The organism is Pseudomonas sp. ASL4 (assembly GCF_056680395.1).
In genome coordinates this window covers 3,708,103-4,169,475 of the sequence record NZ_CM155280.1, presented here as the reverse complement: position 1 = coordinate 4,169,475, position 461,373 = coordinate 3,708,103, and the positions used below count along the sequence as shown (strand labels likewise).

The window sequence follows — 461,373 nt, the reverse complement described above, 5'->3', positions numbered from 1 at the left end:
ACAATGGCTGGATCAGTTCACGGAAACGCTCATTAGAAGTAAACAGGCCGTGATAGCAGGCATTGAGCTGCTGGCGTTGAGCATCGTTGATTCGCAGGTCGAACGGATTGCTGTCGACCTCCTCATCGCCATTTTGCGGGCGATTACTGAGGTTTTCGAAGGCTTGCAGGCGTTCGAACCCCGGCAAACTGCGGACCATCGGCAGAATCCGCGAGTGGAAGGTGCGCACCAGGTCTCGAGCTTCTTTAAGGCTGAGCGCCCGACCCCATAGCGCAAACAGTTCAATCAGCTTATTAATGAAGTCTTTGCGCGATTCACGGGTGAAGGTCACCACGGTCATCGAGCCGAGCTCAAACCCAAGATAGTGAGTCAGCAACAAAATGCGCAATACCAGCGTCGTCGACTTGCCCGCGCCCGCCCCGGCAATCACCGAGGTCGAGGGTGTATCGCTGAAGATCATTTTCCACTGCGCCGCGCTGGGCTGGGCATGCGCCGGCAGCAGTCGCGCGACGTCGGCCTTCATGCGCTTCTTGATCTCGGCGCTCAATGGCAGGCGCCAGTCATCGAACAAGTTGTCATCGACATTCGGCGGCCGGTGTTCGGTGGAGCGCGAATCGCGGATCAGCAACACCTGCCGGCCTTGTTCCAGCCCTTCGAGCTTGCCTTCGTTGAACCCGTAATCGACCCCGGCGCTGTGACCGCTGCGAAAACCATCAGCTTGCCCGTGCAGCCAGGACGCGCGGTGTTGCGCGCGCAATCGAGTCAAGCCATGACCGAAAAACCGGGCAGCCAGGCGCTTGAGCAAGGGCATCTCGGCCAAGGGACGAAGTTCGGGGGGAAGATCAGGGGTGTGTTGCGGCACGCGGACGGACTCCAGGGTGTGAGGCTGTTGAGGGCTATGGTGTCTGCATTTGCCGTTGAGTTCTAGTGAAATGCTTACAGCTCATTGGCTTATACGATGAAGTGAAGGCTGCATGAGAATATTTCGAGGTTGTCAAACATCAACTTATTAGATTGTTTTGAGGCACTTTTTACGCTTTTTATCGATTATCGCTTGATAGATGATGCACGCCATCAACCACCGGTTCTTGTTTCGTGGCCCAGGCGTACCGCCCCATGACGAACCTTTCCAGGAGACGATCATGCTTGAACTCAGACCTTTCAACACCTTGGGCGGCGCCCACCATGGCTGGCTGGATGCCCATCACCACTTTTCGTTCGCCGAGTACCACGACCCGAAACGCATGAACTGGGGCAACCTGCGGGTCTGGAACGATGACGTGATCGCCGCGGGCACAGGCTTTCCACAGCACCCGCACCGCGACATGGAAATCATCACCTATGTGCGTGAAGGTGCGATTACCCACCAGGACAACCTGGGCAACAAGGGCCGTACCGAAGCGGGTGACGTTCAAGTCATGAGCGCCGGTACCGGGATCGCCCATAGCGAGTACAACCTGGAATCCACCGAAACCCGGATCTTCCAGATCTGGATCATCCCCAACGAGGCCGGTTCAGCGCCGTCGTGGGGCGCCAAGCCGTTCCCGAAAGGTCAACGTGAAGGTTTCGTGACCTTGGCCAGCGGCAAGGCTGGCGACGATCAAAGCCTGCGGATTCGTGCCGATGCAAGGCTGGTGGCAGCGAATCTGAAGGCCGGGGAATCGGCGGAATATCGCCTGGATAGCGGACGTCGTGCTTATCTGGTTCCAGCGACAGGCGTGATTGAAGTCAATGGCTTGCGTGCACAAGCTCGAGACGGTGTAGCGGTTGCCGATGAGCAGGTATTGCGGGTGACGGCGATTGAGGACAGTGAAATCGTGTTGGTGGATCTGGCTTGATTGGCTAAATACCGGGCAAAAAAAATGGGCGACCTGATGGTCGCCCTTTTTCTATGTGTGTGTCCAATTGTGGCAAGGGGGCTTGCCCCCGTTCGGCTGCGCACCAGTCGCAAAAATGCTAAATGCGGTCAGCCTGAAACACCGCAACCACCTGATAGGGGTCGCTTCGCAACCCAACGGGGGCAAGCCCCCTCGCCACAGGGCCCTCAATCACTTCGCAGCAATAGCGCCATCCACCAAGGTCTGAGCCTCAGCCACCAACTGCTTGAGGTGTTCGTCGCTGACAAAGCTTTCCGCGTAGATCTTGTAGATGTCTTCGGTGCCCGACGGACGCGCTGCAAACCAGCCGTTCTCGGTCATGACTTTCAAGCCACCAATGGCCTGATCGTTACCCGGCGCATGGCTGAGGATGCTCTGGATCGCTTCGCCGGCCAGTTGGGTCGAGGTAACTTGATCCGGCGAGAGCTTGCTCAGCAGCGCTTTCTGCTCAGGGTTGGCCTTGGCATCGACCCGTACCGAGAACGGTTCGCCCAGTTCATCGGTCAGGGCGCGATAAGCCTGGCTTGGGTCGCGACCGGTGCGAGCGGTCATTTCTGCCGCCAACAGGGCCGGAATCAGGCCGTCCTTGTCGGTGCTCCAGACACCGCCATCCTTGCGCAGGAACGAAGCACCGGCGCTTTCTTCGCCGCCGAAGCCCAGGGAGCCGTCAAACAGACCATCAGCAAACCATTTGAAACCAACTGGCACTTCGTACAGGCGACGACCCAGACGCTTGGCCACGCGATCAATCAGACCGCTGCTGACCACGGTTTTACCCACGGCAGCATCGGCACGCCATTGCGGACGGTTCTGGAACAGGTAGTCGATGGACACGGCCAAATAGTTATTCGGCGCGAGCAGTCCGCCGGACGGGGTCACGATGCCGTGGCGGTCGTGATCCGGGTCGCAGCCAAATGCCACGTCGAAGCGATCTTTCAGACCGATCAGGCCTTGCATGGCGTGAGTAGACGATGGGTCCATGCGGATCTGCCCGTCCCAATCGACGGTCATGAAGCGGAACGTCGGATCGACCTGAGTGTTGACCACTTCCAGGTCCAGACGGTAATGCTCGGCAATCGCCGACCAGTAGCGCACCCCTGCTCCGCCCAATGGATCGACACCCAGATGCAGCTTGGCGTCACGAATGGCGTCGAAATCGATCACGTTGATCAGGTCGGCGACATAGGTGTTGAGGTAGTCATGACGATGGGTGGTGCTGGCCTTCAGCGCTTGCTCGTAGCTGATGCGCTTGACGCCGGCCAGTTTGTTGCCGAGCAGCTCGTTGGCCTTGGCTTCGATCCACTTGGTGATGTGGGTGTCGGCCGGGCCACCGTTGGTAGGGTTGTATTTGTAGCCGCCGCTTTGTGGCGGGTTGTGGGACGGCGTAATGACGACGCCGTCTGCCAGGCCCGAGGTACGGCCGCGGTTGTAGCAAAGAATCGCATGGGAAATGGCCGGGGTCGGTGTGTACTCGTCACCTTCGGCGATCATCACGGTGACGCCATTGGCCGCCAGCACTTCAAGCGCGCTGGCACCCGCCGGGGTCGACAGCGCATGGGTGTCGATGCCGACGAACAGCGGACCATCAATACCCTGGGCCTCACGGTACAGGCAGATGGCCTGGCTAATAGCCAGAACGTGCCATTCGTTGAAACTCAAGTCGAACGAGCTGCCTCGGTGGCCGGACGTGCCGAAAGCGACGCGCTGGGTAGAGATGGCGGCATCAGGCTGACCGGTGTAATAGGCCGTAACCAGTCGCGGGATGTCGACCAACAATTCTGCCGGTGCCGGTTTGCCCGCAAAAGGACTGAGTGTCATGCAAAACCTCTGGAATAGAGTGGTTCAGGAATAGGGACGCAGTTTACTGGCAGTTTGACCGCAACGCGATGGTAACTATCCGAGCTGTCGACGACGTTTTTTAACCTTGCTCAATCGATCGATTCCAGACGCAAGGCATCCCCCAGCAATCCCATGGCGGCAGCCAGGTCATGGTCGCCGCTGAACGTATGGCTCAGGCGCAGGTGTTGCCCGTGCAGACCTTGCAGGCTGAACAGCTCGCCCGGTGCAATCACTACCTGCTGTTTGAGCAAGCGCTGGAACACCCGCCGCACATCGACCCGGCGCAACGACCGCACCCAAATCGTCGCACCGCCCTGCGGCTCGACGGGCAGCAAGGCGTCGCCCAGACGCTCGTGCAATAACTGGATCATCTGCACCTGGCGATCCTTGAGCAAGCGCCGCAGTACCTGAAGATGCTGGTCGATACGTCCATTACTGTACAGACGTGCGATGGCTTTCTGGCGGATCGGCGACAGACGAAAAGAGCGCAGCAAAAAATGCCGCTGCAGTTCCTCACCCAATTGCCGTGAGAGCAGATAACCGTAAGGGGCTTCCGGCCCGATGATTTTCTCGAAGGTGGAAAACACGATCAGTCGATCAGGATCCAGAAGGTCGCGAAACCTGGGGCCGTCGGGTTCGAAACCAAGGTCACCGTAACAGTCGTTTTCCAGCACCCAGCTGTCATGCCGCGCCAACAGTTGCGCGATCGACTGCCTGTTACCGTGCGGCACCTGACTGCCTCGCGGCATGCTCAGTCCTGACGAAAGCAGCACCAGCCGCACCGGCTCAGTCTCCAGCGCGCCCCTGAGTTGCTCCAGATCCAATGCGCCACTGGCTTGCAACGGCCACTCGATCACCCGCACATCCGCCGCCTCGAACAAACGCAGAATGACCCAGTCGCATGGCGACTCGACCAATACCGTGGCGCCCTTGAGGCACAGCACGGCGATTAGCACTTCCAGTACCCCGCGCAGATCGGCACCGATGTAAACCTCATCCGCATGCCAGCAACGCGCCGGCGACGAGGTATAGCGCGCCGCGAGTGCCGTGCGCAGTTCCAGTTCGCCACAGGGTTGCCCAGCCAATGGCGGCTGGCGTGGATACTGGCGCAATAGTTCTCGCTCCAGCATCAACAACGGACTGTCCAACGGCTGCAACAGGGCGGGCTCATCCGCGCTCAACACCAGCATTTCGGGACGCCTTGCGTACGCATAGACAGTTTCAAGCAAATCATTGCCGCTGGTCATCGGCCCCATCGAAGCCACCGGCAATGAGTAATAGCCTGACTTGGCTACCGAGTAGACCCGCCCTTCCTTCTCCAGCAATGAATACGCGTACTGAATGGTCGAGATCGACACGTTCAGACGCACCGCCAACTGCCGTAATGATGGCAGGCGAATTTGCGTGGCACAGTCCGGCCCGTTGATAAGGTGAGTCAGGTAGCGGTAAACCGCCTGGTAAGCAAAGTCTGTTTCTCTGGGCCCTTTCATGGGTGTTGGCCTTGCGCATTGCCAAGCAAGTGGAGAACGCAACTGGCGGTAGAAGACGGCTGCTGTTGCACCGTCAATGCCCCGCTGACCGTTCGCCAATCATTGCGGCACCATCGCTCTGCGGATCATCGACTGACATGCCTGCCTCGCCCGACAGCCTGTCAGCGTCGCCGCCATCCTCGACTGCCACCGGCCTCATGCTGTAAAGCGTGCCAATCAGGCTAACCGGCAGCCCACTGACATCGATCATCCATTGCACGACCTGTTCTGGCGCCTGATACCCCTGCATCGCCTTGTGCAAGTCCGGCATGGCCACGAGCATGCCGGGGTGGCAGTTGCGCAGAAAGCGCTCCAGCCCGGCACCTTGATCGACAAAGGGCGCAAAGAGCAGGCATATCAGCTGGGCTTCGGTCAGCCCGAGGGTTTTCTGTGCCTCGACCGCCGCCAGCATGCGCTGTTCGGCCATGGTTGCCAGATTACCGAACGACTCCAGCGCCAGTTCGCAAATACGTTCAGGTACCAGCTTGCGGCGCATCATCACCAAGGCTCGCTGCAAGTATTCGGCTAATCCGGCTTCGTAGCTGTGACCCGCCACAAAGCTTGCCTGCAATCCATGCAAGTGCGCGGCAATCAGCGGGTTGACGTATTCGTTATCGCTCAGGTGCGCCGCCATTTCGTCGGGCTGCACGCCCAGAAACTCTGTGAGCAAAGGCCAGCGTTCATCCAGTTTGCCGACGACCATGTCGTGAATGTCGAGGCTTGTCGTGCGGCGGCAGGCTTCGAATAGGCCAGCCGGGCGCCAAGTCGCGTGCCTATGGCCAGCGTAGAACTCACGGTAATAGTCGCTGCCCAAGTCATCGAGCACAGTAAACAGAATCTCAAACCCCGTGACGCTGTAGTTCGAGGTGCCGAGACTCGCCTTTTGTGCGGCACGCCTCAATCCGTCGAGAAACTGCTTCTGTTGGCGGGGGCTTTCGCTGTTGATCAACACATCGACTCCGCCGTTCCACCGTGCGATCTGCCCGTAAAACTCGGCCGTTGTCAGATACCCGTCATCCCATAGATCAAGCGGGTCGTTCCAGCTCCGGCGATGGCCGACCATCAATAAATTGAGCCGATTCGACTCTCGCCCGGCCTCGGAGATCGGTGCCAGATGGTCGAATGGCAGAACTTCGCGGTCATCCACCATCAACAGTTCGACCCGCGGATCATCGTAGAGGAACAACGCCGCGTTGCTTCGATGGATGTTGTCCAGCGCTGTCGAACCGGTCCCGCTCAAGCGCAAGGTGGCGACGCGCAACTGGAAGGTTGCCGGTGCACGGCTGGCGATACTCAGTTGAGCGGCACGCAGCAGCGCCAGGGTGTAGCAACTGTCCAGCGTTCCGGTTTGAATCGACATCACCTTGAAGTCGCCAATTCGCTCCATACCGCCGGCCGCCACCACCAGACGCTGAATCATAAGCTGCAATGCAGTGCGCTCGGCCCGAGAGAAAAAACTCAGCAGCCTTTGTAGTACTTGCTGATAAACATAGTTCATTGCCTGATCATGGATTGTCGTCATCAGTGTTTTACCTGGTATTCGGAAGTTCAATGCCACGCAAGCGGTGATAGACACTGCGCGACCGATTCTCGGTGATGAAGTGCTGGATCCTGTCATGAAATGCTAGCACTTAAGTTTTGGGTAATTATTTGAAATGTTTGTACTCGGCCTATGCACAGGCGACAGCCACCTCCTCGCAAAGCCAGGCAGGGCAAGGTTCTTTAGGTTTTACGCGACTTCCTAGGAAACTTCCGACAGCGTCCCACAGACATTGAGTACAGAAAATAAAGAAAGAAGACACTGATCTATTTTTGGTAACTAGACGAAGCCTGACTAACCCACGATCTATTGCGAATAGCTGCCGGAAATTATCAGCCGAAAGCGCACTCATGACTCTTTCCTTGAGATGAAAGTAATCATTCAATTATCAGGGCTTATATGATGATTAGAAGATACAGATCGCAAGCAAAAACCGGTTCAGTTGCTGAAACGTTCAACTGTGCGATCAGGAACGGCGATGCCGCCCGCGCAACGCGCGCGGAGTGCATGGGAGAAAACAGGAGAGAGGGCTAACGCACAAGAGTCCGTGGGTTCACGGACTCTTGTAGAGGGGTTTACACAGGCTCGACCTGAAGGGCGACCCGTTCGCGACATGGGCATTCGTCCATGTAGCGGTGCGCTTCGATAAACTCGGCAAACGGGAAGACCCGAGTCTTGAGTGGCAGCAGCACGCGGTCGGCGGTCAACTGGTTGATGTCGCGCAACGCTCGTTGCAACGCCACCTGATCCTGAATGATGCCCAGCTCCGGCTTGCCGGTGAAGTTACCGATACAGTGCACAAAGAACTGAATGTTTTTCTGGAACGCTGCACAGGCCGGGAATGGCGTTTGATTGCCACCTTGCAGACCATAGAGCACCAGGCTACCGCGAGGCGCCAGCACATCACCGAGCAACGACATCTGCGGCCCGCCGAGACCATCGAACACAACGTCGACGCCACGGTTATCGGTGATTTTGTTGATCTGCATCAGCAGATCCTGCTCTTCGGTGACGATGACTTTCTCGGCGCCGAGGGACAGCAGGTATTCGCGTTCTTCTGCAGTTTTGGTCGCCGCGATCACTCGCACACCCAGGGCTTTGCCCAGCTGTACAAAGGACGGTCCTGCGCAGTGGCTGGCGTCGGTCACCAAGGCGAACTGCCCCGGTTTGACCCGCGCCAGATCGACATAGGCAAAATAGGCAATCAGCAGCGGCGTGTAATGCACGCTGGCTTCGATCGGGCTGAGCACGTCCGGGTAACGGGTCAGTGCCGAGCGCGGCAGAACGATCTGTTCGCCGTAGACTGGATAATCGTTAGGGCTCTCGGCCGGGAAGCTGGCGACCTTGTCACCCACAGCCAAATCATCGACACCGTCGCCAACCGCCGTCACTACGCCGGACATTTCATGGCCAAGGCCTGAAGGCAGACGAGCGTGGGATGAGGCCAGGTTCTGGCGCCAGAGAATGTCGTACCAGCTGATGCCGATTGCTTCGACGCGCACCTGCACTTCACCTGGTGCAGGGAGAGCGGCCGCATGCTCTTCGCATTTGAGCACCTCGGCTGGACCAAACTTGTGAAAACGGATCGTGCGGGACATCGCAAACCTCGTCAAAGTAACCTCTAATGCCATGAACTCTATCTGGGCTTTCTACCCAAGACCATCAGTGGCTATTAATAGTCGACATGCCTGTCATTGATTCCGCAGCGACGGCGACATCACCAAATGCCGTAAAAAACCGAAGCAGCCATTTAAGTAAAAAGTGAATTACACGGTGCAGAGTAGCAGCCTTTGCCCGTAAGATTCATGCCGGCCATTGTTCTCATATGGCCGCTCACGTCAAGCTTGCTGACTCTGCCAGGACTCCAGATGAATCGTAATGACCTGCGTCGTGTCGACCTGAACCTGTTGATCGTATTCGAAACATTGATGCATGAACGCAGCGTGACCCGCGCGGCGGAAAAGCTGTTCCTCGGCCAGCCCGCCATCAGTGCGGCGCTCTCGCGCCTGCGCGGGCTGTTCGATGATCCTCTGTTCGTGCGCACCGGCCGCAGCATGGAACCTTCTGCCCGAGCGGTGGAAATCTTCGCCCTGCTCTCCCCGGCGCTGGATTCGATTTCCACAGCGGTCAGTCGTGCGGCGGAATTCGATCCAGCCACCAGCACTGCGGTGTTTCGTATTGGCCTATCGGACGATGTCGAATTCGCTTTGCTGCCCATGTTGCTCAAACGCCTGCGCGCCGAATCACCGGGCATCGTGCTGGTGGTGCGTCGGGCCAACTACATCCTGATGCCGGCCCTGCTGGCCTCAGGCGAAATCTCAATCGGCGTCAGCTACACCGCCGATCTGCCGGCCAACGCCAAGCGCAAAGTACTGCGTCGCAGTATGCCGAAGTTGTTGCGCGCCGATACCGTGCCCGGGCCGCTGAGCCTGGACGACTTCTGCGCGCGACCTCATGCGCTGGTGTCATTCGCCGGTGACCTGAGCGGCTTTATAGATGAAGAACTCGAAAAGCTCGGGCGCAAACGCCATGTGGTACTCGCCGTGCCGCAGTTCAACGGGCTGAGTACACTCATCAGCGGCACTGATATTATCGCCACCGTGCCTGACTACACCGCAGAAGCATTGACCGCAGCCGGCGGTGTGCGGGCTGAAGATCCACCGTTGCCAGTGCGCACGTTTGAACTGCACATGGCGTGGCGCGGGTCGCAGGATAATGATCCGGGCGAGCGCTGGTTGCGGTCGCGGATTCAGATGTTCTTTGGCGACCCGGATAGTCTTTGATCGGTTCTATCTTAATTGTGCAGATTTGAAAGCCTGGCAAGCCAGGCTCGAAATCGCGGCGATTCAAATTCCGATTTCATGGCTTGGCGATGCAAATCTGTCTAGCCTCCCATGCACCTTCTCCATTGTTTTCTTTTCCTGCTCCCCTTCCATCACGAAACCTTCCACAACGTGAGCGCCGGGCGCGTGAAGCACCAGCACGTCCAGGCTGTCACCCAGTCCGTAGCCACCATGAGTGATAAAAGGCGCGACCCTTTTTCCGGACAAGTTATGTGCCGACAAGAACGTCCTTATCACTGGAGGAGCTGTCTGCCCCCAGATCGGGAAACCGAGAAACAGTACGTCGTGGCGCTCAACATACGGGATGACTTGGTCTAAGGCCGGTTCGAATCCAGCAGCTGTTTCACGTCTTGCTTGCTCAACTGTTTCAAGATAGTCATCGGGATAGGCGGTCCCGGGGCGGATCTCGAACAGATCGCCGCTCTGCGAACGCTGGATCAGACCGGCAACAACGCTGGTGTTCGCTGACCTGGAAAAATAAGCGACCAAAACTTTAGAACTCGACAGATCCGAGGTATGCCCATTGCGGCTCGCGCCTGAGGCAATAAGCGATAGCTGCGACCATCTGGCGACGAAGCAGGTCGTTAAAACGTCGTAACCCAATAGATCAAGCCGAAGCCCCAGGCTGAGTGAAGCGATAGATTGCCAGGCAGTAGAACAACAACGCCAACGCCGCCAGCATGCCGCCAACGACCCCGATGTAGGCAAACCCGAACTGCCCGCCCACCCAACTTCCCAGCAGTGCCCCGGCGCCAATGCCCACGTTGTAGATCCCCGAAAACAGCGCCATCGCCACATCGGTAGCGTCCGGAGCCAGCACCAGGACCTTCGACTGCAACGCCAGTCCAAAACCCATGATCGCCATTCCCCAGAACAGACTCAGCGTCCCCAGATACGAGACCTTGCCGCTCAATGGCAACAGCAACGTCAGGCACAATGTGAGCAACACCACGCTCACGATCAGAAAGCGCTGCGGGCTATAGCGGTGCAGCCAACTGAAGAGCAGCGACCCGAAAATACCGGCGCCACCGAACAATAAAAGAATGAAGGTCACCACATCGCCACTCAAGCCGGCCACCACCTGAACGAAGGGCTCGATGTAGCTGTAGGCCGTGAACTGTGCGGTCACCACCAACGCCGTCAGCACATAGATTGCCACCAGTGCCGGTCGCTTGAACAACAGGGGCAGGCTTCTGAGAGAGCCCGAGTTCTGACTGGGTAACAACGGCAGGACTCTGGCCAGCCAGAACACCAGCGTTGCCGCCAACACAGCGATCACGATAAAGGTGGTGCGCCAGCCCATGGCCTCGCCCAACAACCGGCCGAGGGGAATCCCCAGCACCATCGCCAGGGAAGTACCGGTTGCCAGCAAGCCCAACGCCTGGACCTGCTTACCCGGTGGCGCAAGGCGCACGGCCAAAGACGCGGTGATGGACCAGAACAGTGCATGCGACAGCGCCACGCCGATCCGGCTCAGCAACAGGACACCGAAGCTTGTAGCCAGACTCGACAGAACGTGACTGGCAATGAACATCCCAAACAGAACGATCAACAGCTTGCGCCGCTCGATGTTACGCGTTAGCAACATGACGGGAAGCGACGTCAGGGACACCACCCACGCATAGATGGTCAACATCAGGCCGACCTGAGCCGTCGACATGTCGAAGCTGCTGCCGATCGAACTCAACAGACCGACCGGCACAAACTCGGTGGTATTGAACACAAACGCAGCCAGCGCCAGCGCAATGACCGGGTGCCAGTTGTCGTTAGTTGTAGCCGTAGAATTGCTCATTTAAAGTTCGTATTACTCTATCGATGATCAAACAGGTCCGTGACTCTATACGCACCGCGCCAAACGCTAACGTACAGCCACGGAATACATCGAGCGGGATCGGATCGCGCGTACTTATCCGCAAGCAATCTGCGCGCCAGAGTATGCCGGACAAGGTCAACAGCGGAACATTTTATAGGTATATCGGGTTCTGGCTGCATCCCTCCCTCGCCTATAAATGCTTATTGGCCAAGGTGGCCCATTACGCGCATGCAATCATTCGTAAGGGCCAGGTTTCAATGGCACTCATCCGCCCTGGGGGGAAATTATTCTAAAGTCAGCCCGGATTCGGCCGATAGCGGGGCGGGTATTCAGCACTAGACGTTAAGGAAAACGATGACAATGGTATTTTGTCGCGCATGCGCCAAGGAACTTCACGAGACAGCCCCGACTTGCCCCCAGTGCGGAGCGAGCCAACACGTTGCACTTGCTGCAACGAATGGCGTCAGTGCGCCGTGGCTGGCCATCACCTCGTTGATATTGGGCATCATCTGCATACTTTCTCTGTTTGATGACTCCGAATGGGACAGAGATACCCTCTTCGGCCTGGGCCTCTTTTCTGTCGCCGGTCTCATTTGCGGCATCATCAGCATCAATCAAAAAAAACCAGGAAATAGCCTAGCGATCGCTGGAGTTGTTATGTCAGCTATTGCGACGCTTGTTTTCGTTGGACTGTCGTTAGACTAATTTTAGGGAAAAAATATGAGCATGGTTTTTTGTCGTGGTTGTGCCAAGGAAATCAGCAGCCTGGCTGTCGCCTGCCCGCAATGCGGCGCACCACAGGTGTTCCAGCCAACACGTACAACGTCAAACGCTGTACCAGAAACCGGCAACCCGTACCTTGAGGTGCTCAAGAAATATGCTGTATTCACCGGCCGCGCCAGCCGCCGCGAATACTGGATGTTTATTCTGATCAACCTCGGGGTCGCCATAGTCCTCGGCGTTATTGACGCCGTACTGGGTGCCAAAGGGATCATTTCAAATTTCTACAGCCTGGCGGTGTTCCTGCCTAGTATCGCTGCGGCCATTCGCCGGATGCACGACACTAACCGCAGCGGCTGGTGGATCTTGCTGCCTATCGTGAACATTGTCTTCCTGGCTCAAGACAGCCAGCCTGGCGACAACCGTTTCGGTCCGAACCCTAAAGGGATCAACTGAACTTAGTTTCGCAAGACGCTAATCGAGACGGCCATGATGGCCGTCTCTTTGTTTGAACCATTGACAAGACTTCCATTCAGTCCGACCTTTGCATTCCTCGCAACATAGAATTGTCATCCGCAAGATTGATAGCGCCCTAACGAAAGGTGCATGCTAGAGGGCTTGCCTCGGTCTTATATCATTCCGAATGATAGTTACCTTTGCCTCATTCGATTCGTGCGATACAGCCCCTCCGAGCATCATCCGTCCATTCTCAATACATTGGCGGATGCATCCATGGAACAGTCATTCAAACATTTGCGCTTCCCGTTGGCCTTATTGGCCGTGGTGGTGATGAGCGCTTGCGGCAAGGCTCCTCAGACTGCCGCCAGCATGCCAGCGGCGAAAGTCAGCGTGGCCAAAGTGCTGGAGCAACCCGTCAACGAGTGGGACGAATTCACTGGGCGCCTCGAAGCGCCAGAAACTGTAGAAATTCGTCCACGGGTCTCCGGTCAGATCGATGAAGTAACCTTCACTGAAGGCGCATTGGTCAAGAAAGGCGACTTGCTGTTCCAGATTGACCCGCGTCCGTTCCAGGCAGAGGTCCGCCGCCTAGAAGCACTGGTCGCCCAGTCCCGTGCCAACGCCACCCGTAGCGAAAACGAAGCCCAACGCGGTGAACGCCTGCGGACCAGCAACGCGATCTCCGCCGAACTGGCCGACTCGCGCACCAGCGCTTCCCAGGAAGCCCGCGCGGCCGTCGGTGCCCTCCAGGCACAACTGGATCTGGCCAAACTCAACCTGAGCTTCACCCGCGTGACGTCGCCGATCAGCGGTCGCGTCAGCCGTGCGGAAATCACTGCCGGCAACCTGGTGACCGCCGATACCACAGCGCTCACCAGCGTAGTGTCCACCGACAAGGTTTACGCCTACTTCGACGCCGACGAGCGTGTGTTCTTGAAATACACCCAGCTCGCTCGCCAGGGTAAACGCGGCGCAACGACCCCGGTTTATCTCGGCCTGTCCAACGAAGACGGCAACCCGCACCAGGGCGTGATGAACTTCGTCGACAACCAGGTCAACCCGAAGACCGGCACCATTCGCGGTCGCGCTGTGTTCGACAACACCGATGGCACTTACACCCCAGGCCTTTATGCACGTCTGAAACTGGTCGGCAGCGGCACCTACTCTGCCGTGCTGATCAATGACGAAGCAGTCGGTACCGACTTGGGTAAAAAGTTCGTGCTGGTAATGGATGCCGACAACAAAACGGCGTACCGCGCGGTCGAGCTGGGTCCGAAAATCGAAGGCTTGCGCATCGTGCGCAGCGGCCTGAACAAAGATGACACCGTCATCGTCAAGGGTCTGCAACGGGTTCGCCCTGGTTCGCCAGTCACCCCTGAAGTGATCCCGATGGCCACCAAGGAAACCCTCGCCGCTCTGGCTCAACAACGACAAGCGCTGGAAGCCAGCAACCTGCCCCAAGTAGCACCTGCCAAGGTCGCGCCGGGTACGGTTGTGAAACTGGCTGCTGCGACTCCACGCGGTTAAGGGACGACAACTCCGATGAATTTTTCCCAATTCTTCATTTCACGGCCGATCTTTGCAGCGGTGCTTTCGCTGCTGATCCTGATCGCCGGTGCTATTTCGCTGTTCCAGTTGCCGATCAGCGAATACCCGGAAGTGGTTCCGCCGACCGTTGTGGTCCGCGCCAACTTCCCGGGTGCCAACCCTAAAGTCATCGGCGAAACCGTGGCCGCTCCTCTGGAGCAAGCCATCACGGGCGTCGAGAACATGCTGTACATGTCCTCGCAGTCCACCGCTGACGGCAAGATCACCCTGACCATCACCTTCGCACTGGGCACTGACCTGGACAACGCACAGGTACAGGTGCAGAACCGCGTAACCCGGACCGAGCCGAAACTTCCCGAAGAAGTGACGCGCATTGGTATCACCGTGGACAAGGCCTCCCCGGACCTGACCATGGTGGTCCACTTGACCTCGCCGGACAAACGCTACGACATGCTCTACCTGTCCAACTACGCCTTGCTCAACATCAAGGATGAGCTAGCGCGTCTGGGTGGTGTTGGTGATGTGCAGCTGTTCGGCATGGGCGATTACTCCCTGCGGGTATGGCTCGATCCAAACAAAACCGCTTCGCGTAACCTGACCGCGACCGATGTGGTCAACGCCATTCGTGAGCAGAACCGTCAGGTCGCTGCCGGTGCTCTCGGCGCGCCTCCTGCGCCAAATGCCACCAGCTTCCAGTTGTCGGTTAACACTCAGGGGCGTCTGGTCTCCGAGGAAGAGTTCGAGAACATCATCATTCGCGCAGGCGATAACGGTGAAATCACTCGCCTCAAAGACATCGCCCGCGTTGAACTCGGTTCCAGCCAATACGCCCTGCGCTCCCTGCTGAACAATCAGCCGGCAGTGGCGATCCCGATCTTTCAGCGTCCAGGCTCCAACGCAATCCAGATCTCCAACGAAGTTCGCGACAAGATGGCCGAACTGAAGAAGAGCTTCCCGGAAGGCATGGACTTCAGCATCGTCTATGACCCGACGATCTTCGTGCGCGGTTCCATCGAGGCGGTGGTTCACACCCTCTTCGAAGCACTGATCCTCGTTGTGTTGGTAGTGATCCTGTTCCTGCAAACCTGGCGCGCCTCGATCATTCCGTTGGTGGCGGTGCCGGTTTCGCTGATCGGTACGTTTGCGGTGATGCACTTGTTCGGCTTCTCGCTGAACGCCCTGTCATTGTTCGGATTGGTGTTGGCCATCGGTATCGTGGTGGACGACGCCATCGTGGTGGTGGAGAACGTCGAGCGAAACATAGAACTGGGACTGACCCCGGTCGAAGCCACAAAGCGCGCCATGCGTGAAGTGACCGGCCCGATCATCGCGACAGCGCTGGTGCTGTGTGCGGTGTTTATCCCGGCGGCATTTATCTCCGGGTTGACTGGGCAGTTCTATAAACAGTTCGCCCTGACCATCGCGATTTCGACCGTGATCTCGGCCTTCAACTCGCTGACCCTGTCGCCAGCACTGGCTGCGGTATTGCTCAAGGGCCACGACGCACCGAAAGACCGCTTCTCCAAGGTGCTCGACAAGATCTTCGGTGGCTGGTTGTTCCGCCCGTTCAACCGCTTCTTTGTGAAGGCTAGCCATGGTTACGTCGGCACTGTAGGCCGGGTTATCCGCAGCAGCGGGATCGCCCTGCTCTTGTACGCTGGCTTGATGGTGCTGACGTTCTTTGGTTTCGCCAACACCCCGACCGGTTTCGTACCTGGTCAGGACAAGCAGTACCTGGTGGCCTTCGCGCAGCTGCCGGATGCCTCGAGCCTGGACCGTACCGAAGACGTAATCAAACGCATGTCCGACCTGGCACTGAAACAGCCTGGCGTGGAAAGTGCGGTGGCCTTCCCGGGCCTGTCGATCAACGGCTTCACCAACAGCCCGAACGCCGGCATCGTGTTCGTGACCCTCAAACCGTTCGACGAGCGTAAAGACCCGAGCATGTCCGCCGGTGCGATTGCCGGTGCATTGAACGGCAAGTTCGCCGGGATCGAAGAAGCCTACATGGCGATCTTCCCGCCCCCGCCGGTACAAGGCCTGGGCACCATCGGTGGTTTCCGTCTGCAGATCGAAGACCGGGGCAACCTGGGCTACGACGAGCTGTACAAAGAAACCATGAACATCATTACCAAAAGCCACAACGTGCCGGAACTGGCCGCCCTGTTCACCAGCTACACCGTGAACGTGCCGCAGGTCGATGCCGCTATCGACCGTGAAAAAGCCAAGACCCACGGTGTGGCCGTCAGCGACATCTTCGACACCCTGCAGATCTACCTGGGTTCGCTGTATGCCAACGACTTCAACCGCTTCGGTCGTACCTACCAGGTCAACGTTCAGGCTGAGCAACAGTTCCGCCTCGAGCCAGACCAGATCGGTCAGCTGAAAGTACGCAACAACAAAGGCGAAATGATCCCGCTGGCGACTTTCATCAAGGTCAGCGACACCTCGGGCCCGGACCGCGTGATGCACTACAACGGCTTCATCACCGCTGAAATCAACGGTGCGGCAGCCCCAGGCTACAGCTCCGGCCAGGCTCAAGCGGCCATCGAGAAACTGCTCAAGGATGAACTTCCGAACGGCATGACCTACGAATGGACCGACCTGACCTACCAGCAGATTCTGTCCGGCAACACCGCGCTGTTCGTGTTCCCGCTCTGCGTACTGCTGGCGTTCCTGGTGCTCGCGGCTCAATACGAAAGCTGGAGCTTGCCACTGGCGGTGATCCTGATCGTACCGATGACCCTGCTGTCTGCCATCACGGGTGTCATTGCTTCGGGCGGCGACAACAACATCTTCACCCAGATCGGCTTGATCGTACTGGTGGGGCTTGCCTGTAAGAACGCGATTCTGATCGTCGAGTTTGCCAAGGATAAACAACAGGAAGGCCTCGGCCCTCTGGCGGCGGTGCTCGAAGCTTGCCGTCTGCGTCTGCGGCCGATCCTGATGACCTCCTTCGCGTTCATCATGGGTGTTGTGCCACTGGTTTTCTCCAGCGGTGCCGGTGCCGAGATGCGTCATGCCATGGGTGTGGCGGTGTTCTCCGGGATGCTTGGGGTGACCTTCTTCGGTCTGTTGCTGACGCCAGTGTTCTACGTGTTGATTCGTAACTTTGTGGAGCGCGGTGAAGCGCGCAAAGCGGCCAAGGCCCTGAAACTGGAGTCGCAACAATGAGCCTGAAAGCCTTCCTGCCGAGCTTGCTGGTACTGGCCCTGAGCGCCTGTGCCGTCGGCCCGGACTATAAAACCCCTGCCACGGAGGCGGCCAACATCACGACCGCCACCGATGGCGCCAGCGGTCAGAAGAACTTCGACCGCTCGCGTTTCGAAGGCATCTGGTGGCAACAGTTTGAAGACCCGACCCTCAACCAGTTGGTGACGCAATCGCTGGACGGCAACCGTGATTTGCGGGTCGCTTTCGCTCGCTGGAAAGCCGCCCGGGCGATTCGAGATGACGTCAGCAATGACGCCATGCCAACCGTCACCAGCCGCGCCAGCAGTGACTTGGCAAAGGGACAAATCCCTGGCCAGACCAACCAGCGGGTCAATAGCGAACGCTATGACCTGGGCCTGGACATGGCGTGGGAGATCGACCTGTTCGGCCGTATCCAGCGCAACCTGGAATCGGCCAACGCCGAGCAGCAAGCGGCGGAAGCCGATCTGTACCAACTGCAAGTCACCATGATTGCCGAACTGGTGGACGCCTACGGTCAACTGCGCGGTGCGCAATTGCGCGAAAAGATCGCCCTGGCCAACCTGAAGAACCAGCAGGAATCGAGCAAGATCACCGTCAGCCTGCGTGATGCCGGCGTTGGCGATCAGCTCGATGTGGTCCGCGCCGATGCGCGCCTGGCTTCCGTCGAAGCCAGCGTACCGCAACTGCAGGCCGAACAGGTTCGGCAGAAAAACCGCATCGCCACCCTGTTGGGTGAACGTCCGGACAAGCTGACCGTCGACCTGAGCCCCAAGGATTTGCCTGCCATCGCCAAGGCCCTGCCGATTGGTGATCCGGGTGAACTGCTGCAACGTCGCCCGGACATCCTCAGTGCCGAACGCAAACTGGCTTCCGCCACCGCCCGTATCGGCGTGGCCAAGGCCGATTTGTTTCCACGGGTCAGCCTCAGCGGCTTCCTCGGCTTTACCGCCGGGCGTGGTTCACAGATCGGTTCCTCGGCGGCCAACGCCTGGGCATTGGGCCCAAGCATCACCTGGGCGGCGTTTGACCTGGGCAGCGTTCGGGCCCGTTTGCGCGGTGCCAACGCCGATGCTGAAGGCGCTTTGGCGACCTACGAGCAACAAGTGCTGCTGGCCTTGGAAGAGTCGGAAAACGCATTCAGTGATTACGGTAAACGTCAGCAACGCCTGATTTCGCTGATTCGTCAGAGCGAATCCAGCCGCGCCGCTGCTGACCTGGCAGAGATTCGCTACCGCGAAGGCACCGTGGACTTCCTCGTCCTGCTCGATGCTCAGCGTGAGCGTCTGGCGGCCGAAGATACCCAGGCCCAGGCCGAAGTAGATCTGTATCGCGGCATCGTCGCGATCTACAAAGCCCTTGGCGGTGGCTGGGCACCGGAGACGGTCGCCAGCAAGTAAGTTTTTAAAGAGCTCCTTTGGTTGGCAGTAACCAACCAATTTCTTCGCCCCGCGTCTCATTCGGTCGCGGGGCTTTTTTTTGCCTGCTTCAAATGCAACGCCTATTCCTTGTGGGGGGCAGGCTTGTGTGGCGAGGGGGCTTGCCCCCGTTGGGTCGCGGAGCGGCCCCAAAACCCGTAACGCTGATGTGTCAGGCATACCGAGTGAAAGGGTTTTACGACTGCTTCGCAGCCGAACGGGGGCAAGCCCCCTCGCCACACAAGCCCGCGCCCACAGGGAGTTAGCGGTGATCTTCAGACTTGTGGGTTTCCATGACGGTGACTGTGGCGGTTGTTCCGGCGCGCAAGCTGTTTTTAGCGGCGTAGTCGGCGTCGATCCGGATTCGGACCGGCACCCGTTGCGCCAGTTTGACCCAGGTGTAGCTGGGGTTAATGCTGGCTAGCAGGCGACTGCCGGGAGCGTTCTCGCGATCGGCAATCGCAAAGGCAATGCTTTGCACCGTGCCACCAAATGTTTCACCGCTCATCAACTCGATCCTGACCCGGTCACCCTCCTCGATACGCGGCAGTTTGGTTTCTTCGAAGTACCCGCTGACATAAAACGAGTCGCTGTCCACCAGCGCCAGCAACGCGCTACCAGCCGAGGCATAGTCGCCCTGACGGGTCAGCAGGTTGGTGACATAGCCGCTAACGGGTGCTTCGACCCGGGTGCGCTGCAAATCCAGTTCGGCCTGACTCAGCGCCGCGATTGCCAATTGCACATTGGCTTGGGCCAGCCCAAGGTTGGCCTGGTTGCGCAGCAACTCAGCCTGGGCCACCGCCACTTCAGTGCTGGATTTTTCCCATTCTTCGCCTGAGATCGCGAAACGCTGTTTCAGCGTTCGGCGCCGCTGCTCCTCGCTCTGACGCTGTTTGAGCAGCGCTTCACTGGAGACAATTGATGCCTGAGACTGGCCGAGGGCCGCTTTCGCCACTTCCACCGACCGCTTGGCCCGCTCCACCGCCAGGCTATAACGCGCCGGATCGATTTCCAGCAGCAGTTGCCCTTTCTGCACATGCTGGTTGTCCTGCACGCCCAAACTGACAATTCGCCCCGTGACATCAGCGGACAGGGTCACCACATCGGCACGCACCCGGGCATCCCGGGTCCAGGGCGCACGGGTGTAATGCTCCCAGGCAAACCAACCAAGGATGAAGGCCAGCAACACCACCGCGACGGTCGCGAGTCGGGCAAGGATCTTCTTCAAGGCATCAGGCTCCCATGACCAAAATCAGCGTGGCGCAAACGCAGGCATACAACGCCCCTTCGAACAGTGCTTCATGCCAGACAAAACGCAGCACGCCCATGCGCCTGAGGATCCAGTCCAGCAGCAGAAAAATCGGTAAGGCCAACAGCAAGGCCTGGGCGATTGGCGGCAGATAGACGCCGCCAATTTCCAAATCAATGGGCAAGGGCCGGCACTCCTTCTGCGCCTGCAGATTGAAAGTAATCCCGGTATCGCTGCACAAACGACACCACGATCAACAACGCAACACGCATGCGAAACACTGACCACAGGTGCTCATGGACGACTATATGCAGGTCATCCATTTCGTCGCCCAGGACACGCAAGTTGGCGAGTAGCCGTTCAAGGTCAACCCCGGGACGCCTGGCGATCAATCTTCCGGTCTCACGGACTGCCGCCAATAAACGGTTTTGTTGCTCGGTCGTCAGTAAGGTGTTGCTCTGTCCTTGTTGCCTGAGCTGGTTCAACGCCACGCCCAGCGCCATGCAGCCGAGGCTGACTTCGAACAAGTCGCCGGTACGCCGATCATTAATCGCCGGTAGCAGCCCGAGCATCATGGTCAGGCGATCGACCATGCGACTTTCAAAGGCGAATTGCTGTTCATCGGTGGCAGCCACCTTAAGCAAGGCATAGACCTGCTCGCAGTTCTCATTGAACAACCGGCGCATCCGAAAAACCGGTCTGAACGGGAAGATCAAGGCGTAGACACTTAATGCCAGCGCGGTGGCGCAGATGTAAGCGCCGGAAAACTCGAACCACTGGATCGCACTGTTCTGACCGACCCCGATGTTTTGCGGCCCCAACAGCAGAAAAGTGGACAGCCCAAGACCAATGGCCGTCCCGGTGGTCGCCGGAGTGGTCAGCCCGACCGCAACGGCATACAGCAACGGCACCAGCAACAAGGCCAGCAGTTCGAAGTTACTGATCATTGGCAACAGCATAAATAGATAGAGCGCCGAAGCCAGCAGCGCCAGGCCCAGGCCCCGCGCATAACTCTGGGCCGCCAGCAGTGGTCGTGGAAACGTCGCCATCAGCGAACAGAGAATGCCCACCAGCACCATCCCGCCGCGTGCGCCGTCCCACCCGGTTTCGATCCAGATCAGGCCGGCCACCAATAAGGCAGTAAATGCGCGAATGGCGTTCATTGCCGCCAATGTGAAGTCCAGATGCAACGGGTTTTCCTGCCCGCGAAAGACGCAGCTCGCTTCGCGCCCGTCCTGTATCGCATCGCTCAGCTCCAGAATCTGCTCCAGTTGTTGCAGCAGCCGCGCTTGCTCCCAACGCAACGCCCAGGCCAGCGAGCGCAAGGTGGCAGTCATGGTCTCGGTCATTTGTTCGGCTTTATAAGCCTGGTTATCAAAGCGTTGTTGCAGCGCCACGAAATGCTGGCGTGCTTGAGTCGATAACGATCGCCCCTGTCGGGCCAGTTCATCGAGAAAGGCCAATTCTTCGGCGCGTAAAGCCTGTATGTCTAGCGGCAACGCGCCTTGCCAGCGCTCGCTCAACAACTCTCGTTGGTGACGCAAAGCGGTCAGCCGAGAGGTCAGTAGCACCAGTTGATTGCCCAGCAACTGCACCAGGCCATTGGCACTGCGCAGCCGCGGCGCGTCGAAGTACAAATGTCGGCGCAGCCCTTCCAGCGCACTGATCTCGCCTAGTAGCTGCATCTGCCGACGATGGAAGTCGGCCTCGCTTTCTTCGGTACGAATGACGGCGGCGGCGTGAGTTGCGAGCAGCTTGATCACCTGATCGACCTTGGCGAAATAATTGCGAGCCACTGTCTCCGGTCGCGCAGTCAGCAGGCTGACCACGCACACGCAGGCGACCGCCAGCAGCGTCTCGGTCACCCGCGTGACGGCTAGCAGGAACGTGCCGTCCTGATCCGGCACCGCCAACAACGCGACGACCACCGCCGTGTAACCGCTGAGCACAAAAGCCTGGGAACTGGTGTAACGCAGCAGAGTGCCGCCAGCGGTACACAGCGCCAGCCACAACGCCAGGGTGATGATGAAGGCCAGCGGCGCCTGGGGGAAAATCGCCATGATCAGCACCGCGACCACGGCCCCTGCGGTAGTGCCGATGACCTGGCCAAAACTGCGGGCCAGGGCCATGCCGCCCAGTGGCTGGCTGACGATGACCACCGCCATGATCGACCACTTGGGCTGATCGAGGTCAAACAGGAACGCCAGATACAAGGTCAACAATCCGGCAACGATGGTTCTCAGGGCAAACAGCAGCGCCCCAAAGCCTGGGTTGAGCAGCATCTTGAAATATTGAAGCAACGGTTGCATGGGCGTGCTCATCGAGTCATCTAAAGCAAGCGTAGTCACTGCTTCAGCGGCTCGACAGGTTTCAGAGTCGACGCGTGTTGTAGGCAATTTCAATGATGAGTCAGACGTTTCCGATAGATACGCTCGATGGCCCCGTCAGCCATAGCGATTGGACAGAAACGCGCCCGCCCCCTAGGCTTTAAGCGCTGCGAAAGCGTCTCTTAATAAAGCCTTACCCATGATCGTGCGTCCCAAGCCGAACCTGATCGGCATCCTGTTTTCCCTCAAAGGCTCGATTGCCAAGCGCATTGCCTTGCGCAGCCTTTTGGTGACGCTACTTGCGTCGGTGATTGTGCTGATCGAGACCTGGCATCCGGAATCCTTCTCCAAGGTCAACGCCACGCCGTTTACGCTGTTGGGGTTGTCGCTGTCGATCTTCATGAGCTTTCGCAACAACGCCTGCTATGACCGTTGGTGGGAAGGTCGCAAGCAACTGGGGCAAATGATCATTGAGGTGCGTTCGCTGATACGCCAGACCCAAGGGTTGATGGACGCGGACGAACGCGAGCTGCTATTGCGCGAACTCTGTGGCTTCGCCCATGGCCTGATCGCTCACCTGCGTCTTGAAAGTGAACCCCACGCCATCGCGCCGTGGGTCCACGACCCTATTGACCAGCAGCACCCGAACATTCCCGACGCGCTGTTGCAACGCATCGGCGCCCGCTGTTCGGAACTCGCCGAGCTCGGGCGAATCAGCGAGTGGCGCTACACCCAACTGGAGACTCGGCTGGTCAGCCTGAGCCAGGTCCAGGCCAGTTGTGAGCGAATCAAAAGCACACCACTGCCCTTCCCTTACACGCTATTGCTGCACCGCACCATTTACCTGTTTTGCATCCTGTTGCCGTTTGCCATGGCCGAACCGCTGGGCTGGCTGACGCCGGTGTTCACCGCCATTGTCAGTTACACCTTTTTTGGTCTCGACGAAATCGGCGACGATCTGGAAGACCCGTTCGGCTTCGACGAGAACGATTTGCCGTGCAATGCGATTTTGCGCACCCTGGAGCGCGAAGTGCTGGCGGCGTTGGGGCAAACCGATTTGCCGCCGGCCCTCGAACCCATCGAGTACGTTTTGAACTGAGCCAGGGTTTGACTCAAAGCCTTGCCTGACCGAAGCTGACGACTTTGCAAAAGCTCGCCAGCCCCCGGATTCCTGCATGCCTCAGTCCCGCCGCTACCTGCTTATCAGTCTCTGCATCCTGCTTGCCATAGCTCTCGCCTGGTTTTTCATGCGCAGTACCACGCCCGTGGTGCCGGAGGCGATCAAGCATGGCTACAGCGACGCACTGACCAAGACACGCGCCGGGCAACCGGGGGCGGCGCGGGTTCTTTATCAGCAATTGGGTCGCCCTGATTTGTCAGTCAAACAGCGCCTCGGGCTGCTTGCAGAATTGCCGAATTACCCAAGCCCCCAAGCCTTGAAACTGGCCGATGCCGACATGCATAACATCTCGGTGGATGTCCGCGTCGCGGCGATCAAAAGCATTGTCGGCCTGGTCCCCACCGGGCAACGCAGCCTGTTGCTGGGGCCAATGCTCGATGACAGCGATCAAAGCGTACGCTTGGCCGCCGTCAATGCGCTGCTGGGTCTGTCGCCGGATGACCTGGGACTGTATTTCGGGCCGCTGCAGCAGGCCATCGATGTTTGGGAACTGACCCTCAAGAGCGAACCTGAAAGCGCCGACACACATTACCAACTGGCACGCCTGCACCTGCACAACGCCGAATTGAAAGAGGCGCAACAGGCGCTGGAGCGCACCTTGCAACTTGAGCCCGGAAACCTGCCGGCACTGGTCATGCAAATCGAAGTGCTGGACAAACAAGGCCAGAGCGATGGCGCCCGGCAGTTGTTGGCCAAACAACTGCAGACCCAGCCGGATTCCGCTTACCTGCAACATGCCCTCGGGCTCTGGTTGCTGCACCACGGGCAAAGTGAATTCGCCCTGCTCGGCCTTTCCAAAGCGGTTGAACTGGAGCCGGACAACAAGGATTACCGCTACGACCTGGCCACCACACTGCACGGTGAGGAAGAACAGGAAGCGGCGCAGAAACAGTTACAGGAAATCGTCCAGCGCCATCCTGCGGACCGCAAGGCCCGGGTGTTGTTGATCAATTACTGGAAGGAAAGCGGGCAGTTGCAGAACGTGCAGATCCTTCTTGCTCAGCTTGAGCAAATGAATCCGGATGACCCGGCATTGCAACAGGGCCTTTGATTTTACGAAGCCTCGATAAAGTCAAAAAATCGCAGGCTCCTACATCCATCGCGTCTTATCAGGTATAGCGGTCGAATCCTGCCTCCGTAGGAGCTGCCGAAGGCTGCGATCTTTTGATTTTTTACGCAAAAACAACAGTCGAATACAAAAGGTTGAACCGTCGTCTCGGCCAAGGGTCAAGAGAATCAGGCAGTCAATTCAGGCACTTCAGGCCTGCTGCCTCGCTTCCCCTGGTCATGAGAGGGCATTTTTTGTCTACATCTAACGAGTTGTTCAGTGCAAAAGCCGCCACCGGTATAGAAGGCCTGGATGACATCCTCGCCGGTGGATTGTCCCGCGGCCACGTGTTTTTGCTTGAGGGTGAACCCGGAACGGGCAAAACCACCGTCGCGCTGCATTTTCTCCTTGCCGGTGCCCGTGCCGGCGAGCGCTCGTTGTACATCACCCTGTCAGAAACCGAACGTGAACTGCGCCAAGGCGCGCGATCCCATGCCTGGGAACTGGATGAGAACATCCATATCTTTGAGCTGACACCACCGGAAAGCCTGCTCAATGCCGAGCACCAGCAGAGCTTGCTGTATTCCTCAGACCTGGAGTTGGGCGAAGCCACCAAACAAATTTTCGAAGTGGTTGAGCGGATCAAGCCGACCCGTGTGGTCCTCGACAGCCTCTCCGAAATTCGCCTGCTGGCCCAGAGCTCACTGCGCTATCGCCGGCAGATCCTGGCCATCAAGCACTACTTCGTGCGCTATGACGCCACCGTGTTGCTGCTCGATGACCTGACCACCGAGTCTCTCGATAAAACCGTGCACAGCGTGGCGCACGGGGTGATTCGCCTGGAAGAACTGACGCCCAACTACGGCGCCGAACGCCGTCGTATTCGCGTGGTGAAATACCGTGGTCAGAAGTACCGTGGCGGTTTTCACGACTTCACCATCATGGGCGACGGCGTCCATGTGTTTCCACGCCTTGTGGCAGCCGAACACCGTGGTGGCTATATTCGCCAGCAATTGACCAGCGGCATCAAGGAGATGGACACACTGCTTGGCGGCGGCATCGAAACAGGCTCCAGCACGCTGATCCTCGGCCCTGCCGGCACCGGCAAATCGCTGATCTCGATGATCTTCGCCGCAGCGGCTGTCGCCCGCGGCGAAAAAGCCGCGCTGTTTATCTTCGACGAAGAGCTGGGTCTGCTGTTGGAGCGCATGAAAAACATGGGCATCGACCTCAAGGCCTTGCAAGCCACTGGCAATCTGCTGATCGAGCAAGTGGACGCCGCCGAATTGTCTCCCGGAGAGTTTTCCTATCGGGTGCGTCGTTGCGTCGATGAGCGCGAGATCAAAACCGTGGTGATCGACAGCATTAACGGCTATCAAGCCGCGATGCCAGAAGAAAACGCCCTGGTGCTGCACATGCACGAATTGCTGCTGTACCTCAATCGCCGAGGCGCCGCGACGTTCATGACTGTCGCCCAACACGGCTTGGTTGGAGACATGCAGGCGCCGGTCGATATCACCTATTTGGCCGACACGGTCATTCTGTTGCGCTACTTCGAAGCCCTGGGCAAGGTGCGCCGGGCGATCTCGATCATCAAGAAGCGTACCGGCAGCCACGAATCGACCATTCGCGAGTACCGCATCAGCGGCAACGGCATGACCATCGGCGAACCGTTGGACGCGTTCCAAGGTGTGTTGCGTGGTGTACCGACCTATTTGGGCGCAAGCAAGCCACTGCTTGAGGAAGATAACCAGTGACGGCCCTGGCGGCGACATCCGAGCGCGCGATCATTCTCGCGCCGCTGGGTCGCGACAGCCAGATTGCGCTGATGATGCTCAATGAAGCCGGCTATGCCGGTGTCATCAGCCGTGACCTGGCGCAGTTGTGCAGCGAGCTGGAATACGGCGCTGGCCTGCTGCTGATCTCTTGCGAAGCGTTACTGGGCGCTGATCTGGCCCCCCTGCTGCGGTTGATCGAGCAACAACCGGCATGGTCGGATTTGCCGATCGTGTTGTTAACCCACCACGGCGGGCCCAAGCAGAACCCCGCTTCGCGACTTGGACCGCAGTTGGGTAACGTGACCTTTCTCGAACGCCCTTTCCACCCAGTGACCCTGATCAGCCTGGTCACCACTGCGCTGCGCGGGCGACGACGACAGTACGAAGCCAGGGACCGGCTGATCGATTTGAGCCAAAGCGAACTGCGGCTGCAAACCACCCTTGAAACCCTCGAGCAACAAGTCGAGGAACGCACCGCACAGTTACGGCACAACGAAGAAGCCCTGCGTCAGTCGCAGAAAATGGAAGCCGTCGGCCAGTTGACCGGCGGCATTGCCCATGACTTCAACAATATGCTGACTGGCATCATCGGCAGCCTGGAGTTGCTGCGCCGACGCTTGGCCCGTGGACGTACCGAAGACCTGGACAGCCTGATCGATCTGGGCGTCACCTCGGCCAACCGTGCGGCCGGCCTGACCCACCGTTTGCTGGCGTTTTCCAGGCGCCAATCCCTGGATTCAAAACCGGTGGTGATGAACACCCTGGTGACGTCAATGGGCGAGCTGCTGCAACGCAGCATCAATGAAAGCATTCACCTGGACATGCAACTGAGCGAACAGCTGTGGGTGGCCGAAGCCGATCCCAACCAACTGGAAAGCGCCCTGCTCAACCTGGTACTCAATGCCCGCGATGCGATGCCCGGCGGCGGCCGATTGGTGGTGAAGACCTTCAATCAACATCTGGATACGGGCTTCACTGAATCCCACGGCAACCTTCAGCCCGGGGATTACGTGGTGCTGAGCGTTACCGACACAGGCTGTGGCATGCCGCAAAGCACCATCAATCGCGCGTTTGACCCGTTTTTCACGACCAAACCCATCGGCCAGGGCACCGGCCTCGGATTGTCGATGATTTATGGCTTCAGCAAACAGTCCCGTGGCCACGTCACTATCCAGAGCGAAGTCGACAACGGCACCACCGTTAACCTTTACCTGCCCCGCTACCTAGGCAACCTGACGCAGGATCCCCTCGTCGACATCGAGCAAGCGCCTTTCGCTCAGGACGGTGAGACCGTGCTGATTGTCGAAGACGATCCGGCGGTTCGGGTATTGGTCAGCGCGGTGCTGAGCGAGTTGGGTTATGCGTTTGTCGAGGCCGGGGATGCCAACAGTGCGGTGCCGATTCTGGACTCCGCCCAGCGAATCGATCTATTGATCAGCGACGTCGGCCTGCCGGGAATGAACGGCCGACAATTGGCAGAAATCGGCCGTCAGTACCGGCCGGGTCTCAAGGTGCTGTTCATTACCGGGTACGCCGAGCATGCCGCCGTGCGCAGTGGCTTCCTCGACCCGGGCATGCAGATGATTACCAAGCCGTTCACCTTCGATTTATTAACGGCGAAGGTACGGGAAATGATCCGGATCTAAAGCACAACATTCGCGTAGGAGCTGTCGAAGGCTGCGATCTTTTGATCTTGTTTTTGAACAGCAAGATCAAAAGATCGCAGCCTTCGGCAGCTCCTACGAAGATCAAAAGCGCTTAAGAGAGCATTTCCTGCATGAGTTCCTGCAGCACATCCAGATCGAAAGGCTTGCCCAGAATTGGCGCCTTGCGGGTGATCGGGCTGTCGGTCTCACGGATTTCCTGCGGATAACCGCTGATAAAAATCACTTTGAGCTCCGGACGCAACTTCACCGCTGGCTCGGCGATCTGCACGCCGGAAATCCCGCCAGGCAGTCGGAAATCGGTAATCATCATGTCCAGGTGCGGTTTGCTCGAGAGGATTTCGAACGCTTGCTCGCCGTTTTCAGCCTGCAGTACGCGGTAACCCTCACCCGACAGGTAGGCAGACAACACCATCAAAATCGAGGGGTCATCCTCGACAATGAGTACTACATCTTGCGCATCTTCACTCATGGGAAGCCTTTGTTCGGTCAATAGCTGCTGATACGACCGTGGGGTCGTTCAGAGGTTGCGTCTATCTGGCTGTTTTCCTACAGCGGCAGACAAACGCGAAATAAGGCGCCTTCGTTGATTTTGCTCTCGACGACGATGGATCCGCCATGGGCGGCAACGATTTGCTCGGAAATAAATAGCCCAAGCCCAAGCCCTGCTACAACGGTCTTGGCTGAAACCCGTTCGAACTGTTGAAAAATACGCTTCTGGTTCTCTTCACTGATGCCGATACCTCGATCCTGGACCTCGACCCGGGCCTGACCTTCGTGACTGTACACCCGCACGCCAATCGGGCCTTTGCCACCATAACGCAAGGCGTTGGTCAGCAAGTTGGAGATCACCTGCTCGATACGGAACTCATCCCACCGACCTTCCACCGACTCATCAGCTGTAAACGTCACCGCTGACTCGGCGGCATCGAATTGCGGCGCAAAGTTTTGCAGCAGATCGCCCACCAGCTTCTTCAGGTCGAAGCGACTCGGTCGGATCGACAGCTTGCCGGTGCGAATACGTGACACGTCCAGCATGTCTTCAATCAGCCGGATCAGACTTTTGATCTGCCGCTCATCGCGATCAACCATGGCGTGCATCTTGTCCAGGGTAAACGCTGCGGCGTTGTCCCGGGCCAGGTGCATCTTGCGCAACTGGGTTTCGAGGATCAGGCCATTGAGCGGTGTGCGCACTTCGTGGGCGACGATCGACATGAAGTCATCGCGCATGCGCACCGCTTGTTCCAGTTCGTTTTGGGTGTTCTGCAATTTCTTGAGCAGCGCTTCCTGTTCGCGGCGGCTCTGCTCCAGGGCTTCGACCTGTTGCTTCATCGCTTTGCTCTGGCGATACAAGTCGACGAAGACATTGACCTTGCTCTTGACCGCGTGGATATCCAGCGGCTTGTGCAGGAAGTCCACGGCGCCGCTTTCATAGCCTTTGAACGCGTAGTTCAGCTCACGACCGGCGGCACTGACGAACACGATTGGAATGTTTTTGGTCTTTTCCGTGCCGCGCATCAGCTCGGCCAGTTCAAAGCCGTTCATACCCGGCATCTGCACGTCGAGAATGGCCATGGCGAATTCGTGCTGCAGCAACAGCGACAACGCTTCGTCCGCCGACTGCGCCTTGTAGACCGTGCGATCTTCGCGCCTGATCAACGCTTCGAGGGCCAACAGGTTCTCCGGCAGATCATCGACGATCAGCAGTTTGGCTTGAATATTACTCAGCATGCTATTCGTTCCAGCTCGACAAGCAGACGGCCGATGCCGCGGACAGTAAGAATGTGGTCGGGTTGATGCAAATCCAGCGCAGCCTTGGGCATGGTTGCAACTTGGGCTTCGTGCGGATCTTGCACCACCGTCAGGCCACCGCGGTGTTTGACCTGAGCCAGGCCGCTGGCGCCATCGCGGTTGGCACCGGTCAACAACACGGCGGCCAGCGCGGGCCCGTAGGCGTCGGCGGCAGATTCGAACAAGTAATCGATGGCCGGCCGCGAATAGTGCACGCGGTCCTCCAGGCTCAACGAGAAACTGCGGTCCTGCTCCACCGAGAGGTGATAGCCGGGCGCTGCAAAATAGAGCGTTCCGGGGTCGACCAAGGTCTTGTCACCGGCCTCCACCACTGGCATCGAAACTCGCCGGGCAAATACTTCGACCAGCTGACTGCGGCGTCCGTCAGGCAAATGCAGCACCACGACGATCGGCAGCGCAAAACCTTCGCGCAGAGGGCTGAGGATATTCAGCAACGCCTCTACTCCGCCGGCTGAGGCGCCGATCACGATAGCCTCTACGGTAGGCAAACCGGCTGCACTGTTCATGATTTACGGTAAATCCGTTCGTGTTTGACCAATGGCTCGAACTGCTTGCCGAATGCCGAAAAATCCGGAGTTTCCTTGCTGCCCAACACCAGAAAACCACGATGACACAGCGACTCGTGGAACAATCCAAAGGCACGATCCTGAAGCTTTTTATTGAAATAAATCAATACATTACGACATGAAACTAATTGAGTTTCTGAAAAGACACTGTCCGTCGCCAGGCTGTGATCGGCAAAGGTCACGTTCTCACACAGGCTCTTGTCGAAAATCGCATAGCCGTAAGCAGCCGTGTAGTAATCGGCAAATGAGCGCTGGCCACCGGCCTGCTGGTAATTAGCAGTGTAGGCGCGGACGTTCTCCATGGAGAAAATTCCCTGTTTGGCTTTGTCCAGGGAGCGAGGGTTGATGTCGGTGGCATAGATGATCGTGCGGTCGAGCAAACCTTCTTCGCGCAGCAGGATCGCCATCGAATAGACCTCTTCACCGGTGCTGCATCCGGCAATCCAGATCTTGATCGAGGGATAGGTCTTGAGCAGCGGCACCACTTCCTTGCGGATTGCCAGAAAGTGCGAAGGATCACGGAACATCTCACTGACCGGGATCGTCAGCAATTGCAGCAACTGCATGAACGCGGTCGGATCGTGCAGGACTTTTTCCTGCAGCGCCGAGATGGTGGTGCACTCGAACTGACTCAGCGCATGTGCAACCCGGCGTTTGATCGACGCGCCGGAATAGTCGCGAAAGTCATAGCTGTACTTGAGGTAGATCGCCTCGATCAGCAGCCGCAATTCGATTTCGGTATTCTTTTCCACTAAAAGCTTTCCACTAGAGGCGTTCCTAAATGCGTTCCATCTTCGGTAACCACACGCGAATCAACGAGAACAGGCGATCCAGGTCGATAGGCTTGGCCAGGTAATCGTTGGAACCTGCCGCCAGGCAGCGCTCCTGATCGTCCTTCATGGCCTTGGCCGTCACCGCGATGATCGGCAGCTTGCGCCAGCGCGGGTCCTGGCGGATCAAGGTCGTGGCCTCGAAACCGTCCATTTCCGGCATCATCACATCCATCAGCACCAGGTCGATGTCCTCGACTTCATTCAATCTTTCAATCGCCTCACGACCATTTCGACCGATCACTACGACTGCACCCTTTTGCTCCAGCGCACTGGTCAGGGCGAAGATGTTGCGCACATCGTCGTCCACCAGCAGCACCTTGCGCCCCTCGAAGACCTTGTCGCGACTGCGGGCGGTCTTGAGCATCTTCTGCCGCTCGTGGGACAACCGGGATTCGACTTTGTGCAAAAAGAGCGTCACTTCATCCAGCAGACGCTCTGGCGATCGGGCCCCCTTAATGATGATCGAACGCGAATACTTGCGCAGGTCGGCCTCTTCGTCCCGGGTCAGGTTGCGCCCGGTATAGACGATTACCGGCGGGAACGAGCAGATGTCTTCGGTAGACATACGCTTGAGCAGATCGTTGCCGAGCATGTCCGGCAGTTTCAGGTCGATGATCATGCAATCGAAAATCGTCGTGCGCAGCAGGTCCAGCGCTTCCTGGGCGAAGCCGACGGCGGTGATCTCGATGTCTTCGTCGCCGATCAGACGGGCAATGCTGTCACGCTGCAAATCATCATCTTCCACCAACAGCACCCGTTTGACCTTCTGGGTCAGCTTGGCTTCCAGGCGGGCAAACACGTCCTTGAGCTCTTCGCGAGTGGTCGGTTTGACGGCATAACCGATGGCGCCCATGTGCATCGCAGCTTCGACCCGGTCTTCGACCGAGATCACATGAACCGGAATGTGCCGGGTTTCGGCGTGCTCCTTCAGGCGCTGCAACACGGTCAGCCCGGAATGATCCGGCAGGCGCATGTCCAGCAGAATGGCGTCGGGGATGAACGCTTTGGCCAGGTCATAGCCTTCGTCAGCGCCATGGGCAACCAAGCACTGATAGCCCAGTTCGTGGGCCAGGTCATAGAGGATGTGTGCAAAATTCTCCTCATCTTCCACCACCAGAATGCAGCGCGTAGCAAACGGCGCGTTGGCGCGGTCATCATCGAAACGCGGGATGTCAACGTCGGCAATCAGCGGCACCAGCGCGGCAACCGGGGCGCTCGACGAATAAGCAACCGGAGTGACCCGCATCGGTTCGACCGGCTCATCACCCGGCTCGACGTATTGCAGCGGCAACACCAGGGTGAACGCACTGCCCTGCCCCGGCTCACTGCTGACGCTGATCGAGCCGCCCAGCAAATTCGCCAGGTCCCGGGAAATCGACAGGCCCAACCCCGTGCCGCCATAACGGCGATTGGTGGTGCCGTCAGCCTGGCGGAAGGCTTCGAAAATGCTTTCCTGCTGCTCCGCCGCAATACCGATCCCGGAATCGCGAACGATGAAGGCGATACCTTCGCCAGCCTGACTGGAAACAGTCAGGCTGACGTTGCCTTTTTCGGTGAACTTTACCGCGTTGGACAGCAGGTTCTTGATCACTTGTTCCAGACGCTGGCGGTCGGTGAAGATCATCATCGGCGCACCAGCCTGCAACTCAATCTGGAAATCCAGCTTCTTGTCCGTGGCCATCGGCTCGAACATTGCGCGCAAGCCATCCACCAGACGCGTGACGCTGGTGTTTTCCGGGCGTATTTCCAGCTTGCCGGCTTCAACTTTGGAAATATCGAGAATGTCGTTGATCAGGTTGAGCAAATCATTGCCGGCCGAATAGATCGACTCGGCGAACTTGACCTGTTCGGCACTGAGGTTTTCCTGAGGGTTTTCCGCCAGCAACTTGGCCAGGATCAACGAACTGTTCAACGGCGTGCGCAGTTCGTGGGACATGTTGGCGAGAAATTCGGACTTGTACTTGCTGGAGCGCTGCAATTCTTCGGCTCGATCTTCCAGTTGAGTCTGGGCTTGATTGAGCTCGGTGTTCTTCTCATCCATGGCGTCGCGTTGATCGGCCAGGATCTGCGCCTGCTCGGCGAGCTGTTCGTTGGTCTGCTCCAGTTCCACCTGCTGGGTTTCCAGGTGCGCCTGGGATTCCTTGAGAATCCTCGACTGCTCTTCCAGCTCCTCGTTGGCGGACTTGAGTTCTTCCTGCTGAACCTGGAGCTCTTCGTTGAGCTGCTGGGTTTCGGCGAGTACTTCCTGCAAACGCTGGCGATAGCGCGCGGCTTCGATCGAGGTGCCGATGTTGCCGGCAATCAGCTCGAGCAGTTCGATGTCACGGTCGTTCAACGGGCGCAGGAAGCCGAGTTCGATCGCACCATTGATCTGGTCATCGTCGCTGGTCGGCACCACCAGCACACTGTGCGGCAAACCTTGGCCCAGGCCAGAGCTGATTTTGAAGTAATCGTCAGGCACGCCATCCAGGCGAATCATACGTGCCTGTTGCACCGCGTGACCGACAATGCCTTCGCCGTCGTAGATCGACTGACCCTGCTCTTCCTGCTCGCGGGACAAGCCGTAAGACGCCACGCGTTTAAGGCCGCCATGGTCTTCACGCACGTAAATGGCCGCCACGGCGGTGCCCAGGTACTGCGCGCAGAACTTCAGGATATTGCGACCCAACAGGTTGAGGCTCAGTTGCCCCAGCACCTGCTCGGCCAGTTCGGTCTGGCCATTGCGCAGCCAGGCTTGCTGCTCCAGACGCCCGGCACTGGCTTGTTGCGCTGCGAGGTTGGCACCGTAGCTCTCGGAAAGATTGAGCAAGTCACGCCGGCCGACATACGCCAGCAACCCACTGATACCGGCCACGAACAGCAGGTACAGGGTGATGCTCCAGATCGTGGTGCGGCGCACGTCTTCGTTGCGCGTGGTGCGCAACTGCTGCTCCATGTCGATCACGTCTTCAAACTGTTTGCGGATTTCATCGGTCAGGCGCTTGCCGCGCCCGGCCTTCACCGCACCGCGGTAATCGCCACTGGCTCGCTGCAGATCGATCATCGATTGCGCGTAGGTGGCCCAATCGGTTTGCAAGGCCTGGAGCCTGTGCAAACGATCGGTCTGGACCGGGTTATCGGCCGTCAGTTCGAGCAAGGTATTGAGGGCCACCGCGATTCTCGGCTTGGCCGTTTCGTAGGGGTCCAGGAAGTGCTCGTCGCCGCTGAGCAGGAAGCCGCGCATCCCGGTTTCCAGATCAACGGTCAGCTTCACCGCTTCATTGGCGTTATTGATCACCCGGTCAGTGTGCTCGACCCACTGAATGACGGATAACAGATAAGTGATCAACGCCACAAAGAAAACTGCACTGATCACGCCCACACCCAGCGGCAAGCTGACGTTGCGGCTCAAGAGTTTACGGAATCGTTGCTCATCAACCGAAGGCGCAGAGGTCATGGGGAATGCCTTGTCGAACTGTTGAAAACCAAGGAGTTTGCCCCAAAACGGCCGCGCTGATCTAATTTTCTGACAGGTTTGATGGCAAATTCCTGCAATTAACTGCTCTTGATCAATGCCGCGCGTTATCCTCGCCGGTTCTTGTACCGCTATTGTTTTTTGTATCGGGTCGGGAACTTGTCGGGGTCCGACAATTACTCAAGCAAGAGACCGGCGTTTTTGATCGGCCGCCGACCCACCACTCCACCATTGAGAGCCCTACTATGTCCTCCAACGCGTCCATCATTCTTGTCGTCGAAGACGATGCCATCGTTCGCATGCTGATCGTCGATGTGTTGGAGGAACTGGAATTCAAGGTGCTTGAAGCGGATGGCAGCGAAAAGGCCCTGGAGTTTCTCAATGACGAAGACCAGTACATTGACCTGATGATGACGGATGTCGGCTTGCCGGTGATGGATGGTCGCGAGCTGGCCACCCAAGCGCGAATGCTGCGCCCCGAGCTGCCAATCCTGTTTGCCAGCGGTTATGCCGAAAGCATCGATGTGCCAGCGGACATGTTTGTCATTGGCAAACCGTTCTCCATTGACCAGTTACGCGAAAAAGTATCTGGAATACTATCCGCCCGCTGAGTTATTGCGTGCCCCTTTCTCAATGGCTCTTGTTTGCGCACAAACAAGAGCCATCCTTATTTAACAAACCTGCCCTCCTCCCTAAATAAACATCGCTGAAATAACTGGTTCAAATAACCATCTGGCTATCCGCATCCATTCAAACTAAGTTGCGTCTCGGCACGACTCACCGCCCGTTCATTATTTTCAATAACGTGTGCACAGCCGATATAAAGCCAGACAAAACAGGCACCCTCTCTTATTTAAAAGAGCGACACTGACTGCCTGAAATCTACTAAACCTTGAATGGATTCAAGATGAACAACACCAGCAACTGCACCATCGCCGACCGATACCTTTCTCGACCAGCAGGCACTTCCTACAACATTGTCGATCCAACAAGCAGCAATGACAGTGAGCGACAGGAAGTTATCAGCAGATTGATTACCATGCTGGCTGATGACAGTACAGGATTCGCCCCCACCTGGACAATGCCGCTTATTTCCCTGGAGCGCGATTCAAGTCTTGAGCACTTGATGGTGCCCGGCATCGAACTGTTAAAGCGAATGATCAAGAAAGACGCATTTCAACAGGTCTTGAGCAGACACCGGTTATCCGAAGACGCTGTGTTTCAAGTCGAAGAGAACGGTCGCATCACCGCACTGACCGTAAACTTCACCTACGACCTGACCAACCGAACCAAACTTGACCCCGAACTGAACGACGACCTGGAAACCCTCGCAGAAATGGCGGCGGTACTGGGTGGCGCGGTGACACTCGACGACCGGGTCAGCCTGACACAATGGCTCAGGTTCCACGACCATGTCATCCCGAAAACAGCCGAAGACACCCAACATCTCATTACGTTGCTGGAACTGCGCCTGCCGAAAAGTCCGCTACTGGGCAACTATTGGGACATGCTCTCGGTAGCTAACGACAGCCCGGTCAGTCTTAGCGACACCCAGCGTCGCCAAATCAGAGCCTTGACCCACTATTACACTCGGGGTCGAGGGAAGTTACTGGATCTTCTGTCGCAAGTTGCCCTGGGGCGGCAGATCACGACCCTCAACCAATCCGACGCCGATGAACACCTGCAGACACTCGCGTCCCAAGACATCGCCGCCTCTTGGGCCGAAGGCTATATCAAGGAACTGGAGTGGTATGGCGCATCGAGCGATGAGCCGTTATCCGATGTGTATGGACAGCAAGTTATGCTGACAGCGGTGCTCTTGGACATGCACCCGTCCATTGGCGAAGAGGAACCTCGCAATCATGTCGCCGGGTTTAATCTCTATGCCACTGAGCATGTTGAACACTCTTTCGCTGCCGTTCGGACAGCGTTGGAAAGTCATCTGGTTGCCAAGGCTGGCGTTAGCGAACAGACCGCGCCTCTCGCTGCCCATTTACTGTTAGCCGGCGCCGCGCCTGAATTCCTGGTCAAAGACTTGCCCTCGACCCTGCTGCTGGGCACACCGCAATGGGTTGAATTTTGTCGGACCGTGGCGATGGTGGAATTCAACGAGCCGGGCTCTTCGCGCCTGATGACGTATGCACAAATCAGAAAACTGGCAACGATTGACTGGTTGGATGAATCGCTGACAACGCTCAACAGCTTGCTCGCCATGGACACCCTCCTCGACTGGGCCCTGCTCAACGGCATTATCACGCTGGCCGACGTGCAGAATGCCCGCACCACGGCCATCGGCACCGCGACTTCCGCTTATGAAAAGCACCTTGGGCTCTTTGCCGAGGTCCAGGCCAAATTGTCGAAACCATTCCCTACAAGGCGGGATATCGCATTAAATATCCTGAAAATCACAGCCCCTGATTGCGATTTTATTGAAGATGAAATTCTGCGCAAAAAGAGCCCACACGCCCCCCGCCCGGGATTTGTGACATCAGAGCCGATGTCATTGGTAGAGTTGCTGATGGCCAATGAACTCGGCTCCCGCCAATGGAATATCGCGAACAACAGCCTCTATGACATTTATCCGTTTATAAACAATGAAACCTACCGGTTGAAACCCGAGTTCGATTATTTGTTCAGCCGGGCTAATACCCAGTTCTCGGAAGCCATGAGCAGCAGTTTCAAACTGGCTTTTACAACACTGCCACCGCTTGATCGAAGGCGACTGTCACAAGGACAGGTTTCGTTATTTACCGTCCGACCCTCCGTAGCGATCGTCCCCACGCCAGAAAATACATTCACGCTGAACCCGTTTAAGTTACTTATTCACACCGCCACCGAACTTACCCAACTGGGTTACAAGGAAAATCAGGCCGACAAAGATGCCGCTACCGGACGTTATGGTGTGGTGATCTGTGCTTACTTCGAGAATAAGTTGTATTGCTACGAACTGTTCACACTGCACGGCGTCTGCCGTGAAAATCCCGCGCTCGCCGAACTGATCAGCCATAACGGTTTGTTGAATCAGTCTCCACGCACGGATTTCTCTGGAAGTGCAAACCGCTACGGTCCTCCCTCAGCAACCTATCGTTTGCCGACTGATATCGAGTGCTATACCCACGGCGTAAACCCCGGCATCCAACCCACCAGCATTGGTGTGATTGAAAAGCTCGCTGTTCTTCCAGTTGCCGCTACACACTCAACCCGGCAAACCCGCGGTTATTACCATAGCTTTTACAGTGGCGAGTTCAACGAACTTGCAGCGTTCATTCAGAAGCACCGTCCGCTGGCGACCTATGACGAGCTATTAAAAGAGTGCTGGGGACAGACCAAACTGGAGAGGCTGCGGGCCGAGTACGATGGCGTTGTCGACACAGTGCTCAACGTCATTGTCCCGTTCAAATCGTGCATTCAGGACATCCTTTCGGACGACCCGGATCGCCGGGCAGAGGGTTGGGCGTCGTGCACCCTTGAAGCGGCCATGACACTTCTGTTGGTGGTCGGCGCGGTTGCCAAGGTTGTCAGCATTGCCGCCAAAACCGCTTCCGTCGCGGCAAAGGCCGCCAGCATGGCGAGAGTGGGCGTCGGTTTGTTGAACAGCGTGTTCAACCCACTGGACGGCATACCCGCCGTGGTACGCAAGGGCGTGAAAGTGTTGAAGCTCAGGAAACTGGGCGCCGATGTACTGGAAAACGCCACGTTTCAACTGCGCAAGCTGACCGGCAGCGCGCAATCCTATGACTTGGTCAAAGCCGCCAACCGTGCAGACACTGGCCTGGGAACCTGGCGTCCATTGGCGTCGTCGACAGACTCGCTCGTCGTCTTGGCCACACGCCACAACGACCAATGGTACGCGTTGAATCGTCAGGGCCAGGCCATTGGACCAAAGTTGAAAAACTTTGACTTCCTGAACGTGCTTCGCCTGCCGGGCTTTCACAAACGCATGCCAGTGGTCTACAGCCGCAAGTTACTTAAGGACGCGTTGCCGGCAGCCCGGAGAAAAGTGGATGAGGCCATTAAAGTAATGACCAACAGCGCATCGGAATATGATTCGGGTTTAGTGCTGAAGCTGCTCATGGGAGACAACTCCCCCGAGGCTCGAAGAAAATTTCTGGACGCCCTTCAGGATGTCAGGAATGACCTGGCGAAGATTACTCCCGACAACTTCATCCTCGATACCAAGACACAAACAGGCGCCCTGGCTTCGCTTAACCCACAGGAGTACCAAAAGTGGAGAACAGCCAGCCAGGCTGATGCCCCTCAAACAAAATTCATGCGGATTTTCCCGGACAATTTCAATCGGCAATTTCGCAAGGAGGGATTCAGTCTGGATGTGCCCGCCGATGACCTGATCCATGAAGTGTTCCACGGCGCCCCCAATACGCTTGACCACGCTTATGCCAATGTGCCGCTGTCAGGCCGCATCGGCAACCAGCAGCGCCTGGATGTTACGCCACTGATGAACCTCGCTTCGGGTCATCTTCGCGACGACAATCTTAAGTTACTCAGTAAAACGATGGCTTTTGATAATGCGGATTCATTTGCCATGACCACCGCCCTGCTGAGCCAGTCTTCACGCAACAATCTTGTATTCCTGGAAAACATTAAAACCTTGCAGAAAGCCACTGACAGAAGCCGTGGAGGCTATATCGGCTGGGAGGTCTTGCTTAGTTTCAACCCGGTTTGATCGATAGCCTGGTTGCCGGGCATCTGTGCGCAGGGCTGTGGTTTAATTGCGCTCTTTTTTTCCATCGCCCTGCGCCCTCATCAGGAATGCCCCATGAGCCTGCCCCCCATCAAAGTCCTGGTCATTGGTTACGTCTGGCCCGAACCCCGCTCTTCGGCGGCCAGCGGGCATGTCATGCAGATTCTCGAAACGTTTTTGCAGCAAGGCTGGAGCATCACCTTCAGTAGCCCGGCGGGGGTCGGCGAACACAAGGCCGATCTCGCCGCGCTGGGTATCCGTGAATGCCCTATCGAGCTGAATAACAGCAGTTTCGACACGTTTATCAGTGAGTTGGCCCCCGATATCGTGCTGTTCGATCAGTTCATGATGGAGGAACAGTTTGGCTGGCGTGTGGAGAAACACTGCCCCGACGCGCTTCGGGTGCTTGAAACGTCTGACCTGCAAAGCCTGCGGCATGCCCGGCATCAGCGGCTCAAGGACCGATTGAAGGCCAGTGTCGACGAAAACGATTTCAGCGATCTGTTTGCCCCGGCGTTGCGCGAGGAATTCGAATTGATGGCTGGCACTGACCTGGCCAAACGCGAGATTGCCGCACTGTATCGCTGCGACCTGAGCCTGATGATTTCGCCGGTGGAAATCGACTTGTTGGTCGAACAGTTCAAGCTACCGCGGGACTTGCTGCATTGGTGCCCGTTGATGCCCGACATGCCGGCGACTGTTCACACGGCCTTTGAAGATCGGGCGAATTTTCTCAGTATCGGCAACTTCCGCCATGCGCCGAACTGGGATGCGGTGCTCTGGATGAAGACCTCGGTCTGGCCGCTGATTCGTCAACAATTGCCCGGCGCGCAACTGCATCTATACGGCGCCTACACCCCGCCCAAGGCCACTGCGCTACACAATCCGGCTCAAGGTTTCCATGTGATGAACTGGGCTGAGGATGCATTGCAGGTGATGTCCGCTGCGCGGATCTGCTTGGCACCCTTGCGTTTTGGCGCGGGGATCAAGGGCAAAATCGTCGATGCAATGCTGTGCGGCACGCCGACCGTCACCACGCCAATCGGTGCCGAGGGCATGAGTGATGGGCTGCCATGGCCGGGCGCTATCGGTGAGTCCGCCGAAGCACTGGCCGCCGCTGCCGTCGCGCTTTATCAGGACCAGGCGCTCTGGACCCAGGCCCAATCCGATGGTGATCGACTACTCGTGGCTCGATACAGCCAGTCAGAGCACGGCCCGGCCCTGATCGAGCGCCTGCAAGCCTGCTCTCGCGACCTTGCCGAACGGCGGCGAGACAACTTCACGGGCGCCATGCTTCGCCATCACGCGCATAAAAGTACGCAGTACATGGCCCAATGGATCGAGGCGAAAAATCGTCACAGTGAGTCGTCCGCTTCGGATTCCCGAGGGTGATATTTCGCATTATGAAAGTGGCGTAAGGCTATGTTTATACCGATGTTTCTGCGCGTTGAAAAATCCATTGGCAGCTTCTAGGCTTGGGCCATGAGTTGGTTTTTTCCACGAAATCTCGCCCCCACGGATGGGGGCCGAGTCACAGGCAGGAGCCTTGCAACATGCGAAACAGCCCTACTTCCAATGTCGACACGCAACGCTGGATGGACAAAGTCCCCGACATCGACCAACTGAAACTCACCGATCTCGTCTGGCCCGGCGCCCACAACGCCGGGATGGACAAAAAAGCCCCCAGCTACGAAGTCGTCGTCGGTCACTGGACCACCTGCCAGAACGATTCATTTGCATGGCAGCTGGACCACGGTGCACGAGCTTTCGACCTGCGCCTGGGCTACTTGCCCGGTTCGCCCAAGGGCACGTACTACTTCCATCACAACGGCTACCGGTCTCATCGGGTGCTGGATGAATTGATCGACGCGGTGCACGGTTTTCTTGATCGCAACCCGGATGAGTTCATCATTCTCGACTTCCATCAGTTGCGGGACGGAGACAATGCCTTCGACTTCAGACAATTCAGTGATTTGCTGAAGCAACGCCTTGGACAGCGGGTCATTTCCCCCGAGGACGAGGAAAAGACCATCGGCGAACTCAAAGCCGCGAGCAGCAAAAAACGTATCGTGTTGGCCGCCAGCGGCTCGGTGGAGCTGGACATGGACTTCTTCTGGAACCGCATTCCCCACCGCTGGAGCGGCAGTCGGCTGACCGACGTCGACGATCTGCGTCGGCACATTGTCCGAACCCTCGAAACGCCTCGGTTCGGGTCCTACCTCTGGTCTCTGACTGCCACCAGCTATACGTTCCTCGGCGGGCCGGTGGACATCAAGCAGCACATCAATACCTGGTTTCATCCACACGGGGATTGGGTAAGTCAATGCGGCATCATCAGCACCGACTTTTTCGATGAGTCCGAAATCGTTGGTTATTGCTGGGTCGTCAACAGCATGAAGGCGGTGCAGCACAGTCGGTCACTGGCATAAATGACCCGGAAAGAGGCATGATCACGGCGCGATAACAATAAAAGCGCGCTGCCATGACCCGGACTGCCAGAGTTACCGATCCTTCCTACGAGTTGATGGACGACCACAACGGGTTGTCCATCATTTATCGCCAGCATGGTTTTCCGTGCCCGTTGGTGCGCTGGCACTTCCATAAGGAATACGAACTGCACCTGATCGTCGCCAGTTCCGGCAAGGTGTTCATCGGCGACTACATCGGTAACTTCTACCCGGAAACGCTGTTCCTGACCGGCCCCAACCTGCCGCACAACTGGATCAGCCAAGTGGCCGAAGATGAAGTGGTGCCCAAGCGCGACATGCTGGTCAACTTCACCGACGAGTTGTTCGACAGCGGCCACTTGGTGTTTGCCGAGCTCAAGACCCTGGTGCCGCTGCTGGAGCGCGCGCAGTACGGCATCGAGTTTCGCTGCAAGCGCACCATCCGCCAGGCCATGACGCTGATGCAGCGCATTGCCGACACCAAAGGCGTAACCCGGCTCGGGCATTTCTTGATTCTGCTGGAATTGCTGGCGGCCTCCGACGATTACCAATTGCTATCGGGGGCCACGACGCCGCAACTGGCGGATGAACACAACGTTGATCGCACGAACCGGGCGGTGGATTACATCTTTGCCCACTACGGCCGGGAACTGCCGCTGGAAGAAGTCGCCGAGCACCTGGGCATGAAGCCGACATATTTCAGTCGGGTGTTCAAGCAGGCCACCGGGCGTTGTTTTATCGAATTCGTTAATCGGCTGCGGATCAGCAAGTCCTGCGAGCTGCTGGCAGATGGCGACAAACCGGTGACCGACGTGTGTTTCGAGTCGGGCTTCAACAATATTTCCAACTTCAACCGGCGCTTTCAGCAACTCAAGGGCATGACGCCTTCCCATTACCGGCGGTTGGCGGTGCAGCGTTTGACCGAACAAAACCTCGGTTAAAGATCAAAAGATCGCAGCCTTCGGCAGCTCCTACATGGATCGCATTTCCCTGTAGGAGCTGCCGCAGGCTGCGATCTTTTGCATTTGGCGATCGAAACCTATACGCATTTCATCGTCGACAAACACCAAAAAGCCCTACCCCGTACTTTCCGCTAAAAACCCCAGTGCAAAAAAGTATCGATTTAAGTGCTACGGATGATTTGTCACATACTCAATTGAAGGCTGTAATCAGTGCAGATTCTTCCCTCCGCAGGAAGACACAAAAACAATAACTGTCCTTCTGCCCTCATTGGGTGCAGAAAAGGAGTGCACGATGCAACCTTCTGTAAAAGCTCTGCTTGCCCTCACCTGCATGACCCTCAGTAGCGTCAGCCTCGGCGCTCAGACCCTGACCATCGCCACCGTCAACAACAGCGACATGATCCGCATGCAAAAGCTCTCGAAAACCTTCGAGGCCGAGCACCCGGATATCAAGCTCAATTGGGTGGTGCTCGAAGAAAACGTCCTGCGCCAACGCCTGACCACCGACATTGCGACCCAGGGCGGGCAGTTCGATGTGCTGACCATCGGCATGTACGAAGCTGCACTCTGGGGCGCCAAGGGTTGGCTGGAACCGATGAAAGACTTGCCAGCCAACTACGCCCTCGACGACGTGTTCCCGTCGGTGCGCGAAGGCCTGTCGGTCAAGGGTTCGCTGTACGCCCTGCCGTTCTACGCTGAAAGCTCGATCACTTATTACCGTACTGACCTGTTCAAGGACGCCGGGCTGACCATGCCCGAGCACCCGACCTGGACCCAGATCGGCGAATTCGCCAGCAAACTCACCAACAAAGATAAAGAACAGTACGGCATCTGCCTGCGCGGCAAGGCTGGCTGGGGCGAGAACATGGCGCTGATCACCACCCTGGCCAACGCCTATGGCGCGCGCTGGTTCGATGAGAAGTGGCAACCGGAATTCACCACGGGCCCCGAGTGGAAAAACGCGCTGAATTTCTACGTCAAGACCATGACCGATTCGGGCCCGCCCGGTGCTTCCAGCAACGGTTTCAACGAAAACCTGGCGCTGTTCAACAGTGGCAAGTGTGCGATCTGGGTCGATGCCAGCGTCGCCGGCTCGTTCGTCACCGACAAGACTCAAAGCAAAGTCAGCGACCACGTTGGCTTCACCTATGCACCGCACGAGACCACCGACAAGGGTTCGGCCTGGTTGTATTCCTGGGCGCTGGCGATTCCGACCAGTTCCAAGGCCAAGGACGCAGCGAAAACCTTCAGCGCCTGGGCCACTTCCAAGGAATACGGTGCGCTGGTTGCGGAGAAGGACGGCATTGCCAACGTGCCGCCAGGTACGCGGGTTTCGACCTATAGCGATGCTTATATGAAAGCCGCGCCGTTCGCCAAAGTGACCCTCGAGTCGCTAAAAGCCGCCGACCCGAGCAAACCGACCCTCAAGCCTGTGCCGTATATCGGCATTCAGTTGGTGACCATTCCTGAGTTCCAGGGCATCGGCACCCAGGTCGGCAAATCGTTCTCGGCAGCACTGATCGGCCAGACCACGGTCGACCAGGCCCTGGCCGCCGCCCAGCAAACCACCGAACGTGAGATGAAGCGCGCCGGTTATCCCAAGTAATCGGTGCAACCAATGTGGGGGCCGCTTTTGTGGCGAGGGAGCTTGCTCCCGCTCGACGGCGAAGCAGTCGCAAAGCTTTTGGGGCCGCTTCACGCCCCAGCGGGAGCAAGCTCCCTCGCCACAAAAGCCTCGCTCCTACAGTTGATCTTCATCTGCCTGTTCCCAATCGGTTCTGATCGCCATGAATATTTCAACTGCCAAAGCTCATATGGAAGTTCCCCAACCGGTGCGTAAAAGCCGGTTGGCCAATCCCGGCTGGTTTCTCGTCACGCCTTCAGTGGCCATGTTGCTGCTGTGGATGATCGTGCCGCTGGGCATGACCCTCTACTTCTCGGTGATCCGCTACAACCTGCTCAACCCCGGCGAGAACGAGTTTGTCGGGCTGGACAACTTCACCTACTTCCTGACCGATTCGGGCTTCCTGCCCGGCGCCACCAACACCTTGTTGCTGGTGGGCAGTGTGCTGCTGATCAGCGTGGTGTTCGGCGTGTTGATCAGTGCGTTGCTGGAGGCCAGTGAGTTTCTCGGTCGCGGCATCGTGCGGGTCATGTTGATCTCGCCGTTCTTCATCATGCCCACCGTCGGTGCGCTGATCTGGAAGAACCTGATTTTCCACCCGGTGTCGGGGATTCTCGCCTACGTCTGGAAGCTGTTCGGCGCGCAACCGGTGGACTGGCTGGCCCACTACCCGCTGCTGTCGATCATCATCATTGTCTCGTGGCAGTGGCTGCCCTTCGCGATCCTGATCCTGATGACGGCCATGCAGTCCCTCGACCAGGAACAGAAAGAAGCCGCACGCCTGGACGGTGCCGGTCCGATCGCGATCTTCTGGCACCTGACCTTGCCGCACCTGGCGCGGCCGATTGCGGTGGTGGTGATGATCGAAACCATCTTCCTGCTCTCGGTGTTCGCCGAAATCTTCACCACTACCAACGGTGGCCCCGGCTATGCCTCGACCAACCTCGCCTACCTGATCTACAACCAGGCGTTGGTGCAGTTTGACGTCGGCATGGCGTCCGCCGGTGGATTGATCGCGGTGGTGATTGCCAACGTCGCGGCCATCGTGCTGGTGCGCATGATCGGCAAAAACCTGACAGACAAAGCCTGAGGCCTGCGCCATGACTCTTCAACAATCCCGCCGTCTGCAAAGCCTGCTGCTCGGCACCCTGGCCTGGGCCATCGCGATCCTGATCTTCTTCCCGATCTTCTGGATGGTGCTGACCAGTTTCAAAACCGAAATCGATGCCTTCGCCACGCCGCCGCAGTTCATCTTCACGCCGACGCTGGAGAACTACCTGCACATCAATGAGCGCAGCGATTACTTCAGCTTCGCCTGGAACTCGGTGGTGATTTCGTTCAGCGCCACGGCTCTGTGCCTGCTGATCGCGGTGCCGGCGGCCTACTCCATGGCGTTCTACGAAACCAAGCGCACCAAAGGCACGTTGCTGTGGATGCTCTCCACCAAAATGTTGCCACCGGTGGGCGTGTTGATGCCGATCTACCTGCTGGCCAAGAGTTTCGGCCTGCTCGATACACGCATTGCCTTGATCGTCATTTACACGCTGATCAACCTGCCGATTGTGGTCTGGATGATTTACACCTACTTCAAGGACATCCCGAAAGACATCCTCGAAGCCGCACGCCTCGACGGTGCAACGCTGTGGCAGGAAATGGTCCGGGTGCTACTGCCAATCGCCAAGGGCGGCCTGGCCTCCACCGTATTGCTGTCACTGATCCTGTGCTGGAACGAAGCGTTCTGGTCCTTGAACCTGACCTCATCGAAAGCCGCGCCACTGACCGCGTTGATCGCCTCGTACTCAAGCCCCGAAGGTCTGTTCTGGGCCAAGTTGTCGGCCGTGTCGACGCTGGCCTGCGCACCGATCCTGATCTTCGGCTGGATCAGCCAGAAACAGCTGGTTCGCGGCCTGTCGTTTGGGGCCGTGAAATGAATCAAAAGCAAAAGATCGCAGCCTTCGGCAGCTCCTACAAAGAGCTCAGGGTTCACGCGATCTCCGTGTAGGAGCTGGCGCAGCCTGCGATCTTTTGATCTTAAAGGCGCGCCCAACTGAATAACTAAAAGCGGAGGCCCATCATCATGGCCAACCTGAAAATCAAAAATCTGCAAAAAGGCTTCGAAGGCTTCTCCATCATCAAAGGCATCGACCTTGAAGTGAATGACAAAGAATTCGTAGTGTTCGTCGGCCCGTCGGGCTGCGGTAAATCAACGCTGCTGCGGCTGATCGCCGGCCTTGAAGAAGTCAGCGGCGGCACCATCGAACTCGATGGCCGCGACATCACCGAAGTCAGTCCGGCCAAGCGTGACCTGGCAATGGTGTTCCAGACCTACGCCCTGTACCCACACATGACCGTGAAAAAGAACATGTCGTTTGCCCTCGACCTGGCCGGTGTTCCGAAGGCCGAAGTCGAGAAGAAAGTCGGCGAAGCAGCACGCATCCTCGAACTCGGGCCGATGCTTGAGCGCAAGCCGAAACAGCTGTCCGGCGGCCAGCGTCAGCGCGTGGCGATCGGCCGGGCGATTGTACGCAACCCGAAAATCTTCCTGTTCGACGAACCGCTGTCCAACCTCGACGCCGCCCTGCGTGTGCAGATGCGCCTGGAACTGTTGCGCCTGCACAAAGAACTGAAAGCCACCATGATCTACGTGACCCACGACCAGGTCGAAGCGATGACCATGGCCGACAAAGTCGTGGTACTCAATGGCGGCAAAATCGAGCAGGTCGGCTCGCCGCTGGACTTGTATCACCAGCCAGCCAATCTGTTTGTCGCCGGGTTCCTTGGCACGCCGAAAATGGGCTTCCTCAAGGGCAAAGTCACCCGCGTCGAAAGCCAGAACGTTGAAGTGCTCCTGGAAGCCGGCACCCGCATCACCCTGCCGCTAAGCGGTGCCAACCTGAGTGTCGGCGGTGCGGTGACCCTGGGGATTCGCCCGGAACACCTGAACCTGGCGCAAACCGGCGACTGCACCTTGCAAGTTACCGCCGACGTCAGTGAACGACTGGGCAGCGACACCTTCTGCCACGTTGTGACCTCGTCCGGCGAAGCCCTGACCATGCGCGTTCGCGGTGACCTGGCCAGCCGTTATGGCGAGGCGCTAAGCCTGCACCTGGACGCTGAACACTGCCATTTATTCGATGCCGACGGCGTGGCGCTGACCCGCCCGTTGCGCGCTGCAGCCTGACGAGATTATGCGATGAAACTGAATAAACAGAACCTCAATCGCCTCGCCCCCGAGGTGGCCCTGCCCGCCTACGCCCTGAGCGACACGCGCCAAGGCATTGCCCACATCGGCGTCGGCGGTTTCCATCGGGCGCATCAGGCGTATTACACCGATGCGTTGATGAATACCGGCGAAGGCCTGGACTGGGCGATCTGCGGGGTCGGCCTGCGCGCCGAAGACCGCCGCGCCCGGGACGATTTGAAGGAACAGGATTACCTGTTCACCTTGTTTGAACTGGGCGACAACGACGACGCCGAAGTCCGGGTGATCGGCTCGATACGCGACATGTTGCTGGCTGAAGACGGCGCCGAAGCGTTGATCGACAAACTCGCCAACCCCGAGATCCGCATCGTCTCGCTGACCATCACCGAGGGTGGCTACTGCATCGACGACAGCAACGGCGAGTTCATGGCCCACCTGCCGCTGATCCAGCACGACCTGGCGCACCCGAATGCACCGAAAACCGTGTTCGGTTTTCTCTGCGCGGCGCTGGCCAAGCGGCGCGCTGCCGGCACGCCAGCGTTCACCTTGATGTCCTGCGATAACCTGCCGCACAACGGCGCGGTCACCCGCAAGGCATTGCTGGCCTTCGCCGCCCTGCGCGATGCCGACTTGCGGGAATGGATCGACCAGAACGTGAGTTTCCCCAATGCCATGGTCGATCGCATCACGCCGATGACCAGCACTGAACACAAACTGCAATTGCACGACAAACATGCGGTCGACGATGCCTGGCCGGTGGTTTGCGAACCGTTTGTGCAGTGGGTGCTGGAAGACAAGTTCGTCAACGGTCGCCCAGCCTGGGAAAAGGTTGGCGTGCAGTTCACCAACGACGTCACGCCTTACGAAGAGATGAAGATCAAACTGCTGAACGGCAGCCACCTGGCCCTGACGTATCTGGGGTTTTTGAAGGGTTACCGCTTCGTTCACGAGACCATAAATGACCCGCTGTTCGTGCGCTACATGCGGGCTTATATGGACCTGGACGTCACGCCGCAACTGGCGTCGGTGCCGGGGATTGATCTGACCGACTACAAGAACACTCTGGTGGCGCGTTTCTCCAATCAGGCGATTGCCGATCAACTGGAGCGCGTGTGCTCGGACGGCTCGTCGAAGTTTCCGAAATTCACCGTGCCGACGCTTAACCGCTTGATTGCCGACGGTCAGGAGACCAAGCGTGCAGCGTTGGTGGTGGCGGCTTGGGCGTTGTACTTGAAGGGTGTGGATGAGAATGGCGATACCTATTCGATTCCGGATCCACGGGCGGCGTTCTGTCAGGCGCTGGTGACCGATGACGCGTTGATCACTCAGCGGTTGCTGGAGGTTGAGGAGATCTTTGGCACCGCGATCCCGCGTTCGCCAGAGTTTGTGACAGCGTTTGAGTGGTGCTGCAACAGCTTGCGAGAGGTTGGGGTAACGCGGACGTTGGAGCGGGTGTTGGCGTAAGTGCGGCGGTGAGTCTACTGCCGTCTTCGCGAGCAAGCCCGCTCCCACAGTGATCGTCGTCGTACACAAAACTTGTGTTCACTAAAAATCCCCTGTGGGAGCGGGCTTGCCCGCGAATGGCTTCACCAAGATCGACCTGACACACCAAGGATCTACCATGGCAAACCAACAATTATTCCTGGGCATCGACTGCGGCACCCAAGGCACCAAAGCCATCATCCTCGACGCCGTCAGCGGTCAGGTGCTGGGCCAGGGCGCCGCGGCCCACACGCTCATCAGCGGTGCCAATGGTCGCCGCGAGCAAGACACCAATCAATGGCTGGAAGCCTTCACCCTGGCGACCCGCCGTGCCCTGCTCGCCGCCAACGTCGACGGCCAGGACATCCTCGGCATTGGCGTCTCGGGCCAGCAACACGGGCTGGTGCTGCTCGACGACCAAGGCCAGGTCCTGCGCCCGGCCAAGCTCTGGTGCGACACCGAATCCACCGCGGAAAACGATCGTCTACTCGCCCATCTCGGCGGCGAAAAAGGCTCGTTGGAACGCCTCGGCATTGTCATCGCGCCCGGCTACACCGTGTCAAAACTGCTGTGGACCAAAGAACAACACCCACAGATCTTTGCCCGGATCGCCCGAATCCTGCTGCCCCACGATTTCCTCAATTATTGGCTGACCGGCCGCAGTTGCAGTGAATACGGTGACGCCTCGGGCACCGGTTATTTCAACGTGCGCACCCGCCAATGGGACTTGCAGATACTGCGGGACATCGACCCGACCGGCCGGCTGCAAGCGGCACTGCCGGAGCTAATCGACGCCCATCAAGCCGTCGGCACAATCCTGCCCAGCATCGCCGAGCACTTGGGCATCAACCCGCAAGCACTGGTCTCCAGTGGCGGCGGCGACAACATGATGGGCGCCATCGGCACCGGCAACATCCAGCCCGGCGCGATCACCATGAGCCTCGGCTCCTCCGGCACGGTTTACGCCTATGCCGAACAGCCCAAGGTCAGCCCGGACGCGTCGGTCGCGACGTTCTGCTCCTCCAGCGGCGGCTGGTTGCCGTTGATCTGCACCATGAACCTGACCAATGCCTCCGGGGTTATCCGCGACCTGTTCGCGCTGGACATCGAACAGTTCAACGATCTGGTTGCCCAGGCGCCCATCGGTGCGGAAGGCGTCAGCATGCTGCCGTTCCTCAACGGCGAACGCGTCCCCGCCCTGCCCCACGCCACCGGCAGCCTGCTGGGCCTGACGATGACCAACCTGACCCAGGCCAACCTGTGCCGGGCCGTGGTCGAAGGCACGACCTTCGGTTTGCGTTATGGGCTGGACCTATTGCGTCAGAATGGCTTACAAAGCCGCAGCATTTGTTTGATCGGCGGCGGCTCGAAAAGTCCGGTGTGGCGGCAGATCGTCGCCGATATCATGAACACCCCGGTCATCTGCACCGAACAAAGCGAAGCCGCCGCCCTCGGCGCGGCGATTCAAGCGGCGTGGTGCAAGTCCTGGTCTAACGGCCACGAAAGCACGCTGGCAGATTTGTGCGAGCGCTGCGTGAAACTCGACATGGCCAGCGAAACCCTGCCGATCGCCGAGAATGTGGCGGCCGCTCAGCAGGCCTACGAACGCTATCAACAGCATGTCGCAACCCTTTAAAGAGCGAACAATTATGTATCTGGTGTGTGGTGAAGCGCTGTTCGATTTCTTCAGCGAAGACGATGCCAGTGGTCTGGCTTCAAAAGTGAATTTCAAGGCGATTGCCGGCGGCTCGCCGTTCAACGTGGCGGTGGGTTTGCGCCGATTGGGCGTGGACGCGGCGCTGTTTGCCGGGCTGTCCACCGACTACCTCGGCCGTCGCTTGCAGCAAGTATTGCAGGATGAAGGCGTACGCCCGGACTACCTGGTGGATTTCGCCGCACCGACGACGCTGGCGATGGTCGCGGTCGGCGCCAATGGCTCGCCTCACTACAGCTTCCGCGGTGAAGGCTGCGCGGATCGGCAGTTGCGCCTGGAGCATCTGCCGGAACTGGGACCTGAAGTGCGCGGTTTGCACATCGGCTCTTACTCGCTCGTGGTGCAGCCGATTGCCGAGACGCTGCTGACGTTGGTCCAGCGCGAAAGTGGTAAACGCCTGATCAGTCTTGATCCCAACGTACGCCTGAATCCCGAACCGAACATCCTCCTGTGGCGGGAACGGATCGCGGAACTGGTGGAGTTGGCCGACCTGATCAAAGTCAGCGATGAAGACTTGAGCCTGTTGTACCCCGAGCAAGAACCACAACGGGTGATCGAAGGCTGGCTCCAGCATCGTTGCCAACTGGTGTTCCTGACCCGTGGCGGCGAAGGCGCGACTGTCTTCAGCCGTGCCCATGGTTCGTGGTCGGTGCCGGCGTGTTCGGTGAAGATTGCCGACACCGTGGGCGCCGGCGATACCTTTCAGGCAGCGCTGATTACCTGGTTGACCGAGCAGCAACTGGATTCGGTGGACGGTGTGCAACGGCTGAGCCGTGAGCAGATTGATGCGATGCTCAAGTTTGCAGTGCAAGCGGCGGCGTTGACGTGCAGCAAGACCGGGCCGGATTTGCCGTATCGGCAGCAGTTGGATTTGCGCTGATCCTGAGGGCCCCATCGCGAGCAAGCTCGCTCCCACATTGGATCGTTGCCGAACACCAAACCGGTGTTCGCATAAGATCTACTGTGGGAGCGAGCTTGCTCGCGATAGCGGTCGACCCCACACCGCCAATCTCACATTCCCTCCCCGTCCGCGCATCGAGTGCGTAAACTATCGCCCTTTTTATGCGCATGACAGGAAGATGGGCTTTTGAACTCAAGGCAGACGGCTGGACTTTTGTTACTCACGACATTGCTGGCCGGTTGCAGCACCTCACCACCTCGCTCCCCCAATGATATCTGCGATATCTTCCGGGAAAAGAGCGACTGGTACGACGCCGCCCAAGTCACGCAAAAACGCTGGGGCGTGCCGATCCAGGTGCCCTTCGCGATCATGTATCAAGAGTCCGGCTATCGTCACGACGCCAAGACGCCGCGCAAATACCTGCTTTGGATAATCCCGTGGGGCCGAGTGTCGACGGCATCGGGCTACGCCCAGGCCAAGGATGAGGTCTGGTCCGACTATCAAAAAAGTACCGGCCGAGGCGGCGCCAACCGCGAGAAATTCGATGACGCCATCGACTTCGTCGGCTGGTACATGGACAAAACCACGTCAATCAACGGCGTATACAAATACGACGCCTTCGGGCAATACCTCAACTACCACGAAGGATGGGGCGGGTATCGTCAGAAAACCTTCGCCAGCAAAGCCTGGTTGGTGGCCACGGCCGGCAAGGTTCAGGGCCGATCCGATATGTATGCGCAGCAGTACGCCGGGTGCAAGAACGATCTGAATCGGGGATTCTGGAGTCGGTTTTGGCATTGGCTTTGAGTGACTGACGACAACGCTCTGCAGCAGTGATCGCAAGTTGGGTGAGCAACACAGATCAAATGTGGGAGCGAGCTTGCTCTCGATAGCGGTCTTCCTGGCACATCGATGTTGAATGTGCTGCCGCCATCGCGAGCAGGCTCGCTCCCACAGGGGATTTGTGGGCTAAGCGTTTAGCCGCCGCGAACGGGTCGAAGGCGCACGTTAGTCTGAAAATGACTGTTAGTTCTTGAGTGAAATCGTCGTCCAGCGCCCCCCTGACCCTGGCAGCATGCGGCTCAACTCCCCGTCTTCATTGGCCAGAACCCTGCACTTAGGGGTTTTCCCTATGCCCTAAGCACTCCACGCCTGGGGCATTTGCGCCTTGAACGAGGCGGTTTAATCCTGCACCATCCGCCCCAGCTTATTCAAAGGACGGAATTCAAGGCATGCTGGACGCGAACGCAACCCATATCACCCTCACGCTGGAAGGTGTTTCCGCCGACCTTCAAGTGCTCAGTTTCGTCGGTCGCGAAGCCCTCAACCAACCGTTCTGTTTCGACATCGAACTGGTCAGCGCCCGCCCCGACCTGAAACTCGAAGAGCTGCTGCACAAGCCTGGCTGCCTGACCTTCGGCGCCACCGGCAAAGGCATCATCCACGGCCTGGTCTATCGCATCGAGCAAGGCGACTCCGGCAAGAAGCTGACCCGCTACAGCGTCAGCCTGGTGCCGCAACTCGCCTACCTGCGACACAACCATGACCAGCAAATCTTCCAGCACCTGACCGTGCCGAAGATCATCGGCCAGGTCCTCGAAGCACGCGGCATTCTGGCCGACGCCTACAGCTTCCAGCTCGGCGCGATCTACCCCGAACGCGATTACTGCGTGCAGTACGACGAATCCGACCTGCATTTTGTCCAGCGCCTGTGCGAAGAAGAAGGCATTCACTTCCACTTCCAGCACTCGTCCAGCGGCCACAAACTGGTGTTCGGCGACGACCAGACGGTGTTCCGCAAACTCGCGCCCGTGAGCTACCAGCAAGACTCCGGGATGGCCGCCGAAAAAACAGTGATCAAGCGCTTCAACCTGCGCCTGGAAACCCGCACCACCCGCGTCAGCCGCCGGGACTACGACTTCGAGAAACCACGCATCCTCCCTGAAGGCGCGTCCAAAACCGAATTCGCCCCGGACCTCGAAGACTACGACTACCCCGGCCGCTTCACCGACCGCGAACGCGGCAAGCAACTGGCGACCCGCGCGCTGGAACGCCATCGCAGCGACTACAAACTCGCCGAAGGCAAAAGCGACGAACCGACTCTGGTTAGCGGCCACTTCCTGGCCCTGAGCGAACACCCGCGCGCCGAATGGAACGACCTCTGGCTGTTGCTGGAAGTCGTCCACGAAGGCAAACAACCGCAAGTGCTCGGCGAAAACACCACCAGCGACGTCACCGACAACAAAGACGATTTCCACCAGGGCTACCGCAACCGCTTCCTCGCGACCCCGTGGGACGCGCACTTCCGCCCTGCCCTCGAACACCCGAAACCCAAAGTCCTCGGCAGCCAGACCGCCATCGTCACCGGCCCCAAAGGCGAAGAAATCCACACCGACAAATATGGCCGCGTCAAAGTCCAGTTTTTCTGGGACCGCGACGGCCAAGGCGACGACAACACCACCTGCTGGCTACGCGTCGCCACCGGCTGGGCCGGCAACGCCTACGGCGGCATCGCCATCCCACGCATCGGCATGGAAGTGCTGGTGTCGTTCATGGAAGGCGACCCCGACCAACCCCTGGTCACCGGCTGCCTGTACCACAAGGAAAACGTCGTCCCCTACGACCTGCCGGCGAACAAGACCCGCAGTACGTTCAAGACGCTCAGCTCACCGGGCGGCAAGGGCTACAACGAGTTTCGGATTGAAGACAAGAAAGGTGCGGAACAGATCTATCTGCACGCCCAGCGCGACTGGGATGAAAACATTGAGCATGACCAGAAGATTCGGGTCGGCAATGAACGGCATGACACCGTTGAGGCGAATACTTACAGCGAGTTCAAGGTTGAAGAACATCGCATTACGCATCTGGATCGCAAGACAGAAGCGCGGGCGGATGATCATTTGACGGTTGCTGTTACCCAGAATGTGAAAGTGGGGACGGCGCAGTTTGTGGAGGCTGGGCAGGAGATTCACTACAACGCTGGGGAAAAGGTTGTGGTTGAGGGTGGCATGGAGCTCACGGCGAAGGCTGGTGGGAGCTTTGTGAAGGTTGATGCGGGGGGCGTGACGATCAGTGGCGCGAATGTGAAGGTGAATTCCGGGGGGGCTCCTGGTGCAGGCACCGGAATCGGCATTCTCGACCCGGTCATCCCATGGGCCGCCGCCAAGGACAAGCCCGGCGCCCCGCTCGTCCCGGCAGCCGTACAAATGGCCATGGCCAAAGCGGCCCGCGCCGCCGGCGACATCCGCTGCCCGATTTGCGAAGCCTGCCGTGAAGGCAAGTGCGACCTGGGAGCAACAGCATGAGCGACGCCCTTAACAACTGGCTCGGCGAGCAAGCCCGGCTCAATCGCGTACTGATCCTGGCCCTCGACAGCCTCGCCGAGCCCAACCCGGTCACGTCGTTGTACAGCGCCGGCCTGATGCAGCGCTCGGTGCAACTCTATCGAGGCACCCAATACGCCGAGTTCGCCCCCATCAGCCCTTGGCTGACCGAACTGCCCAGCGCCGACGCCGAGGCCTTCCGTAAGTTGCTGGACGAGCCACAGCGCAACTGGGGCTGGATCGGCAGCATGGATAAGGCTGACCTCGACAGCCTGACCCAACACTGGCGAGCGCGGATGGTCATTGACGAAGACGGCGAGCGCTCGCTGTTCCGCTTCCAGGATAATCGCGTCATTGCCCGATGCATTGCCAACTTGAGCGAAACCGAACGGCCGGTCCTGTTAGGCCCGATCAGCAGCGTGCTGTATTGGGATGAGGAACAGTGGAAAAGTGCGGATAACGCCAAGCCTGGGATGTACCCGGTGCCGAATCCGGCGCCGTGGTTGCGCATTCCAAACTCTCCCGACCGCAGTCGCAGCATCCTGCGCGAAAACCTGAAACGCTGGCTGCTGGTGTATCACGTCGAAGCCGCCGCCAAACTTTCCGAAACCCGCAACGTTCGCGAATGGCTGGAAGAACAGATGGACCTGCTTGACGCCTGGCACTGGAACACGCCGGAACAACGTGAGTTCATGCTCAGCCTGCGACTTGACCCCAAATGCGCGGATGACGTCGCTTGGCAGCCATTGCCGGGTGAGACGCCAGAGCAGCATTTTGCGCGGACCCAGCGGGTGTTTGATGCGAGTGTGGGTAAGTCTGAGCGTGAGTGAAGTTGTGGGTTTTTGTGTGGCTAAGCAGCTGTTGAGTCGCTTGCCTTGGGCGTTTGCTTTGGCAGGAGCGGTTTCCGGGTGTTCGGCCATCAAGCCTGCTGACAGTTTTACGCTGCTGACGGAGTTGCCACCGGGGTTCAAATTTAAAGGTGAGGCCTCCTACGTTCCTCGCACGGGGGAAAGCTGCACAGTCCCGGCTCGCGAGGGAAGAAACTACCCAGGCAAAAAGTTTTATAAACAAGATCTTAGTAACGAAGCGCAGACAGCAAACTTTGAAGTCCCACTGACTAGTAACGAAGATGGCTGCCCGTTGGTGCTTGATAACTTTGCATATCAGGTTGACGCGAAATATGGAGCTGCCCGGCTCGATTTGGGCAGGGCATTCACGGGGGTTTCCTTTCGGGATGGATCCACAGAAGCGCCAAGCCCTCCTCCTGTACTGGTATTGCAAAAGCAGTGCGAATGGTTATTTCGCACTGAGGGGCCTGATCGTTACATTGGGAAAATTCTGAAATGCAAGTCTGTTGCCGCACCCGATCAGGCAAATGACTCTAGTGTAAAAGGTCCCATGCAACGTGCAGAGTTCGCGGGAAAGACGATAAAAGTAGTGTTCAATATTTCAAGCGTGGAAAGACCAGCTGTTGGCGACAATTGGGTGCAATTCCCCAGTGGTTGGAAACGTTGTATGGGGGATAGTCTTGAGGACGCTTACGCGTTTTGTAGAGGCAATACTACTGACTTCAAGCCCCTTAAAATGCCAGATGGACGTGATTGCACCGTCTATCCCAACTGCACCGAATAAGGACTATAAAATGTTTTATCGAGAATTTTTCACTGGACTTGTTCGAATAGCGGTCATCGGCTTAGGGACGCTGGGGGCTGCTGGTTGCTCCGTCGCGCAACAGGATAGCTTCACGCTAATCACTGAACTGCCACCTGGATTCAAATTTAAAGGTGAAGCCTCTTACGTACCTCGCACGGGGGAAAACTGCACAGTCCCGGCTCGCGATGGAAGAAACTACCCAGGCAAAAAGTTTTTTGAACAAAAGCTTAGTAACGAAGCGCAAACAGCACAATTTGAAATTCCGCTAACCAGTAATGAAGGTGGTTGCCCCTTGGTACTTGATAACTTCGGATATCAGGTTGACGCTAAGTACGGAGCCGCTCGGCTCGATTTAGGCAGGGCGTTCACAGGGATTTCTTTTCAGGATGGGTCTGCAGAGGCTTCAAGTCCTCCACCTGTCTTAGTATTGCAAAAGCAGTGCGAATGGTTGTTCCGCACTGCCGGGCCGGATCGTTACATTGAAAAGATTTTGAAGTGCAAGTCCGTTGCAACGCCAGACAAGACGGGTGACACCATTATAAAAGGCCCCATGCAACGCGTTCAATTCGCGGAAAAGACTATCAAAGTCGTATTTTCAATGGCGGAGGAAGAAACTCCATATATGGGAGATACATGGGTTAAATTCCCCGAAGGCTGGAAGCGGTGTATGGGAAAAAGCCTAGATGATCCTTATGCGTTTTGTCGTGGCAATACTACTGACTTCAAGCCCTTTAAAATGCCGGATGGACGCGATTGTACCGTCTACCCACACTGTACTGAATAAGGATATTTTTTATGGAGCCAACGGTGCCTTGCGACCCACTCTTAAGTGAAAAATCAGAAGCATGCCCCTTGCGGGGAGACTGGATCAGTTTTCAATTAGTTGATGAGACTGGTGATGGCAAGCCATATGCAGGCCTTTCCTATGTTCTTCAGGACAGCTCTAATCAAAAATACCCTGGAGTGCTAGACGCCAACGGGGCTGCGAAGGTTATCAATCACTACCAAGGGCCCGTAGTTCTGCATATTGACGCTGCCTATGCAGGAACTGAGGACTTTTATAGCGCGCTCGCCCAAAGAAAAAGTTATCCGCTTCCCATAACAGAACTTCAGGTAAGAGCGGAAAAAAGCCGTTTTGTTCGCAAAGATGGCTTGCGTGTAGAAAACAATCCAGCGAAGGGAAAGACAAATCAGTTCTTTCACGTTGAAGTAAGTGATCTTGTGAAAAGCTCTGCACACCTACCGCCAATCTCTCCACGAAAACACCCTCCAAATTTCAATTTACTCAAAGCCATGGGTGACCTCGGATTTGGACAAGAGGAAGCGGAGCTCTACGGACTTTGCTTGCTGCCTAACAAAAATACCGTTCTTGAAGTTCGACCGCTACGGGCATTTCGCCCAATGCTATCGAAAGATAATAAATTCAGCGCCTTGAACTTATACCAGTTATCTTTATTTGCCAGCTTGAGCTACAGCAACTTCGGTCAAGCACCATTCGAAAAGCCATTCGACACGATATCATTCCCACTAGACCCGAGCGTCGGATACTTGTTCGGAAACGGACTTGCAAGTTTCAGAGAAACTTGGAAGGTCAACAAAGACCAAACCACTGCTTACTACCCGTTATATGAAGATGTGGCTTACTCGAAGCGATTTGAAATCCTCCCTTTCGATCCAAAACTGTATGACCAAAATAAACTTGAACTGGGCCCCGACCAAGATTACCCTTCCAAATGGCACTTCTTTGATGATGGAGAAGCTAAAGGTGGCACCGACACACAGGCTTTTATAACTCATCACGACGAAGTTGTTTTAATTTCCGTCCGAGGAACAGCGGAACCGATGGACTTCTTGCGAGACACTGACGCGGAGCAAGTGCACTTTGAAGAGGGCGTAGGCAAAGCACACAAAGGCTTCTACGAAGCTTACAAGGCAATGAGTGAATTTGTTCAGACTTATCTTCAACAGTTTCACATCAATCAAAAAGTCATTATTTGCGGCCATAGTCTTGGAGGAGCCATTGCTACTTTACTCGCAGAAGCGCTACGACGCAGTCCCAAAAAATATGACATCCTTCTTTACACCTACGGTTCCCCACGAGCCGGCGACGCCGATTTCGTAGCGGGTGCCAAAGAGCTTGCCCATCACCGCATGGTCAACAACAATGATCCAATCCCCAGTGTTCCAGCACCGTGGATGAACACTCGCAAAAGTATCTGGCTGCCCGGCGTAATCCTCAGTTTTATCACTGCTCCGGTCGGCGCACTCATCTTCGCTATTGGTCTGACGCGAACCGGTGGTGCTCCCTACAAGCATCACGGTGAACTGCATCATTTCATGCCCGTTCATTTTAAAGGACGTGATCAATCTTCAATTCTCTGGGACCCTGGCTGTGACTCCATCGAACAGGCAGCTTGCACAACAGCGTTGAAAAAAATTGAAGACCTTCCCGACAGAGACGCTTTTTGGCTGCAAGCGATACAGATGGGAAACCACTTCATGGTGCCCTCGTACATTCCAAACTCATGGGCAACACTGCGACGCTGGCAGCAAACCCAAAAGACTGGCACGACGATTGTGACGGAGACTGAATACAAACAAGTGTCCTTCGAACTACAGGAAATGCAGATTCGTTTGAAAGACAAAGAGTCCCAACTGAAGTCTGGCGACCATTCTGATCGCATGGCAAACAATCAAGACCTTGGTGCATTGAGAGCCGAAATAGGACGTTTGAATACTTCGGGAGAACGACTGAACACGCTCAAGTTCCATAACTTGACACCCGAAGAAGTTTACGGTTCCGCTACCCACGCGCCTGAACATGAGCTCAACGTAGAACGCTGGATGGCGAAAAAAGAAAATAAAATCGAAGTCCAAACCGCTATGATTCCTAAAGCGGGCAGCAGTGAACTGAGAACAGCATAGCATTCAGGACCAAATGACTAAGCATGCTCCCAACGAGCCAGCGTCGATAAGATGCTGGCTCGTAAAGCGCGCCAAACCGAGATTGAAATGAATAGCCAACTTATAAATCGGGGGCCCTCAGGTACGTTGACCATTAAAAAGTTTTTCTTATCGCGTGGCTTGTATTATTTTGCGTTCAAATATTCGCTGGGCAACCCAAGCTAATCACTAAGTTCGACTGTAAATCAGGAGCTAAAAGCACGGTAAGTTTGCTACGCGGCTCACCCATTGCTGACTCTTTCATCTATAAAATCCGTCACGCGAAGGAAACCAACTATTTATATGACGATGCCGGCTCATCCCGAGGAAGCAATGTGCAATGGCAATGCATCTCAAACCAGAACAACTCCAACCTGTTAGTGCTTTCAGGGGAGTTCACTTCAAATTTCCTACAGGGCGCCCTATTCTATTTCGACTCGGCGGGCGGGCGGGCGGGCGGGCGGGCGGGCGGGCGGGCGAATTGAACGCATCAATTTCGCCGAAAGGAACCGTCCTCGCTGGATAAAACTATCCAAACAGGGCGTTCAAGTTATTTTCGAAAATACCGGCAACGAAAGCTCGCATAAATATTTGAGTTACGGAAAAAATGGGGTGTACCTAGAGCTTGACGAAATCCCAGCGGCTTCAAGTGGAGACGGTGAAAGACTGATTGAGCTGAACAGTTTTAAACCGTGAAATCGATGTGAACAGTGGTATCCCGCATGCACCTCGGCACGATCTGATTGCATATGCCAGGAGCGCCGCAAACAAGTAAACTCCCGCCTCACCAAGAAAGGACTTCGGATTCAACGTCATGGAATTGCAATTCACTATTACGCCCAAACACACACAGGTCAGGGTCAATGAACAGCTTGAGCAGGAAATGCTCAAGGATGACCAACTGCAGGCCCGCATGCTGGGCTATGTCATGCGCTTTCAGAACCTTTTGCTCGGGCCGCTACTTTTTCTTCTGGGCCTGGCTGGCGGCATGCTGGCGATCTACCTCCCCGCGCGCGAGTTCAGCCCTCAGAAGATCATCTCCATGGCGCTGTTCGGGGTGATCTTCGTAGTGATCTGGTGGTTCTGCTCCGGCCGCCTACTTAGCAAGTTACGCGAACGTATTGCCGACAACCGTGCGAAGCCGCGCGCGCCTTTTCGCCGCGCAAACCAACGTCTGATCGAAATGAAACTGCGCATTCCCCTCAAGGCTGTCGAAGGTGCTTATCGCCTGCGACTCGACGACCACGGTTTCACCCTGATTAATGCCAAGGGAGGTAAAGGAGGTTTGGCTTGGGGGGAGATTGTGCGCCTGAAGGTCACGCCCGATTTCTACTCAGTTGCCTGCGTCAAACTGGATCGCGAGGGCAAATACTTTCACATTCCCAGGTACAGTAATGACATGGACGCGGACCAGTACCATCAGGGTTTGGAGCTGTTCTTGAGCCGAGTGCCCGCCTCTGCCATCTGAAGCCTGCCCCACAGGAGGCAGGCGTGTTTCAGCGGTGTCAGACCGGCGCCTTCCACCCCAACATCCGCTGCTGCGCAACCTGCAACAGATCACACCCATCCTGCGTCAACAAATACAGCGCATGGGTAATGTGTGGAATGTCCTGCACATCGCCGTCCTTGAAGCAGTGGCAATGAAGCGTTTCCAGCAAATTGCTGCCTGCACGGACTCGTTGTAGAGCGGCTTCGAGAATGTCTTGGGGATTGGCCTCGGTGTCGATGACCAAGGGGTTTGTGTCGGTGACGCTACTTTTGATAGAGCGATAGCGATCAGGAAAGGCATTTAGCGTTGGCATAGTGATTACTCGATGATTAGTAAATTACCGCCAGCACCGTGACCAAACGATGGGAGGCGGACTGTGTACAGGCTTGGTCAACCGATACCATCAACTCGGCTCGCCCGAAGGCGTCCTGCACACAGCCGCCATTGCAACGCACTACGAAGACATAGAAGTCCGCAGGGCGAATGATGGCACACATATGTGCGATGGCATCAGGTGACCAAACCCGATCGCTGATTTTGCAGCGAAGCCAAACAGTAAACGCTGCGGGCAGGCCGGCGAAAGACGACAAAGCGTCCAAGCTTGTAGGACCGGGACGAAGCTGTCTTAGGATTTGTTACGACTGACGAGTAGCGCTGTAGGACCTGACAAAAAGAAGGGATTCACCAATGAAAACACCCTGGAAATACCTCTTCGCAGCACTGCTCACCACCCCGGCCTACGCGCAACCGCTCAAGCCCATCCTCACCTGTCCTTTAGCCGATAACACCAAGGTGTCGCTGTTGGCCGAACCCGCCGAAGACGGACAGCGCTTATTCATAAAACTCGACGGCAAAACCCACATCGCCTTCACCGACATGCCTCAATCAGATTTCGTCGGCCGAATTGTCCTGGCAAAGTGCGTTTCCTCAAGTTTGATTTTCGCTCTGGAATACGGCTCGCCTTATATGAAAGGCGTGGTGCTGCGCAAAAACCCCATCACCCACACCGTCGAGCAAATCGATTTTTCCGAGAAAGCCCTGCCCCGTTGGCTCTATCTGGGCCCGCAGCAAATGCGCCTGGTGATCCGAAACGAAGGCTATGAAGTCTCGAACAAGTTCTTGCTCTACGACTACATCACCGGCCAAGGTGAGCCCGAAACCGCCATTGGAATTGACACACTCCCCAATGCGCACGGCTTCAAGGTCGTGCACCTGGGGAAGTAACCGCGCCGTTTGGCCACTTGTTCCCCCTGTCCCTCATCAAGAATATTGCGGATATTTCTTATCCGGAGACTGCTGCGCAGTCCAACGGGAGCAAGCTCCCTCGCCACAAGTGACTAGTTGTTTGTTCTACCGTTTGATTTCCGGCATTAATCCATGTTTTTAGTTGCCCACATGAAACCTCTGTCAGAAACAGCCTAACGACCGGTGGCACTCCGCCGGCTTAACCATCGCTTAACCCCGCGGTCCAAACCTGTACTGGACCGCACGCCCTCAGACTCTTTCTGATGCCCAGTGCGGTAGGTTCGTCGTGTTTCACGTCGGGCTGACTTTCCATTTGCACTGGAGATATCCCATGAACATGCGCACTTTGCTGATTACCACCGCCCTCGCCTGCACCGCTTTTGCCAGTTTGGCTCAGGCCGCCGATACGTCCTCGACTCAAGCCGTGCCTTATCGCTACGGCATGCCGCTGCATGTGGGCAAGGTCATTGCCATGACGGAGCCCTCGACGCCGGACTGCAAAGTCATTAAGGCTGATATGAAGTACATCGATAGCGCCTCGGGCAAGCCTGAAGAAATCACCTACAAGAAATTGTCTGACGCGTGCAGTTTCCAAAACTGACAGAAGGCTCTGATTCGGCACTTTGCGGTAGGCGTGTGAGGGTTCTGGCGCTATGCTCTGGACGCCTCCCTCACTGCCGCAAGGATTCGCCATGCAGTTATCGTTTCGTACGTTGTCGACGTTTACCGCCGCGCTGTGTGTCGTGCTGGCGTTGATATGGGGTTTGCTGCCGGATCGGTTGTTGGCGATCTGGAGCATTGAGTATTCGTCGGCGGCGGGTTTTGTCGCGCGGCGCTGTGCGGTGTTATTCGCCGCGCTGGGCGTGATGTTTTATCTGGTTCGCAACGAGGCGCCGTCCGTCAGCCGCAATGCACTGAGCACGGGCTTCACGGTGGGCTGCTGGGGGTTGGCGACGCTGGGTTTCGTCGAATGGCTGAATGGCCATGCCGGGCCAGGCATTATGCTGGCTGTAGGGGTAGAACTGGCGCTGGGCCTGGGGTTTTTCCAGACCCGGCGCGTGTCGGTTGAGCTTGAAGCCGCGGGTTAAAACGCTTTTCGGTCGAGGTGCAAAGGCTGAACGGTAGCCCTGTGCTGCATGTCTGAACGAAGTTCGGCGATCAAGTCATTGATTTCTCGACAACCATTCAAGCGTTTGGCGTTTATGCCGGTCACCAATAGATCGAGCTGATCCGTTTGCGTGTCGGCATAGACCTTTACGGTCATCGACAGGTCAGGCGACAGCGTGCATTGACAGCGCTTCGGCAGGAAGCTGCTTTCAATGATATTGCGTAGTTCCAGGGCAGAAAGAAACATGGCGACCCTCTCCTTAATGTGAGACTGCCAATCAAATAATCGTCGGTCGGCGATGAAGTAACCCGTTTGTCTTCCTTGCGGGCCTGAACACTCCATTACCTGACCGTTCTCTCGTAGCTACGCTGACTCATAAGTGCGGTCGGTCAGCTTAAGACCAGCTACAGCATAAAACATGCCTAAGATTTCGCTCTGCACCTCGTCGGTAAATCAAAGATTTAACGAAAGTGCCAGCAAAGCGCCTCATGCAATCTGCAAGAAAGGCCTGCTTGAGCCCTGCAATTTGCAAATCAGGCGACAGGTTTGCATAAGCCGCGCACGGCGGTAAAAATGCGAACACTAAATTTTAGTATCCGCTGACCACACTCACACGCAAGGAGGCATCATGGGTTCATTGACCTTAATCAATACCGTCGGGCTGATAGTTGCCGGGCTGTCTTGTGCAGCGCACGCGGCGAAACTCGAAGAGGTCGCGCCGTTTCCCAAAGCCGAGAGCGGTTTTACCCGCCAGGTCATTCATCTGGCACCTCAAACTCAGGAAGATGGCTTTCAGGTCGAAATTCTGGCTGGCAAGACGTTGACCGTGGATTGCAACCATCAGCGCTTGGGCGGGATGCTTGAAGAGAAGAATCTGGAAGGCTGGGGTTATCCGTTTTATCGGCTGGAACAGGTGATTGGGCCGATGAGCACGATGATGGGCTGCCCCGATGGCAAGACGAAAAAGGACTTCGTGCCGGTGGTCGGTGACGGGTTTATGTTGCGCTATAACAGCAAGCTGCCGATTGTGCTTTATGTGCCTAAGGATGTTGAGGTTCGTTATCGGATCTGGACGGCGTCGAGCAAGGTTGAGACGGCTGTTCAGGAATAGCTGATCCCGGTCAAGTGCGGTCCTGTGGCGAGCGAGCTTGCTCGCGCTGGGTGGGCTGGGCTGGGCTGGGCTGGGCTGGGCTGGGCTGCGTAGCGGCCTCAAATTCTGCAACTATGTCAATTTTGTGAGTGCTGCGCACTCAAGCGGGAGCAAGCTCCCTCGCCACAAAGGCACCAACATGGCTTGAGATGACATTCAACCTTCTGGCCTTAGCCACAGGAGCAGCCCTTTGATTACCTGCCACGTCAAATATGTAATCGATCCATACCAATTGAGCGACTTCGAAGCCTACGCCAAGGCCTGGCTCGCTATCGTCGAGCGCTTGGGCGGTACTCATCACGGCTACTTCCTGCCGTCCGAAGGCGCGAGCAATATCGCTTACTGCCTGTTCAGTTTTCCGTCGCTGGCGGATTACGAAAGCTACCGCCACATCGCGATGACTGACCCGGAAAGTACGGCGTTGGTGGACTCGCTGCTCGATAAAAAGTTTATCGTCAGCTACGAGCGCACGTTCCTGCGCCCGATGTTGGCCTGACATCCGCTCACGCCGGGGTGCCGCAGACAGCGGCGCGCTCGGCGACGTGACGCAAGCTGTCGAAGTTGATGTTGGCGCCCGAGTCGATGGCCACAAAGGTCTGCCCTCGTACGCCGGTCTGGGCCACGTACTTCTTGATCCCGGCCACGGCCAATGCGCCGGAGGGTTCGGTGATCGAGCGCGTGTCGTCGTAGATGTTCTTGATTGCCGCGCAAAGTTCGTCGTTGCTGACGGTGATGACTTCGTCGACACAAAACCGGCAAACCTCGTAACCATAAGCGCCAATCTGCGCCACCGCCACGCCGTCGGCGAAGGTGCCGACGTTGGGCAGGACCACCCGTTCACCGGCCTGCAACGCAGCCTGCAAGCACGCGGAATGTTCCGACTCTACGCCGATGATCCGCACTTCTGGCCGCAGGTATTTCACGTACGCGGCGATGCCGGCGATCAACCCACCGCCGCCCACCGGGACGAAGATCGCGTCCAGCGGACCTTGATGCTGGCGCAGGATCTCCATGGCGACGGTGCCCTGCCCGGCAATCACATCTGGATCGTCGAACGGCGAGACAAAGGTGCGACCGGTTTGCTGCGCCAGGTTCAGGGCGTATTCCAACGCGAACGGAAAGCTCTCGCCATGCAGCACCCCGTCGGCACCTCGGCTACGCACCCCGAGCACCTTTAGCTCCGGCGTCGTGCACGGCATGACGATGGTCGCGGCAATCCCCAACTGACGGGCCGCGTGCGCCACGCCTTGGGCATGGTTGCCGGCTGAAGCGGTGATTACGCCACGAGCCTTTTGCTCATCGCTGAGCTGCACCAGTTTGTTGTAGGCGCCGCGGATCTTGAAGGAAAAGGTCGGTTGCAGGTCTTCACGCTTGAGCAGGATCTGGTTGCCCAACGCCTCGGACAGCGCTGGCGCCGGTTGCAATGGCGTGCGCACCGCCAGCTCATACACCGGCGCGGCGAGGATCTTTTTCACGTAGTGCTCAAGCAAGCTCTGCTGGGCGGTGGTGGTGCTGTTCATGCTCATCTCCTGTTGTTCCCGCCCGGCGTAGGAGCTGCCGAAGGCTGCGATCTTTTGATCTTCAAAAGCAAAAGATCGCAGCCTTCGGCAGCTCCTACGCCGGACGTGTTCCGGTTCAAGACCCAGGAGACAGAAAGTAAAAACCCGCCTCTAGGGCGGGTTGGGTGCTGCAGTCGTGAGCTAGCCCGCCAAATAAGGAATGGCGGTAATAATGCTTGGCTGGCAGCGCAATACGGTGGAAGTCATGGATTGAAATTAGCCGGGCGCTGATGGCAAGTCAATGGCCAATTTTGTTGAGCCTCTGTAGGCTGGCCATTCTGCTCATTGTCCCCAAGGAAGGAAACCATGAAGTCTGTCGCCCTGCCCCTGATCACCCTGATTGCGTTTGCTGGCTACACCGTTTCGGTGATGCTGTCGGCGGAACAGTCGTTGATTGATTTTGGTATCAGCCTGATGTCGCGGCCGGATACGGCGCAGGTGGTGATTGATTTGTATTTGCTGGCGACGTTGGCTGGGGTTTGGATGTACAGGGATGCGCGTCAGCGTGGGTGGTCTGCGTTGTCCGTGATTCCGTATCTTTTGCTCACGGCCATTTTTGTGTCGATTGGGCCGTTGTTGTATTTGGTGGTTCGGGGGCTGCAGGGTCGCAAGGACTCGGTCAGATCAGCTCAAGAGGTCTGATCAAGGATTTGCTGTGTTGTTGAAATTGCCTTCGCGAGCAAGCCCGCTCCCACAGGAGATTTGTGGCGTTCACAGGTCCCCTGTGGGAGCGGGCTTGCTCGCGAAGGCGGCCTGATAGCCAACACAATTATTTGGCCAACCGCCGGAGCCCAAGCACCATCACCCCCGCCCCCAACATCATCGCCGTCAGAAACAGTGGATACGAAACCCACCACGGCGTCCCGGACGTCATCATGCTGAACTCGGACATGCCGCCAATGCTCGCAATCAGGTTCAACGGCAAAAACACCACGTTGATCAACGTCAGTTTGCGCAGCAGGTTGTTCATGCTGTTGTTCATCAGGTTGCCCCGGGCGTCGATCAGCCCGGAGAACACCGTGGAATAGATTTCCGCCTGTTTGTAGCACTGGTTGTTTTCGATGATCAGGTCGTCGATCAGGCTGATGGACTCGGCGCTGAAGTGCTCCTTTTCCGCATGGTTGCGCAGCCGGGTCAGCACCGCGCCGTTGCTGTGGATGGCGTTGATGTAATAGATCAGGCTTTCGCTGAGATTGAACATCTGGATCAGGTGCTGGTTTTCCATCGATGCATTGAATTTCTGCTGCAACTCCCGGGCAACCAACTTGATCACCTTGAGGTGGCCCAGGTAGTGATGGATGTTGTTGAACAGTAAATCCAGCAACACATCCAGCGGCGTATTCAGCCGTTGGCGGGTGCCGAGCCCGTGCAGCGGCGAGTCATCGGTGGCGATCACCAGCAGGCTGCGCGGCGAAAACAGCAAGCCGCAGGACGACACCTCAAAGGCCAGGCTGCCTGCACCGGAATAGTTTTCCGGGCGCTTCCAGATCAGGAACAGATTGTCGGGGTGAAACTCGATGCGCGACACCTCGTCAGGGTCCAGGGCCGAGGCCAGGGCGTGTTCATCGAGCTTGAAATGGCTGTGCAGCAGATCTCGCTCGGCGGCATCGGGGTTGCTGAACAACATCACTTCGGCGTCCAGCCGTTCGACTGCATGCAGGGCGCCGTGGGTCAGTTGAAAGCTTTTGATCATCGGCCTCTCACCAGGCCTGGCCGCGGCGCTTGAGCTCCAGGCGACGGACGAACTCTTCCAGCACCAGCGAGTACAAATCGTCCTGCAAGTAAGCGTCTTCGATGCCGGCGTCCATGTTCGGGTTGTCGTTGACCTCGATCACCACCACTTTGTCGCCGGACTGCTTGAGGTCGACGCCGTAGAGGCCGTCGCCGATCAGGTTGGCGGTCTTCACTGCCAGTTCCACCACCGCGCGCGGCGCTTCGTGGACCGCCAGGGTGCGGCATTCGCCGTTGATGTCCGAGCCCTTGGCCTTGTGGTTGTAGATCTGCCAATGGCCCTTGGACATGAAGTACTGGCAGGCAAAGATCGGTTTGCGATTGAGCACGCCGATGCGCCAGTCGTACTCGGTGTAGAAAAACTCCTGGGCCAGCAACAGTACCGAGTGTTCGAACAGTTCGGCGGTGGCTTCGAGCAAGGCTTGCTGGCTCTCGACCTTGATCACGCCCCGGGAGAAGCAGCCGTCAGGAATCTTCAACACCAGTGGAAAGCCCAAGCGCTCGCCGACTCGCTCGAAGTCTTCCGGTCGTTCCTTGTAGAGGATTTCGGTGGCGGGCATGCCCAATTGATGGCTTTTGAGAAGATCGGTCAAGTAGACCTTGTTGGTGCAGCGCAGGATCGATGCGGGGTCGTCCATCACCACCAGCCCTTCGCTCTCGGCTTTCTTGGCGAAGCGGTAGGTATGGTTGTCGACGCTTGTAGTCTCGCGGATCAGCAACCCGTCGTATTCAGCGATACGGGCGTAGTCCTTGCGCTCGATCAACTCGACGTCGATACCCAGGGTTTTGCCGACCCGAACGAAATTATCCAGGGCTTTGGCGTTGGACGGCGGCAATGCTTCTTGCGGATCATGCAGGATCGCCAGGTCATAACGGGCCAAGCGCCGGGAGCGCGGCACGCGCCAGATCTTGCGACTGAAACTGTCCAGAGAGTTGGCGAACTGATCTTCCTGATCTTCGCGCAACTTGTGCAAGGCACCGGACTTTATACCTTCGATGTGCCAACCGTTAGTTCTTCTAAACTCAACTAGCAATATCGGACACGGAAAGACTTCAAATAACTGCCGCGCCAGATCCTGCAATGGCTCGATATTAGTCTTGCCAAAATAAAGGGTTAGCGTAAAGCCTTCGGTGTCGCTGTAAAGATGATTGCTGAGGGCTTTTTCCAGCGGTTTATCCAGATCATCGAGAGCCAGACCGTAAAGCGATTTACGGGTCAGTTCGCTGATGGTCCGCACCGACGGAATAACCTTGTGCCCCCGGGCCTCGGCCAGCAGCGAGCAGTAATAACCGTGCCCCAGGTACTTGTAGCTGCGGCACAGGTTGATCACCTGGACCCGTTTGCCCTGCTCGTTGTCACGGGTTTGTTCCAGGTATTCCTGGGCCGTGACGATGTCTTCGCTGGGAAAGTAGGACGCCCAGTCTTCCTTGCGTTCGACGATGATAATCAACTGACTTGAAGTTCTGATCGCGTCATTTAAATAAGTTGCCGCCGGCAAAGTTTGCTCGGATACTTCGCGCCAATGACCTTGTACCGCTGACATAGTGATTGATCCGTTGGAGAACAAGACCTTTCCTATTAAGCACGAACTTTTTTGAAAGTCCCGTTTCGTTACGCAACTTTTACGGTGGTCATATGAATCCTGTCTTTCGCTTGGCGGTAGTTGAAGACTTACCGGCGTTGCTGAAACTCGAAGAGCAATGCTTCACCACGGATCGGCTCACCAGTCGCAGCTTTCAGTGGATGATCACTCGCGCTCATGGACAGCTGCTGGTCGCCCAACACGGGGAACAACTGGTCGGCTACGCGGTGGTGCTGTTCCACCGAGGCACGTCTCTGGCGCGACTCTATTCGATTGCCATTGCCTCAGATGCCCGCGGCAATGGCTTGGGTAAACAGTTGCTGGAGCGGATCGAGGCCTGTGCCCTTGAACACGATTGCGCCTACCTGCGGCTTGAAGTGCGCACCGACAACCCGGCGGCGATTGCCTTGTATGAGCGCAACGGTTACAGGCGGTTTGCGCTGATTCATGACTACTACGAGGACCACGCCGACGCATTGCGCCTGGAGAAACGCATCCTCCAGCACCGCGACTCGCGCAATATCCAGGTGCCGTGGTACCGCCAGACCACCGACTTCACATGCGGCCCGGCCTGTTTGCTGATGGCGATGGGCGCGTTGCAACAGGGTCGGTTGCTAGAGCGCCGCGAAGAACTGCAAATCTGGCGCGAGGCGACCACGGTGTTCATGACCTCGGGCCACGGCGGTTGCAGCCCGCAGGGGCTGGCGTTGGCGGCATGGCGACGCGGGTTTCGTGTGCGGCTGCAACTGAGCATGGCCGGGCCGTTGTTTCTCGACGGGGTGCGCGATGAGCATAAAAAGGACGTAATGCGGTTAGTGCATGAAGAGTTCACTGCGCAGCTGCAGGATACCGATGTGGAACGGGAGGTTGGCGGGCCGCTGGATCTGCCGCAGTTGCTGGACGCTGGCGGGCAGCCGCTGGTGTTGATCAGTAGCTATCGGCTGACGCGCTCCAAGGCGCCGCATTGGGTGATGGTCACCGATTGCGACGAGGAGTTTGTGTACCTGCATGATCCGGATGTGGACCACAGCCAGCATCGCCAGCCGATGGATTGCCAGCATTTGCCGGTGAGTCATGGGGAGTTTGAGAAGATGTGCAGTTTTGGGCGGGGCAAACTTCGGGCGGCGGTGATTCTCTATCGCCGGCAGTGATCAAGTGCAGAGTGAATTATGTGGTGAGGGGGCTTGCCCCCGTTCGACTGCGCAGCAGCCGCCTGCGGTGTACCTGACTTTCACAAGTGTGATGGTTTCAGGGCTGCTTCGCAGCCCAACGGGGGCAAGCCCCCTCGCCACAGGGTTTTGTGTTTAACATCAGAGCGATGGTTACTTCAGTCCGACCTTGTACAACGCTCCATCCGCTTCATCCGTCAGCACATACAAATACCCATCCGGCCCCTGCCTCACGTCGCGGATCCGCGCCTTGAGCTCTCCCATCAAACGCTCTTCATGCACCACTTTGTCCCCATCGAACTGCAATCGGATGAGTTCCTGGCTCGCCAGCGCGCCGATAAACACGTTGTGCTGCCAAGGCTTGAAGCGATCAGCGTCATAGAACGCCATGCCGCTGATGGCGGGCGAAACCTCCCAAACGTGGTGCGGCGGCACGGTGCCTTCGACCGTCTTGCCCTTGGACTCCGGAATCGGCTCACCTGAATAGTTGACGCCGTTGGTTGCCAACGGCCAGCCGTAGTTCTTGCCACGCTCGATCACGTTGATTTCGTCGCCACCTTTGGAACCGTGCTCGTTTTCCCACAGCGTGCCGTTCCAGGGGTTGATCGCCGCGCCCTGCGGATTGCGATGGCCGTAGGACCAGATCTCCGGACGCACGCCGTCCTGACCGACAAAAGGATTGTCATCCGGCACCTTGCCGTCCGGGTAGATCCGCACGACTTTGCCCTGCAGCTTGTCGAGGTCCTGGGCGGTCATGCGGTCGTTGTTTTCGCCCAGGGTGATGAACAGATACCCGTCACGGTCGAACACCAGCCGCGAACCGAAGTGGTTGCCGACTGAGAGTTTCGGCTCCTGGCGGAAGATTACCTTGAAGTCCTTGAGGGTCGTCAGGTCGTCGGACAAACGTCCGCGGCCGACCGCGGTCCCGGCCTTGTCGCCCTCACCGCCACCCTCGGCGTAGGACAGATAAACCAGGCGATCCTGCTTGAAGTCCGGTGACAGCACCACATCGAGCAAACCGCCCTGCCCCTTGGCCCAGACCTTGGGCACACCACTGATCGGTGCTGAGCTTTTGCCATCGATGGTGACTACACGCAGGTTGCCGGGACGTTCGGTCACCAGCATGCCTTGCCGATCAGGGAGAAACGCCAAGGCCCACGGATGTTCCAGGCCTTTGGTAATCGGCGTGACTTCGAGGGTGCCTTGTTCGCTTTTCAGTTCCTGGGTGGGTGCCGCGAATACGGGCGCGGCGGCGGTGATCAGTACGCTGGCGCAAAAGGTGGCCAGGAGAGTTTTACGCAACATGCACGATTCCTTTTGTCGTTAACGGCATTGTCGTTTGAATGGCTGACAGAACCTCAGTCCTGTCGTTGAACGGTTGCTGCTGTCCGAGTCTCGTGGCGGTGGGTTTGGAATGAATTTCGGTGGCGCGCTTGGCGCTGTTTTGTCCTGGGGATAGCGGTTACCGATGCCGCCGTTTTCCACGGTCGGCGGACGCGGAACCGGCGCGAAAGTCGGCTGCCGAGTGGCCGGGGCATTTGGTTGCGTGCCCTGCATGCTGTTGGGGTTGGCCCGGTGAATCGGGCTGTCGTAGGGATTGCTGCTGCTGCCGGTCGGGCTCTGGGCCTGGGCCACCTGGCCGAGCAAGCCGCTCAAGGCCAACACCGTGCAACCGAGCACAAATCTGTTCATGGGAGCCTCTCAACGTACGTGTGAATAGAGCCTTCGATACCACGCTACGCCCGAGGTTCGGATTTGTTAACTGAAAGCACCTTCACAGATGTAACACCCGTTTACCGCACCGCTGATCCCCCCGCAGGGCTGGGGCTCACGCCGCTGAAACTTTTGCGCGGGGCCACAGGTCACCTGATCATCACTTGCGAGTAGACGACGATGGCCCGGGCAATCTGGAAAGGCGCAATCAGTTTCGGCTTGGTACACATCCCCGTGGCGCTGGTGTCGGCCACCTCGTCCCAAGGCGTGGATTTCGACTGGCTCGACAGCCGCAGCATGGACCCGGTGGGCTACAAACGCGTCAACAAGGTCACCGGCAAGGAAGTCTCCAAGGAACACATTGTCAAAGGCGTCGCCTACGAAAAGGGCCGTTACGTGGTGCTCAGCGAAGAGGAAATCCGCTCGGCGCACCCGATGTCGACCCAGACCATCGACATCTTTGCCTTTGTCGACAGCGAACAAATCCCGTTGCAAAACATCGACACACCCTACTACCTGGCCCCGGACAAACGCGGCGGCAAGGTCTATGCGCTGTTGCGCGAAACCCTGAGCAAAACCAACAAAGTCGCCCTCGCCCACGTCGTGCTGCACACCCGCCAGCACCTGGCAGCGCTAATGCCGCTGGAGTCGGCCATGGTGCTGGTGATGCTGCGCTGGCCGGCGCAAGTGCGCAGCCTGGATGAGTTGGCGCTGGGCAGTGAAGTGACCAAACCCGAACTGGCCAAGGGCGAACTGGAGATGGCCAAGCGTCTGGTCGAGGACATGAGCGCCGACTGGAAACCCGAGGATTACCACGACAGTTTCGAAGACAAGATCATGGCACTGGTGGAGAAGAAGGCCCATGAAGGCAAGATCGAAGATGTCGAGAGCACCAGCGGTGAAGAAGAACGTAAGACCGCCGATGTTATCGACCTGACCGAACTGCTCAAACGCAGCCTCGGCGGCAAGGCGACCAGTAAACCGGCAGCCAAGCCGCGCAAAGCCGCCGCCAAACCGGCTCCGGCGAAAAAAGCCACGAAGAGCTCTCGCGGCTGACGGCCCGTGACGCTCGCAGCACAAGGTAGTCCGCCATGGCTAAATCGGTGAGTGAATACACGCGTAAACGTAACTTCGAGATCACCTCGGAGCCGCCCGAATCAGCGCCTGCCAAGCGCGGCAAAAAAGCACCCTCGGCCCTGCGTTTCGTGATCCAGAAACACGCTGCGCGTAACCTGCATTACGATTTTCGCCTGGAGCTCGACGGTACTCTGAAGAGCTGGGCGGTACCCAAAGGCCCAAGCCTCGACCCGGCGCAAAAGCGCCTAGCGGTACACGTCGAAGACCATCCCATCAGCTACGGCACCTTCGAGGGCAGTATTCCCGAGGGGCAGTACGGCGCCGGGGATGTGATTGTCTGGGACCATGGCGTCTGGCAACCGATTGGCGACCCGCAAGAAACCTACAAGGCCGGCAAACTCAAATTCACCTTGATAGGCGAAAAACTGTCCGGTGACTGGGCGCTAGTTCGCACTCACCTGCGCGGCAGCGGCGACAAAGAGCAATGGCTGCTGATCAAGGAGCGGGACCAGCAGGCGCGCCCGGCAAGTGAGTTTGATGTGGTCGCCGAGTTGCCCAAAAGCGTGTTGAGCGATGCCACCATTGGCGACAAAAACACCAAGAAAGCCGTGAAAAAAACCAAGGCGATCAAGCCCAAACCGACCGCGCTTCCCGAACAACTCGCCCCACAACTGGCCACGCTGGTAGACAAAGTCCCGGCGGGCGACTGGCGCTATGAAATCAAGTTCGACGGCTACCGAATCCTCGCTCGCATCGACAACGGCGAGGTGCGGCTGCTGACCCGCAATGGCCACGATTGGACCGCAAAACTGCCGTTGCAAGCCAAGGCTTTGGCCGAGATGAAGCTCGACGGCAGTTGGCTCGATGGCGAAGTGGTGGTGCTGAACGACAAAGGTTTTCCGGACTTCCAGGGGCTGCAAAACGCCTTTGAGATCGGCCGCTCCGTGGACATCATTTATTTCGTGTTCGACGCGCCGTTCCTCCACGATGCCGATCAACGCGAGTTACCGGTGGAAGATCGTCGTGCCGCGCTGCAAAAAGTCCTTGGGCGCAAGTCTCGGCAGATCGTGCGCTTTTCCGAGGCCTTCACGGCGAACCATCAAGACATCGTCGAAAGCGCCTGTGCATTGTCGCTGGAAGGCGTCATCGGCAAGCGCGCCGGCAGCCCTTATGTGTCGAGGCGCAGCCCGGACTGGATCAAACTCAAATGCCGTTTGCGCCAGGAATTTGTGATCATTGGCTATACGCAACCACAGGGTTCGCGCAGTGGTTTCGGTGCTTTGCTGCTGGGCGTTTACCACGATAAAGAGCTGGTTTACGCCGGACGTGTCGGCACCGGGTTCAATCAGGCCAACCTGAAGCTGTTTCATGGGCAATTGCAGAAAATCGAACGCAAAACTTCACCGTTGGCCAAATCATTGACCGCCGCTCAGGCCAGGGGCGTTCACTGGGTCGAGCCGACGCGGGTGTGCGAAGCCGAATTTGCCGAGTGGACCCGTGAAGGTGCGGTGCGCCAAGCCACTTTCATTGCCATGCGTACCGATAAGCCGGCGACAGAGATTGTTCGTGAGCAGCCACAATCCCCAAAGGCGACCAAACCCGCGAACGAAAAGCAAACCCGTAGCGCGGACAGCAGCGTCGCCGGGGTCAAGATCACTCACCCCGACCGTGTGATCGACAAGGACAGCGGCACCCGAAAACTGGAACTGGTGCAGTTCTACGAGCGCATCAGCGACTGGATTTTGCCGTTCCTGCGCAATCGGCCGGTGTCCCTGTTGCGGGCACCGGAGGGTGTTGACGGCGAACAGTTCTTCCAGAAACACGCTGAGCGCCTGGCCATTCCCAACATCAAGCATCTCGATCCGGAACTTGACCCGGGCCACGCGCGGCTGATGGAAATTGACACCACCGCGGCACTGATCGGGGCCGCACAAATGGGTGCAATCGAGTTGCATACCTGGGGCGCCACCACTGACCGGATCGAAACCCCGGACCTGTTTATTCTCGACCTTGACCCCGACCCGGCGTTGCCGTGGAAAAGCATGGTCGAAGCGACTCAGTTGACCCTGTCGGTGCTCGATGAGCTGGGGCTGGAGGCGTTTCTGAAAACCAGTGGCGGCAAAGGCATGCACATTGTCGTGCCGCTGGCGCGCAAGGAAGATTGGGAGACGGTCAAGGCCTTCGCCAAAGCCATCGCTCAGTTCATGGCGCAACAGTTGCCGGAACGGATCACCGCGACCATGGGCCCGAAAAACCGGATCGGCAAGATCTTCGTCGATTACCTGCGCAATACCCGAGGCGCCAGCACGGTGACGGCATATTCGGTACGGGCGCGGCCAGGGTTGCCGGTGTCGGTACCGATTGCGCGGGATGAGTTAACGAGCCTGCACGGTTCGCAGGAATGGACCGTGGCAAATTTGCTGGAGCGGTTGGAGGGGTTGAAAGGTGATCCGTGGGCGGGGTATGCCAATCGGCAGAGGATTACGGCGAAGATGTGGAAGCAGTTGGGCAGCAAGAAACCTTAAGTATTGTGTTGAATGTTATGGCCCCACCGCGAGCAAGCTCGCTCCCACAGGGAATTTGTGTACGCCACCGATCCAATGTGGGAGCGAGCTTGCTCACGATGGGGCCTGCCGCCCCGCTACAAAAATCAGATCAGAACGAAAACCGCCAATAACCCACCAAAAATCGCCCACTTCTCCAGGTAGTAACGCGTGCGGTTTTGCTTTTTCAGCTCCTTGCCCCGCAAACGAACCTTGTAGATTTTGGTGAACAAGCGGTTGATTGCCCCCGTTTTGTCGCCCGCATCGTTCGGCGCGCCCGCCGCGGCCATGACATTACGACTGAACCAACCGTTGAGCACCGCCGCCCAGCGGTACTTCATCGGCCGCTCGACGTCGCAGAACAGGATGATGCGGTTCTGGTCGGTGGTGTTTTCGGCGTAGTGAATGAACGTTTCGTCGAACATCACCGCCTCCCCATCACGCCAGTGGTAGTTCTGGCCGTCAACGTTGATGTAGCAACCGGCATCGTTCGGAGTTTCCAGGCCCAGGTGATAGCGATAGGAGCCGGCATACGGGTCGCGGTGACGCACCAGTTTGGAACCCGGCGGCAGTTCGGCGAACATCGCCGCTTTGATCGAACCGATGCTTTGCACCAGCTCGGTGGTGCGCGGGCAGAGCTTTTGCGCCGAAGGATGGCTGTCGCCGTACCACTTCAAGTAGAAACGCTTCCAGCCGCTCTTGAAGAATGAGTTGAAACCGACGTCGTCATATTGGTTCGAGCGCTTGATCTCCCCGGCCTTGAGCAGGTTTTGGCCTTCGGCGCGGATGACTTCCCAGTTCGCCTGCAATGGGCTCAGGTCCGGAAAGTCCGCCGGGTTGAGGTATGGCTTGCTCGGGGTTTTGGAGAACATATAAAGGAAGCAATTGATCGGCGCCAGAAACGTCGAGTGGTCGCTTAATTGGCGGCCCAGTTTGTGGCGCACGCGACCGCGCAGGTGAACATACGCGATGGAGACAACATAAATGGCGGCAATGATGAGTTTCACGGCATTCGTCACACGTCAGAATTGAACAATCTGCCCCTTGCCGGCCAAGCGGTCTGGGCAGTGTCTGAAAACGAAACAGCGGTCCCTGTGGCACGTCCTTGAGCCCTTGCCTTCATTGGCAATGGGTTGATAGATGGCATTTTAGCCACTGTCTGTAACAAATAGTTAGCATCCAACTGTGAAAATGTGTCCGCTGATACTGCCAAAGTGCCCGAGGTCGCCGACAACGTGCGCGGAGCCCTGGACACCTTCGACAAGAATGAAGGGGTCATCAAGGTGACACAGACGTGATCGCTACCGGCCATGGCGCGTCAGGCCTGTAGTGTCGGAATCAGTCCCGCTTCCCGGTAGCTGAGGATCAGATCGTCAAACAGGCCAATATCGAGCCGGGTCCGCGCAATCAATTGAGCCCCGGCAACGGCGGTGTAAATAGCGCGGGCACGTCGGCCACAGCTTTCTGCGCTGCCCGTTCCGGCGTCAGCCAGCACCTGCGCCAGCCAAGCCACATTGGCGTCTGCAAACGCCTTGACCTCGCGCTGGACCTCCTCGGGCAAGTCTTCGTATTCCGCTGCCATGAAGCTGGACAGACAAAGCCTGTTGCCGTCTTCTAACGATGTTCGAAAGATTGACGGGTAGAGTTCCAGGCAACGAATCGGATCGGCGTTCAATTCGCGTATCGCTTCCAAAACGCTAGCGGTGTCCTGCCAGTAACGTGCAGCGACTGCGGCACCAAGGTCGGCCTTGCTCGCAAAGTGGTAGTAGATGCTCGCGTTCTTGATTCCCACCGCATCACCGATGCTTCGAAAATTGATGCCGTTGTATCCGTGCCTCTGCGCTGCCGTTTTCGCAGCCGCCAAGATGGCTTCCCGCGCGTTTTCGCTCAAGTTCAATTCCCCAGCTTATCCAGTCGATGAGGCGAATTCTACTCGCAGCGCCACCAACCTGCCAACTGGAAGGTAGGGATTGACACCGTGCGGAAATGCGCCCAACGTTTACCTACCAACTGATAGGCAGGTAAAAACCATGACCTCTTCAAAATCGCAGTTCGAAACATCTACGCTTCCTATGATGAAAATCCACGACTGGTTCGATGGCCCCTACCCCGCTCGCGTGCGCATCGCATTGGCGGAAAAGGGTCTGCTTTCTCGAATCGAATTTGTATCGGTCAACCTGTGGACAGGCGAGCACAAGAAACCCGAGTTTCTGGCCATCAACTACTCCGGAACGCTACCCGTGCTGGAGTTGAATGACGGCACGCTCATAGCGGAGTGCACGGCTATTACTCAATACCTGGACGCATTGGATGGCAATCCCACCCTTAGCGGGCAAACGCCTGTAGAGAAAGGCCTCATCCACATGATGACCAAGCGTGCCGAAATCGAGTTTCTTGACTCGGTCAGCGCGTACTTTCATCACGCCACTCCGGGGCTTGGTCCGCAGGTCGAGCTCTATCAAAACCCCGAATGGGGCGGCCGCATGCGCGACAAGGCGGTCAGAGGCATGCACTATTTCGACAGCGTTCTCAAAAATCAGCCGTTCGTTGCGGGTGACAAGTTCTCCATGGCCGATATCGCGGTCCTGGGCGGCATGATTTTCGCCTCGCTGGTCAAAATCCCCGTGCCCGATGAATGTGAAGCGTTGCGGGCATGGCACGCAAAGATGCAGGAAAGGCCGAGCGTCCAGGAATGGCGAGCGATGGTGCAGCGTGGCGCACCTCAGCGTTGAGGGAAACGTGCTTCTGTCATCCCGGCTCCGGGATGGCGGATGCAGTTGCGCGACGAACTTATAAGGCGCTTCGACTGCCGGCCATCAGCGCTAGCAGCCCGACCAGCTTCTGCGCCGGGTTCATGCACCCCGCGCGTCTCGGTTGCAGTTATCACTTCTCTCCAGACAAAAAAATACCCGCACTCGGCGGGACCAATGGTTAAGCTTTGAACTCCATGCATGGAGGCATTTATGAAGTACACAACGATTCTTTTGATTGCCGCTTTGATCGGCGGCTGCTCCTCATACAGCGAGCGCGGCACCGGTGAAGGCGGAAGGGAAATCAACAACAAGGGCTACACCGTCCGCTGTGATGCGACACCAGCCAATCAGCCAGGCTGCTACACGCCCCCTCCGTCGTGGTCCTGGTGGCCTTCAAACAACATCAAATTTAAATTAGGGGCAAACTGAATCAGCTCCGCACCCTGCCCGTCAGGACCTCTCGCTGAGCAAAATAAAATAGCCGCTTGAGCATTTATTTTTAGAAAAATTGCCGAATTTGGATCACTGCCTACCCACTATTACCAGTAGAGCCAGCAATGTCGCTGGTTCTATTGATCATAGGAAACCAATATGGAAACCATTCAGTACATCTGCCTTTACGCAATGACCATCACCATCATGTTCCACGGCTAGCGTTAACTGGCGAGCCCATCGCGGCTCGCCTTCTCTCTCCCCCTTGATCACTCATCGCCCGGGCATGACCCGGCACAGGACGGCCCATGTGATACCGAGCCATCACTGCGATGTAGCTGGCACTACGGCGGGTCGAAATAAGAAGCCCACCTATTACGAAGTTATTGGTTTACCAGAGCGACTCGGCAAGCGGTTAGATTGCTCTTTAGTGACACGATGCAATAAAGAAACGTTGTAGTCGTAGGTCGATATCAACGGCACGGGTCCCTCGTGCCGAGCCATCTCAAGCCATTGCCTTGCTCGTTCAACGTCAAAGAATTCGTTCTTGAACTTCATCTTCGCAACAAGGTTCGCAGAGACCCTAAAGTGTCCACACCCAGCCGAGCATCTGATCTCTGACCAGCTACCAGTGATGTGGGCGGTTTTAGAGGCAGCCTGGCAAATTAAGCATTGCATGTTCGATCTCCTTTTCGATGACCTAACTACTGTAGCCGATCACCGGCCAAGGCTCTTCCCATGCCCAAGGAAAACGAAATCACTGATCCGCGGAAGATTGAGCGGTAGACCATCACGAATCTAGTCATCACCGGCGCGCCACTGCTCGAGCAGATCACCGTAATCCTCGAGGACTTGGGCGGCGCGACAGCCCTACCGGGTCCAACCCGAACTACCAAACGGACCAGGTTCGGCTGGTCGGCAACAGCGCCTGCCCTGACGAAGCGCAAGCCTGGGTTCGGGTAAACGCTGCTGACATCACCGACCTTTACCAGCGTCTTGGGGAGTACGCGCAGGCGTGGTGTTGAGCGAAAGGGAGATTGAGGAAGGTACGCACTTCAATTACAAGAGCGCGCTGAACCTGTGCTGGATGCCGCACCTAGCACTGACTGCCTGAGCACGATCATCACAATGATGCTTCGCAGGATCATCGGCGAAATTGACTGGCCTTCACCAGGTGTGAGGCGCAATGCCATGGTCAGGCTTGGCACCATTGATCGATGATGCTGCGCGTGAGGAGCTCATCGTAAAGCTGGATCTACGCGGCCTTTTTGAGTTTGCGTTCTTCACCGGCATGCGCCCCCAGGAAATTATTGCGCTGCGCTGGGATGCCGTGGATTTGGAGAAGCGCCAGGCGCACGTCTGCCGCGCCGTAGCCCAAGGGGTGATCAAAGAGCGCACCAAAACGAAGAAGAATCGGCATGTCCTGCTCAATGGTCGTGCATTACACGTCCTTGAATTCGCGGCTCAGTACGTGAAACGGCGCAAAGTCGGGACCGGTTCTATCAAGGAATTCCCCTACGTTTTCCCGCCCTCCAAGATGAGCCAGTGCATCCGACAGACCTCAGACCTGCACAAACGCCTTAGAAAGGCTGGAGACACGTTATCGGCCGCCGTACAACTGCCGCCATACTTATGCGACAATATGCATAATGTCTGGCATGAATCCCGCCTTTATTGCCCAACAGCTTGGACACAGCGTCCAGATGCTGCTCTCGACTTATGCGCGCTGGTTGAACTCAAGCGGCGACTGGGGAGAGATGGATAAACTCCAAAATGCCCCAGGAATGGCCCAAGCGCCAAATGCGCGGCCCGCAACCCATTGATAGGTAAAGTAATTGATCTCCACAGCTAACATCACGATGCAGTTCGGCGCCAAGCCGTTATTCGAGAACGTTTCGGTTAAATTCGCAGCGGGTAACCGCTACGGCCTGATCGGCGCCAACGGTTGCGGCAAGTCGACCTTCATGAAAATCCTCGGTAACGATCTCGAGCCGTCCGGCGGCCAGGTCATGCTCGAGCCGAACGTGCGTCTGGGTAAATTGCGCCAGGACCAGTTCGCCTACGAAGAGTTCACCGTTATCGACACCGTGATCATGGGTCACGAAGAGTTGTGGAAGGTCAAGGCCGAGCGCGATCGCATCTACTCGCTGCCGGAAATGACCGAAGCAGACGGCATGGCTGTAGCCGAGCTGGAAACCGAGTTCGCCGAAATGGACGGCTACACCGCCGAATCCCGTGCCGGTGAACTGTTGCTGGGCCTGGGTATCGGCATCGAGCAGCACTTCGGCCCGATGAGCGAGGTTTCCCCAGGCTGGAAACTGCGCGTATTGCTGGCTCAGGCGCTGTTCTCCGATCCTGAAGTGCTGTTGCTCGACGAACCGACCAACCACTTGGACATCAACACCATCCGCTGGCTGGAAAACATTCTGACCCAGCGCTCCAGCCTGATGATCATCATCTCTCACGACCGTCACTTCCTGAACAGCGTGTGCACCCACATGGCTGACCTGGATTACGGCGAGCTGCGCCTGTTCCCGGGCAACTACGACGAGTACATGACCGTGGCGACCCAGTCCCGCGAGCAACTGCTGTCGGACAACGCCAAGAAGAAAGCGCAGATTTCCGAGCTGCAATCGTTCGTCAGCCGCTTCTCGGCCAACGCCTCGAAAGCCAAGCAAGCGACCTCCCGCGCCAAGGCGATCGACAAGATCCAACTGGCCGAGGTCAAGCCTTCGAGCCGTGTGAGCCCGTTCATCCGTTTCGAACAAACCAAGAAGCTGCACCGTCAAGCGGTCATCGTCGAGCGCATGGCCAAAGGCTTCGACGGCAAGCCGCTGTTCAAGGACTTCAGCTTCGTTGTTGAAGCCGGCGAGCGCGTGGCGATCATTGGCCCGAACGGTATCGGCAAAACCACCCTGCTGCGCACCCTGGTCAATGAACTGACCCCGGATGCCGGTACTGTGAAGTGGACCGACGCCGCCGAACTGGGCTACTACGCCCAGGACCACGCGCACGACTTCGAAGACGACTGCAACCTGTTCGACTGGATGGGCCAATGGACCCAGGGCGGCGAGCAAATCGTTCGCGGCACCCTCGGCCGCATGCTGTTCTCCAACGACGAGATTCTGAAGTCGGTCAAGGTTATTTCCGGTGGTGAGCAAGGTCGCATGCTGTTCGGCAAGCTGATCCTGCAAAAGCCGAACGTGCTGATCATGGACGAACCGACCAACCACTTGGACATGGAATCCATCGAGGCGCTGAACCTGGCGCTGGAGAACTACCCGGGCACGCTGATCTTCGTCAGCCACGACCGTGAGTTCGTATCGTCCCTGGCCACCCGCATTATCGAGTTGAGCCCTAGTGGCGTGATCGACTTTAGCGGCACGTACGATGACTACCTGCGTAGTCAGGGCGTCGTGTTCTAAAAGCAGCTATTAGTTTCAAGCTGCAAGTAAAAGCCCTGTCCTGGTGACGGGGCTTTTTGCATTTCAATGTTGGGTACATTGTGGTGCAGAAACCTTCGCGGGCAAGCCTCGCTCCTACGGGTATGCACGTCCCCTGTAGGAGCGAGGCTTGCCCGCGAAGAGGCCCTCAAACCCAACGAACATAGTTAGCCTGCTTCCTTTTATTTCCCGCCCAAGCCATCATGCAGTTCTCCTACCGCCGCCCGCGAACGAGCCCTCATGTCTGCGCAGCAACTACCCCCGCAAAGCTCCATGGCGATCACCCTGCAGATCGTCTCCATCGTCTTCTATACCTTTATTGCCTTCCTCTGCATCGGCCTGCCGATTGCGGTGTTGCCGGGGTATGTCCATGAACAGCTGGGTTTCAGCGCGATCATCGCGGGGCTGACCATCGGCTGCCAATACCTGGCCACCTTGCTCAGCCGCCCGATGGCCGGGCGCATGTCGGACAACATTGGCACCAAGCGGGCAATTGTTTACGGCTTGTCGGGGATTGTGTTGAGTGGCGTGCTGACATTGATTTCAACGTTGCTGCAAAGCGTCCCGCTATTGAGTCTGATGATCCTGATCACCGGCCGGCTACTGTTGGGGATTGCCCAAGGTTTGATCGGCGTCGGCACCATCAGTTGGTGCATGGGCCAGGTCGGCGCCGAGCACACGGCGCGCTCGATTTCCTGGAACGGTATCGCGTCCTACGGTGCCATCGCCATTGGTGCGCCGCTGGGGGTGGTGATGGTTGCCGAGTATGGGTTCGCCAGCCTCGGGATTGTCCTGTCGACGCTGGCCCTCGGGGCGCTGTTGCTGATTCGCAACAAGCCGTCAGTGCCGGTGATTCGCGGCGAGCGGCTGCCATTCTGGGCGGTGTTCGGGCGCATTGCTCCATTCGGTGCGAGCCTGAGCCTGGCGTCCATCGGCTACGGCACCCTGACCACTTTTATTACCCTGTATTACCTCAACCGTGGCTGGACCGGCGCCGCGTATTGCCTGACGGTGTTCGGGGTCTGTTTCATTCTGTCGCGGCTGTTATTCATCTCGGCCATCAGCCGTTTCGGCGGTTTCACCTCGGCCATTGCCTGCATGACCATCGAAACCGTCGGGCTGATCATGCTTTGGATGGCGCCGTCCACCGGTTACGCGCTGATCGGCGCCGGGTTGACCGGGTTTGGTTTGTCGCTGGTGTATCCGGCATTGGGAGTCGAGGCGATCAAGCAGGTGCCCAACTCCAGTCGCGGCGCGGGGCTAAGTGCTTATGCAGTGTTTTTTGACCTGGCGCTGGCGATTGCCGGACCGTTGATGGGTGCGGTGGCGTTGAACCTGGGGTATTCGTGGATTTTCTTCAGTGCGGCGTTGTTGTCGGTGACCGGGCTTGGTTTGACGCTGCTCCTGAAACGCCGTGCAACGACCTGACAACAGACCCCACTGTGGGAGCGAGCTTGCTCGCGATGGCGGCTGGACATTCAACAAATTAGTCAACTGTCAGACCACTATCGCGAGCAAGCTCGCTCCCACAGGGGTTATGCAGCGTTCAATACATTATTGATCAGCCGTCTGCATCCCCGCCCGCGTCGGTTTGGCCAAGGCATGTGAAAAGAAACGTCCGGCTTCAGAGACCAGGTTGCGGTGAATGTCTTCGCGATCAACGCCGTCGGCATCGGTGCACAGCGCCGGCATGGCGATGATCTGTTCCTCGTTGCAAGGCGCCATGAACACGAAGTGCCCAGCGCCTGCCAGCAACTTGAAGTCCGGCGCGATCGGCAGTTTGCGCGCCAACGCGGCGGCGTTCTTGTCGAAAGCCACCAGTTTGTCGCCATCACCGCTATAAAGCAGCACCGGCACATGCACGTCGGCCAGGGTATGCCGGCCGAATTTGAGACTCAGGGGCGCCATCAGCAGTAAGGCATGTACGCGCGGGTCGGCCACTGGCACCAAATCATCACGATCCACAATCAGCTCGCCCTGGGTGTTGCACGCATCGCGGTCATCCGGGCGTTGCTGGCAATAGCGCCGCAGCCGATCCAGGTCAGGTGTGGCGCCGGACAGAATCAACGCGGTTTCACCGCCCGCCGAGTAGCCGATAACACCCACCTGATCGGCGTCGACAAAAGGCGCCAGCATCGGGTCACCCAACGTGGCAGTAATCGCTTCGGAAATTTGCAGCGGCCGCCCATAAAGGTTGCTCAGCGTGCCGAGACGGCTGTGATCCTTGGAGTTGTCGCCAGGATGGATCACCGCCACCACTACGAAACCCTTGCGGGCCAGCGAAGTGGCGAGGTCGTGCAAGGCCAGCGGGGTGCCGACGTTGCCATGGGACAGCATCAGCATCGGGAAGCGCCCGATGGCGACTTTGGTATCTGCACCGGCCTCGACGGTATAGCCCTCGAGTTTGCTGGTGTGCGCCTGTTCGCTGGACGGGTAAAAAGCGATGGCGCGCATCGGTTGCAGATCCAGCGGATCGAGGAACGTCATCTCGTGATAGCCGACGCTCGAATATAGATTCGGCGCAGGCCTGGCTTGCACCGTATTCAGGCTGCTGAGTACGCAAATCAGTAACGTTGCACAGAGACGCACCATGGGATGCCCCACCTTTGTTACTTGACTGAAAAGCCCGAAGTGCTCCGAGTGGCGGAGTACGCGGCCTTGTGCCAGTGTTTGCGGCCACTAAGGTCGTTGCAGAACGGGGACGTTAACCCTCGACTGCATAACCTGGGCCAGAACATGAAAAATCGTTAAAAACAAAAAACTCTGTAACTGATCGTTACCATGATCAGAATACAGAGTTTTTCAGATGATGCCCGAGCTGTTTAGTATTCTTTACGCAATGCTTACGAAAGAACCTTAAGAAAGAATCTTAGGCCGCGGCAAACAGTTGCTCGCTGATTTGCGTGTGCGCGTCGCTCATGGCTTTGGTTCTCACTTCATCACCGTAGGCCAGGCCGTGGGCGCGGACGAATTCGATGTCGGTGATGCCCAGGAAACCGAACAGCACTTTCAAGTAGTCTTCGTGAGCGACGCCAGTCGCTTGACCAACGTGCATGCCGCCGGAGGTCGAAACGATTACGACTTTCTTGCCACCGCACAGGCCTTCAGGGCCGGCTTCGGTGTAGCGGAATGTCTGGCCGGCAACGGCGATGCGGTCGATCCAGGCCTTGAGTTGGGTCGGGATGGTGAAGTTGTACATCGGGGCGGCGATAACCACAGCATCCGCGGCAAGGAACTCGGCCAGGGTCGAAGCGCTCAGTTCTGCTTCGTGCTGTTGCGCGGCGTTGCGCAGTTCTGCGGTAGTGCCAGCAGCGACCAAAGTAGTCGAAGAGAAATGGCTGATGGCATCGGCAGCCAGGTCACGGTAAGTCACGACGGCCGAAGTATCAGCGGCTTGCCAGGCTTTAACCACTTCGCCACTCAGCTGACGGGAAGCCGAGTTGTCACCCAAAATGCTCGAATCGATATGCAACAGTTTCATAAGTGATCTCCAGGTGAGGATCGCCACCGGGCGATCTGATGGAGAGGATGCTACAGATGAATCTAATAGCTGATTAGCCCGCAACAATGCGATAGTTCGTCCCACTGATAGAACAGTCGAGTCTCAAACCCATGCAAGACCTTAATGACCTCTACTATTTTGCCAAGGTGGTCGAAGCGGGTGGCTTCGCGGCGGCCGGGCGGTTGCTGGGGATTCCCAAGTCGCGACTGTCGCGGCGCATCGCCGAACTGGAAGAACGCCTGGGCGCGCGCCTGCTACAGCGCACCACCCGGCAACTGAAGTTGACCGCCGTGGGCGAGCGTTACCTGCGTCACTGTCAGGCGATGTTGTTGGAGGCCGAGATGGCCGACGAAGCGGTGGCCAGCATGTCCAGCGAACCCCGGGGGCGACTGCGGGTGTCCTGCCCGGTGGGTTTGGCCAATCAAATGTTGCCGACGGTCATCAGCGACTTCCTGGAGAAGTACCCGCAGGTCCAGCTGGAGGTCATGCTGGTCAACCGTCGGGTGGATCTGGTCACTGAAGGTGTCGATGTCGCCCTGCGCGTCCGCGAGCTGGGGGATGAAGATCCGTTGCTGGTCACCCGGCGTCTGCGTCAGGCGCAGACGCTCATGGTCGCCAGCCCTGCCTTCCTGCACGGCCGCGAGATCAATCACCCGGAAGACCTCAAGGGCTTGCCGGTGCTCGGCGCCCTTGAACCCGACCGCATGGTGCATATCCGCATGCTCGATCAACAGGGCAAAAGCTGCGACCTGGCACTGGAAGCACGGCTGGGCATTGACGACTTTATCGTGCGCAGGGCCTGCGCCCTCGCCGGCCAGGGTTTTACGATTCTGCCAATGATGTATTGCGAGTCAGAGCTGGCGGACGGCTCACTGATCCAGTTGCTGCCCGACTGGTCAATGCCTGGCGGCTGGCTGCAAGCGGTCTACCCTCATCGGCGCGGGGTGATGCCGGCTGTACGTGCCTGGCTCGACCATTTGATCGAATCATTCAATGCCTGTGGGGACCGTTTGATATGAAGGCTGGACGCATGAGCGAAGCGGATGTCGCACAGTTTTGCCTGACGCTGCCCGGTGCGCGGGAGGATTACAAATGGGGCGGTGTGCGGGTGTTTTCGATTGCCGGCAACAAGATGTTCGCGTTGCAGAACCTGCGGGGCGATTCCCTGGCGTTCAAGGTCGACAAGGATTTGTTTCTCGGTCATTGCGACCGACCGGGCATTCACCCGGCGCCGTACCTGGCCCGGGCGCAATGGATCATCATGCAGACGCCCTACCCGCTAGGCGCCGAAGAACTGCAAGGCTTGTTGCAACGATCCCACCAATTAGTGGTGAGCAAGTTGCCCAAGCGCACACAGGTAGGACTGCTGCTCTAGAAGAGCGCGAAAAGGTGTGCCCCAAGGAACAACTGGTCGATCCAGAACACCTGATGCAGCAGCACGATCAGCCAGAACACCAGTTGAAACGAGACCTTGCGGGTCTTGTGCCTGAACACCTGCTGAGCCAACAAAGCGCCGGGCCAGCCACCTGCCAGTTCCACTGCGTGCAAGATGTTTTCCGGCGTGCGCCAGGTATCGGCACGAGCCTTGCGCTTGTCGCCCCAGTACAGGAAAAACGCCAGCACGCTGACCACGCCGTAACCCGCCAAGGGAATCACCGAAACGCCGCGCAGCCATAACGACAACGCGCCATACAGCGGCAGCGCACAAAGAGCGGCGAACACCAGCAATTTCAAGCCTAGATGCTGGACCCCGCCCCCGGACTTGCGGCCGGGGTTGTTCCGCGCGCCGGAGTCGTTCATGGCTTGGCGGCAGCCCAATCGATCCAGCCAAACTGCCAGGTCGCCAGGATCACCAGGCCAAACGCAATCCGATACCAGGCAAACGCCGCATAGCTATGAGTGGCAATGAACTTGAGCAGCGCCTTGACCGCGATCATCGCGAAGATGAACGCGGTGATGAAGCCGACGGCGAATACCGGAAAGTCTGCCGGCACGAACAAATGGCGATACTTGAAGCCCGAATAAACCGCCGCGGCGACCATGGTTGGCATGGCCAGGAAGAATGAGAACTCGGTCGCGGTTTTACGCGACAGCCCGAACAACAGGCCGCCAATGATTGTCGAGCCGGAGCGGGATGTCCCCGGGATCATCGCCAGGCACTGGGCGAAACCGACTTTCAGCGCGTCCTGCCAGGTGATGTCGTCGACCGTTTCGGCATGCACTTCGTGCTGACGCTTCTCGGCCCACAACATGATGATCCCGCCGACGACCAACGCCGCCGCCACCGTGATCGGGTTGAACAGGTATTCGTGAATCAAATCGGAAAAAATCACCCCCAGCACCACCGCCGGCATGAAGGCGATCAACAGGTTGGCGGTAAAGCGACGCGCACTCGGCTGGGTCGGGAGGCCAGTGACCACGTCGAGGATTTTGCGGCGAAACTCCCAGACCACGGCCAGAATCGCGCCTAACTGGATAATGATGTTGAATGCAATGGCGCGCTCACCACCGAAGTTGAGCAAGTCCGCAACAATGATCTGGTGTCCGGTACTCGAAATGGGCAAAAACTCCGTCAGCCCTTCTACAACTCCAAGAATCAGCGCCTGAAAGGCGGTCCAAAGGTCCATCAATCCCCCAAAGGCGTTGCATCTAGGCACGCCCCGTTAATATTTTTAATACGTCACTGCGCTCAGCGTAGCTGAAGTTTCGTGCACACAGGATCCCTACGAAACGGTAAAAATTCCGTGAAAAATCAACTTGGATTCAGGTTTTTCCGTGCGAGGCCGAAATCCTATCAGAGATGCCTGATTAACGCCGTCGCGTAATTGGACTTGCGTCGCATAGCCCCAACCGGCAAAGCGTGGTTGGATGCTGGCGACCGTTTATTACAAGAAAAAGAATCCGGAGTGACAGCGTTATGAACAGCTTGCGCAGTGTGTCGATCAGCCGACGCTTGTGGCTCATCTTGATCGTGGCCATCGTGATGTTACTGACGCTGGGCGTGTTGATGCTCAAACAGATCCACGATGACCTGTACGACGGCAAAGCGCAGAAAACCCAGCATGTGGTGCAGACCGCCAGTGGCATTCTGAACTATTACCACGACCTGGAAACCGCCGGCACCCTCACCCGCGAAGCTGCGCAAAAACAGGCGCTGACCGTGGTTCGCGGACTGCGCTACGACCAGAACGACTACTTCTGGATCAACGACCTGACGCCGGTGATGATCATGCACCCGGCCAACCCGAAACTTGAAGGCCAGAACCTTTCGACGATCCGCGACCCGGATGGTTTTGCGCTGTTCAACGAAATGGTCGCCATCGCCAAGGCCAAGGGTGCCGGCATGGTCGATTACCGTTGGCCGAAACCGGGCGCCAGTGCGCCGGTAGAAAAAACCTCCTACGTCAAACTGTTCGAGCCTTGGGGCTGGGTGATCGGCTCGGGCGTGTACATCGATGACATGCAAGCCGAGTTCTACGGCCAGGTCTGGGAAGCGTCGTTTATCGGCGTGGCAATTGCCCTGATCATGGCGCTGCTGGTGATCATGATTGCCCGCAGCATCGTGCGTCCGCTGCAAGAAACGGTGAACGCCATGGCCAACATTGCCAGCGGCGAAAGCGACCTGACCCGCAGCCTCGACACTCACGGCCAGGACGAAGTCACGCAACTGGCGCGGCACTTCAACGCCTTCACCGCCAAGCTGCGCCAGGTGATCAGCCAGTTGCAGGTCTCTGCCAGCGCCTTGGGCCAGTCTTCCAGCGATATGGGTAACGACGCCGCGCAAGCTCAGCAACGCAGTCAGCAGCAGTCCCAGCAAATGGAACTGGTGGCAACCGCGATCAATGAAGTGACCTACGGCGTGCAGGATGTGGCCAAGAACGCTGAACATGCAGCCAGCGAAATGCGCGACGCCGAGTCTCAGGCGCAGCAAGGCCAGGTCAACATCGATGGCAGCTTGCAGCAGATTGATAAACTCTCCAGCACCATTGATCAGGCGGTCGAAGTGATTCGCACCCTCGCCGCCGAAAGCACGCAGATTGGCAGCGTGCTGGAAGTGATCCGCTCGATTGCCGAACAAACCAACCTGCTGGCACTCAACGCCGCCATCGAAGCCGCCCGGGCCGGCGAGCAAGGTCGTGGGTTTGCGGTGGTGGCCGATGAGGTGCGTCTGCTGGCTCAGCGCACCCAGAAGTCCACGGCGGAGATCCAGTCGATGATCGAACGCCTGCAAAATCACTCCGAAGCAGCGGTCAAGGTGATCGGCGACAGCAGCCGGGCGTCGCAACTGACCATCGAACAGGCGGGGCTGGCCGGTGCGAGCCTGAGCGCTATCGGCCAGGCTCTGCGCAACCTCAACGGGCTGAACGCGTCGATTGCCAGCGCCACCCTGCAACAGGCCCATGTGGTGGAAGACATCAACCAGAACGTCACCCAGGCGGCCGGGCTGTCCCACAGCACGGCACTGGCGGCGGAGCAGTCGAGTTTGGCCAGTGTTCACCTGAAGGAATTGAGCGAGCAGTTGAACGGGTTGCTCAAACAGTTTCGCGTCTAGGCAACACCACTCACTGTGGCGAGGGGGCTTGCCCCCGTCCGGCTGCGCAGCAGTCGCCAAACCCTACAACCGAGGTGTGCCTGATACATCGCAGTTGCAGGGCTTGGGAGCGCTACGCACTCCAACGGGGGCAAGCCCCCTCACCACAAAAGTCCGCTCCGGCACTCCCGTAGGAGCCGCCGAAGGCTGCGATCTTTTGATCTTCCCGCTACAATCCGCCCCCTCTTCGATTTCCCCCAAGGAACCTCCATGTCCGGGCTTGAACTGTTTGCGGCCGCCCTCGGCGTGATTGCCGTCTGGCTGACGGTCAAACAGAACCCCTGGTGCTGGCCGATCGGGCTGGTGATGGTGCTGCTTTACACCTGGATTTTCTTCGACGTGAAGCTGTATTCGGACATGCTGCTGCAAGTGATTTACGCCGCGTTGCAACTCTATGGCTGGTGGCAGTGGACCCGCGCAGGCGACGCCCATGACGGTCGGCAAGTCAGTGAACTCGGTGCCCGCTCGATCATGCTCGGGCTGGCGGCGGGCGCCATTGGCAGCCTGTTGCTGGGCGCGGCAATGGCTCACTGGACCGATGCCGCCCAACCCTGGCTCGATGCCGCGCTGACTGGTTTCAGCCTGGTGGCGCAGTTATGGATGGCACAAAAGCGTGTGCAATGCTGGCCGTTGTGGATCGTCCTCGATGTGATCTTTGTCGGGCTGTTCATTTACAAAGGCCTGTACCTGACCGCGACCCTCTACGGCTTGTTCACCGTGATTGCGGTACAAGGCTGGCGTGAGTGGCGCGCCGATCCGGCGTTGCACGCATGAAGGTGCTGGTACTCACCGGCCCCGAATCCAGCGGCAAGAGCTGGTTGGCGGCCGGGCTCAAAACACAGTTTGGCGGTGTGCTGGTCGATGAATACGTGCGCTGGTTCATCGAACAGAACCCCCGGGACACCTGCCTCGCCGACATCCCCGAAATCTCCCGCGGCCAACTGCAATGGGAAGATCAGGCCCGGGCCGGGCAGCCGCACCTGTTGATTCTGGATACGCATTTATTGAGCAACATTCTCTGGAGCCAGACCCTGTTCGGCGACTGCCCGGCCTGGATCGAGCAGGCGCTGCTGGCTCGACACTACGACTTGCACTTGCTGCTGTCGCCTGAGCAGGTCAACTGGACGGACGATGGTCAGCGGTGCCAGCCCTCGCTTGATGAGCGTCGAGCATTTTTCAATGCCACCCACGCTTGGCTGGCACAGCATCAACAACCCTTCCAAGTGCTGCAAGGGGACTGGGCTGAACGCCGGGCTCAAGCAATACGAGCCGTCACCCTGTTGCTCGCCTCCTGACCTTGCCTTTGGGGCGAAAGCCCCAGTGTTTACCCCTGATTCAGAGGCAAAGTGTCCATTCCTGAAACACTTCCCTTCCCGAAAAAGCCCCGTTTGAGCACCCTTCATCGTCCTGTCATGGCACCTGTTAAGGTTCTGATACACCTTGGCGCAAACCCTTGTTCTAGAGCTTTTGGACTGCATCAGCCCATTGCACGCGGTAGGTAGTGTCTCAGCCATGAAACAGTTCAAACATCGTCTCTTCAGACCTTTCCGCTAACCCGTTGAAATAAAACAACAATCAAAAAGCGGCACAGCTTTCGCTCTCTCCTTCATAACGCTGACAGAAGCCAGCCCACAACGAAGAAGGAATTGCTGCCGTGGGAACTTTCAATAAAGGTTTGACGAATGTACTGCTGATCGGGTGTGCCGTCAGCGCCCTCACCAGTCTTCCCGTCATGGCCGATGGCAATGGCGTGATCGTTATCCAACGTCAGGTTCAACCGATTCCTATAGGTCGTAACGGCGGCAAAGACCCCTACCCGACCACAGTCAGTGCCAACCCTTCGGCAAACGTCGTCCAGGCGACCCACGGCGGGGAACTGAGTGACAGTGATTTTGCCGGCATTGCCAGCGGATCTTCAATCAGCAGCATGATCAACTTCAACGGGGCCAGCCCACAGGGACTGAACGTTGTAAGCGGTTCCAATAGCATACCCGGTGTGGGCGGTGGCAGCGGTGGCAGCGGAAATACGGCCGGTGCCGGGGCTTCAATCTCTGGAACCATAAACCGCAGCATGAGCACCGGCCTCGCCCCTCTAACCAATCTGGGAGGGGTGAAATGAAATTCTCCCTGATCTTCATCGCCCTGCTGGCCAGTGCCGGCGCCATGGCCGACTCCAATGTGCCTGTGGTCAACAGCGCCACTATTCAGAGTTCCGGCGCCCAGTACAGCGGCAACCTGGGTGTTAACCAGGCGGCTGGCGATCAATCGCAGCAGACCAACGCCCGGGCCCTCGCCATTGGCAACAATGCCTCGGCGAGCACCATCGTGAACCAGAACATCAATACACCCGCCGATCCACGGATGAACGCAACCGCCAGCATCGGTGGCAACTCTTTCAGCAATGGCAGCGGTGTACTGGGCGTTAACCAGTCGGCCGGCGCCAACAACCAGATGGCCAACGCAATGCGGATAAGCATCAGCACGGGCCCGCAAAGTATCGACGACAGCGTCCTTTCCCAGCAGAACGTGACGCCGTCAACCAGCTCAGGAGCAACTGACGCTTCAAAAGGCAGCCGCCAGGTCGTTACCAGCGACCAGGCCTTCACCGGCAGCCGCGGAGTGATTCAGGTGAACCAGAGTGCCGGGGTGGGAAACCAGATAGCTAACACCCTGAGCATCCGGGTCTCGAACTGACCCAATTGCACTGCAGTAGACGTACCAACACTTAACCAACTAATGAGCAAGGAGAAACACCATGAAACCTACAATGGCTCTTAAACCACTGGTTTTCGCTCTGGCAGCAGTGATGGCAATGGCAGCACAAGCAGGCGGTGGCAATCAGGGCGGCGATCACGGCCACTACCCTCCACCTCCACCACAAATCGTCGCGGGTGCCAGTGCCTCCGCAATCGATGCACAGAACAGTGACAGCAACGTTGTAAACAACCAGGCCACCCAAAACAACGCCACCATGAGCAATTCGTTGAACGGCTCCAGCGGCAACATGGGCGCCAACGTTGCAGCCGGCGACGGCAACCAACAAGACAACGCCGCCGCTATCGCTTCCGACGAGGCCTTTATTTTCGGCACCGCAAACGGCGCGAGCTCTCTGTCCAGCGTGAACCAGGTCAACAACAACAACTATGTGAGCAACAACTCGACGGTTAACACCGCATCGATCGCAGGCTCCGGCAACAACAGCTCCGGCAATATCGGCCTGAACTCGACTTCCGGCAACTTCAACCAACAGAAAAACAATATGGCGATTGCCGCGGGCACGAATGGCCAGTCTCAGGCTATCTCGGCATCTAGCCAGTCTTCCACTGGCCTGGTGGTGGAAAACCAAGGCGTTCAGACCTTCAAGAAAGACACCCTCACCGGTACTTTCCAAGGTGCGGGTTCCTTCGTGGCGGTGGGCGTAGCCAAAACCAAAGCTGACAATCATGACAATCATGGTGGTTATGGCAACGACCGTAGCAACAACCACGGCAACAGCGGCAACAGCACCTCTACCTTCGCGGCAGTGGGCGCTTTCGAACTGGGCGGCGTGACCACCCAGCAAGTGTTGACCCCAAGTGGTTGGACAGCTCCGGTGCTCAACACCGCCAGCCTGACCAATTCGCTGAACGGCTCTCAGGGCAACATGGGAGCAAACGTCTCGTCCGGTGTCGGCAACCAACAAGCCAACAGCCTGTCGATCTCGTCGGTCAGCCATTAATCTGGACCGTCAACAAAGCCCCGGCAACGGGGCTTTTCCACACTCCGGAAATAGGCGTATCGATCATGCGTATGACCGCCCTCACCTTCCTGCTGTGCCTGTGCGGTGTCAGCCAAGCCGCTCAAATGCCTGTAGCCGCCCTTCCTGGCGGCATGTTGGTCTATAAGCATGTGCAAAGTATTCGTGAGCGCAAGTTCAGCGACATTGTCGAGCAAAAAACCGATTTCAGTTGCGGCGCCGCCGCACTGGCAACCGTGTTGCGCCAAGCCTATTGGCTCGACGTCGATGAGGACCACATCATCAAAGGCATGCTGGTCAACGCTGACCAGAACCTGGTTCGTACCCAGGGTTTCTCCATGCTGGACATGAAGCACTACGTGGAAAGCATCGGCATGCGCGCCAGGGGTTACAAGATCCCGCCTGAAAAGCTGGATGCAGTCTCGATTCCGGTCGTGGTTCTGATGGACATTCGCGGCTACAAGCACTTCGTTGTGTTGCAGCGGGCAGACAAGGAGTGGGTCTACATCGGCGACCCGGTTCTTGGCCATAAACGCTACAACCATGATGATTTTGTCAAAGGCTGGAACGGCATCGTTTTCGCCATCGTCGGCCCTGGCTACGACAAAGCCAATGTTTTGCTCGACCCTCCGGCCCCCTTGACCGCCAAGAACAAACTCGATGAGTTCAGACCGGTCAGAGACGCGGAACTGATGGAATTCGGTTTCATTCAGAGCGACTTCTTTTAGCGCCTAATAATGATAAAAGGAGCAGGACGCTCCGGGAGCAGCAGATGAAAACCTCATACTGGCTGGCCGCCGCCTGCCTGGCAGCAAGTGCGTCAAGCTTTGCCAATGAAGGATTCAAACCCATCCCCGTCAGCGACCAAGAGCTCGGTGAGCTACGCGGTCGTTTTGTCATGCCGGGGCGCATCATCAGCTTCGGCATCGTCATGAGCAGCACCTGGCGCAACGCCAGCGGCGATCTGATCGGGGCTGCCACCTCGATGCAGATCCAGTCCTCCACCGTTAAACCTCAATTCTATGTGTCCACCATCGCACACACCGGTAACGGCAGCACGCCGACGCAGGGCACCGGCAATGTGATCGGTGGCGCCGGCCTCGGCTCGACTCAAGGTGTCACCCAGAGTGTCCGGGCTGCGGGCGACAGCAACACGGCCAACAACAACGTTGGTATCAACGTCACTCAATCCAGCACGGCACCTGCGCTGGCTCCGGCCCAAGGTCAGGTTTTGATGAGTGGCCAGACCATCAGCGGCAGCAATGGCGCCGGCAGCGTCGCCGTGACCAGCATCAGTGGCGGTGTGCAAATGGCCATTCAGGCCAGCAACAATCAGGGCACGGCCCTGCAACAAGTGGCCCAGAGCGGCTTGATGCAGAACACCACGCTGCTGGGTAGCAGCAACCTGGTCAACAACCAGACCCTGCTCAATGTGGTTATGAATAACAACCTCAACCCAACGGCTGGCGCTTCGCAGACTCTCAATCAACTCAAGGGGCTACGTAATTAATAGACTGTTCAAGACGCTACACAATTCGAAATATTGAACTACGCTGACTCCGACCATTGGGCTTAAAGGGACGGCTTATTTCATGTATCGATCGGCATCGCTGCGCGCAGTCGTATGTTTGAGCACACTTTTTCCGGCAGCCATGTTGCAGGCCGCGCCGGATGCGGATGTTCAGGCGTTGAAGCAGGAGCTTCTCGACCTTAAACAACGCTACGAAACACAACAAAAGGCCCTGGCCGTACTCGAGCAACGGGTACGCCAAGTCGAGGAACAACCCGCAACGCCACAGCCCAAGCGCCTGGCCAAATCGCCAGCAGACCTAAAAGGCAATACGCAAGTGGCCAACCGCGGCACCGGCGCAGCGGCTGCATCAGGGGGCGCAGCCGGAGGCAGCGGCGCCTCCTACGGTCAATCGCTGGCTGACGATTCACAACCGGCGCAGAGCGTGACCAACCTGTATGACGAGGCCAGTGGCTTCTTTGGGGGCGGCAAGTTCAGTTTTGAAACCGGCGTGACTTATTCTCACTACGATACCCGGCAACTGACCCTCAACGGCTTCCTCGCGCTGGATTCGATTTTCCTCGGCAACATCAACCTGGACCGGATCAAGGCTGACACCTATACCTTGGATCTCACCGGCCGTTACAACTACAACAACCGCTGGCAGTTCGACCTGAACGTGCCCGTGGTCTATCGCGAATCGACCTACCAGTCCGGCGGCGGCAACAACGGGGCGGCGAACGTAACCAGTGAGGGTGACGTCAGCCGTGACCCGACCATCGGCGATATCAACGCCGGGGTGGCTTACAAATTCCTCGACGAATCGGCCAATTTGCCGGATGCCGTCTTCACCTTGCGCCTCAAGGCACCGACCGGCAAAGACCCGTTCGGGATCAAACTGGTCCAGTCGCCGACCAACACCAACTTGTTTGTGCCTGAAAGCCTGCCCACCGGTAACGGTGTCTGGTCGATTACCCCTGGCATCTCGCTGGTGAAAACCTTCGACCCGGCAGTGCTGTTCGGCACCCTGTCGTATACCCACAACCTGGAGGAGTCTTTCAGCGATATCAGCTCCACGGTCAATCAGACCACTCCGGGCAAGGTCAGGATCGGCGACAGTTTCCAAGTGGGCATGGGCGTCGCGTTCGCCTTGAACGAGAAGATGAGTATGTCGTTCTCGATGTCTGACCTGGTTCAGCGCAGGAGTTCGCTCAAACCAGACGGCGGGGATTGGCAGTCGGTTGTGTCCAGTGACGCCAACGCCGGTTATTTCAATATCGGCATGACCATCGCCGCCACGCCTAACCTGACCATCGTACCCAACCTGTCCCTGGGCATGACACCTGATGCTCCGGACTTCACTTTCAGCCTGAAATTCCCGTACTACTTCTGATCCATCCCAGCAAAAAGCCCCGCCGCGAGATTTATCGCAGCGGGGCTTTTTGTTGGGTGAAAACCGTGAAGATCAAAAGATCGCAGCCTTCAGCGACGCCCACAGGTGCGTAGGTGCTGCCGAAGGCTGCGATCTTTTGATTCTGCGTTGCTTTTATCGAATCTGATGTTTGTGCAACAACCGATAAAACGTCGGCCGCGAAACGCCGAGCACTCTCGCCGCCACACTCAAATTATCGCTATGGCGATTCAACACATCGCACAACGCCTGGCGTTCGGCGCGGGTCTTGTAGTCTTCAAGCGTGCCCATCGGTGCCGCAATCGTCTGCTGGCTGATCAGCCCCAAATCCCGCGCCTCGATCTGCCGTCCTTCCGCCAGCACCAACCCGCGGCGCACCCGGTTGGCCAACTCGCGAACGTTGCCCGGCCAGTCGTGCTTGCCCATTGCAATCAACGCGTCTTCGCTGAAACTGCGAGGGCGCCGGCCGGTTTCATGGCTGTAGAAATGCGAAAAGTGGTTGGCCAGCATCGACAGATCGCCATGACGTTCACGTAACGGCGCGGTGACCACTTGCAGTACGTTGAGGCGGTAGTACAAATCTTCGCGAAAGCGTTTCTTCTCGATAGCTGCCTCAAGATCAACGTGGGTCGCCGCCAGCACCCGCACATCCACCGGAATCGGCTGACTGCCACCGACCCGCTCAATGTGCTTTTCCTGCAGGAAGCGCAGCAAATTGGCTTGCAACTCCAGGGGCAGGTCACCGATTTCATCGAGAAACAACGTGCCGCCATGCGCCGCTTCGATTCGCCCGACCTTGCGTTGATGCGCACCGGTGAAGGCGCCTTTCTCGTGGCCAAACAGTTCGGACTGGATCAAGTGTTCAGGAATCGCGCCGCAGTTGATCGCCACAAAGGGTTTGCTGTGGCGCTGAGATTGTCGATGCAAGGTGCGGGCGACCAACTCTTTGCCGGTCCCGCTCTCGCCACGGATCAACACCGGCGACTCGGTGGGCGCCAGTTTGCTCAGCAGCTTGCGTAGTTCACGAATCGGCTTGCTATCACCGAGCAACTCGTGCTCCGGCTGATCAATGTGAATCGTGCCCTGCCCGCGCAGCCGCGCCATACCGAACGCCCGGCCCAGGGTTACCTGAACCCGGGAGACATCGAACGGCAAGGTATGGAAGTCGAAAAACCATTCGCACACAAAGTCCCCGACATTCTGCAGTCGCAGGACTTCCTGGTTGAGCACGGCGATCCATTCGGTGCCGCTACGGCTGATCAGCTCCTTGACAGCTTCCGGTCGCTCCAGGTGAAAAGGCTGCAATCGCAAGAGGCCGACATCGCAGGTTCGATCGGCGGCGTTTTCCAGCGTACAGCTGTCAACATCCCAACCCACAGAACGCAAACCCGGCAAAAGACGATGGCAATCGTCGCAAGGATCAACCACTAACAGACGTCGTAAGGCAGGCGCTTCGATCATGACTGTTCCTTGGCGCCAAATTTAAGGAAATATTATTAAAAACAGTCATTTGGCAGACCTGGCTGTAACATTAGCAAGAATTTGACGGGGCCTTGTATCGTTTGACTATAGGAGTCTTAACCAATTAGTTATATGAGGAAGTTTGTTAGTTACCTATCGAGTCGAACCTTTCAGCCAGCTTTCAAAAACTGTCTGAACATTGAGTATATGAAAGAAAGTTGAATTTTCTTTGGATTGTGTGTGACCCAACCCCCCATTGAGGACATCAGTACAAGTAACCAGCCGAACGGTAAGCCCAACCGACGGCACATCACTTGATTGGGCATACAGAGAGAAGACCCCATGACCGCCCCGCTCCGTATCAACGAAGCTCTTTTGATTGCCGACCGCGCGTTCAAGCCATTTCAATGCGTGGCCTGGGCCCCACAGGACGGTAACGGCGAGCTCAGCCTGAGCGTCATCGACCGCACCAATAACCGCATCGGCCAAAAGCAGATCCCGAGCAGCGCTTATTCCGATCCGGCACAACTTGAATATTTGCTGCAGCAGGCTCGTAAAGAGCTGAGCGAAGATGGCTACACGCTGCAGTCGTGGTCCATGCCGCACTAAGAATTAATGGGCTACACAGATCAAAAGATCGCAGCCTTCGGCAGCTCCTACATTGGAATGTACGTTTCCCTGTAGGCGCTGCCGAAAGCTGCGATTTTTTGCTTTATAAAGATTCAATTGTTGGCAGCCCCCTTGATTGGTTCCAAAAGACACTGTTCTGGCACAACGCGACCCTCCGCCTGTTAGTTATGACAGTTGTGCGACCAGGCATTCAGGGATTGAATGTTTCGCACATGCAGTCACCCGCCCGGGTCCCGGGATCGGGTCGACTGGCAAGGAGATGCGTGCATGCAAACTCAGACCGCTTACGCTCGTCCCGTCACCCTGAATCAAGCCGGGCACCTTGATCCGGATTTTGCCGCCGGCGGCAAGACCCAGGTGTATTTCGTCGGCAGTTCCTCAAGCATGGCCAACGGGATCGCCATCGACTCACAAGGCCGTTTGCTGGTCGCGGCCAAGGTCGGCACCCATGGCGGCAGCCGTTTTGGTCTGGCCCGCCTGCTTGAGGATGGCTCGGCTGACCTGTCCTTTGGCAACCAAGGCAGCCTGATCGGCCAGTTCGCACTGGGTTTCGAAGCCATGGCCAGCAAGGTCCATATCCTGCCCTGCGGGTCGATCCTGTTGGCTGGCCTGCATTACGAAGACGCTCACCGTACCTTGCCCGCGCTGGCGCTTTTCGACCCCACCGGCCAGCCGGTTCGACACTTTGGCGACAATGGGCGATTAGTCGTGCGCCTACCCGGCGACCTGTCCCGGGGCCTTCGTGACGACTGGCTGCCACCAGGCGTGCCGGGCGCCGAAGCCTGCGATATCTGCGTGCAGGAGGACGGTCGAATTCTGCTGCTGGCCAATCATCATTTCGAACTGGCCGATCATGTCGGTCTGCTGATCCGTCTCAATACCGACGGCACGCTGGACCGCGAGTTCAACGGCCGCGGTTTCGTGGTGGTCAGGCATTTGCTGATGAACACCTGGCTCGGCAGCCTGATGGTGCAACGGGACGGACGCATCCTCACGGGCGGCTCGATCAACTTCCCCGAGGAAGGGCTGCTGGCGCGTTACCACGCCGATGGCAGACTGGACGCAAGCTTCGCCATCGATGGTTTCATGACCTTCCAGATACGCAAGCGGAGCGCCCAGGTCAGCCAGATCGTCCAGCAGGAAAATGGTGACTTGCAGTGTTTTGGCAGCAGCCGCGACCCGATGCATTGCCTGTCCCTGAAAATACACAGCAATGGCCGCCCGGATGCTCATTGCAACGGCGGCCAGCCACAACTGCTGGAAATCGGCCACAGTGGCAGCCAATGGACCGCCGCCCAGGTTCAGCCCGACGGTGGCGTACTCGCCGTCGGTGCCACGATCGGCGGCGTCGAAGCCGATTTCATCCTGGCGCGATACCGGCCAGACGGGCAACTGGATCGCAGCTTTGCCGATGGCATGGGTTGGATTCGTACCCGGCTAGGCCGCAGCCTCGACACTGCCACCTCCCTGGCCGTGCAGGGCGACGGCAGAATCGTCGTCGGCGGTTATTCACTGGACGGCAATTACCGGGCAGTTGTGGCGCGGTATCTGAGCTAGACCACGGTACTGCACTTGAACTTCAAGGTCGCTTACGGCAAGTTGCGCGCTTCTTTATACAAGGAGTAGCCGATGTCCGGTTCAATGGCCCAGGCGTTCGCGCATAACTTTCTCGGGCACTCCCCCCGCTGGTACAAGGCGAGCATTGTCGGGTTCCTGATCCTCAACGCCCTGGTGCTGTGGACGGTGGGGCCGGTAGCCGCCGGCTGGTTGCTGGTCCTGGAGTTCATTTTCACCCTGGCCATGGCGCTCAAGTGTTACCCGCTGATGCCTGGCGGCCTGCTGCTGATTGAAGCGTTGCTGTTGAAGATGACCACGCCCCAGGCGCTCTATGACGAACTGGTGCACAACTTTCCGGTGATCCTGCTGCTGATGTTCATGGTGGCCGGCATCTACTTCATGAAAGACCTGCTGCTGTTTCTGTTCTCGCGCCTGTTGCTCGGGGTTCGCTCCAAGGCGTTGCTGGCGCTGATGTTCTGTTTCCTGTCGGCGTTTCTGTCGGCGTTTCTCGACGCCTTGACCGTTACAGCGGTGATCATCAGTGCGGCGGTGGGGTTTTACTCGGTGTATCACCGCGTCGCTTCGGGCAACGATCCGCGTCAGGACAGTGAGTTCAGCGACGATCAGCATCTGCCGACACTCCATCACGAAGACCTCAATCAGTTCCGCGCCTTCCTGCGCAGCCTGCTGATGCACGGCGCCGTGGGTACTGCGCTGGGCGGTGTTTGCACCCTGGTTGGCGAGCCGCAGAACCTGTTGATCGGCCACGAGATGGGTTGGCATTTCGCCGAGTTCTTCCTGAAAGTCGCCCCGGTGTCACTGCCGGTGCTGGCGGCGGGACTTGTGACCTGCGTCTTGCTGGAGAAACTGCGTTGGTTCGGCTACGGCACGCTGCTGCCGGACAATGTGCGCGCAGTACTGGCCAACTATGCAGCCGAAGATAATGCCGAACGCACTTCGCGCCAGCGCGCAGCGTTGCTGGTTCAGGGCGCGGCAGCGTTGATCCTGATTGCCGGGCTGGCGTTTCATATCGCGGAAGTCGGGCTGATCGGTTTGATGGTGATCGTGTTGATCACTGCGTTTACCGGCATCACCGAGGAGCATCGCATCGGCAACGCGTTTAAAGACGCTATGCCGTTCACGGCGTTACTGGTGGTGTTTTTCGCGGTAGTGGCGGTGATACATGACCAGCAACTGTTCACGCCGTTGATTCAGTGGGTGCTGACCCTGCCGGCGGATCAGCAGCCGGGCATGCTGTTTATTGCCAATGGTGTGTTGTCGGCGATCAGCGACAACGTGTTCGTGGCGACGATTTACATCACTGAAGTGAAACAGGCGTTCATCTCCGGCCACATGAGCCGCGAGCATTTCGAGACGCTGGCGATTGCCATCAATACCGGGACCAACCTTCCGAGCGTGGCAACACCCAATGGTCAGGCGGCATTTCTGTTTCTGTTGACCTCGGCGATTGCACCGCTGATTCGCCTGTCTTACGGGCGGATGGTGTGGATGGCGTTGCCATACACCGTGGTGATGGGCTCGCTGGGCTGGTACGCAGTGAGTTTTTGGCTGTAACCCAAAACAATGTGGGAGCGGGCTTGCTCAAGATGGCGGACTGACAGACAACAATGATGTTGAATGTACTGACCTCATCGCGAGCAAGCTCGCTCCCACAGGGTAGTGCGTTGGTTATCGGGCCAGGATGTATTGCTCGATCGCCTGCGCCGCTCCGTCTTCGGTGTTGGTGCCCGTGACCACATCGGCCTGACGCTTCACCGCTTCCTCCGCCTGCCCCATGGCAATCGACAACCCGGCGCGATGAAACATCGCCGGATCATTGCCGCCATCGCCCAGCGCGGCAGTATGCTCCAGTGGCACACCGAGGTACTCGGCCAGTGTCGCCAGCGCCGCGCCTTTGTTGGCTTGCATCGCGGTCACGTCCAGATAAACCGGTTGTGAACGGGACACCTGAGCCTGACCTTCGACCTTGGGCAACAACAGCGCTTCCAGCTCAATCAACAAATCGGTGTTGTTGCTGGTGGCGACGATCTTGTCGATGCGCTCCAGGTACGGTTCAAAACTCTCGACCACCACCGGCGGATAGCCCAAACCGTGCTGCTCACGTGGGACCATCGGGCCATGCGGGTCCTTGAGCAGCCAGTCACCGCCGCTGAATACCCAGATTTCGATGTCCGGCCGGTCGGCAAACAGCGCCAGTGCCGTCAGCGCAGCAGTGGCCGGCAAGTAATGCGCGACCAGCAAGCTGCCGTCCGGTTTGACGATGGTGCCGCCATTGAAGGCGGCGGTCGGCACGTCGACGCCCAGGGTTTCGATCTGCTGCAACATGGCTTTCGGCGGGCGGCCGGTGGCCAGGCTGAACAAAACGCCGGCCTCACGCAATGAACGAACCGCGTCGATGGTGCGCTGGCTCAGGCTGTGATCGGGCAGCAACAAGGTGCCGTCCATGTCGCTGAGCAGAAACCGGATGGAATGTTGCGCGGACTCACTCATCCGAGGCCATGCCAGACGCGACCATCGCGGGTCAGCAGGTCCTCGGCAGCCTGTGGGCCGTCTTCACCGGCCGGATAGCTCTGCACGCTCGCGTCCTGCTGCCAGGCGTCGAGGAACGGCTGTACGGCGCGCCAGCCATTCTCAATGTTGTCGGCACGCTGGAATAGCGTCTGGTCGCCGGTCAGGCAATCGTAGATCAAGGTTTCGTAGCCGGTGGACGGCTGCATTTCAAAGAAATCCTTGTAGGCGAACCCCAGTTCGATGTTGGCCATGTTCAACGCCGGCCCGGGCCGCTTGGCCAACAGGTCGAACCACATGCCTTCGTTGGGCTGGATCTGAATCCGCAGGTAGGTCGGCTGCAACTCATCGACCTCGGTGTCGCGGAACTGCGCGTACGGCGCAGGCTTGAAGCAAATGACGATCTCGGTGTCGCGCACGCTCATGCGCTTGCCGGTGCGCAGGTAGAACGGCACGCCGACCCAGCGCCAGTTGTCGATCATCACCTTGAGCGCAACATAGGTTTCAGTGTTGCTGTCAGGCGCCACGTTGCCTTCCTGGCGATACCCGGTCAACGGCTTGCCGTCGACTTCGCCAGCCGCATATTGACCGCGCACCGAGTTGGCGCGTGCATCCTCGACGGACCAAGGCCGGATCGCCCCGACCACTTTGGCCTTCTCGCCACGGACCGCATCGGCGCCAAACGCGGCCGGCGGCTCCATGGCCACCATCGCCAGCAACTGGAACAGGTGATTGGGCACCATGTCCCGCAAGGCGCCGGTGTGTTCATAAAAACTGCCACGGGTTTCCACGCCAACGGTTTCGGCGGCGGTGATTTGCACGTGGTCGATGTAGTGATTATTCCAGAACGCTTCGAACAGGCTGTTGGAGAACCGGCTGACCAGAATGTTCTGCACCGTCTCCTTGCCCAGATAGTGATCGATCCGGTAGATCTGCTTCTCCGACATCACCTTGAGCAAACAGGCGTTCAAGGCTTCGGCGGTGTGCAGGTCGTTGCCGAAAGGTTTTTCGATCACCACCCTTCTGAAGGCTTCCGGTGTTTCTTCAAGCAAACCGGCAGAGCCGAGACGGCGCACCACTTCGCTGAAAAAACGTGGCGCGGTGGCCAGGTAGAACACCGCATTGCCAGTGCCGCTGTCGGCGATTTTCGCCGCCAGCGCTTGATAAGTGCTGTCGTCCAGGAAGTCGCCCTGGACGTAGCTGATGCCTTTGGCGAGCTTGGCCCACAAGGCCGGGTCAAGGGCTTCATCGCCCTTGCCGACCTTGGTGGCCGCTTCGGTGCGAATGAAGTCTTCGAGCTTCTGCGCGAAGGCTTCATCGCTGATGGCGTTGTGGTCAACGCCGATGATCCGCAGTCCATCATCGAGCAGGCCGTCACGGCTGAGGTTGTACAGCGCCGGCATCAGCAGACGCTTGACCAGATCACCGTGAGCACCGAACAGGAACAGCGTGGTCGGTGGCGCGGGTTCTGCCTTGGATTTCTTGCGGATCGTATTGGTCATTTTTTCGGTGTCTCCACGTGGCCGCCGAAGCCGAAGCGTTGAGCTGAGAGAATCTTGTCGCCAAAGGTGCCTTGCCCGCGCGAACGGTAGCGAGAGAACAGCGAGTTCGACAGCACCGGTACGGGCACCGATTGCTCCATGGCGGCTTCGATGGTCCAGCGACCTTCACCGCTGTCAGCCACCGAGCCGGAGTAACCGTCGAGTTTCGGGTCGCTGGCCAAGGCGTCGGCGGTCAGGTCCAGCAACCACGAGGACACCACGCTGCCACGACGCCAGACTTCGGCGATGTCACCGACGTTCAGGTCGAAGCGCTGATCTTCCGGCAGGTTTTCGCTGGATTTGGTCTTGAGGATGTCGAAGCCTTCGGCGAAGGCCTGCATCATTCCGTACTCGATGCCGTTGTGGATCATCTTGACGAAATGGCCAGAGCCCGCAGGGCCGGCGTGGATGTAGCCGCGCTCGGCGCGATCGTCGTCGGACTTGCGGTCCTTGGTACGAGGGATGTCGCCCAGGCCAGGGGCCAGGCTTTCGAACAGCGGGTCGAGACGCTTAACGGTCTCGGCGTCGCCGCCGATCATCATGCAGTAGCCGCGTTCCAGGCCCCAGACGCCACCGGAGGTGCCGACGTCGATGTAGTGCAGGCCTTTTTCCGACAGGGTTTTCGCCCGGCGGATGTCGTCCTTATAGAAGGTGTTGCCGCCGTCGATGATGGTGTCGCCGGCTTCGAGCAAATTGCTCAGGGTGTCGATGGTCTCTTCGGTCGGCGCGCCGGCCGGCAGCATGACCCAGATCGCACGCGGCTTGGCCAGGCCAGCCACCAGGGCCGGCAAGTCAGTGACGCCGGTGGAGCCTTCTGCGGCCAGGGTTTCAACGAAGGCGGTATTGCGGTCGTAAACAACGGTGGTATGCCCGTTGAGCATCAGGCGCCGCGCAATATTACCGCCCATGCGGCCCAGTCCAATAATCCCGAGTTGCATGTGCTGATGCTCCTTACTGCAAATAATGTGTGTCAAAGGTTATAGCCCAACGCGACCAATGTGAGTTAGTCCAGAGCGTTGGGATGAAGTTTCCGGGCATTGTGCCCGATCCAGACTGATAACGTCGGGAATCGTGCCGAAGACACACCGACCATGAAAAATAAAAAAGTTCCAATCGAGGGCAAAAGAAACCAAAATCGGCGCCGATAGTGAGGGTGTCGTCCAGATGAACGACGCAATCACAGTTGATGCAGGCCATTTGCGAGGTGAGCAATGGACACAATCGTTACCGCACGTCCCCCACAAACTCTCTACGTGACTATTCGTCGTGATGAACTACGCCAATTGAAAGATGAGCGTGACGCCTTGAAGAACCAGGTAGCGCAGCTTCGTCAATTGTTGCAGCAAGCCCAGCTAGCCGGGCAAACAGTGCCAGCCCTGCATAACGCTTGAAACACAGCGCACGCGCTACCTCCTGCTTTGTGGCTCCAGGCACGGCAATGCGGTAAATGGTAGCGCCTGCGGACTGCCCTCCTGACAACACTTACAAATATTTCATTTTGAGCTTCCCCACTTTGGGTGCAGGCTCTCTCCCGCATGCCTGATGCCCTGCTGAATCGGCTGCCCCGCGCCTCTCCCCATACACCCGGCCGACGGCCGCTCATCGCTGAACCTGTCGTTTACCTGAACGAAACTCACAAAGTTTTCACATTCGTCTGGCGATACTCCCGATCCTTGTGGCTGTTCGGTTCTCGGGCAGCGGTTTCTCGTGGGTTGGTTTGATGACGCCGGTGACTCCATGACGCCGGCGGGAGTATTTACTTAATGGCATTGCTCAAACGCAGCAAAACGTCTGCGAAAGGTTTCGATTGGGCCGGGTTTATCTGGCTATTTGTATTCTTCTGGTATTTCTCCGGCATCACCCAGCTGCTGATTCAGTTGACTGGCACTTCCGGTTTCAGCGGATTTCGCCAGGCATTCGTAATGAGTGCCGTGTGGCTGGCGCCGATGCTGTTGTTCCCCAATCGCACCCGCCTTCTGGCAGCGCTGATCGGCGTCGTGCTGTGGGCTTGTTCGATGGCCAGCCTGGGCTACTTCTTCATCTATCAGCAGGAATTCTCCCAGAGCGTCATCTTCATCATGTTCGAGTCGAACATCTCTGAAGCTGGCGAATACATGACCCAGTACTTTGCCTGGTGGATGGTGCTGGCCTTCCTGGCGCACACCGCGTTCGCCTACTTCCTGTGGACCCGCTTGCGTCCGGTGTACATGCCACGCTGGCAGGCATTTGTCGCCGCGACCGCGATTCTGGTGGCCGTGGTCGGTTATCCGCTGGTCAAACAGACCGCCCGCACTGGCAGCTTTGCCGGCGGCTTCGAGAAATTCGAAACCCGGATCGAGCCAGCCGTGCCTTGGCAGATGGCCGTGGCTTATCACCGCTACCTCGACACTCTGGCCGGCATGCAAGACATGCTCGACAGTGCGAGCAAGATCGCGCCGCTGAAAAACCTCAAGAACACCATGTCCGATCAGCCGTCGACCCTGGTTTTGGTCATCGGCGAGTCCACCAACCGTCAGCGCATGAGCCTGTACGGCTACAACCGGGACACCACCCCGGAACTGGACAAGCTCAAGGATCAACTGGCGATCTTCAATAACGTCATCACTCCACGCCCGTACACCATCGAGGCGCTGCAGCAGGTGTTGACCTTCGCCGACGAAGAGAACCCGGACCTGTACCTGACGACGCCGTCGCTGGTCAGCATGATGAAACAGGCGGGTTACAAAACCTTCTGGATCACCAACCAGCAGACCATGACCAAGCGCAACACCATGCTCACGACGTTCTCCGAACAGGCCGACGAGCAGGTATACCTGAACAACAACCGTAACCAGAACGCCGCCCAGTACGATGGCGACGTGATCGAGCCGTTCAACAAGGCGCTGGGCGATCCGGCGGCACATAAGTTGATCGTCGTGCACCTGCTCGGTACGCATATGAGCTACCAGTACCGTTACCCGCCGACCTTCGACAAGTTCAAGGACCGCACCGGTGTTCCGGCTGGCGTAACCGACGACGAAGTACCGACCTACAACAGCTATGACAACGCGGTGCTGTACAACGACTTCGTGGTGTCGAGCCTGATCAAGGACTATTCCAAGAAAGATCCGAACGGCTTCCTGTTGTACCTCTCCGACCACGGCGAAGACGTCTTCGACTCGGCGGGCCACAACACGCTTGGCCGTAACGAGAACAAGCCGACAGCGCCGATGTACACGATTCCGTTCATGGCTTATGCCTCGCCGAAATGGCGTGAAACCCACGACTGGAGCTTTGCCGCTGACTTGAGCCGCCCTTACAGCAGCTCGCAGTTGATACACACCTGGGCCGATCTGGCGGGCCTGAGCTTCGATGAACTGGACCGCAGCAAAAGCCTGGTCAGCGACAGCTTCAAGCCGCGACCGTTGTTGATCGGCAACCCTTACGAACGTCAGGTGCGTCCGTTGATTGACTTCAGTCTGCTCAAACCTAAACCGGTGTCTGGCCAAGACCCTGCGGTGGTCAAGCAGTAACCCATTAAGGGGCCGGAAACGGCCCCTTTTTTGTGGGAGCGAGCCTGCTCGCGAAAGCGGTGGCACGCCCAACAATGATGTTGAAAGTGATTACGCCTTCGCGAGCAAGCCAGCTCCCACAGTTTGTTCGGCGTTAACCTCAACTTAATGGGGTGCGCCAATACTGCGCCCACGCCCTTGAATCACGGATGAAAGGCCCCCCGTCATTCTTAGTGGGAGATACATCATGAAACGAGTCAGCCTGATCTTCGCCGGTCTGCTTATCGTCGGTTCCGCCAGTGCATTTGCCGAAGGCGGCGCGCAGCGGATGAAGAATCACTGGGACAACTTTCCGGTCCACACCGCGCAAACCCAGACCGATCAACGCCAAAGCGGGCAACTGCGGGTTCCGGACGATCAAACCGCGCAAGTGACCGAAAGCTACAAACCTTAAACCGATGGACCTCTGACGGCTTGCTCCGCCGTCAGAGCTGACACTTGGGCGTCCTGATGGACGCCCTTTTTTTGCCTGGGATTTACAGCGCCTTGATCCAGAACAACATGCGGCCATGGGCCGGGTCGAACATGCCGGCGGCAAAACCAAACTTGGCATAGGACGCCTGGGCCACGTCATTGCCTTCCAGGACTTCGAGGGTGATCTTGCAGCAACCGCGCTGACGGGCGATCTCTTCGACCTTTTGCAGCATCTTCTGGCTCAGGCCCAAGCCGCGAAACTTCGACACCACCGCCACATCATGGACGTTGACCAATGGCCGGCAGGCAAAGGTCGAAAAGCCTTCAAAGCAATTCACCAGCCCCGCCGGTTCGCCGCCGACGAATGCCAACACACTGAACGCATAAGGACGCTTGGCCAGCTCCGCCGGCAGTTGGCGCAGCACATCGGCGGACAACGGCTCGCCGATACCCATCGGGTCTTCGGCGTAGTCGTTCAGCACCAGGCAAATGGCCTCGGCATGAATTGGGTTGGTGTAGCTGGCTTGAAGTACAAGTATTTCTGCGGATTCCATTTCCACCCTCGATCACACAACAGTTTGCCTCAGTGCGCGTTGCGCGCACTGGAAGGACGGAGGGACATTAGCGCGAGTTAAGGGGAAAGATCAAAAGATCGCAGCCTTCGGCAGCGCCCACAGGCGCGTAGGAGCTGCCGAAGGCTGCGATCTTTTGATCTCAATGCCCCCAAATCAACTCTTCAGTCCAGCCCAACTCAGCAAAATCCTCGGCCCGCAACCCCGCCTCCCCGACACAGAAAAACTCATCCAGTTGCGGTGGCTTGACGGCAGTCCCGCTGAGCATCGCGTGAACCTGTCCGCGATGATGGATCTGGTGTTCGAACAAATGCGACAGCATGCGCAAACGGCTGTCGTGTTGCGGCGTTTCACGAGCGATGGTCACCAGCCGCCCGAGGTCGGCGTCACGCAATTGCTCGCAATAAGCGATCAGCCGATTGTCGACGTGGGCTTGCTCACGCTTGAGGTCGGCAGCCGCCGTGAACGGCTGATCGTCTTTGAAAAACACGTAGCAGTCGTGATGCGGATCATCTGCGCGTCGTTCGCGCTCAAGGGCATCCACATAGAACCAGTCGCAGGTCAGGATGTGATTGAGGGTCGCGACGATACTCGGGAAAAAACTGACGCGTGGCGCCGCCAGTTCCACCGTGCTCAACTGGCCCCAGGCCTTGGCCAGTCGATGGTTGGCCCAGGCGTTGTGGTAGGCCATGGTCAGCAAATGGTGAGACAAAGGCTGATTCATCGTCGCTCCTCCTAGATCTCAAGCGTCGGCAAAGCGTTGCAGCTGCATTTCCTGTAGTCGGCTGAGGGTGCGGCGGAACGGGAATTCCAGATAACCCTCGGTGTACAACGCATCCATCGGCACTTGGGCTTCAAGGTACAGCGGCACCTTGCGGTCATAGCATTCGTCGACCAGCGCGATGAAACGCCGCACACCGTCGTCGTGCACCGATAACTGCGGCAAATCGCGATCACCGGCCACCACCCGTTCCACGCCATCCTCAGTGCCCCGGGCGATGCGCCCTTCGCGCTTCTGCGCGCTGAGGTTGGGCACCTCACTCATCAGAATAGCGCTGAAGGTGTCGCACAGCGCCATGAAGTCCATGGCAGCAAATGGTTGCTCGCATAGATCAGCGTAGCGACACCAGAGCACCGTGGCGCTGGCCTGCACCGCGTTGACCGTGCGATAGCCAACCTCGACCGGATCGCTGGACACCGACTGGCCGACGGTCAAGGCCTTGAACGCCTCGGCCAGCCCACTGGCCTGCCCCGGCGCATTCACCCAATAACGCTGCAACGCCGCGCCAGGATGCAGGCGATGATCTTCGCCGCCATCCACCGCGATCACCAGCATGTGCTTTTTGATCGCCTCGATGGCCGGGACAAAACGGTCGCGATTGAAACCATCGGCATACAGCTGATCCGGCGGCTGATTGGAAGTACAGACTACTACCACGCCCTCATCGAACATCACCTGGAACAAACGGCCGAGAATGATCGCGTCGCCGATGTCGTTGACGAACAGTTCATCGAAACACAACACCCGGACTTCCTGGGCCAACTCACGGGCCAGGGCTTTCAATGGGTCGGCCGTGCCGGTCAGTTGAAACGAACGCTGATGCACCCAGCCCATAAAGTGGTGGAAATGCTGACGCCGGGCCGGCACCTCCAGGCTGTTGTAAAACTGATCCATCAACCAGGTCTTGCCCCGACCGACCGGACCCCAGAGGTAAACGCCGGTAATCGGCTTGCGCCCTCCATGCAGCGCTTCGTAGCACTTTTGCAGTGCCCAGACGGCATGTTCCTGGGCTTCGTCCTGGACGAAGCCCTTCGTTTCGATGGCGTGTTGCCAGGCGTTCAAGGGGGAATCGGAAGTCATAAGGGCCGCGCTTCAGGGCTGAAGCTACGCAGTATGCCAGTCACCCACCCATTTGAAACACCGCAATCCCCTGTGGGAGCGGGCTTGCTCGCGAAAGCGGTGGATCAGTTGATAGAGATGTTAACTGACAGGACGCTTTCGCGAGCAAGCCCGCTCCCACATTGATTGAGTGGTGTTAGAGGGAGATGTCTAGCCGGGCAATCTTGCCCTGTTCGTTAAGGCGAAAGGTGTAGCGCAGTTCCAGCGGGCTACCGGGAAACGTCCCGGAGATCAGATTGTGCACCAGCACCTTGCCAGTGCGCAGTTGAACGTCGAGTACCTCGACCCGCGGCTGATAACGCTGTGCGGTGTCTTGCATCCATTGGGCGATGGCCTCAGTGCCGATCTGATGCTCACCTTCATCAAAGACGTTGGCATCCTCAGCGAAAAAACTGGCGACCCTTGTGGTGTCGCGCGCATTGGCAGCGGCAATGTAAGCAGCGATGGCCGGTGCCAGTGAAGTGGCTGGGTTAGACATGTTACGGCTCCTTGTTGTTTGATTCTGGAGCCATGCTAAAGCACCGTTGTGTCAGTTCTTGTCAGGAGTGAATCGCCCGGCTTCGTCCAATTCCATCTGCTTGCGCCAGGTGCGCAACAGGTCGCTGCGCCGACCGGGATAGCGCTCGCCCTGCTCGCTCGCCGCCGATATCCGGTCAGTACGAAAAGTCCGATAGGCGCTGCGCAACTCGCACCAGGCGACGATGATCCGCACCTCGTTGAGAAACCCCAGCGCCAACGGCCAGATCAAACGCTGCGTCGGCACCTGCTTGGCGTCCGCGTAATCAATGTGCAACTTGGCCTGATTGCGGATCGCCTGGCGAAACACATTCAACGGCACAATGTTTTGCGCAAAGCCGAAACCCGGCGGGCCGGGCATGACTGTCGGGTTGTGCAACGCTTCCAACGCCTCAGGCGCCAACACCGCGGCAATCTTGGCCAACGCATCCGCTGCCGCTTTGCTCAACACCTCATCCCCGCGCTGATCGACGTAGCGCAAACCCAGCACGATGGCTTCGGTTTCGTCGGCGTTGAGCATCAATGGCGGCAGAAACAGACCGCTGCGCAACACGTAGCCAATCCCCGCCTCGCCATAAATCGGCGCGCCAAGGGCCGTGAGTTCGGCGATGTCGCGGTACAGCGTGCGTTCGGAAATCTCCAGTTCGCTAGCCAGTGTCGCGGCGGTCGCCGGGCGACTTTTACCCCGCAGCACTTGCAGCAAGGTGAGTAAACGAGTGGTTCGCGACACGATCGGCACGCTCAGTCCGGGAAAGTGCCCGCAGCTTAGCAAAGGCTCCTGTCAGAAACTGGCAGTAGCGATTTGTCCGATGGTCGATCCGATTGCGACGGATGAAAAAGCCGGTTGACGCTGGATATTACTAACATCATATTAAATACATGTTGCTAGACATTTAAATTAAATCCCGGCGCTTTTCCCCAAGGGGTCATCCCATGCATTACAAAGTCTTCGGCCGCAAAACCGGCCTGCGGGTCTCGGAACTGGCGCTGGGCGCCGGCAACTTCGGCACCGGTTGGGGCCACGGCGCCGAGCGCGACGAAGCCAAGCGGATTTTCGACGGTTACCTGGAAGCTGGCGGCAATTTCATCGACACCGCCAATGGTTATCAAGGTGGGCAGTCCGAGGGCATGCTCAGCGAGTTCATTGCCGCAGAACGGGATCGTCTGGTGATCGCCACCAAATACACCATGGGGACGGAACGGGTTGCCGGTATTTCCTTCACCGGCAATAACCGCAAAAACATGGTCCGTGCTGTGGAAGAGAGCTTGAAACGCCTCAACATCGAACACATCGATTTGTTCTGGGCGCACATCAGCGACGGCGTCACGCCGATGGAAGAAATCCTCCGTGGCTTCGATGACTTGGTGCGCGCCGGCAAAATTCACTACGCCGGTTTGTCCAACTTCCCTGCCTGGCGTATTGCTCGCGCCGACGTGTTAGCCGAGGTCCGCGGGTTCGCACCGATTGCGGCGATCCAGACCGAATACAGCCTGGCCGAGCGCACCGCTGAACGTGAATTGCTGCCCATGGCCGAAGCCCTTGGCTTGGCCGCAACGTTATGGTCACCGTTGGGTGGCGGCTTTCTAACGGGCAAGTACCGCACCAACGACGAGAACAACCGCGCGGCCAAACTCGGCATGTTGATCCACGCTGAAAAAGGCGCTCGGGAAACAGCTCTGCTCGATACCTTGCTGGCGGTTGCCGCCGAACTGGAATCCAGCCCTACACACGTGGCGATTGCCTGGTTGCGCGAGAAGGCCAAGCGCTCGACCACGGCGCTGATTCCGATTCTGGGCTCGCGAACCAGAGAGCAGCTGGACGCCACGCTGGGCGCGCTGAACGTGCGGTTGAGTGACGAACAGTTGGCGCGGCTGGATGGGATTAGCGCTGTGGAACCGGGTGTGCCGCACGCGATGATTGCAGGGTCGGTGGCGCGCTATACCGGGGTTGAAACACTGGATCTGCCGAAGGCTCCGGTGGCCTGAAAAAGCTCCGCGGGCAAGCCTCGCTCCTACGGATCGGCGTCGATGGCCAAATTTTCGAACGCCGCCAAACCCGTAGGAGCGAGGCTTGCCCGCGAAGGCGGCCTCACATTCAACAGAGATGCTGGCTGTTCCACCGCTTTCGCGAGCAAGCCCGCTCCCACATTTTGGGCTGAGTGTTACTTGTCGACTTTGTGTTTAGCCGCATACAGGCACAGCATTTCCATCGCCAAGGTCGCTGCCGCCAGTGAGGTAATGTCCGCGCTGTCGTAGGCCGGGGCCACTTCCACCACGTCCATGCCCACCAGATTGATCCCGCGCAAACCGCCGAGAATCTCCAGCGCCTGCACCGTGCTTAAGCCGCCGCACACCGGAGTTCCGGTGCCCGGAGCGAACGCCGGATCGAGGCAGTCGATATCGAACGTCAGGTACACCGGGTTATCACCGACCCGTGCCCGAATCGCCTCGACAATCGCCTCGCAACCCTGGCGATGCACTTGCCGTGCGTCCAGCACTTGAAAGCCCATGTGATCGTCGTTGGTGGTGCGTAAACCGATCTGCACCGAGCGCGACGGATCCACCAGTCCCTCTTTGGCCGCGTGCCAGAACATCGTGCCGTGATCGACACGTTTGCCCTCCTCGTCCGGCCAGGTGTCGCTGTGGGCGTCGAAGTGGATCAGCGACAACGCTCCATGTTTGCGGGCATGGGCCTTGAGCAGCGGATAGGTGATGAAGTGGTCACCACCAAACGTGAGCATCGCGCTGCCAGCGTTCAAAATGTGTTCGGCGTGGGCTTCGATGCTTTCCGGCACCGATTGCGGCGTGCCGTAGTCGAAGTCGCAGTCGCCGTAATCAACCACCGCCAAGTGATCAAACGGGTCGAATGTCCACGGCCAGTGGCGCTCCCAGGCAATCCCGGTGGACGCGGCACGAATGCCGCGCGGTCCGAAACGTGCGCCGGGGCGGTTGCTGGTGGCGGTGTCGAACGGCACGCCGCTGACCGCGACGTCGACCCCGCGCAAGTCGCGACTGTAGCGACGGCGCATGAAGCTGGTGATACCGGCGTAGGTGCTTTCGGCGGCAGTCCCGTAAAGACTGTCGCGGGTCATGGCCTGGTCGTTTTGCACAGGGACATCCATGGTGAGTTCCTTATTATTGGCGGCTACGGAAAGTGGTCCACATGCGGGTACGCTGGCGCATGTCTTTGAGGTTCATGCTTTGGTCTGCGTACAAGCGGTCGCGCACATCGGAGGGAGGATAAATGTCCGGGTTGGTGCGCACCGCCTCATCCACAAGCGGTGTTGCGGCCTGGTTGGCGTTGGCAAAAAACAGGGTGTTGGTGACCCCGGCAACGGATTCGGGACGCAACATAAACTCGACAAACGCCTGCGCCGCTTCAGGGTGTGGCGCGTCCTTGGGGATCGCCAGATTGTCCTGCCAGACCAGCGTGCCGTCCTTGGGAATGCGGTAAGTCACCTCGTATGGCTTGTTGGCCTTTTGCGCCTGGTCAGCGGCGATGCTGGCGTCACCGTTGTAGGCCAACGCCAGGCAAATGCTGCCGTTGGCCAAATCGCTGATCTGCCGGCCGGTGGCGACGTACAGCACATTCGGCTGCAGCTGATGCAATAACGCCTCGGCGGCGGTCAGATCGGCCTTGTCGCTGCTGTAGGGATTTTTACCGAGATAGTGCAGCGCCAGGCCGATCACTTCCTGAGGCGAGTCGATAATCGCGATGCCGCAATCTTTCAGCTTACTGGCATATTCAGGCTTGAACAGCAGGTCCAGGCTGTTGAGCGGCACATCCGGCAGACGCTTCTTTACCGCCTCGACATTCAGCCCCAACCCCAAAGTACCCCAGGTATACGGCACGCCAAAGCGGTTGCCAGGGTCGGTGCCGGCAGCTTTTTTCAGCAAATCCGGGTCGAGGTTGGCGTGGCCCTTCAAACTGTCGAGAGGAATCGGCTTCAACGCATTGGCGGCAATCCCGCGTGCCATCAAGCTGGAAGATGGCACCACCACGTCATAGCCGCTGCCACCGGTCAGCAGCTTGGTTTCCAGGACTTCGGAGCTGTCGAAGGTGTCGTAACGCACCTGGATGCCGGTTTCCTTCTCGAACTGCTTGATGGCCTCGGGGGCAAAGTAATCCTGCCAACTGTAGAGGTTGAGAATCTTTTCCTCGGCCTGGGCCGACACAGCGACAGCGAGTAACAACGCGGGGCAACACAGCTTGAAGAGAGGAGCCATGACAAACACCTGACCTGTTGGAGTGGTTGCAGCGTGCACCGTCGGATACATTGGTGAAATATAAAGTTTATTAACCTGACATTATCCCGGAGTAATGTGTGATGCTCGGTCAACTGCACGATCTGGACCTGCAACTGCTGCGCCTTTTTGTCAGCGTGGTCGAATGCGGCGGTTTCAGTGCGGCCCAGGGTGAACTGGGCTTGAGCCAGTCGAGCATCAGCCAGCAAATGGCCAAACTCGAAACCCGGCTCGGCTATCGGCTGTGCAGTCGCGGCAAGGGCGGCTTCAAAATCACGCCCAAAGGTGAGCAACTGCTGATTGCGACCCGTGGATTGTTTGAGTCCATCGAAGCCTTCCGTCATCAATCCAACGGCGTCGCCGGGCGCTTGATCGGCGAGGTGCGACTGGGGCTGTCCGAAGCCCTTGATCAATCGGTACTGCAACGAGTAGCGGACGCGATCCGGCGGTTTCGCGAGCGGGATGAGTCGGTGCGGATCGAGCTGATCAGCGCCATGCCCGGCGAAATGGAGCGTTTAATGCTGCAACAGCGGTTGGACCTGGCGATCGGCTATTTCTCACAGGTGCAAAGCGCTTTTGACTACCGTGAGTTGTTCAGCGAGACACAGCATTTGTATTGCGCGCCCGGCCATCCGTTGTTCAGCAATGAGACGCCGGATGATGAAGCACTTCAGTCCAGCGACCGGGTGGATCATCCTTATCGGTTTCTACGCAGTGATGAGCCGTTTCAAGGCAAGTTGTGTTCGGCGCGCTCGGAACAGGTTGAAGGCACCCTTGCCTTTATTCTTTCTGGCAAACACGTTGGTTACTTGCCCAGCCACTTTGCCCGGAGCTGGGAAGACAAGGGACTGCTGCGGGCCGTGAGGGTTGGGGAAATGAGTTTCGATGTTGGGTTTCATCTGGCTCGGCATCGGGCGCAGGTCGCGGGGGATGCGCAGAAGGCGTTCGAGGAGGATTTACTCGCGGCGTTTGCCTCGAACGGCTAATCACCACCGCACCTTGTGGTGAGGGGGCTTGCCCCCGTTCGGCGGCGCAGCCGTCGTAAAGCCAATGAATGCGGTATGCCTGTAAAACCGCATTGGCAGGTTTGGGGGCAGCTACGCAGCCCAACGGGGGCAAGTCCCCTCACCACAATAAGTGGCTGGCCACAGGTTTTGTGTCAGCGTGTAAGTTTTCTGGCATCCTGCGCCTCCATTTTCTGACCTGGCCCCTGGCGCTTTCCTCGTGACCTCATCTGAACACGCAAAACCCCAGCCCCGCTCCGACCTCATCTACGGCCTCAACGACCGCCCGCACCTGACCGCCACGGTCTTCGCCGCCCTGCAACACGTACTCGCGAGTTTCGTCGGGATCATCACCCCGACCCTGATCATGGGCGGCGCGCTAGGTCTGCAAAGCGAGATCCCGTACCTGATCAGCATGGCGCTGTTCGTCTCCGGGCTGGGCACCTTCGTTCAGGCGCGGCGGTTCGGCCCGGTGGGTTCCGGTTTGCTGTGCCTGCAAGGCACCAGTTTTTCGTTTATCAGCGTGATCCTCAGCGCCGGTTTCATGGTCAAGGCCCGGGGTGGCGGCACCGATGAGATCCTTTCGACGATCTTCGGCGTGTGCTTTTTCGCGGCATTCATCGAAGTGGTGTTGAGCCAGTTCATCGGCAAACTGCGGATGCTGATCACCCCGGTGGTCACCGGCACCATCATCACGCTCATGGGCCTGTCGCTGATCAAGGTCGCCATGACCGACATCGCCGGCGGCTTCGGCGTGGCGGACCTCGGTGCCAGTCACCATTTGGCCCTGGCGGCGCTGGTGCTCGGGACCATCGTGGTGTTGAACCGGGTCGATGTGCCGTTCCTGCGCCTCGGCGCCATCGTCATCGGCCTGACTCTCGGCTACGTCGTCGCGTGGCTGATGGGCGATGTCGATTTCGCCAGCCTGCCCGCCGTGCCGCTGGTGAGCGTACCGGTGCCGTTCAAGTACGGTTTCAACTTCGATTGGGTCGCGTTTGTGCCGGTGGCGGTGATTTTCCTGGTGTCACCGCTGGAAGCCGCCGGTGACCTGACGGCCAACTCGATGATTTCCCGGGAACCGGTCAAAGGCCCGATCTACATTCGCCGGATCAAGTCCGGCCTGCTCGCCGACGGTCTCAACTCGGCCATGGCCGCAGTGTTCAACAGCATGCCGATGGTGACCTTCGCCCAGAACAACGGCGTGATCCAGCTCACCGGCGTGGCCAGCCGTTATGTCGCCTTCTTCATCGCTGGGCTGCTGGTGCTGTTGGGGTTGTTCCCGATGATCGGCGCGGTGCTGCAACTGATGCCCAAACCGGTGCTCGGTGGTGCGGAATTGGTGATGTTCGGGACCGTGGCGGTGGCCGGGATCAAGATCCTCGCCGAAGCCGGCCTGCATCGCCGCAACATGCTGATCGTCTCGATTTCCCTCGGTATGGGCCTGGGCATCGCCGCCGTGCCGCAAGTGTTGCGCGAATTGCCGCAGGCCCTGCACAACATCTTCGAATCGCCGATTACCGTCGGTGCACTGTGCGCGATCATCCTCAACGTGTTCTTGCCCGAGGAATTCATGGAGCTTGAGGAAGACGATTTCGACCCGGAAGCGTCGATCCTGCAAGTCATGGAAAACCCGCCGGCCACAGAAACAGCGCCAAGCCTGAACCGCTGAACGGAGCGTGCTACATTCCCAGCGACTCCGCTTGGCACAAGGTTGACCGCACGTTGAACAAGAAGACCGGCATCCGGGCCGCCCAGGCCCAGCAGACCCGCACACGGATACTCGAAGCGGCGGTGAAAGTATTCACCCGCGACGGTTATTCCGGGGGCCGGGTCGAGAGTATTTCCCGGGAAGCCGAGTCCAACGACCGCATGCTCTATTACTACTTCGGCAGTAAGGAGCAGTTGTTTATCTGCGTGCTGGAACACACCTACGAACAGTTCAACAAGGCCGAAAGCCGCCTCAAACTGGACCTGAGCCAACCGCTGGTGGCGTTGCAGGAACTGGTGGCGTTTGTCTGGCATTACTACGTCAAGCACCCGGAATTTGTCGCGATTCTCAGCAATGAAAACCTGCACAACGGCAAACATGCGCAGCAGTCCAGCGAGCTGCGCAGATTGTCGGGCGAAGCGGTCGGGGTGTTGCGGCCGATCATCGAGGCAGGCCAGGCACAGGGGGTGTTTCGTGAGGTGCTGGACATCAAGCATGTGTATTTGATGATTGCCTCGCTTTGTTACTTCTATAACTCCAACCGGCATACCCTGAGTTCGTTTTTGGGCGAGGACTTGGCGGACAAGGGGCAGCAGCAGGATTGGTTGGGGTTTATTCAGGATCTGGTGGTGCGGGGGGTGATGAAGTTGCCTGGTCAGGATTTGCGGTGACAGGGCCGGCCCCTTCGCGAGCAAGCCCGCTCCCACATTGGATCTACGGCAAACACAAATCCAATGTGGGAGCGGGCTTGCTCGCGAAGCTCTTAATGGCTGCCGGGATTCGCCCTGAGATGAGCCACTTTCGACTCCAACCCTTCCCAACCCGGCGCATTCCCGGCAAACCGACTGCGCAAATACGCCGCCAATTCCGCCACCTGAGTATTCGACAAACTGTCCTTGAACGCCGGCATGTACCCCAGATCCTTGGTCGCCGGCGTATCGATGCCCTGCAAAATAACCTTGATCAAATTATCCGGCTGATCGCTGTGCACGTTGGTGTTGGTCGCCAGCGACGGACTCACGCCAAACAGTTTCGGCCCCAGGCCATCGGCATGACAGGCCTTGCACGAACCTTCGAACACCCGTTGCCCGTTGCTCAGCGACAGGCTGGTCACCGGCCGCGTGGCTTTCTCCACCACTTGCGCCTCAGCCTGCGCACCATTGAGTGACGCCAAATACACCGCCATCGCCCGGATATCATCCTTGGGCAACTTCGCCAGTTCCGAAACCACCGGCCCCATCGGCCCGGTCGCCACGCCATGTTCAGCGGAATAACCGGTACTCAGGTAACCGAATAACTGATCCTCGGTCCACGGCGTCGGCGACTTGGACAACCCGTTCAGCGCCGGCGCTTCCCAACCATCAACCATGCCGCCGCCGAGGAACGACGCACCGCCCTTCTCCGCCCCCATCAGGTTGCGCGGTGAATGACAGGCTGCGCAGTGGCCCAAACCGTTGACGAGGTAAGCGCCGCGATTCCATTGTTCGCTGCGCTCCGGCTGCACGCTGATTTCACCCTTACGCAGAAACAACGCATTCCACCCCGCCATCAACGGCCGCAGGTTGAATGGAAAGCGCATGTCGTTGGCCTTCGCCGGTTGGCTGACCGGCGTTTGCGACATCAGGTACGCGTACAGCGCCTGCATGTCCGCATCATTAATGTTGCGAAACGCGGTGTAGGGAAACGCCGGATACAAATTGCGCCCATCGCGGCCAATGCCGTCGCGCATCGCCCGCTCGAACGCCGGATAGGACCAACTGCCGATCCCGGTTTTCACATCCGGGGTGATGTTGCTGCTGTACAGCGTGCCGAACGGCGTCTGCATCGCCAACCCGCCGGCATTGGTCACGCCGCCGGGCGCGGTGTGGCAAACCGCGCAATCACCGACTGCCGCCAGCAACCGTCCGCGCTCCAGGGTCGCCGTCGACCAGGTGCCGGCACTCGGCGGCGCAATCGGTGCGATTTCACCGTGAAACGGCCACGCCGTCGCCGCCATGCCGAGCACCGCGCCGAACGCGGCAAACAGTGAACCGAACAGCCATTTCGAACGCTTGGCCGGGGACTTCGGCGGTTCATCGCAGGTGCCGGAATTCAACGCGGCCAAGACCCGTTCCGGGGTGATCGGCAGCTCGCGAAAACGAATCCCGGTAGCGTCATAGATCGCGTTGGCAATCGCCGCCGCGCTCGGCACAGAAGCCGATTCTCCGGCACCCATCGGCGGCTGGTCCTGACGCGGCATCATCAGCACGTCGATCTGCGGCACCTCGGGAAAGGTCAGGATCGGATAACCGCCCCACTCCTTGCTCGCCACGGTGGACTCTTCGAAGGTCACCCGCTCCTTGAGCACTCGGCTGGTGGACTGGATCACGTTGCCGTGAATCTGATGCTGCACCCCCGCCGGGTTGATCATCATCCCCGAGTCATGGCCGATCACCACCCGCGTGACCGAGACATCGCCGGTCTGGCGGTCGATCGCCACGTCCGCCACCCACGCCGCCCACGCCGCGCCGAAACCGGGAAACTTACTGTGGATGTAGCGCGCATAGGCAAAGCCGCGACCGCGCAGCAACTGATCCTCATTTGGGGTTTGCATCGGCGCAGTGCGTGGCGTCCAGGCCGCACGTTCGGCGGTGGACTTCACCAGGTCGATGGCGCGCTCGTCCTGCAGATAACGCAGCCGGTATTCCACCGGATCGACGCCGGCGGCGAAGGCCAGTTCATCGATGTACGACTCGTGGGCGAAGGTGTTCGGCAGCGCGGAAACCCCGCGCATCCACGAGGCACGGACAATCGGCGCCATGTCGTTGATGGTCACTCGCATGTTTTCGAAGTCATACGGCGGGATGGAGGTGCGGTCGCCCATTTCGAACATCGCCGCCACCGGCTCAACCCGCCCGGTCAGCAGCAAGGCCAGGGTCGGCGCGCCGTTGGATGGGTAGCTGGTCTGGAAGTCATAAGCGGCGACGCTGCCATCGGCGTTCAAGCCGCCGTCGACGTCCATCAGTTGCGCGGTGCCTTTGGGCTCCCACAAGTGTTCCTGCTCGCGGGTCAACTGCACCCGCACCGGTTTGCCCACCGCTCGGGATAACAGCAAGGCATCAGCGCAGACATCGTCGGCACAGTTGCGCCCGTAACAGCCGGACGCTTCCATGCGAATAATCTCAATGGATTCCTCCGCGCATTCCAGCAACCACGCCAGGTCGGCCCGCAGCAAATGCGGATTCTGGCTACCCGACCACACGCGACTGCCGGACGGCTGATAATCCGCCACGCCGCATGACGGGCCGATCGAACCGTGCATTTGGTACGGCCACATATAGGTGCGCGGCATGCGCTGAGTGGCGTTGGCCAGGGCTTCATCAACGTTGCCTTGGTCGAGCACAACCCTTTGCACTCGCGGGTTGTCACGGATCGCCTGCTCGACATCGTTCAAATCCGGCAAGCCCTGATTCCAGGCTTTCCAGGTGATTTTCAAAGCCTGGGCAGCCTTGATCGCCTGCTCCTCGCGCAACGCTACGACCCCGACAAAATCACGGATCACCACCACCGCGACAATACCTGCGATGTGCGCAATGGAGGATTCATCGACTTCCAGCAGGCTGTTGCCGACGAAGTCACCGCAATCGAGCCCGGCATAGGGCGGACGAATTACCCGGCCGTGGAGCATGTCCGGCACGCGCATGTCGTGGACGTAAATCAGCTCGCCGGTGGCTTTGGCCGGAATGTCGACCCGCGCGGCGCCCTTACCCACCAGTCGATACTCTTCGGCAGGTTTGAGCGGCGCGGTGCCGGAGATACGTAATTCGATGTGTTCGCCGCGAACCAACTCGGCATAAGTAGCGGTGCGCCCGTCCTCAGCGTGAATCACTCCGGCCTCAATTTTCAGGCTGCTCAAGTCAAGAGACCAGCGCTCCGCTGCCGCGTCCAGCAGATAGCGCCGAGCTTCAGCAGCCGCATTGCGCAACGGGATCGCGGAAATCTGCAGCGTCGCACTGGCAATCGTCGCGCCCTGATTCGGCGCACGCTCGGTGTCGCCGAGCACCATGCACACCTGCTCCAGTTGTAGGTCGAGCTCTTCGGCGACGATCTGCGCCAGCGAGGTGCGAATGCCGGTGCCAAGGTCGACGTGACCGTTGAACGCATACACGCGCCCATCATCGCTAATGGCGATGAACAGGCCCAGCTCCTTGGGTTTGATCAGCGGCGTACCGCCCTTCGCGACCGGACCGGACGGCGGCAGGATGTCGTCGACGATCAATAGCACGCCGGTCTTGGCCAGTAGTTGGTCGCGGGTTGGGATGGAGTCAGTCATGGTCATCGATCCACGTTCAAGGCATTTGACGGGCGGCACGCAGCACCGCGCGGAGGATTTCGATATGGGTGCCGCATCGGCAGAGGTTGGCCGAGAGTTCGTTGCGGATCTGGGTTTCGCTGGGGTGCGGGATACGGTCGAGCAAGGCCTTGGCGGTCATGATCATGCCGTTGAGGCAATAGCCGCATTGCGCCGCTTGCTCGTCGATAAAGGCTTGTTGCACCAGGTGCGGCTCGGCGCGAGAGCCGAGCCCTTCGAGGGTGACGATCTGTCGGTCGGCGGCGCCGGCCAGCGGAAACACACAAGAACGCGCCGCCACGCCATCAATGATCACCGTGCACGCCCCGCACTCGCCCAGGCCGCAGCCGTACTTGGGGCCGTTGAGTTGCAGGTCATTGCGCAAGATCAGCAATAACGGCGTGTCGGCCATGGCGGTGACGGTGCTGGTGAGGCCGTTGACCTCAAGTGCTACGGTGATTTCCTGGCTGCTCATTCGCTTCGCCCACTTCGGTTGATGAAGTGGCCACTACACCAAAAGGTCAAAAAAAACGTCGCGGGCCAAATGGGTTGTGGCGTCGCGACACACTCGACTGGTGAAGTGGCTACTACATGAAACAAGAGCAAAAACGATGCCAGAGACTAGTGCCAGCCAGCTAAACCTGACACCGAACCTGTGGCGAGGGAGCTTGCTCCCGTCGGACTGCGCAGCAGTCCGCTACTTTTTAGCTAGAGAGGGGCCGCTTCGCAGCCCAGCGGGAGCAAGCTCCCTCGCCACAGGTTATTGATCGTCAGTAATTCCAGCGGGCACCTTTTTAAAGCTGCAGCGCCGATCAGTCTTGTGGGTCGTCGATCATTTTGCGCAGCAGGAACAGCACGGCGACCCGTTCTGCCGGGTTGAGGTTGCTCAGGGTCAGCTCGGTGATTTTCCCGGCGCAGGGCACGGTTTGCTGGACCAAGCGGTCGCCGGCCTCGGACAGGCCGACAATGACTTTGCGCCGGTCTTGCGGGTCGGGTTCGAGGGTAATCAGTTCCCGGGCCTTGAGCCGCTCGACGATGCCACGAATGGTCGCCTGGTCGACGGCGGTGGCCTTGACCAGTTCCGTCAGGGAGCTGGGACCGTGATCGCGCACCGCGCACAGGGTGACGAACTGCACCGCCGTGAGCTGGGAGTCGCCGACGTTCTGCTGGAAAATCGCCATGTGCCGCTGATAGGCCTTGCGCAGCAAATGCCCGACTTGTTCGGAGAAAACGTAAGAAGAATCAGGAGTTTCAGGCACGGCAGACTCGAAAGACGATGAGTGGTGGGGAGGCATGATGGACAGGTTGGGTGGCGGACTCAAGCGTGAAGTAGGCCACAAGGATATGCACAAACCCTGTGGGAGCGGGCTTGCTCGCGAATGCGGTGGATCAGTCAGTATTTCTCTTGGATGTGAAACCGCATTCGCGAGCAAGCCCGCTCCCACAGTAGATCAGTGTGGATCACAGTATTTGTGCAAGGCAGTTAACCCCGGTGAACGCGCGAAGCCTCCGGCGCCACCACATCCCCACCAATCACCACCGCCTGGTCATCCAGATACACATCGCAATTACGCAGCGGAATGTCCAGGTGACACGGGGTTTTGCGCTTGCCGCCGACTTCGGTGTTCGGCCCGGTTGAGAACAGGAAGTTGCCATAGAACGCCCGGGCGTCCATGCACATGCCGTCGTTTTTGTCGTGCAGGCCCATGGCGGTCCACTGGGCTTTTGGCTGCAAGCCCCAGCCGATGTGAGAGATGCCATATACCTCGGGATCGTTGAAGTACTTCATGTAGTCGCGCAGGTACTCAGCCTCGAAACCGCCGTGGATCGAGGTGATGAAGCCCTTGTCGATTTCCAGGGTGATCTTTTCCCGGGTGTAGGTCTTGAACGGCAGCAGGATGTCGCCGACGTCCAGCACCAGCACGCCTTCGGCGGTTTCTTCGTTGGGCCAGGAGAACAGAAAACCGCTGGGCCAGTGGTCCCAACGCCCCGGCTCATCGGCGAAGCCGTACTCGGTGACCGCCGGATATTGCCCCAGCGCCGCGCGAAAATCGCTGCCGGCGCGGGACGTGACGTGGATCGAGCGCGCCTGTTTCAGCAGCTTCTCCGCCGCCATCACCCGCACCTTGTCCTCTTCGGTCGGCAGCATCCGCGCCAGCACTTCCGGGGGCTCGACGGCCAACAGAATCCGCGTGCCGGTCTTGAGGATCTGCTCCTGCTCCGGCGAATGCAGCAGCATCATCGTGTCGACGATCAAGTCCGCGGCTTCCAGCGCCCGCTGCGCCGCGTGATTGCCGGTCAGCGCGGTGTCGCCGCAGTAGGCAGTCATGTCGTTGCCCATGGCGGTCGGGTGGTTGAACGACGGCAATTCCACCGCGTACACCTTGGCGCCCAGCCGCTGGGCGGCGTCCATCGCGGCGCGCACGGTGCGCGGGTCGGAATAGTGGCTCTTGAGCACGGCGACGCTCTGGGTCGGGTCGACCTTCGACAGCTTCAACACGTGTTCGAACATCTGGGTCAGTTCGCAATCGCTTACCGGCATTTTCTCTCTCCTCAATCTGCTGCGCACCAAGTCGAGGCGCCCCGCCTCACCTTAGTGCATTTTTATAGCGTATACGCCATTTGTTAGCGATAAGACCTGAAATGACTGCGGACTGCAAGAGCCAGACCATAACGTTACCAACTCACACAAACCCAGCAAACAATGGTTACATTCGGTGACCACGGAGAAAAACCACTGAAAATTAATTTTTCCAGACGGCTCTTTCTTTTTCAAAAATACAGCGTATACACTTTAAAAACCTTGCGGCGACCCAGCCAGCGACCATTCGAAGAAGAGGAACAAGCCCCATGGCCCAAACACAAAAAATCGCCATCGTCGGTGCAGGTCTTGGCGGTGCAGCCGCTGCGACGTTGCTGCAACAAGCCGGGTTTCAAGTGGACATCTACGAACAGGCCCCGGAGTTCTCCCGTCTCGGCGCCGGGATCCACATGGGTCCCAACATCATGAAAATCTTCCGGCGCATGGGCATCGAGCAGCAGCTCGACCTGATGGGCTCGCACCCGGATCACTGGTTCAGCCGTGACGGCTTGAGCGGCGACTACCTGTCACGCATCCCGCTGGGGGATTTCGCCCGCAAGGAATACGGCGCGTCCTACGTCACCGTGCACCGCGGCGACCTGCACGCCTTGCAGATGTCGACGATCAAACCCGGCACCGTGCACTTCAACAAACGCCTGGAAACCCTCGAAGAAACCGACAGCCAGGTGCGCCTGACTTTCAGCGATGGCGAAGTCACCTACGCCGACATCGTCATCGGCGCCGACGGGATCAATTCGAAGATTCGTGAAGAGCTACTCGGCCCGGAAAAACCGCTGTACAGCGGCTGGGTCGCGCACCGGGCGCTGATCCGTGGCGATCAACTGGCCAAGTACGATTTGAAGTTCGAGGACTGCATCAAGTGGTGGACTGAGGACCGGCACATGATGGTCTACTACACCACCGGCAAGCGCGACGAGTACTACTACGTGACCGGCGTGCCGCACCCAGAGTGGGATTTCCAGGGCGCGTTCGTCGATAGCAGCCGCGAAGAGATGTTTGAGGCGTTCCAGGGTTATCACCCGACCGTTCAGGCACTGATCGAATCCACCGAGAGCGTGACCAAATGGCCGCTGCGCAACCGTAATCCTCTGCCGCTGTGGAGCCGTGGACGCCTGGTGTTGCTGGGCGACGCCTGCCACCCGATGAAACCGCACATGGCCCAGGGCGCCGGCATGGCCATCGAAGACGCGGCGATGCTCACCCGCTGCTTGCAGGAAACCGGCCTCGGCGACTACCGCACCGCGTTCGAACTCTACGAAGCCAACCGCAAGGAACGCGCCTCTCGCGTGCAGTCGGTGTCGAACGCCAACACCTGGCTGCGCACTCAGGAAGATCCGGCCTGGGTCTACGGTTACGACCTGTACGCCCAACCGCTGAAATCGGGGGTGGCCGCGTGAGCACTTTCGTCCACGGCGGCAACGTCCAGGCCAACGGTATTCGCCAGCATTACCTGCGCTACGGCGGTAAAGGTCCGGCGCTGGTTTTGATTCCCGGCATCACCAGCCCGGCGATCACTTGGGGCTTTGTCGCGGAACGCCTCGGCGAGCATTTCGACACCTATGTGCTCGATGTTCGCGGCCGCGGCCTCTCCTCCACGGGCCCGGAACTGGACTACAGCGCGGACGCCTGCGCCGACGATATTGGCGCTTTCGCCCAAGCCTTGAAGCTCGACAACTATCACTTGGTCGGCCACTCGATGGGCGCGCGGTTTGCAGTGCGCAGCGCCGTGAAGCATCCGGCCGGGGTCAATCGTCTGGTGCTGATCGACCCTCCAGTCTCAGGCCCTGGCCGACGCGAATACCCAAGCAAACTGCCGTGGTACGTCGATTCGATCCGCCAGTCGTTGATCGGGATGGATGCCGAGGCGATGCGCGCCTTCTGCGCCACCTGGACCGATGAACAACTGCAACTGCGCGCCGAATGGCTGCACACCTGTTACGAGCCGGCCATCGTCCGGGCCTTCAACGATTTCCACGACGTGGATTTCCATCAGGACCTGCCAAAACTCCAGGCCCCGGCGCTGCTGATGATCGCCGGACGTGGCGGTGTAATTCAGCCCGAGGACGAAGCCGAAATCCTCGACCTGCAACCAAAAATTCGCAGCGTCCACGTCGAAAACGCCGGGCACATGATTCCTTGGGATGACCTCGAAGGCTTCTTCAGCGCCTTCGGTGACTTCCTCGGCCCACGCCTGAACTAAACGCAACGGGAGACTTTATATGCTCAAGCCTTACCGCATCGGCCAGATTGTGCCGAGCTCCAACACCACCATGGAAACCGAGATCCCGGCGATGCTCAACGCACGCCAGTTGATCCGTCCGGAACGCTTCACCTTTCACTCCAGCCGCATGCGCATGAAGCAGGTACGCAAGGAAGAACTGGCGGCAATGGACGGCGAGTCCGACCGTTGCGCCGTGGAACTGTCCGACGCCAAGGTTGATGTATTGGGTTATGCCTGTCTGGTAGCGATCATGGCCATGGGGCTGGGCTATCACCGTAAATCCGAGCAGCGGCTGCGCAAGGCCACCGCCGACAACGACGCCAATGCCCCAGTGATCACCAGTGCCGGCGCCTTGATCGAAGGCCTGAAAGTCATGGGCGCCAAACGCATTGCCATCGTCGCGCCGTACATGAAGCCGCTGACTGAGTTGGTGGTCGATTACATTCGTGAAGAAGGCTTTGAAGTGGTGGACTGGCGAGCGTTGGAGATTCCCGACAACCTCGCCGTCGCCCGACACGACCCGGCGAATCTGCCCGGCATCGTCGCTGGCATGAATCTGGAAGGCGTCGATGTGATCGTGCTCTCGGCCTGCGTGCAGATGCAGTCGCTGCCGGTGGTAGCGCAAGTCGAAGCGCAAACCGGCAAACCGGTGCTCACCGCCGCCATTGCCACCACCTACGCCATGCTCAAGGCCCTGGATCTGGAACCGATCGTTCCGGGTGCCGGCGCCCTGCTCTCCGGCGCTTACTGAGAGGGGCTTGAGCAGATTTTTTGTGGCAAGCGGGATTTTGTGGCGAGGAGGCTTTTGTGGCGAGGGGGTTTACCCCCGTTGGGCTGCGCAGCAGCCCCAAAACAGTCACTGCGATATATCAGACAAAACTCAATGGGGCTGCTTCGCAGCCCAACGGGGGCAAGCCCCCTCGCCACAGGTTATTTGCAGTGCCAGCGAGAGTGTTTGCAATGCCAAAGAATGAGGACGCGATTAAATGAGCGAACAAACCGCCAACGACAACTATCAAGGCGTGTGGGGCCAGCGCATCGGTTTCGGCCAGAAAGCCGCGTTGCTGATGATTGATTTCATGCGCGGCTACACCACCGAAGGCGCGCCGCTGTTCGCCCCCGGCGTGGTCAGCGCGGTGGCGCAAAGCGTTGAACTGCTGGCCAGCGCCCGCCGTCAGGGCATCCCGGTGGTGCACACCAACATCCGCTACCACCCTGGCCATTTCGCCGACGGCGGAATCTGGGTGAAAAAAGCCCCGGTGATGAAAGACATGGTTGAGGGCAATCCTTTGGCGGCGTTCTGCGAAGAAGTGCTGCCTCAGGAAAATGAAGTGGTCATCAGCAAACAGTACGCCAGCGCCTTTTTCGGCAGCAGCCTGGCCTCAATGCTGCACGCTCAAGGAATAGACACCGTGGTGCTGGCCGGTTGCTCGACCAGCGGCTGCATTCGGGCGACGGCGGTGGACGCGGTGCAACACGGCTTCCGCACCATCGTCGTGCGCGAATGCGTCGGCGACCGCCATCCGGCGCCCCACGAAGCCAACCTGTTCGACATCGACAGCAAGTACGGCGATGTCGTCAGCAAACAGGAGACCATCGCCCACTTCGAAAAAATGTAGTGCGTGCCACAAGAACCGCGCCATAGAGCGCAGGTCTTGTCGGGTTTGAATGCAAGATTGCCACTCAGTGTAGACCTGACGTCGAACACTGCCCTGTGGCGAGCGAGCTTGCTCGCGCTGGGCTGCAAAGCAGCCCCAAAATATCGGCAACACAGGCCGTTTTTGCGAGTGCTGCGCACTCGAGCGGGAGCAAGTTCCCTCGCCACAACAGCAGCGTATGACTGGAGGTTTCCTTAGCTGTCCGGCATCGGGCCTGCCAAACCCAAACGTAAAAAACTGAGCCCAACTCGCCCACGAGCGAGCGCCCAGTCTTCTGACACTGCCTTTGGACGTCGCTTTTGCAGCGCGCCAGAGCGCTGGAAAAAGCGGCTGTATAAAAACCATAAGTCACCGCCAGGAGACATCCAATGCCCATTGCGAACGCAGCACCTGCGACCACGGTCGCCGACACGATTCAAGCGCTTTACCACAAGATCACCTGGAAGCTGATTCCGTTCCTGTGTTTCTGCTACCTGGCCGCGTACCTCGACCGGATCAACATCGGCTTCGCCAAGCTACAAATGCTCGATCAACTGCACTTCAGCGAAACCGCGTTCGGCCTCGGTGCCGGGCTGTTCTTTGTCGGCTACATCCTGTTCGAGGTGCCAAGCAACCTGGTGCTGGAAAAGGTCGGCGCGAAGATCTGGATCGCCCGGATCATGATTACCTGGGGCCTGCTCTCAGCCTGCACCATGCTCGTGACCTCAACCACACAGTTCTATGTGCTGCGATTCTTGCTCGGCGCCGCCGAAGCCGGGTTCCTGCCGGGCGTGCTGTATTACCTGACCACTTGGTTTCCGACCTATCGACGCGGCCGCATCATTGCGTTGTTCATGATCGGCTTGCCGCTGTCCAGCGTCATTGGTGGGCCGCTGTCGGGCTGGGTGATGAGTCATTTCGACAATTTTGGCGGCCTGCACGGCTGGCAATGGCTGTTCCTGATCGAAGCGGTGCCTAGCGTGTTGCTCGGCGTGCTGACGTTCTGGGCGCTGCCCAACAGCTACCAACAAGCCAAGTGGCTCAACAACGAAGAGAAAGCCCTGCTGGAGCAGGAGCTGCGCGCTGACGAGGCCAGTGCCGGCGACAGCAAACACAGCTTTCGCGATGGTTTCTTCAACCTGAAAGTCTGGATGCTCGGCGGGATCGACTTCTCGATCCTGCTCAGCGCCTATGCCATGGGGTTCTGGATGCCGACCTTCATTCGCAACGCCGGGATCGTCGATACCTTCCACATCGGCATTCTCACCGCGTTGCCAAGTATCGCCGCGCTGCTGGGCATGCTGCTGATCGGCGCCAGTTCGGACAAACACCGCGAGCGCCGCTGGCACATCATCGTGCCGTTCCTGGTCGGCGCGGCGGCCATGGCCAGTGCGCCGTTCTTCGTCCACAACGTGGTGGCGACCGTGGCGCTGTTCGCCATCGCCTCGGCGGCGATCATTGGCGCGGTGCCGGTGTTCTTCAGCCTACCGGCGACCTTCCTCAAAGGCACGGCGGCGGCCACCGGTTTCGCCCTCGCCTGTTCGTTGGCGAACATCGCCGGGCTGGTCAGCAACTCGTTGATGGGTGTGGCAATTGACGTCACCGGCAGCAGCGCCGGGGCGCTGTGGTTCTTCGCCGGTTGCCTGATCCTCAGCAGCTTCCTGGTGATCGCCTTGCCGGCGAAACTGGTTAACCGCTGACACACCAATGCTTTTGTAGGAGCACGGCTCGCCGGCGAAAGCGATTTCAAGGATGCCTTCGCGGGCAAGCCTCGCTCCTACAGGTATTCATTCCAAATTATCAGGTGAGTATCCATGCAACGTTTGATCAAACGCTGTGCCCTGCTTGTCGCCGCCGGCCTCTGCGCCGGGTCTCTGCAAGCGGCGGAAAAAGTCATCTTCGACACCGACTTCAACGTCCTCAACGATGACGGACAGGCCTTCATCATGCTCGCCCAGCTTCACGCGCAAAAACGCATCGATCTGCTCGGCATGACCCTGGTCAGCGGCAACGCCTGGGTCGATCAGGAACAGGTTGACGCGCTCAAAGCCGTCGAGCGTATGGGCGTGGAAAAGGACATCGGGGTGTACTCCGGCGCGGCCTACCCGCTGCTCCACGACTTCGCCACCTACGAGCAGGAAAAAGCCCTGTTCGGCGCCGGTTGGCCGGGGGCGTTCAAGGCGCCACGCCCGACCTCCGCCACGCAACTGGTCGCGCCTCCGGATGGCCTGGCGACGCACACCCAACTGCGTAAAGAGACCGCCGCGCAGTTCATCGTCGACAGCGTGCGCGCCAATCCCCATGAAGTAACGCTGCTGGCGGTCGGGCCGCTGACCAACATCGCGCTGGCGATCCGCTCCGCGCCAGACATCGTGCCGTTGATCAAACGCATCGTGTACATGGGTGGCGCCCTGGAGATTCCGGGCAACACCACGCCGGCCGCCGAATTCAATTGGTGGTTCGATCCCGAGGCGGCGAAGATTGTCCTTCGCTCGCCCATCGAACATGTGATCTTCCCCAACGATGTTTGTGAAAAGGTCACCTTCGATGGCTCGATCTACAAACGGGTGATTGCGCAACCGGGACCGATTGCCGACCTGTACAAACATGAATTCGGCCCACTGTTCAGCAAGGACCCGGCGTATCACAGTTTCACCTGGGACAGCCTGCCAGCGCTGTTTCTGGTCGAGCCGAGCATCGTCACCGAGTCCCGCGACTTGTGGGTAGATGTGGACGCGCAGTTCGGCGCCGATTACGGCCGGGCGCTGGGCTACAAGAAAAGCCCGCCGGTGGGCACGCAAAAAGCCAAGGTGGTGTTCGCCATCGACCAGAAGAAATTCTGGGATGGCTACGTAAGTCTGGTGACCTTGCCGACACCGGTAAAGGGCAACTGAAACCGCTCGCAATCATGAACAAGTGACAGCCTTCGGCGAACCCCTCACAGTGAGCGTGGTCGCACAGGTGAGCCGCCAGATATTGTTCAATGGCGGTTCAGTCCCTTTTTCTGTCGAGAGCCTTTTACATGCGCAGACTCCTTGCCCTGTCCCTTTCCTTGCTGTTGCTCTCACTGAGCGCCTGCGCGCTGTTCCCCAATCGTGATCCGCTGAACATCAACGTGGTCGGCATTGAACCGCTGCAAAGCCAAGACCTGGAAGTGCGTTTCGCGGTGAAGATCCGCCTGCAGAACCCAAATGAAACCGCCATCGACTACAACGGCGTGGCACTGGATCTGGAAGTCAACGGCCGACCCTTGGCGTCCGGCGTCAGCGATCAGTCGGGGACGATTCCGCGATTTTCCGAAGCCGTGCTGACCGTACCGGTGAGCGTCTCGGCGTTCTCGGTATTGCGCCAGACCCTAGGCCTGAGCCAGACCCAAAACCTCGACAACCTGCCCTACGTGCTGCGCGGAAAACTGGCCGGCGGGTTGTTTGGCACGATGCGGTTTGTTGATACTGGCAAACTGAGTTTCCCGGGGTCGAGCGCAGCAACCTGGTGAACAGTTGCTGGATTTTTAGTGACTGACAGGCCGCCATCGCGAGCTAGCTCGCGATGGCGCCAGATCAGTCAACATCTTATGCGGTGAAGCGCACGCCGGGTTTGGCGCGCTCATCGACGCTCAACTCAAACACATCCGGGCGCGCATAGTGCCCGACCACGTCGAAGTCATAACGGGCGCGGATCAACTCGTCGGTGTCAATTTCGGCCGTCAGTAAACCGGGCCCTCCCCGCAACGGCCCGGCCAAAATATCGCCCATTGGCCCGACGATCACGCTGCCGCCGGCAATCAATGGCCGATCCGCCGGCCAATTGGCGATGTCCACGCCCAACGCTTGCGGCGAGTCCTGCACCTGACAAGCACTGACCACAAAGCAGCGGCCTTCATGGGCAATGTGACGCATGCTGACCTGCCACATCTCCCGCTCATCCACCGTCGGCGCGCACCAGACCTCCACGCCTTTGGCGTACATCGCAGTACGCAGCAACGGCATCATGTTTTCCCAGCACACCACCGCCGCAAGCTTCCCGACCTGACTGTCGATCACCGGCAGCGTCGAACCATCGCCCTTGCCCCAGATCAGCCGTTCGGTGCCGGTCGGCATCAGTTTGCGGTGCTTGGCTACCAGCCCGGCCTGCGGATCGAAGTACAGCGCGGCGCAATGCAAGGTGCTGCCCGCGCGTTCGATCACGCCAATCACCAGATTGGCCCCGGTACGCGCCGACAATCCAGCCAGAGCTTCGGTCTCGACGCCGGGCACATCGATGGCGTTGGCGAAATAGCGTGCGAACGCCTCACGCCCCTCGGGCAGGCGATAACCGAGTTGCGTGCCGAAGGACTCGCCTTTGGGATAGCCGCCCAACAGCGCTTCCGGCATCACCACCAGCGCGGCGCCGGACTCCATGATTTGGGTTTCCCAGGAAAGGATCTGCTCCAGTGTTTCACCCTTGCCGCCGGGCAAAGCGCCGATTTGCAGGGCCGCAACAATTGACTTGGGCATCGTGATAACTCCGTGGGCAATGAGGTGTTGCTCATTCTCGGCCGTCGCCGGATCATGAATAAAGCCCCGTTCGCTGCTGAATGATATGAACCTTATGAATATCGCCACCGTCGACCTCAACCTGCTCAAAGTCTTCGAAGCCCTGCACGAGGAGTCCAGCGCCAGCCGTGCCGCCCTGCGCCTGGGCGTCACGCAATCGGCGGTCAGCGCCGCGTTGCGGCGTCTGCGGGCGTTGTATGGCGATCAGTTGTTCGTCCGCACCGGCCGGGGGTTGTCACCGACCCTGCGGGCCAATCAATTAAAACCGGTGGTCAGCGATGCGTTGAACAAATGCCGGCAGAGCCTCGCGATGGTCGATCCGGCGGCCAATCATTACGAGGGACGCTCGGTCACCGTGGGCCTGTCGGACGATTTCGAGATGGCCTACGGGCGGCGATTGATTGAAGAAATCGCCCAGCGTGCGCCAAAACTGCGGCTGATTTTCCGCCAGACCCACAGCCAGATCGTCGCCCATGCCTTGCTCGACCGCAGTATCGATCTGGCGATCACCGCCGGCGGCTTTGCCGAGCGCTTGCTCAGTCGCCAGGTGCTGGGCGAAGGGGGTTATCTATGCCTGGTGGACCCGCTCAGCCTGGCCGAAGGACAGCAAACCATCAGCCTGGAAGAATTCGTCGCGCGGGAACACATTCTGGTGTCATCGGGTGGATTTATCGGGATTACCGATGAAGGGCTGGCGGCGTTGGGACTGAGTCGCCGGGTGTGCGCCTCGACCACGCACTTTGCGGCGTTGCCGTATTTGCTCAAGGGCAGCCAAGCGGTGGCGACCATTCCGGCCCATGCCGCGCAAAGCATCGCGGCACTCAGTAGCCTGGCGCTGCTGCCCTGCCCGCTGGCGCTGCCGCGTTACCCGATCGAACTGGGCTGGCGCACCAGCACGCAGCTTGATCCGGTGGTATTGAAGGTGCGCGAGGCGATTGTCGCGAGCTTTGCGCAGGAGCTGCCGAAGGCTGCGATCTTTTGATCTTACTTTTTAAGAACAAGATCAAAAGATCGCAGCCTTCGGCAGCTCCTACAGGGGTTGGTGCCAAAAACGGGAACGGCAGTTCACGTACAGATTATTTAGCGGCCATCAGACGATTGACTTCGCTGCGCACCATGTTGGCGAACTCGGGCGGCGACATCAGATCAAGCTCGGCGCGAACCCATTCGGCCCATTTGCCTTTGCGCTTGGCCCGCTCACCGAACAACCGCGCGGCTTCGCCCTTGGACTTGCCCAGGTTGCTTTGCCAGAGGTCGAACAGACGGGATTTTTCGTCTTCCAGCGCAGCGCGCTCGGCAAGGGGTTTGTCGGCCAGATTGAAGCTCATGGAAAATTCCTGCTGCGTAAATAGGCGACATCTTACACTGTAGGACGAAATTTCCGGCCCTGGATTTTTCTTCAGGTTGGTGTCGGGATGCAAATTTACTGCAACTTTTCCAACCCCGGCAGACTCCATTGTTCACTGCCCACTTACCCGCAAGGAGTTACTCAATGGCCCGCAAAACCAACGCACAAGCCGCCGCAGACCAAATCAAGGATCAGGCATTCAGTGAACTTCAGGCACTGATCGAAGAATCCGACAAACTGCTCAAAAGCAGCTCCTCACTGGTCGGAGAGGAAGCAGAAACACTTCGTGGGCAAATCGCCCTGAAACTGCAGCAGGCGCTGGATTCAGTCTCCAGCGTCCGTGAGCGGACCAAACCGGCGGTCGATGCCACTGAAACCTACATTGGTGGCCATCCGTGGCAGACCGTAGCGATTTCCGCCGGTTTCGGCCTGGTGGTCGGGTTGCTGCTGGGTCGTCGTTAATTCCCATGAATTAACTGCACACCACAAACCCTGTGGGAGCGGGCTTGCTCGCGAATGCGGTGTGTCATTCAGCATTGATGTTGACTGACACTCCGCATTCGCGAGCAAGCCCGCTCCCACATTTACGATGCCGAGTTCAGAGCCCCGCGAGTTCCCGCAAACTTGCCAACACTCCAGCCTCCAAATGAATACCTTCAGCCGCAGACCTGGCGCGCTGATGATGACGCCGATCCCCCGGCAATCGCTTGAGCCCGACACCGTGCATCTGCCGTACCAATTCCTGGCTGCGCTCGGCGAAGTTTTGCCCGGCGGCCTTGCTCGGATCGATCACGATCAGCAGTTGCCCGGTCCACGGTGTCTTGGCCCCGGGATGGTTCGACCAGTCGAACTCGAAGGAAAAATTGCCGCCAGTCAACGCGGCCGCCAGCAACTCCACCATCATCGACAGCGCTGATCCCTTGTGCCCGCCAAACGGCAGCAACGCGCCACCTTCAAGAATCGCTTTCGGGTCCTGGGTCAGCTGACCAAGGCTGTCCACGCCCATGCCCGGCGACAAGCGCTCGCCTTTGCGCGCGGCAATCTGTACGTCGCCATGAGCAATGGCGCTGGTGGCCAGGTCGAAGACAATCGGCTCACCGTCGGCCCGAGGGGCAGCGAAGGCGATCGGGTTGGTGCCGAACAACGGTCGATCGGCACCGTGAGGCACCACGCAGGTCATGCTGTTGACCACGCTCAAGGCGACCAGCCCTTCATAGGCAAAGGGCTCGACATCCGGCCAGAGGGCGGCGAAGTGATGGGAGTTGCGGATCGCCAATACCGCAATCCCGGCGCTGCGGGCCTTTTCGACCAGCAAGGCGCGGGCAGCGGCCAACGCGGGTTGGGCAAAACCGTTCGCGGCATCGACCCGGACGAAGCCCGAGGCGACATCCTCGACCACCGGCACGGCCTGGCCATTGACCCAGCCGCTTTGCAGTGTCGACACATACCCGGGAATGCGGAACACACCATGGCTGTGGGCGCCATCGCGCTCGGCGCCGGCGCAGTTGAGGGCCAGCGTGCTGGCGACATCCGCCGAAGTACCGTGACGCAGAAAGATTTGCTCAAGCAACTGGACGAGTGAATCAAAATCGAGGGTTTGCGCGTTCGGGTTGACGGGTGTTGCGGTCATCTGAGGCTCCAGTTTTATTATTGAGTTCGGGCTACAGGCTGAAACGGGGTTGCGCGGCAACCCACAAAACGTCGCCGATTAAGCGCTGTTTTAGAGGGGTCCTGTCAAGCCTCGGAAAAATGATCAGCTCAAGCAATATGTACCGCACTCAGACTTTGTATCGACCGTACTGTTTTTCCTCAATCCAACTGCCGGTGCTCACGGCACACAGAGGAAAAACCATGACGGCTCCCCCGCTACCGTATTTTTTTGACGCGGCCGAACTCGCATCCAACGCCAAGCAGCCTGGTGATCGAGAAAAAGCCCTGGCCTTTACCCTCGACGACCTCACGTGGCTGCAGGCGGTTTACCTCGCCAACCACGCATCCCGCGCGACCAACCTGCCCGGGATGCATGTCCATCGACTGCTGTTGACCGCTGACGCCGGCTCACCGATCACCCTGACCGGGGCGTTTGTCATGAGTAAACCCGACGATGGCGAAGCAACGCTCTATACGCCATGGAAAGGCCTGATCAAATTCGCCGACATCGCCGACCTCAACAGCAAACTCGAACAATGGCTGACCGAGCCCGCCGGCAAACGCGAGTTACTGCGATATCTGTCCGTCGAACAGCGTTGCACCGCCCTGGCCGCAAAGACGTTAAGCGTGTCTACGCAACAAATCGACGGGGCAGTCTTTCAGGACCAGGAAGCGCTCATCGAGCGCAATCAACAACACAACATCACGACGATGCTGGCTGAACTGCTCAAGCTCCCGACGCTGCAGTCGATGCTCGATACCGTGCTGAAAAACGCATTGACCAAGCGCTTTGCGGCACTGGACCAGCGCTGAGCAAGCTTGCCGTGGCAATTAAGGCTGCAAAGGTTCTTTTGATCATTTTTTCACTCCATTTGTGGATAGTAGGCGTGCATGTCCTGTTTTTTTGGCCGTCACCGGGGAAAATAAATTCCACTTTGATGGGCAATTGCCATGACGGATGTTCTCGCCGCCTTACCCGCAAGGTTAGAATGCAGCAAATCAGGATGAGTCAATGACCGAACACTCTCTCTCGGAAGCCGAATACGACGCCGTCACCGATGCCGCTGCGCACTGGTGCATGCGTCTGCACGCCAACGACTGCACTGCCGAGGAGCGTCAGGCGTTCGAACAATGGCACGACGCTCATCCGCTGCATGCGTTCGAGTACGAAGCCATGCTGGAGATCTGGGACGTAGCCGGCGACTTGCCGCGCCCGGCGTCCACCACGCCAGCGCTGCCCGTCAGACCTTCAACACCGTGGCGCTCCCTGGGTATCGCCGCGGCTGTCTGCGCAGTGGCACTGCCGCTGGCGGCGTACACCGGCTGGAACCTCGGCTGGCTGCCCAACGCCTACCAGCACTTCGAAACCACCGACAATGTCCGTCAGGTCACCCTGAGCGATGGCAGTCAGGTGGAACTGAACCTGGGCACCGAACTGACCTTCCGTAATTACAAGGATGAGCGTCGGGTCACGCTGAAAAAAGGCGAGGCCTTCTTCAGTGTCAGCCATGACATGACTCACCCCTTCATCGTCAAAGCGGCCGAAGGCAGGATTCGGGTCACCGGTACCCAATTCAACGTCTGGCTGTATGAAGATCAAGTGCGGGTGAACCTGATTGAAGGCTCGGTATTGGTCACCAGCAATGACACCCTTAACGGGGACGGTTTGCAGTTGGGACCAGCGATGCAGGCGCATTTTCGACACGGCGACTTCATGCCGCAGATCAGTCAGACCTATACCAACGACCAGTCTCTGGCGTGGCGTAGCGGCAAACTGGTGCTCGATGACCTGCCGTTGAGCGAGGCATTGCCGCTGATCAATCGCTACCTGAGCAAGCCGATAATGGTGGCCGATAAAAGCACGGCATCGATCCGCCTCGGTGGCATTTACAACATCAAGGAACTCAACAATCTGGTGGCCTCCCTGCCCAAGGTTTTGCCGGTGTACCTGACCCGCAACGAGAGCGGCAACCCGGTGCTCAATTCGATTCCGCAACAAACGCCAAAAAGCTGAAGGCCGCGCCCCCTGAGGGTTGCGGCCTTCATGTTCGCTGCCAGCGCAACTGGTTTTTACTGTGCAGCCACCTTCCCTGAGTTTTCATCCGACTCGCGAATCGTCTGCACCTGATACTGCGGATCAGACTTGATCTGCTGTTCGGTAAACGGCAACACGCTCAGCTGTTTCTTCGAGAACGCCAGCGTCTGGTCCCGTGAATATTTCGAAGCCGGATCACTGGACAACGAGAACGCCAGCAAACCCTGAGCATGTGGACCTTTTTCATCGAAGGTCACGACTTGCAGGTAACTGGTGCCACTGACCACTTCGAGTTTGCCGTCGGTTCTCGGCACGCTTTGAATGGCGTTATAAACGCCCAGCGTGCCGGGCCCACCGTGGATCGGTGTCTGCTGCCCGCCGCTGCTGACCACTTGAATATCGCCCCAGCGGCTGTCGGGCTTGAGCCCCATCTTGTTGGTCAGTTCCAACGATGCGAGCATCGCTTCGCGTATGGCTTTGGCCACTTCTGCCCGCTCGAACGCCAACCCGCGAGGGGTGTGCTGCGCGTCTTTCGGGTCGAAGGCGACGCGCCAGATGTCGGGCGTTTGCTGCAACGCCTCCATGACATTCTGGAAATGCACCAGGCCCACGCCGCTGTCCAGATTTGCCCGGCCATCCCACGCCTTCAAACTGGCACATAACGGTGCGAGGATCGCCGCATCGGCGCCCAGGTCGGCACTGCAGAACTGCAACAGGTCCGGCATGACTTGCGCCGCCTGATACACCTGATCATCCATGACCATTCGCTGCAAATCCGCAGCGGCCACCGGCCCGGCCTTGGCCAGCGAACCCAGGCGATCCAGCGCGAAGCGCGAGCGCAGCCCCAATGGCTGACTGTCCTGGCTGATCAATGGCGAGAAGCCGGTCAATGGCTGCGCCGGGTTGGCCAGCCAGGCGGAATCGTTGGAATGCTGCACAAAGTCTTTGCGCAACAGTTGCGGCAATTTGTCTGCCGCATAAATACCCTTTTGCGCGGCGTTCGGATCGATGTCCCAGGCGCAGGTGCTGTTGGAGCCGTCGAGCACGATCATCTTCAACCCGGCGCGCGGATCGCTGCACTTGGCCAGTTTGTCGGCATTGACGTTCGGCACCACCGACAGGTTCATGTAAAGCGTCTGTCCCTGATCGTCCGCCGCCAGAGTGTTGACCCACGGAATGCCCTGAATCTTGTGCACCGACGCCTGCAAATCCTTGAGGCTGGTAGCGCGGTTCATCGCATACCACTGCTGCAAGACGCGGTCATTATCCAGGTTGGCATCGCGCAGGCTGTAGGCGAACTGGTTATCCCAATCGAGCTTGCCGGGCCATTGCACGACTGGGCCAAATACCGAACTGTAGATCACGTGGGACATCGGCTTGATCTGGCCATCCGGCTGTTTCACGTTCACCGTCAGGGTCTGTTGATCCAGTGGCAGGGACTTGCCGTCCAGCAGGTAACGGGTCGAATCCTTGGGGTCCAGTTGCAGGCGATACAAGGTGAAATGCTTGGACGCATCGACGGTGTGCGTCCAGGCCAGGTGCTGGTTGAAACCAATGTTGATCATCGGCAGACCGGGCAGCGCAGCGCCCATCACATCCAGCTTGCCGGGAATGGTCAGGTGCATCTGGTAAAAGCGCATTCCGCCCACCCAGGGGAAATGCGGGTTGGCCAACAACATGCCGCGACCGTTGAACGAGCGCTCACTGCCGATCGCCACCGCGTTACTGCCGCGATCCAGTGCAAATCGCTGCTGATGCGTGTCGGCCAGTTGAAATGCCTGCGCAGCGTTCGCCACGTGAGCGACGGCCGCTGGTGGTGTGGCGCCGGCCAGGGCTTCGGCAAACTGCCCGACGCCGCCTTCGACCAACAAGCGACGCGTGAGCTTCACCAGATCCTGGGCCGCAATCGGGCGCACCCAGTCACCTTGGCATTGCGCTGGCAAACCCTGGGCCTGACGCTCGGCCAGCGAGCGGTTGTAGCCCGCCACATAACCATCGATGAGATCGCGTACTTCAGGGGTTTGCGCCTGCCAGAAACCAGCTACGGCCTGCGGTGTGTTCAGCCAGTTGAAAAACAGGTCGCTGGCCAGGTTGGCGCGCTCTTCAAGCGTGAATTGATCCGGGCCGAAATACCGTGATCGTTCGCCGTTGACGGTGACGATCTCGTTGGCCATCAGGCACAGGTTGTCCTGAGCGTAGGCGTAGCCGATACCGTAGCCGAGCCCGCGCTCGTTTTCGGCGCGAATGTGCGGCACACCGAAACTGGTGCGGCGAATATCGACGGCCGAAGGTTCTGGCTGGCTGCGGGCGTTTGCCGCAAGGCTGAGCCCCAGCAACACACCTGCAAGACTTAACCCGGTTAACTGCCTGCTAATAATCACGCGCGCTCCTGATGCATAAGACGACGACCAGGATCGGGACGGTTTGACGCCCACACAGCTACACCGAACCTGGCCTAGGAAAATCACACCCTGCGATCTACAAGGAATGTGCCTGGCCTTAGGAACGAAAAAATCATCAGGAAATTTAGGCGCCGTAAACACTCGTCCGATGCCGTATCACATCCCGCCGACATGGCATCGACAAATTTTCTACATTACAGCCTTCATGATTTGCTTGGCTCATTCGTCTTAATGATGGAGAGCACCTTCACTTCTTCCTGATCAGGCTCTGATAAGGAGTTTTTTGCATGTACAACTCGCATCTGCCAACGGACGGTAGCCGTGCGTCAAAGGGTATTGCCATGAATCCTGGCCCCGGAATGTTCGAACACAGGACTGATCGCCACGCAAACGAACGAATCAGAGTGCTGCTCAAGAGCTTTGGCCTGAGAACCAGCCTGATTCGCCTGAAAGTCATCGACGCCTTGCTGAGCGCCGCAGAAAGCGAGCGCAGCCTGGGCGTGCGCGGCGTACACACACATTTGCTGGACCTGGATATTCCCCTGTCCTTCCTGAGTGTGCGGGAGGTATTGAAGCGCTTGTGCATTGAGGGCGTGATCACGCTCAATCCGGACAAAAGCTACAGCCTGCATCCGCAGGCCATTGCCATTCTCTGCGGTGAACCCGCCTCGGGTGCGTCGCTTAAGGCTTGACCTTGCGGCGCATCACGCCATTTACCACCACCACGATCACTGCCACGCCAATGGCGATGTACTGAAACAGCTTCTCGCTGATGACCCCTGTATTTTGCAGATACGAAAGGCCGAACATGATCCCCAGGACCACCAGGGAGATCAGAATCGAGTATTTCAAACGTTGCGATTGGGTCATTGCGGGTTCCTGAACCTTGAAATGTATCCGGTTTGTATCCGCTTGCATGCCAAGCGCCTACCTTTGTACGGGGATGAACGGCAGCAAACGAAGTCTCATGTTACAGACGATGAAGTGTTTTGGCTTCATCGCGGCGATAACCATGAGGATTTTGAAATGCTCCGTCGAATCACACTGCTGATTCCCCTGATCGCTCTACTTTCCCTGAGCGGCTGTATCATTTTCCCCCACGGAGGCTGGCACGGTGACCGCCATTATGATCGTGGCGGACCGGGTTATTACGAACATCGGTAGTCCATTCCCTTGAACAACGTGTAAGACAAAATAGCTTTTTTAATCAGCCCTGAACAAATGCCCGCCCTGTTGCGGGCATTTTTCTTACAGCCGATTTTTCGTGTTTTTGGGTCCTTGACGCCTTCTACTCTTAACGCAACCCGAGCACGTGCAATACATGGCAATCCATTGAAACCCCACGCATCCATCGGACACTGGAGCACCCAAGCGATCCCCCGGCCAATCGTTCAGCGGCCTGATTCGCTGCGGTAAAAGTGCTGGCCCGGTTGTGCACAGAGTTCAACCAGCCAATCGACAAATACCCGCACCCGCCGGGACAACTGGCGGTGTGGCGGGTACAGCGCCGTAAGCGGCATGGCCGGCGGCGGTGCGTCGCTGAGCACTTGGCACAGACGCCCTTCCTTCAGTTGCCGGGCAACGTGATAGTACGGGGCCTGGACCAAACCATACCCGGCCTCACACGCGGCCATGTAACCGTCAGCGCTGTTGACCGAAACCTGCTTGGGCAAATCGAGTTGCTGCAACTGTCCCTCGACCACAAACTCCAGCCCGAAGCGCGCGCCGGTGGTAGCAGAGAAATACTCCACCATCTGATGGCCCGGCAAATCGGCCAGGCACTGGGGTGTGCCGTGACGTTGCAAGTACTCGGGGCTGGCGCAGGTCACCTGATCCAGCATCACCAGCGGCCGCGCCACCAGCGAGTCATCCATGGGCGAACCACCCCGCAGCACGCAGTCCACACCTTCGCGAATCAGGTCTACCGTGCGGTCATTCAAACCGATTTCCAGTTCGATCAACGGGTACCTGGCAGTGAACTGCGGCAATGCAGGGATCACGATCAACCGCCCTATCCCCGCCGGCATATCCACTCGCAGCAAACCCTTGGGGTTGTGCCGGGCAGCGGAAAATACCGCTTCGACTTCCTCAAGATCCGCCAGCAAACGCACGCACCGTGGGTAATACGCCGCGCCGTCGAGCGTCAGGCTGATCTGCCGGGTGGTTCGCTGCAGCAGTTGCACACCCAGATGGGCTTCAAGCTGCTTGATCAGAATGGTCACCGAGGCACGGGGCATTTGTAGGCTGTCGGCAGCCTTGGCGAAACCGCCCAGTTCGACGATCCGGGTAAACACGCGCATGGCGTTGAGACGGTCCATGGTTCGGGCTCAGTGGGTAATTATTTAGAAATAACGAATAGTGATAGCAGTTTTAGCTGGTTTATCTGGTTTCTGTCGAGGTGAACAATGGTGGCTCACATTTTCAAGGAGCTGATCTCATGCAAACACGTCAACTGGGCAAGAACGGACCGCAAGTGAGCGCCATCGGATTAGGCTGCATGGGCATGACCGATTTCTACACCACCGGCACCGACACCCGCGAAGCCACCGCCACCCTGCACCGGGCGCTGGAGCTCGGCATTAACCTGCTCGACACCGCTGACATGTACGGCCCGCATACCAATGAAGAACTGATTGGCAAAGCCATCGTCGGCAAGCGCGACCAAGTGTTCCTCGCCAGTAAGTTCGGCATCGTTCGCGACCCGGCCAACCCCTCAGCACGGGGTGTCGACGGTCGGCCGGAATACATTCGCAAGTCCATCGACGGCACCCTCAAGCGCCTCGGCGTGGATACCCTGGATTTGTACTATCAGCACCGGATCGACCCGCAAGTAGCCATCGAAGAAACCGTCGGCGCGATGGCCGAGCTGATCAAGGCCGGCAAGGTCCGCTACCTGGGTTTGAGCGAAGCATCGGCCGCCACGCTTGAACGGGCGCACAAGGTGCATCCGATCAGTGCACTGCAAAGTGAATACTCGCTGTGGAGCCGCGATCAGGAAGACAACGGTTGCCTGGCCGCGTGTCAGCGCCTGGGCATCGCTTTTGTCCCGTACAGCCCGCTGGGCCGTGGCTTTCTGACCGGTGCGTTGAAAAGTCCGGACGACTTTGCAGCTGACGACTACCGCCGCTTCAGTCCGCGTTTTCAAGGGGAGAACTTCGGGAAAAACCTGCAACTGGTGCAGCAAGTCGAGGCGCTGGCCGCCGACAAAGGCGTGACTGCCGGGCAACTGGCGTTGGCCTGGGTCCTGGCGCAAGGCGATTACTTGATCCCGATTCCCGGGACCAAGCAACGTAAATACCTGGAGGAAAATGTCGCAGCGCTGGAGGTGAAACTGAGTGCTGGCGAGTTGCAGGCGCTGGAAGCGATATTCCCGGCCAACGCCACCGCGGGCTTGCGCTACCCGGAAGCGGTGATGCAAATGCTCGACCGCTGATCAACCGGTTTCTGGCCCGTTCAACGTATTGAGCGGGTCAGAAGATTACTTGTCCTTCTTCTTGACCGTCGAGCCGTTGGTTTCGCCGTAGGTCTTGAGGTTCTGCAGCACGTAGATTGCTTTTTTGTACTCAGGGACCAGGTAGTTAGCGTACTTGTTGCCCTTGAGGTTGTTGGTCTGGATGTTATCCAGTTGAACGGCAAAGTACTCCAGGGCGTTGAACTTCGCATCGGGGTCGGTCGGAACACCGAATTTATCGAATTTGGAGCCTGCGTTCAGCAACGTCAGGGCGGTCACATCGCCGATGATGCCCTTCTGCTTCAGGTAGGTGCTCATGTTGCTTAACTGCTTGACCGAGATGTTTTCCGGATCGAAGCCCTTGACCTGCTTGAACAATGATTGAGCATCCATTTTCGCCCGGTCGAGCACCAGCGGATTGGTGCCCACCATGGATAGGATCTCTCGCACCTTGGCACTTTGGGTTACTGGTTTGGCATTGGGCGAACCCTGGCGAAGCAGCACTCCCGGTTTGGCAGTCCAGTTGCCGACCAGACCGATAGTCATGACCGTGCTCCTGACAGCGCGACGATATTCCAATGTCCGTGCGACATAAAAAATCCTTGTTTAAGCGAGATGAATGCGCGGAAGTATCGGCGCGATGAGAATGCCTACCTACAAGTATTTCGCCTTTTTACAATTTTTGTACATTTACGATACAAATCACTGAAGCCCCTGTTTCATTGGCCTACACGATATTTTTCATTTTGGTATAGCCGAGGCATCGCTGTCATATCCATCTGATCTTGCTTATTTGTACCAAGACCGTTACTCACCATCCGTCCTCCTAACACCTTTCTTGTACGTCCGTACCTAAAGCTCACCCCAAGCGGGCCGATAAAGCTTCGAAGCCCGCCATTTTCGAAATCCGAATCCCAACAATAAAAACGCAGCACAAGGACCGGTCCCATGCCCGCATTCCGTACCATTCAGGCTCGCTACACGCTGTTTCTGGTCCTGTTCATCCTGCTGCTTTCGGTACTCACGGTGGTGGGTATCAGCCAGTTGGTCGCGCCGAAACTGCGCCATACCGAAGAACAGGTCGCCCTCAACCGCATTGCTGAAGTTGCCGAGCAAATCCAGGGCGAACTGAACAAGGTGCAAGCCCAGCAACGCAGCATCACCCAGACCATACCCCTGCTCGACAGCGCCGCCATTGATACGGTGCTGCCCGGTTTGGTGGACCAGTACGGCGAGCTGAAAGTGTTTGGTGGCGGGATCTGGCCTTTGCCCGGCCAACGTGAAGCGGGACGCAACAAGTTCAGCACCTTCTGGCACCGTGACAGCTCCGGCAAACTGGCCGTCAACACCTTCTGGAACAGCGACGCCGCGCCCAACTACTACGACCAGAGCTGGTACAAGGGCGGCATGCAAACCCCGCGCGGTCAGTGCGCGTGGGCTGCCGCCTATAAGGATGACGCCAGTGCCGAGCCGCGCACCAACTGCGCGATGGCCATTCAGAAAAATGGCGTGGCCTACGGTGTGTCGACCATCGACGTGACCCTGGGCTTCTTCAACGATCTGATCGCACGCAAGGAAAAAGACCTCGGTGCCGAAATGCTGATCGTCGAAGCCGACGGCAAAATCATCAGCAACAGCTCACGCATCAGCGGGCCGGTCGTGCTGAAGAACATCAGCGAACTGGCCGGCAACTCGCCGTTCGCCAGCCAGGTCAAGGCGGGCCTGCAAAACCGCGACCAGGCGCAGCGGGTCGAATTCGACAACAACGGCGAAGCCAGCACCTTCTTTATGCGCCCGATCGAAGGCACGCCGTGGTTCCTCGCGACTGCCCTGCCGACCAAGCTGATCACCGCTCAACGTGACGATGTATTGAACACCTTGAGCCTGTTGCAGATTCCGATGGTGATTCTGTTGGTTCTGCTGCAGATCTACGCGATTCGCCAACTGATTCATCGCATGAAAATCCTCAAGGCCAACATCGATGCACTGTCTGCCGGCGATGCCGACCTGACCAAGCGCATCACCATCCGTGCCGAGGATGAACTGGGCGCCATCGGCCACTCGGTCAACGCCTTCATCATCTACTTGCAGAACATGATTGGCGAAGTCACCCAAGCCACCGGCGCCATGGCTTCGGGTCTGGACAACCTGCAACGCACTTCCGCGCACACCAGTCAGATTCTGGTGCGTCACGCCTCGGAAACCGATCAGACCGTTACTGCCATCACCGAAATGAGCTCCACCGCCGACAGTGTCGCGCAGAACGCCGCTGAAACTGCTGCTTTCACCCAGCGCGCCAGCGAACACGCGGATCGCTCGCGGGTTGTGGTCGGCGAAGCTTCCAGCAGTGTCGTGGCGCTGATTGATGAAGTGGCCAGCGCCACCCACAAAGTTGAAAACATGCAGCAGGACGCACAACGGATTACCGAGATTCTCGGGGTGATCGGCGCGATTGCCGGGCAAACCAACCTGTTGGCGCTCAACGCGGCAATTGAAGCGGCACGCGCCGGTGAACAGGGCCGGGGCTTTGCGGTGGTGGCCGATGAAGTCCGCGCCCTCGCCGCCCGGACCCAGGCCAGCACCTCGGAAATCAACGAAATGCTCAAACGCCTGACCCAAGGCGTGAGCTCTTCGGTGGCGGCCATGGAAAACACCCAGGCCAGCTGCCAATCCGCTGCGGATGCCACAGCGCGGGTCAACTCCGGCCTGGATGAAATGGCCGGCTCCGTCAGCCATATCAACAGCCTGAGCACCCAGATTGCGACCGCCGCCGAGCAGCAAAGCGCCGTGACCGAAGAGATCAACCGCAGCATGGTACAGATCCGCCATATGGTTGATGAGTTGGTTAAAAGCGGTCATGCCAGTGAACTCAACACTCAGCAGTTGCTGGAAGCGAATAGCCGGGTGAGCGCGATCATGGGGCGGTTCAAGGTTCGTTAACCCTTTAGCTGACTGACGAAGCTCCCTGTGGCGAGGGAGCTTGCTCCCGCTGGGCTGCGAAGCGGCCCCTCTTCAGACAGATCCTGCACTCAGATCTTGCGACGGTTGCGCCGCCGAACGGGAGCAAGCTCCCTCGCCACAGAAAGCCTCGTACATCACACCATCCTGCATTACTTCGAAACACTCTCGCCCCTCTTTGTTGGTTAAAGTAGTCAAAATGCCTCTTTTTTTGACCGCCCTCCGAGTCGAGATCCTCCCATGCGAACCCATCTGCGTCTGATCGCCCTAAGCGCCCTGTTTATCTCCTCCCTGGCCCAGGCCGCCGATCTGATCCCCATCGAAGTACACCGTGATGCCAATTGTAGTTGCTGCAAAAAATGGATCAGCCACCTCGAAGCCAACGGCTTCAAGGTCGAGGATCACGTCGAAGCCAACATGAGCGAGTTCAAGCAGCAGCACGGCGTGCCGCCACGCCTGGCGTCCTGCCACACGGCGCTGATCAACGGCAAGTTCGTCGAGGGTCATGTGCCGGCCGAGCAAGTGCTGGCCCTGAGCAAGCGTGACGATCTGCTGGGTGTGGCGGCTCCCGGCATGCCGATGGGCTCGCCCGGTATGGAAATGGATGGCATGAGCGACGCCTATCAAGTCATCGGCCTGACCAAGACCGGCACCGACGTGGTGGTGGCGGACTACCCCGCCCATTGATGTTCGGCGCGTACATCGGGCTTTTTTTTGCGGCGTTCGGTGCGGCGACGCTGCTGCCGTTGCAGTCCGAAGCGGTGCTGGTGGGGTTGTTAATCAGCGATCGTTACTGGATCTGGGCACTGTTGGCGGTCGCGACCCTGGGCAATGTCCTCGGCTCATTGCTGAACTGGTGGCTGGGACGTGGCATCGAGCGCTTTCGCGAGCGGCGCTGGTTTCCGGTCAGCCCCCGGCATCTTGAAACGGCCCGAAAGCATTATCAGCGCTACGGTCATTGGTCGTTGCTGCTCAGTTGGGTGCCTGTGATCGGTGATCCGCTAACCCTGGTGGCTGGCGTCATGCGTGAGCCCCTGGGGCGATTCCTGCTGATCGTGAGCCTCGCCAAAGGCGCCCGTTATGCGGTGCTGGCCCTGATAACACTCGGCTGGATGGGTTAAAAACTGTGGGAGCGAGCTTGCTCGCGAAAGCTGTGTATCAGCCAACATTTATTTTGAAGCTGCCGGCCTCTTCGCGAGCAAGCCCGCTCCCACATGGATTGCATTGGCTGACCGGCATTGAGTCATTGCCTGTTATTAATGTCACCCTAATCGTGCCCTTCCAGCATCCGCAGATTTCCCACGGAGTTCTTCTATGACCCTCTCACGCTGGCTGCCCTGCCTGCTGCTGACCGCCACTCTACCCATCCTGGCTCACGCCGAAGGTCCGGAATATGGACCGGAACTCCAGGGCTTCGAGTATCCCTACACGGTCAAGCATTTTGCCTTCCAGTCCCAGGGTAAATCCCTGCAAATGGGTTACATGGACGTCGCCGCCCATGGCAAGGCCAACGGGCGCAGTGTGGTGCTGATGCATGGCAAGAATTTCTGCGGCGCGACCTGGGACAGTTCGATCAAGGCCCTGAGCGAGGCCGGCTACCGAGTGATCGCCCCGGACCAGATAGGCTTCTGCACCTCCAGCAAACCAGACAATTACCAATACACATTCCAGCAACTGGCGACCAACACCCAGAAGCTACTCAAGGCCCTGGGCATCCAGAAGGCCACCTTGGTCGGGCACTCCACCGGCGGCATGCTCGCCACCCGTTATGCGCTGCAATACCCGGAACAAGTCGAGCAATTGGCGCTGGTCAATCCCATCGGCCTGGAAGACTGGAAAGCCCTCGGCGTACCGTATCGCACCGTCGATCAATGGTATGAACGGGAGCTGAAAGTCACCGCCGACGGGATCCGCACCTATGAACGCAACACCTATTACGCCGGGCGCTGGAAGCCGGAGTTCGATCGCTGGGTCGACATGCTCGCCGGCCTGAACAAAGGCCCGGGGCATAAACAAGTGGCGTGGAACTCGGCGCTGATCTACGACATGATCTTCACCCAGCCAGTGTTCTACGAGTTCAAGGACCTGAAAATGCCGACCTTGCTGCTGATCGGCACCTCCGACACCACGGCCATCGGCAGCGACATCGCCACCCCCGAGGTCAAGGCGAAGCTCGGTCACTACGACGTGCTCGGCAAGCAAGTGGCAAAACTGATTCCACACTCGACCCTGGTGGAATTCCCGGGCATGGGCCACGCACCGCAGATGGAAGAGCCGACGCAATTTCATCAGGCCCTGCTCGACTGGCTGAACAAAACCAACCCTGTTCGTTGATGAGGTAAGGCTGATGGCTGTGCAGATTGCGGTGATCGATGACTGGCAGGACGTGGCCAGCGGCGTGGTGGACTGGTCGGTGCTGGACAGCATCGGCGAGGTGAGCTTTATCCATGACTACCCGGCCGACAACGACGCACTGGTCGAACGCCTGGGCGCGTTCGAGGTGATTTGCGTGATGCGTGAGCGCACGCGCTTCGACGAAGACCTGCTGCGCCGCCTGCCCAAACTCAAGCTGCTGGTCACCGGCGGTATGCGCAACGCGGCGCTGGATCTGAAAGCCGCTGCTGCGCTGGGCATTCAGGTCAGCGGCACCGACAGTTACAAGCACGCCGCCCCGGAACTGACTTGGGCGCTGATCATGGCCGCGACCCGCAACCTGATGGTCGAAGCCAATGCCCTGCGTGCCGGTCTTTGGCAGCAAGGCTTGGGCGGCGACCTGCACGGCAAGACCTTGGCGATTCTCGGTCTGGGCAGCATCGGCAAACGCGTGGCGCAGTTCGGTCAGGTCTTCGGCATGCGGGTAATCGCCTGGAGCGAAAACCTCACCGCCGAACGCGCCGCCGAATCCGGCGTGAGCTACGTCAGCAAGCAGGAACTGTTCGAACAAGCCGATGTGCTGTCGGTACACCTGGTGCTCAGCGAGCGCAGCCGCGGGATCGTTGATGCCCAGGCGCTGGACTGGATGAAACCCACGGCGCTGCTGGTCAACACCGCACGCGGGCCGATTGTCGATGAAACGGCACTGATCAAGGCACTGCAGAAAAAGCGCCTGGCGGGCGCGGCGCTGGATGTGTTCGAGCAGGAGCCGTTGCCCGAAATGCATCCGTTCCGCACGCTGGACAACGTGCTGGCCACACCGCATGTCGGGTATGTCAGCCGGCAGAATTACCAGCAGTTCTTTTCGCAGATGATCGAGGATGTTCAGGCCTGGGCGGCGGGCGCGCCGATTCGTTTATTGAGCTGAAACCGCGTCATCGTTCATCGCGAGCAAGCTCGCTCCCACAGGGATCTAGGGTGTACACAAAATGTGCGTCCACAACACTTCCCCTGTGGGAGCGAGCCTGCTCGCGATGAGGCCCTGACAATCACCACACCCCTCAAACCCTACGCACCACAACAGTGCAAAACCCCATTTCCCCTTCGCACACTCATGTGTCTCCCACGTGACATTTTGGCCCGCGATCAAAAATAAACCTGCACTTCGTCGGTGCGTTTGCCCTCCAAGTCGGTACGTCCGTACCTCTTTAAACCGATTGTCGAACAATTTTGCCATCTGGCCTGTGACGCTCTAAGTTCTGGCCTAGACTGATTTCGCGGGTCGAAACCGGTCGGTCACAAAGCGGAAAAAAAGTCGAAACTTTTACCTGTAGCGAAGAGTCCTCTTAGAGACAGGTGCGTTCCGACTGGTGCAATCCTTGCAACAGCCCCTCCAGCCTTTGTGCTTTAGCGTATTGGCAGCGTTTGCTCACCGATGCGTAGCGCGTTTGCGCCCGGCCACAGGATTTGGCCACGAACACCGTTTGTGCCAGACCTAGAATTAGATCAACAACACGGGAGATTCATATGATCAGTGCGGCTTTAGATATTCAGGGAGAACGTGCTCATCAGCAGGTCGGCGAATCGAGCGCCGTGAATGCCCCGAGCAGCAAGGCAATCAGCATCCCCAAGGCACTTGTACCGGTCGCCAGTCAGAATCCCAACAAGAAGAAAGTCTTGTTCGTGACCTCGGAAATCGCCGACCTGGTGAAAACCGGTGGCCTGGGTGACGTCTCCGCTGCGCTGCCGCGAGCCATGGCTCATTTGCACGACGTTCGTGTGCTGATCCCCGGTTATCCGCAAGTGCTGCACAGCGAAAATCCGATCCACATCATTGGTGAACTCGGCGGTCATGCCGCATTGCCGCCCTGCAAGATCGGGCGCATGGACATGCCTGATGGCCTGGTCATCTACGTGTTGATCTGCCCCGAACTCTACGAGCGCGAAGGCTCGCCTTATGGCGCCAACAACGGCCGCGACTGGCCGGACAACCACATCCGTTTCGCCCGCCTGGGGCTGGCCGCTGCCGATATCGCCGCCAACCTCGCGCAAATCCACTGGTGCCCGGACCTGGTGCACGCCCATGACTGGCCAGCCGGCCTGGCCCCTGCGTATATGCACTGGCGCGGGCAGCGCACCCCAACCCTATTCACCATCCATAACCTGGCCTATCAGGGCGTCACCAGCCTCGGCTCTTGCCCGGAACTGGGCATCCCGATGCACGCACTGCAACAGGAAGGCATGGAGTTCTACGGCAAGATGTCGTTCCTCAAGGCCGGCATGGCTTATTCGAGCCACATCACCACGGTCAGCGCCACCTACGCCCAGGAAATCACTACGCCTGCCTTCGGCTGCGGCCTCGACGGTTTTCTTGCCGCCAAGACCCAGCAAGGCCTGCTCAGCGGGATTCCCAACGGCATCGACGAGAGCTGGGACGCCGCCACCGACCCGCACCTGTTCTGCCCGTTCACCATCGGCGACTGGGACGGTAAAGCCGTCAACGCCGCTCACGTGCGCGAGCTGTTCGGCCTGGAAGCATCCGAAGGTCCGCTGTTCGCCGTGGTATCGCGCCTTGTCTACCAGAAAGGTCTGGACCTTACCGAAGCCGTGGCCGAATTCATTGTCGAAAACGGCGGCCAGATCGCAATCATCGGCCGTGGCGAACCGGAAGAAGAACAAGCCATGCGGGTGCTGGCCCTGCGCTTCCCTGGCCAGGTTGGCGTGCGCATCGGCTTCAATGAAACCGACGCCCGCCGCATGTTCGCCGGCAGCGATTTCCTGTTGATGCCTTCGCGTTACGAACCTTGCGGTTTGAGCCAGATGTACGCCCAGCGCTTCGGCTCGTTGCCGGTGGCACGGAATACCGGCGGCCTGGCCGACACCATCGAAAACGGCGTGACCGGTTTCCTGTTCGACGAATCCACCGTTGAGAGTTACCGCGAAGCTGTGGGCCGCGCATTCAAGGTCTTCGCCTTCCCCGACCTGCTGCACGCCATGCGTTGCCGCGCCATGGCTGCGCCGTTCAACTGGTGCAAAGCGGTCGAACCCTACGCCGAACTCTACGAACAATTGGTGGCTAAAGCCCTGGGTAAATCGGGTCACAAATAACACGAGGTTTTCAACGATGCCGTTACGGACCCTTGAGACCTGGCCCCACGGCGCAATCATGCTGGACGCAGAACACACGCGTTTTGCCTTGTGGGCGCCAGATGCGTTTTACGTCAGTGTCGAACTGGAAAACGGGCAATCCTTGCCGCTGCTGCCCCAGGCCGACGGCTGGTTCGTGATCAAGACCCGCTGCCCGGCCGGCACGCGTTACCGCTACAACATCGATGGCGAACTGGAGGTGCCCGACCCGGCCTCCCGCGCCCAGGCCGGGGACCTCGACCGCCACAGCGTGGTGGTCGATCCCCTCGCCTACCACTGGCAACACGCCGCCTGGCAAGGTCGGCCGTGGAATGAAGCGGTGATCTACGAACTGCACGTCGGAGCCCTCGGCGGTTTCAGTGAAGTCGAGCAACACCTGACGCGCCTTGTCGAACTGGGCATCACCGCGATCGAACTGATGCCACTGGCGCAATTCCCCGGTGAGCGCAATTGGGGCTACGACGGGGTTCTGCCCTACGCGCCCCAAGCCTCCTACGGCTCCCCCGAACAACTCAAACACCTGATCGACACGGCCCACGGCCATGGCCTGGCGGTGATTCTCGACGTGGTCTACAACCACTTCGGCCCCGACGGCAATTACCTGCATCGCTACGCCAAGGGCTTTTTCCGCGAGGACAAACACACCCCATGGGGCGCGGCCATCGACTTCCGCCGCCGCGAGGTGCGGGACTTCTTCATTGATAACGCGCTGATGTGGTTGTTGGAGTACCGCTTCGACGGATTGCGCCTGGACGCGGTGCACGCCATCGAAGACCCGGACTTTCTGCAAGAGCTGGCGCAACGGGTACGCCATCAGACCGACCCGCGCCGACACGTGTGGCTGACCGTGGAAAACGAACACAACCAGGCCAGCCTGCTGGAGCAAGGTTTCGATGCGCAGTGGAACGACGACGGCCACAACGCCCTGCACGTTCTGCTGACCGGCGAAACCGACGCCTATTACGCCGACTATGCTCAAAACCCTACCGAGCAACTGGCGCGTTGCCTGAGCCAGGGTTTCGTGTTCCAGGGCCACATCACCCGCCACGGAACGCCGCGCGGTGAGCCCAGCGGCCACTTGCCGCCGAGCGCGTTTGTGCTGTTTCTGCAAAACCACGACCAGATCGGCAATCGCGCCTTTGGCGAACGGTTGCATCAACTGGCGCATCCCGAGGCGTTGAAAGCCGCCACCGCGTTGCTGCTGTTGTCGCCGATGATTCCGCTGATGTTCATGGGGGACGAGTTCGCCGCCGAGCAGCCCTTCCTGTTTTTCACCAGCCACCACGGCGAACTGGCCGAATTGGTGCGCGAAGGTCGACGCAACGAGTTCGCCGCATTCAGCGCCTTCAAAGATCCTGTCAAACGCGCACAGATCCCCGACCCGAATGCGCCGCAGACCTTCGAAGCGTCGCAGCCCAGGCACGCTGGCGACCCGGCGCAGCAGGCGATGCACGACCTTTACCGGCAATTGCTGCAACTGCGTCATCGGCACATCTCGCCGCACTTGCCCGGCGCTCAAGCCCTGGGCGCCGAGGTGCTGGCCGAAGGTGCGGTGACGGCGCGCTGGCGACTGGGCGACGGCAGTCTGCTGCGCATCGACCTGAACCTCAGCGCAGCGCCTGTGGTCCACCTATCACAGGCCGATGCTTTGCTGCTGTTCGAACACCCACCCGCGTCCGACCTGTTGCACCAGAGCAATCTCGCACCGTATAGCGCCCTAGTCAGCCTCACGGCCGCAACCCCTTTGCTACCCCCGGATGGAGAGCGCCTATGAGCGATGCGCAATTGGAAATACTGGCCAGCCGTGCTGGCCTGGCAGTCGACTGGATCGACGCCAACGGCCGTCCGCAAAAAGTCGCCCCTGCGGTGCTGCGCTCGGTACTGACCGGGCTCGGTCATCCGGCCGGCAGCGCCCAGGAAATCGACGCCAGCCTGCTGCAATTGCAGCAGGTGCAACAGACCCGTTTCCTGCCGCCGCTGATCACCGCCGACATCGGCGCTGGCCTCGACCTGAGCCGCTATTTCGAACCTGAAACGCCGTGCGAAATCCATCTCGAAGACGGTTCGCGCCTGCACCTGAAACTCGATGCCGAAGCGATCCTGCCGGGCTTGATCCCGGTTGGCTATCAACACGTCAGCATCGACGGACAATCCTTCACCCTGGCCGTGGCCCCCGAGCGCTGCTACAGCGTCGGCGATGCAGTCGACAGCCCGATCCCGCGCACCTGGGGCCTGAGCGTGCAGTTGTATTCGTTGCGCCGCACCGGCGATGGCGGCTTCGGCGATACCCAAGCCCTTGAAGACCTGGCCCGTGTCGCCGGTGAACGCGGTGCCGAGGCATTGGCCATCAGCCCGATGCACGCGATGTTCAGCAGCGACACCCATCGTTACAGCCCGTATTCACCGTCCAGCCGTTTATTCCTCAACAGCCTCTACGCCGCACCGGGAGCGATCCTAGGTGAACGCGCCTTGCGCGATGCGATTGACGCCACCGGGTTGGCCGAACAACTGCAACACCTGGAAGCCCTGCCCCTGATCGACTGGCCGGTCGCTGCCGAAGTCAAACATCAGCTGTTGCAAGCGCTCTACGAAGGGTTCGTCCAGGGCGAACATCCGCTGCACGAAGACTTCAGCAGCTTCCGCCATGCCGGCGGCGAAGCCCTGGAAAACCATTGCCGTTTCGAAGCCATTCAAGAGGCCCGCGCCGCCCGCGGTGAAGACCTGGACTGGCGCCACTGGCCCGAACAATGGCAAGACCCGCGCAGCGCCGCCCTCGCCGACTTCGCCGAGGAAAACTCCGGACGCATCGGCTTCTTCGCCTTCTGCCAATGGCTGATCGACCGCTGCCTGGCGCGGGCCCAAACCGCAGCTGTCAGCGCGGGCATGGGCATCGGGCTGGTGGCTGACTTGGCGGTTGGCGCCGACGGCGGTGGTAGCCAGGCCTGGAGCCGTCAGGACGAACTGCTCGCGTCGCTGACCGTGGGTGCACCGCCGGACATCCTCAACCGTTCCGGCCAGGGCTGGGGGATTTCCGCGTTTTCCCCGGAAGGCTTGGTACGCAACGGCTTTCGCGCATTCATCGAAATGCTGCGCGCCAATTTCGCCCACGCCGGAGGTCTGCGGATCGACCACGTGATGGGCCTGCAACGATTGTGGGTGATCCCAAACGATGCGCCGCCCGCCGACGGCGCTTATCTGTATTACCCGGTGGACGACTTGCTGCGTTTGCTGACCCTCGAATCCCATCGGCATCAGGCGATTGTCCTCGGCGAAGACCTCGGCACGGTGGCCGACGGCCTGCGGGAAAAACTCATCGCCCGCGCGATCCTCGGCATGCGCGTGTTGCTGTTTGAACAAGACAACACCCATTTCAAACCGATCCTCGACTGGCCGGACAACGCCCTCGCGACCACCAGCACTCACGATTTGCCAACGATCAACGGCTGGTGGCACGGTCACGACATCGACTGGAATTCCCGGCTTGGCCTGATCGACGCCAACAGCGAGATCGAGTGGCGGCATTACCGCGAACGCGAGCGCGAAGGCTTGCGCCGGGTGTTGAGCGAAGATCCGCAGAATTTCCGTGAAGAACACCACGAAACCGATCAGGTGCTCGACGCCGCGATTCGCTTCCTTGGCCATACCCGGGCGCCGCTGGTATTGCTGCCGCTGGAAGATGCCCTCGGCATCGAGCAGCAAGCCAACCTGCCCGGCACCACCGACACGCACCCCAACTGGTCGCGGCGCCTGCCCGGCAACAGTGAAGCCTTGCTCGATGACCCGGACGCCGCCCGACGCCTTGAACTGCTCGCCTGCGCGCGACTTCAGGCGGGTGAGCGTGACCAATGAATCAAGCGTTTATCCAACCGCTGCGGGCGACCCTGCGGCTGCAATTTCATAAAGGCTTTACCCTCGACGATGCGGTGCCATTGGTGCCGTACTTTGCCAGCCTGGGCATCAGCCATGTCTACGCCTCGCCGCTGCTCAGCGCCCGGGCCGGTTCCATGCACGGCTACGACGTGGTGGACCCGACTACCGTCAACCCGGAGCTGGGCGGCGAAGCGGCATTGCGGCGGCTGGTCAATGCGCTGCGCCAGCAACAGATGGGCCTGATCCTCGACATCGTCTCCAACCACATGGCCGTCGGCGGCAGTGACAACCCGTGGTGGCTGGACTTGCTGGAATGGGGACGCTTGAGTCCCTACGGCGAGTTTTTCGACATCCAGTGGCATTCACCCGACCCGCTGATGGAAGGCCAGTTACTGCTGCCATTCCTGGGTAGCGACTACGGCGTCGCGTTGCAGGACGGCACCCTGCCCCTGCGTTTCGATGCCGGACACGGCGCGTTTTATGTCGAGCACTACGACCATCACTTTCCGATCTGCCCGGCTAACTACGGCGAACTGCTCAAGCCTGACGAACGACTGAACGCCGAACAAACCGAACAACTGAAGTTTCTCGCCGACCGCTTCGCCGCCCTGAGCTACCAGACCGACGCCCACGGCCTGGCAATTCCTCTGCAAGAGGAACTACGAGAACTGGCCGGTGATCCGGCGATACTGCACGCCATCGAGCAGCAGCTCGGCGCCTACGACTCGCTCAACCCGGAAGGTTTCCAGAACCTGCACAACCTGCTGGAGCGCCAGAGTTATCGTCTGGCCAGTTGGCGCACGGCGGCGGATGACATCAACTGGCGGCGCTTTTTCGATGTCAACGAACTCGGCGGTTTGCGCGTCGAGCGCCCGGCAGTGTTCGAAGCCACCCACGCGAAAATCTTCGAGCTGATTGCCGAAGGCCTGGTGGACGGTTTGCGCATCGACCACATCGACGGCCTCGCCGACCCGCGGGGTTATTGCCGCAAACTGCGTCGTCGGGTCGACAGTCTGTCACCGCAACGGCACTTGCCGATCTACGTCGAGAAGATCCTCGGCGAAGGCGAAACCCTGCACCGCGACTGGTCGGTGGATGGCACCACCGGTTATGAATTCATGAACCAGTTGTCGCTGCTGCAACATGATCCGGCAGGTGCCGAAACCTTGGGTGAACTGTGGAGCCGCCACAGCGAACGGCCCGCCGAGTTCATCCAGGAAGCGCGATTGGCGCGGCAGCAGATCCTCAACGGTTCGCTGGCCGGGGATTTCGAAAGCGTCGCCCAAGCCTTGCTGCAAGTCGCCCGGGATGACCTGATGACCCGCGACCTGACCCTCGGCGCGATCCGGCGGGCGTTGCAGGAATTGATCGTGCACTTCCCGGTGTACCGAACCTATATCAGTCCTCGTGGACGCTGCGCTGAAGACGATGTGTTTTTTCAACAGGCCATGGACGGTGCGCGCCAGACCCTGGGTGAGGCCGACTGGCCGGTGCTCGATTGCCTGGCCGGCTGGCTCGGCGGCGAGCCCTGGCGCAAACGCCCGGTGGGTCGTCAACGCAAGATCCTCAAACACGCTTGCGTGCGCTTTCAGCAACTGACGTCGCCGGCCGCAGCAAAGGCAGTGGAAGACACCGCGTTCTATCGCTCGGCGGTGTTGCTGTCACGCAATGACGTGGGGTTCAGCACCGAACAGTTCAGTGCGCCGGTCAGTGACTTCCACCAAGCCTGCCTACAACGCTTCAAAGCCTTCCCCAACAATTTGCTGGCCACCGCGACCCACGACCACAAGCGCGGCGAAGACACCCGCGCACGGCTCGCGGTGTTGAGCGAACGCAGCGGCTGGTACGTCGAACACGTCGAACACTGGCGAACCCTGGCCCGCGAACTGCGCACCGACGACAGCGCACCTTCGGCAGGTGACGAGTTGATTCTCTATCAAGCGATCCTCGGCAGTTGGCCGCTGACCTTGTGTAGCGTCGATCAAACGGCGCTTGCGGACTATGCTAAACGCCTGTGGCAATGGCAGCAAAAAGCCCTGCGCGAGGCCAAGTTGCAAAGCAGCTGGAGCGCGCCGAACGACGCTTACGAACAGGCCTGCGAAGCCTTCCTCAATCGTCTGTTGCTCAGCCCCGAAGGTCAGCCGTTGCGTTCGGCCCTCGGTGAAGCCGCCCAGGCGATTGCCGCGCCGGGCGCGTTGAATGGTTTGGCGCAAACCTTGCTGCGCATGACAGTGCCAGGGGTGCCGGACCTCTATCAGGGCGACGACTTTTGGGACTTTACCCTGGTCGATCCGGACAACCGCCGGCCGGTGGATTACGTCAGTCGTCAGCAGTCTCTGCAAGTGCCACTGGACTTGCCCGAGCTGTTGGCGAACTGGCGCGACGGGCGCATCAAGCAACGCTTGATCGCTGGTACGTTGAACCTGCGCGCCGAGCATGCCGAGCTGTTTCGCCAAGGGACGTATCAAGCCCTTGAAGTACTCGGCAGCGAGGCGCAGCGAGTGCTGGCGTTTACCCGCTCGCTGACAGGAAAACGCGTCATCGTGATCGTACCGATACGGTGTGCCGGATTGCTGGAAAACAGTGCCGAACCTCAGGTCAACGCGCTGCTGTGGGGCGATACGCGGGTCAAATTACCGTTCGCCGCCCCGGGCGAAAACCTGAAGGGACTTTTTTCAAACACAGCAGTCACAAAAAACAGGGAGCTGAACATCAGCGCCGCGCTGGGGGATTTCCCGGTCAATCTCTTTATCCAAACTATCCACACTTGAGTTCAGTTCAGGAGCATTGCGATGAGTACCGACGATAAACGCATCCGCGAGTTCGCCTATCAAATCTGGGAATCGGAAGGCAAGCCCGTTGGCGAGGAAAGCCGCCATTGGGAGATGGCACGCAAACTGGCCGAAGCTGAAGCCCTGGCGCCCAAGAAGTCGCCCAAGGCTGCCGCTGGCAAGACCTCCGCCGCCAAACCGGCCGCTGGCAAGGCAGAAGACAAACTCAACGGTAAAGCCCCGGCACCGGCGGCTAAAACCAAAGCCAAACCTGCCGCAACGGCGGCAAAAGTAACGCCACCGGGCGAAAAAGCCGCCGAGAAGAAACCGCGCGCCGGGAAAAAACCGCCTGCGGTCTGACGCTTAACGCCTTCGTCCTGATTGAACTCGTGGCGAGCCCACTCGCCACCGTGGGCGCGCTCGCCCTGAAAAAAGAACACCGCACTCCATGTGGGAGCGGGCTTGCTCGCGAAGAGGCCGGTACACCTGACGCAAATTCAGGGCCTGGAACACCGCTTTCGCGAGCAAGCCCACTCCTACAGGATTGCGTAGCACCACTCGTATTCGTTTCCCCCATTTGCAGGAGCATCTATGACCAGTCCAAAGAAAGCCGCGCCAGAGCCTCACGCCGAGGCCTCGCGAATCCGTGAAGGCTTGCCCTTCCCGCTGGGCGCGACCTGGGATGGCCTGGGAGTCAACTTCGCACTGTTTTCCGCCAACGCCACCAAGGTCGAACTGTGCATCTTCGACGATGCCGGTGAAGTGGAACTGGAGCGCATCGAGCTGCCGGAATACACCGACGAGATCTACCACGGCTACCTGCCGGACGCGCATCCGGGGCTGATCTACGGCTACCGGGTCTACGGCGCGTATGACCCGGCCAACGGCCATCGCTTCAACCACAACAAATTGCTCATCGATCCCTACGCCAAACAATTGGTCGGCCAGTTGAAATGGTCCGAAGCGCTGTTCGGCTACACCATCGGCCACCCCGACGCCGACCTCAGTTTCGATGAACGGGACAGCGCACCGTTTGTGCCGAAATGCAAAGTCATCGACCCGGCCCACACCTGGGGCCACGATCATCGGGTCAGCGTGCCGTGGGACAAAACAATCATTTATGAGACTCACGTGCGCGGCATCAGCATGCGTCATCCCTCCGTCCCCGAGAACGTGCGTGGCACCTTCGCCGGGTTGATGGTCGATGACCTGCTCGAACACATCCGCAAGCTCGGCGTGTCGACCGTGGAATTGCTACCGATCCACGCGTTCGTCAACGACCAGCACCTATTGCACAAAGGCATGACCAATTACTGGGGCTACAACAGCATCGCCTTCTTCGCCCCCGACCCGCGCTACCTGGCCAGCGGCAAGATCGCCGAGTTCAAGGAGATGGTCGCGCACCTGCACGAAGCGAATCTGGAAGTGATCCTCGACGTGGTCTACAACCACACCGCCGAGGGCAACGAACAAGGCCCGACCCTGTCGATGCGCGGCATCGACAACGCCTCTTACTACCGCTTGCAGCCCGACGACAAGCGCTTCTACATCAACGATTCCGGCACCGGCAACACCCTGGATTTGAGTCACCCGTGCGTGCTGCAAATGGTCACCGACTCGCTGCGCTACTGGGCCACGGAAATGCACGTGGACGGCTTCCGCTTCGACTTGGCGACCATTCTCGGGCGTTACCACGACGGTTTCGACGAGCGCCACAGCTTCCTCGTTGCCTGTCGCCAGGACCCGGTCTTGCGTCAGGTGAAAATGATTGCCGAGCCCTGGGACTGCGGCCCCGGCGGTTATCAGGTCGGTGGATTTCCGCCGGGCTGGGTCGAGTGGAACGACAAGTTCCGCGACACCGTGCGCGCGTTCTGGAAAGGCGATGACGGCCAATTGGCGGACTTCGCCAGTCGCATGACCGCCTCCGGCGAGATGTTCAACCAGCGCGGACGGCGTCCATATTCGTCGTTGAATTTCATCACCGCCCACGACGGTTTCACCCTCAACGACCTGGTGTCGTACAACGACAAACACAACGAAGCCAACGACGAAAACAACCAGGACGGCAGCAACAACAACCTGTCCTGGAACCACGGTGTCGAAGGCCCGACTGATGATCCTGAGATCAACGCACTGCGCCAACGGCAGATGCGCAACTTCTTCGCCACGCTGCTGCTGTCCCAAGGCACACCGATGTTGGTAGCCGGCGACGAATTCGCCCGCACCCAGGAAGGCAACAACAACGCCTATTGCCAGGACAGCGAGATCGGTTGGGTCAACTGGGACCTGAGCGATGACGGCAAGGCGTTGCTCAAGTTCGTCAAACGCCTGATCAAGTTGCGCCTGACCTACCCGATCCTGCGTCGTGGGCGGTTCCTGGTGGGCAATTACAACGAGGACATCGGTGTAAAAGATGTCACCTGGCTGGCCCCGGATGGCAGCGAGATGTCCATTGAACAATGGCAGGAAGGCCACGGTCGCTGCCTTGGCATGCTGCTCGATGGTCGCGCTCAGGAAACCGGTATCCGCCGCAAGGGTGGCGATGCGACCTTGCTGCTAGTGGTCAATGCGCACCACGACATCGTCAATTTCACCTTGCCGGAAGTGCCGGACGGCGGTTTCTGGACCTGCATGATCGACACCAATCAACCGTCGATTCGCGGTCAGGAGCGCTTCGAGTTCGGCCATGAATATTCGGTTACCGGCCGCTCGCTGCTGCTGTTCGAATTGCAGCATGAGGAAGAAGAGTGAAATGGACCTTCAAGCGTTTCTCCAACAATCGCCACCGCACTACGCCGACACTCAGGCGCTAGGCCGCTGCTTGCAGGCGTTGGTGGAGGCTGGTCTCGATCAGCTGCCGCTGCCGGGAAACGGCCAGACGCTGGAACGCTTTCAGCGGCTGGCCGAGGTCGGTGGCCACGACCTTGGGTTGTGCAAGTTGTACGAGGGCCATACCGACGCGCTGGCGATCATCCAGCAACTCGGTGGCTCGCCGACGCCCGGCAGCACCTGGGGCATGTGGGCCGCCGAACCACCGCAAGCCAGGGTTCGGGTCAGTCCGTCGGGACACATGGTGCTGCTCAACGGGCGTAAAGCCTGGTGTTCGGGCGCCGCGGTGCTCAGCCATGCCCTGCTCACGGCGTGGGATGATCAGGATCGGCAGCAATTGGTCGCGGTGGCGCTGGATCAACCGGGTGTGAACGTCACCCCTGACGGCTGGCTAGCGGTGGGCATGGGCGCCACCGGTAGCGTCGAAGTGTTGTTTGAAGGCGCCGAGGCGCAAGCCATCGGCAACCCTGGCGATTACTTGCAGCGACCGGGTTTCTGGCAAGGCGGAATCGGGATTGCCGCCTGCTGGTACGGCGCCGCCCAGAGCATCGCCGAACGCTTGCGCCGCCACTGCGCGCAACGCCAGGAACCGCATGCCTTGGCGCATCTCGGGGCGGTGGACAGCGCCTTACATGCCGCTGCCGAAGTGCTACGGGTTAGCGCGCTGGCCATTGATGCGGCGCCGCTGGACGATGCAGAACTTCTGGCCCGTCGCGCCCGTTCCGTCGTCGAGCACAGCACCGAACTTGTGATCCAACACGTCGGCCACGCCCTCGGCGCCGGCCCCTATTGCAAGGACCGGCAGTTCGCCCAACTGATCGCCGATCTGCCGGTGTTCCTACGTCAAAGCCATGCCGAACGGGATCTCGCCGCCCTCGGTTTGAAAGTCATCAACGAGGCATGGACGCTATGAAAACCAACCCTATCGTCGGCCAGGGCACGCCCCTGCACCTGTGGCAAACCTCCCATCATCTGGCGCAATTGCCGGTGATCGACATTCTCGAGCTGGTGCCCGAAGGCTCCCGCGCCGTGATCATCGCCCCGCACCCGGACGACGAAGTCCTCGGCTGCGGTGGTTTCCTGCAATTGCTCGCCGCCGCTGACCGGCCGTTGCAACTGATCTCGGTGACCGATGGCAGTGCCAGTCACCCCGGTTCCCGTCGTTGGTCCGTGGAGCGCCTGAGTGCCGTGCGTCCGCAGGAATCGGCCGAGGCCCTGCACCGACTCGGCTTGCCGCTGCACAGCTTGAAATGGCTGCGCGCAGGCTTCGCGGATAGCCAAGTGGCGGCGCGGGAAGAAGAACTTGGCGCGTTCATCGAGCGTCACTTGCGGCCCAACGACGTGGTTTTCACCACGTGGCGCGAGGACGGCCATTGCGATCATGAAGCCGTGGGGCGCGCCAGTGCCGACGCGGCAAAACGGGTCGGTGCAACCCTGTATGAATTACCGGTCTGGACCTGGCACTGGGCAGCCCCGGAAGACAGCTTTGTGCCCTGGCATCGCGCCCGCAAGATTCTGCTCGATCCGCACCTGGTTGCCCGCAAGCGCCACGCGATTCACGCCTTCGCCAGTCAGTTGGAGGGCGATCCGCGGGTCGGCCTGCCGCCGGTGCTCGCGCCCTACGTGCTGGATCGCTTGCTGCAACCGTTCGAAGTGGTGTTTGTATGAGCGTCGAGGATCGTTATTTCGACGGTTTGTACGCCGGCAACGATGATCCCTGGGCGTTTCGCCAACGCTGGTACGAACAACGCAAACGCGCGATCACCCTCGCCGCCCTGCCCCGGCCCCGTTACCGCGCGATCTTCGAGCCGGGCTGCGCCAACGGTGAATTGAGCGCGGAACTGGCCAGTCGCTGCGACCGCCTATTGTGTTGCGACACCGCCGCCGCAGCCGTGGGACTGGCGCGCACGCGGTTGAGTCCGTTCGACCACGCAGAAATCCGCCAAAGCCGTTTACCAGCGGACTGGCCCGAAGAGAAATTCGACCTGATTGTCCTCAGTGAGATCGGCTATTACCTGGACGCCGACGACCTGAAACACCTGATCATCAAGGCTGAACAGTCACTGACGGCTGACGGCCAACTGCTTGCCTGCCACTGGCGCCCGCCCATCGACGGCTGCCCGCTGAACGCCCGCCAGGTCCATGACCTGCTCCACGAACACTTGCACTTGCCGCGCCTGGTCCTGCACCAGGAAGCGGATTTCCTGCTCGAACTGTGGAGCCGCGAACCGCGCTCCGTGGCGGCTCTGGAGGGCTTGCGATGATTGGTATTCTGATCCCGGCGCACAACGAAGAAGACTTGATCGAGGAATGCATCCGCGCCGCCCTGCGCGCCGCGTGTCATGAGCGATTGGCGGGTGAGACGGTACTGGTGCTGGTGGTGCTCGACAGTTGCACCGACCGCTCCTCGGCGATTGTCGACCGTTACCCGGTGCACAGCCTGGCGATCGAGGCGCGCAATGTTGGTCAGGCCCGGGCCGCCGGTGCGCGGTTTCTGCTGGAACGCGGTGTGCGCTGGATTTCCTGCTCCGACGCCGACAGCCGGGTCGCCAAGGACTGGCTGGTTGCGCAACTGGACCTAGGTGCCGACGCGGTGTGCGGCACAGTGACGGTGGATCAGTGGAACGCCGCGTTCGATGAAGCGGCACAGATTCGCTATCACCAGGGTTATCAGGCCCGCGATGGCCATCGACATATCCATGGCGCCAATCTGGGCATCAGCGCCGAGGCGTATCAGCGCGCTGGCGGGTTCGAACCATTGGCCTGCGATGAAGACGTGCAACTGGTCCGGCAACTGGAACGGTGTGGCGCGAACATCGCCTGGAGCCATGGGCCGCAAGTGCTGACCAGCGCCCGCCTGGACAGTCGGGCACGGGGTGGTTTCGGTGATTTTTTGCGGAACATGGTACAGATTGACTAAAAAAACCGGATCAGATGAAACAGCGAGGCGACGAATAGCGCTGTATGAGCAATACTCTGCTCGCAGCAATCCAGGGTTCGGAGCGCCGCAGTTTGCCATCAACCAGCCTTCACGGGTCTGCCAGGCTTGATCAACAAGCGTTGTGCACGACTGAGGGCGAGACAGAACAAGGACGTGACCCCATGAAATCGGTCTTCATCAGCGAAAGCAGCGCCCCTGCACAGATCTGGAATAACGCGGCGCAACTGGACAATATCCCGGTCATCAACACCCAGTCCCTGGTTCCCGAAGGCGCGCGCGCCGTGGTGGTCGCCCCGCATCCCGGCGACGAAGTGGTCATGTGCGGCGGCTTGCTGCAATTGTTGTCCTCCCTCGGCCATCCCTTGCAATTGATCTCGATTACCGACGGCAGCGCCAGCCATCCGGGCTCGCAGCAGTGGTCGGAGAAACGCTTGAGCGTGTTCCGCCCACAGGAAAGTGTCGAAGCTTTGCGCCGCCTCGGGCTGCCGATGCACAGCCTGAAATGGATTCGCGGCGGCTTCGCTGATAACGCCCTGGCCGAACGCGAACAACAATTGGCCCACTACATTGCGCGTTACCTGCGACCTGGCGACGTGGTGTTCAGCACTTGGCGCGAAGACGGCATCGATGACCATGACGCCGTCGGCCGGGCCACGGCCAGGGCGGCGGCGATTGCGGGGGTGGCGTTCAACGAAATGCCAGTCTGGGCCTGGCACTGGTCCAACCGCGACCAAGGGCTGATCCCCTGGCACCGGGCCCGCAAGGTGCGGCTCGACACCTGGACCGTCGCCCGCAAAAGCCACGCCACCCACGCCTACGCCAGCCAACTCGACGGCGAACCGGCCATCGGCATCCCACCACTGCTGCCCCGGGTACTGCTGGAGCGGATTCGCTTGCCCTATGAAATCGTTTTCGTCTGAAACATAGTCATCAACATCACCATGACCCAATGTGGGAGCAAGCCCGCTCCCACAGGGGGTTGCGGTGTTCTTGAGTGTTCACTCAGCTCCCGAAGTGATAACTCACATCCAGCCACCACTGCCGTCCATAGGGGTCATAGTTGCCGGTCGGGTAATACGGCCAGCCTGCCGAATCGTCTTGTTTGATCTGGTTCAGCACGTTGTTCACCGTCAACCCGACACTGGCCCGGTCATTGAGTTTGTAGCGCGCACTGGCATTGAACACCGTCCACGGCGATAAGCGCCCATCCCCCGCGCCATTGGTGACGCTGCCATAACGAATGCCCATCAACGTCGCCGTCGCTTTCTGATATTCCCAGGTCAGGCTGGCGTTGACCTTGCTGCGCCAGTCGAAGTTGCTCCGTGAGGTCCGCAGGTCTTGGGTCGGCGCATCGTCGGATTCCTTATAGAAGTGCGACAGCACCAGCGTGTAACCCAACGCCGAACTGAAGGCACCGTACTGCCCCGCGCCCCAGCGAATGTTGCTCTTGAAGTCCAACCCACTGACTCGCTCGCTGGCGGCGTTGATCGCGTTTACGTTCACCTTGTTCAACTGGTTCGGATCAATCGCCGCGTTCGCCGGGTTGCGGTCAATCCGCGCCAACGTCGCCTGGCAACTGGAGGAGTTGATGTCCTGAGTGCCATTTCGGCAGGCGTTTTCATCTTGCAGTAAGCGGTTTTCATCGACCGTGGTCAGCAGATCATCGATCTCCACCCGCCAAAAATCAGTGGAGAAATCGAAGTTGCGTGACGGCGACCAGACAAAACCATAGGTCCACGACTTGCCTTGTTCCGACTTGAGATCAGGCGTGCCGCTTTGGGTGTAATCGACCCGGCCCCGATCACAAGCGCCCTCCACGCCTTTACTGCAACCGTAGTAGTCGATCTGCGCCGGGTAGTAGCCGTTGCTGTCGGACTGATAGATGTAGTTGAGGTCCGGCGCACGGAAACTGGTGCCATAGCTGCCGCGCACTAACAGGCTGGTGAGCGGGCGCCATTCCAGGCCGAGGTTGTAGGTCTTTTGCTGCTCGGTGCGGCCGCTGAACTTGTATTGATCCCAGCGTCCGGCCGCCGTGGCCAGCACGCTGTCCGTCACCGGAATGCTGAACTCGCCGCCCGCCGCATAACGTTTGCGCGAGCCGCCGGAACTCTGGGATGGCGTAACGCCGTAGAACGTACCGTCGTTGAGCGCGTCATCCGTATCGACGTGATATTCCTGTTTGCCAGCCTCCAGAATCCCGGCGAAGCCCACCGGCCCGGCAGGCAAGTCAAACAACTCGCCATTGATCGAGGCGTTGTAGCTCTGGGACACCGACTTGCTGCTCTGGGTCAGATTGCCGCGAAACTGGTCCCACTCTTGTGGCGTCAGTGGCCGGTCGAGGCGCGAGGCGTCGGGGGCGAACACCGGGTAACCGCCCTGCTCGCCCAGTTGCGGCCCTAGGTAGAAATCGCGAATCGTCGACAGCGGCGTGTACCGGGTGGTGCGCACACTGCGGTATTCCGAGCGGTTGGCCGCCAGTTCGTAGCTCCAGTTGCTGTTGGCGATTTTGTCCGAGAGGCCGAGGGTGCCGGTCCACGAGGTGTCGCGCCATTTGCTGTTGTTGCTGGTGCGCCCGCCGATTTCCTCTTCGCCGAAACGCCGGTACCAGCGTTCGAGGTTGCCGCTGTTCTGGTTGATGAAATCCGGCGAGGTGAAGGTCGGGCCACGGGTGTTGTTCTGGATGTGGTCGAGGCCGTACATCAAGTCGGCGAACACCTGGCCGTTGTCGTTGAAATGCCAGGTGCCACGGGTGTAGCCGTCGTAGTTTTCTTTTTGAGTCTGGATGGTCCAGTAGTCGTTGTAGACCTGATCGGTATGGCAACGGCCGCCGCTGTTGGTTAGTTTGTTGTCGAACACCCCTTGGTAAGCGCCGCAACCCGGCCCGAGGTATTTACCGCCGCTCAAGTCGCGGCGATAACCAACGTCGGCCAACGGACTGCTCTGCATAAAGCCGCGATCTTCGGCCCAGATCGGGTCGCGATTGGTCAGTTCCAGGCCAAACAAACCGTCGAAATCCCCCCAACTGCCACCGCCGCTGAGTTGCAGGCGTTGATTGTCACCACCGCCGCGCTCAGTGGTGCCGCCCTTGAGGTTGACGTCGATGCCGTTCATTTGCTTCTTGAGGATGATGTTGACCACCCCGGCAATCGCATCGGAACCGTAGATCGCCGAGGCGCCGCTGCTGAGGATTTCGATACGCTCGATGATTGCCGAAGGAATGTTCGCCAGGTTGGTGAAGTTGACCTTGCCGTCATACGGCGTCGGGTAATCGGCGACGCGCCGGCCGTTGATCAACACCAACGTATGATTGGGCCCGAGGCCTCTTAAATTCAGCGCACTGGCAGCCGGTTGCCAGGTGTTGCCGTAGTCTTCGCCCTGGGTCATGCCGGTGTTTTGCGTCTGGGTGGCCAAGGCGTCGTAGACGTTTTTGTAGCCTCGGGCTTCCATTTCTTCGTGGGTGATCACGTTGACCGGCGTGGCGCCGTCGGACTGCGCGCGGGCGATGCGCGAACCGGTGACGGTAACCTTTTCCATGCGGTAATCGGCATTGCTGGCCGGCGCAACCGCTGTGACTTTCGCCGTGGCGCTGGCCTGATGCACCGTCAAACCTTGTTCGCTGTGATCGACTTCCAGGCCGCTGCCCTGCAAGGCCTTTTCCACCGCTTGCTGGCTGCCCAATGTGCCGCGAATCGCCGCGCTACGCTTGCCTTGCACCAGGTTCTGACTGAAGGAAATCGGTACGCCGGTCTGCCGCGAGATGTCCAGCAACACTTCATCCAGTGGCCCGTTGGCGATGTCGAAAGTGAACACGTGGCTGGACGAATCCTGTGCCCATGACAGTGAAGGACAGATGCCGAGCGCCAGCGCGGCGGCCAGCGTCAGGCGCGGTAATTGTTGTTTGAGTGAGAACATCGAAGGGCTTCCCTGTTGAAGACGTATGCAGGGAATGAGCAGTGGCGTGTCGATTTTTATAGGGAAGCGGATAGGCCAAGAAGTTATGGCGTTATAACGAACATCATAAGACCACTCCTACAGGTGTTCGATGCTGACCCAGTAAGTGCTGTGGTAGATCACCCGAATCGGCAACGAATGCTCCAGCAACTGCAAGGTCCGGTCGCTGTCGTCCAGTGGATAGATCCCGCTCAAACGCAACCCGGCGACGTCCGGACTGAGGCGCAGAATCCCGCGTCGATACCCGCGCAGGCTGTCGATCACCTCGCTCAACGGCCGGTCGCGGACTTCCAGTCGGCCCTGAGTCCAGGCAATCTCATGCCCCTTGGTACGCTCCAGCGCCAAGATGTTTTGCTCATCAAAAAGCAAACTTTCCCCCGCCTCGACCACTTGCCGCGCTCCGCCGCGTGTCACCACTTCAACCTGCGAATGCAACATCACCAACCGGGTCGAGTCATCGCCACGCTGCACCAGAAACCGGGTGCCCAAGGCGCGCATGCGACCGTGCTCGGTCTCCACCACAAACGGTCGCGCCGGGTCCTTGGCCACGTCCACCAGCAACTCGCCGTCACGCAACTCCAACAAGCGCTGGTTGGCATCAAAGCGGCTGATCACCCGGCTACGGGCATTGAGCGTCAGGGCGCTGCCGTCGTCGAGGGTGAAGTCCCGGCGCTCGCCAGTGCCGGTGTACAACGCCCCCGTCTCGGGCAACAGCCCATAACGCCGCCCGAGCAAACCGGCGGCCACGGCCAGCCCCAACAGGCTCAAGCTGCCGGTGACAAATCGCCGGCGACTGGAAGGTGCATTCAGGCTGTGCAACAGGCTTTGGCTGGGCAAACCGCGCAAGGCATTGCTGCGCAGCACGTTCAACCCGCCGCTCATTTGCTCGATCACCAATCGGTGCCGGGCATCAGCCCCACGCCAGGCCTCAAATGCCTCGCGCTCCTGCGCGCTGACGTCCCCCGATTGCAGCAACGCCATCCACTGCGCCGCTTCATCGACCACCGCCTCGTCCGGCCTCGGCAAGCTCATATCTGCGCCATCGCCTGATAGCAACGCGTGAACGCATCCGCCATGTATTGCTGCACGCGACTGGTGGACACCCCGAGGCGTTCGCCGATTTCGCTGTACGTCAGGCCGTCGAGTTGATGGTAAAGAAACGCGGATTTGGCCTTGGCCGACAACCCATTGAGCAAGCGATCCACCGCCAGCAATGCCTCGATCACCAACACACGTTCCTCAGGCGACGGATGCACCAGCGCCGGCGCGAGGGCCAGGCTTTCGAGGTAGGCGCGCTCCAGATCTTGCCGACGCCAGCCTTCATACACCAGGCGCCGGGCGATGGTGGTCAGCAGTGCCCGAGGCTCGCGAATGGCCAGCGGGTCGGGCAACGCCAACACCCGCAAAAACGTTTCCGAGGCAATGTCCTGGGCGCTGTGATAGCAACCGAGCGTGCGGCTGACGGAGGTGCACAGCCACTGGTAGTCCTTTTGGAACATTTGCCCGATCAACGGGTAATGAGGGTTCTGATGTCCACCCATGCCTTGCTCCCTCATGAAACGGGTCCGACCCGCTTCGAAAATCACTGGTTCTGCCGGGATCGTCCGGCTCTGGATTAGGGGAGCGACTGTGCAACAGCGTTTGATACATTTGAAGTAATAAAAAATAAGGATCTGCTAACCAGCAGGAATAAGCAGCATTCATCGGGATGAAACACTCGCTGACACAAGCGTTGATCCCGGTCAGTTGTCCCACCGCCTTCAGTCTCTACTATCGCGCTTCCATCGAAAGCCAGGGACGGCTCATTGGGAGCCGCGGCTGACCATTCTCAAGGAAGAGGCAATCATGCGTTCACTGAAGATCATTGTGCTGGCATCGGCATTCAACGGCCTGACCCAGCGGGCCTGGCTGGAGTTGCGTCAGGCCGGTCATTCGCCCAGCGTGGTGCTGTTTACCGACGAAGACGCGGTGTGCGAACAGATTGAACACTCCGGCGCGGATCTGGTGATCTGCCCGTTCCTCAAGGACCGGGTGCCGCAACAGCTGTGGAGCAACCTTAAGCGCCCGGTGGTGATCATCCATCCGGGGATTGTCGGTGATCGTGGCGCCAGTGCCCTGGACTGGGCGATCACCCATGAGCTGGAACGCTGGGGCGTCACCGCGCTGCAAGCCGTTGAAGAGATGGACGCCGGGCCGGTCTGGGCCACGTGCGAATTCAACCTGCCCCAAGGCCTGCGCAAATCCGAGCTGTACAACGGACGGGTCAGCGATGCGGCGATCCTGTGCATCCGCGAAGTCGTTGAAAAATTCATCGCAGGATTCGTACCGGTGCCGCTGGATGAAACCCGACACCCAGTGCGGGGTCGCTTGCAGCCGAACATGAAACAAGCCGACCGAACCTTTAGCTGGCACGACTGCTCGCGCTTTATCAAACGCAGCATCGACGCTGCGGACGGTCAACCGGGGGTGCTGGCCAGCCTGGCCGGCGGTCAGTACTACCTGTATGACGCCCATCTGGATGCGCGCAGCGGGACGCCGGGGGAAATTCTCGCGGTGCATGACGACGCGGTGCTGGTGGCGACTGGTGATGCCAGCCTGTGGATTGGCTCGCTGCGCCGCAAGCCGCTGCCTGGCGAAGAAACCTTCAAGCGCCCGGCCCGGCATGTGCTCGCGCAGCAACTGCGGGAAGTGCCGACCCTCGACTGGTCGATTGCGTCCAACCCTTTCAACATCGAAGCCTATCAACCGATCAGTTATCGAGAATCCGGGCAGGTCGGCGAGCTGACCTTCGAGTTCTACAACGGCGCCATGAGCACCGAACAGTGCCAGCGGTTGGTGGAGGCGCTGCGCTGGGCCAAGGCTCGGGACACGCGGGTGTTGCTGATCAAGGGTGGCCGCGGCAGTTTTTCCAATGGCGTGCACTTGAATGTGATTCAGGCCGCCGAGGTGCCGGGGCTGGAGGCCTGGGCGAATATTCAGGCCATCGATGACGTCTGTCAGGAACTGCTCACGGCCCGGCAACTGGTGATCAGCGGCCTGACCGGCAGTGCCGGGGCCGGTGGTGTGATGCTGGGGTTGGCCGCCGACATTGTGTTCGCCCGCGCTGAAATCGTGCTCAACCCGCACTACAAAACCATGGGTTTGTACGGCTCCGAATACTGGACCTACAGCCTGCCCCGCGCCGTCGGCCAGGCCATGGCGGAAAAACTCACCGAAGAATGCCTGCCAGTGAGCGCGACCCAGGCGTTGCAAATGGGCATGGTCCAGGAAATCGGCCCGCGGTGTCCGGATGAGTTCGGTCTGTGGTTGTTGCAACGGGCCAATGGGGCGTTGAGTGATCCGGCGTATGCCGAGGTTCGCGCGCGCAAGGGTCGCAGCGATACGCAACTGATGCAGCATTGCCGGAATGCGGAGCTGGAAGAGATGCACCTGGACATGGTGCAGAACCGTAAACAGTTTGCTGAGAAGTGCCGTAATTTTGTGTTCAAGCGCAAGGCGTGTGGGACGCCGTCGCGGTTGGTGGCGGCGTGGGCGCGGGTTCGGGAGGTTGAATTAGCCGGGTAATAGTTGGCGCCTGCTAGGGCCTCTTCGCGAGCAAGCCCGCTCCCACAGTAGATTTGTGGTGTTCACACAATCTGTGCAGACAACGTAAAACCCTGTGGGAGCGGGCTTGCTCGCGATGAACGATGACGCGGAGTCAGGGTTGTAAAAGCAGCGCCACCAACGCACTCCACCCGGTCTGATGGCTGGCCCCCAAACCACGCCCGGTCTCGCCATGAAAATATTCATGGAACAGCACCAGGTCGCGACTCGCCGGGTCAGCCTGCAACTGCGCATATGCGGCCATCGACGGCCGTTTGCCCTCTTCGTCCCTTAGAAACAGCTTGGTCAGCCGCTGGCTCAAGCTGTCCGCAACCTCTTCCAGCGACGCCAGAAACCCCGAGCCCGTAGGGTATTCCACCGAGAAGTTCTGGTCGTAGTAACGGTGAAACTCGCGCAACGATTCGATCAGCATGTAGTTGATCGGCATCCACACTGGCCCGCGCCAGTTGGAGTTGCCGCCGTACAGCCGCGACTCGGATTCCGCCGGTTCATAACGGGCGCACAAACTGTCACCGTTTATGCGGATGCCGAAGGGTTGCTCCGCGAAGGCCTTGGACAGGGACCGAATGCCGAACGGCGAGAGAAACTCGCTTTCGTCGAGCATGCGTTTGAGCAAGTCCTTGGTCCGTTCACCCCGCAACAGCGCCAGCAACATGCGATTGCCTTCACCGGGTTCGGTCCAGCGCGACACCAGGCTGGCCAGGTCCGGACGATGGCGCATGAACCCGAGCAAACGCTCGCGCAAACCCGGCAAGCCTTCGTGTTCGTGCTGCTCCAGCACCTGCACGGCGAACAGCGGCATCAGGCCGACAATCGAACGCAACCGCAGCGGTTCGTTGACGCCGTCCGGGCGGTGCAGCACGTCGTAGAAAAACTGGTCCTGCTCATCCCACAAGCCTTCAGCGTCGGAATCGATTTTGTTGATCGCCCCGGCGATATAGAGGAAATGCTCGAAGAACTTCACCGCGATGTCGACGTACACGCTGTTGCGCTTGGCCAGTTCCAGGGCGATGCGCATCAGGTCCAGCGCATAGGCGGCGACCCACGCCGTGCCGTCGGCCTGATCGAGTTGGTAACCGGGCGGCAGCAGCGCCGAGCGGTCGAACAACGCGATGTTGTCGAGCCCGAGAAAACCACCCTGGAACAGGTTGCGGCCCTCGGCGTCCTTGCGGTTGACCCACCAGGAAAAATTCAGCAGCAGCTTGTGGAAGATTCGCTCAAGGAAATCCATATCACCGACGCCGGTTAGCGCCCGGTCCTGCTGATACACCCGCCAACAGGCCCAAGCATGCACCGGCGGGTTGGCGTCATCGAAGCGCCATTCGTAGGCCGGCAACTGGCCGTTGGGGTGCATGAAGCGGTCTTTGACCAGCAACAACAATTGATGCTTGGCGAACCCCGGATCAATCAGCGCAAACGCCACCGCTTGAAAGCCCAGATCCCACGAGGCGTACCACGGGTATTCCCAGGTGTCGGGCATGGAAACGATGTCAAAATTCGACAGGTGCCGCCAATGGGTGTTGCGAATGTGCGTGCGTTCGGGCGGCGGTGCGGGTTGCGTCGGATCACCGTCGAGCCACTGATTGACGTCGAAGTAATACAGCTGTTTCGACCAGAGCAACCCAGCCAGGGCCTGACGTTGAACGTTACGCGCGTCGGCGTCTTTGATCTCGGTTTGCAGGGCGGCGTAAAAGCCATCGGCTTCGGCCCGGCGAAGTTCGAACAAGGTTCGGGCGTTGATTTGCGGGGAACCGGCCGGAGCAAATCGCAGGAACACGCTGCGACTTTGGTCGGCGTCGAAGGTCAGGATGAAATGCGCGGCGACCTTCGTTCCGCTGTCATGACGCACCGCGCCGGCGGCGCCATCGACAATAAAATCGTTGATCCCGTCCTTGAACGGGCCGCTCGCCGGCACAGCATCGAGTTTGGGAAAGTTGCTTTCGTTTTCGCAGAACAGCCATTCGCAATCGGCCTCCCCCCAAGCCGTGACCTGTCGATCAGGCAGTAGAGGATGGCTGGCCATGACCTGTTTACCGTCAAGAGTCAGGCTCGGCTTTTGCCCGTCGGCGACCCAGCTCCAGGTGTTGCGCGCCCACAACTGCGGCAACACCTGCAAACGCGCCGGTTGATCGGAACGGTTGTGCACGGTGACACGCATGAAGACATCGTCGGGGGTGTGCTTGGCGTACTCCACGGTCACGTCGAAATAGCGGTCATCTTCGAACACACCGGTGTCGAGGATTTCGTATTCGGCGTCGGCCAGGCCTCGCCGGGCGTTCTCGGTCACCAGGTCCGCGTAGGGGAATTCGGCCTGCGGGTATTTGTAGAGCATGCGCATGTAGGCATGGCTCGGCACGCCATCGACGAAGAAATACAGTTCCTTGACGTCTTCGCCGTGGTTGCCTTCGCTGTTGTTCAGGCCGAACAGACGCTCCTTGAGAATCGGGTCGCGCTCGTTCCATAAGCCCAAGCCGAGACACCAATGCTGGGCCTTGTCGCTAAACCCCGCGAGGCCATCCTCGCCCCAGCGATAGGCGCGGCTGCGGGCATGCTCGTGAGGAAAATAACGCCAGGCGTCGCCATCGCTGCTGTAGTCCTCGCGCACCGTGCCCCATTGGCGTTCGCTCAAGTAAGGCCCCCACTCGCGCCAGTCCTGAGCCTCGCTGCCGGCCAAGCGCTGGCCTTCAGGGGTGGCGAGGATGTTGGCTGCGGGTTTTGCCGTCATGAGGTGGTCCGTTGGAGGCGGGAGACGGTTGCAGTGTAGTGCGCACGGTCGGAGGGTAATGTGAAAACTCTGACACTTTGGAAATCCACGGTATCTGCAGACCCCATCGAACCTGTGGCGAGGGGACTTGCCCCCGCTGGGTCGCGAAGCGGCCCCTCTTTTTTGATAGACCGAGTTGTATCGATTTTACGACTGCTGCGCAGCCGAACGGGGGCAAGCCCCCTCGCCACAGCAAGGTCCCTCGCCACAGGATCGAGTACAGTCATCAAGGTAGGCGAACGCCGTGGCTGCTCTTACAATGCCGGCACCTACCGCTTCGGCCACCCCATGGACATCGACCTCGCCCGCACCTTCCTGGAAATCGTCCGCCACGGCAGCCTCGCCGCCGCCGCGGAAAAACTCCACGTGACCCAAACCGCGATCACCGCCCGGGTGCAGAAGCTCGAAAGCCAATTGGGCAGCACGCTGTTCGTGCGCAACCGCGCCGGCGCCCGTCTGACCCCGAACGGCGAGGCCTTCGTGGTCTACGCCAATCAACTGGTGCAGACCTGGGAAGCCGCCCGTCGCGACCTGCCGCTGCCCGAAGGCTACCGCGACGTGCTGCACATCGGTGGCGAAGTCAGTTTGTGCAATCCGCTGATGCTCAGTTGGGCCGCCGAGTTGCGGGAGAAGATCCCCAGCCACGCCCTGCGCATGGACATCCGCGACGGCGAACACCTGCTGCGTCAACTGGAACTGGGCGTGCTCGACGCGGCGCTGGTCTACCAGCCCGAATACTGGCCGCGCCTGCAAGTGGAGCAGGTGCTGGAAGAAAAACTGATCCTCGTGCGTTTGGCCGGCAAACCCGATCCGTACGTATACATCGACTGGGGCCCGGACTTCCGTCGTCAACACGACGCCGCCCTGCCGGAAAAGGCCAAGGCTGCGTTGAGCTTCAACCTCGGACCGCTGGCCTTGCAGTACCTGCTGGAGCATGGCGGCAGCGGTTATTTCCGTACTCGCGTGGTCAAGAGTTACCTGGAAAGCGGTGTGCTGGAGGCCGTGGCCAAGGCTCCGGAGTTCAGTTACCCGACCTACCTGGTTTACTCCCGGGACCGCGATTCGGCGACCCTGCAACAGGCCTTCGACCTGCTGCGCGAAGTGATCAAGATCGACGATGACTGGTCCCAGCGCTGGAACCCGTTGGGCTGAGCACATCGAGAGGCCGCTTTTGCACCGGAGCATGGCGTTTGTGTCCTCAAGGTTGGACCGGCCTGCCCGGCCGGATCGGCTAATCTGCTGTGATAACAACCATCACAGGTGATTGCAGTGAGGCAAACCACCCAGGCATTCCGCTCCCGATACCGTGCCGACATTCATCGACTCTATAACCCGTGGCTGCACGGGGCTTTTGTGCTGTTGTTCGGCATCCTGGCCATCGGCGGGTTCTGGCGCACCGTGCAGCAGGTCCAGCCGCTGGAATGGCTGGCGGTGCCGCTGACGCTGTTGTTTTTCAACTTCGGCGTGTACGTGGTGCACCGTCACCTCGGGCACCACAAGAAAAGCTTCGCCCGGATGTTCTACGCCCGGCACGCCGGCGATCACCACAGCTTTTTCGCTCCCGGCCACATGACCTATGACAGCGCGCGGGACTGGCGGGTGATTCTGTTTCCGGCCTGGCTGATCGTAGTGCACACGGTGGTCATCACCCTGCCCGTCTGGTGGCTGATTTCACGGTTCAATACCAACGTCGCCGGGCTGTTCGGTGGCTGCATGGTCCTGGGTTACCTCACCTATGAAGTGTTTCACGCCTGCGAGCATTTGCCGCCGCGCAACCCCGTTACGCGGCTGCCGTGGATTCGCCAGATGCGCCACCTGCACGAGTTGCATCACCGCCGCGAGCTGATGCAGGAGCGCAACTTCAATATCGTTTTTCCGCTGATGGACCACTTGTTCGGCACCCTGTACTGGGAACCGGAGCACGCCAACCCGCACCCGACGAGAACGCCCATGACCCGCATGCAGCATCAGATCGACATTCCCGGCAATCCGATTGCCGTGCTCGCCTATGCCAGCACCGTGACCCGTTGGCCGGAGTGGCATCCGTCGTCGCTCAAGGTCGATGGCCAGGCTGGCCCGCTGCATGCCGGGTCGCGCTTCGAGGAAGACATCCGCGCCGGCGGGCGCGACGGCCACCTGCGCTGGGAGGTCGAGGAGTATTTGCCGGGACGCCGCTGGAGCGCTCAGGCCCGGGGCGATCATGGTCTGTCGCTGGTGGTGACTTACGAGTGCGAGGCGTTGGGTGACGGTACGCGGTTTGTTCGGACCCTGGACTACCAGTTCAGCGGTTTGGGGATGCGCATCGTCAATCAACTGCTGCTCAAGCGGCGGATCGAGCATGAGTCGGCGGCGTCGATGCTTGCGTTGCGTGACATGGCGCAACAGCACCTGGCCCCGGCAGGAGCCAGCGTGTGAGAGCGTTCTTGCGGTTTGTGTTGCTGCTCATTGTCGTCATTGTTGCCTTCTTGCTGCTGATGCCGACCAAGGTTCAACCGGTGGCCTGGAACCCTGCACCGGCGCCGTCCCTGGCCGGTGGCGTGTATGCCGACAATCAGAAGCTTGAAGTCGTGGAGCGCGTGGGCGCCGCGGACATCGACGGGCCGGAGGCATTGCTGCTGGAAGGTAATGAGCTGATCACCGGCTTGCACGACGGCCGGGTGATCCGTACCAGCCTCGATGGCAAAGTCACCAAGGTGCTGACCAACACAGGTGGCCGACCATTGGGCCTGGCCCGGCACCCCAATGGTTTGTTGGTGATCGCCGACGGGGTCAAGGGTTTGTTGTCCCTCGATGCTCAGGGGCGGCTGACTCCGTTGACCACCCTCGCCAATGGCGTGCCCTTCGGCTTTATCGATGACGTAGCCATCGACAAGTCCGGACACTATGCCTACTTCAGTGACGCGACGAGTCGTTGGGGCTACGGCAAGGATGGCGAGGCGATCATTGAGCACGGCGGGGATGGTCGTTTGCTGCGGTATGACTTTCAGACTGGCAAGACCAGCCTGTTGCTGGACAAACTGGAGTTCGCCAACGGCGTCACCCTCGGGCCGGACGATGCCTTTGTGCTGGTCAACGAAACCGGTGCTTATCGCATCAGTCGCTATTGGCTGACCGGGCCGAAAGCCGGGACGCATGATCTGTTCATCGACAATTTGCCGGGGTTGCCGGACAACTTGGCGTTCAATGGCCACGACCGTTTCTGGGTGGCGCTGTATGCCCCGCGCAACAAACTGCTGGATGCCACGGCACCGCATCCGTTTATTCGCAAAATGATTGTGCGGGCGTTGTCCGTGCTGCCCAAACCGGTGGAGAAACGCGCGTTTGCGCTGGGCCTGGATCTGGACGGTAAAGTGATCGCCAATTTGCAGGATGCCAGCAACGGCAATTACTCGCCGATTACCACCGTGCGCGAGTATGGGGACTGGTTGTATTTCGGATCGTTGAAGGCCCAGCACATGGCGCGGTTGCCGTTGGCCAAAGCACTGCACTAAACACCGAATCCCCCTGTGGGAGCGAGCTTGCTCTCGATAGTGGTCTGTCTGCTACATCCATGTTAGATGTGCCGACGCCTTCGCGAGCAAGCCCGCTCCCACATTAGATTGGGTTTGGCCGCAGACTCTCGATAAACACCCCATCCCCTGTGGGAGCGGGCTTGCTCGCGATAGCGGTCTGTCTAAAGACATTGATGTTGGATGTGCCGCCGTCATCGCGAGCAAGCTCGCTCCCACAGGGGGATCTATGCGTCTGGGATTTTGGGGTTTACGGGCTTGCGCTTCTCATCATCCGGAAGTTCATCGCCATCCGGCTCTTCGGGCTCAACCGTATAGTGCTGCGGGCTCAGCGGTTCAGGATGGGTCGGTATGGGGTCATACCCGCCCTGCTCTTCGCTGGGAAATTTGGGGTGTGTCATGAAGGCACCTCTCAAGCGAGTCATAAATGGAAAGGCTCTGTACTTTCGAGGTGCCGGGGTCTGACGCCGTTCCAATTATTCAGTCACCGGCCATCGGTGGTTCAGGACGACGCCTGGAGTTGTTTGACGATCTTGTCCTTGACCAGCAAGCGCCGCTCCTTGAGCTTCTTTAGTGCGTCATCACTGGGCGCGTCTGATTGGGCGGTTTCAGCCTTGACCACCTCGGCATCCGCTTGCGAATACTTGTTGATCAGTGAATCCAGTAACGGATCCTTGGTGCGTTTTTGCTGGATATCTTCCTTTGAAAAACTCAGGTCCTGATAAAGGTCGTGTGGCACCGGCATGGAACACCTCCGTTTGTTGATCGGTAGCAAACGCGATCGATTGCGTTCACCAGCCATCAGAATGGCCTCGGTTACCCGGTTCTGTCGACCACCTGTCAGACCAGCGGTGCCCGTTCGTCGTCCTGATGTATTTGCAATCAAACCTTTGGTCATGCGCCGGCCTCCACTGTTTAACGATCACTCGATCGCCCAAGAACACCTGTGTGGAGAATAACCAATGGACGGATTCACCCTACGCCACCTCGCCCTGGCCGTTGCCTTGAGCAGCAGCATGGGCGCCGCTTTTGCTGCCACTTCCAACAGCTTTGTCGATAACGCCGCGGCGGGCGGCATCGCCGAAGTCGAAACCAGCAAACTGGCCCTGGAAAAAAGCTCATCGGCGGACGTCAAAACGTTCGCCAACATGATGATCAGCGACCACTCCAAGGCCAACGATGAACTGGCGGCCCTGGCGAAAAAACATGACATCAAGGTGCCGGACAGCACAACGCTGGTGAAGCAGGCGAAAGAGAAGATCCTCAACATGCGCGATGAGTCGTTCGACGCGGCCTATGCCAACAATCAAGTGAAGGCACACGAAGAAACCATCGCGTTGTTCAAGAAAGAAGCCGACACTGTGACCGACGATAAAACCCCGGGCGGCACCGAACTCAAAGGCTTTGCCCAGCAAATGCTGCCGGCGCTGGAAAAGCACCTGGACGCGGCAAAAGCCCTGCAAGCGGCGCATCCTGGCAAGTAACCTTCACACCCCCTGTGGGAGCGAGCCTGCTCGCGATAGCGGTCTTACATTCAACATCTGTGTTGTCTGACAGTCCGCTTTCGCGAGCAAGCCCGCTCCCACAGTTTTATGCGTGGCGTTAGCCCCCATCAGTATCGATATCGGCATCAGTTTCATCGCCAGGCTTTGGCCGGTCGGGATTGGGCTTGAAGCCGGGGCTGAACTCGTTGTCGTTGTCGGTGTTGCGATTTTTCTGGTCGACCGCTGTATTGGCACTGTCCGGCTCAGTGGTTTTTTCGTCGGTTTCGCTACCATTTTCACCGGGGACCTGAGGATCAATCGCCGGATCGTTGCGATTGACCGCCTGATCCTGTTGCTGAGTCATTGATTCGTCTTTCATAGGTACCTCATTCGTCACTGCACGTGCGCGGCTGAAACAGTCGGGCCTTGAAGATTCGAAGCCATGCGGCGGGCAACGTTCAATAGGATCTATCGCCAGATGCGCTCCACGCAGGAGCACGGCTTGCCGGCGATGACGTCCTTGAAATTGCTTCGAGAGCAAGCTTTGCTCCTACGACGCCAGTCAAAAGATCGCAGCCTTCGGCAACTCCTACTCGTTCCCACGCTCAGCGTGGGAACGATCATTGGGCGAGGACCTTGGCCAAAAACGGCGCCGTGCGGCTTTTCTTGTTTTTGGCGACGGTCTGCGGTGTGCCGGCCACCACGATCTTGCCGCCCTGATCCCCCGCTCCCGGCCCGATGTCGATCACCCAGTCACTCTGGGCGACCACGCGCATTTCATGCTCGACCACGATCACCGTGTGTCCTGCCTTCACCAGCGTATCGAGTTGTTCCAGCAATCGATCAACGTCCCGTGGGTGCAAACCGGTAGTCGGTTCGTCGAGCACGTACAGGGTCGCGCCGCGCTGGCTGCGTTGCAGCTCGGTGGCCAGTTTGATCCGCTGGGCTTCGCCGCCGGACAATTCGGTCGCCGGCTGACCAAGTCGCAGATAACCGAGACCGATATCCCGCAGCACTTCCAGCGAACGGCGAATGCCCGGTTGCTCGGCAAACACCATCACCGCCTCATCCACCGTCAGCTGCAACACCTGGGCGATACTCAGCCCTTGCCAGGTGATTGCCAGGGTCTGCGGGTTGTAGCGGGCACCGTGGCAGGTTGGGCATGGTGCATAGACGCTGGGCATAAACAGCAACTCGACACTGACGAACCCTTCGCCTTCGCACGTCGGGCAACGACCCTTGGCGACGTTGAAGGAAAACTGCCCGGCGTCATAGCCCTCAGCCTGCGCCTCAGGCGTGGCGGCGAACAGTTTGCGCACGTTGTCGAACAGTCCGGTGTAGGTCGCCAGGTTCGAGCGCGGCGTGCGGCCAATCGGTTTCTGGTCGACTTGCACCAGACGCTTGATCGACTCCAGCCCCGCCGTGACCTGACCACCGCTGACTTGTGGGGCGTCGTCCTCGAGACTCAGTTCTTCTGGCTCGCTGGCCCCTCGTCCCAGATGCGCGCCCACCAGTTCGAGCAACGCCTGGCTAACCAGGCTCGACTTGCCGGAACCCGAGACGCCAGTCACTGAAGTGAAGCAACCCAAGGGGAACTCGACACTGAGGTTGTTCAGGTTATTGCGGGTGATGCCTTCCAGTCGCAGCCAGTCCTTAGCCTTGCGAACAGCGCGCGGTGCCGTGACCTGTTCGGCGAACAGGTAAGCGCGGGTCTGGGAATCGCTGACGTGTTCCAGCCCTGAAGGATGCCCGCTGTAGAGGATGCGCCCGCCATGCTCGCCCGCCGCCGGCCCGACGTCGATCAGCCAGTCGGCGCGGCGCATGGTTTCCAGGTCATGTTCGACCACAAACAGCGTGTTGCCCGCTGCTTTCAAGCGTTGCAGGGCTTCGAACAGCGCTTCGCCATCCGCCGGGTGCAGGCCGGCGGACGGCTCATCAAGGACGTAGATCACGCCGAACAGTTGCGAACCCAACTGCGTCGCCAGGCGCAAACGTTGCAGTTCGCCGGACGACAGGGTGGGCGTGCTGCGTTCCAGCGCCAGGTAACCGAGGCCCAGATCGGTCAGGGTGCTAACCCGCTCCAGCAAGTCCTGAGCAATGCGCTGCGCCGCCAGGCGTTTCTCCACCGACAGATTTGGCGTGTGGCGCACGTCCGGGGCGTTGGCGTGGCCACTGGCGCCGTGGGCGACTCGCTGCTCACGGGCCTCGCGGGTCTGGCTGTGAGTCAACACTTCGCCCGGCTCATCGGCCTGTTCCAGATAAGTCTGCGCTGCCACCGGCTTCAGCACCTCGGCCACTTGCAGCAACGGCATTTGCGACAGCTCGCCGATGTCGTACCCGGCAAAGGTCACCGACAACGCTTCACGCTTGAGCCGTTTGCCGTCGCACAACGGGCACGGGCTGCCGAGCATGAATTGCGAAACGCGCTTCTTCATCAACGCGCTTTGGGAATGGCTGAAGGTGTGCAGGATGTAGCGCCGGGCGCCAGTGAAGGTGCCTTGGTAACTCGGTTCCATTTTGCGCTGGAGGGCGACTTTGGTTTCTTCCGGAGTCAGCCCGGCGTACACCGGCACGGTGGGGGCTTCTTCGGTGAAGAGAATCCAGTCGCGCTGTTTTTTCGGCAGTTTGCGCCAGGGAATGTCGACGTCGATGCCCATCGTTACCAGAATGTCCCGAAGGTTCTGTCCCTGCCAAGCCAGCGGCCAAGAGGCAATCGCCCGCTGGCGGATGGTCAGGCTCGGGTCCGGGACCATCAGCGCTTCGGTCACTTCATAAACCCGGCCCAGACCATGGCACTCGGGGCAGGCGCCTTGGGGCGTGTTTGGCGAAAAGTCCTCGGCGTAGAGCATCGGCTGCCCCGGCGGATAACTGCCAGCGCGGGAATAGAGCATGCGGATCAGGCTCGACAACGTCGTCACGCTGCCCACCGAAGACCGAGTGCTCGGCGTGCCCCGCTGTTGTTGCAGGGCCACGGCCGGCGGCAAGCCTTCGATGGAATCGACGTCCGGCACCCCGACTTGATCGATCAGGCGTCGGGCATAAGGCGCCACGGATTCGAAATAGCGTCGTTGCGCTTCGGCGTACAGGGTCGAAAACGCCAGGGACGATTTGCCCGAACCGGAGACGCCGGTGAACACCACCAAGGCATCGCGGGGAATGTCGACATCGACGTTCTTGAGGTTGTGCTCGCGGGCACCACGCACCCGAACCATGCTGGTGGGAAGGGTTGAAGTGCGCTTTGAAGTCATGAAGTCGCCTTAATTAAACAACTGAATAAACACCGATCCATGTGGGAGCGGGGTCAACCATTCAGGACCGTGCGCACCATCCGGGTCAGCGCTTGCGGCCCATACGGTTTGCTGAGCAGATGCGTATCAGGGCTCAGTTGGTGATTGCGCGAGATGATGTCCCTTGTGTGGCCAGAGGTAAACAACACCGCCACCGCCGGGTCCTGCACTTTGGCCCAGGCCGCCAGGTCCGAGCTTTTGATCAGGCCGGGCATGACCACGTCGGTGAAGATCAGGTCCACCGCCACGCCTTCCAACAACATCTGCATAGCCGTGTCGCCGTTGCTGGCGGTCAGCACCTGATAGCCTTCTTCGCGTAGCAACTCCACCGCAGAAATACGCACGGCTTCGTTGTCCTCGACCACCAGAATCGTTTCATGCCCGCCCCGTTGCTGTGGCACGTGCAGCGGCGTTTCATCGGGCAACGGTCGCAGGCTGCGCGGAAAATACAGCTGCACCCGAGTGCCCTCGCCAACCACGCTGTAAATTTCGATATGCCCGCCGCTCTGTTTGACGAAACCGAACACCATGCTCAACCCCAGGCCGGTGCCGTGGCCGTCAGCCTTGGTGGTGAAAAATGGCTCGAATGCCTGGGCCAGCACCTGAGGCGGCATGCCTGACCCGGCGTCGGTCACCGTCACTCGAAGGTAGTCACCGGCGACGATGCCCTTGTCCGTACAAAACCGGTAGTCCAGGACGATATTCTCGGCGTTCAGATCGATCGTGCCCTCGCCGTTCATGGCATCGCGGGCATTGATCGCCAGGTTGAGGATGGCGTTTTCCAGTTGGTTGCGGTCGACATGGACGCGCCAGGCGTCGTCGACCACCTGCATATTGATCTGGATGGTTTCCCCCAACGCCCGTTGCAACAACTCCCCCAGCCCTTCAAAAATCTGCCGTGGGTCGCACACGGCCGGCGACAATGGCTGGCGCCGGGCGAACGCGAGCAGTTGCGAAGACAGCTTGGCCCCGCGCTCGACCGCCGCAATCGAGGCACTGACCCGGCGCTGTACGTTGAGGTTGTCCGGTTCATGGCGGGCCAGCAAATGCAGGTTGCCGGCAATCACTTGCAGCAGGTTATTGAAGTCATGGGCAACGCCGCCGGTGAGGCCGCCAATCGCTTCCAGCTTCTGCGATTGGCGCAATTGCTCCTCGGCCGCCAGCCGCGCACCGACTTCGTCGGCCACCCGCTGCTCCAGATTGCGGGTGAACTTGAGCAAGGATTCTTCAGCAGTCTTGCGTTCGTGGATGTCGATCAACACCCCGGGAAAGCGGAACGGTTTGCCCTGCTCATTGAACTCGCAGCAGCCGCTGGCCAGCACCCACAGGTAACTGCCGTCCGGGCGCAGCACTCGATATTCGGCGTTGTAAGGCGCTCCGCTTTGCACGGCTTGATCGACCTGCTCCTGAACCCAACTGCGGTCGTCGGGATGAATGCGTGATTCGGCGATGCTCGATGGCAGGTCGGCCAGCTTATGCTCAGCGGGATAGGAAAACGTGCAGGCGAAGCGCTCGTCGCCGGACAACACGTTGGTTTCGATGTCCCAGACGAACGAGCCGAGCAAGGCCCCGGCATTGAGCGCCAGACGCACTCGCTCGTTGTCGGCGCGATAGGCGTACTCGGCTTCCTCGCGGCGGCGTTCGGAAATCACATGGGCGGTGGTCTCGACCACCATCGCCATGACCCCGGCAGGTCGCCCTTCATCATCGGCGACCGGGCTGTAATAGAGGTCCATCCAGACGTCTTCAGGCACGCCGTCGCGCAGCAATACCAACTCTTTATTGCGAAAGGACAACGTCCCGCCAGCCAGGCAGGTATCCAGCACATGGCGGTTGAAGTCGGCCACTTCCGGCCAGCCGAGTTCTACCGGCGTGCCCAGCAGATAAGGATGGCGGCCACCGGCGAAAATCGAGTAGGCGTCGTTGTAGATCATGTAGCCGAGCGGTCCCCAGAGCATCACCATCGGCAGTGGCGAAGCCAGCACCAACTGCACCGCACTGCTCAGGCTGCGTGGCCAATGATCGATGCTGCCCAGCTCGGTCTGGCCCCAGTCGAACGCACGAATCCGTCCGGCCATTTCACCGTTCCAGCCTGCACACCCGTGGCTATCAGATAGAAACTGCATCGGCTGACTTTGTGTCCTGTAGTGGCACCCGTTTGTTTCGAGCACGGTGGGCGCCAATGGTTTCATGGAGGTATAACTGATTCACGCATGCCAGGCTTTTGTGGCGAGGGAGCTTGCTCCCGCTCGGCTGCGAAGCAGTCGTAAACCAGACGCCACGGTGGAGACTGGCGTTGGGAGTGCTTCGCACTCCAGCGGGAGCAAGCTCCCTCGCCACAAGTGCAGGCTGGGCAGATATAGCTGCGAGCACTACACCTCAATCAAATGCTTAAGCGGATGGTAGCCAGTTTTCAGGGGGACGGCGATGTCGAGAAAGGACTTCTCGATGCGGGGAAGGAAAAGCTTCTAGCCCGTAGGCGAATGATCGTTCCAACGCGCAGCGTCGGAACGATCATGGTCGGGACAGTTTCAGTCAGTGCCGTATTTCGGCGAACGCGGTCCATACAGCAAACTTGCCGGGTGGCCGGCTGACAACAAGCGGTTGCTGGCGACGCCGGCAATCGGGTAACCGGCGTCGGTGGAGCTGTTGATGACCTGTTTCACCGCCGCCGTAATCAGCGCGCCAAGCAACCCGCCACCACTGTTGTTACCACCCTCTTCGCTCGACGCACGCGCCGCGCCCGTCCACAAGGTGGTACCCGTTTTCAGGTCCACCAGTTTTGCAGTGGCGGTGACTGCCGTTTCGCTGCTGATCACCATGTAGTGAGTGCCGTACTCGGTCACGGTGATGTAGAGCGCCGCGTCGGCACCGAAGATATTGCGCAACTTGTCGGCCGGGGCCTGGTGAATATCTGCCGGTGTGGTCAGGCCATTCTGGCGAAATGTTTCGTCGACCAGAGCGATCGGCAGCACGTAGTAACCCGCCTCCGCCAAGGGAAAGGTCACTTGGGACAGCATGCAGTAGGACGCCTTGACGTCCGGGGAATCGTTCAGCGGCGGCAGCACCAGAATGGTTTTCGGGCGGCTTTGCTTGTACGCAGAGTAGTCCACGGTCTTGGGGCTGACACAACCGCCGAGAACGGCCAGTGCCAGCAGACCAGCCATCAGTTTCAATGAGCACGAGATCATTTGACGTCTCCGGTTTTAGCGTTCTTGAGCAGAAAATCCATGTAGGTCCCCGACTCGGGAAACAACGTCTTCTCGGTTCGGAACTGCTGAACCATCTGATCATCCTTGCCCATGCTCAGGTACAACAGGCCCAGGTGGGCGTGGTAACCGGGTGGCGCTGTCTTGCCAGTCGAGGCGATTTTCTGCAAATCACGCTCCAGGGCTTCGGCCTGTGCTTCCTTCGGGGTTTCACCCTTGAAGTACTCGTAGACTTGCGGCTGGTAGCTTTCCCACTGGTAGAGGGTTTTCGGGCCGCTGTTGCAACCGGCCAGCAACGCGCTGCCGGACAGAGCCAATGCCATCAATGGCCACGACAGATACTTGTTCATGCGATTAGCGCTCCTTGTCATCGACCTTGATCAGTTGCCCGGTTTCCACGCACCGGAGTTCATGCCATCGACCAGGCGATTGATCGCCTCGCGCATGGCCAGGTCGAGCACTTTGCCGTTGAGTGTCGAATCGTAGGACGCCGTGCCGCCGAAACCGACGACTTCACGGTTGGACAAGGCGTATTCGCCCGCGCCCTGGGTCGAATAGACGACTTCCGAGGTGCTGATGTTGACGATGTTCAGGTTGACCTTGGCGTAAGCCACTTGGGTCTTGGCACGACCGAGAATGCCGAACAACTGCTGGTCGCCGGTTTCCTTGCGACCGAACTCGGTGACGTCGCCGGTGACCACGAAGTCAGCACCCTTGAGGCGCTGAGCCTGGCCCTTGATCGACGCTTCTTGCTGGATCTCGCCCATGTTGTCGCGGTCCAGCACGCTGAAGCGGTTGGTCTGCTGCAAGTGAGTAATCAGAATGGTCTTGGCCTGACCGCCGAGGCGATCTACGCCGTCGGAGAAGATCCCGCGCATGTAACTCGAGCGGTTATCAAACTTGCCCACCGCCATCGGTACGCGAACACCGGTCCAGGCCTGGCTGGCGCTTTCGACTTTTTCCACCGGCAAAGCCCGGGAGCTTTCGGTCGCACACCCGCTGACCGCGCTCAGTACGGCAATCGCTGCCCCTGATACCAACATCCGAGAGATCATTCTCACTGTGCATTCCTTCTGAAGTGCTGTTGATCCCGGCACGGCAATGGCCAACCGCTGCGGGTTGCAGCGACGAAAAAGCGATGGGGATAATAATCGACGTGTGGGACGTCGGCGGCGGGCATTATGCCAAAGTGCCACTATCTGTAACAGCATTTAAATATTTTTGGCGTCAGATCGTTGACCCTACGCTGACCTGTGGCGAGGGAGCTTGCTCCCGTTGGACTGCGCAGCAGTCCCCTTGTTTTTTGGGGCCGCTTCGCGACCCAACGGGAGCAAGCTCCCTCGCCACAGGTTACTCATCGCTCGGACTATTTCTTGAATATTGCCGGTTCAACGGAAATCCCGGCTGCGCACGCTGATGCCGTCGAGCAACGGGCTCAGGTCGCTCAGCCGTCCGGCAATCAGGTGCCGCACCTCACCTTCCCGCTCCCAACGGCCATCGACCTTGAGCAATTGCGAACCCACCAACACCTGGCGCTGCCGTTCGGCCAGGTCGCGCCAGACCACCACGTTGACATTGCCAAACTCGTCCTCAAGGGTGACGAAAGTCACGCCGCTGGCGGTGCCCGGTCGTTGGCGGCCGGTCACCAGTCCGGCGACGCTGACGGGCCGGCCATGCTCGACGTCGAGCAATTCCTTCGAGCTGCGGCAACGCCGGGCCTTCAACTCGGCGCGCAATAACGCCAGCGGATGCGGGCCGAGGGTGGTGCCAACCGCCGCGTAATCGGCCTGCAGGTCTTCGCCCACGGTGGGTTTGGGCAGCGACACCTCGGGCTCTTCCTGACGCGGCAACCCGGCGAACAACCCGAGTTGTTTCTGCACGCCCGCCACCTCCCAGCGCGCCCGATGGCGGTCACCGGCCAAACCGCGCAAGGCGCCGGCATCGGCCAATTGTTCCTGGGCGCGGGCATCGAGTTGCGCCCGTTCGCCCAGATCGGCGATGTCGGTAAATACACCCCTCGACCGTGCGCCCTCGATGCGTCGGGCATCGTCTTCGCGAAACCCCTTGATCATCCGCAAGCCCATGCGGATCGCCGGTTGCGCCCCGGTGATCGGTTCCAGGCTGCAATCCCAATCGCTGGCGCGCACGTCCACCGGGCGAATCTGCAAATGATGCCGGCGGGCGTCCTGCAGAATCTGGTCCGGGCTGTAGAAGCCCATCGGCCAACTGTTGATCAGCGCACAGGCGAAGGCTGCCGGTTCGTGGCATTTGAGCCAGCAACTGGCGTAAGTCAGCAAGGCGAAACTGGCGGCGTGGGATTCGGGGAAACCGTAGCTGCCGAAGCCTTTGATCTGCTCGAAGATCTGCGCGGCGAATTCTGCTGTGTAACCGTTTTTCTTCATCCCGGCGGCCAGACGCTCCTTGTGCGGTTCCAGCCCGCCGTGACGTTTCCAGGCGGCCATGGAACGGCGCAACTGATCGGCCTCGCCGGGGCTGTAGTCGGCGGCGACGATGGCGATCTGCATCACCTGCTCTTGGAACAGCGGCACGCCAAGGGTGCGCTTGAGCACTGTTTCCAGTTCCGGGGAGGGATAGACCTCGGGTTCTTCCTTGTTTCGACGGCGCAGGTACGGATGCACCATGCCGCCCTGAATCGGCCCCGGACGGACAATCGCCACCTCGATCACCAGGTCATAGAAATTCACCGGTTTGAGCCGGGGCAACATCGACATCTGCGCCCGGGACTCGATCTGGAACACACCGATGGTGTCCGCACGGCCAATCATTTCGTAGGTCGGCACGTCTTCGGACGGAATCGTCGCCAGGCTCAGGTCAAGGTTGCGGTGACGGCGCAGCAGATCGAAACATCGGCGAATCGCGCTGAGCATGCCCAGCGCAAGGATATCGACCTTGAGCAAGCCGACCGCGTCTAGGTCGTCCTTGTCCCACTGGATGATCGTGCGCTCGGCCATGGCGGCGTTTTCCACCGGCACCAGGCTGTCCAGCGGCTGCTCGGAAATCACGAAACCGCCAGGGTGTTGGGACAGGTGCCGGGGGAAGCCGATCAACTGCCCGGTCAGGCTCAAGACCCGATGCAACACCGGGCTCTCGGGGTCAAAGCCGCCTTCAAGCAGGCGCTCGACCGGCGGGGTCTTGTCACTCCAGTGGCCACAGCAATCGGCCAGCGCATTGACCTGATCCGGCGGCAGGCCCAACGCCTTGGCCACATCGCGCACCGCGCCGGCCGCATGGTAAGTGCTGACCACCGCCGTCAGTGCGGCGCGGGTGCGACCATAGCGCTTAAACACGTACTGCAAGACTTCTTCGCGGCGTTCGTGCTCGAAATCCACGTCGATGTCTGGAGGCTCGTTGCGCTCCTTGGAGAGAAAGCGTTCGAACAGCAGCGTGGTGCGATCCGGATCGATTTCCGTGATCCCCAAGGCATAACACACCGCCGAGTTGGCCGCCGAACCCCGCCCCTGGCAGAGAATTTTTTGCTCGCGGGCGAAGCGCACGATGTCATGCACCGTCAGAAAATAGCTTTCGTAGCCCAACTCGGCGATCAGCTCCAGTTCCTTATCGATCTGAATCAGCACTTCGGCTTTCGGCGCTTTTTCCCAGCGCCACTGGATACCTTCTTCGGTCAAATGACGCAGCCAGGAAGTCGCTGTTTGACCTTCCGGCACCAGCTCCCGAGGGTATTGATAACGCAACTGGCCGAGGTCGAAAGTGCAGCGCCGGGCGATGACCAGCGTTTCATCGAGCAACGCTGGCGGGTAGATCGATTGCAGTGCATCGAGGCTGCGCAGATGCCGCTCGCCATTGGGGTGCAGGCGCAACCCGGCGGCGGCCACCGGCAGGTGATGGCGGATCGCGGTCATGGTGTCCTGCAATGCCCGCCGGCCACGGGCGTGCATGTGCACATCGCCGCTCGCTACAGCCGGGATTCGCAGTTCCCTCGCCAACGTCAGTAACGCGTTTAATCGCCGGGTATCGTCCTGCCCGCAATGCAACTGGACCGCCAACCACAGGCGTTCGGCGAAGACCTGTTTGAGCCAATGACCGCTTTGAAAATCATCCACCGCGTCCGGTACCCATAACGCCAACAACCCCGGCAACGGTTCGCTGAAGTCCTCGCGCAGCACTTGGTACTGGCCTTTTTGCGTGCGACGCCGGGCGCGGGTGATCAGCCGGCACAACGTTTGATAGCCCTCGAGGTTTTCCACCAGCAGCACCAGTTTCGGCCCGTCTTCGATGCGTATTTCGCTGCCGATGATCAGCGGCAGTTCCACAGACTTGGCCGCTTGCCAGGCGCGGACGATGCCGGCCAAGGTGCATTCATCAGTGATCGCCAGCGCCTGATAACCCTGTTGCTTCGCCCGTTGAAACAACTCCAGAGCACTGGACGCCCCACGCTGGAAACTGAAGTTCGACAGGCAATGCAGTTCGGCATACTCGACGCTCATGCAAACCAGCCTTGCAGCCACAACGGGCCGCCCTCGCCCACCACTCGGTAGGCCCAGCCCTGTTGGCCGGCGCGGGTCTGGATCAGGTAATAATCGCGGCGCACATCGGCGCCATCCCACCAGCCGGACTCGATGCGTTCCGGTCCCATGAGAATCCGCGCCGAACCCTCGTGCACCGCCAATGGTTCGGTCAGCAGCCAGCCCGGCCGTTGCACCCCCGGCAGCCCGCCGCAGAATTGATTGTCGACTGTGGTCTGCCATGCACATTCGGGGCGGTGATCGGCCTGAAAGCGCAAACCCTGCACCGCTTCATCGCCGAGCCGTGCCCGCAGGCGTTCGCGCAGTTGCTCCCAGGGCAAGGACTGCTGCGGACGGTCGTCGAACAGTTCCTGGCGTTGGGGCACGAAGCTCGGCAGGTCTTCGGCGCGCAGGCGAAAACCGCGTACCGGGGCCTCGACCTGCACCTGTTCCAGTCGGCCACGGGCCAGTTCAAAGAGCATCGCCGGATCGCGCTCGGCGCTGAGCAGCCCGACCTTGATCAGCGTGTCCGGCAACCCGGCGTGTTCCAGGTGCAAGTCGAAACGCTGCACGCCGCTGTCTCGGCCACAGAGGAACGCCGACAGATCACCCGTCAGCCGGCGCAATGGAAACAGCAGCGCCTGATGAGACTGCACATCGAAGTTGAGCTCAATGCGCACATCGAAGCGGTCCGGCGGCAGGTAGAACGCCAGGGCCAGGTGCCGCAAACCGAGCAACGCGTCCAGATGCTTGAGCACCTGAGCCTCGAAACGCCGGGCCAGGGTATGCCTAGGCAGCGCTTGCACTTGGCTCAAGGTGCGCAGGCCCATACGTGATAACGCTGTGGACACCGTCGGCTCCAGGGCGATGCGGTCCACGGGTAATTGCCCCAGGTGATAGCGCAAGGCTTGATCGTCCGGCACCACCAAGCCGTCATAAACGTTGGCCAGCACCCGCGCCGCCACCGGGTTGGGTGCGGCGACAATCCGGTGGCGAAAGCCCAGTTCGGTGAGTTCGGTGCGCAAGCGTGCTTCGAACTGCGGCCAGGCACCGAACAGACCCAGGCTCGATTCGATTTCAAACACCACGGCGCGGGGGTAATGCACGCTGACCTGGGAACTGAAGCGATAGGCCCAAGCGGCGAGAAACTGCTGCCAGTGTTCTATCTCGGCGGCATCGTATTCAGCCGTGACAAAGCCTTTGCTCAAGGCTTGGGCGGCGGCCATGGATTGGCCGGGGCGCAAGCCGAGCGCCCGGGCCGGGCCATTGACCGCTTGCAACGCGCGGCGCTGGGCCGGGCCGGTCAGCAGCGCCAACGGCTCATCGGGATCGGGGCGTTGACGCAGGACCGCGTCCAGCGCCAGTTGCGGAAAAAGAATGCAGACCCAGCGCATGGCAACCTCAATGTCCCATGGCAAAGGCAATCGGCGCCGTACGGGCCAGTCCGCCCCGACACTTCAATACCCGCAACTGCGCAGGCTTGGCGTCGATGGCAATGCGCAGGGCCGCCGGCGAAGGATTGACTGCTTCGGCCATCGAGCGATAGGCAAACGCCAGGGTCGAGCCGGTTTCCGCCGCCACCTGCAAACGCCGCAGCGCCCGGTCATCGGCCTTGCGTGGCCAACAGAGCACCGCGCCGCAACTGCCGGAACGCAGGCATTGCTCCGCCGCCCACAGCGCATCGCGCTCGCTGGCCTGGATGATCGATAACTGGCGCAGATCGATCCCGGCGTTCTGCCAGGCCTGAGGGTACGGCACATACGGCGGCGCGATCAGCACGATGCGCTCGCCCGCCGCCGACAACCGCGCCAGCGCTGGCCACACCAGTTGCAACTCGCCGACGCCCTGCCCGGCCAACAGGATTTCGGTCAACGCCGCTTCCGGCCAGCCCCCGGTCGGCAGCGCCGCATCCAGCGCGGCATGCCCGGTGGGTTGCGGGCTGACGGCCGGGGGCGCAGGTCGGCCCTTCCAGACCTGGCCGCCATTGAACAGCGTATCCAGCGCAACGACGGCGCCCATCACCCTTGCCTCACCAGACCGCAGAACACCCCTTCGATAGCCAGGTCCTGATCGGCTTCGACAATGATCGGTTTATAGGCTGGGTTGCGCGGCAGCAACCGCACCGTGTCGCCGATCCGTTCGAAGCGTTTGATGGTGACTTCGCCGTCGAGCCGCGCCACCACGATCTGGCCGTTGAGCGCCTCCGGGTTGCGATGCACGCCCACCAGATCGCCGTCGAGAATACCGTCCTCGATCATCGAGTCGCCCTGGACCCGCAGCATGTAGTCCGGTACCCGGGAGAAGATCGACGGGTCGAACAGCAAACGGCTGTGTACCTCGGCATCCGCGCCAATCGGCGCCCCCGCCGCCACCCGACCGAGCACCGGGATCTCCAGTAGTTCGGGCCGCGCCGGTTGCCCGAGCAAACGAATGCCCCGGGCCTGATGCGGGTTGACCTCGATAAAACCGGCTTCGGTCAGCGCCAGCACATGCTTGCGCGCCACGCTGCGAGAGGCAAAACCAAAGGCCTCGCTGATTTCAGCGAGGCTCGGGGACTGACCGTGCTCCGCGATTCGATCACGGATAAAAGTCAGGATGGCGGTACGGCGGGGAGTGAGAGTCGTCATGGAGTACATTTGTACTCTTTCCGGGTTTTCCTGACAACAACCGTCAATCCGGTAGGCGCTGTCGAGAGAAACGAGGCTGCGATCTTTTGACCTTGCTCTTTAAAAACAACATCAAAAGATCGCAGCCTCGTTTCACTCGGCAGCTCCTACAGGGGGCGCCAGCTCAGCCAGAAATTGCGCGATGTAATCGATAAACGCCACCACTTTGGCCGTCGCCCGCCGATGGCTCGGGTACACCGCCAGGATGTGCGAGCCAAAGCTGTCCGGGTCGATGTTGTAGTCGGCCATCAGCCGCACCAACCGCCCGTCAGCGATGTACGGCGCGGCGCTCCACAACGGCGTGTGCAGCAAGCCGCGCCCGGCCAGGGCATTGGCCAGCAGCAAGTCGTAATTGTCACTGCGCAACCGTGGCGACTGCGGTTGCGGCAGGCTCAAGCGCTGGCCGTCACGCTCGGCCCACCAGAATTCGCGGCTGAGCAACGGGTGGCGATACAACAGCCATTCGTGCTCATCAAGGGTTTGCGGCGTGACCGACAAGCCCTTGCGCGCCAGATAGGCCGGGCTGCCGCAGAGCGCCAAGCGATTACTGCCGACGACCCGGGCGATCAACCCCGGCAAGTTGTCGTGACCTTCGCGCAGGGCCAGGTCATAGCCGCTTTCCAGCAGATTGACGAACTCATCGCACAGGTCAACTTGCAGGTTGATCTGCGGGTATTGCTCGAGAAAACCGCCACACACTTGATCAAGAAACGCCTGCCCGTACGCCAGCGGCGCGGTGATTTTCAGGCTGCCGCGCAAGCCATGCTGCATTTGCTCGACTTCCTCGCCGGCCTCCTCCAGCCGCTGCAAAACCTGACGCGCAGTTTCCAGGTAAAGCCGCCCCACTTCCGTCAGCAAAATCCGCCGGGTGCTGCGCTCGAACAGCCGGGCGCCGAGTTCGGCTTCGAGGTGATTGACCGCTTTGGTCAGGGCCGACGGAGTCTTGCCCAATTGCTCGGCGGCGCGGCTGAAACTACCGAGCTGCGCGGTGACCACGAACATTTTTAATGCACCCAACTTGTCCATGCTTTTTCCATTCCGGCAAAAACGTTTTTCGTGAGGGAGGCGTTCTGCTGTGGCTGAGCAGCCACTAATCTGGCCATCAGACGCAATAACAAGGAAATGTTCAATGAAAAGATTCCTCCCGAATCTATTGGTGGCCGCGGTTAGTTTTGCCTCGATGGAAGCCATGGCAGCCACCGACCTGGTGCTGCTCAACGGCAAGATTTTCACCGCTGACCGCGCCCAACCGCAGGTGCAGGCCTTGGCGGTGGAAAACGGCAAGGTGCTGAAAGTCGGCACGGATGCGCAGATCAAAGCCTTGATTGAATCCGGCACAAAAGTCGTCGACCTCGGCGGTAAGACCCTGATGCCCGGCCTGATCGACAGCCATTCCCACGCGATTTTCGGTGGCCTGGAAATGGTCTCGGCCAACATGGAAGACGAGATGGTCGACCTCGATGAACTGGAAAAACGCCTGCGCGGCTGGCGTGACGACGGCAAGGCCAAGCATGGCGATGTACTAAGCGTGGCCGGCATGAGCTCGGCTTACTGGGCGCAGGCAGAAGCCTTCGACAAGAAATTCAACAGCGGCGAATGGGCCACGGTGCCGGTGGTGTTCACCGGCAGCGACCACCACACCGCGTGGGCCAACAATGTAATGCTGGCGCGCGCGGGCATTGATGCCGCGCTGCTGAAAACCCTGCCGGATGCCGAGAAAGACACGATCGGCAAAACCGCCGATGGCCGCCCCAATGGCTTCCTGGTGGACGCCGGTTGGGACCGTGTGGCCTCGAAAATGCCGGTGCCGAGCGCCGCCGACATGCTCAAAGCCGCGCAATCTGCCATGCGTTACAACAACAGCCTCGGCATCACCGCGTGGATGGACCCTGCCGCCAACGCTGCGCCGGGCGAGCCAGTGTTCGCGCTCAAACCCACGGAAAAAACCGTCGGCGTGCTACCAGCCTATAAAGCGCTGTCCGAGACCGGCAACATGAGCGTTCACGTCGCCGCCCTGCTGGTGGCCAATCCAAAAAGCGTACCGGCCGATCTCGACACCCTGGACAAGGTCCGCCAGCAATTCCAGGGCATCCCCAACCTGACGTTGCCGGGGATCAAGATCTTCGCCGACGGCGTGATCGAATACCCGGCGCAGAGCGCGGCAATGATCGACCCTTACACCAACTCGCATAAACAGGGTGAGTTGCTGATTGATCCGAAGCATTTCGGCGAACTGGTCAGCGCCATCGACCAGCGTGGCTGGCTGGTGCACATCCACGCGATTGGCGACCGCGCGGTGCGCGAGTCCCTGAACGGCATCGAGCAGGCGCGCAAGGATCGTCAGAGCGGCATCACTCACTCGATCACGCACCTGCAAATGGTCAACCCGAAGGAGTTCGCGCGGTTCAAACCGCTGAACGTGATCGCCTCGATGCAACTGCTGTGGGCCACCGCCGACGACTACACGCTGGACATGATCAAGCCCTACGTCAGCGCCCTGGCCTTCCGTTATCAATACCCGGCGCACTCGCTGCTGAAACAGGGCGCAACCATTGCCGGGGCCAGCGACTGGCCGGTGTCCTCGCCGAATCCCTTTAATGCCATGGCTCAAGCCATCACCCGAGTCGGCCCGCTGGGCGTGCTAAACGCCGATGAACGTCTCGACCGGGAAACGATGTTCTACGCCTACACCCTCAACGCCGCTCGCACCATTGGGTTGGAGAAGCAGATCGGCTCGTTGAGTGCCGGCAAGCAGGCTGATTTCATCGTGTTGGACCGCGATGTGTTCAGCGTCGACAACAAAGCCCTGCACGACACCCAAGTGCTGCAAACCTGGTTCGCCGGTCGCGAAGTCTACGCACCAACCTTATAAGAAAAATCTTTGCTGCCCGCCCCCGCGACAGTCGCCGGGGTGTGGCGCAGCTTTGCCCGCCCTCTGCCCAAAACAATCAAAACAAAGGCACTGACCCATGAAAGCTTTCACCTTGTTCGCCCTCGGATCCTTGAGCTTATTGCCCTTGAGCAGCCAGGCCATCCCCTTGAATGATGATTTTTCCGTGCAAGTGGACCTGACCCTGGCCAGCGACTATCGAACTCGCGGCATCTCGCAAACCCTGAACGACCCTGCCGTGCAGGCCGGCACCACCCTGGCCCACAGCAGCGGTTTGTATGTGGGCGTGTGGAGTTCGAACGTGGATTTCGGCGGCGGCCTGAAAACTCGCCAGGAACTGGATTACTACGCCGGTTGGCTGTGGCAGGCGACCGATGCGGTGAGTCTGGATGTTGGCTATCTCAAATATGCTTATCCGAAAGAGAGCCAGTTCAACCAGAGCGAGGTGTACGGAATTCTCAGTGCCTACGGGGTGAAACTCGGGGCTTATTACTCGGCGGATGCGCCGGGCATCGACAGCAAGCAGAGCACGTTGTACAGCTACGTAGGCTACGAAACCGAATTGCCTTATGGGCTGGGCCTGAAACTGCGCTACGGCGAAATGGACTTCAAGGACCCGCGCTTGTACTCGTCTGACGGCCATGCCGAGGACGCGTACCACGAATGGGAAGTGAAGCTGAGCCATGAACTGGCCGGGATGATGTTGGGCTTGAGCTACATCGATACTGACCTGTCGCAAAGCCAGTGCATCAGCAATTGGGGTTATGGCGATGTGTGCACCGCGACGGTGGTGGCGAGCATCAGCAAATCCCTCTGACCACCACTAATCACTGTAGGAGCGGGCTTGCTCGCGAAGAGGCCATCTCATCCAATATCAATGTTGACCGGCAGACCGCTTTCGCGAGCAAGCCCGCTCCCACATTTGATCTCGGGTGTTCACTCAATATATGCCCACCGAAGATCCCTTGTAGGAGCGAGGCTTGCCCGCGAAGGCGGCGGCACATTCGGCATTGATGTGACTGACCCACCGCTTTCGCGAGCAGGCTCGCTCCCACATTTGACCGCATTCCAATGTGGGAGCGAGCCTGCTCGCGATGAGGCCATCACATTCAATATCAATGTCGTCTGACGGGCAGCTTTCGCGGGCAAGCCTCGCTCCTACGGGTTTGGGATTAATCCTGAGAGATAGGGCCACGGGTAGATGCCGCGTTCGTGGCCGTCGCTGAAGATCAGTTGCAGGCCGTAACCCTGGGGATTCAACTCGACCACGCGGATGCGTGAATCGACTTTTACCGTCAGGCCTTGCAACCGAAACGCCCGACATTGGGAGCACGGACATTGACGGCGTAACTCGGCGTGATCCAGCAACTGTTCGCGCCCATCCGGCCAGTTCAACCGCAGTTGCTGTTTGTTCTGGGAGTTACCGACGGCCAGCGGGTTCATTGCAACTGACTCAAGGCAATCCGCACCGCTTTGCGCACTTCCGGGTCGCCATCATCCTGGGCGGCCAGCAATGCGGCGATGGCTTGGCGATCATTCAACTCGCCCAACGCCAGCGCCGCTTCCTTGCGCAGGTTGCTGATGCGGTGACCGAGGGTGTCGATCAGCGCGTCCAGGGCCGGGGCATAGCGCAAGCGGCCGAGGCTGCGGGTGGCGCGCAAGCGGACTTGCCAATAATCGTCGCTCAAGGCTTCCACCAGCGCCGGACCGGCGTCAGTGTGGCCGACCTTGCCCAGCGTGGTGGCGGCTTCTTCGCGTACTTGCCAGGCGTGGTCCTGCAACGCCTGGCGCAGCGCCGGCAGTACTTGAATGTCGGACGCCAGGCCGAGGGCGCCGGTGGCGGCGCGGCGGACTTCAGTGTCCGGGTCGGCGCTGGCCAGTCTGGCCAAGGCTGGCAAGGCATCGAGTTGCTTGAGCCAGCCGAGCACGCCGACGGCTTCACGGCGCACGCTTGCATCTTTATCGTTTAAAGCGACCAACGCAGCGCCGGCGGCATCGGGGAACCGCAACTCGCGCAAGGCCCTGAATGCGGCGATGCGCACGTTAACCTCGGCATGCCCGGTCCACGGCAGAATCACCCGGCCCGCGGCTTCACTCTTGAGCAGGCTGAGGCTCTGCGCGGCGGAAGCTTGCACGGCCAACGAGGGATCGGTCAGCGCCTGGCACAACGCTTCAACCACCGGTTCATCCTCCCAGGCTTCCAGCAGCCGTGCGGCTTCGGCGCGGACTTCTTCGGTCGGGTCTTCAGCCAGGCGATCGACCAGCCAGAGCAAACCGTCCGGTTCTTCAAGATCAGCCAGTTCGATCAGCGCGATGCGGCGCACGCCGGGGTCGTCGTCGGTCAGACGCGGTTGCAGGGCAAGGATGTCGTCGTTATCGGTTACATCGAAGAGAGAGGTCATAGGGCAAACCGCGGCAGTTTGTTTTCAGGAGGAAGTCCGAGGGGATTCAGGCGGGGTAACTGCCGACCGTCCTCGTGACGCAGCAACTCGAGGCAATGACGCTTCAAGCGGGAAAATTCGTGGCTTGTCACCAATTCGGTGGTGCGTGGACGGGGGAAGTCCAGGCGCAGATCCTCGATGATTCGCCCCGGCCGCGAACTCATCACCAGCAGGCGATCAGCGAGGAACAGCGCCTCGTCGATGTCATGGGTGACGAACACCACGGTGGTGCGAATTCGCGTCCAGATGTCCAGCAACAGTTCCTGCATGTTCAGCCGGGTCAGGGCGTCGAGGGCGCCGAAGGGTTCGTCCATCAGCAACAGCCGTGGGCGGTTGATCAGCACCCGGGCGATTTCGACCCGTTGCTGCATGCCACCGGAGAGCTGATCCGGCCAGCGTTCGGCAAAGCCTTCCAACCCCACTAACGCAAGGATTTCATCGGCGGCTTTATGGCGTTCGGCTTTGCCGATGCCGCGCATTTTCAGGCCGAAAGCGACGTTGTCGCGCACCGTGCGCCAAGGGAACAGCGTGTGGTGCTGGAACACCATGCCGCGTTGCGGGGACGGGCCATCGATAGGCGCCCCATCGACATTCAGCGTACCGGCGCGGGGTTGCAGGTGTCCGGCCAAGGCGCCGAGCAAGGTGGATTTTCCACAACCCGACGGCCCGAGAATGCAGACGAATTGCCCCGCTTCAATTTGGCAATCCAGGCCTTGAACGGCTTCAAACGCCGCGCGGCCCTCCCCCAGGCTGATCGACAAACCGCGAATCTCGATTCGCCCTTCCGGGTGTTGAAAGATGCTCATCAGGCTTTTCCTCGTGGTCGATGCCAAGGTGTGAACAGCCCGCCCAGACGCTTGATCAGCAGGCTGCTGCCCATCCCGAGCAGGCCGATCAGCAACATGCCGACGACGATGTCGGCGTAGTTCTGGATGGTGTAGGACTCCCAGGTGTAATAGCCGATGCCGTACTGGCCGGAGATCATTTCGGCGGTCACCAGGCAGAACCACGAAGTGCCCATGCCGATGGCCAGGCCGGTGATGATGCTGGGCGCGGCGCCAGGTAGGATCACTTCCAGCAAGATCGCCCGACGCCCGGCCCCGAGGCTTTTCGCTGACGCGATCAGTCGAGGGTCAACCCCTTCGACGCCGTGCACGGTGTTGAGCAGGATCGGGAACAGCGCGCCGGTGAAGGTGATGAAGACCATCGACAGTTCTGACGAGGGAAACATCAGGATCGCCAGGGGAATCCAGGCGACAGCCGGGATAGGTCTTAATACTTCCAGAGGCGGCAGCAGCAAGTCCTCGGCCCACTTCGAGCGGCCGATAGCCAGGCCCAGGGCGATGCCGATGATCAGCGCCGCGAGGTAACCGGCGAAGACCCGGCTGAGGCTGCTGCTCAGGTGCTGGGCAAGTTTGCCGGAGTCACCGAGGCCGAGGGCGGCGTGGATCACGGCCAGTGGGGTCGGGACGTTGGCGAAGGTGACCAGGCCAAGGTTCCAATGACCGCTCGCGGCGAGTTGCCAGAATAAAAGGCAGAGCAGCAGTGAGGCGGCTCGGGGGAGCCAGCGCAGATAGGATTCGTACACAATAATTCCTCTCAACCCAAAACCTGTGGGAGCGGGCTTGCTCGCGAAAGCGGTGGGCCAGGCAACATTAATGTTGAATGTCAGCCCGCCTTCGCGAGCAGGCTCGCTCCCACGGGGGATTGTGGTGCTCCAAGGGTTAGCGAGCGGCAACGGCTTGGGTGGTGGCGTCGGTGAAGTCGAAGACTTTGCCGCCCTGGGCCGTGGCGAATTGTTGGGCCTGGCCCTTGAGCAGGAACGCACTGAGCCGGCCTTTCGCGTCACTGGCAAACCACGCCTGATCTGCCAGCAACTTGATCCCGCTGTCACTCGCCTGGGCATACACGGCGCGGATGTTTTTGCCGTCCTGCTTCAGGGCAGCCAACGCGGTGAACGCCGACTCCGCCGAGGCGTACTGCCGGACTTTCGGCTCACCGCGCACCCAAATCTCCGCCACATGGCTGAAATCGCTGATGGCTTTGCCGCTCGACGCATCCACTGCTTTGAGCGGCGCCTGCGCGTAGTTGGCCAATTGCGCGGTGTAATCGAGGTTCGAAGCCTTGAACGCGGCGCGAATGTATTGATCGTCAATAAACGTATTGAGATCGAGCCCGCGATCAGCCTTTTTCAGCAGCTTGAGGGTATCGATAGCCGTACCCACCGCCTGACGGTATTCCGGCTTCCAGCTCAGGTCGCGGGTCTGCACGCCCAGTGGACCGTGGAACAGGTAATTCACCTCGGCATCGACTCCGGTGACTTTGGCGATCAGCTCGCTGTACTTCTCCGGTTCTGCGGCCAGCAGTTGATTCGCCTCAATGCTCGCCCGCAGGTAAGCGACGACGATTTCCGGATACTTTTTGGCGTAGGCCTGATCAACCAAAGCGCCATGGAACGTCGGCGCGTTGGCCTGGGCGCCGTCATAAATCTTGCGAGCAAAACCACGACTCGGGAACAGTTCAGCGAACGGAACGAAGTCGGCGTGGGCGTCGATTTTCCCGGCCTGCAACGCCGAACCGGCAACTTCCGGCGGCTGGGCGATGATGTTCACGTCCTTGAGCGGGTCCCAACCCTGGGCTGCCACGGCACGCAGCAACATGCCGTGGGCGGTGGAAGCGAACGGCACGGAAATGGTCTTGCCCTTCAACTCCGCCAGCGACTGCACGCCCGACGCGCTCGGCACCACGATGCCGTTGCCGCTGCCCTTGATGCTGCCCGAGAGCACGCTGATAAACAGGCTGTGCTTGCCGGCGGTTTCGAACGCCACGCCATTGAACGCGCCGGGGAAATCGGCCATGGCGCCGAAGTCGAGCTTGCCGGCGACCATCTCGTTAGTCAGAGGCGCGCCGCTGGTGAAGTTCTTCCACTCCACTTCATAGTTGGCGTCTTTGTATTGGCCATCGTGGGGCAGGTATTTATCCAGCAGGCCAAGCTCGCGGATCAACAGACCGCCAGCGGCGCAATTGATCGTGGTGTCCTGGGTGCCGATGGCAATGCGGATGGTTTCCGCTTGCGCGGAGAAGGTGAATGAGGCCAGTACCAGACCGGCTAATGCTGCACGCAGCAATGTTTGCAAAGACATGGGTGAATCCCCTCGAATCATTTATTGGATATTCGTCTCCGCCACGATCAGGGCGTGGTGGGAAACGAGGGGTGTTTGGAATCTGGCGTCCGGTGGTTGCCGGATGGCTTCTTGGGCGTTTGGGCTGGCCTCTTCGCGAGCACGCTCGCTCCCACAGTTGATCGTTGGTGAGCGCGGTATTTGTGTTCGACATTCGATCCAATGTGGGAGCGGGCTTGCTCGCGAAAGCGGCGGGTCAGTCGACATCAATGCTGGATATACCGACGCCTTCGCGAGCAAGCCCGCTCCCACATTGGAACTGTGTTTCAGCGCAACAGGTACGGGATCTCTACTTTCACCGCCCCGGTCGGGCAGTCCTTTTCACAGGGCATGCAGTACCAGCATTCGTCAAAGGCCATGTAGGCCTTTTGCGTGGCCGGGTTGATCGCCAGCAGGTCCATCGGGCAGACGTCGACGCACACGGTGCAGCCTTTGTGGGCGATGCACAGGTCTTCATCGACCGTGACTGGCGCGTTGGAGCGGAAGAAGATTTCCTGGGGTTGATAGGCCATGGTTCGGACTCTCTTGGTGCTCTCTTGGTTTAGGCGTCAGGCCGCAAACGCGCCGACCCGCAGCCGGTCGTAGGCCTGCATTTCTTCGGCATCGAGCGGGATGATGTAAGGCTCGACGGCTTTCTTGAAACTGGTCATCTGGCCGTCGTCGCCCTTCTTCAGGTGGCAATGGCAAAACCAGTCGCTGTCGTTACGTTGCGGGTGGTCAACCCGGTAGTGGTAAAGCCCCCAGCGACTTTCGGCGCGAAACAACGAGGCCCGGGCGGCCATCTCGGCGCAGTCGCGGATCATGCTGACTTCCATCGCGCGCATCAGTTCGTGGGCGTTGTGGGCCTTGATCTGATCGAGGTCGCGCTGGATATCGCTGAAGCGTTGCAGGCCGATTTGCATCTTCTTCGTCACTTTCGGCGGTTGCAGGTAGTCATTCACAAAACGCCGCAGCTTGTATTCGACTTGCGCCGGCGGCAGACCATGTTCGCGATCCAGTGGTGCGTAGACCCGTTGTTTTTCCGTCTCTATCTGCTGGGCATCGACGGCTGAAAACTCGCGCCCGGCCACGAAATCCGCCGCGTTGGTGCCGGCGAACCAGCCATACGTGAACGCGCCGAGCATGTAGTTGTGCGGCACCGCCGCCATGTCACCCGCCGAATACAAACCCTTCACCGACGTCTCCGCCCGCTCGTTGACCCACACGCCAGACGCCGAATGCCCGCTGCAAAAGCCGATCTCCGAGATGTGCATCTCGACCATTTGCGTTCGGTAGTCAGTGCCACGATTGGCGTGGAACTGGCCGCGACTCGGGCGCTCGTTGCTGTGCAAGATCTCTTCGATGTTCTGGATGGTTTCCTCGGCCAGGTGATCGAGCTTGAGGAACACCGGGCCGTTGCCGCTTTCGAGTTCCTGGTGGAACTCCCACATCATCTGGCCGCTCCAGTAGTCGCACTCGATAAAGCGCTCGCCCTTGTTGTTGGCGGTGTAGCCACCCAATGGGCCGGTGACGTAGGCGCAGGCCGGGCCGTTGTAATCCTTGATCAACGGGTTGATCTGGAAGCATTCGAGGTTCGCCAGCTCCGCGCCGGCGTGATACGCCATCGCGTAACCGTCACCGGCGTTGGTCGGGTTTTCGTAGGTGCCCATCAGGTAACCCGAGGACGGCAAACCCAGACGCCCGGCCGCGCCGCAGCACAGGATCACGGCTTTGGCCTTGATCACATGGAAGTCGGCGGTGCGGCAATCGAAGCCCATCACGCCGTTGACTGCGCCCTCTTCATCCGTCAGCAACCGGGTGCAGACCAGCCGATTGGTGATACTGACCCGCGCCCGTTTCAACTGGCGATACAGGACTTTTTTGATGTCGTGCCCTTCCGGCATCGGCAGCACGTAGGCGCCCATGTGGTGGACCTTTTTCACCGCGTAGTCGCCGGTTTCGTCCTTCTCGAACTTCACGCCCCAGCGGTCCAGTTGCTCGATGGTTTCAAAGCTGTGGGTCGCGTAGGCGTACACCGCTGCCTGATTGACGATGCCGTCATTGGCGATGGTGATTTCCTTGGTGTACTGCTCCGGCGTCGAGTGGCCGGGAATGATCGCGTTGTTCAACCCGTCCATGCCCATGCTGATCGCGCCACTGCGTTTGACGTTGGCCTTGTCGATCAGCAACACCCGCAGATCGCGATTGCGTTCCTTGGCCTTGATCGCCGCCATGGGACCTGCGGTACCGCCGCCGATCACGACGATGTCGTATTCCTGTTCCAAAGTGGCTCTAGTCATGGAGTTGCGAGTCATGCCTGATCCCCTTTTTGCCGGTCGATCCGCAAGCGGTACTGGAAGGCATCGCCGCGGTAGTAAAGGTGTTCGAAGTCCACGGGCTGGCCGCTGGCGTCGTGGGTCAGGCGCTCGATGCGCATGATCGGCGAGCCGGGTTCGACGTTCAGAGCCTGGGTCAGGTCGCTATCGGCCAGCACAGCGTCGATGGCCAAATCGGCATGTCCGAGGGCCAGTCCGCAGTCGTTTTCGAGGATCAGGAAGATGTCGCGGGTGACCAGGTCAGCCTTCTCCAACCGCTCGCCGATGGCTTTTGGCAGGTAGGTGATTTCCAGCGAGATCGGTTCACGGTTGATCAGCCGTACGCGTTTGATCTGCGCCACGGTTTCACCTTCGGCGACCTGCAAGCGTTCGGCGACCAGTTTGTCGGCGGCGATGAATTTGAAGCTGCGCAGGCGGTTGATCACCTCGTAGCCGCGACCGGTCATGGACTCGGCCAGGCCTTGCAGGGTGCTGACGTTCTGGAACGTCTTGGGCTTGGCAACGAAGGTGCCTTTGCCGTGAATCTTGAAGATCAGCCCTTCTTTTTGCAGATCGCCGAGGGCCTGGCGCACGGTGATGCGGCTGACTTTGAACAACGCACCGAGCTCGCTTTCGGACGGCATCTGGCTGTCTTGCGGATATTCGCCGTCGAGGATGCGGGCGCGGAGTACGTCGCGCAGTTGAGTGTGCAGTGGAACGCTGCTTAGGGAGAGAACGTTATCGGTCATCTGAGATCACTTGTTATAACGAGTTATGACGTGATCTTAGAGAGGTGATGCGGGGGTTGAGAAATATTGTTTGGGTATAAGGTTAGAGCGGTCTGTCAGACGAGCACAAACCATTGTGGCGAGGGGGCTTGCCCCCGTTGGAGTGCGAAGCGCTCCCGTGCATTCTTTCAGTCATACCAAGTTTGCAGGTTTTGCGACTGCTGCGCAGCCGAACGGGGGCAAGCCCCCTCGCCACAGGAGGTCACTAGCCACAAAAAAGCGAAGCTGCGAAAATATTCAGCCGCGCTTGAGGATCTGGTCCATCACCCAATCCGTCTTCAACGCTTCGCCGGCCACCGCCGGATGCTGCGCTTCACCACGGATATGCGCATTCATCCCCAGCACGTGATGCCACTGGATGTGTTCAGGATGATCGATGTTCAGGCTGAGGGTTTCGTCGGCTTCGAGCACCACAGGATGCTCATCAAACACCGAAAAGCTGATCCGGCCCTTACTGCCAATCACCTCGACCCGATCCTCACGCCGATCCGCCACAAAGTTCCAGCAACCCATGCCCGTGGCACCCGAAACAAAGCGCCAACTGGCGGTAACGGCATCTTCAGCCGCATACAACCCGGCTTGCCGCGCAGTAAAACCGGCGACTTCATTGATATCGCCGAGCAAGTACTGAAACAGGTCGAAACCATGGCTGGCCAGGTCGGCAAAATAACCACCACCGGCAATCACAGGATCAGTGCGCCAGTTATCCGAGCCACCCAAATCCGCCGGTGAAGCAGCCTTGGTCAGCGTCCAGGTCAGGTGCCGAACCTCGCCGACCCGCCCTTCTTCCAGCCATTGCCGCACTTGCTGAAAGCGCGGCAACGAACGTCGGTAGTAGGAAACGAACAAGTGCAAACTGGCAGCGCTGAACACCTGCTGCATTTCTCGACTTTGCCTGGCATTCAGCGACATCGGTTTTTCGACGCAGCAATGTTTGCCGGCGGCAGCAACCATCAGGGCATAAACGTGGTGACTGTCGGGGGGAGTGGCGATGTACACCGCGTCCACCTCGGGATCGTTGATCAGCGACTCGGCATCGGTGTAGACCCGGGCGATACCGTGGCGTGTGGCGTAATCGCTCACGACCTCCAGCCGTCGCCCCATCACCGCCACCAGCGCCGAACCGGGCGCTTTGTAGAACGCCGGCCCGCTCTTGCGTTCGGTGACATCCCCACAACCAATCATGCCCCAGCGCACCACGTTCATACTCACTCCTTGATGTGTTTAGCCAATGCGCAAAGCGCGCAGGTCCAGATGACCGTCCTTGAGCGGCGGGCACCAGTAGTAGCCGCCGGTGATCGGACGACTCATGCGATACAAACCATCCGTGATGCCGTCTTCCAGACCGCTCATGCGCCGCAGTTGCGCTTCGAAGGCGTCGAGGGAGAAGCCGAACGCAAGGAACATCAAACCGGCGCGATGGCCTTCGATCCACGGCATCGAGCGGCGCACCACGAAGGCTTCGGGGGCGAAGCTTTCCTGGGCGGTGCGTTTGACGTGAGCAGAGATTGGCGCGTCATCGAGTTCTTCGTTGTCGCTCAGGCGCCGGCCCATGATGTTGTCCTTTTCATGGGACGGCATGGCGTTGAAGCCCTTCAAGTCATGCTGCCACTGCTGAATCGCGGCGAAGCTTCCCCCCACCATGCCGTCAGCGCCGTCGCCGACCAGTGCGGCGGCTACGGCGGCTTCATCGTGAGGGTTTTCAGTGCCGTCTTCGTAACCGGTCAGGTCATGGCCGGTGAGGTGGCGGAAGGTTTCGTTCATCTGCACCAGGCGAAACGCCGGGGCCAGCGCGGCTTCGATGGCGGTGCTGCGATTGAGCAACTCGCCACGGTCAACACCGTGCAACCAGCACCAGAGGGCGTGTTGGGTCGACGGGTTGTCGACGCCGACGCCGGTCATGGCCGGGAACGCTCGCAGGCCTTCGACCTGACCGTGCAGGGCCTTGACCAGGGATTCACCGAAACCGACCACCGCCGACTTGCCGTCCACCAGTTGCATCAAGTTGTCGAGCGCGGCCGGCAGTGCGGCGACGGATTCGAGGGCGAAGAACATATGACGGGCTTGAGGCGGAACAGGGGTGGCGAGAATGCCCGGCTGGTAGTAACTCATATGAACTCCTTTAGAAAGAAGCGCGAAGTTTAACCGTTGCGGGGGCATGAAGGGCAAGGAAACTGGCAATACCCGAGGGCTGAACACAGCCCCGTGGTAAGAAACACTGTGGCGAGGGGGCTTGCCCCCGTTCGGCTGCGCAGCAGTCGTAAAACCTGCGGACTCGGTATGACGGAAAGAATGCAGGGGAGCGCTTCGCACTCCAACGGGGGCAAGCCCCCTCGCCACAGAGCTCGCTCCTACAGGGATTGGCGGCGCTAAATTTATGAACTGACCCGAAACGCCGTCGGGCTCATCCCGGTCCAGCGCTTGAACGCCCGGCGAAAGCTGCGCACATCGCTGTAGCCGACCTCCTCGGTGATCCGCTCGATCGACATCTCGGGGTTAGCCAACAGGCTCAGGGTCCGCGCCTGGCGCACTTGTTCCAGCAAGGTTTCGAAGGTCAGGGCATGTTCGGTCAGGCGTCGGCGCAAGGTGCGGCTGCTCATGTTCAGGTCGCCGGCAATCTTTTCGATGTGGCTGCCTTGGGTCAGGTCCCGGGCAATCGCCCGCTCCACGGCTTGAATCAGATCAATTTTCTGGTGAACCTGCGCCGCTTCCAGCTCCAGCAACTTGACGGCCTGACGCAACGCCAGCGAGTGATGGTTGGGCAGTCGCACGTCCAGCCAGTGAGCGGCGATCACCATGCGGTTTTGCAGGCAACCAAAACGCACGTCCGGCCCGAGTAAACGCTCATATTCGGCGACGTAATCCGGCGCGGCATGGACGAACTCCACCGCCATCGGCTTGAAATCGGCCCCGACCAACGCCCGTCCGTACACCAGCAGGCTGGCGAAAAACTCCTCCACCGCAAACAACTGCACCTCGGTAAACGGCAAGCGGCATTCGATATCGACAAACACCCGATCGCCCGCCTCCTCCACGCTCGACACCACGATGCCGCCGGAGGTGTGTTGATGGCGGATGCCCAGCTCAAACGCATCGCGCAGGGTCTTGCACAATGACAACACATGCCCGAGCAGCCCCAGGGTGCCAAGCACGTTCTGCGCGCCAACCCACAAACCGAGCCCGCGATTGGGCAAGACCTTGAGCGCGCGCTGGATCATCGCCACGGCCTGGCGGTAGGAAATACGCTGCGCCGGGTCCTGGAGATCTTCAAGGGTGAAGCCCAGTCCCCGGCAAAGGCTCTCGGGATTGACCCCTTTGAGCTCGGCGACTTCGGCCAGGGTTTGCAACAGGAATGGCGAAACCAGCGCCAGTTCGTAGGTAGGGTCGACGACTTTCATTGGCATGGGGCAAGACATCCCGGATCAAGCTGAATTCTTATTTTTTGTTACCGGTTATCTCGAGGAAAGTTAGCACAGGGTTTAACGACTGTCCGCAGAAGTCCCCCTATGTGGCCGCCAATACCCTGCCCGCCAAGGCCCGAACCGCTTATTTCTATGCAACGGCCCGCGCGGCCGGCGGTGCCTCCCTAACAATAATAATGAGTACACCCATGAACCCGACCCGCACGACATTCTGCTTGCGACTGGCCGTCAGCCTGGCCGGCGTGTTTGCCACTCACTTGCAGGCCTTGGCCACCGAGGCCGGCGTGGACAATATCGGCCCTGGCACCGACGGTTTTTTCATGCTGCCGCTGGATGTGAACAGCCTTCCGGACAACATGGTGGCGTTCAACGTCTACTACAACCATTACAAATCCACCAAATTCCATATCAGTTCCCTCGGCGGCAAGGTGCCGGATGTCGATATCGAATCCACCGCCGTGATCCCGCGCCTGGACTACCTGAGCCCGCTGCACGTGTTCGGTGGACGGTTAGCCGGTTACATCGCGCAACCCTGGCTCAAGCAGGAAGTCTCGGTGTTCGGCTTGCATGACACCCGTGAAGGCATGGGCGACACCACCGTTGCGCCGATCATTCTCTGGGACATGGGTAAAAACCTGACCCTCGGTGCCGCCGTGGAAGTCACCGTACCGACCGGCGAATACAGCTCTGATCGCCTGGCCAATACCAGCAACAATTTCTACACCTACAAGCCGCTGTTTTCCTTCACCTGGCTGCCGACGGACAACACCGAGGTATCGATGAAGACGACGTACAGCTTCAACGAGAAGAACAAGGACACCGATTACAAATCGGGGCAGATTTTCCACTTCGACTATTCCGCCAGCTACAAGATCACCGACGACCTGATGCTCGGGGTCAACGGCTACTACTTGAAGCAAACCACCGACGATAAACAGTTCGGCCGCACCGTGCAGTTCAACGGCGAAGACGTGAACGACGGCGTGCGCGGCCAGGTGTTCGCCATCGGCCCGGCGCTGCACCTGACCTTCCTCAAGTACGCCAGCGCCGAGATTCGCTGGGCCAGGGAGTTTGATGTCGAGAACCGTCCGGAGGGCGACATGCTCTGGGCGAAGGTCAGCATTCCGTATGCGTTTTGACCGGTTACCCACCAATCAATTGTGGGAGCGGGCTTGCTCGCGAAAGCGGTGTCACATTCAAAATTGATGTCGGCTGACCCACCGCTATCGCGAGCAAGCTCCCACAGGGGACAGGTGTTCTTTTCGGCATCGGAAACCACCTACGGGCAAAGCAGCCATTTCAGGCCTTGCGCCGGTTGACTGCCCTGTCCTCACTCCCTATCCTCGCGCCTGTCACGACTCATTCGTGATCGGGTTTGACGGCCTGGCTTCAAATCTCAAGACGTATGGTTTCCTTAACTTTGCACGCGTACAACTTCGTCCGCAGCAAAGTCATATGGTGACTGTGCGTGGGGCACCTTCGGGTGCGCCGGGTGCTTGAGACCGGTCCGTCAACCTGCGCACAGTTGCCACCCATTCGTTTGACGGCGAGCAAGTGGTAACCCCTACTTTCTCAAGAGTTAAACCAATGACCAACGCAACCACAAAATCCACCCCCTTCGCCCCCTGCGATCACGTTGACCACCACCTCTTCGCCGTTCAACCCGACATTCCACTCCTCGACGCCCTGAAACACGCTTGCGTCTACCTCAGCTGCGCCGAAGCCCTCGCCCATCAAGCCCCCACCGCCACCCGCCCGGAACACATCGCGTCATTACGCTGGGCCAGCAAGCACATGCTCGACACCGCGCGCTCACTGGTGCAAGCCTCCATCGACGGTTTGCATGCGGCGCAAGCGGGAGGTGAGGCATGAATACGCATATGCCGATGACCAACAACGATGTCGATATTCCAGTGTTGATGGTCGCCACACAGGCGCCGTTGGATGAGTTGCACGGTAGCGCGGCCAGTCGTTTCCTGGCGGTGACGCAGATGATGGAGAGTTTGGCCAGTCTCGACATTACTCAGGCCAAAGGCGCTGATGTGCAGCAACTGGCGAATGCGGCGGCGATGCTGCTGCGTGATGGCTGTGATGTGATGGATGTGTTGGGGCGGCGGATTCGGGCGCGGGTTTGACTGCTTGATTTGATGTTGTTTGTGCTGACGTCTTCGCGAGCAAGCTTTGCTCCTACCGGGGATCTGCGGTGTACGCGGAATTTGCGGACGGCGCCAATCTACTGTGGGAGCGGGCTTGCTCGCGAAAGCGGTTTCACATCCCACATCAATGTCGGCTGACACTCCGCCATCGCAAGCAAGCCAGCTCCCACATTGGTTACACACGCGAACTGTCGGCGCGCAATACCTCATGCCAGCCCTTGCGCGCCAGTGGCAGGTGCAGCAGCCGCTGGCCCGTGGCGTTCGCCATGGCATTGCCCAACGCCGCAGCCATCGGGCCCTGGACAATTTCTGCGGCGCCGAGGAATGCCTCACCCGGTTGGTCAAGCAGGTGCACTTCGACCTGCCGAGGCAGCGCCGGGAAACGGATGATCGGGTAACCACTCCAGTCATAACTGCGCACACCTTGCGGGTCGTATTCGACCTGCTCGTACAGCGTCCAACTGGCCGACTGGATGATCCCGCCTTCCACCTGATTACGCAGGCCGTCCGGGCTGACGATTTGCCCGACATCCACTGCGGTCACCACCCGATCGATCACCACTTCACCGGTCTGTCGCTGCACATGCAACTGCACGGCTATCGCGCAGTAGCCCATGATGTTCTTGTACCGGGCGAACGCGAAGCCGATGCCGCTCCCCGGTCCTGGAGCCTTGTGCGGCCAGCCGAATTCCTTTGCGACCCGCAAGATCACCGCCTGGGCCCGAGGATCAGTCAAATGCTGCAAGCGAAATTGCAACGGATCCTGTTGCGAGCGTGCGGCCAGTTCATCAACGGCGGCTTCGATCGCGAACACATTGATGTGCGCGCCCAGGGAGCGCATTGCCGAGGTCCGGAAAGGCATTTTCAGCAGGAAGTTCATGTTGATCTGGCTGTTAGGGATGTCGTAAAGCGGCACTGCGTTGCGATCGCCATCCCCTTCAGGTTGAGCAATAGGCACCGAGGGCGCCGGTGCGAAGGGTTTTGCCAACAGCCATGCCGGCAACAAACGCCCGGCATTGACGATGCGTTCGTTGTGGGGGGTGGTCCAGAGTTCGTACGTCCAGTTCTGCAATTTCCCCTGGGCGTCCAGCCCGGCGTCGAGTTCGGTCAGCATCGCAGAACTGTAGGGTTCCCAGAGATTTTCCTGCTCGCGCATCCATTGCACCCGCACCGGTTTACCCGGCATGGCCATCGCGATCAACGCGGCATCAGCGGCGGCATCGTCAGCACCGTTATGCCCGTAGCAGCCCGCTCCTTCGACATGAATACAACGGACCTTTTCAAGCGGCAGGCCGAGCAGTTCGGCGATGCCGGCGCGCAACGGGTAAACGCCTTGGGTGTGGGTCCAGACCGTCAACCCGCCAGCCTCGAACAAGGCCAGCGAACAGGAGGGGCCAATGGAGCCGTGCATCAGGTATTGCTTGGTCACCCGCGCCTTGTATTGATGCCCGGCCGACTGACTGACGGCGCCTTTGTTGCTCACCGGATAACGTCGTGCCGGCAGTTGGGTCAACAGTTCATGGATGTGTTGTGAGTCCGGCAACGGATTGCCCTCGGTCCAGCGCGCACTGGCGTAACCGGAACGCATGGCTTTGATCGCCTGCCACTCATCTTGTGCGACCACCGCCAGGTAGCTGCCATTACGCACCAGTTTGATAACCCCCGGCATCTGCTCAATGGCGCCCTGATCAAGTTCCAGTAACTGGGCGCCGCGTCTCGGCGGACGAATCACTCGGGCGTGCACCATGCCGGGCAGACGCATGTCCTGCACATAACTGGCACCACCGCTGACCTTGCCCGGGATATCGATCCGCGGCAGCGAATGGCCGATCTGAGTGAACGTATCGGCGCTCTTGAGCGGCGAATCGGCAATCGCGTAACGGTGCAATTGCACCCCCGCCACCGCTTGCACGTAGCTCATCGACAGTCCGCCGGTGCCATGGATCAACGCATCGCTGGTGCGAAGATCACCGACCTCCTGCTTCCATTGTCGCGCTGCCGACTCCAGTAGCAGCTGACGCACCTGAGCAGCGGCATTGAACAATGCCGTACCACTGTCGAAGATCGAGTGACTCCCGGCGGTGTAGCCCTCGTTAGGCGTCAGCGCCGTGTCCGCGGTCAGAAAACGAATCGAGCCAGGCGCGACATCCAGCCGTTCGGCCGCAATTTGCAACAGCGCCGTTTTGACCCCGGTGCCCAGCTCGACCTTGCCGGTGTAGACGGTAATGCCATCGCGCGCATCGATGCGAATCCAGGCATCCAGATAAGGATTGGTCTTCAAGCTGCCCGGCAGATCCGGCGCCAGCACTGTGGTCCCGAGGGTGTCGACCTCGGTGTCGGCAAAAGCATGGCGAGCCCCCGGCACCAAGGCGAAACCCACCACCAGTGCGCCGTTGATGAGGAATGAACGTCGACTCTGATCCATGCCATCCACGATGATTTTCATAGCTTCACTCCGCTGGCGACCACGGATTTGATTGCCGCGAGGATCCGCACATGAGTGCCACAACGGCACAGGTTCGGCGCCATGTGTTCGCGAATCTGTTGCTCATCCGGCGTCGGATTCACCTCCAGCAAGGCCTGGGCACGCACAATCATCCCGGCGATGCAGTAACCGCACTGCGCCGCTTGCTGCTCGATAAAGGCTTTCTGCAACGGGCCGGGCTGGTCGGCACTGCCGAGGCTTTCGACCGTACGCACCGGTTTCCCCGACGCGACCACCGCCGGCACCAGACACGAAAACACCGGTTTGTCGCCGAGCATCACCGTACAAGCCCCACACTGCCCCAGGCCGCAGCCATATTTGGCGCCGTTGAGTTCCAGGTGATTGCGCAGCGCGTAAAGCAGCGGCATGTCTGGATCGATGTCCAAGCGATGATCCTGGCCGTTGACGTTCAAGGTAATCATTTCGGCTCGCCTTCGCTGCGAATAGTTGTGACGGTTTTGTCCAGATTGGCCCACGGCCTGCCCGCGCAGCTTTGAGTGCGCAGATACTGCGCGAGGGCAACGAGTTGCTGGTCGTCCAGGCTGTCGGCAAAAGCAGGCATGTAATGGCTGGAGGTGCCCGTGGACAGCGGGATGCCTTCGAGCACGGTCTTGATCAGGTTGCGCGGGTCGTCCGCCTGCAATGCCGAAGTCATTGCCAGGCCGGGGCGGCCATCGACAGCCCGCATAGGCGCACCGTCACCGTGGCAACTGGCACAGGCCCCGGCGAAAATGGCGGCGCCTTCACTGGCAAGCGGCGCTGCGGGCTTCAGTGCCTGGCAAGGCGGCGCCGGCGGTCCATCGACGGTGCGCTGCAAACTCAAGAGGTAATCAGCGATAGCCTGGACGTCGCTGATCGGTACTTGCGCCAGACTCAGGCTCACGGGGAGCATCGGCCCCGCCGCACCGCCATGCTCACTGGCGACTTCGCCGCGCAGGTACGCGACCAACTGCATCTGAGTCCACGGGTTCGCGGCTGTGGCCATTCCTTTCAGTGTCGGAGCGTGCCAGCCATCGACGATGCCACCGTTGAACAGCTCGCTGCCCTTCTCGCCGCCGATCAGGTTGAGTGGCGAATGGCACGAGGCACAATGCCCGGCGCCCTCCACCAGATAACGTCCGCGGTTCCAGGTCGCCGACTGCGCGGGATCGTCCTGCGGCGGGTCGCCGTGCAGGAACAGCAGGTTCCAGAAAGACACCAACGGGCGGAAATTCATCGGGAACATCATGTGATTGTCCGGCGCAACGGATCGCACCGGGTCGACGCTCATGAGAAACGCATAAGCATCGCTGATGTCTCGATCAGTCATTTTGCTGTAGTGCACGTAAGGGAATGCCGGATAGAGAAAGTGTCCATCCCGCGCAATGCCTTTGCGCATGGCCCGAGTGAAGGCGGCTTCAGACCAGCGACCGATACCGGTGTCGCCATCCGGCGTGATATTGGTGGTGTACAACGTGCCAAACGGCGTCACCAGCGGCAAGCTGCCGGCCATGTAGGCACCTCCGGGGCGCGTATGGCAAACGGCACAATCACCTTGCTCGACCACTCGTGCGCCTCGGCTGGCACTGACCGCATCACTGACTGCTGGCTGCGTCAGCGGTGCGATGGCCGGCCGCCACATCATCACGCCACAAAAGGCCAGACCGGCCACCACGACCAACAGCCCTACGCCATAAAGTGTCCTGCGCTCCATCCTCTACCCCTTGCGTCTTGTGCTATTTCAGTGCGGCTCAACTCGCTCCGGGCCATTGCGCATGCCGAGACGCGCGGTGTTGCTGCTCGACGCCTCACGTTACGTAAAGGTTGCCGTTGGCAAAATCAGGTCGCTGCGCAACACAGCGTTGCGTGGGGCGCAACAGGCCGGTTTTCCAAGCGAATATCGAAAGGATAAATCTAGTAAGCGAGGCCGGATTTGTCTTGTACACCCGTGCTCACTGAGGGGCGCCAAGCCCCGTGGCCCGCGAGACACCGCAGGGGTTGAGAAATTATCGACAGGTGCTGGAGCCGCCGGATTAACTGAATCCCCAATCCCCTTCGGCAGCTCCTGCAGGGGGTCTGCGTTCAACTCAGGATTGGAACCACTCCCGCCGCTCGGCGAAGGTGTTGCGGATCAGTTGCGCAAGCATCTGCACTTCAGCCTCTTCGCCGGAGTCAGTATTCACCGCCAGCCATACCTGATGCTGCATCGGTTCGCTGAACAACCCCGGCAACGCAACAAGGCTACGATCGTAGCGGCTCATGTAACCGGGCAGCAGGCCAATGCAGGCGCTGCAGCGGATCATGTCGAGCATCAATTCATAGGACTGCAACGTCACCACCCCCGCCAGGCGTTGTTCCACCAAATTGTTCCAGGGCCGAAAACTCTCGATCTGACGTTCATGCTGCCATTGCACCAACATGAAATCCGCCAGGTCATCGACGCTATCCGGCCGGGACGTGACCCGGGAATATCGCTTGGCGATGTGCGGCAAGTAGTTCAGTTGAGCGAGGTGCTGCGGTTCACTGGTGGCGAATGTCGGGCCGGGCAGCGGCGAATCCCCGGCCGCCAGCCACAGCACCACGTCGGCGCTGATGGTTTGCAGGGCGAGTTCACTGTCCAGCGAGATGATCTCCAGGCGAATGCTGGCGTTGCGGCGCAGCAGCGCCACCAGGTCCCGGCCGAGGATGTCATGCAGCAACGACTCCGCCACGGCCAGGCGAATCGAACGCTGTTCGACCACCGGCAACTTGCGTTCATGCGCCAGAGCAGTCAATTGCTCGTGCAACTGCTGACCGTCGCGGCTGAGGGTCAGGGCGCTGCCCTGGAAGCTGAACAGTGAACGTTGCAAACGCTCCTCCAGTTGCGCCAGCTGCTTGCGCAGCAGCGTCGCCCGGACATTGAGACTACGCGCAGCCTGCATGAAACAGCCGCACCGGGCACTGACCATGAAGTACTGTGCGACCTCGTCCTCGATCCCGGCAGCGAGCGCCAGCCAGGGACCAGGCGTATGCGGCGGTGAACGGTAATCGGTAGTGCCCTGGCGTCCCGTGGACTCTATGAATGACATCGATGACTCCCTGTCGATCTTTGTTTGGTTTAAAGCATGTGCTCCCCCCTGTAGGAGGGAGGCTTGCCCGCAAAAGCGGTGGTTCAGCCAACATCATCGCGGAATGTGATGACATCTTCGCGAACAAGCCCGCACACATTGTGTCGGAGTCCTTCACCCTGCCTGGTTACAGTGCCGGAACCTCGTCTGCCGCCGCCTCGACGGTATCCGCCTGCGCCTGTAATTGCGCGGCGTTCTGGCTGTATTCACGCAGGTAAACGATGAACTCCTGCAGCAAGCGATCCCACAATTCCAGATTGCCCTTCAGGTGTTCGGCACTCACCCCCGCAGCCACCACCACGTCCATTTCCATCACCAGGAATTCCCCTTGCACCGATAACCGGGCAAACCGTCGCGAGGCGTTCCACAGTTCCGCCAGCCCGGCCGGCAATTCGCCTTGCACGCGCAACGCACAGCTGAAGGTGAAGTCGACGTAGCTGCCCTGCTCTGTTGCCGGGTTGCCGAAACGCACGGCGTAGCCGATGCCCTGGCTGGCACTGAGCAGTTGCACGATGCCGTTCTGTTCGGTCTGGTTGACCCGGTAACCGGCGGCTTGCAGCACGTCGGTCAGGGATTGCGGCGATACGTGGCTGATCAATTGGGTCATGTGGTTCATCCTTGGATTGAGTGAGCGAGCGCCGCCTGTGGCGCGTCGTGAAGCATAGACCGTTCTGCCACTTTGACACGGGACACCCATCCACTGTGGGAGCCTGCTCGCGAATGCGGTGGGTCATTCAGTATTGATGTGGCTGACAGTGCGCATTCGCGAGCAAGCTCGCTCCCACAGGGATATCGCAAGTTTCAGTCACTGGGGGTTTGGCGGAAGCTGACGGCCAGCCTATTCCAGCTATTGATGGTGGTCACGGCAATGGTCAAATCAACCAGTTCACCTTCACTGAACTGCTCTCGCGCCTGGGTGTAAACATCATCCGGCACATGGCTTTCAGAGAGCAGCGTCACCGCTTCAGTCCAGGCCAACGCCGCCCGTTCCCGAGGGTTGAAGAAGTTGCTGTCGCGCCAGACCACGACCGAATACAGACGCCGATCCGTCTCCCCCAAACGCCGGGCATCCACCGAGTGCATGTCGGTACAGAACGCACAGCCGTTGAGTTGCGAGGCGCGGATTTTGATCAGGTGCAGCAAGGCCGGTTCGATGCTCAGGTTGCCGGTCAACGCTTCCATGGCGATCATGGCTTTCATCGCTTTGGGCGACGCGCTGTAGTAGTCCAGACGCGGATTCATGGAAGGACCTCAGAGCGCAGATGGGTGTTTCCACGTTAGGCGCTGATAGATCGGCATTACAGATCCAATTCAACGAAAAACCCATGGACCACCCGCCAGCAGACCAATCCGGCGCTTTTCGCCTGCGCAACTTCTATGCGACGGCGCAATGGGGGTAATCTGGCGCGACCCACAGTCGCGTCACCGCCCCAGGAGCCCCGCCGGTATGGAACTTCATGTTGTGATCAACGGCCGCAAAGACCTGGCAGGCCAGTTGTACCAACAACTGCGCAGTGCCATCGAAACCGGCCGCCTGGCAGCGGGCACGCAACTACCGCCCAGTCGTTTGCTGGCGGAACAGCTGGGGATTTCACGCAAGACCATTTCCGACACGTACTCGCAACTGACCTACGAAAACTTCCTCACCGGGGTGACCGGCAAAGGCACGTACGTCAATGCGCGGCCGGCGAAAATCCAGCGCAAGCAGAGCCATTCGGAACTGGCCAGTGCCGAAGTCATCGAGTCCTGGCGAAACTTGCCGGTGTTCCTGCGCCACCCGACACTGGAAGGTTCGCTGCGCTACGACTTTATCGGTGGCGCCACCAGCAAGGGCCAATTCCCTCAGGACGATTGGCGGCGCTGCACCTCTCACGCCTTGCGGCAGATGGCCGGGGCCAAGGGCTTTTACAGCCTGCCCGAAGGATTGCCGGCGCTGCGCAATGCGATTGCCCGGCACATCGCGTTTTCCCGCGGGGTCAATTGCCAAGACGAAGACGTGGTGGTGTGCAACGGTGCGCAGCAGGCCCTGGACCTGATTGCCCGAGTGCTGATTCAACCCGGTAGCCTGGTGGCGATGGAAGACCCCGGTTATCCACCCGCGCGTCTGCTGTTCGGCAGCCACGGCGCCACAGTGGTCGGGGTGCCGGTGGACGCCGAAGGGATTCAAGTCGAGTTGATCCCGGATGGCACGCGACTGATTTACGTCACACCGTCGCACCAGTTCCCGCTGGGCATGCCGATGAGCCAGACGCGTCGGATCGCCCTGCTGGCAAGGGCGCATGAGCTGGGCGCGATCATCATCGAGGACGATTACGACAGCGAATTCCGCTATGAAGGCCGACCGACCGATTCGCTGCAAAGCATGGACGAGCGCGGCATGGTTGCTTACGTTGGCACGTTCTCGAAAACCCTGCTGCCGGAGTTGCGGCTCGGTTATACGATCCTGCCGCCGGCGATCCTTGAAGCGGTGATCCGCGCCAAGCAGCTTACCGACCTGCACACCTCGACCCTGCCGCAATGGGCCCTGGCCAAGTTCATTGCCGAAGGCTGCCTGCTCAAGCACATCCGTCGATGCCACACGATCTACGCCGGGCGCCGCGAGCGGATCCTGACGCGAATCACCGGTGATCTTTCACCGTGGTTTGAGGCCGTGCCGACCGTCGCCGGGTTTCACATGGTAGTGCTGTGCAAAGTGCCGATCGACACTGCGCTGGTCATCGAACTGGCCAGAAAAGTCGAAGTCGGGCTCTATTCCATTGAAGGTTTTTTCTATCAGCAAGCGCCACGCGCCGGGCTGCTCATGGGTTTCGGCGCCATCGAAACCCTGGACATCGACACCGCGCTAGACCGTTTAAGGGACATTTTGCAGCAGGTCGCCTGACACATTGGTGTGGGAGTTTATCCGGCGATTGGCTATTGGCGGTCCCCCAGTGCAGGCCTATTCTGCAAATGCGTTATCCCTCAATGAGCAGGATTCGTCCGGCCTGATTCAGGAGTGTGAGTAATGTCCAACGAAGTGATCAACACCGTACAGGTGCAGGCCGCCGCCGGCCGCTCGGAAGAACTGGGCAAGCAACTGCAAAAGATTGTCGAAACCCTGCGCGAACTTCCGGGCTGTGATTCCTATATGGTCGACCGCTGCCCCGAGGACAGCAACCGCTGGAACGTCAGCGCCCGCTGGCAATCGGAAGCGGCCATGCAATCGCATTTCAACTGCCCTGAAGTGCAGGGGTTTATTGGGTTGATCGACAGCCGATTGGCCAATTCCGTCGACTTCAACAGCTTTCCGATCGTGTAAAACCTTCCGACGCCTTCGCGAGCAAGCCCGCTCCCACAGATGATCGAGTTCCTACAGTGGAATGCGATCAAATGTGGGAGCGAGCTTGCTCGCGATGGCGTCTGTATTGTCGACCCAACTTTGTGCTCAGACCACTTCAATTGGTCCCCTCACCTTCCCGAAAATTGGCCGTTTTCTTGCCTCGACCCTCGGCTTACTGTGGTCCCTGACGACTAACCACCCCAGGTGATCAACCATGAAAGTTCTGAGTTTACTCGCCGCCCTGGCCCTGACCGTTTCCGCTTCGGCCTTCGCCCACGACCCTTCGGAAAAGGTCACCGTGCTGCAGGATGAACTGCTGCAAAACGTGCCTGGCAAAAAAGCCATGATGATTGAGGTGGACTACAAACCCGGCCAATCGTCCATCGCCCATAAACATGACGGCACGGCCATGGCGTATGTGCTCTCGGGGCAAATCACCTCTCAGGTCAAAGGCCAGAAGGCGATCACCTACAAGACTGGCGAGTACTGGTATGAACCGGCGGGCTCCGAGCATTTGATCTCGAAAAACGCCAGTGCAACCCAACCGGCCAAACTGCTGGTATTCATGGTGTTATCACCGGACGAGAAAGTATTGATCCCTTTGAATAACTGATGGCTGTTACATCAGCCATAAATAAACTGGCCCGAATGTACAATTCGGGCCTTTTTATGACTGCTCGCAATTAGCTTGAATCGTTTACATCAAACAAAACTATGACTCACTCAACAAGTGTACGCACAGACGGGTTCCATTCAGTGAATACAGGTTTAGTCTAAGTTCATCGCCGGTCGATACCGGCAATACTTAAACGTTCGCTTCACGCTGTTTCACTGGAGATACACCATGAAACTTGTGCTTGTTAGTACGTTAGCTGTCGCAGCGCTGTTAACCGGATGCTCCATTCCCACTGCACCCAAAGCGGTCTCCTCGCTCGATATGCCGGTCACTCGCTCCAGTGCCGCAAGCGTCGCCAGCGGCAGAACGGTGTCGCTGGGCATCCTCTACAGCCCGAGCACCCAGGCCAACCGCGATTACCTGCGCAACTACCAGGCCAACGCCGGCACCGGTTTCGGCCAGAGCCTGCTGGATCAGCCGATCCACGACGCCTACGTCAAGACATCCAACCCGGACTTTGCCGTGGATGGCGTCAAGGCCTCGTTGCAGCGCCAGTTCGGTTCGGTGACGGTCTATCCGGACATGCAAAGCCTGCGGGCTGCCAGACCCGACGTGGTTGCCATTGTCGATACCCACAGCCAATTGATGACTTCGCGCAGTTCGGATATCAAGGTGGATGTCAGCGCGAGCTTCTATGATTCGAAGTTCAATTACATCGGGACTGCCCAGGGCCATGACGCTAAATCATTGAGTCCTGTATGGGCCGACTTTAATCGCAGCGAAGAGATTGTGGCGGATATTAACCAGCAACAGGATGTGCAAGTTCGGGCGCTGCAGAAGTTTGACCAGTCGCTCAGTAATTTACTGACCAGACCGACAACTAATGTGTCGATGATCAGCAATAGCACGGATCAGAAGTTGTATTGAGGCGGATGGCCTCATCGCGAGCAAGCTCGCTCCCACAGTTGACTTTGGTGTACATAAATTGTGCATAAGACAGAGATCCCCTGTGGGAGCGAGCTTGCTCGCGATAGGGCCCGACCAGCCACCCCAAAACCCTCTGGCAAAAAAAAGCCCCCGCATCTCTCGATACAGGGGCTTTTTCATTCAGCGCCTAAATCAGGCCGCCGGTTCCAGCTCAAGGGCAGCAGCGACAGGCACTACCGCCTGACCGCTCAACGCCAGGTCCAGCAGTTCGCGGTTGGCGACTGCATACATGGCGTAGTCAGTGCCGCTCGCGGCACGGATTTCCACCAGCATGGCGCGCCAGCGCTCGATCATGCCTTCGTGCTCTTCCATCCACAGCGCCAGGCGTGTTTCCACGTCCTGGGTGCCGTCGCCCTGTTGCAGGACGGAGATGGTGATCGCACGTTGCTGCCAGTCCACATCATCGCGGAACGCTTCACGGGCCAAGGCCTGCCAGTTGTTTTCAACCGGCAGGGCGCTGATCTGTTGCAGGTACCAGGTGATATCCAGAGCGCTGCCGACAGCGAAGTAAGCCTTCGCGACGTCTGCTGCGTTCTGGCCAGTCACGTCGGCTGCTTCGATGATCGGCAGCAAGGTGTACAGGTGAGTGGTGCCTGCAACCATGCGCGCCAGCAATTCAGGTACGCCAGCCGCAACGTAAGCCTGATAACGGGTCTGCCAGCCTTCGCGGGTCGGGCCTTCCAGCAGTTCGTCGAGCTTGAGGCCCAGCGCTGCCAGATGTGGACCGAAGTGCGCGACGTCACGGGCAGCATTCTGCTCGTTGCGACGGCTACGCAGGAACCAGCGCGTAGCGCGACGGCCCAGACGCATCAGCTCGTCCATCAGCTCCAGTTGGACGTCAGCGGAAACCTGGTAGTCCAGGGCTTCGATCTGACGGAACCAGTGCGGGAGGTGGAAGATGTCACGCACGATCACATAAGCGCCGGCCACGTTCGCCGGGCTCATGCCGGTCGACTCTTTGAGTCGTTGAACGAAGGTGATGCCCATGTGGTTCACCAGATCGTTGGCGATCTGGGTGCTGACGATCTCGCGCTTCAGACGGTGACGACGCATTGCTTCGGAGAACTTGCTCACCAGCATCGGCGGGAAAGCGGTTTCCATGTCGCGGGTCAGGTAATCGTCGTCCGGCACTTGCGAGTTGAGCAGCGCTTCTTTGAGGTCGATCTTGCTGTAGGAGATCAGCACCGACAGCTCGGCACGGGTCAGGCCATGGCCTGCCGCAACGCGCTCGTTGATAGCCTCTTCCGCCGGCAGGAACTCGATGGCGCGATCCAGCTTGCCACGGCTTTCCAGATCGTTCATCAGGCGCTTGTATTCGGCAATCCGCGGCAAGGCGCGACGGGCGGCCAGGGACAGTGCCTGAGTCTGCTTGTAGTTGTTGCCCAGGACCAGGCCGCCGACTTCGTCAGTCATGCTGCCAAGCAACTGGTTACGTTGCTTCTCGGTCATGTCACCGGCCTGAACCACTTCGTTCAGCAGGATCTTGATGTTTACTTCGTGGTCGGAGCAGTCCACACCACCGGCGTTGTCGATGAAGTCGGTGTTGGAACCGCCGCCATTGAGGCCGAATTCGACACGACCCAATTGGGTCATACCGAGGTTACCGCCCTCGCCCACAACTTTGCAGCGCAGTTCGTTGCCGTTCACGCGCAGCGCATCGTTGGCCTTGTCGCCGACATCGGCGTGGCTTTCGGTGCTGGCTTTGACGTACGTGCCGATACCGCCGTTCCACAACAGGTCTACCGGTGCCTTGAGCAAGGCGTTCAGCAGTTCGGTCGGGGTCAGCTTGTCAGCCTGAATGTCGAAGCGCTCTTTCATCTGCGGGGAAATCGCGATGCTTTTCGCGCTGCGGGAGAAGATCCCACCGCCTTCGGACATGATGCTGGTGTCGTAATCCGACCACGCCGAACGCGGCAGATCGAACAAGCGCTGACGCTCGACGAAGCTGTTAGCCGGTTGCGGATTCGGATCGATGAAGATGTGCAGGTGGTTGAAGGCCGCGACCAGTTGCAGGGTCTCGGACATCAACAAGCCGTTACCGAACACGTCACCGGCCATGTCGCCGACGCCGACAACGGTAATGCTGTCTTTCTGAACATTGATGCCGCGCTCGCGGAAGTGACGCTGTACGCCAACCCACGCGCCCTTGGCGGTGATGCCCATTTTCTTGTGGTCGTAGCCAGCCGAGCCGCCCGATGCAAAGGCGTCGCCGAGCCAGAAACCGTAGTCGATGGCAATGCCGTTGGCGATGTCGGAGAAGGTCGCAGTGCCCTTGTCCGCAGCCACTACCAGGTACGGGTCATCATCGTCATGACGCACAACGTTGACCGGCGGCACCAGTGCGCCGTCCTTCAGGTTGTCGGTGATGTCCAACAGGCCCGAGATGAAGATGCGGTAGCAGGCGATGCCCTCGGCCGCGATCTCGTCCCGACCGCCGCCCAATGGCAGGCGACGCGGCAGGAAGCCGCCCTTCGCGCCCACAGGCACGATGACCGAGTTCTTCACTTGCTGGGCTTTTACCAGGCCCAACACTTCGGTGCGGTAGTCTTCTTCACGGTCGGACCAGCGCAGGCCGCCACGAGCCACGTTACCGAAGCGCAGGTGCACACCTTCAACGCGAGGCGAGTAAACGAAGATTTCGAACTTCGGTACTGGCTTCGGCAGCTCAGGAATCTGGTGCGGGTTGAACTTGAAGCTGAAGTAAGACTTGTTATGGCCGTGCGCATCGGTCTGGTAGAAGTTGGTGCGCAGGGTGGCCTTGATCAGGTCCAGGTAGCGACGCAGGATGCGGTCTTCGTTGAGCACCTGGACGTCGTCCAGGGCGGTGACGATGGCTTGTTCCAGACGTTGCTGCTTGTCTTCCAGATCGTCGCTGGCCAGTTTGCGCGCCAGGTAGAAACGGGTCTTGAACAACCGGGTCAACTCACGAGCGATGTCGGTGTGGTTGTTCAGGGTGCTGGCGATGTAGCCCAGGTCGAAGCCCAGACGAATCTGCTTCATGTAACGGGCGTAGGCACGCAGCAGCGCAACGTCGCGCCATGGCAGGCCGGCGGTCAGTACCAGACGGTTGAACGCATCGTTTTCGGCATCGCCACGCACGATGTGGACGAACGCGTCCTGCAAGGTGTCGTTGAGCTGCTGGATGTCGAGTTCCAGGCCTTCGGCAGCGGTGAACGCGAAATCGTGAATCCAGAACTCGCGGCCATTGTTGTGACGCAGGCGATACGGGAACTCACCCAGCACGCGCAGGCCGAGGTTTTCCAGGATCGGCAAGACGTCGGACAACGCCAGCGGCGTGTCGGCGTGGTACAGCTTGCAATGCAGTTCGCGCTGACCGGAGACCTGACCCAGCGGCTGATAGAAGCTCATCACCAGCGGGTTCTTTTCGTTCAGGCTCAGCAGGTGTTGCATGTCGACCACGGCCGAGTGCGCAGCGAAGCGCTCGCGGTAACCGGCCGGGAAGCCTTTCGGGAAGTCCGCCAGCACGTTGGTGCCGTGGGCTTCGCCGAAGCTTTCCACGACCAGGCTGGCGTAGTCGTCCTGCCAGCTGCGGCAGGCTTGAACCACTTCTTTTTCCAGCAGAACCGGGTCGATGTCCAGACGGTTCTTCGGGTCAACCCGCAGAATCAGTTGTACACGGGCCAGCACGGACTCGGAGAAGAAGGTCCAGAACTCGCAATCCGAGGCTTTCAGGCGATCCATCAGCACTTGCTGGATCTTCTGGCGCACTTCGGTGGAGTAGATGTCGCGCGGCACGTAGGCCAGGCAGTAGCAGAAACGACCGTACGGGTCTTTGCGCAGGAACACGCGGATCTTGTTGCGTTCCTGGATCTGCACAATCGACATCACGGTGCTGAACAGCTCGTCGACCGGCGTCTGGAACAGATCGTCACGCGGCAGTACTTCGACGACCTGCGCCAGTTCCTTGCCCAAGTGAGCCTTGGCCTGGAAGCCGGAACGGCGTTCGATTTCTTCGACCTTGCGGCGGATGTACGGAATGACCCGCACGCTCTCGCCATACACCGAGGAGGTGTAAAGGCCCATGAAGCGGCATTCCTTGATGACCTTGCCGTCGGCGTCGATCTCGCGGATCGACACGTAGTCCGGGTAAGCCGGACGGTGTACGCGGCTTGGGTGCGCAGCCTTGGCGAACGACAGCAGGGTCGGTTCGCGCAGGTAGTTCACGGCGTAGTCTTCGATGCGCAGGTCATCGTAGGTCAGGCCGGTACGCAGCAGTTTGGTCAGGCCGAGGAAGGAGTTCTGGTCGTACTCGATGTGGCCGCCGTCGGCCTGGTCGCTGACCACGAATTCTTCATAGCCCAGGAACGTGAAGTGGTTGCCCACCAGCCATTCCAGGAAGCTTTTGATTTCGGCTTTTTCTTCGCCATCGACTTTGAACTGGCTGTTGTCCAGGCCGGTCAGGATTTCCTGAACCTTGGCTTTCATTGGTTCGAAATCGGCGACCGCAACGCGGACTTCACCGAGAACCTGTTCCAGCTCTTTGCTCAGTACATTGAGCTCGGCCGCGTTGGCGCAACGGTCGATTTCCAGGTACATCAGCGATTCTTGCAGAATGCCTTCGCCATGGGTGCCCTTCGGCAGGATTTCCAGCAGCTCACCCTTGCTGCCGCGACGCACGCTCAGCACAGTGGTTTGCAAGGTATGGATGCTGTAGCCGCGACGGTTCAGCTCGGTACGCACCGAGTCCACGAGGAATGGCAAATCGTGGTGCAGCACTTCGACCGCAGTGTGGGTCGACTGCCAGCCGTGGCGTTCGTAATCAGGGTTGTAGACGCGCACTTGTGGTTGCGCGTGATCGAAGCGCTCAAGCAGGCGCCACGCAGAGAGGGTGCAGCCGGCGAGGTCGGACAACCGACGTTGAGTCAGCTCGTCGAGGGAAATGATGCCGAAAAATTGTTCAGCAAACAGCGCCACTTGTGGCAGTGCCTGTTCACTGATGTGCTGCGCCAGTGCCGCTTGCAGTTGGTGCTGGAAGTCGGCTTTGCTGGCTGCGGTGAAGAACGCCATCTGTGGTACTCCGCTTGGGCTTGTTATTGATGGAAGCGTCGCGTGCAAAACCCCTTTCGGGGCGATCCGTCACCCTGTTCCTGATTCTCGGGCAGAGGAAACAGGGAGACAGGTGGGTGAAGCTGGACGAGACACTCAGGTCACATTCACCTTCCAAGAATGGGTATCGGCAAAAGCGACTGTACGATGAATTGCACAATGCCTTTACGGGTATCCATTCGATGCGCAGCTTAACGAGTGCGACAACGTGCCTGCTTGCGGTGCTGCGACATATTCGGTCATCGGCACGCAGCTTGCGCCTTGTGCATCGGACAACACTAGCAGTCACGGGGCAAAATGGGTTGCCCGGCGCAGCAAATGCTTACTTGCAGCCCTGCTAAAGCCCGAAAACGACGACGCCCATGACCAAAGGACTGACCATGGACGTTTTCCGAGCTTTCTGAAGGAAGCGTGACCGGATCAGTCGATCAAGTCTTCAATGGCTTGAAATCTGCTCACGGTGGCACAGTCGTAACACAGCATTTTCACCGTCAGTTTGTCCATGCTGGCGTCTATGTTGCTTGAATCGCACTCACGGCAGAACAGCTGCAGGTGCCCTGTCAAATCCGTCCCGAACGTCGCCCCGGCGAAAAACTGCGGCACCAGCTCATCACGCCAGTAAATGCCCGGCGACTTGGAAAAACCGGCACCGCTGTCCTTGAGCACGACGTCATACAGTAAGCGATGCAAGGCCGATTGCGGGACTCGCGAATCACGATAAGCCGTTTTACGCCAGTTACGCGCCAGGGCATCCTGCGCCGTCCCCAACATATTGCCAGGAATGGTGTTGGACGCATGGGCGCGGCCCTTGGAATTACCGGTCTGGTAGAAATGCGCGGCATTTTTTACTGCCAGACGCGCGAAGTAGTAGATGTGGCTCACCGAGAAGTTCTGCAAAAGCTGCCCGACTACCGCCTCCGCTCGACTTTCAGCGGTGAAGGCGAAGCTCACCTCGTTGGCAAGCACGCGGATGTACTGGATAGATTCATCCCGGGCCAGGCTGAACATCAAAGCGTACAGTTCGCTTTTCCAGGTGGGCTGTACGCTGCCGGACAGTTCTTGATATAGCGCCAGATACAGTGCATCGCGGGCGCAATGTACGCCGCCATCCACTGCAACATTCGGCAACCATTGCACGGCGCAGAAATCGCTAATCCGATAGCCGGCCGTTCGGTCGAAGGCCTTGATGTCTGAATCAGGATCGACCAGCAACACACCCGACTCGAACAGGTTCTTCACCAAGTCTGCGCTGGTCTCGTCGTTGAGTGCCAAGTATTCGCTCCGGGTTCCAGCCTTGAGCGAGGAAATGCGGTCGGCACCGGCGCTGCTGCCGTCATCCAGCAAAGCGAGCAGTGCCAGCTTCTGGACGAATCCCAGTGCTGCATAGGATACGGGTGGCCGTTGTGTGCCATAACACTGCTCCAGTTCACAGCGGTCGCGTTGCGCCTGAGCCGCAATTTCCTGCTGGCGGACCTTGTAACACTCAGCGCACATACAAAGTGTGCGTCGTCCATAGTTGCCGGGCACATAGTAACGGTGCTCGCATCGTACGCATTTGAACGGATCGTGGATTGAGGCAGGGGTGCCTCTGGCGTGCCGACGAACCCACATGGGCAGGTCGCAATAGGGGCATGACAGGTCTTTGCTGACAATCGGCGGCAAGATTTTCAGCACACTGCGGACTGTCGAGGGAAGACCGAACGCCGCCAACAGTTCAGCAATTTTCTCACCGCTCAGGTAGCGCTGATACAGTTGCTCGACCTGCTCTTCAGACAAGTGCTTGATCTCATCTGCCCGCTCCAAATAGTGACTCATTGAAAGAGGTCCTTTTTTTCGTGGTTGTCTTCGCACTCCATTGCGTTCTAAACCGCAAAGTAAGGTAATGAATTCAATCGGGACAAGTAAAAAAGCCGACGGCACACGTTATTTTCACCGCTGTAAAACGCCCTACAGCCGCGACGGAAATGTCACAACGCTCGACGGGAAATGTCCCGAAGAAAAAACTTGCTTCATTCATCGGGCGCGGCGTTAGGCGAGTAGGACATTCATCGATCTGATAATACAAAGCGGGGTTTTCCAAGCGTCAGCCGCAGGTGTTGCAGCAGAATTTCTCCGGGGGTGGCAGAATCGCCCTTTGTTCGTCTTCACAATGCTCGTCGAGCCAGGAATTACCCATGCAAATGACCACCGCCCTCTTGATCGTCAACCCGTGCGATGACGAAGAAGACAACATGGCCATGCTCTGCTGCCACAGCGATGAGGGCGACATGTTCCTGATGACCCGCTACCCGGACGAGGACGCGCTGGACATCACCCTCGACGGCGAGCCATCGACTCTGGACGGGGTGAAAGTCACCCTCAGCCCTACCCGCCTGTTGATCGAAATCGCCGCTGGCGATGCCGATGCGCTGAATGGCGATGATTCTTTGGAAATCATTCACAACACCGATGCCAGTGACCTGGCGGAAGTGGAAGAAACCTTGCAGAACATTCTCAAGGGGACTGGCACCTATATAAGCGAGCTCTAAGCTTCAGTAACTCGGGTGCCTGAACCGGCCTCATCGCGAGCAAGCTCGCTCCCACAGTGGATCGGATGTGTCTGACAGAACACCATCAACTGTGGGAGCGAGCTTGCTCGCGATGAGGTCCGAAAGAACACCACCGCTCCTCCCACCTACAAATTTCAAACAATTCCCCCAGCCCTTTCCCGCACTTTGCGCAAAATGCCGTTAGTCGCCACCCCCCGCGATGCATTAAAGTAACGCCCCCAGCCCTGGCGTTATTTGAACGTCTTCGGTCACCCTTTCCAGGAACAGTCATCGATGGAACATCGTGAAGCGCTGCTTGCGCTGCGAACCTTTCTTTCAACGCAGATTCTCGGCCAGGAAAAACTCATCGAGCGTTTGCTCATCGCCTTGCTCGCCGACGGCCACATGCTGGTCGAGGGCGCCCCGGGCCTGGCCAAGACCAAGGCCATCAAAGAGCTCGCCGAAGGCATCGAAGCGCAGTTCCATCGCATCCAGTTCACCCCCGACCTGTTGCCGGCCGACATCACCGGCACCGAGATCTATCGCCCGGAAACCGGCAGCTTCGTGTTCCAGCAAGGGCCGATCTTCCACAACCTGGTGCTGGCGGACGAAATCAACCGTGCCCCGGCCAAGGTTCAGTCAGCCCTGCTCGAAGCCATGGCCGAGCGTCAAGTCAGCGTCGGGCGCAGCACTTACGAGTTGTCGCCGCTGTTTCTGGTGATGGCCACGCAAAACCCGATTGAGCAGGAAGGCACCTACCCGCTGCCCGAAGCCCAACTCGACCGTTTCCTGATGCACGTAAAAATCGGTTTCCCGGACGCCGCCGTCGAACGCCGCATCCTGCAACAGGCCCGTGGCGAAGCCCTCAACGGCGAAACCAAGCCTGAGCGCCGGGTCAGCCAGCAGGCGATCTTCGCCGCGCGCAAGGAAATCCTCGGTTTGTACATGGCCGACGCCGTGGAGGAATATCTGGTGCAACTGGTCATGGCCACGCGCACGCCGGCCAAATTCGACCCGGAGATGGCCGAGTGGATCGCCTACGGCGCCAGCCCGCGTGGTTCGATTGCGCTGGACCGTTGCGCCCGGGCTCACGCCTGGCTGGCCGGTCGCGACTTTGTCAGCCCGGAAGACATTCAAGCGGTGCTGTTTGACGTGTTGCGTCACCGCATCATCCTGTCCTTTGAAGCCGAAGCTGCTGGCATTGACCAGGACCGGGTGGTCCAGCGGATTCTCGACGTCGTAGCCGTCGCTTGACCTCGATGAACGCCAGCCTGCCGCCCGAGCCGGGCATCCGTGTCAGCCTCGCCGAGCTGATCGAGATGCGCCATCGTGTGCGCGAAGTGCAGCTGTTTTCCACGCCGAGCCAGCGCAGCCCGCTGATCGGCCTGCACCACTCCAAGCTGCGTGGCCGTGGCGTCGACTTCGATCAGGTGCGGGTCTATCAGGCCGGCGACGACGTGCGCACCATCGACTGGCGCGTCACCGCCCGCACCCAGGAGCCGCACACCAAGCTGTTTCACGAGGAACGCGAACGACCGATTTTCATCATGGTCGAGCAAAGCCGTCGGCTGTTTTTCGGCTCGGGGCTGATGTTCAAGTCGGTGCTCGCGGCCCAAGCCGCGAGCCTGATCGGCTGGGCGGCCCTGGGGCATAACGACCGGGTCGGCGGGCTGGTGTTCGGCGACAACGAGCACTACGAAATCAAACCACGGCGCAGCAAGCAGAGCCTGCTGCAATTGCTCAACCGGCTGGTGCGGGTCAACCAGTCGCTGCACACCGAAAGCGAGCAGAACCGCGACTCGCTCAACATGGCCCTGCGCCGCGCCCGGGAAGTGCTGCGTCCCGGCAGCCTGGTAATCGTGATCTGCGACGAACGCGCCTTGACCGAAGGTTCCGAGCAACAGCTGAGTCTGTTGTCACGCCATTGCGACTTGTTGCTGCTGCCGCTCTCCGATCCGCTGGACCACGCCCTGCCCGCCGCCGGGCTTTTACGCTTCGCGGAGCGTGGCGCGCAGTTGGAACTTGACACCCTGAATTTCGACCTGCGCCAAGCCTATCGCGCCCAGGCCGAAGCCCGCATCGCCCGCTGGGAATTGCTTGCGCAAAAGCTGCGGGTACTGTTGATGCCACTGAGCACCCAGAGTGAAATGGTTGAGCAACTGCGCGAGTACCTGAACCCACAGAAACCGGGGAAAGGTCGATGAGCAGCCTCGAACAACTGCAACCGCTGATGACCCCGCCACCCATCGACTTCTGGCCACCGGCGCCGGGCTGGTGGCTGTTGCTGCTGTTATTGCCGCTGATCGGTTTCGGCCTGTGGCAGTTGCGGCGCTTCATTCCGAACAAACGCCCCATCGTGCGCGCCGAACAGCCGCTGGACCCGGTACGCCTCGCCGCCCTGGTCGAACTGGCGCAAATGCCCAAACCCTACGACGGCGCGCCGGCCGGTGCCTGGCTGCAGCAACTCAACGGCCTGCTCAAACGCCTGTGCCGCAACCATTACCCCTACAGCCAGAGCCACACCCTCAACGGTCGCAAATGGCTGGCATTCCTCGACAACCGCTGCCCGGCTGCTGGCCTGACACGGTGGATGGTGCTGGTGGAAGGCGCCTACAAACCCGAATGCAAACTCGACGACAAGGCCATTGCAGGCCTGACCCACGCCGTCGACACCTGGATTCGCAAACATGTTTGAGTTCGCCTGGCCGTGGATCTTTGCCCTGCTGCCATTGCCGTGGCTGATGCGCGTGCTGCTGCCGGTGGCCGACAGCGGCGAACCGGCGCTCAAAGTCAGCTTCCTAGGCGACCTCGAAGGCCTGACCCGACGCCGTGCTCGCGCCCACCTACCGGCCTGGCGCCAGCAAGCGCCGTTCATCCTACTGTGGCTGTTGCTGCTGATCGCCGCCGCCCGACCGCAATGGCTCGGCGAACCGTTGCCGATTGCTGCCAGTGGCCGCGATTTACTAGTGGCAGTGGACGTGTCCGGCTCGATGGATTTCCCCGACATGCAATGGCAGGACGAAGACGTCAGTCGCTTGTCGCTGGTCCAGCATTTGCTCGGCGACTTTCTGGAAAGCCGCGAAGGTGATCGGGTCGGGCTGATCCTGTTCGGCAGCAAGGCCTACCTGCAAGCACCGCTGACCTTTGACCGGCGCACGGTGCGCATCTGGCTCGACGAAGCGCGGATCGGCATCGCCGGCAAGAACACCGCCATCGGTGATGCGATTGGCCTGGCGCTCAAGCGTTTGCGCATGCGTCCGGCGCAAAGTCGTGTGCTGATTCTGGTGACCGACGGCGCTAACAATGGCGGCGAAATCGATCCACTGACCGCCGCTCGACTGGCCGCCAGTGAAGGCGTGAAAATCTACCCGATCGGCATCGGTGCCGACCCGGAGCAAAGCGGTACGCTGGGTTTCCTCGGCGTCAACCCGAGCCTGGACCTCGACGAGCCGGCATTGAAGGCTATCGCTGAGGCCACCGGCGGCCAGTACTTCCGCGCCCGCGACGGCAAAGAGCTGGAGGCGATCAGGGCCACCCTCGACAAACTGGAGCCGGTAACCCAGCAACCGACCCAGGCCCGTCCGGCCCAGACGTTGTATCAGTGGCCGCTGGCGTTGGCGCTGTTGTTGAGCATGTTGCTGGTGGTGCGCGAGCGCTGGCCGGACAATCCGCTGCAACGTTTCTTGAGCAAGGATCTGTTTTTGCAAACCCAACTGCCAGACTGGCGCCAACGGCTCAAACGCCTGCGCTTGCGGAGGCGTCGATGAGCGCGCTCTGGCCTTACTGGTTCCGGCCCTGGTGGCTACTGCTGTTGCCGTTGCTGGGCTGGTTGCTCTGGCAACTCTGGCATCGGCAGAAACGCGCCGGGCGCTGGCAGATGATCCTGCCGCCGGCCTTCCACGCGGCACTGCTCAGTGGCGGCAAAGGTCACGACAGTAAATTGCCGTGGGTAGTGCTGGGCCTGGCCTGGGTGCTGACCATTGGCGCGCTGCTCGGGCCGAGTTGGGAACGAGTCGAACAAACCAGCCAGAAACCCGCCGACCCGCTGGTGGTGTTGCTGGAGCTAACCCCGGAAATGCTCGCCACCGACAGCCCACCGACGCGACTGGAACAGGCGCGGCGCAAGCTGTTTGACTTGCTGCAAAGTCGCAGCGATGCCCAGACCGCAATCGTCGTTTACGCCGGCAGCGCTCACACGCTGGTGCCGTTGTCGGATGACTTGTCCACCAGCCGTAATCTGCTGGACGCGCTCAAGCCTTCGTTGATGCCCGAGGCCGGTCATCGCGCCGATCTGGCGGTGGTCAAGGCCTTGGCGCTGCTGGATCAGGGCGCTCTGGGCCAGGGCCGGATCCTGCTGATCGGCTCGTCCCTGACCGAACAGGAACGCCAGGGTATTCGCCGCGCACTGGACGGCAAGTCCACGGAGTTTCTGATGCTCGGCGTCGGCACGCCCGAAGGCGCGCCTGTGGCTCAGGAGGACGGCAGTTTCCTCAAGGACGCCCAAGGCGCGATTCTGGTGCCGCACCTCGACAACCAAGGCCTGAAAGCCTTCGCCAGCGACCTGGGCGGTCGCTACCACTCGTCAAGGCTGGACGACGCTGACCTGGGCGCCCTCGGCCTGCTCGATGGCCCGCGCAACTTGCGTAACGATGGCCAGACCCTGCGCCTCGATACTTGGGCCGACCAGGGTTACTGGCTGTTGCTGCCACTGTTACTGCTGGCCTCCTTTGCCGGACGCCGGGGTTGGTTGTTCTGCCTGCCGCTGTTGTTCCTGATGCCGCAACCGAGTTACGCCTTCGACTTTGAAGACCTGTGGCTGCGCCCCGATCAACGGGGGCTGCATTTGCTCAATCAGGAGCACCCGGCCGAGGCCGCCCAGCATTTCGAAGACCCGCAATGGCAGGGTGTGGCGCTCTATGAAGCCGGCGACTACAGCGGCGCCGCCGAGCGCTTCGCCCAAGGCGACGACGCGCGGGCGCACTACAATCGGGGTAACGCCCTGGCCAAGAGCGGTGAACTGGAAGCGGCGCTGGATGCTTATGACCAGGCCCTGGAGCGCCAGCCGGATTTGCGTCCGGCACTGACCAACAAGGCGTTGGTCGAAGCCTTGATCAAACAGAAAGCCACGCCACCGGCCGTTGAACCGGACAAAACCGAAGGCGACGAGGCCGGGACTGCCAGCGACGGCCCGCCGCCCGGCGCCGCCACCCAGCCTTCGAGCAGCGGCGAGCCGAAATCCGATACCCAGGCCACCGCGCCCGACACCGAACAACCGTCTAACGCGCCGCCGCAACCTGGCGCCAATGAAGTACCGGGCAGCGATCTGGGGGACGAACAAAGCACCACGCCTCCACGGCGCCCGGCCAACGACAGCATTGAAGGCGAACAAGCCCAGGCGCTGGAGCAATGGCTGCGCAAGATCCCGGATGACCCGGGCGAACTGCTCCGGCGCAAATTCTGGTACGAACAGCAACAACATCAGGATCAGGGAAAAATTCGATGACCCGCTTCACCGCTCTCTTGCTCGCGCTGCTCTTCTGGTCCTTTCAGGCCCAGGCTGCGGATCTGGTCGCCAGTGTGGATCGCAGTCGCCTGAACACCGGAGAAACAGTCGAACTGACCCTGGAATCCAACGACGTCACACAGTTCGGCAAACCGGACCTGACACCACTGGAGCCGCTGTTTGAAGTGCGCGGCACCCGCCAGGTCAACCAGTTGACCACGATCAACGGCGACAACCGTGCCACCACGCGCTGGATCATTACCCTGCTGCCCAAGCAAAACGGCAGCGTGGAGATACCGTCGCTGCAACTGGGCGAAGTCCGCAGTCAGCCGATCAGCATCCAGGTGGTCGAGACCGAAACCCAGGACACCAAGAACACCTTGGCGCCGGTATTCATCGAAGCCAGCCTCGATCAGTCCAGCGTGTACGTGCAGGCCCAGGCGATTTTGACCTTGCGCATCTACCATTCGGTGTCGCTGTACGACGACAGCAGCCTGACCCCGTTGCAGATTCCCGATGCGCGCATCGAACAACTGGGCGAGTCGCGCACTTATGAAAAAGTCATCAACGGTCTGCGCCATGGCGTGATCGAAATGCGCTACGCGATCTTCCCCCAACACAGCGGTGTGCTGACCATCCCGACGCAGGTGTTCAGCGCTACCCTGGTCGACGCGCAACCGTCCCAGGATACCAGCGCTCAAGGGCCGAAAACCGGCAAGTTGCTGCGCGTCAGCTCGGCCGAGATCCCACTGACGGTCAAAGCCAAACCCGCGACCTACCCAGCCGATTCGCCATGGCTGCCGGCGCGCAGCTTGAGCCTCAGCGAAAGCTGGAGCCCGGAGCCGGATCACGCGCAGGTTGGCGATTCACTGACCCGCAGCCTGACCGTGAAGGCTGAAGGCCTGGCCAGTTCACAGTTGCCGCCGCTGCCCGCGACCGACGTCAACGGCTTGCGCCGCTACCCGGACCAACCGGTGCTGGGCAATCAGAACAGTGAGCGTGGCCTGATCGGCAGTCGTGAAGATCGTGAAGCTTTGGTGCCCGCCCACAGTGGCGCCATCGAGTTGCCATCGGTGGACGTGGTCTGGTGGAACACCTTCGAAGATCACCTGGAACACAGCAATCTGCCGGCCCGAACCCTGCAAGTGACGAATAATCCGAGCCTGGTAGTCGACACCCCGGCGGGTTCTCCACAAGTGAGTTACGGCGCCGACAGCGAAGCCCTGTGGTGGTGGAAACTCAGCACCGTGATCCTGGCCTGTACCACCCTGCTCGGCTTCGGCCTCTGGTGGCGCGCCCGCTGGCAACCGGCGATCCTGCGCGCCGCGCAAACCGGCCCGAGCCCGCGCACCGTGCTCGACGACCTCAAGCGTGCCTGCCAGGCCAACGACCCCCACGCCACCCGCCAGGCCCTCGACGCCTGGGCCCGGCAACAACCGGAAACCCTGGCCGACATGGCGGCGCGTTTTGTGCCGCTGTCGGATGCGCTCGATGGCTTGAACGGCGCGCTGTACAGTGAAACCGGCCAGCATTGGCAAGGCGAAGACCTGTGGCGCGCGACCCGGGCGATCCCGATGGCTGAGCGGGTTCACGACCCGGTGGGTGACAGCGGGTTGCCGCCGCTTTATCCCAAATAGCTGTGAGAAAAGTCGCCTTCGCACCGGTAATCCCGTCTCGCGGACAAGTCCTACAGTAATTATCGACTCGACTGACTGCGCCAACCCGTAGATTCACGCAAAGTCCCGTGCCTTAAAAAGCCACAGGGATGCGCGGATGTTCAGTACGGCCAACGAAGTCGTTTTCAGACTCGATATTGCAGGTTTCCCCTACGACCTTCAGGTACTTGAGTTCCGGGCCAAGGAAGCGCTGAACCAACCTTATGAGGTCAACCTCGAACTGGTCAGCGAACGCCCCGACCTGGAACTTGAGTCGCTGCTGCATCGCCCGGCCTTTCTGACGTTTGGCCCCGACAATTCCGGCCTTCATGGCTATGTCTATCGAGTCGCCCAAGGCGACTCGGGCAAACGCCTGACCCACTATCAGATCACTCTGGTTCCCCGTCTCGCCTATCTTGCTCACCGCCACAATCAGCGCATTTTTCAGCACCTGAGCGTGCCGCAGATCATCGGCAAAGTACTGGCCGATCACGGAATCCAAGCGGATACCTGGCGCTTCCAACTCAACGCAGAGTACCGGCCACGACTCTACTGCGTGCAATACACCGAGTCAGATCTGCACTTCATTCAACGGCTGTGCGAGGAAGAAGGTCTGCACTTTCATTTTCAGCACAGTGCCTCAGGGCATTTGCTGGTGTTCGGCGATGACCAGACGGTGTTCCCGAAACCCAAGAGCCCGACGGCATATGTTCAGGGTAGCGGCATGGTTGCCGAAGCTTCGGTAATTGATCGCTTCCATATAAGCCTTGAAACCCGTACCACCCATGTCAGCCGCCGGGATTACGACTTCGAAAAACCGCGCCTGCAACTCGATAGCGAAAGCAAGAGTTCACAGTTGCCCCTGTTGGAGGACTACGCCTTCCCAGGGCAATTCACCGAGCGTGAACGCGGCAAGCATCTGGCCAGGCGGGCTCTGGAGCGCCATCGCGCCGATTACCGGCAAGCCCGTGGGCGCGGTGATCAAAGCGTCATGCGCAGCGGGCATTTCGTTGACATGACCGAACACCCACGCGGCGACTGGAATGGTTTGTGGTTGCTGATCGAGATTGAGCACGTCGGCAAACAACCTCAGGTGCTGGAAGAGTCAATAACGCACGTTAACCCTGATGACGGCTTCAGCCAGGGTTACCGCAATCAGTTCGTCGCGACACCATGGGACGTGATGTACCGACCGGCCCTTGAACACCCAAAACCCCGAATGACCGGCAATCAACATGCAGTGGTCACCGGACCACCCGGTGAAGAAATCTACTGCGACGAGTACGGCCGGGTGAAGGTCCAACTGCCGTGGGATCGCGACGGTCAGCACAACGAACACTCAAGCTGTTGGCTACGAGTTGCCGCCGGTTGGGCAAATGACCGCTATGGCAGCGTGCTGATCCCGCGAGTAGGCATGGAAGTGCTGGTGGGCTTCAGCGAGGGCGATCCCGACAAACCTTTTGTGCTGGGCTGCTTGCCTAACGCGGCGACACCCGTGCCGCTGGACCTGCCCGCCGAACAGACGCAAAGCATCTTTCGCAGCCAGAGCAGCCCCGGCGGCGGCGGTTACAACGAGTTGCGCATCGAGGACAGAGCCGGCTCAGAGGAAATAGCCCTGCGAGCCCAGCGCGATTTCGTACAGCTCGTGCTCAACGATGAACGCATTCAGGTCGACAACCAACGCACCGTCGTGGTCGGCGGCATCGCCAGCCACGACCTGCGCGCAGAAGAACAACTGTGCATTCACGGCAACCGCCTCACCGAACTCAAACAGGACGATCACCTGCTGGTGCTGGGCGAGCAACACATTCGCGTCAACAATCAGCGACTCAGCGCCTCGCAGCATATCCACCTCAGCGCCGGGCAACAGGTTGTACTCGATGGTGGAGCCCACCTGACGGTCAAGGCTGGCGGTCATTGGCTGACGCTGGGACCGGAAGGCATTCTCAGCAGCGTGGCGATTGTACCGGGCGGCGCTCCGGCCGTGGGCATGCCGGCAGTGCCGCTGATGCCGGGTGCATTGTCGCTGCGCAAGGTGACCTTCGATGCAGCGCGGCAACGCCATGCCCTGGTGTCAAACCGCAGCTCACGCTGCCTGATTTGCGAGGCGGCCCGAGCATGAGCCTCTCAACTTCACTCCCGGCAGACCTGCCCTGGGGCGAGCAACAGGCGTTTGTGTTGCTGGATGGCGCGACCCTCAGCGATCTACCGCAACGCTTGAAACAATTGAGTCCCGGCGCAAACACCCTTGCGCTGTACGACTGCCCGCCCTTCACCGAGCTGCGGGATATTTCACCGCTGTTAGTGATGATCGAGCAGCCTGCGGCGCCAATTTTTCAGTTCTATCTGGAGCACGCACACGAGGAATGGGGCGTGTTGCTGTTCAGCCCGGAGTCGACGGATAGCGTTGTCCGCCACTTGCGCAAATTGCTGACAGTCGAGCTGTCGCAGGGTCAGCAGGTGTTCCTGCGCCTGGCCGATGCCGGCGTGCTGCACGGCTTGCTCAGCAGCGGCGATCAGCGCTTGTTTGGCCCGGTTTCTTGTGCCGTGATTGCCGACTGCGTCAGCGCCAACTGGCATCGCCATCAGCCACGCCTGACCGGTTGCTCTGAACTGCCGATGCCCTACCGTTTGAGCCTTGAGCAAGAGGCAGCGCTGGAACAGGTGGATCGGCGCCGTGCATTGCTGGAACTCGACACGCATCTATGCCGCTTTTTCCCTGAACACCAGGCCGGTCAAACCGTTGCCCTGCGCTGGCCAATGCTCGAACAACGCTTCGAGGAGGCCCACGCCCTCGGCTTGAGCAGCCAATCCGAGTTGTTCTATTACGCCAACGTCATGGCCTCGTTGGACGGCTCACCGCTCGATCAGCACCCACACATCAATCGACTGCTGCACACGCCGTCGCTGCAATCGCCCGGCGAGCGCATTGCGCTGGCCGCTGACCTCGCCCACCAGTGGGCCATCCAACGGGGCCGCCCATGAACTCACCCGCTAACCTCGCCGCCGCTGCGGCGCCCAAAACCGCCATTGGCTCGCCCGGTGCCTGCCCTTTGCAGCAAGCCCAGGTACAGCTCCTGCCGTTGCGCTATGGCCTGGTGGAAAAACCCTTCGATCCTCGCGCCGAGTTGAAGCTGCCTTACGCCCTTGAAAACCGCCCGCTGGGCATTCGCCTGTTGCGCGATGGCTGGTTGTACGTGATCGATAGCGTCACCGGCCACCTGCACGAATACCGTGTCATCAATGGATTGGTCAGCGCCCTGGTGCACAAGGGTGCCAAGGTCGCCAGCGATCAGCGATCACCCATTGAGGAGCAGCCGGCATTGGTGTTTTCGAGGCGCAGCACTTTGCATGTGAGCTTCGCCGAGGTGCAGTGGACCGCCGCCAAATGCACTCAGGTGACCGACAGCCGTGAGGAGCGCGAACACTTCATGCAGGTCGTCGCACTCGGCGCGGTGGATTGCAAAAGCGGTGGTGAGCATCTGCTGACGGTCGAGCAAGGCAAGCAGTGGTTGGCGGAGGTTGCGAATCAAAAACCGCAAGCTGCTCAAGAGAACACTGAGCCGGAAAAAGGGTCGCCGACGGACGCGGTTCTTTTGCCGACGGTGCAAGTCAGCGACGCCCCCGAGCACGAACGCGAACCCTATCTGTGGGAACAGCCTCGACGCTTTCGCGAGGCGCACATTGGCGAGTTTCTGGGTCAGGTGCGCGCGCCCTATCAGGACGACACTTTGTTTCTCGTGGTGCAGGATGACCTCGGCGTGTTGCGCGACCTGGCCGAGTATCAAGACCGTGTGGTCGGTTGGGTCGACGACTGGACCAATGCCGGTCACAACGAGCGTAATTACTTGCTGGCCTGCTACATCGAGTCGCTGAGCCAGCTCAGCCCGGCGGATATCGAAAAATTGTCCGAGGCCAGCGATGACCCGAGGGTCAAGGCCCTGCTGGGCGATCTGGAACAGGTGCCCGAACCCGACCGGGAACAGACTCGCAAAGCCTTGCTCGACTACCTGAACAAGGGCGGCAAAGTCGAACCACAGGATGCCCCGGTGACACCGGATCTGGAGCAACTACGCAAGCAGGCCCACGCCGAAGCGTTCGAGATGGCCAAGTACCAAGGCGCCAGCCCCGATTTCACTGCGCATAGCCGCGCCAGTGATGATGCAGATCGCCGTTACTACGCCCGCCAACACTTTGCAGTGGCCCCTGCTGACTTCGTCGAACGCCACCTCGACACACTGATCAAACTCGGCAGGGAGCAAAACAAACGCATCAAGGAGCTGGTCGAAGGCTCCCGTTTCAGCGGCAAACGCGGGATCAACGACTTCATCGACCGCCCCACCATGGACAACGAACTGTTTCAGTACCGCGCCGACCTCGGCCGCTGGAACCGCGTGCTTGAGCGCATCACCGCCGACCGCACGATGCTGGTGTGTGCCGGGCGCTACCACCGTTCGGCCTGGTACTACGACGCGCACGAGCCAGCGCAACTGGGTCAGGCCTTCAGCGCCGAATACGCCTGCATCAAAGACATCTGCCGCAGTGATCACGCGAGCAAGAAAATACTGGGCTATCTGGAAAAACACCCGGAATTGACCCGGCCATTGTTCTACACCCTGCCCTTGCGCCTTCAGCAGGAACAGGCCGCGCAGTACAGCACGCTGTTCAACGCCGGCATGGCCCTGTTCAACAACCTGCCAAGCTGGCTGGCCGAACTAAAGAAAATCGAACAACCGCACCTCCCTGCCCTCGACGATTTGCCCGAGCACACCCGCGCCGTCGCTGACGCCGCCCAGCACAGTCTCAGCCCGGCGCTGAACCTGGGCCTGAGCCAGGCGCTGGAAGGCTTCGACCTGACGGGAGACAAAATCCCCGACCTCGACGAGCTGTTCCAGCGCCTGCCAAAAGCGCTGCACACCCGGCTACTCGATGCCGCGAAAACCACCGGCGTGACCTTCACCGTCGCCACCCCAGCGGAACAGGCGGCACTGCAAACCAACCTCAAGGAACTGCTCAGGGAACGCGACTACCTCAAAACCCTGACCCGTGAACGCAACCAACTCACCCACAACAAAAACCGCCAGGGGCATAAGACGCCACGGGCGGTGGAGTTGCAGGGTGAGATTGCTCGGGTGCGAGGGCAGTTGGCGCAGCTTGAGGGGCAGTTGGCGGGGGCGCTGAGCCCGATTGCGGAGTTGCCTGATCAGTCGGCGCGACTTTACGGCGCAACGCAGGCTCGGGCGGGGGTGACGGTGGTGTTTCCGCCGGCGCAGCAGCAGGAAGTGCGGGGGTTGTTGAGGAATATTCGGATGGGGGTTGGGGCGGTGCCGAATTCGGGGTTGATTCGGAGTGAAGGGATGGGGTTGTTGGTGTTTTTGGTGCAGGGGGTGAATTTGGTTTCGGTCATGAAGGAGACGTTTAGCCAATCGCGGGATAAGCGGAAGTTGGGGCCGTTGATTAATGCGAGTTTTGCGACTGGGGCTGCTGGGTTCACTGCAGCTCAAAGTTTGGCAGACACCGCTCTGAAGGCTCGAAGCGCGGAGCTTGTTGCTGGACTTCAAAATCACGCATTACGGAATGTTCATGTGCAAATGGGAAAGATGCATATCGGTCTGGGTGTTTTGACTTACGGCTTCGGCTTTGCATCTTCAATAGTCAGTCTGAATACCCAAATCGAGAATTGGCAGCAAGCTACACGCAGCGGAAATCACTCCGCACAGAACAGTGCGGCGCTTGCCACATTAGGGGCCGGCGGTATGACAACCGTTAATGCCTACGGCCTGAGTCATACCTTCTACGACACCTTTAAAGTCTTGACGGCAAGGAGGGGCGAGGCACGAAAAGTCGCCTGGGCCGCCGCGGGGACTAGACTATCCACGGTGTTCTTCCGGTTCAACTTGGCCGGTGCATTGTTCACCGTGCTGGAGCTGGGTGGCACATGGCTCTTCAACCGTTACAACATTAGCGCTCACGACAAATGGCTCAAAACCACGCCATGGAGCTTGGATACTGATGCACGTGGCGATCATCCGCTGGATGAATATAAGCTCAATCTGGCCCGCTTACTTCACGCTCCTTACGCGCAACTTGGCCCAAACGAGCATGACTCTTGGCTGAAAAAATTATTGTTAAAGGCGAAGCCCAAGGACATCCACCTGGTGTTGCCAGGGCTCGAACTCAATAACTTTCAACCGCCCCTAAGTGGTCAACCGACTCATCGTCTGGGCATCGGCGCTTGGCGTGTATCAGTCCCGCTCCACAATCGTGGCGGGCCTCAGGAACGCAAGAGCATCATCAGCGATGAACTAGTGAACAGTCTGCGCATTGTGCAAACAGGACCAAATGGACTGGTGCTATGTCTCCAATATCCGTTGGATCCTGAAGCCGAATTTACTCCGGCGTCCGAAACGCTGGAACTGGCCGTCTGCGTTCAGAACTTGAACGGCAATGGCGAGTGGGTTTCCCGTACCTGCATCATTCGCCTCAATCCACGCAGTGAGGGCCATTTCCCCGTGTCACCCCCTCAATCCGTCACTGGGCATCCACCGGTGCTGCTGGTTCAAACCCATTTGTTGGAGCTAGTAGACCATGCCCAGCAAGATTGATAGCGTCATGCCTGCCCCGCGCCTCGAACAGCAAAGAAAGGCTGGCGATGTCGAGCCTTCTCCTGGAGGGAGGATTACTTATCTCGCACCTCTGCCATTGCCGACACCGCTACCACCTTACGGTCCTCACATTGGTGAGTTAAATGGGGTGCACATGGACTTCGGGTTGGGATTACCTCAAGTATTTTCATGGCAAGTGATATTGGGGGGGCCGTTTAGTGTTGCCTTCATGATTACTTTCCTAATCCCCCCAGCAATTGGCTGCATGGGCCTCATGTTCGGATATGACTTCGCATACGTATGGGAATTTGTCATTGATTTATTTTTCGCAACTTATGGATATGGCCTAGTAACCGGGTTTTCGATGCTGGCGATCGGCCTAGCCGTCTGGCACCACAACCACAAAAAACGCCTCCATATCATCCCCACCCGCTTCAACCGACAACGCCGCGAAGTCTGCTTTAACCCCGAAGGCGCCACCGAACCCGTCTTCGTCCCCTGGGAATCCCTCTCCGCCTGGGTCATCGAAGCCCAAGGCGCCACCCAATACGGCATCCACCGCCAATACGGCATGGGCATTGGTTTCCAGCACGGCGAAACCCTGACCAGCGTCGAATTCCCCTGCTTCGGCCTCCCCCTCGCCATCAGCCACTGGGAAGCCATCCGCGGCTACATGGAATACGAAGTCAACGACCTAAAATCCATCCAGGACCTCGAAGACCTACAACTCCCCGACGACCCACCCCACGAAGGCCTGCACACCTTCCACAACGCCCGTGCGCGTATGCATCAGGAGATTCGCGACGGCGAACGCAACCGGCTCTCGGGGTTTTTCTGGTACCTGTACCACGTCATGACCCTATGGACGATTCCCAACTATCTGACCGAATGGGAAGTGCGCCGCCTCCAGAAACTGGGCCCACAGGCCATGCCGGAAGTGATGCAGAAATGGTCCGAGCCGCTGCCGAAGGAGCAATGGGCGAAGCCGAGTGAAGAACTGGTGCGGATGAGCGAACAGGTCCGGCAACTGCATAAACGCCAACCGAGGCGGCCGATTACCGAGATTTTTGCTGAAGTGCGGCGGTTGAATCCGACGGACAAACGACGTGCATGAAATGTTCTGTCTGGGTGACTACGTGCAGACCTTGAACGCCAACGGCGAGTGGATTTCTCGCATTTACGTCATTCGCCTCAACCCTCGTAGCGAGGGCCTTTTCCCTGCGCTGCCTGCTCAATCCGTCGCCGAGCGTCCACCGAAGTTGCTGGTTGAAACCCATTTGTTAGAGCTGGCTGATCATGCCCATAAAGATTGATAGCGCCATGCCTGATCCTCAACTCAAACATCAGAGAAAGGCTGGTGATGTTGAGCCATTTCCAAGCGGAAAAATCACTTATCTCGCGCCTTTGCCGTTGCCGACACCGATGCCACCGCATGGCCCTCACATTGGGGAGCTAAATGATGTGTACATGGACTTCGGGCTGGGATGGCCGCAGATATTTTCATGGCAGGTCATATTAGGTTTGCCATTCAGTGGGACCTGTATGTTCATTTTTCTATTTCCGTTGTTTTGTTTTTGTTTTGGTCTCATCTCAGGGTACGAATGGCTGTACTCGTGGGAGTTTACGGTGGATGTTTTTTATGCAGCGTCAGAGGTTGGACTCTTAGCTGCTTTTATTTCATTACTCATCGGCCTAGCGGTCTGGCACCACAACCACAAAAAACGCCTCCATATCATCCCCACCCGCTTCAACCGCCAACGCCGCGAAGTCTGCTTCAACCCCGAAGGCGCCACCGAACCGGTCTTCGTCCCCTGGGAATCCCTCTCCGCCTGGGTCATCGAAGCCCAAGGCGCGACCCAATACGGCATGGGCATTGGTTTCCAGCACGGAGAAACCCTCACCAGCGTTGAATTCCCCTGCTTTGGTCTACCCCTCGCCATCAGTCACTGGGAAGCCATCCGCGGCTACATGGAATACGAAGTCAACGACCTCAAAGCCATCCAGGACCTCGAAGACCTGCAACTCCCCGACGACCCGCCCCACGAAGGCTTACACACCTTCCACAACGCCCGAGCGCGCATGCATCAGGAGATTCGCGACGGCGAACGCAACCGACTCTCAGGCTTTTTCTGGTACCTGTACCACGTCATGACCCTATGGACGATCCCCAACTACCTGACCGAATGGGAAGTCCGCCGCCTCCAGAAACTGGGCCCGCAGGCCATGCCGGAAGTGACGCAGAAATGGTCCGAGCCGCTGCCGAAGGAGCAATGGGCGAAGCCGAGTGAAGAACTGGTGCGGATGAGCGAACAGGTCCGGCAACTGCATAAACGCCAACCGAGGCGGCCGATTACCGAGATTTTTGCTGAAGTGCAGCGATTGAACACCGGCTGCAAAGTTAGCGGGTAAAGCGACTTTTTGTGGCGAGGGGGCTTGCCCCCGTTCGGCTGCGCAGCAGTCGCCCGACCAGGCAATTCGTTTTATCAGGCTGATCGCAGGGGGCCGCTTCGCGCCCCAACGGGGGCAAGCCCCCTCGCCACAGGTAAGCCTCGTAGCCACAGGCAAGCCTTCTGGCTACAGGTGAATTCGGTCAGATCCGTCGCACCATCCCTCGTATTTGCCAGTAAACTCTCTGCCCTTTAGCCGCCATCCTTTCCCACGCGGCCATCACCTTATTTCCTACGGAGTACGCCTTGCGTCTGTTCCACACCTCCGACTGGCACCTTGGGCAGAACCTGCACGGCCAGGACCGCGATTTCGAGCACGGTTGTTTCCTCGAGTGGCTGTTGCGCCAGCTAAAGCTGGACCAGCCCGACGTGCTGCTGATTGCCGGCGATATCTTTGACACGGTTAACCCGCCGGTCACCGCCCAGGAACGCCTCTACGACTTTATCGTCAGCGCCCATGAGCAGCAGCCGTTACTGACGATCGTGATGATCGCCGGCAACCATGACTCCGGTTCGCGGATTGAACTGCCCGCGCCGTTGATGCGCCGTTTGCGCACCCACGCGCTCGGCCGGGTGTTGTGGCTTGATGACGGCCAACTCGACGCCGAACGCCTGCTGCTACCGCTGCCCGACGCTACTGGCGAGATTGCCGGTTGGTGCCTCGCGCTGCCGTTCCTGCGGCCTGCCGAAGTGACCGGCGCGCATTTGGGCGACAACTACTTGCGCGGTATTGGCCAGGTGCATGAATGGCTGATCGAAGCGGCGAACGCCAAGCGCAAGCCAGGTCAGGCCTTGATCGCCATCAGCCACGCGCACATGGCGGGCGGTTCGGTGTCGGAAGACTCCGAGCGCAGCCTGATTATCGGCAACGCCGAAGCGCTGCCCGCCAGCCTGTTCGGGCCAAGCATCAGCTATGTGGCCCTCGGTCACTTGCACAAGCCGCAGAAGGTCAACGGTGAGGAACGCATTCGCTACAGCGGCTCGCCGATTCCGTTGTCGTTCTCCGAGATCAACTATCAGCATCAGATTCTCGATATCACCCTCGATGGCGAGACCCTGGTCAGCGTCGAACCGAAACTGATCCCGCGGGCGGTCAATCTGCAACGCGTCGGCCCTGCGCCATTGGCGGAAATCCTCCTGCAACTGGCCGACTTGCCAAACATTGATCTGCTGGAAGACCTCCAGCGCCAGCCGTGGCTGGAAGTGCGGGTGCGCCTCGACGAGCCGCAACCGGATCTGCGTCATCAAGTCGAAACCGCCCTGCAAGGCAAGGCTGTACGACTGGTGCGGATCGCCGCCGAGTACGCCGGCAACGGCGGTAAAGATGGCGCCGATGACGGCACCACGCTGATCGAACTCGATCAACTTTCGCCTCAGGAACTGTTCAGCCGCGCCTGGCAGGACAACTACGGCAGCGAGGTCGATGAGCAAACCCTCAAGGACTTCGCCGAGTTGCTGCAAGACGTGCAGATGGAGAGCGAACAGCCATGAAGATCCTCGCGATCCGCCTGAAAAACCTCGCCTCGCTGGCCGGGCCTTTTGAAATCGACTTCACCGCCGAGCCGTTGGCCAGCGCTGGACTGTTCGCCATTACCGGGCCGACCGGCGCCGGCAAAAGCACCTTGCTCGACGCCTTGTGCCTGGCGTTGTTTGGCGCCGTGCCGCGCCTGAACAACACTGGGCGCGACGCCAAAGTGCCGGACGCTGACGGCGAAATCGGCACCGGCGACCCGCGCACCCTGCTGCGTCGTGGCACCGGCGAAGGTTATGCCGAAGTGGATTTCGTCGGCATCGACGGCCGCCGCTACCGGGCGCGCTGGGAAGCCAATCGCGCTCGGGAAAAGGCTGGCGGCAAGCTGCAAGCCAGTCGCCAAAGCCTGCGCGATATCGATCAGGATCAGCTGCTGGCCAGCCAGAAAGGCGACTACAAGACTCAGCTCGAAGCCGCGTTGGGCCTGAACTTCGAACAGTTCACCCGCGCCGTGCTGCTGGCCCAAAGCGAGTTCAGCGCCTTTCTCAAGGCGGACGACAACGACCGCAGTGAACTACTGGAAAAACTCACCGACACTGCGCTCTACACGCGCTTGGGTCGCCGGGCGTTCGACAAGACCAAAGAGGCTCGCGAGGCCCACAAACTGTTGCAGGATCAGGCCACCGGCGTCACGCCGTTGTCCCCCGAGGCGCGCGCCGAGCTCGATGAGCGCTTCAACGAAGCCCAGCAGCAACTCAAGACCCAGCAAGCGCAACTCAAGCAACTTGAAGAGCAACACACCTGGCTGAAGAACCTGCGCCAGTTGCAGGACGACCAACAGAGCGCCAACGAACAACTGCAATCGGCCCAGCAACACTGGGAGAGTCTGGCCGGCGAACGGCTGAAGCTGACGCGCCTGGAGCAACTGGCGCCGCAGCGGCATCAATTTGCGCGCAAAACTGAACTCACCGCGCAGCTCACGCCGCTGGCGGCGCAGATTCAGCAGCACACGCAACAGCAACAGGAACTGACCGAGCGCCAGACTCAACTCGAACAGAGCCTGAGTGGCGCCCACGTCGCGTTGACTGACGCGCAAAACCAGCACAGTGCCGGTGCGCCGTTGCTGCGTCAGGCCTTTGAAGAGCAAAGCACCCTCGCCCGTCTGGCGAAAGATGCGAGCCTGAGCGCCGACCTCAAGCAACAGGCCGAACTGGCCTGCACTCAGGGTCAGAGCACCATTCAAGGTTTGCTCGACCAGCAAAAACAAGTTGCTGAACGCTTACAACGCATCGCCGGGGAGCTTGAGCAAAGCGTTCACCTGGCGCCGTTGAGTGAGGCCTGGAACGCTTACCGCGATCGTCTGCAACAACTGATGCTGATCGGCAATCGCCTGAACAAAGGCCAGGCCGAACTGGCCGCCCTTGAACATAGTGCCACCCGCGCCGCCGAAGAACTGGCCGAGCAAAAGCAGAATCTGGAAGTGCTCTACAAAGAGGCCGGCGCCGAACCTGAAGCCGTGGCCGAGCAGATCCAGTTGTTGAGCACGCTGCTACAGGACAACCGCAAGCAACTGCGCGCCTTCGAAGAACTGACGCGTCTGTGGGCCAGTCAGCAGGAACTGGACAAGCGCGGCGCCGAGCTTCAACAGCGCCAGCTCGCCGCCCAGCAAGAACGCGAGCGCCTGACGCAGGACGGGGTGAAAACCAAGGCTGAACTGACCGTCGCCGAGCAGACCCTGACCGTCACTCGCGAACTGCTGGAGCGCCAACGCCTGGCCCTCAGCGAAAGCGTCGAGGAACTGCGCGCGCAGTTGCAGGACGATCAGCCGTGCCCGGTTTGTGGCAGCCCGGATCATCCTTATCATCAGCCCGAAGCGTTACTGCAAAGCCTCGGCCGGCATGATGAAAGTGAACTGACCAACGCACAGAAAGCCGTCGACCTGCTGAAGGAAAAACTCACCGATCTGCGCACCGAAGTCGGCGGCTTGATCGCCCAGCAAAAAGAACTGCTGCAACAGCAGGAACAGCTCGCAACCCAGCAACAAAGCTTGGCGCCAAGCCTCGAAGCCCATCCACTGTCGGCTCAGTTGCTGAATCAGGACGTCGCCAAACGCGATGCCTGGCTGACGCAACAAAACAGTCAGTTGAACCAGAGCATCACCCAGGACGAACAACGCCAGACCGCCCTGCTCACCCTGCAACAGGACGCCGCGCGCCTGGCGCAGCATCTACGCAGCGCCGAAACGGCTAGCCAGCAGGCGACCCAACACCTGAGCACTCAGCAGCAGGCGTTAAGCAGTGATCGTCAGCGGCTGGACGAAGAGCTGACGGCGTTCAGCACGCTGCTTCCGGCCGATACGTTGGACGCGTTGCGCAACGAGCCGGCCGCGACCTTCATGCAGCTCGATCGGCAGATCGCCCAGCGTCTGGAACAACTGGACCAGCAGCGCGACGAACTCGGCGAACAGCAACAGCGCCAGCAGACGCTGGAGAAAGAGCAGTATCAACAGCTGAATCGCGTCCAACAGTTGGAAACCGCACAACAGCAGTTCATCGTGCTGGCCGAGCAGCAACAGGCTTGCCAGCAGAAACTGGCGCAATTGCTCGGCGAGCACAGCAGCGCCGAACAGTGGCAGCAGCAACTTGATCAAGCCGTCGAACAGGCACGCCATGCCGAGGCTGCGGCCAATCAGGAACTGCAAGCCGTGCGCACGCGATTGGTGCAACTGGCTGCTGAACTCAAGGCGCAGCAAGAACGCTCCGAAGCGCTGGAAACTGAAGACCGCGAACTGAGCGGCAAGATTGCTGACTGGCGCGCGCGGCATCCGGAGCTGGATGACGGTGGACTGGAAGCGTTGCTCAGTGTCGACGATCAACAGGTCAGTGAACTGCGCCAGCAATTGCAGCTCAGCGAAAAAGCCATCGAACAAGCCAAGGTGCTGTTGCAGGAGCGCGATGAGCGCTTGCTCAAGCATCAAGCGCAACACAACGGCAACCTCGACGCCGAGCAACTGGCAACCGCGCTCGCGGAACTGCAAAACCTATTCGCCGCCAGCGAACATCGCTGCGCCGAACTGCGCGCCGAACAGGCCGAGGATCAGCGCCGGCAGAATGCCAATCAGGCGTTGGCCCAGCAAATCGCCGACGCCTACACCGAATTCCAGCGCTGGGCACGCTTGAGTGCCCTGATCGGCTCGGCCACCGGCGACACCTTCCGCAAGATCGCCCAGGCCTACAACCTCGACCTGTTGGTGCATCACGCTAACGTGCAGTTGCGGCAACTGGTGCGGCGCTATCGCCTGAAACGCGGTGGCAGCATGCTCGGCTTGCTGGTAATGGACACAGAGATGGGCGACGAACTGCGCTCGGTGCATTCGTTGTCCGGCGGCGAAACGTTCCTGGTGTCATTGGCATTGGCGCTCGGCTTGGCGTCGATGGCGTCGAGCACACTGAAAATCGAATCGCTGTTCATCGACGAAGGCTTCGGCAGCCTCGATCCGGAATCCCTGCAACTGGCCATGGACGCCCTCGACGGCTTGCAGGCGCAGGGCCGCAAGGTCGCGGTGATCTCACACGTACAGGAAATGCATGAGCGGATTCCGGTGCAGATTCAGGTCCGCCGTCAGGGCAATGGCCTGAGCACCCTGGAGGTGAAATGACCACGCTCTATTCCTTCCGCCGCTGCCCCTACGCCATGCGTGCTCGCATGGCGCTGCGTTATTGCGGGGTTGAAGTGCAGATTGTCGAGGTCAGCCTGAAGGCAAAACCGGCCGAGATGCTCGCGCTGTCGAGCAAGGGCACGGTGCCGGTGCTGGAGGTTGATGGTCGGGTGATTGATGAGAGTCTTGCGATCATGCACTGGGCGTTGGCGCAGAACGATCCTGAGGATTGGTTGCTCAAGGATGACCCCGCCGGGCAGCAACGCATTGCTGAACTGATCGAAGAAAACGATCAGGTGTTCAAGGTGCATTTGAATCACTACAAGTACGCCGAACGCTATCCCGAGCAACCGATGGAACATTATCGGGCTGAGGGTGAGGTGTTCTTGCGTAAGCTGGATGAATTGCTAGAGGGCCGAGACTACTTGCTCGCCGGGCGCCTAAGCTTGGCAGATGTCGCGTTGATCCCGTTTGTGCGGCAGTTCGCGCACGTGGATCGGGACTGGTTCGGGCAGACGCCTTTCCTGCGGTTGCAGGCGTGGCTCCAACACTTCCTCGATTCAGAACTGTTTACCGGCGTAATGAAAAAGTAAGAACACATCAACACTGTGGCGAGGGGGCTTGCCCCCGTTCGGCTGCGCAGCAGTCGTAAAACCAAGCAACTCGGTTGGTCTGAAAAACTGTGTGGGGCTGCTTCGCAACCCGACGGGGGCAAGCCCCCTCGCCACAATTGACCCAGTTCTCAGGCTAAAACAGAGCACATCCCCAATGCCGAGCAATCCACCTGAAACGGCCCGAAAAACTCGGCCCGGACCTTCAACGGCGGATTCCCCACCAGCAAGCCCAAGCCCTTGGCCGTCTGAATGTTGTGGGCGATGCTGTGATTGCATTCGATGGCCCGCGCCACCGACCCCGCCGAGCCCTGCCCGATCCCCAGCAAAGAAAAACCATTGGTGATGAACGCCAGAAAGGCGACGACCCAGAGTTTGCGCCCTTTCATGCTCCCACCACTCCCGCAACGTCCGCGTGATCAACCACCACGCTTTGCGCGCGGTGTTCGAACTGGATGCCGGGATAGGCGACTTGAATCGGCGCTTGGAGGTCGTGTTGCGATTGGGCCGACAGGCTGACAATGAGCACCATGGTCACGTAAAGACCGATGGCCAGGTAGGCGCCGTGTTTGGCAGAAGTGAGGATTGCGCTGGCCATGGTGTTCTCCGTGGGCATGTTTCAGTGCCCACAGGATCGATCAAAAAACCGAAGTTAACTAGCGACCTTTATGCATAGTAGCCATCAGTTTTATTGATCATGAACCCGGCCGGATTCAGTCCTCGATAAAGCTCATCAAGCGCTCACGGGCCGCATCCGGCTCGTCTAAAACGGGCTGGACAGCCGAGAGAATCGGGGTGGAGTAGAGAAACAGAAGAACCACTGCCAGACGCATCGCCATGCCGCCGATCCTTTTCAAAGAGGAGGAGTCAAAAAATCAGCGTCAAATTTAAACTGATGGCTACGTGATATCAAGCAAGGGAATGATATCAATATGATGCTGTCGTAAACGCGTTATGCAGGAGCGACATCACTCATTGTTTTTCGAGCCGTTGGCGGTCGATCAAAACAAGTGACTTCGCTCCTGCATAAAAGGTGCAGGGCTTGAATTTCAGGCTTGGGTTTTGTGATCCAGTGCGGCATAGAAGTTGGCGCTCTGTTGCAGGTATTTCTGGGTGTAGCTCTGGGTGTGGGATTTTTTGCTGTTGATTTCAACGTTGGCACTGGCTGGCAGGGCAACGGTGGCAGAGATAGCGGATGCAGCGATGATGGAGAAGAGATTGAAGTTCATGGCGGTATACCTCGGAGTTAGTTAGTTAGCTTGCTTGCCTTGTCAGGCCGTGAAGCAAACTTACTCCCCGAGGGTCCGCGCCTTGAAATGCTTTGTAGCATTAGCGGATATCAATCTCATTAATACTAGGGTGCAGGCCCCATCAACCGGGGCCTGCGGCCTATTGACGCACCAGGAACTTGAGGTCGCTCGGGGCATCCATCGGCAGTTTCTGCACGGTTTTGCCGAGCAGACCGGTCTTGGCATCGCGCTCGACGACGACAATCTCGTTACTTTTCTGGTTGGCGATCAACAGGAACTTGCCACTCGGGTCGAGGCTGAATTCCCGCGGGTGGTCACCCTCCACCGAGCGTCGCTGCAGCTCCTTGAGCTGGGCGGTGGCCGGATCGATGGCAAATACCAGCATCTGGTTGGCGGTACCACGGTTGCTGACGTAGAGGAACTTGCCATCCTTTGATGCGTGAAGCGCAGCGCCGGCCTTGTCGGAGGTGGGTTGCCCCGCCGCCAAATCGACCATCTGGGTTTGCTTCAGTGTGCCGTCCTGGTAATCGAACACCGCCACCTGGGCGCTCATTTCCATGCTCAGCCAGGCGTGCTTGCCATCGGCGCTGAACAGCAAATGACGTGGTCCACTGCCCGCCGGCAGCGATACCGAGGCCGGAGTGGCTGGCGTCAGCGGTAGTAGCGGATTGGCCTTGGGATTGAAGTGGTAGACAAAGATCTTGTCCGCCCCCAGGTCATTGGAGAACACGTACTTGCCGTCCGGCGAGGAAATCGTCGAATGCACGTGGGCCGACATCTGCCGCTCCGGGTTGACCCGGCTCGACGGATGGCTGCTCATCTGCACCACAGGCTTGAGCTTGCCATCAGCGCCCACCGGCAACACCGCGAGGGTGCCGCCCGGATCTTCGACTACCGAGTAGTTGCTGACGAACAGGTGAGTGCCATCGCCGCTGAGGCTCGAATGGGTCGGCTCGTTGCCCAGACTCTGGACCTGACTGATCAGCTTCAATTCAAAGGACTTGGGATCGATCGAATAGCTGCTGACTTTCCCGACCGGGTCAGCCTGTCCTGGACCGTTTTCGTTGACCACAAACAGGTGATGCTGGTCCTTGGACACGGTCAGCCAGGACGGATTTTCGCTCTTGACCACTTGCAGTGGCTTGGCGTCGATCTGCCCGGTGGCGCTGTCGAAGTTCAGGCGATAAATCCCCTGGCTCTGGCCCGCGGTGTAAGAGCCGACCAGCAGTTGATAATCATCGACGGTTGCAGCCTGAACGCCCATGGCGCCGACGCTGCCCGCCATCAACAGTGGCCAGAAATTACGCATCTTCATGCTCTACTTCCTCGTCGTCAGCACCACCGAAGGCGCTCATGCACACCAGCCGATGCTCACCGGAATCACCGGTAACGAGCCAGCTTTGCAGGGTTGGGTCGAAGGTGGCTGCCTCAATTTGAGCCTTGCTGAATTCCCAATGCTTGAGCGCCCGGCCGTCCATGCATTCGATGTTCAGACTGTCGTCTTCTTCACCGAGGTAGAAGTCGGAGGCGTGCAAGCCGTCGATTTCCAGCATGTCGCAGTTTTCGAGAGCATTGAGCAAGGTATCGGTTACGGCAGTCATGGTGATCAATCATTCAATTGGAAAGAGGCAATGATAGCTCATCACTCCCACAGGACCTGTGCTGAACACAAAACTCATGCACAACACCGAACAAATGTGGGAGCGGGCTTGCTCGCGAAAGCGGTGGGTCAGCTTGCATTAATGTTTGATGTGCCGCCGTCTTCGCGAGCAAGCCCGCTCCCACAGGGGATTGCGTTTGGCTGTTAGAGCGCGTCGCGCGAGGGTTTGCCATCCACCAAGCGCTGAATTCGCAGCGGGTTGCCGTTTTTCAAGGGCTCAGGCAGCAAGCTGTCGGGGTAGTTCTGGAAGCACACCGGGCGCAGGAAACGGTCGATGGCCAAGGTGCCCACCGAGGTGCCGCGTGCATCGGACGTCGCCGGATACGGCCCGCCGTGAACCATCGAATCGCAGACTTCCACGCCGGTCGGATAGCCGTTAAGCAGGATTCGTCCGACCTTTTGCTCCAGCAACGCCGTCAGTTCGTTGAACTGTTCAAAGTCTGCCGACTCGCCAATGATCGTCGCCGTCAGTTGCCCGTGCAGCCCGTTCAACGCGGCGCTGAGCTGCGCCTGATCCGCGACTTCTACGAACACCGTGGTCGGACCAAACACTTCTTCCTGCAAGACTTCATCGCCATCGATCAACAGGCTGACATCCGCCTTAAACAACTGCGGTTGCGCCTGATTACCCTGTTGCGGGCTACCGGCCAAATGCTCAATACCCGGATGCGCCAGAAGCTTTTGCAGACCCTTGCCATAGCTGCTCAACGTCCCGGCGTTGAGCATGGTTTGCGCCGGCTGATCACCGATCAACCCCGCCACCAGTTGCGCGAACGCGCTGAACTGCGGCGAACGAATGCCAATCACCAACCCCGGATTGGTACAGAACTGACCACAGCCCTGCACGACCGACGCCGTCAGGTCACGTGCGATGGTTTCAGCCCGGACCGCCAGAGCCTGAGGCAACACGATCACCGGGTTGATGCTCGACATCTCGGCGAACACCGGAATCGGTTGCGGCCGTGCGGCGGCCATGTCGCACAAGGCGCGACCGCCCTTGAGCGAACCGGTAAAGCCTACCGCCTGAATCGCCGGATGCTTAACCAGCGCTTCACCAACTCCGCCGCCGTAGATCATGTTGAACACACCGGCGGGCATCGCAGTTTTTTCCGCCGCTCGGATGATTGCATCGGCGACCCATTCTGCTGTCGCCATATGACCGCTATGCGCCTTGAACACCACCGGGCAACCGGCCGCCAGCGCCGAAGCGGTGTCACCACCAGCGGTAGAGAATGCCAACGGAAAGTTACTCGCACCGAATACTGCCACCGGGCCGAGGCCGATGCGGTACTGACGCAGGTCAGGACGCGGCAGCGGTTGGCGCTCAGGCAAGGCCTGATCGATCCGCGCGCCATAGAAATCGCCGCGCCGCAGAACCTTGGCGAACAAACGCATCTGGCCACTCGTGCGACCTCGTTCACCCTGGATACGGCCGGCGGGCAACGCGGTTTCGCGGCAGACCACGGCGACAAAGTCATCGCCCAACGCGTCGAGTTCATCGGCGATGGCGTCCAGGAATTGCGCCCGTCGTTCGGCACTCAGGCTGCGATAGGCCGGGTATGCGCTGGCAGCAGCCTTGGCGGCAGCGTCCACTTCTTCCGGAGTCGCCTGGTAGAAATCGCCGGGCAAGGCATCGCCCGTCGTGGCGTCGACGCTTTGCAGTTTAACGGCGCCGGTCGCGCGGCGCTGGCCGCCGATGTAGTTGTGGCCAAGGATCTGGGTCATGCGGATCTCCTTAAAGGGTGCCGACGGTGCCAGGTTCGAACGCTGCGGTCACCGGCGCTATGCCGTTGATCAATGGCGCGCCGAACTCGGCCTGGCTGATTTCAAACACGTCACCCGGTTGGGTGCGGATGCCATCGGCGAAGGACAGGGTCGCGGTGCCGAAGAAGTGAATGTGCACGTCCCCCGGTCGCAGGAACTGGCTGTATTTGAAGTGGTGGTATTCAAGGTTTTCAAGGCTGTGGCACATGTTGGCTTCGCCGCTGAGGAACTCGTTCTGCCACAACACCTCACCATCACGCAGGATGCGGCTGGTGCCTGCCAGGTGTTGAGGCAGTTCACCGACCCGAAGTTCCGGACCATAGCTGCAACTGCGCAATTTCGAGTGCGCGAGGTAGAGGTAATTCTTGCGCTCCATCACGTGGTCGGAGAACTCGTTGCCCACCGCGTAGCCGAGGCGATACGGCTTGCCGTCGTGGCCAATAACGTAGAGGCCGCTGAGTTCGGGCTCTTCGCCGGCATCTTCGGCGAACGGTGGCAGCGGGAACGGCTGGCCCGGTCGAACCACGATGCTGCCATCGCCCTTGTAGAACCATTCCGGTTGCACGCCCGCTTGGCCGGCCGCCGGTTTACCGCCCTCCACGCCCCACTTGAAAATGCGCATGGTGTCGGTCATCGCCGCTTCATCGCCAGTTTGCTGGTGCATTTTGTCGCGGGCCGAAGCGCTGCCTAGGTGAGTCAGGCCGGTGCCGCTGACCAGCATATGCGCCGGGTCCGGGTGATCCAGAGGTGGGAGGATACGCAAGCTGCTCAGCAACTCGGCATAGTCATGACTGACGCGCAGGCCCTGGTGTTGCACCTGTTGCTCAAGATTGATGCCCGCTTCGATCGCCGCCAGGGCCAGGTCGCGGACTGTGTACGCGCCCTTCACTTCCAACACTTGACCGGCTTCGACCACACCAACCCGGCGTTCGCCGTTAATCAATTCGAACTGAACTAAACGCATGATTTTCTCCTGTAAACAAATCTCGAAAACGCCGCAGCCCCCCTGTGGGAGCGGGCTTGCTCGCGAAGGCGGTTTGTCAGTCACCACAGATGCTGAATGTGATGCCCCTTTCGCGAGCAAGCCCGCTCCCACAGGGGATTTGTGTGATATTTCAGGTACGAGTCGCGCCCCGAGCACTGGCCGCAAACTGATCCGCCGGCAGCACATGCTTGCGCTCCAGCAGCCGGTAAACCACCCCCGTCAGCACCAGCCCAAACACCATCACCCCAGACAAAAAGTACAACCCCGACGCCAGATTGCCGGTGTATTCCTTCAGCGCGCCGATCACGAAGGGCCCGATGTAGCCGCCGAGGTTGCCCACCGAGTTGATCAGCGCAATCCCCGCCGCCGCACTGGCACCGGCGAAGAACCGTCCCGGCAACGTCCAGAACACCGCCGTGCAGGAAAACAGTGCGAACGCCACCAGGCACAGCGCCGCCAGTTGCGCCACCGGCAATGTCAGCCAGGCGCTGAGAAACAGGCCGATGGCGCCCAGCACATACAGCACCGCCAAATGGCCGTAGCGATCATTCAAGCGGTCGGAACTGCGCGGGACGATCAGCAAACCGATGATCCCGAAGATATACGGCACCGAGGACACGAACCCCGTCACCAGGTCACTGCCACCGAACTGCTTGATAAGCGTCGGCAACCACAAGCCCAAACCATAGATGCTCAACGTCACCGGCAGGTAGAACAGCGCCAGCAACAACACGCGCTTGTCTTTCAATGCATGCAATGGGTTGCCATGGCGGGTCTGGCCGTATTCGGCGAGGTCTTTTTTCAGTTCGCCGGTCAGCCAGTCCTTCTCGGCCTGGTCCAGCCATTTCACTTGTTGCGGGCCGTCGGGCAGGTAACGCAGCACCGGCCAGGTCAGCAGGATCGCCGGGGTGCCGATGACAATAAACAGCCACTGCCAGCCATGCAGACCGAGGGTGCCGTCCATGCCGAGCAAACCGCCGGACACCGGGCCGGTGATCATCATCGCGATGGGTTGGGAGAGGATGAACAACCCGAGGATCTTGCCGCGATGGCGTACCGGGAACCATTGGGTGATGTAGTACAGAACGCCCGGGAAGAACCCGGCTTCAGCGGCGCCGAGCAGAAAGCGCATCACGTAGAAACTGTGCGGTCCCTGGACGAAGGCCATGCCGATGGTGATGGCGCCCCAGGTGATCATGATTCGCGCAAACCAGCGCCGCGCGCCGAAACGTTCGAGCATCAGGTTGCTGGGGATTTCCAGCAGGAAGTAGCCAATGAAGAACAGCCCGGCACCGAGGCCGTAGGCGGCGTCGCCGATACCAATGTCCGCGCCCATGTGCAACTTGGCGAAGCCGACGGCGGAGCGATCCACATAGGCGATCAGGTACAGCAGGATCAGGAAGGGAATCAGTTTCAGCGTGATGCGACGAATAAGCCGCAGTTCCTCGCTCATGGGGTCGGTCTCCGATTGTTGTTGTTATAGAACCTCGGGGGACGCCTCTCGCGGAAAACCGCCAGGGCCAATCCCTCCGTTGAAACCGACTATATAGTAATACTAATTAAGCAACAACGCTTCCAAAGCGCCGTTTTTGCGCTTATGTTATCCCTCATATTGAACAATATAGTCATACAATAAGAGAGGCGATCATGTCTGATAAGAAACCCACCCTGCGCTCCGCCCAATGGTTTGGCACCGCCGACAAGAACGGCTTCATGTACCGCAGCTGGATGAAGAATCAGGGCATCGCCGACCACCAGTTCCACGGCAAGCCGATCATCGGCATCTGCAACACCTGGTCAGAACTGACCCCGTGCAACGCGCACTTCCGGCAGATTGCCGAGCACGTCAAACGCGGCGTGATCGAGGCTGGGGGCTTCCCGGTGGAATTCCCGGTGTTTTCCAACGGCGAATCGAACCTGCGCCCCACCGCCATGCTGACCCGCAACTTGGCGAGCATGGACGTTGAAGAAGCGATTCGCGGCAACCCGATTGACGGCGTGGTGCTGCTGACCGGTTGCGACAAAACCACCCCGGCCTTGCTGATGGGCGCGGCCAGTTGTGACGTGCCGACGATCGTCGTCACTGGCGGGCCGATGCTTAACGGCAAGCACAAGGGTCAAGACATCGGCTCGGGCACGGTGGTCTGGCAGCTCAGCGAACAGGTCAAGGCCGGCACCATTACAATCGACGACTTCCTCGCGGCGGAGGGTGGCATGTCCCGCTCGGCTGGCACCTGCAACACCATGGGCACCGCGTCGACCATGGCCTGCATGGCCGAAGCACTCGGCACTTCCCTGCCCCACAATGCGGCGATTCCGGCAGTGGATGCGCGGCGTTATGTATTGGCGCACATGTCCGGCATGCGCGCGGTGGAGATGGTCCGCGAAGACTTGAAGCTGTCGAAGATCCTGACCAAGGAAGCCTTCGAAAACGCCATTCGCGTGAACGCCGCCATCGGCGGTTCGACTAACGCCGTCATCCACTTGAAAGCCATCGCCGGGCGCATCGGCGTTGAATTGGACCTGGACGACTGGACCCGCATCGGGCGCGGCATGCCGACCATCGTCGACCTGCAACCGTCCGGGCGTTTCCTGATGGAAGAGTTCTACTACGCCGGTGGTTTGCCGGCGGTATTGCGCCGCCTCGGTGAAGCCAATCTGATCCCGAATCCGAACGCCTTGACGGTCAACGGCAAGACCCTCGGCGAGAACACTAAGGACGCGCCGATCTACGGCCAGGATGAAGTGATCCGCACCCTCGACAACCCGATCCGCGCCGACGGCGGCATCTGCGTGCTGCGCGGCAACCTCGCGCCGCTGGGTGCGGTGCTCAAGCCGTCCGCCGCCAGTGCCGAACTGATGCAGCATCGCGGGCGTGCGGTGGTGTTCGAGAATTTCGACATGTACAAGGCACGGATCAACGACCCGGAACTGGACGTGGATGCCAACTCGATTCTGGTGATGAAAAACTGCGGACCAAAGGGTTATCCGGGCATGGCTGAAGTCGGCAACATGGGTTTGCCGGCCAAGCTGCTGGCCCAGGGCGTGACCGACATGGTGCGGATTTCCGACGCGCGCATGAGCGGCACGGCGTATGGCACCGTTGTGCTGCACGTTGCACCGGAAGCCGCGGCAGGCGGGCCTTTGGCGGTGGTGAAGGAAGGCGACTTTATTGAGCTCGACTGCGCCAACGGGCGGCTGCACCTGGACATTCCGGATGCTGAACTCGCGGCGCGGATGGCCGATCTGCAACCGCCAGAGAAGTTGATCGTCGGTGGTTATCGTCAGCTGTACATCGACCATGTGCTGCAGGCGGATCAGGGCTGCGACTTTGACTTCCTCGTCGGCTGCCGCGGCTCCGAAGTCCCGCGCCATTCTCACTAATCGAAGCGCAATATTGCTGAAACAGAAAACCTGTGGCGAGGGAGCTTGCTCCCGTTCGCCTGCGCAGCAGGCGCCAATAGATCAACGCGGCCTGCCTGACAAATCGTGATTACCGTTATGGGGGCTGCTCCGCAGCCCAGCGGGAGCAAGCTCCCTCGCCACAGGTACCCGCTAATTTCAGGCCTGATGATTGCCCACGACGCCTGCTATCATGCGCCAAACCCCCATCGCCCAGGATCGCGCCGTTCCCCATGGATTACCGCAAACCCTCCGACCGCAAAAGCATGCACTCGCGCATTGTCCAGGAACTGGGCATGCAGATCGTCTCCGGACGCTTCAAGCCCGACGACAAACTGCCCGCCGAAGCCCTGTTGTGCGAAGAGTACGCGGTCAGTCGTCCGGTATTGCGCGAAGCCACCCGGGTGTTGGTCGCCAAGGGCCTGGTGTATTCCCGTCCGCGGGTCGGCACGGTGGTCAAGGCGCGCAAGGAATGGCACATGCTCGATCCGGATGTGCTGCACTGGCTGATGCAAAGCAGCCCGCAAAATGAATTCTTCAGCCTGCTAACCAGCGTGCGCAGCATCATCGAACCGGCCGCTGCAGCCCTCGCCGCGCAATACGCTACCGACGCGGACATCGCCTCCATCGGCGAAGCCTACCAACGGATGGAAGCCGCACCGACGCCCGAAGCGCTGTTGCAGCCGGACCTGGACTTCCACAGTCGCATCGCCGATGCGACCCACAACGACTTGCTGGCCAACCTGTGCAACATGTTGTCGGTGGCGATTGCCGAAGCGTTGAAGCATTCCAACCAGCGACCGAACCTGCATGAACTGGCGTTGCCACGGCACAAGGCGATTCTGACCGCTATCGAGAATCGTGATGCGCTGGGTGCGCGGCATGCGACGCTGGTGCAGCTCGATGATGCACGCAGTGCTTTGAATGTCGTGCTCGGCACAGATCCTACAAACCAGCACTGAACCCCTGTGGGAGCGAGCAAGCTCGCTCCCACATTGGATTTGTGTGAAGCCGTCAGGCATAAAAAAGCCGCAACCTGAATTGCGGCTTTGTTGTTTCAGCGACTGATCAGTGAGCAAACAACGAATTGCCCTTCTGCCCCGCCAGTTTCTCCGGTTTGATAAGGAACCGCGCCAGCGCCGGCAGCAGCCACAGTGCGCCGAACATGTTCCACAACAGCATGAAGGTCAGCATCAAGCCCATGTCGGCCTGGAACTTGATGGCCGAGAAGATCCAGGTGCACACGCCGATGGCCAGGCACAGACCGGTGAACAGCACGGCTTTACCGGTGGACTTCAGCGTCTGGTAATACGCCTCTTGCAGCGGCAGGCCGGCACGCAGGAAGCTTTCCAGACGGCTATAGATGTAGATGCCGTAATCCACGCCAATCCCCACACCCAGCGCCACCACCGGCAGGGTCGCGACTTTCACGCCGATGCCCATGAAAGCCATCAGGGCGTTACCGAGCACCGAGGTCAGCACCAGCGGCAGCACGATGCACAAGGTCGCCGCCCAGGAACGGAAAGTGATCATGCACATGGTCGCAACGCAGATGTACACCAGGATCAGGATCGTCAGCTCCGATTCCTTGATGACTTCGTTGGTCGCCGCTTCGATCCCGGCGTTACCGGCGGCGAGGATGAATTCCAGGCCGTCCTTATTGTTTGCCTTGGCAAAGTCCTGCACCGCATGCACCGCGCGGTCAAGGGTCGCGGCCTTGTGGTCGTTGAGGAACACCAGCACCGGTGCCAGGGAGCAGCTGTTGTTGTACAGGCCATCAGCCCGGGCGATGGAGTTGTTTAGTACATCCGGGTTACGCGACAGGGTTTCCCATTTCAGGTTGCCCTCGTTCATGCCCTTGATCATCTGCTTGGACACGGTCACCAACGAGATCGCCGACTGCACGCCCTCGGTGTTCTGCATCTTCCACATCAGCTCATCGATCGGCGCCATGGCTTCGTAACGCGAGCAACCTTCAGCCTTGGTCTTGACCATCACCACCAACACGTCGGAGCTGGTGGAGTAGTTGTTGATGATGAAGTTGTTGTCCTTGTTGTAGCGCGAGTCTGGACGCAATTCTGGTGCGCCTTGGTCGAGGTCACCGATTTTCAGGTTTTGGCTGTACCAGAGGCCGCCACCGAAGGCGAACAGGGCCAGGACAATGGAAACCGGGGCGACTTTCTTGCTGGCAAAGTTCGATAACAGGCGCCAAAACGGGTGCTCGCGGACCGCATCTTTTTTGCTGCGCTCGACCGCACGTTTGCTGATGCCAACGTAGGAAATCGCCACCGGCAGCAGAATCAGGTTGGTGAACACGATCACCGCAACGCCGATGGACGCGCCGATCGCCAGTTCGCGAATAACGCCAATGTCGATAATCAGCAACGTGATGAAGCCGACCGCGTCCGCGAGAATCGCGATCATCCCTGGCAGGAACAGTTGCCGGAAGGTTCGCCGCGCGGCGGTTAGTGCGTTATCGGCCTCGCTGGACTGCAAGGCGATCCCGTTGATTTTCTGCACGCCGTGGGAAATACCGATGGCGAAGATCAGGAACGGCACCAGCATCGAATACGGATCGAGCCCGAAACCAAAGGCGTGCATCAACCCGAGTTGCCAGACCACCGCCACCAGCGTCGTACTCAACACCGCCACGGTGCTGCGCATGCAGTTGGTGAACCAGTACAGCAGGATCAAGGTGATAACGAAGGCAATGCCGAAGAACATCACCACCATGACCAGCCCATCGATCAGGTCGCCGACTTTCTTGGCGAAACCGACAATGTGGATCTTCACGTTAGGGTTCTGGGCTTCAAACTTGTTGCGGATCTTGTCTTCGAGTTCGTGGGAGAACTGGCGATAGTCCAGTGCCAGCAACTTGCCCTGGTCTTGCGGGTCCGGGTAGGACTCCAGCAGCGGGATGTCGACGATGCTCGACTTGAAGTCGTTGGACACCAACCGCCCGACCTGACCGGATTTCAGTACGTTGTTGCGCAGCAGATCGAGACTTTCCTGGGAGCCGTCGTAGCTCTGCGGAATCACTTCACCACCGGCGAAGCCCTCCTCCGTCACCTCGGTCCAGCGTACGCTCGGGCTCCACAGCGACTTGAGGCCGGAACGGTCAACGCCGGAGATGTAGAACACCTCATCGTTGATCTGGCGCAGGGTCTCCATGTACTCCTTGGAGAAGATGTCGCCGTCGGTGGCTTCCACCGAGATCCGCACCGTGTTGCCGAGGTTTGCCAGATCGTTGCGGTGCTCCATCATCTTTTGAATGAACGGATGCTCGAGCGGGATCATTTTTTCAAAACTGGTGGACGGCCGAATCAGCGTCGCCTGCCAGAACAGGAAAATACTCACCAGCAGGCAGATGACGATCACTGCCGGGCGGTTGTTGAAAATCAGGCGTTCAAGAAACGTCGCCTTGTCTTGGTGATGACTTGTCATGGATGTCATGTCTCCGCCCTTCTTATTATGTGGCCCGGCTTATTTGCTGAGCTCGGCGCCGGTTGGCGAAGTGGCGCGAACGCCGCCCTGTCCTGCCAGAATCAGATTGCCGTTACCTGCGGCAGTGACCGCCGACACGGAAATCCGGTCCGGGCGGTTGAACACCGTGAAGGTTTCGCCGTTGTCGCTGCTGCTGATCACCGAACCGCCGTTGCCGACGATCACGATGGAGCCGTCATCGAGCAACGTCGCGCCGGACAGGCCGAACTCCAGCATGCCGCGTGCGGCCTTCAACTCGATCGGCGCCCAGGTGGTGCCGAAATCGGTGGAGCGAAACAGATTCCCGCGCAGCCCGTAGGCCAGCAAGGTGTTGGGCTGCGCCGTGCCGATCACGCCGAACAGCGAACCTTGATACGGACCTTCGAGCTTTTCCCAGGTCTGGCCCCAATCAGCGGAGCGAAACATACTGCCCTGCTCACCGACGACAAACAGCCCGGCATCCTTGACCGCGGCAATGGCGTTGAGGTGGAACTGGTCGGTGTTGTCGAGGCGGTCGCTGACATCTGCCCAGTTCTTGCCGCCGTCAGTGGTTTCCAGCAACGCGCCATAAGCACCCACGGCGAAGCCGCTGTTGACGTCCTTGAACCAGACATCGAGCAACGGTGCTTCGCGTTTCAGGTCTTCAAATTGTTTGGTCCAGGTAACGCCACCGTCTTCGCTGGCGAGGATTTGCGCGTCATGCCCGACGGCCCAGCCGTGTTTGTCATCGACAAAAAACACCGCCGTCAGCAGTTGCCGGGTCGGCACTTTGGCCTGGGTCCAGGTCGCGCCCTGGTCATCGGAATACAGGATATGCCCACGATCCCCGACCGCCACCAGGCGTTTGCCAGCGTGGACGACATCGAGCATCAGGCTTTTGGCAGCCTTGGCGGATTCAACGGCATACACCGTATCGGCTGCTGGCGCGTCGGCGGCAATCACCGGTGCCGACAACACGGCGCAGCCCAACAGCGAGAGCGCTGTAGCCAGCAACGCGAACTTGCGTAATGCCGGCGGGCGGCAAATACCCACACCCATGACAGGCTCACTCATAGACCTTCCCCCATTATTATTGTTAGGTCGTTCAACCTTTCAGGGCGCCGTAAGGGGTGCTCGTGGCGATTGGCTGTTCAGGAGCATAGTCCTGAAACCCGCAATCCAGAGCCCCTTCGGAAGCTGGCTTATCCTATCGGGCTTTGGAAAGGTCTGACAATCGACGCCACGTTATGTTTTGTTAACCTGAGGGGGTTGGGGTTTTTCTGAATGATTGGGTATTAGATCGGGTGATTGGGCTGTGCTGTTGGATGGTTGGATGGGTTGCTGAGGGTTGTGTGTATATCCGTTGCTGCGGTAATGGCTTCTGGCGGTTTCGCTCTTACAGCGACTCACTTTTCCAGACGCCGAAAAGTAAGCAAAAGACTTCGCCCCGGCGTACGGCATCTCGCTTCGCTCGATGTACCCTCGCTACGGTGTCCATCAGGGGGCATCGCCTACGGTCTGCTTCGCTACGACCTCCTCTCGATGTGTTCGGCTTCGCCGAACGGCGCTGCGCGCCTAACCCCCTGATGAACACCTACGCTCGGCCTGCCGAAGGGGCGAGAGATCAAAAGCAGGATCAAGATCCAGATCAAAAGCCACAGCCACAGCCACAGCCACAGCCACAGCCACAGCCACAGCCACAGCCACAGCAACAGCAACAGCAACAGCAACAGCAACAGCAACAGCAACAGCAACAGCAACAGCAACAGCAACAGCAACAGCCAAATCTAGGTCGAAATCCAGATCCAGATCAAAAGATCGCAGCCTTCGGCAGCTCCTTGTATCTCGACTATTGCTCCGTCAGGAGCGATAGTTCTCGACTGATCATCGAGGGAGGGACCTGGAAGCCGTGCAGCTCCTTAGGCTTTTTGCCTGTGACGTAGATCGTGCTCCAACCCTCCGCACTCACTCGTATAGTTCGAACGGTATCTTGGGCCCGCCTCTGGCTAGAGCCCGCATTCGCAAGGTCGGACAGAGTGCAGTGATGATCGCAATTGATCTGATTGGGAGAGTGTTATGTCCAGTTTCGTCGGCGTCGATGTCGCTAAAAACACCTTTGATATCGCTACACATCTGCCAAATGGCAAGCATAAAACCAAGGCCAAACTGGCTAACAATTCCAAGGGTTTCAAAGAGTTTGAAGTTTGGTTGCAGAAGCAGGCCGAGCCTTCGACCCTGATCGTGATGGAAGCGACCAGTGTCTATCATCTGGAGCTCGCCGAGTTCGTCTACAACAAGGGTTATCGGGTCTGCGTGGTGAATCCGGCCACGACTCACGCGTATGCGGGCAGCGAGTTACGTCGGATCAAAACCGACAAGAGTGATGCCAAGCTGATCGCCGACTTCGCTAAAGAAAAAAATGAAAAGCTCAAGCTTTGGGCTCCGGAACCGCTGAAGTTCCGCCAACTGAAGGCCATGGTTCGTCGCCTGGATGACCTTCAAGAGATGGAGCAAATGGAGCGTAATCGTCTGGACGTGTCCGACGAAAAGGTCAAAGAGTCGATCAACTCGGTGATTGGCCACATCGAAAAAGAAATCGTTGAAACCCACAAGGCGATCAAAAAACATATCGATGACGACCCCGACATGCGCCAGATGCGCGACTTGGTCGTGACCATCGACGGCATTGGCGAGAAAACGCTTGAGCGGTTGCTGGCTGAGCTGGGCGACCTGCGCAAGTACGACGACCCTCGAAAACTTGTCGCGGCTGCTGGCCTGAATCCAGAACTCCAGGAATCAGGGCTCCTCAAGGGCCGCAGCCCGATCTCGAAGATCGGCTCAGCGCGCTTGCGCGCAGGCCTATACATGCCGGGCTTGGTCGCGTTGCAACACAACAAAGCAATAATCGCCATGAAAGATCGCCTGAAGGCCAACGGCAAGGCCCCCAAGCAGATCATCTGTGCTGCCATGCGCAAGCTGCTGCATTACGTTTACGCAGTGCTCAAATCGGGCCAGCCATATGACCCTGAATTTGCGCTTGCTCGGTGAGATTCAAGACGGTATCTACAAAGCCCGGTAAATCCCCTCCGCCCTTCACCACTCATCAGGCCGAGCGTTAGCTCGCCTACAGCTTTTGATCTTGCTCTGCCCGCCCCTTCGGGAGGCTGAGTGGAGGTGTTCAGCTGGGGGTGGGCGCGTAGCGCCGTGCGGCGAAGCCGCACACATCGAGAGGAGGTCGAAGCGAAGCCGACCGTAGGCGATGCCCCCAGATGAATACCGGAACGAAGGCACGCCGAGCCTAAGCGAGGGGCCGGACGCTCGGGGCGAGCCTTTTTTTGCTTACTTTTTTTTGGCGTTTGAAAAAAAAGTGAGTCGCCGTAAGGGCGAAACCCTAAGCCGCCGTTACCGCAGAAATGGATATGTACTCAGTCAACAAATAATAGGTCGGCTATCAGGCCGCCTTCGCGGGCAAGCCTCGCTCCTACAGGGTTCGAGTGAACCCTGAGGGAACAAGACCAAACTCAAGCCAGGCTCTTGCTGACCACTTCAAACACATCACTGGACAACTGACCCGAACCACGAATCCGCTCCAGCTCACCTTTCATCAACGCCTGACGAGCATCGTCATACTTGCGCCAGCGAGTCAGCGGCGCCAACTGTCGAGAAGCGATCTGAGGATTAAACCCGTTCAACTCAATCACCAAATCAGCGAGGAAGCGATACCCCGAACCATCCGCCGCATGGAAGTTGATCAGGTTCTGCCCGGCAAACGCGCCCACCAAAGCCCGCACCTTGTTCGGGTTCTTCATATTGAACGCCGGATGCTCCATCAACTGACGAACCCGCGCCAAACCACCCGGCAACGTGCTGCCGGCCTGCACGCTGAACCACTGATCCATAACCAGCGGATTGTCCTTGAAGTGTTCGGCGAAACTGGTCAGGGACGTGGCTTTCTCGTCTTCGAACGACGAGTTGACCAATACTGCCAACGCCGTCAGGCGCTCGGTCATGTTGTCGGCGGTTTCGAACTGTTCCAGCGTCGCCGCCAACACCTCAGGCTTACCGCTGAGCATCAGGTACGACAGCGCAATGTTCTGCAACGCGCGACGAGCGAAATGCTCGGCCTCGGCCACGTATGGGGTTTTCTTCGACAGGTCGCGGTTAGCCTGATAACGCAGCCACAGCGCTTCGAACAAGTTTTCCGCCAGTTGCTTGCGAACGAACTCGCGAGCGGTGTGAATCGCATCGACATCAGCCACTTCGCTGATTTCCGTCAGATAGGCTTCACCCGGCAGCGAAAGCATTTCCGCGACCATGGCCTGATCCAGCGTCTCGTCGGTCAACACAGTGTGCAATGCCGAAATCAGTCGCTGATCCAGTACCAGTTTCTCGCCCTTCTGTTGCTGGGCAATCAGCTCTTGCAGCACCTGCACCGACAACTGCTGACCGGCATCCCAGCGGTTGAAACCGTCGCTGTCGTGCTGCATCAGGAACATCAGTTGATCGCGGTTGTACGGGAAGCTCAATTTAACTGGTGCAGAGAAACCGCGCAGCAGCGAAGGTAACGGCTGCTCGGCGATATCGATGAAAGTGAAAGTCTGCTCAGCTTCAGTCACCGAGATGACCCGCGAAGTGCCTTGTGCCGAAGCTTCGCCAGACAGACGCAGCGCAATGGCCGCACCTTTGGAATCCAGCAGCCCCAATTCCACAGGAATCACGAACGGCAGCTTTTCAACCTTGTCCGGAGTTTGCGGGCAGCTCTGGCGGAAGGTCAGACTGTAGGTTTTCGCAGCCGCGTCGTAAGACTCGCTCACCGCCAGTCGCGGTGTACCCGCCTGGCTGTACCAGCGTTTGAATTGGGTCAGGTCGACACCGTTGGCGTCTTCCATGGCTTTGATAAAGTCGTCGCAGGTCACGGCCTGGCCGTCGTGGCGATCGAAGTACAGGTCGCTGCCTTTACGGAAACCTTCGGCACCGAGCAAGGTGTGGATCATGCCGACCACTTCCGAGCCCTTTTCGTACACGGTCAGGGTGTAGAAGTTGGAAATCTCGATAAAGCTGTCCGGGCGCACGGCGTGAGCCATGGGACCTGCATCTTCAGCGAACTGGTGGGTACGCAGGTATGCCACGTCCTGAATGCGCTTGACCGTGGCCGAGTTCATGTCGGCGGAGAAGCCGGAATCGCGGAACACAGTGAAGCCTTCCTTGAGCGACAACTGGAACCAGTCGCGGCAGGTCACGCGGTTGCCCGACCAGTTGTGGAAGTATTCGTGGGCAACGATCGCCTCGACCCGCTGGTGCGCAGCATCGGTCGCGGTTTCGGCCCGGGCCAGCACGGCGCTGGAGTTGAAGATGTTGAGGCCCTTGTTCTCCATGGCGCCCATGTTGAAGTCGTTGACCGCTACGATCATGAAGATGTCCAGATCGTATTCGCGACCGTAGACCTCTTCGTCCCAGCGCATCGACTTCTTCAGGCTGTTCATCGCGTGCTGGCACTTGTCGATGTTTTCCGGCTCGACGTAGATGCGCAGCGCCACGGTGCGCTCGGTCATGGTGGTGAAGGTGTCTTCGACACACCACAAGTCACCGGCCACCAGCGCGAACAGGTAGGCCGGTTTCTTGAACGGGTCTTCCCAGGTCGCCCAGTGCCGACCGTCTTCGCCAGGGCCGCTGGCAATCGGGTTGCCGTTGGACAGCAGCACCGGATAGCTGTGCTGCTCGGCGACCACGGTGGTGGTGAACGTGCTCATCACGTCCGGGCGGTCGAGGTAATAGGTGATCTTGCGGAAGCCTTCGGCCTCGCACTGGGTGCAGAACATGGTGCCGGATTTGTACAGGCCTTCCAGCGCCGTGTTGGTTTCCGGGTGGATCTTGACACTGGTATCGACTGTGAACGTGGTGCTGGTCGGGTGCAGGGTCAGGTGATTTTCCGTCAACTGGTAGTCGGCAGCAGTCAATTCGCTATCGGCCAGGGTGACCGACAGCAACTCAATCTGCTGGCCGTCCAGTACCAGCGGCGGCAGGCCCGGGCCACGCTCGGGATTGCGGCGCATCACCAGTTGCGCATGGACCAGACTGTGGTCCTCGAACAACTCGAAGGTCAGGTGTGTCTCGTCGATCAGGTACTCGGGCGCCTGATAGTCCTTCAGGTAGATCATCTTCGGTTGTTCGGTGCGCATACTGGAGTCCTTACTGATGCACGGCGAGCTGGTAAGCCGTGTATTTACGAATATTGATCACGCCGGTGTCGAAGATCAGGTATTGGCCTTTGATCCCCAGCAGCGTGCCTTCGGCAATCGGGTTCTTGTCCAGGTTGAAGCTGACGATTTTGGCCGGGTATTGCTCAATTGGATATCGGATCTCGAGGACGTCTACGTCGGCAATAGTCTGGATTGCCTGTAGTCCAAATCGTTCCTGCAAACCTAGTAAACCTTCGGCGCAGCTATCAAACAGCTGATCACGGATTTCCATCAGGTTCACTGGCACAGCATCGCCCTTGAGTAAAGCACGCCAATTGGTCTTGTCAGCTACCTGACTGCGGAACAGGTCTTCGACGAAACCGGACTGCTGACGGGTCGAGACACGCATGATCGGCAAGGCCTGACGGGCGCCCTGGTCGATCCAGCGAGTCGGCATCTGGTTGGCGCGGGTAATCCCGACTTTCACCCCCGACGAGTTGGACAGGTAGACGATGTGATCGGTCATGCAGAACGTCTGGCCCCACTCCGGCTCACGGCAGGTGCCGGCGTCGAAATGGCAACGCTCCGGGCTCATGATGCAGATGTCGCACTGGGCCAGTTTGGTCATGCACGGGTAGCAGTATCCCTGGCTGAAACTGGTTTTGGTCTTGCGTCCGCAATGGGAGCAGAAAATCCCCCCCAGATACTCCAGGCGCACGGTCGTACCGATCATTGGATTGACCGGCACCTCGGTGTCGCCCAGACGAAAAGCGTACTGCACGTTCGGCCCGTCAAGGCGCGCCGACATTTTGCTGATTGCACCGCGGCCAATCTCGATCAATGGATGGCATCCGACTTGAACAGGATGTTCGGCACGCTGATCGACTTCGAGCTGCATTCCTGCGGGCCCATGTAGCCGGTGCGTTCTTCTTCGGGCAGGTTCTGGATTTCCCAGGCGATCATCGCTTGCAGGGACAGTTCGCGCTGCTCGGCGGTGAGTTTGCCACCGTCGGACCATTTGCCGATTTCCACCGCCAGTTTCAGGCTCTGGTAGATATCGGGGGTGATGTTTTTGATCATTTCGTTAAAAGAGGACATCAGGGTCTCCGCGCTCTTTATTCAAATACGGTTTTAGACGGCGAGTTTACGGCGGTTGTACAAACCGCCCAACAAACCGGTGAAGCATCCGATGAGTAACCCGCCGACGTGGGCCGCGTTGGCAATTTCACCGAAACCGATCATCGAGATCAGTCCGGACATGCACAACACCAACCACACCAGCATCATCACCAATACGCCGCGCGGCAGGCGATAGGCCGGGTTTGGCGACAGCAACTGGAAGATCCAGCAATGCCCGAGCAAGCCGTACAGCACGCCGGACAAGCCGCCGAACAGGTTCGCACCGCTGTAATAATACTGGGCGTAGTTGGAAACAAGGCTGAACAGCAAGGTCAGGCCAATCAGGTTGATGCTGCCCTGACGCGCCTCGATGCGCCGCCCCAGTTCCCAGTACCACATGCCGTTCATGGCCAGGTGCAGGAAGCCAAAGTGGATCAGCATCGGCGTCACCAGACGCCACCACTGCCCCGCTGCCAGGCTGTCGGCCAGCGGTCTGAAATGGATGTACTCGCCGACCACGCGGAAATCGAGGAAGGTAAACCAGCGCATCGTGTCGAGGTTTTCGCCCAGCAGCGTGATGGCGCCGACGATCACACTCAGCAACAGAACAAATGCGGTCGCCTTGCTGTAGCGCAACTGTTCGACAAAACCCGGGCGACGCATAGTTTGCGCTACCGGAATGTCAAGTTGCTGATCGGGATCACCGGCCGGGAAGCGTTCATACAGCGAACGCACGTCCTCGCTGATGTTGGCAGGCACCCACAGCACCTGCTCGCCCGCCTCCTCGCTGACCCGATGCGGCACTTGCATGCGCTGCAACAGCTTGACAAACCCGCTCAGGTCCGCCGTCAGCGGCAGGCGTAATACGGCAACGGTACTCATTGCAGCACCTCCGGCCGTTCGACATCGACCCAGACAAATTTATGCGGGTCGAGATGGGTTTCCTGGTCCAGGCGATAGGCCACGAGCTTGCCGTAAAGCACCGCGCTGTAATCCAGACAAGCGAGGTTCGGCCGGATCGGCGCCGGTTTGCCGCTGCGCCAGTAGTGGCCGACGAACAACAGAGGCTCATCGATGCCGTAACGCAGCAAAGTGTTTTTTTCGCTGGACGACAGTGGCGTACGGGCCACCGGTTCAGGCAAGGCGTCGGGTTGGAACACAATGTCTCCATAGGTTTGCGGGTCGTCTTCCCAGAACTTGGTGCGGAAGAACGAACGCGTCAGGCCATCGCCACTGGTCATGGTCTGGCCATCGGGCAGGCGCATATCGGTGCCGCGCAGCAGGCGATCGAATACGGTGCAGGCGAAACTGCCCGGCACGGCCGAGGCCTGGAGAAAATGCTCATCGACGCAACCATTGGGAAACAGCGCGCGCAACGGCTCGATCAGGCCGGCGTCCCAGCATGCATGCACGACGCGGAAACGTCCGGCATCGACGAACAAGGGCAACTCGTAGAACCATTGCTGGAAGTCATGCCAGTCGCCGGGATGATCTTCAAATTGCGTCAGGGTTTCCCCCAGCAGCCGGGCGTGGCGCGGGGTGTGCTCACGCACGAAATGCTTGCCGCTGCCGGGCGGTGCCGGAGTGCTCCAGCCCAGCGCGTTGAACTCATGGTTGCCCATGATGCACAGCGCCTGGCCGGCCTCGACCATGCCGTGGACGATGTGCAGCGCTTCGCGAATCCGCGGGCCACGGTCGATGATGTCACCGACGAACACCGCCATACGCGACGGATGCCGCCAGACGCCACCTTGTTTGTGATAACCGAGCCGGTCGAGCAAGTGCTCAAGGGTCAGAGCGCAACCGTGCACGTCACCGATCAGGTCGTAGCTTCGCGCGGGATCGAGCATCAGTCGCCTCCACCACCCAATCGACTGCCCCAACCGAGCTTGGTCCGGCACACTTCGTAGTAGTTGTGGTCGAGGGGGTGAATCAGCCGCAACTTCTGGGCCTTTTTGCTGATGGTGATGGTGTCGCCCGGCGCGCAGGTGAAGTGGTTCTGCCCATCACAGGAGACTTGCGGGTAGATCTGCATATCCTTGGACACGACGATTTTCAGCTCACTGTTGCCATCGACCACAATTGGCCTGCCTGACAAGGTATGGGGGTACATCGGCACAATCACAATAGCGTCGAGCTTGGGGTGCATGATCGGCCCGCCTGCCGACAGCGCATAAGCGGTCGAACCAGTCGGTGTGGCGACGATCAGGCCGTCGGCCTTCTGGCTGCAGACGAACTGGCCGTCGATGTACAGCTCGAACTCGATCATTCGCGTCGATTTGCCGGGATGCAGCACCACGTCATTCAGCGCATCGCCCTGGCCAATGGCCTCGGCATGGCGACGGACTTCGGCTTGCAGCAGGAAGCGGTTTTCCACCAGATAGTGGCCGTCGAGCACTTCGGCGACTTTGACTTCCAGCTCATCGGGGCGAATATCGGTCAGGAAACCCAGGCTGCCGCGGTTGATCCCCAGCACCGGAATATTGTGCCGGGCCAGCGCACGAGCGGCGCCGAGCAGGCTGCCGTCACCGCCGACCACAATCACCATGTCACAGACTTCGCCGAGCATCTTGCGCGACGAGGTTTGCAGGCCATGGCCCGGCAGGACTTCGGCGATGGTGTCTTCGAGGATCACGTGCAGGTGACGATCGAGCAGAAACCGTTTCAGTCGGCGGACGGTATCCAGCACCTGCGAACTGCCCAGGCGACCGATGATGCCGATATTACGAAATTGCTCCATGGGGCTCCTGCGAGTTTCTGCGACGGGCTAAAGCGACGATTATGGGCGAAAGCACGGCGTAGACAAAACCCTTTCAGCCATGACTTAAGAGGCTATGCTCGCAGAATGATCTTATTCCCGGACTTGCTCCAGCTACCCCACCAGTTGCGCCACCCTGAAGTGCGCGACCTGGCTTGGGTCATCCTCGCGCCGCCGATGCTCGATGAAGTGCCGTGGCCGCAGCGCCATCCACTGGCCGGCAGCGACTGGGTGCAGGCGCCGGAACGCCTGGAGCACTGGCTGCGGCAACTGGATCGTGACAGTTATGACTTGCTGCACTGGCTGGCGCAGGCCCGGACCCGGCGTCTGGGCCTGTATTACGAACGCCTGTGGCAATACGCCGTGCGCCATGCGCCGGGCATCGAGCTGATCGCCGCCAATTTGCCGATTCGCCGCGAGGGTCACACCTTGGGCGAACTGGACATGCTGCTGCGTGATCGTGACGGCGTGCATCACCTGGAGCTGGCGATCAAACTCTACCTCGGCCCGCAGAATGGCGATGGACACGACACCGCCCAGTGGCTCGGCCCCGGTTGTCATGATCGCCTGGACCGTAAACTGGCGCACTTGAGCCAGCATCAATTACCGATATCTGCCCGGCCAGAAAGCCGCGAAGTGCTGGCGGCGCTGGATATTCAGCAGTTCAGTGCGCATTTGTGGCTAGGCGGCTATCTGCTGTACCCGTGGCCGGGGCAGTCCGAGTCGCCGAGTGGCGCGCATCCGCAGCATTTGCGCGGTAGCTGGCTGCATCAGAAGGATTGGGCGGACTTTGTCGTGCAGCGCCCGCCAGGTCGTTGGCAACCCCTGCCCCGCCATGCCTGGCTGGCACCGGCGCACTATCCGGCGGAACAGACCTGGACCACTGAGCAGTTGGATACGTGGATCAGTGAGCTGGAGCCGCTGGCCCCGGCGCAGCTGATGGTGCGGCTGGCCGAGAATGCCAGTGGGGATTGGGAAGAAGCCGAGCGGTTGTTTCTGGTGGCGGATCTTTGGCCGAATGTGCCGGGTAGTGGTTGAGGATTTGTAGTGCCTGGACTGGCCTCTTCGCGAGCAAGCCCGCTCCCACATTGGATTTGTGTACGCCGCAAATCCCCTGTGGGAGCGGGCTTGCTCGCGAATGGGCCGACGCGGTTTAAATGGATAACCGCACAGCCAACGCCGCCAACGTCACCAACAACACCGGCACCGTCAGCACAATCCCGACCTTGAAGTAATAACCCCACCCGATCGTGATGTTCTTGCGCTCCAGCACATGCAACCACAACAAAGTCGCCAAACTGCCAATCGGGGTGATTTTCGGCCCCAGGTCGCTGCCGATGACGTTGGCGTAGATCATCGCTTCCTTGACCACGCCCGTGGCCTGACTGGCATCAATCGAGAGCAGGCCGATCAGCACCGTTGGCAAGTTGTTCATGATCGATGACAACAACGCCGTCAGCACGCCAGTGCCCATGGCCGCGCCCCAGACACCGTAACCGGCAAAGCCGTTCAGCCAACCGGCCAGGTAGTCGGTGAGCCCGGCATTACGCAGGCCATAGACCACCAAGTACATGCCCAGGGAGAAAATCACGATCTGCCACGGCGCTTCTTTCATCACCTTGCGCGTGGAAATCTTGTGGCCGCGAGCAGCAATGCCCAGCAGCAACGCAGCGCAGACGGCGGAAATCGCGCTGATCGGAATGCCCAGCGGCTCCAGGGCGAAGCAGCCAACCAGCAAAATCACCAACACCACCCAACCGGCATAAAACGTGGCTTTGTCGTGGATCGCCGTGGCCGGGTCGTCCAGTTGCTCTGGGTCGTAAGCCTTGGGAATGTCCTTGCGAAAGAACCACATCAACATACCCAGCGTGGCGGCGACGCTGACGAAGTTGACCGGGATCATCACCGCCGCATAACGGTTGAAGCTGATATGAAAGAAGTCGGCAGAAACGATGTTCACCAGGTTCGACACCACCAACGGCAAGCTCGCGGTGTCGGCGATGAAACCGGCACCCATTACGAAGGCCAGGGTCGCAGCGGGCGAAAACCGCAATGCCAGCAGCATGGAAATCACGATTGGCGTGAGGATCAACGCCGCACCGTCATTGGCAAACAACGCCGACACCAGCGCCCCGAGCAACACCATGAACGCGAAGAGTTTGCGCCCATTGCCCTTGCCCCAGCGCGCCACGTGCAACGCCGCCCAGGCAAAGAACCCCGCCTCGTCCAGCAGCAAACTGATAATGATCAATGCGACGAAGGTACCGGTGGCGTTCCAGATGATCTGCCAGACCAGCGGGATGTCACTCAGGTGCACCACCCCGAAGAGCAGCGCCAAAATCGCGCCAAACACCGCGCTCCAACCAACGCCCAGGCCCTTGGGTTGCCAGATCACCAGGGTGATGGTCAGCAGGAAAATCAACGACGCGATGAGCATGCACAGCAACCTTGAACAGACAATCGGGATGGGGATTTGTAACAGAGTGAATGGCCAGGGAGATAATTCCGTGGAGGGATACAAAAATCCCCGCCACACCTCAATCCCCTGTAGGAGCGAAGCTTGCTCGCGAAGGCGGCTGTACATTCAACGATGATGTTGACTGATACGACGCCTTCGCGAGCAAGCTTCGCTCCTACAGGGATTGTCGTTGAGTCAGCAAACTACAACTTGATGACATGCCCCTCGCCCGGCGCAACCTGCCCATGAAACAGCCGGGATAGTACACGTTGTGCCGCTTCGTAGCCTTCGTTCTCGACCACTTCAAGCAATGGCGTGGATTTCGCTGTCAGCAACTTATAAAACCGCTGCAACCCTTCGCCAATATGCTGGCTGACCTTTTCCGGCCCCCATTCGGCATTGCGTTTACGGATCTGGATCGGAGCAAAAAAGAACACGGGCTGCGGCCCTGCAATGGCGCTCAGCTGCGCCTTGTCGGTGCTTTGGGCGGAACCGGCGAAGCAGCTGTAAACCAATTGGCCGGCGAAATGCTGATGCACCCGATCACGCAATTTCAGGTCGCCGGAAAAATCCACATACAGCGTCAGACGATCATTCGGCAGGCTATCCAGTTCCTCGTAGGACACGGTACGTTCGTAACAACCCAGCGTTTCGACAAAGGCGTTGTTACCGGAAGAGGTCAGCGCGATCCGCTCAATATCCGGATTATTTTCAAGGCATACCGCCGTGCCGAAAGCGGTTTTGCTCGATGCACTGGAGAACACCAGTCGAGTGGCGCCAAAGAACTCCTTGTCTTGTAGGAAATCCGCCAACATCGATGACGTCAGAAACAGCGGCTTGAGCAAAATCTGCAGGTTTTCGGTTTCAGGCGTGTAGTACGCATCCCAACTGCAACGGGTGTACTGGTTGTAAGCCGAGGTCAGCGCCTGGCGATGCTCGGCCGCGTCATAGAAACCCCGCTCGGTGACCCGATCCGGACGCATCCACAAATAGCTGGCCAGCGGGAAGTAGCCGTAGAAGCGCTCGCCGACCTTGATGCCGACGACATCCGACGCCACCACATCGGCAAAACCCCAGGCCGGAATGTGGCCCCATTCCGCCTGCCCCGTAGGAAAGAAGCCCCAGTAGTTCATCGAATCGCCATACGCGGCGTAGGTAATGTTGTTGGTGGTCAGCGCGCAGCGGTCGATCTTCAGGATCACCTCGCCGGCCGCCGGAATCAGACTGCGTTGTTCCTGCTCGATCCGGCTCTGGTCGAGGGCGTTTTTACGGGTGATCAGCCGTGTTACCGTGCTCAGGCTTTGCATCTTTCAGACTCCTGCTGCGAGTGAGTGGCGGGTAGCACCAGAGTAACGGCAGCCAATGAAGAGCGGGTTCGGAAACACCAAGGGCAGCACGCCAGCCTTCAACCCTCGCGCCAAGCCGTTGAAACGGCCGAGTCAAGCGCGGGCGATCTTCACCGTGGAAGCGATTTACCAGGCGTTTGTTCGGATTTGGCAGCGTGACGGCTGGTCGGGGCTGACCACCCGCGAAGTGGCGCTGGAAGCCGGCGTGGCCATTGGGACGCTGTACGACTACTTCCCGAGCAAAGAAGCCTTGCTGTCAGGTTACATCCGGCATGCCCTGGAGGGTTTATTGCTGGATCTGGAAGAACAGGTCGTACGCGCCAACGATCTGGATTGGCGAACCCGGATCAAACGCCTGATACGCCTGACCTGCGAGCCGGACGAGGTGCGCCAGCCACTGTTCAACCATGAAGTGTTTGTGATTGAACATCAGTTCACCGAAACCAAGCACCATCGACGACTGTTCCAGGAACTGTCGCAGAAATGGCGTGAGGCCTTCGCAGCGTGTGGTGACTTGCCTACGCAACCGACAGACGTTTGCATCGACGCCTGGGTGATCATGGCCTGGGGCGGCCGGCGTTATTGCGTGACCGCACAACCGACGGCGGAGCAAACCGCCGCGTGGCTGTCGGAAATCGAGATGATGATTTGTAGCCGGCTGACCAGCACCGAATAACCCCTGTGGGAGCGGGCTTGCTCGCGAAAGCGTCGTATCAGCCAACATTAATGTTGAATGTAAAACCGCATTCGCGAGCAAGCCCGCTCCCACAGGTTTTTGTGGTGTCAGACTTTTTTGTGTTGTTCGACGAACTGCCCGTAAGCATTGATGAAGCTCTGCAAGAACGGCTTCACCGATTCGCTAAGCTTGCCCGCCTCGTCGAAGGCTGTCCCGGCACCACTGAGGTAGGCTTCTGGCTGCTGCATACACGGCACATTGAGAAACACCATCGACTGACGCAGATGATGATTGGCGCCAAAACCGCCAATGGCGCCCGGCGAAGCGCTGATCACTGCACCCGGCTTGCCATTCCAGGCACTTTTGCCATATGGACGCGAACCCACGTCAATCGCGTTCTTCATCGGTGCCGGCACCGAACGGTTGTATTCAGGGGTCACAAACAGCACTGCGTCGGATGAGCTCACTTGTTGTCGGAAAGTGCTGTAGGCTGCCGGCGGTGAAGCACCATCGATGTCTTCGTTGTAGAGTGGCAAGTCGCCAATTTCGACGATGTTCAGTTTCAGATTGGCAGGCGCCAGATCAGCCAGGGCCAGCGCGACCTTGCGATTGATCGATTCTTTTCTCAAGCTGCCGACTATGACGGCGATCGTGTAGACGTTGCTCATGGAAGGTTCTCGACTATCGATGGAAAGAGCCTGTAGTTATAGATGACGATTCATTCAGCGGGCGAGCGAAAATCGCCGCCCCTGACTATTTTTTTCCTGTAGGAAAACTTACCTCGCCCAACCACGGTCTACTGAGCCGCAAATTGAGTGATTTATCTCCAGAGGTTCTAAGCAGATGGCAGCAGTACTCGTCGGTCAGTTCCATGCAAGAGACGCGGAAGGCCGCGTTTATTCCGTGCATGAGTTCCAGGAATCCACCCCGTCGGCAGACGGTGTCGAAGGCACGGAGCCTGTCACCACCTACAAACTGGCCATCGGCGATCGCATGAAGAAGCTCGATGACAACCGGTTCCAGTTGATCCAGTCGGATATCACCCTCACTCGCGAACCGGACACTTATGTCGGCAGCCTGCCGGAAACCACCATTGCCTCATAACCCTGTGTTATGAGCAGAAGTCATATGCGCGCACTTGAGTTAGGATTCAGACACTGACTCCCTCACCTGCTGAACATGGACTTCATGCATGCGTTTACGTCATATCGAAGTGATCCAGGCGCTCTTGCAGACCGGTCACCTGGGCACCGCCGCCGAATGGCTGCAGTTGCCCGTGACCGAGGTCGAAGGGATTTTGCGTGACGCCGAGGGTCAGTTGGGCTTCATGCTGTTCTCCAGCGTGCGCGGTCGCTTGCAGGCCACGCGCGAGGCGCGGGAGTTGCAGGTCGAGATCGCTCATGTCTATGAAGCTCTCGAACCGGTGCAACGCCTGGCCAACAGCCTCAAGCAATATTTGGCGCCACCGCTGCGCATCATCGGCACCCCGCCGCTGACTCAACAGTTATTGCCTCACAGCATCGCGGCCCTGCGCCGACGCTTTCCCGATGCACCCTGCACCCTCCTCAACCAACCCACCCGCGAGATTGTCCGCAGCCTGCTGTTGCGCGAAAGCGATTTGGGCCTGAGCCTGCATGACCCCGATCACGCCGACATCGATTGCCAAGTGATTGCCCAGGGCAAACTTCAGCTGCTGGCGCCTCATGGCTGGCTGCAACCCAAGCAGAAGTATGTGTCGGTGCAAGACCTGGCCGGCCAGGCGATGGTGGGTCTCGACGGCCATGATCCGTTGAGCCCGGCGCTGGAAATCAAGCTGCAAGCACTACGCCCGGCGCTGATGATCCAAACGCGAGTCCAGACCCATCAGATGATGCGCAGCATGGTCGAAGCCGGCGAAGGCCTGGCCATCGTCGACCCCTTCACCGCCCTCGGGGCCAAATCGTCCGGGCTGGATGTTTGCCCGCTGGCGCCGGCCGTGCCGATCAGCCTCTACGCCCTGACCTTGAAAAACGCCGAGCCCTCGCCCGCCGTTCAGGCCTTGCTGGCGATCATCACGGAACAAGCCGTGGCGATGCTGGCGAACTGATCGGATTTTCCAGCGGATTATCGAACAGCCGATACCAGAACAACGCCACTTCGGCGGTGTTCGGGTCGATGCCGCGATAGCGCAGATGATCGATCCCGCCAATCACAAAACCACAGCGCTCATAGAGCCGGCAGGCGCCCAGGTTGTTGTTTTGGGTTTCGAGCATGATGCCCGGCAGTTTCTTCTTGCGACTCCAGAACTGCGCCACATCCAGCAGCGACTTGGCCACGCCGTGACGACGGGCTGGCGCATGCACCGCCAGTTCGTCGATGTGGGCAAAGCCGTTCCAGTTGGTGCTGACCACCAGGTGGCCCACCGGCTCGTCATCCAGATAAGCCATGAAAATCGCACTGTCGGCGGCATCGCGGAAACTGCTGAACTCCTCGGGATCAATTCCGTAGCACTTTCGATAAGGGGTGATCGGCGTTACCGGCCACTGCGCCACCGGTTTACCGATTTCGGCGGCACCGTAGGCGGCGACTTCAAAACTGAAGTCGCTGCCCCAGATGTAGGCCGCAAAACCATCGTCGGCAACGCGCACCGACAGCCCTGGGTATTTCGGATTCATGACCGGTTGCATACTGGGAAAGGTCCTCATTCCTTGATGCAATCGACGGTGTAGTGCCGCCCATTGCCCTCATCTTCGTGTTGCAATCCGTGCACATCGGCGACAAACCCGGGGAAGCTGCTGTCGAAGGTACGGGCGAATGCAAGGTAATCAATGATCGATCGAGTCGATTCGGTGAAGCGCTCGCCAGGCATGATCAACGGAATCCCCGGCGGGTACGGCACCAGCATCACGGCAGCGATTCGCCCATTCAGGGCATCGATCGACACCGCCTCAACCTCACCTCGCACCAATTGATCATAGGCGTCGGCGGGCTTCATGGCGATTTCCGGCAGCACGGTATACATGCGCTTCAGGTGTTTGGCCGTGGCATTGCTGCGGTAGCAGGCGTGCAGTTGATCGCACAGGTCGCGCAGGCCCATGCCCTGATAACGCGCAGGATTTTCCTGAGTGACACAGGGCAGGCAGGTGCCAAGGCTGACGTTGGCGTCGTAACTGCGCTTGAACTCCAGCAACTCGGTCAGCAGCGTGCTCCATTTGCCCTTGGTGATGCCCATGGAGAACAGCACCAAAAACGAATACAACCCAGTCTTCTCGACCACCAATCCGCGTTCCCAAAGGAATTTACTGACCACTGCCGCCGGAATCCCGCGTTCACTCAAGGCGCCGCCGGCAGTCAGGCCGGGCATGACCAGCGTGACCTTGATCGGGTCGAGCAGCACGTAGTCATCCGTCACGCCGCCGAAGCCGTGCCAGTCAGCGTCGGGTTGCAACAGCCAGTCTTCGGTAACGACCTGAGTGATCCCTTCCACCGACGGCGGCTGCCAGATGGAAAACCACCAATCATCCGCCGCAATGTGCTGACGCAGATTGGCCAGTGCGCGGCGAAAACTCAGGGCTTCATCGAACATTTCCTGCAGCAGCGAACGCCCGGCCGGGCCTTCCATCATCGCCGAAGCCACGTCCAGCGACGCGATGATGCTGTACTGCGGCGAGGTGGAGATGTGCATCATGAACGCTTCGTTGAAACGGTCGCGGTCCAGTTGCCGTGCACCGCCGTCCTGCACGTGGATCATCGACGCCTGACTGAACGCCGCCAGCAGTTTGTGCGTGGAATGGGTAGTGAACACCAGCGGGCTGTCCTCACTGCGCGACGTGCCCATGCCGTAACGGCCGGCGAAGAACTCGTGAAACGCCGCGTAGGCATACCAAGCCTCGTCGAAGTGCAAGACCTCGACGCTATTGCCCAGGCTCTGCTTGATCAACTCGGCGTTGTAGCACAAGCCGTCGTAGGTCGAATTGGTCACCACCGCCAACTTGACCTTGGGCGCACGGCCCTTGGTCAGCGGGCTGGCATCTATCTTGGCCTGGATTGATTCGCGGCTGAATTCGCTGAGCGGAATCGGGCCGATGATCCCCAGTTCATTGCGCTCCGGGCACAAGTACAGCGGGATGGCGCCGGTCATGATGATCGAGTGCAAGACCGATTTGTGGCAATTGCGATCCACCAGCACCAGATCATCCCGGGCAACCATGGAGTGCCAGACGATCTTGTTCGCCGTCGAGGTGCCATTGATCACGAAAAAGGTGTGATCGGCGCCGAAATTGCGCGCAGCTCGGGCCTCGGCTTCAGCCAGTGGGCCGGTGTGATCGAGCAGCGAACCAAGCTCCGGCACGGACACCGACAAATCGGAACGCAGGGTGTTTTCCCCGAAAAACTGGTGGAACGCCTGCCCCACCGGGCTCTTGTGATACGCCACGCCACCGCCATGGCCCGGGGTGTGCCAAGAATAGTTGGAATCGGCGGTGTGCTGCACCAAGGCCTTGAAGAACGGTGGCAGCAGACCATCCAGGTACTTGCGCGCCGCCCGGGCCACCTGACGGGCGAGGAACGGCACGGTGTCTTCGAACAGATACAGAATGCCGCGTAGCTGATTGAGCTCGGCCATGGCGTCAGCCGGGGCGTTTTCCAGGGTGACCTGCTCGCCGAGAGCGAAGATCGGCAGGTCCGGCGCTCGCACCCGCGCCAGACCGATCAGCTCGGCCATGTTGTGCAAGAGATGGGAGTTGGTGCTGGCGTCTTCGGCGGCGATCAACATGCACGAGAGGCCGTGATGGGTCGAGGCGACCAGCCGCCCTTCGGTGTAATCCACCGCACTGAGAATGCTGAAGCCTTCCTGTTCCAGCTCCCGTGCGATGCCACGCACGCGGTCACCGGCAACGGTGTCGGCCTTGATGTCGCGATGGACGATCAAGACCGGGAATTTCAAATCTTTATACATGGGGCTCAGTGTCCTGAGGCGGCAGACCATGGCCTGCCAATCACCTCAGGGTAGAGGGTTGAGGCGGATGTGGCGAGCGCCAATGCCCCGAAGAGGGTCAGTGGGCGCACCATCATGTGGCCATCAACCTCAATCTGAAATGGAGAATTTTTGGCTGTCGCAAGACCTGTGGTGGGAGGGTTACCTGTGGCGAGGGAGTTTACTCCCGCTGGGGCGCGAAGCGGCCCCCTGCATTTTTTCAGAGATACCGCGTTCGCGGGATTGACGACTGCTGCGCAGCCGAGCGGGAGTAAACTCCCTCGCCACAACAGCCCTACCCCCCAAAACAGCCCGACATTCTGAGAAATAAGCCTCAGGCCTGAGCCTTCGCATCCACCAACTGCTGCCACAACGACGGCGCACCGGCGGATTTGGCCACCGCTTCGAGGCGAACCAAGTGCTGCGCCAGGTCATCTTCGCTAGCGCGGATGATCCGGGTTGGCTGGCGATCGGCAGGCAGGCGGCGAATCTCGGTGGCGGAGTTGTCCGCGCCCTCACCCGAACCATTACCGTCAGACGCATTACCCGCCAGGGACAGGCTGGTCTGGCCGCCGGTCATGGTCAGGTAAACGTCGGCGAGAATCTCAGAGTCGAGCAACGCGCCGTGCAGTTCGCGGCCGGAGTTGTCGACGCCGTAGCGTTTGCACAATGCGTCGAGGCTGTTGCGCTGCCCCGGGTGACGTTCCCGGGCCATCATCAGGGTGTCGAGGATCGAGCAGTGCTGCGTGATGTCAGCGCGATCTTGCTGACCCATCAGCGCGAATTCGTTGTTGATGAAGCCAACGTCGAACGCCGCGTTATGGATGATCAGCTGCGCACCCTTGATGAATTCGAAGAACTCATCGGCCACTTCAGCGAAACGCGGCTTGCCCACCAGGAATTCGTTGGTGATGCCGTGGACGCCGATGGCGCCTTCATCACTCTCGCGGTCCGGTTGCAGGTAAACGTGAAAATGCCGGCCCGTGAGACGCCGACCGATCAACTCGACACAACCGATTTCGACAATACGATGGCCGTCGGTCACCGGCATGCCGGTGGTTTCGGTATCGAGTACAACCATCCTTTGAGCCATATTCTGTTAAATCCTCATCTCTCATCACCCTGCCGTCACCCTGCGAAGGCCGGCGATATTAACACACCCGATCAATACGAAAACGAACGCTGTTTCCGAGCGGGGCGGTGCCGGCGATGACTTGTTGCCGGCGTAGCCAGGCAGCGCAAAGCGCTTCACCAGGTCATGCAATGAAACCGTTCAAGCGGTTTTGGCAAGGTGTTCGAACTGACATTGGTCCCGGGCATCCTTGAGACTGGCTTCGAACTCCGCCAGCCCTGCGTAGACCTTCTGTAACCCTTCGATCCGGGTCATCAGTTCCTGTTTTTTGTCGGCGATCGCCTTGTTGGCCAGGTCCCAGGGTAACTCCTGGCCCCGGTGATCCTGCAGGATCGCCTGCATTTCCTTGAGCCTGAAGCCCAATTGCTGAGCGCATTTGATGAAACTCAGCAACTCAACGCTCTGCAGGCTATAGACACGATATTTCCCTTCGCGCTGGGGCGGCGGCAACAAGCCAATGTCTTCATAGTGACGGATACTTTTGATCGTCGTACCCGACAACTGGGCGGCTTTGCCGATATACATGAAAAGTCCTTTTTATGGCCAGAAAGAGGCGCGCGCGGCATCTTCACATAGGTGCGCGAAGGCGGGAACCCGAAGGCGTTAAATGGCGGGGGGTGCTGGCAGGGATGAAGCTGGCATCGCCTGTTGCAAGGCGATGCTGCACAACGTACGTATCAGTGGCTGGCGATTGCCCGGGCTTGCTTGAGCCACGCATCCCGCTGGTTGGGCCTGGAACCGAGCAGCGGTCCAAACGTCAGGGTCTTCAACGGCTTGATGCCACAGAACTCCAGCGTGGTCTTGCGCATCTGGTGCAGGCCAGGCATGCGATAGACCCACTTGTAGTACCACGGTGGCGTATCCATCGTGACCAGCAGGTGAGCCGTTCGTCCTTTCAGGAGTTTGTCGGGAAAGGCTTGGCCTTCGCGGTACTTGAAGGCAAAACCGGGCAGGAATATCCGGTCGAAGAAGCCTTTCATCAAGGCCGGAATGCCGCCCCACCAGATCGGATAGACAAATGCCAAGTGCTCAGCCCAGGTGATATCGGCCTGGGCCTTGAGCAGATCGGGCTCCAATTGCTGAATCTGTTTATAGCCATCGTGCAGCACCGGATCGAAACTCAGCGCATCCAGTCGTAACAGACGCACATCATGCCCGGCACTTTTTGCCGCCTCGACATAGGTCTCAGTCAAGGCACCACAGAAACTGTCGGTTGAAGGGTGACCCAGAATCACCAGTACTCGCTTGCTCATCTTCACTGCATCCTGAAAGTGGAGCGTTGAGGGTAGAGTGTGCCCCTAACGGGAGAGTCAATGGTCGGTTTGGCCAGGGTTAAGGAAAATCGGGTTTGCGACAGTTCGTGGCGATCTTGACGCGCTCGCGAGATCCGGCCCGCGCCGCCAGGTGGCCGACGCTCATGCAGTTTTTAACAATCATTAGCAATGTTCATAAAGTCTGGACGCAAGCCGCTTGTTAGCGTGGGCGGCTTGTATTCCAGGGGTTTGAACGCGTCATGAAGACTGCACGGTTTGTTTTGTTGAGTACCTGCCTGCTGGGTTCTGGCGCCCAGGCCACCAGTTTTGTCATCAGCACCGATATCACCATGAGCCTGATTCTGAGCTCAAGCAAAGGCACCAGCGGCTCATTCAAGGACGATAAAATTGTACTGGCGGCGAAGGATGATGCGGCCGCGTTTGTAGCCAGTGACGGGGATATTCGCGGGGTGAGGATTGAAGCGGCGTTTGCGCGGATTCGTAGGGTAATTACAGAGAACTCCTACACAGATCAGCAATTGGCGAACGCCATCTTGATGCCGTGAACCCGATCCCGGTAGGAGCTGCCGAAGGCTGCGATCTTTTGATCTTCGCTGTTAAAAGCAACGTCAAAAGATCGCAGCCTTCGGCAGCCCCTATACGGGAATCGTGATCAGCCGTCAGTCTTGTTTGTAACCACGCACATCATCCACACCACGGTTGGCCAACTGGTCGGCCCGTTCGTTGCCGTGGTGGCCGATGTGGCCGCGGACCCACTTCCAGGTCACGTTGTGGCGGTTGACCTGTTCGTCCAGCAGTTTCCACAGGTCGGCATTTTTAACCGGTTCCTTGGCAGCCGTTTTCCAGCCACGCTTCTTCCAGTTATCCATCCACTCGTTGATGCCTTTCATCACGTACTGGGAGTCCGTTACCAGCAGCACGTCGCAGGAACGCTTGAGTTCTTCCAGGCCTTTGATCGCGCCCATCAGTTCCATGCGATTGTTGGTGGTGTTGGCTTCGCCGCCCCAGAGTTCCTTTTCGACGCCCTTGCACACCAGCAGTGCGCCCCAGCCGCCGGGGCCAGGGTTGCCTTTGCAGGCGCCATCAGTGAACAGTTCTACGCTATCGCTCATGCCAATCTATCCAGAAAATGCGGTGGCTCGCCGATCCAGGATCGACGATGCCCGAGGCCGGGCAAGCCCGGCCGGGAAATAAAGAGTGTTTATGGCTCGATGTGGCGACGATTGACCTTGGCCATAGGCAATGGAATCAACTTGCCCATCGGTTCGCGCCGTTCCTGGCGCACCGGCCGCAGGCCGACCACGATCTTGCGCGCGACCAATAAATAGAAGCCGCCGCCCGATAGCTGCCAGTCACCAGCCTTGCGCTCCCAACCCGCCAGACGGGCCTGCCATGTGGGCGACGCAAGCGGCGGACGATAGCACCCGAAGCGGCGTTTCTCCAGCGCGAAGCCCAGCAGGTTCAACCAGTCGCTGACCCGCGATGGCGAAATACAACGGGCCTGGCGCATGGCGTCGTTGGCAAAGACGTGGCGCAAGCCCCAAGCGCTCCATGGATTGATACCGACGATCAGCAAATGCCCGCCGGGCCGCACACTGCTCGCCGCTTCGCGCAGCAAACCGTGGGGCGACAGGCAGAAATCCAGCCCATGCTGCAACACCACCACGTCCGCGGCGTGCTCGCTCAAGGGCCAGGCCTGTTCTTCGCAGACGATCTCGACGCCGGGCAATGGCGCGCCGAGGCGTACGTTACGCTGCACTTGCGGCGCGGACGGCGGTGTCTCGGCCTGCGGGCCGTAGTGCACCAGGTAGCCGCCGAAGAACCGACCCAACTCGTCTTCGAGCATGCGCCGTTCTTCGTCCAGCAGAAATTGCCCAATGGGGCCGGACAGCCATTCACGGGCCGCGCTGATCAATGCCAGCCAGTCAGGATCAGCCTGAGCGAACGCTTTATCGGTCATTGCATTCTCCAAAGCGCCAGGAAGTTCTAAGATGCGCCATTGTTTTCCGCTTGGCGAATCCGACGATGATACAGATCAGTGCCCTACCCGCCTTCACCGACAACTACATCTGGTTGTTGCAGGACCACCGCACCCAACGCTGCGCCGTGGTCGATCCGGGCGACGCCGCGCCGGTCCAGGCCTGGCTGGCGGCGCATCCGGGCTGGGTGCTCAGCGATATTCTGATCACTCACCACCATCATGACCATGTCGGCGGCGTCGAACAGCTGAAAAAAGCGACTGACGCAACTGTCTACGGCCCCGCCAGCGAAACCATCCCGGCACGGGACGTCGCGCTCAAGGACAACGACCGCATCAACGTGCTCGGCTGGGACTTCGATGTGTTCGCCGTCCCCGGCCACACCCTGGGGCACATCGCCTTTTATCACCACGGCCTGCTGTTTTGCGGCGACACCCTGTTCGCCGCCGGTTGTGGTCGGTTGTTCGAAGGCACGCCGGAGCAGATGCACACCTCGCTGACGCGCCTGGCGTCCTTGCCTGAGGATACGCTGGTCTATTGCACCCACGAATACACCCTCAGCAACCTGAAGTTTGCCGCAGCAGTCGAACCGGGTAATCCGGACACCGCCGAACGGCTGGCCAAAGTCACCGCTCAGCGCGAAGCCGGGGTCATGACATTGCCTTCGACAATCGCCCTGGAAAAGCTCACCAACCCATTTTTACGTGTCAGCGAAACATCCGTTAAAGAAAAAGTGGACGAACGGAATGGAACCAATAACCGGGTCCCGAGTGCGGTTTTTGCTGCCTTGCGAGCTTGGAAAGATAAGTTCTAAGCAGGCTACCTATTGGTACAAAAATTCTGAATGGTTGACCGCGACGGGTACGCTTTCTAGAATCCCCCGACATTTTTGCCCGGAACTTACTTCCAGCCAATGTCGTCATCTATTCGTAAAGCCATCAATTCAGACGCATTGACCCGCTTGGCTCAAGCCATAGCGGTGGCTGTGTCCGCCACTTTGGCGGGCTGTTCAAGCCATGTGCCGCAGACCGACGCGGCCCACACTCCGAATATCGCCGCTCGAGCCAAGCAAAAACCTATCTGGCTCAGCGAAAAACCTACTCCACAAGTACCTCAGGACGTCTGGGAGCGCATGCGCCAAGGCTTCCAACTGCAGGATGGCCTGGGCGTCAACCCGCGTATCGAGCAACAACGACTGTGGTTCGCCAGCAACCCGTCCTTCCTCGAAAACGCCGGCGAACGCGGCAGCCTGTACATCCACTACATCATCGAACGCCTTGAAGAACGCAACATGCCGCTGGAACTGGCGCTGCTGCCAGTGATTGAAAGCGCCTACAACCCGATGGCCTATTCCCGGGCCGACGCGGTGGGCCTTTGGCAATTCATCCCTTCCACCGGGCGTTACTACAACCTGCGTCAAACCCGTTTCTATGATGGCCGTCGCGACATTACCGCCTCGACCACCGCGGCCATGGATTACCTGACCCGCCTGCACGACATGTTCAACGGTGACTGGTTGCTGGCCCTCGCTGCTTATAACGCCGGCGAAGGCACGGTCAGCCGGGCCATCGAGCGTAACGAGAAGCTTGGTTTGCCAACCGACTACTGGAACCTGCCGCTGCCGGCCGAAACCCAGGCCTACGTGCCGAAGTTGCTGGCCCTGTCGCAAGTGGTGCTGTCGCCGGAAGCCTACGGCGTGAACCTCAGCCCGATCGCCAACGAACCGTACTTCCAGGTCGTCGAAATCAACCAGCGCATGGACCTGTCCAAGGTTGCCGCGGTGGCCAACATCGACGAAGACGAACTGTTCCAGCTCAACCCGGCCTTCAAGCAGCGCACCACCATCGACGGTCCCCAGCATTTGCTGGTGCCGACGTCCAAGGCGCAACTGCTGACTGCCAGCCTGTCGACCATGCGCCCCGAAGAGCTGATCAGCTCGCGACCACTCAAACCAGTGTTCGAAGGTGCCGACGACAACGAAATCGCCAAACTCAAGCGCGCCTATCGCGTCAAACGTGGCGACAACCTGGCGACCATCGCCAAAGCGAACAAGGTCGATGTCAAAGACCTGCAACGCTGGAACAAGATGACCGGCAAGAACCTCAAGGTCGGCCAGACCCTGGTCATGCGGGACACCACCAAACGTAGCGCCGGTCGCGTCAACACCGTCGTGGCAGCCAACTCCAAGGCGAACGGCAAGACCACCAGCAAGACGGAGCAAACCCAATACAAGGTCAAGCAAGGCGACTCGCTGTACATGGTCGCCAAGCGTTTCAACGTTGAAATGCAACACCTCAAGCGCTGGAACCCGCGGGTTGGCCAGGCGCTGAAGCCAGGTCAGATGCTGACGGTGTCTTCGCCACGCTAAAAAAAAGCCCCTGGATCCAGGGGCTTTTTTTTGCCTGCGATTTGAGGGTTGTGGTGGCTTTTGTGGCGAGGGGGCTTGCCCCCGTTCGGATGCGAAGCAGTCGCTAAACCTATTAGCACGGTTTAATTGAAAGAATGCCGGGGCCGCTTCGCGACCCAACGGGGGCAAGCCCCCTCGCCACAGGCAAGCTCGCTCCCACAGGTTCTGCGAGTCGCCGGACCTCCACGCCAGCAATTAACAGCGCATTAACCCCCTGTCTTTTTCCTGTCGATACAAGCTGTTACTGTACGGCCCACAAAGCCCAAGCCGCCTGGATCGGATCTCTGACTTGAAGCGCGCCCTCCTCCTGCTCCTGATCAGCCTGGCCTTGAGCTCACCCGCAAGCGCGACGATCAGCGAAAGCCATGGTTATGCGCAGTTCGGCACGCTCAAGTACCCGGCCAGATTTACCCACTTCGACTGGGTCAACCCGCAAGCGCCCAAGGGCGGTACGTTGCGGGTGATGGCGTTTGGCACCTTCGATACGCTCAACCCTTACACCTTCAAGGGCTCAAGCCCGGTTTCCACCCCGAATTTCCTGCAATACGGCATCAACGAGCTCAACGAACCGCTGATGGTCGGCACCGGCCAGTACGCGCCGTCCGGCGACGAGCCAACGTCCAGCTATGGCCTGATCGCCCAATCGGTGGAATACAGCGAGGACCGCAGCTGGGTGGTGTTCAACCTGCGCCCTGAAGCGCGTTTCCACGATGGCACGCCGATCACCGCTTACGACGTGGCGTTTTCCTACCGGTTGCTGCTCAAGGAAGGCCATCCGCAGTACCGCACCGCCCTCCAGGAAGTGCTGCGGGTCGACATCCTCAACCCGCAGCGCATTCGCTTTGTCTTCAAGCGCGCCGGCAATCCGTTGCAGATCCTGCGTCTGGGCGAGTTGCCGGTGCTGCCCCAGCATTACTGGAAAGGTCGCGACTTCAAGGCCACCACCTTCGAGCCGCCGCTGGGCAGCGGGCCGTATCGCATCACCTCGGTGCAACCGGGGCGGCAGATCATCTTCGAACGGGTCAAGGATTACTGGGGCAAGGACCTGGCGGTCAATCGCGGCAAGTACAACTTCGACCGCATGGAAGTCGAGTTCTACCGCGACAGCGACGTGGCCTTCGAAGCCTTCAAGGCCGGCGAATTCGACATCTACATCGAGCATCAGGCGAAGAACTGGGACAACGGTTATAACTTCCCGGCCGTCACCCGTGGCGATGTGATCAAGGCGCAGATCCCGCACCAGATCCCGACCCAGAGCCAGGGCCTGTTCATGAATACCCGGCGCCCGACTTTTTCCGAGGTCAAGGTCCGCGAAGCGCTGGGGCTGATGTTCGATTTCGAGTGGACCAATCGCACGCTGTTCAGCGGCGCCTACAAGCGCGCCACCAGTTACTACCCCAACAGTGAATTCGAGGCCACCAGCCTGCCGGTTGGTCACGAATGGCTGATGCTCAAGCCCTATCGCGAACAGTTGCCCGCCAAGCTCTTCGTCGAGCCCTTCAGCCTGCCGCAGACCGACGGCCGCGGCATCCCCCGGGAAACCTTGCGCAAAGCCTTGGGCCTGCTCAACGAGGCCGGCTGGAAGCTCAACGGCCAACGGGTCGAAAACGCCAAAGGCCAGCCGCTGCGGTTTGAGATTCTGCTGGTCAACCCAAACCTGGAACGCATCCTTCAGCCCTACGTCGAGAACCTCGCCAGCATCGGCATCGACGCCCGGCTGCGTACGGTGGATCGCGCCCAGTACAAACAACGCCTGGATCAGTTCGATTTCGACATGATCCTGATGACCCTCAACCAGACCCTCAGCCCGGGACTGGAGCAATGGCAGTACTTCCATTCCAGCCAGGCCGGGGTCAAGGGCAGTAAAAACTACGCGGGCATCGCCAACCCGGTGGTCGATCATTTGCTTGAGCAACTGCTCGCCGCGCAGACTCGCGATGAACAGGTCGCCGCCGGCAAGGCCCTCGACCGGGTGCTGCTGTGGCAGCACTACAGCATTCCCAACTGGTACCTTAATTATCATCGCCTGGCCTACCGCAACCGGTTCGCCTTCGTCACCACGCCGCCCTACACCCTGGGCATTTCTGCGTGGTGGCTGAAATCTTCGGAGAAAGGTCAATGAACCCCGTACGCGCCCTGCTCTTGCAGGCCAGCGGTCTGTTGTTCGCCGGGCTGGCCTGCGCCGCCCCGCAACATGCCCTGACCCTGTACAACGAGCCGCCGAAATACCCGGCCGACTTCAAGCATTTCGATTACGTCAACCCGGACGCGCCCAAGGGCGGGATCTTCCGCCAGGCCGGTTTCGGCGGGTTCGACAGCCTCAACCCGTTCATCAGCAAAGGCGTGCCGGCCGACGATATCGGGATGATCTACGACACCCTGGCCAAGCAAGGCCTGGACGAACCGTTCACCGAATACGGGTTGATCGCCGGCAAGATCGAGAAGGCCCCGGACAACAGCTGGGTGCGTTTCTACCTGCGCCCGGAAGCGCGGTTCCACGACGGTCACCCGGTGCGCGCCGAAGACGTGGTGTTCAGTTTCGAGACCCTGATCAAGGACGGCGCCCCGCTCTATCGCGGCTACTACAGCGACGTCGCGGAGGTGGTCGCCGAAGACCCGCTGACGGTGCTGTTCAAGTTCAAGCACAACAACAACCGCGAGCTGCCGCTGATCCTCGGCCAGTTGCCGGTGCTGCCAAAACATTGGTGGGCGACCCGCGACTTCAACAAAGGCAACCTGGAAATCCCGCTGGGCAGCGGCCCCTACAAGGTCAGCGAAGTGAAGGCCGGGCGGTCGGTGCGTTACGAACGGGTCAAGGATTACTGGGGCAAAGACCTGCCGGTAAACCGTGGTTTTTACAACTTCGACGTGATGACCTCCGACTATTACCGCGACAACACCGTGGCCCTCGAAGCACTCAAGGCCGGGCAGTTCGATTACTGGCTGGAGATGACCGCGAAGAACTGGGCCAATGCCTACAACATCCCGGCCGTTACCGAAGGTCGGTTGATCAAGGAACAGATTCCCAACGGCAACCCGACGGGCATGCAAGGCTTCGTGTTCAACCTGCGTCGCCCGGTGTTCCAGGACATCCGCGTGCGTCAGGCCCTGACGTTGCTGCTGGATTTTGAATGGACCAACAAGCAACTGTTCAACGGCGCCTATGCGCGCACTCGCAGTTTCTTCGAAAACTCGGAAATGGCCGCCACCGGCCTGCCGGACGCCGATCAACTGGCAATCCTCGATCCGTTCCGCAGCAAGCTGCCGGCCGAGGTGTTCAGCGAGGCGTTCCAAAACCCGACGACCGACGCCAGCGGCATGATTCGCACCCAGCAACGCAAGGCCTATCAGTTGTTGCAAGAGGCCGGCTGGCGGATCGTCGATGACAAAATGGTCGATGCCACCGGCAAACCGGTGAGCATCGAATTTCTGCTGGCCCAGACCGAATTCGAACGGGTGCTGTTGCCATTCAAGCGTAACCTCAGTGACCTCGGCATCGATCTGGTGATTCGCCGGGTTGACGTCTCGCAGTACATCAACCGCGTGCGCTCCCGGGACTTCGACATGATCGTCGGCAGCTTCCCGCAGTCCAGCTCGCCGGGCAACGAACAGCGCGAGTTCTGGATGTCCGCCGCCGCCGATAAACCCGGCAGCCGCAACTCCATGGGCCTGAAAGACCCGGTGGTGGACCAATTGGTCGAGGAACTGATCAACGCCGATTCGCGTAAAAGCCTGGTGGCCCACGCCCGGGCGCTGGACCGCGTGCTGCAATGGGGTTATTACGTGATCCCCAACTGGCACATCAAGACCTGGCGCGTGGCCTACTGGAACCACATCGGCCACCCAAAAATTTCACCCAAGTACGACGTCGGCATCGCCACCTGGTGGGTCAAGCCTGACGCAAAACCGGCTGTAGAAGTCGAAACCAAACTGCAAGCCGACCCTGCGGGCACGGAGTAATCAGATGCTGGCGTATATTTTTCGGCGACTGCTGCTGATCATCCCGACCTTGTTCGGTATTTTGCTGATCAATTTCCTGATCATCCAGGCCGCTCCCGGTGGCCCGGTGGAACAGATGATCGCCAAGCTCGAAGGCTTTGAAGGCGCCACCAGCCGCATCGCCGGTGGCGGTGCCGAAGTCTCGGTGGCAGGCTCGGCCTATCGCGGCGCCCAGGGCCTGGACCCGGCGCTGGTCAAGGAAATCGAGCACATGTACGGCTTCGACAAATCGGCGCCGGAACGCTTGTGGATCATGGTCAAGAACTACGCGACCCTGGATTTCGGCGACAGCTTCTTCCGCGACGCGAAGGTCATCGACCTGATCAAGGAAAAGATGCCGGTGTCGATCTCCCTCGGGCTGTGGAGCACGCTGATCATGTACCTGGTGTCGATCCCGCTGGGGATCGCCAAGGCAACGCGACACGGCAGCCATTTCGACGTCTGGACCAGTTCGGCGATCATCGTCGGTTACGCAATCCCGGCGTTCCTGTTTGCCATCCTGCTGATCGTGGTGTTTGCTGGCGGTAGTTATTTCGACTGGTTCCCGCTACGGGGCCTGACCTCGAACAACTTCGCCGAACTGAGCATGGGCGGCAAGATTCTCGATTACTTCTGGCACCTGGCCCTGCCGGTGACGGCGCTGGTGATCGGCAACTTCGCGACCATGACCTTGCTGACCAAAAACAGCTTCCTTGATGAAATCAACAAGCAGTACGTGGTCACCGCGAAAGCCAAGGGCCTGACCAATCACCGAGTGCTTTACGGCCACGTATTCCGCAACGCCATGCTGTTGGTGATCGCCGGGTTCCCGTCGGCGTTCATCGGCATTTTCTTTACCGGCTCGCTGCTGGTGGAAGTGATTTTCTCCCTCGACGGCCTCGGCCTGATGAGTTTTGAAGCGGCGATCAACCGCGATTACCCGGTGGTCTTCGGCACGTTGTTTATCTTCACGTTGTTGGGGCTGGTGGTGAAACTGATCGGCGACCTCACCTACACCCTGGTCGATCCGCGTATCGACTTCGAACACCGGGAGCATTGAGATGAACCTGTCTCCCCTCAATCGCCGTCGTTTCGAATTGTTCAAGGCCAACAAGCGTGGCTGGTGGTCGCTGTGGCTGTTTCTGATCCTGTTCGGCGCCAGCCTCGGTGCCGAGCTGATTGCCAACGACAAACCGCTGGTCGTGCATTACGACAACAGTTGGTATTTCCCGGCACTCAAGCGCTACCCGGAAACCACCTTCGGCGGTGAGTTCCCGCTGGAAGCCAACTACAAGAGCCCGTACATCCGCGAACTGCTCAAGGCCAAGGACGCCTGGATTCTGTGGGCGCCGATCCCTTACAGCTACCAGAGCATCAACTACGACCTGAAAGTCCCGGCCCCGGCACCGCCCTCGGCGGACAACCTGCTGGGCACCGACGATCAGGGCCGCGATGTGTTGGCCCGAGTGATTTACGGCTTCCGGATTTCGGTGTTGTTTGCCCTGACGCTGACCATTCTCAGCTCGATCATCGGCGTGATCGCCGGGGCCTTGCAGGGTTTCTATGGCGGCTGGGTCGATCTGGCCGGGCAGCGTTTCCTCGAGATCTGGTCCGGGCTGCCGGTGCTCTATCTGCTGATCATCCTCGCCAGTTTCGTCCAGCCGAACTTCTGGTGGTTGCTGGGGATCATGCTGCTGTTTTCGTGGATGAGCCTGGTGGACGTGGTCCGTGCCGAGTTCCTACGTGGCCGTAACCTTGAATACGTGCGCGCGGCCCGGGCGCTGGGGATGCAGAATGGCGGAATCATGTTCCGCCACATCCTGCCCAACGCCATGGTCTCTACCATGACCTTCATGCCGTTCATCCTGACCGGCGCCATTGGCACGCTGACGGCACTGGACTTCCTCGGTTTCGGTTTGCCGGCCGGCAGCCCGTCGCTCGGCGAACTGGTGGCCCAGGGCAAATCCAACCTGCAGGCGCCGTGGCTCGGCATGAGCGCGTTTGCGGTACTGGCGTTGATGTTGAGTTTGCTGGTGTTTATCGGCGAATCCGCTCGCGATGCCTTCGACCCGAGGAAGTGAAATGAATCAGGACAATCTGATCGAAGTGCGCGACCTCGCCGTCGAATTCGTCGTCGGCGAGCGCGTGCAGCGGGTGGTCGAAGGCGTCAGCTTCGATATCAAGCGCGGCGAAACCCTGGCCTTGGTGGGCGAAAGCGGCTCCGGAAAATCGGTGACCGCGCACTCGATCCTGCGCCTGCTGCCCTACCCGCTCGCCCGGCACCCGTCCGGCACCATCGAATATTCCGGGCAAGACCTGCTGAGCCTGAAAGAGAAAACCATCCGTCACATCCGTGGTAACCGGATCGCGATGATCTTCCAGGAGCCGATGACCTCGCTCAATCCGCTGCACTCAATCGAGAAGCAGATCAACGAGGTGCTGGGCATTCACAAGGGTTTGACCGGCAAAGTCGCGACCAAGCGCACGCTTGAGCTGCTGGAGATGGTCGGCATCCCCGAGCCGCACAAGCGCCTCAAGGCCCTGCCCCACGAATTGTCCGGCGGCCAGCGGCAACGGGTAATGATCGCCATGGCCCTGGCCAACGAGCCGGAACTGCTGATTGCCGATGAACCGACCACGGCGTTAGACGTGACCGTTCAGCTGAAAATCCTCGAATTGCTCAAGGAATTACAGGCCCGTTTGGGCATGGCGTTGTTACTGATCAGTCACGATTTGAACCTTGTGCGAAGAATTGCGCATCGCGTATGTGTCATGCAGCGCGGTTGCATCGTCGAACAGGCATCGTGCGAAGAGTTGTTCCGCGCGCCGCAGCATCCGTACACTCGGGAACTGCTGGCAGCGGAGCCCAGCGGCAAGCCGGCGACCAACGTGATTGGCCCGCCATTGCTGCAAGTCGAGGACCTGAAAGTCTGGTTCCCGATCAAGAAAGGCTTCTTGAAAACCACGGTGGATTACGTCAAAGCGGTCGACGGCATCAATTTCAGCCTGCCCCAGGGCCAGACCCTGGGGATTGTGGGAGAAAGCGGTTCCGGTAAATCGACACTCGGTTTGGCGATTTTGAGGTTGATCGGCAGCAAGGGCGGCATCCGTTTTGAAGGCAAGCAGCTAGACTGCCTGACGCAGAGCGAGGTTCGGCCGTTGCGCCGGGAGATGCAGGTGGTGTTCCAGGACCCGTTCGGCAGCCTGAGCCCACGGATGTGCGTGAGCCAGATCGTCGGCGAAGGCCTGCGAATCCACAAGATGGGCACCGAGGCGGAACAGGAACAAGCGATTATTGCGGCATTGAAGGAGGTAGGCCTGGACCCGGAAACCCGGAACCGCTACCCCCATGAATTTTCCGGCGGGCAACGGCAGAGAATCGCCATTGCCCGGGCATTAGTGCTAAAACCGGCGTTGATACTGTTGGACGAGCCGACTTCGGCCCTCGACCGGACAGTCCAGCGCCAAGTGGTGGAGCTTTTGCGTTCACTGCAAACCAAGTACAACCTGACGTATCTGTTTATCAGCCATGACCTGGCTGTCGTCAAAGCGCTGAGCCACCAGTTGATGGTGGTCAAGCATGGCCAAGTGGTCGAACAGGGAGACGCGCAAAGTATCTTTGCCGCCCCCCAACATCCGTATACACAGCAGTTGCTGGAAGCCGCTTTCCTGGCACCAGCCACTGCGCAATAACCTGAAAAGAGGAGCAACACATGGGTTTTCTCGCCGGTAAGCGCGTACTGATCGTCGGTGTCGCCAGCAAGCTGTCCATCGCATCCGGCATCGCTGCCGCCATGCATCGCGAGGGCGCTGAGCTTGCCTTCACTTATCAGAACGACAAACTCAAGGGTCGTGTCGAAGAATTCGCACAAGGCTGGGGCTCGAGCCCTGAGCTGTGCTTCCCGTGCGACGTGGCCAGCGATGAAGAAATCGCCAAGGTCTTCGAAGAACTGAGCAAGAAGTGGGATGGTTTGGACGTGATCGTTCACTCCGTCGGCTTCGCCCCGGGCGACCAACTGGACGGCGACTTCACCGAAGCCACCACCCGTGAAGGTTTCCGCATCGCTCACGACATCAGCGCCTACAGCTTCGTGGCCCTGGCCAAGGCTGGTCGCGAAATGATGAAAGGCCGCAATGGCAGCCTGCTGACCCTGTCGTACCTGGGCGCCGAGCGCACCATGCCGAACTACAACGTAATGGGCATGGCCAAGGCTTCCCTGGAAGCTGGCGTTCGTTACCTGGCCGGCTCCCTGGGCCCGGAAGGCACCCGCGTCAACGCTGTATCGGCTGGCCCGATCCGCACCCTCGCCGCTTCCGGCATCAAGAACTTCCGTAAGATGCTGGCCGCCAACGAAGCGCAAACCCCGCTGCGTCGCAACGTCACCATCGACGAAGTCGGCAACGCCGGCGCCTTCCTGTGCTCGGACCTGGCGTCCGGCATCAGCGGCGAAATCATGTACGTAGACGGTGGTTTCAACACGACCGCCATGGGCAACATCGAAGAGTGATCTTCGGTTAGCCAATAAAAAACCCGCCGAGTCAGGCGGGTTTTTTTATGCCTGCAATTTAAAGACTGACTCGATCCACTGTGGGAGCGGGCTTGCTCGCGAATGCGGTGTGTCAGTCGACATTTCTATCAACTGGAAGACCGCATTCGCGAGCAAGCCCGCTCCCACAGGGGGGTTATGTATTTTGCATGAGACACCGCGCAAACAGCTGCTGAATCGGCTGCATCCGCTGGCTATAACGCTGCAACAGCACAATCTCGCGATAGAACGTCAATTCACCCAACCGAATCACCCTCACCTTCGCCCCATGCTCAACCCACAACCCCGCCTCCGGCAGCAGCGAAACCCCCAAGCCGCATTCGACCATTTTCACGATGGCCTCCAGCTCATCCAGTTCCAGCCCGACCTGCACGTCAATCTGTTGCTCGCGCAGAAACCGCGTCACCAACCGCCCGCCGAACGAATTGCGGTCGTAGCGCACCTGAGGATGCTCGGCGAGCAGTTGCAGCGGATCATCACCCTCCAGGTCCGCCGGCACGATCAGCACAAACGGTTCTTTGCGAATGACCTGTGCCGACAGCTCCTTGGGCAGTTCGAATGGCGGCTTGATCAGGATCGCCAAGTCCACTTCGCCAGTATCCACCTGACTCAACAGGTTCAACGAAACACCTGGCACCAGTTTCGGCTCCAGCAGCGGCGCCTGCTGCCTCAAACGCAATAACGCCTGAGGCAACAACCCGGTCTGGACCGTGGCCACCGCGCCAATTTTCAGTTCGCCGCGATACTCACTGACGTCATCGCTGACCGCCATGCGCGCGAAGGTTTCCAGCATCTCCCGAGCCATCGGCAAGGCACGCTGCCCCGCCGCGTTGAGCAGCGCCTGGCGCCCGGTGCGGTCGAATAGCCGAATGCCCAAGGCCTGTTCCAGATTACGGATCTGCGCACTGACTGCCGACTGCGTGAGGCCGATGTGCATGCCGGCCGCGGCGAACGTGCCGTAACGGGTCACGGCGATAAAGGTTTTCAGTTCCCGCAACATACGCACCGCCGTCGCCATTGATCGAAATATTTTTTGCTCGATGCAAAAATTATCGTCTTTTAATCAAAAAGCACAGAGCTAAACTCAGCTTCAACTTTCGACCGTTGAGGATTACCCAATGCCGCTCTCCCCTTTTCACTTGGCCATTCCGGTGTATGACCTGACAGCCGCACGCCGTTTCTATGGCGACGTGTTCGGTCTGGAAGAAGGCCGCTCCAGCGATCACTGGGTGGATTTCAACTTTTTCGGTCATCAGTTTGTCATTCACCTGGCGCCGAAAAACGCCTCTCAGGAAGCGGCCCACACCAATGCCGTGGACGGCCATAACGTGCCGGTGCCGCATTTCGGCGTGGTGCTGGGCATGGCGGAATGGGAAGCCTTGGCCGAACGGCTGAAATCCCTCGGCACGCAGTTCGTGATTGAACCCGGCATTCGTTTTCAGGGACTGGTGGGCGAGCAAGCGACGATGTTTCTGTTCGACCCGTGCGGCAATGCGCTGGAGTTCAAGGCGTTCAAGGACATCAATCAGTTGTTCGCCAAATGATCGGCCCTGGAATGGACGCCACCGCCCTCAGTGAAGCGGTGAACAACGGTGAAACCACAACCGCCGAGATTGCCGATACTTTTCTTGAGCGCATTCAAACCCTGGAACCGCAGATCCAGGCTTTCGTCTCGTTCAAACCGTTGCAGGTCCGCCTGCAAGCTGCACTTAAAAAAAATAAAGGCCTGTTGGCTGGCGTGCCGGTAGGCGTCAAAGACATCTTCGACAGCGAAGACCATCCCACGCAGTTCTTCTCGCCGATCTATGCCGACCATCAACCGTCCCGGGACGCCCATGCAGTGACGCTGCTGCGCGAGGCCGGCGCGTTGATCATGGGCAAGACCCACACCACCGAATTTGCCTACATGCACACCGGCCCGACCCGCAACCCGCATGATCTGGACCGCACGCCGGGCAGCTCAAGCGCCGGCTCCGCGGCCGGGATGGCGGCGGATTTCTTTGCCGTGGCGCTGGGTACCCAGACTGCCGGTTCGCTGCTCAAACCGGCCTCTTACTGCGGGTTGTTCGCCTTTAAGCCTTCGACAGGAGTGGTCTCGCTGGAAGGCGTGAAACCGCTGGCGCCGAGCTTCGACACCGTGGGCTGGTACGGTCGCTCGGTGCGGGATCTGCACCTCGTGGCACGCGTTCTGATTCCTGGCTTTGCCCTACCTGAAACCCCACAACGCCCGCTGAATTTGGGCTTCTACCGCACCGCGCGCTGGGATCAAGTCGACCCCGAGGTCGCCAGCGCTCTGGAACACGCCCTTGAGCATCTGCGCAACGCTGGCCATCAGATCAGCGAACTGCAATTGCCGGACGAATTTGCCGGTGTGTTCGATGATCATCAGCTAATCAACGATTGCGAGGGCGCCCGTTCGCTGGCGAAGGAATTTCAGCAGCACCGCGCGCTGTTAAGCCCCTCGATACTGGCGATGTTCGACCGAGCCGCAGCCACGACATGGGAACAGGAATCCGCAGCCAAGGCCCGGTTGGCAGCCCTTGCACCGCGTCTCAACGAGCGATGCCAGCCTTTCGACGCCATGCTCGGCCCTTGCTGCGGGATGGTTGCGCCGCTGGCCGTGGACAGCACCGAAAACACCGGGCCATCGGACTTCATCAAGTTCTGGGGGGCGTTCGGCTGGCCACAGGTGAACATCCCACTGGCGCGCGCCGAGGGACTGCTGCCAATCGGGTTGCAGATGATCGGCCGGTTCAGAAACGACGGTTTGTTATTACGAACGGCGGAACGGGTGGCTGCCGAACTGTTCACTGAAAGCCGCCAATAGCCTCTCAGCCGTCTGGTCAAGCGATGGATGACACTCGATCTGGCCGATACTGAAGCGAATGGCATAGCCGCGGTGCACCGTGGCGTTGCGCTCGTCGAGCATCTCTTCGAGCCGCGCCCGGATGGCCTCGATCTCCACTCCATTGGCACCAGTCAGCAGCGCCGCGAACTCGTCGCTGCCCATACGGCCAATCACATCACTCTCGCGAAAGGCAATCCGCAGCACATCGGCGAAGGTTTTCAGGGCATCGTCGCCTTCGGCGCGGCCATACAGCTCATTGATGTGTTTGAAGTTGTCGAGGTCGAAAAACAGCAAGGTCGCCGGCTTGCCTAATCGCAAGCACGCGTCCAACCCCCGTTGAGCCAGCGCCTCGAAGCCATGACGATTGGGCAGCAGAGTCAGTTCATCCATGCTCGCCACCTGCACCGCCGTCAGTTCTTGCTCGGCCTGGCGCGCCAATTCGCGCAACAGTTCGCGCTCTTGTAATGAAGCATCCGGCCCGCGCAGGGTGTCTGCACAAGCCCCCGGCTTGACCGGTTTGCCTGGAACCAACATGTCTCACTCCTTTGATGGGTCTATACGTTAGAGGCGCACAGACCCGGTTTGACTCCTGATAAATCCGCCGCTGGTCAGATGCCCGCTACCGGGCACGGCCCTCCGGCGTCCGCCCAGAGCTTGAACTGGGTAACGAAAATGTCGTGAGGCACCGGCACCGGCGCCCGATTGCCACCCGGATTCCAGCCCCAGAGCACCAGTTTGTCGTCGCTGACGTGTTTGATCAGCGCGGCGAAATCACGGTCGCCATTGCTGGAGCGATCCTTGATCAACGCGCAGAGTTTGTCTGGCGGCAGGCCGATCCAGGCCATTTTGTGCGCCGCGGATGGCAGGCTCCAGTGCGGCGCGCCTGGCGGTGCGTGGGGGCCGAAACTGGCCGGCGGGTTGTTTTCGGCATGGCAGGTGGCGCAGGGCAAACCGGCGGCGCCCTTGCCGTCCATGCCGCGCACTACGTTCATCGCGTGCGGGATGCCAGCATCGAACTGCAACGGTGAATCGCCTGGGATGTGGCAGTTCTGGCAGCGCGGGCTCTGGAAAACCTTCTGCACCGTCCCGAAGGCTTTCAACGCAGCCTGATCGTCGGCGAACAGCTCCGAGGCGTAGCCGCCCAGTCCGATCAGCACCACGGCGCCCAGTATCAAATGTCGTTTCATCTCACACCCCCGACAGTTGCAACGGCAGTTCCCGCAGGCGTTGCCCGGTCAGGGCAAACACTGCGTTGGCCACCGCTGGCGCCATGGGCGGCACACCGGCCTCGCCGATACCGCCTGGTTTGTCGGTACTGGGCACGATGTGCACCTCCACCACCGGCATTTCGTTGAGCCGCAGCACCTGATAATCGTGGTAATTGGACTGCACCACCTGGCCGTCCTTGAACGTCACTTTGCTGTGCAGCGCAAACCCCAGGCCGAAGGTAACGCAAGATTCCATTTGCGCAGCGATGCTTTCGGGGTTGACCGCGATGCCGCAGTCCACCGCGCACACCACCCGATGCACGCGGATCTTCAGATTGTCCTGGGACACTTCGGCGACATGCGCAACGAAGCTCCCGAACGATTCGTGCACCGCAACACCCAAGGCGTGACCGTCCGGCAGCGGCGCGTTCCAGTTAGCTTTTTCCACGGCCAGGTTCAGTACGCCCAGATGCCGTGGATGGTCCTTGAGCAAGGTTCGGCGGTATTCCACCGGGTCTTTGCCGGCGGCCGTGGCCAGTTCGTCGATCAGCGATTCCATGACAAAGGCGTTGTGGCTGTGCCCAACCGAACGCAGCCACAGCACGTTGATGCCGGTTTTCGGTGAATGCAGCTCCACCAGATGATTGGCCATGCCTTCAAGGTAAGGGCTGTCGGCCACACCTTCGACCGAGGTTTTGTCGACGCCGTCCTTGACCATCGTCGCCGCAAACGCCGTGCCGTCCATGATCGACTGCCCGACCATCACATGCTTCCAGGCCAGCGGCATACCGGCCGCATCCAGACCAATACGCGCCTGATGCAGGAACATCGAGCGGTAATAGCCGCCACGAATGTCGTCTTCCCGGGACCAGACGGTTTTCACCGGCATACCGGCGGCCTTCGCGACTTGCACCGCTTCACTGACAAAATCCGAGGTCGGGTTGGCCCGACGGCCAAAACCGCCGCCGAGGAATTCGGTGTGGATTTCAACCTGTTCGGGTTTAAGCCCGGTGATCTTGCCCGCGATCATTTGATCGAGGGTCTGGAACTGGGTGCCGGTCCAGATTTCGCATTTGTCCGCAGTGATTTTCACCGTGCAGTTGAGCGGTTCCATTGGTGCATGGGCCAGGTACGGCACGCTGTATTCAACGTCGATGGTTTTTGGTGCTTTGCCCAATGTGGCGGCTGCATCGCCAGCCTGACTAGCTGGCATGCCGGGGGTAGCGGCGAGTTGGCGGAAGCTTTCCAGCAGTTTCACGCTGTCGAGGCCGGTGTTCGGCCCCAGGTCCCAGTCGATGTTCAGCGCATCGCGGCCCAGTTTCGCCGCCCAGTAGTGATCGGCAATCACCGCCACGCCCGTGGGCACCTGCACCACTTTGTGCACCCCCTGCACCGCCAGCGCCTCGGCGCCTTCGAAGGATTTGACGCTGCCGCCAAACACCGGCGGGCGCGCAACCATGGCGGTCATCAGCCCTTCAAATTGCACGTCCATGCCGAACTTGGCCCGACCGGTGATTTTCTCCGGGGTGTCGAGCCGTTTGGTCGGTTTGCCGATGATCTTCCAGTCCTTGGCGTCCTTGAACTTGATCGAGGCCGGGTCCGGCACAGGCAGCTTGCCGGCGTCATCCGCCAGTTCACCGTAGGTCGCGCGTTTGTCGCCAGCGATGACCACGCCCGGTTCGGTGCGAATCTCGGACGGCGCGACGTTGAAGCGCTTGGCGGCGGCGTCGATCAACATCAGGCGCGCGGCGGCGCCGGCCTGACGATAGCGGTCGAACTCCATCCAGGTCGAAGTAGACCCGCCAGTGATCTGCATGCCGCCAAACCCGGCCAGACCATAATCCTTGGCCGAGGCGGGTGAATGTTCGACGCGGATCTTCGACCAGTCGGCGTCCAACTCCTCGGCGATCAGCATGGTCAGGCCGGTCCAGATGCCCTGGCCCATTTCCGAATGGCCGAGCAGGATGGTGACGCTGTTGTCATTGGCGATTCGCAGGAAGGCATTCGGCGCGAAGACATTGCCTTGATCCTCGGCGCCCAAAGCAAAACGATGGCCGCCGGGAATGACAAACGCCACCACCAACCCACCGCCAAGCACCGCACTGCCCTTGAGAAAACCACGGCGTGAAACAGGACTGAAGCTGTTCATTGAACTGACTCCCCCGGACGTAGCATCAACCGATCTCGGCGGCGCGTTTGACCGCCGCACGGATCCTTGGGTAAGTGCCGCAGCGGCAGATGTTGCCGGACAGCGCCTGATCGATGTCACTGTCGGTGGGTTTGGGGATCTTCGCCAGCAAGGCTGCGGCCGACATGATCTGCCCCGACTGGCAGTAACCGCACTGCACCACGTCAAGCTCAGCCCAGGCTTGTTGCACCGGGTGCGAACCGTCGGTGGACAGGCCTTCGATGGTGAGGATTTTTTGCCCGTTGGCCACGGCCGTGACAGGAGTGATACAGGAGCGCAGCGGCGCGCCGTCGACGTGCACGGTGCAGGCACCGCACTGGGCCATGCCGCAACCGAATTTGGTCCCGGTCAGGTGCGCGACATCGCGCAAGACCCACAGCAAAGGCATGTCCGCGGGGACGTCCAGTGCCTGGTCCTTGCCATTGATATTCAGGGTAAGCATTACGGATTTCCTCAGACTCACGGTGTTCTGAAGGGGCGCCGTTGAAACACCGTCGTTATTTGTAGGAGCCAGGCTTGCCGGCGAAGGCGTCAGGTCTGACAAACCACGTTACCGTTCATCGCGAGCAAGCTTTGCTCCTACAGGGTCGGCGGGGCTACACGCCTCGGGCTATCCATACAGCTAAGCGCAGATTGAACGGGTGGCCAGATTCAGCGACCGCCGGTCACGCAAGATCGAACACAAATACCTGATCTATTGAGTTACCCCTGTGGGAGCGGGCTTGCTCGCGAAGGCGGGGTGTCAGTCAACATCTCTACTGACTGGAAGACCGCTATCGCGAGCAAGCTTTGCTCCTACAGAGGTCAGCCGATTGGTTTAGAAGTCGGTGGACTCTGACAGCTTGCGCCAGGTGTTCAGTTCTTCGGCAACAAACGCATTCTTGGCCGCGATATAGAGCACCGAATCCGAACCCAGTGGCAAACGCAGCGGCGGTTGTTCAGCCTCGACCAGCGTGATCAGCGCCTGGGCCAGTTTTTCCGGGTCACCGGGTTGTTGCTGATTGATGGCTTTGGCCTGTTTGCGCACTTCGCCGGCGGTCGAGGCGTAGTCGGCGATCGTTTCCGGCGACTCAACCAGGGAATTGGAATCAAGGAAGTCAGTGCGGAAGTAGCCCGGCTCAACCACCGTCACTTTCACCCCCAACGGCGCCAGTTCGCCGTGCAGGGCTTCGCTCAGGGCTTCGACGGCGAACTTGGTCGAGCAATAAATGCCATAGCCCGGCGCCGACTGATAACCGCCCACCGACGAAATGTTGATCACATGCCCGCTGCGGGCGGCGCGCATGTGCGGCAAGACCCCACGTGTAACGTTCAGCAGGCCAAAGACGTTGGTTTCATAAAGCCGCTTGATTTCATCGCTGCTCGCCTCTTCCACCGCCCCGATCAAACCGAAACCGGCATTGTTGACCAGCACGTCGATGCGCCCGAAATGCTCGATGGCAGCTTGAGCTACCGCCACGCCCTGGGCTTCGTTGGTCACGTCCAGGGTGGCGGCCAGCAAGCCCGGTTGATCGCCAAAACGCTGAACGATTGTGCTCGCGTCGCGAGCCGTGGCCACCACCGCATCACCGTTGGCCAGCGCGGCGGCAACGATTTTCGCACCGATACCACGGGAAGCGCCGGTGACGAGCCAGACACGTTTGAAAGAATGAGAGGTGCTCATGTTCGATACCTTGTGTGGGGTTGGGACAGGCACCAAGGTACGCAGGAAGATTGGTCGGAAAAATGCCCTCGTGTTACAAGCACTATGAAACGCTCTTTCATAATGGTTCGACCATGAATCACGATCCGTTCGACGGCTTGACCGAGTTCCTCGCGGTAGCCGAGCATAAAAGCTTCACCCTCGCCGCCACCCGGCTGGCCGTCACGCCTACGGCGGTCAGCCATGCGATCAAGTTGCTTGAGCGGCGCACCGGCGTGCTGCTGTTCCAGCGCACCACCCGCCGCGTGGCGTTGACCGAGGCCGGCGCCAGCCTGTTTACGCGCTTGCGCCCGGCGGCCAGTGAGATCGATGAAGCGCTGGCGGTGCTCAGCGGCTTTCGCGATCAACCGATGGGCACCCTGCGCATCACCGCGCCACGTTTGTCTGGTGCGCTGTTGATTGAGCCGCTGATTCCGTTGTTTCGCCAGGCCCACCCGCAAGTCACCCTCGATATTTCCCTGGATGACGCCACGGTGGACCTCATGGCCGGCGGCTTCGATGCCGGGATCCGTTTGGGTGAATCGATCGAGAAAGACATGGTCGCCGTGCGCCTGACACCGGACCTGCAATGGTCAGTGGTCGGCTCCCCGGCCTACTTCGCCAAGGCTGGCCAACCCGCCAGCCCGGAAGAACTGACCGGGCATGAATGCATCGGCTTTCGCTTTTCGACCTCGGGCAATGCCCATCGCTGGGAGTTTCAGCGCGATGGTCGCGACTTTACCGTCGGCGTTGCCGGTGGCGTGATCGTCAACGACCGCAAGTTGCTGGCGGCCGCTGCTCGAGATGGCCTGGGCCTGGCGTATGCCTGCGACCTGGAGATTACCGACGAACTGGCGGAGGGACGACTGCAACGGGTGCTGCAGCCATTCGTGCCGCTCAGTTCGGGGTTGTACCTGTACTTCCCGAGTCGCACCCAGACCCAGCCGAAACTGCGGGCGTTTATTGATTTGGCGACCCGCTGGATCGCTGAACGCGGCGGCCTCGGACGCTAATGTCAGTCAATTAAGCCTGACACCGATTCTGTGGCGAGGGGCTTGCCCCCATTGGGTTGCGGAGTAACCCCCGGCTTTTCTCAGTGTCACCGAGTCGTCTGGATTTACGACTGCTCCGCAGCCGAACGGGGGCAAGCCCCCTCGCCACAGGTTTGATTATCAGACCACCACTCGGGATAGGTAGATACTCAGCCGATGCGGGGTCAGCAGGCGCATCACATAGCCGATTTTGAGCAGGGTTGGGCCGATAATGGTCATGGCATGCATCGAAATCAGCGTCAAAATCGACAAATACCCGGTGTAAAGGTAAGCGCCGGAGATGCTGACCAGCGGTCTTAATGACTCGAGATCACGTCATTTTGACTGCTGATAGCACGGTGGGATTTCTAGCCCCCTGCCTCAAGGTACTTTTACATAACCGCCGCTGTATTTCTGATACTCACCGTAACCCGTCACGCTAGCCGCACCGTTGAGCAATTGCAGGCGAAAAATCGGCCCGCCCTGGGCATCCAGCACAATGGCCAGATTGCCGGCCATCAACGTCGACTGATAATGGATCTCGCTGGGTGGATCCTTAAGCTGGAAAGCGTTGAGGCTGATGTCTGCGGTCTCAGGGCCGTTGTCGACCCCCGGCAGTATTTTCACAAACATCTCACCCACTCGCTGCTCTGCGGCATTGCTAATCATGTAGTGGCCCTGACGTTGATTGTCGGCAACCCGCTCGAGTTTTTGCGGCGCAACTTTGAAAGCGGTGGGCCGCATTTTGATGCTGAACTCACGGCTGGCGCTACGCCACGTACCGGTCTGGGTCCCCTGTACGTTCGGCGTGCCTTCCAGGTACCAGTCGCCGGTCATCTGACCGTCGTCGCTCAATTCGTGCAACAACACACCGCCATCGTCGTACGCCCCACCGACCAGCCGGATCGGCTTGCCGCTGCCATTCTTACCGTAACGAACTTCACCGACGTACACCGCCCCCTGAAGTTGCCACCAGAGTTCGACCGCGATCTTGTCGTCGAGGGTGCCACGCAACATCACCGGAGGCTCAGTGTCCGGGCCCTCAAGATGATGGCGTTCGATCCACTGACCCGCCGTCAGTTCGCGCTCGGTGACGTCCATGTAGCCCGCCGGCATGAAGGGGTTTGCCTCCGTCGGCATCTGCGCGGCCATGATCTTTTCGGCGACCATGACCGGTTGATTTTTCTCTATCTGCCAAGTCGCGTACTGATGCCAGCAGCAGCCGCTTTTCGAGCTCGTATGCAAGCGCTTGGCGACTGGATCAACACCGAACATGCCCAACTGCCCATCACGGGTCAGGTAGGAGTAATTGGGGTTAAAGACCAGAGTCGGGCTCGCGGGATCGGACAGGTAGATGTCATAGGAAGGGCCGCCGTAACCGCCCTCACTGCCGTTGCGTACCGCCATATCCTGTTGCCCGTCGAAATTGAAGTCATCGAAAAACAGCAGGCTCTGATCGCCGTAGGCCGGAGCCTGGTTGATCTCCATCATTTTGCTGTTGCGTTCTAAATCGACAAACGCCTCGGGCGACTCAATGCGTTGCAGCTCCTGGCCACTGGACTTATCGCGCAAGGTGACCTGCGCGGGCGCGCCCTCGAAGCTTTGGGCTGGAGGATTGGGGAACACCACCTCAATCGCATACTTCTGTGCCGGATCGGTGAGGTGAAAAGTCAGCGGCTCAGCACTCGCACAAACGCTGGCGAGCAGGCAGGCAACAGCCAATAAACGAGGGGTAACCATGATGCTGAGCGTCCTTGCGGCAAAATCGGGGCGGCAAGTCTAGCGACAAACAGTTCGGGCCGATATGTCTTCTCGACTTGTCGATCTACGGCACCGCCAACCGGCTACCGAGTGACTACGCTGATAGTCCAGCGTGCTAACCCCGTAGAGGAGAACACCATGCAACGCGTGCAAAAACTCACACCCTGCCTCTGGTTCGATGATCAGGCCGAAGCGGCTGCCAAATTCTATTGCTCGATCTTCGATCACTCCAAAATCACCGCCATCACCCATTACGGCAAGGCTGGTTTCGAGCACCACGGTCGCCCCGAAGGCTCGGTGCTGACTGTGAGTTTCGAACTCGATGGCCAGGGCTTCACCGGGCTCAATGGCGGCCCGGTGTTCAAGTTCAACGAAGCGGTTTCGTTCCAGGTCAATTGCCAGACTCAGGAAGAGGTCGACCATTACTGGGGCGCGTTATCTGCCGTACCCCAGGCCGAGCAATGTGGCTGGGTGAAGGACAAGTTCGGGCTGTCCTGGCAGATCGTCCCGGTGGCCATGATGGAGATGCTCAAAGACCCCGACACGGTCAAATCCCAGCGGGCCATGCAAGCGATGATGCAGATGAAAAAACTAGACATCGCTGAACTGCAGCGGGCCTTTAACGGCGAGAGCTAATACACTCAAGCGCTGACCTGCCAGGACACTAACGATGAAGCATGCCGCAGCCAAAGATGCCGACAAAGCTCCACGTTTCTGGCGTGACGACGCCCTGCCCTTCATCGAAGCCCGGGCCATCGCCGATGGCCGCGAAGTCTGCTACGCCCGGCATTCCCACGCGCACTTTTCCATCGGCGCGATTACCGCCGGGCTCAGCACCTATGTGCATGAGCAATCGGAGTTTCAGGTCAGCACCGGCACCGTGGTGCTGATGAACCCCGGCGATGTCCACGCCTGCAACCCGATCGATGACCAGCCCTGGTCGTACCTGATGCTCTACGTCGAGACGCCGTGGTTGACCGACTTGCAGCATCAACTGGGGTTCAGCCAGGACCAGGCGTTTCGCCGGTTTGCCATCACCCACAATCGTGACGCCAGCCTGTTTGTCGGCCTGAAGGATCTGTACGCCGTGCTGGTCGATGAACAGCAAGACATACTGCGCAAGCACAGCGCCGCAGTGGAATTTTTCACCGAGGTGCAGCAACGCCTCAACCCCATCGATCAGCCGTTGCGCGAGCCCAATTTCAAACTCGAGCGAGCCGCCGACTACATCCGCGACAACTGCACGCAACTGCTCAAGCTTGAAGATATTTGCGAAGCGGCGCAGTTGTCACCGTCCTACCTGATCCGCGCGTTCAAGCAGCATTACGGCATGACGCCCCACGCGTTTTTGCTCAACCGGCGCATCCAGTTCGCCCGGGACCGCTTGCGCAGCGGCAAGCTGATCGCCGATGTGGCGCTGGAAGCCGGGTTTGCCGATCAGGCGCACTTTCAGCGGGTGTTCAAACAGCATCTGGCTGCGACTCCGGGGCAGTATCGCGGTTAGAAGTAATCGCCTGTTGAAGGTTTGGTAAACCAATAGTCCCGTGCAACTTTATACAATCAGCAATACACCTCCCTGGCTAACTCCGCCCTGACAACAACCTATAACGGCGCTATTGCTGACTGCCCAGCAATACGGTCATCTGCAAACAAACATGCAGACATACAGCAACAATGGCAGCGCTGCATGTTTGCCTTTAGCCTGCAAACCCGAACAACGTCCAAACATACTTGCACCTTTTCAACAAACACCACATCAACAGTAACAACATCCGAAGATGGAACTTCAGAGCATGCAAAACCAGAACAACAACCCAGTTACTTCCAGCAATGAACTTCAAAAACTAGCCATCACCAAAGCACTGGAAGATTTTCTCACTGACGATCATGTTCAAAGCACTCTTCAATGGTCCTGGGATCGCCTGGCCATGAAAAGCGTGAGCGGTTCCAACTTTGATCTGGTTCATCGCTCGGGGAGCATTTGCCTTTCGAGACTGGCCCGGCATCCGGCTTTTCTGAAACTGCGACGGGAACACGCCCTGCCCGACCAGGCGGCATATCAAGTCGATAAACATGGCCGTATTTATCACGTTCGGCATAACCTGAGTTCCATTGAGCGTCCGGCTAGCCCTCCCGTCGTCGTTACTAACACCTACTTCTCGCGCACAGACATCACCGCTCACATCGCCGGTATTCCGGCGCTGGACGAAGACCTGAAACTACTGACGAAAATGGCGGCGTTGACCGGTGGGTTCATCAGTTCAAGCGAGTGGATTTCGGTAGGCCAATGGCTCGACTTCCAGGGTTTACCGTTGCCAACCAACGAACAAGACACCAGAGGGCTGATTGATTTACTCAACTTCGCGACACTCCCCGAGGCTCCTAGATTTGGTAACTACTGGCAACTTCTGGATACCCCCGAAGACTCGCCCTTCAAACTCACCGATAACAATCGCGCAATCATTCGCAAGGTAACCCGGTATTTAACCGGTGGCAAAACCTCCCTGGTGGCACATTTGGGCAAGCACTTGTTGTTTGAAATCGCCTCGGCGGGTCAGTTACCCACCAGTCAGGATTACCGCTTACAAAGGCTGATCGAAATTACTTCCGGGACCTCGGAACAAGGGCAAGCGTACTTCGATGCCCTGGGCTGGTTCACCGACGAAACCAAGCCGAAACCGTCACCCGAGTTTGTCGAGCAGTTGCTGATCGCCGCCATGCTGCTCGACCTTGATCCCATCGTCGACAATGCCAATACAACATTTGCCGGCTTCGATCTCTATTCGGCCGATGACTTCATGCTTCATCCGTCCAGTGTGCGCACGCGCCTGGAACAGCATCTGGTTGACAGTCTCAAGCTTCATCAAATGTTCGCACCGCTCGTTGCCCAGTTGGTGCTTGGCGGTATGGCGCCGCAATACCTGTTTGCCGGCTGGCCTGGCGAACTGCGCCTCGGAACGCCAGCCTGGGTGGTGAGTACTCAAGCGATACATTTTGCTGAAGCCCTTATCCCTGGTGTTTCACGCAAGTTAAGCCATCAACATCTGCTCGGCCTGGGTCAGTCTTCCCAGGCAACCCCGCAACTGGCTTCGTTGCATGCCGCCCATACGGTGGACCCGATGGTCACCTGGGCGCTGATGAACAAAATCATTGCGCGGGACACCCAAGGCAACCTGACCCAGGAAGCGCTGACCCTGGCCGCTAATGAATACGAACAGTACCTCGACAAAATACTGAATGCCGCCACAGCACTCGGCCAGGCAATACCCCACCGCCAACCACTCGCGCTGAAAGAACTGAAAGCCACGGCACCCGCCTGCGATCCTGGCGAACTGTTGGTCAAACACCGTGGTAGCGGTGGCGGTGCCGGGCGAAAGGTATCGGTTCTTGATCTTTACATGGGCGATGAACTTCACAGCCAGGATTGGGATCGCGTCAGAGGCACTAGTATTTACCAATCATTTCCCGAGTTGACAGAACTGTATCCCGTTGCCGACTTGTATGAAGAGGCCATCAATCGGCATCACAGCGCAACAACAGAAGCATTGGCCAGCAACATCGAAGTCACTCTTTCGCAATTGTCCCGCAGTGAAGCCTCATTCATCGAGTACGGCGCTGTCGGTATTTATTGCATTGAGGAATACAACACGACCCGCTTTCCAACTTTACCGTCACCGGGAGGTATACCCCGTCCCTTGACCCCTATCCCAGGAGAAACCGGACGTTACGGTGTCATTCTCTGTGCGCAAATGAATTCGCAGGTTCGTTGCTTTGAGCTGTTTCCATTACGACTGGAATGCCGACTCAACCCGAAACTCGAATCCGTGTTCCGCCCCCTTGTGACGCAAGAGGGGAATGGCCGCAAGGTGAAATTTGCCGGCCGTGAAAAGTTCGATAACGTCCCTCTGGACATACGGGCGTACTTACAAAACCAGGCACCGCGCAGCAATGCGCAATCAAGGATGTTCATCCGAAAGATCGGAGAGTTCCAGGCACCGTCGGCCACAACCGTTTCGAGCGTTGAAAACCCCTTCTTCCGCTCGGCACGCAAAGAAGCACTCAGCAAGCTTATTGCTGAAGAAAACCCCTATTTCACCGTCAAAGAACTGAAGCAGATAGGCCTCGACCAGACCGAACGGGAACGAGCGATCGAGAAGACCGATGCCATCTTCAATACAGTGCTCAATATGATTATTCCGTTCAAGGAGTGCGTCGAAGAGATGTCCTCGGGCAACCCCTCCCGCCAACAAAACGCACTCCTGGGGTGTGTCATGGATGCAGCGGCACTTGTCCTGGTCTTTGCGCTCGTGCCGGGCAAAATTGCCGTCACCAGTGCCAAAGCCACGACCGTGGTAACGAAACTGCTTTCTGCATCGAGGGTCGGTGCCCGTGCCGTGGTCGGGTTGATCAACCCTTTGGACGGTATTCCGAAACTCCTCAAGGGCGGCCTGAAGCTGATTGGCAAAGGCGCCTTGAAAGTTGGCCATTACTCCGCCTCTAGCGCCCAGATCGCCCGGGCGCAGTTACGGCATCTGACCGGCACCCACTCTTATGATCTGATCAAGGCAATCAACCACACCGGCAGCGCATCGCAGATCCGCATGAGCCTGGACACCTTGGCCCATGCACGGGCGTTGTTTAAAAGTGATGGCCTGGAAACTGCCGAGCACGTACTCAAACACCTGCACGCCAATGACGTGAAGTTGCTCAAGCACGTGCCTGAACAGGAACTTCAGCATTTGTTGGAAAACTCGTTGGCCGAGATAGCGCGCAAGTCTGGCGACACCCAATCGCTGACGAAGCTACTGGATGCTGACGTTGTCGGCTCGCTGATACGCCAGCAAGCGCAAAAGTATTCACTGGCCAACCTTCGCCAGTTCAAGGATCACGCTGTATTGCCGGAGCTCTTCCACGACACCCTGAAGGTGGAATACAAAAATCTGACGGCCATGAATCAACACCAAACGACATTACTCGCCTCGGACCTTGGCAAGTCGCCTTACAACGGCATCCTGGAAGATGTGTCCTTTAACCCTGACCGTTTGACCGACAACGCAGATCGAGCCACCGCCTGGATTCTCAAAGCGTCGAATTCCCGAAACGAGGCTGACAACATCAGGACTTTGCTCCACGAATACAGCAACAATGGCAAGTCCCTGACTGATCCTGCGGTTTACAAGGAACTGCATCGACGTCTGGTGCCCGAGACGACAGATGCCCTGCGCAGCCCTACCGCTCAGGCTCGTTACCCTTCCAACGTTTCGGGCGCGGCGATGTTGGAGAATCACCTGGCAACCCTGGATCCAGCCCATGAGCATTTCGGTAAGCAGATGCTCGGCTCCTTTCTGGGCTACCACAGCTTCGTCGACGGAAATGGCCGTACCGCACGGGCGATCTATGCCATCACGGAACTGCGCGCCAATCGATTCAACGCCCTGCCTGTCTCGACAGAAAATGCCCTGAGCGGTCTGGCGTGACACAGGGAATCTAGGTCCGGATCAGATACCCCGCACACACCACCAGCAGCAACGCCATGCTCCGGTTGAACAGCCGCATGCCCCTGGCGTTGCTCAAATACCCGCGCAAGAAGGTCCCGGCATAAGCCCAGCAGCCGACCGAGAGATAACAGACCACCAGATAAATCGCCGCGAATTGCCAGACCAGCCGCGCGTCGCCGTCCGCGACAAAGGCGCCCATGCCCGCGACACAGGCCAGCCAGGCCTTGGGGTTGAGCCATTGCATCATTGCGCCGTAAAACATCGAGGGCGCCTTGCCCTCCTGACTGGCGCCCAAGTGACCGTTATCGACCGCCAGTTTCCAGGCCATGAACAACAGAAACGCCACCCCAGCCACTTGCACCACCCGGGTCAGCACCGGCCATAACCGCAGCAACTCGTGCAGGCCCAGGCCCATCAACACCAGCAGCAAGACAAACCCCAGGGTTGCCCCCGCCACATGCCGCTGACTGGCACGAAAACCAAACTGCGCCCCGGAACTCAACGCCACGATATTCACCGGCCCCGGGGTTATCGAAGCGACCAGGGCAAACGCCGCCATGGAGATCAACACACTCATCACACACCTTCTTCAATTCAGTTGAACCGGACCTCAAGGTAAAGAGCGCACCGATCACTGTATTGAACAAAACACCCCTCCCGTGCCCACCACAAAACAATGTGGGAGCAGGCTCGCTCCCACAGGGATGTTTTCGTCAGGGTATACCGCGGCGGCGCGGCAGGATTGTTGGGTGGGGTAACCCTGACGGTTGCTAAGGGTGGCGACCATCAATAGGAGATGAAAGTCTTTTAACAGCGGCGACCTGCACCACTGAGTCGCTCATGAGTGCCCTGAACTGGGCCTGCGTCGCTGCATCCGGCTCGCGGCCCTGATTTCCCATGATGACTGCCACGCGATACATTTTCCGATTGTCGTCGATGTAGCTCAGGATCGCTTCCCGTAGTGCAATTCGTGGCGAACCGTTTGGTAGAGGGGCATTCTCGAAGGAGGCATACAGCTTTTCCCATTGAGGGACGACTTCCTGCATGATTTTGTTGGCTATCGCATATCTTTCGCCTGGCGTATGCACAGGTACGCGCAAGAGCGCGCCCCCCTCGCTCATCGCTTTTGCCAAGCTGGGGGCAATAGTGTGCTCCAAACTTGTGAATTGAAGCTCTTCATTGTAAGCCTCGCGGATATGCGCCAACAGGTAAGTCGACGAGCCCAAAACGACGAGTGCCAGCGCAGAGGAAAGCAACGCGCTTTTAAGCGCTACTTTTGCGCGAGCCGGCTCGTTGAGCGGCCTTGCCAGCGTCAAGCCGAGTAAAACGCCACCCACCAACCCGCCAAGATGCGCGCCGTTGTCGATGCCCTGGTGCGTAAAACCGTAGAACAGGTTGTACGCGATGAGCACCACGATCGAGATGCGTTGTTGCAGAGCAATCGACGTCGGCAACTCGTGGCGGAACTTCAGCACATACACCAGCAGCCCACCGAACACCCCGAAAATGGCGCCCGATGCACCCGCACTGTTGACGGTCGGATGCCACAGCACACTGACAATGCTGCCGGCCACGCCGGCAAACAGGTACAGCGCCAGGAATCGCCCACTCCCGTACAGGCGCTCCGCCAGTCGGCCGATTTGGAACAGCGCGAGCATGTTGAACATCAAGTGAACCAGGCCGAAATGGACAAACACCGATGTGAGCAGGCGCCACCATCCACCACCCAGGGTTTCAGGGCCGAAGTTCGTGCCCCATCGGACGGTCATAGGAATGTTCTGCGCCATGATCCCGACGCCGCCCGCGCACATCGCCAGGTAAACCAGAACGTTTATCGCGATCAGCCCGTAGGTGACCCTGGTGATCGGCGTCAGCGCAAGGATTCGTTCGGAGTAGCTGGATAACGCTGTTTGCTCCGCCTCATGGGCAGGCGTTGTTTGCCTGGGGAGCCATTCCAGGATTCTTTTTGCTTCGTCGCCGCTGGACGCGATCAAGAAGACACGTTGAATTCCGGCTGGCGCATGGATGTCGAAATAGACGTACTTGCGGATGGTTTTTGCATCAAAGATCTGGTCGCGCGGGATAACCCGCTTCGTTTCGATGGGGCGCTGAAACAGCTTGAGACTCGACTTGATGAGCGCTACATCCTCATCGGTGACGCAAAGCTCGCCTTTCCTGAGCATTGAGCGCAGAACAGTGCCGCGCTGTCCACGTGGAGGCCGGACCGCGAACCGGACCCTCGACGTTCCAATTGGCGTCCCCTGCGCAACTTCCGGAGGTTGCGAGGTGTGGGTGAAGTCGTCCATCGTTGGCTCGATCCGTTCCATCGTCTTACCCTCTCTCGCAAAGATCAAAAGCCCCGGAGATGAGCGCACTCACTGCGCTCATCGCCTGTTCTTTTGCAAGCACTGGCGGGACACCGAAATGGCTCGAATAGTACGTCGCCAACTCATCGCTCGCGTCCCGAATTGACGCCTGATGCCGTGTAATAAAATGCGGCTCGTCGACCTCTTTTTCCGCTCCGTCGTTGTTTTCATCCTGAGCGCCGGGACTTATATCGAGTGCTTTCGCCTTCCATAAGTCAGTGCGGTGCAAACGAACGGCAACCAGTGTGTAGTCAAACTCACGTGCGAGACTGAAGCGAATGGTCCCCGGGCAAGAGGGTTGTACCGCCACCGCCGCTTCCGTCAGTCGATCCACCGTTTTCAATCGCGACGTCATCGCCTTGCAGTCACTCTGGGTCAGTCGACCATCGATTGCCCCGCCGTATTCCGAACGCAGAACGCCCAGCGACCCGGGCCGCCGCACAAGCGCCGAACACGGAATTGTCAGCGAATAATCGTCGACCGATGCGACATTCAAGAATGCGGAAAAGTTTTTATCCGATGACGCCGCTTCATGTGCATTTTTAACGCCGGACAACGGCGATGCCACCGGTTTGTCATGAAGCGCTTCGAAAGACGGGGCAATCAGCCTCTCCACAGCTGTCGCACGATCGGCGCCATCCTCGATGGTCGCGTAGCGATAGATGGCTTCATACAACGGGGCGGATCTGGAATTCTGTCGGGCAAGTTCTGCCAGCGCGACATCCGGCGCCCGGAAAAGCGCCGCAACGGCCAGTTGGTTCAGCCGCTGATCGTAGGCACTGACGAGACACGCATGCACGTCGTCATTCGAACATTGCTTGCCCCGCGTTTTCAGCCATTGCCGTTGCAAGGTTTGCTGCTGCGACAGACCCCGATCTGACGCGTCCGAACGGGACGCTGCGAACAGGACAGCCATTGTTCGATCCCGTGTCGACAGCGCGGGATCATTACAGATCATCCTTTCGATGGCGTTACTCGACGCCTCACATGAAAAGCTCGGGCCGGACATCGCCGGATCCTGCGCGGAATGTGCGATGGGCACTCCCAACGCAGCACCTTGCAGGGATAGAACGACAATCAGGCGTGTTATTCGACCCGCGTATGACGTGACTAGCACTCCAGCCTTGGTTTTCAATACGCGTGTCCCGTTAGCTTATTGTTGTATGTCAAAATGCTACCACCGCCACCTACCCCTTCCTAATGAATACCGTGAACAGATATTCGGGCGCCCTTGCCTTCAATTCGCGCGGGGTTGTTGTCGGCGGCGGCTTCGATACTATTGATGGCGCGCCGTGCGTGAACAGCGCAAATCCTGCGGGTTACGTTGACTCAATGCCTTGGAGCCCTGAATGAACCTGAACATTGTCTACGCCCTGGGCGCCGCCGCCCTTTTCGGTGCGAGCACGCCGCTGGCCAAGTTACTGGGGCTGAACGTCTCGCCAATTCTGCTCGCCGGGTTGCTGTATCTGGGCAGCGGCGTAGGGCTAACCATCGTCCGTTTGATCCGCGATCGGGGCTGGCAGCCCAGCGGCCTGAAGTCCTCGGAATGGCCGTGGCTGATCGGCGCCATCGCTTTTGGCGGCGTGCTGGGGCCGGTGGCGTTGATGTTCGGTTTGACTATGACCTCCGGCGCCACCGCCTCGTTAATGCTCAACCTCGAATCGGTACTCACCGCCGTGCTGGCCTGGCTGGTGTTCAAGGAGAACGCTGACCGGCGCATCGTCGCCGGGATGCTGGCGATTGTCGCCGGTGGCTTGCTGCTGGCCTGGCCCCAGGGTTCGGCGCAAACACTGGGCTGGATCGGGCCATTGGCGGTGGCGCTGGCCTGTGCCTGTTGGGCGATCGATAACAACCTGACGCGCAAGGTCTCGGCTTCGGATGCGCTGTTCATCGCTGGCATCAAGGGGCTTATTGCCGGGCTGGTCAATTGCAGCCTGGCGCTGCTGCTCGGCGCGAAACTGCCGCAGTTCAATGTGCTCGGGCCGACACTGATCGTCGGCTTCCTGGGCTATGGCATCAGCCTGGTGCTGTTCGTACTGGCTCTGCGAGGGCTGGGCACTGCCCGTACCGGCGCGTACTTTTCCACGGCACCGTTCCTCGGCGCGGCGATTGCCATCCTGCTGCTGGGCGAACCGGTGACGCTGACGTTCTGGGCCGCCGCCCTGCTGATGGGCCTCGGGGTGTGGATTCACCTGACGGAAAGCCATGGCCACGACCATCAACACGAGGCGCTCCAGCACGGTCATCGGCATGTGCACGACGAGCATCATCAGCACGAGCATCCCTTTGAATGGGACGGCACCGAACCCCACAGCCATGAACATGAACACACGCCGATGCGCCACAGTCATCCGCACTTTCCGGACATTCACCATCGGCACCGGCATTAATTTAACGCCGCGACGCCTGAGCGAAATTACCTGTCGATTTTCCGGTGGAGGCGCCGCATGTCCCGCCTTATGCTCAGGCCATGAACCTACAAAACGCTGTGCTGCCGCCCCACGCCGAGATGGTTCGCGCCATGCTCGAACGAGACACCGCCTACGAGGGGGTATTTTTTACGGCGGTTAAAACCACCGGAATTTTCTGCCGCCCCAGTTGCACGGCGCGCAAACCCAAGCCGGAAAACGTCGAGTTCTTTGCCCATGCCGACGAATGCATGACCGCCGGTTACCGCGCCTGCCTGCGTTGCAAACCGCTGGATGCGGCGGCCATCGCGCCGGACTGGGTGCAGCGCTTGCTCAACCGGGTGGACGCCGAACCCGACCAGCGCTGGACCGACATTCAGTTGCAGGCCGAAGGCATCGAGCCGCTCAAATTGCGGCGCTGGTTCAAGCAGCATTTCGGCATGACCTTCCACGCCTGGCTGCGTACCCGGCGCCTCGGTATGGCGCTGGGCGGGATCAAACAGGGCGAGTCCATCGACAACGTGGCGTTCGATTCCGGCTACGAATCCCTGAGCGGTTTTCGCGATGCGTTTCAAAAGTTCTTCCACACCACGCCGGGCCGCGCCGCCAACAGCGAGCCGCTGCTGTTCACCCGGCTGACTACGCCGCTGGGGCCGATGATTGCCATGGGCGAAAGTCGTGGGTTGGTGCTACTGGAGTTTCTGGATCGGCCGGCGCTGACCAAAGAGGTCGAGGCATTACAAAACCGCTATGGTTATGCGGTGGCGCCGGGACACAACGCGCATTTGCAGCAGATCGAAGCAGAACTGGCGCAGTACTTTGCCGGTCAACGCACAGAATTCAACGTACCGCTGCATCTACCGGGCAGCGAATTTGCCCGGCTAGTCTGGGCCGAACTGGCGCAGATACCCTACGGCCAGACCAGCACCTACGGCGCCATCGCGGCGCTGCTGGGCAAACCCGGCGCCAGCCGCGCGGTGGGCCTGGCCAACGGACAAAATCGGCTGGCGATTGTGCTGCCCTGTCACCGAGTGATCGGTGCGGACGGCTCGCTGACCGGCTATGGTGGCGGACAACCGCGCAAGGCGTTTTTGCTCAGGCTGGAAAAAGCTGCGGTGCAGATCACTCAACAATTGGCATTCTGATTATTTCAAAGGGAAGGAAATTCGATGCAATCGTTCGATCAACAGTTCCACAGGCTGCATGACGACGGCCTGCTGATCCTCACCAACGTCGCCGACGCCGCCGGGGCGCGACTGGTGGAGCAACTGGGCAGTAAAGCCGTGGCCACCAGCAGCGCGGCGGTGGCCTGGGCTCATGGTTATCCGGACGGCAACACCCTGCCCCTCGAACGGCTGGTGTCGACGGTCGAATCCATCGCCCGGGTCATTCGCGTGCCCTTGACCGTGGACATCGAGGCCGGCTATTCCGATGACTTGGTGCGGGTGGCCGAAGTGATCGACGCGGTGATCGCCGCCGGTGCCGTCGGGATCAACATCGAGGACGGTGCTTCACCGCCCGAGTTGCTGGCGCGCAAAATCGAGATCGCCCGTCAGGTGGCGGAACGCCGGGATGTGAAACTATTTATCAACGCGCGAACCGACGTCTACCTCAAGGGCCTGGTGCCAGCCGAAGATCGTGTCGCAGAAACGCTCAAACGCGCTGCGTTGTATCAGGCTGCCGGGGCTGACGGGTTGTTCGCGGCGGGCGTCACGGCGGAGTACGAGATTGCTGCGATCTGCCGGGGCACGCCACTGCCGGTGAACGTACTGGGCTTTGCCTGCCTGCCGTCGCCTGACGAATTGAAAGCCCTCGGAGTTCGACGCCTAAGCGCCGGTTCGAGCATTGCCGAGTTCTTGTATGGCGCCATGGGTACCCTGGCGAAGAGCTTTCTGGAAACCGGCAAGCTCGACACTCACGACCTCAAGGCCTTCACGTATGGCGAGGTGAACGGCCTCCTGAAAAAATCCTGACCTGCATGCCTGACCTCTATCGACCTGCCAGTACTTTTCTAGCGTCCCTCGATGAGGACTGGCAGCGCCACATCGCCGCCATCGGCCCTTGCCTGCATCAACCGCATCCAGCGCGCGATCCCTACGAATCGCTGGTGCGGGCAATTGCCTATCAGCAACTGCATGCCAAAGCCGGGGATGCGATTGTCGGGCGATTAGTGGCGTTGTTTCCTTCAGGCAGGTTCCCTCGGTCCGAGCAAATACTGGCGACAGACTTTGAGCAGATGCGCAGTTGCGGGTTTTCTGCCAGCAAGATTTCGACGATCCAGGGGATTGCCCAGGCAACGCTGGACGGTGTCGTGCCGGATTACGCCACCGCGCTGGCCATGGACGATGAAGCGCTGATCGAGCGCTTGATTACCTTGCACGGTGTCGGACGCTGGACCGTGGAAATGCTGCTGATCTACAGCCTGGAGCGGCCGGATATTTTACCGGCGGATGACTTCGGGGTGCGCGAGGGGTATCGGCGGTTGAAGGGGTTGGAGGTGCAGCCTACTCGCAAGCAGATGATTGAGATTGGATTGGGGTGGAGTCCGTTTCGGACGGTTGCTGCGTGGTATTTGTGGCGGGTACCCGGCAAGTAGGCCGCGTTTATTTAGTCAACATAGCGACCGTGTGCCAGGTTTGCCTGAGCCGCGGGATGCCGTATGCGCCCCCCTTAACTCGATGCCGTTAGCGATAGGCGGCCCCACTCCTCGCACTTGTTTCACATGTAAAACAAATCGGTCACTTCCCTTCACTCAGCGTTACTTAAAAAGCATCGCCCTCTCGCAATTCGCCAAGCCTCGCACAATCAATGTGCAATTTCGTGCCATATAAGAAACCACGTTTTATATATGAAACGTCGATAAATTCACGAAACTAACATAACTCATTAATTCAAATAACTTTTTAAACAAAAAAGCAACTTGGCAAGTCTCTGGCATTGTTCATGCACTAAACACCGTATCACCTATAAAACAGACCAGAGACCCTCAAAAATGGCTGTGAAAGAGATGTACGCCGTCACCCCTCAATGGAATAAGTCCGTCCCCAAGGAAGATCTGGAACCCACCGAAATTGAATTTCGCAATGTCGGCAAATGTTTCCCGGCCAAAGGAAAGACCGAAGCGCCGTTTGCCATCCGCGAAGTCAACTTCAAGATTCGACGCGGTGAAGTGGTGTCGATCATCGGCCCTTCCGGTTGTGGCAAGAGCACCATCCTTAATATGGGCTCCGGACTTTATCGGCCTACCGAAGGAGAAGTGTTCGTCGGCGGCGAAGCGGTCACCGGCCCGGTCCGTAAGGTCGCCTTCATGCTGCAAAAAGACCTGTTGATGCCATGGCGCAGTATTCGCCGCAACGTCGAGCTGGGCCTGGAGATTCAAGGTGTGCCGGCCGCCAAGCGCCAGGCTGTGGCCAAAGATCTGCTCGATCGTTGTCACCTGCAAGGTTTTGCCGACCACTACCCGTTCCAGCTGTCGGGAGGCATGCGCCAGCGCGCCGCCCTGGCTCGCACCCTGGCGATCGACCCGCAAGTGCTATTCCTCGATGAACCGTTTTCCGCCCTGGATGCGCAGACCAAGATGATCCTGCAGCAAGACATGGCGCGGATGCTGTTCGATGAAAAGAAGACCGCACTGTTCATCACTCATGACCTGATCGAGGCCATCGCCATGTCCGACCGACTGCTGGTCATGAGCGCCCGCCCCGGCACCATCATCGAAGAAATCACCATTGATCTGCCGTTTCGCGACAACCCGCTGGAGCGCCGCAAGTTGCCGGAAATCGGCCCGCTGGTCGGTCGCCTGATGGCGTTGCTGCAAGTCGGCGAAGACACCGAACTGCATTGATCAACGCCTTAGTGGCCATCAACCGATCCAGGAGTACGCATGATCAAGTCGCTGTTTCAATGCTTCAGCCAGGCCACCGGCATTGCCCTGGGTCTGGGCATGGCATTCGCCGTTCAGGCACAGCCAACCGACGTGACCTATTTGTTGCCGGCGCCGCCGAACCTTCCAGCATTTGCCCCGTGGATCATCGCTCAGCAGAAGGGCTACTACGCCGCCCGGAACCTGAACATGAACTTCATCGCAGCCAAGGGCGGTGTGGACGTGGCAAAACAGATCGGTGCCGGTAACGCGATGCTCGGCGGTGCCATCGGTGATACGCCGATTGTGGTCCGTGCCAACGGGATTCCGGTTCGCGCGGTCGCGGTGCTGGGCGCCGGCGGTGTCACCATGATTGCTACCAATGCGGCGCAAAACATCAACTCGATCACTGACCTCAAGGGCAAGACGGTGACCGTGATGTCGTACTCGGACACCACGTACTACGCCTTGCTCGCTTCCTTGCGAAAAGCTGGCCTGAGCAAAAACGATGTGAACATTCAGGCTGCCGGCCCGGCAGGTGTCTGGCAGTTGTTCTCGGCCGACAAAGCCGAGGCAATGGCCGGTGTGCCGGACTGGGTGATCAACGCCGAAGAAGCAGGATTGAAGATCAAGCTGATCCCGCAAGCGCAAATATTCGAAAGCATGGCCCAGTCGATCGTGGCCTCCGATGACGCCATCAAAAATCACCCGGACATCGTTCGCGGCACGGTCCAGGCAACGCTGCAGGGTATGCGCGACATCATCCAGGACCCACGTGCGGCCGCCGTAACCTTTGCCAAGGCGGTCCCCGCCTACGCGGGCAAGGAGGACTCGCTGGAGAAAATCTTCAAGCTCTATGTCGAGCATGTCTACGCCAACCAGACCGTACTGGGCCGAATCGACCCGGCGCGACTGGAAGCGGTCCGTCAGTTCTACGTCAGCGAAGGCATCGTCACCCAGGAACCGAAGCTCGATGACCTGTACACCAACCAATTCATCGACACCCAAACTGCCGCGCAATAACGGCGAGTGACAACAAGGTAACGACACGATGAAAAACCTCAATAACTCCGTGTTTGGCAGCGTCGCCCTGCTGATCCTGTTCCTGGTGCTTTGGCAGTGGGGGCCGGGCCTGCTTGGTATGCCCGAATTCGTGATGCCGAAACTGAGCCGGGTCGCCCAGGAAAGCCAGGTGATGTGGCACACCGGCGGCTTGCTGCAACACACCCTGATCACTGCGTTCGAAATCATTGTCGGCTTTGGCCTCGGCGCGTTGCTCGGCGTGGCAATCGGTGTCTCGCTCGGGCTCTCCCCTAGCGCAGAAGCCATGCTGTCGCCTTACATTCTGGCGCTGCAAATTGCCCCGAAAGTTGCCTTCGCCCCGCTGTTCGTGATGTGGTTGGGCTACACCATTTACCCGAAGATTCTGATCGCCATCCTGATCGTGTTCTTCCCGGTGATGATCAACGTGCTCTCGGCGATCCGCACCGTTGATCCGGACATGATCAACCTGGTGAGGACGATGAACGCCAGCCGCTGGCAGATCTTCCGCCTGGTGGAATTTCCCTCGGCCATGGCTGCTCTGTTCTCCGGTTTGCGCATCGCTTCGACCCTGGCGGTGATCGGTGTCACCGTCGGAGAACTGGTCGGCGGCAACCAGGGCCTGGGCTTCCTGCTGGTTGATGCCGAAGGTCAGGGCAATACGGCGGGCGTGTTCGTCGCCATCGTCATGCTCACGCTGATTGGTGTACTGGCTTATGGCGCGGTGGTCTGGACCGAGAAACGCGTCCTGCACTACATGCCAAAAGCCATGTTGAGTACCCAATAATGACCGACCTCAATCGTTTGCTCGAAGGCCGTCGCGTACTGGTCACCGGTGGCGCTCGCGGTTTGGGTTACGCTTTTGCCCAGGCGATCGGCCGGGCCGGTGCCCATGTGGTGATCGCCGATATTCTCGCCGAACGCGTGCAGCAATCGGCCGCCGAGCTGGTCGCCGAAGGCCTGACCGTGCATGGCGTGACGGTTGATCTTGCGCAGCCTGCCTCTATCGATGCCTGCATCGCTGAAACCAGCCGTTTGCTCGGCGGCCTCGACGGTCTGGTCAACAACGCCTCGATCACCAACTCCGGTGGCAAGAGCTGCGAAGAACTGAGCCTCGACACCTGGGATCAGGTCATGCAAGTCAACGTGCGCGGAACCTGGCTGATGACCAAGGCCTGTCTGCCGGCCCTGCGGGCCAGCGGCCATGGTGCCATCGTCAACCTGGCCTCTGACACCCCCCTGTGGGGCGCGCCGAACCTGTTGGCCTATGTCGCGAGCAAGGGCGCAATCATCGCCATGACCCGCAGCCTGGCCCGCGAGCTCGGCGCCGACAACATCACGGTCAACGCCATCGCGCCTGGGCTGGTGCTGGTCGAAGCCACCGCTTACGTGCCCGAAGCCCGTCACCGTTTGTACAACGAGCAACGGGCCATTCAACGCACGCAACTTCCCGAAGACGTCAGCGGCGCCGTGCTCTTTGCGCTGTCCGACCTCGCCCGCTTCATCACTGGACAAACCTTGCCGGTCAACGGCGGGTTCGTCATGCCTTGATCTGGAGACAGCCATGACCGATCTATCCGCAAACCTTACGGCTCAGCAAGACACCCCTAAAAGCTGGGAACAGCCAGCCGGCAGCGATCTCGAAAGCTGGATGAACACCCGTATCGCCCGCTACGACACGCGCAAATACGACTGGAACGCGCTGAAGTTCCAGGCCGACTACGACCCCAAATTCCGTCGTGCGCAAATGCGCTACATCGGCACCGGTGGCACTGGCGTCAGCACCGATATGAACACCATCCCGTCGGAGAACTTCACGTTCTCCACCATGGTGATTCCGGCCGGCCATGAAGGCCCGCCGCACCTGCACACCGACGTTGAAGAAGTGTTTTTCGTGTTGCGCGGCAAACTCAAAGTGGTGATCGAAAAGGACGGCGAGCGTTTCGAAACCATCCTCACCGACCGCGACGTGATTTCCGTGCCGCCCGGCGTGTACCGCGAAGAGATCAACATCGGCGACGAAGACGCGCTGATGTGCGTGATGCTCGGTGCGAAAAAACCGCTGACCCCGACCTACCCGCCAGAACACCCTCTGGCCTCGATCAAGCGCGGATAAGCTCATGTTGCACGCCATCGACAATCCCGTTGCGCAGCTCACCGCTGACCTTGAAGCACGGCTGCCCCTGCACTTTCCCTTGCACACGCTGCAGATCGCTGGCGGACAGCAGGCCTTTCGCGAATGCGGGACCGGTCCGGCCATTGTGTTGTTGCACGGGATCGGCTCGGGCTCGGCGTCGTGGTTAGATGTGGCGCAAGAACTTGGCCAAAGCGCTCGGGTAATTGCCTGGGACGCTCCCGGTTACGGTGATTCCACGCCACTGAGATCGTTGGCCCCCGACGCTTCGGACTATGCCGAGCGACTGCTGCAGATGCTTGACGCATTGGCTATCCAACGCTGCGTGCTGGTGGGGCATTCCCTCGGGGCGATTACCGCCACAGCGTTCGCCAGTGGCGTGCACCAACAGCGAGTTAGCCGGCTGGTGTTGATCAGCCCAGCCCAGGGTTACGGCCATCCATCGCGTGCCTTGCAGTGCCAGGAAGTTCGCAGCAAACGCCTGCGTGCGCTGGAACAACTGGGTATTCAACGCATGGCCGAGCAACGCAGCGCTCACATGCTTTCACCCGCCGCCAGCGTAAAGGCACACGCCTGGGTGCAATGGAACATGGCGCGGCTCAACCCCGAGGGTTATCGCCAGGCCATTGAGCTGTTGTGCGGTGATGACCTGCTGCGCCATGCCCCACTGTCGATGCCTTGCGAAGTGCATTGCGGTGAAGCGGACGGCATCACCGCTCCCGAAAACTGCCTGACCCTGGCCAAGGCCCTGGGCGGGACTTTCAATCTGATTACCGGTGCCGGGCACGCCAGCCCCATCGAACAACCTTGTGTGGTGGCGGGCCGTCTGGCCTGTGCCATCAAAGAATCCCTGACAGGTGCATCGCTATGAACGATTCAGATCTGCTGAAGGACTCTCAAGACAAATACATCGTGCCGGGGCTGGAGCGCGGCCTGCTGCTGCTCTGCGAGTTCAGTCGCAGCAATCGCACACTGACCGCGCCGGAACTGGCCCGGCGCCTGGCGCTGCCGCGCTCGACGATCTTTCGCTTGCTGACGACGCTGGAAACCATGGGCTTCGTCACCCGCAGCGGCAACGAATACCGCCTCGGCATGTCGGTGTTACGCCTGGGCTTCGAATACCTGGCCTCCCTGGAACTGACCGAGCTCGGCCAACCGCTGCTGGCCCGCTTGTGCGACCGCCTCAACTACCCGAGCAATCTGGTGGTGCGCGACGGCCGTTCGATCGTCTACGTCGCCAAGGTCTCGCCGCCATCGGTGTTCTCCAGCGCGGTAAACGTCGGCACTCGCCTGCCCGCCCACGCCACGGTACTGGGGCGCATTTTGCTCGAAGACCTGTCGCTGGCCGAGTTGCGTGATTTGTACCCGGAAGATCATCTGGAACAGTTCTCGCCTTGTACACCGAAAACCGTGATGGAGCTGTTTGACATGGTCCAGGCTGACCGTCAGCGCGGTTTTGTCAGCGGTGAAGGGTTCTTCGAGTCGGCCATCTCGACCGTCGCCGCACCGGTACGCGATCAATCCGGCCAGATCATCGCCGCCTTGGGCGTGACTATTCCTACGACCCAAATCGTTCACGTCAACTTCAACGAGTTACTCCTGCAAGTGCGTCGCAGCGCTGACGAGCTGTCGCGGTTGCTCGACTACAACAGTGGTGCTGCCAACGACGGCCAGAACCGCGTGACTGCATTGATGAGGGATTGAGATGAGTCTCTATCAACTGCAAGGCAGCACCGCGATTGTCACCGGCGGCTCTTCGGGCATTGGCCTGGCCTGCGTCGAGTTGTTGCTCGAAGCCGGCGCCGCCGTGGCCTTCTGCGGCCGCGACGAAGATCGCCTGCGCAGCGTCGAAACCGAGTTGCGTCAACGCTTTCCCGAAGCGCGGCTGCTGGCCCAGGTCTGCAACGTGCTCGACGCGGACTCGGTCAGGTCCTTTGCCGCCGCCAGCCTGGCTGCGTTAGGGCCAGCCTGCGTGCTGATCAACAACGCGGGGCAAGGTCGGGTGTCGACCTTCGCCGACACCAGCGATAGCGCCTGGACCGAAGAGCTGCACCTGAAGTTCTTCTCGGTAATCAACCCGGTCCACGCCTTCAAGACACAGCTGCAAAGCCAGCCGGGCGCGGCCATCGTCTGCGTGAATTCGCTGCTGGCCAGCCAGCCGGAACCGCACATGGTCGCCACATCGGCCGCCCGCGCCGGGGTCATGAATCTGGTGCGCTCGATGGCCACCGAATTTGCCGGTCAGGGTATCCGGGTTAACGGCATCCTCATTGGCCTGGTCGAGTCAGGGCAATGGCGCCGACGTTTCGAGGCCCGCGAAGAGCGGGATCTGGACTGGACCCAATGGACCGCCCAACTGGCGCAACGCAAACACATTCCCCTGGGGCGCCTGGGCCTGCCGATTGAAGCGGCCCGCGCGATCCTTTTTCTGGCCTCGCCTCTGTCGGCTTACACCACAGGCAGCCATATCGATGTTTCTGGAGGCCTGTCCCGCCATGCGTAACGAAAATACAGTCACCGTTGGCGCTGCCATCACCGCCTTTCTCGAGCAGTGCGACGTCAAAGCCGCGTTCGGCGTGATCTCGATCCATAACATGCCGATCCTCGATGCCTTCGCCGTGCGCGGCAACATCCGTTTCGTCATGGCCCGGGGTGAAGCCGGCGCAACCAACATGGCCGACGCGTATGCCCGCACCACCGGCGGCCTAGGCGTCTGCCTGACGTCCACTGGCACCGCGGCCGGCAATGCCGCCGGCGCCATGGTCGAAGCGCTGACCGCCGGCACACCGCTGCTGCACATCACCGGACAGATCGAAACGCCGTATCTGGATCAGGAATTCGCCTACATCCATGAAGCACGCGACCAACTGAACATGCTCAAGGCCGTGTCAAAGGCCGCATTTCGTGTGCGCAGCGTCGAAACCGCCATCAGCACCCTGAAGCTGGCAGTGCAAACCGCCCTGACCGCCCCCACCGGCCCGGTCAGCGTGGAAATCCCGATCGACATCCAATCAACTTTTATCCCGATGCCGACCGATCTGTCACCACTGCCGATTGCGGTTGCCGTACCCGCGCCTGAAGCGCTGGACCTGGTGGCCGAGCGTCTGGCCACCGCCAAGCGTCCACTGCTGTGGCTCGGCGGCGGCGCGCGGCATGCCGGGGCGCAAGTCAAACGCCTGCTGGACATGGGCGTCGGCGTGATCACCTCGACTCAAGGTCGCGGCGTGGTCAACGAAGATGACGAGCGCTGCCTCGGCGCGTTCTCGCAAAACAAACTGGTCGAACAGTTCCTGCAGAGCTGCGATGCCCTGCTGATCGCCGGTTCGCGTCTGCGCAGCAACGAGACCTTCAAGTACGCGCTGAAATTGCCGCGCAATACCTTGCGTATCGACGCCAACCCGGCCATCGAAGGTCGCAGCTATAACAGCGAACTGTTCATCTGTGGCGATTCGGCACTGGCCCTTGAAGGCCTGGCTGATCGTCTCGAAGGTCGCTTGCAGATCGACCCGACTTTCCTCGCCGAGCTCAAGGAGGTCCGCGAAAAATCCCGAACCCAATTGATCGCCGACCTCGGCCCTTACTCGGCCATGGTCGAGCAACTGCAAGCCATTACCGGGCGCAATTTCTCCTGGGTGCGCGACGTAACACTGTCCAACAGCATCTGGGGCAACCGCCTGCTTACGCTGTTTCATCCGCGCTCCGGTGTGCATGCGCTGGGCGGCGGCATTGGTCAGGGCCTGTCGATGGGTATCGGTGCCGCCGTGGCCGCTGCTGAAACCGCGCCTGAGCGCAAGGTCTTCGCCCTCGCCGGCGACGGCGGTTTCATTCTCAACCTCGGCGAGTTGGCGACGCTGGTGCAAGAGAAGGCCAACGTGGTGATCCTGCTGATGAACGATCAGCGTTATGGGGTGATCCGCAACATCCAGGATGCGGTCTACGGCAGCCGTCACTGCTACGTCGACCTGCACACCCCGGACTATTCCAAGCTGGCCGAATCCCTAAATCTGCGCCACGGGCTGGTCACCGATCTGAAGAATTTCGGCAGCGTTGTCGACAGCGCGCTCGGCCAACCCGGGCCGTTTCTGCTGGAAGTCGACATGCTCAGCGTCGGCAGTTTCGCCACCCAGTTCGCCGGTCCGCCCAACAGCGAAACCAAAGCGCAAAAAGCCACGGCCTGAGGACTTCGTCATGTTGCATATCACCATGATCGGCTGCGGCGCTATTGGCGTCGGCGTGCTCGAACTGCTGGAGAAGGACCCGCAGCTGTGCGTTGACTATGTCATCGCCTCGGCCGGGTCTGAAGAGCTGGTGCGCCAGCGGCTGGCCTGCTTCAAACAGCCGCCGCAGGTGCTGACGGCGTTACCGGCCGACGCCCACCCTGACCTGCTGGTCGAGTGCGCCGGCCACCGCGCCATCGAAGAGCATGTATTGCCAGCGCTGGAACGCGGCATCGCCTGCCTGATCGTCTCGGTCGGTGCGCTTTCCGAAGTCGGCCTGGTCGAACGTTTGGAAGCGGCGGCCGAGCGAGGCCAGACCCGCATCGAATTGCTGCCCGGCGCCATCGGTGGCATCGACGCCTTGTCGGCGGCCAAGGTCGGCGGGCTGGACTCGGTTAATTACATCGGCTGCAAACCGGCGCGAGCCTGGAAAAACACCCCAGGCGAACAGGTCTGTGATCTGGACAGCATTACCGAAGCGACGGTGATTTTTCAGGGCAGCGCCCGTGAAGCTGCACGGCTCTACCCGAAAAACGCCAACGTCGCCGCGACTTTGTCGCTGGCAGGGCTCGGTCTGGATCGCACCCACGTGACACTGATCGCCGACCCGCTGAGCGAGGAAAACGTCCATCACTTCGAAGCCCGCGGCGCCTTTGGTGGTTTCGAAATGAGCCTGCGTGGCAAACCGCTGCTGGCCAACCCGAAGACCTCGGCACTGACCGTCTACAGCGTGGTCCGTGCCCTGGGCAACCACGCCCATGCGATTTCCATCTAGGGGACAGTCGATGACTCTCGAACAGACTTTACCGATCTGCATTGCCGGCGACTGGCGACTGGGCCGCGGCGAGCGCTATGCCACCTGCTACCCCGCCACCGGCGAAGCGGTAGCCTGGCTCAACGCCGCCAGCGTGGAAGACGTTGAAGACGCTGTGCAAGGCGCCCATCAGGCGTTTCTGCACAGCGGTTGGGCGCAGCGCAAACCCCACGAACGCGCCGGCGTGCTGTATTGCATCGCCGAGCTGATCCGTCAGCGCAGCGAAGAACTGGCGCAATTGCAGCGTCAGGACAATGGCAAACCGATCAACGAAACCCGTGCGCTGGTGACCAGCGCCGCCGGCACCTTCCAGTTTTTCGCCGCAGCCTGTGAAACCCTGGAAGAAACTATCACGCCGTCGCGCGGTGACTTCGTCAGCATGAGCGTTTACGAGCCGATGGGGGTGGTCGCCGCAATCACCCCGTGGAACTCGCCGATTGCCAGCGAAGCGCAAAAAGTCGCTCCGGCCCTGGCCGCCGGCAACGCGGTGGTGATCAAGCCAGCGGAAATCACGCCGTTGATGGCCTTGCAACTGGCGCGCATTTGCGAAGACGCCGGGCTGCCGAAAGGTCTGCTCAGTGTGCTGCCCGGCAAGGGTTCGCTGCTCGGTGATGCATTGACTCGCCACCCGCTGGTCAAGCGCGTGTCGTTTACCGGCGGCACCAAAACCGGCAAACACATTGCCCACATCGCCGCCGACAAGATGATGCCGGTGTCGCTGGAACTGGGCGGCAAATCACCGACCATCGTCCTCGATGACGCCGACCTCGACCACGCTGTAGCCGGGGTGTTATATGGCATTTTCAGCTCCTCGGGCGAGGCCTGCATCGCCGGTTCCCGGTTGTTCGTCGCCCGCCCACTATACGAGCCGTTCATGGCGCGTCTGGTGGCTGCGGCGGCCGAGTTGCGGGTCGGCGATCCGGCCGATGAGCGCACGCAAATGGGCCCGCTGATCAGCGCCGGCCACCGCGAATCTGTGGAGCGCTACGTCGCTCTGGGGCTGGCCGAAGGTGGGCGCTTGCGTCTTGGCGGCCAACGGCTGAGCGGCAGAGTTTACGACCAGGGTTATTACTACCCGCCGACCATCCTTGAAGGCCTGAACAACAGCCAGCAGGTTTGCCAGGAAGAGATCTTCGGGCCGGTGCTGGTGGCCATGCCGTTCGATGACGAAGCGCAATTGCTCGAACAGGCCAACGACAGCCTGTACGCCCTCGCTGCCGGGATCTGGAGCCGTGACTACAAACGCGCCTGGGCTCTGGGTCGGAAAATTCAGGCTGGCACGGTGTGGATCAACACGTACAAGCAGTTCTCGATTTCCACGCCATTCGGCGGCTGGCGCGACAGCGGTCTGGGTCGTGAAAAGGGTCGCCTGGGCATCCTGCAATACATGGAACAGAAAAGCCTCTATTGGGGCATGAATGAACAGCCACTGGCCTGGGCCGGTGTACCACGAGAGGTAGGGTTATGAGCGTTTTAGGCATCGATGAAGTCACCTATGGCGTCGAGGACCTCGACACCTGCGTGCGTTTTTTCAGTGACTGGGGCCTGAGTAAAATCAGCGAGCAAGCCGACGAGGTAATCTTCGAAACCCTCAACGGCTGCCGCGTGGTCCTCGCCGACCTCAACAAGTCCGGGTTGCCGCCGGCCATCGAGGCCGGTTCGACCGTGCGCGAAGTGGTCTGGGGCGTCGAAAGTGAATCCGATCTTGCGCTCTACAGCGAACGCATCGCCCATGATCCGGGCTTCATCGAAGCCAATGGGCGCATCGGTTGCACCGACCCCAATGGCCTGGCGATTCGCCTGCAAGTGACCCGCAAGCGTGAGCTGGAAATCGAGTGCAGCGGCCATAACACCTGGCAGACCAAAGGCCGGATCAACAAGGCGGCGCCGATTTACGAACGAGCCACGCCGATCGAAGTCGGACATGTGGTGTTTTTCGTCAAGGACGTGAACGCCTGCGAAGCCTTCTACCACGAGCGTTTCGGCTTCCAGGCCTCGGACCGTTATCCGGATCGCGGGGCTTTCCTGCGCACCGCCGAAGAAGGTGGCCACCACGACTTGTTCATGCTGCAACTGCCCGCACCACGGGCCGGGCTGAACCACGTCGCGTTTACCGTGCGAGATGTGCACGAAGTGTTCGGTGGCGGCATGCACATTTCCCGCAGCGGCTGGGCAACGGAGATCGGCCCCGGTCGGCATCCGGTGTCTTCGGCGTTTTTCTGGTACTTCAAGAACCCGGCCGGCGCGCTGGTCGAGTACTACGCCGACGAAGACCAACTGACCAGCGATTGGCAGCCGCGCAGTTTCGAACCCGGCCCGACGGTATTTGCCGAATGGGCGATCGCCGGAGGCATCGATGGCAATACCCGACGCCAGCAACATGTCGAAGCGCCGCAAGGCAAATTCCTTACCGATAAGCCGAAACCCTGAACAGGAGTAACCCATGTCTTCCCTGAATATCGCTATTGCCGGCGCGGGTATCGGTGGTCTGACGGCCGCCATTGCCCTGCACCGCGCAGGCCATAACGTCACCGTATTCGAACAGTCGAAAGCCTTTTTGCGGGTCGGTGCCGACATCAACCTGACGCCCAATGCCGTACGCGCACTGGATGGTCTTGGGGTCGGCGCTGCGGTGCGCATTCCGGCGGCTCGTCCGACACACCGCATTAGCCGGCTGTGGGACAGCGGCGTGGAAACTTCGCGCCTGGAAATGTCCGATGCTGCTGAAAAGAAATACGGCGCGCCGCAACTGACTATTCACCGCGCCGACCTGCTGGCGGCGCTGGCTGAAGTCTTCCCGCTGGAGCAGGTGAAGTTCGGCAAGCGCGCCGAGCAGGTGCTGCAAACCGCCAACGGCATCGAGTTGTGCTTCAAGGATGGCAGCCGCCACGTCACCGATCTGTTGATCGGCGCTGACGGCATCCATTCGGTGGTGCGCAATGCACTGTTCGGTGAGGAGCAACCGCGCTTTACCGGTGTGGTCGCTTACCGCGCCGTAGTGCCGGCCGAAAGCGTGGCCCATGTGCCGAACATTCAGGCGTTCACCAAATGGTGGGGCCCTACCCCTGAAAGTCAGATCGTCACCTTTCCGCTGAATCAGGGCCGGGACATTTTCATCTTCGCCACCACCGCTCAGGACAGCTGGCATGAAGAGTCCTGGACCAGCGCCGGCGATGCCGAGGAATTGCGTAGCCACTATCAGGACTTCCATCCGGATGCCCGTGCGTTGCTCGATGCCTGCCGCGAGGTGCTCAAGACTGCGCTGTACGAACGCGACCCACTGCCGTTCTGGTCCAAAGGTGCGATGACGCTGCTCGGTGACGCCTGCCACCCGATGATGCCGTTCATGGCTCAAGGTGCTGGCCAGGCGATCGAGGATGCCGTGGTGCTTGCGCGCCATCTGCAAGGCCTGACCAGTAACGCGCAGATCGCCGATGCCCTTCAGGCGTACCAGCAGGCGCGGCTGCAACGCACCAGCCAGATCCAGATTGGCTCGCGCGGCAATCAATGGCTCAAGGACGGTGGAAACGCCGATTGGGTTTACGGTTATGACGCCTGGACGGTGCCGACGTTGAGCGCAGCCTGACCCATGACACGCGCATCGGCGAAACATTGCCGATGCTCACGTATGACTTTATTCCCGTGCACGAAATGATCCGCGAACGGGTACGCATTGGAGGTCGATGAGATGAGTAATACCGAACCTTACGTGGAGCCGCATCAGGCCTGCAAACGCCCGAATACCCAGTTCGAAGAGTTGCTCGGCGACTCCATAGAGCGCGCTTTTGGCAACGGTGTGACCGAGCTGCCCGCCCTGCTCGCGCACTTGAACCTGGCCGGGCCGCCCTGCCCGCTGACCAGTGGAGAGTGGACTGAAGACGCCTATAAAACCCTGATGGCTCGGCTGGGCGAATGACCCGCCGGAGGACAATAAGAAATGAACATGAATACAACCGTCGACCCTGTTGAAAACCTCTTGGCCAATGGTTTGAAAGATCTTTGGTTTCCGGTCCTGCCCTCCGACCTGCTGGGTGTAAAACCCGTGTCGATCCGTCGCCTGGGCTACAAGATTGCCCTGTGGCGTGACAACGACGGCAGCGTACATGCCCTTGAAGACCACTGCCCGCATCGCGGCGCGCCGTTGTCCCAGGGCCCGGTGTTGGGTGATCGGCTGCAATGTCCTTATCACGGCGTCGAAGTGCGCTGCGACGGCACTGTCACCAAAGTCCCCGGCAGCCCCGGTTGCAAACTCGAAGGCAGCCGCCCGACGCGGATGTTCCACACCCGTGAAGCCGCCGGCGCGATCTTCCTCTACAACGCTACCGAGCCGCACGTAGACACTCCGCCGGAGCTGGTGTTGCCCGAACAATTGACCTCCCCGCAGTGGAGCAGCTTCGTCTGCTACACCGAGTGGAAAGGCGATTATCGCTACGTCATCGATAACGTCATGGACCCGATGCACGGCACCTACCTGCACAAGATGTCGCACTCCATGAGCGAAGGTGAAGCCACCGCCAAATTCGTCACCCGCGACACCGACCACGGGTTCTTCTTCGAGAAAGAAGGCCAGCGTGGAGTGAATTTTGACTGGACCGAATTCATGGACAACAGCTGTCACTGGCTGCGCCTGGAAATCCCGTATCCGAAAACCGGCGGCCCGGGCGGTAACTTCACCATCATCGGCAGCTATACGCCGAGCAGCCGTTCGTTATCGGCGGTGTTCCACTGGCGTTGCCGTCCGCTGACCGGCTGGCAGCGCGATACCTGGCGTTTCCTCTACAAGAACCGTCTGGAAGCACGGCACTGGGCGGTGCTGGAACAGGATCGGGTGCTGCTCGAATTCATGGAGCCGGACGCCAACCAACGGGAAAACCTCTATCAGCATGACCTCGGTGTGGTGCGCCTGCGTCGTTACCTGAAAAACGCAGCCAAGGCCCAATTGGAACTGATCGACGCGAAGCAGTTGCCATGAATGCAGCGATACGGCGTGAGTTTCCCGAACTGCGGGTGGAGATCGAGGCCGGCGCGCGTCTCGGGCTCGATTTGCAAACTGTCGAAAAGAGGTGACCGATGTCTCATTCCTCCCCCCTGACCGCGCTCGTGCACACCTTGCGCTACGAAGCCGAAGGCATCATCAGTGTCGAGTTGCGGCCGTATGGCGATACCGTGTTCGCTCCGTTCGACGCCGGCTCGCACATTGACCTGCATTTGCCCAACGGCCTGGTGCGCAGTTACTCGCTGCTCAACTCGCCCAGCGATCAAGGTCGTTATGTGGTGGGCATCCTGCGCGATCGCAACAGCCGTGGCGGCTCGGAGTATGTGCACGGACAGCTGCGTGTCGGCATGCAATTGTCGATCTCCTCGCCGCGCAATAATTTCCAGCTCGACCTGAATGCCAGGCACAGTGTGCTGGTGGCGGGTGGTATCGGCATCACGCCGATCTACTGCATGTTCCGCCAGTTGCTGGCGCTGGGAAAATCCGCCGAGTTGATTTACTGCACCCGTTCGCGCCAGGAAGCGGCGCTGGTGGAAGAGCTGAGCGGCTTGAGCGCAAAAGTGCTTTACCACTTCAACGATGAAAAAGGCATGCCGCCGAACCTGAGCGCTTATCTGGCAGGTCAGCCCGACGACACGCACTTCTATTGCTGTGGTCCAACGCCAATGCTCGATGCCTTCGAAAGCACCTGTGAAGGCCTCGGTTACCCCCATGCGCATATCGAGCGTTTCGCGGCAGCGGAACTGCCGCCGTCCGAAGACGCGCAAAGCAGTTACAGCGTCGAGCTGAAAAAAACCGGCAAGACGCTGTCGATCGAACCGGGCTTGAGTTTGCTTGACGTATTGCTCAACGCGGGTTGCGACATCGAGTACAGCTGTCGCGAAGGGGTTTGCGGGTCATGCGAAACACGAGTACTGGAAGGTGATATCGACCACCGTGACGGCGTGCTGACCAAAGCCGAGCGCGCGGCGAATAAGTCGATGATGGTGTGTGTGTCAGGTTGCAGGAGCCGGCGCCTGGTACTCGACCTATAACACTGCGATCGATTTCATCTATTAAACAGGCCGACACTTTCGTCGGCCTTTTTTATGCGCGTGAAGTAAAGACGCACAGTTAACGTGCAGTTTCGTTACTTCGTCAGCCCTGCGTTTCACGGGCAATACAAAAAGATCTGTTTCCCATATAAACAATTGTTTTTGCTGAACTTATTGTTAGATATAAAGAACCTCCAGCAGTTGGCATGGTTTCTGCTCTATTCCTGCCAGGTTCATAGGTCAGACGCCGTATTACATACGAAACAGCCAAAATAAAAAACGCACTTCAAAACAGCAACACTTTAGTCATTCGTCCATTGCCACTTTCAAGGCAAGCGGAAAAGTATTGCCGGTTACTTTGTCGTGCCCAACACTGCTGGGGAGTCAACATGAAGAATAACGTTATATGTCTGGGACTGATGTTGAGCAGTTGTGTCAGTTTCGCGGGCGAACCCGGTCCTGCCGCGCCCGAAACAACAACGACGAGTAAAAAGCCGTTTCCACACATCGCCTGGCGCAGCGACGATGGCGAAAGCAGCCTGGACATCGGTGGCGCCTTGCGTACCAACTACCGCGACGAGCATTGGGACACCACGGAAAACAATGGCCGATTTCTCTTTGATACTTTCCGAATCGATGTGCAGGCGACCTACAAGAACCTCTTCAGTGATGTCGGCTACTGGTTCCAGGATGACGGCAAACGCTCCATCGATCGCGGCTTCATCGGCTATCGCCTGAACAATAATTCAAACCTGCAACTGGGCGCGCCGTTCAAGCCGTTCGGCCTGGAACCGTATCCTCAATTCGGCTGGAGTTATCACCTGCCCTTCTTCATGGGCTATGGCGTCAGCGCCGGCACGGGTTTGAAGTACAGCTACAAGGACAAGGACTGGGACCTGCAACTGGGTTACTTCCCCCGGATGCTGCCGTCGGACATTCGCTACTCGCCGGAAATCGGGCGTTACGCCGACCTTAAGGACAATGCAATCCCCTTCACCCAGTCGCGCCAGGACAACGAGAAACACAACCAGCTCAACGCTCGCGTCGCGCGGACCTTTGTCAACGACGGCTGGAAAGCAGAGGTCGGTGCATCGGTGGCCGCGGCCCAACTGTACAACGCCACCACCAAAGACGACGGCGACTACTGGGCCGGTGGCATCCACGCCATCATCAACACCGGCCAGTGGACCGTCAGTACCCAAGGCATTCGCTACGAATACGACCCGAAAAACCCTGCCGGTGTCAGTAAAGACTCAGTACTGATGGGCGGTAACGGCCTGACGCCCGCGTATCTGATCGCCTCCAAAGCCACCATTGCTTCGCTGAATGTCAGCTACGACATCCTCACGCCGAAGTTGGGGCAACTGAAGAAGATCAAGTTGTACAACGACTACAGCCGGATGATGAAGGACAAGAGCGGTTGGGACGACTCGCAGATGTACACGGTCGGTGCGCAGTTCCTGGCCATGCCGATCATGGCGTGGGTCGACCTGACCTGGGCGAAAAACGCCAACCCGTATGGCGGTGCGGAAAATGGAACAGGTTTTACCAATACCAATTCGATCGGGAGCAATGAGTGGTACTACCGGACGAATATCAATATTGGGTATTACTTTTAATCCGGGAGTGCGGGCTGTTGCCTACAGTGACAAATCTGCCGGCAACTTTGGTTTTTGGGTCGTTGCGCGTGGTGTTCCAGATGATGTTTCAGATCCGGTGGTCTCCCACAGGAGAATGCATTCCCAGCGTGGGAGCTTGCTCGTGATGGCGGTCTAACAGGCGAAATCACTGTTGAATGTGCTGGCCTCTTCGCGAGCAAGCTTTGCTCCTACAGGGGTTCTATGTCGGGCTGGGTATTTGTGTGCAACCCGATCAACTGTGGGAGCGAGCCTGCTCGCGATGGCGTTCCAACAGGTGAAATCATTGTTGAATGTGCTGGCCTCTTCGCGAGCAAGCTTTGCTCCTACAGGGGTTCTATGTTGGGCTGGGTATTTGTGTGCAACCCGACCAACTGTGGGAGCGAGCTTGCTCGCGATGGCGTCAGCCCGTCCAACACAACTCCAAAGGCCAATCACAACCCCGACTTCAACCGACTAAACGCCCGAACCAAAGCCCGGTTAAAGTCTTTCCCATTGTCATTCTTGCTGTACAACGAAGCCCGCACCTGCGCCGACGGATACGTCCCCGGATCATTACGAATCGCCGGATCGATCAACCCGTCCGCCGCTGTTATCGCGTTGGCGTAGTGAATGGTGTCAGTGATCGGCGCAATCACTTGCGGCGTCATCAGGTAATCCATCAACGCCAGCCCTGCCTGCGGATGCGGCGCGTCCTTGGGGATGACCATGGCATCGAACCAAATCAACGTGCCCTCCTTCGGGATTCGGTAATTCAATTTGAACGGCTTGTTCGCCGCCGTAGCCTGACCGGCAGCAATGGCGACGTTACCGTTCCAGGACATCGCCACACAGGTGTTGCCATTGGCCAGGTCGCTGATGTTCAGGTCGTTGTCGAAGTAGCGGATGTACGGCCGGATCTTCGCTAATTGCTGTTCGGCGAGTTTCAGGTCATCGAGGCTCTGGCGGTTGATGTCCAGGCCCATGTACTTCATGACCGCGGCAAACACCTCATTGGGATCGTTGAGCAGGCTGACCCCGCAATCGGCGAATTTCGACACCACGGCCGGGTCGAACAACATCGCCCAGCTGTCCCGTGGCGCATCAGGCAAACGCTTTCTGACCGCCTCTTCCTGTGCACCTACGCCGGTGGTGCCCCAGGCGTAGATCCCTGCGTAGCGATTGCCCGGGTCGAACACCGCCATGTGCTGGCGGAACTCTTCACCGACGCCGGCAAAGTGCGGCAGTTGCTGGTGGTCCAGGGGCTGGATCGCGCCACTCTGGATCGCCCGGGACAGATGCTGCCCCGCCGTCAGCACCAGGTCATAACCGCTACGGCCGGTGAGCAGTTTAGTCTCGACGGTTTCCAGGGAATCGAAGTGATCGGCCACCACATGAATACCGGTCTGCTTCTCGAAATTGCTCAGGGTATCCGGGGCCAGGTACTCGCCCCAGATGTATAGGTTGACCACCGGTTTTTCGGTGTCGGCGGCCTGCACACACAGAGGTGCGAGCATCAGCATTAACGCTTGAGTCAGTTTGTGCAGGCCCATGATCACACTCCTTTTTGGGTGCCGGCGTATTGCGGCATGGTGATGCACGCGACGTTGCCGCCGCCGAGGAGGATTTCCCGGGAGTTTTCGATGCCGACAATCTTGTGCTGCGGGAACAGTTCAGCGAGGGTCGCCAACGCGGCCTGATCCTGACGATCACCAAACAACGGCACCACGATCGAGCGGTTGCCGGCGTAATAGTTGATGTACGACGCGCAGATTTTCGTCCCGGCCTGACGGGTATGGGTGCTGTCCTGCTGATCGAGGCCTTCGGCTTCTTCAGCGGTCCATTCAAGCGCGTCCGGTTGCGGCAACTTGTGCACGATCAACTCGCGGCCACGGCTGTCGCGGGTGCTGCGCAGGATGTCGTAGGCTTCCTGGTAGATCTCCCACTGCGGGTCATCGCGGTTGTCGGTCCATTGCAGCACCACTTCGCCGGGGCGAATGAAACAAGCAAGGTCATCGACGTGGCCATCGGTTTCGTCGAACTTACAGCCCCGGGGCAACCAGATGATTTGCTCGGCGCCGAGGTAATCGGTCAGCCGCCGAGTGACTTCCTCCTTGCCCAAATGCTGGTTGCGATTGCGGTTGAGCAGGCATTGCTCGGTGGTGAGGATGCTGCCCTGGCCGTCAGCCTGGATGCCGCCGAGTTCGGCAATCAACGGGGCGCGGTAACGGTCGAAACGTTCGATTTCGAGGATCTTGCTGGCGATCTGATCGTCCTTGTCCCACGGGTAGTACAAGCCGCCGTCTAGGCCGCCGTAGGCGTTGAATTCGAAGTCGACGCCGCGCACTTCGCCACTGACGTCATTGACCACAAAGCACGGGCCGCTGTCGCGGAACCAGGCGTCGTTGCAGGTCATTTCCACCACGCGAACCTGCGGCGGCAATTGACGGCGTGCGGTGGCGAATTGTGCGGCGGAGGCACACACGGTGACGGGTTCGCTCTGAGAGATCGCGGTGACAATCTGCACCCAGACCTTCTGCGCAGGCTTGGCGCCGTTGCGCCATACATCAGTGCGCTCCGGCCAGCCAAGCCAGCAGCCGGACTTGGTTTCGAACTCGCCGGGCAGGCGAAAACCATCGTGCTTGGGGGTGGAATCGAGCAAACGTGCCATGGGCAAACCTCATCAGTGGGGATTGGAATGACCACAGGCTAAGGTCGCAGGCAGACTCCTCGCCAACGATGATTATTGCGGAATACTTGAATTTAACTCATCAATCGACCAGCTGATCGTTGAACCATTCCAGCATCTGCGCCACCGCCGGCCGCTCCATTCGCACCCGTTCGCAGACCAACGCATATTGACCGAGCGCGGTCATGCTGGAGGTGAACGGCCGCACCAAACGCCCACTGAGCAGGTCTTCCTGGGCCGTCAGGTTGTCACCCATGGCCACGCCCTGCCCTTGGGCCGCCGCTTCCAACGCCAACCCGGCGTGGGCGAAATACAGCTGCCGTTGCGGGCGCTGGTCGCCGGCATGGCTGGTGAGCCAAGCGGTCCAGGTCTTGCCATCCTGATCGTCGTGCAGCAGGCAATGGCGGGCCAGATCCTTTGGGGTTTTCAGCGTGCCCTGGTTGAACAGGCCAGGGCTGCACACCGGGAAGAACTGCAACGCCGGCAGCGGCCGGACGAAGTACGCGCTGCTGTCCACCGGGCCGGTACCGTAAGTGATCGCCAGGTCGATGTCTTCCCCCGGCGCGGTCGCGTCGATGGGTTGTTCGTAGAGGTGCAAGGTGATGTGCGGATAGCGCGCGTAGAAATCCGTGAGGCGGTTCATCAACCACTTTTGCGCCAGTTCGGCGGTGACCGCCAGACGTAATACCGCCAGCGATGACGGATCGCGCAGTTCATCGCAGGCCTCGCCGATCAGTTCGAAGGCTTGCTGTAAGCTCTGCATCAAGCGCCCGGCGGCCATGGTCGGGCGAATCTGCCGGCCTTCGCGGATGAACAGCGACACACCCAGTTGCTCTTCGAGCTGGCGAATTTGGTGGCTGACGGCGCTGTCGGTGACGCACAACTCGGCGGCTGCCCGGCCGAAATGCGCATGGCGGGCGGCGCATTCGAAGGTTTTAAGTGCTGCCAGGGAAGGTAGACGTCGCATCGATCAAGCCCTTTTTTTGAGGCGCTCATGCTGACGTGGTGGGCGGTGGGCGTCCAGTGGGACCGCGTTATCGTTCTTCGCGAGCAAGCCCGCTCCCACAGGGATATGCATTCCACTGTGGGAGCGGGCTTGCTCGCGAAGACGCCGGTACATTCACCACAAATCCAACCGCCCATCACCCGCCCTTATCCACCATGACTTCCCCCCAAACCCGGCGCATGTTGAGCCCTCAACCGGAGGGATTCGACATGCTCAACACACTCAAACAGATCAATTCAACCTCAGCCTTCAACCGCTGGGCAGGCATTGAAGTCACCCGTGCCATAAGCGGTGAGGCGGATTTGTTCCTGGCTTTTCGCGAAGCCGACATGGCGCAATATGCCGGTTTCCTGCATGCCGGCCTGATTGGCGCCTTGCTCGACACGGCCTGCGGTTTTGCTGCCGGGACGGTCGCGGGCAACGTGCTGGCTTCGCACTTTTCGGTCAACTGCCTGGCCCCCGCCGTCGGTGAGGTATTTATTGCCAAGGGCCGAGTGGTGAAGGCCGGCAAAAAGCAGGTGTTCGCCCGCGCCGAGCTGTACGCGCAAACCGGCGATCAACTGAAACTGGTGGCGACCGGCGACGCAATTCTGGTACCGGTCGAAAGCCGCTAGGCTGTCTTGAATCCATTCAAGAACAGTTGGAGGTCGAAATGCAGCTCGAAGGTTCCTGCCATTGCGGCGCGGTGTCGTTCAGTTTGACCAGCGCCCATCCCTACCCTTATCAGCGCTGCTATTGCTCGATCTGCCGCAAGACCCAGGGCGGTGGCGGTTACACGATCAACCTCGGTGGCGATGCCGAAAGCCTCAAGGTTCGCGGGCGCAAGCACATCGCGATCTACCATGCGCGGCTCAAGGACGAAGGCGATAAGCGCGCCCACAGCAGTACCGCCGAGCGGCATTTCTGTTCGGTTTGCGGGAGCGGTTTATGGCTGTTCAGCCCGGAGTGGCCGGAGCTGATTCACCCGTTTGCCTCGGCCATCGACACCCCGCTGCCGGTGCCGCCGGAACACACACATTTGATGTTGGGTTCGAAGGCTTCGTGGGTGGAGGTTGAGGTGCAGCCCAAGGACCAACAGTTTGAGGTTTATCCTGAAGAATCCATTGCTCAGTGGCATGAACGGCTGGGTTTAACCAAGTGACACTGGATTAAGAATAAACACTGTCCTGTGGCGAGGGGCTTGCTGTGGTGAGGGGGCTTGCCCCCGTTGGACTGCGCAGCAGGCCCATCTTTTGGGGCCGCTTCGCGACCCAACGGGGGCAAGCCCCCTCACCACAGCAGCCCTCTCACCACAGCAGCCCTTTCACCACAGCAAGCTCCCTCGCCACAGGTTATCCGTCGGTCGTTCAATCTGTTCACAGTCTTTGACAGTTTCCCGACAAAGCTCTCAAAGATTGCTGGCCTCCGGCCGCCTAGCATGGGCGCATCCAACCTCCCTCGGGTGCCCCCATGTTTCGTTCGATGTGTTTGTCGCTGACTTCACTTTGCCTGCTGGTTCCCAGCGCCTCGTTGCGCGCCGAAGACTGGCGCTACACCTTGCGGGCCGGCGCCGCCAGCGTGCCGCGTTACAGTGGCAGTGACGAGCGCACCGTAGCGCCACTACTGGGCGCCAAAGTCGTCAGCCCTTACGGAGTTTTTCTCGACACCGAAAAGGGCCTGGGCTGGGCCTTTGACGAGGACGACTTCGGCCTCAGCGTTTACATCGGCGCCAGTGACGTGCGCAAGGATCGCAAGACGGGCTTCAAAGGTTCGGACGAGCTCAACGGCATGGGCTCGATCAAGGCGCGCCCAGTCATCGGCCTCGACGGCACCTATCACATGGGCCCGATCATTCTCGGTGCGAGCTTCGAACATGCGCTGGAAAAAGACGATGACGACCACGACACCGATTCGGCCTGGAACCGTTTGAAGCTGAGCATCAGCGCGCCGTTTTACAAAGGTGACTATGGCAGCGTGGTCGGCAGCCTCAACAGTCAGTTCGGCGACAGCAACTACATGCGTACCTGGTATGGCGTCAGCAATGCCCAAGCGTCGCGCAGTCAGTTCCGGGCGTATGACACCCATGGCGGGATGGTCAGTCGCGGGGCGGATCTGACCTGGTCGTTGCCGATTGATGAGCAGTGGAGTTTCACCACGGTGCTGGCGGTGCAATACCTGGCGGGAGAGGCGGCGGACAGCCCGATTGTCGAGCGGCGGTTGCAGACTTCGGTGGCTGGGCAGGTGGTCTACACCTTTTGATTTGGCGGTGTTGCTGATGGCCTCTTCGCGGGCAAGCCTCGCTCCTACAGGTCATGTATCGATTATGAATACACCGATAACCTGTAGGAGCGAGGCTTGCCCGCGAAGGCGTCCTCGAGAACACACTAATCCAGATGCGCCCAGGTCATGCGAAACGACGCCCCACCCCACGGCGAGTCCGCCACTTCCACCTGCCCGCCATGGGACTGAGAAACCCGTCGTACCAACGCCAACCCCAGCCCAAAACCACCGGTGCGCCGATCACGACTGGCATCCAGCCGCGAGAACGGTTCGAAGATCTTCTCCCGCCCGTCCACCGGCACGCCCGGCCCGTCGTCGTTGACCCGCACTTCGTAATGATCACCGCAGCGCGCCAACGACACTTCGACCCGCCCATCGGCATAGCGAATGGCGTTGCGTAGCAAATTGATCACCGCCCGGGCCATAAAGCGCGGTTCGATACGTACCTGCTCGATCTGGCATTCAACTATCAGCAGCTGCACCCCCGCTGCTTCCGCTTCCAGCGCCACACTGCCGACCACGCTGTCGAGCCAACTGTTGGCCTGAATGTTTTCCCTGGTAATCACCGTAGCGCCGCGCTCCAGGCTGGCGTAGGTCAGCAGTTCCGAGACCATTTCCTCCAGCTCGCCAAGGTCGGCGTACATGTCGGCGATCAATTCGCGGTTTTGCGCCGGATCGGGCTGTTGCTTGAGCTGATCGAGTTCAAACGACAGCCGGGCAATGGGCGTGCGCAACTCATGGGACACCGCGTTGGTCAGCTCGCGCTGGTTGGCGATCAAGCCTTCGATACGCGCGGCCATCAGGTTGAAGTGTTCGGACAGGTCGCGGATGTTCGAGCGTTTGGACAACTGGATTCGCGACGACAAATCGTTATCGCCAAACCGCTCGGCAGCCAGGCGTAGTTTTTCCAGATCCCGCCAGTGCGGCCGCACCCAAAAGAACAGCACTATACCAATCAGCACCGCCAGCATCAGGTAGGCCGCCGAAATGTAAAACGGCATCAGGCTTGGCTCGGCCGGCAACTTGATGCTCAGCAGTTGAGGGCCGCCATCGATGGACGAAATGAACTGCGTGTACTTCTCCCGAATCACCAGCAGGCCTTCGGCCAACAAGGCTTTTTCCTGATCATCCAGGGCCAGTTGTCCGGCATCGACCAGCGTCAATCCCAAACCATAATGCGGGCGCAACGAGTCCAGCTGTTGTTCCCGGCCCTGACCTTCCAGACCGCGCAGTTGCTCGACCAACGAGTACGCCTGACCGCGCACGGCCTCGCGGTTATACGCCTGCATCTGATTGTCGAGCAGCGCATTGAAGGTGTGCTCGACAGTCTGCAAGGCCGCCACCAGTCCAACCGCCAGCACCAGGTACAACCCCAGAAATAACCGCAGCATTTACAGCTCCCACGCGAACGGATTGAACAGGTAGCCCTTGCCCCAGATGGTCTTGATGCACACCGGTTCGCGAGGATTGTCCTTGAGCTTGGCCCGCAGTTTGCTGATGTAGACGTCGACGCTGCGGTTGAGGCCGTCGAAGGCGATGCCGCGCATGCGGTTGAGGATGTCATCGCGGGACAGAATCTTGCCGGCGGCGCTGGCGAGCAACCACAGCAGTTCGAATTCCATGGTGGTCAACTCGATACCCTCACCCGCCAGGCGCACTTCGCGGCAACTGCGGTCGATGCTCAGGTTGCCGAATTCGAGGGCACTGCAGACGCCGGTGTCCGGCGCCTGCCGACGTTGCAAGGCGCGCAAACGGGCCAGCAGCACCGGCGGTTTGATCGGTTTGATCACGTAGTCATCGGCGCCGGATTCCAGGCCCAGAATGTGGTCGAGGTCGTCCTCCTTGGCGGTGAGGATGACGATCGGCGTGTCCGACACGCTGCGAATCTCCCGGCACACATGCAGGCCGCTCTGACCCGGCAACATCAGGTCGAGCACGACGACTTTCGGTTTGAATTCAAGAAATGCGGCCAACGCCAGGTCGCCACGGTGCACCGCCCGGACCTCGAAGCCATGTTGGGACAGGAAATGTGCGATCAGCCCGGCAAGCTTTTCGTCGTCTTCCACCAGCAATACTTTGCCAAAACCCAGGTTATCCATAACGACCGTCTGCCAACCCTTGTTTGAAGTAGGCGGCATTATGGCGGCAATCGGTGGCGGGACGGTTATGGCAGGCAGCAAAAACCGGCCATGGGGGCCGGTTTTCAGAGATCTTTCATACTCTTAAGAGTTTTTAACAATATTGAATCAAAACATCACAGCCTGCGGCTGACGTTTTTTGTAGGAGCGATCGGTGCGGCGATCCGACAACGGTTACGCGGCGGTTGGGATGCCGCTGTGGAAGCGGAATTCCACGTCCGGCGACTCGATCAACTCCTGCTCGGCGGCACGAACCCGGTCGATCACCTGAGCGATGTCCTTGGCGTCGCCGTACTGATAGGCCAGTTTCAGATAACCCTGAAAATGCCGGGCCTCGCTTTTCAGCAGGCCGAAGTAGAACTTGCCCAATTCTTCATCCAGGTGCGGTACCAGCGCCTCGAAACGCTCGCAGCTGCGGGCTTCAATGAACGCGCCAACCACCAGGGTATCCACCAGTTTCACCGGCTCGTGGCTGCGCACCACTTTGCGCAGGCCCGAGGCGTAACGCCCGGCGGAGAGTTGGCGCAGCTCGATCTTGCGCTTTTTCATCAGGCGCATGACCTGTTCGTGGTGCACCAGCTCTTCCCTGGCCAGACGCGACATCAGGTTGATCAGATCGACATGCGAGTGGTACTTGGCGATCAGGCTCAACGCCGTGCTGGCGGCCTTGAATTCGCAGTTCTTGTGGTCGATCAGCAAGGTTTCCTGATCGGCCAGCGCGGCCTGGACCCAGCCGTCAGGGGTGCGGCAGCCGAGGAACTCGTGAATTTCGGGAAGGATCATGGGGCTCACGGATAAAAGGTTCAAAACGAAGGGCGCCGATTATACCGGCCTGTCGGCAGACCACCAGTCGCCGCCATTGATATGCATCAAGTCCCGGGTTGCCGGGCAGCAACTATAGTTGTCCAACGCAGTGTTTTTTACTTCTTGGAGATCCCGCTCATGCAAGCCATTCGCAGCATCCTGGTGGTCATCGAACCCGAACACTCGGAAAGCCTGGCGCTCAAGCGCGCCAAACTGATCGCGGGCGTGACCCAGGCCCACCTGCACTTGCTGGTTTGCGACCCCAAGCACGACCACAGCGGCATGTTGGGCGTGCTCAAGGCCGCCCTGATCGACGACGGCTACAGCGTCACCACCGAACAGGCCTGGAACGAGAGCCTGCACGAAACCATCGTCGATGTGCAGCAAGCCGAGGGCTGCGGGTTGGTGATCAAGCAGCATTTCCCCGACAGCCCGCTGAAAAAGGCCCTGCTGACCCCGGCGGACTGGAAACTGCTGCGTTACTGCCCGACGCCGGTGCTGCTGGTCAAAACCTCGAAACCCTGGACCGGCGGGGTCATTCTGGCGGCCATCGACGTCGGCAATACCGACGGCGAACACCGCACGCTGCATGCCTGCATCGTCGACCACGGCTACGACATCGCCAGCCTGGCCAAGGCCCAACTGCACGTGATCAGTGCCCATCCGTCGCCGATGCTGTCATCGGCCGACCCGGTGTTCCAGCTCAGGGAAACCATCGAGGCCAAGTATCGCGAGCAGTGCAAGGCGTTCCAGTCCGAATTCGACATCGACGACGAACACCTGCACATCGAGGAAGGCCCGGCAGATGTGCTGATTCCGCATATGGTTCACAAGCTGCAAGCGGCGGTGACAGTGATTGGCACCGTGGCGCGGACCGGGTTGTCCGGGGCGTTGATCGGCAATACGGCGGAAGTGGTACTGGATGCGGTGGAGAGCGATGTGCTGGTGCTCAAGCCGGATGAGATCATGGATCATCTGGAAGAGGTTGTGGCCCAGCATTGAGGTTTGCCTAGCCTTTGTGGCGAGGGAGCTTGCTCCCGTTCGGCTGCGCAGCAGTCGCAAAATCTGCTGGTGCGGTATTCCTGGAAGAATGCAGGGGCCGCTTCGCGACCCAACGGGAGCAAGCTCCCTCGCCACAGTCTTAGTGCTTACCCGCCGAAGGCGTCCTTGAGGAACCCCGGTGCGATGTAGCGCTGGTAATGCGCCTCAGACAGCAAAAAAAATTCCCGATCAATGGCATCACGCAATTCCGGCAGGTTCCAGTCGCGAAACTCCGGCATCAGCACCATCCCGTAAGCCTCCAGGTTGTTAATGACCCGCGCCCCGCGAGCGATCAACTGATAGGCCCAGCAATATTCCGACTGATGGGGTACAAAGCGGATTTTCCGTTGTTCAAGCTGCAAGCGCAGGCGCTGCGGGTCGAACACTTCCAGCTTGCTGGCCATCACTTGGGACAGTAATTGCTCAAGACGCAGCCACACCGCGCGCTTTTCTTCCTCGTTGTAACCGTTCCAGTTGATCACTTCGTGGTGGAAACGCTTGCAGCCACGGCACACCAGGTCACCGTAAACGGTGGAGCAGAGGCCGACGCAGGGGGTCTTGATGGTCTGATTGGGCATAGGTAGGCAAAACACGGGAAAGCAGAACAGGTCCGCATGTTAGCCCTTTGTCCAACATTGATCACCCCTCAATCTTGAGGGCCTCAGGGTCTATTGGACTTTGATGACGGCCGCGACGGATGCCCGCGCCTTGCCTCGCGCACGTTGACTCGGCAACGCGGCACGCCACCAAAGTCCAATAGCCCCTGACTTACCTTTAATTTTTTTTTGCCGTAGAATCAGCCAGCCTTTTAAGGCGCCAATGTCCGTTAGAAGCTGTTTTCAAAGCGTCACGAGCACAGTCGTTCCTACAGAGCGGTGTTGGCGAAGGGTTTTTCCAGCGGGGAAAAGCTCTACGCCAACCCTCATCAGCTCCCCGTTCTGCAGGCGTAAAACTTTGAAAGCAGCTTCTGTAAGGAATTGCCGGTAATTCTGGCTAAGTGGCCCACAACGCCACGCAGCGCATGAGTACGGCCATTTCGGGATGAGCGTCCCGGACACCCATTTGGGACCACTGATGAGGGTAATAACTGTGCTTGAAGCCTACCGCAAACATATCGAAGAGCGTGCAGCACTGGGTATCGTTCCCCAGCCGCTTAACGCCGAACAAACTGCAGGCCTGGTCGAGCTGCTGAAGAATCCCCCGGCTGGCGAAGAAGCTTTCCTCGTTGACCTGATCACCAATCGCATTCCACCTGGCGTGGACGAAGCAGCCTATGTAAAGGCTGGCTTCCTGTCTGCCCTGGCCAAAGGCGAAGCAACCTCCCCTCTGATCGACAAGAAACGCGCTGTTGAATTGCTCGGCACCATGCAGGGCGGCTACAACATCGTGACCCTGGTTGACCTGCTCGACAGCGCCGAACTGGCCCCAGTCGCTGCCGCTCAACTCAAGCACACCCTGCTGATGTTCGATGCGTTCCACGACGTCGCTGAAAAAGCCAAGAACGGTAACGTTCACGCCAAAGGCGTGCTGCAATCCTGGGCTGACGGCGAGTGGTTCCAGAACCGTCCGACCCTGGCCGACAAGATCAGCCTGCGCGTGTTCAAGGTCACCGGCGAAACCAACACCGACGACCTGTCCCCTGCCCCGGATGCCTGGTCCCGCCCGGACATCCCGCTGCACGCCCTGGCCATGCTGAAAATGGCCCGTGAAGGCATCGTGCCTGACGTCCAAGGCGTGACCGGCCCGATGAAGCAGATCGAAGAAATGCGCGGTCAAGGCTTCCCTATCGCCTACGTCGGTGACGTGGTCGGTACTGGTTCGTCGCGTAAATCGGCTACCAACTCGGTACTGTGGTTCTTCGGTGACGACGTTCCGCACGTGCCGAACAAACGTGCTGGCGGTTTCTGCTTCGGCAGCAAGATCGCTCCAATCTTCTACAACACCATGGAAGATGCTGGCGCACTGCCAATCGAGTTCGACGTTTCCAACATGCACATGGGCGACGTGATCGACCTGTACCCGCATGCTGGCAAAGTCTGCAAACACGGCACCGACGAAGTCCTGACCACCTTCGAAATGAAGACCCCGGTTCTGTTGGACGAAGTTCGTGCTGGCGGCCGTATTCCGCTGATCATCGGTCGCGGTCTGACCGACAAGGCGCGCGCCGAGCTGGGCCTGGGCCCTACCGATCTGTTCAAACTGCCTGAAGCACCTGTCGACACCGGCAAGGGTTTCACCCTGGCACAGAAAATGGTCGGCAAGGCTTGCGGTCTGCCAGAAGGCAAAGGCGTTCGTCCTGGCACCTACTGCGAACCGAAAATGACCACCGTCGGTTCTCAGGACACCACCGGTCCTATGACCCGTGACGAACTGAAAGACCTGGCGTGCCTGGGCTTCTCGACCGATCTGGTAATGCAGTCCTTCTGCCATACCGCGGCTTACCCTAAGCCGATCGACGTGACCACCCACCACACCCTGCCAGACTTCATCATGACCCGCGGCGGCGTTTCCCTGCGTCCGGGCGACGGCATCATCCACAGCTGGCTGAACCGCATGCTGCTGCCGGACACCGTCGGTACCGGTGGTGACTCCCACACCCGTTTCCCGATGGGCATTTCGTTCCCGGCCGGTTCCGGCCTGGTTGCGTTTGCCGCGGCCACCGGCGTTATGCCGCTGGACATGCCGGAATCGATCCTGGTGCGCTTCAAAGGCAAAATGCAACCGGGCGTTACCCTGCGCGACCTGGTTCACGCCATTCCTTACTTCGCGATTCAGGCTGGCCTGCTGACCGTCGAGAAGAAAGGCAAGAAGAACGCTTTCTCCGGCCGCATCCTGGAAATCGAAGGCCTGGACAACCTGAGCATCGAGCAAGCTTTCGAGCTGTCCGACGCCTCGGCTGAACGTTCGGCTGCCGGTTGCACCATCAAGCTGTCGAAAGACTCCATCACCGAGTACCTGAACTCCAACATCACCCTGCTGCGCTGGATGATCGGCGAAGGCTACGGCGATGCGCGTACTCTGGAACGTCGCGCTCAAGCGATGGAAGCCTGGGTTGCCAACCCTGAGCTGATGGTTGCCGATGCTGACGCCGAATACGCTGAAATCATCGAAATCGACCTGGCCGACATCAAAGAGCCTGTGCTCTGCGCGCCAAACGATCCGGACGACGCCCGTCTGCTGTCCAGCGTTGCTGGCGAGAAGATCGACGAAGTGTTCATCGGTTCGTGCATGACCAACATCGGTCACTTCCGCGCTGCCGGCAAGTTGCTGGATCAGGTCAAGGGTCAGTTGCCAACTCGTCTGTGGCTGTCGCCGCCGACCAAAATGGACGCTCACCAGTTGACCGAAGAAGGCTACTACGGCATCTACGGCAAGGCCGGCGCACGCATGGAAATGCCGGGTTGCTCGCTGTGCATGGGTAACCAGGCACGTGTAGAGCCGAACTCGACTGTTGTGTCGACCTCGACCCGTAACTTCCCGAACCGTCTGGGTGACGGCGCGAACGTCTACCTGGCTTCGGCTGAGCTGGCGTCTGTTGCTTCCATCCTGGGTCGCCTGCCGACCGTCGAGGAGTACATGGAATACGCTGGCAAGATCGACAGCATGGCGGCTGATGTTTACCGCTACCTGTCCTTCGACCAGATCGCCGAGTTCCGTGAAGCTGCTGCGAACGCCAACATTCCGGTCGTTCAAGCCTAACGCTGCAACGCAATAGAAAACGCCGCCCATCGCGAGATGAGCGGCGTTTTTTTATGCCTGTAGGGTTTGCACTAACCCTGTGGGAGCGGGCTTGCTCGCGAATGCGGTGTGTCATTCAGCATTTATTTTGACTGACACACCGCATTCGCGAGCAAGCCCGCTCCCACAGGGTTATGGGTTTGACTTGAGGGCTTGTTGCACCGCACCGTCAACACTCAGGCCGCTGAGAATGACCTGTTCCAACTCTTGCGCCGGCAACATCGAGAGCACGGCCTGCGCCTCATGCTTGAGCCGCGCCAGGATCAACAATTTATCCAGCGCCCGCACCTGCAAAAAGAACCCTTCCAGCACTTCGATACTGGTGCCATCCAGGTCCGGCGATTCTTCCAGACTGAGAATAATCGTATGCACCGGCGGCGACGCATGCCGCGCCAGCCGCAGCGCACCGCCCAAAATACGCTCCACGTTGGCGAAAAACAGTGCCTCGCTGGGCCGCACGATCAGCACGCCGGGTATCTCCTGAGCGTCAGGATGGCGTTGCACATCGACGTAATCGTGACCACTGCCCATTTGCCCCAGCACTTGAATATCCGCCGACGACATCTGTTTGAGCATCAGCACCACACTGATCGCCACCGCCACCAGCAAGCCGTCCAGCACGCCCAGCACCAACACCGCCGCTACCGCGCAGATCACCAGCACCCGATCGCGGCGCCAGATGAAATAGCGGCCCAATGGCTGCAGGCTCAAGCCGCGCGCCAAGGCATGAATGACAATGGCAGCCAAAATCGGCTCGGGGGTCAGGGCAATGTAGGGCAGCACCGTCAAGACGATCAGCAACACCACCACCGCTGCGACCACGCCGGACAGACGTGAACTGGCACCCGCCGCCTCATTGGCCGACGTCGCCGAGTAACCAGCGCCCGCCGGCATGCCATGGAACAGGCCGGACAACAGATTCGCCGCACCGAGGGCCAGCAGGTCGCGGTTCGACGACACCCGGTCGCCATGCTTGAGCGCAAACGAGCTGATCGAGCCATAGGATTCGGCGTACAGAATCATCACCATCGCAAACGCCAATTCCCCCAGGCGCAGCCAATCTGCAAACGGCAACACCGGCAGACGCGGCACTTCCAGGCTCAGGTCGATCACGCCGATCAGCTTCACCCCGTAGGCCGGCAGGTTCAGCCATTGGCTAGCCGCAATTCCCAGCGCCACCACCAGCAAACCGCCCGGCACTCGCCGGAACCGCGCGCACACCCACAACACCAGCAGTGCCACGGCTGCGACCAATAAGCCGACCCGATTCCACTGCGGCCACTGTTCCAGCAGCTGTGGGACGAATCGGATCAAGTTGCTGTTGCTCAAGTGCACGTCAACGATGCTCGCGACCTGCTTGAGGATGATGGTCACCGCCAGGCCAAACGCAAAGCCGCGCAGCACCGGTTTGGCGATAAACGAGGTCACGCTGCCCAGCTTCAGCAGCCCGGCCAGCAGGAAGAGCCCGCCCGTTATCAGCACCAGGCCGATCGCCAGGGTCATGCGCAAGGCCGGATCAGCGCTGGCCAGGGTTGCAGTGGCGGCGGCCAGTACCGCCGCCGAAGACGAGGTCGCCGAGACAATCGCAAACCGGCTGGTGCCCAGCAGCGCGTAGCACAGCAAACCGGCAAACAACGCAATCACCCCGGCTTGGGGCGGCACGGCGGCGATGCTCGAATAGGCCACCGCCTCCGGCAACAGCAAACCGGCAATCGACAGCCCGGCCAACAGATCCTGCCAACGGTTAGGGGTGTCGGTACGGGGTTGCACCGATGCGCCTTGAGCACGAGCCATGCAGCGTCTCCAGAGAAAGATCCACACGCTCTACGACGCGTAAATTCAGGCTCTAGCGTAGCCGTTTATCCGGTTGGATGTGTGCTCTGAGTCAGGTGCTGAGCGCAGGCCATAAAAAACGCCGCTCCCTTTGCAAGGAGCGGCGTTTTTTATGCCTTCAGAATCAAAAGATCGCAGCCTGCGATCTTTTGATCTTAAGCCGTCAACGAATAGATCAACGCCGAAATCGCCACCAGGCCCACCGCCGTCACGAAGACATTGGACGCCTGACCGCGATAACGCGCCATCGCCGGCACTTTGCGGATCGCATACATCGGCATCAGGAACAGGATCGACGCGATGATCGGGCCACCGAGTGTTTCGATCATGCCGAGGATGCTCGGGTTCAGGGTCGCGACGATCCAGCACACCACCAGCATGAACACGGCGGTCATGCGGTCCAGGGCTTTAGGCGAAGGACGCTTGCCGCTTTTGACGATCAAGCCTTTAAGACCTTCGCTGGCGCCGATGTAGTGCCCCAGGAACGACTTGGAAATCGCCACGAAAGCAATCAACGGCGCCGCGAAGGCGATGGTCGGGTTGCTGAAGTGGTTGGCCAGGTACGACAGGATCGACAGGTTCTGCGCCTTGGCTTCGGCCAGTTGCGCCGGGGACAAGGTCAGCACGCAACTGAAGACGAAGAACAGCACCATCACCACCATCAAGGCGTGGGCGCGGGACAGGATCTGCGAGCTGCGCTCTTCTGCGTGTTCACCGTAACGACGCTTCTGGTCCACGGCGAACGCCGAGATGATCGGCGAGTGGTTGAACGAGAACACCATCACCGGAATCGCCAGCCACAAGGTGTGCAGCAGCGCAGACGGTGCAGGCAGCGTGGACGCGGTGCTGAGGATGCCGCCGTTCCAGTGCGGAATCAGGAACACCGCCAAAAACAGCAGCGCGACGATAAACGGATACACCATCAGGCTCATGGCCTTGACGATCACCTGCTCGCCACAACGCACCACCGCCAGCAGGCCGAGGATCAGCACAAACGACAGAATCGCCCGTGGCGGCGGCATGATGTGCAGTTGATGCTCGAGGAAGCTGCCCACGGTGTTGGTCAGCGCCACACTGTAGATCAACAGGATCGGGAAGATCGCGAAGAAGTACAGCAAAGTGATCAGCGCACCAGCCTTGATGCCGAAGTGTTCTTCCACCACTTCAGTGATGTCCGCGCCTTCGCGGCCGGACAACACAAAGCGGGTCAGGCCACGGTGTGCGTAAAACGTCATGGGGAACGCCAGCACCGCCAAGACCATCAACGGCCAGAAACCGCCCAGGCCCGCGTTGATCGGCAAAAACAACGTACCGGCCCCGATCGCCGTGCCAAACAGGCCCAGCATCCAGGTGGTGTCATGGCGATTCCAGCTCTCAAGGGTCGCTGGTGCCGCCGCTACATAGCGTTCGTCGACGCTATTGGCCTGATCATTCATCCGGTGGGATCTCCACATTCCGGTCAGTTGCTACCCGGTCAGGACGAGTCGGAAAAACCCGACAGGCAGCGCCCTGGCCGAAACAGGGGCGCGATTCTCCGGGATAAATGAGCAGAAGCAAAGACTTAGCTGAGGAATGGTTATGCGGATCAGATGCCAAGTGCGCTGCAGGCCCCTGTGGGAGTGAGCCTGCTCGCGATGGCTATTTCACTTTCAACATTGATGTCGGCTGATACTCCGCTATCGCGAGCAGGCTCGCTCCCACTGGGATCTTCGTTGTTGTCGGGATTGTGCAGTTCGTCTGCCGGACAAAATGCATGCTTGATAAAGGTTAGCCATCATGTATTTTGAACTGACCCACATTCTGTCTGGAGTCATCCCATGCCACTGGTTCGCGTTGACATCAAAAAGCATCAGGACCCGACCTTCGCCAAACGCGTGGGTCAGTTGATTTACGCCGCCATGCGCAGCGCGATCGGCGTGCCGGAACACGATAATTTCCAGATCCTGGCAGAGCACGATGAGCAGCATTTCATCTTCGACACCCAATACCTGGGCATCCAGCGCACCGACAACCTGGTGGTGATCCAGATCACGATGAATGAAGGCCGGACCCTGGAGCAGAAAAAACTGCTCTACAAGACCATTGCCGAGAGCCTGAACAGTGAACTGGCGGTGCGCCTGGAAGATGTTTTCATTAATCTGGTGGAAGTGAAGAAAGAGAACTGGTCGTTTGGAAACGGGATTGCCCAGTACGCCAGTTGATTCCTGTCCACTCAAACCTGTGAGCCGCTGATGCCCCGAGTCTCCCGCAAACAAGCCGACCTCAACCGCGAAATCATCGTCGAGGCGGCCACGCGGCTGTTTCGTGAACACGGCCTCCACGGCATCAGCGTCGTCGACGTGATGGGCGCGGCCGGGCTGACCCACGGCGGCTTTTACGGACACTTCGAGTCCAAGGAAGCCTTGGCCCGTGAGGCCGGTGGTCGGGCGTTCGAGCAATCGGCAGAGCGCTGGAAAGCCAGGATCGCCGAGCATGATGACAAAAACGCCGCCCGCCACGCCTTGGTCGATCCGTACCTGTCGGCCGCCAGCCGCGACAATCCCGGCGACAGCTGCCCGGTGGTCGCCTTTGCCGGGGACATGTGCCACGAAGCGGCCGATAGCGGCTTGCGCCAGACCTTCATGGAAGGCCTCAACAAACTGCTGGAGTCTTATGGTTCGCTGCTCAACTCTGGCGATGCCGAACGTGATCGACGACAGGCGTTGGTCGAGTATTCACTGATGGTAGGCGCTCTGACTCTGGCCCGAGCGACCCGTGGGGAGCCCTTGTCCGATGAAATCCTCGAGGCGGCGCGCACGTTTTTGACCGCCGACGATGCCGTTGACAAGCCAGAAGCGCCCACCGCATGATCGGCCTCATGAACCTTTCTGCGCTGAACCTCACCCGTACCACCACGACCGCTTCCGGCGGGTCGTGGGGTGGCTGGCTGAGATAATCCCAGCGCAGTAAACCCAAGGCCCCGCCAGCAATGGACGGGGCCTTGTTGTTTCTCCCGTCCGTTCGGCACTTCACGGAGAAACACCTATGTCATCGGCACTTTTGATCATTGATATGCAGGTCGGGCTGTTCAACGGCCCGGACAAGCCCCACGACGGCGAGCGCTTACTGGCCAACATCCAGCAGCTCATTCGCCAGGCCAGGGCGCGCAAGGTGCCGATCTATGCCGTGCGCCACACCGGCCCTCAAGGTTCACCGATCGAGGCTGGCAGTCCTTTTTGGCAGTTGCTGCCCGATCTGGAGCTGAATGCCAGCACTGATATCTTGTTCGACAAGGGCAAACCCAATGCCTTTTTCGCCACATCGCTTGCGCAGCAGTTGCGGGCTGGCGGAATCGACGAGCTGTTCATCGTCGGCATGAAAACCCAGTACTGCATCGACAGCACCTGCCGAGCGGCAGCTGATCTGGGGTTCAATCCGGTGCTGGTGGCCGATGCCCATACTTGCATGGACACGCCTGCGCTGCCGGCCCGGGCAATCATCGAGCACCATAACGCGACCTTGAAAGGTGCGTTCGCCAAGGTCGTTGACACGGCGGAAGTTGAATTTTGATTGATTGAAAAGATCGCAGGCTTCGCCAGCTCCTACACTGATCGCATTCGTCGACACGTTGTCGACAACCGCAATCGTGCAGGAACTGCCGAAGGCTGCGATCTTTTGATCCTTTTCGGCGATCCCTGGTGATTGCCAAACCGCTCTGGAATCAGCAATCTGCACCCATATTCGAGCCCCCGACATTCCGATGCCCACAGGAGCCCAGCATGACCGCAACCGTTCTGGTATTGGTTGAAACCATCAATGACTACCTGCCGATTCTCGAGCATCAGGGCTTTCACCTGATCCTGGCGCCGACGCCTGCCGAGCGCGCCCAAGCCATCACCACTCACGGCGCCCGTATCGATGCCGTGCTGACGCGTGGCCCGTTGGGTCTGTACGCCGAAGAAATCGCCGCCCTGCCCGCCCTGAAAATCATCTGCGTGATCGGCGCCGGTTACGAACACGTCGACCTGCAAGCCGCCAGCGACCGTGGCCTCACCGTCACCAACGGTGCCGGGGTCAACGCCTCTTCGGTGGCTGACCACGCCATGGCGTTGCTGTTGTCGCTGGTGCGCGATATTCCCCGAGCCGATGCCGCCGTGCGCCGTGGCGAATGGCCGAAAATCATGCGCCCGTCCCTTGCCGATAAACGCCTGGGCATTCTCGGGCTCGGCGCGGTCGGCATGGCCATCGCCAAGCGTGCCGCCAATGGTTTCGACATGAGCGTGAGTTACCACAACCGCCAGCACCGCAGCGACGTGCCCTACAGCTACTGCTCGACGCCGACAGAACTGGCGCGGGCGTCGGACTTCCTGGTCGTCGCCACCCCCGGCGGGCTCGGCACCCAACACCTGATCAATCGACAGGTGCTGGACGCGCTGGGGCCGAAAGGTTTCCTGGTCAACATTGCCCGGGCCAGCGTCGTGGTCACGGCAGACCTGATCAATGCACTGGAACAACGCAGGATCGGCGGCGCTGCACTCGACGTTTACGACCACGAGCCCAAGGTACCCGATGCCCTCAAGGCCTTGACTAACGTGGTCCTGACGCCGCATGTCGCCGGGCTATCGCCGGAAGCAACCCAAGGCACCGTGGAATTGGTGGGTAAAAACCTGGTGGCGTTCTTTGCCGGCAGGCCGGTGCTGACACCGATAGCCCTGCCGACACCCGTAGTGACCCGGACTGTCTGACACTCGGTTTCCCGACCACACACATAACCCATTGTGGGAGCGGGCTTGCTCGCGAAGAGGCCATCACATTCAACACCGATGTTGACTGTAAAACCGCTTTCGCGAGCAAACCCGCTCCCACAGTTGTTATGTGGTGAGCCGAGTATTTGTGGACGACCATAATCCATTGTGGGAGTGAGCCTGCTCGCGATGAGGTCATCACATTCAACACCAATGTTGACTGCTAGGCCGCTATCGTGAGCAGGCTCGCTCCCACAAAAGCTAAAGGACGCCGAGTAATGTCCAGAGTCGCCGGGACTCAGCATCAGCCGAGATCAATTCACCCAACAATTCGCTCAGGGGTTTGTTGCCCCACTCCACGCCTCGCCGGATCAAGTACGGCACGGGGCTGTGGGGTTCGGTGCGGGCCAGGTATTCGGCGATCAATAACAATTGCCGATACGCCTCTTCGCGACTCGCCGGCTCGCGAAAAACCTGTGGCGCCGCGGCCACATCCGCAGGACTTGATGCCACTTCGGGCGTTGTTTCGACAGGAGCCTCGGTGGAGTGTCGTGGGTGCATGGCGATGAACTCCTGAACCAGCGTCAATAACGCCTCGATGACATCCTGCAAGGCTTTGAAACCCGGGGCCTGGGCGCCGAGATAAAGGTCGCTCCAGGCTTCCAGCCGTTGCAGATGCTGAATGCTCAACAGCAAACTGCCCTGGCTGCGCAACCAGAAGGACAACGGCGTGGCGCGGATCTGCTCGGTGAGTTTTTTCTGCTCACTGCGCGCGGTTTCTGCCGAGGTTTTCGCGCCTTTGCTGTCATTGGCCAACACCTGCTGCACTTGCAACCGCCGCCAGGCATCCAGGCACACACCATCGAACTCGCCGTTACGCGGATCGAGCAACGGCACCCGGGTCAGCAGCACTTCGGTGTAGCGTCGGGCCAGCCATTCGAGCGGGATCACCCGCCACGATTGGTCACCATCCTCCGCCTGCGGGTGAAGGTGCTCGGGATAGCGCTCACACAACCCGGCGACCAGCGCGAGACTGCCCGGCAACCCCTCCAAACCATCCTGATGCAACCAGGCCTCGCCCAGCCAGGCACTGAGCATCAGGTCTTTGCTGCGTTCCAGCAGCAGGCTGGTGGTCAGTTTCTCCAGTTCCGGCCACTGGGCGCGTTTGATCGACGACTGCCAGACCCCGGTCGGCAGGCTCGTATCGTCCTCCCGGCGCAGCTCCCGCGCCTGATCGAATTCACGTTCATAACGCAAATCCAGGCCACAGGGCGCTTCGTCGCTGATCGGTGCCAGCAAGCGGTCAATCAGTTCCGGCAACGCTGTTGAAGGCATATTCACAAGCCCTCCTCCTGATTCATGGCGGTGGCGGATGCGGTCGCCCGGGTCTGCATAAACGGCGAACGCGGGGCCCGGGTGGGCAGCGGTTGAATGGATAACGGCAGCTTGGAACCCTGGCTCATCAACGACAGGCGCACATACATCAGGGTTTGCTCAGCCGTGCTGGACGACGCCGTCACCGGCAGGCGCAACATCAGCGGAAAATCCGTGTAATCCATGCTCGGCTGGCGCTGCACTGACTGGTGCGAACGCATCAGGCGCAGCAACGACCAAGGCCCGCCATACTCCCAACCGGCTTCCAGATCGCGCACCATCAGGCTCGGCTGCAGCGGATCGTTGGCCGGCCGCTGCGAGCCGTTTCGGGCCCAACGCAAGGTCAGCCGCACCGGTTGGCCGACCATCCAGCGCAAGTTCGGTTGAGCGTCGCCGGGGTAGTTGATTTGTTGGTTGCCGGCATTCAGGCTCCAGGCGATCACTTGATCGGCGCCGCGCTCCTCCTCGCGATCGGTGCGCCAGCGCACGTCCATCTCAACCCCGAGGATGCCGCTCTTGTCCCGCACAAACAGTGGGCCCAGCCAGGTGCTGGCCTGCGTCAAACGGTTGAGAAAATCTTCAGCGGCCAGCCGTTCCGGGGTCTGGCTGAGCACCAACCCTGCCTGGGCCACCGGCAGGCGCTTGTCGATCAACTCCAGAAAGTGCTGGACCCGCGCCGGGTCGGCGTCGGTCGCCTGCACACCATTGGCAAACGGAAAGCGCTCGGACAAGTATTGATTGAAGTAGTTGGCCAGGTCGTTCCACGCCGCCGAAGCTTGTTGCTGTTGCAGGAACTGGCAACGCTGCATGGCCGATTGCTGTAATTCCAGTGCACGCAACGCCAACGTCCCGCGCCCGCCGGACAGGCTGGCGGTTTGCAGGATCTGCCCGCAGGACGTCGCATCCATTTCGATAAAGTCGCGACTCACCAACTGCTCGATCTGGGCCGGCGAACTGGCGGGGTTCGAATCCTTGTACTTGAGCAGTTCGTCATTGAGGGCGCTGAATTGCGTCACCCGCTCATAATCCAGCGCCGACAGCGTCTGCTGCTGGGTTTTCAGCCATTCCAGCGCGGAGGTCCGGCGCTCGGTGATGCCGAGCATGGTGTTGAATTGCTGCTTGAGGCTCAGCTTCAAATCCTGCACATCACTGGCGCCATACAGTTGCAGGCCAAGGTTTTTCGAACCGTCCCACTGACTGATTTCGGTGCGCCCGCTGAACAGCGGCTGCGCGGTGATTTCATCAAGACCGCCGACGACCTGAGCCATGGCACGCCGGTTCAAGGCACTTTGCAGACGCGTCGCCAGGTCGCTGCGGCGTAACTCGATAAAGGCTTTCTGCAAGGCCACCGCTTGCGGCGCTTGCACGTCGAATGTCCCGTAGCCGTGCGATTGATCATCGTGCTCCTTGAGGCTCAACCACATAGCCTTGGCTGCCGCGCCTTCAGCGGCTTCGAGCAAGGCACCGCGATACGCCGGCGGAATGCGCGGCAGTTCTTCGGCGGCGTAACTCTTGTAGCTGGCGAAGTAGTTCAGCGCGCTGTTGAGGTCATCGCCGTCGGCGTTCTGCCCCTGCATGTCACCGGACTCATCCGCACGCATGGCAATGGCGACGAAGTCTCGCTTGAACAGCGCTTGCACAGCGGTGTTCAACTGGCTGACATGCTCCTGCAACACCAACTGCCCGCTGCCTTGTTGCACCAGCAAGTTGCCCCTGGAACCGGCCTGGGCAATCCACTGATCACGGAAACTCTGCTGCAACTTCGACGCTTGCTGATCCAGTTGCTGCTCGACCTGCGGGCCGAGCAAAGCGCTCTGGCGCACCTTGTCCATCATCTCGCGATAACCGGGCACCAGGTCCTGGCCCTTGCCGCGACTCCAGGCCGAGTTGGTCAGGCCGACCAACCCTTGCAGGTCGTCGATCAGCGCCCGCAGATCTTCAAGTTCGGTCAGGGAGTTACCACTGCCGGCCTCGAGCTGCTCCAAGTGCAACTTGAGATAACCGGCCTGGCGCACAAAGTTGTCGGCCAGGAAGTACTGGTCGAGCCAATGCTCCATCAGCCCGGAAAAGTTCTCCTTGATTGCCGGGCGCTCTGGCGTCAGGTCCAGCGGTTTCAAGCTGTCGCCATTGGCATCCAGCAGCACCCGGTTGTAGAAACCGGCGCGGCGCAAGGTGCCAAGATTGAGGTTCAGGGACAACGCGTTGTTGCTCAGCGTCACCACGTCTTCGAGGGGCCCCTTCGGGTTGTTCAGAGCCTGATTGAACCACTGGTTCTGTTGCTCAAGGCGTACCGCCCGTTCTACAAGATCCTTGGCCTTGACGTAGTTTTGCCACTGGGCCGGGTCTTCACTTTCGACATTGCCACGACGTTCGGTGTTGCGAATGGCCTTGAGCTGCGCCAGATCCGCGATCAACAAGTCGTGCAACGGTTGCAACCATTGGCTTTGGGCGGTGCTGCGCAATTCATTCTCCAGTTGCACGTCCAGGGACGAAAACCAGGAAGTGGGAAAGACCAGCGATGTGTAGCTCCAGCGCGGGGCTTTCTCCAGGACTCGCCAAAAGCCCTGAACGTTGCGTCGGGTCGCTTCCAGACGATGGGACTCATCAGTGACCGCCATGTAGTTCTTCTGTGCGCCTTGCAACAGGCGCGACAGTTCATGGGCGTCATTGACCGAGTCCCGCCAGACCCAGAGCATCCCGGCAATCCAGATCACCCCGACCACCAGTGCGATCCCCCCGGTCAGACGCTGCCAACGCTGGCGCAGGCGCAAAAGACGCGGCACCACTTGGGCCAGGCCTCGTTCGGCCACCACCCGCCGCTGCCACAACTGCCGGGCGAAGGCGCTCTGCTGCAAGTCGCTGTCATCGGCGTCAAACCCGTCGAGCGCGTCTTCGGCAGGCTGGTTGGCGGTGAAATACACCCCGCGAAAACGCGGCGCCTCACCTTGGGCATTGCCCTGGAATACCGGCTCCAACAGGGTTTGCAGGTTGCGCCGCAATGCCTCAAGACGTTCCGGTAAACCGTATAACTCGCCACTCAAATGGCCGGCCAAGGTGCCGATTTCGATGATTGATTCCGACAAGGCGCGATGGACCTGATCCAGCGCCTGGTCACTCCATTGCGAATGCCAGACGGCTTCAGGGCCATGGGGCGAAGACCAGCCCAGCATTCGCTCGCGACTCTCTTGCGGCAGCGCGCTGATCAACTCCTGAAAGCCCGGCAGCTCTTCCATGCCGGTAATCACCACGTACACCGGCAGGCTCAAGCCAAAGCGCTGCAGCAAATCAATGAAGCGCCGACGCGCCGCCAAACCGAGGTTCGCGGCCTGTTCGACATTGGCCAGATGGCTGACCGGCACGGTCCAGATCACTCCGTCCAGCGGCCGTTTGCTGCGCAGGCGCAAGATCAACCCGAGCAAACGCCACCAGCCGCCCCGTTGCAGGTTCATGCCTTCGTCGGGCAGGAACAGCGCTTGCGGCACCACCAGCACCGCGCCTTCGGGGTCCGACCACCAGCGCCCGAACCAGGCCGGTTTGTCGGTCGGTTGCAAGCGCCATTCGGTGCACAATTGCGTGCCTTGGGTTTCGTTGCCGAGCATCAACAACCAAGGAATCTGATAGCGGTCCTGGGCGCCTTGCTCCTGCTCCATGTGCCGCACGGCCGCATAGAAACTGCGAATCGCCGCCCCGCTCTGGGTACGCAACCACCAGAGCGCCACGGCAATAATCACGATCAGCAACAGCACCGCAACGATCAAGCCAATCATCTGCAGGGTGCTCATGAGTCTTGCTCCGAGACGCTGACCGAGTCGGTCATCTGCAACACCGGCTCCAGTTCCTGGCGGATATCGCGCCAGAACAACTGCCCCAGCCCGGTCAGCAATAGCAGCATGGCCAAAATCCCCACTCCGAGGCGAAAGCCATCCGGTATCGATAGCCGCACCGGCAAATGAATCGGCGGTACAGTTGACGGCTGCGCCAGCCGGGCGCCGACATCGGCATAATCGGCTTCGTGTTGCCAGGCAAAGGTGAACAGCGCCAGGCGCAATTTTTCATGCTGGGCCTGACTGTGCTCACCGCGCAGCCGCCCTTCGAACCCGAGCACCAGGCATTGCAAATAGACATTGGCCAGGTCGCGGGTGGTGGGGATCTGCTCCTCCAGCAATTCCTTGATGGCGGTTGGCAGCCGCTCACCGGCCTGTCGGCTGGCGTACATCCTCGACTCCAGGGGTTTTTCCTGCCACGCGGACTGGCCCGGCCACGGAGTAAACACCAGGGTTTCATCGATCAGCGCGACAAAGGCATAGACCAGCGCCTTGACTTGCTCGGTCGCCCCATCGCCAACCCGGGCGAATGCCGTGCGCCACAGTCGCTGGGAGATTTGCGTGGACATCTCAACCACCGCCTCGACCAACGCTGCCTCATCACCGTCCCTGGGCAACTGGCTCCATTCCTCGGACCATTGCAGCCAGGCCTGGCGAAAGGCACTGCTCAGCGGTGCTTCGTGGAGGCCCCGTGTACCCGCCCCGGCATTCCCTTCAGACATACGACGCCCCTTCCTTGATCAAGCACTTTCACTGGCCTGGGCCACAAACAACACCACTTGCCATGGGCTGCTCGCCGGTTTTGAGGCCGGCGCGGCAATCAGCAACGGCAACTGCCCATCGAACCATTGGCCTTCGGCCGTCACCACGAACAACCGCGTATCGTCGCCAACGCTGTAGGCCACCTGTTCGTTGCGGTTCATGGCCTGATGCACCAAGCCGCTCATGCGCTGGCGACTGAGCAACGGGATGTGCGGCTGCGAGGCGATGATCGCGCCGCTCAGCCATTCACTCGCGGCGTGATCACTGACGCCGTTAGGCATGCGCAAACCGATCACCAGACGCTGGCTCGGCTGATCGTCGGGCAGTTGAATCGAGAAGCTCTGTTCGCTGCGCGCAAACGGCAGGCTGCGATAGCCGGCGCGAATCAATTCGAGGGTTTTCTCCAGCCAGTCGAGGACCGCCTCATAACCGCGTTGCAGCTCAAGAAAATCCAGCGGCGCGAACGGCGGCACACCGGCCAACGGGTCCAGCGCCGACCATGCGCCGGCCAGCCCGAGCAACACGCCGTATAAGGTCTGCGGGGTCGCCTGGCGGCTGCCCAGCGTGCCTTCGACCTCCGGTAGCCGCGCCCAGAGCGCGGTCAACTGACGGCGAATTTCTACCGCGTCGTCCTGATCCCCGGCCTGCTGGGCCTGACGCAAACGGCCGGCGAGGAACATGCATTTCTCCCGCGCCCTGGCACACAAACCGGCCACCCGCCGGCCAATAACGGATTCCGGCAACAGGCTTGGGGTCGGTGGTGTGTAAGGCAACGAGATAAACCCGCCGCCCTCCTTGCGGATTTTCAGCAACGGCAGGCAGACGGAGTCCGCCTTGTTCAATTGCGTGCACAAGCGCGGGTTCGGGCGCCACACGGTGATCGATTCGGGGTACTCGCCGCTGGTCAAATCCGGCAACGCATCGCCGACCACCGATTGCAGTCGGCCCTTGAGCGGCAGCAACTGCCCGGCGCGCCACAACGGGCTGACTGCCAGGTAAACCGTGACGGTTGCGTCGTCGGTGGCGTTGATGGCTTCACCGACGTTGAGCTCCAGCATCGGCCCCACTCCGGCGAGCAGATTGACTGGCAAACCGTCGGGCATCGTCGCTTGAAGATTGATTAACCGCACCAGCCCGGCACTCAGTGCGCCGGGGTCGACTTCGATTCGGCTTACACCCCAGAACCATGGATTACACGCTTGGGCAAAATGCGCGACCAGCGCCTCTGCCCGCAGCCCTTGCAACTGAAAATGCTGGGGCAATAACTGCATGCCTTCATGCCAGCAAACCGCGTCAGGTAACAGGCTCATACGATTCCTTTCGACGTCTAAGTGCGGCCGCGCACGGGGCGTTGTTGCGAGTGACTCAGTGCGGGCTGTCGCTGAGCAGCGTCATCTCGCGACTGTCGAACTTGAGCCAGGCTTTGCTCTGGTCATCGAGCCTTAACCGGTGTGCTCCGGGAGTGTTATAGCTGGCGAAGACCAAAAGTCCAGCCGCCCGCTTGCCCCCCAGCGGGAAGGGTTGTTTGTCGATGAATTGACCGGGGACCAGCTCCAGCCCCCAGACCGTTATCAACTGCCGGTAGTCGCGCTGGAACTGCTCGCGCTCGGTGAACCACTGGCGGGCGGTGATGCCCGACAGTTGCTTGAGCAGATCCGGGTCATTCACCGCAATGAAATCCACGGCAATCGGGGTGTCGTCGTTGGCCTTCGGCGCGACGTCGATGGTCAGGCTGTCGAGGTCCACCCGTGGCCCGAATAACGAACACCCGGCGAGGGACAAGAGCACAGCGCAGGCAAAAAAACGTGCAGACAAAATGAATTTTCCTTTTCTCATGACGGTCCTAAAAAGGTTTTCCCTTGCTTTTTTATAGACCTGTTCTAGCGTCTTGGGTAGTTCGGCCCACACGGCGAATGAGGAAGGTTTGTCAAAGGAACGACAGGTCCATCTGCCACCCTTTCTAACCTACGGTCCAGCAAGGGAAAGCGATGAACGGGCCTCCCGATGCATTGCGCCCGCTCATGCATCGGAGTCAACCAACATGGCAGAAAGTACTCAGCACAAGCTCGACAGGGTTCGCCCACCCCGGGTGCAAATCACCTACGACGTCGAAATCGGCAACGCGATCGAGAAAAAAGAATTGCCGTTGGTGGTGGGCATTCTCGCCGACCTTTCCGGCAAACCCCTCAACGCCCTTCCCAAGCTGACCGAACGACGCTTCACCGAGATTGACCGCGACAACTTCAACGAAGTGCTTGCCTCGATCGCTCCCCGCGCCACCTTGCAGGTCAACAACACCCTCACCCCCGGCGACAACAGCAAGCTCAACATCGAGCTCAACTTCAAGCACATCGACGACTTCGACCCCGTGAGAGTGGTCGAGCAGGTCACGCCGCTGCGGCGCCTGTTCGAAGCCCGCCAGCGCCTGCGCGACCTGCTGACCAAGCTCGACGGCAATGACGATCTGGACAAGCTGTTGCGCGATGTCATCGCCAACACCGAAGGCCTGCAAGAGATCAAGTCTGCCCGTCCGGAAGCCCCAGCCCCTGCTGCCCCTGCTGCCGCAGGCGACAGCGAAGCGCCGGCCGAACCGCAAGCCTGATCACTCAATCACTTAGGGAGAAGTTGCCATGCCTGCTTCAGCCGCCGCCAAAACCAGTGAAAGCACCACAGAAAGCCTGTCCCTGCTAGACCGCATCATCGCCGACGGCCGCATGGCCCATGACGACAGTCAGCAGGACTATGCCCGCGACATGCTCGCGGAATTCGCCATCCAGGTACTCGACGAAGGCATGGCCATCGACAAGGACACCGTGGCGATGATCAACGACCGCATCAGCAAGATCGACAAGCTGATCAGCGCGCAACTCAACGAAGTGCTGCACCACCCCGACATGCAAAAACTCGAAGCCTCCTGGCGTGGCTTACACCTGCTGGTGCAAAACACCGAAACCAGTTCCCGGCTCAAACTGCGTCTGCTCAACGTGACCCAAAAAGAGCTGCAAAACGACCTGGAAAAAGCCGTCGAGTTCGACCAGAGCGCGCTGTTCAAAAAGATCTACGAAGAAGAGTACGGCACCTTTGGCGGCCATCCGTTCAGCCTGCTGGTGGGTGACTACACCTTCGGCCGACACCCGCAGGACATCGGCCTGCTGGAGAAACTATCGAACGTCGCCGCTGCTGCGCACGCGCCGTTCATAGCCGCCGCCAGCCCACGGCTGTTCGACATGAACAGCTTCACCGAACTGGCCGTACCGCGTGACCTGTCGAAAGTCTTCGAGAGCCAGGAGTTGATCAAATGGCGCTCTTTCCGCGAAAGCGAAGACTCGCGCTATGTGTCACTGGTGCTCCCGCACTTCCTGCTGCGCCTGCCGTACGGCCCGGAAACCTCGCCGGTGGAAGGCATCACCTACATTGAAGACGTCAACGGCAGCGACCACAGCAAATACCTGTGGGGCAACGCCGCATGGGCCTTGTCGCAACGCATCACCGAAGCCTTCGCCAAGTACGGCTGGTGCGCGGCGATTCGCGGCGCTGAAGGCGGCGGCGCGGTCGAAGGGCTGCCAGCGCATACCTTCCGCACCAGTTCCGGCGACCTGTCGCTCAAATGCCCGACCGAAGTGGCGATCACCGACCGCCGGGAAAAAGAGCTCAACGACCTCGGCTTCATCGCCCTGTGCCACAAGAAAAACAGCGACGTGGCGGTGTTCTTCGGTGGCCAGACCACCAACAAGTCCAAGCTCTACAACACCAACGAGGCGAACGCTAACGCGAGGATTTCGGCGATGTTGCCGTACGTGCTCGCCGCATCGCGCTTCGCGCATTACCTGAAGGTGATCATGCGCGACAAGGTCGGCAGTTTCATGACCCGCGACAACGTGCAGACCTACCTCAACAACTGGATCGCCGACTACGTGCTGATCAACGATAACGCGCCGCAAGAGATCAAGGCGCAGTACCCGTTGCGTGAAGCCCGAGTGGACGTGACCGAAGTCGCCGGCAAGCCGGGCGCCTACAAGGCCACGGTGTTCCTGCGGCCGCACTTCCAGCTGGAAGAACTGACCGCCTCGATCCGCCTGGTCGCCACCCTGCCGCCACCGGTTGCAGCCTGACAGCTGAAACTTGTGGCCCCACTAAACCTGTGGCCCCACTGAGTCCTGTGGCTCTACTGAGTCCTGTGGCTCTACTGAAAAACTGTGGCGAGGGAGCTTGCTCCCGCTGGGGCGCGAAGCGGCCCCAACAAATGGGCCTGCTACGCAGTCCAGCGGGAGCAAGCTCCCTCGCCACAGGTTCAGTGTTCTGCTCTCTGGTTCAGTATTCAGCTCCACAGGTTCGGTATTTGGCTTATCAGGTTCAGTGTTCGGCTTAATTGATTGGCATTGGGCATTCACCCACGTGCCTATAGCGATAACCTTCAGGAGTTTCATGCGATGGATGCAATCATTCTCGACCTCGGCGGCGACATCAAAGGCGACAGTCTGCTCGAGGGCTACAAGGACAAGATCGAAGTCATGTCCTACAGCCACAACGTGGCGATGCAGGTGACCAACGACGTCAGCAACTCGGAGCGAACCTCCGGCAAGCCGCACATCGGCGAGTTCACCCTGACCAAATTCGTCGACAGTTCCACCCCGTCGCTCAACGAGTATTGCTGCGCCGGCAAACCGATCCCGGAAGCCAAGATCACCATCGGCCGTAACGCCTCCGAAGGCAGCGGCCAACTGATGCCGTTCATCATCTACACCCTGACCAACGTGGTGCTGTCCAATGTCAGCGTCAGTGGCGGCACCGGCGGCAAACCGGTGGAAACCATCTCCCTGAACTTCACCAAGATCAAATGGGAACTCACCGCGCAGAAAGACGACGGCACCAAGGAAGGCACGGCTGCCTCGACCTGGGACCTGGCCGCCAACAAACTCATCAAAGCCAAGTAAGCGGACGCGTCGGCCATGGCAGGCACCGGCATCCTCCCCCCGCTGTTCGAGCGTCTCGCAACAGGCGATAGCGATACCGTGCAGGTGTTCGACCGCCAGGGCTTGCTCGAATCGGTACAAACGGAGTTGTCACGCCTGTTCAACACCCGACGCGGCCCGCGCGCCCTGACCTCCCCACCGAGCATTCTCGACTACGGCATCGCTGACTGGACCGCCCTGCAACAGCAGCGCAGCGATGACCGTCGTCAGTTGGCGCGGGAAGTGCGCGAGGCTATCAATCAATTTGAACCGCGCCTGAAACTGGGCGAGGTTCACGTCAATCCGGTCCCCGGCCAACCGCAGCAACTGAGCATTCGCCTGCTTGGCGAATTGCGCAGCGGCCAGCAGCACTGGCCCGTGGCATTTGTCATCGAGAAGGCCCGCGATGGCCTTGAGGTGCGTCATGAGCGACTCGATTGACCCGCAACTGCTCGACTACTACCAACGTGAGCTGACCTGGCTGCGACACGCCGGGAGTATTTTCGCCGAGCGTTATCCCAAGGTTGCCCGACGCCTGGAACTGTCCCCCGGCGAATGCCCCGACCCGCATGTCGAACGACTGCTGGAAGGCTTCGCGCTGCTGGCGGCGCGCCTGCAACGGCGCCTCGATGACGACTACGCCGAATTCAGCGATGCCCTGCTGGAACAACTTTACCCTTTGGCCATGCGCCCGCAGCCGTCCTGCGCGATCGTGCAGTTCGAGCCGGACCCGAGCAAAGGCAACATCGCGGGTGGTTATCCATTGCCACGGGATACGCCGTTATTCGTCACCACCAGCAAAGGCGAAAACATCCACTTTCGCACCAGCGCCGCGGTTCGACTGTGGCCGGTGGAAATCAATGAGGCCCTGCTGCTGGGCAGCGACGAAGCCCAGGCCCTGACCGGCGTGGCCCAGGCCCGATCGGCGCTACGCCTGAGTTTGCGTTGCCTGGGCGAAAGTCAGTGGTCGCAGCTCAATATCCAGCATCTGCGCATCCATCTGGCCGCGTCGCCGGTGATCAATGCCTGCCTGTATGACCTGCTCGGCGCCCATGCCACGCAGGTACTGGCCGGACCGGCGGGCAGCGTGCCCAAAGAGCTGGCGGGGTTGCCGCAGATTGTCGGGTTTGCCAGTGATGAAGTCTTGCTGCCAGACGAGGACGGTGTGCACCCCGGCATGCGCCTGCTCGCCGAATACTTCGCCTTCCCGGACAAATTCAACTTCTTCGACCTGCCATTGGCCGGCGCCAGCAGCGACAGCCAGACGCTGTTTCTATACATCGTCTTCGACCGGCCGCCGACCAATCGCATGCACCTTCAGGCCAGCGACATCGCCCTCGGTTGCGCGCCAGCGATCAACTTGTTCCCGCGTACCTCAGAACCATTGCGCCCGGACGGCACCCGCTGCGAATACCGCTTGGTGGCCGACAGTCACCGGGAAAACAGTGTCGAGATCCACAGCATCCGCGCGGTTCGCGCCACGACCCGTCAAGGCGTGCAACGGGTGCCAGCGTATTACGGCAGTCAACACGGTGGCGGCGACAAACAATGCTACTGGCATGCGCGACGGGTCAGCGGCATGACCCCCAATCGGCTGGGCACCGACCTGATGCTCAGCCTGGTCGACACCCGGCTCGACCCGCTCTCGGAGTTCGTCGAATTCAGCCTCACCGCCGAATTGCTGTGCACCAATCGACACCTGGCCCAAAGCCTGCCAGCCGGCACTGCGCTGGGTTTCGAACGGCCGGGGCCGGTGGCGTGGGCACGGCTGCGCAACCCGCCGAGTCCGCAAAGCTTGCCGCGCTTGGACGGTGAATCGCGCTGGCGATTGGTGTCGCAACTGACCCTCAATCATTTGTCGCTGGTCGAAGGACCGAAAGCGCTGGATGCACTCAAGGAAATCCTCCAACTGCACAACTTGCGGGACGAGGCCAGTGCCCTGCGGCAAATCCAAGGATTGCTGAGCCTGGGTTGCGAACGGGTTATCGGCCATGTCGGCGAAGACGCCTGGCGCGGCTGGCGCAATGGGCTGGAGGTGCGGCTGCAACTCGATTCGCAGCATTTCGTCGGCAGCAGCGCGGTGTTGTTTTCGGCGGTACTGGCGCAGTTTTTTTCGCTGTATGCCACGGCTAACCGCTTTGTGCGCACGGTGTTGGTCCAGTCAGACAAGGAGGTGAAAACATGGCAACCCCAAGCTGGAATGCCGCTGTCCCTCTGAACCTGAGTGAAAAACTGCGGCGCGATCCACAAGCGTTTGAACTGTTGCAGGCCTTGCTGTTGCTGGAGCGTGAACACCCGCAGGCCGAATCCCTGGGCAGCGGTACTTCGCCGCAAGCCGAAGCCATTCGCTTGCGCGGGCCGTTGACGCCGCTGTTCGCCGCCAGCGAAATCGAAAGCCTGACCCAGGAAGCAGGCCAACAACCGACCCTCAGCACACCGGTATTTGGCCTCGGCGGGCCGGACGGCCCCCTGCCCTACGCCTATCAGGAATGGCTGCAACAACGGGCCCGGGCCAAGGATCATGCACCGGCCGAATTCCTCGACCTGTTCCAGCATCGCTTGCTGAGCCTGCTTTATAAGGTGATGCGCAAACATCGAATCGCCATCGGGTTCACCGTTCCCGGCGCGTCTGCGGTACAGGCGCAATTGCGCGCGCTGACCGGGTTGCTGCCCAAAGCCTTGCAGGAACGCCAGGCTGTTCCCGATTCCGCTGTGTTGGCGTGCAGCGCGCTGTTCGCCGACGGCCGTCGCTCACTCGCCGGTTTCGCGGCAATTGTGCGCGAGCAGTTTGAGTTGCCGGTTGAACTCAGTGCCTACGAAGGCGCCTGGCGAGAAATCCCGCTCGCCAGTCGCAGCCTTATGAAACCGGGTGGGCGCAACCTGCAACTGGGCCGCACGGCGGTGGCCGGCACGCGAGTCTGGGACGAACACGCCGGCATTCGCCTGACCGTCGGCCCATTGAACTCAGCCCAGGCCGCGCGCTTTTTGCCGGACGGCAAAGCCCACCCGGCGCTGGCCAGCCTTAGCGCGCTGTATTTCGGCCCCGACCTGGATTGCACGCTGGTGTTGCTGGTGCGCGGTGCCGGCCCGATGAAACTCAGTCGCGAGGCACCGCCGCTGTTGAGCTGGAACGGCGGCTTGCAACGGCAAACCAGCCTCGCCGTGCAACGAATCGAAACCCGCCTTCGTCAGCTGGAGATCACCTGAACATGGAACTGGCCAGCCTGATCGGACGCCTCAACCCCGACAACCGCCGCGCCCTGGAACGGGCCGCGCAACGCTGCTTGCAACGGGGTCATCATTACGTCGAAATCGAGCACTTGCTGCTGGAACTGCTGGACATCGAGGGGGGTGACTTCGCCTGGCTGCTGCCGCGTTTTGGCCTGGAGCGCGACGCCCTGAGCGCCGAAATCAACAAGGCGCTGGAACTGTTCAAATCCGGCAGCACCCGCACTCCCGCGCTGTCGGCGCACACCATTGGCTTGCTGGAAGACGCGGTGGTCCAGGCCAGTGTATTGGGGCTGGACAGCATTCGTTCCGGCTTGCTGCTGCTGGCCTTGATCGACCGCGACGAGCGCCGCAGTCTGCTGCTCAACAGTGCTTCATCGCTGCTGAAGATTCCCCGGGAGGCGCTGCGCAGCAACCTGCTGGAATGGACCGAAAGCTCACGCGAACACGTTGGTGGCGTGCGCCCGATTGTTCCGGGAAACCCGCAGCCGAAGCAAGACTCGGTGCTCGATCAATACACCCAGGACCTGACCGCCGACGCCCATGCCGGGCGCATCGACCCCATCGTCGGGCGCGACGGCGAGATCCGTCAGTGCATCGACATCCTGCTGCGGCGCCGACAGAACAACCCGATCCTGGTTGGCGCTCCCGGTGTCGGTAAAACAGCTGTAGTCGAAGGCCTGGCCCTGCGCATCGCCGCCGGGGACGTGCCGCCATCGCTGCAAGAAGTCAGCCTGCGGGTCCTCGACCTCGGTTTGTTGCAGGCCGGCGCCGGGGTCAAAGGCGAGTTCGAGCAACGCCTCAAAGGCGTGATCGACGCCGTGCGCAGCGCGGAGAAACCGATCATTTTGTTCATCGACGAAGCCCACACCCTGATCGGTGCCGGGGGCGCGGAAGGTGGCAGCGACGCGGCCAACCTGCTGAAACCGGCGTTGGCCCGCGGCGAGTTGCGCACCCTGGCCGCGACCACGTGGCTGGAGTACAAAAAATACTTCGAGAAAGACCCTGCGCTGGCGAGGCGTTTTCAACTGGTGCAAGTCGAGGAGCCGGACGAAATCACCGCCGTAGAAATGCTTCGTGGCGTCGCCGCCAAACTGGAGCAACACCACGGCGTGCAAGTGCTCGACGCGGCGATTCATGAAGCGGTGAAACTGTCCCATCGCTACATCTCTGGCCGCCAGCTACCGGACAAAGCCATCAGCGTGCTCGACACCGCGTGCGCCCGGGTTGCCCTCGGTCAGCATGACGTGCCGCCACCGCTGGAAAGCCTGCGCCATCGGCAGAACAGCCTCAAGGATGAAGTCGAACGCCTGCGCCGGGAACAAGCCACCGGGCTCGATCACCGCGAGCGCATCACCCTGCTGGAAAGCGAATCTATCGGCAACGTGCAGGCCATTCGTGAACTGGAAACCCGTTGGAACGAAGAACGGGTCGCCGTGCGCGAACTGCTGGAAACCCGCCGTGAGTTACTGGCGTTGAGCGAACGCGCCGACAGCGACAAACCGGACGAAGGCACCGACAGCCGCATCGATCATTTGGCTGCCGAACTGGTGCGACTGGAAGCCGGACTCGACGCGATCCGCCAAGACGACCCGCTGGTGCCAGAACAGGTCGACACCAAAACCGTCGCCGCCGTGATCGCCGGCTGGACCGGCATCCCGGTCGGCAAAATGCTCGCCGACGAAGCCCACGCCGTGCGCACCCTCGGCCAACGAATGGGCCAACGCGTCATGGGCCAAAGCATCGCCCTCGGCACCATCGCCCAACGCTTGCAAGCCTACCGCGCCGGCCTCACCGACCCGCAAAAACCGGTCGGGGTGTTCCTGTTGGTCGGCCCCACGGGCGTCGGCAAAACCGAAACCGCTTACGCCTTGGCCGACGCGTTGTACGGCGGCGAACGCAACCTGATCAGCATCAACCTCTCGGAATACCAGGAAGCCCACACCGTCAGCCAACTCAAAGGCGCCCCGCCTGGGTATGTCGGTTATGGCAGCGGTGGCGTGCTCACCGAAGCGGTGCGGCGCAAACCGTATTCGGTGGTGTTGCTGGATGAAATCGAGAAGGCGCATCCGGATGTGTTGGAGGCGTTTTATAACGTCTTCGATAAAGGCGTGATGGAGGATGGGACCGGGTTGGTGGTCGACTTTAAAAACACCGTGATGTTGGCCACCAGCAATGTTGGGGCTGAGTTGCTGCTCGATACACCGGTGGCGCAGTTGGGCACCGATGCCTTTAACGAAGCGCTGCATAAGGTGCTGCTACAAGCGTTTCGACCGGCGTTTTTGGCGCGCATGACCGTGGTGGCGTATCGGCCGCTGGATGAAGCGACGCTGGAAGGGATTGTGTTGGCCAAGCTTGAGAAGTTACGTGCACGGTACAAAGCGGCGACCGGCAAGCAATTCGAGTTTGATGCCGGGATTGTGCAGGCGGTGTTGGCCAAGTGCAGTGCGGCGGGGGCCAGGGATGTCGAGAATGTGTTGATGACCCAGGTGACGGGGAAGTTGGCGGAGTGGGTGTTGGAGTAGCGCCTGTCCCGTTTCGCAGTGCAAGGGATGTTGAAATGTATTGATGGTTAAAGTACCGGGAAAGTTGGCGGGGTGGGTGTTGGAATGTCCCAAAAACACAACTCAAAAGGCAAACCTACCCGAAAGCTCCCCAACACACATCAAGGATGTGAATCATGCCCAATACAATCGTCATTGGAACAGGTATTTCGGCGGCCGCTTATCTCATTTCAATCCAGCAGTACTTAAAGTCCATTAATAAAACACTGGGCGATATCTATTTGATGGGTGGCCCGGACCTGTGGCAAAACATGTCACCGAACCATGCCATGGGACAACCACAGCAATTACTCTCAGGCAACCTTCTAGGCCATGGCCGCGAAGACCGTGGTTTTTCCGGCCAGCCGGTTCCTGGAGCCGACTTCATGAAGGCGGGGCTTTTCTCGACCGTCGTAAAGTACTATCTAAAACAACATTGCCATGCCCAGATCCCCCTCTCCTATGTCACCAACATAAGCAAAACCGGGACCGGTTACTCTCTGAAACTGACCGGCAGTGTGGGAGGACGGATTACCTGTGAGCAAGTAATTGTTGCAATGGGGCCCGGCACCGCGCGGGCGTTGATGGAGGAAGAAAACAAGCCCGTCGAGGTTGATATCGAGTCATTCAAGGGCTCGATCGTCGGGGGCAATGAGTTCATGGATCCTGGCTGGAAGATGCCTGAAGAGGCAGCTATCGCTGGATCCACTGTCGCCGTTTACGGTGGCTCGGCGACAGCCGCATGGGTAGTAGAATTAGCCGTCATGCGAGAAATGAACGTTCTTGTATGGTTCACGCGTCCCGGCAGCGGCGAGAACCCATGGGACGCGGAAGCTCGTTTTACCGAAGCCTTTCCCGCCGGCAATAGAAACAGCACCATAGAAAAAGACTTCGAGAAAGTCAGAAGTGTTTTAAAGCTTACGAAAGTTACACGCTTAGAGACAGGAAAGCTGAAACTGGCATTTAAAAACAAAGAAGGGAACGTCGAAATACAAGTAGTCGACCTCTTGGTGTATGCACTAGGAGCGGACCACCTGACCAAAGGCATAAAAACAATTCTAGACCCTGGAATTCACGCCGACCTGGTTGCCTTTTACGACAAAAACCTTGCGATCAGTGCAAAACCTTCATTATTGGCCATCGGTACTGAAAACCGCTCATTGATTATTGTCGGATCGGCGATGAGCAGTGAAGCCGGATTCGGCAGGGACACACTGTGGTTGCAAGGTGATCCGCAAAAACTTATCGAAAACAACACCAGAGGCGTAAAACTGGCCAGCTATAAAGACATCAGCAACACACTTCCAGCCGCAGCCCGACCCACTGAAGGCATTGCCATGATCATGGCGAGTATTGAGGCCCTGAATGAATATATGCCTGTCACAGTTGCTTCACAAAGACGCCTCGTCATGCATTCAACGCCAGATTTAACAACGAGCGCAGGTGTACTCCCTAGAGGCTCAGCCAACCCGGATGCCGGGCATGACCACCTGCATGACATAGACTTCGAATGGGACATAAACTTCAACACAAGCAACCGCACACAACTGGCAACCTATATAGCGCAAACCACAGACCTTAAGCCATTTCCTGCCAATTTTGCGGTGGCGCTGCTCGTACACTTACGCACACGACCTGGCAATGCACTAGGCTTAAGTGACCCGCAAGCACACTTCGTTATTTCTACCGCAGAACGCTTTACCCAGGCACTTATAAACTTAAACCCACACATAAATTTTGATACAGCCCGACTGAGATACGACAAACTTTGGGGCGCTGACAGATACCTGAGCATATGTATAGAACACATAACGACACCCGGAGACTGGGCAGCATTCTGGAATAGACACGGGATAGAGTGCTGATGGCTTAAAAGCCTATAGAGGACTGATTTATCAACCACTTTTTTTAAAAAAGCGGAACCGATAAATCTGTCCCCTTAGAGGTCGAAGAATGCTGCTTCTTAGCCCCGTTGTTTAAGGATGTCTTATGTCTAGAAGTATCGACAGCAACACCAGCCTCTCCCTCACCGCCTCCACGCTGTCGGCGCTTTACCCTGAGTCGCTGTCCGGCGAAGAAGCCCTCAACTCTCTCGGCTCGCAAACCCTCAACGGCCTCAACGACGGCACTTCCCTCACCCTGACCAGCGCCGTCGCCACCCACGTCACTACCTCTCTGCACAACGACGCTCTACTCCGTCCATTCGACGCACTGGTCGCCGAAATCCGCCAACTCCCCGCCGACGCCACCGCCGAGCGCTATCAACTTGTTCTAAGGCCATGGCTCTGGTGGCTGACCCTGGCCAGCAACAACCGTGTCTTCCAGAACCTCAGCACCTCAGACATCGTCACCACGATTTTCAAGGCTCACGGCTTCACCGATTTCACGCTAAAACTCACTGGCAGTTACACCCCGCGAGAATACTGCGTGCAGTACGGCGAAACCGATTTCACCTTCGTCTCTCGGCTACTGGAAGAAGAAGGCATTTTCTGGTTTTTCACCCATGAAGCCGGCAAGCACACGCTGATATTGGGCGACAGCAACGACGCCTTTCCGCAGATCCCCAACGGACCAAAAGTCACTTACCTCGGCCAGCAAATGGGCGAGCGCGAACTGCATGGCATCCGCTCCGGCCAGGTGTGCATGCAAGCCGTGGCCGGGGTGTATCGCGCGACAGATTACGAGTTCACTACGCCGACCACCTCCCTTTATGACCAAGCCGAAGCGGTGGCCGGGCCCCGCTCGATCTACGAGCATCCGGGCGGTTACAACGCCAAGGCCCGGGGCGATGCGTTGACCAAGCAACGGGTCGACGGGTTGCGCAGTCAGGAGAAACGCTTTGTCGGCGAAAGTGACTGCCGCTGGCTGGTGCCGGGGCACTGGTTCACCCTCGCCGGGCATGATGATGCGAGCCTGAATATCGATTGGGTAGTGACGTCGGTCACTCATGAAGCCAGTCACGAAGACTATCGCAATCGCTTTGAAGCGATCCCCAAAGCCACGCCGTTCCGCCCGGCGCGAACCACGCCCAAACCACGAATGCACACCCAGACCGCCATTGTCGTCGGCAAGTCCGGCGAAGAGATCTGGACCGATCAGTACGGCCGCATCAAGTTGCAATTTCCTTGGGACCGCGACGGCAAGAATGACGAAACCAGCTCGTGCTGGGTCCGGGTGGTGCTGCCCTGGAGCGGCAAGGGTTTCGGTATGCAATTCGTCCCGCGGATCGGCCAGGAAGTGATCGTGACCTTCATCGATGGCGATCCCGATCGACCGCTGGTGACCGGTTGCGTCTACAACGGTGACAACGCCCTGCCCTATGCGCTGCCAGCGAATCAGACCCAGTCCGGGATCAAGACACAATCGTCCAAGGGCGGTGGCGGGTTCAACGAATTGCGCTTCGAGGACAAGAAGGACGCAGAAGAGGTGTTCTTGCAGGCGCAGAAGGATTTCAAGATCAACGTGCTCAACGACACCACCGCCACGGTCGGCCACGACGAAACCCTGATAGTGCAGAACGCCCGCACGCGCACGGTGAAGGAAGGCGACGAGACGGTGACACTGGAAAAAGGTAAACGCAGCGTCACGATCCAGACCGGCAGCGATACGCTCGATGTGAAGGACAGTCGCACGGTGAAGGTCGGCGCCGATCAGACCCACAGCACCGGAGGCAATTACGAGCACAAGGTCACCGGCAACTACAGCCTGACGGTGGATGGCAACCTGACGATCAAAGTGAGCGGCACCCTGACCCTGCAAAGCGGCGGCAGCTTCAGCATCAAAAGCGGCGCGGACCTCGCGGCCGAGGCCAGCACCTCAGTCACGCAGAAGGCCGGCACGGCCCTGACCAATCAGGCCGGGACTTCGCTGACCAACAAGGCCGGCACTACGCTGACCAACGACGCCGGGGTCAGCCTGATGAACAAGGGCGGTGCCGAGCAGACCGTGGACGGCGGCGGCATGCTGACCATCAAGGGCGGGCTGGTGAAGGTTAACTGAGGAGGTTTACGGCGATGTCATCGAGCAAAGTCGACCTGCAACGCGGTGACAGCCACATGGACGGTCGCCTGGTTGATGAGCAACTGGAAGGCCCGCTGCACATCAAGGAAGCCGGGCGGCCCCAGGCAGATTTGAATTACAGCCAGGGCGAACTGCAAGGCACCAGTTTGCTCTATCACCCCAACGGCAAGGTCTCGGCGCACCTGCCCTTTGTGCGGGACAAATTGCAGGGTGTCGCCAGTTTCTATGCGCCCGAGGGTTGTCTGCAGCGCAAGGCCAGCTATCGCCGGGGTTTGCTGCATGGTGAGGCGAATAATTACTTCCCGGACGGGCAACTGGCCGAGGCCGAGTTCTACCGTGACGGTGTGCGTGAGGGGCGTTATCAGCGCTTTCACCCCAATGGCAAACCGGCGGTTGATGCGCGTTATCTCAATGGGCAATTGATGGAACCGGAACAGGGTTTTGCCAGTGATGGACGACCGCTGGATGCCGAGGGCAAGCCGATATCGCGGGTGCGCTGGTGGTTTCGGCGTTGGACGGATCCGGCGCAGGCTTGAGATTTGGGTTGTCTGTGCTCGCGATGGGGCCGGCACATTCAATATCAATCATGAAGGTGTCAGGGAATAAGCATCTGCATCTGCCCCGGCATCGCGATTTTGATCACCCCCGCCCAGTTGCACATCAGCATGCTGTTGGCATCCAGCGCCGGCATGTTGCCCAGCAACACCGTTGGCGCGCCGCCAGGTATCCACGGGGCGGCGGTGGCCGGGATGCACGGCATCGGCGTCAAGACCCCGAGCGCAGCGGCGGTGGCGGCCGCGACCATCGGGTTGGCCATGCTCATGCACACGCCAAAAGGCATGACGTTGACCAGCGGGATGTGGTCCATGATGTTGGCGGCGGGCATGCCGCCGGTCAGGGTTCGGTTCACCGGCAACACGTTGAGCACGCCAGGCGCCGCGCCGAAGCTGCATTGCAGGGTTGCGGTGGCACACACTTGCGGACAGCCCATTTCAAACCTCCTTCCTGGAAGCGCTGCGTCCACTGAACCATAGTCCGCCGTGCCACTTCTCGCACATCAGGAACGCTGATTATCCAGCAACACGCTAACCTATAAGACCGAGCCATCCTTGTGGCACGCCCGTCTCACCATTAGATTAGCCAATGATGTCTGGCCTCCAAAATAAGCAGAAGGGATAAGCATGGCGCTTACTGACCAGTCCACCCGTATCCGCTCCGGCGAAGAACTCGATGCCAGCCTGATCGATCCGTACCTCAAGGCCCATATTCCGGGTTTAAGCGGCATACCTGCGATCAGCCAGTTTCCGGGCGGTGCGTCGAACCTGACCTACTTGCTGGAATACCCCGAGCAGGAATTCGTCCTGCGTCGTCCGCCGTTTGGCCACAAGGCCAAGTCCGCTCACGACATGGGCCGCGAATTTCGCATCCTTAATCAACTCAAGGACGGCTTCCCGTACTGCCCCAAGGCCTACGTGCACTGCACCGACGAATCGGTGATCGGCGCCGAGTTTTATGTGATGGAGCGGGTCAACGGCATCATCCTGCGCTCGGATCTGCCGCCTGAACTCGGTCTGGATGCCACCAAGACCGAGGCCTTGTGCAAAAGCTTCATCGACAAGTTCGTCGAACTGCACCAAGTCGACTACAAGGCCTGTGGCCTCGCCGACCTCGGTAAACCCGAAGGCTACGTGGCGCGGCAGATCAAAGGCTGGAGCGAACGCTACGAGAAAGCCCTGACCCCCGACGCGCCGCAGTGGGACGTGGTCAAGGCCTGGCTCAACGACAAAATGCCCGCCGACCACCCGACGTCGAGCATCGTCCATAACGACTACCGCTTCGACAACGTAATCCTGGACCCGGACAACCCGATGCAGATCATCGGCGTGCTCGACTGGGAACTGACCACCCTCGGCGATCCGCTGATGGATTTGGGCAACACCCTCGCCTACTGGATCGAGGCCGGCGACCCGGCGCCGGTGCAACTGATGCGCCGCCAGCCGAGCCACGCGCCGGGCATGCTGACCCGCCGCGAATTCGTCGACTACTACGCCGAGCGCTCCGGCATTCAGATCGACAATTTCGACTTCTACTACACCTACGGTCTGTTCCGCCTGGCCGGCATCGTGCAGCAGATTTATTACCGTTTCTTCCATGGTCAGACCCAGGACAAACGCTTCGCGCAGTTCATTCACATGAACAAACTGCTGGAGCAGATGAGCTTGCAGGTCATCCAGAAATCCAGCCTTTGATCCAGGCCCCCTAATAAGACTTTTTATAAGAGAATCCCATGTCCAAGACTCAGTTGTTCGACCTCGACGGCAAGATCGCTTTTGTCTCCGGTGCCAGCCGCGGCATCGGTGAAGCCATCGCCAAACTGCTGGCCCAGCAAGGCGCCCACGTGATTGTTTCGAGCCGCAAACTCGACGGCTGCCAACACGTGGCCGACGCGATCATCGCCGCTGGCGGCAAAGCCACCGCCATCGCCTGCCACATCGGCGAAATGGAACAGATCACCCAAGTCTTCGCCAGCATCCGCGAACAATTCGGGCGCCTGGACATCCTGGTCAACAACGCCGCAACCAACCCGCAGTTCTGCAACGTGCTGGACACCGACCTCAGCGCCTTCCAGAAAACCGTCGACGTGAACATCCGCGGTTACTTCTTCATGTCGGTGGAAGCCGGCAAGCTGATGCGCGACAACGGCGGCGGCAGCATCATCAACGTGGCTTCGATCAATGGCATTTCGCCGGGGATCTTCCAGGGCATCTACTCGGTGACCAAGGCTGCGGTGATCAACATGACCAAAGTCTTTGCCAAGGAATGCGCGCAATTCGGCATCCGCTGCAACGCCCTGCTGCCTGGGCTGACGGACACCAAGTTTGCGTCGGCGTTGGTGAAGAACGATGCGATTTTGAAGACTGCGCTGCAGCAGATTCCGCTGAAGCGGGTGGCGGATCCGAGTGAGATGGCGGGTGCGGTGCTTTATCTCGCCAGTGATGCGTCGAGCTATACGACTGGGGTTTCGTTGAATGTGGATGGTGGGTTTTTGTCCTGATCCCGATTTGCCCTGCCTGAAGAAACTGCCTGTAATACAGATGTCGCGGGCATACTCTTCAGGCACTCTGGTCACTCAATAAGTGTTTTACTTCAAGCTCAATTAAAACGCACATCAGAACGAATCAAGTGTTATCTCAATCCGACACACTCAGAGTCTCCCACGCACAGCCACCAGGACATGCCTGATAGATATAAAAAAGCAGCTGTTCATCAACGTAGACATCGTGCGTTTAGAGTTGAACCCTGCTACGACACCCGATCGCTGAATGGGCAGCGACCGGGCGGCAAGGAATCGTCTCCTTACGTTTCTATGAAATAGCCAGCAGTGTGATCCTATCTTCCACCAAAGGCGTTAACGAATACTTGAAAAAAACTGTCTCCTGAACGACACGCTCAACATTCGCTATAACATCTAGCCGTACGGTGCCACTTAAACTATCAAACTGCCTCCCTAGAGGCGGCCGAAAATCAAATTCACCGGGGCTGTTTTCGATGTAGATTTTGGATACCCCGGATGAAACTTCAACACGCATGCTATATTCCCGCCCTCGGACGATACTTTGCGAACCGAAAACCTCCTCATCATCTATAAAATACTTCGCATGTATTTGCCTGCTAATAGGTAGCGTCAATGGCACATCCATCCCCTTACCAACAAGTCTTAGTTCAAACGTGCCGGATTTGTTTGCAGATCCTTTGACAAGCCAACTATACCTTGTTGTTTCCAAGCTCCAAGTTGGCGTACAAGTCAAATCCTCCGCGACAACTCCACTTCCTCTAACCCATTGCAAACTCACTTCGAGGCCTGCCAACGGACTATCCGAGTTGGGAGTCAATGAGATCGTGTGTGTTGCATCTCTCAGGTACAGCACTTCGGAGTTAGTTGCCTCGTTACCGTCAATTTGAAATCTCGCCTCATCAGCGAGTCGACTCGAAAGAAGCTTGCTGACCGCCAAGGTAATCGGCGTGGTCATGCCCTGCCCCGTCAGGGTCAATTGAAAGGTGCCGCTTTTGGTCGCCCCCGTGATGGCCCAACTGTGAGCGGTTTGCGCGCTGCTCAAGGCCGGCACACTGGTTATGTTCGCCGGGTCCAGACCGGTTTTGACGCTGCACGTCAGTGTCACAGGGTGGCCGGCCAATGGGCTACCGGCCTTGGGTGTCAGGGTGAGTGTCTGGGCAACGCCCCGGAAAAACACATTGCCCCCCGCCGGAACAGGTGCATTGGCGATTTTCACATCGGCTTCATCGGCCAGATTACTCGACAGCAATTTGCTGACTGCCAGCGTGATCGGCGTGCTCATCCCCTGCCCCGTCAGGGTCAATTGAAAGGTGCCGCTTTTGGTCGCCCCCGTGATGGCCCAACTGTGAGCGGTTTGCGCGCTGCTCAAGGCCGGCACACTGGTTACGTTCGCCGGGTCCAGACCGGTTTTGACGCTGCACGTCAGTGTCACAGGGTGGCCGGCCAATGGACTACCGACCTTGGGAGTCAGCGTGAGTGTCTGGGCCGCGCCCCGAAAAAATACATTGCCTCCTGCCGGAACAGGTGCATTGGCGATTTTCACATCGGCTTCATCGGCCAGATTACTCGACAGCAATTTGCTGACTGCCAGCGTGATCGGCGTGCTCATCCCCTGCCCCGTCAGGGTCAATTGAAAGGTGCCGCTTTTGGTCGCCCCCGTGATGGCCCAACTGTGAGCGGTTTGCGCGCTGCTCAAGGCCGGCACACTGGTTACGTTCGCCGGGTCCAGCCCGGTTTTGATGCTGCACGTCAGCGTCACCGGATAACCGGCCAATGGGCTACCGGCCTTGGGTGTCAGGGTGAGTGTCTGGGCAACGCCCCGAAAAAATACATTGCCTCCTGCCGGAACAGGTGCATTGGCGATTTTCACATCGGCTTCATCGGCCAGATTACTCGACAGCAATTTGCTGACTGCCAGCGTGATCGGCGTGCTCATCCCCTGCCCCGTCAGGGTCAATTGAAAGGTGCCGCTTTTGGTCGCCCCCGTGATGGCCCAACTGTGAGCGGTTTGCGCGCTGCTCAAGGCCGGCACACTGGTCACGTTCGCCGGGTCCAGCCCGGTTTTGATGCTGCACGTCAGCGTCACCGGATAACCGGCCAATGGGCTACCGGCCTTGGGTGTCAGGGTGAGTGTCTGGGCAACGCCCCGGAAAAACACATTGCCCCCCGCCGGAACAGGTGCATTAGCAATTTTTACATCCGCTTCATCAGCCAAATTTTTCGAGAGCAATCGACAAGGCAGAGGTAGTACGTCGGGGCGCTCAAGAAAACGAAATTGATACCCGAAATAGCCACTTTTCGCCGCAGCGCCAGTCACGGTCCAGATCAAGGTTTTGTTTTGCCCAATGACTTGCCCATTCGCCTCACCCACCCCAGGGACCACGGTCGCCAGTGTCGAATCTCCGTCACCGGGGTCCAGAACGATAGACATGCCAATCATGGCATCGTCTTTGAACTTCACCTCCAACGTGGTCGGTTGCGCTCGAAAAAACACCAGGTTCGGCGTTTGCAAATCAATGGACGCGCCCCCAACCTTGATCGATTCGATCACGCTCATGTTTAATTTCGAAACGACTCGGCTATCGATTGCCCTGGGCGTCGGAACCAAAGGGCAGCTGACGTTGAGGCGAAAGGCAGCGCTGACGGCGCCCGCAGTGATCTGCCACGTCAGCCTCCCGTCATCCGGCACCTCAACCAATGCTTTGAGCGGTGGAACAGCGCTTACTCGTGCGCCGTCACCGACCTCTTCAAGCGCCACCTGCAGCCCGACCATCCAGGGCTCGAAAGTCAGGGTGAGCGGCTTATTTTCACCGCTGAAAAAAGTGGCGGTGGTGTCCGTCACAGGTCTCCCGTCCACTTCGACTTTTACAATCTCGTCGGCCAGGTTCTGGGAAATCACCCGAGCCGTGATCGGTTGCCAATCACGTTGCAGTTTCGAACATTTAAGACCCAACGAGAAAAGCCCGCGATTCGCGCCGGGGCCGGACGACGTCACACGCCACAAGGCGTTGGCACCATCCAATGGTGTGGGAGTGCCAAGGGGTGGATTGAAAACGAGCCCTAAATCGGAAGACGGGACCGAGTCCGAGGTGAGTTCGAAGAGTGTCAGCTGTGAGCCTTTAAGCCGCTCATCCGGGTTGAGTAAGGTCAACGTGTTGTCCTGACCGCGCAGCAATACCACACCCGTTTTTGCCACCTCGGCCACCGGTTTTTCATTGACTTGTAGCGTCGCTGTACTGCCCCAGGGTGTAACGGCTAATACTTCAACCGCTATCTCTTCGCTGACAGTGCCGCGCTCGAAATACAGACTCGGTACGGTCAATGTAAAAGTCCGCACGCCCGTTTTGTCGGCGTTGAACTCATAGGTCGTGATGCCATTTGCCGAGGGCGAGACGTCCAGGGTTTCGCCGTCCAGTATCCAGTTCACCGGAATCGGAATGCCGTCGCGGGTGTAATGGGAAATCACCTTCGAGGACAGTAATGTTTTCTCTTCGTATGCCAGCACCAGAAACTGTTCGTTGCCACGTGTCTCGACGAATTCGAGTCGATGATGCCCTTGTGACACGGCTACTTTGTGGGCCGGCGCGGTGAACTCTGTCTGGATCCATACCTCGTAAGTTTCGGCGGCTGCCGTCGCCGGTTTGTAATCGCAAGCGATCGACCATTGCAAACCGTCCTCTGCAAACGGCGTGTATTCAGCGATCTTCGGGGTGGCGGTGAACGGCAACCCGGCGGCTGATGGATCATTCAAACTCGCGCCCTGATTGATCCAGGGGCTGTCAGCCAGAGCCTTGATTGTCAGGGTGTGTGCGCCACCGTGACAAAAATACAAAGGCGTATCTGTCGCTGATCTCGAATCTCGCATAAGGCTCATCGCCGTAGTCTCACCTTGTTGGATGGTTCAACTATCGAGAACCAACCATCCGCTGGCAACTGTCAGAAATTACAGTTCTTTAGAAAAAATCGAGATAAAAACCGCAAATAAATCACGAATACGGATTCAGAATTATTTTTCTGTTTGTTTACTTTCTTGTATTTTTATTCCATAAATACCCATCCTGAAAACAAAACCAAAAGGACCCCGGCTATGCGCGAACTCGGTATCGGACTCATCGGCACAGGTTTCATGGGCCGTGCCCACGCCTTGGCGTTTCGTAACGTCAGTGCGGTTTTCGAGCTGCCCCTGAAGCTCAAACTCGCCGCACTGGCCGACGCCGATCCGCAGCGCGCGCGGCAGTGTGCCGAGGCCTGGGGTTTCGACAGCGCCCACAGTGACTGGCAACAACTGATCGATGATCCGAAGGTCAATCTGATCGCCATCACTACCCCCAATCATCTGCACTACCCGATGGCCATGGCCGCCCTCGCCGCCGGCAAACCGGTGTACTGCGAAAAACCGCTGGCGGTGAACCTCGAACAAGCCAACGCCATGCGTCTGGCGGCCAAAGCGGCGGGTGTGGTGACACGGGTTGGTTACAACTATCAGCACAACCCGATGATTGGCCTGGCGCGTGAGTTGATTCAGAACGGCGAGCTGGGCGACATCATCAGTTTCCAGGGTGAATTCAGCGAAGATTTCATGGCCGATGCCGCCTCACCCTGGTCCTGGCGTTGCGATGCCGAACATGCCGGCGGCGCGTTGGCGGACCTGGGCAGTCACTTGTTGGCAATGGCCCGTTATCTGGTGGGCGATGTCGAAGCGGTGTGTGCCGACACCCAGACCGTGCACAAACAGCGCCCCGCCACTGCCGGCAGTCAAGAGCAACGCCCTATCGCGGTAGACGATCAGGTTCATGCGCTGCTGCGGTTTACCAATGGTGCCAGGGGTACGTTCAGCAGCAGCTGGCTCAAGCACGGCTACAAAAATCACCTGAGTTTCGAGATCAGCGGCACCCGAGGCACCCTGCTTTTCGATCAGGAACGCTTGAATGAACTGCGCCTGTTTCGTACCGGGCAGGACGGCTTCCAGCGCTTGCTCGCCGGGCCGAATTTGCCGGGTTATGCGGCGTTCAGTCCGGCGCCGGGGCATCAACTGGGTTACAACGAACTCAAGACGCTGGAAGTGCACGATCTGGTGATGGCATTGGCCGGAGTCAGTCAGGGCGGAACGGATTTCGAACAGGCGTGGGAAGTCGAACGGCTGGCAACGGCGATACGCGTGGCCGCCAACGAGTCACGCTGGGTCAGGCTTGAAGAAGTCTGAGGCTCAGCCGCCCATGACCTTCGGCAACTGCCAGTCATAATTCACCGACAACAGGCGCAACGTCAGGCACGCCGCGCCGGCCAACAGCGCGGCGGCCACGGGCGGCACACAACACCGCCGTACCGACCAGGTCGGCCACCAGCACAACTTTCTCGACACGGGGCTTCAACGACGGCTTCGCCCAGGCTTATTGAGTGACGCAGCGGGTGGTCGTGGTGACCCTAGTCACCTGCCCGTCCGCAAGCACATCGCCCATCACATCGGTTTTATCCATGGTCTGGCAGGTGCGTACAGCAGGTGGTGGTGGCGGAGCAGCGGGAGGCGGAGGCGGTGGAGGACTGGCACAACCACTTAAAATCACTGCGCAAAAGGCGAGTGACAGTGGTGTAAAAAAGCGTTTCGCAAGACTGTTCATTGGCTGACCTGCAGTGGCTGATCGACGTGTTTCCGCGACACGAAAACAACACCGCGCAGCCGCGGACCCGGTCACAGAAAATAAGTACCACTCATTCCTTATAGCCCAGCCGCCGGCCAATGCCAGTAAACACCTGAGAACAGGGTTTGATTTCGATCAAAAATGGCAGGAACGGTATCAATCCACTGTGGGAGCGAGCTTGCTCGCGATGGCGGAGCGTCAGTCAACGAAGACGTCGAATGTGATGCCCTCATCGCGAGCAAGCTCGCTCCCACAATTGGATGGTGTATACCGCTTACGACGTTTCAGGGCGATACAGCGCATTGGTCTCTAGCTCATACCGCAACTCTTCGATCAACGCCGCCACCGCCTCCGGCGACCGCAGGTTCACAATACTCAACCCACTGACCACCAGATCCACCTGCCCCGACACCGGGTGATAGAGCTTCACGGTCAAGGAGTTGTCTCCGGTGAGCGCGCAATCACAGGCCAGTGGCGAAAAGCTTTGCTCCAGTTGGGTACGCAACTGCGTCAAATAGATCATCTGACTCACCCGACCGACAGTGCAAAATTGAACACGCTGTCGAACTGATCGTTACCCATGTGGCTGTTCCTTTAGCTGTTTTGAAGGGGACGCGATAGTCGCCCTGAGACGCCTATCGCACCCTTACAGGCTAAGAACTGCCCGACCCGCCCAACACACTAATTTGCACCGTTGCGACTAGTGCATTTGCACCTTATCGCTGGCCCTTCGGCCGCCATTCACTGGAGAACAAACCGCGCTCCCGCGCCCAGACAATCGCCTCGCTGCGACTGTGCACATCGAGTTTGGAATACACCGTGGCGACATGATTGCGCACCGTGTTCGGCGCCAGTTTCAGGCGCGCGGCGATTTCCTTGTCGGCCAGGCCTTCGCAGATAAGCCCAAGCACATCGCGTTCCCGGGCGGTCAGGTCGGTGAAGGAGACGCTGGGCATCTTCGGCGAGTTGACGTTCTTCACGTTGGCGAGTTTTTCGATCAGGGTGCGGCTGAACCAGGACGCGTCCTTCATCACCTCTTCGATCGCTGACACTAACTCCAGCTCTGTGCGTTTGCGCTCGGTGATGTCCATAAACACCAACAGGTAGCAAGGGTTGTCCTGAATGTTCACGGTGTCGGCCGAGACGGTGCACTCAATCAGCTCGGCGCCCTTCTTGCGCACCCGAACATCGACGCGATCCAGCCTGCTAGCCTTCTCCAGCGCAGCAAACAGCCGCGTGCGAGCACCCTTGTCATCGATAAAGTCGATCTCTGCCACGGAATTGCCGAGCACTTCTTCACTGGGGTAAGCGAGGGTTTCGAGGAAGGCTTCGTTGACGTCGATCACCAACTGATGCTCGGCGCTGCACACCAGTGTCGGCACCGGGGTCAGGCGAAAGGCCTTGGCGAAACGCTCTTCACTTTGACGCAGGGCAAGCTCGACCTTGTGCCGTGGTTCCATGTCGACGAAGGAAAACAGCATGCAGTCTTCTTCGTTGAGCTCTAGGGGTTGCCCGGCCACGATCACCTGTTTGCTGCCGCCGTCGGCCAATTTAAGCTCGGCCTGCATTTGCGGAATCGTCGCGTGCTCGCGCAGACGATCAATCGCCAGGTCTTTCTTTTCCGCGCCTTCGAGGATGTCCAACTCGTAGGTCGACACGCCGATCACCTGATCTCGCGTGTAGCCAGTCATTTCCAGGAAGCCTGAATTGACCTTGATGTAACGCAAATCGCTGAGACGACAGATCACCGCCGGGGCCGGGTTGGCGTTGAAGGTCTTTTCGAAACGCTGTTCGGCGCTGGCCCACTCGGTGACGTCGTTCATGATCAACACCAGGGATTCCGGTGCACCAGCGCTGTCGGCCAGTTGCATACTGCGCACGCTGTGAACCCACATCCGCGTCTCGTCATCGGCCGGCGTCACTTCCACCAGTACGTCGCTGAAGATTTCACCCCGAGCGATGCGGCTGATCGGGTAGTTGTCCGTAGGCACCGGGTGATTGTTGCGATAGCGCAAGGCGAAACGCTGGGCGTACTCCTCGGCATTGGCGCCCAACTCGTCGATCTCGCTGACACCATGCATTGCCAGCGCGGCGGCATTGGCCCAGAGGATAGTCTGGTTGAGCTCCAGCAAAATCACCCCGTCCGACAAACCAGCGATGATCTGCTGCAACTGGCGACGATTGGTTTCGGTGGTCAGGACGTCCTGGCTCATTGGCTCTCCACAAAGTGCGGCGGCGCTTTTACGCGCCGCCCTGTGAAGATTACGACCGCGGGGGATTACGAACGTGCGGCCGAAAGGCCTTGGCCCTGATTGAAAACACAATCCCCCTGTGGGAGCGGGCTTACTCGCGAAAGCGGTGCGTCAGTCAACAAAGATGTTGAATGTGGTGTCCCCTTCGCGAGCAAGCCCGTTCCCACATTGACCGTCTCAGCCTTGGCTGTCCTGCACGACCAACTCACGCAACGTATCGAGGAATAGCTTGAGCACTGGCGAGGCGTCGTCGGCGCGGTAGGTGACGTACAGCGGCACTTCCGGCAACGCCGGAGTCAGGCGCCGGAACACCAGGCCGACCGGGGCCATTTGCTCGATGGAGGCCGGCAGCAACGCGACGCCGAACCCGGCTCGCACCAGGCTGAGCAAGGTTTGCACTTCGATCACTTGCTGACGGATTTGCGGCGTGAACCCGGCCTTGATGCAGCACTGATAGAGAAAATCAGCAAACCGCGACTGCTTCAGCTCCAGCGCCACAAACGGCTCCTGCGCCAGGTCCGCCGGCGCCAGGCTTTCGCGTTGGGCTAGCGGATGGTCGGCCGGCATGACCACCCGGATCGGCTCGTAGATCAGCAGTTCGTTGCGTAACTGCGGATCATCGGAACCGACCCGAAAAACGCAGGCATCGATGCGCTTGGCCTTCAACGCCTTGACCTGAGCCGCCGGAGTCATCTCATGCAGACGCCAGTTGACCTGTGGATAGCGCTCGCGAAACAGGTGCAGCGCCCGGGGCAACACACCGACCATCACCGAACTGATCATGCCGATTTCCAGTTCCCCCAACTGCCCGCGACCAGTCTGCCGGGTCAGGTCCAGTGCGCGGTTCAGTTGCTCGAACACCAGCGGCGCCTGTTCCTTGAGCATCTGCCCGGCCGCCGTTAGCTCAACGCGGTGATGGCTGCGCTCGAACAGCGGTGTGCCGAGTTCTTCTTCCAGCAAGCGAATCTGCTGGCTCAGCGGTGGCTGGCAAATGTGCAAGCGCTCAGCGGCGCGACCGAAGTGCAGCTCTTCGGCCAGGGCCATGAAGTAACGCAGCAAGCGCAGGTCCATGGTGGTTTATCCCAGAGTCAGCGGTGTCGAGCGTTGGCGCACACCGGTCAGGCTGAACAACGCATTGGCGATGGCCGGGGCCACTGACGGGCTACCGAGTTCACCGACGCCGCCGGGTTTGCTCGGCTCTCCGTCCAGCACCAGGATGTCCGTGGCGGGCATGTCCGACATCCGCGTGACGCGGTAGTCGTGAAAATTGCTCTGCACCACCCGGCCTTGTTTGATGTCCATGCGATCGAACAACGCGTGGCCGAAACCCCACATCAGGCCGCCGTAGATTTGCTCCTCGACCCCGCCGGGCGACACTGCCAAACCACAATCGACCACGCAGGTCAGCTTGTCGACCTTGGTCACGCCGTCCTGTTTCGACACTCTGGCCACTATCGCGATGAAACTGGTGTAACCCTGATTGGTGGCGATCCCCAGCGCAGTGCCTTCCGGCAACGACTGGCCCCACCCTGCGCGTTCGGCGGCGCTTTTGAGCACCGCGACATGCCGGGGCCGGTCTTTCATGTTGGCCAGGCGAAACGCCAACGGATCTTGCCCGGCACCATGGGCGAGTTCGTCCATGAAGCTTTCCACGGCGAACACGTTGGGAATGAAACTGACCGAGCGATACCAGCCGCTGGGCACGTTGCTTTCGTGTTTGACCCAGGCCAGATCCAGGTGCGGCGCACGGTAGGCAAAATCCCACGCGGTGATGGCTTCGGTGGTGCTGTAGTCCATTTTGTCCGGGCGCTCGAAATAGCCCGGCTCCCATTGTTCCGGCGAGGCTGGCGACACGGCGTTGAGTTGCAACGCGGTCAATCGGCCCTCGGCGTCCAGCGCGCCTTTGGCCCGATGCAAGGTTGCCGGGTGCATGAACAACGCGCGCATTTCATCTTCACGGCTGTTCATCAACTTGACCGGGACTTTGGCCTGTTGCGCCAGGTACGCCACTTCGAACAGCCAGTACTTGGACTCTCGGGCACCGAAGCTGCCGCCGGACACCAACTCGTTGATCGTCACCTTGTCCTTGGCGATCTTGCACACGGTTTCTGCAGCCTCAAGCGCCGACGACGGCACCTGAACCCCGCCCCAGTAAGTGATCCCGTTGCCCTTGATGTGTGCGGTGATGCAGATCGGTTCCAGCGGATTCTGCACCTTGTACGGCATGCGGTAATCGGCTTCGAGCAGCTTCGCGGCGTTGGGCCATTGGGCGCTTACATCGCCTGCGGTCATCGCGGTGACACGCTGCGCGGTTTTGTCGTCGAGCGCTGCAATCTGGGCCTTCGCCAGCTCATCACTGTCGAACCCGGCCAACGGTGACTCGCTCCATTGCACGTTAAGCACGGCTCGGCCCTGATGAGCAGCCCAATAATTGTCGGCGAGCACCGCGACGCCTTCCAGATTGCCGCCGAGCACATCTGGTCGGCCGGGAATCGCAATCACTTTGCGCACGCCCGGTACTTGCAACGCGGCTATGGAATCGACCGAAAGCACTTTCGCCCCAATCACTGGCGCACGTTGAATCACCGCCACCAGCATCTCTGGCAACAGCACATCGATGCTGTACTTGAAACGCCCACAGACCTTGGCCGCCGCATCCCGTTTATGCCGCAGTTTGCCGATGTATTTGAACTGCGCCGGGTCTTTCAATGTGACCTTGGCGGGTGCCGGCAAGTGGGCGGCGACAGTGACCAGCTCACAGTAGCCGAGGCTGCGCTTGCTGGCGCCATGCAACACATGACCGTCCTCAGTGGTGCAACTGTCGGGGCTGACTTTCCATTGCTTGGCCGCCGCTGCAATCAACAGCACCCGTGCAGTGGCACCGGCCATGCGCAAGCGATCGTATTCCAGGGAAACACTGGTGCTGCCCCCCGTGGAAAAGACCTTCCAGACCGGATGAATGTAAGCCTCGAAAAATGGATTTTCCGGGGTGATCACTTGCACGGTCATCGGGTTGACGTCCAGTTCCTCAGCCACGCACGCAGCCAGCGCAGTCTGAGTCCCGGTGCCGGAATCATGCTTGTGCACCACCAATTTCACCGTGCCATCGGGCAGCACGCGGACCCAGGCGTTAGGTTCGAAGTCACCTGGCATTGCCGCAATTCCCGACGGCATATGGAACGAGATCGCCAGCCCCGCCGTCACGGTGGCCGATTGCTTAAGAAAAAGTCGGCGCGAGAGATTGGTCATCACGCCTCCTTCGGCGCAGAGGCTGCGCGTTTGATGGCGTTGTTGATCCGTCCGTAAGTACCGCAACGGCACACGTTGCCGGACATGGCGTTGCGGATAGAGTCGTCGTTCACCGCCGCCCCGGTATTGAGCAATGCGGCGGCGGACATGATCTGCCCGGATTGACAGTAACCGCATTGCGGCACATCTTCGGCAACCCAGGCCAATTGCAGCGGATGCTGTTCGGTGGGCGACAAGCCTTCGATGGTGGTGATGTGGTGCCCCGCCACAGCGGCGACCGGCAGTTGGCAGGAACGCACCGCGACGCCGTCCAGGTGCACGGTGCACGCGCCACACAGGCCCATGCCGCAACCGAACTTGGTGCCGGTGAGTTTCAAGTGGTCACGCAACACCCATAACAAGGGCATGGAGGGCGACGCCTCTACCAGCTCGCGTCGTTCGCCGTTTACCGTGAATTCGATCATTGTCAGGCTCCAAGAGAGCGGCCCGTCTTTGTGCGGGCCTGGTCATCGATTATTGGAAGCCTGCGCAACAGCGGGCCAGCGACGATTTCTGCCATCGTGTGTAAGTAGGACTAACAGCATGTACAAGCGATACCCGTCGGTGCAGTCCATGAGCGCGTTTATCCAGGCAGCCCGCAGCGGCAGCTTCTCCAGCGCCGCGCGCAAACTCGACCTGACCCACAGCGCCATCAGCCAGCAGATCCGTTCGTTGGAAGATTTCATCGGTCAACCGTTGTTCGTGCGAGAAGGCGGCGGCAGCAACCTGACCGATGCCGGGCAGTTGTTTGCCAGCGTGTTGTCCGACGGGTTGGCGCAGATTGATCGGGCACTGTCCTCGGTGAAAAACCGCAGCGTGGCGCAACGGCTGACGATTGATGTGGACAGCGAACTGGCCCAGAGCTGGCTCAATCCACGCTTGCCTGAGCTGCTGGATTTGTTGCCTGAGCATGAGGTGGTGCTGCTGTCGATGCCGCGTTCGGATCGCAGCTCTTTCGAGCGAGTGGATCTGGCGTTGCGCTACGGTTATGGCGATTGGGATGATTGCGAAATGACGCAGATTTGTGCGGACAGCGTCAGGGCCGTGGCGTCGCCGGCGTTGCTGGAACGGTATGGATTGCAGGTGCCGATCCGCCCGGAACAAGTGCTGGAATTACCGTTGCTGGGGTATACGCGCAGGTCGTGGATTCCGTGGCTGGATGCGGCGGGAATGGCTCCGGTGGAACCTGCGGCGCGGGTGGTGTTTGATAATGCGGCGAATCTGATTGCAGCGGCTGAAGCGGGTGTTGGCGCGGGGCTGGTGCGCGGCTTGCTGGCGGCGGATGCGTTGCGTTCGGGGCGGTTGATTGAGCTGAATGACGCGCAGATTCCAGCGCATTACAACCTGTATGCCGTGTGGCCTCCGGGGCAGGCTGAGCGGGTGGCGCCGGTGGTTGAGGTGATCAAGCAGTTAGCCTTGCGTACACAGGGCTGACGCTTTCGCGAGCAAGCCCGCTCCCACAGTGGATCTTCAGTGGGTGCAGGATTGGTGTCTGACACCGATCAAACTGTGGGAGCGGGCTTGCTCGCGAAGAGGCCCGCAAATCCACCACAAAAACCGACCCGATATCGAACGCATATCAACACCCCGCCCAATTAATATTGTACGAACCCAATCCCCCCTTCCAATACTTCCCCCCAAGCAACCAGCGTCCCAAGCCGGATGCGACCAGGCGAGGGAATGCGCATTCGTGCGCATAGAAATGGCCGATGACCCGGGACGTGGTTGCTGTGAGCCCAGAGGCTCCCTTCCCCGCTATCAGGAGATCGACTTCAATGATCATCGATATCAGTTGCTATCCCACCGACCTGGTGGACCTCGCCTGGAGGCATGACGGTGACCCGTTCACCGGCGAGCGTCTGCTGGAGATGATGGATGGCCCCTACATGGTCAACGGCAAACCTCGCCGCATCGACAAAGCCTTCATCCAGCCGCCCCAGGGCAACACGATTTACACCTGGACCGACGGCGACCTGACCGGTCGCGAATCCATCGACGCCTACATGGCCTACACCCTGAAAATGGTCCAGACCTACCCGGACCGTTTCATCGGCTGCTTCGTCTACAACCCGCGCTGCGGTGTGGAAAATGGCGTCGAAGCCATCGAGCGTTACGTCACCGAGCACGGCTTCAAAATGGTCCAGATGCAGGCCAACATGCACGCCTATCGCCCTGACCGGGCACTGGATTGGGTGCGCCCGTGCTTCGAGAAATGCGCCGAGCTGGGCATCCCGGTCAAGCTGCACACCGGCGACGGGCCGTACAGCATCCCGTCGGAATGGGTGCCGATGATCAAGGAGTTCCCCAACGTCAATTTCATCATGGCCCACTTCGGGGTGCAGACCGGCGGCGTCTACGTGTTTGAACCGATGCAATGGGCGATGGAGTTGCCCAACGTCTACTGCGAATCGGGCTGGTGCCTGCAATCGCGAATCGTCGAGTTCGCCAAGGTCCTGCCCACCCACAAAATCCTCTTTGGTACCGACACCCCGCCAAACGAACCGGGCATGTGGCTGCGCCTGCTCGAAGTGCTCTGCCATGAGCCGCCGCAGGGGTTGAACCTCGACGAGGACACCCTCGAAGAGTACCTGGGCAACAACACCGCGCGGATGATCGGCCTCCAACCATCGCCACCACCGCGCACCGTCAGCGAAGCAGAGGCGCAACTCAAGCGCCCCGTCACCACTCAACTGGCCAGGAGCTGAATCGATGATTATCGACACCCATCTGCACCCCACCAACCTGGTCGACGAGGCCTGGCGCCATACCGGCGAACCGTTCACTGGCGAGCGCATGCTCAAGCTGATGGACGGCCCGTACATGATCAACGGCAAGCCTCGGCGTATCGACATGGGCTTCATCCAGCCACCACCGGGCAACACCGGTTACCGCGACGGCAACCGCCGGGGCCGTGAAGGCGTGCGCGACTACATGTCCTACATCGCCGAGCTGTGCATGAAGTACCCGGACCGCTTCATCGGCAACTTCAACTTCAACCCGCGCTGGGGCCCGGAAAACGGTGCGGCGGAGCTGGAATTCCACATCAAGGAATACGGCTTCAAGATGCTCAAGCTGCACGCCAACATGCATGGCTACCGCCCGGACCGCGCACTCGACTGGTTGCGCCCGGCGATGAAGGTCTGCGCCAAGTACAACATCGTGGTGTTGATCCATACCGGCGACGGCCCGTACACCATTCCGACGATGTTCTACCCGATCATCCGCGAGTTCCCGATGGTCAATTTCGTCATCGGTCACTTCGGCATCCAGACCGGCGGCAACTACTCGTTCGAAGCGTTCTGGATGGCCATGGATACGCCGAACGTCTACTGCGAATCCGGCTGGTGCTTCCAGTCGCGGATCGTCGAATTCGCCAAGGATTTACCGCGCAACAAGATCGTGTTCGGCACGGATTCGCCGCCGAACGAACCGGGGATGTGGTTGCGCGAACTTGAGGTGCTGTGTTCTCCGGCGCCACAGGGCTTGGGGATTGATGAAGATCACCTTGAGGACTACCTGGGCAACAACATCGCCCGGTTGTGCGGCATCGAACCGACACCACCACCCAAGGACCTGATCGAGGCGGACATTCGCCTGACCACCACGTACCTCTAGGCCTGGGCGCAATCCCATGTGGGAGCGAGCTTGCTCGCGATGAGGCCGTCACATTTAACATCTTGGTCGGCTGACACACCGCTTTCGCGAGCAAGCCCGCTCCCACAGGGAATCTCGTCTGTTCTCCCCCTGAGTGAACAGCACCGCTTTTTTACGAGGTGAAACCATGACCCTCTCGACGCTCGGCGATACCCAGGATTTCCACGATTTCATCGACGCCTATCGCCGGCAGTACCCGGACGATGTGCTGACCGTTCAGCAACAACTCTCTGCCGATCAGGACGTCACCGCCCTGGTCGATGCCCTAGCCAGCCAAGGTCGCGACCCGCTGCTGATCTGCGAAAAGGTTGGCCATCTCGGCGTGCCAGTGGCCACCAACCTGTTCGCCTCCCGAACCCGCATCGCCCGGATCTTCGGCGTAACCCCGGCGCAACTGCACGAGACCTTCCAGGCCCGCGCCAACAATCCGATTCCGCCGCGCTACGTCGACACCGGCCCAGTGCTGGACGAAATCTTCGAAGGCGAAGCCGTGGACCTCGCGTTGCTGCCAATGCTCAAGCATTTCGACAGTGATCGCGGGCCCTACATCACCAACGCCATCATCATTGCCGAAGACCCGATTACCGGCATCGCCAACATGAGCTATCACCGCTCGATGCGCCACGCTCGCCAGACCCTCGCCACCAGCCTGCATTCGCGCGGTCACCTGTGGCGGATGCTGCAAACCGCTCGCGAGCGTGGTGAAGAATTGCGCGTGGCCATGGTGGTCGGCGCGCATCCGTTATTCATGCTCGCCGCCGCAGCACGCTTGCCCTACGGCAGTGACGAACGTGCCGTGGCCGGTGGCCTGTTCGGCGCACCACTGGAACTGGTCAAGACCCCGCGCTACGGCATCGGTGTGCCGGCTTATGCCGAGTTTGTACTGGAAGGCGCCATCGACCCGGCGGCGTATGCCGAAGAAGGTCCGTTCGGCGAGTTCAGTGGTTATTCCTCGGACCGCTCGACCAACAACGTGCTGCGGGTCGATACCCTGATGCGGCGCAAGGATGCCTGGTTGGTCGACGTGGTCGGCGGGCGTTACGCCGAACACCTGACCCTGGCGCGGCTGCCACGGGAAGCGGAGATGAGCGAGAAACTCAAGGCGCGTTTCCCGGCCGTCACCGCCGTGCACTACCCGAATTCCGGCACGCACTTTCATTGCTACGTGGCACTCGATCAAAGCCGCGACGGTGAAGCGAGGCAGATCATGCTCGCCCTGCTCGGCTGGGACCCGTACCTGAAAACCGTGATCGCGGTGGACAGCGACATCGACATCACCGATGACAGCCAAGTGCTCTGGGCATTGGCCACGCATTTTCAGCCACATCAGGACATCTTCGTCATCGACGGCTTGCCCGGCAGTCCGCTCGATCCGTCGTCCTCGGTCAACGGCACTACTTCGCGCATGGGGCTCGATGCAACGCGCGGTTCGGGGTTTGACGGAATCAAGGCGCAACTGGATCAGGACGTGGTCGAGCGCGCGCGCAATCTGCTCAAAGGCTATCAATCATGAGCCGCCAGCGGATGGTGGTCGGGATCAGCGGCGCATCGGGGTTTATCTACGGCGTGCGTTTGCTGGAGCTGCTCGCCGAGCTGAACATCGAAACCCACCTGATCATCAGCCGTGCCGCGCTACTGACCATGGCCCATGAAACCGACTACAAACTGGCGGACGTGACCGCGCTGGCCAGCCACTACCACCGCGCCGACGATGTGGCGGCCGGGATCGCCAGCGGTTCGTTCCGTTGCCTGGGCATGGTGGTCGCACCTTGCTCCATGCGCACTCTGGCGGAGATCGCCACCGGCACTTCTTCAGGGCTGATCGGCCGCGCCGCTGACGTCACGTTGAAAGAACGCCGCACGCTGGTGTTGATGGCCAGGGAAACCCCGCTGACCCTCGCCCACCTGCGCAACATGACCGCCGTCACCGAAATGGGCGGGATCATCGCCCCGCCGGTGCCAGCCTTCTACGCCCGCCCGCACAACCTTTCGCAAATGGTCGATCACAGCCTCGGCCGTGTCCTCGACCTGTTCGATCTCGACGCCGGCACCGCGCTGCGTTGGGGTGAACCCACAGAACCCTGTGGGAGCGGGCTTGCTCGCGAAGGCGGTGTGTCATTCACCGGTAATCGCGACTGATCCACCGCTTTCGCGAGCAAGCCCGCTCCCACCCAAAGCAGCAACACTCCAATTCAATGTGCACCGGTCAATTCGTCATCAAGGAGCATTACATGAACAGTCCATTCAACGCCCCAACCCCGAACCGAAAAATCCCGGTGACCATCCTCACGGGTTTCCTCGGCGCGGGTAAAACCACCCTGCTCAACTACATCCTCAAGGAAAACCACGGCCGAAAAATTGCCGTGATCGAAAACGAATTCGGCGAAGTCGGCATCGATGGCGACCTGGTGCTCAGCTCCGAAACCGAAGAAATCTACGAGATGGTTAACGGTTGCGTGTGCTGCACTGCCGAGGTTCGCGAGGACCTGGTGCGCATCGTCCGCGAACTGGTGGCGCGTCCGGTGCGGCTCGATCACATCCTGATCGAAACCAGCGGCTTGGCCGATCCGTACCCGGTGGCGCAGAGCTTTTTCATCAACGACCCGATTGCCGAGGAAGTGGAACTCGACGCCATCGTGACCATGGTCGACGCCAAGCACATCGCCCAGCACCTGGAGGATTTGCAACTCGACGGCGTCGACAACCAGGCGGTGGATCAGATTGTTTGCGCCGACCGGATCGTGATCAACAAGGTCGATCTGGTCAGCGCCGAAGACGTGGAAGCGTTGCGGGGCAAGATTCGCGGATTGAACGCCACGGCGGAACTGGTGACGTCCAGTTATGCCGAGATCGACCTGACGAAAATCCTTGGCATCGGCGCGTTCGAATCGACTCAGAAACTGATGGAGATCGGATCGGAGCATGACCATCACGCTGAAGAACATCATCACGATGAACCGGACCATGAGCACGATCCGAGCGTGTCCTCGGTTGGGATCGCCGTGGACGGCGCGGTGAATCTGGGCGCGTTCCATCGCTGGATCACCAAGCTGCGCAGCGAGCAGGCCGACAACCTTTACCGCATGAAAGGCGTGCTGTCGGTGGCGGACCAGGACCAACGCTACGTGCTGCAGGGCGTGCACAGCCTGGTCGAGTTTCGCGCCTCGACCTCGTGGGGCACGGAGCCGCGCTCCAGCAAGATTGTGTTCATCGGCCGCGACCTGGACCGCGCGGCGCTGAACCAGGGCTTTGCCGCCTGCCTGGCAGGCTGAACACAGCATCGGAGCCGGTGGATGGCGGTTCCGGGCATATAGAACGAATAGCTGATGCCAGACAGTCAATTGTGCACTGAACCTGTGGCGAGGGAGCTTGCTCCCGCTGGGCCTCGAAGAGGCCCCCTTATCCCTCAAGAAGGGGGACTGCTGCGCAGTCCAGCGGGAGCAAGCTCCCTCGCCACAGGAACTCATTGCCCCCTCTTTCTTAACTGGTTGGCATCAGAACGAATACCCCTCTCTACCGAATAAAAACAGCAAGAGGTGTTTCCCCATGTCGTCAGCCACTACCGTCTCCACCGTGCACCCGGTCGACCAGATTTTGCCAGTCCGGCAAATGCTCACCCTCGGCCTGCAACACATGGCCGTCTCGTACATCGGCGCTATCGCCGTGCCGTTGATTGTCGCCAGCGCCTTGAAAATGTCCCAGGCCGATACGGTGGTGCTGATCAGCACCACGCTGTTCTGTTCCGGCATCGCCACGCTGTTGCAAACCGTCGGCTTCTGGAAATTCGGCGTGCGTTTGCCGATTCTCCAAGGCGTGGCGTTCAGCAGCGTCGGCCCGGTGATCGCCATCGGCACCAACCCCCAAGTGGGGTTCGCCGGGGTCTGCGGGGCGGTGATCGGCGCGGGGATTTTTACCATGCTCGCCGCGCCGTTCGTGGGTCGATTACGCCGGTTTTTCCCGCCGGTGGTGACCGGTTGCATCGTCACCGTGATCGGTTTGCAACTGTTCCCGATCGCTTATGAGTGGGTTGGCGGCGGCCGCAACGCCAGCAATTTCGGTGCCCCGGCTTACCTCGCCGTCGCCGCCGTGGTGTTGGCAACCATTCTGCTGGTCAACCGTTATGGCAGCCCTATGATGCGCAACATGGCGGTGCTCTTTGGCATGTTGGTCGGCGCGGGGCTGGCTTACGCGCTGGGCATGGGCAGTTTTCAAAGTGTGCAGGAATCGCCCTGGTTCACTGTGCCCTACCCGTTCTACTTCGGTTTACCGACGTTTAGCGTGATCCCGATCGCCACCATGATCGTGGTGATGATCGTGCAGATGGTCGAGTCCATGGGGTTGTTCGTGGCCATCGGCGACATCGTCGACAAACCGGTGGAAGAGAAACAAGTGATCAACGGCCTGCGCGCCAATGGTCTGGCCAGCACCATTGCGGGGATGTTCGCGGCGTTTCCGTTCATTGCCTTCATGGAAAACGTCGGGCTGGTGATTTTGACCGGCGTGCGCAGTCGCTGGGTGGTGGCGATCAGCGGTTTGCTGATGTGCACGGTGGCACTGGTGCCGAAGGCCGGGGCAATCATTGCCTCGATGCCCATGGCTGCGCTGGGTGGCGCCGGGATTGCGATGTTCGGTGTGGTCGCGGCGGCTGGGATTCAGACCCTGGCCAAGGTCGATTACGAGCGCAATCGCTACAACGTGTTGATCGTCGGTTTCACCATCGCCGCCGCCCTGGTGCCGGTGCTCGCGCCGACCCTGTTCAAGCAAATGCCCGAGTGGTGCCAGCCGTTCCTGCACAGCAGCGTGGTGATCGCCTGCCTGGTGTCGGTGTTGCTCAACGCCACGCTCAACGGCGTCAGCGTTCCTGATGCACCCGCTAAATCTGCCTCCCACATCCTCTGACCGGAGCCGACCATGACTCAACTGCAAAATATCCTGATCAAGAATCCCGTGGCGGTGATGACTGGCCTGCGCGGCCCGCGTGCCCGGGCCGGCAATGTCGACATCCGCATCGTCAATGGCCGCATCGCCGAAATGGCGGCTGGATTGGTGGCGCAACCCGGTGAACGAGTGATCGATGCGCGCAACGCTGTGGTCTATCCGGGCTGGATCAACACCCACCATCACCTGTTCCAGAACCTGCTCAAAGCCGTGCCCGAAGGGTTGAATCAAGACCTGCAAGGCTGGCTCGCCAGCGTGCCCTACCCGCGCCTCAACCGGTTTACCCCGCAACTGACAAGGATCGCTGCACGACTGGGAATGGCGGAACTGCTGCTGTCCGGCGTGACCACTTGCGCCGATCACCACTACCTCTATCACGCCCATGGCAGCACCGAGAGCGGCGATACGCTGTTCGACACCGCTGATGAATTCGGCCTGCGTTTCGTGCTGTGCCGGGGCGGCGCGCTGGAGTCGGCCAGCGCCCATCCGGGGTTCTCGAAAACCGCACTGCAACCGGAGACGCTGGACCAGATGGTCGGGGACATCGAGCGGCTCAAATCCCGCTATCACCAAGACACGCCAGACGCGATGCGCCGGGTCGTGGTCGCCCCGACCACCCCAACCTTCTCCCTGCCTCCGACCTTGCTCCGCGAACTGGCCCACACCGCCCGCGGGCTCAACTTGCGCTTGCACACTCACCTGTCGGAGACGCAGAACTACGTCAACTTCTGCCGCGAGAAATACAACTGCCTGCCGGTGGAATTCGTCGCCGAACACGAATGGCTCGGCCCCGACGTCTGGTTCGCCCACGCCGTGCATCTGCAACCCGGCGAAATCCGCATGCTCGCGCAAACCGGCACCGGCATTTCCCATTGCCCTGTGAGCAATGCACGCCTGGGCAGCGGCGTCGCGCCAGTGCCGCAAATGGTCGAGGCCGGGGTGCCGATTTCACTGGGGGTCGACGGTGTAGCGTCCAATGAATCCGGGAGCATGGTCGGCGAAGCGCACACGGCATGGTTGATTCACCGAGCAGAGCAAGGAGCGTCGGCGACCACCGCTGAAGAGGTGATCCACTGGGGCACGTCGGGTGGCGCGCAAGTGTTGGGGCTAGGCGCGGTCGGGACGTTGGAAGTCGGGCAAGCGGCGGATCTGGTGATCTATGGCCTGGACCATCCACGGTTCTTTGGCTTCCACGATATTGCCGTGGCGCCCGTGGTCGCGGGCGAACCGATTGCCGTGAAATACAGCCTCGTCGGTGGTCGCGTGGTGGTGGATGACGGCGTGATACCGGGGTTGGACTTGCAGCAAATGCGTGCTGACGCGTGGGATGGGGTGCGGCAGTTGATGACGCAGGATGTCGACTGACCGCCCAAAAACACAAAACCCTGTGGGAGCGAGCCTGCTCGCGATGGCGGAGTAACAGTCAACAAAGATGTTGGATGTGCTGACCTCATCGCGAGCAAGCTCGCTCCCACAGGGGATGGGTGTTCAGCACAGATTTGCTCTCATACACAACACAAAAACTGTGGGAGCGGGCTTGCTCGCGAAAGCGGTGTATCAGCCAACAGCGATGTTGAATGTACTGACCTCATCGCGAGCAAGCCCGCTCCCACATGGGGTCTATTACGCCTGTTTCGATGGATCGATGTTGTCCAGCGCTCGATTCACCGCCAGTTCGCTCAGCATGATGACTTGCTGAAGCGCCAGCATGGTGTTGCGCTGCGGGCCTTCCAGCAACGCCGCAAAGTCACTCGCCATGACACTCGCCGAGGCCAGGGATTCGCAGGCGTTGGCCAGCAAGGTCTCGGTGTCGATCTTGGGGAGGATCGTGAAAATCGTGCTGGGTTTACGCGGGGTGTCTTTGACGACAGCGGGATTGAGGTAGTGATTGAGGGCGCGCTCGGCGGCCTCTTTGAGTTTTTTTGAATCGAGGGTGGTGTACGTGGACGTGTCTTCGGTTTCGGATTCTGGTGGATTGGGTGTGGCTTTGAACATTGTGGAACTCCTACTTAAGTGGAGCCACCGCGACCTGTCGCTAAACAAGTAAGGGTGGCGACTGAACGCAGGTTAGCGAACCGGTTAGCAGGCACCCGGCAGACCCGAAGGTCTCCTGCGCTCAGCCGCCATAACGTAATTGCAGGTATAAAGCATGCAATACAGTTTGGGACGTTTTGTGCGCCTACTAGTCGGATCGCTAAACCCGGTCACTGAATATTCAGCGACCCGGAAACAATAAAGACCAGGCACAAGGCGCACAAGCCGGCGGATTCTGGCGTAGTTGTAGGCAAAGGCGCAAGGCGCTGTAGCCTCACATCCCGCGTGTAGGAAAGATCTTTAGCCACAAAATTTTTCGATGATTGCGGCCCGAGCACTCGGGACAATCCAACCAAAAGATCAACAGATTTCAGTCTTCGGTAGCGCTTACCGGGGCATTTATACGCCTTGCAAAAGCCACGCGAGTGCGGCTAGATCGCCCTACACCCAATGCCCCGTCGTCAGGACCTCTTTATGCCGCTGAGCTTTCATAAAATGCACGCCAACGGTGATGACTTCGTCATTGTCGACTCGCGAAACTCGGCCATTCCGATCACCAGCACCCTGGCTCGGCGAATGGGTGATCGGCACCGAGGCATCGGTTTCAATCAACTCGCAGTGATACTCGACTGTGAGAACGCCGCAGCGCGCGTGACGTTCTGGAATGCCGACGGCTCAGCGCTGGATACGTGCGGCAGCGCAACGCGGGGCGTCGCGGATATGCTGATGCGCGAAGCAAATGTGACGTCGATAGCGCTGCGAACCAACCGTGGTCTACTCACCTGCGAACGAACGTCAACCGGCGCTATTTCCGTCAACATGGGAGCGCCGCTGTTCGGCTGGTCGGATATTCCCCTGGCCCGAGAAATGGACACGGCGGCTCTACCGCTGACGGGAGACCCAACCGCTTGCAGCATGGGAAATCCGCACTGCACCTACTTTGTCGATGATCTGGCAGCCGTTGATATAGCGGCCATCGGACCGACGATTGAAAGCAACGCCCTATTCCCCCTCAAGACCAACGTGCACTTCGTCCAGGTCATTAACCGAGCGCACATTCGATTGCGTATTTGGGAGCGTGGGGGTGGTATTCCGTTGGGGTCAGGTTCCTGCTGTTGTGGCGCGGCGGTTAACGGGATTCGTCGCGGCTTGCTGGATGATAGCGTTGAGGTTGAATGCGATGGCGGAAGCGTAACGGTTCAATGGGATGGCGAGGGATCTGTTTTTCTCACCGGGCCGGTAGAGAAGATTTTTTCGGGAACATTCCTGGATCGCTAATTACGGGGTTTATAGCGGCTAGTTATCGCATTTCAAGGCCTCCACAAAACCTATGGGAGCGGGCTTGCTCGCGAAAGTGGTTTGACAGTCGACATCGCAAATCCACCCAAAAAAATCTCAGCCGTCAGCACTCAGAGCCATCAGTTCCTTGCGCAGCATCGACCGCTCAAGAACAACCATCCCATCCAACCCCTCAACCTGCAGCAAATCGCTCAGTTTCAGTTGGCTGACCAAGGGCTCGACCAAAAAGTAGCTCCTGCCCTCGCTGATGCTGATGACGTTCAGCAGCCAGTCATCTCCCTGCAACGCTAGCCATTGAGTGATCGCCGCACGATGCTGCCGGATCAACGCCCCGGCATCCCACACCGTCATCTGCGCAAACACTTGAGGCAGATCGCTTTCAGGTTTCAAGCGTTTCATATCAGCCGCCAACGACTCGAAAAGATTAGATTCGATAGCCACCTGACATTCGAGAAAATACCGTTCAGGCCAGTCCACTGGCAGATTGGCGAGTCGCATCAGCACCGCATATGCCCGAACATCCAATTCGGTCACCAGCCGCCCGGTAAAGTTCATCGTGTTATCGAGAATCGCAGTCGCCAGCAGGGCTGCACTTTGCTCGCTGATACGAGGCAACAACCCCGACGCCTCCCAGCGCTCAAAAACCTGAGTCGCGGCGGCACCAATCCGGCGAATGTCCGCTGCGGGCCCGAGCTTCTGCGCCCAGTAATCTTCAAAGCCTGGATGATGGTCAATCACTTCCACGACCCTATCGAGCACCACTAACGGGTCGAAATGGGCGTAATCCGAGACATCCACCAATACGAACTCATCCCCGGCTTCCGGGCGGTAATCGTCGAGGGACACCGGCCAGCCGAGCACGGTTTTTGGAACGCTGGCATTGGGCGCCGCGCTACTGACCGCGCGAGCTTCGATCCCTTGCAGATTCAGCAATTCGGCGTAGGCGATGCAGCAAGCATAGGCGTCGATGTCCAGATAAGCCGAGCCTGAGGTGATGACTTTGATGGGAGACATTGCGCGTCCTTGGCGTCCATTTCAGGGGCGGCAACGTCTCACAGGCTCATGACAAAAACATGACATTTTGAATGTTGATGCAGCCGTACCTAAGCCGCCATGTCACCACTGGCAATCGCCGCCGACGCCGCCAACATCGCCCGCAACAACACCGCACACCCCGCCGCCAGATCATCCGGCGCGGCGTTTTCGATTTCGTTGTGGCTGATGCCGCCTTCGCATGGCACGAAGATCATCCCGGCTGGACCGAGTTCGGCGAGGAAAATTGCGTCGTGCCCTGCTCCGCTGACGATTTCCATGTGCGACAAGCCCAGCCCTTGGGCGGCGCCGCGGACGGCTTCGACGCAGCCCTTGTCGAAGTACAGCGGCGGGAAGTCGGCGGTGGGGGTCAGTTCGAAGGTCAGGCCGTGTTCCTCGCAGGTGGTTTCGATGACTTGGCGAACTTCGGCGATCATCGAATCCAGGCGCGCCGGCTCCAGGTGCCGGAAGTCGAGGGTCATGCGCACTTCGCCGGGGATGACGTTGCGTGAGCCGGGGTAGGCTTGCAGGCAACCGACGGTGCCGCAGGCGTGGGGTTGATGGCCGAGGGCGGCGCGATTGACCGCGCCGACGATGACGGCGGCACCGACCAGGGCGTCCTTGCGCAGGTGCATTGGGGTCGGGCCGGCGTGGGCTTCGACGCCGCGCAGTTTCAGGTCGAACCACTTCTGGCCGAGAGCGCCCATGACGATGCCAATGGTTTTGTGTTCGTCTTCGAGGATCGGGCCTTGCTCGATGTGCGCTTCGAAATAGGCGCCGACCGCGTGGCCGCTGACTTTGCGTGGTCCGGCGTAGCCGATGGCGTTGAGTGCTTCGCCAACGGTGACGCCGTCGGCATCGACCTTGGCCAGGGTTTCTTCGAGGGTGAATTTTTCCGCGAACACGCCTGAGCCCATCATGCACGGGGCGAAACGCGAGCCTTCTTCGTTGGTCCAGACCACCACTTCCAGCGGCGCTTCGGTTTCCACGCCGAGGTCATTGAGGGTGCGCAACACTTCAACCCCGGCGAGCACGCCGAAGCAGCCGTCGAACTTGCCGCCGGTGGGTTGGGTGTCGATATGGCTGCCGGTCATCACGGGTGGCAGGTTTGGATTGCGGCCGGGACGGCGGGCGAAGATATTGCCGACGGCGTCTATGGTGACGGTGCAGCCCGCCTCTTCGCACCAGTTGACGAAAATGTCCCGGGCCTGGCGGTCGAGGTCGGTCAGGGCCAGGCGACAGACCCCGCCCTTGACCGTGGCACCGAGCTTGGCCAGTTCCATGAGCGACTGCCACAGGCGGTCGCGATTGATGTGCTGATGGGTGGATTGCAGAACGTCTACGGCAGCGTTCATGGGGATCTCCTCAGGCAGTTTTTATGGTTTTCTTCAGGCAAGTTTCGGGTGTGTTTGAGGCCGCCTTCGCGAGCAAGCCCGCTCCCACAGGGGAACGCATTTCAAATGTGGGAGCGGGCTTGCTCGCGAAGGGGCCATCCGCTACACCGAAGATTTCACAACAGACGGACTGGTCCGCATCGAACACAACCCGTAGTAAATCAACCCTCCCAGCGCCGAGCCGGTAAACCAGCCATAGCTGTAAAACCAGCTGAATGCGCTGCTACCGAGCGACAGCAACGTCAGCACCACCGGCACGCCAAACGCGATAAACCCAAACCAGTTCCACGCCGGATAGACGTCATCACGATAGAGCCCGGCCAGGTCCAGTTGCTGTTTCTTGATCAGGAAATAGTCCACCACCATGATCCCGGCAATCGGTCCGAGCAGGCTGGAATAGCCCAGCAACCAGTTGGAATAGACGGTTTCCAGGCTCACGTTCGAAACGATCAGCCCAAGCTTTTTCAGCAGTTCATGCCCCATCAGCAGCAACCCGACCAGACCGGTGAGCATCACTGCTTTAGTACGGTTGATCACCTTCGGCGCGATGTTCTGGAAGTCGTTGGTCGGCGACACGATGTTGGCCGCAGTGTTGGTCGAAAGCGTGGCGATGATGATCAGCGCCATGGCTACCGCAACCCACACCGGGCTTTGGATATGGCCGATCAGACTGACCGGGTCGGAGACGGTCACGCCCACCAGTTTCACCGACGCGGCGGTCATGATCACGCCGAGGGAGGCGAACAGGAACATGGTCAGCGGCAGACCGAAAATCTGCCCGAGGATCTGATCCTTCTGGCTTTTGGCGTAGCGACTGAAGTCCGGGATGTTCAGGGACAGCGTGGCCCAGAACCCGACCATCGCCGTCAGCCCGGCGGCGAAGTAACTGACCACGCTCGCGCCTTCAGGACGTTTCGGTGGAATCGCCAGCAATTCGGTCATCGAGACATTGGGCATCGCCCACACCAGCAAGCCAATGCCGACCGCCACCAGAAGCGGTGCGGACAGGGTTTCCAGCCATTTGATCGACTCGGCGCCGCGCAGCACCACCCACAGGTTCAACGACCAGAAGATCATGAAACCGATGACTTCCCCGGTCCCGCCGAGGGATTTCCAGCCCTCGAAAATCGAGCCCAGAAACAGGTGAATCGCTAACCCGCCGAACATCGTCTGGATACCGAACCAACCGCACGCTACCAAGGCGCGAATCAGGCACGGCACGTTGGAGCCAAGGATGCCGAAGGAAGAACGCAGCAACACCGGGAACGGGATGCCGTACTTGGTGCCGGCGAACGCGTTGAGGGTCAGCGGGATCAGCACGATCAGGTTGGCCAGCAGAATCGCCAGCAGCGCTTCGCCAACGCTCAAGCCAAAGTACGCCGTGAGCACGCCGCCGAGGGTGTAGGTCGGCACGCAGACCGACATGCCGATCCACAGCGCGGTGATGTGCCATTTGTTCCAGGTTCGTTCGTGCACCTTGGTCGGTGCCATGTCGTGGTTGTAACGGGGACTGTCGAGGACGTCGGTGCCGGCTTCGAGCTCAAACAAGCCGTCGCGCTCGGTCACTTGCGATCTGATCTGTTGCATGGCCGCTCCACTGTTCTTTGAATTATTTTTGCTCATCAGGGGCTGGCGCCAAGGAGCGCGAGCCGACGATGGCCGGAGGAACTGACAACTTTTACGGACCGGCCAAGGTGTCAGCGGCGGCATCAATAAACGTGCCGGGTGCCCCGCTTGCGCATCGGGCCGTGCCATAAAACCTTTATAACCAACTGATGTTTATCAGTTTTATTTATCCAACTATTGAGCCTTCGGTTACTTGTCACGCCACTCAGGCCGAATGGGCGGCAAGTTGTCCGAACAGTCAGGACTCAATCTGGTGCATGAATCTTTTTTTTAAAGTTGCGGATCAACCATAGACCATCCTCAAACGGCTGATTTCACATAGGAAATCTCGTCGATTTTCAGATCCTGTCAAGTGCGTCAAAATGGTGAGAGGCCTCACCATTTTGGTGATTTTTATATTTAACTGTTATTTATCAATAACTTAATATCGATATAAGCTTATAAAAAATATTCTTGCTCATTCCAATAACACCAGCTAGTTTCTATTCCTGACAGCCCTGACAGGAATACACCTGTTTGCGGCCGCTTCATATAAAACATTTAGAACCGGCATAAGTCGGTCATGCCTGCGAGGAACTCGGAATGTCTCTGTTGATCCGTGGCGCCACCGTTATTACCCATGATGAAAGTTATCGCGCCGACGTCTATTGCGCCGACGGCGTGATTAAAGCCATCGGCAACAATCTGGATGTTCCGGCGGGTGCCGAAGAACTCGACGGCAGCGGCCAATACCTGATGCCCGGCGGCATCGACCCCCACACGCATATGCAACTGCCCTTCATGGGCACGGTGGCCAGTGAAGATTTCTTCAGTGGCACGGCGGCGGGTCTGGCCGGTGGCACGACGTCGATCATCGACTTCGTGATTCCCAATCCGCAGCAGTCGTTGATGGAAGCGTTTCATCAGTGGCGCGGCTGGGCCGAGAAGTCGGCGTCGGACTACGGCTTCCACGTGGCGATTACCTGGTGGAGCGAGCAGGTCCGCGAGGAAATGGCCGAACTGGTCAGCCATCACGGCATCAACAGCTTCAAACATTTCATGGCTTACAAGAACGCGATCATGGCCGCCGACGACACCTTGGTGGCGAGTTTCGAGCGTTGTCTGGAACTCGGTGCGGTGCCGACCGTGCATGCGGAAAACGGCGAACTGGTCTATCACCTGCAACGCAAGTTGATGGCCCAGGGCATCACCGGCCCGGAAGCGCATCCGCTGTCGCGACCATCGCAAGTGGAAGGCGAAGCCGCCAGCCGGGCCATCCGCATTGCCGAAACCATTGGCACGCCGTTGTACTTGGTGCATGTCTCGACCAAGGAAGCCCTCGACGAAATCACTTACGCCCGCAGCAAGGGTCAACCGGTGTACGGCGAAGTATTGGCCGGGCATCTGCTGCTGGACGACAGCGTCTACCAACACCCGGACTGGCAGACCGCCGCCGGTTACGTGATGAGCCCGCCCTTCCGCCCCCGCGGCCATCAAGAAGCGCTTTGGCACGGCCTGCAATCGGGCAACCTGCACACCACGGCCACTGACCATTGCTGCTTCTGCGCCGAGCAAAAAGCCGCCGGGCGTGACGACTTCAGCAAGATCCCGAATGGCACCGCCGGTATCGAAGACCGCATGGCGGTGCTCTGGGATGAAGGCGTGAACACCGGTCGCTTGTCGATGCAGGACTTTGTCGCGCTGACCTCCACCAACACCGCGAAGATTTTCAACCTCTACCCACGCAAAGGCGCGATCCGCGTTGGCGCCGATGCCGACCTGGTGCTGTGGGACCCGGAAGGTACGCGAACCATCTCCGCCAAAACCCACCATCAGCAGGTGGACTTCAACATCTTCGAAGGCAAGACCGTGCGTGGTGTGCCCAGCCATACCGTCAGCCAGGGCCGCGTGGTCTGGGCCGATGGCGACTTGCGCGCCGAGCGCGGCGCCGGGCGGTACATCGAACGGCCGGCGTACCCGGCGGTGTTTGATTTGCTGAGTAAGCGGGCTGAGTTGCACAAACCTACCGCCGTCAAGCGCTGACCCCTGTGGCGAGGGAGCTTGCTCCCGCTGGCCTGCGCAGCAGGACCAACACCAGTCGACCCTGGGTGTCAGGTGTATCCAATCGACTGGATATGGGGCGGCTTCGCCGCCCAACGGGAGCAAGCTCCCTCGCCACAGGTTATGCATGAACACCCAATGCCCACCAGAGGCAGCACCTCAAAAAAACATGAGGCCTTAAACCGTGATCAAGACCCTGAACCACCTCCCGCATCCCTACGAGAATGCGGCCACCCTCGCCGGCCATTTCACCGATCTGGCGCCGCCGCTCAACGACCGTCAGGCGCATCTGGAAGCCTCGCGCTGCCTGTATTGCTACGACGCACCGTGCGTGAACGCCTGCCCGAGCGAGATCGATATTCCGTCGTTCATCCGCAATATCCATCAGGAAAACGTCCAGGGCGCCGCGCAGAAAATCCTCTCGGCAAACATCCTCGGCGGCAGTTGCGCCCGGGTTTGCCCGACCGAAATCCTCTGCCAGCAAGCCTGCGTGCGCAACAACGACCATGAGTGCGCGCCGGTGTTGATCGGCCTGTTGCAACGCTATGCCGTCGATAACGCAAATTTCAGCGAGCACCCGTTCCAGCGCGCTGCCGCTACCGGCAAGCGCATCGCGGTGGTCGGCGCCGGCCCGGCCGGTTTGTCCTGCGCTCACCGCAGTGCCATGCACGGCCATGACGTGGTGATTTTCGAAGCGAAGGAAAAGGCTGGCGGCCTCAATGAATACGGGATCGCCAAGTACAAACTGGTGGACGATTACGCGCAAAAGGAACTGGATTTCTTGCTGCAAATTGGCGGCATCGAAATCCGTCATGGTCAGAAACTCGGCGAGAACCTGACCCTGAGCGAACTGCACCAGCAATTCGACGCGGTGTTCCTCGGCCTCGGCCTGGCCGCCAGCAAACAACTCGGGCTCGATCACGAGGACGCGCCGGGGCTGGTCGCCGCCACCGACTACATCCGCGAACTGCGCCAGGCTGATGACCTGACACAACTGCCCTTGGCCGATCATTGCATCGTCCTCGGCGCCGGCAACACCGCCATCGACATGGCCGTGCAAATGGCTCGTCTCGGGGCTCATGACGTCAATTTGGTGTACCGCCGTGGCGTCGAGGACATGGGCGCCACCGGTCATGAACAAGACATCGCCAAAGCCAATCAGGTGCGCTTGCTGACCTGGGCACAACCGGAAGAAGTGTTGCTCGACGATCAGGGCAACGTGCGCGGCATGCGTTTCGCCCGTACCCACATGGTCGAAGGTCGCTTGCAAACCACCGGACAAACCTTCGAACTGGCCGCCGATGCGATCTTCAAAGCCATCGGCCAGGCCTTCGATGGCAGCGCCCTCGCCGACCCGCTGGCCCGGGAGCTCAAGCGTCAGGGCGAACGCATTCAGGTGGATGAAAACCTGCGTACCAGCATCCCCGGCGTGTATGCCGGTGGCGACTGCACCAGCCTCGATCAGGACCTCACGGTGCAAGCGGTGCAACACGGAAAACTGGCCGCAGAAGCCATCAACGCTCAACTCATGCTCAACGTGGAGGCTGCGTAAATGGCCGATCTCTCGATTGTCTTCGCTGGCATCAAAGCCCCCAATCCGTTCTGGCTGGCCTCCGCGCCGCCCACCGATAAAGCCTACAACGTGGTCCGCGCTTTCGAGGCCGGCTGGGGCGGTGTGGTCTGGAAAACCCTGGGTGAAGACCCGGCGGCGGTCAACGTGTCATCGCGGTACTCGGCACACTTCGGGGCTAACCGCGAGGTCATGGGCATCAATAACATCGAGCTGATCACCGACCGCTCGCTTGAGATCAATCTGCGGGAAATCACCCAGGTCAAAAAGGACTGGCCGGACCGCGCGCTGATCGTCTCGTTGATGGTGCCGTGCGTCGAAGAGTCGTGGAAGTTCATCCTGCCGCTGGTGGAAGCCACCGGCGCCGATGGTATCGAACTGAACTTCGGCTGCCCTCACGGCATGCCGGAACGGGGCATGGGTGCGGCGGTCGGCCAGGTGCCGGAGTACGTCGAACAGGTCACCCGCTGGTGCAAGACCTATTGCTCGCTGCCGGTGATCGTCAAACTCACGCCAAACATCACCGACATCCGTGTTGCCGCCCGCGCGGCCCACCGTGGCGGCGCCGATGCGGTGTCGCTGATCAACACGATCAACTCGATCACCAGCGTCAACCTGGAACAAATGGTCGCGATTCCCACGGTTGGCCATCAAAGCACCCACGGCGGTTATTGCGGTTCGGCGGTGAAGCCGATTGCGCTGAACATGGTCGCTGAAATCGCCCGCGACCCGCAGACCCAAGGCCTGCCGATTTGCGGCATAGGCGGCATCGGCAGTTGGCGCGATGCGGCTGAATTCATCGCCCTGGGCAGCGGCGCGGTGCAGGTGTGCACGGCGGCGATGCTGCATGGCTTCCGGATTGTCGATGAGATGAAGGACGGCTTATCACGCTGGATGGACAGTCAGGGTTACACCAGCATTTCGCAGTTTTCCGGGCGCGCGGTGGGCAACACCACGGACTGGAAGTACCTGGACATCAACTATCAGGTGATTGCGAAGATTGATCAGGAGGCCTGTATCGGTTGCGGGCGTTGCCATATTGCTTGCGAGGATACGTCGCACCAGGCGATTGCCAGCCTCAAGCAGGCGGATGGGACGCATAAATATGAAGTGATTGATGATGAGTGCGTGGGGTGCAATTTGTGCCAGATCACTTGTCCGGTGGCGGATTGTATTGAGATGGTGCCGATGGACAGTGGGAAGCCGTTTCTGGATTGGAATCATGATCCGAGGAATCCTTACCATGTTGCCCTTTAGGATCTGCTGCGCCTGATCTGACGCCTTCGCGAGCAAGCCCGCTCCCACATTTGGAATGCATTTCAAATGTGGGAGCGGGCTTGCTCGCGAAGGGGCCATTGGCTGCGCTGAAAATCTCAGGGTTCCAACCCAATCCCGCGCAATATCACACTCGTCACCGTCTGCACCGCCCGCTCGAACTGCATGTCCGACAACGCCTGATGATCATTCAGGATATTCACCTGATGATCAAAGTCCGCGTAATGCTGGGTCGACGCCCAGATCATGTACAGCAACGCTGAAGGCTCCACCGGCAAGATCCGTTTGTCCTCGACCCACTGGCGAATTTTCGCTTCTTTCATCTTGGCCCAGTCGTACAGGCTGACGTCCAGCGCCTCACCCAACGTTGGCGCGCCGTGAATAATCTCGTTGGCCCAGACTTTCGAACCGTACGGCCGGCTGCGGGAATGGTTCATCTTGGCGCGGATGTAGCTGCTGAGCACCACGCGCGGGTCGTCGAACATCTCAAAGCACAAGGCGTCCTGCTTCCAGACTTCCAGCAGGTCGAACAACACCGCGCTGTACAACTCGCTTTTGGTGCTGAAGTAGTAATGCAGATTGGAGCGCGGCAGTTGCACTTCGGCGGCGATGTCCGCCATGGCGGTGCTGCCGAAGCCTTTTTCGGCGAAAACCTTCTCCGCCCCCAGCAGAATTTTCTCGACGTTACTGCGACGAATCTCGATCTTGTGATTGCCCATGAGGGCTCCCTGACAACAGCGTTGCCCAAGACTAGCATCCGCTCTGGGTCGCGGCGACAGGCCATTTTCACTTCCCCCGGGAAAACCGATTCGGTAGCATCCGCCGCTCTTTTCTCGCCGCAATGGATCACCCACCGTGAACATTCGACCCCGCGTCGCGGCCGACGATGCCGCCCTCGCCGCCCTTTGGGAACGCTCGGTGCGCGCCACCCATGACTTTCTCACTGAAGACGATATTCAGTTTTTCTATCCGCTGGTGCGCGATGCCTACCTACCAGCGCTGACAGTGTGGGTCGGTGAAAACCCGGACGGCACGCCCGCAGGCTTCATCGCCACTGGCGGCAACAATGTCGAAATGCTCTTTATCGAACCGGCCCAACGGGGTCAGGGCGTCGGCCGACAGTTGCTCGACCACGTCAACGCCCTGCACCCGACCCTGAACGTCGACGTCAACGAACAAAATCCCCAGGCCCACGGCTTCTATCTGCACTATGGTTTTGAACAGAGCGGCCGCTCGGAAACCGATGGTGAAGGTCGACCGTTCCCGGTGATTCACCTGACGCTAAAACCGGAGTAAACATTTCCCGGCGCGCACCGTTCATGCTTAAGTGACGCCCATTCCCCTGCCCCGAAGGTAATTGACCATGTTGCTGAAAAAAGCCCTGACCACCGCCGCCCTGCTCGGCTCGCTGCTCGCCGCTTCATCGGTGTTCGCCCACGCCCATTTGAAAAGTGAAACACCGGCCGCCGACAGCACCGTGACCGCGCCGACTGAACTGCGCCTGGTGTTTTCCGAAGGTGTTGAAGCGACCTTCACCAAAGTCAGCCTCAGCAAGGACGGCGCCGACGTTGCGGTGAAAAGCCTGGCCACCGAAGGCGCCGATAAGAAAACCCTGATCGTCACCCCGGCAGCGCCGTTGGCGGCGGGTGCTTATAAGGTCGAGTGGCACGCGGTGTCGGTCGACACCCACAAAAGCGAAGGCGCCTACAGCTTCAAGGTTGGCCAGTAATTCATGACCGACGCGCTGGTGCTGTGCCGCTTCCTGCATTTTGTGGTGGTGCTGATGCTGTTCGGGGCCTGGCTGTTCAGGCCGCTGTTGCTGAAAGCTGACGCCCACAACCTGGATCGGCAACTGGCGCGCGTCACCCGCGGGCTGACCGCCGTGGCACTGGTCAGCGGCGTGAGCTGGTTGCTGCTGATCACCGCCAGCATGGCCGGGGCCTGGGACGCGGCGTTCGATCCCTCGACCCTGCGCCTGGTGCTGCGCAATACCTTTTTTGGCCAGGTCTGGACCTGGCACCTGCTGCTCAACGCCGTGCTGATGGGGTTGCTGCTGACACCACTGCGCACGAACGTGCCGTTGCGGTTGATCGTCAGCGGCCTGTTGCTCGCGACCCTGGCACCGGTGGGTCATGGCGCAATGCTCGACGGTCTCAGCGGCCAGTTGCTGATCCTCAATCAAATCATTCACCTGACCTGCGTCGGTGCCTGGCTCGGCGGGCTGATGCTGTTGGTGATGATTCTGCTGCACCCGAACAGCGACTCATTGAGCGCGGTTTTGCGCCGTTTCAGTGGGATCGGCTACGGCTTGGTCGCAGCGTTGGTGATCACCGGTTTGATTAACGTGCGAGTGCTGACCGGGGCGTTTTGGCCGACGCCGCTGCTGTCCGGGTTTGCCTTGATTCTGTTGATCAAGGTGGTGCTGGTCGCGGTGATGCTGGGGCTGGCGTTGTTCAATCGGTTGCGGATCAAGGACTGCGAGCAACGGGTTGGCGTGCTCAAGACCAGTGTAATTCTGGAGTGGTTGCTGGGGATGGGCGCGGTGGCGGCGGTTTCGCTGCTGGGCACCATGCCGCCGATGATTGTGGGTTGAAACACATACCCAATGTGGGAGCGGGCTTGCTCGCGAAGGCAGTATCTCAGGCGACATCGATGTTGGATGTGCCTCCGTCTTCGCGAGCAAGCCCGCTCCCACATTTAGTTTTGTGTGGTGTCAGGTTTATTGCTATCGCCTTCTGCCGCGGTATCAATGCTCACCACCACCGACATCCCCGGCCGTAACCGTTCAATCTGTTCCTGATCCGCATCCACCGTCACCCGCACCGGCACCCGCTGGGCGATTTTGACGAAGTTGCCGGTGGCGTTGTCCGCCTGCAACAGGCTGAACTCGGAACCGGTGGCCGGTGAAATCCGCTGCACCCGCCCCTTGAATTTACGATGGTCGAGCGCGTCGACGGTGAAGCTCACCGGTTGGCCGACTCGCACGTCGTCCATCTGGGTTTCCTTCATGTTGGCAATCACCCACAACTGGTTCGGCACCAGCGCCATCAACTGCGCACCGGAGTTGACGTAGGCACCCAAGCGCACACCGATCTGTCCGAGCTGACCGTCACGCGGGGCCAGCACCCGAGTGTTGGACAGGTCGATCCGCGCCAGTTGCACCGCCGCTTCCGCGCTGGCCACCGCCGCTTCCAGCGAACCGCGATTGACGATCACGGTTTGCAGGTCCTGCCGGGCGATTTCCAGGTTGGCCTGGGCTTGGGCCACCGAAGCAATGGTCTGGGCGTTGGCGGCGAGGGCCACGTCCAGCTCACGTTTGGACACCGAGCCGTCATTCACCAGTTCTTGGTTACGCCGCAGATCGGCCTCGCTCTTGCGCGACTGTGCCTGACTGTCGGCAATGGCGGCCTGCCGCAACTTGATGGTTGCTTCGGCGCTGTTGCGTTGCTGCACCACATTGGCCAGCGCGGCTTTCTGCACCGCCAGTTGTGCCAGGGATTGATCGAGGTGTTGCTTGTAGATCCGGTCATCGAGGCGCACCAGCAGGTCGCCGGCCTTCACAAACTGGAAATCCGTCACCGGCACTTCGTACACATAGCCACTGAGCTGCGGGCCGATGATTGTCACCTGGCCGCGGACCAAAGCGTTTTCGGTGGTTTCCACCGCGCTGCCGAAGGGCGGCAGTTGCCAGGCGTACAACACGATCAGCACACCGACGATGGCAATCGCCGCGAAGCCCATGGACGAGACGATCCGCACCCGCAACGAGCGCGGCTCAGTGGCCGGCGAGGACGGTGGCGCAACACCTTCAGGCGTGGCGGCGATGGCGTTGGTGGTCGTAGTGGTCGGTTCGGTCATGAAGAAGTGGCACCGCTGGATGGGACGGAAGGAGTGGCAGGCGCTGGGGCGACGGCTTGAGTAGTGCTCATCAGCCACAGGGCGCGAATGGAAATCCAGATCATGGTCAGCACGGCAATCACCGCGATCAGCATGAATACATCGTTATAGGCCAGCACATTGGCCTCGCGAGTTGCCGCCGTGGCCAGGCTGCGAATGCCCTGAAGATTGCGCAGGCTCGGGTCGGCGATCACCGAACCCACCGCGTTGCCGCCGCTCTGCACTCGAGCCGCGACACGCGGATCAAGCAAGGTCAGGTTTTCAACGATATTGCTGGAATGGAATTTCTCGCGAACGATCTGGAACGTGCCCAGTAGCGCCGCGCCGATCAGGCCGCCGAGGTTCTGGCAGATCCCGAATAACACCGAAAAACTCACCAGGTTACGCGGGTTGGTCAGCACGTTTCGCGTGCCGAGAACCATGGTCGGGCCGAGGAAAAACGTGCCGCCGAAGGCCAGTAGAAACTGGCTGAAGTACATGTTTTCCGGGCGAGTCAGGTTGTTCGAATAACTGTCCATCACCGAGCCGACCGCCATCAGCGCCAGGGATACGATCAGCGGCATGAACAGGTGTTTGGGGTCGATGGTCAGGGCACTGGTCGCCAGGCCGGCGATGCTGCCGAGCAACATCACCACGTAGAGGCTGTGCAACTGCTGACTGCTCATGTTCAGCGCCTGCATGAAACCGACCGCGCCGGTGGACTGCTCCGACAGCACCATGCGAATCAGGATCACCGCCAGGGCCAGGCGAATCATCACGCCACTGCCGAGCCAACGGGTCATCAGCATCGGGTTGCTGCGGTTATGTTCGATGGCAAGGCCGGCGAGGATCAGCACGATAGACGCCGCCGAGGCCACGCCGATCCATGGCGCTTCCAGCCACCAGTCGATGCGTCCCAGCGACAACACCGCACAGAGCAACGCCACACCTGTGGCGAGGATGGCGAAGGTCAGGAAATCAAGTTTTTCGAAGGTTTTGAAGCGATCGCCCGGTGGCAATTTAAGCAAGAAAACACAGCCCAACGTCAGCAGCGCCATGCCCAGTTCGAACAGGTATAAGCCGCGCCATTCGGCGATTTGCATCAAGTCTTCAGAGAATAATCGCGCCAGCGGTAATGCCAGTTGCGAAGTGCCGAGGCCCAGCACCAACGCCTTCATCCGCCATTTCGCCGGGAAGGCCTGGATCATGTAATACAGGCCGAGCGAACTCAGCGCCGCACCGACCATGCCGTGGGCCGCCCGCACGGCAATCGCCGAACTCAGGTCGTTGACGAACAAATGGCCGAAGGTCACCAGGGCGTAGAGCACCAGGAAGACTTCGGTGAACGCCCGCAAGCCGAACTGCTGGCGGAACTTCACCAGCAACAGGTTCATCGAGACGTTGGTCATCACGTAGGCCGCCGGCAGCCACGCCATCTCGGCGGTGGTCGCGCCGAGTGCGCCTTGCAGGTAAGGCAGGTTGGCAATCACCAGCGAATTGCCGAGGCCACCGGTCAACGCCACCAGCAAACCCACCAGCGCATACGCCAGCCGCTTGGGATTGGAGTGCTCGGGCGTCGAAGGGGAACCGGGCAAACTGGGCCGCTCGTGGGGCTGCCAATTGCGCGGGGCGTAGTGATCCATTCAATGGCCTTGTTCTGGGGATGCCTGCAGTTTGCCGGAAAACGACCGGCAAAACACGAACCCTGTAGGAGCGAGCGGGCGGCGTTCCGACTTGCCCGCGAAGACGGACCGTCAGCCACCATCAATGTTGAATGTTAGATCGCCTTCGCGGGCAAGCCTCGCTCCTACAGGGCTATTTTGGCACACGCATGTCATCGTACAACTTGTGATTGACATTCCCTCAAACCCTCGCAAATAATCGCCGCCAATGTTGTACGACGACGTATAACAAAAAATAAAAACAACAAAGCAACAAGGGAGCGTCACTGTGAGCAAGCTCGTCCGTCATTCCTCCGTCTGCACCCCTCGCCCGACCTTCGTACGCCGCCACACCTTGAGCCTGATCGGTTGCGGCAGCCTGGCCCTAGCCTTGCCCATGACCAGCCATGCTGAAGGTTTCGTCGATGACGCCACGGCCTCGCTGAACCTGCGCAACGCCTACTTCAATCGCAACTTCACCAACCCGGCCTACCCCCAGGGCAAGGCTGAGGAGTGGACGCAAAGCTTTATCCTCGACGCCAAATCCGGCTTCACCCAAGGCACCGTCGGCTTCGGCCTGGATGTACTGGGTCTGTTCTCGGAAAAACTCGACGGTGGTAAAGGCACCGGCGGTACGCAATTGCTGCCGCTGGATCACGATGGCCGCCCGGCGGACAATTTCGGGCGCTTGGGCGTGGCGCTCAAAGCCAAGGTGTCGAAGACTGAAATGAAGGTCGGCGAATGGATGCCGGTGCTGCCGATCCTGCGCTCGGACGATGGCCGCTCCCTGCCGCAAACCTTCCGCGGTGGCCAGGTCACCTCCAGCGAGATCGAAGGCCTGAAGCTCTACGGCGGCCAGTTCCGCGCCAACAGCCCACGCAACGATTCGAGCATGAGCGACATGTCGATGAACGGCAAAGCGGCGTTCACTTCGGATCGCTTCAACTTCGGTGGCGGTGAATACACCTTCAACGACAAACGCACGATGGTCGGCGTCTGGTACTCGCAACTCAGCGACATTTATCAGCAGGAATTTTTCAACCTGAGTCACAGCCAGCCAATCGGCGACTGGACGCTGGGCGCCAACCTCGGGTACTTCACCGGTAAGGAAGACGGCAGTGCGCTGGCCGGCGAACTGGATAACAAAACCACCTTCGCCCTGCTCTCGGCCCGGTACGGCGGCAGCACGTTCTATGTCGGCCTACAAAAACTCACCGGCGACAGCGTCTGGATGCGCGTCAACGGCACCAGCGGCGGAACCCTGGCCAACGACAGTTACAACAACAGCTACGACAACGCTCAGGAACGCTCCTGGCAAGTGCGCCACGACTACAATTTCGTCGCCCTCGGCATTCCCGGCCTGACCATGATGAACCGCTACATCAGCGGCGATAACGTGCACACCGGAGCAATCACCGACGGTAAGGAATGGGGCCGCGAATCGGAACTGGCCTATACCGTGCAGAGCGGCACACTGAAAAACCTCAACGTCAAATGGCGCAACTCGAGCATTCGCAAGGACTTCAGCACCAACGAATTTGATGAGAACCGAATCTTCATCAGCTATCCGATTTCGTTGTTGTAAGGCGTACGTCTCATTTTTTCATGCCTGGCATAAACACTGTGGTGAGGGGGCTCGCCCCCGTTCGGCTGCGAAGCAGTCGCAAAATAAGGCTATTCGATTTGTCTGGCTGGGTACTGGGGCCGCTTCGCGACCCAACGGGGGCAAGCCCCCTCGCCACAGCAAGCTCCCTCGCCACAGGTTCAGTGTGTTCATGTGCACATGGGTAGACAGATGACCCTCCGTCAATTTCAACCGATGGCTCGTTGACAACAACCGGACAGGCTAACGATACTTCGACCAAGTCATACGACAACCTACAACAAACTCAACAACAATAACTACGTACCAGGGACTTCCATGACCACCACACCTACAGCCCCTTTCAATCGTCTGCTGCTGACCGGTGCCGCCGGTGGACTCGGTAAAGTTCTACGCGAGAGCCTGCGGCCCTATGCCAACGTGATTCGCCTGTCGGACATTGCCGACATCACCCCGGCCATCGATGACCGCGAAGAAGTCGTGCCTTGCGACCTCGCCGACAAACACGCCGTGCATCAACTGGTCGAAGGCGTGGACGCGATCCTGCACTTTGGCGGTGTATCGACAGAGCACGCGTTCGAGGAGATTCTCGGCGCCAACATCTGCGGCGTCTTCCACATCTACGAAGCGGCGCGCCGCCATGGCGTGAAGCGAGTCATTTTCGCCAGCTCCAACCACGTCATCGGTTTCTACAAGCAAGATGAGGTGATCGACGCCCACTCCCCTCGCCGCCCGGACAGCTACTATGGTTTGTCCAAGTCCTATGGCGAAGACATGGCCAGTTTCTACTTCGATCGCTATGGCATCGAGACCGTCAGCATCCGTATCGGCTCCTCGTTCGCGGAACCGCAAAACCGCCGGATGATGAGCACATGGCTGAGCTTCGGTGACCTGACTCAACTGATCGAACGTGCTCTGTACGCCCCGAACGTCGGCCACACCATCGTGTACGGCGTGTCCGATAACAAGAACGTCTGGTGGGACAACCGCTTTGCCACCGGCCTGGGATATGCGCCGCAGGACAGCTCCGAAGGGTTCCGCGAAAAAGTCGAAGCCCAACCGATGCCGGCCGCTGATGACCCGGCGATGGTTTACCAGGGTGGCGCGTTTGTCGCCTCCGGCCCGTTCGGCGACTGAGCCAACGTCCAAAGGAATGATTCGCCATGCAAGCCGAATTGATTGTCGATGCCCGTAACGCCGTTGGTGAAAGCCCGGTATGGGTCGCCGAAGAAAACGCCCTGTACTGGGTCGATATTCCCACCGGCGGCTTGCAGCGCTGGAGTGCCGACACCGGCCACGTCCATGCCTGGACCGCCCCCGAGATGCTCGCCTGCATTGCGCGGCACAGCGACGGCGGCTGGGTTGCCGGGATGGAAAGCGGGTTCTTTCATCTGCTCCCGCACAGCGATGGCAGCCTCGACAGCGAACTGCTGGCCCACGTCGATCACGCCCGTCCGGACATGCGCCTGAACGATGGTCGCTGCGATCGTCAGGGCCGTTTCTGGGCTGGCAGCATGGTGCTGAACATGGGCGCCAACGCGGCGGATGGCACGCTCTATCGCTACTCCACCGGCCAGCGCGGACCGCTCGAACCAAGGATCTCTGGCTTCATCGTCCCCAACGGCCTGGGTTTCAGCCCGGACGGCCGGACGATGTACCTGTCGGACTCCCACCCTTTGGCCCAGCAAATCTGGGCCTTTGACTACGACATCGACAGCGGCACGCCGAGCAATCGTCGGCTGTTTGTCGACATGAATCAGTACGCTGGTCGTCCCGACGGCGCGGCGGTCGATGCCGAAGGCTGCTACTGGATCTGCGCCAACGACGCCGGGTTGATTCACCGCTTTACGCCCGATGGTCGACTGGATCGTTCCCTCGCCGTGCCGGTGAAAAAACCGACGATGTGTGCCTTTGGTGGCAATCGACTGGACACACTGTTCGTGACTTCAATCCGCCCCGGTGACGACCATGATGAACAGTCATTGGCTGGCGGGGTGTTTGCGCTTGACCCCGGCGTGAAAGGTTTGCCCGAACCGATGTTCAAAGGCGACTGAATACCTGTGGCGAGTTGCTTTTTGTGGCGAGGGGGCTTGCCCCCGTTGGGTCGCGAGCGGCCCCCTGCATTCCCTTCAGGCAGATCGAGTTGCCTGGATTGACGACTGCTGCGCAGTCGAACGGGAGCAAGCTCCCTCGCCACAAAAACCGATTCATTGAGCCCTGGAACCTTCATGACACCGACGATTCTCGAACTCGAAGATAACCTCACCCGCCTTACCCTCGCCCCCGAGCTCGGCGCGAGCATTGTCAACTGGACGGTACGCAGCACTGGCCAACCACTGCTACGCCACAACGACAGCCATGCACTCAACACCGGCCTGCCCGGCAAACTCGGCTGTTACCCATTGGCCCCCTGGTCCAACCGCATCGCCGAAGGTGGTTTCGACTGCCCGGACGGGTGGCTGGCCCTGACGCCCAACAGCCTCACCGATCCCTTGCCGATCCACGGCAGCGCCTGGCAACAGTCGTGGCAAATCATCTCCCACACCCGCGATGAAGCCGTCCTGCAACTCGACAGCGCCACGCCATTCGCCTATCGCGCCCGGCAACGTTTCCAGTTGAGTGAAGGCAAGCTGAGCATCGAATTAACCGTCAGTCATTTGGCCGAAAGCGCCGCGTGGCATGGTCTCGGGTTGCACCCTTACTTTCCACGCACCGCCAGCACGCGGCTACAGGCAAGAGCCAAGCGCGTCTGGTTGTGCAACGAATCGAAACTGCCAACCCAACTCATCCCGTTACCCGCCGAATGGGATTTCCAGCAGCCCAAGGCCTTACCCGGAACGCTGGTGGACAACGGTTTCTGCGAATGGGATGGCCATTGCCTGATCCAGCAACCGGATCTGGGTTATGAGCTGGAATGCCAAGCCACCGGCAGCAATTACTACCTGCTGTACTGCCCGGTGGACCTGGGATTTTTCTGTGTCGAACCGGTGAGTCACCCGGTCAACGCACATCACTTGCCCGGTCGACCGGGGTTGGGGTTGCTGGAGCAAGGTGAGTCAACCGAACTCGGCTTCAGCCTGCAATACCGCGAACTCAGCTACCCCAGCAACTGACTCAACACCGCGCGCAACTTGCCGGGTTTTACCGGTTTATTCAGCAGCGGCGCGTCGAGCTGCTGCAAGGAGCGGCGGCACTGGTCGGTGCGATCGGCGGTGATGATCACCGCCGGAATCACCTGATCGAAATGCTCGCGCAAATGCCGCACCACGTCGCAGCCCACCACCCCGTGATCGAGGTGATAATCCGCCAGAATCAGTTCCGGCGCGCGCCCCTGCAACGCCGCTAGCGCAGAGAGCTCATCCGTGGCGATGACCACGTCGCAGCCCCATTGCCCGAGCAACGCGCTCATGCTTTCCAGAATGCTGATTTCATTGTCCAGTACCAGTAAGCGTCTGCCCGGCAATGGATTGCCGGTGCTCGGCTGCGGTGGGGCCAGGCTGATCGGTAAAGGCACCTCATGGGAGATTGGCACGTCGATGCTGAACACCGACCCGCGCCCCGGCCATGACCGCACCTGAATCCGGTAGCCGAGAATCTTCGCGATGCGCTCGACAATGGCCAGCCCCAGACCGACGCCTTTGCGGTCGGCAGCACGGCCGACGTCCAGTTGGTTGAACTCGAGGAAAATCGAGTCGAGCCGATCCGCCGCAATCCCGCGCCCGGTGTCCCAGACTTCCAGTCGCAGCATTTCACCCCGACGGCGAGCCCCGAGCAAGATGCAGCCCTCGTCGGTGTAACGGCAGGCGTTGCTGAGGAAGTTGCGCAAAATCCGCGTCATCAGACGCAGGTCGGTGTTGATCGCGAAATCACCCATGTGCACCCGCAGGTTTAACCCCGCCGCCTCGGCCACGGACTGGAACTCCGACACCAGCGGCGCGAGCAATTCGTCGAGGCGGTAAAGCGCGACGTCCGGTTTCACCGCGGCTTGATCAAGCCGGGAAATATCCAGCAAATCGGTGAGCAAATCCTCGGCCCCTTCCAGGGCCTGGTGAGTGCGTTCCACCAACACCTGTTCGACGTCGGGCAACTGACGCTCGCGCAAGGTCGAGATCAGCAGCCGCGCGGCGTTGAGCGGTTGCAGCAGGTCATGGCTGGCGGCGGCGAGGTATTTGTCCTTGCTGCGATTGGCGGCCTCGGCGGCGTCCCGGGCATCGCGCAAAGCCTGGGCGATCTGTTTACGCTGGGTGATTTGCTGTTGCAGGTTGCGGTTGGCTTCCAGCAACTCGTCGGTGCGGGCGGTGACTCGTTGTTCAAGCTCATCGTTGAGTTGTTGCAGACGTTGCTGGGCGAGTTTGCGTTCGGTGATGTCAGCGACAAAACCTTCCACCAGCCCTTCCTGATCAGGTTTGAGCAACAGGTTCATCAGCACGTCGAGGCTGCTGCCGTCCTTGCGTCGCAATTGGGTTTCATAGCCGTGCAGGCTGCGTTCGGTCTTGAGGATTTCGCCGATGCTGGCCAGCTCTTTGGCACCGCCGATAAACAGGTTGCTGGCCAGATCGGCCAGGGAGAACAGCACCTCTTGTGGATCGTCGTAGCCGAGCATCCGCGCCAGCGCCGGGTTGGCGGCGCGCATGCCTTCCAGCAGGCTGGCCTGGAAGATCCCGTGGACGGCGTTTTCGAACAGCCATTTGTAGCGATTGCGCTCGGCCTCCAGTTCATCCAGCCGCGCGGCGAGTTCCGGGTAATGACTCTTGCGCGCCGAGTGGCTGCCTAATCCCAGTAACCCCGCCAGCGCCCGTTGCTGTTCGTCAGAGGGCTTCGCCATAGACGACCTCGACATCACGCTGACTGGATTCGCGCGGGTTGGTCAGGATGCACGGGTCATGCATGGCGTGTTGCGACAGGAACGGAATGTCCGCCATGCTGACCCCATGCAGGCCGAGGGTCTCGTGGAAGCCGATCGCATGTTTCAACGCGATCAAATGCTCCACCAGGCGCCCGCAAATCTGCCGATGATTCAAGCCCCGGCAATCGATGCCGAAGGTCTCGGCGATCACCTTGAAACGCTCCGGTGCCGAGCTGTAGTTGAACGCCACCACATGTTCCACCAGCACCGCGTTGCACAAGCCGTGGGGCAAGTCGAGAAAGCCACCGAGGCTGTGGGACATTGCATGTACGGCGCCAAGAATCGCGTTGGAAAACGCCAAGCCGGCCTGCATGCTGCCGAGCATGATTTTCTCGCGCAGGGCAATGTCCGTCGGGTTGGCGATCATTTGCACCAGGTTACCGTTGATCAGGCGCATCGCTTCGAGGGCGTGAGGGTCGGTCAGCGGGCCGTGGCCGGTAGAAACGAAGGCTTCGATGGCATGCACCAACGCGTCGATGCCGGTACAGGCCGACAGGAACGGGTCCATGCTCAGGGTGGTTTCCGGGTCGATCAGCGACACGTCCGGCACCGCGGCCTTGCTGACGATGGAGAACTTCATGCGTTCTTGCTGGTTGGAAATGATCACGAATTGCGAGACGTCCGCCGAGGTGCCGGCTGTGGTCGGGATCAAGATTAGCGGCGGGCTGGGCACGCGAATGGTGTCCACACCCTCGAACTCAAGGATGCTGCGCCCGTGGGCCACGACAATGCCGATGCCTTTGCCGCAGTCCATCGGGCTGCCGCCACCGATAGCGACGATCACATCGCAGTGGTTTTCCTTGTACAACTCGGCGCCGAGCATGACTTCTTCGACCCGCGGGTTGGGCGAGACATCGCTATATAAAAAATAATCGATGCCCTGGGCTTGCAGGCTGGCCTCGACATCGGCGACCCAACCGGCGGCAATCACCCCTGGATCGCTGACCACCAGCACCTTGCGGGCGCCGAAGGTCTTGGCGTAGTTGCCGACGTTGTGCCGGCAACCGGCACCAAAAATGATTTCAGGCGAAACGAATTTACGCAGTTGACTGAGACTCTGGCTCATTGGAAAGCCTGTTTTTATTGTTTTGGAAGGTAGAACCCACACTAAAGCATCCGGCTGCGAATGCAATCAGACCAATGGGTAGCAGGCAGACCTTGAACTCACCGCAAATCCCCTGTGGGAGCGGGCTTGCTCGCGAAGGCGTCGTGTCAGTCGATATCCATGTTGCCTGAAACACCGCTTTCGCGAGCGAGCCCGCTCCCACAGGGGGATTTGTGGTGCCTGGTTCATCCGCGATAGATCAGCCGCGAAGCCTTCTCATTGCGCAGCGTCAGGTGTTCCATCCCCTGCCCCGGCGCGTCGGCTTCTTCGCGGGCCTGGAGGATCACCCCGTGGTGCGGCGACTTGCTGCACACCGGGTCGGCATTTTCGGCATCGCCGGTGAGCATGAATGCCTGGCAGCGACAGCCACCGAGGTCTTTGTGTTTTTCATCGCAGGAGCGGCACGGTTCCTTCATCCAGTCGTCGCCGCGAAAGCGGTTGAAACCGAAAGAATCGGTCCAGATGTGTTCGATGCTGTGCTCGCGCACGTTGGGAAACTGCACTGGCAACTGCCGGGCGCTATGGCACGGCAACGCGGTGCCGTCCGGGGTGATGTCGAGAAACAGGTTGGCCCAGCCGTTCATGCAGGTTTTCGGGCGCTCTTCGTAGTAGTCCGGGGTGACGAAAATCAACTTGCACGGGTGGCCCTGAGCCTCAAGCCGTTCGCGGTATTCATTGGTAACGCGCTCAGCGCGCTGCAATTGCTCGCGGGTCGGCAACAGACCGACGCGGTTGAGTTCGGCCCAACCATAGAACTGACAGGTGGCCAGTTCGACAAAATCCGCCTCCAGTTCCAGGCATAAGTCGATGATGCGGTCGATGCGGTCGATGTTGTGCCGGTGAGTGACGAAGTTCAGCACCATCGGGTAGCCCTGGGCTTTCACGGCGCGAGCCATGGCGAGTTTCTGGGCGAAGGCCTTGCGTGAGCCGGCGAGCATGTTGTTCACCGCTTCATCGGCAGCCTGAAAGCTGATCTGAATATGGTCGAGCCCGGCGATCTTGAAGTCACGGACCTTCTGCTCGGTCAGGCCAATGCCGGAGGTGATCAGGTTGGTGTAGTAGCCCATGTCCCGCGCGGCTTTGATCAGCTCGGCCAGGTCCTGGCGCACCAAAGGTTCGCCACCGGAAAACCCCAGTTGCGCGGCGCCCATGTCCCGAGCCTCGCGGAATACGCGAATCCATTCTTCGGTGCTCAGTTCCTCACCTTGCTGGGCAAAGTCCAGCGGATTGGAGCAATACGGACATTGCAGCGGGCAGCGATAGGTCAGCTCCGCCAACAGCCACAGCGGCGGGCCGGGCGGCTGATGAATCAGGCTCACAGGGCAATCCCCCGGTGCCAGACGTTTTCGGTGGTGACGGTGTGATACGGCGGCCGTTCCAGTTCGTAGGCCATGCTCATCGCATCGAGCATGCTCCACAGTACGTCGAGCTTGAATTGGAGGATTTCCAGCATCCGTTGCTGACCGTCGACGGTGACGTAATGGGCCAGGGTGATGCGCAAACCGTGCTCGACATCGCGCCGCGCCTGGCTCAGCCGGGTGCGGAAATAATCGTAGCCGCCAGCGTCGATCCATGGGTAATGGGTCGGCCAGGCGTCGAGTCGGGATTGGTGGATCTGCGGGGCAAACAGTTCGGTCAGGGAACTGCTGGCTGCTTCCTGCCAGCAGGCGCGACGGGCGAAATTGACGTAGGCGTCCACGGCAAACCGTACGCCCGGGAGCACCAACTCTTGAGAGAGGATTTGTTCGCGGTCCAGCCCCACGGCTTCGCCCAGCCGCAGCCAGGCTTCGATCCCGCCTTCGCTGCCGGGCACGCCGTCGTGGTCGAGAATCCGTTGCAGCCACTCCCGACGCACGTCGCGGTCCGGGCAGTTGGCGAGGATCGCGGCGTCCTTGAGCGGGATGTTGACCTGGTAGTAGAAGCGATTGGCGACCCAGCCTTGAATCTGCTCGCGGCTGGCACGGCCGGCGTACATGGCTTGGTGGAAGGGGTGATGGATGTGGTAATAGGCGCCTTTGGCGCGCAGGGCGGCTTCGAATTCGCTGGGGGACATTGGGGTGTTGGTCATTGCGATTCTCCGGATTTCGCGGTGTCTGGGCTGGCCTCATCGCGAGCAAGCTCGCTCCCACATTGGATCTGCTGCGCACACAAGCCCCCTGTGGGAGCGAGCTTGCTCGCGATGAGGCCGCCCGCTACAGCTCAATACTCATGCCGTCATAAGCCACTTCCACCCCACGCCGCTCCAGCAACGCCCGCTCCGCGGAATTTGCATCGAGGATCGGATTGGTGTTGTTAATGTGGATCAGCACCTTGCGCTGGCGGGTGAACCCTTCAAGGATTTCAAGCATCCCGCCAGCACCGCTTTGCGGCAGATGCCCCATTTCACTGCCCAGGCTCTGCCCGACTTCGCACACGCGCATCTCGTCGTCGCGCCACAACGTGCCGTCCAGCAGCAGGCAATCGGCGCGCTGCATCCAGCTCAGCACTTCGTCATCGACCTGGCCCAGGCCCGGCGCATAGAACACCGAGGCGCCAGTACGCAAGTCTTCGATAAACAGGCCGATGGTGTCGCCCGGCTGCGGGTTGCCGCGATTGGGCGAGTACGGCGGTGCGTTACTGACCAAGGGAATCGCGCGAAATTGCAGGTGTTCGCAGGCAGCGATGCTGAACGGCTCGCGCGCCAGTTCGATGGGTTGCCATTGCAAGCCGCCGTTCCAGTGCTTGAGCATGGTGAACAGGGGGAAACCGCTGCTCAAATCCTCATGAACCCGTTCGGTGCACCAGACCGAGTGCGGGCACCCTTCGCGCAGGCTCAACAAGCCGGTGCAATGGTCGATCTGGCTGTCCAGCAGGATGACCCCGGCAATGGCGGTGTCGCGTAATTGACGCGCCGGTTGCAACGCCGGGAAACTCTCCAGTTGCGCACGAATATCCGGGGAAGAATTGCACAGCACCCAATCCACGCCGTTGTCGCTCACGGCGATCGACGATTGCGTGCGCCGCTGCGCGCGCAGGCTGCCGTTGCGCACACCCGTGCACTGGCGACAGTTGCAGTTCCATTGCGGGAAGCCGCCACCAGCGGCGGAACCGAGAACGCGGATGTGCATGAGCAATGCTCCAGAAGGCAGGCCCGGCCAACGCGTCGGCTGGCCGGGTGATCAATCAACGGTTGGCGAAATACATCGTCACTTCGAAGCCAATACGCAGATCGGTAAACGCGGGTTTAGTCCACATGGGTCAATCCTCTTCTTGTGCCGGGCAATTCCGGTAAAGCCATTAATGCACGGGGCGCCTGGCGTCCGAATGCTACTTTCGAAGGAGGTGGCGGCGTGCGTTGGTAGGGGGTGGTGCACAGTTTTCAAGTACACATAAAACCCAATGTGGGAGCGAGCTTTTGTGGCGAGGGGGCTTGCCTCCGTTGGGGCGCGAAGCGGCCCCGTCTATCCCAATAAGGAATGGGGACTGCTGCGCAGTCCAACGGGGGCAAGCCCCCTCGCCACAAAAGCTCGCTCCCACGGGGTTTGTGGTGTGCTTGTGGGTTAGAAGAACCCCAACGGATTGATGTCGTAGCTCACCAGCAGGTTTTTGGTTTGCTGATAGTGATCAAGCATCATCTTGTGGTTTTCACGGCCGACCCCGGACTTCTTGTAGCCACCGAACGCGGCGTGGGCCGGGTACAGGTGATAGCAGTTGGTCCAGACACGCCCGGCCTTGATCGCCCGGCCCATGCGGTAGGCGCGGTTGATGTCGCGAGTCCACAGGCCGGCGCCGAGGCCGAATTCGCTGTCGTTGGCAATCGCCAGGGCTTCAGCTTCGTCCTTGAAGGTGGTGACGCCCACTACCGGGCCGAAGATTTCTTCCTGGAACACGCGCATTTTGTTGTGGCCCTTGAGCAGGGTCGGCTGGATGTAATAACCCGTCGACAAGTCGCCCTCCAGTCGCTCGGCCGCGCCACCGATCAGCAGCTCGGCGCCCTCCTCCTGGGCAATTTTCAGGTACGAGAGAATCTTGTCGTATTGCTGCTCGGACGCCTGGGCGCCGACCATGGTTTCGGTGTCCAGCGGGTTGCCGCGCTTGATCTTGACGATCTTCTTCATCACCTCGGCCATGAACGGCTCGTAGATCGATTCCTGCACCAGCGCCCGGGACGGGCAGGTGCAGACTTCGCCTTGGTTGAAGAACGCCAGCACCAGGCCTTCAGCGGCTTTCTCGATGAACTGTGGCTCGGCGTTCATGATGTCTTCGAAGAAGATGTTCGGCGATTTGCCGCCCAGTTCAACGGTGCTTGGGATGATGTTCTCGGCGGCGCAATGCATGATGTGCGCGCCCACCGGGGTGGAACCGGTAAACGCAATCTTGGCGATGCGCTTGCTGGTGGCCAGCGCCTCACCGGCTTCGCGACCGAAACCTTGGACGATGTTCAGCACACCGGGTGGCAGCAAGTCGGCGATCAGCTCGGCGAAGACCATGATCGACAGCGGCGTTTGCTCGGCGGGTTTGAGCACCACGCAGTTGCCGGCAGCCAGGGCCGGGGCGAGTTTCCACGCGGCCATCAGCAGCGGGAAGTTCCACGGGATGATCTGCCCGACCACGCCCAGCGGCTCGTGGAAGTGATAGGCGGTGGTCAGTTCGTTGATTTCGGCGGCGCCACCTTCTTGCGCACGGATGCAGCCGGCGAAATAGCGGAAATGGTCAGCGGCCAGCGGCACGTCGGCATTGAGGGTTTCGCGCACGGCTTTGCCGTTGTCCCAGGATTCGGTGACAGCGAGGATTTCGAGGTTTTGTTCGATGCGGTCAGCGATTTTCAGCAGCACCAGGGAGCGGTCCTGCGCCGAGGTTTTACCCCAGGCATCGGCAGCCGCGTGGGCGGCGTCGAGGGCCTTGTCGATGTCGGCAGCGCTGGAGCGCGGGAACTCGGCGATCACTTCGCCGTTGACCGGCGAGGTGTTGGTGAAGTACTCGCCATTGACCGGCGGGACGAACTCGCCGCCGATGAAATTGCCGTAGCGCGGTTTGAAGGAAACGACGGCGCCGGGTGTGCCAGGTTGTGCGTAGATCATGGTGGGCCTCTGTCTGGGTCGATGCCTGTCAAGCCAACAGGCGATGAACCGATAGTAGAGAGCCCCGCGTGCCGGGCGAATGCGCCGTTGGCAGGGGGGATCTCGTTATTTGGTCGTAGGTTTGCCCATTGGTTGGGTGAACCCTGTGGCGAGGGGGCTTGCCCCCGTTCGGCTGCGAAGCAGTCGCAAACTCTGGCAATTCGACGGGTCTGAAAAATGCCAAGGGCCGCTTCGCGACCAAACGGGGGCGAGCCCCCTCGCCACAAAAGCCCGCTCCCACAGGGGTCTGTGGTGGACTGGGTTTTAGTGCTTGGCCACGACCAAGTCTTTCGGCAACTTGAAGGTCCAGAGCATGCCGCCCTGGTTGAAGTCCTTGATACGCTTGGCCACTTCGCCGCCCCACAGCGGAACAGCACCGCCCCAACCGGACAGCACCGAGACGTACTGTTCGCCGTCCATTTCCCAGGTCACAGGTGAGCCGAGCACGCCGGAGCCGGTCTGGAATTCCCAGACCTTCTCGCCGGTCTTGGCGTTGAACGCTTGCAGGAAACCTTCCGGCGTGCCGGTGAATACCAGGTTGCCCTTGGTGGTCAGCACCCCGCCCCACAGCGGCGCGTAGTTCGTGTGGCGCCAGACTTCTTTACCGGTAACCGGATCGATGGCGCGCAGCACGCCGATGTAGTCTTCGTTCAACGGTTTGATGGTGAAACCGGCGCCAAGGAACGCCGCGCCTTTCTTGTAGGCGATGCCTTCGTTCCAGATGTCCATGCCCCACTCGTTGGACGGCACGTAGAACAGCTTGGTGTCCTTGTTATAGGCCATCGGCATCCAGTTTTTCGCGCCGAGGAATGCCGGGGCGACGAAGACTGAACTGCCTTTGGCTTCGGCACCCGGTGCGCCAGGACGGCTGGCTTCGTTGTAGATCGGCCGGCCATCCTTATCCAGGCCGCTGGCCCAGGTGATCTTGTCCACGAACGGGAAGCCGCGGATGAACTTGCCGTTGGTGCGGTCCAGCACATAGAAGAAACCGTTACGGTCAGCGGTGGCGGCGGCTTTGATTTCTTTGCCGCCCTCGGTGTAGTTGAACGAGATCAACTCGTTGACGCCGTCATAGTCCCAACCGTCGTGGGGCGTGCTCTGGAAGTGCCATTTGATCGTGCCGTCATCCGGGTTCAGCGCCAGGCGCGACGACGAGTAGAGGTTGTCGCCAGGACGCAGGTGCGAGTTCCACGGCGCCGGGTTGCCGGTGCCGAATAGCAGCAGATTGGTTTCCGGGTCGTAGTAACCGCCGAGCCAAGGCGCGGCGCCGCCGGTTTTCCACAGATCGCCGGGCCAGGTCTTTCCGGCTTCGCCACCGGAGATGCCGTTCTCGATCGCTTTGCCGTCCTTGTAGACGTAACCCATGTGGCCTTCAACGGTCGGGCGGACCCACAGCAAGTCACCGTTTTTTGGGTCGTAAGCCGAGATCTTGCCGACTACCCCGAACTCGCCACCGGCCACGCCGGTGATCAGTTTGCCGTTGATCACCAGCGGCGCGGCGCTGATCGAATAGCCTTCCTTGTGGTCGGCCACCTGCTTGCTCCACACCACTTTGCCGGTGTCTTTGTTCAGGGCCACAAGTTTGGCGTCGAGGGTGCCGAAGAACACCAGGTCGCCGTACAGCGCCACGCCGCGGTTGATCACGTCGCAGCACGGGCGGATGTCATCGGGCAGGCGCGCGTCGTATTGCCAGAGTTTTTTGCCGGTGCGTGCATCCACCGCGAACACCCGCGAGTAAGAGCCGGTCATGTACATCACGCCGTCCTTGATCATCGGCTGCGCTTGCTGACCGCGCTGTTTTTCACCGCCGAAGGAGAAGGCCCAGACCGGCCGCAACTCCTTGACATTGTCGACGTTGAGGGTGTCCAGCGGACTGTAGCGCTGACCCTGGACGCCCAGACCGTTGGTGACGATCTGCTCCGGGTTTTTGGGGTCCTGGAGGATGTCCTGGTCAGTGACGGCGGCCAATACCGAGCCGGACAACAGCATGGCACTGAGCAGCACACTCAAGACGAAGGGTTGGCGACGTGCGGGTTGGGTCATGACGGCTACCTCTGCAGTTTTTATTATGCCCGGGGGATTTTCCCGGTCTGATGCAGATTCTTGGGCGCCGCCGCCCTTCCAACAATTGCCCGCAATGCTGAGATTGCTAGTCCCTTAGTACCGGGTCGGAGGGGATGCACCTCGGATTTTGTGATCAACACAACTCCAATGTGGTGTTCACTTGTCCGCGTTCGAATCGACGCGGGGCATTTGCGCGCGCTCATAGCCCGGGTACAAATGGCTGACGCTGCGGATCAGTTCGTAGCGGCTCAGGCTGATGCCGGCAAAACGCTCGGGGATGGGGCTGCGGATCATCTCGGACATGTCGCTGCCATTGGCGGCGCCGTCACGCAGCAATTGGTCGAGCCAGGTCAGGTAATCGCGCATCTGCTCGAACGGCTGTTGATCGGTGGCCACCGGGCCGTGGCCGGGCACGATCAGCGTCCAGGGCAGGCCTTGCAGAGTGGCGATGTCCGCCAGCCACACCGCCAGTCCCGGACTGTTCGGCGTGGTCAGCGCCCGCTGATAAAACACCAGGTCCCCGGCAAACAGCACGCCGGTTTGCTGGTCGAGAATAGCCAGATCCGCGCCGGTATGCCCACCCAGGCCTAGCAGACGCAAATCGTGGTTCCCAAAACTTCGCACGCCGGGGGTCAGCGTCTCGGTCGGCAACACCACTTCGGTGCCGCGCATCCAGTCGCCGACCAAGCGGTACATGTTCTCGGCCATGGCATCGCCCTGCTGATGCAGCAGTTCGGTGGTGCCGGCCAAAGCACCGATCGGCACATCAGTGAATGCCTGATTGCCCAACGCATGATCGGGGTGATGGTGGGTCAACAGCACTTCAATCACCGGTTTATCAGTGACCGCGGCAATCGCTTTGCGCATGGCTTCGCCGTAGAGTTTCGACGGCCCGGTGTCGATCACCACCACCCCGCGCTCGGTGACGATAAACCCGGTGTTGACGATGTTGCCACCGTTGGCCTTGGCGAAATTGTCGGTGCTGCCTTCCAGCAGCCAGGTGTCTTCGGCGATCAGTCGGGGCTTGAGCGAGTATTCAAGCTCCGCCAGCGCCGGCAGGCTCAAACCGATGAACAACAGCAGGATCCAGCGCATCACGCGCTCCTTGGGTCAGGGGACGGCCGCATCAAATTGATTGCCGCTGTTATCGCGCAGCAACAGGCGCGTCTGCCCTGCCCCTTCAATGTCAAAGGCCAGATTGGGGTTTTCGCTGACGGCGGGAAACAGCTCCAGCGTGGCCAGCAACTGATCGTTCTGATCCCGCAGTTCGGCGTGGTTGATGAAGAACTCCGGGATACCGCTGACCATGCCGTTGTCCATCGGGTGCGCCACCCGCAAGCGCACGCGGCTGAATTCGCCACGGGGATAACGCCCGCCGAGTACTTCGCCGATGTGTTCTTCCCAACCCGGCTGGGTGCGCACCACACTTGGTGCCGTGCAACCACCGCCCGCCGCATCGATCAGGGTCGATCCGACGTGCCAGAGGCCGTCGCGGGTCAGCACCGCCGCGCGCAACGGCGTGGCCTGTTCGATGCGGATACGGATCGATAGCCACGGCAGCACCCGGTCCAGCGGTTGAAAATCAACGATTTTCGGCAAGGGGTTGAGTTCGGCCCAGGCGAGGATCTTCACCACCTCGCCCTTGAACGCCCGAGCGTCAATTTCCAGCGGCACCTGGCGGGCGTCTTCGGCGAAGGGCGGCGCCAGCAGCTTGACCCGCTCGTCGAATACGAACGGTGCATCGCCGAGCATTTGCTTGTGATAGAACGCCCACATCACCGACGGCACCGGGTCTTTACCCGGATCGATGTCCACCGCATGGGCGGCCAGGGGTAACCAACAGGCCAACAGGCAACTCACTCGCCAGTTCACTATTGATACATCTCCGGCACTTCGTATTGCAGGCCGTAACTGGCATAAATGGCTTGCACCGAGCCCTCGCGGATCAAGCTTTCCAGCGCCTCCTCCACGGCATACGACAATTGACGGTTACTTTCATGCACCGCCATGCCGATCTCCCAGCGTTGCTTGCCCATGTTCGGGTAGGCGTTTTGCGCCAGCGCCACTTGCGGGTCGTTGGCTTCGTGAACCTGCCAGTCAATTTCGCCACGCATGGCCATCACCGCATCGACCTCACCGGCCTTCATCGCCGCAAAGGCCTGGGGAACGCCGGGATAGTGGTGAGTCTTGGCGGCGAGCATGCCGCTGAACACCGAGGTAAGGTAGAACGACGGCACGCTGTCGACTTCGACGCCAATCGGGTGCTGCTCGAACACCGCGACGCTGCCCACCGAATCCAGCCGACGGCGGTCATAGGCGACTTGCCATTGTTCGTTCTGATAGGGGCCGAACATCACCACATGATCGTTTTCCAGCTCACCGAGCTCGTTGCGTTTCTGTGAGTAATCGCGGTCATAAGGCACACGCATCATCAGGTCGGCCAGTTGCTGATTGTGCAACTGGCTGCTGCGCCAGATGTAATCGCGCAAGTCGTCGTCGAGCTTCTCCCCGGCGGGTGCCCAGATCAGCTTCAACTTCACCCCCAGTGCTTTGGCCAGGGCTTGCGCGAGCTCGACATCCACCCCTCGCGGCTGGCCGGCGTCTTCAAAACTGTAGGGGGCGAAGTCCTTGTAGACCGCGACTTTCAGTTCTCCAGCCGCGATCATTTGGTCATAGGTACGGACCTGCGCCTGCGCCACCTGGCAGCACAGCAACACAGTACTGATCAACACAGCGAGCAGGCGCATGGGTTACTCCTCGGAGTGCACGCTGTCCAGGTAGGTACGCACCGCCCACAAGGCTTCCTGACTCAGGTAATCGGCCATTTTCGGCATGTAGACCCGGCCATCACGCACCGCGCCGTTACGCACCCGCTGGACGAACCATTCATCACCGGCGTCGCCGACATCAAGCAGACGCAAATCCGGGGCGATGCCGCCAGACTTGGCTTCCAGGCCATGACAGGCCGCGCAGTTCTGGTTGTAGGCCGAAGAACCGATTTCCAGCGCCTTATCGTGCTGCGGGGAGTTACGGTACGGATTCACCGCCGCCCAGCCATCGGCATCGACTGGTACGCCAGCATCCTTGATCGGGGTCAGGCCCGGGGTTTCCACCGCTTGCGGTACCACGTTGCCGTGGGCCCAGACAGGACCTGCGCTGATAAAACCGGCCAGCAGTCCGGCAACAAGCAAGGCGTTGAGTTTTGTTGTCATTGTTATGCCCTCAGGGTTGCACGCAAAACCTCTTGGCAGAGGCTATGGCACCCATCTTAGGAATCCCGTCGCGCCAGCCCCATGCTGCTTTGGTGGTCGCCGTCTAATCCCTTGGTAGTAGGGCCAGTGGCGCACCGCCGCAGAGATTTACGACCTTGGTACTGGCTCTCCGATACTTTCTGCATATTTCCTCGACCCCGCAGGGTTCCTATGCTGGCGCTACTTGTAATGGAGTGCCCTATGCGCCAGCTTGCCCCTTACGCCTTGATCTACCTGCTGGCGATTGCCTGCGCCGCCGGGCTGGCGACCCAGAGTCAAGCCGCCGATGCGCCGTTGCAGGTGCAGATCGGCTACCTGGGTTATCGCCCCGATCCGGGGCCGCTGCTGTCCAATGTCATTCCCGAACCCACCGATGCCGGGCTGCGCGGCGCCGAACTGGCGATCACCGACAGCAACAGCACCGGGCATTTTCTCAATCACAGCTACAGCCTGGTCAGCGCCAGCGTCGACACTGCGGATGCGCTGATCGAAGCGGCCAAGGCCCAACACGAACAAGGCCTGCGTCTGTTTGTGGTGAATGCGCCGGTGGAAACCCTGCGCCGACTCAGCGCCGTGTTGCCCGACAGCTTGTTGTTCAACGCCGGCAGCCCGGATGACAGTTTGCGCACCACCGACTGCTTGCCGAACGTGCTGCACAGCCTGCCGAGCCGGGCGATGCTCGCCGATGCTTTGGCGCAATTTCTGGTGGTGCGCAAATGGCAACGAGCGCTGTTGATCGTCGGCCCGACCGCGGACGATCAAGCCTACGCCGCCGCCCTGCGCCGCGCCGCCAAACGCTTCGGCTTGAAACTGGTGGCGGAAAAAGCCTGGAGTTTCGACAACGATCAACGCCGCAGCGCCCAGGCCGACATGCCGCTGTTCACCCAGACCGCCGAGTACGACGTGGTGCTGGTGGCGGACGAACGCGGCGACTTTGGCGAATACGTGCCTTACCAGACCTGGTATCCACGCCCGGTCGCCGGCACCCAAGGCCTGACCCCGGTGGGCTGGCACAAAACCGTGGAAACCTACGGCGCCGCCCAGTTGCAGAAACGCTTCGAAGCCTTGGCCGGACGCTGGATGAATGACCGGGATTTCGCCGCGTGGATGGCCGTGCGCAGCATCGCCAGTGCGGTGACCAAACTGCGCCAGGCCGACCCGATGGCCATCCGGGCACTTGAGATCAGCGATCAATTGCCGCTGGACGGTTTCAAGGGTCGCAAGCTCAGTTATCGGTCGTGGAACGGTCAGTTGCGCCAGCCGATCCCGATCGTCCAGCCCCGGGCGCTGGTCAGCACCTCGCCCCAGGACGGCTTCCTGCACCCGTTCAACGAAATGGACAGCCTGGGCTACGACAAGCCCGAAGTGACCTGCCGCTTTCCCTGATTTTTCTTCCACGACAACCACAATAAAAAGGAATCCACCATGCGCCGTACCCTGCTCTCATGCGCCCTGCTGCTTGCCGCCGGGCACGCCGTGGCCAGCACCGCCTGGGTCTCCAACGAAAAGGACAACACGCTAAGCCTGATCGACATGCAGACCCTGCAAGTCACCGACACCTTGCCCGTCGGCCAGCGCCCGCGCGGTCTGTTGCTGTCCCACGACAGCAAGCTGTTGTACATCTGCGCCAGCGACTCGGACCGGGTCCAGGTGATGGACGTGGCCACGCGCAAGATCATCAAGGAGCTGCCGTCCGGCAAAGACCCTGAGCAATTCGCCCTGCACCCGAATAACCGTTGGCTGTACGTTTCCAACGAGGACGATGCGCTGGTGACGGTGATCGACACCGAAACCTCCAAGGTGCTGAGCCAGATCAACGTCGGCGTCGAGCCCGAAGGCATGGCGGTCAGCCCGGATGGCAAGTGGGCGGTGAACACCAGCGAAACCACCAACATGCTGCACTGGATCGACACCAGCACCCAGACCCTGGCCGACAGCACGTTGGTGGATCAGCGGCCACGGTTCGTCGAGTTCAACCACGACGGTACGCAGCTCTGGGCCTCAGCGGAAATCGGCGGCACGGTGACGATTCTTGACGTGGCGACCCGCAAGATCCTCAAGACCGTGAACTTCCAGATCAAGGGTGTGCACCCGGACAAGGTCCAGCCAGTCGGCATCAAGCTCAGCGCCGATGGCAAGTACGGGTTCGTCGCCCTCGGCCCGGCCAACCATGTGGCGGTGGTCGATGCCAAGACCTTTGAAGTGCTCGATTACCTGCTGGTGGGCCGACGCGTCTGGCAGATGTCATTCACCCCGGATCAGAAGCAATTGCTCGCCACCAACGGCGTCAGCGGTGATGTGTCGGTGATCGATGTCGACAGCCTCAAGGTCAGCAAATCGATCAAGGTCGGGCGCTATCCGTGGGGCGTGGTGGTCACGCCATGAACGCACTGGACGTCAGCGAGCTGAGCTTTGCTTATGGGGCGAAAGAGGCGTTGCGCCAGGTGAGTTTCAGCCTGGCGCCGGGTCGTTTTGCGGCGTTGCTGGGGCCGAACGGTGCAGGCAAATCGACGCTGATTGCCCTGCTGACCCGGCTCTACGATTTGCAGCGCGGGGACATCCGGGTTGGCGGCTGTTCGTTGCGCGATACACCGCGCCCGGCACTCAAGCAATTGGGCGTGGTGTTTCAACAAAGCACCTTGGACCTGGACCTTAGCGTCGAGCAGAACTTGCGTTATCACGCCGCGCTGCACGGCATGTCCCGGCGCCAGACGAGCCTGCGGGTCGAAGCCGAACTGGCGCGCCAGGCGCTGACCGAACGCCGTCGCGAAAAAGTGCGCGAACTCAATGGCGGCCATCGACGGCGGGTGGAAATCGCCCGAGCGTTGCTGCACGAGCCGCGCCTGTTACTGCTGGATGAAGCCAGCGTCGGTCTCGACCCGGCCAGTCGCCTGGCACTCAATCAACACATCCGCAGCCTGTGCCGCGAGCAAGGCATCAGCGTGCTTTGGACCACTCACCTGCTTGACGAAGTGCAGGCCAGCGACGACTTGTTGATCCTTCATCAAGGTCGGCTGGTGGCCAGCGGTCAAGCCGACGTCCTGAGCCTGGAACACGGTGGAGATCTAGGTTCAGCCTTCACTCGACTGACGACATCAGGAGCCGCCCGATGAATGCTTACTGGCAGTGTTTCAACGGCATCGTATTGCGCGAATGGCTGCGCTTTGTGTTGCAGCGCACGCGGTTTCTCAGTGCGCTGGTGCGGCCACTATTGTGGCTGCTGGTGTTCGCCGCAGGGTTTCGCGCGGCGCTGGGCATTGCGATCATCGAGCCCTACGACACCTACATTCCGTATGAGGTCTACATCATTCCGGGGCTGGCCTGCATGATCCTGCTGTTCAATGGCATGCAAGGTTCACTGTCGATGGTTTACGACCGGGAGATGGGCAGCATGCGCGTGCTGCTGACCAGTCCCCTGCCCCGGACTTTTTTGCTGTGCAGCAAACTGCTGGCGACGTCGCTGATTTCGCTGTTGCAGGTGTATGCCTTTTTGGCGATTGCCTGGGTGTACGGCGTGCAACCTCCGGCCCTGGGCCTGGTGATCGCGTTGCCGGCGTTGTTGCTGGTGGCGTTGATGCTCAGCGCGTTGGGGCTGTTGCTGTCGAATGCGATCCGCCAGTTGGAGAACTTTGCCGGGGTGATGAATTTCGTGATCTTCCCGCTGTTCTTCCTGTCGTCGGCGCTGTATCCGCTGTGGAAAATGCGCGAGTCCAGTGAATGGTTGTATTGGCTGTGTGCCTTGAATCCATTCACCCATTCGGTGGAATTGGTGCGATTTGCCCTGTATGAACGCTTCAACCCGTTGGCGCTGGCGGTGTGCGTGGGGTTGACGCTGGTGTTCGTGCTGCTCGCGGTACTCACCTTCAACCCGCAACACGCGGCCCTGCGCAAATCCAACTAACAACACAAATCCCCCTGTGGGAGCGGGCTTGCTCGCGAAAGAGTCAGTTCAGTCGACAAAAATGTTGCCTGACACACCGCCTTCGTCGGAACGCCGCCCGGAGCAAGCCCGCTCCCACAAGGGATCTCCGTCAACGGGACAAAATTACTACTTTAGTACTGCTTTACCTGTCTATCGTCGCATTCCAATCGCACGAGGACTGGCATGTAATGGGTTCATAACGATAAGGATTGAACCCCCATGCCGCGTGCCCGACGTCGTCTGCTGCGCCCTTGCCTCACGGCCCTGTCCCTCAGCCTGCTGCTGAGTACCGCGCACGCCGACACCCCGCTATTCTCCGCCGACGGCTATCGCATTGGCTTATACCGCAGCCCGACACCGAATCAGTTGCAAGGCGCGACCATCATCGACACGCCGGCCCTACAAATCCTGCTCAGTCAAACCCCGCGTCCGGTGCTGATCGACGTCTACCGTCGCCAATGGCTGCAAGGGCGTTTCATCGAAGATCAGCCTCACGAAAACCTGCCCGGCAGCCACTGGCTGGCCAATACCGGTGACGGCGACCTGACACCTGACTGGCAGGCCTGGTTTGCGCGTAATCTGGACAAATTCACCGACGGCGATGCGCAGCAACCGCTGGTCTTCTACTGCCGCGCCGATTGCTGGTTGAGCTGGAACGCGGTAAAACGCGCCGCCGCCATGGGCTATAAGTCTGTGTATTGGTATCGCGATGGCCTGGATGCCTGGCAAGCGACGAACCTGCCCGTTGCGGCCGCCCAGCCCGAGCCCTTTCCCTGACTGAACACTTGCACGTTGTTGCCCCACCCAAAAACACAATAATGAGGTGAAAGGCTATGTACAAAATTCTGATTGCCGACGATCACCCGCTGTTTCGCGAAGCCATTCATAACGTCATCAGCGACGGTTTCCCCGGCAGCGAAGTGATGGAAACGGCCGACCTGGACAGCGCCCTGTTGCTGACCCGGGAACACGACGACCTGGACTTGATCCTGCTGGACTTGAACATGCCCGGCATGCACGGCCTCAACGGCCTGATCAACCTGCGCAACGAGGCGCCGACCATTCCGGTGGTGATCGTCTCGGCCGAGCAGGACAAGCAGATCGTGCTACAAGCCATCACCTACGGCGCGGTGGGGTTCATCACCAAATCTTCACCACGGTTGCAGATGACCGAGGCCATTCAGCAGATTCTCAACGGCAATGTGTATTTGCCGCCAGACATCATCCGCACGCAAAAACCCGGCACCCACCGGCGGATGAACGACAACCCGAGCTTTGCGCCGGAACTGCTCCAGGCCCTGACCCGCAAGCAGTTGCTGGTGCTTGAACGCATGACCAAGGGCGAGTCGAACAAGCAGATTGCCTACACTCTGGAAATCGCCGAAACCACAGTCAAGGCCCACGTCTCGGCGATCCTGCGCAAACTCAATGTGCACAACCGGGTGCAGGCGATATTGAGTGCCGGGGATATTGATTTTGGGTCTTATCTGCGGCGCTGAAGCCCCTGTGGCGAGGGGGCTTGCCCCCGTTCGGCTGCGAAGCAGTCGTAAAACCAGCGACTCGATATGTCTGAGGATTACTGGGGCCGCTTCGCGACCCAACGGGGGCAAGCCCCCTCGCCACAGGTCCAGTGTCTAACTCAGGTTAGCGGGATGGGCCGAGCAAATGACTCATCGCTGTCTTGAGCTTCATCGGCCGCACTGGCTTATGCATCAGGGTGTGCCCCAACTCACGGATTTGCAGCTTGAGTTCGTTGCTGTAGTTGGCAGTGATCATCATCGCCGGGATGGCCGAGCCGCGCCGGGCGTTGATCCGGGCCACGGCATCGACACCGTTCTGGTCATCGTCCAAGTGATAATCGGCAATCAGCAAGTCAGCTTCTTCGTGATAGTTGTCGACCTGCCGCGCCAGGTCCTGCTCCGACAGCGCCGTCACCACCAGACAACCCCAGCCTTCCAGCAACGTGCGCATCCCCGCGCAAATCGCCGCATCGTTGTCCAGCACCCACACCCGCGCGCCACGCAGGCGTTCAAGCATCGGCTCGCTCATCAATAAACTCGGCAACGCCTTCGGCGCCGTGGCGCTGAGCGGCACTTCGACGGAAAACATCGAGCCCTTGCCCGGCCACGACCGCACGTAAACCCGGTGCCCGAGAATCCCGGCGATTTTCTCGACAATCGCCAGGCCCAGACCCAACCCGCGGTCCTGATCCGGACGCTGCACATCGCCGCGCTTGAACTCCTGAAAAATCTCCTCCAACCGGTTTTCGGCAATGCCCATGCCGCTGTCCCAGACTTCAATCGACAAGCGCTGATGATGGCGCCGACAACCGAGCACCACGCGACCGCTGTAGGTGTAGCGAATCGCGTTGCTCAGCAGATTGCGCAGGATCCGCGCCAGCAACTGAATGTCGCTGCGCACCAACGCCGAACACGGGATGAAATGCAGTTCAAGTCCTTCACTGCGCGCCACTTGGGTGTATTCGGCGGCGAGGTTTTCCAGCAATTCACTGAGAGCGAACGGCGCGATGTCGGCCTTGATCACCCCGGCATCGAGCTTGGAAATGTCCACCAAGGTGCCCAGCAGGTTTTCCACGTCTTCCAGGGAATTACTGACATTGCGCACCAGAATCGCGTTGGCCACCGGCTCCCGGCGTTCCAGCAAGGCGCTGGTAAACAGCCGCGCGGCGTTCAACGGTTGCAGCAAATCGTGGCTGACGGCGGCGAGAAACTTGGTCTTCGACAGGTTGGCCTGCTCGGCTTCAAGCTTGGCTTCGCGCAGGCGTGATTCCGCTCGACGACGCTCATCAATCTCGCGCAATAAATGGTCGTTGAGGGTGGTCAGTTCTGCCGTGCGTTCGCGCACCCGCAGCTCAAGGTTTTGATAAGCCTGGTGCAAGGCCTCAGCGGTACGGCGGCGTTCGGTGATGTCGCGGATCAAGACGAAAATCCCCACCACTTCCCCGGTCGCCAGGCGATTGGGCACGTAGGAACGCAACATATAACGCTCCTGATTGTTGATGTTGGTTTCGGCAACCTCGAACGTCACGCTCTCACCGGCCAAAGCCCTGCCGACATAGGCTTCCAGGCGCTGGTAATGCTGTTCGCTGTGGACTTCGCGCAGGCTCTGCCCGAGCATCACGCCCCGGGGCCAGCAGTACCACTCTTCGTAGACTTTGTTGGTGAACTCGTAGACCAGATCAGCATTCAGGTAGGCGATCAATGCCGGCACATGGTCGGTGATCAGGCGAATCCAGCGTTCGCTTTCGCTGAGCGCTTCGGCGTGCTGGTAGCGTTCGGTGATGTCGGTGAAGGTGTTGACGAAACCGCCGGTGGGCAGCGGATGGGTGCGGATTTCCAGGACCCGGCCATCGTAAAGGCGCTGTTCGCATTCCTGCACTGGTCGTCCGTTGCTGTCGCGACTGGCCGGGGTCAGCAGGTTCAGTTCACTGTCGGCGATCACTTCGGCGAACGGTCGATGGGCCGCCACCGGCGCCAGGCCGCTGAGTTCAAGGAAACGCCGGTTCCACAGTTCAAGGATGCCTTCGGCGCTGACCATCGCCACACCTTGGGACAGGTTGTCGACGGCCCGTTGCAGCAAGTGGGACTTCTGCGCCACGGCTTGCTCGCGGCGCACGGTTTCGCTGAGTTTGACGTCGGTGATGTCGGTGAACAGGATCACCCGCCCACCTTCCTGGGTCGGCCGTTCGCTGACTTGCAGCCAGCGACCATTTTGCAGGCGATACAACAGATTTTGATCGGCATGACCGCGAGGTTCTTCAGTGAACAACCCGGTGGCCGTCATCAGGCGCTTGACCTCCGCCAGGTGCATGCCGGCGATGATCCGCACCCGGCTGTTGCCCCAAAAGGACTTGAAGCGGCTGTTGAACAGCACGATCCGCTGGTTTTCGTCGAACAGCACGAAGGCGTCGGAAATGCTCTCGATGGCGTCGATCAAATGTTGATGTGCCGTTTCGGCCCGCAGCCGTGCGTCGCTGAGCAAGTGATTGCCAGCCTTGAGCTCGGCCATGGCCAGGTTCAAGGCGTCGGTGCGCTCGCGGACCTGCTCGGCCAACACCACCGAATGCTGGAACGCCGCATAGGGATCGTTGCCTCGGGTGATGCCGGATTCGATGCGTTCGATCAGCGCGCCATTGATGCGCTGCAATTTGTGGTTGTCACGCTGCAGGCTGGCAATCTGCGCCTGAAGCTCAACGGTGCCCAGGGGAACGGCCTCGGGAAATGGCAACCCCGGTGAAGGTCTGGTTGATGTGCATGCCATTGAACTGTTCTCCGTAGGTGTTGAAACCCATCACCCGATGCTCACGCAAAAACGCCCCGATCGGCTCCAGGCTGCCGCGGTCTTCCAGTTCCAGGCGCCTGAGAAAGCAATCGCAGCCGATGGTCAGCAACAGATCGCCGAGGCGGTCCTCCAAACCTTCGAACAGTGCTTGCAGGTTCGGCAGCATCGGGCCGGGCGTCATGGCGGTGAGGACGATGCCGTTTTCCACGGCGCAGTAGAAACTCAGGCTCAGGTCCGGATGAGCCTGCTGGATGGCGCGCACGTAATACTGTTCGTTGATTCGCACCGCCAACGGGTGCGCGGCGAAAGTCCGGTGATCAAGCTCGGCCACTGGCACCCCAATGTGGCGGGCGTACTCCTCGGCGGCGGGCTCGGCGTTCAGTTCAAAGACCCGCCGCGACGCGCTATCAGCGCCGGTGACCACCAGTTTTTCCTCGCGGGGCAAGATGTGGTGCGTGGTGAACACCTCAAAGTCGAGCCAGGTGTTGACCAGCACCACCACCGCCGCGCCGCTGTGGAACTCGCCGCCGAAATACACGTGGGTGTGGGTCAGGTAGTTGTCATCGCCGGCGGAACCGCCGAAATGCGGAATGTCGCCCAAGGCCGCACTCAATGCGGCGAGGACCATTTCCTCACGGCTAGACAGGCCATCGAGCAGGGTCAGGGCAAAGCTGTTGCCCTTGATCGGCGCCAGGGTGTTGCTGCGACAGCCACTCACCAGTCGTTCGACCATTTGCTGGGCGTCGATCAGGCTAAAGCGCTCCATTTCGTCGATCAGTTCGATGGCGATGGAGAAATGCCGATGATCGAAACCTACCGCCGTCACGCAGTTGCGGCCGTAACCTTGCGGGGTGATCTCCCCGGCGCTGGTGCAACCCACCAGGCGAATCCCGCCGAAGCTCTGCTGCAAGGCCTGGCCCAGCGCCTGCAAGTCGTACTCGGCGGAACAGAAAAACAGCACAAAGCCCAGATGCGGATGCAACAGCTGTCGCGCCAACTCCTGGGCCGCCTGCTGGGCATCGGTGGCCTGGGACATCGCACTGACCACACCTTCACTCTGGACCTGCTGCATCGTCGCCTCCCGCAGGTGCGCATGTATGAGGTGCGAGTGTACGAAGCCTGCGGGCCGGGACGTATGCTACTTGGGTAGCGGTCAGACGCTTCGATGGGATGAGAGTGGTTGTGCAGGATGCACCAGACACCACAATTCCAATGTGGGAGCGGGCTTGCTCCCACATTGGATGTGCGTTTTATTGGCTACCGGCTAGACGCCCGCTTTCAACAGCATGTAACCGGCAACCACGATGCAAACGCTGGCGAAACCGACTTGCAACGCTCGGGCCGGCACCAGGGCGCACAGCTTGCGACCAATGACCATGCCGACGATGCTGGCGACGATAAACGCCACGCCCAAACCGTCGATCCGCACGCCCGCATGAAATGCGCCAATCACTCCGATCGCCGAGATCAGGCTGATCACCATCAACGACGTGGCGATGATCCCGCGCATCTGCACGTCGGTCAGTTGCTTGAACGCCGGGACGATCAGAAAGCCGCCACCCACGCCCAACAATCCTGACACCACGCCGGTCACCGCGCCGAGGGCTGCCAGGGTCGCGGTGCATTTGGCGGTCCAGGAAAAACGCCCGGTCTGTTGATCGAGCATGCAGTTCTTCTGGCCCCAGTTGGCGTGGCCGTGGTCGTTCGGGCCCTCCTCCTGACGTTCGCGGCGCAGCATCCGCCAGGCCACCATGACCATCAGCAGACTGAACAGGATCATCAGGATTTTTTCCGGCATCTGATGGGCAAAGTAGATGCCCACTGGCGAAAACACCGCGCCGAGCAAGGCGATCAACAGCGCCGCACGATAGCGCACCAGACCGTGGCGCAAGCCATCGATGGCACCGACCGCCGCCGCACTACCCACCGCAAATAATGCGACCGGCGCCGCTTGGGTCATGGTCCAGCCGAGCCCCAGTACCAACGCCGGCACCGCCAGAATCCCGCCCCCGGCCCCGGTCAAACCGAGGACCAGGCCCATCAGCACACCAAAAAAACTTGCCAGCAGCATAGGGTTCTCTCAATCGACCTTGGACAGGGCAGTCAGCCATTCGCGGCCCTTGAGCATGCCGTTCCAGTAGAACCACGGCAGCAGGCTCGCCTTCAGCCACCACGCAGAACGACGGGCTACGGTCGGGTCCAAGGGAAAGGTCGGCAGCAACTTACCGGCATAGCCAAACTCGGCGAGGATCACCTTGCCCTTCTCCACCGTCAGCGGGCACGAGCCATAGCCGTCGTACTTGAGCGGCAGCGGCTGTTGCTTGCGCAGGGCCAGCAGGTTTTCGGCCACCACCACAATCTGCTTGCGCACGGCGGCAGCGGTTTTCGCGTTGCTGGTGGAGCAGATATCGCCCAGGCCGAAGACCTCGGGATAACGCACATGTTGCAGCGTGTGCATGTTCACTTCGCACCAGCCGGCGGCATCGGCCAAGGGGCTTTGACGGATGAAGTCCGGAGAAACCTGAGGTGGCACGACGTGTAGCAGGTCGAAGGTTTTTTCTTCAACGGTGACCGTACCGGCAGCGTCCTTGACCTCGAACCAGGCGGTTTTCGCCGGGCCATCAACCTTGATCAGGTTGGAGGTGAAGGCCAGCCGTGCGTTGTATTTTTCGATGTACTTCATCAGCGGCGGCACGAACGTTGGCACACCGAACAACGCGGCACCGGCCAGGTTGAACTCGACGTCGATCTTGTTCAGCACACCACTTTTCAACCAGTGATCGCAGGACAGGTACAAGGCCTTTTGCGGCGCTCCGGCGCATTTGATCGGGATCGGTGGCTGGGTGAAGATCGCCTTGCCGCCGCGCAAGCCCTTGACCAGTTCCCAGGTGTAGGCCGCGTGCTGGTAGCTGTAATTGGACGTCACGCCGTGCTGGCCGAGGGCGTCCTGCAAGCCTTCGATCTTCTCCCAGGCCAGGCGCAGGCCGGGGCAGACGATGAGGTTTTGATAGCCGACCGTACGGCCGTCGTCGAGGGTCAGGTGTTTTTTGTCAGCCGCGATTTCAGTGACGGCGGCTTGCAGCCAAGTCGCTTGACGCGGCATGACGCTGGACATCGAACGTACGGTGTCTTCCACCGAGTAGGCACCACCGCCGACCAAGGTCCAGGCCGGTTGGTAGTAATGCTGGGCGCTAGGTTCGATAACGGTGATGTTCAACGACGGATCGCGCTTAAGCAGGCTGGCGACAAAACCAATCCCTGCCGTACCGCCGCCTATCACCACGATGTCTGCACTGATGGTTGGGCCCCAGTGTTGATCGTTCATAGGTTGTTCCCTTTTTTACTGCTACACGCATTTAGCCGGGTTCGGGCCCGATACCCATCAGTTAAATTGAGTATCAAAGTCTGGCAAACACCCTGTGGCGAGGGGGCTTGCCCCCGTTGGGTCGCGAAGCGGCCCCTTCATTTATTCAGGTCAACCGAGTCGCCTGGATTTACGACTGCTGCGCAGCCGAACGGGGGCAAGCCCCCTCGCCACAAGTAGGGTGCTCACCGTGCCTCCTTTAACTGACAGGTACAGGGTCGGCCCAACTTTTTAGAACCGCCCCGCAATACAGGCCGGACAGCGTTTTCATTACCTGAATCACTTCATGACTGGCCAGGCCATAGAAAATGTATTTGCCTTCACGGCGAGTCGCGACCAGGCCTTCATCGCGCAAAATGCCCAGCTGTTGGGACAGTGTGGGCTGGCGTACGCCGGTCATGGTTTCCAGTTCGCCAACGTTGCGTTCGCCCTGGGTCAACTGGCAGAGAATCAGCAAGCGATCCTCATTGGCCAAAGCCTTGAGCAGCGCGCAAGCTTTGGAGGCCGACGCCCGCAATTGGGCGACTTCACATTCGGTCAGACTGGATTGCATTTGCAGGATGCCTTCGACGTCACTTAAGCTGCAGACATTATGTGTAAACATAAAGTGTTGCAACCGGTTACTGTCTTTCCACCTTTTTCACAGGTTTGCCTCCCATGCCCGCGCTGATTGAAGCCTTCCTCGACCCCGCCTCGTCGACCTACAGCTACGTTGTCTACGAGCAGGCTGGCGGGTACTGCGCGATTGTCGACACGGTGCTCGATTACGACCCGGCCGCCGGGCGAACCGCGACTGTCCAGGCCGACCGAATCATCGCTTTCGTGCGCGAACAGCAGTTGCAGGTGCAATGGCTGCTGGAAACCCACGCTCACGCCGATCACCTCTCCGCCGCGCCGTATCTGCGTCGGGAACTGGGCGGGAAGATTGCGATTGGGCAGTCGATCAGCAAGGTCCAGGGCGTGTTCAAGACCCTGTTCAATCTGGAGCCGGAATTTTGTGTGGATGGCTCGCAGTTCGATCACCTGTTCGCCCCGAACGAATCGTTCATGATTGGCAACCTCAAGGCCACGGCCCTGCACGTGCCCGGCCACACCCCGGCAGACATGGCGTATTTGATCGACGGCGATGTGATTCTGGTGGGCGATACACTGTTCATGCCGGATGTCGGCACCGCGCGTTGCGACTTTCCGGGCGGCAATGCCAACCAGTTGTTCGCCTCGATCCACAAGCTGCTGGCCTTCCCGGCTGGCGTGCGGCTCTACGTTTGCCATGACTACCCGCCTGAGGGGCGCGAGCCTGAATGTCAGACCACGGTGGGTGAGCAGCGTAAAAGCAACATTCATGTGCACGACGGCGTTGAAGAGGCGGCGTTCGTCGCCATGCGGACGCAGCGCGATGCCGGGTTGGGGATGCCGAATCTGTTGCTGCCGGCAATTCAGGTGAATGTGCGGGCGGGGAATATGCCGCCGGCCGAGGATAACGGCGTGACGTACCTAAAGATCCCCGTTAATAAACTGTGAACGCTCCCACAGAGTTTCGCTTAGCCCCCGAGGGTCAACCCATTCGCCGGCAATGGCAGCGCGGTCTTATAGCGCACTTGCTTGAGCGCAAAGCTTGAGCGGATGTTGGCGACGCCGGGGACTTTGGTCAGGAAGTCCATCATGAAGCGCTCCAGCGACTGAATAGTCGGCACCAATACCCGGATCAGATAATCCGGGTCGCCGGCCATCAAATAGCACTCCATCACTTCCGGGCGATCCGAAATCGCTTCTTCGAAATGCGCCAGCGCCTCTTCCACCTGCTTCTCCAGGCTGACGTGAATGAACACATTCACATGCAGCCCCAGCAGGTCGGCGTCCAGCAGCGTGACTTGCTCACGAATCAGCCCTAATTCTTCCATTGCCTTGACCCGGTTGAAGCACGGTGTCGGCGACAGGTTGACCGAGCGTGCGAGGTCGGCGTTGGTGATGCGGGCGTTCTCCTGAAGGCTGTTGAGAATGCCGATGTCGGTACGGTCCAGTTTGCGCATGAGACAAAACCACCTGTTATTTTTGTTTATGCAGAATTTCTATCCTCAAATGACCGCCAACGCAACGAAACAGAGAGAAATATTCTCCTGCACCGGGCCTATGATGTTTGTAGGACAAGATTTCCATCATCCGTGGAAGGACTGCCAGCTCACTACAAGAAATTCACAAGATCGAGCGTAGAAGCCATGAACCAAGCGTATGAACCGCTGCAGTTGCACGTTCCCGAACCATCGGGCCGCCCAGGCTGCAAAACCGACTTCTCCTACCTGCGTCTGACCGATGCCGGTACGGTGCGCAAACCCCCAATCGACGTTGAACCGGCCGACACGGCTGATCTGGCCAAAGGCCTGATTCGCGTGCTCGACGACCAGGGCAATGCCCTCGGTCCGTGGGCTGAAGGCGTCCCGGTCGAGATCCTGCGTAAAGGCATGCGCGCCATGCTCAAGACGCGGATCTTCGATAACCGCATGGTGGTCGCCCAGCGTCAGAAAAAAATGTCGTTCTACATGCAAAGCCTCGGCGAAGAAGCCATCGGCAGCGCCCAGGCCCTGGCCTTGAACATCGACGACATGTGCTTTCCCACCTACCGTCAGCAAAGCATCCTGATGGCCCGCGAAGTGCCGCTGGTGGACCTGATCTGCCAACTGCTGTCCAACGAGCGCGATCCGCTCAAGGGCCGTCAGTTGCCGATCATGTACTCGGTGCGCGATCACGGTTTCTTCACCATTTCCGGCAACCTTGCCACCCAATTCGTACAGGGTGTGGGCTGGGGCATGGCGTCGGCGATCAAGGGCGACACTAAAATCGCTTCGGCCTGGATCGGCGACGGCGCTACCGCCGAATCGGACTTCCACACCGCCCTCACCTTCGCCCACGTTTACCGGGCGCCAGTGATCCTGAACGTGGTCAACAACCAATGGGCGATTTCGACCTTCCAGGCAATTGCCGGTGGTGAAGCCACCACGTTCGCCGGTCGTGGCGTCGGCTGCGGCATTGCCTCGCTGCGGGTTGATGGCAACGATTTCGTCGCGGTCTATGCCGCCTCTGCCTGGGCCGCCGAACGCGCGCGCCGCAACCTTGGCCCGACCATGATCGAATGGGTCACCTACCGCGCCGGCCCGCACTCCACCTCCGATGATCCTTCGAAATACCGTCCTGCCGACGACTGGAGCCACTTCCCGTTGGGCGACCCGATTGCGCGCCTCAAGCAGCACCTGGTGAAAATCGGCCATTGGTCCGAAGAGGAACACACCGCCGTCAGCGCCGAGCTGGAAGCCGAAGTGATCGCCGCGCAGAAAGAAGCCGAGCAGTACGGCACCCTCGCCGGTGGCCAGACGCCAAGCGCCGCGACCATGTTCGAAGACGTCTACAAAGAGATGCCGGAGCACTTGAAGCGCCAGCGTCAAGAGTTGGGGATCTGACATGAACGACCACAACAACAATATCGAGCTGGAAACCGCCATGACCACAACCACCATGACCATGATCCAGGCCCTGCGCTCGGCCATGGACGTGATGCTTGAGCGCGACGACAACGTCGTGGTATTCGGCCAGGACGTGGGTTACTTCGGCGGCGTGTTCCGTTGCACCGAAGGTTTACAAAGCAAGTACGGCACCTCCCGGGTGTTCGATGCACCGATCTCCGAAAGCGGGATCGTTGGCGTCGCCGTCGGCATGGGCGCCTACGGTCTGCGGCCGGTGGCCGAGATTCAGTTCGCCGATTACGTTTATCCGGCATCCGACCAGATCATTTCCGAAGCAGCGCGCCTGCGCTATCGCTCGGCCGGCGAGTTCACCGCGCCGATGACCCTGCGCATGCCTTGCGGCGGCGGCATCTACGGCGGCCAGACCCACAGCCAAAGTATCGAGGCGATGTTCACCCAGGTCTGCGGCCTGCGCACGGTCATGCCGTCCAACCCTTACGACGCCAAAGGCCTGCTGATCGCCTCCATCGAAAACGATGATCCGGTGATCTTCCTTGAGCCGAAACGCCTGTACAACGGCCCGTTCGACGGTCACCACGACCGCCCGGTAACCCCGTGGTCGAAACACCCGGCCGCACAAGTGCCGGACGGTTACTACACCGTGCCACTGGACGTTGCCGCCATCGCCCGCCCAGGCAAGGACGTGACCATCCTGACCTACGGCACCACGGTTTACGTGTCGCAAGTGGCCGCTGAAGAAAGCGGTGTCGACGCTGAAGTCATCGACCTGCGCAGCCTGTGGCCGCTGGACCTGGACACCATCGTCAAGTCGGTGAAGAAAACCGGCCGTTGCGTGATCGTTCACGAAGCCACCCGCACCTGCGGTTTCGGCGCGGAGCTGGTCGCGTTGGTGCAAGAGCATTGCTTCCACTACCTGGAAGCGCCGATCGAACGCGTCACCGGTTGGGACACCCCCTACCCGCACGCGCAAGAGTGGGCGTATTTCCCAGGTCCGTCCCGAGTGGGCGCGGCGTTGAAACGGGTTATGGAGGTCTGAATGGGCACGCACGTTATTAAAATGCCGGACATTGGTGAAGGCATTGCAGAAGTTGAATTGTCGGTGTGGCACGTCAAGGTCGGCGACCTGGTTGTCGAAGATCAGGTGCTGGCCGATGTAATGACCGACAAGGCGATGGTCGACATCCCTTCGCCGGTGCACGGCAAAGTCATTTCTCTGGGCGGTGTGCCGGGGGAAGTGATGGCGGTTGGCAGCATCCTGATCAGCATTGAAGTCGAAGGCGCGGGCAACTTTAAAGAGTCCTCGCAGCCTGCTCCGGTTGCTGCTAAAGAAGCACCGGTTGCAGCGCCTCCTAAAGTCGAAGCCGTAGCTGCAAGCAAGCCCGTAGCAGCGCCTCGTCCTGCGGTTTGTCAGGGCCCGATGGTTGCCCGTGACGCCGATGAACGTCCGCTTGCCTCCCCGGCCGTACGTAAACATGCGCTGGACCTCGGCATCCAGTTGCGTCTGGTGCGTGGCACCGGCCCTGCCGGTCGCGTACTGCACGAAGACCTCGACGCCTATCTGGCCGAGGGTCAGTCGAATGCCTCGACCGCTACCGCCGCTTACGCCCAGCGTACCGACGAAGAGCAAATCCCGGTGATCGGCATGCGCCGCAAGATCGCCCAGCGCATGCAGGACGCCACCCAGCGCGCCGCGCACTTCAGTTATGTCGAGGAAATCGACGTCACCGCCGTGGAAGAACTGCGCACACACCTGAACGAAAAACACGGCGCGAGCCGCGGCAAGCTGACGTTGCTGCCGTTCCTGGTCCGTGCACTGGTCGTTGCCCTGCGCGACTTCCCGCAGATCAATGCCCGTTACGACGACGAAGCCCAAGTCATCACCCGCCTCGGCGCGGTGCATGTCGGCGTCGCCACCCAGAGCGACATTGGTTTGATGGTGCCGGTGGTGCGTCACGCTGAAGCCCGCAGCCTGTGGGACAGCGCTCAGGAAATTTCTCGTCTGGCCACCGCCGCGCGTAATGGCAAGGCCAGCCGCGATGAGCTGTCCGGCTCGACCATCACCCTGACCAGCCTTGGCGCGTTGGGCGGCATCGTCAGCACTCCGGTGCTGAACCTGCCGGAAGTGGCGATCGTCGGCGTGAACAAAATCGTCGAACGCCCGATGGTGGTCAAAGGCCAGATCGTGGTTCGCAAGATGATGAACCTCTCCAGCTCCTTCGATCACCGCGTGGTCGATGGCATGGACGCGGCGCAATTCATCCAGGCCATTCGTGGCTTGCTCGAACAACCCGCAACCTTGTTTGTGGAGTAAGTGATGCAAACTCTGAACACCACGCTGCTGATTATCGGTGGCGGCCCTGGCGGCTATGTGACGGCGATCCGTGCCGGTCAGCTGGGCATTTCGACCATTCTGGTGGAAGGCGAATCGTTGGGCGGCACCTGCCTGAACATCGGCTGCATTCCGTCGAAGGCGCTGATTCATGTCGCCGAGCAGTTTCACCAGACGCAGCACCACAGCCAACATTCGGCCCTGGGCATCAGCGTTTCGACGCCGACCCTCGACATCACTAAGAGCGTCGAGTGGAAGGACGGCATCGTTGATCGCCTGACCACTGGCGTTTCCGCGTTGCTGAAGAAGCACAAGGTCCAGGTCGTTCAAGGCTGGGCGAAAGTAATCGACGGTAAAACCGTTGAAGTCGGCGACACGCGGATTCAGTGCGAGCACCTGGTGCTGGCCACCGGTTCGAAAAGCGTGAACCTGCCGATGCTGCCGATTGGCGGGCCGATCATCTCTTCTACCGAAGCCCTGGCGCCGAAGTCCGTGCCTAAACGACTGATCGTGGTCGGTGGCGGTTACATCGGTCTGGAGCTCGGGATTGCCTATCGCAAGCTCGGCGCCGAAGTCAGTGTGGTCGAGGCTCAGGATCGCATCCTGCCGGCCTACGACGCCGAATTGACTCAACCGGTGCACGAAGCACTCAAGCAACTTGGCGTGAAGCTTTACTTGAAACACAGCGTTCAAGGCTTTGATTCTACAAACAATACTTTGCAAGTTCTGGATCCGGATGGCGACGTTCTGAACCTTGAAACCGATCAGGTCCTGGTAGCGGTCGGTCGCAAGCCGAACACCCAGGGCTGGAACCTTGAAGGGCTGAACCTGGCCATGAACGGTTCGGCGATCAAGATCGACAATCGCTGCCAGACCAGCATGCGCAATGTCTACGCCATCGGCGATTTGAGTGGCGAACCGATGCTCGCGCACCGGGCCATGGCTCAGGGCGAGATGGTCGCCGAGTTGATCAGCGGCAAATCCCGCGAGTTCAACCCGACCGCCATCGCCGCCGTGTGCTTTACCGACCCGGAACTGGTGGTGGTCGGCAAGACCCCGGACGAGGCCAAGGCTGCCGGATTGGACTGCATCGTTTCGAGCTTCCCGTTCGCGGCCAATGGCCGGGCGATGACCCTGGAATCGAAAACCGGCTTCGTGCGGGTGGTCGCTCGTCGGGACAATCATCTGATTGTGGGTTGGCAAGCGGTCGGCGTGGGAGTTTCGGAGTTGTCGACCGCGTTCGGCCAGAGCCTGGAAATGGGCGCCCGGCTGGAAGACATCGCCGGCACCATCCACGCGCACCCGACGCTGGGCGAGGCGGTGCAGGAAGCGGCGTTGCGTGCGCTTGGGCATGCGCTGCACCTGTAAACGCTATCAAACTGTGGCGAGGGAGCTTGTGCTCCCGTTGGGTCGCAAAGCGGCCCCTTGCTGACTTCCCGGGATACCGAGTTGTCAGGATTTACGACTGCTTCGCAGCCGAGCGGGAGCAAGCTCCCTCGCCACAGGTATTTTGAACAATGAAGAATCGGCGGCAAATTTCATGAGCTACCTAAGAAATCTGCCAATCAGCCGATAGTCCGGGCTGCGAAACAGGCCCGGAATGAAGTATTGTTGTCCCCATCCAGAAAAACGTCAGAAGCCTTGAACCGTTTCGGCGGTTGTTAAGTGATAGAGGGTGTCATGGGTAACGAAAGCATCAATTGGGACAAGCTGGGTTTTGACTACATCAAGACAGACAAGCGTTTCTTGTCGTACTGGCGCAATGGCGAGTGGGACGCAGGCACCCTGACCGAAGATAACGTGCTGCACATCAGCGAAGGCTCGACTGCCCTTCACTATGGCCAGCAGTGCTTCGAAGGCATGAAGGCCTATCGTTGCAAGGACGGCTCGATCAACCTGTTCCGCCCGGACCAGAACGCCCTGCGCATGCAGCGCAGCTGTGCTCGCCTGCTGATGCCGTTCGTGGAAACCGAGCAGTTCATCGAAGCCTGCAAGGCTGTGGTCCGCGCCAACGAGCGTTTCATCCCGCCTTATGGCACTGGCGGCGCGCTGTACCTGCGTCCGTTCGTGATCGGCGTGGGTGACAACATCGGCGTGCGCACCGCTCCCGAGTTCATCTTCTCGATCTTCGCGATCCCGGTCGGTGCCTACTTCAAGGGCGGCCTGACCCCGCATAACTTCCTGATCTCCAGCTTCGACCGCGCAGCCCCACAAGGCACCGGCGCGGCCAAGGTCGGTGGCAACTACGCCGCCAGCCTGATGCCAGGCTCCCAAGCCAAGAAGGCGCACTTTGCCGACTGCATCTACCTGGACCCGATGACCCACACCAAAATCGAAGAAGTCGGCTCGGCCAACTTCTTCGGGATCACCCACGACAACAAGTTCGTCACCCCGAACTCGCCATCGGTACTGCCGGGCATCACCCGTCTGTCGTTGATCGAGCTGGCGAAATCGCGTCTGGGCCTGGAAGTGATCGAAGGCGACGTGTTGATCGACAAACTGTCGGACTTCAAGGAAGCAGGCGCTTGCGGCACCGCTGCCGTGATTACGCCAATCGGCGGCATCAGCTACAACGATCACCTGCACGTGTTCCACAGCGAAACCGAGGTCGGCCCGGTCACCCAAAAGCTCTACAAAGAGCTGACCGGTGTACAGACCGGCGACATCGAAGCGCCAGCGGGCTGGATCGTTAAGGTCTGACCTGACGTAGCTGTCGCTTGAGTAAAAAAGCCCGGCCATCAAATTGATGGCCGGGCTTTTTTTCGCTAGTGCTTTCATGCAAAAGGTCACTAGACTTGCCGGCAACCGATCAATAGGCGCTCTCCACACCATGGGCAAACTCTGGCGAAAGTATCTGGCCTTGCTGGACACTGAGTTCACCACGCAAGTGTTCGACAACATCAAGAACCTGCTGGTGTGCGCGTTGCTGCTCGCGGCAGGCACTAATGCGCTGCACAGCAGCCATCACATGTTCCTGGGACTGTTCGCCGCGGACGTAGCGGGCTGGTCGCTGATCGCGGTGTCGGCGCTGCTGATGGTGCTCAATGTCAGCGACGGTTTGCGGCGCTTGTCTCGGTTGCCGTATCACACAGCGTTTCAGGTGGTCTTGTTTCTGGTTTACCTGGTGTTGGCGATACGAGTGGTGGAAATTGTCTGGGATTTCCGGGCGTAGGGCAGATCAAAAGATCGCAGGCTGCGCCAGCGCCTACATAAATCACGCCGCAGCCCAATCTCCTTGACGAATCACAAGCCCCCCGTAGGAGCTGCCGAAGGCTGCGATCTTTTGATCTTGACCTGTTGAATCGACGAATCCGGCACCACCACATCAAACCGCACCCCAATCTCCTTACGCCCCAACGCCGTCAACGCCAACGCCCGACTGTCCAGATCCTGGGTCACCCATTTGCGCTTGATCGCCGTTTGCAACAACGCCGCCCCCAGTGAACCGCCCAAATGCGGCCGGCGCATACTCCAGTCCAGGCACGGGCAGGCAAACCGCCGGCGCAACGCGCTCAAATCCTTGACCTCAACCCCCAAGCCCTCGAACAACGCCTCGCCGCTCTCGCTCAGTTGATAAACCTGCTCATCGGTTTCCAGCAACCACCCCGCCTCGATCATCCGGTCATGCAGCAACACCGCCAGGGTGCCGGCCATGTGGTCGTAGCAAGTGCGGGCGAATTGCAGGCGATCCGGGGTGCGCGAATTGAACGTCGGCGCGGCGTTCTGGCCGAGCTCCATCAAGGCTTCCAGTGCTTGGGCCACACGCTTGTCCGCGAGGCTGTAATAACGATGGCGGCCCTGAACGTGCAGCCGCACCAGCGCCGATTCCTTGAGTTTGGCCAAGTGCGCGCTGGCGGTGGAGGCACTGACCTCGGCAATCGCCGCCAGCTCGGTGCTGGTGCGGGCGTGGCCGTCCATCAACGAGCAGAGGATTTTCGTCCGGGCCGGCTCCGCAATCGCGGCCGCCACTTGAGAAACGCCGATGTCGTGTTGTTCAACGTTCATATTTCGCTCCCGGACGAATCAAGGCCTGGTTGGACTGGAGAT

Annotated in this window: 391 protein-coding genes and 2 pseudogenes (1 of these 393 only partly in view); 221 read left to right on the top strand and 172 right to left on the bottom strand. The window is 59.6% G+C overall.

Going from position 1 to position 461,373, the window contains the following annotated elements; genetic code table 11:
* On the bottom strand, positions 1-862 hold the start of the coding sequence (locus AC1MEW_RS18740; protein WP_480423142.1) for a UvrD-helicase domain-containing protein. 1,613 nt of this gene lie to the left of the window's left edge; the window shows 862 of its 2,475 coding nt (coding positions 1-862); the start codon lies at positions 860-862; its stop codon lies beyond the left edge, outside the window.
* A 280-nt stretch (positions 863-1,142) separates the two neighbouring features.
* Between AC1MEW_RS18740 and AC1MEW_RS18735 the strand changes: the two genes are divergently transcribed.
* Entirely contained in the window at positions 1,143-1,838 is a 696-nt protein-coding gene (locus AC1MEW_RS18735) for a pirin family protein (RefSeq protein ID WP_201203491.1), read from the top strand.
* 210 nt (positions 1,839-2,048) lie between these two features.
* Here AC1MEW_RS18735 and pgm read toward each other — a convergent pair whose 3' ends face one another.
* From pgm to AC1MEW_RS18715, 4 genes are all read right to left on the bottom strand, one after another.
* Entirely contained in the window at positions 2,049-3,695 is a 1,647-nt protein-coding gene (pgm, locus tag AC1MEW_RS18730) for a phosphoglucomutase (alpha-D-glucose-1,6-bisphosphate-dependent) (RefSeq protein WP_201203489.1), read from the bottom strand.
* A 110-nt stretch (positions 3,696-3,805) separates the two neighbouring features.
* Positions 3,806-5,206 carry an aminotransferase-like domain-containing protein gene (locus tag AC1MEW_RS18725; protein ID WP_201255195.1) on the bottom strand — a complete coding sequence of 467 codons (1,401 nt, stop codon included), beginning with the start codon at positions 5,204-5,206 and terminating at the stop codon, positions 3,806-3,808.
* A gap of 73 nt (positions 5,207-5,279) precedes the next feature.
* Positions 5,280-6,767, bottom strand: coding sequence for a hypothetical protein (locus AC1MEW_RS18720; protein ID WP_480423141.1), 1,488 nt, complete (start codon positions 6,765-6,767; stop codon positions 5,280-5,282).
* A 593-nt stretch (positions 6,768-7,360) separates the two neighbouring features.
* Positions 7,361-8,383, bottom strand: coding sequence for a zinc-dependent alcohol dehydrogenase family protein (locus tag AC1MEW_RS18715; protein WP_480423140.1), 1,023 nt, complete (start codon positions 8,381-8,383; stop codon positions 7,361-7,363).
* Between the two features lie 270 nt (positions 8,384-8,653).
* Between AC1MEW_RS18715 and AC1MEW_RS18710 the strand changes: the two genes are divergently transcribed.
* Complete coding sequence (locus AC1MEW_RS18710) at positions 8,654-9,568, top strand: LysR family transcriptional regulator (RefSeq protein WP_242486235.1); 915 nt, start codon at positions 8,654-8,656, stop codon at positions 9,566-9,568.
* 63 nt (positions 9,569-9,631) lie between these two features.
* Here the strand turns inward: AC1MEW_RS18710 and AC1MEW_RS18705 are convergent, their stop codons facing one another.
* The gene (locus AC1MEW_RS18705; RefSeq protein WP_480427283.1) at positions 9,632-10,174 is read right to left on the bottom strand and encodes a flavodoxin; all 543 of its coding nucleotides are present in this window, start codon (positions 10,172-10,174) and stop codon (positions 9,632-9,634) included.
* A gap of 61 nt (positions 10,175-10,235) precedes the next feature.
* A complete protein-coding gene (locus AC1MEW_RS18700; RefSeq protein ID WP_480423139.1) occupies positions 10,236-11,420 on the bottom strand; it encodes a sugar transporter in 1,185 nt (394 codons plus the stop codon).
* A gap of 375 nt (positions 11,421-11,795) precedes the next feature.
* On the opposite strand from AC1MEW_RS18700, the gene AC1MEW_RS18695 reads away from it, so the two are divergent.
* The 5 genes from AC1MEW_RS18695 (at position 11,796) to AC1MEW_RS18675 (ending at position 18,760) form a co-directional block, all read left to right on the top strand.
* Entirely contained in the window at positions 11,796-12,146 is a 351-nt protein-coding gene (locus AC1MEW_RS18695) for a DUF4190 domain-containing protein (protein WP_201205257.1), read from the top strand.
* Positions 12,147-12,161: 15 nt separating this feature from the next.
* On the top strand, positions 12,162-12,617 hold the full coding sequence (locus AC1MEW_RS18690) for a DUF805 domain-containing protein (RefSeq protein ID WP_201255200.1): 456 nt from the start codon (positions 12,162-12,164) through the stop codon (positions 12,615-12,617).
* A gap of 276 nt (positions 12,618-12,893) precedes the next feature.
* Positions 12,894-14,147 (top strand): multidrug efflux RND transporter periplasmic adaptor subunit MexE, encoded by a 1,254-nt coding sequence (gene mexE, locus AC1MEW_RS18685; protein WP_201203435.1) that lies wholly within the window; start codon positions 12,894-12,896, stop codon positions 14,145-14,147.
* A 15-nt stretch (positions 14,148-14,162) separates the two neighbouring features.
* Positions 14,163-17,342: an efflux RND transporter permease subunit gene (locus AC1MEW_RS18680; RefSeq protein WP_201203433.1), complete on the top strand. Its 3,180-nt coding sequence runs from the start codon at positions 14,163-14,165 to the stop codon at positions 17,340-17,342.
* Positions 17,339-18,760, top strand: coding sequence for an efflux transporter outer membrane subunit (locus tag AC1MEW_RS18675; protein ID WP_201203431.1), 1,422 nt, complete (start codon positions 17,339-17,341; stop codon positions 18,758-18,760). The genes AC1MEW_RS18680 and AC1MEW_RS18675 overlap by 4 nt, the downstream gene beginning before the upstream one ends.
* A 280-nt stretch (positions 18,761-19,040) precedes the next feature.
* Here AC1MEW_RS18675 and AC1MEW_RS18670 read toward each other — a convergent pair whose 3' ends face one another.
* The 3 genes from AC1MEW_RS18670 to AC1MEW_RS18660 are packed head-to-tail and all read right to left on the bottom strand — an operon-like array spanning position 19,041 to position 22,348.
* Positions 19,041-20,006 (bottom strand): HlyD family secretion protein, encoded by a 966-nt coding sequence (locus AC1MEW_RS18670; RefSeq protein ID WP_201255201.1) that lies wholly within the window; start codon positions 20,004-20,006, stop codon positions 19,041-19,043.
* A gap of 4 nt (positions 20,007-20,010) precedes the next feature.
* Positions 20,011-20,211, bottom strand: a complete 201-nt coding sequence (locus AC1MEW_RS18665; RefSeq protein WP_109631054.1) for a DUF1656 domain-containing protein — start codon at positions 20,209-20,211, stop codon at positions 20,011-20,013.
* The gene (locus AC1MEW_RS18660; RefSeq protein WP_201255202.1) at positions 20,201-22,348 is read right to left on the bottom strand and encodes an FUSC family protein; all 2,148 of its coding nucleotides are present in this window, start codon (positions 22,346-22,348) and stop codon (positions 20,201-20,203) included. Before AC1MEW_RS18660 ends, AC1MEW_RS18665 begins: the two co-directional genes overlap by 11 nt.
* Before the next feature lie 205 nt (positions 22,349-22,553).
* Between AC1MEW_RS18660 and AC1MEW_RS18655 the strand changes: the two genes are divergently transcribed.
* From AC1MEW_RS18655 to AC1MEW_RS18640, 4 genes are all read left to right on the top strand, one after another.
* Positions 22,554-23,453 carry a bestrophin family protein gene (locus AC1MEW_RS18655; RefSeq protein WP_480423137.1) on the top strand — a complete coding sequence of 300 codons (900 nt, stop codon included), beginning with the start codon at positions 22,554-22,556 and terminating at the stop codon, positions 23,451-23,453.
* Positions 23,454-23,529: 76 nt separating this feature from the next.
* Positions 23,530-24,585 carry a tetratricopeptide repeat protein gene (locus AC1MEW_RS18650; protein WP_480423136.1) on the top strand — a complete coding sequence of 352 codons (1,056 nt, stop codon included), beginning with the start codon at positions 23,530-23,532 and terminating at the stop codon, positions 24,583-24,585.
* 251 nt (positions 24,586-24,836) lie between these two features.
* Positions 24,837-26,339 carry an ATPase domain-containing protein gene (locus AC1MEW_RS18645; protein ID WP_201203409.1) on the top strand — a complete coding sequence of 501 codons (1,503 nt, stop codon included), beginning with the start codon at positions 24,837-24,839 and terminating at the stop codon, positions 26,337-26,339.
* Positions 26,336-28,006 carry a response regulator gene (locus AC1MEW_RS18640; RefSeq protein WP_480423135.1) on the top strand — a complete coding sequence of 557 codons (1,671 nt, stop codon included), beginning with the start codon at positions 26,336-26,338 and terminating at the stop codon, positions 28,004-28,006. The genes AC1MEW_RS18645 and AC1MEW_RS18640 overlap by 4 nt, the downstream gene beginning before the upstream one ends.
* 112 nt (positions 28,007-28,118) lie before the next feature.
* Here AC1MEW_RS18640 and AC1MEW_RS18635 read toward each other — a convergent pair whose 3' ends face one another.
* The 5 genes from AC1MEW_RS18635 to AC1MEW_RS18615 all read right to left on the bottom strand — a co-directional run bounded on the left by AC1MEW_RS18635 (position 28,119) and on the right by AC1MEW_RS18615 (position 34,671).
* Positions 28,119-28,496 carry a response regulator gene (locus AC1MEW_RS18635; RefSeq protein ID WP_201203405.1) on the bottom strand — a complete coding sequence of 126 codons (378 nt, stop codon included), beginning with the start codon at positions 28,494-28,496 and terminating at the stop codon, positions 28,119-28,121.
* A gap of 77 nt (positions 28,497-28,573) precedes the next feature.
* Entirely contained in the window at positions 28,574-29,755 is a 1,182-nt protein-coding gene (locus AC1MEW_RS18630) for a hybrid sensor histidine kinase/response regulator (RefSeq protein ID WP_201203404.1), read from the bottom strand.
* A complete protein-coding gene (locus AC1MEW_RS18625; RefSeq protein WP_201203402.1) occupies positions 29,749-30,342 on the bottom strand; it encodes a chemotaxis protein CheB in 594 nt (197 codons plus the stop codon). Before AC1MEW_RS18625 ends, AC1MEW_RS18630 begins: the two co-directional genes overlap by 7 nt.
* Entirely contained in the window at positions 30,339-31,154 is an 816-nt protein-coding gene (locus tag AC1MEW_RS18620; protein WP_201197594.1) for a CheR family methyltransferase, read from the bottom strand. The genes AC1MEW_RS18625 and AC1MEW_RS18620 overlap by 4 nt, the downstream gene beginning before the upstream one ends.
* Positions 31,155-31,179: 25 nt before the next feature.
* Positions 31,180-34,671, bottom strand: coding sequence for a response regulator (locus AC1MEW_RS18615; protein WP_480423134.1), 3,492 nt, complete (start codon positions 34,669-34,671; stop codon positions 31,180-31,182).
* A gap of 263 nt (positions 34,672-34,934) precedes the next feature.
* Between AC1MEW_RS18615 and AC1MEW_RS18610 the strand changes: the two genes are divergently transcribed.
* The 19 genes from AC1MEW_RS18610 to AC1MEW_RS18520 all read left to right on the top strand — a co-directional run bounded on the left by AC1MEW_RS18610 (position 34,935) and on the right by AC1MEW_RS18520 (position 61,110).
* Positions 34,935-35,300 (top strand): response regulator, encoded by a 366-nt coding sequence (locus tag AC1MEW_RS18610; protein WP_201256989.1) that lies wholly within the window; start codon positions 34,935-34,937, stop codon positions 35,298-35,300.
* Between the two features lie 296 nt (positions 35,301-35,596).
* Complete coding sequence (locus AC1MEW_RS18605) at positions 35,597-39,373, top strand: hypothetical protein (RefSeq protein ID WP_480423133.1); 3,777 nt, start codon at positions 35,597-35,599, stop codon at positions 39,371-39,373.
* Between the two features lie 93 nt (positions 39,374-39,466).
* Positions 39,467-40,783, top strand: a complete 1,317-nt coding sequence (locus tag AC1MEW_RS18600; RefSeq protein ID WP_480423132.1) for a glycosyltransferase — start codon at positions 39,467-39,469, stop codon at positions 40,781-40,783.
* A gap of 161 nt (positions 40,784-40,944) precedes the next feature.
* Positions 40,945-41,820 carry a phosphatidylinositol-specific phospholipase C domain-containing protein gene (locus AC1MEW_RS18595; RefSeq protein WP_480423130.1) on the top strand — a complete coding sequence of 292 codons (876 nt, stop codon included), beginning with the start codon at positions 40,945-40,947 and terminating at the stop codon, positions 41,818-41,820.
* Positions 41,821-41,873: 53 nt separating this feature from the next.
* On the top strand, positions 41,874-42,779 hold the full coding sequence (locus tag AC1MEW_RS18590) for an AraC family transcriptional regulator (protein WP_201203390.1): 906 nt from the start codon (positions 41,874-41,876) through the stop codon (positions 42,777-42,779).
* Between the two features lie 313 nt (positions 42,780-43,092).
* Positions 43,093-44,406: an ABC transporter substrate-binding protein gene (locus tag AC1MEW_RS18585; RefSeq protein ID WP_480423129.1), complete on the top strand. Its 1,314-nt coding sequence runs from the start codon at positions 43,093-43,095 to the stop codon at positions 44,404-44,406.
* Positions 44,407-44,614: 208 nt separating this feature from the next.
* Positions 44,615-45,514 carry a carbohydrate ABC transporter permease gene (locus tag AC1MEW_RS18580; protein WP_242486393.1) on the top strand — a complete coding sequence of 300 codons (900 nt, stop codon included), beginning with the start codon at positions 44,615-44,617 and terminating at the stop codon, positions 45,512-45,514.
* A gap of 10 nt (positions 45,515-45,524) precedes the next feature.
* Complete coding sequence (locus AC1MEW_RS18575) at positions 45,525-46,355, top strand: carbohydrate ABC transporter permease (RefSeq protein WP_054046221.1); 831 nt, start codon at positions 45,525-45,527, stop codon at positions 46,353-46,355.
* A gap of 146 nt (positions 46,356-46,501) precedes the next feature.
* Entirely contained in the window at positions 46,502-47,605 is a 1,104-nt protein-coding gene (locus AC1MEW_RS18570; protein WP_480423128.1) for an ABC transporter ATP-binding protein, read from the top strand.
* 12 nt (positions 47,606-47,617) lie between these two features.
* Complete coding sequence (locus tag AC1MEW_RS18565) at positions 47,618-49,090, top strand: mannitol dehydrogenase family protein (RefSeq protein ID WP_480423127.1); 1,473 nt, start codon at positions 47,618-47,620, stop codon at positions 49,088-49,090.
* A gap of 157 nt (positions 49,091-49,247) precedes the next feature.
* Positions 49,248-50,744, top strand: a complete 1,497-nt coding sequence (gene xylB / locus AC1MEW_RS18560; protein WP_322268670.1) for a xylulokinase — start codon at positions 49,248-49,250, stop codon at positions 50,742-50,744.
* Positions 50,745-50,757: 13 nt separating this feature from the next.
* Complete coding sequence (locus AC1MEW_RS18555) at positions 50,758-51,702, top strand: carbohydrate kinase family protein (RefSeq protein WP_480423126.1); 945 nt, start codon at positions 50,758-50,760, stop codon at positions 51,700-51,702.
* A gap of 207 nt (positions 51,703-51,909) precedes the next feature.
* Positions 51,910-52,530: a transglycosylase SLT domain-containing protein gene (locus AC1MEW_RS18550; protein WP_201203380.1), complete on the top strand. Its 621-nt coding sequence runs from the start codon at positions 51,910-51,912 to the stop codon at positions 52,528-52,530.
* Positions 52,531-52,955: 425 nt separating this feature from the next.
* Positions 52,956-55,028 carry a type VI secretion system Vgr family protein gene (locus AC1MEW_RS18545; RefSeq protein ID WP_480423125.1) on the top strand — a complete coding sequence of 691 codons (2,073 nt, stop codon included), beginning with the start codon at positions 52,956-52,958 and terminating at the stop codon, positions 55,026-55,028.
* Positions 55,025-55,876, top strand: coding sequence for a DUF4123 domain-containing protein (locus AC1MEW_RS18540; RefSeq protein ID WP_480423124.1), 852 nt, complete (start codon positions 55,025-55,027; stop codon positions 55,874-55,876). The genes AC1MEW_RS18545 and AC1MEW_RS18540 overlap by 4 nt, the downstream gene beginning before the upstream one ends.
* The gene (locus tag AC1MEW_RS18535; protein ID WP_480423123.1) at positions 55,869-56,678 is read left to right on the top strand and encodes a hypothetical protein; all 810 of its coding nucleotides are present in this window, start codon (positions 55,869-55,871) and stop codon (positions 56,676-56,678) included. Before AC1MEW_RS18540 ends, AC1MEW_RS18535 begins: the two co-directional genes overlap by 8 nt.
* A 10-nt stretch (positions 56,679-56,688) precedes the next feature.
* Positions 56,689-57,483, top strand: coding sequence for a hypothetical protein (locus tag AC1MEW_RS18530; protein WP_323570620.1), 795 nt, complete (start codon positions 56,689-56,691; stop codon positions 57,481-57,483).
* Between the two features lie 11 nt (positions 57,484-57,494).
* Positions 57,495-59,624 (top strand): lipase family protein, encoded by a 2,130-nt coding sequence (locus tag AC1MEW_RS18525; RefSeq protein ID WP_480423122.1) that lies wholly within the window; start codon positions 57,495-57,497, stop codon positions 59,622-59,624.
* Positions 59,625-60,456: 832 nt separating this feature from the next.
* Positions 60,457-61,110 (top strand): hypothetical protein, encoded by a 654-nt coding sequence (locus AC1MEW_RS18520; protein WP_480423121.1) that lies wholly within the window; start codon positions 60,457-60,459, stop codon positions 61,108-61,110.
* Between the two features lie 37 nt (positions 61,111-61,147).
* Here AC1MEW_RS18520 and AC1MEW_RS18515 read toward each other — a convergent pair whose 3' ends face one another.
* Positions 61,148-61,444, bottom strand: coding sequence for a hypothetical protein (locus tag AC1MEW_RS18515; RefSeq protein WP_201256569.1), 297 nt, complete (start codon positions 61,442-61,444; stop codon positions 61,148-61,150).
* Positions 61,445-61,818: 374 nt separating this feature from the next.
* On the opposite strand from AC1MEW_RS18515, the gene AC1MEW_RS18510 reads away from it, so the two are divergent.
* The 3 genes from AC1MEW_RS18510 (at position 61,819) to AC1MEW_RS18500 (ending at position 63,464) form a co-directional block, all read left to right on the top strand.
* A complete protein-coding gene (locus AC1MEW_RS18510) occupies positions 61,819-62,355 on the top strand; it encodes a hypothetical protein (RefSeq protein ID WP_201256568.1) in 537 nt (178 codons plus the stop codon).
* A gap of 352 nt (positions 62,356-62,707) precedes the next feature.
* On the top strand, positions 62,708-62,977 hold the full coding sequence (locus AC1MEW_RS18505; RefSeq protein WP_201256567.1) for a DUF2790 domain-containing protein: 270 nt from the start codon (positions 62,708-62,710) through the stop codon (positions 62,975-62,977).
* Between the two features lie 91 nt (positions 62,978-63,068).
* Positions 63,069-63,464, top strand: coding sequence for a hypothetical protein (locus AC1MEW_RS18500; protein WP_201256566.1), 396 nt, complete (start codon positions 63,069-63,071; stop codon positions 63,462-63,464).
* On the opposite strand, the gene AC1MEW_RS18495 is transcribed toward AC1MEW_RS18500, so the two are convergent.
* Positions 63,461-63,730 (bottom strand): DUF1652 domain-containing protein, encoded by a 270-nt coding sequence (locus AC1MEW_RS18495; RefSeq protein WP_201256565.1) that lies wholly within the window; start codon positions 63,728-63,730, stop codon positions 63,461-63,463. The two genes, AC1MEW_RS18500 and AC1MEW_RS18495, sit on opposite strands and share 4 nt — an antisense overlap.
* 382 nt (positions 63,731-64,112) lie before the next feature.
* Here AC1MEW_RS18495 and eco point away from each other — a divergent pair, with 382 nt between their 5' ends.
* Complete coding sequence (gene eco, locus AC1MEW_RS18490; protein ID WP_322268685.1) at positions 64,113-64,595, top strand: serine protease inhibitor ecotin; 483 nt, start codon at positions 64,113-64,115, stop codon at positions 64,593-64,595.
* A 229-nt stretch (positions 64,596-64,824) separates the two neighbouring features.
* Positions 64,825-65,130: an NIPSNAP family protein gene (locus tag AC1MEW_RS18485; RefSeq protein WP_480423118.1), complete on the top strand. Its 306-nt coding sequence runs from the start codon at positions 64,825-64,827 to the stop codon at positions 65,128-65,130.
* A 31-nt stretch (positions 65,131-65,161) separates the two neighbouring features.
* On the opposite strand, the pseudogene ilvA reads toward AC1MEW_RS18485, so the two are convergent.
* Positions 65,162-66,154 (bottom strand): annotated as a pseudogene (gene ilvA, locus AC1MEW_RS18480) (threonine ammonia-lyase, biosynthetic); the annotation flags it as partial.
* A gap of 345 nt (positions 66,155-66,499) precedes the next feature.
* Here ilvA and AC1MEW_RS18475 point away from each other — a divergent pair.
* Positions 66,500-66,835, top strand: a complete 336-nt coding sequence (locus AC1MEW_RS18475; protein ID WP_480423117.1) for an ABA4-like family protein — start codon at positions 66,500-66,502, stop codon at positions 66,833-66,835.
* A 127-nt stretch (positions 66,836-66,962) separates the two neighbouring features.
* On the opposite strand, the gene AC1MEW_RS18470 is transcribed toward AC1MEW_RS18475, so the two are convergent.
* Together AC1MEW_RS18470 and AC1MEW_RS18465 are read right to left on the bottom strand one after the other, a co-directional pair.
* Positions 66,963-67,886 (bottom strand): magnesium transporter CorA family protein, encoded by a 924-nt coding sequence (locus tag AC1MEW_RS18470; RefSeq protein WP_201256562.1) that lies wholly within the window; start codon positions 67,884-67,886, stop codon positions 66,963-66,965.
* Positions 67,887-67,893: 7 nt separating this feature from the next.
* Positions 67,894-69,468, bottom strand: coding sequence for a RimK family protein (locus AC1MEW_RS18465; protein ID WP_242486347.1), 1,575 nt, complete (start codon positions 69,466-69,468; stop codon positions 67,894-67,896).
* Positions 69,469-69,560: 92 nt separating this feature from the next.
* Here AC1MEW_RS18465 and rimI point away from each other — a divergent pair, with 92 nt between their 5' ends.
* Positions 69,561-70,658, top strand: coding sequence for a ribosomal protein S18-alanine N-acetyltransferase (gene rimI, locus AC1MEW_RS18460; protein WP_322268689.1), 1,098 nt, complete (start codon positions 69,561-69,563; stop codon positions 70,656-70,658).
* Positions 70,659-70,829: 171 nt separating this feature from the next.
* Here the strand turns inward: rimI and AC1MEW_RS18455 are convergent, their stop codons facing one another.
* Both AC1MEW_RS18455 and AC1MEW_RS18450 read right to left on the bottom strand, forming a co-directional pair.
* Positions 70,830-71,981, bottom strand: a complete 1,152-nt coding sequence (locus tag AC1MEW_RS18455) for a PQQ-dependent sugar dehydrogenase (protein ID WP_480423115.1) — start codon at positions 71,979-71,981, stop codon at positions 70,830-70,832.
* Between the two features lie 18 nt (positions 71,982-71,999).
* On the bottom strand, positions 72,000-72,368 hold the full coding sequence (locus AC1MEW_RS18450) for a hypothetical protein (RefSeq protein ID WP_480423114.1): 369 nt from the start codon (positions 72,366-72,368) through the stop codon (positions 72,000-72,002).
* A gap of 201 nt (positions 72,369-72,569) precedes the next feature.
* Here AC1MEW_RS18450 and ku point away from each other — a divergent pair, with 201 nt between their 5' ends.
* Positions 72,570-73,445, top strand: coding sequence for a non-homologous end joining protein Ku (ku, locus tag AC1MEW_RS18445; protein WP_480423113.1), 876 nt, complete (start codon positions 72,570-72,572; stop codon positions 73,443-73,445).
* 35 nt (positions 73,446-73,480) lie between these two features.
* Complete coding sequence (gene ligD / locus AC1MEW_RS18440; protein WP_480423112.1) at positions 73,481-75,991, top strand: DNA ligase D; 2,511 nt, start codon at positions 73,481-73,483, stop codon at positions 75,989-75,991.
* A gap of 125 nt (positions 75,992-76,116) precedes the next feature.
* Here ligD and lpxO read toward each other — a convergent pair whose 3' ends face one another.
* Together lpxO and AC1MEW_RS18430 are read right to left on the bottom strand one after the other, a co-directional pair.
* The gene (gene lpxO / locus AC1MEW_RS18435) at positions 76,117-77,016 is read right to left on the bottom strand and encodes a lipid A hydroxylase LpxO (protein WP_201203342.1); all 900 of its coding nucleotides are present in this window, start codon (positions 77,014-77,016) and stop codon (positions 76,117-76,119) included.
* A 311-nt stretch (positions 77,017-77,327) separates the two neighbouring features.
* On the bottom strand, positions 77,328-77,900 hold the full coding sequence (locus AC1MEW_RS18430; RefSeq protein WP_201256556.1) for a TetR/AcrR family transcriptional regulator: 573 nt from the start codon (positions 77,898-77,900) through the stop codon (positions 77,328-77,330).
* Between the two features lie 139 nt (positions 77,901-78,039).
* Here AC1MEW_RS18430 and AC1MEW_RS18425 point away from each other — a divergent pair, with 139 nt between their 5' ends.
* The 5 genes from AC1MEW_RS18425 to AC1MEW_RS18405 all read left to right on the top strand — a co-directional run bounded on the left by AC1MEW_RS18425 (position 78,040) and on the right by AC1MEW_RS18405 (position 84,065).
* Positions 78,040-78,741, top strand: a complete 702-nt coding sequence (locus AC1MEW_RS18425) for a glutathione S-transferase (protein ID WP_201256555.1) — start codon at positions 78,040-78,042, stop codon at positions 78,739-78,741.
* Positions 78,742-78,972: 231 nt separating this feature from the next.
* On the top strand, positions 78,973-79,191 hold the full coding sequence (locus tag AC1MEW_RS18420; RefSeq protein ID WP_201256554.1) for a hypothetical protein: 219 nt from the start codon (positions 78,973-78,975) through the stop codon (positions 79,189-79,191).
* A gap of 1,189 nt (positions 79,192-80,380) precedes the next feature.
* Positions 80,381-80,959: a tyrosine-type recombinase/integrase gene (locus AC1MEW_RS18415; RefSeq protein WP_480423111.1), complete on the top strand. Its 579-nt coding sequence runs from the start codon at positions 80,381-80,383 to the stop codon at positions 80,957-80,959.
* Positions 80,960-81,029: 70 nt separating this feature from the next.
* Complete coding sequence (locus AC1MEW_RS18410) at positions 81,030-82,619, top strand: ABC-F family ATPase (RefSeq protein ID WP_201203338.1); 1,590 nt, start codon at positions 81,030-81,032, stop codon at positions 82,617-82,619.
* Positions 82,620-82,877: 258 nt separating this feature from the next.
* A complete protein-coding gene (locus tag AC1MEW_RS18405) occupies positions 82,878-84,065 on the top strand; it encodes an MFS transporter (protein ID WP_480423110.1) in 1,188 nt (395 codons plus the stop codon).
* A gap of 126 nt (positions 84,066-84,191) precedes the next feature.
* Here the strand turns inward: AC1MEW_RS18405 and AC1MEW_RS18400 are convergent, their stop codons facing one another.
* Positions 84,192-85,229, bottom strand: a complete 1,038-nt coding sequence (locus AC1MEW_RS18400) for an alpha/beta hydrolase family protein (protein WP_480423108.1) — start codon at positions 85,227-85,229, stop codon at positions 84,192-84,194.
* A gap of 277 nt (positions 85,230-85,506) precedes the next feature.
* Positions 85,507-86,118 (bottom strand): FMN-dependent NADH-azoreductase, encoded by a 612-nt coding sequence (locus AC1MEW_RS18395; protein WP_322268712.1) that lies wholly within the window; start codon positions 86,116-86,118, stop codon positions 85,507-85,509.
* A gap of 131 nt (positions 86,119-86,249) precedes the next feature.
* Here AC1MEW_RS18395 and AC1MEW_RS18390 point away from each other — a divergent pair, with 131 nt between their 5' ends.
* Both AC1MEW_RS18390 and AC1MEW_RS18385 read left to right on the top strand, forming a co-directional pair.
* A complete protein-coding gene (locus AC1MEW_RS18390) occupies positions 86,250-87,158 on the top strand; it encodes a LysR substrate-binding domain-containing protein (RefSeq protein WP_201203332.1) in 909 nt (302 codons plus the stop codon).
* On the top strand, positions 87,155-87,514 hold the full coding sequence (locus AC1MEW_RS18385) for an MmcQ/YjbR family DNA-binding protein (RefSeq protein ID WP_322268714.1): 360 nt from the start codon (positions 87,155-87,157) through the stop codon (positions 87,512-87,514). The genes AC1MEW_RS18390 and AC1MEW_RS18385 overlap by 4 nt, the downstream gene beginning before the upstream one ends.
* On the opposite strand, the gene AC1MEW_RS18380 is transcribed toward AC1MEW_RS18385, so the two are convergent.
* Positions 87,511-87,939 (bottom strand): DUF1294 domain-containing protein, encoded by a 429-nt coding sequence (locus AC1MEW_RS18380; RefSeq protein WP_322268715.1) that lies wholly within the window; start codon positions 87,937-87,939, stop codon positions 87,511-87,513. The two genes, AC1MEW_RS18385 and AC1MEW_RS18380, sit on opposite strands and share 4 nt — an antisense overlap.
* The gene (locus AC1MEW_RS18375; RefSeq protein ID WP_201197558.1) at positions 87,936-88,766 is read right to left on the bottom strand and encodes an undecaprenyl-diphosphate phosphatase; all 831 of its coding nucleotides are present in this window, start codon (positions 88,764-88,766) and stop codon (positions 87,936-87,938) included. The genes AC1MEW_RS18380 and AC1MEW_RS18375 overlap by 4 nt, the downstream gene beginning before the upstream one ends.
* Before the next feature lie 290 nt (positions 88,767-89,056).
* On the opposite strand from AC1MEW_RS18375, the gene AC1MEW_RS18370 reads away from it, so the two are divergent.
* The 9 genes from AC1MEW_RS18370 to AC1MEW_RS18330 all read left to right on the top strand — a co-directional run bounded on the left by AC1MEW_RS18370 (position 89,057) and on the right by AC1MEW_RS18330 (position 97,369).
* A complete protein-coding gene (locus AC1MEW_RS18370) occupies positions 89,057-90,691 on the top strand; it encodes a methyl-accepting chemotaxis protein (RefSeq protein WP_323570437.1) in 1,635 nt (544 codons plus the stop codon).
* A gap of 249 nt (positions 90,692-90,940) precedes the next feature.
* Positions 90,941-91,504 carry a nicotinamide riboside transporter PnuC gene (pnuC, locus tag AC1MEW_RS18365; protein WP_480423107.1) on the top strand — a complete coding sequence of 188 codons (564 nt, stop codon included), beginning with the start codon at positions 90,941-90,943 and terminating at the stop codon, positions 91,502-91,504.
* Entirely contained in the window at positions 91,501-92,025 is a 525-nt protein-coding gene (locus AC1MEW_RS18360; RefSeq protein WP_480423106.1) for an AAA family ATPase, read from the top strand. The genes pnuC and AC1MEW_RS18360 overlap by 4 nt, the downstream gene beginning before the upstream one ends.
* 359 nt (positions 92,026-92,384) lie before the next feature.
* Complete coding sequence (locus tag AC1MEW_RS18355; RefSeq protein ID WP_480423104.1) at positions 92,385-92,849, top strand: hypothetical protein; 465 nt, start codon at positions 92,385-92,387, stop codon at positions 92,847-92,849.
* On the top strand, positions 92,846-93,424 hold the full coding sequence (locus AC1MEW_RS18350) for an adhesin (RefSeq protein WP_480423103.1): 579 nt from the start codon (positions 92,846-92,848) through the stop codon (positions 93,422-93,424). Before AC1MEW_RS18355 ends, AC1MEW_RS18350 begins: the two co-directional genes overlap by 4 nt.
* Before the next feature lie 61 nt (positions 93,425-93,485).
* Positions 93,486-94,448, top strand: coding sequence for a heme utilization protein (locus AC1MEW_RS18345; RefSeq protein WP_480423102.1), 963 nt, complete (start codon positions 93,486-93,488; stop codon positions 94,446-94,448).
* A 65-nt stretch (positions 94,449-94,513) separates the two neighbouring features.
* Positions 94,514-95,194, top strand: a complete 681-nt coding sequence (locus AC1MEW_RS18340; RefSeq protein WP_201203321.1) for a C39 family peptidase — start codon at positions 94,514-94,516, stop codon at positions 95,192-95,194.
* A gap of 44 nt (positions 95,195-95,238) precedes the next feature.
* Positions 95,239-95,976, top strand: coding sequence for a hypothetical protein (locus AC1MEW_RS18335; RefSeq protein ID WP_480423100.1), 738 nt, complete (start codon positions 95,239-95,241; stop codon positions 95,974-95,976).
* Positions 95,977-96,058: 82 nt separating this feature from the next.
* Positions 96,059-97,369 (top strand): hypothetical protein, encoded by a 1,311-nt coding sequence (locus tag AC1MEW_RS18330; protein ID WP_480423099.1) that lies wholly within the window; start codon positions 96,059-96,061, stop codon positions 97,367-97,369.
* A gap of 153 nt (positions 97,370-97,522) precedes the next feature.
* Here AC1MEW_RS18330 and AC1MEW_RS18325 read toward each other — a convergent pair whose 3' ends face one another.
* Positions 97,523-98,848 carry a sigma-54 dependent transcriptional regulator gene (locus tag AC1MEW_RS18325; RefSeq protein WP_201203317.1) on the bottom strand — a complete coding sequence of 442 codons (1,326 nt, stop codon included), beginning with the start codon at positions 98,846-98,848 and terminating at the stop codon, positions 97,523-97,525.
* A gap of 342 nt (positions 98,849-99,190) precedes the next feature.
* Here AC1MEW_RS18325 and AC1MEW_RS18320 point away from each other — a divergent pair, with 342 nt between their 5' ends.
* From AC1MEW_RS18320 to nhaB, 3 genes are all read left to right on the top strand, one after another.
* Entirely contained in the window at positions 99,191-99,457 is a 267-nt protein-coding gene (locus AC1MEW_RS18320; protein ID WP_201203316.1) for a hypothetical protein, read from the top strand.
* Between the two features lie 288 nt (positions 99,458-99,745).
* Entirely contained in the window at positions 99,746-101,035 is a 1,290-nt protein-coding gene (locus tag AC1MEW_RS18315) for an NHL repeat-containing protein (RefSeq protein WP_201255612.1), read from the top strand.
* A gap of 72 nt (positions 101,036-101,107) precedes the next feature.
* The gene (gene nhaB, locus AC1MEW_RS18310; protein WP_201203314.1) at positions 101,108-102,610 is read left to right on the top strand and encodes a sodium/proton antiporter NhaB; all 1,503 of its coding nucleotides are present in this window, start codon (positions 101,108-101,110) and stop codon (positions 102,608-102,610) included.
* A gap of 114 nt (positions 102,611-102,724) precedes the next feature.
* On the opposite strand, the gene AC1MEW_RS18305 is transcribed toward nhaB, so the two are convergent.
* From AC1MEW_RS18305 to gnd, 3 genes are read right to left on the bottom strand one after another with little or no spacing between them, the layout of a single operon-like run.
* Positions 102,725-103,546, bottom strand: coding sequence for an HAD family hydrolase (locus AC1MEW_RS18305; protein WP_201203311.1), 822 nt, complete (start codon positions 103,544-103,546; stop codon positions 102,725-102,727).
* A complete protein-coding gene (gene zwf / locus AC1MEW_RS18300) occupies positions 103,543-105,066 on the bottom strand; it encodes a glucose-6-phosphate dehydrogenase (RefSeq protein ID WP_201203310.1) in 1,524 nt (507 codons plus the stop codon). Before zwf ends, AC1MEW_RS18305 begins: the two co-directional genes overlap by 4 nt.
* A complete protein-coding gene (gene gnd, locus AC1MEW_RS18295) occupies positions 105,063-106,043 on the bottom strand; it encodes a phosphogluconate dehydrogenase (NAD(+)-dependent, decarboxylating) (RefSeq protein WP_201255613.1) in 981 nt (326 codons plus the stop codon). The genes zwf and gnd overlap by 4 nt, the downstream gene beginning before the upstream one ends.
* Before the next feature lie 273 nt (positions 106,044-106,316).
* Between gnd and AC1MEW_RS18290 the strand changes: the two genes are divergently transcribed.
* From AC1MEW_RS18290 to AC1MEW_RS18280, 3 genes are all read left to right on the top strand, one after another.
* Positions 106,317-106,496 (top strand): DUF6026 family protein, encoded by a 180-nt coding sequence (locus tag AC1MEW_RS18290; RefSeq protein ID WP_242486260.1) that lies wholly within the window; start codon positions 106,317-106,319, stop codon positions 106,494-106,496.
* Positions 106,497-106,868: 372 nt separating this feature from the next.
* Positions 106,869-108,617 carry a phosphoethanolamine transferase CptA gene (locus tag AC1MEW_RS18285; RefSeq protein ID WP_322268724.1) on the top strand — a complete coding sequence of 583 codons (1,749 nt, stop codon included), beginning with the start codon at positions 106,869-106,871 and terminating at the stop codon, positions 108,615-108,617.
* A gap of 226 nt (positions 108,618-108,843) precedes the next feature.
* A complete protein-coding gene (locus AC1MEW_RS18280) occupies positions 108,844-109,050 on the top strand; it encodes a hypothetical protein (protein ID WP_322268725.1) in 207 nt (68 codons plus the stop codon).
* A gap of 82 nt (positions 109,051-109,132) precedes the next feature.
* Here the strand turns inward: AC1MEW_RS18280 and AC1MEW_RS18275 are convergent, their stop codons facing one another.
* The 5 genes from AC1MEW_RS18275 to AC1MEW_RS18255 form a co-directional block, all read right to left on the bottom strand.
* A complete protein-coding gene (locus tag AC1MEW_RS18275; protein ID WP_201255616.1) occupies positions 109,133-109,624 on the bottom strand; it encodes a GNAT family N-acetyltransferase in 492 nt (163 codons plus the stop codon).
* 160 nt (positions 109,625-109,784) lie between these two features.
* Positions 109,785-110,366, bottom strand: coding sequence for a DinB family protein (locus AC1MEW_RS18270; RefSeq protein ID WP_480423097.1), 582 nt, complete (start codon positions 110,364-110,366; stop codon positions 109,785-109,787).
* Between the two features lie 18 nt (positions 110,367-110,384).
* Complete coding sequence (gene zapE / locus AC1MEW_RS18265) at positions 110,385-111,503, bottom strand: cell division protein ZapE (RefSeq protein ID WP_480423095.1); 1,119 nt, start codon at positions 111,501-111,503, stop codon at positions 110,385-110,387.
* 175 nt (positions 111,504-111,678) lie between these two features.
* Positions 111,679-112,020 (bottom strand): nuclear transport factor 2 family protein, encoded by a 342-nt coding sequence (locus AC1MEW_RS18260; RefSeq protein WP_480423094.1) that lies wholly within the window; start codon positions 112,018-112,020, stop codon positions 111,679-111,681.
* Positions 112,021-112,071: 51 nt separating this feature from the next.
* Positions 112,072-112,788 (bottom strand): helix-turn-helix transcriptional regulator, encoded by a 717-nt coding sequence (locus AC1MEW_RS18255; protein WP_201255620.1) that lies wholly within the window; start codon positions 112,786-112,788, stop codon positions 112,072-112,074.
* 203 nt (positions 112,789-112,991) lie between these two features.
* Here AC1MEW_RS18255 and AC1MEW_RS18250 point away from each other — a divergent pair, with 203 nt between their 5' ends.
* A complete protein-coding gene (locus tag AC1MEW_RS18250) occupies positions 112,992-114,044 on the top strand; it encodes an aldo/keto reductase (protein ID WP_480423092.1) in 1,053 nt (350 codons plus the stop codon).
* A gap of 176 nt (positions 114,045-114,220) precedes the next feature.
* Here the strand turns inward: AC1MEW_RS18250 and speB are convergent, their stop codons facing one another.
* Both speB and AC1MEW_RS18240 read right to left on the bottom strand, forming a co-directional pair.
* Positions 114,221-115,180, bottom strand: coding sequence for an agmatinase (gene speB / locus AC1MEW_RS18245; protein ID WP_201255622.1), 960 nt, complete (start codon positions 115,178-115,180; stop codon positions 114,221-114,223).
* A gap of 13 nt (positions 115,181-115,193) precedes the next feature.
* On the bottom strand, positions 115,194-116,285 hold the full coding sequence (locus AC1MEW_RS18240) for a polyamine ABC transporter substrate-binding protein (protein ID WP_480423090.1): 1,092 nt from the start codon (positions 116,283-116,285) through the stop codon (positions 115,194-115,196).
* A 101-nt stretch (positions 116,286-116,386) separates the two neighbouring features.
* Between AC1MEW_RS18240 and AC1MEW_RS18235 the strand changes: the two genes are divergently transcribed.
* The 3 genes from AC1MEW_RS18235 to AC1MEW_RS18225 all read left to right on the top strand — a co-directional run bounded on the left by AC1MEW_RS18235 (position 116,387) and on the right by AC1MEW_RS18225 (position 119,686).
* Positions 116,387-117,289, top strand: coding sequence for a LysR family transcriptional regulator (locus AC1MEW_RS18235; protein WP_322268726.1), 903 nt, complete (start codon positions 116,387-116,389; stop codon positions 117,287-117,289).
* Positions 117,290-117,527: 238 nt separating this feature from the next.
* Positions 117,528-118,976 carry a nucleobase:cation symporter-2 family protein gene (locus AC1MEW_RS18230; protein WP_322268727.1) on the top strand — a complete coding sequence of 483 codons (1,449 nt, stop codon included), beginning with the start codon at positions 117,528-117,530 and terminating at the stop codon, positions 118,974-118,976.
* A 53-nt stretch (positions 118,977-119,029) separates the two neighbouring features.
* A complete protein-coding gene (locus tag AC1MEW_RS18225) occupies positions 119,030-119,686 on the top strand; it encodes a TetR/AcrR family transcriptional regulator (protein ID WP_322268728.1) in 657 nt (218 codons plus the stop codon).
* 92 nt (positions 119,687-119,778) lie between these two features.
* Here the strand turns inward: AC1MEW_RS18225 and AC1MEW_RS18220 are convergent, their stop codons facing one another.
* The 4 genes from AC1MEW_RS18220 to AC1MEW_RS18205 all read right to left on the bottom strand — a co-directional run bounded on the left by AC1MEW_RS18220 (position 119,779) and on the right by AC1MEW_RS18205 (position 125,887).
* Positions 119,779-123,327 (bottom strand): molybdopterin cofactor-binding domain-containing protein, encoded by a 3,549-nt coding sequence (locus AC1MEW_RS18220; protein WP_480423086.1) that lies wholly within the window; start codon positions 123,325-123,327, stop codon positions 119,779-119,781.
* Between the two features lie 16 nt (positions 123,328-123,343).
* A complete protein-coding gene (locus tag AC1MEW_RS18215) occupies positions 123,344-123,820 on the bottom strand; it encodes a (2Fe-2S)-binding protein (RefSeq protein WP_201255056.1) in 477 nt (158 codons plus the stop codon).
* Between the two features lie 337 nt (positions 123,821-124,157).
* Complete coding sequence (locus AC1MEW_RS18210; protein WP_054046358.1) at positions 124,158-124,640, bottom strand: MarR family winged helix-turn-helix transcriptional regulator; 483 nt, start codon at positions 124,638-124,640, stop codon at positions 124,158-124,160.
* Positions 124,641-124,828: 188 nt separating this feature from the next.
* Complete coding sequence (locus tag AC1MEW_RS18205; protein WP_201255057.1) at positions 124,829-125,887, bottom strand: 2,5-dihydroxypyridine 5,6-dioxygenase NicX family protein; 1,059 nt, start codon at positions 125,885-125,887, stop codon at positions 124,829-124,831.
* 308 nt (positions 125,888-126,195) lie between these two features.
* Here AC1MEW_RS18205 and AC1MEW_RS18200 point away from each other — a divergent pair, with 308 nt between their 5' ends.
* The 7 genes from AC1MEW_RS18200 to AC1MEW_RS18170 all read left to right on the top strand — a co-directional run bounded on the left by AC1MEW_RS18200 (position 126,196) and on the right by AC1MEW_RS18170 (position 133,301).
* On the top strand, positions 126,196-127,344 hold the full coding sequence (locus tag AC1MEW_RS18200) for an FAD-dependent monooxygenase (protein WP_201197527.1): 1,149 nt from the start codon (positions 126,196-126,198) through the stop codon (positions 127,342-127,344).
* Positions 127,341-128,147 carry an alpha/beta fold hydrolase gene (locus AC1MEW_RS18195; RefSeq protein WP_323570580.1) on the top strand — a complete coding sequence of 269 codons (807 nt, stop codon included), beginning with the start codon at positions 127,341-127,343 and terminating at the stop codon, positions 128,145-128,147. The genes AC1MEW_RS18200 and AC1MEW_RS18195 overlap by 4 nt, the downstream gene beginning before the upstream one ends.
* A 19-nt stretch (positions 128,148-128,166) precedes the next feature.
* On the top strand, positions 128,167-128,919 hold the full coding sequence (locus tag AC1MEW_RS18190) for a maleate cis-trans isomerase family protein (RefSeq protein ID WP_201197525.1): 753 nt from the start codon (positions 128,167-128,169) through the stop codon (positions 128,917-128,919).
* Positions 128,920-129,154: 235 nt separating this feature from the next.
* On the top strand, positions 129,155-129,787 hold the full coding sequence (locus AC1MEW_RS18185; protein ID WP_201255061.1) for an N-carbamoylsarcosine amidohydrolase: 633 nt from the start codon (positions 129,155-129,157) through the stop codon (positions 129,785-129,787).
* Between the two features lie 407 nt (positions 129,788-130,194).
* On the top strand, positions 130,195-131,505 hold the full coding sequence (locus AC1MEW_RS18180) for an MFS transporter (protein ID WP_480423082.1): 1,311 nt from the start codon (positions 130,195-130,197) through the stop codon (positions 131,503-131,505).
* Between the two features lie 114 nt (positions 131,506-131,619).
* Complete coding sequence (locus tag AC1MEW_RS18175) at positions 131,620-132,699, top strand: nucleoside hydrolase (protein WP_322268729.1); 1,080 nt, start codon at positions 131,620-131,622, stop codon at positions 132,697-132,699.
* Between the two features lie 128 nt (positions 132,700-132,827).
* Positions 132,828-133,301 (top strand): LEA/WHy family protein, encoded by a 474-nt coding sequence (locus AC1MEW_RS18170; protein WP_201255064.1) that lies wholly within the window; start codon positions 132,828-132,830, stop codon positions 133,299-133,301.
* Between the two features lie 76 nt (positions 133,302-133,377).
* Here the strand turns inward: AC1MEW_RS18170 and AC1MEW_RS18165 are convergent, their stop codons facing one another.
* A complete protein-coding gene (locus AC1MEW_RS18165; protein WP_322268730.1) occupies positions 133,378-134,301 on the bottom strand; it encodes a carbon-nitrogen hydrolase family protein in 924 nt (307 codons plus the stop codon).
* Between the two features lie 85 nt (positions 134,302-134,386).
* Between AC1MEW_RS18165 and AC1MEW_RS18160 the strand changes: the two genes are divergently transcribed.
* The gene (locus AC1MEW_RS18160; RefSeq protein ID WP_322268731.1) at positions 134,387-135,322 is read left to right on the top strand and encodes a LysR family transcriptional regulator; all 936 of its coding nucleotides are present in this window, start codon (positions 134,387-134,389) and stop codon (positions 135,320-135,322) included.
* A 94-nt stretch (positions 135,323-135,416) separates the two neighbouring features.
* Here the strand turns inward: AC1MEW_RS18160 and AC1MEW_RS18155 are convergent, their stop codons facing one another.
* Entirely contained in the window at positions 135,417-135,668 is a 252-nt protein-coding gene (locus tag AC1MEW_RS18155) for a hypothetical protein (protein WP_201197520.1), read from the bottom strand.
* A gap of 164 nt (positions 135,669-135,832) precedes the next feature.
* Here AC1MEW_RS18155 and AC1MEW_RS18150 point away from each other — a divergent pair, with 164 nt between their 5' ends.
* On the top strand, positions 135,833-136,150 hold the full coding sequence (locus AC1MEW_RS18150; RefSeq protein ID WP_201203276.1) for an ElaB/YgaM/YqjD family protein: 318 nt from the start codon (positions 135,833-135,835) through the stop codon (positions 136,148-136,150).
* Positions 136,151-136,286: 136 nt separating this feature from the next.
* Here AC1MEW_RS18150 and AC1MEW_RS18145 read toward each other — a convergent pair whose 3' ends face one another.
* Complete coding sequence (locus AC1MEW_RS18145) at positions 136,287-137,318, bottom strand: Ldh family oxidoreductase (RefSeq protein WP_480423079.1); 1,032 nt, start codon at positions 137,316-137,318, stop codon at positions 136,287-136,289.
* 221 nt (positions 137,319-137,539) lie between these two features.
* On the opposite strand from AC1MEW_RS18145, the gene AC1MEW_RS18140 reads away from it, so the two are divergent.
* Together AC1MEW_RS18140 and AC1MEW_RS18135 are read left to right on the top strand one after the other, a co-directional pair.
* On the top strand, positions 137,540-138,151 hold the full coding sequence (locus AC1MEW_RS18140; protein ID WP_480423077.1) for a hypothetical protein: 612 nt from the start codon (positions 137,540-137,542) through the stop codon (positions 138,149-138,151).
* Positions 138,152-138,350: 199 nt separating this feature from the next.
* On the top strand, positions 138,351-139,352 hold the full coding sequence (locus AC1MEW_RS18135) for a FecR family protein (protein WP_480423074.1): 1,002 nt from the start codon (positions 138,351-138,353) through the stop codon (positions 139,350-139,352).
* Positions 139,353-139,408: 56 nt separating this feature from the next.
* On the opposite strand, the gene pvdQ is transcribed toward AC1MEW_RS18135, so the two are convergent.
* Positions 139,409-141,754: a bifunctional acylase PvdQ gene (gene pvdQ, locus AC1MEW_RS18130; protein ID WP_480423072.1), complete on the bottom strand. Its 2,346-nt coding sequence runs from the start codon at positions 141,752-141,754 to the stop codon at positions 139,409-139,411.
* A 308-nt stretch (positions 141,755-142,062) separates the two neighbouring features.
* On the opposite strand from pvdQ, the gene AC1MEW_RS18125 reads away from it, so the two are divergent.
* Positions 142,063-142,467: a fe2+ zn2+ uptake regulation protein gene (locus AC1MEW_RS18125; RefSeq protein WP_201204052.1), complete on the top strand. Its 405-nt coding sequence runs from the start codon at positions 142,063-142,065 to the stop codon at positions 142,465-142,467.
* Here AC1MEW_RS18125 and AC1MEW_RS18120 read toward each other — a convergent pair.
* Both AC1MEW_RS18120 and AC1MEW_RS18115 read right to left on the bottom strand, forming a co-directional pair.
* Positions 142,457-142,645, bottom strand: a complete 189-nt coding sequence (locus AC1MEW_RS18120) for a hypothetical protein (protein ID WP_059405111.1) — start codon at positions 142,643-142,645, stop codon at positions 142,457-142,459. The genes AC1MEW_RS18125 and AC1MEW_RS18120 overlap by 11 nt on opposite strands.
* A gap of 521 nt (positions 142,646-143,166) precedes the next feature.
* On the bottom strand, positions 143,167-144,093 hold the full coding sequence (locus tag AC1MEW_RS18115; RefSeq protein ID WP_201255071.1) for a LysR family transcriptional regulator: 927 nt from the start codon (positions 144,091-144,093) through the stop codon (positions 143,167-143,169).
* A 119-nt stretch (positions 144,094-144,212) separates the two neighbouring features.
* Here AC1MEW_RS18115 and AC1MEW_RS18110 point away from each other — a divergent pair, with 119 nt between their 5' ends.
* Entirely contained in the window at positions 144,213-145,208 is a 996-nt protein-coding gene (locus tag AC1MEW_RS18110; RefSeq protein WP_201255072.1) for an aldo/keto reductase, read from the top strand.
* A gap of 45 nt (positions 145,209-145,253) precedes the next feature.
* Here AC1MEW_RS18110 and AC1MEW_RS18105 read toward each other — a convergent pair whose 3' ends face one another.
* Positions 145,254-145,772: a hypothetical protein gene (locus AC1MEW_RS18105; RefSeq protein ID WP_322268736.1), complete on the bottom strand. Its 519-nt coding sequence runs from the start codon at positions 145,770-145,772 to the stop codon at positions 145,254-145,256.
* A 402-nt stretch (positions 145,773-146,174) separates the two neighbouring features.
* On the opposite strand from AC1MEW_RS18105, the gene AC1MEW_RS18100 reads away from it, so the two are divergent.
* From AC1MEW_RS18100 to AC1MEW_RS18025, 16 genes are all read left to right on the top strand, one after another.
* Positions 146,175-148,166, top strand: a complete 1,992-nt coding sequence (locus AC1MEW_RS18100) for a methyl-accepting chemotaxis protein (protein ID WP_201204055.1) — start codon at positions 146,175-146,177, stop codon at positions 148,164-148,166.
* Between the two features lie 258 nt (positions 148,167-148,424).
* Positions 148,425-148,871: a DUF411 domain-containing protein gene (locus tag AC1MEW_RS18095; RefSeq protein ID WP_322268737.1), complete on the top strand. Its 447-nt coding sequence runs from the start codon at positions 148,425-148,427 to the stop codon at positions 148,869-148,871.
* Positions 148,871-149,305 (top strand): YqaA family protein, encoded by a 435-nt coding sequence (locus tag AC1MEW_RS18090; protein WP_201204059.1) that lies wholly within the window; start codon positions 148,871-148,873, stop codon positions 149,303-149,305. The genes AC1MEW_RS18095 and AC1MEW_RS18090 overlap by 1 nt, the downstream gene beginning before the upstream one ends.
* Positions 149,306-149,498: 193 nt before the next feature.
* Positions 149,499-150,518 carry an alpha/beta fold hydrolase gene (locus tag AC1MEW_RS18085; RefSeq protein WP_322268738.1) on the top strand — a complete coding sequence of 340 codons (1,020 nt, stop codon included), beginning with the start codon at positions 149,499-149,501 and terminating at the stop codon, positions 150,516-150,518.
* A 13-nt stretch (positions 150,519-150,531) separates the two neighbouring features.
* Positions 150,532-151,485 carry a D-2-hydroxyacid dehydrogenase family protein gene (locus tag AC1MEW_RS18080; RefSeq protein WP_480423070.1) on the top strand — a complete coding sequence of 318 codons (954 nt, stop codon included), beginning with the start codon at positions 150,532-150,534 and terminating at the stop codon, positions 151,483-151,485.
* 599 nt (positions 151,486-152,084) lie between these two features.
* On the top strand, positions 152,085-153,665 hold the full coding sequence (gene glgA, locus AC1MEW_RS18075) for a glycogen synthase GlgA (protein WP_201204066.1): 1,581 nt from the start codon (positions 152,085-152,087) through the stop codon (positions 153,663-153,665).
* Positions 153,666-153,681: 16 nt separating this feature from the next.
* Complete coding sequence (gene treZ, locus AC1MEW_RS18070; RefSeq protein WP_480423069.1) at positions 153,682-155,478, top strand: malto-oligosyltrehalose trehalohydrolase; 1,797 nt, start codon at positions 153,682-153,684, stop codon at positions 155,476-155,478.
* A complete protein-coding gene (gene malQ, locus AC1MEW_RS18065) occupies positions 155,475-157,553 on the top strand; it encodes a 4-alpha-glucanotransferase (protein WP_201256303.1) in 2,079 nt (692 codons plus the stop codon). The genes treZ and malQ overlap by 4 nt, the downstream gene beginning before the upstream one ends.
* Complete coding sequence (locus AC1MEW_RS18060; protein ID WP_480423068.1) at positions 157,550-160,345, top strand: malto-oligosyltrehalose synthase; 2,796 nt, start codon at positions 157,550-157,552, stop codon at positions 160,343-160,345. The genes malQ and AC1MEW_RS18060 overlap by 4 nt, the downstream gene beginning before the upstream one ends.
* Positions 160,346-160,366: 21 nt before the next feature.
* Positions 160,367-160,705, top strand: coding sequence for a DUF2934 domain-containing protein (locus tag AC1MEW_RS18055; protein WP_322268743.1), 339 nt, complete (start codon positions 160,367-160,369; stop codon positions 160,703-160,705).
* Positions 160,706-160,936: 231 nt separating this feature from the next.
* Positions 160,937-163,096 carry a glycogen debranching protein GlgX gene (glgX, locus tag AC1MEW_RS18050; protein ID WP_480423067.1) on the top strand — a complete coding sequence of 720 codons (2,160 nt, stop codon included), beginning with the start codon at positions 160,937-160,939 and terminating at the stop codon, positions 163,094-163,096.
* 1 nt (position 163,097) lies between these two features.
* Positions 163,098-164,087 (top strand): acyl-CoA dehydrogenase, encoded by a 990-nt coding sequence (locus AC1MEW_RS18045; protein ID WP_480423065.1) that lies wholly within the window; start codon positions 163,098-163,100, stop codon positions 164,085-164,087.
* The gene (locus tag AC1MEW_RS18040; RefSeq protein WP_201256308.1) at positions 164,084-164,842 is read left to right on the top strand and encodes a PIG-L deacetylase family protein; all 759 of its coding nucleotides are present in this window, start codon (positions 164,084-164,086) and stop codon (positions 164,840-164,842) included. Before AC1MEW_RS18045 ends, AC1MEW_RS18040 begins: the two co-directional genes overlap by 4 nt.
* The gene (locus tag AC1MEW_RS18035) at positions 164,839-165,438 is read left to right on the top strand and encodes an SAM-dependent methyltransferase (protein WP_201256309.1); all 600 of its coding nucleotides are present in this window, start codon (positions 164,839-164,841) and stop codon (positions 165,436-165,438) included. Before AC1MEW_RS18040 ends, AC1MEW_RS18035 begins: the two co-directional genes overlap by 4 nt.
* A complete protein-coding gene (locus tag AC1MEW_RS18030; protein WP_201204076.1) occupies positions 165,435-166,094 on the top strand; it encodes a glycosyltransferase family 2 protein in 660 nt (219 codons plus the stop codon). Before AC1MEW_RS18035 ends, AC1MEW_RS18030 begins: the two co-directional genes overlap by 4 nt.
* Before the next feature lie 182 nt (positions 166,095-166,276).
* Complete coding sequence (locus AC1MEW_RS18025; protein WP_201256310.1) at positions 166,277-167,035, top strand: PIG-L deacetylase family protein; 759 nt, start codon at positions 166,277-166,279, stop codon at positions 167,033-167,035.
* An 82-nt stretch (positions 167,036-167,117) separates the two neighbouring features.
* On the opposite strand, the gene AC1MEW_RS18020 is transcribed toward AC1MEW_RS18025, so the two are convergent.
* The 3 genes from AC1MEW_RS18020 to AC1MEW_RS18010 all read right to left on the bottom strand — a co-directional run bounded on the left by AC1MEW_RS18020 (position 167,118) and on the right by AC1MEW_RS18010 (position 171,607).
* Positions 167,118-170,027: a TonB-dependent receptor domain-containing protein gene (locus tag AC1MEW_RS18020; RefSeq protein WP_480423064.1), complete on the bottom strand. Its 2,910-nt coding sequence runs from the start codon at positions 170,025-170,027 to the stop codon at positions 167,118-167,120.
* Between the two features lie 117 nt (positions 170,028-170,144).
* On the bottom strand, positions 170,145-171,098 hold the full coding sequence (locus AC1MEW_RS18015; RefSeq protein WP_201256312.1) for a FecR domain-containing protein: 954 nt from the start codon (positions 171,096-171,098) through the stop codon (positions 170,145-170,147).
* Positions 171,095-171,607 (bottom strand): sigma-70 family RNA polymerase sigma factor, encoded by a 513-nt coding sequence (locus AC1MEW_RS18010; protein ID WP_480423063.1) that lies wholly within the window; start codon positions 171,605-171,607, stop codon positions 171,095-171,097. Before AC1MEW_RS18010 ends, AC1MEW_RS18015 begins: the two co-directional genes overlap by 4 nt.
* A gap of 304 nt (positions 171,608-171,911) precedes the next feature.
* Between AC1MEW_RS18010 and AC1MEW_RS18005 the strand changes: the two genes are divergently transcribed.
* Complete coding sequence (locus AC1MEW_RS18005) at positions 171,912-173,630, top strand: hydrogenase maturation protein (RefSeq protein WP_480423062.1); 1,719 nt, start codon at positions 171,912-171,914, stop codon at positions 173,628-173,630.
* A 133-nt stretch (positions 173,631-173,763) separates the two neighbouring features.
* Here the strand turns inward: AC1MEW_RS18005 and AC1MEW_RS18000 are convergent, their stop codons facing one another.
* Positions 173,764-176,394 carry an MGH1-like glycoside hydrolase domain-containing protein gene (locus tag AC1MEW_RS18000; RefSeq protein WP_480423061.1) on the bottom strand — a complete coding sequence of 877 codons (2,631 nt, stop codon included), beginning with the start codon at positions 176,392-176,394 and terminating at the stop codon, positions 173,764-173,766.
* 327 nt (positions 176,395-176,721) lie between these two features.
* On the opposite strand from AC1MEW_RS18000, the gene AC1MEW_RS17995 reads away from it, so the two are divergent.
* The 3 genes from AC1MEW_RS17995 to AC1MEW_RS17985 all read left to right on the top strand — a co-directional run bounded on the left by AC1MEW_RS17995 (position 176,722) and on the right by AC1MEW_RS17985 (position 179,924).
* Positions 176,722-177,585 carry a LysR family transcriptional regulator gene (locus AC1MEW_RS17995; RefSeq protein WP_201203217.1) on the top strand — a complete coding sequence of 288 codons (864 nt, stop codon included), beginning with the start codon at positions 176,722-176,724 and terminating at the stop codon, positions 177,583-177,585.
* A gap of 117 nt (positions 177,586-177,702) precedes the next feature.
* Positions 177,703-178,848: a sterol desaturase/SRPBCC family protein gene (locus tag AC1MEW_RS17990; protein ID WP_480423058.1), complete on the top strand. Its 1,146-nt coding sequence runs from the start codon at positions 177,703-177,705 to the stop codon at positions 178,846-178,848.
* A gap of 59 nt (positions 178,849-178,907) precedes the next feature.
* Positions 178,908-179,924: an SMP-30/gluconolactonase/LRE family protein gene (locus tag AC1MEW_RS17985; protein WP_480427280.1), complete on the top strand. Its 1,017-nt coding sequence runs from the start codon at positions 178,908-178,910 to the stop codon at positions 179,922-179,924.
* 520 nt (positions 179,925-180,444) lie between these two features.
* Here AC1MEW_RS17985 and AC1MEW_RS17980 read toward each other — a convergent pair.
* Positions 180,445-180,687 carry an HP1242/YdcH family protein gene (locus AC1MEW_RS17980; protein ID WP_201256974.1) on the bottom strand — a complete coding sequence of 81 codons (243 nt, stop codon included), beginning with the start codon at positions 180,685-180,687 and terminating at the stop codon, positions 180,445-180,447.
* Positions 180,688-180,904: 217 nt separating this feature from the next.
* Between AC1MEW_RS17980 and AC1MEW_RS17975 the strand changes: the two genes are divergently transcribed.
* Positions 180,905-181,426, top strand: a complete 522-nt coding sequence (locus tag AC1MEW_RS17975) for a DUF4142 domain-containing protein (RefSeq protein ID WP_323570098.1) — start codon at positions 180,905-180,907, stop codon at positions 181,424-181,426.
* Positions 181,427-181,544: 118 nt separating this feature from the next.
* Here AC1MEW_RS17975 and AC1MEW_RS17970 read toward each other — a convergent pair whose 3' ends face one another.
* The 11 genes from AC1MEW_RS17970 to AC1MEW_RS17920 all read right to left on the bottom strand — a co-directional run bounded on the left by AC1MEW_RS17970 (position 181,545) and on the right by AC1MEW_RS17920 (position 196,098).
* Complete coding sequence (locus tag AC1MEW_RS17970) at positions 181,545-181,967, bottom strand: hypothetical protein (protein ID WP_480423057.1); 423 nt, start codon at positions 181,965-181,967, stop codon at positions 181,545-181,547.
* 79 nt (positions 181,968-182,046) lie between these two features.
* Positions 182,047-184,674, bottom strand: coding sequence for an excinuclease ABC subunit UvrA (gene uvrA, locus AC1MEW_RS17965; RefSeq protein WP_480423056.1), 2,628 nt, complete (start codon positions 184,672-184,674; stop codon positions 182,047-182,049).
* Positions 184,675-184,727: 53 nt separating this feature from the next.
* Positions 184,728-186,839, bottom strand: a complete 2,112-nt coding sequence (locus AC1MEW_RS17960; RefSeq protein ID WP_201256968.1) for a hybrid sensor histidine kinase/response regulator — start codon at positions 186,837-186,839, stop codon at positions 184,728-184,730.
* A 405-nt stretch (positions 186,840-187,244) separates the two neighbouring features.
* Positions 187,245-187,904, bottom strand: a complete 660-nt coding sequence (locus AC1MEW_RS17955; RefSeq protein ID WP_480423055.1) for a DUF799 domain-containing protein — start codon at positions 187,902-187,904, stop codon at positions 187,245-187,247.
* A complete protein-coding gene (locus tag AC1MEW_RS17950; protein ID WP_201203187.1) occupies positions 187,901-188,272 on the bottom strand; it encodes a DUF4810 domain-containing protein in 372 nt (123 codons plus the stop codon). The genes AC1MEW_RS17955 and AC1MEW_RS17950 overlap by 4 nt, the downstream gene beginning before the upstream one ends.
* Before the next feature lie 30 nt (positions 188,273-188,302).
* A complete protein-coding gene (locus AC1MEW_RS17945; protein WP_480427276.1) occupies positions 188,303-188,977 on the bottom strand; it encodes a CsgG/HfaB family protein in 675 nt (224 codons plus the stop codon).
* Positions 188,978-189,310: 333 nt separating this feature from the next.
* On the bottom strand, positions 189,311-192,409 hold the full coding sequence (locus AC1MEW_RS17940; protein ID WP_480423054.1) for an error-prone DNA polymerase: 3,099 nt from the start codon (positions 192,407-192,409) through the stop codon (positions 189,311-189,313).
* Positions 192,385-193,800 (bottom strand): Y-family DNA polymerase, encoded by a 1,416-nt coding sequence (locus AC1MEW_RS17935; protein WP_480423052.1) that lies wholly within the window; start codon positions 193,798-193,800, stop codon positions 192,385-192,387. Before AC1MEW_RS17935 ends, AC1MEW_RS17940 begins: the two co-directional genes overlap by 25 nt.
* A gap of 7 nt (positions 193,801-193,807) precedes the next feature.
* Positions 193,808-194,425 carry a translesion DNA synthesis-associated protein ImuA gene (imuA, locus tag AC1MEW_RS17930; RefSeq protein WP_480423051.1) on the bottom strand — a complete coding sequence of 206 codons (618 nt, stop codon included), beginning with the start codon at positions 194,423-194,425 and terminating at the stop codon, positions 193,808-193,810.
* Positions 194,425-195,042, bottom strand: coding sequence for a transcriptional repressor LexA (lexA, locus tag AC1MEW_RS17925; RefSeq protein ID WP_322268754.1), 618 nt, complete (start codon positions 195,040-195,042; stop codon positions 194,425-194,427). Before lexA ends, imuA begins: the two co-directional genes overlap by 1 nt.
* Positions 195,043-195,165: 123 nt before the next feature.
* A complete protein-coding gene (locus AC1MEW_RS17920; protein WP_323570094.1) occupies positions 195,166-196,098 on the bottom strand; it encodes a LysR family transcriptional regulator in 933 nt (310 codons plus the stop codon).
* Between the two features lie 103 nt (positions 196,099-196,201).
* Between AC1MEW_RS17920 and AC1MEW_RS17915 the strand changes: the two genes are divergently transcribed.
* Both AC1MEW_RS17915 and AC1MEW_RS17910 read left to right on the top strand, forming a co-directional pair.
* Complete coding sequence (locus AC1MEW_RS17915; protein ID WP_323570093.1) at positions 196,202-197,944, top strand: amidohydrolase; 1,743 nt, start codon at positions 196,202-196,204, stop codon at positions 197,942-197,944.
* 97 nt (positions 197,945-198,041) lie between these two features.
* The gene (locus tag AC1MEW_RS17910; protein WP_201203169.1) at positions 198,042-198,779 is read left to right on the top strand and encodes a TorF family putative porin; all 738 of its coding nucleotides are present in this window, start codon (positions 198,042-198,044) and stop codon (positions 198,777-198,779) included.
* 341 nt (positions 198,780-199,120) lie between these two features.
* Here the strand turns inward: AC1MEW_RS17910 and AC1MEW_RS17905 are convergent, their stop codons facing one another.
* The 11 genes from AC1MEW_RS17905 to AC1MEW_RS17855 form a co-directional block, all read right to left on the bottom strand.
* Entirely contained in the window at positions 199,121-199,405 is a 285-nt protein-coding gene (locus AC1MEW_RS17905) for a DUF971 domain-containing protein (RefSeq protein WP_201256966.1), read from the bottom strand.
* A complete protein-coding gene (locus tag AC1MEW_RS17900) occupies positions 199,402-200,364 on the bottom strand; it encodes a HEAT repeat domain-containing protein (RefSeq protein WP_480423049.1) in 963 nt (320 codons plus the stop codon). Before AC1MEW_RS17900 ends, AC1MEW_RS17905 begins: the two co-directional genes overlap by 4 nt.
* Positions 200,361-201,209: an ABC transporter ATP-binding protein gene (locus AC1MEW_RS17895; protein WP_201203162.1), complete on the bottom strand. Its 849-nt coding sequence runs from the start codon at positions 201,207-201,209 to the stop codon at positions 200,361-200,363. The genes AC1MEW_RS17900 and AC1MEW_RS17895 overlap by 4 nt, the downstream gene beginning before the upstream one ends.
* Entirely contained in the window at positions 201,209-201,991 is a 783-nt protein-coding gene (locus tag AC1MEW_RS17890) for an ABC transporter permease (RefSeq protein ID WP_322268757.1), read from the bottom strand. Before AC1MEW_RS17890 ends, AC1MEW_RS17895 begins: the two co-directional genes overlap by 1 nt.
* Before the next feature lie 136 nt (positions 201,992-202,127).
* A complete protein-coding gene (locus tag AC1MEW_RS17885) occupies positions 202,128-203,546 on the bottom strand; it encodes an ABC transporter substrate-binding protein (protein WP_480423048.1) in 1,419 nt (472 codons plus the stop codon).
* Positions 203,547-203,851: 305 nt separating this feature from the next.
* Positions 203,852-204,097, bottom strand: a complete 246-nt coding sequence (locus AC1MEW_RS17880) for a 4Fe-4S dicluster domain-containing protein (protein WP_007946457.1) — start codon at positions 204,095-204,097, stop codon at positions 203,852-203,854.
* Positions 204,098-204,133: 36 nt separating this feature from the next.
* On the bottom strand, positions 204,134-205,864 hold the full coding sequence (locus AC1MEW_RS17875) for a fumarate reductase/succinate dehydrogenase flavoprotein subunit (RefSeq protein WP_322268759.1): 1,731 nt from the start codon (positions 205,862-205,864) through the stop codon (positions 204,134-204,136).
* A gap of 11 nt (positions 205,865-205,875) precedes the next feature.
* Positions 205,876-206,628: a GntR family transcriptional regulator gene (locus AC1MEW_RS17870; protein WP_201203149.1), complete on the bottom strand. Its 753-nt coding sequence runs from the start codon at positions 206,626-206,628 to the stop codon at positions 205,876-205,878.
* A gap of 276 nt (positions 206,629-206,904) precedes the next feature.
* On the bottom strand, positions 206,905-207,873 hold the full coding sequence (locus AC1MEW_RS17865) for a Gfo/Idh/MocA family protein (protein ID WP_480423047.1): 969 nt from the start codon (positions 207,871-207,873) through the stop codon (positions 206,905-206,907).
* 18 nt (positions 207,874-207,891) lie between these two features.
* The gene (locus AC1MEW_RS17860) at positions 207,892-208,779 is read right to left on the bottom strand and encodes a Dyp-type peroxidase (RefSeq protein WP_201203147.1); all 888 of its coding nucleotides are present in this window, start codon (positions 208,777-208,779) and stop codon (positions 207,892-207,894) included.
* 263 nt (positions 208,780-209,042) lie between these two features.
* On the bottom strand, positions 209,043-210,071 hold the full coding sequence (locus tag AC1MEW_RS17855) for an AraC family transcriptional regulator (RefSeq protein WP_201257557.1): 1,029 nt from the start codon (positions 210,069-210,071) through the stop codon (positions 209,043-209,045).
* Between the two features lie 206 nt (positions 210,072-210,277).
* Here AC1MEW_RS17855 and AC1MEW_RS17850 point away from each other — a divergent pair, with 206 nt between their 5' ends.
* The 3 genes from AC1MEW_RS17850 to AC1MEW_RS17840 all read left to right on the top strand — a co-directional run bounded on the left by AC1MEW_RS17850 (position 210,278) and on the right by AC1MEW_RS17840 (position 212,224).
* Positions 210,278-211,228 carry a SphA family protein gene (locus AC1MEW_RS17850; RefSeq protein WP_480423046.1) on the top strand — a complete coding sequence of 317 codons (951 nt, stop codon included), beginning with the start codon at positions 210,278-210,280 and terminating at the stop codon, positions 211,226-211,228.
* A gap of 448 nt (positions 211,229-211,676) precedes the next feature.
* Positions 211,677-211,961: a DUF3077 domain-containing protein gene (locus AC1MEW_RS17845; protein WP_480423045.1), complete on the top strand. Its 285-nt coding sequence runs from the start codon at positions 211,677-211,679 to the stop codon at positions 211,959-211,961.
* Positions 211,958-212,224: a short-chain dehydrogenase gene (locus AC1MEW_RS17840; protein ID WP_480423044.1), complete on the top strand. Its 267-nt coding sequence runs from the start codon at positions 211,958-211,960 to the stop codon at positions 212,222-212,224. The genes AC1MEW_RS17845 and AC1MEW_RS17840 overlap by 4 nt, the downstream gene beginning before the upstream one ends.
* Before the next feature lie 196 nt (positions 212,225-212,420).
* Here AC1MEW_RS17840 and AC1MEW_RS17835 read toward each other — a convergent pair whose 3' ends face one another.
* The 6 genes from AC1MEW_RS17835 to AC1MEW_RS17810 all read right to left on the bottom strand — a co-directional run bounded on the left by AC1MEW_RS17835 (position 212,421) and on the right by AC1MEW_RS17810 (position 219,058).
* Positions 212,421-214,691: a xanthine dehydrogenase family protein molybdopterin-binding subunit gene (locus tag AC1MEW_RS17835; RefSeq protein ID WP_201257559.1), complete on the bottom strand. Its 2,271-nt coding sequence runs from the start codon at positions 214,689-214,691 to the stop codon at positions 212,421-212,423.
* Positions 214,688-215,152: a (2Fe-2S)-binding protein gene (locus tag AC1MEW_RS17830; RefSeq protein ID WP_201257560.1), complete on the bottom strand. Its 465-nt coding sequence runs from the start codon at positions 215,150-215,152 to the stop codon at positions 214,688-214,690. Before AC1MEW_RS17830 ends, AC1MEW_RS17835 begins: the two co-directional genes overlap by 4 nt.
* Complete coding sequence (locus AC1MEW_RS17825) at positions 215,149-216,423, bottom strand: c-type cytochrome (RefSeq protein ID WP_480423043.1); 1,275 nt, start codon at positions 216,421-216,423, stop codon at positions 215,149-215,151. The genes AC1MEW_RS17830 and AC1MEW_RS17825 overlap by 4 nt, the downstream gene beginning before the upstream one ends.
* Positions 216,424-216,796: 373 nt before the next feature.
* On the bottom strand, positions 216,797-217,777 hold the full coding sequence (locus AC1MEW_RS17820; protein ID WP_322268763.1) for a LysR family transcriptional regulator: 981 nt from the start codon (positions 217,775-217,777) through the stop codon (positions 216,797-216,799).
* 166 nt (positions 217,778-217,943) lie between these two features.
* Positions 217,944-218,423, bottom strand: coding sequence for a YbjN domain-containing protein (locus AC1MEW_RS17815; protein ID WP_201204136.1), 480 nt, complete (start codon positions 218,421-218,423; stop codon positions 217,944-217,946).
* A 194-nt stretch (positions 218,424-218,617) separates the two neighbouring features.
* Positions 218,618-219,058, bottom strand: coding sequence for a carboxymuconolactone decarboxylase family protein (locus AC1MEW_RS17810; protein ID WP_201203067.1), 441 nt, complete (start codon positions 219,056-219,058; stop codon positions 218,618-218,620).
* A 205-nt stretch (positions 219,059-219,263) separates the two neighbouring features.
* Between AC1MEW_RS17810 and pdxR the strand changes: the two genes are divergently transcribed.
* From pdxR to AC1MEW_RS17790, 4 genes are all read left to right on the top strand, one after another.
* Positions 219,264-220,697, top strand: a complete 1,434-nt coding sequence (pdxR, locus tag AC1MEW_RS17805; RefSeq protein WP_480423040.1) for a MocR-like pyridoxine biosynthesis transcription factor PdxR — start codon at positions 219,264-219,266, stop codon at positions 220,695-220,697.
* Between the two features lie 123 nt (positions 220,698-220,820).
* Positions 220,821-221,114 carry a putative quinol monooxygenase gene (locus AC1MEW_RS17800; RefSeq protein WP_201203058.1) on the top strand — a complete coding sequence of 98 codons (294 nt, stop codon included), beginning with the start codon at positions 220,821-220,823 and terminating at the stop codon, positions 221,112-221,114.
* 235 nt (positions 221,115-221,349) lie between these two features.
* Positions 221,350-221,748 carry a cupin domain-containing protein gene (locus tag AC1MEW_RS17795; protein WP_201203057.1) on the top strand — a complete coding sequence of 133 codons (399 nt, stop codon included), beginning with the start codon at positions 221,350-221,352 and terminating at the stop codon, positions 221,746-221,748.
* Between the two features lie 231 nt (positions 221,749-221,979).
* Positions 221,980-222,678 carry an ATPase gene (locus AC1MEW_RS17790; RefSeq protein WP_201257563.1) on the top strand — a complete coding sequence of 233 codons (699 nt, stop codon included), beginning with the start codon at positions 221,980-221,982 and terminating at the stop codon, positions 222,676-222,678.
* A gap of 192 nt (positions 222,679-222,870) precedes the next feature.
* Here AC1MEW_RS17790 and AC1MEW_RS17785 read toward each other — a convergent pair whose 3' ends face one another.
* Both AC1MEW_RS17785 and AC1MEW_RS17780 read right to left on the bottom strand, forming a co-directional pair.
* Positions 222,871-227,766: an NAD-glutamate dehydrogenase gene (locus tag AC1MEW_RS17785; RefSeq protein WP_201203055.1), complete on the bottom strand. Its 4,896-nt coding sequence runs from the start codon at positions 227,764-227,766 to the stop codon at positions 222,871-222,873.
* 459 nt (positions 227,767-228,225) lie between these two features.
* Positions 228,226-229,725 (bottom strand): hypothetical protein, encoded by a 1,500-nt coding sequence (locus AC1MEW_RS17780; protein ID WP_347340469.1) that lies wholly within the window; start codon positions 229,723-229,725, stop codon positions 228,226-228,228.
* A 254-nt stretch (positions 229,726-229,979) separates the two neighbouring features.
* Here AC1MEW_RS17780 and AC1MEW_RS17775 point away from each other — a divergent pair, with 254 nt between their 5' ends.
* The 16 genes from AC1MEW_RS17775 (at position 229,980) to AC1MEW_RS17700 (ending at position 252,265) form a co-directional block, all read left to right on the top strand.
* The gene (locus AC1MEW_RS17775; protein ID WP_480423038.1) at positions 229,980-230,333 is read left to right on the top strand and encodes a hypothetical protein; all 354 of its coding nucleotides are present in this window, start codon (positions 229,980-229,982) and stop codon (positions 230,331-230,333) included.
* A 294-nt stretch (positions 230,334-230,627) separates the two neighbouring features.
* A complete protein-coding gene (locus AC1MEW_RS17770) occupies positions 230,628-231,587 on the top strand; it encodes an AAA family ATPase (RefSeq protein WP_003218556.1) in 960 nt (319 codons plus the stop codon).
* A gap of 5 nt (positions 231,588-231,592) precedes the next feature.
* Positions 231,593-232,537: a DUF58 domain-containing protein gene (locus AC1MEW_RS17765; RefSeq protein ID WP_201203053.1), complete on the top strand. Its 945-nt coding sequence runs from the start codon at positions 231,593-231,595 to the stop codon at positions 232,535-232,537.
* Positions 232,534-233,028, top strand: coding sequence for a DUF4381 domain-containing protein (locus AC1MEW_RS17760; RefSeq protein WP_201203052.1), 495 nt, complete (start codon positions 232,534-232,536; stop codon positions 233,026-233,028). The genes AC1MEW_RS17765 and AC1MEW_RS17760 overlap by 4 nt, the downstream gene beginning before the upstream one ends.
* Complete coding sequence (locus AC1MEW_RS17755; RefSeq protein WP_201257565.1) at positions 233,021-234,100, top strand: vWA domain-containing protein; 1,080 nt, start codon at positions 233,021-233,023, stop codon at positions 234,098-234,100. Before AC1MEW_RS17760 ends, AC1MEW_RS17755 begins: the two co-directional genes overlap by 8 nt.
* Positions 234,097-235,836 carry a vWA domain-containing protein gene (locus tag AC1MEW_RS17750; protein ID WP_480423037.1) on the top strand — a complete coding sequence of 580 codons (1,740 nt, stop codon included), beginning with the start codon at positions 234,097-234,099 and terminating at the stop codon, positions 235,834-235,836. Before AC1MEW_RS17755 ends, AC1MEW_RS17750 begins: the two co-directional genes overlap by 4 nt.
* A complete protein-coding gene (locus tag AC1MEW_RS17745) occupies positions 235,833-237,473 on the top strand; it encodes a BatD family protein (RefSeq protein WP_201203047.1) in 1,641 nt (546 codons plus the stop codon). The genes AC1MEW_RS17750 and AC1MEW_RS17745 overlap by 4 nt, the downstream gene beginning before the upstream one ends.
* A 136-nt stretch (positions 237,474-237,609) precedes the next feature.
* Positions 237,610-239,613 (top strand): type VI secretion system Vgr family protein, encoded by a 2,004-nt coding sequence (locus AC1MEW_RS17740; protein ID WP_480423036.1) that lies wholly within the window; start codon positions 237,610-237,612, stop codon positions 239,611-239,613.
* A complete protein-coding gene (locus AC1MEW_RS17735; protein ID WP_480423035.1) occupies positions 239,610-240,476 on the top strand; it encodes a DUF4123 domain-containing protein in 867 nt (288 codons plus the stop codon). The genes AC1MEW_RS17740 and AC1MEW_RS17735 overlap by 4 nt, the downstream gene beginning before the upstream one ends.
* Positions 240,473-244,096: a toxin VasX gene (locus tag AC1MEW_RS17730; RefSeq protein ID WP_480423034.1), complete on the top strand. Its 3,624-nt coding sequence runs from the start codon at positions 240,473-240,475 to the stop codon at positions 244,094-244,096. The genes AC1MEW_RS17735 and AC1MEW_RS17730 overlap by 4 nt, the downstream gene beginning before the upstream one ends.
* Positions 244,080-245,210, top strand: coding sequence for a hypothetical protein (locus AC1MEW_RS17725; protein ID WP_480423033.1), 1,131 nt, complete (start codon positions 244,080-244,082; stop codon positions 245,208-245,210). The genes AC1MEW_RS17730 and AC1MEW_RS17725 overlap by 17 nt, the downstream gene beginning before the upstream one ends.
* Positions 245,203-245,409: a hypothetical protein gene (locus AC1MEW_RS17720; protein WP_480423032.1), complete on the top strand. Its 207-nt coding sequence runs from the start codon at positions 245,203-245,205 to the stop codon at positions 245,407-245,409. Before AC1MEW_RS17725 ends, AC1MEW_RS17720 begins: the two co-directional genes overlap by 8 nt.
* A 7-nt stretch (positions 245,410-245,416) precedes the next feature.
* Positions 245,417-246,505, top strand: coding sequence for a hypothetical protein (locus tag AC1MEW_RS17715; RefSeq protein ID WP_480423031.1), 1,089 nt, complete (start codon positions 245,417-245,419; stop codon positions 246,503-246,505).
* Positions 246,506-246,789: 284 nt separating this feature from the next.
* Positions 246,790-248,034, top strand: a complete 1,245-nt coding sequence (locus tag AC1MEW_RS17710) for an exonuclease SbcCD subunit D C-terminal domain-containing protein (protein WP_480423030.1) — start codon at positions 246,790-246,792, stop codon at positions 248,032-248,034.
* A complete protein-coding gene (locus AC1MEW_RS17705; protein WP_480423029.1) occupies positions 248,031-251,672 on the top strand; it encodes an AAA family ATPase in 3,642 nt (1,213 codons plus the stop codon). Before AC1MEW_RS17710 ends, AC1MEW_RS17705 begins: the two co-directional genes overlap by 4 nt.
* Positions 251,669-252,265 (top strand): glutathione S-transferase, encoded by a 597-nt coding sequence (locus AC1MEW_RS17700; protein ID WP_480423027.1) that lies wholly within the window; start codon positions 251,669-251,671, stop codon positions 252,263-252,265. The genes AC1MEW_RS17705 and AC1MEW_RS17700 overlap by 4 nt, the downstream gene beginning before the upstream one ends.
* 149 nt (positions 252,266-252,414) lie before the next feature.
* Here AC1MEW_RS17700 and AC1MEW_RS17695 read toward each other — a convergent pair whose 3' ends face one another.
* From AC1MEW_RS17695 to AC1MEW_RS17655, 9 genes are all read right to left on the bottom strand, one after another.
* Positions 252,415-252,672, bottom strand: coding sequence for a hypothetical protein (locus tag AC1MEW_RS17695; RefSeq protein ID WP_201257571.1), 258 nt, complete (start codon positions 252,670-252,672; stop codon positions 252,415-252,417).
* Complete coding sequence (locus AC1MEW_RS17690) at positions 252,669-252,881, bottom strand: hypothetical protein (protein WP_201257572.1); 213 nt, start codon at positions 252,879-252,881, stop codon at positions 252,669-252,671. Before AC1MEW_RS17690 ends, AC1MEW_RS17695 begins: the two co-directional genes overlap by 4 nt.
* Positions 252,882-252,996: 115 nt before the next feature.
* Complete coding sequence (locus AC1MEW_RS17685) at positions 252,997-253,122, bottom strand: hypothetical protein (RefSeq protein ID WP_277952933.1); 126 nt, start codon at positions 253,120-253,122, stop codon at positions 252,997-252,999.
* A gap of 210 nt (positions 253,123-253,332) precedes the next feature.
* Complete coding sequence (locus AC1MEW_RS17680; RefSeq protein ID WP_123514418.1) at positions 253,333-253,512, bottom strand: hypothetical protein; 180 nt, start codon at positions 253,510-253,512, stop codon at positions 253,333-253,335.
* 160 nt (positions 253,513-253,672) lie between these two features.
* Entirely contained in the window at positions 253,673-254,848 is a 1,176-nt protein-coding gene (locus AC1MEW_RS17675; protein ID WP_201257573.1) for a lactonase family protein, read from the bottom strand.
* On the bottom strand, positions 254,835-255,134 hold the full coding sequence (locus AC1MEW_RS17670) for a DUF5629 family protein (protein ID WP_201257574.1): 300 nt from the start codon (positions 255,132-255,134) through the stop codon (positions 254,835-254,837). The genes AC1MEW_RS17675 and AC1MEW_RS17670 overlap by 14 nt, the downstream gene beginning before the upstream one ends.
* Positions 255,135-255,337: 203 nt before the next feature.
* Positions 255,338-256,918, bottom strand: coding sequence for an aldehyde dehydrogenase (NADP(+)) (locus AC1MEW_RS17665; RefSeq protein WP_201257575.1), 1,581 nt, complete (start codon positions 256,916-256,918; stop codon positions 255,338-255,340).
* A gap of 10 nt (positions 256,919-256,928) precedes the next feature.
* Complete coding sequence (gene araD1 / locus AC1MEW_RS17660; protein ID WP_201257576.1) at positions 256,929-257,921, bottom strand: AraD1 family protein; 993 nt, start codon at positions 257,919-257,921, stop codon at positions 256,929-256,931.
* 151 nt (positions 257,922-258,072) lie between these two features.
* A complete protein-coding gene (locus tag AC1MEW_RS17655; RefSeq protein WP_201203031.1) occupies positions 258,073-259,395 on the bottom strand; it encodes an MFS transporter in 1,323 nt (440 codons plus the stop codon).
* Between the two features lie 194 nt (positions 259,396-259,589).
* On the opposite strand from AC1MEW_RS17655, the gene AC1MEW_RS17650 reads away from it, so the two are divergent.
* Complete coding sequence (locus tag AC1MEW_RS17650; protein ID WP_480423026.1) at positions 259,590-261,326, top strand: IlvD/Edd family dehydratase; 1,737 nt, start codon at positions 259,590-259,592, stop codon at positions 261,324-261,326.
* Positions 261,327-261,577: 251 nt separating this feature from the next.
* Entirely contained in the window at positions 261,578-262,306 is a 729-nt protein-coding gene (locus AC1MEW_RS17645) for a FadR/GntR family transcriptional regulator (protein WP_201203027.1), read from the top strand.
* 106 nt (positions 262,307-262,412) lie between these two features.
* On the opposite strand, the gene AC1MEW_RS17640 is transcribed toward AC1MEW_RS17645, so the two are convergent.
* The 3 genes from AC1MEW_RS17640 to AC1MEW_RS17630 all read right to left on the bottom strand — a co-directional run bounded on the left by AC1MEW_RS17640 (position 262,413) and on the right by AC1MEW_RS17630 (position 266,584).
* Complete coding sequence (locus tag AC1MEW_RS17640; protein WP_416195344.1) at positions 262,413-264,788, bottom strand: efflux RND transporter permease subunit; 2,376 nt, start codon at positions 264,786-264,788, stop codon at positions 262,413-262,415.
* Positions 264,789-264,827: 39 nt separating this feature from the next.
* Entirely contained in the window at positions 264,828-265,880 is a 1,053-nt protein-coding gene (locus AC1MEW_RS17635) for a WD40/YVTN/BNR-like repeat-containing protein (protein WP_480423025.1), read from the bottom strand.
* 452 nt (positions 265,881-266,332) lie between these two features.
* Entirely contained in the window at positions 266,333-266,584 is a 252-nt protein-coding gene (locus AC1MEW_RS17630) for a hypothetical protein (protein WP_480423024.1), read from the bottom strand.
* A gap of 298 nt (positions 266,585-266,882) precedes the next feature.
* Here AC1MEW_RS17630 and AC1MEW_RS17625 point away from each other — a divergent pair, with 298 nt between their 5' ends.
* Positions 266,883-267,854 carry an IS110 family RNA-guided transposase gene (locus AC1MEW_RS17625; RefSeq protein WP_480423023.1) on the top strand — a complete coding sequence of 324 codons (972 nt, stop codon included), beginning with the start codon at positions 266,883-266,885 and terminating at the stop codon, positions 267,852-267,854.
* A 473-nt stretch (positions 267,855-268,327) separates the two neighbouring features.
* On the opposite strand, the gene pepN is transcribed toward AC1MEW_RS17625, so the two are convergent.
* The 6 genes from pepN to AC1MEW_RS17595 are packed head-to-tail and all read right to left on the bottom strand — an operon-like array spanning position 268,328 to position 274,844.
* On the bottom strand, positions 268,328-270,985 hold the full coding sequence (gene pepN / locus AC1MEW_RS17620) for an aminopeptidase N (RefSeq protein ID WP_480423022.1): 2,658 nt from the start codon (positions 270,983-270,985) through the stop codon (positions 268,328-268,330).
* Between the two features lie 10 nt (positions 270,986-270,995).
* Positions 270,996-271,826 carry a DUF2797 domain-containing protein gene (locus AC1MEW_RS17615; protein WP_201202726.1) on the bottom strand — a complete coding sequence of 277 codons (831 nt, stop codon included), beginning with the start codon at positions 271,824-271,826 and terminating at the stop codon, positions 270,996-270,998.
* A complete protein-coding gene (locus tag AC1MEW_RS17610; RefSeq protein ID WP_133836178.1) occupies positions 271,823-272,083 on the bottom strand; it encodes a YeaC family protein in 261 nt (86 codons plus the stop codon). Before AC1MEW_RS17610 ends, AC1MEW_RS17615 begins: the two co-directional genes overlap by 4 nt.
* Positions 272,084-272,116: 33 nt before the next feature.
* A complete protein-coding gene (locus AC1MEW_RS17605; RefSeq protein WP_201257577.1) occupies positions 272,117-272,986 on the bottom strand; it encodes a rhomboid family intramembrane serine protease in 870 nt (289 codons plus the stop codon).
* Positions 272,983-273,954, bottom strand: a complete 972-nt coding sequence (locus AC1MEW_RS17600) for a metallophosphoesterase (protein WP_322268776.1) — start codon at positions 273,952-273,954, stop codon at positions 272,983-272,985. The genes AC1MEW_RS17605 and AC1MEW_RS17600 overlap by 4 nt, the downstream gene beginning before the upstream one ends.
* Complete coding sequence (locus AC1MEW_RS17595; RefSeq protein ID WP_010459816.1) at positions 273,954-274,844, bottom strand: NAD(+) kinase; 891 nt, start codon at positions 274,842-274,844, stop codon at positions 273,954-273,956. Before AC1MEW_RS17595 ends, AC1MEW_RS17600 begins: the two co-directional genes overlap by 1 nt.
* Before the next feature lie 105 nt (positions 274,845-274,949).
* Between AC1MEW_RS17595 and AC1MEW_RS17590 the strand changes: the two genes are divergently transcribed.
* Complete coding sequence (locus AC1MEW_RS17590; protein WP_201202716.1) at positions 274,950-275,900, top strand: DUF1853 family protein; 951 nt, start codon at positions 274,950-274,952, stop codon at positions 275,898-275,900.
* A 115-nt stretch (positions 275,901-276,015) separates the two neighbouring features.
* On the opposite strand, the gene AC1MEW_RS17585 is transcribed toward AC1MEW_RS17590, so the two are convergent.
* Positions 276,016-277,299, bottom strand: a complete 1,284-nt coding sequence (locus AC1MEW_RS17585) for an arsenic transporter (RefSeq protein WP_201257578.1) — start codon at positions 277,297-277,299, stop codon at positions 276,016-276,018.
* A gap of 224 nt (positions 277,300-277,523) precedes the next feature.
* Complete coding sequence (locus tag AC1MEW_RS17580) at positions 277,524-278,627, bottom strand: DUF2855 family protein (RefSeq protein ID WP_480423020.1); 1,104 nt, start codon at positions 278,625-278,627, stop codon at positions 277,524-277,526.
* Positions 278,628-278,682: 55 nt separating this feature from the next.
* Between AC1MEW_RS17580 and AC1MEW_RS17575 the strand changes: the two genes are divergently transcribed.
* Entirely contained in the window at positions 278,683-279,342 is a 660-nt protein-coding gene (locus tag AC1MEW_RS17575) for a TetR/AcrR family transcriptional regulator (RefSeq protein WP_480423019.1), read from the top strand.
* A gap of 107 nt (positions 279,343-279,449) precedes the next feature.
* Here AC1MEW_RS17575 and AC1MEW_RS17570 read toward each other — a convergent pair whose 3' ends face one another.
* On the bottom strand, positions 279,450-280,010 hold the full coding sequence (locus tag AC1MEW_RS17570; protein WP_322268779.1) for an NADPH-dependent FMN reductase: 561 nt from the start codon (positions 280,008-280,010) through the stop codon (positions 279,450-279,452).
* Positions 280,011-280,185: 175 nt separating this feature from the next.
* Between AC1MEW_RS17570 and AC1MEW_RS17565 the strand changes: the two genes are divergently transcribed.
* Together AC1MEW_RS17565 and AC1MEW_RS17560 are read left to right on the top strand one after the other, a co-directional pair.
* Positions 280,186-280,446 carry a hypothetical protein gene (locus AC1MEW_RS17565; RefSeq protein WP_322268780.1) on the top strand — a complete coding sequence of 87 codons (261 nt, stop codon included), beginning with the start codon at positions 280,186-280,188 and terminating at the stop codon, positions 280,444-280,446.
* A gap of 88 nt (positions 280,447-280,534) precedes the next feature.
* A complete protein-coding gene (locus AC1MEW_RS17560) occupies positions 280,535-281,428 on the top strand; it encodes a LysR substrate-binding domain-containing protein (RefSeq protein ID WP_201197429.1) in 894 nt (297 codons plus the stop codon).
* Here AC1MEW_RS17560 and AC1MEW_RS17555 read toward each other — a convergent pair.
* The 5 genes from AC1MEW_RS17555 to AC1MEW_RS17535 form a co-directional block, all read right to left on the bottom strand.
* Positions 281,394-282,008: a GNAT family N-acetyltransferase gene (locus AC1MEW_RS17555; RefSeq protein WP_201202706.1), complete on the bottom strand. Its 615-nt coding sequence runs from the start codon at positions 282,006-282,008 to the stop codon at positions 281,394-281,396. The genes AC1MEW_RS17560 and AC1MEW_RS17555 overlap by 35 nt on opposite strands.
* Positions 282,009-282,022: 14 nt before the next feature.
* On the bottom strand, positions 282,023-284,278 hold the full coding sequence (locus tag AC1MEW_RS17550) for an Orn/Lys/Arg family decarboxylase (protein WP_480423018.1): 2,256 nt from the start codon (positions 284,276-284,278) through the stop codon (positions 282,023-282,025).
* Between the two features lie 352 nt (positions 284,279-284,630).
* Complete coding sequence (dnaQ, locus tag AC1MEW_RS17545; RefSeq protein ID WP_480423017.1) at positions 284,631-285,389, bottom strand: DNA polymerase III subunit epsilon; 759 nt, start codon at positions 285,387-285,389, stop codon at positions 284,631-284,633.
* 180 nt (positions 285,390-285,569) lie between these two features.
* Complete coding sequence (locus AC1MEW_RS17540) at positions 285,570-285,953, bottom strand: MerR family transcriptional regulator (protein WP_322268782.1); 384 nt, start codon at positions 285,951-285,953, stop codon at positions 285,570-285,572.
* A gap of 152 nt (positions 285,954-286,105) precedes the next feature.
* On the bottom strand, positions 286,106-286,681 hold the full coding sequence (locus tag AC1MEW_RS17535) for an NAD(P)H-dependent oxidoreductase (RefSeq protein ID WP_201257428.1): 576 nt from the start codon (positions 286,679-286,681) through the stop codon (positions 286,106-286,108).
* Between the two features lie 260 nt (positions 286,682-286,941).
* Between AC1MEW_RS17535 and AC1MEW_RS17530 the strand changes: the two genes are divergently transcribed.
* A complete protein-coding gene (locus tag AC1MEW_RS17530; protein WP_480423016.1) occupies positions 286,942-287,247 on the top strand; it encodes a DUF2388 domain-containing protein in 306 nt (101 codons plus the stop codon).
* Between the two features lie 114 nt (positions 287,248-287,361).
* On the opposite strand, the gene rnhA is transcribed toward AC1MEW_RS17530, so the two are convergent.
* Both rnhA and AC1MEW_RS17520 read right to left on the bottom strand, forming a co-directional pair.
* Positions 287,362-287,814, bottom strand: a complete 453-nt coding sequence (gene rnhA / locus AC1MEW_RS17525) for a ribonuclease HI (protein WP_201197424.1) — start codon at positions 287,812-287,814, stop codon at positions 287,362-287,364.
* A gap of 89 nt (positions 287,815-287,903) precedes the next feature.
* On the bottom strand, positions 287,904-288,662 hold the full coding sequence (locus AC1MEW_RS17520; RefSeq protein ID WP_201202678.1) for a methyltransferase domain-containing protein: 759 nt from the start codon (positions 288,660-288,662) through the stop codon (positions 287,904-287,906).
* Positions 288,663-288,727: 65 nt separating this feature from the next.
* On the opposite strand from AC1MEW_RS17520, the gene gloB reads away from it, so the two are divergent.
* From gloB to fabI, 8 genes are all read left to right on the top strand, one after another.
* A complete protein-coding gene (gene gloB, locus AC1MEW_RS17515; protein ID WP_201202676.1) occupies positions 288,728-289,495 on the top strand; it encodes a hydroxyacylglutathione hydrolase in 768 nt (255 codons plus the stop codon).
* A 99-nt stretch (positions 289,496-289,594) separates the two neighbouring features.
* Complete coding sequence (locus AC1MEW_RS17510; RefSeq protein ID WP_201257426.1) at positions 289,595-291,049, top strand: transglycosylase SLT domain-containing protein; 1,455 nt, start codon at positions 289,595-289,597, stop codon at positions 291,047-291,049.
* A gap of 328 nt (positions 291,050-291,377) precedes the next feature.
* Positions 291,378-293,210, top strand: coding sequence for an extracellular solute-binding protein (locus AC1MEW_RS17505; protein WP_480423014.1), 1,833 nt, complete (start codon positions 291,378-291,380; stop codon positions 293,208-293,210).
* Positions 293,207-295,048, top strand: a complete 1,842-nt coding sequence (locus tag AC1MEW_RS17500) for an extracellular solute-binding protein (protein WP_322268784.1) — start codon at positions 293,207-293,209, stop codon at positions 295,046-295,048. Before AC1MEW_RS17505 ends, AC1MEW_RS17500 begins: the two co-directional genes overlap by 4 nt.
* Before the next feature lie 4 nt (positions 295,049-295,052).
* Entirely contained in the window at positions 295,053-296,126 is a 1,074-nt protein-coding gene (locus tag AC1MEW_RS17495) for a microcin C ABC transporter permease YejB (protein ID WP_201202662.1), read from the top strand.
* A gap of 1 nt (position 296,127) precedes the next feature.
* On the top strand, positions 296,128-297,147 hold the full coding sequence (locus AC1MEW_RS17490) for an ABC transporter permease (protein WP_201202660.1): 1,020 nt from the start codon (positions 296,128-296,130) through the stop codon (positions 297,145-297,147).
* A 1-nt stretch (position 297,148) separates the two neighbouring features.
* Positions 297,149-298,759: an ABC transporter ATP-binding protein gene (locus AC1MEW_RS17485; protein WP_201202658.1), complete on the top strand. Its 1,611-nt coding sequence runs from the start codon at positions 297,149-297,151 to the stop codon at positions 298,757-298,759.
* Positions 298,760-298,779: 20 nt separating this feature from the next.
* Positions 298,780-299,574: an enoyl-ACP reductase FabI gene (fabI, locus tag AC1MEW_RS17480; RefSeq protein WP_054047522.1), complete on the top strand. Its 795-nt coding sequence runs from the start codon at positions 298,780-298,782 to the stop codon at positions 299,572-299,574.
* 175 nt (positions 299,575-299,749) lie between these two features.
* Here the strand turns inward: fabI and AC1MEW_RS17475 are convergent, their stop codons facing one another.
* Complete coding sequence (locus AC1MEW_RS17475; protein WP_201257424.1) at positions 299,750-300,613, bottom strand: LysR family transcriptional regulator; 864 nt, start codon at positions 300,611-300,613, stop codon at positions 299,750-299,752.
* Between the two features lie 118 nt (positions 300,614-300,731).
* On the opposite strand from AC1MEW_RS17475, the gene AC1MEW_RS17470 reads away from it, so the two are divergent.
* Positions 300,732-301,157, top strand: coding sequence for a VOC family protein (locus AC1MEW_RS17470; RefSeq protein ID WP_201257423.1), 426 nt, complete (start codon positions 300,732-300,734; stop codon positions 301,155-301,157).
* Positions 301,154-302,440 (top strand): amidase, encoded by a 1,287-nt coding sequence (locus tag AC1MEW_RS17465; protein ID WP_201257422.1) that lies wholly within the window; start codon positions 301,154-301,156, stop codon positions 302,438-302,440. The genes AC1MEW_RS17470 and AC1MEW_RS17465 overlap by 4 nt, the downstream gene beginning before the upstream one ends.
* Here AC1MEW_RS17465 and AC1MEW_RS17460 read toward each other — a convergent pair.
* The 5 genes from AC1MEW_RS17460 to AC1MEW_RS17440 form a co-directional block, all read right to left on the bottom strand.
* On the bottom strand, positions 302,387-302,995 hold the full coding sequence (locus AC1MEW_RS17460) for a GGDEF domain-containing protein (RefSeq protein WP_201257421.1): 609 nt from the start codon (positions 302,993-302,995) through the stop codon (positions 302,387-302,389). The genes AC1MEW_RS17465 and AC1MEW_RS17460 overlap by 54 nt on opposite strands.
* 74 nt (positions 302,996-303,069) lie before the next feature.
* On the bottom strand, positions 303,070-303,648 hold the full coding sequence (locus AC1MEW_RS17455) for a hypothetical protein (protein WP_322268786.1): 579 nt from the start codon (positions 303,646-303,648) through the stop codon (positions 303,070-303,072).
* Position 303,649: 1 nt separating this feature from the next.
* A complete protein-coding gene (locus AC1MEW_RS17450; RefSeq protein WP_480423013.1) occupies positions 303,650-305,818 on the bottom strand; it encodes a xanthine dehydrogenase family protein molybdopterin-binding subunit in 2,169 nt (722 codons plus the stop codon).
* Positions 305,819-305,843: 25 nt separating this feature from the next.
* Entirely contained in the window at positions 305,844-306,299 is a 456-nt protein-coding gene (locus tag AC1MEW_RS17445) for a (2Fe-2S)-binding protein (RefSeq protein WP_201202648.1), read from the bottom strand.
* Between the two features lie 375 nt (positions 306,300-306,674).
* On the bottom strand, positions 306,675-307,520 hold the full coding sequence (locus tag AC1MEW_RS17440) for an oxidoreductase (RefSeq protein WP_480423012.1): 846 nt from the start codon (positions 307,518-307,520) through the stop codon (positions 306,675-306,677).
* A 113-nt stretch (positions 307,521-307,633) separates the two neighbouring features.
* On the opposite strand from AC1MEW_RS17440, the gene AC1MEW_RS17435 reads away from it, so the two are divergent.
* Positions 307,634-308,551, top strand: coding sequence for a LysR family transcriptional regulator (locus AC1MEW_RS17435; protein ID WP_242486424.1), 918 nt, complete (start codon positions 307,634-307,636; stop codon positions 308,549-308,551).
* Positions 308,552-308,710: 159 nt separating this feature from the next.
* Here AC1MEW_RS17435 and AC1MEW_RS17430 read toward each other — a convergent pair.
* Together AC1MEW_RS17430 and AC1MEW_RS17425 are read right to left on the bottom strand one after the other, a co-directional pair.
* Positions 308,711-308,881 (bottom strand): annotated as a pseudogene (locus AC1MEW_RS17430) (transmembrane sensor/regulator PpyR); the annotation flags it as partial.
* A 69-nt stretch (positions 308,882-308,950) separates the two neighbouring features.
* Complete coding sequence (locus tag AC1MEW_RS17425; RefSeq protein WP_480423011.1) at positions 308,951-310,309, bottom strand: XAC2610-related protein; 1,359 nt, start codon at positions 310,307-310,309, stop codon at positions 308,951-308,953.
* A gap of 159 nt (positions 310,310-310,468) precedes the next feature.
* On the opposite strand from AC1MEW_RS17425, the gene AC1MEW_RS17420 reads away from it, so the two are divergent.
* The 3 genes from AC1MEW_RS17420 to AC1MEW_RS17410 all read left to right on the top strand — a co-directional run bounded on the left by AC1MEW_RS17420 (position 310,469) and on the right by AC1MEW_RS17410 (position 315,807).
* Positions 310,469-310,966, top strand: coding sequence for a VOC family protein (locus AC1MEW_RS17420; RefSeq protein WP_201202629.1), 498 nt, complete (start codon positions 310,469-310,471; stop codon positions 310,964-310,966).
* Between the two features lie 34 nt (positions 310,967-311,000).
* Complete coding sequence (locus AC1MEW_RS17415; RefSeq protein ID WP_480423010.1) at positions 311,001-311,834, top strand: AraC family transcriptional regulator; 834 nt, start codon at positions 311,001-311,003, stop codon at positions 311,832-311,834.
* 289 nt (positions 311,835-312,123) lie between these two features.
* Complete coding sequence (locus AC1MEW_RS17410) at positions 312,124-315,807, top strand: hypothetical protein (protein WP_480423009.1); 3,684 nt, start codon at positions 312,124-312,126, stop codon at positions 315,805-315,807.
* 10 nt (positions 315,808-315,817) lie between these two features.
* Here AC1MEW_RS17410 and AC1MEW_RS17405 read toward each other — a convergent pair whose 3' ends face one another.
* The 3 genes from AC1MEW_RS17405 to AC1MEW_RS17395 all read right to left on the bottom strand — a co-directional run bounded on the left by AC1MEW_RS17405 (position 315,818) and on the right by AC1MEW_RS17395 (position 319,110).
* Positions 315,818-316,405 (bottom strand): LysE family translocator, encoded by a 588-nt coding sequence (locus AC1MEW_RS17405; RefSeq protein WP_322268793.1) that lies wholly within the window; start codon positions 316,403-316,405, stop codon positions 315,818-315,820.
* A 193-nt stretch (positions 316,406-316,598) separates the two neighbouring features.
* On the bottom strand, positions 316,599-318,134 hold the full coding sequence (locus tag AC1MEW_RS17400) for a rhomboid family intramembrane serine protease (RefSeq protein WP_480423007.1): 1,536 nt from the start codon (positions 318,132-318,134) through the stop codon (positions 316,599-316,601).
* Positions 318,135-318,159: 25 nt separating this feature from the next.
* On the bottom strand, positions 318,160-319,110 hold the full coding sequence (locus AC1MEW_RS17395; protein ID WP_480423006.1) for a lysozyme inhibitor LprI family protein: 951 nt from the start codon (positions 319,108-319,110) through the stop codon (positions 318,160-318,162).
* A 433-nt stretch (positions 319,111-319,543) separates the two neighbouring features.
* Between AC1MEW_RS17395 and AC1MEW_RS17390 the strand changes: the two genes are divergently transcribed.
* The 21 genes from AC1MEW_RS17390 to AC1MEW_RS17290 all read left to right on the top strand — a co-directional run bounded on the left by AC1MEW_RS17390 (position 319,544) and on the right by AC1MEW_RS17290 (position 340,319).
* Positions 319,544-320,584: a DMT family transporter gene (locus AC1MEW_RS17390; RefSeq protein WP_480423005.1), complete on the top strand. Its 1,041-nt coding sequence runs from the start codon at positions 319,544-319,546 to the stop codon at positions 320,582-320,584.
* A gap of 80 nt (positions 320,585-320,664) precedes the next feature.
* On the top strand, positions 320,665-321,747 hold the full coding sequence (locus AC1MEW_RS17385) for a bifunctional transcriptional activator/DNA repair enzyme AdaA (protein ID WP_480423004.1): 1,083 nt from the start codon (positions 320,665-320,667) through the stop codon (positions 321,745-321,747).
* Positions 321,748-321,771: 24 nt separating this feature from the next.
* On the top strand, positions 321,772-322,575 hold the full coding sequence (locus tag AC1MEW_RS17380) for an isocitrate lyase/PEP mutase family protein (protein WP_480423002.1): 804 nt from the start codon (positions 321,772-321,774) through the stop codon (positions 322,573-322,575).
* A gap of 5 nt (positions 322,576-322,580) precedes the next feature.
* Positions 322,581-323,198 carry a DNA-3-methyladenine glycosylase family protein gene (locus AC1MEW_RS17375; RefSeq protein ID WP_480423001.1) on the top strand — a complete coding sequence of 206 codons (618 nt, stop codon included), beginning with the start codon at positions 322,581-322,583 and terminating at the stop codon, positions 323,196-323,198.
* A 411-nt stretch (positions 323,199-323,609) separates the two neighbouring features.
* Positions 323,610-324,446, top strand: a complete 837-nt coding sequence (locus tag AC1MEW_RS17370) for an ABC transporter ATP-binding protein (RefSeq protein ID WP_480427273.1) — start codon at positions 323,610-323,612, stop codon at positions 324,444-324,446.
* Between the two features lie 39 nt (positions 324,447-324,485).
* Positions 324,486-325,487, top strand: a complete 1,002-nt coding sequence (locus AC1MEW_RS17365) for an ABC transporter substrate-binding protein (protein ID WP_480423000.1) — start codon at positions 324,486-324,488, stop codon at positions 325,485-325,487.
* A 28-nt stretch (positions 325,488-325,515) separates the two neighbouring features.
* On the top strand, positions 325,516-326,292 hold the full coding sequence (locus tag AC1MEW_RS17360) for an ABC transporter permease (protein ID WP_480422999.1): 777 nt from the start codon (positions 325,516-325,518) through the stop codon (positions 326,290-326,292).
* On the top strand, positions 326,292-327,056 hold the full coding sequence (locus tag AC1MEW_RS17355) for an SDR family oxidoreductase (RefSeq protein WP_480422998.1): 765 nt from the start codon (positions 326,292-326,294) through the stop codon (positions 327,054-327,056). The genes AC1MEW_RS17360 and AC1MEW_RS17355 overlap by 1 nt, the downstream gene beginning before the upstream one ends.
* A 13-nt stretch (positions 327,057-327,069) precedes the next feature.
* On the top strand, positions 327,070-327,621 hold the full coding sequence (locus AC1MEW_RS17350; protein WP_480422997.1) for a cupin domain-containing protein: 552 nt from the start codon (positions 327,070-327,072) through the stop codon (positions 327,619-327,621).
* 4 nt (positions 327,622-327,625) lie between these two features.
* Positions 327,626-328,510 carry an alpha/beta fold hydrolase gene (locus AC1MEW_RS17345; RefSeq protein ID WP_480422996.1) on the top strand — a complete coding sequence of 295 codons (885 nt, stop codon included), beginning with the start codon at positions 327,626-327,628 and terminating at the stop codon, positions 328,508-328,510.
* Complete coding sequence (locus AC1MEW_RS17340; protein ID WP_480422995.1) at positions 328,507-329,343, top strand: IclR family transcriptional regulator; 837 nt, start codon at positions 328,507-328,509, stop codon at positions 329,341-329,343. The genes AC1MEW_RS17345 and AC1MEW_RS17340 overlap by 4 nt, the downstream gene beginning before the upstream one ends.
* A 1-nt stretch (position 329,344) precedes the next feature.
* Complete coding sequence (locus AC1MEW_RS17335) at positions 329,345-330,142, top strand: SDR family oxidoreductase (RefSeq protein WP_480422994.1); 798 nt, start codon at positions 329,345-329,347, stop codon at positions 330,140-330,142.
* Positions 330,135-331,817, top strand: coding sequence for a thiamine pyrophosphate-binding protein (locus AC1MEW_RS17330; protein ID WP_480422992.1), 1,683 nt, complete (start codon positions 330,135-330,137; stop codon positions 331,815-331,817). The genes AC1MEW_RS17335 and AC1MEW_RS17330 overlap by 8 nt, the downstream gene beginning before the upstream one ends.
* Positions 331,818-331,827: 10 nt before the next feature.
* Positions 331,828-332,631, top strand: coding sequence for an aspartate dehydrogenase (locus AC1MEW_RS17325; protein WP_480422991.1), 804 nt, complete (start codon positions 331,828-331,830; stop codon positions 332,629-332,631).
* Positions 332,632-332,641: 10 nt separating this feature from the next.
* A complete protein-coding gene (locus AC1MEW_RS17320; RefSeq protein WP_480422990.1) occupies positions 332,642-334,138 on the top strand; it encodes an aldehyde dehydrogenase in 1,497 nt (498 codons plus the stop codon).
* Positions 334,135-335,100 (top strand): VOC family protein, encoded by a 966-nt coding sequence (locus AC1MEW_RS17315; protein ID WP_480422988.1) that lies wholly within the window; start codon positions 334,135-334,137, stop codon positions 335,098-335,100. Before AC1MEW_RS17320 ends, AC1MEW_RS17315 begins: the two co-directional genes overlap by 4 nt.
* 13 nt (positions 335,101-335,113) lie before the next feature.
* Positions 335,114-336,256 (top strand): FAD-dependent monooxygenase, encoded by a 1,143-nt coding sequence (locus AC1MEW_RS17310; RefSeq protein WP_480422987.1) that lies wholly within the window; start codon positions 335,114-335,116, stop codon positions 336,254-336,256.
* Positions 336,257-336,358: 102 nt separating this feature from the next.
* Positions 336,359-336,586, top strand: a complete 228-nt coding sequence (locus AC1MEW_RS17305; RefSeq protein ID WP_480422986.1) for a recombinase-like helix-turn-helix domain-containing protein — start codon at positions 336,359-336,361, stop codon at positions 336,584-336,586.
* A 21-nt stretch (positions 336,587-336,607) separates the two neighbouring features.
* On the top strand, positions 336,608-337,642 hold the full coding sequence (locus AC1MEW_RS17300; RefSeq protein ID WP_480422985.1) for a Rieske 2Fe-2S domain-containing protein: 1,035 nt from the start codon (positions 336,608-336,610) through the stop codon (positions 337,640-337,642).
* Positions 337,643-337,740: 98 nt separating this feature from the next.
* Positions 337,741-338,700, top strand: coding sequence for a PDR/VanB family oxidoreductase (locus AC1MEW_RS17295; protein WP_480422984.1), 960 nt, complete (start codon positions 337,741-337,743; stop codon positions 338,698-338,700).
* Between the two features lie 389 nt (positions 338,701-339,089).
* Complete coding sequence (locus AC1MEW_RS17290; protein ID WP_480422983.1) at positions 339,090-340,319, top strand: hypothetical protein; 1,230 nt, start codon at positions 339,090-339,092, stop codon at positions 340,317-340,319.
* Between the two features lie 452 nt (positions 340,320-340,771).
* On the opposite strand, the gene AC1MEW_RS17285 is transcribed toward AC1MEW_RS17290, so the two are convergent.
* The 3 genes from AC1MEW_RS17285 to AC1MEW_RS17275 all read right to left on the bottom strand — a co-directional run bounded on the left by AC1MEW_RS17285 (position 340,772) and on the right by AC1MEW_RS17275 (position 343,972).
* On the bottom strand, positions 340,772-341,869 hold the full coding sequence (locus tag AC1MEW_RS17285) for an extracellular solute-binding protein (RefSeq protein WP_480422982.1): 1,098 nt from the start codon (positions 341,867-341,869) through the stop codon (positions 340,772-340,774).
* A 2-nt stretch (positions 341,870-341,871) separates the two neighbouring features.
* Positions 341,872-342,987 (bottom strand): agmatine deiminase, encoded by a 1,116-nt coding sequence (aguA, locus tag AC1MEW_RS17280; protein WP_480422981.1) that lies wholly within the window; start codon positions 342,985-342,987, stop codon positions 341,872-341,874.
* A gap of 100 nt (positions 342,988-343,087) precedes the next feature.
* The gene (locus AC1MEW_RS17275) at positions 343,088-343,972 is read right to left on the bottom strand and encodes a LysR substrate-binding domain-containing protein (protein ID WP_201256994.1); all 885 of its coding nucleotides are present in this window, start codon (positions 343,970-343,972) and stop codon (positions 343,088-343,090) included.
* Between the two features lie 248 nt (positions 343,973-344,220).
* Between AC1MEW_RS17275 and AC1MEW_RS17270 the strand changes: the two genes are divergently transcribed.
* From AC1MEW_RS17270 to AC1MEW_RS17260, 3 genes are all read left to right on the top strand, one after another.
* Positions 344,221-344,625 (top strand): PaaI family thioesterase, encoded by a 405-nt coding sequence (locus AC1MEW_RS17270; RefSeq protein ID WP_480422980.1) that lies wholly within the window; start codon positions 344,221-344,223, stop codon positions 344,623-344,625.
* 38 nt (positions 344,626-344,663) lie between these two features.
* Positions 344,664-345,152, top strand: coding sequence for a GFA family protein (locus AC1MEW_RS17265; RefSeq protein ID WP_480422979.1), 489 nt, complete (start codon positions 344,664-344,666; stop codon positions 345,150-345,152).
* Between the two features lie 308 nt (positions 345,153-345,460).
* Positions 345,461-346,249: a MipA/OmpV family protein gene (locus AC1MEW_RS17260; RefSeq protein WP_201256997.1), complete on the top strand. Its 789-nt coding sequence runs from the start codon at positions 345,461-345,463 to the stop codon at positions 346,247-346,249.
* A 125-nt stretch (positions 346,250-346,374) separates the two neighbouring features.
* On the opposite strand, the gene AC1MEW_RS17255 is transcribed toward AC1MEW_RS17260, so the two are convergent.
* The 3 genes from AC1MEW_RS17255 to AC1MEW_RS17245 all read right to left on the bottom strand — a co-directional run bounded on the left by AC1MEW_RS17255 (position 346,375) and on the right by AC1MEW_RS17245 (position 349,191).
* Positions 346,375-347,661, bottom strand: a complete 1,287-nt coding sequence (locus tag AC1MEW_RS17255; protein WP_201202604.1) for an ATP-binding protein — start codon at positions 347,659-347,661, stop codon at positions 346,375-346,377.
* On the bottom strand, positions 347,662-348,369 hold the full coding sequence (locus tag AC1MEW_RS17250) for a winged helix-turn-helix domain-containing protein (RefSeq protein WP_480427270.1): 708 nt from the start codon (positions 348,367-348,369) through the stop codon (positions 347,662-347,664).
* Between the two features lie 213 nt (positions 348,370-348,582).
* Complete coding sequence (locus AC1MEW_RS17245) at positions 348,583-349,191, bottom strand: MiaE family protein (protein WP_054047466.1); 609 nt, start codon at positions 349,189-349,191, stop codon at positions 348,583-348,585.
* A gap of 159 nt (positions 349,192-349,350) precedes the next feature.
* Between AC1MEW_RS17245 and AC1MEW_RS17240 the strand changes: the two genes are divergently transcribed.
* On the top strand, positions 349,351-350,214 hold the full coding sequence (locus AC1MEW_RS17240; protein WP_201202600.1) for a universal stress protein: 864 nt from the start codon (positions 349,351-349,353) through the stop codon (positions 350,212-350,214).
* A 146-nt stretch (positions 350,215-350,360) separates the two neighbouring features.
* Here AC1MEW_RS17240 and AC1MEW_RS17235 read toward each other — a convergent pair whose 3' ends face one another.
* Positions 350,361-350,831, bottom strand: a complete 471-nt coding sequence (locus AC1MEW_RS17235) for a DUF1289 domain-containing protein (protein WP_008028699.1) — start codon at positions 350,829-350,831, stop codon at positions 350,361-350,363.
* A gap of 511 nt (positions 350,832-351,342) precedes the next feature.
* Between AC1MEW_RS17235 and acnB the strand changes: the two genes are divergently transcribed.
* Positions 351,343-353,952, top strand: coding sequence for a bifunctional aconitate hydratase 2/2-methylisocitrate dehydratase (gene acnB / locus AC1MEW_RS17230; RefSeq protein ID WP_201205215.1), 2,610 nt, complete (start codon positions 351,343-351,345; stop codon positions 353,950-353,952).
* Between the two features lie 171 nt (positions 353,953-354,123).
* Here the strand turns inward: acnB and AC1MEW_RS17225 are convergent, their stop codons facing one another.
* Both AC1MEW_RS17225 and AC1MEW_RS17220 read right to left on the bottom strand, forming a co-directional pair.
* Positions 354,124-355,785, bottom strand: a complete 1,662-nt coding sequence (locus AC1MEW_RS17225) for a SulP family inorganic anion transporter (protein WP_480422978.1) — start codon at positions 355,783-355,785, stop codon at positions 354,124-354,126.
* A 194-nt stretch (positions 355,786-355,979) separates the two neighbouring features.
* A complete protein-coding gene (locus AC1MEW_RS17220; RefSeq protein WP_480422977.1) occupies positions 355,980-357,260 on the bottom strand; it encodes an HAAAP family serine/threonine permease in 1,281 nt (426 codons plus the stop codon).
* Positions 357,261-357,641: 381 nt separating this feature from the next.
* On the opposite strand from AC1MEW_RS17220, the gene AC1MEW_RS17215 reads away from it, so the two are divergent.
* The 4 genes from AC1MEW_RS17215 (at position 357,642) to AC1MEW_RS17200 (ending at position 360,548) form a co-directional block, all read left to right on the top strand.
* On the top strand, positions 357,642-358,025 hold the full coding sequence (locus tag AC1MEW_RS17215; RefSeq protein ID WP_201256999.1) for a tautomerase family protein: 384 nt from the start codon (positions 357,642-357,644) through the stop codon (positions 358,023-358,025).
* Positions 358,026-358,055: 30 nt separating this feature from the next.
* Entirely contained in the window at positions 358,056-358,673 is a 618-nt protein-coding gene (locus AC1MEW_RS17210) for a TetR/AcrR family transcriptional regulator (protein WP_322268803.1), read from the top strand.
* A 175-nt stretch (positions 358,674-358,848) separates the two neighbouring features.
* The gene (locus tag AC1MEW_RS17205; protein ID WP_201257001.1) at positions 358,849-359,373 is read left to right on the top strand and encodes a cysteine hydrolase family protein; all 525 of its coding nucleotides are present in this window, start codon (positions 358,849-358,851) and stop codon (positions 359,371-359,373) included.
* A gap of 209 nt (positions 359,374-359,582) precedes the next feature.
* Positions 359,583-360,548: a 2-hydroxyacid dehydrogenase gene (locus AC1MEW_RS17200; protein ID WP_322268804.1), complete on the top strand. Its 966-nt coding sequence runs from the start codon at positions 359,583-359,585 to the stop codon at positions 360,546-360,548.
* Positions 360,549-360,809: 261 nt separating this feature from the next.
* On the opposite strand, the gene tssA is transcribed toward AC1MEW_RS17200, so the two are convergent.
* From tssA to AC1MEW_RS17175, 5 genes are read right to left on the bottom strand one after another with little or no spacing between them, the layout of a single operon-like run.
* The gene (gene tssA / locus AC1MEW_RS17195) at positions 360,810-361,889 is read right to left on the bottom strand and encodes a type VI secretion system protein TssA (RefSeq protein WP_201257003.1); all 1,080 of its coding nucleotides are present in this window, start codon (positions 361,887-361,889) and stop codon (positions 360,810-360,812) included.
* Positions 361,886-365,704 (bottom strand): type VI secretion system protein, encoded by a 3,819-nt coding sequence (locus AC1MEW_RS17190; protein WP_480422976.1) that lies wholly within the window; start codon positions 365,702-365,704, stop codon positions 361,886-361,888. The genes tssA and AC1MEW_RS17190 overlap by 4 nt, the downstream gene beginning before the upstream one ends.
* On the bottom strand, positions 365,701-366,468 hold the full coding sequence (locus tag AC1MEW_RS17185; protein ID WP_480422975.1) for a DotU/TssL family secretion system protein: 768 nt from the start codon (positions 366,466-366,468) through the stop codon (positions 365,701-365,703). The genes AC1MEW_RS17190 and AC1MEW_RS17185 overlap by 4 nt, the downstream gene beginning before the upstream one ends.
* A gap of 18 nt (positions 366,469-366,486) precedes the next feature.
* A complete protein-coding gene (gene tssK, locus AC1MEW_RS17180) occupies positions 366,487-367,818 on the bottom strand; it encodes a type VI secretion system baseplate subunit TssK (RefSeq protein ID WP_201255515.1) in 1,332 nt (443 codons plus the stop codon).
* A 55-nt stretch (positions 367,819-367,873) separates the two neighbouring features.
* Complete coding sequence (locus tag AC1MEW_RS17175) at positions 367,874-368,323, bottom strand: type VI secretion protein (protein ID WP_201255516.1); 450 nt, start codon at positions 368,321-368,323, stop codon at positions 367,874-367,876.
* A 226-nt stretch (positions 368,324-368,549) separates the two neighbouring features.
* On the opposite strand from AC1MEW_RS17175, the gene tssB reads away from it, so the two are divergent.
* From tssB to AC1MEW_RS17125, 10 genes are all read left to right on the top strand, one after another.
* Positions 368,550-369,110: a type VI secretion system contractile sheath small subunit gene (tssB, locus tag AC1MEW_RS17170; RefSeq protein WP_480422973.1), complete on the top strand. Its 561-nt coding sequence runs from the start codon at positions 368,550-368,552 to the stop codon at positions 369,108-369,110.
* A 28-nt stretch (positions 369,111-369,138) separates the two neighbouring features.
* Positions 369,139-370,620: a type VI secretion system contractile sheath large subunit gene (tssC, locus tag AC1MEW_RS17165; protein WP_201255518.1), complete on the top strand. Its 1,482-nt coding sequence runs from the start codon at positions 369,139-369,141 to the stop codon at positions 370,618-370,620.
* A 318-nt stretch (positions 370,621-370,938) separates the two neighbouring features.
* On the top strand, positions 370,939-371,442 hold the full coding sequence (locus tag AC1MEW_RS17160; RefSeq protein ID WP_201255519.1) for an Hcp family type VI secretion system effector: 504 nt from the start codon (positions 370,939-370,941) through the stop codon (positions 371,440-371,442).
* 15 nt (positions 371,443-371,457) lie between these two features.
* Entirely contained in the window at positions 371,458-371,901 is a 444-nt protein-coding gene (tssE, locus tag AC1MEW_RS17155) for a type VI secretion system baseplate subunit TssE (protein WP_323570155.1), read from the top strand.
* Positions 371,885-373,678, top strand: a complete 1,794-nt coding sequence (tssF, locus tag AC1MEW_RS17150; protein ID WP_480422972.1) for a type VI secretion system baseplate subunit TssF — start codon at positions 371,885-371,887, stop codon at positions 373,676-373,678. Before tssE ends, tssF begins: the two co-directional genes overlap by 17 nt.
* Positions 373,642-374,667 (top strand): type VI secretion system baseplate subunit TssG, encoded by a 1,026-nt coding sequence (tssG, locus tag AC1MEW_RS17145; RefSeq protein WP_201255522.1) that lies wholly within the window; start codon positions 373,642-373,644, stop codon positions 374,665-374,667. The genes tssF and tssG overlap by 37 nt, the downstream gene beginning before the upstream one ends.
* A 2-nt stretch (positions 374,668-374,669) precedes the next feature.
* Positions 374,670-377,213 carry a type VI secretion system ATPase TssH gene (tssH, locus tag AC1MEW_RS17140; protein WP_480422971.1) on the top strand — a complete coding sequence of 848 codons (2,544 nt, stop codon included), beginning with the start codon at positions 374,670-374,672 and terminating at the stop codon, positions 377,211-377,213.
* A gap of 155 nt (positions 377,214-377,368) precedes the next feature.
* Complete coding sequence (locus AC1MEW_RS17135; RefSeq protein WP_480422969.1) at positions 377,369-379,096, top strand: hypothetical protein; 1,728 nt, start codon at positions 377,369-377,371, stop codon at positions 379,094-379,096.
* A gap of 124 nt (positions 379,097-379,220) precedes the next feature.
* Positions 379,221-381,230 (top strand): type VI secretion system Vgr family protein, encoded by a 2,010-nt coding sequence (locus tag AC1MEW_RS17130; protein WP_480422967.1) that lies wholly within the window; start codon positions 379,221-379,223, stop codon positions 381,228-381,230.
* Positions 381,231-381,244: 14 nt separating this feature from the next.
* Complete coding sequence (locus AC1MEW_RS17125) at positions 381,245-381,787, top strand: toxin-antitoxin system YwqK family antitoxin (protein WP_201255526.1); 543 nt, start codon at positions 381,245-381,247, stop codon at positions 381,785-381,787.
* Positions 381,788-381,846: 59 nt separating this feature from the next.
* Here the strand turns inward: AC1MEW_RS17125 and AC1MEW_RS17120 are convergent, their stop codons facing one another.
* Positions 381,847-382,242: a DUF4280 domain-containing protein gene (locus AC1MEW_RS17120; RefSeq protein ID WP_322268809.1), complete on the bottom strand. Its 396-nt coding sequence runs from the start codon at positions 382,240-382,242 to the stop codon at positions 381,847-381,849.
* Positions 382,243-382,432: 190 nt separating this feature from the next.
* Between AC1MEW_RS17120 and AC1MEW_RS17115 the strand changes: the two genes are divergently transcribed.
* Together AC1MEW_RS17115 and AC1MEW_RS17110 are read left to right on the top strand one after the other, a co-directional pair.
* Positions 382,433-383,500: a phosphotransferase family protein gene (locus tag AC1MEW_RS17115; RefSeq protein ID WP_201204397.1), complete on the top strand. Its 1,068-nt coding sequence runs from the start codon at positions 382,433-382,435 to the stop codon at positions 383,498-383,500.
* 38 nt (positions 383,501-383,538) lie between these two features.
* Positions 383,539-384,306 carry an SDR family oxidoreductase gene (locus tag AC1MEW_RS17110; RefSeq protein WP_201197393.1) on the top strand — a complete coding sequence of 256 codons (768 nt, stop codon included), beginning with the start codon at positions 383,539-383,541 and terminating at the stop codon, positions 384,304-384,306.
* 310 nt (positions 384,307-384,616) lie between these two features.
* Here the strand turns inward: AC1MEW_RS17110 and AC1MEW_RS17105 are convergent, their stop codons facing one another.
* Complete coding sequence (locus tag AC1MEW_RS17105) at positions 384,617-388,201, bottom strand: hypothetical protein (RefSeq protein ID WP_480422966.1); 3,585 nt, start codon at positions 388,199-388,201, stop codon at positions 384,617-384,619.
* A gap of 213 nt (positions 388,202-388,414) precedes the next feature.
* Here AC1MEW_RS17105 and AC1MEW_RS17100 point away from each other — a divergent pair, with 213 nt between their 5' ends.
* A complete protein-coding gene (locus AC1MEW_RS17100; protein WP_201254936.1) occupies positions 388,415-389,530 on the top strand; it encodes a Gfo/Idh/MocA family protein in 1,116 nt (371 codons plus the stop codon).
* A gap of 3 nt (positions 389,531-389,533) precedes the next feature.
* Here the strand turns inward: AC1MEW_RS17100 and AC1MEW_RS17095 are convergent, their stop codons facing one another.
* From AC1MEW_RS17095 to AC1MEW_RS17070, 6 genes are all read right to left on the bottom strand, one after another.
* Positions 389,534-389,689 carry a hypothetical protein gene (locus AC1MEW_RS17095; RefSeq protein ID WP_242486219.1) on the bottom strand — a complete coding sequence of 52 codons (156 nt, stop codon included), beginning with the start codon at positions 389,687-389,689 and terminating at the stop codon, positions 389,534-389,536.
* Positions 389,690-390,240: 551 nt separating this feature from the next.
* On the bottom strand, positions 390,241-390,489 hold the full coding sequence (locus tag AC1MEW_RS17090) for a DUF1652 domain-containing protein (protein WP_201254937.1): 249 nt from the start codon (positions 390,487-390,489) through the stop codon (positions 390,241-390,243).
* Between the two features lie 193 nt (positions 390,490-390,682).
* Positions 390,683-392,179 carry a helix-turn-helix transcriptional regulator gene (locus AC1MEW_RS17085; RefSeq protein WP_480422965.1) on the bottom strand — a complete coding sequence of 499 codons (1,497 nt, stop codon included), beginning with the start codon at positions 392,177-392,179 and terminating at the stop codon, positions 390,683-390,685.
* 216 nt (positions 392,180-392,395) lie between these two features.
* Entirely contained in the window at positions 392,396-393,289 is an 894-nt protein-coding gene (locus AC1MEW_RS17080; protein WP_201254938.1) for a LysR substrate-binding domain-containing protein, read from the bottom strand.
* 6 nt (positions 393,290-393,295) lie between these two features.
* Positions 393,296-395,467 carry a xanthine dehydrogenase family protein molybdopterin-binding subunit gene (locus tag AC1MEW_RS17075; RefSeq protein WP_480422964.1) on the bottom strand — a complete coding sequence of 724 codons (2,172 nt, stop codon included), beginning with the start codon at positions 395,465-395,467 and terminating at the stop codon, positions 393,296-393,298.
* Positions 395,467-395,931: a (2Fe-2S)-binding protein gene (locus AC1MEW_RS17070; protein ID WP_480422963.1), complete on the bottom strand. Its 465-nt coding sequence runs from the start codon at positions 395,929-395,931 to the stop codon at positions 395,467-395,469. Before AC1MEW_RS17070 ends, AC1MEW_RS17075 begins: the two co-directional genes overlap by 1 nt.
* Positions 395,932-396,049: 118 nt before the next feature.
* Between AC1MEW_RS17070 and AC1MEW_RS17065 the strand changes: the two genes are divergently transcribed.
* The 8 genes from AC1MEW_RS17065 to AC1MEW_RS17030 all read left to right on the top strand — a co-directional run bounded on the left by AC1MEW_RS17065 (position 396,050) and on the right by AC1MEW_RS17030 (position 405,463).
* Positions 396,050-396,940, top strand: a complete 891-nt coding sequence (locus tag AC1MEW_RS17065) for a LysR substrate-binding domain-containing protein (RefSeq protein ID WP_480422962.1) — start codon at positions 396,050-396,052, stop codon at positions 396,938-396,940.
* Positions 396,941-397,281: 341 nt separating this feature from the next.
* Entirely contained in the window at positions 397,282-398,211 is a 930-nt protein-coding gene (locus AC1MEW_RS17060) for an amidohydrolase family protein (protein WP_480422961.1), read from the top strand.
* Between the two features lie 4 nt (positions 398,212-398,215).
* Complete coding sequence (locus AC1MEW_RS17055; protein ID WP_201204406.1) at positions 398,216-399,121, top strand: amidohydrolase family protein; 906 nt, start codon at positions 398,216-398,218, stop codon at positions 399,119-399,121.
* A gap of 166 nt (positions 399,122-399,287) precedes the next feature.
* Positions 399,288-400,673, top strand: coding sequence for a UbiD family decarboxylase (locus AC1MEW_RS17050; protein WP_201204407.1), 1,386 nt, complete (start codon positions 399,288-399,290; stop codon positions 400,671-400,673).
* A complete protein-coding gene (locus AC1MEW_RS17045) occupies positions 400,670-401,299 on the top strand; it encodes a UbiX family flavin prenyltransferase (RefSeq protein ID WP_201254939.1) in 630 nt (209 codons plus the stop codon). Before AC1MEW_RS17050 ends, AC1MEW_RS17045 begins: the two co-directional genes overlap by 4 nt.
* A gap of 92 nt (positions 401,300-401,391) precedes the next feature.
* On the top strand, positions 401,392-402,432 hold the full coding sequence (locus AC1MEW_RS17040; RefSeq protein WP_480422960.1) for a CobW family GTP-binding protein: 1,041 nt from the start codon (positions 401,392-401,394) through the stop codon (positions 402,430-402,432).
* A 274-nt stretch (positions 402,433-402,706) separates the two neighbouring features.
* Complete coding sequence (locus tag AC1MEW_RS17035) at positions 402,707-404,059, top strand: nucleobase:cation symporter-2 family protein (protein WP_201204412.1); 1,353 nt, start codon at positions 402,707-402,709, stop codon at positions 404,057-404,059.
* A 12-nt stretch (positions 404,060-404,071) separates the two neighbouring features.
* Complete coding sequence (locus tag AC1MEW_RS17030; protein WP_480422959.1) at positions 404,072-405,463, top strand: amidohydrolase family protein; 1,392 nt, start codon at positions 404,072-404,074, stop codon at positions 405,461-405,463.
* A 258-nt stretch (positions 405,464-405,721) separates the two neighbouring features.
* Here AC1MEW_RS17030 and AC1MEW_RS17025 read toward each other — a convergent pair whose 3' ends face one another.
* A complete protein-coding gene (locus AC1MEW_RS17025; RefSeq protein WP_201254941.1) occupies positions 405,722-406,093 on the bottom strand; it encodes a DUF6124 family protein in 372 nt (123 codons plus the stop codon).
* A 513-nt stretch (positions 406,094-406,606) separates the two neighbouring features.
* Here AC1MEW_RS17025 and dapF point away from each other — a divergent pair.
* Positions 406,607-407,410 carry a diaminopimelate epimerase gene (gene dapF, locus AC1MEW_RS17020; RefSeq protein WP_322268817.1) on the top strand — a complete coding sequence of 268 codons (804 nt, stop codon included), beginning with the start codon at positions 406,607-406,609 and terminating at the stop codon, positions 407,408-407,410.
* A 117-nt stretch (positions 407,411-407,527) separates the two neighbouring features.
* Here the strand turns inward: dapF and AC1MEW_RS17015 are convergent, their stop codons facing one another.
* The 3 genes from AC1MEW_RS17015 to AC1MEW_RS17005 form a co-directional block, all read right to left on the bottom strand.
* A complete protein-coding gene (locus tag AC1MEW_RS17015; RefSeq protein WP_201254949.1) occupies positions 407,528-408,436 on the bottom strand; it encodes a DHH family phosphoesterase in 909 nt (302 codons plus the stop codon).
* Positions 408,437-408,534: 98 nt separating this feature from the next.
* The gene (locus tag AC1MEW_RS17010) at positions 408,535-409,818 is read right to left on the bottom strand and encodes a Zn-dependent hydrolase (protein WP_201254943.1); all 1,284 of its coding nucleotides are present in this window, start codon (positions 409,816-409,818) and stop codon (positions 408,535-408,537) included.
* 141 nt (positions 409,819-409,959) lie between these two features.
* Positions 409,960-411,444 carry an NCS1 family nucleobase:cation symporter-1 gene (locus AC1MEW_RS17005; RefSeq protein ID WP_322268819.1) on the bottom strand — a complete coding sequence of 495 codons (1,485 nt, stop codon included), beginning with the start codon at positions 411,442-411,444 and terminating at the stop codon, positions 409,960-409,962.
* Positions 411,445-412,065: 621 nt separating this feature from the next.
* Here AC1MEW_RS17005 and hydA point away from each other — a divergent pair.
* The 3 genes from hydA to preA all read left to right on the top strand — a co-directional run bounded on the left by hydA (position 412,066) and on the right by preA (position 416,350).
* Entirely contained in the window at positions 412,066-413,505 is a 1,440-nt protein-coding gene (gene hydA / locus AC1MEW_RS17000; protein WP_201204420.1) for a dihydropyrimidinase, read from the top strand.
* Between the two features lie 202 nt (positions 413,506-413,707).
* A complete protein-coding gene (locus AC1MEW_RS16995; protein ID WP_201204421.1) occupies positions 413,708-415,075 on the top strand; it encodes an NAD(P)-dependent oxidoreductase in 1,368 nt (455 codons plus the stop codon).
* Positions 415,076-416,350: an NAD-dependent dihydropyrimidine dehydrogenase subunit PreA gene (preA, locus tag AC1MEW_RS16990; protein WP_201204422.1), complete on the top strand. Its 1,275-nt coding sequence runs from the start codon at positions 415,076-415,078 to the stop codon at positions 416,348-416,350.
* Positions 416,351-416,466: 116 nt separating this feature from the next.
* Here preA and AC1MEW_RS16985 read toward each other — a convergent pair whose 3' ends face one another.
* The gene (locus AC1MEW_RS16985) at positions 416,467-417,087 is read right to left on the bottom strand and encodes a TetR/AcrR family transcriptional regulator (protein ID WP_201197383.1); all 621 of its coding nucleotides are present in this window, start codon (positions 417,085-417,087) and stop codon (positions 416,467-416,469) included.
* Positions 417,088-417,223: 136 nt separating this feature from the next.
* Here AC1MEW_RS16985 and AC1MEW_RS16980 point away from each other — a divergent pair, with 136 nt between their 5' ends.
* From AC1MEW_RS16980 to copD, 3 genes are all read left to right on the top strand, one after another.
* On the top strand, positions 417,224-417,664 hold the full coding sequence (locus AC1MEW_RS16980) for an acetyltransferase (RefSeq protein ID WP_201254944.1): 441 nt from the start codon (positions 417,224-417,226) through the stop codon (positions 417,662-417,664).
* Positions 417,665-417,731: 67 nt separating this feature from the next.
* Entirely contained in the window at positions 417,732-418,097 is a 366-nt protein-coding gene (copC, locus tag AC1MEW_RS16975) for a copper homeostasis periplasmic binding protein CopC (RefSeq protein ID WP_201254945.1), read from the top strand.
* Between the two features lie 3 nt (positions 418,098-418,100).
* Positions 418,101-418,961: a copper homeostasis membrane protein CopD gene (gene copD / locus AC1MEW_RS16970; protein WP_323570535.1), complete on the top strand. Its 861-nt coding sequence runs from the start codon at positions 418,101-418,103 to the stop codon at positions 418,959-418,961.
* Between the two features lie 104 nt (positions 418,962-419,065).
* Here the strand turns inward: copD and AC1MEW_RS16965 are convergent, their stop codons facing one another.
* Both AC1MEW_RS16965 and AC1MEW_RS16960 read right to left on the bottom strand, forming a co-directional pair.
* Entirely contained in the window at positions 419,066-420,226 is a 1,161-nt protein-coding gene (locus AC1MEW_RS16965) for an HlyD family secretion protein (protein WP_322268820.1), read from the bottom strand.
* Positions 420,223-421,887 carry an MFS transporter gene (locus AC1MEW_RS16960; protein ID WP_201204430.1) on the bottom strand — a complete coding sequence of 555 codons (1,665 nt, stop codon included), beginning with the start codon at positions 421,885-421,887 and terminating at the stop codon, positions 420,223-420,225. Before AC1MEW_RS16960 ends, AC1MEW_RS16965 begins: the two co-directional genes overlap by 4 nt.
* 307 nt (positions 421,888-422,194) lie before the next feature.
* On the opposite strand from AC1MEW_RS16960, the gene AC1MEW_RS16955 reads away from it, so the two are divergent.
* The 4 genes from AC1MEW_RS16955 to AC1MEW_RS16940 all read left to right on the top strand — a co-directional run bounded on the left by AC1MEW_RS16955 (position 422,195) and on the right by AC1MEW_RS16940 (position 426,621).
* Entirely contained in the window at positions 422,195-423,490 is a 1,296-nt protein-coding gene (locus AC1MEW_RS16955) for an OprD family porin (protein ID WP_322268821.1), read from the top strand.
* Between the two features lie 336 nt (positions 423,491-423,826).
* The gene (locus AC1MEW_RS16950) at positions 423,827-424,645 is read left to right on the top strand and encodes an NAD-dependent epimerase/dehydratase family protein (protein ID WP_480422956.1); all 819 of its coding nucleotides are present in this window, start codon (positions 423,827-423,829) and stop codon (positions 424,643-424,645) included.
* Between the two features lie 26 nt (positions 424,646-424,671).
* Complete coding sequence (locus tag AC1MEW_RS16945) at positions 424,672-425,562, top strand: SMP-30/gluconolactonase/LRE family protein (RefSeq protein WP_322268823.1); 891 nt, start codon at positions 424,672-424,674, stop codon at positions 425,560-425,562.
* A 174-nt stretch (positions 425,563-425,736) separates the two neighbouring features.
* Positions 425,737-426,621, top strand: coding sequence for an aldose 1-epimerase (locus AC1MEW_RS16940; protein ID WP_480422953.1), 885 nt, complete (start codon positions 425,737-425,739; stop codon positions 426,619-426,621).
* Here the strand turns inward: AC1MEW_RS16940 and AC1MEW_RS16935 are convergent.
* The 12 genes from AC1MEW_RS16935 to pedF form a co-directional block, all read right to left on the bottom strand.
* The gene (locus AC1MEW_RS16935; protein WP_480427158.1) at positions 426,606-428,333 is read right to left on the bottom strand and encodes a PAS domain-containing hybrid sensor histidine kinase/response regulator; all 1,728 of its coding nucleotides are present in this window, start codon (positions 428,331-428,333) and stop codon (positions 426,606-426,608) included. The two genes, AC1MEW_RS16940 and AC1MEW_RS16935, sit on opposite strands and share 16 nt — an antisense overlap.
* Positions 428,317-429,480 (bottom strand): alcohol dehydrogenase-like regulatory protein ErcA, encoded by a 1,164-nt coding sequence (gene ercA, locus AC1MEW_RS16930; protein ID WP_323570534.1) that lies wholly within the window; start codon positions 429,478-429,480, stop codon positions 428,317-428,319. Before ercA ends, AC1MEW_RS16935 begins: the two co-directional genes overlap by 17 nt.
* 224 nt (positions 429,481-429,704) lie before the next feature.
* Positions 429,705-430,838, bottom strand: coding sequence for a pyrroloquinoline quinone biosynthesis protein PqqE (pqqE, locus tag AC1MEW_RS16925; RefSeq protein WP_322268826.1), 1,134 nt, complete (start codon positions 430,836-430,838; stop codon positions 429,705-429,707).
* On the bottom strand, positions 430,835-431,587 hold the full coding sequence (pqqC, locus tag AC1MEW_RS16920) for a pyrroloquinoline-quinone synthase PqqC (RefSeq protein WP_322268827.1): 753 nt from the start codon (positions 431,585-431,587) through the stop codon (positions 430,835-430,837). The genes pqqE and pqqC overlap by 4 nt, the downstream gene beginning before the upstream one ends.
* Positions 431,588-431,711: 124 nt before the next feature.
* Positions 431,712-432,626, bottom strand: coding sequence for a pyrroloquinoline quinone biosynthesis protein PqqB (gene pqqB, locus AC1MEW_RS16915; RefSeq protein ID WP_480427152.1), 915 nt, complete (start codon positions 432,624-432,626; stop codon positions 431,712-431,714).
* Between the two features lie 55 nt (positions 432,627-432,681).
* Positions 432,682-432,753, bottom strand: a complete 72-nt coding sequence (gene pqqA, locus AC1MEW_RS16910) for a pyrroloquinoline quinone precursor peptide PqqA (RefSeq protein WP_003253598.1) — start codon at positions 432,751-432,753, stop codon at positions 432,682-432,684.
* Positions 432,754-433,058: 305 nt separating this feature from the next.
* Entirely contained in the window at positions 433,059-434,579 is a 1,521-nt protein-coding gene (gene exaC, locus AC1MEW_RS16905; protein WP_480427149.1) for an acetaldehyde dehydrogenase ExaC, read from the bottom strand.
* Between the two features lie 303 nt (positions 434,580-434,882).
* The gene (locus tag AC1MEW_RS16900; RefSeq protein WP_201256077.1) at positions 434,883-436,661 is read right to left on the bottom strand and encodes a PQQ-dependent methanol/ethanol family dehydrogenase; all 1,779 of its coding nucleotides are present in this window, start codon (positions 436,659-436,661) and stop codon (positions 434,883-434,885) included.
* A 177-nt stretch (positions 436,662-436,838) separates the two neighbouring features.
* Complete coding sequence (locus AC1MEW_RS16895) at positions 436,839-437,777, bottom strand: quinoprotein relay system zinc metallohydrolase 1 (RefSeq protein ID WP_480427147.1); 939 nt, start codon at positions 437,775-437,777, stop codon at positions 436,839-436,841.
* A gap of 15 nt (positions 437,778-437,792) precedes the next feature.
* Entirely contained in the window at positions 437,793-438,554 is a 762-nt protein-coding gene (locus AC1MEW_RS16890; protein ID WP_322268830.1) for a quinoprotein dehydrogenase-associated SoxYZ-like carrier, read from the bottom strand.
* Positions 438,554-439,429 (bottom strand): substrate-binding periplasmic protein, encoded by an 876-nt coding sequence (locus tag AC1MEW_RS16885; RefSeq protein WP_480427145.1) that lies wholly within the window; start codon positions 439,427-439,429, stop codon positions 438,554-438,556. The genes AC1MEW_RS16890 and AC1MEW_RS16885 overlap by 1 nt, the downstream gene beginning before the upstream one ends.
* A 3-nt stretch (positions 439,430-439,432) precedes the next feature.
* Positions 439,433-439,894 (bottom strand): cytochrome c-550 PedF, encoded by a 462-nt coding sequence (gene pedF, locus AC1MEW_RS16880; RefSeq protein ID WP_201256073.1) that lies wholly within the window; start codon positions 439,892-439,894, stop codon positions 439,433-439,435.
* Positions 439,895-440,134: 240 nt separating this feature from the next.
* On the opposite strand from pedF, the gene AC1MEW_RS16875 reads away from it, so the two are divergent.
* From AC1MEW_RS16875 to AC1MEW_RS16850, 6 genes are all read left to right on the top strand, one after another.
* Positions 440,135-441,319, top strand: a complete 1,185-nt coding sequence (locus tag AC1MEW_RS16875) for an ABC transporter substrate-binding protein (protein ID WP_201256072.1) — start codon at positions 440,135-440,137, stop codon at positions 441,317-441,319.
* 39 nt (positions 441,320-441,358) lie between these two features.
* Positions 441,359-442,318, top strand: coding sequence for a YVTN family beta-propeller repeat protein (locus AC1MEW_RS16870; RefSeq protein ID WP_322268831.1), 960 nt, complete (start codon positions 441,359-441,361; stop codon positions 442,316-442,318).
* Positions 442,315-443,046 (top strand): ABC transporter ATP-binding protein, encoded by a 732-nt coding sequence (locus AC1MEW_RS16865; protein ID WP_480427141.1) that lies wholly within the window; start codon positions 442,315-442,317, stop codon positions 443,044-443,046. The genes AC1MEW_RS16870 and AC1MEW_RS16865 overlap by 4 nt, the downstream gene beginning before the upstream one ends.
* Positions 443,043-443,834, top strand: a complete 792-nt coding sequence (locus AC1MEW_RS16860; RefSeq protein WP_480427139.1) for an ABC transporter permease — start codon at positions 443,043-443,045, stop codon at positions 443,832-443,834. The genes AC1MEW_RS16865 and AC1MEW_RS16860 overlap by 4 nt, the downstream gene beginning before the upstream one ends.
* Before the next feature lie 240 nt (positions 443,835-444,074).
* A complete protein-coding gene (locus AC1MEW_RS16855; RefSeq protein WP_480427137.1) occupies positions 444,075-444,632 on the top strand; it encodes a PQQ-dependent catabolism-associated CXXCW motif protein in 558 nt (185 codons plus the stop codon).
* 56 nt (positions 444,633-444,688) lie between these two features.
* Entirely contained in the window at positions 444,689-445,354 is a 666-nt protein-coding gene (locus tag AC1MEW_RS16850) for a response regulator transcription factor (RefSeq protein ID WP_201256067.1), read from the top strand.
* A 145-nt stretch (positions 445,355-445,499) separates the two neighbouring features.
* Here the strand turns inward: AC1MEW_RS16850 and nahK are convergent, their stop codons facing one another.
* The 5 genes from nahK to AC1MEW_RS16825 all read right to left on the bottom strand — a co-directional run bounded on the left by nahK (position 445,500) and on the right by AC1MEW_RS16825 (position 452,074).
* Positions 445,500-448,136, bottom strand: coding sequence for a hybrid sensor histidine kinase/response regulator NahK/ErcS' (gene nahK, locus AC1MEW_RS16845; RefSeq protein WP_480427134.1), 2,637 nt, complete (start codon positions 448,134-448,136; stop codon positions 445,500-445,502).
* A complete protein-coding gene (gene nosP / locus AC1MEW_RS16840; protein WP_201256065.1) occupies positions 448,066-449,229 on the bottom strand; it encodes a nitric oxide-sensing protein NosP in 1,164 nt (387 codons plus the stop codon). The genes nahK and nosP overlap by 71 nt, the downstream gene beginning before the upstream one ends.
* Before the next feature lie 192 nt (positions 449,230-449,421).
* Positions 449,422-450,228 (bottom strand): sulfite exporter TauE/SafE family protein, encoded by an 807-nt coding sequence (locus tag AC1MEW_RS16835; RefSeq protein WP_201256064.1) that lies wholly within the window; start codon positions 450,226-450,228, stop codon positions 449,422-449,424.
* Between the two features lie 9 nt (positions 450,229-450,237).
* The gene (locus AC1MEW_RS16830; RefSeq protein ID WP_480427131.1) at positions 450,238-451,482 is read right to left on the bottom strand and encodes an NAD(P)/FAD-dependent oxidoreductase; all 1,245 of its coding nucleotides are present in this window, start codon (positions 451,480-451,482) and stop codon (positions 450,238-450,240) included.
* A gap of 238 nt (positions 451,483-451,720) precedes the next feature.
* A complete protein-coding gene (locus AC1MEW_RS16825; RefSeq protein WP_201204439.1) occupies positions 451,721-452,074 on the bottom strand; it encodes an ArsR/SmtB family transcription factor in 354 nt (117 codons plus the stop codon).
* Positions 452,075-452,178: 104 nt separating this feature from the next.
* On the opposite strand from AC1MEW_RS16825, the gene AC1MEW_RS16820 reads away from it, so the two are divergent.
* On the top strand, positions 452,179-453,042 hold the full coding sequence (locus AC1MEW_RS16820) for an MBL fold metallo-hydrolase (RefSeq protein ID WP_201204441.1): 864 nt from the start codon (positions 452,179-452,181) through the stop codon (positions 453,040-453,042).
* 20 nt (positions 453,043-453,062) lie between these two features.
* Here the strand turns inward: AC1MEW_RS16820 and bkdR are convergent, their stop codons facing one another.
* A complete protein-coding gene (gene bkdR, locus AC1MEW_RS16815; protein ID WP_169368978.1) occupies positions 453,063-453,551 on the bottom strand; it encodes a Bkd operon transcriptional regulator BkdR in 489 nt (162 codons plus the stop codon).
* 186 nt (positions 453,552-453,737) lie between these two features.
* Here bkdR and AC1MEW_RS16810 point away from each other — a divergent pair, with 186 nt between their 5' ends.
* The 6 genes from AC1MEW_RS16810 (at position 453,738) to AC1MEW_RS16785 (ending at position 460,498) form a co-directional block, all read left to right on the top strand.
* Positions 453,738-454,973, top strand: a complete 1,236-nt coding sequence (locus tag AC1MEW_RS16810; RefSeq protein WP_201204443.1) for a 3-methyl-2-oxobutanoate dehydrogenase (2-methylpropanoyl-transferring) subunit alpha — start codon at positions 453,738-453,740, stop codon at positions 454,971-454,973.
* A gap of 1 nt (position 454,974) precedes the next feature.
* Entirely contained in the window at positions 454,975-456,033 is a 1,059-nt protein-coding gene (locus tag AC1MEW_RS16805) for an alpha-ketoacid dehydrogenase subunit beta (RefSeq protein WP_201204445.1), read from the top strand.
* Positions 456,034-457,308 (top strand): dihydrolipoamide acetyltransferase family protein, encoded by a 1,275-nt coding sequence (locus tag AC1MEW_RS16800; protein WP_322268838.1) that lies wholly within the window; start codon positions 456,034-456,036, stop codon positions 457,306-457,308.
* Between the two features lie 3 nt (positions 457,309-457,311).
* Positions 457,312-458,694, top strand: a complete 1,383-nt coding sequence (gene lpdA, locus AC1MEW_RS16795; protein ID WP_322268839.1) for a dihydrolipoyl dehydrogenase — start codon at positions 457,312-457,314, stop codon at positions 458,692-458,694.
* 312 nt (positions 458,695-459,006) lie between these two features.
* Positions 459,007-460,026: a branched-chain amino acid aminotransferase gene (locus AC1MEW_RS16790; protein ID WP_201204451.1), complete on the top strand. Its 1,020-nt coding sequence runs from the start codon at positions 459,007-459,009 to the stop codon at positions 460,024-460,026.
* A 130-nt stretch (positions 460,027-460,156) separates the two neighbouring features.
* Positions 460,157-460,498, top strand: coding sequence for a hypothetical protein (locus tag AC1MEW_RS16785; protein ID WP_322268841.1), 342 nt, complete (start codon positions 460,157-460,159; stop codon positions 460,496-460,498).
* Positions 460,499-460,569: 71 nt separating this feature from the next.
* Here the strand turns inward: AC1MEW_RS16785 and AC1MEW_RS16780 are convergent, their stop codons facing one another.
* A complete protein-coding gene (locus AC1MEW_RS16780) occupies positions 460,570-461,331 on the bottom strand; it encodes an ArsR/SmtB family transcription factor (protein ID WP_480427126.1) in 762 nt (253 codons plus the stop codon).
* Positions 461,332-461,373 lie beyond the last annotated feature (42 nt).

Excerpts from the sequence above, each read along its gene's own strand:
- AC1MEW_RS18735 (WP_201203491.1), top strand. The coding sequence starts at position 1,143 with ATGCTTGAACTCAGACCTTTCAACACCTTGGGCGGCGCCCACCATGGC.
- pgm (WP_201203489.1), bottom strand. The coding sequence starts at position 3,695 with ATGACACTCAGTCCTTTTGCGGGCAAACCGGCACCGGCAGAATTGTTG.
- AC1MEW_RS18725 (WP_201255195.1), bottom strand. The coding sequence starts at position 5,206 with ATGAAAGGGCCCAGAGAAACAGACTTTGCTTACCAGGCGGTTTACCGC.
- AC1MEW_RS18720 (WP_480423141.1), bottom strand. The coding sequence starts at position 6,767 with ATGACGACAATCCATGATCAGGCAATGAACTATGTTTATCAGCAAGTA.
- AC1MEW_RS18715 (WP_480423140.1), bottom strand. The coding sequence starts at position 8,383 with ATGTCCCGCACGATCCGTTTTCACAAGTTTGGTCCAGCCGAGGTGCTC.
- AC1MEW_RS18710 (WP_242486235.1), top strand. The coding sequence starts at position 8,654 with ATGAATCGTAATGACCTGCGTCGTGTCGACCTGAACCTGTTGATCGTA.
- AC1MEW_RS18700 (WP_480423139.1), bottom strand. The coding sequence starts at position 11,420 with ATGAGCAATTCTACGGCTACAACTAACGACAACTGGCACCCGGTCATT.
- AC1MEW_RS18695 (WP_201205257.1), top strand. The coding sequence starts at position 11,796 with ATGACAATGGTATTTTGTCGCGCATGCGCCAAGGAACTTCACGAGACA.
- AC1MEW_RS18690 (WP_201255200.1), top strand. The coding sequence starts at position 12,162 with ATGAGCATGGTTTTTTGTCGTGGTTGTGCCAAGGAAATCAGCAGCCTG.
- mexE (WP_201203435.1), top strand. The coding sequence starts at position 12,894 with ATGGAACAGTCATTCAAACATTTGCGCTTCCCGTTGGCCTTATTGGCC.
- AC1MEW_RS18680 (WP_201203433.1), top strand. The coding sequence starts at position 14,163 with ATGAATTTTTCCCAATTCTTCATTTCACGGCCGATCTTTGCAGCGGTG.
- AC1MEW_RS18675 (WP_201203431.1), top strand. The coding sequence starts at position 17,339 with ATGAGCCTGAAAGCCTTCCTGCCGAGCTTGCTGGTACTGGCCCTGAGC.
- AC1MEW_RS18660 (WP_201255202.1), bottom strand. The coding sequence starts at position 22,348 with ATGAGCACGCCCATGCAACCGTTGCTTCAATATTTCAAGATGCTGCTC.
- AC1MEW_RS18655 (WP_480423137.1), top strand. The coding sequence starts at position 22,554 with ATGATCGTGCGTCCCAAGCCGAACCTGATCGGCATCCTGTTTTCCCTC.
- AC1MEW_RS18650 (WP_480423136.1), top strand. The coding sequence starts at position 23,530 with ATGCCTCAGTCCCGCCGCTACCTGCTTATCAGTCTCTGCATCCTGCTT.
- AC1MEW_RS18635 (WP_201203405.1), bottom strand. The coding sequence starts at position 28,496 with ATGAGTGAAGATGCGCAAGATGTAGTACTCATTGTCGAGGATGACCCC.
- AC1MEW_RS18630 (WP_201203404.1), bottom strand. The coding sequence starts at position 29,755 with ATGCTGAGTAATATTCAAGCCAAACTGCTGATCGTCGATGATCTGCCG.
- AC1MEW_RS18625 (WP_201203402.1), bottom strand. The coding sequence starts at position 30,342 with ATGAACAGTGCAGCCGGTTTGCCTACCGTAGAGGCTATCGTGATCGGC.
- AC1MEW_RS18615 (WP_480423134.1), bottom strand. The coding sequence starts at position 34,671 with ATGACCTCTGCGCCTTCGGTTGATGAGCAACGATTCCGTAAACTCTTG.
- AC1MEW_RS18610 (WP_201256989.1), top strand. The coding sequence starts at position 34,935 with ATGTCCTCCAACGCGTCCATCATTCTTGTCGTCGAAGACGATGCCATC.
- AC1MEW_RS18605 (WP_480423133.1), top strand. The coding sequence starts at position 35,597 with ATGAACAACACCAGCAACTGCACCATCGCCGACCGATACCTTTCTCGA.
- AC1MEW_RS18600 (WP_480423132.1), top strand. The coding sequence starts at position 39,467 with ATGAGCCTGCCCCCCATCAAAGTCCTGGTCATTGGTTACGTCTGGCCC.
- AC1MEW_RS18595 (WP_480423130.1), top strand. The coding sequence starts at position 40,945 with ATGCGAAACAGCCCTACTTCCAATGTCGACACGCAACGCTGGATGGAC.
- AC1MEW_RS18590 (WP_201203390.1), top strand. The coding sequence starts at position 41,874 with ATGACCCGGACTGCCAGAGTTACCGATCCTTCCTACGAGTTGATGGAC.
- AC1MEW_RS18585 (WP_480423129.1), top strand. The coding sequence starts at position 43,093 with ATGCAACCTTCTGTAAAAGCTCTGCTTGCCCTCACCTGCATGACCCTC.
- AC1MEW_RS18580 (WP_242486393.1), top strand. The coding sequence starts at position 44,615 with ATGGAAGTTCCCCAACCGGTGCGTAAAAGCCGGTTGGCCAATCCCGGC.
- AC1MEW_RS18575 (WP_054046221.1), top strand. The coding sequence starts at position 45,525 with ATGACTCTTCAACAATCCCGCCGTCTGCAAAGCCTGCTGCTCGGCACC.
- AC1MEW_RS18570 (WP_480423128.1), top strand. The coding sequence starts at position 46,502 with ATGGCCAACCTGAAAATCAAAAATCTGCAAAAAGGCTTCGAAGGCTTC.
- AC1MEW_RS18565 (WP_480423127.1), top strand. The coding sequence starts at position 47,618 with ATGAAACTGAATAAACAGAACCTCAATCGCCTCGCCCCCGAGGTGGCC.
- xylB (WP_322268670.1), top strand. The coding sequence starts at position 49,248 with ATGGCAAACCAACAATTATTCCTGGGCATCGACTGCGGCACCCAAGGC.
- AC1MEW_RS18555 (WP_480423126.1), top strand. The coding sequence starts at position 50,758 with ATGTATCTGGTGTGTGGTGAAGCGCTGTTCGATTTCTTCAGCGAAGAC.
- AC1MEW_RS18545 (WP_480423125.1), top strand. The coding sequence starts at position 52,956 with ATGCTGGACGCGAACGCAACCCATATCACCCTCACGCTGGAAGGTGTT.
- AC1MEW_RS18540 (WP_480423124.1), top strand. The coding sequence starts at position 55,025 with ATGAGCGACGCCCTTAACAACTGGCTCGGCGAGCAAGCCCGGCTCAAT.
- AC1MEW_RS18530 (WP_323570620.1), top strand. The coding sequence starts at position 56,689 with ATGTTTTATCGAGAATTTTTCACTGGACTTGTTCGAATAGCGGTCATC.
- AC1MEW_RS18525 (WP_480423122.1), top strand. The coding sequence starts at position 57,495 with ATGGAGCCAACGGTGCCTTGCGACCCACTCTTAAGTGAAAAATCAGAA.
- AC1MEW_RS18520 (WP_480423121.1), top strand. The coding sequence starts at position 60,457 with ATGGAATTGCAATTCACTATTACGCCCAAACACACACAGGTCAGGGTC.
- AC1MEW_RS18515 (WP_201256569.1), bottom strand. The coding sequence starts at position 61,444 with ATGCCAACGCTAAATGCCTTTCCTGATCGCTATCGCTCTATCAAAAGT.
- AC1MEW_RS18510 (WP_201256568.1), top strand. The coding sequence starts at position 61,819 with ATGAAAACACCCTGGAAATACCTCTTCGCAGCACTGCTCACCACCCCG.
- AC1MEW_RS18505 (WP_201256567.1), top strand. The coding sequence starts at position 62,708 with ATGAACATGCGCACTTTGCTGATTACCACCGCCCTCGCCTGCACCGCT.
- AC1MEW_RS18500 (WP_201256566.1), top strand. The coding sequence starts at position 63,069 with ATGCAGTTATCGTTTCGTACGTTGTCGACGTTTACCGCCGCGCTGTGT.
- AC1MEW_RS18495 (WP_201256565.1), bottom strand. The coding sequence starts at position 63,730 with ATGTTTCTTTCTGCCCTGGAACTACGCAATATCATTGAAAGCAGCTTC.
- eco (WP_322268685.1), top strand. The coding sequence starts at position 64,113 with ATGGGTTCATTGACCTTAATCAATACCGTCGGGCTGATAGTTGCCGGG.
- AC1MEW_RS18475 (WP_480423117.1), top strand. The coding sequence starts at position 66,500 with ATGAAGTCTGTCGCCCTGCCCCTGATCACCCTGATTGCGTTTGCTGGC.
- AC1MEW_RS18470 (WP_201256562.1), bottom strand. The coding sequence starts at position 67,886 with ATGATCAAAAGCTTTCAACTGACCCACGGCGCCCTGCATGCAGTCGAA.
- AC1MEW_RS18465 (WP_242486347.1), bottom strand. The coding sequence starts at position 69,468 with ATGTCAGCGGTACAAGGTCATTGGCGCGAAGTATCCGAGCAAACTTTG.
- rimI (WP_322268689.1), top strand. The coding sequence starts at position 69,561 with ATGAATCCTGTCTTTCGCTTGGCGGTAGTTGAAGACTTACCGGCGTTG.
- AC1MEW_RS18455 (WP_480423115.1), bottom strand. The coding sequence starts at position 71,981 with ATGTTGCGTAAAACTCTCCTGGCCACCTTTTGCGCCAGCGTACTGATC.
- AC1MEW_RS18450 (WP_480423114.1), bottom strand. The coding sequence starts at position 72,368 with ATGAACAGATTTGTGCTCGGTTGCACGGTGTTGGCCTTGAGCGGCTTG.
- ku (WP_480423113.1), top strand. The coding sequence starts at position 72,570 with ATGGCCCGGGCAATCTGGAAAGGCGCAATCAGTTTCGGCTTGGTACAC.
- ligD (WP_480423112.1), top strand. The coding sequence starts at position 73,481 with ATGGCTAAATCGGTGAGTGAATACACGCGTAAACGTAACTTCGAGATC.
- AC1MEW_RS18425 (WP_201256555.1), top strand. The coding sequence starts at position 78,040 with ATGACCTCTTCAAAATCGCAGTTCGAAACATCTACGCTTCCTATGATG.
- AC1MEW_RS18420 (WP_201256554.1), top strand. The coding sequence starts at position 78,973 with ATGAAGTACACAACGATTCTTTTGATTGCCGCTTTGATCGGCGGCTGC.
- AC1MEW_RS18415 (WP_480423111.1), top strand. The coding sequence starts at position 80,381 with ATGCCATGGTCAGGCTTGGCACCATTGATCGATGATGCTGCGCGTGAG.
- AC1MEW_RS18405 (WP_480423110.1), top strand. The coding sequence starts at position 82,878 with ATGTCTGCGCAGCAACTACCCCCGCAAAGCTCCATGGCGATCACCCTG.
- AC1MEW_RS18400 (WP_480423108.1), bottom strand. The coding sequence starts at position 85,229 with ATGGTGCGTCTCTGTGCAACGTTACTGATTTGCGTACTCAGCAGCCTG.
- AC1MEW_RS18395 (WP_322268712.1), bottom strand. The coding sequence starts at position 86,118 with ATGAAACTGTTGCATATCGATTCGAGCATTTTGGGTGACAACTCGGCT.
- AC1MEW_RS18390 (WP_201203332.1), top strand. The coding sequence starts at position 86,250 with ATGCAAGACCTTAATGACCTCTACTATTTTGCCAAGGTGGTCGAAGCG.
- AC1MEW_RS18385 (WP_322268714.1), top strand. The coding sequence starts at position 87,155 with ATGAAGGCTGGACGCATGAGCGAAGCGGATGTCGCACAGTTTTGCCTG.
- AC1MEW_RS18380 (WP_322268715.1), bottom strand. The coding sequence starts at position 87,939 with ATGAACGACTCCGGCGCGCGGAACAACCCCGGCCGCAAGTCCGGGGGC.
- AC1MEW_RS18375 (WP_201197558.1), bottom strand. The coding sequence starts at position 88,766 with ATGGACCTTTGGACCGCCTTTCAGGCGCTGATTCTTGGAGTTGTAGAA.
- AC1MEW_RS18370 (WP_323570437.1), top strand. The coding sequence starts at position 89,057 with ATGAACAGCTTGCGCAGTGTGTCGATCAGCCGACGCTTGTGGCTCATC.
- pnuC (WP_480423107.1), top strand. The coding sequence starts at position 90,941 with ATGTCCGGGCTTGAACTGTTTGCGGCCGCCCTCGGCGTGATTGCCGTC.
- AC1MEW_RS18360 (WP_480423106.1), top strand. The coding sequence starts at position 91,501 with ATGAAGGTGCTGGTACTCACCGGCCCCGAATCCAGCGGCAAGAGCTGG.
- AC1MEW_RS18350 (WP_480423103.1), top strand. The coding sequence starts at position 92,846 with ATGAAATTCTCCCTGATCTTCATCGCCCTGCTGGCCAGTGCCGGCGCC.
- AC1MEW_RS18345 (WP_480423102.1), top strand. The coding sequence starts at position 93,486 with ATGAAACCTACAATGGCTCTTAAACCACTGGTTTTCGCTCTGGCAGCA.
- AC1MEW_RS18340 (WP_201203321.1), top strand. The coding sequence starts at position 94,514 with ATGCGTATGACCGCCCTCACCTTCCTGCTGTGCCTGTGCGGTGTCAGC.
- AC1MEW_RS18335 (WP_480423100.1), top strand. The coding sequence starts at position 95,239 with ATGAAAACCTCATACTGGCTGGCCGCCGCCTGCCTGGCAGCAAGTGCG.
- AC1MEW_RS18330 (WP_480423099.1), top strand. The coding sequence starts at position 96,059 with ATGTATCGATCGGCATCGCTGCGCGCAGTCGTATGTTTGAGCACACTT.
- AC1MEW_RS18325 (WP_201203317.1), bottom strand. The coding sequence starts at position 98,848 with ATGATCGAAGCGCCTGCCTTACGACGTCTGTTAGTGGTTGATCCTTGC.
- AC1MEW_RS18320 (WP_201203316.1), top strand. The coding sequence starts at position 99,191 with ATGACCGCCCCGCTCCGTATCAACGAAGCTCTTTTGATTGCCGACCGC.
- AC1MEW_RS18315 (WP_201255612.1), top strand. The coding sequence starts at position 99,746 with ATGCAAACTCAGACCGCTTACGCTCGTCCCGTCACCCTGAATCAAGCC.
- nhaB (WP_201203314.1), top strand. The coding sequence starts at position 101,108 with ATGTCCGGTTCAATGGCCCAGGCGTTCGCGCATAACTTTCTCGGGCAC.
- AC1MEW_RS18305 (WP_201203311.1), bottom strand. The coding sequence starts at position 103,546 with ATGAGTGAGTCCGCGCAACATTCCATCCGGTTTCTGCTCAGCGACATG.
- zwf (WP_201203310.1), bottom strand. The coding sequence starts at position 105,066 with ATGACCAATACGATCCGCAAGAAATCCAAGGCAGAACCCGCGCCACCG.
- gnd (WP_201255613.1), bottom strand. The coding sequence starts at position 106,043 with ATGCAACTCGGGATTATTGGACTGGGCCGCATGGGCGGTAATATTGCG.
- AC1MEW_RS18290 (WP_242486260.1), top strand. The coding sequence starts at position 106,317 with ATGGACACAATCGTTACCGCACGTCCCCCACAAACTCTCTACGTGACT.
- AC1MEW_RS18285 (WP_322268724.1), top strand. The coding sequence starts at position 106,869 with ATGGCATTGCTCAAACGCAGCAAAACGTCTGCGAAAGGTTTCGATTGG.
- AC1MEW_RS18280 (WP_322268725.1), top strand. The coding sequence starts at position 108,844 with ATGAAACGAGTCAGCCTGATCTTCGCCGGTCTGCTTATCGTCGGTTCC.
- AC1MEW_RS18275 (WP_201255616.1), bottom strand. The coding sequence starts at position 109,624 with ATGGAATCCGCAGAAATACTTGTACTTCAAGCCAGCTACACCAACCCA.
- AC1MEW_RS18270 (WP_480423097.1), bottom strand. The coding sequence starts at position 110,366 with ATGAATCAGCCTTTGTCTCACCATTTGCTGACCATGGCCTACCACAAC.
- zapE (WP_480423095.1), bottom strand. The coding sequence starts at position 111,503 with ATGACTTCCGATTCCCCCTTGAACGCCTGGCAACACGCCATCGAAACG.
- AC1MEW_RS18260 (WP_480423094.1), bottom strand. The coding sequence starts at position 112,020 with ATGTCTAACCCAGCCACTTCACTGGCACCGGCCATCGCTGCTTACATT.
- AC1MEW_RS18250 (WP_480423092.1), top strand. The coding sequence starts at position 112,992 with ATGCATTACAAAGTCTTCGGCCGCAAAACCGGCCTGCGGGTCTCGGAA.
- speB (WP_201255622.1), bottom strand. The coding sequence starts at position 115,180 with ATGGATGTCCCTGTGCAAAACGACCAGGCCATGACCCGCGACAGTCTT.
- AC1MEW_RS18240 (WP_480423090.1), bottom strand. The coding sequence starts at position 116,285 with ATGGCTCCTCTCTTCAAGCTGTGTTGCCCCGCGTTGTTACTCGCTGTC.
- AC1MEW_RS18235 (WP_322268726.1), top strand. The coding sequence starts at position 116,387 with ATGCTCGGTCAACTGCACGATCTGGACCTGCAACTGCTGCGCCTTTTT.
- AC1MEW_RS18220 (WP_480423086.1), bottom strand. The coding sequence starts at position 123,327 with ATGACTGACTCCATCCCAACCCGCGACCAACTACTGGCCAAGACCGGC.
- AC1MEW_RS18215 (WP_201255056.1), bottom strand. The coding sequence starts at position 123,820 with ATGAGCAGCCAGGAAATCACCGTAGCACTTGAGGTCAACGGCCTCACC.
- AC1MEW_RS18210 (WP_054046358.1), bottom strand. The coding sequence starts at position 124,640 with ATGCCTCCCCACCACTCATCGTCTTTCGAGTCTGCCGTGCCTGAAACT.
- AC1MEW_RS18205 (WP_201255057.1), bottom strand. The coding sequence starts at position 125,887 with ATGCCGGTAAGCGATTGCGAACTGACCCAGATGTTCGAACACGTGTTG.
- AC1MEW_RS18200 (WP_201197527.1), top strand. The coding sequence starts at position 126,196 with ATGGCCCAAACACAAAAAATCGCCATCGTCGGTGCAGGTCTTGGCGGT.
- AC1MEW_RS18190 (WP_201197525.1), top strand. The coding sequence starts at position 128,167 with ATGCTCAAGCCTTACCGCATCGGCCAGATTGTGCCGAGCTCCAACACC.
- AC1MEW_RS18185 (WP_201255061.1), top strand. The coding sequence starts at position 129,155 with ATGAGCGAACAAACCGCCAACGACAACTATCAAGGCGTGTGGGGCCAG.
- AC1MEW_RS18180 (WP_480423082.1), top strand. The coding sequence starts at position 130,195 with ATGCCCATTGCGAACGCAGCACCTGCGACCACGGTCGCCGACACGATT.
- AC1MEW_RS18175 (WP_322268729.1), top strand. The coding sequence starts at position 131,620 with ATGCAACGTTTGATCAAACGCTGTGCCCTGCTTGTCGCCGCCGGCCTC.
- AC1MEW_RS18170 (WP_201255064.1), top strand. The coding sequence starts at position 132,828 with ATGCGCAGACTCCTTGCCCTGTCCCTTTCCTTGCTGTTGCTCTCACTG.
- AC1MEW_RS18165 (WP_322268730.1), bottom strand. The coding sequence starts at position 134,301 with ATGCCCAAGTCAATTGTTGCGGCCCTGCAAATCGGCGCTTTGCCCGGC.
- AC1MEW_RS18160 (WP_322268731.1), top strand. The coding sequence starts at position 134,387 with ATGAACCTTATGAATATCGCCACCGTCGACCTCAACCTGCTCAAAGTC.
- AC1MEW_RS18155 (WP_201197520.1), bottom strand. The coding sequence starts at position 135,668 with ATGAGCTTCAATCTGGCCGACAAACCCCTTGCCGAGCGCGCTGCGCTG.
- AC1MEW_RS18150 (WP_201203276.1), top strand. The coding sequence starts at position 135,833 with ATGGCCCGCAAAACCAACGCACAAGCCGCCGCAGACCAAATCAAGGAT.
- AC1MEW_RS18145 (WP_480423079.1), bottom strand. The coding sequence starts at position 137,318 with ATGACCGCAACACCCGTCAACCCGAACGCGCAAACCCTCGATTTTGAT.
- AC1MEW_RS18140 (WP_480423077.1), top strand. The coding sequence starts at position 137,540 with ATGACGGCTCCCCCGCTACCGTATTTTTTTGACGCGGCCGAACTCGCA.
- AC1MEW_RS18135 (WP_480423074.1), top strand. The coding sequence starts at position 138,351 with ATGACCGAACACTCTCTCTCGGAAGCCGAATACGACGCCGTCACCGAT.
- AC1MEW_RS18125 (WP_201204052.1), top strand. The coding sequence starts at position 142,063 with ATGTACAACTCGCATCTGCCAACGGACGGTAGCCGTGCGTCAAAGGGT.
- AC1MEW_RS18120 (WP_059405111.1), bottom strand. The coding sequence starts at position 142,645 with ATGACCCAATCGCAACGTTTGAAATACTCGATTCTGATCTCCCTGGTG.
- AC1MEW_RS18115 (WP_201255071.1), bottom strand. The coding sequence starts at position 144,093 with ATGGACCGTCTCAACGCCATGCGCGTGTTTACCCGGATCGTCGAACTG.
- AC1MEW_RS18110 (WP_201255072.1), top strand. The coding sequence starts at position 144,213 with ATGCAAACACGTCAACTGGGCAAGAACGGACCGCAAGTGAGCGCCATC.
- AC1MEW_RS18105 (WP_322268736.1), bottom strand. The coding sequence starts at position 145,772 with ATGACTATCGGTCTGGTCGGCAACTGGACTGCCAAACCGGGAGTGCTG.
- AC1MEW_RS18100 (WP_201204055.1), top strand. The coding sequence starts at position 146,175 with ATGCCCGCATTCCGTACCATTCAGGCTCGCTACACGCTGTTTCTGGTC.
- AC1MEW_RS18095 (WP_322268737.1), top strand. The coding sequence starts at position 148,425 with ATGCGAACCCATCTGCGTCTGATCGCCCTAAGCGCCCTGTTTATCTCC.
- AC1MEW_RS18090 (WP_201204059.1), top strand. The coding sequence starts at position 148,871 with ATGTTCGGCGCGTACATCGGGCTTTTTTTTGCGGCGTTCGGTGCGGCG.
- AC1MEW_RS18085 (WP_322268738.1), top strand. The coding sequence starts at position 149,499 with ATGACCCTCTCACGCTGGCTGCCCTGCCTGCTGCTGACCGCCACTCTA.
- AC1MEW_RS18080 (WP_480423070.1), top strand. The coding sequence starts at position 150,532 with ATGGCTGTGCAGATTGCGGTGATCGATGACTGGCAGGACGTGGCCAGC.
- glgA (WP_201204066.1), top strand. The coding sequence starts at position 152,085 with ATGATCAGTGCGGCTTTAGATATTCAGGGAGAACGTGCTCATCAGCAG.
- treZ (WP_480423069.1), top strand. The coding sequence starts at position 153,682 with ATGCCGTTACGGACCCTTGAGACCTGGCCCCACGGCGCAATCATGCTG.
- malQ (WP_201256303.1), top strand. The coding sequence starts at position 155,475 with ATGAGCGATGCGCAATTGGAAATACTGGCCAGCCGTGCTGGCCTGGCA.
- AC1MEW_RS18060 (WP_480423068.1), top strand. The coding sequence starts at position 157,550 with ATGAATCAAGCGTTTATCCAACCGCTGCGGGCGACCCTGCGGCTGCAA.
- AC1MEW_RS18055 (WP_322268743.1), top strand. The coding sequence starts at position 160,367 with ATGAGTACCGACGATAAACGCATCCGCGAGTTCGCCTATCAAATCTGG.
- glgX (WP_480423067.1), top strand. The coding sequence starts at position 160,937 with ATGACCAGTCCAAAGAAAGCCGCGCCAGAGCCTCACGCCGAGGCCTCG.
- AC1MEW_RS18045 (WP_480423065.1), top strand. The coding sequence starts at position 163,098 with ATGGACCTTCAAGCGTTTCTCCAACAATCGCCACCGCACTACGCCGAC.
- AC1MEW_RS18040 (WP_201256308.1), top strand. The coding sequence starts at position 164,084 with ATGAAAACCAACCCTATCGTCGGCCAGGGCACGCCCCTGCACCTGTGG.
- AC1MEW_RS18035 (WP_201256309.1), top strand. The coding sequence starts at position 164,839 with ATGAGCGTCGAGGATCGTTATTTCGACGGTTTGTACGCCGGCAACGAT.
- AC1MEW_RS18030 (WP_201204076.1), top strand. The coding sequence starts at position 165,435 with ATGATTGGTATTCTGATCCCGGCGCACAACGAAGAAGACTTGATCGAG.
- AC1MEW_RS18025 (WP_201256310.1), top strand. The coding sequence starts at position 166,277 with ATGAAATCGGTCTTCATCAGCGAAAGCAGCGCCCCTGCACAGATCTGG.
- AC1MEW_RS18020 (WP_480423064.1), bottom strand. The coding sequence starts at position 170,027 with ATGTTCTCACTCAAACAACAATTACCGCGCCTGACGCTGGCCGCCGCG.
- AC1MEW_RS18015 (WP_201256312.1), bottom strand. The coding sequence starts at position 171,098 with ATGAGCTTGCCGAGGCCGGACGAGGCGGTGGTCGATGAAGCGGCGCAG.
- AC1MEW_RS18010 (WP_480423063.1), bottom strand. The coding sequence starts at position 171,607 with ATGGGTGGACATCAGAACCCTCATTACCCGTTGATCGGGCAAATGTTC.
- AC1MEW_RS18005 (WP_480423062.1), top strand. The coding sequence starts at position 171,912 with ATGCGTTCACTGAAGATCATTGTGCTGGCATCGGCATTCAACGGCCTG.
- AC1MEW_RS18000 (WP_480423061.1), bottom strand. The coding sequence starts at position 176,394 with ATGACGGCAAAACCCGCAGCCAACATCCTCGCCACCCCTGAAGGCCAG.
- AC1MEW_RS17995 (WP_201203217.1), top strand. The coding sequence starts at position 176,722 with ATGGACATCGACCTCGCCCGCACCTTCCTGGAAATCGTCCGCCACGGC.
- AC1MEW_RS17985 (WP_480427280.1), top strand. The coding sequence starts at position 178,908 with ATGCCGACCAAGGTTCAACCGGTGGCCTGGAACCCTGCACCGGCGCCG.
- AC1MEW_RS17980 (WP_201256974.1), bottom strand. The coding sequence starts at position 180,687 with ATGCCGGTGCCACACGACCTTTATCAGGACCTGAGTTTTTCAAAGGAA.
- AC1MEW_RS17975 (WP_323570098.1), top strand. The coding sequence starts at position 180,905 with ATGGACGGATTCACCCTACGCCACCTCGCCCTGGCCGTTGCCTTGAGC.
- uvrA (WP_480423056.1), bottom strand. The coding sequence starts at position 184,674 with ATGACTTCAAAGCGCACTTCAACCCTTCCCACCAGCATGGTTCGGGTG.
- AC1MEW_RS17960 (WP_201256968.1), bottom strand. The coding sequence starts at position 186,839 with ATGCAGTTTCTATCTGATAGCCACGGGTGTGCAGGCTGGAACGGTGAA.
- AC1MEW_RS17955 (WP_480423055.1), bottom strand. The coding sequence starts at position 187,904 with ATGATCTCGTGCTCATTGAAACTGATGGCTGGTCTGCTGGCACTGGCC.
- AC1MEW_RS17950 (WP_201203187.1), bottom strand. The coding sequence starts at position 188,272 with ATGAACAAGTATCTGTCGTGGCCATTGATGGCATTGGCTCTGTCCGGC.
- AC1MEW_RS17945 (WP_480427276.1), bottom strand. The coding sequence starts at position 188,977 with ATGATCTCTCGGATGTTGGTATCAGGGGCAGCGATTGCCGTACTGAGC.
- AC1MEW_RS17935 (WP_480423052.1), bottom strand. The coding sequence starts at position 193,800 with ATGCGCTGGGTCTGCATTCTTTTTCCGCAACTGGCGCTGGACGCGGTC.
- imuA (WP_480423051.1), bottom strand. The coding sequence starts at position 194,425 with ATGGGCGCCGTCGTTGCGCTGGATACGCTGTTCAATGGCGGCCAGGTC.
- lexA (WP_322268754.1), bottom strand. The coding sequence starts at position 195,042 with ATGTACTCCATGACGACTCTCACTCCCCGCCGTACCGCCATCCTGACT.
- AC1MEW_RS17920 (WP_323570094.1), bottom strand. The coding sequence starts at position 196,098 with ATGGACAAGTTGGGTGCATTAAAAATGTTCGTGGTCACCGCGCAGCTC.
- AC1MEW_RS17915 (WP_323570093.1), top strand. The coding sequence starts at position 196,202 with ATGAAAAGATTCCTCCCGAATCTATTGGTGGCCGCGGTTAGTTTTGCC.
- AC1MEW_RS17910 (WP_201203169.1), top strand. The coding sequence starts at position 198,042 with ATGAAAGCTTTCACCTTGTTCGCCCTCGGATCCTTGAGCTTATTGCCC.
- AC1MEW_RS17905 (WP_201256966.1), bottom strand. The coding sequence starts at position 199,405 with ATGAACCCGCTGGCCGTCGGTAACTCCCAGAACAAACAGCAACTGCGG.
- AC1MEW_RS17900 (WP_480423049.1), bottom strand. The coding sequence starts at position 200,364 with ATGACCTCTCTCTTCGATGTAACCGATAACGACGACATCCTTGCCCTG.
- AC1MEW_RS17895 (WP_201203162.1), bottom strand. The coding sequence starts at position 201,209 with ATGAGCATCTTTCAACACCCGGAAGGGCGAATCGAGATTCGCGGTTTG.
- AC1MEW_RS17885 (WP_480423048.1), bottom strand. The coding sequence starts at position 203,546 with ATGTCTTTGCAAACATTGCTGCGTGCAGCATTAGCCGGTCTGGTACTG.
- AC1MEW_RS17880 (WP_007946457.1), bottom strand. The coding sequence starts at position 204,097 with ATGGCCTATCAACCCCAGGAAATCTTCTTCCGCTCCAACGCGCCAGTC.
- AC1MEW_RS17875 (WP_322268759.1), bottom strand. The coding sequence starts at position 205,864 with ATGACTAGAGCCACTTTGGAACAGGAATACGACATCGTCGTGATCGGC.
- AC1MEW_RS17870 (WP_201203149.1), bottom strand. The coding sequence starts at position 206,628 with ATGACCGATAACGTTCTCTCCCTAAGCAGCGTTCCACTGCACACTCAA.
- AC1MEW_RS17865 (WP_480423047.1), bottom strand. The coding sequence starts at position 207,873 with ATGAACGTGGTGCGCTGGGGCATGATTGGTTGTGGGGATGTCACCGAA.
- AC1MEW_RS17860 (WP_201203147.1), bottom strand. The coding sequence starts at position 208,779 with ATGAGTTACTACCAGCCGGGCATTCTCGCCACCCCTGTTCCGCCTCAA.
- AC1MEW_RS17855 (WP_201257557.1), bottom strand. The coding sequence starts at position 210,071 with ATGCCAATGAAAGTCGTCGACCCTACCTACGAACTGGCGCTGGTTTCG.
- AC1MEW_RS17850 (WP_480423046.1), top strand. The coding sequence starts at position 210,278 with ATGAACCCGACCCGCACGACATTCTGCTTGCGACTGGCCGTCAGCCTG.
- AC1MEW_RS17845 (WP_480423045.1), top strand. The coding sequence starts at position 211,677 with ATGACCAACGCAACCACAAAATCCACCCCCTTCGCCCCCTGCGATCAC.
- AC1MEW_RS17840 (WP_480423044.1), top strand. The coding sequence starts at position 211,958 with ATGAATACGCATATGCCGATGACCAACAACGATGTCGATATTCCAGTG.
- AC1MEW_RS17835 (WP_201257559.1), bottom strand. The coding sequence starts at position 214,691 with ATGAAAATCATCGTGGATGGCATGGATCAGAGTCGACGTTCATTCCTC.
- AC1MEW_RS17830 (WP_201257560.1), bottom strand. The coding sequence starts at position 215,152 with ATGATTACCTTGAACGTCAACGGCCAGGATCATCGCTTGGACATCGAT.
- AC1MEW_RS17825 (WP_480423043.1), bottom strand. The coding sequence starts at position 216,423 with ATGGAGCGCAGGACACTTTATGGCGTAGGGCTGTTGGTCGTGGTGGCC.
- AC1MEW_RS17820 (WP_322268763.1), bottom strand. The coding sequence starts at position 217,777 with ATGTCATTCATAGAGTCCACGGGACGCCAGGGCACTACCGATTACCGT.
- AC1MEW_RS17815 (WP_201204136.1), bottom strand. The coding sequence starts at position 218,423 with ATGACCCAATTGATCAGCCACGTATCGCCGCAATCCCTGACCGACGTG.
- AC1MEW_RS17810 (WP_201203067.1), bottom strand. The coding sequence starts at position 219,058 with ATGAATCCGCGTCTGGACTACTACAGCGCGTCGCCCAAAGCGATGAAA.
- pdxR (WP_480423040.1), top strand. The coding sequence starts at position 219,264 with ATGGAACTTCATGTTGTGATCAACGGCCGCAAAGACCTGGCAGGCCAG.
- AC1MEW_RS17800 (WP_201203058.1), top strand. The coding sequence starts at position 220,821 with ATGTCCAACGAAGTGATCAACACCGTACAGGTGCAGGCCGCCGCCGGC.
- AC1MEW_RS17795 (WP_201203057.1), top strand. The coding sequence starts at position 221,350 with ATGAAAGTTCTGAGTTTACTCGCCGCCCTGGCCCTGACCGTTTCCGCT.
- AC1MEW_RS17790 (WP_201257563.1), top strand. The coding sequence starts at position 221,980 with ATGAAACTTGTGCTTGTTAGTACGTTAGCTGTCGCAGCGCTGTTAACC.
- AC1MEW_RS17785 (WP_201203055.1), bottom strand. The coding sequence starts at position 227,766 with ATGGCGTTCTTCACCGCAGCCAGCAAAGCCGACTTCCAGCACCAACTG.
- AC1MEW_RS17775 (WP_480423038.1), top strand. The coding sequence starts at position 229,980 with ATGCAAATGACCACCGCCCTCTTGATCGTCAACCCGTGCGATGACGAA.
- AC1MEW_RS17770 (WP_003218556.1), top strand. The coding sequence starts at position 230,628 with ATGGAACATCGTGAAGCGCTGCTTGCGCTGCGAACCTTTCTTTCAACG.
- AC1MEW_RS17765 (WP_201203053.1), top strand. The coding sequence starts at position 231,593 with ATGAACGCCAGCCTGCCGCCCGAGCCGGGCATCCGTGTCAGCCTCGCC.
- AC1MEW_RS17760 (WP_201203052.1), top strand. The coding sequence starts at position 232,534 with ATGAGCAGCCTCGAACAACTGCAACCGCTGATGACCCCGCCACCCATC.
- AC1MEW_RS17755 (WP_201257565.1), top strand. The coding sequence starts at position 233,021 with ATGTTTGAGTTCGCCTGGCCGTGGATCTTTGCCCTGCTGCCATTGCCG.
- AC1MEW_RS17750 (WP_480423037.1), top strand. The coding sequence starts at position 234,097 with ATGAGCGCGCTCTGGCCTTACTGGTTCCGGCCCTGGTGGCTACTGCTG.
- AC1MEW_RS17745 (WP_201203047.1), top strand. The coding sequence starts at position 235,833 with ATGACCCGCTTCACCGCTCTCTTGCTCGCGCTGCTCTTCTGGTCCTTT.
- AC1MEW_RS17740 (WP_480423036.1), top strand. The coding sequence starts at position 237,610 with ATGTTCAGTACGGCCAACGAAGTCGTTTTCAGACTCGATATTGCAGGT.
- AC1MEW_RS17735 (WP_480423035.1), top strand. The coding sequence starts at position 239,610 with ATGAGCCTCTCAACTTCACTCCCGGCAGACCTGCCCTGGGGCGAGCAA.
- AC1MEW_RS17730 (WP_480423034.1), top strand. The coding sequence starts at position 240,473 with ATGAACTCACCCGCTAACCTCGCCGCCGCTGCGGCGCCCAAAACCGCC.
- AC1MEW_RS17725 (WP_480423033.1), top strand. The coding sequence starts at position 244,080 with ATGCCCAGCAAGATTGATAGCGTCATGCCTGCCCCGCGCCTCGAACAG.
- AC1MEW_RS17715 (WP_480423031.1), top strand. The coding sequence starts at position 245,417 with ATGCCTGATCCTCAACTCAAACATCAGAGAAAGGCTGGTGATGTTGAG.
- AC1MEW_RS17705 (WP_480423029.1), top strand. The coding sequence starts at position 248,031 with ATGAAGATCCTCGCGATCCGCCTGAAAAACCTCGCCTCGCTGGCCGGG.
- AC1MEW_RS17700 (WP_480423027.1), top strand. The coding sequence starts at position 251,669 with ATGACCACGCTCTATTCCTTCCGCCGCTGCCCCTACGCCATGCGTGCT.
- AC1MEW_RS17695 (WP_201257571.1), bottom strand. The coding sequence starts at position 252,672 with ATGAAAGGGCGCAAACTCTGGGTCGTCGCCTTTCTGGCGTTCATCACC.
- AC1MEW_RS17690 (WP_201257572.1), bottom strand. The coding sequence starts at position 252,881 with ATGGCCAGCGCAATCCTCACTTCTGCCAAACACGGCGCCTACCTGGCC.
- AC1MEW_RS17685 (WP_277952933.1), bottom strand. The coding sequence starts at position 253,122 with ATGGCGATGCGTCTGGCAGTGGTTCTTCTGTTTCTCTACTCCACCCCG.
- AC1MEW_RS17680 (WP_123514418.1), bottom strand. The coding sequence starts at position 253,512 with ATGAACTTCAATCTCTTCTCCATCATCGCTGCATCCGCTATCTCTGCC.
- AC1MEW_RS17675 (WP_201257573.1), bottom strand. The coding sequence starts at position 254,848 with ATGAAGATGCGTAATTTCTGGCCACTGTTGATGGCGGGCAGCGTCGGC.
- AC1MEW_RS17670 (WP_201257574.1), bottom strand. The coding sequence starts at position 255,134 with ATGACTGCCGTAACCGATACCTTGCTCAATGCTCTCGAAAACTGCGAC.
- AC1MEW_RS17665 (WP_201257575.1), bottom strand. The coding sequence starts at position 256,918 with ATGACCCAGATCCTTGGCCACAACTACATCGGCGGCCAGCGCCGCGCG.
- araD1 (WP_201257576.1), bottom strand. The coding sequence starts at position 257,921 with ATGCGTTTAGTTCAGTTCGAATTGATTAACGGCGAACGCCGGGTTGGT.
- AC1MEW_RS17655 (WP_201203031.1), bottom strand. The coding sequence starts at position 259,395 with ATGAGCGAGGAACTGCGGCTTATTCGTCGCATCACGCTGAAACTGATT.
- AC1MEW_RS17650 (WP_480423026.1), top strand. The coding sequence starts at position 259,590 with ATGTCTGATAAGAAACCCACCCTGCGCTCCGCCCAATGGTTTGGCACC.
- AC1MEW_RS17645 (WP_201203027.1), top strand. The coding sequence starts at position 261,578 with ATGGATTACCGCAAACCCTCCGACCGCAAAAGCATGCACTCGCGCATT.
- AC1MEW_RS17640 (WP_416195344.1), bottom strand. The coding sequence starts at position 264,788 with ATGACAAGTCATCACCAAGACAAGGCGACGTTTCTTGAACGCCTGATT.
- AC1MEW_RS17635 (WP_480423025.1), bottom strand. The coding sequence starts at position 265,880 with ATGAGTGAGCCTGTCATGGGTGTGGGTATTTGCCGCCCGCCGGCATTA.
- AC1MEW_RS17625 (WP_480423023.1), top strand. The coding sequence starts at position 266,883 with ATGTCCAGTTTCGTCGGCGTCGATGTCGCTAAAAACACCTTTGATATC.
- pepN (WP_480423022.1), bottom strand. The coding sequence starts at position 270,985 with ATGCGCACCGAACAACCGAAGATGATCTACCTGAAGGACTATCAGGCG.
- AC1MEW_RS17610 (WP_133836178.1), bottom strand. The coding sequence starts at position 272,083 with ATGTCCTCTTTTAACGAAATGATCAAAAACATCACCCCCGATATCTAC.
- AC1MEW_RS17605 (WP_201257577.1), bottom strand. The coding sequence starts at position 272,986 with ATGAGTACCGTTGCCGTATTACGCCTGCCGCTGACGGCGGACCTGAGC.
- AC1MEW_RS17600 (WP_322268776.1), bottom strand. The coding sequence starts at position 273,954 with ATGCTCGATCCCGCGCGAAGCTACGACCTGATCGGTGACGTGCACGGT.
- AC1MEW_RS17595 (WP_010459816.1), bottom strand. The coding sequence starts at position 274,844 with ATGGAGCAATTTCGTAATATCGGCATCATCGGTCGCCTGGGCAGTTCG.
- AC1MEW_RS17590 (WP_201202716.1), top strand. The coding sequence starts at position 274,950 with ATGATCTTATTCCCGGACTTGCTCCAGCTACCCCACCAGTTGCGCCAC.
- AC1MEW_RS17585 (WP_201257578.1), bottom strand. The coding sequence starts at position 277,299 with ATGCTCATCGCGTCGTTGATTTTCCTGCTGACCATCACCCTGGTGATC.
- AC1MEW_RS17580 (WP_480423020.1), bottom strand. The coding sequence starts at position 278,627 with ATGCAAAGCCTGAGCACGGTAACACGGCTGATCACCCGTAAAAACGCC.
- AC1MEW_RS17575 (WP_480423019.1), top strand. The coding sequence starts at position 278,683 with ATGAAGAGCGGGTTCGGAAACACCAAGGGCAGCACGCCAGCCTTCAAC.
- AC1MEW_RS17570 (WP_322268779.1), bottom strand. The coding sequence starts at position 280,010 with ATGAGCAACGTCTACACGATCGCCGTCATAGTCGGCAGCTTGAGAAAA.
- AC1MEW_RS17565 (WP_322268780.1), top strand. The coding sequence starts at position 280,186 with ATGGCAGCAGTACTCGTCGGTCAGTTCCATGCAAGAGACGCGGAAGGC.
- AC1MEW_RS17560 (WP_201197429.1), top strand. The coding sequence starts at position 280,535 with ATGCGTTTACGTCATATCGAAGTGATCCAGGCGCTCTTGCAGACCGGT.
- AC1MEW_RS17555 (WP_201202706.1), bottom strand. The coding sequence starts at position 282,008 with ATGCAACCGGTCATGAATCCGAAATACCCAGGGCTGTCGGTGCGCGTT.
- AC1MEW_RS17550 (WP_480423018.1), bottom strand. The coding sequence starts at position 284,278 with ATGTATAAAGATTTGAAATTCCCGGTCTTGATCGTCCATCGCGACATC.
- dnaQ (WP_480423017.1), bottom strand. The coding sequence starts at position 285,389 with ATGGCTCAAAGGATGGTTGTACTCGATACCGAAACCACCGGCATGCCG.
- AC1MEW_RS17540 (WP_322268782.1), bottom strand. The coding sequence starts at position 285,953 with ATGTATATCGGCAAAGCCGCCCAGTTGTCGGGTACGACGATCAAAAGT.
- AC1MEW_RS17535 (WP_201257428.1), bottom strand. The coding sequence starts at position 286,681 with ATGAGCAAGCGAGTACTGGTGATTCTGGGTCACCCTTCAACCGACAGT.
- AC1MEW_RS17530 (WP_480423016.1), top strand. The coding sequence starts at position 286,942 with ATGAAGACTGCACGGTTTGTTTTGTTGAGTACCTGCCTGCTGGGTTCT.
- rnhA (WP_201197424.1), bottom strand. The coding sequence starts at position 287,814 with ATGAGCGATAGCGTAGAACTGTTCACTGATGGCGCCTGCAAAGGCAAC.
- AC1MEW_RS17520 (WP_201202678.1), bottom strand. The coding sequence starts at position 288,662 with ATGACCGATAAAGCGTTCGCTCAGGCTGATCCTGACTGGCTGGCATTG.
- gloB (WP_201202676.1), top strand. The coding sequence starts at position 288,728 with ATGATACAGATCAGTGCCCTACCCGCCTTCACCGACAACTACATCTGG.
- AC1MEW_RS17510 (WP_201257426.1), top strand. The coding sequence starts at position 289,595 with ATGTCGTCATCTATTCGTAAAGCCATCAATTCAGACGCATTGACCCGC.
- AC1MEW_RS17500 (WP_322268784.1), top strand. The coding sequence starts at position 293,207 with ATGAACCCCGTACGCGCCCTGCTCTTGCAGGCCAGCGGTCTGTTGTTC.
- AC1MEW_RS17495 (WP_201202662.1), top strand. The coding sequence starts at position 295,053 with ATGCTGGCGTATATTTTTCGGCGACTGCTGCTGATCATCCCGACCTTG.
- AC1MEW_RS17490 (WP_201202660.1), top strand. The coding sequence starts at position 296,128 with ATGAACCTGTCTCCCCTCAATCGCCGTCGTTTCGAATTGTTCAAGGCC.
- AC1MEW_RS17485 (WP_201202658.1), top strand. The coding sequence starts at position 297,149 with ATGAATCAGGACAATCTGATCGAAGTGCGCGACCTCGCCGTCGAATTC.
- fabI (WP_054047522.1), top strand. The coding sequence starts at position 298,780 with ATGGGTTTTCTCGCCGGTAAGCGCGTACTGATCGTCGGTGTCGCCAGC.
- AC1MEW_RS17475 (WP_201257424.1), bottom strand. The coding sequence starts at position 300,613 with ATGTTGCGGGAACTGAAAACCTTTATCGCCGTGACCCGTTACGGCACG.
- AC1MEW_RS17470 (WP_201257423.1), top strand. The coding sequence starts at position 300,732 with ATGCCGCTCTCCCCTTTTCACTTGGCCATTCCGGTGTATGACCTGACA.
- AC1MEW_RS17465 (WP_201257422.1), top strand. The coding sequence starts at position 301,154 with ATGATCGGCCCTGGAATGGACGCCACCGCCCTCAGTGAAGCGGTGAAC.
- AC1MEW_RS17460 (WP_201257421.1), bottom strand. The coding sequence starts at position 302,995 with ATGTTGGTTCCAGGCAAACCGGTCAAGCCGGGGGCTTGTGCAGACACC.
- AC1MEW_RS17455 (WP_322268786.1), bottom strand. The coding sequence starts at position 303,648 with ATGAAACGACATTTGATACTGGGCGCCGTGGTGCTGATCGGACTGGGC.
- AC1MEW_RS17450 (WP_480423013.1), bottom strand. The coding sequence starts at position 305,818 with ATGAACAGCTTCAGTCCTGTTTCACGCCGTGGTTTTCTCAAGGGCAGT.
- AC1MEW_RS17445 (WP_201202648.1), bottom strand. The coding sequence starts at position 306,299 with ATGCTTACCCTGAATATCAATGGCAAGGACCAGGCACTGGACGTCCCC.
- AC1MEW_RS17440 (WP_480423012.1), bottom strand. The coding sequence starts at position 307,520 with ATGAGCACCTCTCATTCTTTCAAACGTGTCTGGCTCGTCACCGGCGCT.
- AC1MEW_RS17435 (WP_242486424.1), top strand. The coding sequence starts at position 307,634 with ATGAATCACGATCCGTTCGACGGCTTGACCGAGTTCCTCGCGGTAGCC.
- AC1MEW_RS17425 (WP_480423011.1), bottom strand. The coding sequence starts at position 310,309 with ATGGTTACCCCTCGTTTATTGGCTGTTGCCTGCCTGCTCGCCAGCGTT.
- AC1MEW_RS17420 (WP_201202629.1), top strand. The coding sequence starts at position 310,469 with ATGCAACGCGTGCAAAAACTCACACCCTGCCTCTGGTTCGATGATCAG.
- AC1MEW_RS17415 (WP_480423010.1), top strand. The coding sequence starts at position 311,001 with ATGAAGCATGCCGCAGCCAAAGATGCCGACAAAGCTCCACGTTTCTGG.
- AC1MEW_RS17410 (WP_480423009.1), top strand. The coding sequence starts at position 312,124 with ATGCAAAACCAGAACAACAACCCAGTTACTTCCAGCAATGAACTTCAA.
- AC1MEW_RS17405 (WP_322268793.1), bottom strand. The coding sequence starts at position 316,405 with ATGAGTGTGTTGATCTCCATGGCGGCGTTTGCCCTGGTCGCTTCGATA.
- AC1MEW_RS17400 (WP_480423007.1), bottom strand. The coding sequence starts at position 318,134 with ATGGACGACTTCACCCACACCTCGCAACCTCCGGAAGTTGCGCAGGGG.
- AC1MEW_RS17395 (WP_480423006.1), bottom strand. The coding sequence starts at position 319,110 with ATGGCTGTCCTGTTCGCAGCGTCCCGTTCGGACGCGTCAGATCGGGGT.
- AC1MEW_RS17390 (WP_480423005.1), top strand. The coding sequence starts at position 319,544 with ATGAACCTGAACATTGTCTACGCCCTGGGCGCCGCCGCCCTTTTCGGT.
- AC1MEW_RS17385 (WP_480423004.1), top strand. The coding sequence starts at position 320,665 with ATGAACCTACAAAACGCTGTGCTGCCGCCCCACGCCGAGATGGTTCGC.
- AC1MEW_RS17380 (WP_480423002.1), top strand. The coding sequence starts at position 321,772 with ATGCAATCGTTCGATCAACAGTTCCACAGGCTGCATGACGACGGCCTG.
- AC1MEW_RS17375 (WP_480423001.1), top strand. The coding sequence starts at position 322,581 with ATGCCTGACCTCTATCGACCTGCCAGTACTTTTCTAGCGTCCCTCGAT.
- AC1MEW_RS17370 (WP_480427273.1), top strand. The coding sequence starts at position 323,610 with ATGTACGCCGTCACCCCTCAATGGAATAAGTCCGTCCCCAAGGAAGAT.
- AC1MEW_RS17365 (WP_480423000.1), top strand. The coding sequence starts at position 324,486 with ATGATCAAGTCGCTGTTTCAATGCTTCAGCCAGGCCACCGGCATTGCC.
- AC1MEW_RS17360 (WP_480422999.1), top strand. The coding sequence starts at position 325,516 with ATGAAAAACCTCAATAACTCCGTGTTTGGCAGCGTCGCCCTGCTGATC.
- AC1MEW_RS17355 (WP_480422998.1), top strand. The coding sequence starts at position 326,292 with ATGACCGACCTCAATCGTTTGCTCGAAGGCCGTCGCGTACTGGTCACC.
- AC1MEW_RS17350 (WP_480422997.1), top strand. The coding sequence starts at position 327,070 with ATGACCGATCTATCCGCAAACCTTACGGCTCAGCAAGACACCCCTAAA.
- AC1MEW_RS17345 (WP_480422996.1), top strand. The coding sequence starts at position 327,626 with ATGTTGCACGCCATCGACAATCCCGTTGCGCAGCTCACCGCTGACCTT.
- AC1MEW_RS17340 (WP_480422995.1), top strand. The coding sequence starts at position 328,507 with ATGAACGATTCAGATCTGCTGAAGGACTCTCAAGACAAATACATCGTG.
- AC1MEW_RS17335 (WP_480422994.1), top strand. The coding sequence starts at position 329,345 with ATGAGTCTCTATCAACTGCAAGGCAGCACCGCGATTGTCACCGGCGGC.
- AC1MEW_RS17330 (WP_480422992.1), top strand. The coding sequence starts at position 330,135 with ATGCGTAACGAAAATACAGTCACCGTTGGCGCTGCCATCACCGCCTTT.
- AC1MEW_RS17325 (WP_480422991.1), top strand. The coding sequence starts at position 331,828 with ATGTTGCATATCACCATGATCGGCTGCGGCGCTATTGGCGTCGGCGTG.
- AC1MEW_RS17320 (WP_480422990.1), top strand. The coding sequence starts at position 332,642 with ATGACTCTCGAACAGACTTTACCGATCTGCATTGCCGGCGACTGGCGA.
- AC1MEW_RS17315 (WP_480422988.1), top strand. The coding sequence starts at position 334,135 with ATGAGCGTTTTAGGCATCGATGAAGTCACCTATGGCGTCGAGGACCTC.
- AC1MEW_RS17310 (WP_480422987.1), top strand. The coding sequence starts at position 335,114 with ATGTCTTCCCTGAATATCGCTATTGCCGGCGCGGGTATCGGTGGTCTG.
- AC1MEW_RS17305 (WP_480422986.1), top strand. The coding sequence starts at position 336,359 with ATGAGTAATACCGAACCTTACGTGGAGCCGCATCAGGCCTGCAAACGC.
- AC1MEW_RS17300 (WP_480422985.1), top strand. The coding sequence starts at position 336,608 with ATGAACATGAATACAACCGTCGACCCTGTTGAAAACCTCTTGGCCAAT.
- AC1MEW_RS17295 (WP_480422984.1), top strand. The coding sequence starts at position 337,741 with ATGTCTCATTCCTCCCCCCTGACCGCGCTCGTGCACACCTTGCGCTAC.
- AC1MEW_RS17290 (WP_480422983.1), top strand. The coding sequence starts at position 339,090 with ATGAAGAATAACGTTATATGTCTGGGACTGATGTTGAGCAGTTGTGTC.
- AC1MEW_RS17285 (WP_480422982.1), bottom strand. The coding sequence starts at position 341,869 with ATGGGCCTGCACAAACTGACTCAAGCGTTAATGCTGATGCTCGCACCT.
- aguA (WP_480422981.1), bottom strand. The coding sequence starts at position 342,987 with ATGGCACGTTTGCTCGATTCCACCCCCAAGCACGATGGTTTTCGCCTG.
- AC1MEW_RS17275 (WP_201256994.1), bottom strand. The coding sequence starts at position 343,972 with ATGCGACGTCTACCTTCCCTGGCAGCACTTAAAACCTTCGAATGCGCC.
- AC1MEW_RS17270 (WP_480422980.1), top strand. The coding sequence starts at position 344,221 with ATGCTCAACACACTCAAACAGATCAATTCAACCTCAGCCTTCAACCGC.
- AC1MEW_RS17265 (WP_480422979.1), top strand. The coding sequence starts at position 344,664 with ATGCAGCTCGAAGGTTCCTGCCATTGCGGCGCGGTGTCGTTCAGTTTG.
- AC1MEW_RS17260 (WP_201256997.1), top strand. The coding sequence starts at position 345,461 with ATGTTTCGTTCGATGTGTTTGTCGCTGACTTCACTTTGCCTGCTGGTT.
- AC1MEW_RS17255 (WP_201202604.1), bottom strand. The coding sequence starts at position 347,661 with ATGCTGCGGTTATTTCTGGGGTTGTACCTGGTGCTGGCGGTTGGACTG.
- AC1MEW_RS17250 (WP_480427270.1), bottom strand. The coding sequence starts at position 348,369 with ATGGATAACCTGGGTTTTGGCAAAGTATTGCTGGTGGAAGACGACGAA.
- AC1MEW_RS17245 (WP_054047466.1), bottom strand. The coding sequence starts at position 349,191 with ATGATCCTTCCCGAAATTCACGAGTTCCTCGGCTGCCGCACCCCTGAC.
- AC1MEW_RS17240 (WP_201202600.1), top strand. The coding sequence starts at position 349,351 with ATGCAAGCCATTCGCAGCATCCTGGTGGTCATCGAACCCGAACACTCG.
- AC1MEW_RS17235 (WP_008028699.1), bottom strand. The coding sequence starts at position 350,831 with ATGCCCAATCAGACCATCAAGACCCCCTGCGTCGGCCTCTGCTCCACC.
- AC1MEW_RS17225 (WP_480422978.1), bottom strand. The coding sequence starts at position 355,785 with ATGGCTCGTGCTCAAGGCGCATCGGTGCAACCCCGTACCGACACCCCT.
- AC1MEW_RS17220 (WP_480422977.1), bottom strand. The coding sequence starts at position 357,260 with ATGAATGATCAGGCCAATAGCGTCGACGAACGCTATGTAGCGGCGGCA.
- AC1MEW_RS17215 (WP_201256999.1), top strand. The coding sequence starts at position 357,642 with ATGCCACTGGTTCGCGTTGACATCAAAAAGCATCAGGACCCGACCTTC.
- AC1MEW_RS17210 (WP_322268803.1), top strand. The coding sequence starts at position 358,056 with ATGCCCCGAGTCTCCCGCAAACAAGCCGACCTCAACCGCGAAATCATC.
- AC1MEW_RS17205 (WP_201257001.1), top strand. The coding sequence starts at position 358,849 with ATGTCATCGGCACTTTTGATCATTGATATGCAGGTCGGGCTGTTCAAC.
- AC1MEW_RS17200 (WP_322268804.1), top strand. The coding sequence starts at position 359,583 with ATGACCGCAACCGTTCTGGTATTGGTTGAAACCATCAATGACTACCTG.
- AC1MEW_RS17190 (WP_480422976.1), bottom strand. The coding sequence starts at position 365,704 with ATGAGCACCCTGCAGATGATTGGCTTGATCGTTGCGGTGCTGTTGCTG.
- AC1MEW_RS17185 (WP_480422975.1), bottom strand. The coding sequence starts at position 366,468 with ATGTCTGAAGGGAATGCCGGGGCGGGTACACGGGGCCTCCACGAAGCA.
- tssK (WP_201255515.1), bottom strand. The coding sequence starts at position 367,818 with ATGAGCCTGTTACCTGACGCGGTTTGCTGGCATGAAGGCATGCAGTTA.
- tssB (WP_480422973.1), top strand. The coding sequence starts at position 368,550 with ATGGCAGAAAGTACTCAGCACAAGCTCGACAGGGTTCGCCCACCCCGG.
- tssC (WP_201255518.1), top strand. The coding sequence starts at position 369,139 with ATGCCTGCTTCAGCCGCCGCCAAAACCAGTGAAAGCACCACAGAAAGC.
- AC1MEW_RS17160 (WP_201255519.1), top strand. The coding sequence starts at position 370,939 with ATGGATGCAATCATTCTCGACCTCGGCGGCGACATCAAAGGCGACAGT.
- tssE (WP_323570155.1), top strand. The coding sequence starts at position 371,458 with ATGGCAGGCACCGGCATCCTCCCCCCGCTGTTCGAGCGTCTCGCAACA.
- tssF (WP_480422972.1), top strand. The coding sequence starts at position 371,885 with ATGAGCGACTCGATTGACCCGCAACTGCTCGACTACTACCAACGTGAG.
- tssG (WP_201255522.1), top strand. The coding sequence starts at position 373,642 with ATGGCAACCCCAAGCTGGAATGCCGCTGTCCCTCTGAACCTGAGTGAA.
- tssH (WP_480422971.1), top strand. The coding sequence starts at position 374,670 with ATGGAACTGGCCAGCCTGATCGGACGCCTCAACCCCGACAACCGCCGC.
- AC1MEW_RS17135 (WP_480422969.1), top strand. The coding sequence starts at position 377,369 with ATGCCCAATACAATCGTCATTGGAACAGGTATTTCGGCGGCCGCTTAT.
- AC1MEW_RS17130 (WP_480422967.1), top strand. The coding sequence starts at position 379,221 with ATGTCTAGAAGTATCGACAGCAACACCAGCCTCTCCCTCACCGCCTCC.
- AC1MEW_RS17125 (WP_201255526.1), top strand. The coding sequence starts at position 381,245 with ATGTCATCGAGCAAAGTCGACCTGCAACGCGGTGACAGCCACATGGAC.
- AC1MEW_RS17120 (WP_322268809.1), bottom strand. The coding sequence starts at position 382,242 with ATGGGCTGTCCGCAAGTGTGTGCCACCGCAACCCTGCAATGCAGCTTC.
- AC1MEW_RS17115 (WP_201204397.1), top strand. The coding sequence starts at position 382,433 with ATGGCGCTTACTGACCAGTCCACCCGTATCCGCTCCGGCGAAGAACTC.
- AC1MEW_RS17110 (WP_201197393.1), top strand. The coding sequence starts at position 383,539 with ATGTCCAAGACTCAGTTGTTCGACCTCGACGGCAAGATCGCTTTTGTC.
- AC1MEW_RS17105 (WP_480422966.1), bottom strand. The coding sequence starts at position 388,201 with ATGAGCCTTATGCGAGATTCGAGATCAGCGACAGATACGCCTTTGTAT.
- AC1MEW_RS17100 (WP_201254936.1), top strand. The coding sequence starts at position 388,415 with ATGCGCGAACTCGGTATCGGACTCATCGGCACAGGTTTCATGGGCCGT.
- AC1MEW_RS17090 (WP_201254937.1), bottom strand. The coding sequence starts at position 390,489 with ATGATCTATTTGACGCAGTTGCGTACCCAACTGGAGCAAAGCTTTTCG.
- AC1MEW_RS17085 (WP_480422965.1), bottom strand. The coding sequence starts at position 392,179 with ATGAGCCAGGACGTCCTGACCACCGAAACCAATCGTCGCCAGTTGCAG.
- AC1MEW_RS17080 (WP_201254938.1), bottom strand. The coding sequence starts at position 393,289 with ATGGACCTGCGCTTGCTGCGTTACTTCATGGCCCTGGCCGAAGAGCTG.
- AC1MEW_RS17075 (WP_480422964.1), bottom strand. The coding sequence starts at position 395,467 with ATGACCAATCTCTCGCGCCGACTTTTTCTTAAGCAATCGGCCACCGTG.
- AC1MEW_RS17070 (WP_480422963.1), bottom strand. The coding sequence starts at position 395,931 with ATGATCGAATTCACGGTAAACGGCGAACGACGCGAGCTGGTAGAGGCG.
- AC1MEW_RS17065 (WP_480422962.1), top strand. The coding sequence starts at position 396,050 with ATGTACAAGCGATACCCGTCGGTGCAGTCCATGAGCGCGTTTATCCAG.
- AC1MEW_RS17060 (WP_480422961.1), top strand. The coding sequence starts at position 397,282 with ATGATCATCGATATCAGTTGCTATCCCACCGACCTGGTGGACCTCGCC.
- AC1MEW_RS17055 (WP_201204406.1), top strand. The coding sequence starts at position 398,216 with ATGATTATCGACACCCATCTGCACCCCACCAACCTGGTCGACGAGGCC.
- AC1MEW_RS17050 (WP_201204407.1), top strand. The coding sequence starts at position 399,288 with ATGACCCTCTCGACGCTCGGCGATACCCAGGATTTCCACGATTTCATC.
- AC1MEW_RS17045 (WP_201254939.1), top strand. The coding sequence starts at position 400,670 with ATGAGCCGCCAGCGGATGGTGGTCGGGATCAGCGGCGCATCGGGGTTT.
- AC1MEW_RS17040 (WP_480422960.1), top strand. The coding sequence starts at position 401,392 with ATGAACAGTCCATTCAACGCCCCAACCCCGAACCGAAAAATCCCGGTG.
- AC1MEW_RS17035 (WP_201204412.1), top strand. The coding sequence starts at position 402,707 with ATGTCGTCAGCCACTACCGTCTCCACCGTGCACCCGGTCGACCAGATT.
- AC1MEW_RS17030 (WP_480422959.1), top strand. The coding sequence starts at position 404,072 with ATGACTCAACTGCAAAATATCCTGATCAAGAATCCCGTGGCGGTGATG.
- AC1MEW_RS17025 (WP_201254941.1), bottom strand. The coding sequence starts at position 406,093 with ATGTTCAAAGCCACACCCAATCCACCAGAATCCGAAACCGAAGACACG.
- dapF (WP_322268817.1), top strand. The coding sequence starts at position 406,607 with ATGCCGCTGAGCTTTCATAAAATGCACGCCAACGGTGATGACTTCGTC.
- AC1MEW_RS17010 (WP_201254943.1), bottom strand. The coding sequence starts at position 409,818 with ATGAACGCTGCCGTAGACGTTCTGCAATCCACCCATCAGCACATCAAT.
- AC1MEW_RS17005 (WP_322268819.1), bottom strand. The coding sequence starts at position 411,444 with ATGCAACAGATCAGATCGCAAGTGACCGAGCGCGACGGCTTGTTTGAG.
- hydA (WP_201204420.1), top strand. The coding sequence starts at position 412,066 with ATGTCTCTGTTGATCCGTGGCGCCACCGTTATTACCCATGATGAAAGT.
- preA (WP_201204422.1), top strand. The coding sequence starts at position 415,076 with ATGGCCGATCTCTCGATTGTCTTCGCTGGCATCAAAGCCCCCAATCCG.
- AC1MEW_RS16985 (WP_201197383.1), bottom strand. The coding sequence starts at position 417,087 with ATGGGCAATCACAAGATCGAGATTCGTCGCAGTAACGTCGAGAAAATT.
- copC (WP_201254945.1), top strand. The coding sequence starts at position 417,732 with ATGTTGCTGAAAAAAGCCCTGACCACCGCCGCCCTGCTCGGCTCGCTG.
- copD (WP_323570535.1), top strand. The coding sequence starts at position 418,101 with ATGACCGACGCGCTGGTGCTGTGCCGCTTCCTGCATTTTGTGGTGGTG.
- AC1MEW_RS16965 (WP_322268820.1), bottom strand. The coding sequence starts at position 420,226 with ATGACCGAACCGACCACTACGACCACCAACGCCATCGCCGCCACGCCT.
- AC1MEW_RS16960 (WP_201204430.1), bottom strand. The coding sequence starts at position 421,887 with ATGGATCACTACGCCCCGCGCAATTGGCAGCCCCACGAGCGGCCCAGT.
- AC1MEW_RS16950 (WP_480422956.1), top strand. The coding sequence starts at position 423,827 with ATGACCACCACACCTACAGCCCCTTTCAATCGTCTGCTGCTGACCGGT.
- AC1MEW_RS16945 (WP_322268823.1), top strand. The coding sequence starts at position 424,672 with ATGCAAGCCGAATTGATTGTCGATGCCCGTAACGCCGTTGGTGAAAGC.
- AC1MEW_RS16940 (WP_480422953.1), top strand. The coding sequence starts at position 425,737 with ATGACACCGACGATTCTCGAACTCGAAGATAACCTCACCCGCCTTACC.
- AC1MEW_RS16935 (WP_480427158.1), bottom strand. The coding sequence starts at position 428,333 with ATGGCGAAGCCCTCTGACGAACAGCAACGGGCGCTGGCGGGGTTACTG.
- ercA (WP_323570534.1), bottom strand. The coding sequence starts at position 429,480 with ATGAGCCAGAGTCTCAGTCAACTGCGTAAATTCGTTTCGCCTGAAATC.
- pqqC (WP_322268827.1), bottom strand. The coding sequence starts at position 431,587 with ATGACCAACACCCCAATGTCCCCCAGCGAATTCGAAGCCGCCCTGCGC.
- pqqB (WP_480427152.1), bottom strand. The coding sequence starts at position 432,626 with ATGCACATCCGCGTTCTCGGTTCCGCCGCTGGTGGCGGCTTCCCGCAA.
- exaC (WP_480427149.1), bottom strand. The coding sequence starts at position 434,579 with ATGATCTACGCACAACCTGGCACACCCGGCGCCGTCGTTTCCTTCAAA.
- AC1MEW_RS16900 (WP_201256077.1), bottom strand. The coding sequence starts at position 436,661 with ATGACCCAACCCGCACGTCGCCAACCCTTCGTCTTGAGTGTGCTGCTC.
- AC1MEW_RS16895 (WP_480427147.1), bottom strand. The coding sequence starts at position 437,777 with ATGCGCTGGATCCTGCTGTTGTTCATCGGTTTGAGCCTGCCGGCGCTG.
- AC1MEW_RS16885 (WP_480427145.1), bottom strand. The coding sequence starts at position 439,429 with ATGCGCCTGCTCGCTGTGTTGATCAGTACTGTGTTGCTGTGCTGCCAG.
- pedF (WP_201256073.1), bottom strand. The coding sequence starts at position 439,894 with ATGACAACAAAACTCAACGCCTTGCTTGTTGCCGGACTGCTGGCCGGT.
- AC1MEW_RS16875 (WP_201256072.1), top strand. The coding sequence starts at position 440,135 with ATGCGCCAGCTTGCCCCTTACGCCTTGATCTACCTGCTGGCGATTGCC.
- AC1MEW_RS16870 (WP_322268831.1), top strand. The coding sequence starts at position 441,359 with ATGCGCCGTACCCTGCTCTCATGCGCCCTGCTGCTTGCCGCCGGGCAC.
- AC1MEW_RS16865 (WP_480427141.1), top strand. The coding sequence starts at position 442,315 with ATGAACGCACTGGACGTCAGCGAGCTGAGCTTTGCTTATGGGGCGAAA.
- AC1MEW_RS16860 (WP_480427139.1), top strand. The coding sequence starts at position 443,043 with ATGAATGCTTACTGGCAGTGTTTCAACGGCATCGTATTGCGCGAATGG.
- AC1MEW_RS16855 (WP_480427137.1), top strand. The coding sequence starts at position 444,075 with ATGCCGCGTGCCCGACGTCGTCTGCTGCGCCCTTGCCTCACGGCCCTG.
- AC1MEW_RS16850 (WP_201256067.1), top strand. The coding sequence starts at position 444,689 with ATGTACAAAATTCTGATTGCCGACGATCACCCGCTGTTTCGCGAAGCC.
- nahK (WP_480427134.1), bottom strand. The coding sequence starts at position 448,136 with ATGGCATGCACATCAACCAGACCTTCACCGGGGTTGCCATTTCCCGAG.
- nosP (WP_201256065.1), bottom strand. The coding sequence starts at position 449,229 with ATGCAGCAGGTCCAGAGTGAAGGTGTGGTCAGTGCGATGTCCCAGGCC.
- AC1MEW_RS16835 (WP_201256064.1), bottom strand. The coding sequence starts at position 450,228 with ATGCTGCTGGCAAGTTTTTTTGGTGTGCTGATGGGCCTGGTCCTCGGT.
- AC1MEW_RS16830 (WP_480427131.1), bottom strand. The coding sequence starts at position 451,482 with ATGAACGATCAACACTGGGGCCCAACCATCAGTGCAGACATCGTGGTG.
- AC1MEW_RS16825 (WP_201204439.1), bottom strand. The coding sequence starts at position 452,074 with ATGCAATCCAGTCTGACCGAATGTGAAGTCGCCCAATTGCGGGCGTCG.
- AC1MEW_RS16820 (WP_201204441.1), top strand. The coding sequence starts at position 452,179 with ATGCCCGCGCTGATTGAAGCCTTCCTCGACCCCGCCTCGTCGACCTAC.
- bkdR (WP_169368978.1), bottom strand. The coding sequence starts at position 453,551 with ATGCGCAAACTGGACCGTACCGACATCGGCATTCTCAACAGCCTTCAG.
- AC1MEW_RS16810 (WP_201204443.1), top strand. The coding sequence starts at position 453,738 with ATGAACCAAGCGTATGAACCGCTGCAGTTGCACGTTCCCGAACCATCG.
- AC1MEW_RS16805 (WP_201204445.1), top strand. The coding sequence starts at position 454,975 with ATGAACGACCACAACAACAATATCGAGCTGGAAACCGCCATGACCACA.
- AC1MEW_RS16800 (WP_322268838.1), top strand. The coding sequence starts at position 456,034 with ATGGGCACGCACGTTATTAAAATGCCGGACATTGGTGAAGGCATTGCA.
- lpdA (WP_322268839.1), top strand. The coding sequence starts at position 457,312 with ATGCAAACTCTGAACACCACGCTGCTGATTATCGGTGGCGGCCCTGGC.
- AC1MEW_RS16790 (WP_201204451.1), top strand. The coding sequence starts at position 459,007 with ATGGGTAACGAAAGCATCAATTGGGACAAGCTGGGTTTTGACTACATC.
- AC1MEW_RS16785 (WP_322268841.1), top strand. The coding sequence starts at position 460,157 with ATGGGCAAACTCTGGCGAAAGTATCTGGCCTTGCTGGACACTGAGTTC.
- AC1MEW_RS16780 (WP_480427126.1), bottom strand. The coding sequence starts at position 461,331 with ATGAACGTTGAACAACACGACATCGGCGTTTCTCAAGTGGCGGCCGCG.